Below are 461,373 nucleotides of genomic sequence, written 5' to 3' on the forward strand. Positions count from 1 at the left end.
GAGCTTGTCGATGTCGAACACCGCCACCGACTGGCTGAGCTTGGCGTCGGGGTTGAGGGTGGTATCCACGTACAGGTGGCGGGATGCGGGGTGGGTCTTGATGAACAGCGAGCCGCCGCCCTGGCCCTTGAGCGAGCCCACTTGTTTCCAGGCGTATTGCGGGTGCTTGGCCGGGTCGGTGCCGATCATCGAGATGCCGGCGTCGCCCAGGTGGCTGGTGGCCCACACCGGGCCGAACTGCGGATGGTCGAAGTTGGCGCCACGGCCCGGGTGCGGGGTCTTGCCCACGTCCACCAGGGCGGTCAGGCGACGTTCCTTGGAGTCGATCACCGCCACCTTGTTGGAGTTGTTGGCCGCCGTCATGAAGTAGCGGTGGCTGCTGTCCCAGCCGCCGTCATGCAGGAACGGCGCGGCATCGATGCTGGTGATGGTCAGGTTCTTGATGTCCTCGTAGTTGACCAGCATGACCTTGCCGGTTTCCTTGACGTTGACGATGAACTCCGGCCATTCGTGGGAGGCGATGATCGCCGCCACCCGTGGCTCGGGGTGGTACTCCTGCTTGTCGACGGTCATGCCCCGGGTCGAGACGATCTGCTTGGGCTCCAGGGTCTGGCCATCCATGATGGTGAACTGCGGCGGCCAGTAGGAGCCGGCGATGGCGTACTTGTCCTCGTAGCCCTTGAACTTGGAGGTCTCCACCGAGCGTGCCTCGATGCCCACCTTGATCTCCGCGACCTTGGTCGGCTCCTTGGGCCACAGGTCGATCATGTCGATGCGCGCATCGCGGCCGATCACCAGCAAGTAGCGTCCGGACGCGGAGATCCGCGAAATGTGCACGGCATAGCCGGTCTCGATGAGCTTGACGATCTGCTTGCTGTCGCCGTCCACCAGGGCGATCTTGCCGTCGTCGCGCAGGGTCACCGAGAACAGGTTCTGCAGGTTGAGGGTGTTCATTTGCCGGGTCGGGCGGTCCTCGGGCTTGACCAGCAGCTTCCAGGTGTTGCGGGTCTCGGCCATGCCCCATTCCGGCGGGGTGGGCGGGGTGTGCTGGATGAAGTTGGCCATGGTGGTGATCTGCGCCTTGGTCAGGGCGTTGGAGGTACCCCAGTTGGGCATGCCCGCCGGCGAGCCGTAGGTGATCAGCGCTTCGAGGTAGGCCTGGCCACGGGCCTGGGTGATGTCCGGAGTCAGGGGCTTGCCGGTGGCGCCCTTGCGCAGTACGCCATGGCAACCGGCACAGCGCTGGAAGTAGATCTCCTTGGCGGCGTCGAAGTCGGCCTGGCTCATGTCCGGCGCCCCGGCGCTGGTGACCATGGCCGGCGGTGCCGCACCCGATGCCTTGGACTCGGCGGCGGCAGTGGGAAGGGCCAGCGCCAGCGCCGAACAGAGGCTGGCGACGGACAGGGCAAGGGTTTTTCGATTACTGATCAGCATCCTTCTCTCCTCAGGCATGACCTTTGCGATGTGCTGGGAGGGCCAGGACAGAGCGCAGGTTCTTGGTGCACAAGAAGGCTATTGCGCAGCAGGGCATTGCTCACTTGATCGCGATCAAGTTTGCCTTTCGCGCTGCTTGCCAGGTTGTCGCAGGGACTCTTAGCGTGATCGCGAACCCGTCGTCATCCAGGTATCCCATGGACCTCACTGAACCCCGCTGCGAACCCTTCTACCAGGCTCAGGGCAACGAGCCGGCCCTGTTCGAGCAAGCCTGGCGCCACGGCCTGCCGGTGCTGATCAAGGGCCCCACCGGCTGCGGCAAGACCCGCTTCGTCCAGCACATGGCCCAGCGCCTGCAACTGCCGCTGCACACCGTGGCCTGCCACGACGACCTGAGCGCCGCCGACCTGGTGGGGCGGCACCTGATCGGTGCCCAGGGCACCTGGTGGCAGGACGGCCCGCTGACCCGGGCGGTGCGCGAGGGCGGTATCTGCTACCTCGACGAAGTGGTGGAGGCGCGCCAGGACACCGTGGTGGTGCTGCACCCTTTGGCCGACGACCGCCGCGAGCTGTTTTTGGAACGCACCGGCGAAGTGCTCAAGGCGCCGCCGTCGTTCATGCTGGTGGTGTCCTATAACCCTGGCTACCAGAACCTGCTCAAGGGCATGAAACCCAGCACCCGCCAGCGCTTCGTGGCCATGCGCCTGGGTTACCCGGATGCCGCGCAGGAGGAGCGCATCGTTCGCCGCGAGGCCGGGGTCGATGCGGCCCTGGCCAGCCAGGTGGTCAAGCTCGGCCAGGCCCTGCGCCGGCTCGACCAGCACGACCTGGAGGAGGTGGCCTCGACCCGCTTGCTGATCTTCACCGCGCGCCTGATCGGCGCCGGCATGGACCCGCGCCAGGCGTGCCTGGCCTGCCTGGCCGAGCCACTGAGCGACGACCCGGTGACCGTGGCGGCGCTGATGGACGTGGTCGATGTGCACTTCCCCTGAACCGAGGGCGCGCCGCTTGCCGGGGGACCTGGCGATGTGGCTGTTCATCCTGGTCGAGCTGTCGGTGTTCGCCTTGCTGATCCTGGCGTTCGCCGTGACCGCGCAACTCAAGCCGCAACTGTTCGCCAGCGGCCGCGCCTTGCTCGATACCTCCACCGGCCTGGCCATGACCCTGAGCCTGCTGGGGGCCGGGTTGCTGGCGGCGCTGGCCCTGGAGCAACTGCGCGAGCTGCGGCCTCGGCGGGCGGCCTGCCTGCTGGGCCTGGCCTGCTGCGTGGCCGGGGTCTATGCCTGGCTCAAGCTCGGCGAGTACCGGCACCTGGCGGACCTGGGCCTGGGGCTGGAGCACGACACCTTCTTCACCCTGTACTGGCTGCTCACCGGCTTTCACTTCCTGCATGTGCTGCCGGGCATGGCGATCCTCGCCTGGCTGGCGTACCGCGCCTGGACCCGGGCCCCGCTAGTCGATAGCGGCTTCGAATCCGGGGTGCTGTATTGGCACATGGTGGACCTGGTGTGGGTGGTGCTGTTCCCGCTGGTCTACATCCTGGATTGAGGAGATCCCCATGACGGCTTCACGCATCCTGCTGCTGTGCGGGCTGGCCCTGGCCGTGCTCAGCCTGGGCACCGTGCTGCTGGGCCAGGGCGGGTGGGTCATGGCCCTGGCGGTGGCCAAGGCCTGGCTGATCACCGAGGGTTTCATGGAATTGCGCCACAGCTCCTGGCGCTGGCGCTTGCCTCTGCTGGCCTGGGCCCTGGTGGTGCTGGCCCTGGTGGGCCTGGTATCGCACCTGTTGGACAAAGCCTGAGTAAAACAATCGGCCTTTCTTGATTGCCATCAAGCGGTTTCGGACCCCGCGCTTTCTATCATGGCCACGCCAAGCAAAGAGGACGCGACCATGTCAGAGACCTTCACCAAGGGCATGGCCAGGAACATCTATTTCGGGGGAAGCGTGTTCTTCTTCCTGATATTCCTGGCCTTGACCTATCACACCGAGCAGACCTTTCCCAAACGTAGCAATCAGGCGCAGCTGACCGAGGCAGTGGTGCGCGGCAAGACGGTCTGGGAGCAGAACAACTGCGTCGGCTGCCACACGCTGCTGGGCGAGGGCGCGTACTTCGCGCCGGAGCTGGGCAACGTCTACAAGCGCCGTGGCGGCGAGGAGGGGTTCAAGCCCTTCATGCAGGCCTGGATGAAGATGCAGCCTTTGGGCGTGCCCGGGCGCCGGGCCATGCCGCAGTTCCACCTGAGCGAGCAAGAGGTCGACGATATCGCCGAATTCCTCAAGTGGAGCTCGAACATCGACACCAACGGCTGGCCGCCCAACAAGGAGGGCTGAGTGATGAGCATTGCCAATCCACATCTGAAATTCGCCTCGCAGGCCGTGGCCAAACCCTACTTCGTGTTCGCCCTGATGCTGTTCCTCGGCCAGGTGCTGTTCGGCCTGATCATGGGCCTGCAATACGTGGTCGGCGACTTCCTGTTCCCCACCATCCCGTTCAACGTGGCGCGCATGGTCCACACCAACCTGCTGATCGTCTGGCTGCTGTTCGGCTTCATGGGCGCGGCCTACTACCTGGTGCCGGAGGAAGCCGACCGTGAACTGCACAGTCCGAAACTGGCGATCGTGCTGTTCTGGGTGTTCGCCGTGGCCGGGGTGCTGACCATCCTCGGCTACCTGCTGGTGCCCTATGCGGGCCTGGCCCGGCTGACCCACAACGAACTGCTGCCGACCATGGGCCGGGAGTTCCTGGAGCAGCCGACCATCACCAAGCTGGGCATCGTGCTGGTGTGCCTGGGGTTCCTCTACAACATCGGCATGACCCTGCTCAAGGGTCGCAAGACCACGGTCAGCATGGTGATGATGACCGGCCTGATAGGCCTGGCGGTGTTCTTCCTGTTCTCCTTCTACAATCCCGGCAACCTGGCCCGCGACAAGTTCTACTGGTGGTGGGTGGTGCACCTCTGGGTGGAAGGCGTGTGGGAATTGATCATGGGTTCGATGCTGGCCTTCGTGCTGATCAAGATCACCGGCGTCGACCGCGAGGTGGTGGAGAAGTGGCTGTACGTGATCATCGCCATGGCGCTGATCAGCGGCATCATCGGCACCGGCCACCACTTCTTCTGGATCGGCGCGCCCGAGGTCTGGTTGTGGGTCGGCTCGATCTTCTCGGCCCTGGAACCGCTGCCGTTCCTGGCCATGGTGATGTTCGCCTTCACCATGGTGCGCAACCGCCGGCGCCAGCACCCCAACCGTGCCGCCACGCTGTGGGCCAAGGGCACCACGGTCACCGCGTTCTTCGGTGCCGGGGTCTGGGGCTTCCTGCATACCCTGGCGCCGGTCAACTACTACACCCATGGCACGCAACTGACTGCGGCCCACGGTCACCTGTCGTTCTACGGGGCCTACGCGATGATCGTCATGACCCTGATCAGCTACGCCATGCCGCGCTTGCGCGGTCTGGGCGAGGCGCCCGACGAGCGTGCGCAGACCCTGGAAATCTGGGGCTTCTGGCTGATGACCCTGTCGATGGTGATGATCACCTTGCTGCTCACCGCCGCCGGTGTGGTCCAGGTGCTGCTGCAACGCTGGGCCGAAGACGGTAGCGCTTTGCCGTTCATGTCCACCACCGAGCACCTGCGCGGCCTGTTCTGGGCGCGCCTGGCCAGTGGCGTGGGCTTCATGGCCGGGCTGATCTGCTACCTGCTGAGCTTTCGCCAGCGTGGTCGCGCCGCCCTGGCCGCACCGGCCCCGGTGGTAGCGTCCTGAGGCTGGCTGGCGCTTGAAAAAAACGCGGCCCGGCCAGCACGGCGGGCCGCTTCCTGGCGTTCAGAGGAGGTGCCGCAATGGCCTTCACGGTTGAACTGGAAGAATGGGTCGGCAGCGTCTGGCATCGCTTCATCACTCGCCGGGCCAGTAGCGATTTTCCCGAGGCACGGGTCGAGTTGGCGTCCCGGCAGCGAGCCCTGGCCGTGCTGTATCGGGCCATGGGCGGTGCGCCCGGCAAGAACCTCGAGGCGGCCAGCGAGCGCGACCTGTTGCTGCGCCGCAGCCTGCTGCAGCAGATCGCCGGGACGTGCCGGCAAGCGCCCCTGGCCTGCTGCGATGAACAACACCTGCGCTTGCCGGCCAGCCTGGCGGTGTTTCCCGATCCACAACTGAATGCGGAACTCTACCGCTGGTTGGTGTTGCTGGCGGCCCAGGCCGGCCCCATGCGCCACTGGGGGCGAGACAACCAGCGCTGGACCCAGGCATTGCTGCAGGCCTATCCGGGGCTGGCCGCGCGCTACCGGCGCCTGGTGGAGGCGCACCTGCAGTTGCGCCCCGACCCGGCCACGCTGCGACCGGACGAGGCAGCCCTGGAGCGCGCCCTGTGTCAGGCCCTGCGCGAGCCGGGCAGTGTCCGTGAGTTTCCCCGTAGCGAACGGGCCGCCTGGCCGCTGCCCCTGTGGCTGTATCCGCCGCTGCACCTTTGCAGCCCGCAGGCGGCGGACTTCGAGCAGGACGACAGCCCACTGCCGGCCAGTGCCGGTGAGCAGCAGGGCGGGCGCAAGCGGGCCACGCGCATCGATGACGCGCCGGCCAAGGGCGGCCTGCTGATCGTGCGCCTGGAGAACCTGTTCAGTTGGACCGAACACGTCGAGCTCGACCGCTGGGAGGATGACAGCCAGGACCCCGACGCCGCCCGGGTCGCCGAGGACCTCGACCACCTGACCCTGTCGCGCACGCGGATCCGCAAGGGCGGCGGCCTCAAGTTGCACCTGGATCTGCCACCGGCGGACATCGACGACCTGCCCCTGGGCGAGGGCATCAAGCTGCCGGAGTGGGACTATCGCCAGGGCCGGCTGCGGGAGGACTTCGTCAATCTGCAGCTGTTCGAGCCACGGGATTGCCAACCGCAAGCGCTGCCGGGCCATCTGCAGGCCCCGGCCCGGCGTTTGCGCCGCCAGTTCGAGCAGTTGCGCGACCGTCGCCAATGGCTGTGCCAGCAACCCCAGGGCAGCGAGCTGGACCTGCAAGCCTGGCTGGACTTCCACGTCGAGCGCCAGCACGGGCGCAGCGCCGCGCGCGGTTTGTTCCTGGAGCGGCGCCAGACCCAGCGCGACCTGGCGTGCCTGCTGCTGGCGGATGTGTCGATGTCCACCGATGCGCACCTGAACGACCAGCACCGGGTGATCGAGGTGATCCGCGACAGCCTGCTGCTGTTCGGCGAGACCTTGTCGCTGCTCGGCGACGATTTCGCCTTGTACGGTTTCTCCTCGCTGCGCCGCCAGCAGGTACGACTGCAGGAACTCAAGGGTTTCGACCAGGCCTACGACGACCGTATCCGGGGCAAGATCCAGGGCCTCAGGCCCGGCTACTACACCCGCATGGGTGCGGCGATCCGCCAGGCCACGCGCCTGCTGCAAGGGCGCAAGCACCAGCGCAAGCTGCTGTTGCTGCTCACCGATGGCAAGCCCAACGACCTGGATCTGTACGAAGGGCGCTATGGCGTCGAAGACACCCGCGAGGCGCTGCGCGAAGCCCGGCGCCAGGGGCTCACGCCGTTCTGCATCACCATCGATCGCGAGGCCGGGGCCTATCTGCCGTACATGTTCGGCAGCCACGGCTACAGCCTGATCCACCAGCCCGAGCAGCTACCCCTGCGCCTGCCGCAGCTGTACCGCCAATTGACCCAGCCCTGAGGCCGGGTCGAGGGCGATTCCTAGCGCGGCAACCACAGCACCATCGCCAGGCAGAACAGCGTCAGGGCGATGCAGAACCCCATGAAGCGCTTCTGCCGGCGTGCCCCGGCCTGGGCCGCCCTGGCCGGCAATGGCATGCCGCAGTGCTGGCAGTGGCCGGCCTCGGGCGGACTGTTTTGTTGGCAATACAGGCATTGCACCTGGGAGCTCATTCGAATTGCTCCAGCCGTGGCCGGTCGAGAATGACGATGCGCCGGCCGTCCTGGCTGATGATCTTGTCGTCGATCAGGCGCCGGATGATCCGCGAGAAGGTCTCGGGCTGGATCGCCAGGTGCCCGGCGATCAGTTGCTTGGCCATCGGCAGCTCGAACTGGCGCTCCACAGGCTGGGCCTGCATCAGCTGGGTGAGCAGGTAGCGCACCACCCGGTGGGTGGCGTTCTTCAGCGACAGCGTCTCGATCTCGTTGACCCGCTGGTGCAGGCGTACGCAGAGCTTGCCCAGCAGGGCGAAGGTCAGCCGGCTGTTGCTTTGCAGCAGGCGGATATAGGTGGCATTGGACAGCCGGTAGAGCTGCGTGGGGCCGACGGCCTCGGCCGAGGCCACATAGTTGGGGGTGTCCATCAGCATCATCGCTTCGGCGAAGGTCTGGCGCGGGCCGATCACCTCGAAGACCTTCTCCTGGCCGTCCGGGGTCAGGCGGTAGATCTTCACCGCCCCGGCAATGACGAAATAGAACGCATCGGCCGCTTCGCCCTGGTGGAACAGCGGCTCGCCCTTGTCGACGCTGAGCAGTTGGCTGGTGGCCATCAACTCGTCGAGCTGCTCGTCGTTCAAGGGCTCGAACAGGTGATGGCTGCGCAAGATCTGGTGGTGGACTCGGTGAAGCACCATGGCTATTGATCCTCGTGTGGGCAAGGGCAGGGAAGGGGGTTCAGACCAGGCTCAGAACCTGTTCACGATCTGCTGCGCTTAGCTCATGCGGCGTTAGAAATGCCTGAGCGTCGCTCGCTAGAGCGTGAACAGGTTCTCAGGGAAATATCGCTGGCGGCCGCCACCAGGGCGCTGAGGATGCAGAACCAGGCGAGGGGCTGGACGATGTTTTTCATGGGGACTCCGGGAACGAGGGACAGTAATGCCGAGCAAGACCCGGACCAGGCCCGGGCGCCCGCAAATCCTGGGCCTGAATGGCGGCAGGGTTTAAATGACCCTGGTGATTAGGGTTTTAATGACCATGATCGGGTTGTTTTTACCCTGTGATGGACTCCAGGGTGCCGGCCAGCCGCGCCCGGGCACAGGGCACGACCCTTGCACTACTCGCCTGGACAGCCAGGTTGCGGTTGTCGTCGACCAGCCTATCGACTGCTTCGTTGATGTGGCGCAGCGGCGACGGTCGGCGAATGGCAGAAGGTGACGCCGGGATTCGCTTCGCCGTGGATAGCACCGGCAACAAGGTAAGGAGTGGCTTGATGCAAGTACTTGATCGCCGTAAGGCCCTGGCCGTAGCGCCATTGTTGCGCCTGGCGTTCCGTCCGATGTTCCTCGCCGGCTGCGTCCTCGCGCTGCTGGCGATACCGCTGTGGCTGGCGGCGCTGCAGGGCGTGCTGGGCAGTTGGCAGCCCGCGGGCGGCTGGCTGGCCTGGCACCGCCACGAGCTGGTATTCGGTTTCGGCCTGGCGATCATCGCCGGGTTCCTGCTCACCGCGGTGCAGACCTGGACCGGCCAGCCGGGCCTGTCCGGCAAGCCGCTGGCGGGCCTGGCGCTGTTGTGGCTGGCGGCGCGGGTAGCCTGGCTGGCGAACCTGCCCTGGCCGCTGCTGGCGCTGCTGGAACTGGGTTTTCCATTGCTGGTGGCGCTGGTCATGGCGCGGACCCTGTGGCGGGTACGCCAGCAGCGCAACTATCCGCTGGTGCTGGTCCTGTTGTTGCTGACGGCGGTGGATGGCCTGGCGGTGTGCGGCCTGGTGCGTGGCGATGAGGGTTGGCAGCGCCAGGCGGTGCTGGCCGGTATCTGGCTGGTGGCGGCGATCATGGGCCTGATCGGTGGCCGGGTGATTCCGTTCTTCACCCAGCGCGGGCTGGGGCGGGCCGAGGCGGTGGCGCCCTGGCCCTGGCTCGACTGGCTGTTGCTGGGCGGTTCGGCCCTGGTGGCGCTGCTGTATGCCGCTGGGCTGGCCCTGGCCCCGAGCCCCTGGCTGGGCCTGTTGTTCGCCTTCCTGGCGCTCGGGCACCTGGTACGCCTGTGGCGCTGGCATGATCGCGGCCTGTGGCAGGTACCGCTGCTGTGGTCGCTGCACCTGGCCTATGCCTGGCTGGCGCTGGCCTGCCTGGGCATGGCCCTGTGGCATGGCGGGGTGGCGCTGAACCCGAGCCTGGCGGTGCACTGCCTGACCATCGGCGCCATGGCCGGGTTGATCCTGGCGATGATCGCGCGGGTCAGCCTCGGCCATACCGGGCGGCCGTTGCAGCCACCGGCGGGGATGACCCAGGCCTTTATCCTGATCAACCTGGCGGGTGTCTGCCGGGTGCTGCTGGTGCCCTGGCTGCCCCAGGCCGGGTTGTGGATGGCGGGCGCGTGCTGGGCCCTGGCCTTCGCCCTGTATGCCTGGCGCTACGGGCCGATGCTGCTGCAGCCACGGGTCGACGGCCACCCAGGTTAAGGTCCGGGAGAGTCCAGGATGTTCTATCCCTATCTGTTGTTGATCCACCTGCTGGCGGCCATCGCATTCATCGGCACGCTGTTCTTCGAGCTGCTCATCTGGCCGGCGGTGCGCCGCCAGGTGCCGGCCACGGCCCAGGCCGGGGTCGACCAGGCGCTGTCGGTGCGCTCGCGCAAGGTCCTGCATGGCGTGGTGGTGTTGCTCTATGGCGCTGGAATCGGCCTGGCCTGGCACCATCGCCTGGCCCTGGCGCACCCGCTGGGCAGCACCTTCGCCAGCTTGCTGGGGCTGAAGATCGTCCTGGCCCTGAGCATCATCGGCCACTATCTCCTACTGGCGTTCTGGCTGCTGGGCGGACGCCTGAGCGAGGCCCGGGCGCTGGGCATCCGCCGCAGCATCCTTGGGCATATGGTGTTGATCGTGATCCTGGCCAAGGCCATGTTCTATTGGCATTGACCGGCGCGGTCCGGCCCGTTTCCACCAGGGAACGGGCCGGTCCGGGAGGGGGGCGGGTTATTGCAGGGCCTGGGTGAACAGCACGTCGTTTTCCAGCTGGATGTGCTCCAGCAGGTCGTCGCGAAACTCCTGCAGGCCGCTGTACAGGGTGCGCCAGGTGTTGCAGGCGGCCTCTGGGGTGGTGATCTGCCCCGTCAGTTGCATCAACCGTTCCAGGGCTTCGCCGTGCTGGTCGTGCTCCAGGCGCATCACGTGGATCGGCGCGCCGGCCTGGCGGCCCATGCCCCGCTGCAGCAGCGGGAACAGCACCTGTTCCTCCTTGAGCATGTGGCTTTCCAGTTCCTGTTGCATGTCCTGCAAGTGATCGGCCAGGCCTTCGGGGCAGTGGCTGTCGCCGGCATGCACCTGTTCCACCCGGCGGGCCAGGCGGATCAGTTCCGGCAGTTGCTCGCGGTGGCGGTCGTGAAAACGCGACAGGATGTGTTCGATGAGTTCGCTTTGGGACAGTGTCTGGTTCATCAGGAGATTCCTGGGTGGTATGGGTCCTGCCTGGTGAGTGCATCGCCCATGCCAGCTTTGATTGCCCGGAATCAATGGCCGTTTCCTGGGCTATGGTGAAATCCACCGCGATTTCCCAGGGTAGATATGACCATAGAGGGTGAGGACCACCATGTTGCGAGAAAGCCTGGCCGCCGACCTGATCGTCGAGTTGCCCAATGCCGTGCGGTTGCAACGACTGGTGCAGACCCTGCGCGAATACTTTCGTTGCGGTGCGGTCGGCCTGTTGCGCCTGGAGGACGACAGCCTGCGGCCGCTGGCCACCGTCGGCCTGGTGCACGAGGCCCTCGGGCGGCGCTTCGTGATCGCCCAGCACCCCCGGCTGGCGGCGATCATGGCCTCGCGCGAGCCGACCTGGTTCGAGCCCGACAGCCGCCTGCCGGACCCTTACGACGGCCTGCTCGATACCGCCGTCAGCGAACCCTTGGCCGTGCACGACTGCATGGGCGTGAGCCTGTACATCGAAGGCCGGATCTGGGGCGCGATCACCCTCGATGCCTTGCAGGCCGGCACCTTCGACGATGACGCCCGGGACGAGCTCAAGCGCTGCACCTTGCAGATCGAGGCGGCCGTGCGCGTCACCCGCCTGGAGCAGGAGAACCGCAGCCTGCGCTTATCCCGCAGCGAACCTGTGGATGTGCGGCGGCCCGTGGAGGAGGGCGAGATCCTTGGCCAGAGCGATGTGTTGCACCAGTTGCTCAATGAGCTGGACGTGCTGGCCGACTCCGAGCTGCCGGTGTTGCTGTTGGGCGAGACCGGGGTCGGCAAGGAGTTGTTCGCCCGGCGCCTGCATCGCCTGTCGCGGCGCAGCCACAAGCCTCTGGTGCAGGTCAACTGCGCGGCCTTGCCCGAATCCCTGGCCGAGAGCGAGCTGTTCGGCCATGTCAAAGGGGCGTTCTCCGGTGCCACCAGCGATCGCGCCGGGCGCTTCGACGCGGCCAACGGCGGCACGCTGTTCCTCGACGAGGTGGGCGAGTTACCCCTGAGCGTCCAGGCCAAGCTGCTGCGTACCTTGCAAAATGGCGAGATCCAGCGGCTGGGGGCGGACAAGCCGCTGCACGTCAATGTGCGCATCATCGCCGCCACCAACCGGCACTTGCCCGACAGCATCCGCGATGGCCTGTTTCGCGCCGACCTCTATCATCGCTTGTCGGTGTACCCGGTGCCGATCCCGCCGCTGCGCGAGCGTGGCCACGATGTACTGCTGATCGCCGGACACTTTCTCGAACTCAACCGCACCCGCCTGGGCTTGCGCGGGCTGCGCCTGTCGGCGGCGGCCGAGCGGGCGCTGCTGGGCTACCGCTGGCCGGGCAACGTGCGCGAACTGGAACACGTGATCGGCCGGGCTGCGCTCAAGCAGCTCAGCCGCGACGGCAGCCGCAGCCTGATCATCACCCTGGAGCCTGAGGCCCTGGACCTGGACAGCACCCCGGCAGCGCCACCGGTGCCCGAGCAGCCGGCGGCCCCGGGCGTGCCCTTGACCTCCCTGGGGGATGCGGTGGATGCCTGCCAGCGCCAGTGCATCGTCCAGGCCTTGCGCCTGAGCGGCGACAACTGGGCCGCTGCGGCGCGGCTGCTGGCAGTGGACCCGAGCAACCTGCACAAGCTGGCCAGGCGCTTGCGGCTCAAGTAGCGCCAGCGGCGTTGATGGCGGTCAAGGTGCGCAGGTGGCGCTGCTTACAGACTGCGCGGCACTTACCAGGAGATCACCGCCATGCCGCTGTCCCTTGCCCAGATGCGCCGTAACTACACCCTAGGTGGCCTGCACGAAGAGCAGGCGCCGGACGATCCGCTACTGCTGTTCGGCCAGTGGCTGGAGCAGGCGCGGGAAACCGAGAGCGCCCCCGTGGAGGCCAACAGCATGCACCTGGCCACCGTGGACAGCCAGGGCCGGCCCCATGGCCGGGTGTTGCTGCTCAAGGGGGTGAGCGCTGAGGGGTTCACCTTCTTCGGCAATTACCAGAGTGCCAAGGGCCTGGAGCTGGCGGCCAACCCCCAGGCCGCCATGACCTTCTTCTGGCCGGCCCTGGAGCGCCAGGTACGGATCGAGGGCCCGGTGGTGCGCCTGGCGGATGAGCTGTCCGACGCCTATTTCGATTCCCGGCCCCTGGCCAGCCGCCTCGGCGCCTGGGCTTCGCCCCAGAGCCGGCCGCTGGCCGATCGCGATGAACTGCAGGCGCTGCTGGCCCAGACCATCCGCCGCTTCGTCGAAGAACCCCTGCACCGGCCCGCGCACTGGGGTGGCTATTGCCTGCAACCCGAGCGCCTGGAGTTTTGGCAAGGTCGGGCCGACCGCCTGCACGACCGTCTCGACTATCGGCGCCAGGGCGGCCAGTGGCGGCGTCAGCGCCTGGCGCCCTGAGCCGCACCCCCCGGAGGTACCTCCAAGGAGGAATGGGCCCGCCGGGGCTTTGGGTCCAGGCTTGGGCCCAAAGCCGATTCCCCAGCTACAGGACACCCAGGCCATGGCCCATTTGTCGCAACGCACCTTTGTATCCTTGAACATCGCCGTGTTGACCATCAGCGATACCCGCACCTTCGAGACCGACAGTTCCGGACAGACCCTGGTCGACCTGTTGCAGGCCGCCGGCCATGCGCTGGTGGACCGCGAGCTGGTCCGGGACGATATCTACCAGATCCGCGCCACGCTCTCGCGCTGGATCGCCGACCCGGCGGTGCAGGTGGTGCTGACCACCGGCGGCACTGGCTTCACTGCCCGGGACAACACGCCTCAGGCGGTGCTGCCGCTACTGGACAAGCACGTGGAAGGCTTCGGCGAATTGTTCCGCCAGGTCTCCCTGGCGGAGATCGGCATGTCGACCCTGCAATCCCGCGCCCTGGCCGGAATGAGCAACGGCGTGCTGGTGTGCTGTGTGCCGGGTTCGCCCGGGGCCTGCCGCACCGCCTGGACGCAGATCCTGCACAACCAGCTGGACAGCCGTACCGGCCCGTGCAACTTCGCCCCGCATCTGAAGCCGCAACCCGGCGCGGCCATCGCCGCCTGCGAGGCACGACCATGAGCGTCGGGCCTTGCGACAGCGGCACGCTGCTGCCGGTGGACCTGGCCATCGGCCATTTGCTCGAACGCGCGCCACGCCCGCCGCAACTGCATTGCCTGGCCCTGGAACAGGCCCTGGGCCGGGTCCTCGGGACCGATGTCCACGCCCCGCGTGCCTTGCCAGGCTGGGACAACAGCGCCATGGACGGCTATGCCTTGCGCGCTGCCGACCTGCCGCCCGCGGGTGGCTGCCTGGTCCTGGCCGGGCGGGTCGCTGCGGGCCAGGCGGCGACCACGGCGTTGCTGGCCGGGCAAGCGGTGCGGATCTTCACCGGCGCGCCGCTGCCGCCGGGCGCCGATACGGTGGTGCCCCAGGAGCTGTGCCGGGTCGAGGGCCAGCAACTGTGGTTGCCGGCGGTCAGCGTTGGCCAGCACGTGCGCAAGGCCGGCGAAGAAGTCCGTGAAGGGCATCTGCTGTTGCCCGCCGGCAAGCGCCTGCGGGCCCAGGAGCTGGGCCTGCTGGCGGCTTGCGGGGTCAGTTGGGTCGAGGTCTACCGGCCGCTGCGGGTTGGCCTGCTGAGCAGTGGCGACGAGCTGCGCGAACCCGGCCAGCCCCTGGCGCCGGGGCAGATCTACAACAGCAACCGCTATTGCCTGTCGGCGCTGCTGAAGGGCTGGGGCGTCGAAGTCCACGACTACGGCGCGATGGCCGATGAACTACAGGCCAGCAAGCAGACCCTGCACCTGGCCGCCCAGGAATGCGACCTGTTGCTCAGCTCCGGCGGGGTCTCGGTGGGTGAGGAGGATCACCTCAAGCAGGCGATCCGCGAACTGGGTCAGGTGGACTTCTGGCGCCTGGCCATCCAGCCGGGCAAGCCCCTGGCCTTTGGCACCGTGGCTGGCAAGCCCTGGCTCGGCCTGCCGGGTAATCCGGCGGCGGCGTTGATCACCGCGCTGGTGGTGTTGCGCCCGTTCCTGCTGCGCAGCCAGGGCCTGCGCGATGTCGTGCCGCAACCGGTGGCATTGCCGGCCGGCTTCGACTGGCCGCAAGCCAATCGCCGGCGCCAGTACCTGCGCGCCCGGCTGGTGCCGGGGGAAAACGGCCAGTGCCGCGTGCAACTGCATCCCCAGCAGAGTTCGGCGATGCTCAGTGCCGCCTGCTGGGCCGATGGCCTGGCGCTGGTGGAGTGCCAGCAGCAACTGCGCCAGGACGATCCGGTGCAGTTCCTCTCGTTCGCCGAGCTGATGCAGTGAGCGCTCTTGATTATCGTCAAGGTCCTGGCGGGTGCGCTGGCTAGACTGGCAGCGCTTTTTTCCAGCGCTCCGGGCCTGCTGGCGGTCTGCACGAAAGGTGGGTGGAGCAGGTTCTTTGAAGAGGAATGCCCATGCAACTGGTCTGCCCGGCAGGCAACCTGCCTGCACTCAAGGCCGCGGTACGCCAAGGCGCCGACGCGGTCTACGTCGGTTTTCGCGATGACACCAATGCCCGCAGCTTCGCCGGGCTGAACATGGACGACAAGCAGTTCGACGCCGCCGTCGCCCATATCCGCCAACACCAGCGCCAGCTCTATGTGGCGGTCAACACCTACCCCCAGCCCCAGGGCTGGGAGCGCTGGCAACGGGCGGTGGACCGCGCCGCCGACCATGGCGTGGATGCCTTGATCGCCGCCGATCCCGGGGTCCTGGGCTATGCCACCGAGCGCCATCCGCACCTGAGCCTGCACCTGTCGGTGCAAGGCTCGGCCACCAACGCCAGTGCCCTGGCGTTCTACTCCCAGCACTACAACATCCGTCGCGCGGTGTTGCCCAGGGTGCTGTCCTTGGCCCAGGTGCGCCAGGTGGCGGTCAACAGCGCGGTGCCCATCGAGGTGTTCGCCTTCGGCAGCCTGTGCATCATGGCCGAGGGCCGTTGCCACCTGTCGTCCTACATCACGGGCGAATCGCCGAACCTGTGCGGGGTCTGCTCGCCGGCCAAGGCGGTGCGCTGGAGCGAGGATGCCGAGGGCTTGAGCGCCCGCCTGAGCGAAGTGCTGATCGACCGCTATGGGCCCGACGAGCCGGCCGGCTACCCGACCCTGTGCAAAGGGCGGTTCATGGTCGGCGGCAAGCGCTTCCATGCCCTGGAGGAGCCCACCAGCCTCGACACCCTAGACCTGCTGCCGGAGTTGGCGGCGATCGGCGTGCAGGCGGTGAAGATCGAAGGGCGCCAGCGCAGCCCGGCCTATGTCGAGCAAGTCACCCGGGTCTGGCGCGCGGCGCTGGATGCCCATCGCCTGGCGCCCGAGCGTTTTGCGGTCAAGGACCAGTGGCGGCATGTGCTGGCCGGGCTTTCCGAAGGCAGCCAGACCACGCTGGGCGCCTACCACCGTTCATGGCAATGAGGGATTACCGATGAAGCTCAGCCTGGGACCCGTCCTCTACTACTGGGACAAGGAGCGCTTGGCGCGATTCTACGAACAGATGGCCAGCCTGGCGCTGGATGTGATCTACCTGGGGGAAACCGTGTGCTCCAAGCGCCGGGTGTTCAACCTGGACCAGTGGCTGGGCCTGGGCCGCGAGCTGCAGCAGGCCGGTGCGGCGCAGATCGTGCTGTCGGGCCTGACCCTGATCGAGGCCGCCTCCGAGCTGTCGAGCCTGCGCCGACTGTGTGACAACGGCCAGTTCCTGGTGGAGGCCAACGACATGGGCGCGGTGCAGTTCCTGGCCGAGCGCCAACTGCCGTTCGTGGCCGGCCCGGCGCTGAACCTGTACAACGGCCACGCCCTGGCCAAGCTGCAGGACTGCGGGATGATCCGCTGGGTGCCACCGGTGGAATGCTCCGCGGCGCTGGTGCGCGCCGTACTCGAGCAAGTTGCCGGGCTGGGCCGGGCCTTGCCAGAGGTCGAGGTGTTCGCCTACGGCCACCTGCCGCTGGCCTACTCGGCGCGTTGTTTCACCGCCCGTGCGGAAAACCGCCCCAAGGACGACTGCCAGTTCTGCTGCATCAACTACCCCGATGGGCTGGCCCTGAGCAGCCAGGAAGGCCAGGCGCTGTTCACCCTCAATGGCATCCAGACCATGTCGGCCGAGGTCACCAACCTGCTGGCCGATTACCCGGGGCTGGTGGCCTGTGGCGCCGACCTGTTGCGCCTGAGCCCCCGGGCAGAAGGCATGGTCCAGGTAGTGGAAGCCTTCGCCCGGGTCTGCCAGGGCGAGGCGCCACCACTGTGCGTGGACGGCTGCAATGGTTACTGGCATGGCCAGGCGGGCATGCTGCGGGTCGAGGAGGCGGGACTGTGCTGAAACCTACGCAATGGCTGCTCAAGGGCGTCGCTAAAAACGTGGGCGAGGCCGCCAGCGCAAGGCAAAAACCGCCGAAAAAGCGCAGTTCACTTGAAGTGAATGAGCATTTTGAGCCGGCTTTTAACGCAGCGATGGCAACGCAGGTAGTTTTTAGAGGTGCCCTCAAGAGTGCCGACCGGATTTTGCCGCTGGTGCGCCGGGTGCCGTTCGGCCTCCAGCGCCTGGCCCTGGAGCAGGCGCTCAACCGCTGCCTGGCCGAGCCCCTGGCCGATGGCGAGTTCGACCTGTTGCGCGGGCGCTGGTTGTGCCTGCGCATCAGCGACCTGGACCTGACCTGGTACCTGACGCGCCAGCGCGATGGCCTGCACATCGCCCGGCGGGCCCGGGCCGATGTCAGCATCCGCGGCAACTGGCGCGAGTTCCTGCTGCTGGCCAGCCGCCAGGAAGACCCGGATACCTTGTTCTTCCGCCGGCGCCTGGTGATCGAGGGCGATACCGAGCTGGGCCTGACCCTGAAGAACCTGATCGACAGCCTTGACCCGCAGGTGCTGCCGGGGTGGTTGTGGCGCAACCTGGAACGGGCCGGCCAGGGCCTGGCCGGCACCAGTGGGCCCGGCGCTCAGCCGGGGTAGTCGGCCAGGCGGTCGAGGGCGAGGATCTGGATGCTGCGCCGCTGCATGCTGATCAAGCCCTCGTCCACCAGCCGGTGCAGGGTCCGCGAGAAGGTCTCCGGCTGGATGCCGAGCTTGGAGGCCACCAGGCGCTTGGAAACCTGCAACTCGACCCGGCCATCGCTGGGGTCGCATTCCTGGAGCAGGAAGTTGATCACCCGGCGGCTGGCATTGGGCAGGATCAGGGTGTCGATGTCCCGCAGGCGCTGGTGCAGGTGCTGGCTCATGCTGGCCATGACTGCCAGGCACACCTGCGGCTGGTCCTGCAGGGCGTGGCGATAGTGCGCGCCGTCGATGCTCACCAGCACGCAATCCTTGAGGGCACCGGCGCTCACCGGAAAGCTGTGGGCCTGGCTGAACTGCAAGGCCTCGGCGAAGGTCTGGCCGGGCTGGATGATCTCCACCAGGTGCTCCTGGCCCTCGACATTGAGCCGGTACAGCTTGATCTGGCCGCTGACCAGCAGGAAGAAGCGCTTGGCCGGTTCGCCCTGGCGCACCAGGATGTCGTGGCAAGCCAGGCGCTTGAGGGTGGCCAGGGCGCAGACGTCCTCGAAGACCTGGCCCGGCAGCTTGGCGAACAGGTAGTGGCGACGCAACAGCAGGACGGTGGATGGGTGATTGAGCATGGCGTACCTCCGCTGCCGCCCATGGTAGGGCGGCGGACGCCGGTGGCCCATGCCTCCACCGGCCTACCTCCAAGGGAGCAGTCAGGAGACCTGGCGCAGGTGCTCCATGGCCCACACGGCGGCTTCGACCCGCGAGCGCAGGCCCAGCTTGTGCAGCAGGTTCTTCACATGCACCTTGACCGTGCCCTCGGTGATACCCAGCTTGTGGCCGATGACCTTGTTGCTGTAGCCGCTGGCGATGCTGCGCAGGACCTGGCGCTCGCGCTCGGTGAGCTCGACCTCGTTCTGCCGTGGTGGCGAGCGCAGGGCCTGGGCCATGACCCGGGTCAGCCCCGGGCTGATCACCAGGACGCCGTCCATGGCGTCGCGGATGTACTGGATCAGCAGCTCCGGTTCCATGTCCTTGAGCAGGTAGCCATCGGCGTCCAGGCGCAGGGCATCGCGAATGTCGTCCTCGGCATCGGATACGGTGAACAGCAGGACCTTGCCGGCAAAATCCTGCGCGCGCAGGTGGCGCAGGGTTTCCAGGCCGTTCATCTGCGGCATGTTGTTGTCCAGCAGGATCAGGTCCGGTTGCAGCGAGTCCAGCAGGGCCAGGGCCTCGGCGCCGTGGTTGGCTTCGCCGACGATGGTGAAGTCGTCTTCGAGCTCGAGCATCTGGCGGATGCCGCGGCGCATCATCGGATGGTCGTCCACCAGCAGGATGCGGTGGCGCGGGGAGGGGTTCATGAGGGATTACCTTCTGTCAGGCGCCCGAGGAATTCCGGGCGAAACTCCATCTTGACCAGGGTGCCCTGGGGCTCCCGGGAAAAAATCTGCAATTGGCCACGCAGGCTGCGGGCCCGCTCGTCCATGATGTTCAAGCCGTGGTGCTCGCGCAGGTCGTGGCTCCCGCTGAAGCCACGGCCATCGTCCTCGATCGACAGGCACAGCCGCTCGCCGTGCTGGCGCAGTTGCAGCCAGGCGTTTTGCGCGTGGGCATGGCGCAGGCAGTTGGACAGGGCCTCGCGGGTGATCTGCAGGATGTGGATCTGTTCGCTGGCCGACAGCTCGAAGGCCAGGCTGTCGATGTGCAGGTGGACCTGGAACTCGCCCCGGCGGGAAAACTCGCCGGCAGTGTCCTTGAGTTCCTGCACCAGCCCGGCGTCCTGGATCCGCAGGCGGAAGGTGGTCAGCAACTCGCGCAGTTGGCGGTAGGCGGTGTTCAGGCCTTCACGCAGCTCGCTGGTGACGTTCTCCAGGGTCGCCACCGGCTCGTCCCGGCGCATCAGGGTCTGCATGCGGCTGACCTGCAGCTTCATGTAGGACAGCGCCTGGGCCAGGGAGTCGTGCAGTTCGCGGGCGATGATCGCGCGTTCTTCCAGCAGTACCAGGCGGTGATCCTGCTCGCGCTGGCGCTTGAGCTGCAACGAGGTGCCGATCAGGTTGGCCAGGGCCTGGATCAGTTCGATTTCCCAGGGCTGGGGTTCCAGGCCGTTGTGAAAGTGCGCCTTGAGTTCACCGAAGGTGCCGCCCTGGTGGCTGATATCGAAGGCCAGGCTGTCGCTGCGCTGGCGGCAGCTGGCGCAGTCGCTGCTGGCGCAGATCTGCCGGTTGTCGCTGCCATGCAGGGCCAGCAGTTGCTTGGCCTGGGCCTGGCCTTGCAGGCACAACGACAGGCGCAGGCCCGGCAGGCGCTCCTGGAAGCGCCGGATCAGCTCGTCCAGGCCTTCGGCATTGGCCTGGCGGGTGGCCAGGTTGCGACTGCTCTGGTACAGCAGCTCCAGCGCGGCGTTGGCCTGTTGCAGGTGCAGGGTCTTCTGCCGGACTTGGGTTTCCAGGGTGCGATGGGACTGCTCGATGGTCTCGGCCATGGCGTTGAAACTGGTGGCCAGCTGGCCCAGCTCGTCCTCGGACTGGTGGTTGACCCGGGCCCGGAAATCGCCGCAGCGAAAGCGCTGGGTGGCGTCCACCAGCTCCTTGAGCGGACTGATCACGTTGGATTGCAGTTCGTACAGGCCGAACAGCAGGACGATCATGGTGGTGAACAAGGCCGCGCCCTGGATCAGTTGCTGCCAGCCTTGCTTGTGCTCGTTCTCGTGCTGCAACAGGCTGACGAACTGGTTGAGCCGCTCGACGAAGGGCTGGGTGCTGGCCTGGAACAGCCTGGCATCGCCGCGTTGCAGCGCCGGTTGCAGGATCTGCTGCCAGTCGTCCTGCAACTGCCGGTAGCTGAGTTGCAGGTCGAGGTCGTTGCCATCTTCCAGCACGGCCTTGAGCGCCGGGCTGTTGAGACGTTGCTGCAGGCTCTGGCTGATGCGCTCGAGCTCGTCGGCCCCGGCCCCGGCGGCCAGTTTCCAGCTCAGGTGGTAGGTCTCCATGCGCACCGAACCTGCGGTATTGATCGCCGCTGCGTCGCCCTGGCTGAACCAGGCGATCAGGCCGGCGCTGAGGGAGCTGGCCAGGGCCAGCACGCTGATCAGGATCACCGCCAGGCCGGCGCGGGCCGGTAGCGAACTGCGCAACCAGGCGATCATCGGCGATCACCGAAAGCGGGCAGCAGAGAAGGGGGCATGTAGCGCTCCGGGATGGCAAAAGGTTGTTTCGCAGCCTGTCCCTGGCGCTCTACCTCCAAAGAGTTGTTCACCCAAGGTTGCCTCGCGCGGCTCCTGGGGAAACCGGCAAGACCCTGATAAACAAAGGGTTCAGAGGTTTTTCGGCGCTACCTCCTTGGAGGTAGGCGGCGCAAGCATAGACATGCAGGCGCCTGGGCTTCTTTGATCGGAGTCAAGTTTTATCGGGGTTGGCCTCCCTAGTCTGCAGCCAAGATTCACTGGCTGGAGACTCCGAAATGACTCAACCGCGTTTACGCCAAGGCCTGGTGCTGGGCATGAGTACGCTGGCCTTCACTGTCTGCTTCATGGTCTGGATGATGTTTGCCGTACTCGGCGTGCCGATCAAGGAGCTGTTGCAACTCAACGAAACCCAGTTCGGCCTGCTGACCGCCACCCCGGTGCTGACCGGTTCCCTGGTGCGCCTGCCGCTGGGCATGCTCACCGACCGCTTCGGCGGACGCAGCGTGTTCTGCCTGCTGATGCTGGCCTGCGTGTTGCCGCTGTACCTGGTCAGCCACGCCACCACCTATTGGCAGTTCCTGGTGCTGGGCTTGTTCGTCGGCTTGGCCGGGGGCTCGTTCTCGGTAGGCATCGCCTATGTCGCCAAGTGGTTCGACCAGGACAACCAGGGCCTGGCCATGGGCATCTTCGGTGCGGGCAATGCAGGCTCGGCGGTCACCAAGTTCCTCGCCCCGGCACTGATCGCCGCCGGCAGCTGGCAACTGGTACCCAAGGTGTTCAGCGCCATCCTGTTCCTCACCGCGCTGCTGTTCTGGTTCTTCAGCGCCGACAACAAGGCCCATCGCCGGGTGTCCACGGTCGGCCTGGGCGAACAGCTCAAGGCCCTGGCCGAGCCTGCCGTGTGGCGCTACTGCCAGTACTACTCGATCGTCTTCGGCGGGTATGTGGCCCTGGCCCTGTGGATGACCAAGTACTACGTGCAGGAGTACGGCTTCAGCCTGCAGAGCGCCGCGCTGTTGGCCGCCTGCTTCTCCCTGCCGGGCGGGGTGCTGCGCGCCGTCGGCGGCTGGATGTCGGACCGCTGGGGTGCCCAGAGCGTGACCTGGTGGGTGCTGTGGGTGAGCTGGATCTGCCTGTTCCTGCTGTCCTACCCGCAGACCCAACTGCAGGTGCAGACCGTCGACGGCACGCTGGACTTGCACATTGGCCTGAGCCCGGTGCTGTTCACGGTACTGCTGTTCGTCATGGGCATCGCCTTCGCCTTCGGCAAGGCCTCGGTCTTCAAGTACATCGCCAACGACTACCCGCAGAACATGGGCGCGGTGTCCGGCATCGTCGGCCTGGCCGGCGGCCTGGGCGGGTTCATCCTGCCGATCCTGTTCGGCGCCCTGGTGGACCTTACCGGCGTGCGCTCTTCCTGCTTCATGTTGATGTACGGCGTGGTCTGGGTGTCGCTGATCTGGATGTACCTCAGCGAGATCCGCCGGCGCCCGCTACTGGGCAAGCACCCATCCGCCATCCAGGCACCGTTTTCGAGCATTTCCCAAGGAGAAGAACATGTCGGTTCTTAATACGCCCGGCACTGGCCCGGTGATCCACGACTGGCGCCCGGAGGACCCTGCCTTCTGGGGCCAGAGCGGCAAGCGCACGGCCACCCGCAACCTGTGGATCTCGATTCCCGCGCTGTTGCTGGCTTTCGCCGTGTGGATGGTCTGGAGCACGGTGATCGTGCGCCTCAATGCCATCGGCTTCAGCTTCAGCACCGACCAGCTGTTCTGGCTGGCGGCCCTGCCGGGACTCTCGGGAGCGGCGCTGCGAGTGTTCTACTCGTTCATGGTGCCGATCTTCGGCGGCCGGCGCTGGACCGCCCTGAGCACCGCCTCGCTGCTGGCGCCGTCGCTGTGGATGGGCTTTGCCGTGCAGGACCCGGCCACGCCCTACAGCGTGTTCGTGATGATCGCGCTGCTGTGCGGTTTTGGCGGCGGCAACTTCGCCTCGAGCATGGCCAACATCAGCTTCTTCTACCCCAAGTCGCAGCAGGGCACGGCCCTGGGCCTGAACGCCGGGCTGGGCAACCTCGGGGTGTCGGTGATGCAGTTCTGCGTACCGCTGGTGATCACCTTCGGCCTGTTCGGGGTGCTGGGCGGCCAACCCCAGGTGCTGGCCGACGGTGGCCGGTTGTGGTTGCAGAACGCCGGTTTCATCTGGGTGCCGTTCATCCTGCTGGTGACCCTGGCGGCCTGGTTCGGCATGAACGACCTGTCCAGCGCCAGGGCCTCGTTCAGCGAGCAGGCGGTGATCTTCAAGCGCAAGCACAACTGGCTGATGTGCTGGTTGTACCTGGCCACCTTCGGCTCGTTCATCGGCTTCTCGGCGGCGTTCCCGCTGCTGATCAAGACTGCCTTTCCCCAGGTCAACGCCCTGACGTTCGCCTTCCTCGGCCCGCTGGTGGGCGCCCTGGTCCGGCCACTGGGCGGCTGGCTGGCGGACAAGCTGGGCGGCGCGCGGGTCACCCTGTGGAACTTCGTGCTGATGATCCTGATGGTCTTCGGCGTACTGGCGTTCATTCCGCAGCCGGGGGAGAGCGGCAACTTCTACGGCTTCCTCGGCCTGTTCATGCTGCTGTTCATCACCACCGGCATCGGCAACGGTTCGACCTTTCGCATGATCCCGGTGATCTTTCGCACCCTGCATGAGCGCGCCGCCAGCGGCAAGGGCAGCGCCGCCCGCGAGCAGGCCCTCAAGGACGCCGGCAAGGAGTCGGCCGCGGTACTGGGCTTCAGCTCGGCCATGGGGGCCTTCGGCGCCTTCTTCATTCCCAAGACCTTCGGCACCTCGATGAGCCTGACCGGCAGCCCGGCGCTGGCCTTCTACATGTTCGTGGTGTTCTACCTGAGCTGCATCGTCGTGACCTGGTGGTGGTACGCCCGCAAGGGCGCCCAGACCCCTTGCTGACATGCCCCCGTATCCAACCTTTGCCGAGTCGGGGCGCAGAACCCCGCAGCACGCCTGAGAGGACAGCATCATGAGTCACTTGCTGGATCAACTGCGGTTTTTCAACCGCAAGCAAGGCGAGTTTTCCGCCGGTCACGGGGAAACTCGCAAGGAATCGCGCGACTGGGAGAACGTCTACCGTTCGCGCTGGCAGTACGACAAGATCGTGCGCTCCACCCACGGGGTGAACTGCACCGGATCGTGTTCGTGGAAGATCTACGTGAAGAACGGCCTGATCACCTGGGAAACCCAGCAGACCGACTACCCGCGCACCCGCACCGACCTGCCCAACCACGAGCCCCGTGGTTGCCCCCGGGGCGCCAGCTACAGCTGGTACATCTACAGCGCCAACCGCCTGAAGTACCCCAAGGTGCGCAAGGCGCTGCTCAAGCTGTGGCGCGAGGCGCGCCAGACCCTGCCACCCGTGGAGGCCTGGGCCAGCATCGTCGAGGACCGGGCCAAGGCCGACTCCTACAAGAGCAAGCGCGGCATGGGCGGTTTCATCCGTTCCAGCTGGGACGAGGTGACCCAGATCATCGCCGCCGCCAACGTCTACACCGTGAAGCAGTACGGCCCGGACCGGGTGGTGGGGTTCTCGCCGATCCCGGCCATGTCGATGATCAGCTACGCCGCCGGCGCCCGTTACCTGTCGCTGATCGGCGGCACCTGCCTGAGCTTCTACGACTGGTACTGCGACCTGCCTCCCGCCTCGCCGATGGTCTGGGGCGAGCAGACCGACGTGCCGGAGTCGGCCGACTGGTACAACTCCAACTACATCATCGCCTGGGGTTCCAACGTCCCGCAGACCCGTACCCCCGATGCGCACTTCTTCACCGAGGTGCGCTACAAGGGCACCAAGACCGTGGCCATCACCCCGGACTATTCGGAGGTGGCCAAGCTCACCGACCTGTGGCTCAACCCCAAGCAGGGCACCGACGCGGCCCTGGCCCAGGCCTTCAACCATGTGATCTTCAAGGAATTCCACCTGGAGCGGCCCAGCGCCTATTTCACCGAATACGCCAAGCGCTACACCGACCTGCCGGTGCTGGTGCTGCTCAAGCCGATGCTCGGCACCGCGCCGGGCGCCGGCTACCAGCCAGACCGCTTCCTGCGCGCCTCGGACCTGGCCGACAACCTGGGCCAGGACAACAACCCCGAGTGGAAGACCATCGCCCTGGATGCCGATGACCAGCTGGTTTCGCCCCAAGGCTCGATCGGCTATCGCTGGGGCGAGCAGGGCAAGTGGAACATCCTGCCCCGCGAGGGCGGCGCCGGGCGCGAGATCGACCTGCGCCTGAGCCTGATCGGCGGCGACGTCGCCGAGGTGGCGTTCCCCTACTTCGCCGGTGCCGGCCACGAGCACTTCGAGCATGTGGCGGGCGATGCCGTGCAGTTTCGCCGGGTGCCGGTGCGCAGCCTGACCCTGGCCGACGGCAGCCAGGTCAAGGTGGCCACGGTGTTCGACCTGTCGGCGGCCAACCTGGCCATCGACCGCGGCCTGGGCGGCGCCAACGTCGCTCGCGACTACGACGACGCCAACGTACCGGGGACCCCGGCCTGGCAGGAGCAGATCACCGGCGTCAGCCGCGAGAAGGCGATCCAGATCGCCCGGGAGTTCGCCGACAACGCCGACAAGACCCGTGGCCGCTCGATGATCATCCTCGGTGCGGCGCTCAACCACTGGTACCACATGGACATGAGCTACCGCGGGCTGATCAACATGCTCATGCTCTGCGGCTGCATCGGCCAGACCGGTGGCGGCTGGGCCCACTACGTCGGCCAGGAGAAACTGCGCCCGCAGTGCGGCTGGCTGCCCCTGACCTTCGGCCTGGACTGGAGCCGGCCACCCCGGCAGATGAACGGCACCAGTTTCTTCTATGCCCACAGCTCGCAGTGGCGCCACGAGAAGATGAACATGCACGAAGTGCTCTCGCCCCTGGCCGACAAGAGCCAGTTCCCCGAGCACGCCCTGGACTACAACATCCGCGCCGAGCGCGCCGGCTGGCTGCCCAGCTCGCCGCAGTTCAGCAGCAACCCGCTGCACATCTGCCGTGACGCCGCCGCGGCCGGCATGGCGCCCAAGGACTACGTGGTCAAGGCCTGGCAGGACGGCAGCCTGCGCTTCGCCTGCGAGCAGCCGGACGATCCGGTCAACTTCCCGCGCAACATGTTCATCTGGCGTTCCAACCTGCTGGGCTCCTCCGGCAAGGGCCACGAGTACATGCTCAAGTACCTGCTGGGCACCCGCAACGGCGTGATGAACGAGGACATCGGCCAGTCCGGCGACTGCAAGCCGCAAGAAGCCGAATGGGTCGAGCAGGGCCCGACCGGCAAGCTGGACCTGGTCACCACCCTGGATTTCCGCATGTCCTCGACCTGCGTGTATTCCGACATCGTCCTGCCGACCGCGACCTGGTACGAGAAGGACGACATGAACACCTCGGACATGCACCCCTTCATCCACCCGCTGTCGGCGGCCATCGACCCGGCCTGGGAATCGCGCACCGACTGGGAGATCTACAAGAGCATCGCCAAGGCCTTCTCCGAGATGAGCGCAGGGCACCTGGGGGTCGAGCAAGACCTGGTCACCGTGCCGCTGCTGCATGACAGCGTCGGCGAGCTGGCCCAACCCTTCGGCGGCAGCGACTGGAAGACCGCCGGAGTGGCGCCGCAGCCGGGCAAGAACGCGCCGAACCTGCAAGTGGTGGAGCGCAACTACCCGAACATCTACAAGCAGTTCACTTCCCTGGGCCCGTTGCTGGAAAAACTCGGCAACGGCGGCAAGGGCATCAACTGGAATACCGAGGAGGAAGTCCAACTGCTCGGCGAGTTGAACTACCGCGAGCAGGAGGCGGGCATCAGCCAGGGCCGGCCGAAGATCGACACCGCCATCGACGCCGCCGAAGTGGTGCTGTCCCTGGCCCCGGAAACCAACGGTCGCGTGGCGCTCAAGGCCTGGGAAGCCCTGTCGCGGTTTACCGGTATCGACCACAGCCACCTGGCGCAATCCAAGGCCCATGAGGCGATCCGCTTCCGCGATATCCAGGCCCAACCGCGCAAGATCATCTCCAGCCCGACCTGGTCCGGCCTGGAAGACGACCACGTGAGCTACAACGCCGGCTACACCAACGTCCACGAGAACATCCCGTGGCGCACCATCACCGGGCGCCAGCAGTTCTACCAGGACCACCCATGGATGCAGGCCTTCGGCGAGCAGTTGATGAACTACCGGCCACCGGTGGACACCCGGACCATCGAGGCGGTGAAGGGCAAGCGCGCCAACGGCAACCCGGAGATCGTCCTCAACTGGATCACCCCGCACCAGAAGTGGGGGATCCACAGCACCTACAGCGACAACCTGCTGATGCTCACCCTGAGCCGTGGCGGGCCGATCGTCTGGCTCTCGGAGATCGACGCCAAGCGCGCCGGTATCCAGGACAACGACTGGATCGAATGCTTCAACGCCAACGGCGCGGCGACCGCCCGGGCGGTGGTCAGCCAGCGGGTCAAGGAGGGCATGGTGATGATGTACCACGCCCAGGAACGGATCGTGAACGTGCCCGGTTCCGAGACTACCGGCACCCGTGGCGGCCACCACAACTCGGTGACCCGGGTGGTGCTCAAGCCCACCCACATGATCGGCGGCTATGCCCAGCAGGCCTACGGTTTCAACTATTACGGCACGGTCGGTTGCAACCGCGACGAGTTCGTCGTGGTGCGCAAGATGGCCGAGGTCGACTGGCTCGACGGTTCCCGTGGCGACGAGCTGCCACAGCCGTTGCCCACCGAGATGGAATGAGGAATGCAGTCATGAAGATCCGTTCGCAAATCGGCATGGTCCTGAACCTGGACAAATGCATTGGCTGCCACACCTGCTCGGTCACCTGCAAGAACGTCTGGACCAGCCGTGAGGGTATGGAATACGCCTGGTTCAACAACGTCGAGACCAAGCCCGGGATCGGCTACCCCAAGGAGTGGGAGAACCAGGACAAGTGGAAGGGCGGTTGGGTGCGCAACGCCAATGGCTCGATCAACCCGCGCATCGGCGGCAAGTTCCGGGTGTTGGCCAATATCTTCGCCAACCCCGAGCTGCCCGGTCTGGACGACTACTACGAGCCCTTCGACTTCGACTACCAGCACCTGCACACCGCGCCTTCGGGCAACCACCAGCCCACCGCGCGACCACGCTCGGTGGTGTCCGGCAAGCGCATGGAGAAGATCGAGTGGGGGCCCAACTGGGAGGAGATCCTGGGCAGTGAGTTCGCCAAGCGCCGCAAGGATCGCAACTTCGACCAGATCCAGGCGGACATCTACGGTGAGTACGAAAACACCTTCATGATGTACCTGCCGCGCCTGTGCGAGCACTGCTTGAACCCGGCCTGCGCGGCGTCCTGCCCGAGCGGGGCGATCTACAAGCGCGAGGAAGACGGCATCGTCCTGATCGACCAGGAGAAGTGCCGTGGCTGGCGCATGTGCATCAGCGGCTGCCCGTACAAGAAGATCTATTTCAACTGGAAGAGCGGCAAGTCCGAGAAGTGCATCTTCTGCTACCCACGGATCGAGGCCGGCATGCCCACCGTGTGCGCCGAGACCTGCGTCGGGCGCATTCGCTACCTCGGCGTGCTGCTCTACGATGCCGATCGCATCAGCGAGGTGGCCAGCACCGCCGACGAGCAGGACCTGTACCAGAAGCAGCTGGAGATCTTCCTCGACCCCCACGATCCGGCGGTGATCCGCCAGGCCTTGGCCGATGGCGTGCCGCAGTCGGTGATCGACGCCGCGCAGCGCTCGCCGGTGTACAAGATGGCCGTGGACTGGCAACTGGCACTGCCGCTACACCCGGAATACCGGACCTTGCCGATGGTCTGGTACGTGCCGCCGCTGTCGCCGATCCAGAACGCCGCCGCGGCCGGCACTGTGGGCATGAGCGGGGTGATCCCGGATGTCGACAGCCTGCGCATTCCGTTGCGCTACCTGGCCAACCTGCTGACCGCCGGTGACGAGCGACCGGTGCGGCGCGCGCTCAAGCGCCTGCTGGCTATGCGCGCCTACAAGCGCTCGGAACAGGTGGACGGCACGCCGGACCTGCAAGTCCTGGCCGACGTCGGCCTGAGCGTGGCCCAGGTCGAGGAGATGTACCGCTACCTGGCCATCGCCAACTACGAAGATCGCTACGTGGTGCCCAGCGCCCATCGCGAAGAGGCCATGAGCGACGCCTTCGCCGAGCGTTCGGGCTGCGGCTTCAGCTTCGGCAGCGGCTGCAGCGGCAGTTCCGACACCAACCTGTTCGGCGCGAAGAAGGCCAACCGCCGCGACATCATCAAGACCGTCCAGCTGTGGGAGGACTGACCATGCGCATTCTCAAGGTGATTTCACTGCTGCTGGACTACCCGACCCAGGAACTGGTCGCGGGCCGCGACGAACTGGAGCAGGCGATCATCCAGGCCCGGGAGATCAGCCCGCGCCAGCGCGGGGCGCTGTTCGAACTGCTGGAGCTGATCTGCAACAACGACCTGATGGACCGCCAGGAACACTACGGGGCGCTGTTCGGCCGGGGCCGCTCGCTGTCGCTGCTGCTGTTCGAGCACGTGCACGGCGAGTCCCGCGATCGCGGCCAGGCCATGGTCGACCTGCTGGCCCAGTACGAGGCGGCGGGTTTCGCCCTGGGCGTCAAGGAGCTGCCGGATTACATCCCGCTGTACCTGGAGTACCTGTCGACTCGCGATGAGCTGGAGGCGCGCGAGGGCCTGGCCGATGTCGCGCACCTGCTGGCGCTGCTCGCCGCCCGCCTGGAAGAGCGCGAGAGCTTCTATGCCGGCTGCTTCCGCGCCTTGTTGCAGATCGCTGGGGCCGAGCCGCACCAGGCCGTGGCCGATGTGCGTGAGCAGGTGGCGGCGGAGCAGCGCGACGATTCCCTGGAGGCCCTGGACAAGATCTGGGAGGAAGAGGCGGTGGACTTCCTCCAGGCCCAGCAGCAGGACCGTTGCGCCGGACAGGCCAGTGCGCCGGGCAAGCCCCGGGAGGAAAGCGCGGTGCCGCTGCACTGGGTGGATTTTCAGGATCAAGTGCTGGCCCGCAAGCCGGCCGGGGAGGTGGGTAATGTCTAAGTGGAACCTGTTGTTGTTCGGGGTGTATCCCTATGTGGCCCTGGCGATCTGCCTGCTGGGCAGCTGGGCGCGGTTCGACCTGTCCCAGTACACCTGGAAGGCCGGCTCCAGCCAGATGCTCTCCAGCCGTGGCATGCGGCTGGCGAGCAACCTGTTTCACATCGGCGTGCTGTTCGTCCTGGCCGGGCATTTTGTCGGCTTGCTGACCCCGGCCTCGGTCTATCACCACGTGATCAGCACCGAGCACAAGCAACTGCTGGCCATGGTTTCCGGTGGCTTTTTCGGCCTCCTGTGCCTGCTGGGCCTGGTGCTGCTGATCAAGCGGCGCCTGACCGACCCTCGGGTACGGGCGACTTCCAGTACTTCGGACATCCTGATCCTGCTGGTGCTGCTGGCCCAGTTGCTGCTGGGCTTGCTGACCATCGTCGCCTCCACCGGGCACATGGACGGTTCGGTGATGGTGATGCTCGCCGACTGGGCGCAGTACACCGTGCTGTTGCGGCCGGTGGATGCGGCGGCGGCCATCGCCCCGGTGGCCCTGGTGTACAAGCTGCATGTGCTGCTGGGTCTGAGCCTGTTCGTGCTGTTTCCCTTTACTCGACTGGTGCACATCGTCAGTGCCCCGGTGTGGTACCTGGGCCGGCGTTATCAAATCGTGCGGCACAAAGCCTGAGGAGGCGACCATGACCAGTGGATGCGGATGTGGCGGTAATGGGGGTGGCAATGGCGGCTGCTCCTCCTCGGCAGTGCACCCGCCCCAGGCGGTTGGCCAGGGGCCGGAGCTGGCGGTGGAGATAACGCCGCAGCTGATTGCCAGCAGTGAGCAGGAATGGCCGGTGGTCAGTGTCAACGGCACCCTGATCGAGCCCCAGGCCATGGCCCAGGAGCTGCAATACCATCCGGCGGCCGATCGCCAGGAGGCGGTGTTCCTGGCCGCCAGGGCGCTGGTGATCCGCGAGCTGCTGCAGCAACGGATCGCCGAGCTGGGCCTTGGGGCCCGGCTCGGTGCCGGGGAGAACCAGGAGGAGGCGGCCACCCGCTTGCTCCTGGAACATGAGGTGCAGGTGCCCGAATGCGACGAGGCCAGCTGCCACCGCTACTACGCCAGCAACCGCGGGCGCTTCCACAGCGCGCCGCTGCTGGCGGTGCGGCATATCCTGCTCGAGTGCGCCCCGGACGATGCCCAGGCGCGGGCCCAGGCCTTCACCCAGGCGCAGATTCTCTGCGAGCGGTTGGTGCAGTTCCCCGGGCAGTTCGCCGAGCTGGCGCGCAAGTACTCGGCCTGTCCGTCCAAGGAGCAGGGCGGCGAGTTGGGGCAGATCAGCAAGGGCCAGACCGTGCCGGAGCTGGAGCGCCAGTTGTTCACCCAGGGCCAGGGCCTGGTGGCCAAGCCTTTGGAGAGTCGTTATGGCTGGCACGTGCTGAGCGTCGACCAGCGGATCGAGGGCCAGCCCTTGCCCTACGAGGCGGTGGCCACGGCGATCCGTACCCAGCTGCAGCAGGGGGTATGGCAGAAGGCGGTGGTGCAGTACCTGCAGACCCTGGTGGGCGCCGCGGACATTCGCGGGATCCGCCTGCAGGGTGCCGATTCGCCGCTGGTGCAATAGGAGCAGGAGCATGGGCAAGTTGATGCAGGATGGCTTCGGGCGGCAGATCGACTACCTGCGCCTGTCGGTGACCGATCGCTGCGATTTGCGTTGTGTCTATTGCATGGCCAGCGACATGACGTTCCTGCCGCGCCAGCAGGTGCTGACCCTGGAGGAATTGCTGCGCCTGGCCACGCTGTTCGTCGGCCAGGGTGTGCGCAAGATCCGCCTGACCGGCGGCGAACCGCTGGTGCGCCCGGGGATCGTCGAGCTGTGCCGGCGGATCGCGGCCTTGCCGGGCCTGCGGGAGTTGGTGATGACCACCAACGGCACGCAGTTGCAGCGCCTGGCCCGGCCCCTGGCCGACGCCGGGGTGCGCCGGCTGAATATCAGCCTGGACAGCCTGGACGGCCAGCGCTTTCGGGCCATCACCCGCAACGGTGACCTGGACCAGGTGCTGCGCGGTATCGAGGCCGCGCGGCAGGCCGGTTTCGAAGGCATCAAGCTCAACTGCGTGGTGATGCAGGGACGCAATTTCGACGAGGTGCCGGTGCTGTTGCAATACGCTATCGACCAGGGCATCGATATCACCTTCATCGAGGAAATGCCCCTGGGGGAGGTGGGGCGCTCGCGGGGCGAGGCGTTCTGTGCCAGCGACCAGGTGCGGCGGCTGATCGCCAGCCGCCATGCCTTGCTCGACAGCGCCGAGAACAGCGGCGGCCCGGCGCGCTACATGCGCCTGGTGGAGCATCCGCGAACCCGCGTCGGTTTCATTTCACCCAACAGCCACAACTTCTGCGCCACCTGCAACCGGGTGCGCCTGACCGTCGAAGGCAAGCTGTTGCTGTGCCTGGGCCAGGAAGATTCCCTGGACTTGCGCGGCCTGCTGCGCCGCTATCCGCTGGACGATGCGCCGCTGATCGATGCCCTGCAACAGGCGTTGCGGCGCAAGCCGCTGCGCCATGACTTCGATCCCCAAGGCGCGGTGCAACTGGTGCGCTTCATGAACATGAGCGGGGGTTGACGCGCCACTCGCCGCCAAGCCTTCCATACCGCAGAACCTTGCGAAAGGTGTTGCCTGCCTTGCGAGTCCTGCGGTCTCGTGCGGTGTCTCGCGCTGCTCGGCAGCGGTTACAGGGTTTGGCGTCGGGCAGTCGCCGGGGAGCGGGAAAATACTTGATCACGATCAATGGCAATCAATCTCATGCTCCGTAATATTCCTGCATCTTGTGTTTTGAAATTCCAAAACACCTATATGTAGTGTCAGGAGGGTGGATGCACAGCACACTGATCGAAGTGGGGCACAACCGGCTGCACAAGCGCGATGGCAGCCTGGTGGCCTTTGACGCGGACAAGATCCGCCAGGCGCTGATCGCCGCCGGCAAGGCCACCGGCGAGTACGCCGAAGCCGAAAGCGAAGGCCTTTTGGCGGCGGTCCTGGCCCACCTGGAAGGGTGTCCGCAGCTGCATGTGGAGCAGATCCAGGATCGGGTCGAACGGGTGCTGATGGATGCCGGGCACTTCCTCTCGCTACGCGCCTACATCGTCTACCGCGAACAGCACGGGCGCCTGCGCCGCGACCGCAAGACCCTGGTGGAGGTGGCGGCCTCGATGAACGAGTACCTGGACCGCCAGGACTGGCGGGTCCAGGCCAACGCCAACCAGGGTTATTCCCTGGGCGGGCTGATCCTCAACGTATCCGGCAAGGTCACCGCCAACTACTGGCTCGACGAGGTCTACAGCGAAGCCATCGGCCGCGCCCACCGCGAGGCCGACCTGCACATCCACGACCTGGACATGCTCGCCGGCTATTGCGCCGGCTGGTCCCTGCGCACCCTGCTGCACGAGGGCCTCAACGGCGTGCCGGGGCGGGTCGAGGCAGCGCCGCCCAAGCACCTGGGCAGCGCCCTGGGGCAGATGGTCAACTTCCTTGGCACCTTGCAGAACGAATGGGCCGGGGCCCAGGCCTTCAGTTCCTTCGATACCTATCTTGCGCCCTATGTGCGCAAGGACCGGCTGGGTTTCGAAGAGGTGCGCCAGGCCATCCAGGAGTTCATCTACAACCTCAACGTACCGTCGCGCTGGGGAACCCAGACCCCCTTCACCAACCTGACCTTCGACTGGGTATGCCCGCAGGATCTGCGCGAGCAGATCCCGGTGATCGGCGGGGAGGAAATGCCTTTCGCCTATGGCGAGCTGCAAGAGGAAATGGACCTGATCAACCGCGCCTATATCGAGGTCATGCAGGCCGGCGACGCCAAGGGCCGGGTGTTCACCTTCCCGATTCCCACCTACAACATCACCCATGACTTTCCCTGGGACAGCGACAACGCCGAGCGGCTGTTCCAGATGACCGCCCGCTATGGCTTGCCGTACTTCCAGAACTTCCTCAACTCGGACATGCAACCCAACCAGGTGCGCTCCATGTGCTGCCGCTTGCAACTGGACGTGCGCGAACTGCTCAAGCGCGGCGGCGGGCTGTTCGGCTCGGCGGAGCAGACCGGCTCACTGGGCGTGGTGACCCTCAACTGCGCGCGCCTGGGCTACCTGTACAAGGGCGATGCCAGCGGCTTGCTGCGGCGCCTGGACCTGCTGATGGAACTGGCCATGGAGAGTCTGGAGGTCAAGCGCAAGGTGATCCAGCACCACATGGACGCCGGCCTGTATCCCTACACCAAGCGCTACCTGGGCACCTTGCGCAATCACTTCTCCACCATCGGCGTCAACGGCCTGCACGAGATGCTGCGCAACTTCAGCGACGACCAGATGGGCCTGCACACCGCCCAGGGCCGACGCTTCGCCCTGAACCTGCTGGACCATGTGCGCGCCACCCTGGTGCGCTTCCAGGAAGAGACCGGGCATTTGTACAACCTCGAAGCCACGCCGGCCGAGGGCACCACCTACCGTTTCGCCAAGGAGGATCGCAAGCGCTTCCCCGGCATACTCCAGGCTGGCTGCCATGAGGCGCCGTACTACACCAACTCCTCGCAGCTGCCGGTGGGCTACACCGACGATCCGTTCGAGGCCCTGGAACTGCAGGACGAGCTGCAATGCAAGTACACCGGCGGCACGGTGCTGCACCTGTACATGGCCGAGCGGATTTCCTCGGCCCAGGCCTGCAAGCAACTGGTGCGCCGGGCGCTGGAGCGGTTCCGCCTGCCATACCTGACGATAACCCCGACCTTCTCCATCTGCCCGGTACACGGCTACCTGGATGGCGAGCACGAGTTCTGCCCGAAATGCGATGAGGCCCTGTTGCTGGCGCAGCGCCAGGGCAGCCTGCACTGAGCCACTTTCCCTGAAGACCAAGGAGTTTCTCCCATGACTGCACAAGCCAACCTGCCTACCGCCCAACGCCAGCGCTGCGAAGTCTGGACCCGGGTGATGGGCTACCACCGCCCGGTCGCCGCGTTCAATCCCGGCAAACAGTCCGAGCATCGCGAGCGCCTGCACTTCAACGAACGCGCGGCCACGGCCGCTCACCCTTGAACCGAGCACTACGGGTCGGGGGCCTGGTGCCCCTGACCACCCTCGACTACCCGGGGCGACTGGCCTGCGTGCTGTTCTGCCAGGGCTGCGCCTGGCGCTGCCGCTACTGCCACAACCCGCAACTGATCCCGCCCCGAGGCCTCGATGAGCGTCCCTGGGAGCAGGTCCTGGAGTTCCTCCGGCGCCGCCAGGGGCTGCTGGAAGCGGTGGTGTTCAGTGGTGGCGAGCCGACCTTGCAGGAGGGGTTGCCGGACGCCATGGCCCAGGTCCGCGAGCTGGGATTCGTCGTGGGCCTGCACAGCGCCGGGATCAAGCCCGAAGCCCTGGCCCGGGCCTTGCCATTGGCCGACTGGGTGGGTTTCGACGTCAAGTCCCTGGCCGAGGATTGCCAGGCCATCACCGGCGTGCGTGGCAGCGGCGCGGCCAACTGGCGCAGCCTGGAATACCTGCTGCAAAGTGACGTGGACTACGAATGCCGGACCACGGTGCACTGGCACCTGGCGGACCCTGCGCGGTTGCTGGCCCTGGGGCGGCGCTTGCAGGCCTACGGCGTGCAACGCTTCGTGGTGCAACTGGTGCGCACGGCGCGCATGCTCGATGCCGACCTGCCTGCGGCAGCGCCCCAGCAGGGGTTGCCTGGATTGTGGCAGGAGCTGGGCGAACTCTTCGCCGATTTCCAACTGCGCAGCTGAGGGCCAGGCTGGCCGGCCGTGGCGGATCGACTAGGCTGCCAGGAGGCTCGCGGCGCAGAGTCAAAAAACTGTGGTGCAGGGTCAAGCAGGGACCGGGCGGCCTGCCCAGGATGGGCGCAGGCCGGCGGCGGACCTGCACGGCGAGCGCGGCCTATCGAACCTCCAACAAGAACAGGACATCGCGCAATGAATGCCTACCTGACCGCCTTGGCCCATGCCCAGGCCGATCCCGTCGACTTCTGGCACCAGCAGGCCCGCTTGCTGGACTGGATGCGCTTTCCCCGGCAGATCTTCCAGCAGCAGGATCCCCAGACCTACCAATGGTTCGCCGATGGGCAGCTCAATACCTGCCAACTGGCCCTGGACCGGCACGTCGAGGCCGGGCATGGCGAGCGCCTGGCATTGATCTACGACTCCCCGGTCACCGGCCAGCAACGACGCCTGAGCTACGCGCAGTTGCTGGAACAGGTGGCGCGCTGCGCCGGCATGCTGCGTGGGTTGGGGGTGGAGCAGGGCGACCGGGTGGTGCTGTACATGCCGATGATCCCCGAGGCAGTGATCGGCATGCTGGCCTGCGCCCGGCTGGGGGCGGTGCATTCGGTGGTGTTCGGCGGTTTCTCGGCGGCGGAGCTGGCGGTGCGCATCGACGATGCCCGGCCCAAGGTCCTGCTGACCGCCAGTTGCGGCATCGAGTACGAACGCGTGGTGCCCTACAAGCCGCTGGTGGACAAGGCCCTGGAACTGGTGGCACAGCCGCCGGAGCGGGTGGTGGTCGTGGCCCGGCCCCAGGCCGGCGCCGAACTGCGCCAAGGCCGGGATGTCGACTGGGCGGCGCTGATGACCGATGCCGAGGCAGTGCCGGCGGTGCCATTGTTGGCCGGCGAACCGTTGTACGTGCTGCATACCTCGGGCACCACGGGCAAGCCCAAGGGCGTGCTGCGCGACAATGGCGGCCATGCGGTGGCCCTGAACTACAGCATGCAGGCGGTCTACGACGCCCAGCCCGGGGAAGTGTTCTGGGCTGCCTCGGACATCGGCTGGGTGGTGGGGCATTCGTACATCGTCTATGGGCCCCTGATCCGTGGTTGCACCACCTTGCTCTACGAGGGCAAGCCGGTGCGCACCCCCGATGCCGGGGCATTCTGGCGGGTGATCGCCGAGCACCGGGTGAATGTGTTCTTCACCGCGCCCACCGCCTTTCGCGCCATCAAGCGCGAGGACCCCCATGGCCGACTGCGCCAGGAACACGATCTGTCCTGCCTGAAGGCGGTGTACGTGGCCGGCGAGCGCCTGGACCCTGCCACCTACGACTGGCTGCGCGAGTCGTTGCCATGCCCGGTGATCGATCACTGGTGGCAGACCGAGACCGGCTGGCCGGTGGTCAGCACGCCGCGTGCAACCGGTGGTTACCCGGTCAAGGCCGGTTCGGCCGGGCTACCGGTGCCCGGCTACCAGCTGGCGGTGCTCGATGACCAGGGCGAGCCGGTGCCCTGTGGCGAACCGGGCAACATCGTGCTGCGCCTGCCTTTGCCGCCCGGGGTGCTCAATACCTTGTGGCAGGACCGCCAGCGTTTTCTCGACAGCTACCTGGGGACCTTTCCCGGCTACTACCTGAGCGGCGACGGTGGCTATGTGGATGCCCAGGGTTATGTGTTCGTCATGGGGCGCATCGACGATGTGATCAACGTGGCCGGCCATCGCCTGTCCAGCGGTAGCCTGGAACAGGCCCTGGGCGAGCACCCGGCGGTGGCCGAATGCGCCGTGGTGGCCCTGGACGATGCCCTCAAGGGCGAGGTGCCGGTGGGTTTCGTGGTGCTCAAGCAGGACGCCCGGGTGGACCCCGGGCAACTGGAGCAGGAACTGGTGCAACAGGTACGCGAGCAGGTCGGGGCCCTGGCTTCGCTGCGTCGGGTACTGGTGCTCAAGCGCCTGCCCAAGACCCGCTCGGGGAAGATCCTGCGCAAGACCATGCGCAGCCTGGCCCGGGGTCCGGAAGTGGCGGTGCCGGCGACCATCGAGGACGTCCAGGTGCTCGATGAGCTGCGCCAGCTGTTCGCCGAGCAGGGCTTCTATGGAGCAGGACCGGGCTAGGCTTTTAAAGGAGATTGTAGGAGCGAGCGGGCGGCGATCCGGCTTGCCCGCGATGGACTTCGGAACGCTGGGTTGAGCCAGTCAAAACGCGCTGGCGTTAACGATCATCGCGAGCAAGCTTCGCTCCTGCAGGTTGACTGACTGGCGGGTTTTTCAACGCGGGCCTGGCCCTTGCAGGGCGTCTCTAAAAACGTAGGCGAGGCAGCCAGCGCAAGGCAAAAACCGGCGAAAAAGCGCAGTTTATAAGAGGTAAATGAGCATTTTGACCGGGCTGGCGCACCAGCCGGTTTTTAACGCAGCGATGGCAATACAGGTAGTTTTTAGCGGTGCCCTTACAGGCGCCGCAGGACTCGCTCCAGGGCGTCGAGGAACTGCCCGGCCTGATCCTGGCTGAAGCACAGCGGCGGGCGGATCTTCAGGGTGCTGTTGGCCGCTCCGGCAACGCCGATCAACATGCCTTCGTCACGCAACTGGTTGACCAGGCGCCGTGCGGTCGCCGGGTCCAGCGTGCCGCTGTCCGGCTGGCGGATATCGACGCCCAGGAACAAACCGGCGCCACGCACCTCGGCCAGCACCGGATGATCCGCCGCCAGGCTCTGCAGGCCCTGCATGAGCAGGCCGCCCACTTGCAAGGCATTGGCTTGCAGGCCTTCTTCCTCGATCACCTGCAGCACCGCCAGGCCCACCGCGGCCGACACCGGGTTGCCGCCGAAGGTGTTGAAGTAGCTGGCGTGCTGGCCGAAGCGCTGGACGATATGCGGGCGTACCGCCAAGCCCGCCAGCGGGTGGCCGTTGCCCATCGGTTTGCCCATGGTCACCAGGTCCGGTACCAGGCCGTGGCGCTCGAAGCCCCACATGTGGCTGCCGGTGCGGGCGAACCCCGGTTGTACTTCGTCGGCGATGAACAGGCCGCCAGCCTCGCGGATGGCTTGCACCGCCGGAGCGAGGAAGCCCGGCGGGTCGGCGAATACCCCGTCGCTGGTGAACAGGGTGTCCACCAGCAACGCCGCCGGGCGGATGCCATGGCGCTGCATATCGGCGATGGCCGCGCGCACCTGGTTGGCGAAGACCTGGCCCACCCGTTCCGGGTGCCGGGCGGCGTGCAGCGGCGCATCCACCACCCGGCAGTCCCGGGACAGCGGCACGTAGTCGCCCACCGAGGGCGACAGCTCGGCAATCGCCAGGGTCATGCCGTGGTAGGCGTAGCGGGTGACGATCACCCCGGTGCCGCCGCTGTAGTCCCGGGCGATGCGCAGGGCCAGGTCGTTGGCCTCGCTGCCGGTGCAGGTGAACATCGCCTGGCCCAGTTCCACGGGCAGGGTGGCCAGGAGTTTTTCGGCGTAGTCCAGCACGCCTTCGTGCAGGTAGCGGGTATGGGTATTGAGTTGTGCGGCTTGCCCGGCCAGGGCCTGGACCACCCGGGGATGGCAATGGCCGACCGAGGCGACGTTGTTGTACAGGTCCAGGTAGCGCCGCCCGGCGCGGTCCTGCAGCCAGGCGCCGCTACCGCTGACCAGGTGCAGGGGTTGTTCGTAGAACAGCTGGTAGGCCGGTCCCAGCAAGCGTTGCCGGCGTTCGATCATGGCGCGCTGGGCGCTGTCCAGGGCCTCGGCGTGTTCGGCTTGGAAGGCGTTGACTTTCAACATGGCGAGGCTCCTCAGGGCTCTTGGCGCTCATCGTCCATGACGATGCTGCCGATGATGTGGTACTTGCGTCGGTCGAAATGCCGGAAGTACAGGGCGATGGCCGCACCCAGGGCGAAGCTGGCGGCGACGATCCAGGGGATCAGCTTGAACAGCAGCGATTGCGCGGCGCTGCCGGCGGCGAAGCTGAGATTGGCGAATAGCAGGTAGACCACGTAGAGCATGCCCAGCCCGCCCAGCAAGGGTGCGAGGAAGGTCTTGAACCAATGGCGCTGGGCCACATGGCGGGTGCCCAGGTGGAAGTAGCAGACCACCGCGAAGGCGCAGAGCGCCTGGACGATCAGGATGCCCATGGTGCCGAGGATCGCCAGCAACGCGTAGAGATCGGCGTAGGGGTCCTTGCCCGCGGCCAGGAAGGCCAGGACGATGGCCGTGGCGATCAGGCTCTGCACGGTGGAGGCCACATGGGGCGAGCCGTGGCGCGGGTGGGTGCGACCGACGCTGCGGCCGAGGCAGTCGAACAGGTTCTCCCGGCCCAGGGCATAGATGTAGCGCGAGGCGCAATTGTGGAAGGCCATGCCGCAGGCGAACGAGCCGGTCACCACCAGCAGCTTGAACAGGCTCACCGCCCACTCGCCCAGGTACAGCCGGGTAGGGCCGTAGAACACCTCGGCGGCCTGGGCCGGGTCCTGGGCCAGGCGGATGGCTTCGCTGGGGCCGGAGCCGGCGATGGCCATCCACGACACGAAGACATAAAACACGCCGATGCCGATCACCGCCAGCAGCGTGGCCAGGGGAATGATCTTCTTCGGATTGCGCGATTCCTCGCCATACATGGCCGAAGACTCGAAGCCGACCCAGGACCAGAAGGCGAAGAACAGGCCGATGCCGGCATTGGCGCCGATCACCCCCTGGGCCGGGGTGAAGGCCTTGAGCGGATTGATCGACTCTGGCGCCAGGCCCTGGGGGCCGCCACCGTGCCAGAGCACGGCGCCGGCCATCAGCGCCAGCATCAGGATCTCCAGCACCAGGCAGATGCCCAGCACCTTGGCGGTCAGGGAAATGTCGAAGTAGCTGAGGATGCCGTTGGCCGCCAGCATGGCCAGGGCGAACAGGATCCAGGGCGCCTGGATCCCGCTGGCACTGGCCAGCAGGTCGACGCAGAAGAAGGCGAAGATGCCCACCAGGGCCGCTTCGAAGACGATGTAGGTCAGGGTCACGGCGATGCCGGCGGCCATGCCCACCACCCGCCCGAGCCCGTGGGAAATGAACCCGTAGAAGGCCCCCGTGGCGGTGATGTACTTGGCCATCTGCGCGTAGCCGATGGCGAACAGCGCCAGGATCACTGTGGCCACCAGGTAGCCGGCGGGCGCGTACTGGCCGTTGCCGCTGCCGATGGCGATCGGCACGTTGCCGAGCATGGCGGTGATCGGCGCCGCCGTGGCCACCGTCATGAACAGTACCCCCATCAAGCCCACGGCGTTCCTGCGCAAGCGCTGGACTTCCTGGGGCCGGGCCGGGTCATCGAGTTGCTGGGACAGCTTGTCCGTGTAGATCTCGCTCATGGGGGCACTCCGTCAGAGAGGTAAATCCTCTAGGCAAGGGCCTGGAGGGATTCGGGCAGGATCTGGCCGCCGTCGACGACCAGGCTCTGCCCGGTGATGTAGCCGGCTTCGCGGGAGGCGAAGAACAGCGCGGCGCTGGCGATGTCCTCGACGCTGCCCAGGCGCCGCAGCGGCACCGAGGCGGCCATGCTGTCCTGGTACTCCTGGCCCATGTCCTGCAGGCCTTCGGTGAGGATGTTGCCCGGCAGCACGGCGTTGATGGTGATGCCATCGCGGGCCAGCTCGATCGCCGCGGTACGCATGAAGCCCAGTTGCGCGGCCTTGCTGGCGCCGTAGTGGGCCCAGCCGGGGAAGCCGGTCACGGGGCCGGTGATCGACGAGGTGAGGATCACCCGCCCGTACTCGGCCTGGCGCAGGTAGGGCAGGGCCGCCTGGACACAGAGGAAGTTGCCCTTGGCGTTGGTGGCCAGCACCCCGTCCCAGTCGGCTTCGCTCATCTGTTCGAGGCTGGCCGAGGGGAACACCCCGGCATTGCAGCACAGCACGTCCAGCCCGCCGTGGCTGCCGGCGACGTCGGCCAGCAGTTGGCGGACCGCGGCGCCCTGGGCCACATCGGCGACGAACCCCTCGACCTGCAGGCCTTCGTCACGCATGCGCCGGGCAACGCCCTGGACCTTGTCGGCGTGGCGGGCGCTGATGGCGACCCGCGCGCCCTGGCGAGCGAAGCCATAGGCGATGCCCAGGCCGATGCCGCTGGTGGCGCCGGTGACCAGAACGCTTTTGCCTTGAAGTGAAGTGAGCATGGATAAGTCCTTTTGCGTGGATTGATCTGGATGGTGGAGCGCGGACGCTGGGTCGCACTTGACCGCGCGGCACAACTTTTACCCTGAAATATCAAATCTGTGGCGACGGCCGCGTGCCTTGTGTCCTGGAGTCAAGATTTCGCCCCGGGCGGTCAAGCGATGCGCGCCGGCCGCCTCGCATCCTGTGGTGGCCTATCTACCCTGGAGCGCGCTGATGATGACTGCCTCGAACCCCGCCAACGACCTGGATGCCGTTGCCCCCCTGGCCAGCCAGGCCATCCTGCGCTATGCCCCGGCGCTGCACGGTGAGCTGCGCCTGCTCAGCCATTCGGAGAACGCCACCTACTTGTTGCACAACAGCCGCCGGCGTTCGGTGATGCGGGTGCATCGCCAGGCCTATCACTCGTACCAGGAGATCGCCAGCGAGCTGGCCTGGCTGGCGGCGCTGCGCGAGGAGGGGCTGCAAGTGCCCGACGCCATCGCCGGCCTGGATGGCCAGTTGATCCAGCAAGTCGAGCTGGCCGGGCTGGGCAGCCGGTATGTGGTGCTGTTCGACTGGATCGAGGGCAGCGAGCCTTCGTCCCACGGCCTCGATGCTTCGTTTCGCCGCCTGGGGGCGATCAATGCGCGCCTGCACCAACAGGCCCGGCGCTGGCACCAGCCCCGGGACTTCACGCGCATGACCTGGAACCACGCGAGCATGCTCGGTCCCGAAGGGCATTGGGGCCCCTGGCAGCAGGCACCCTACCTGGACGAGGGGGCTCGGGCGCTGATCGGCGAGGTGGTCGGCGTCCTCGGCCAGCGCCTGGCCGACTATGGCCAGGGGCCCGAGCGTTTCGGCCTGATCCATGCCGACCTGCGCCTGGCCAACCTGCTGGTGCAGGGCGAGCACACGCGCATCATCGACTTCGACGATTGCGGGCTGGGCTGGTACTTGCACGACCTGGCCGCGGCCTTGAGTTTCTTCGAGCATCACCCTGAGCTGGCGCAATGGATCGACAATTGGCTGCAGGGCTACTGCAGCCAGCTGGCGCTTGCGGCCGAGGACCTGGCCATGCTGCCGACCCTGATCATGCAGCGGCGCCTGCAATTGCTGGCCTGGACCGGAACCCACCGGGGGACGGCGCAGGTCGAGTGCCTGGGGCGCGAGTGGGTGCAGCAGACCCTGGGGTTATGCCGGCGCTACCTGGATGACGGCTTGCGGGGTGTCCTGGCGCACGGGGGGTACTGAATCGATGTTACAAACCGCTACGCCCTGCACCGGTGCACTGTCGCCCGGCACCGAGCAACGCCTAGCGCCGACAGTGCCGGGCTTGAGACCACGGAGCCCGGCGCCGCGGGGCCAGACGGGGATCTGGAATGGAACTTGCGTAGTCCAGCCCCCCGTCCATGGTGATTGCGCAAGGAGGTTCCCGGTGCCCCTCATCACCACGTCCACGAGCCGTCCCCATGAAAGCCAGGTCGGCGTCCTGGCCTCGGCCGCCAGCGGCCTGAGCGACTTCATCCAGATGCACGGCGGTAATCCCGAACGCATCCTGGGCATGGCCGGCATCGATCCCGAGCAACTGCTGCACCCGACCCTGAGCCTGGACCTGAACCAGTATTGCTCGGTGTTCGAGGAGGCGGCACGGCAGACCGGCAACCATAATTTCGGCCTGCGCTATGGCCAGCAGTTCCGTCCGGACTCCCTGGGCCTGCTGGGTTATGTGGGGATGTGCTCGGCGACCCTTGGCGAGGGCCTGCGCAACGTCGCCCGGGCCTTTCCGGCGCACCAGCAGGGCAGCCTGCTGCGATTGGTGGAGGACGGCGAGCTGTGTCGCTTCGACTACCAGGTGCAATACGGCGCCATCTTGCGCAAGCGCCAGGATGCCGAGCTGTCCCTGGGCATGTTCGCCAACCTGATACGCCATGCCCTGGGCCAGAACTGGGCGCCGGAGCGGGTGCATTTCGAGCATCCGCAGCCCGAGGCCTGGCATGAGCACTGCAAGGTGTTCGACGCCCCGGTACTGTTCGGCCAACCCTGTAACGCGCTGGTGTTTCGCCGCAGCGTGCTGCAGCGGCCGATGCCCGGGCACGACCCGAAACTGCTGGCGATCCTCCTGGAGAGCCTGCACAAGCTCGCGGTGGCCGGCGGCGACCAGGCCCGTCCGGACATGGTCGCCGAGGTGCGGGCCCAGGTGCGCGACCTGCTCGGCGAGGGTTACCCGTGCCTGGAGCAAGTGGCCCATAACCTGCGCATGCCCAGCTGGACCATCCAGCGCCGCCTGGGGGAAAGCGGCCTGACCTTCTCGAGCCTGGTGGACACCGTGCGCCAGGAACTGGCGCTGTACTACCTGCAGCAATCGACCCTGCCGATCTCCGAGCTGGCCCTGGCCCTGGGCTATTCGGAAATCAGCGCGTTTTCCCGGGCCTTTCGCCGCTGGTACGGCGTCAGCCCGATCCAGTGGCGCCAGGCCCATCGAGGCTTGGAACCAGGGTCGGCCTGAAGGCGAGCGGGGTTTTCAGGCCGGTCGGCGCCAGGCTTCGAAACCATCCAGCAGCAGGCCCAGGCCGGCTTCGAAGGTGGAGCCGCTGTTGACCTGGACAAAGTGCGTGCCGAGGAAGGCCGCTCCCGGATAGTCGCCGGCGGACCTGGCCAGGTAGCCGCTGATGAAGTCGCCGTGGGCTTGTGGCGCCTGGTGGTTTTCCTTTTCTGCGGCGATCACCGAGATGAACAGCAGCAACAGGTGATAGGCCATGGCGGCGAAGGGCTGGGGCAGGGCGGCCTGTTCGAGGATCCGGCCGATGTGATCGAAGTAGGCCAGGCCATAGTCGATCTCGCCCGGCTGCACGCGCTGGAACAGGCGGAACTTGTTCTCGGTGAGGATGTAGGTCGCCAGGCCCGGCCAGCGTTCGAGGATCGCCAGCGACGAGTGGGCGAAGGCCTCGATGTCCTGGCGCCAGTGGCCGGTGATCGGTGGCAGTTGCTGCAGGCGCTCCTTGAACGCGGCGTTGATCACCGCGCTGATCAGTTCGTCGCGGTTGCCCAGGTGATAGTGGACCATGCCGGCGGCGACCCCCAGTTCCTTGCCGATCCTGACCATGCTGACCTCCGCCAGGGATTCGCCCTGGGCGATGCCGATGGCGCAGTTGATCATGGCCTCGCGCGAGACGTCCTGGTCGCCCTTGGGACGACGTCCCGAACGTTTGCGAGGGGCGGCCTTGGCGGTGACGGGGGAGGCGGGCTTCTCAGACATCCAGATGTCCCATGGGCTAATTGACAGGCTCTCAGATTAGCATCTAGCTTTTGCCGGGTTCAAATTAAGGGCCTGTCAATTATGCCATCCACTTCCCTCGACCCCTGCCTGCTGCGCAGCCTGGACCTCAACGCCCTGGTGGCCTTCGTCGCGGTCTACCGCGAGCGCAACGTCTCCCATGCGGCGCACTGCCTGGGCCTGACCCAGCCCGCGGTGAGCAATGTGCTGGGCAAGTTGCGCCGGCGCTTCAACGATCCGCTGTTCCTGCGCACAGGCCGACAACTGGCGCCCACCCCCTTCGCCATCCGCCTGGCCGAGGACCTGCAACCGGCCCTCGGGGCGCTGGAGGTGGTGTTGGCCGGCTATCCACAAGCGCCTTCGGGCGAGGGCGGGAAATTTTTTCAGGACTATAATTGACACTATCTCAATTGTTGTTCTAGTCTGGCTTCAGGTTTAATTGAGTGCATCTCAATTATTGCTTGTAAGCGATCCTTCGGGATCTGGCAGGAGGGCCCGTCGTGGCTAATCCCAACAACAAGAAAGTCGCAGTGACCGCCGGTCTGCGTGGTGCATCCTGGAGTGCCCAGCGCATGCTCGAGCCGTATCGATCCACCCCGTACCCGTTGCTGACCGAAGACGGCCAAGGCGCCCTGGGCATGCTGTTTTCCCGGGGTGGCGAGCGCAAGGTGCTGTTCATCATGCATCCTCGCGAGCTGGTGCTGACCCACTACCTGGTGCCCGATGCCCTGGATGCGGGCTGGGCTTGCTGGGTCCAGGGCGCGCGCTCGATCGGCAACGACCTGCGCCTGGAGCACGAATTCGCGCTTTACGATGTCGCCGCCGGCATGCGTCACCTGCGGGCGCAGGGTTTCGAGACCATCGTGCTGCTGGGCAATTCGGGGGGCGCCGGGCTGTTTGCCTTCTACAACCAGCAGGCCCTGTGCGCTCCCGAACAGCGCATCAGCCATACCCCCGCCGGGCGGCCCACCCGTTTCGCCAGTGCCGACCTGCCCGCGGCGGACGGCATCGCCCTGGTGTCGCCGCATCCGGGCCAGGGCATCTTGCTGATGAATGCCCTGGACCCCTCGGTCACCGATGAGCTGGACCCGTTCTCGGTGGATCCGCGGCTCGATCCGTTCAGCGCCGCCAATGGCTTTTGCGCACCGCCGGACAGCTCGCGCTACAGCGCCGAGTTCATCGAGCGTTATCGCGCCGCGCAGCGCCAGCGGGTCGCTCGCATCGATACCTTCGCCCGGCACCTGGTCGAACAACGCCAGGCCGCGCGCGAGCGCCTCAAGAGCGGTGGCTCGCGCCAGGACAAGGCCGTGGCCAGCCATGGCCCGATCTTCCAGGTGTGGCGCACCGATGCCGACCTGCGCTGCTGGGACACCAGCCTCGACCCGTCCGACCGCTATGTCGGCTCCCTGTGGGGCAGCGACCCGTTCATTTCCAACCTGGGCAGCGTCAGCTTCGCCCGCACGGTGACCCCGGAGTCGTGGCTGTCGACCTGGTCCGGGTTGTCCTCGAACGCCTCCCTGGCCAAGTGCGCCGGGGCCATGGAGCAGCCCCTGCTGCTGATCGAGTACAGCGGCGACAACTGCGTATTCCCCGGTGACGCCGACGCCATCTACGACGCCATTCCAGCATCCAGCAAGGAGCGCCAGCGGGTGCGCGGCAACCATCACGGCCAGGCCCTGGAGGAGGGCGAGACCAGCGGCCAGATCCTCGCCGGCAGGCATTTGCAACGGTGGCTCCAAGACCACTTCTAGACGACCAAGAGCCTGAACGGCCAAGCATCCTAACGATCAAGAGCGTGCAGTCATGACAATTACAACAACTCAAGCCTCTTCCGCCACTGCCTCGGATACCCGCGGCGAACCCCTGCGCCACGTCGCCGCGCCGATTCCCGGGGTGGTCTATCCGCCCCAGGGCGAGCTCGAGCGCTACCTGCGTGAAGGGGTGCTCGGTTTCCAGACCCTGGTCGATGGTTTTGCCGCCATCGTCCGCCAGTACCCGGACAACGTCGCGCTGCTCGGCCCCGGGCTGCGCATCACCTATCGCGAGCTGGACCAGCGCTCCACCCGCCTGGCGGGGGCCTTCCTGCAGCAGGGCCTGCAACCGCTGGACCCGGTGGTGTTCCAGCTGCGCGACAGCGAGCAACTGGTGATCGCCTTCCTCGCCTGCCTCAAGGCCGGGTTGATCCCGATCTGCACCCTGGCGGCGCACCGCGAGCGCGAGATCGGCTACCTGGCCAACCTGGCCGAGGCCAGGCTGCATATCGTCCAGGGCGATGACGCCAAGTTCGACAGCATCGGTTTCGCCCGCAAGATGCGCGAAGCCACGCCGTCGTTGCAGTTGATCATACAGGTCCGGGGCCCGGCCCAGGACGGCGTGCTGCACCAGGATGCGCTGGTGGACGGCATCGACCTGGCCAGTGCCGAAGCGCTGTTGCAAGGCGTGCGCCTGGACCCGTTCCAGGTGGCGGTCTACCAGCTGTCCGGCGGCACCACCGGGGTGCCGAAGATCATCCCGCGCTTTCACAACGAGTACCTGTACAACATGCGCGCCGTGGCCCAGTGGCTCGATTACCGGGCTGACGACGTGCTGTTCATGCCGCAACCGATGGTGCACAACCTCAACATGGGTTGCTGCTTCGGGCCGTTCCTGATGACCGGCGGCACCATCACAGTGACCCCCGACCTGCAGCCGGAAACCCTGATTGCGTTGATCGCCTCGACCAGGCCGACCTGGCTGATGCTTGGCGGGCCGATCATCGCCCGCCTGGAATCGGCGATCCAGGATGGCCGGGTCGACCTGGGCAATGCCCGGGGCGTGCTGGTGGCCAACAGCGCCGCCAAGTTGCAGAAGCTGCTGGGGGTGCGGACCCACAATGTGTTCGGCATCACCGAAGGCGTGATCATGTTCGGCCACCGCGAAGATGGGGCCGAGGCCCACGACACTACCAATGGCCGGCCAGTCTCGGCCTTCGACGACATCCGCATCCTGGTGCCCGGCACCGAGCAGGACGCCCAGCCCGGCGAGATCGGCGAACCGGCGTTCAAGGGGCCGTACACCATCCACGGCTATTTCCGTGCCGAGGAGCGCAACCGCGAAACCTTCACCCGCGACGGTTACTACCGCTCCGGCGACCTGATGTACACCAAGGTCCTGGACGGCAAGACCTACTTCGTGTTCTGCGGCCGCCTGAAGGACCTGGTCAGCCGCGGTGGCGAAAAGATCAATTGCGAGGAAGTCGAACTGGCGGTCGCCGGGCATCCGGCCGTCGCCGCGGTGGCGGCCGTGGGTTACCCATGCCCGGTATTCGATGAGCGCCTGTGCGCCGCCCTGGTGCTGCGCGACGGTTTCGCCGCGCCCACGGTCGCCGAGCTGGGCGCCTTCCTCGAGGACTACGGCCTGGCCAAGTTCAAGTGGCCGGAGCGCATCGAAGTGCTGGAGGCCTTCCCCCTGACCGCCTCCGGCAAGCTCAGCAAGGAAAAACTGCGCGAGCAGGTCAAGGCCAACGTGCTGCATGAAAAGGCCAAGCAAGCGAACTGACAGACCGTTCAAAGGAGTACCGAAAATGGCAAACCAGCCCGTTCTCAAAGGCGTCCACCACAGTGCCAGGCCCACCTGGAAACTGCGTGAGACCGTGGAGTTCTACCGCGACAAATTGGGGCTGCCGCTGGTTCATGCGATCTCGGCCCGTGGTTGGGGACCGTCCAACCACCCCGATTTCCTGCACTTTTTCTTCGACAGCGGCCAGCACAGCACCATCGCGTTCTTCTACTACATCAACACCGAGCAGCCGGACTACACCCAGCCTGTGGCGGACTACCGCTACGAGGCCACCCACACCGCCTGGCGCGTCGACAGCCGCGAGGAGTTGCTGGCCTGGCGCGAGCGCCTGGAGAGCCAGGGCATCGCGTTGATCTTCCAGATCCGCCACGAGCTGATCGAGTCGATCTACTTCAACGACCCGAACGGCTACTACCTGGAGATCACCATCCAGGAACGGCCGATGGACGCCCTGGACGCCGAGGATGCCACCCGCACCCTGGAAGCGGCCATGGCCCTGGAAGACGGCCTGCAGGCCGGTGGCGGTGCATTCACCAGCATCGACCAGGTATGGCGGGCCAAGGCCAGGGCCATCGATCCCGGGGCCGACGACGAGCTGGCCTTGTACGTGCTCGATGCGCCGGAGTTCTCGCCGTTGGTGCAAGCGGCGCAGCAGGCCAGCGGCGTGCAGCTGGAAAAGCTCGGCAACGGCTATTGGAAGATCACCACCGAAGACGCCCTGGTGTTCGAGCGCAAGCAGCTGGGCTTCGTGCCGGCCTTGTGGAACGCCGCGTTGACCGGTGGTTTCGTCGGCCAGGTGAGTGAATTTGACCGTTATCGGTTGCAGATCAGCCGGGGAGAGCAGTGATGAAGATCGCGATTGTCGGTGGCGGCCCTTCGGGGCTCTACCTGGGCTTGCTGCTCAAGCGCGGCGCGCCGGACTGGCAAGTGGAGGTGGTGGAGCAGAACGCGGCGGACGCGACCTTCGGTTTTGGCGTGGTGCTGGCCGACAGCGGGCTGCAGCAACTGCGCGAGGCTGACGAGGCGTCCTATGACGCCCTGTGTGCCGCCACCAAGCAGCACGAACACCAGGTGATCGTGCAGGCGGAAACCGCCATCGATATCCGCCTGCCGGTCAAGGGCGGGGCCATTCCACGCCTGACCCTGTTGCAGATCCTCGAGCAGCAAGCCGAAGCCGCGGGAGTGCGGGTGCATTACCGCGAACGCTTGGAAAGCCTTGCCGACCTGGCCCACCTGGGGCTGGACGACGCCGATGTGGTGGTGGGCGCCGACGGTATCAACTCGGTGGTGCGCCGGGCCTTCGAAGGCGGTTTCGGCACCACCAGCAGCACCCTGGGCAACCACTTCGCCTGGTACGGCACGCCCAAGGTGTTCGACGCCTCGGCGCTGGTATTCCGCAAGTATGGCGGCGGGCATTTCGTGGCCCATTACTACGCCTACAGCGACACCATGAGCACCTTCGTCGCCGAGTGCGACGACGCTACCTGGCAGCGCCTGGACCTGGGCAGCCTCAGCGACGGCCAGCGCCAGGCGCTGATGGAAAAGATCTTCGCCCCCGAGTTGCAAGGCGCGCCGTTGCTCGACGGTGGCGCCCGGGTGGTCTGGCGCCAGTTCCCGGTGATCCGCAATGCCCACTGGACCCATGGCCGCCACGTGCTGGTGGGCGATGCCCTGGCCAGCGCGCATTTCTCCATCGGTTCGGGCACGCGCATCGCCATGAACGACTCCATTGCCCTGGCCCGGGCGCTGCTCGATTGCAACGGCGATGCCCTGGCTGGCCTCGCGGCCTACGAGCAGGGCCACAAGCCCAGCAAGCAGAAGCTGATCCGCGCCTCGGAGCGCTCCTACTTGTGGTACGAGGACATGGCGCGCTGGATGGACGACTACAGCGCCGAGCAATTCGTCTACCAGTTCATGACCCGCACCGGCCGCGTGGATGACCAGCGCCTGCGCCGCGAATACCCGGAACTGATGGCGCGCCTGGGTCGTGTCGGGAGCCCGGCATGAACGAGAGTGTCGAGATGGTCGTCGACCATCAGCCGTTCACGGTGCGGCGCACGGTGCGCTGGATCGATTGCGACCCGGCGGGAGTGGCCTTCACCGGGCGTTTCAGCGAGTACCTGATCGGTGCCGTCATGCACTTCTACCGGCATATCGGCTGGGGCCCGGGGGCCAAGGGCGAGGCCAATGTCGGCCTGCCTTGCAAGCACATGGCGCTGACCTTCCACGTGAGCCTGCCGCCGGAAACCACGGTGGACATCATGATCCGGGTGGGAGCGATTCGCGAGCGCAGCTTCGACCTCTTGGCCCATGCCTGGCTGGCGGACGGGCGCCTGGCTTTCGAAGGCGTGTTCGCGCCGATCTGCATCGAGCCACGGGAGCGCCGTGGGGTGCCGATCCCGCCCGCCCTGCGAGACATCCTGCAGTTCCACCACATCACTGATGAAGGGGGCCGCCCATGAATGCGACCTATCGAATTGGCCAGATCGTGCCCAGCTCCAACACCACGATGGAAACCGAGATCCCGGCCATGCTCCATGCCCGGCAACTGATCCGGCCGCAACGTTTCACCTTCCACTCCAGCCGCATGCGCATGCACAAGGTGACCCGCGAGGAGCTGGAGGCGATGAACCGCGAAGCCCTGCGTTGCGCGGCCGAGCTGGCGGACGCCCGGGTCGACGTGATGAGCACTGCCTGCCTGGTGGCGATCATGGCCATGGGCAACGGCTACCACCGCAAGGTCCAGGAGGAGCTGACGGCCATCGCCCGGGCCAACCAGTGCCAGGCGCCGGTGATGACCTCGGCCGGGGCCCTGGTCGAAGGCCTGAAGATCATGGGTGCCAAGCGCATCTCCTTGCTGGCGCCGTACATGCGCAGCTTGTGCGATCGGGTGGTGGAATACATCGAGAGCGAAGGCATCGAGGTGGTCGATTCGATCGCCTTCGAGATCCCCGACAACCTCGAGGTGGGCAAGCGTGATCCGGCGTTGTTGCTCGAGGATGTGCGGCGCCTGGATACCCGGGGCGTGGACGTGGTGGTGCTGTCGGCCTGCGTGCAGATGCAGTCGCTGCCGTCGATCCAGGCGGCCGAGGATGCCCTGGGCATTCCGGTGACTTCCACTGCGGTGTGCACGGTACGCCGCATGCTCGACCACCTGGGCCTGGAGCCTGTGGTGCCCGGTGCCGGGGCGTTGCTCTCGGGGCTGTATCCGGCGGTGAAGGAGGGCGCCCATGCGTGAGGCACTGATCGTCTCCACCGCGCGCACGCCGATCGGCAAGGCCGGGCGTGGCGCGCTGAACCACATCAAGTCACCGACGCTGATGGGCCATGCCCTGCGCCATGCCGTCGAGCGCGCGGGGGTCGAGCCCGGGGCCATCGACGATGTGGTCATCGGCACGGTGCTGGCCGCCGGGACTGCTGGCTCCAACCTGGGGCGCAATGCGGTGTTCGCCGCCGGGTTGCCGGTCTCGGTGAGCGCGCAGACCCTGGATCGCCAGTGTTCCTCGGGGCTGATGGCGATCGCCACGGCGGCCAAGCAGATCATCGTCGATGGCATGGACGTGGTGGCCGCGGGCGGCCAGGACAATATCTCCGCGGTGCAGCAACGCTATTTCCAGTGGGTCGCCGACGAGCAGGATGACGCGGTGATCCAGGCGGTGCCCCATGCCTACATGCCGATGCTGCAAACGGCGGAGGTGGTGGCGCGCAAGTACGGCATCAGCCGCGAACAGCAGGATGAGTTCGCCTATGTCTCGCAGTTGCGTACCGCCCGGGCCCAGGCCCAGGGACTGTTTGCCGATGAGATCGTGCCTATCGAGGTCCGGCAGCAGATCGTCGACAAGCTCACCGGGGTTTCCCGCTTGCAGGCGCTGACCCTGCACCAGGATGAGGGCAACAGGCCCGAGACCACGCTGGACGGCCTGGCGCGCCTGGCGCCGGTGCTCGATGGCGGAAGCATCACCGCCGGCAATGCCAGCCAGCTGTCCGATGGCGCCAGTGCCTGCGTGCTGGTGGACCGGCGCCTGGCCGAGCAGCGGGGCTACAGCGCGCTGGGCCTGTATCGCGGCATGGCGGTGGCTGGGCTGGCGCCGCAGGAGATGGGCCTCGGTCCGCTGCTGGCCATTCCCAAGCTGCTCAAGCAGCACGGCTTGCAGGTCCGGGACATCGACCTGTGGGAGCTCAACGAGGCGTTCGCCTGCCAGGCCCTGTATTGCCAGCGCCAGCTGGATATCGACCCCGAATGCTGCAACGTCAATGGTGGCGCCATCGCCATCGGCCACCCCTACGGCATGACCGGCGCACGCCAGGTGGGGCACGCGCTGCTCGAAGGCAAGCGGCGCAAGGCGCGCTACGTGGTGGTGTCGATGTGCGTCGGCGGCGGCATGGGCGCAGCGGGGTTGTTCGAGATCGCTTGACGGTGGCGGCCCGCGCCATGGCCCTGCCTGGGGCCGGGGCCGCCACCCACCAGACAACAAACCAGAGGTAGTACGCAAAATGACCGTAGAACAAGAACAATATGCACTGAACGAACTGACCCGCGGCCTGTACTTCGGTGAAAGCCCGCGCTGGCGTGACGGCACCCTGTATGTCTCGGACATGCTGGGCAAGAAGGTCTATGCCATCGATGCCGCCGGCAATCGCCGGGTCATCGCCGAAATGCCCCACAAGCCCAACGGCATGGGGTTCTTGCCCAATGGCGAGCTGATCCTCAGCTCCATGCACGAAGCCCGGCTGTACCGCTACACCCCCCAGGGTCCGGAACTCTATGCCGACCTGTCCGCTGTGTTCACCGGTTATGTCGGCGACATGGTGATCGACCCGCAGGGCCGGATCTATGTCGACGATGTCGGGGCCCGGGTCTTCGAGGGTGAACCGCTCAAGCCGGGGCGCATCGTGATCGTCGAGCCCAACGGCGAGATCTCGGTGGGGGTGGAGGACTGCAACTTCCCCAACGGCATCGTCATCACCCCGGACCAGAAGACCCTGGTATTCGTCGAGACCTTCGCCGAGCGCCTCAGCGCGGTGGACATCGTCGACGGCCAGTTGGTCAACCGCCGCGTGCTGCTGGACCTGACGCTGCTGTTCCCTTCGCCAGAAGACCGTGCCCGCAAGCGTGGTTGCGTCGATGGGATCTCCATCGATGCCGAAGGCGGCATCTGGCTGAGCATGCTGCGCGCCGAGCAGTTCATGCGCATCAGCCCCCAGGGCGAGGTCACCCACCGCATCCCGATGCCGGGCTACGAATGCGTGGCCAGCACCTTTGGCGGCGAGGACGGCAAGACCCTGTTCCTGGTGGCGACCAAGGTCGAGGGCGACAACATCTTCGAGGCCATGGTCAACCTGCGCACCGAAACCACGATCTTCACCACCCGCGTTGCCATCGGCAAAGGTGCGGGCCGCCCCTAGCCCGCGGGGCTGAGTGACAGCGGGCGCCTGGGCGCCCGCGCTTGCCTTGTGTACCTATCGACGGTGCCTGCCCGCCAGCAAGCGCCCTGGGCGATGCTGTGCCCGGCGCAGGACCGCCAACCATTGACCTGATCACAACAACTACAAGGAACCAGGGTCATGAACAGATTTTCCCGATTGCTGCTCGCCAGTCCGCTGCTGGTCGCGACCACCGCGGGCGCTTCCAACGGACCGCAGTACGCCGGCTACGGTGCCCAGGCCATGGGCATGGGCGGCGCCGCCATCGCCAACCCCACCGACGCGGTGGCGGCGGTCAACAACCCCGCCGGCATGGGCCTGGTCGGCACCCGGATCGATGGCAGCCTGACCGCCACCACCGGGCAGTTGCGCTCGAACGTGCAGGGCGCGAAGAACAGCGATGACGTGCTGGTGTTCGTACCGGGGTTCGGCGCCAACTACCAGTACCGTCCGGACATCACTGTCGGCGTCGCGGTATCCGGCTATGGCGCCGGTATCGACTACGGCAAGTCGGTGCCGGCCTTCGGCTCCTCGAAGGTCAAGTCCGAGCTGGCGCAGATGCTGGTGGCGCCCACGGCCACCTACGAGTTCCAGCCGGGGCACTACCTCGGCCTGTCGCTCAAGCTGGGGTACGAGACCCTGATGCTCCACGGACTGGAGAACTTCGGCGCGAGCAACGACCGTGACCATGCCCTGGGCGCGGGCCTGGGCATCGGCTACCTGGGGACCATCGCCCCCGGGTTGCGCCTGGGCCTGACCTACTCGAGCCCGGTGTGGTTCCAGAAGCTCGATGCCCACGAGGACATCATCCCCAATGGCCGCCTGAACATGCCGCAGCAGGCGGGCCTCGGCCTGGCCTATGACTCGGGACCCTGGACCTTCGCCTTCGACTACCTGTGGATCGACTGGAGCAGCGAGAAGGCCCTGGCCAATTCACTGACCCAGGGCGGGCCACCGGGAGCCGGCAACGGGCCGGGGTTCGGCTGGCGCGACCAGCAGGTCTTCCGCTTCGGGGTCAACTACCACTACAGCGAGCGCCTGCAGTTGCGTACCGGTGTGTCCCTGGCCAATCACCAGGTGCCGGATCGCGAGGCCACGCTGGTCTCCATCGCCCCCTGCAACCAGCCCAAGAGCCTGCACCTGGGGCTGACCTACCAGGTCTCGGACCAGTTGGAGGTGACGGGCGCCTACATGTACGACTTGCGGCACATCACCAAGGGCGAGGGCGCCAGCGAAGGTGTCGAGGCCGGTGGCGAGCTGCACATGCTGACGGTGGGCCTGGGCTACCGCTTCTAGTCCTCAAGGGTTCCAGGCATGGAAGCCTGGGCAGGGCCGGCGCTCACCAGGCCGGCCGCTGTCCGTCCGCCAGGAGGGCATGGTGCGGCCCGGTGCCCACGATCACCGGGCCGTGCCGCTTTCAAATCACGTTCTTGCGCACCCTGAACTGCGCCCCGGTCTTTAATAAAGGCCAGGGTGATGGGCTTGTGGTAAGTGACGCCGCAGGCCTCAGGCGGGCCAGGCGCGGGGGCAGGGCATTGCCCTGGTTGATCGGTATGTGTTCGGCCGGTGCGAGCCGGGATGGGGCGGGCAATAAAAAAGACCAGCCATGCAGTGGGGAACTGCATGAACTGGCCAAGCGGGAAGAAACCCGTGGTGTCACCTGGTCCTGGGCGTTCAGCCGAGCGGGGCGTGGCCGCTCGCCTGAACGCCCGCTCAACTACTGGTTGCCGCCTTGGCCTTGGGTGGCCAGGGCCAGGGGCTCATGGCCGTCCCAGCCACCGCCCAGGGCCTTGAACAGCTTCACTTCGCTGCTGAGCTGGTTCAGCCGATCGCGGATCAGCTGTTGTTGCGCGCCGAACAGTTCACGCTGGGCGTCGAGTACCGCCAGGTAGCTGTCGACGCCTTCGTCGTAACGCTGGTTGGCCAGTGCGTAGTACGCCTGGTCGTTGTTTACCAGGTCGCGCTGGGCCTGTAGCTGTTCGCCGAAGGTACCCCGGGCCGCGAGGCCGTCGGCCACTTCGCGAAACGCGGTCTGGATGCTTTGCTCATAGGCCGCGACGTTGACGTCCTTGAGCACCTTGCGGTAGTCGAGGTTGCCGCGCAGGCGCCCGGCCGTGAAGATCGGCAGGTTGATCTGCGGTGCGAAGCTCCACAGTCCCGACCCTCCCTCGAACAGGCCATCCAGCTCGCGGCTGGTGGTGCCGGCCGCGGCGGTCAGGCTGATGCTCGGGAAGAACGCCGCGCGCGCCGCGCCGATGTCGGCATTGGCGGCCAGCAGGCGATGCTCGGCGGCGCGGATATCCGGGCGCCGTAGCAGCAGGTCGGCCGGCAGGCCCGGGGTTGGCGCGGCCAGCGGTTGCTCGAAGGCCGTGGTCCGCGACAAGCCGGCGGGCAACGCGGTGCCGAGCAGCGACTGCAAGGCATTGACGTCCTGGGCGACCTGGCGCGTGTACAGCGCTTGCTGCACTCGCGCGGTTTCCACCAGGCTGCGGGCCTGGCGCACATCGAGCGCCGACGCGGTGCCGACTTCGCGACTCGACTGGATCAGTTCCAGGCTCTGCCGGTAGCTGGCCAGGGTCGAGTGTGCCAGTTCCAGTTGTTCCTGGTCGCTGCGCCAGGTCAGGTAGGCGATGGTCACATCGCCCACCAGGGCGATCTGCACGCCACGCTGCGCCTCGGCACTGGCCAGGTATTGCTCCAGCGCCGCCCGTTCCAGGCTGCGCAAGCGACCGAACAGGTCGACTTCATAGGACAACCCCAGGGCCACGCTGTACTGGCTCTGGATTCCGGCCTTGCCGCTGGGCGACAGGTCGGCGGGCTGGCGTTGGCGGCTGCCGCCGGCGCTGGCATCGACGCTGGGGAACAGCGCCGAACGCTCGATCCGGTGCAGGGCACGGTAGGCCTCGACATTCAAGGCGGCCTGGCGCAGGTCGCGGTTGTTGTCCAGGGCCGTGGCCACCAGCGTGCGCAGCGACGGATCGCGCAAGAACAGCCGCCAGTCCAGGACCGTATCGCCGGTCTCGGGCTGGGCCTGGTTGGCGGTGGTCGCCTGGTCATAGGCCGCGCCCTGGGGCCAGGCCGCTTGCACGGGGGCAGTGGGGCGCTGGTACTCGGGGATCAGGCTGCAACCGCCCAGGGCTAGCGCCAGGGCGATCGAGAGGCCGGTGCGCTTCATGCCGTTTCTCCTTCAGCGGCTACCGCTGGCTTGTTGCGTTCGAACACTTTCACCACCACTACGTAGAACAGGGGCACGAAGAACACCGCAAGCACCGTGGCGGTGATCATCCCGCCGACCACGCCGGTGGCGATGGAGTGCTGGCTGCCGGCGCCGGCACCGGAGGCGATGGCCATGGGCAGCACGCCGAAGGTGAAGGCCAGGGAGGTCATGATGATCGGGCGCAGGCGCAGTTTGGCGGCCTCGATGGCGGCCTTGGCCAGGGGCAGGCCTTCCTTCTCGTAGAGTTCCTTGGCGAACTCGATGATCAGGATCGCGTTCTTCGCCGACAGGCCGACCGTGGTCATCAGGCCGATCTGGAAGTACACATCGGCCTCCAGCCCGCGCCACAGGGTGGCCAGCACCGCACCGAGGATACCCAGCGGCACCACCAGCATCACCGACACCGGCACCGACCAGCTCTCGTACAGCGCCGCCAGGCACAGGAACACGATCAGCACGGTCAGGGCGTAGAGCATGGGCGCCTGGTCGCCGGTCTGGATCTCCTCGTAGGACAGGCCGTTGTAGCTCAGGCCGATACCCGCCGGCAGCTGCTGCATGATCTGGGCGATGGCCAGCATCGCGTCGCCGGTGCTGTAGCCGGGCGCCGGTTCACCGAGGATCTGCACCGCGGGAATGCCACCGTAGCGTTCCAGCTTGGGCGAGCCGTAGATCCACTCGCCGGTGGCGAACGCGGAAAACGGCACCATCTGCCCCAGGCTGTTGCGCACGTACCATTTGTCGAAGTCTTCCGGGGATATCCGCGAGCTGTCCACGCCTTGCAGGTAGACCCGCTTGACCCGGCCCAGGTCGATGAAATCGTTGACGTACATCGAGCCCCAGGCCGCGCTCATGGTTTCGTTGATCGCCGCGATGCTGACCTGCAGGGCGCGGGCCTTCTCGTCGTCGATGCGCACCTGGAACTGCGGTTCGTCGTCCTTGCCGTTGGGGCGTACCGAGCGCAGCTTGGGGTTCTGCGCCGCCAGGGCGAGGAACTGGTTGCGCGCGGCCATCAGCGCCTCGTGCCCGAGGCCGGAGTTGTCCTGCAGGAAAAGGTCGAACCCCATGGCGTTGCCCATCTCCAGGATCGCCGGCGGCACGAAGGCCATCACCGTGGCGTCCTTGATCTTGGCGAAGCGCTGGTTGGCGCGGCGGGCGACGCTGAACACGTCCTCACCTGCGGCCTTGCGCACGGCCCAGTCCTTGAGTACCACCAGCACCAGCCCGGAGTTCTGCCCGCGGCCGGCGAAGTTGAAGCCGTTGACGGTCATGACGTGCTCGACGCGCTCGCCTTCCTCGTTGACCAGGTAGTCCTTGACCTCCTGGAGTACCGCTTCGGTGCGTTCGGCCGTGGCGTTGAGCGGCATGCGCACCTCGGCCATCATCAGGCCCTGATCTTCGTTGGGCAGGAACGCCTTGGGAATCTGGGTGAACAGAAAGCCCGTGCCGCCGGTGATCAGCACGAAGGCCAGCAGGTAGCGCCCACGATGCTTGAGCATGCCGCCCACGCCGCGCTCGAAGCGCTGGGTGCTGCGGTCGAAGGTGCGATTGAACCAGCCGAAGAAGCCTTTCTTCGCGTGGTGCGCATCGCCCTTGGGGGCCTTGAGGATGGTGGCGCACAGGGCCGGGGTGAAGATCAGTGCCACCAGCACCGACAGGCCCATGCAGACCACGATGGTCACCGCGAACTGCTTGTAGATGATGCCGGCCGAGCCACCGAAGAAGGCCATGGGCACGAATACCGCCGAGAGCACCATGCCGATGCCCATCAGCGCACCGGAGATCTGCTGCATCGACTTGCGTGTCGCCTCCAGCGGCGACAGGCCCTCCTCATGCATCAAGCGTTCGACGTTCTCCACCACCACGATGGCATCGTCCACCAGCAGGCCGATCGCCAGGACCATGGCGTACATGGTCAGCACGTTGATGCTCAGGCCGAACAGGGGCAGCAGGGCGAAGGCCGCCAGCAGCACCACCGGCACCGCCAGGGTCGGGATCAGGGTGGCGCGGATGCTCTGCAAGAACAGCAGCATCACCAGGAACACCAGGGCCACGGCTTCGAAGATGGTGTGGATCACCGAATGGATTGACGCTTGCACCACTGGGGTGGTGTCGTAGGGGTAGATGACCTCCACGCCCTCGGGCAGGTAGGCCTTCTGCTTCTCCAGCACCGCCTTGACCGCCTTGACCGTCTCCAGCAGGTTGCCGCCGCTGGCCAGGCGCAGGGCCAGGCCGGCCGATTCCTTGCCCTTGTACTTGGAGGAGATCGCGAAGTTGTCCGAGGACAGGCTGACGTTGCCCAGGTCCTTGACCCGCACTTGCGAGCCGTCGGCCTTGACCTTGACCAGGATCTCCTCGAAATCGGCGACGCTGGTCATGCGCGTCTTGCCCAGCACCGTGGCGTTGAGCTGCACGCCGGAACGGGTCGGCAGGCCGCCGAGCTGGCCGGCGGAGACCTGCACGTTCTGCTCGCGAATGGCCTGGGCCACGTCGCCCGGGGTCAGCTGGTAGCTGTTGAGCTTGCCGGGGTCGAGCCAGATGCGCATGGCATAGGGCGAGCCGAACAGCTGGAAGTCGCCAACACCGTTGATCCGCGAGATCGGGTCTTGCAACTGCGAGGCGATCAGGTTGCCGAGGTCGAAGTTGTCCAGCTTGCCGGTGTTGTCCACCAGGCCGACGATGAGGAAGAAGTTCATCTGGTACTTCACCACGCGCAGGCCCTGGCGCTGGACCTCCTCGGGCAGGCGCGGGGTGGCCAGTTGCAGCTTGTTCTGCACCTGGACCTGGGCGATGTCGGGGTTGGTGCCCTGCTCGAAGGTGACGATGATGTTCATGCTGCCATCGGCGTTGCTTTCGGCGGACATGTAGCGAAAGCCGTCAAGCCCGGCCAGTTGCTGTTCGATGACCTGGACCACGGTGTCTTGCACGGTCTTGGCCGAGGCGCCGGGGTAGCTGACCTGGATCGAGACCGCGGGTGCGGCGATGTTGGGGTACTGGCTGACGGGCATCTTCAGCAGCGACAGGGCGCCGGCGAGCATCGCGACGATGGCCAGCACCCAGGCGAAGATCGGCCGGTCGATGAAGAAACGGGACATGGATCAGTGACTCCTCAATGGGCCTGGGGGCCAGCGGCGGCGCCGAACTCGGCCACCAGCTTGACGTTGCCGGCCGCCACCGGCTTGACGGCCAGGCCACTGCGTACGCGCTGCACGCCTTCGGTGACCACTCGCTCGCCATCGGCGATGCCGGCACCGATCAGCCAGGCGTTGCCCACGGTGCGCAGGGTCTGCAGTTCACGTTGCTCGACGGTGTCGTCGGCCTTGACCACCCAGGCGGTGGGTACGCCGCGGGCATCCCGGCCGACCGCTTGTTGCGGGATCAGGATGGCGGCCTGTTGCTCGCCTTCCTTGAGCTGGGCATGGACGAACATTCCCGGCAGCAGCTTGCGGTCGGGGTTGGGGAACTCGGCGCGCAGGGTCACCGAACCGGTGGTGGGATCGACGCTGACCTCGGAGAACTTCAAGGTGCCCTTGAGCGGGTAGGGGGTGCCGTCGTCCAGGGTCAGGCTGACTTGCGCCTGGTCCGGGCCGCTGGCCTGCAAACGCCCGGACTCCAGGGCCTGCTTGAGGCCCAGCAGCTTGGTGATGGGCTGGTTGACGTCGACATAGATCGGATCGAGCTGGGTCACGGTGGCCAGGGCCTGTTCCTGGCCGTTGGTCACCAGTGCGCCCTCGGTGACGGCCGAACGCCCGATACGTCCGGAGATCGGTGCCAGGACCTTGGTGTATTGCACGTCGATACGGGCCATCTGTGCGTCTGCCTGGGCTTGTTTCCAGGTGGCCAGGGCATCGTCGTACTGCTGCTGGCTGACGGCGTTGGTCTTGAGCAGGCGCTCGTAGCGCTGGGCCAGGTTCTGCGCGGTGAGCAGGCTGGCCTCGGCCCGGGCCAGGCGGGCCTGGTAGGTGCGCGGATCGATCTGGTACAGCTGCTGGCCGTCCTTGACCTCGGCGCCTTCGACGAACAGCCGGCGCTGGAGGATCCCGGACACCTGGGGCCGGACTTCCGAGACGCGATAGGCCGAGGTCCTGCCCGGCAGGTCGGTGGTCAGGGTCAGTGCCTGGGCCTTGGCGGTATAGACGCCGACCTCCGGCGCGGGGGCGGCAGCCATTTCCGTCTCCTTGGCGCCGCAACCGGCCAGTAGGCACAAGGCCGCCAGGGGAATGAATGGCCGCGCACACAAAGCTTGCTTGAGTCTCACGCTCGTCTCCTGTTGTGGGACTGAATAGTCAAAAATTACGACTTTTGGTCCGTATTGCGATACAGTGTACCATCATGAGATTCAGCAAATGCAAGCTCGGATTTGCTCGGCTGGCCTGATCGGCCGCTTGCAACTAGAGTGGCGGCCAATCCACAGAACCCGGCACGACGGCCTCGCGGCCAGCCCCAAGGAGTCGTATGAATGATTCGGAAGAAAGCAGCGCCAAGCACGGCGGGATACAGGTCATCGCGCGGGCCGCGTCGGTCATGCGGGCCTTGGGCAGCAACCCCCAGGGCTTGAGCCTGGGGGCCATCGCCCAGGTGGTGGAACTGCCGCGCTCGACGGTGCAGCGCATCATCAATGCCCTGTGCGTGGAGCATCTGGTCGAGACCCTGGGCCCGGCCGGCGGCTTTCGCCTGGGCCCGGCCTTCGGCCAACTGGTGACCCAGGCCCAGGTCGATATCATTTCCCTGGTCAGGCCGTACCTGAGCGCCCTGTCCGAGGAAGTGCAGGAGTCGACCTGCCTGGCGTCGCTGTCCGGCGACAAGGTCTATGTGCTGGATCGCATCGTCGCCGAGCGTGAGTTGCGGGTGGTGTTCCCCATCGGCATCCATGTGCCGGCCACGGCCACTTCCGGCGGCAAGGTGCTACTGGCGCAGTTGTCGAGCGAGGCCCAGCAGGCGCTGCTGCCCGATCCGTTGCCCGTGTGCACCCCCAAGAGCCTGGGGCGTGCGGCCCTGCTGGAACAGTTGCGGGCCATCAAGGGCCGTGGCGCGGCCAATGACCAGGACGAGTACATCGAGGGCCTGTGTTCCTACGCAGTGCTGCTGGACACCTACCTTGGCCATTACTCGATCTCCATCGTCGCCCCCAATTCACGGGCGGCGGCCAGGGGCGAGGCGTTCCAGCAGGCCTTGCAGGCGTGCAAGCAGAAGATCGAGGAGATGATCGGCCGGACTCCTCGCGTGGTCCAGGACTAGCCCCGGCCATGGCCAGGAAGACCGCAGCCGAGGCCGCGCGCACCCGTCGCCGGATCCTGGAGGCAGCCAGCGAACTGTTCTCCCGGGAAGGGGTGTCCAGCACCACCCTGGATCAGATCGCCCGGCAGGCCGGGGTCACGCGGGGGGCGATCTACTGGCATTTCAAGGGCAAGCAGGATCTGCTCGATGCGCTGTTCAGCGAACAGACCCTGCCTCTGGAGAACGACCGGCCGCAAGCCGTGGATTTCCATCGCGGCTGGCAACGGCTGCACGACGACCTGGTGGCCACCGTCAGTGGCGAGGGGCCGCGCCGTCTTTCGGAAATCATGTTGTACCAGGGCGCCTGCGGCAGCGACCCCAGCACCCATCAGCGGCGGTTGGACTGGGTCAGGGGGCTGCTCCAGCATCACCTGCGGCGGCTGCTGGAAACCGCCGTGTCGCGCCAGGAACTGCCGCCCAGCCTCGATGTGCCGGGGGTGCTGGAGTTCTGTTGCATCGCCATTACCGGCCTGCTGTATGAATGCCTGCATGACAACCCGCATCCGCAGGAGGCGATTTCCGCGACCCTGGCGGTGCTGCAGCATGTGGCCAAGGCCCCGCCCCGGCACCTGTTGCTGGAGGGTTAGGGGCCGTGCCAGGAGGCGGGAAACCCCGGGACGTGGCGCAAGCGCTGCTGGACGCTAGGCTCAAAGCGTCCGCTGCTGGAGGTTCGCCGCTTCTCGTTCCTCGTCCATGACCGTGGCTTCCTTGAGCGGCACCTCGCCCACACCCAAGGCGCGTTCGATCAGCAGTTCGCCGCCGCTGTCCTTGAGCAGTGCTTGCAGGCGCTGGAATTCGTTGCACCAGATCGTCTCGATATCCCGATCGCGCCCCTTGTCCCGCTGTGGGTCGAGGGCCACAGCGCGCACCTGCAGGCGGCCGTTGTCGGCCTTGCCACCGACTTCGACGCCGTAACCTGGGGTGGCGCTCTTGCGCAGCACCACCTTGCCGGACTCGGCCCAGGCGGTGGCCATGCCTTCGCGAACCTCGTAGCCGAGCCGGGCCAGCCCCTCGAGCATGGCCTGGCGCCGGGCCAGTGCAGCCTGGGCCTGTAGCACAGCGGTGAGCGCGGCCTCGCATTCGGACTTCAGCGCTTGCAGCAGCGCCAGGTCGCTGTGCTCGTGGCACTCGGCGACCTGGCGCAGCAGGGCCGGGTGATCGGTCGTGGCATGGGTATGGAGTTCGCTGGCCAGGTCCTGCACCTGGCCAAGCAGCTCGCGGCGCTGCTGGAAGTCGCGCGTGGCCTCGGCCAGTTCGATCACCAGGCTGTCGAGCAACAGGTTGCGCTGTTGCGCTTGCTCCTGGGCTTCGGCCCGGGCCAGCCGTTGCAGGAACGGGGTCGCGGCTGGTGCGCCCTGGAGCAGTTGCAGTTCGGCGATATGCCGGTCGATGCGTTGCAGGCGCGGATCACGCTCGGCTGGCTGTTGCGCGGCGATCCACTGTTCGAGGCTGGCTTGGGGTGTCTCTTCGCGCAGTTGCCGGGCCAGTTCGCGTTGACGCTCGCTCAAGCTGTCCGTCTCGTCGACCCTGGCCAGCTGGCTGAAGCCCTGGGCCAGGACCTGCTGCGCATGGGCGAGGTCGGTGCCTTCGGCCAGGCGCGCCACGTCTTGCAACAGCTCGGGCGCAACCGCTGCCTGTGCAGCGCGCAGGGCGCCGAGCAGGGTCGCGGCATTTTCTTGCTGGCGGCGCTGGCGCTGGCGTTGTTCGGTCGCACGCAGCACCGCGCGTTCCTCGCGTTCTGTCTGGTCGCGGCGCAGGTACTCGATCTCGATCGGCACGGCTCTCTGCAATTGGGCGAACTGTTCCTGGCCGAGCAGGGTGCGCAGGCGTTCAGCGCGGGCGCGGGTGGCGTTGCGTTGTTCCTCGTTCAACTCGCCGAGCCTGACGGCCTGGGCTTCCCAGCGGGCCATGGCCTGTTCCAGGCGCTGCAGGTGCCCCTCGCACAGGGCGATGATTTCTTCGCGGGTGACGATCCGCACAACCTTGGGACCACTCATGGGCAGATCTCCGTATCGCTGGAAGGGGCCGTGACCGGACCTGGCTGGGCGGACGGCAGTGCCCGTTCGATGGCCTCGCGCAGACGGGCGCGTTCGTTGTCGCCGTCGTGGTACCAGGCCTGGGACGACACCCGGTGGATATGCGGGATCGCCCGGCGCAGGACCGACGGGCGCCAGATCTCCCGGGCGCGGGCGCGTTCCAGCAAGGTGTGGCTAGGGGCGTCGCATTCGATGCCGATGGCGTAGGTCCCGGTACCGGGGTTTTCGATGGCGAAGTCCAGGCCGAAGGCGTCGCCCTCGCTGGCCGGCGCGGCCTGCCAACCCTGGGCCTGGAGGTATTGGCCGACGATCCTGGCGAAGCCGTCGCGATCCTGGCCCTGGCCGCGTTGCAGGTTGCCGCGGTCGGTCTGCAGCCGGTCGAGCAGCTTGCCGGTGTAGGCGAACTCCCCGGCGCACAGCGCCCGGGCGTATTCCAGGTAGCCTTGCAGGTAGTCCCTGGGGCTGGCCGGCGCACGGTGGGTATTGAGCATGTCGGAGATGTCGCCGATGGGCATCGAGGTGATCATCACCACCTTGTGCCGTGCGCGGGTGACCGCCACGTTCAGGCGCCGTTCGCCGCCGGTCTGGCCAAGTACCCCGAAGCTGCGGCGGAAGGTGCCCTGGCTGTTGCGGCCGAAGGTCGAGGAGAAGACGATCACGTCGCGCTCGTCACCCTGGACGTTCTCCACGTTCTTGACGAACACCGACATGTCCTCGCCGTCCTCGCTGCGTTCGCGCTCCTGGGCGTAGGTGCTGCGGAACACCTCGTCCTGGGCGGCGTGGGCCTCCAGGTGTTCCTCGATCAGCTCGGCCTGCTTGCGGTTGAAGGTCACCACGCCGACCGAGGGGCGCTCTTCGTAGGGTTGGCGCCACAGCTCGGCCAGGTACTGCACGACACGCTCGGCTTCCTGGGCGTTGCTCTGGTTCTGGTACAGGCCTTCGACCTGGATCAGCTCCAGCGGCTTGACTCGCTCGATGCTGGCTTGTGGATGGCGTACGGGCACATTCAGGCGGTTGCCATAGAACGAGGCATTGGAGAAGCCGATCAGCTCGCGGTAGGCGGAGCGATAGTGGATCTGCAACGTGGTGCTGGGCAGGGCATTGCGCGCCAGTTGCAGCAGGTCGGGGCAGTCCTTGATCTCTCGGCGGTTCCAGGTGTCTTCGAAGGCCTCGCGTTGCTCCTGGTCGGCTTCTGCGTCGGGCTCGTCGCCGTCGAACAGTTCGGCTTCGTCGCTTTCCACCCGGCTGGAGAAGAACGCCGTCGGCGGCATCTGCTTCTCGTCGCCGCTGACCACCGTGACCTGCCCGCGAAACAGGGTCGGCAGGGCGAACTCCACCGGCATCTGCGAGGCTTCGTCGTAGATCACGGTATCGAACAGGCCGGCCTTGAGCGGCAGCACGCGACTGGCCACGTCCGGGTTCATCAGCCACACCGGGCGCAGGTTCATCAGCCCCAGCGGCGCGCCCAGCTCGATGAATTCGCGCAGGCGCCGCGAGCGCTTGCCGGTGAGCCGGGTCACGTCTTCCCATTGCTTGCGATTGCCCAGGCGCGAGGGATCGATGCCCTTGGCCAGCAGCTCGCGGTTGAGCTCGCGCATGCGGGTATCGGCCTGGGCCAGGCTGGCGACCTTGGCCTGGGTTTCGTCCTGGCCGTACAGCAACTCGGGGTTGGCTTGCTCGATGCGGTGCTTCCAGCCCAGCCGCGCCTCGCGGTTCAGCAGGCGGCGCACGGCGGCTTCCAGTTGCTCGGGCGCCAGGGCGTCCAATTGCGCCTGGCGTTGGCGTAGCAGGGCCAGCAGCTCCAGCTCCTCTGGGCCCAGCAGGCTGGCTCGGCCACGGAACGCCTGGTAGGCGCCGAGGCAGGGCAGGGCTTGTTGCAGGCGGGCCAGGGGCAACTCGTTGCTCTGGTTGTGCTCGATAGCCTGTTGCAGTTGCCCAAGCAGCTCGGCGCCCAGCCAGTGGCCGAGCAGCTTGAGCTGGTCGAGGCTGGTCTGGCGTACGCCCTGGCGAATCAGTGAGGCGTCCAGGTCACCGAGCAACGCTTCGAACTCGCGCTTGTCGCCGCTGAGCACCGCAGCGTCGGCCTGGCGGGCGCGGGGCGATTGGGCCAGGGCCTGGGCCAGGACCTGGATCTCCAGCAGCTGGCGGATGTCGTGGGTGACCGTCGCGCTCAGCTCCAGGCCGGCTTCGGGGGCCGGGGCGTCCAGTCCCAGCTCCCGTTGCAGGGCCGTGAGTTCGGCGCGCAGCGGGCGCCATTGGCGCTCCAGGTCGATGGCCGCGTGCAGTGCGGGCAAGACCTCCTCGACCCGGTTTTCACCCCGTTCCTGCAGGAACTCGCGCAGCCGGCCACGGCGCAGCAGCTGCAAGGGGTTGATCCGCGACCACCAGGAACGGGCGGCCATGACCTTGGCGCAATCCTGGCCCAGGCTGCCGAGGCGCTTGTGGTCGATCAGCCCCAGGGCGGGCGACAGCACCGCCTGGTAGCGATCTTCCGGCAACTGGCGCAGTTGCTGCTGCAATTGCCGCAGCTCGTCGAGGATCGCCTCGCCACGGGGCAGCGGTTCATGCTCGCGCAGGCGGAACAGCGGTAGCCAGCGGGCCAGGCGCAGCCGCTGCTGCGGGTCCAGGTCGAGCAAGGTGGCGACGTGGGCCGCCATCCATGCGCGGTAGGGCGCGGGGTCGTCGATCTCGAAACTGGCCGGATGCGCTTGCAGCGTGGCCTGGCGATCGGCCTCGGCCTGGGCGAAGTCCCGCAGGTTGTCGTCGAAGGCTTGCAGGGTCGGGCGATCGGCGGCGAAGGCTTGCAGCTGCGCCAGGGGGCTGCCTTCGTAGCGTGCCGGCAACCACAGGCGAACCAGCGGCGCGCAGCGCTCTTCCAGGCGGGTCAGGCTGGCTGGGTCCAGGGGCGCCAGGTGCTGGCGCAGGGCCGGGAATTCCAGGGGCGCGGGGCCATCTTCCAGTTCGATCAGCTCGCCCAACAGGCGGCGATAGCTCAGGCCGCTGGCCGGGTCCGGGTGATGCAGGCTCTGGTGGTAGCGATCGAGCTCGCCCTCGAGGGCCTCGATGCGCGCCGCTGTCTGTTCACGCTGGCGCAACCAGCCCTGGCTGTCGCCGCCAGCGACGAACAGGGCCTCCAGCTGCTCGCGGATACTGCGGATGATCGGTTCGCGGTCGCGGTTGACGTCGTTGAGCATGACGATGCGCTGGCCAAGCCCTTCGGCCACCAGGCGTTTGTGCACCACCTCCAGCGCCGCATGTTTCTGGCAGACGATGAGCAGGCTGCGCTGGCGGCCGATGGCGTCGGCCACCATGTTGACGATGGTCTGGCTCTTGCCGGTGCCGGGTGGCCCCTCCACCAGCAGGCCGGGGCCTTGCCGGGCCTGGAGTACTGCCGCTTCCTGGGACGGGTCGCTGGCCACGGTGAAATAGCGCTGCAGCTCGCCGGGATCGGCCGGTGGCTGTTCGTCCTCGCCATTCCTGAGGCGCAAGGCGGTCTCGAGGCCCGTGCCGTTGGGTGACAGCGACTTGAGCTGGCGCAGGTCCTCGCCAATGGCCTGGCCCATGAAGGTGACATGGAACAGCACCGCCGCGCAGGCCAGTTCGTCCTGGTAGGGCGCGACCTCCACCGTGCTGGCCGGCAGGCTGGCGAAGGTGCGCGAGCGTACGCCGGCGAGCATGCCGAAGGCATCCATCACGTCGCTGGTGCGGATGGACGAGCGGCCGAGCAATTCATCGGCGGTCTTGCGCCAGAGTTTGCAGGTCTCGGCGCCGAGCACGCTGTCCAGCGCGGGGTTCAGGCGCACCTCTTCGCGTTCGCCGTCGAAGGCCAGCCGCGCGTTGCCGCGCTGGCCCAGCTCCAGCAGCAGTTTCACCGGCCACAGCAGCAACGGGATGATCCGCGGGCGGGCGTTGCCGCGCGGATCGCGGCTGAGCAAGAAGGGGAAGCCCAGGTAGAGCCCGTCGATGCCGGTATCGCGCTTGTACAACGCGCTCTGGCGGTACAGCGCATGCAGTCGGGCCTCGATCCGCGGATCGGCCTGGAAGCATTCCGGGTCGAGGTTCACCGCGCGCTCGTTGCGCTGCAGCAGGTGGTCGAGCAGGGCGGCGGCGGGGCGGCGTTCGCTGTGCAATTCGGCCAGGTCGACGCGGGCGGTGGTCTTGCCGATGTTCATGCGCACCAGCGGGCCGCGCATCACCGCGGTGACCACCTTCTTTTCGAAGAAGTCGAGTATCTGCGATACGTAGTGCTGCTTTTGCGGCTCCAGCCACTGGCTCTCGGGAATGGCCAGCAGCACCAGTACCTTGGCCAGGGGCATGCGCCGTTCCAGGCGAAACTGCTCGGCCCACTCATCCACCGCCGGCACGCCGCTGCGGGCGAAACCACGGATGCGCTCGTCGACGCTGCGGTACAGCTCCTGGCGCGGGTGCTCAAGCAGTGCGCTTGCTTGCTCGCTGTCGAACCAGCCGACCTCGGTGCGCTGGGCCAGCTCGGTGGCTTCCTGGATGATCGAGTCGACCGAGCGGAATTGCTCGATGGCGGCGCTGAGCAGCACGATCAGGTCTTCTTCGGCGATCACTCGCCGTTCCGACAGGTAGGCCAGGCCAGGATGCTCGGTATCCGGCAGCAGGCGCTGGCGCTCTTGCCACTGGGTGGCGAGCCTGGCGCGAGAGGTCGACAGCAGGTAGATGCGCAGGGTCTCTTCCACCAGTTCGACCTGCTGGTGCAGGGCGCGCTGGCGCACCTGCTCGGCGCGCAGCTTGAGGCGCGACAGCCAGTTGTCGGTCTGCAGCTGCTCCAGCAGATCGGGAGCCGAACCGCTGATCAGCCGGTAGCCTTCCAACGGGTGTTCGAGCAACCAGCCTGGGGTGACGATGTCGCCGCGATGGATCAGCGGCACTTGCGGATTGAGCAGCTTGAGCGCCAGCATCAGGCGCAAGTCGTCTTCCAGGCCGTCATGCTGGACCACCTGGCGCAGGCCGGCGAGCAGCGAGGAGGGCAGGCCGAGCTGTTCGGCCCAGGTCACGATCACCCCGCGCAGCAGGTGGTCCAGGGCCTGGGCCCAGTGTTCGGCCTGGGCCGCGGCCAGGGCGAACACCCGGGGTTTGTGGTAGTGGCGCTGGCCCAGCTGCAAGGTGGCGCCTTCGCCGTCGTCGCGCTCCTGGAACGACGAGGCCGGCGCCGCGACCGGATGGCCATCGAGCCAGGCCTCGACCTCAGGCCACTGCCAGCGCTGGTGCCGGTCCCGGGCCAGCAGCCCGCGCAGCAACAGGTTGAGCCCCGGGTCCAGGTCATCGGGGATCGGCACCCCGTTGGCCAGTACATGAATAAGGAAGGCATTGGCATGGATGCCTTCGAAACAGGCGCCCTGGGTCAACTGCTCGAGCAGGATCATCCCCAGGCTCCACCAGTCCGAGGCCGCGGCTACCCCGCCGGCGATGGCTTCCGGGGCCATGTAGCGGCTGGTTTCCAGGGGCGACACGATATCCAGGTCGAACTCCGACAGGCGCGCCGAGCCGAAGCCGCTGATCACCAGGTCCAGCGGCTCGCGGGCGCGTACCAGCAGGCTGGCCGGGCGCAGGTCGCGATGGCGCAGCCCGGCTTCGTTGAAGGCATGCAGCGCCTGGCCCAGTTCCCGGACCACATGGCGCACGCTGTCGGCGTCGCGAATGATGCTGCCCAGGTCCGCCAGGGTGCCGCCGCTGAGCTCTTCGATGACCTCGTAGGCCCGGCCGTCCCAGCGTCCGGTGGCGATGATCTCGGGCACATGCGCACGGGGCAGGCGGCGGATCACGTCGTAGATCGCCGGGTCGGGTTCGGCGCCGGGGCGGTAGAGCGTCAACACCGCCTGGAATGGCGTTGCCTGGTGGCTGGCCAGGTAGCGTTCGCGCACACCGTCGGTGCTGCTGATCTGGCGAATCAACGCCCAGCCGTCGATCAGGGTCTGGCTGGGGCTGGCCGGGTCGTCTCCGGTATCAGGGAGTGCCGGCCCAGGCGTCGCGTTGCCAGGAACCTGGTCCTGGGCCGGGGGCGCGTCGCACTCCAGGCACATCAAGTCGCCTGGTTCCATGGCATGGCCGTTGCTGCAAACCAGGCCCGGCGCGATGGTCTCGGGCTGGGCCGGGGCCTCTGGCGGCGGGCTGTCCTGGCCTGGGCCGTGCCGGGGCATGGGATCTTGCGGCAGGGCGTCTTGGGTGACGATGACCTGGGGCCGCCAGCCGTCGGCGCGCAGCGGTTCGCCGGCCAGGTCCCAGTTACAAGGGTGCTGGTCGACGGTGCCTTCGCAGAACAGCTCCTGGAGTGGGCGTTCGGTCTGGCAATTGGGGCAGAAGCGAATCATCGGGAGAATTCCATTCAGTGGCGGTGCGCACTGGTCTGTATTTGGTGGCCTTGCTCCTGCAGCAGGTCGCGCAGGTGCAGCAGGTCGTCACGTCGGGGGATGCCGGCCATCCAGACGCTGCCATTGGCGTCGAACATCAGGTCCAGGGCCTTGTCGGCGGCTTCCAGTGGACGTTCATAGGACGCCAGGCGCGCATGGCCGAGGGGCGTGAGCAGGGTCAGGCGCTGGTTGTCGCTGCCGCGCAGCGCCAGGGATTGTTCGAGGCGTTCCTCGTAGGGGTCGCTGATCAGCCCGTCGATCAGACCCTCGGCCTTGCGTAACTGGGGTTGCAGGCGCTCCAGCGGATAGCCGCTGTAGACCAGGATGTCCACCGGACTTTGGCGGCGCAGCCCTTGGAGTAAAAGCAGCAGGGCCTCGAACTGATCGAAGGGCTCGCCGCCGGACAGGGTGATGCCGTCGGCTTCGCGCAGCCAGGGCGCCAGTTGCGTGAGCAGCTGGTCGATGTCCAGGCGCCGCTGGCCCGGTCCCCAGGTATCGGCGGAAATGCACCCGGGGCAGCGGATGCTGCAACCCTGGAACCAGATGCCCAGGCGCCGCCCGGGGCCCAGGGTGGTGACCGGGAAATGCACCCGCGACAGGCTCAGTTGCATCTTCAGCGGCGTTCCATGAGCAACCCGCCGGCGTCCAGCGCGGTGATCGAGAAACGCTCGCCCGGCTGCGCATCCTGATCAAACAGGGCCCGGGACAATGGATTGAGCAGGCGCGCCTCGAGCTGGTTGCGAATGCCCCGGCCGCCATTGGACAGGTCATGCAGGCACAGCGTGCGCAGGCCTTGGCGGGCCTGGGGGCTCAATTCGATGAACAACGCCTGTTGCTGTTGCAGGTCCTTGAAGGTGGTGTCGACCATCTGCTCGAAGATCTGGATCGCCACATCCTCGCGGATGAAGTCGAAGACGATGATGTTCTCGCCAATGCGGTTGAGGATCTCCGGGCGGTTCAGCACCAGCTTGAAGTAGCGGTCGATCTCGTTGTGGACCTTCTCCTGCATCTGTTCGAAGGGTTCGCCGGGCAGCACGTTGGCAACGCGCTCGCCGTTGTCGCCCTGGCGATAGATGCCCAGGTTGGAGGTGAACACGATCAGCGCCTCGGAGAAATACACCCGGTCGCCGCGCCCGGAGGTGAGCACGCCGTCGTCGAGGATCTGCAGGAATTTATCGAGGATGCGCGGGTGGGCCTTCTCGATTTCGTCGAACAGCACAACGCTGAAGGGTTTTTCACGGATGGCGTTGGTCAGCTCGCCGCCCACGTCGTAGCCGACATAACCGGGCGGTGCGCCGATCAGGCGCTGGTCGGCGTGCTCGGCACTGAACTCCGACATGTCGAAGCGGATATAGGCGCTTTCATCGCCGAACAGCAAGCTGGTGATGGTCTTGGCCAGTTCGGTCTTGCCCACGCCCGTGGGACCGGCGAGGAAGGCCACGCCCCGGGGCCGGTTGCCCTTGCGGCTGGCGCCGACCCCGGTCATCGCCCGCTTGACGATGTCCAGCATGTGGGTCACCGCATGATCCTGGCCCTTGACCCGCTGGTGCACTCGTTCATCGGCCTGGCGGATCTGCTGGCGGTCGATGCGCAGCCAGGGATCTTCGGTGACCCCGATCTTGTAGCGGCGCACGGCATCGGCGATCTGCTCCATGGCCACGCCCTCGACCCGTGCCAGTTGAGCGATGGCGCTCAGATCGAGCAGCAGCAGGCCTTCGGTATTCTGCACGAAGGCATCCACCGCCTCGCGCGTGCTGTCCTCGCTGGCTTCCTGGCTGCCGGCCAGGCTCTTGAGCAGGGCCGGGGCCAGGGCACGGCGGGTCAGCTGGTCGGGCCGGGATACCGGAATGTGGCGCAGCCGCGGGTTGTCCACCAGCAGCCAGTCGGGCAGGTCGCCTTCCTTTTCCACCAGCCACAGCAGGGTATTGAAGAAGGGTTTGCGCAGCTCCGGCAGCGGCCGGCTGCGGGCCTGGTGGGAGTGCACCAGGGCCTGGGTGAACAGCTGGTGTTCGGCGGCGCTGAGAGAGTCGTTGCGCACCACCAGGCGCGAAGCGAAGTCGATGACCAGGGCAATCGGCGGGCCGGCGCGATTCACCAGGTGCTGCACGGTGGCGGCCAAGAGATCGGGGCCTGCCGGGGCGGCGCCATCCACCGGGGTCAGGCCCAGCTCCTTGAGCAGGGTCTGGCCCGCGGCCGGATCGCTGTCCGGCTTGCCGATGGCGCGCATGCCGGTCACCGGGTCCCACGTCAGTACATGGGCGTAGCCGGCCGCGAGCAGGGTGTCGCAGAGGGTCTGGTTGAAGCTCAGGGCCGTGACCGTGCCGGGGGCCACCTCGCTGGCCTGCAAGTCGCGGATATTGCCGGACAGGACAAACTGGCTCTTGAGTGGCAGGAAGCGGACCAGATCACGCATCCAACGTGGGCTTTCAAACGGTGTATTCCCTGACATGTTTCAGCTCGTAACCTTGGGCGGTGGTGGCAGGGTATTGCCCCATGCTCAGGTTTTCCAGCTTCGGGTTAGGAAATTTCCTGCTTATTGATGGTGCCGGTCGATACTGGCGGGGACCTGGTCAGCGAGCCTGCAGATCGATGGAAAGTCCCGGGCGTGGCCTTAGAGGCTATCCGGGTCCCCGAAGAACATCTGGATCCGCGAGCGCAGCCAGCGCTCTCCAGGGTCGTTGTCCTGGGAGCCGCGCCAGGCCATGTGCATTTCGAAGCTGCGCACCGGCAGGGGCGGGTCTTCGGCACGTACGCCGCCGGCGGCGGTGAGAGCTTCGGCGGTGTAGTCGGGGACGGTGGCGAGGATATCGGTGCCGGCCAGCAGGGTGCTCAGGCCGTTAAATTGAGGCACCGCCAGCACGACATGGCGCTTGCGCCCGAGCTTTTCCAGTTCTTCATCGATGAAGCCGCTCAGGTCGCCGGCGAACGACACCAGGGCGTGGGGGCGGGCGCAGAAGTCGTCCAGGCCCAGTGGACCGGGTACGGTGTCGGCGCGCAGCAGCTTGGGCATGCTGCGGCGCAGGACCTTGCGCTTGGCGTTAGCCGGCAGGTCGGTGGTGTAGCTGACGCCGATGGAGATCTCCCCGGAAGCCAGCAGCGAGGGCATCAGCAGGTAGTTGGTCCGGCGCACCACTAGCACGATGCCTGGGGCTTCGGCGCGCAGGCGCTTGAGCAGCATCGGCAGCAGTGCGAACTCGACGTCGTCGGACAGGCCGATGCGAAATACCGCATTGCTGGTGGCCGGGTCGAACTCGGCAGCGCGGCTCACGGCGGTGGAGATCGAGTCCAGGGCCGGGGACAGCAGGGCAAAGATCTCCGTCGCCCGGGCGGTAGGCTCCATGCTACGGCCGGTACGCACGAACAGCGGGTCGTCGAACAGGTTGCGCAGGCGCGACAAGGCCGCGCTGATGGCGGGCTGGCCAAGGAACAGTTTCTCGGCGGCGCGGGTCACACTGCGTTCGTGCATCAATGTTTCGAACACGATCAACAGATTCAGGTCGACACGACGCAGGTCATTACGATTCATCTGGAGTCCTGGCAGATTCAGCGAGCTTGACTGGAGCGGCCATATCGAAACAATGGCCGGCGTGAATCTTACGGGTAAAGGCTGCTACTCTGCACCGGCTAATTGCCTGGCAGGCGGCTCGCAGCCCTCCCAGCCCCGATTTTCAAGGGCACGGAATCGATGACAGGCATGTCGACTATTAATAGGCGCTGATAGTCTTGCTTTCAAAGCCCGGATAAAGTCCGCGGCATTAGAGGTTATTTTTTGACGAGGTTTGCGATGTCCCGCACGATTCGTTTTCACAAGTTTGGAGCGGCCGAGGTGCTCAAATGCGAAGAGCATGCGGCTTCGTTGCCTGCGCCAGGCGAAGTGCAGGTACGAGTCGAAGCCATCGGTATCAGCTGGTATGACGTGCTCTGGCGGCAGAACCTGGCCTCCTCCCATGCCCGCCTGCCCTCCGGCCTGGGTCATGAGATGGCCGGTGTGGTCACCGCCGTGGGCGAGGGGATCGAGGACCTGGCGGTCGGCGACAAGGTCGCCAGCTTCCCCGCCGAGAGCCCCAACGACTACCCGGTGTATGGCGAGCAGATCGTCTTGCCGCGCTCGGCCCTGACCCGTTATCCGGAGGTCTTGAGCCCGATCGAGGCGGCGGTGCACTACACGCCGTTGCTGATCGCCTACTTCGCCTACGCCGACCTGGCCCGGGTCAAGCCCGGGCAGTTCGCCCTGGTCACCGATGCCAGCCACTGCGCCGGGCCGGCCTTCGTGCAGCTGGGCAAAGCCTTGGGCGTAAGGGTGATCGCGGTCACCAAGAATGCCGACGAGCGTGAATACCTGCTGTCCCTGGGGGCGGAAAAAGTCATAGTCACCGAGGAGCAGGACCTGCTGATGCAGGTCAACAAGCTCACCGACAGCCGTGGGGTCGACGTGGTCTTCGATGGCCTCGGCGGGCCGCAGATGTCGATGCTCGGCGATGTCCTGGCGCCCCGTGGCAGCCTGGTACTGTACGGCTTGCAGGGCGGCAACCAGACACCGTTCCCGGCTTGCGCGGCGTTCCAGAAGAACATCCAGTTCTTCGTGCACTGCATCGGCAACTTCACCGGCAAGCCCGAGCTGGGCATCAGCCAGGACCAGGTGGCGCTGCAGCGCGCCCTGCGCGACATCAACCAGTTGACCGCCGACCGGGTATTGCTGCCGCTCAAGACCCGGGTGTTCCCGTTCAACGAGTTCGTCCAGGCGCACCGCTACATGGACGAATGCCCATGCCGCGAACGAGTCGCCTTGCAGGTCGAGCCGGCCTGACCCGATCCCAGGCCCCCAGTCGCGGGGCCTGGTGCTTTTTCCTTCCTTCTTTCCTGCTCCCTGCTACCGCCCATGGCCGGTATTGCGGGCGTATATCCGTCGATAAATCTTGCTGTCGATTCCGGGATAGATTCCGTCGCGCGATGGTCGAACTGCCAGTAAACTGCGCGGCATTTCCGAACCATCCTTTTTTGAGGTTTTGCATGACTCTCAGTCCTTTTGCGGGCAAACCGGCACCAACGCAGTTGTTGGTCGACATCCCGCGACTGGTTACGGCGTACTACACCGGTCAGCCTGATGCATCGGTTCCTACCCAGCGCGTGGCCTTCGGTACCTCCGGGCACCGTGGCAGCTCGTTTGACCTGAGTTTCAATGAATGGCACGTCCTGGCCATCAGCCAGGCCATCTGCCTGTACCGCGAAGCCCAGGGCATCGATGGCCCGCTGTTCCTCGGTATCGATACCCACGCCCTGTCCACCCCGGCCGGGGCCAGCGCCCTGGAAGTGCTGGCCGCCAACGGCGTGACCGTGATGATCGCCGAAGGCGACGAATACACGCCGACGCCGGCGGTGTCCCACGCCATCCTCTGTTACAACCGCGGTCGTACCTCGGGCCTGGCGGACGGTATCGTCATCACGCCGTCGCACAACCCGCCACAAAGCGGTGGCTTCAAGTACAACCCCACCAACGGCGGCCCGGCCGATACCCATATCACCAAGTGGATCGAGGCCAAGGCCAACGAACTGCTGGCGGCCCGGCTCGCCGGGGTCAAGCGCATCAGCCATGAACAGGCGCTGAAGGCCGACACTACCCATCGCCACGACTACCTCAATAGCTATGTCGCCGACCTGATCAACGTCATCGACCTGGATGCCATCCGCAACGCCAAGCTGCGTCTGGGCGTGGATCCGCTGGGTGGAGCAGGGGTGCGCTACTGGTCGGCGATCGCCGAGCACTACAAGCTGGACCTGGACGTGGTGAACCGTGAAGTGGACGCGACTTTCCGCTTCATGTCGGTGGACTGGGACGGGCAGATCCGCATGGACCCATCCTCCAGCCACGCCATGCAGGGCCTGATCGGCCTGAAGGAGCGCTTCGACGTGGCCTTCGCCTGCGACCCGGACCACGACCGCCACGGCATCGTCACCCCCAGCGGTGGCTTGCTGGCACCGAACAACTACCTGGCGGTGTCCATCGACTACCTGTTCCAGAACCGTCCGCACTGGCGTGCCGATGCCGCGGTAGGCAAGACCGTGGTCAGCAGCGGTTTGATCGACCGCGTGGCGGCCCGCCTGGGCCGGCGCTTGTATGAAGTGCCGGTGGGCTTCAAGTGGTTTGCCGACGGCTTGTTCGACGGCTCCCTGGGCTTTGGCGGCGAAGAAAGTGCGGGTGCTTCGTTCCTGCGTCGGGATGGCGGTGTGTGGTGCACCGACAAGGACGGCCTGATCCCGGCGTTGCTGGCGGCGGAAATGACCGCTCGCACGGGGCGCGATCCGAGCCAGGCCTATCGTGCATTGTGTGGTGAGCTGGGCGAGCCGTTCTCGGTACGGGTCGATGCCAAGGCCAACCCGCAACAGAAGGCGTTGCTCAGCAAGCTGTCGCCACAGCAGGTGACCTCCACTGAGCTGGCGGGCGAGCCGATCCAGCAGATCCTCAGCCACGCTCCGGGCAACGACCAGGCCATTGGTGGCTTGAAGGTCATGACCGAGAACGGCTGGTTCGCCGCTCGGCCGTCGGGCACGGAGGACATCTACAAGATCTACGCCGAAAGCTTCATCGGCGACGATCACCTCAAGCAATTGGTAGAGCAAGCCCAGGCCCTGGTGGATGGCGCCATCAGCGGTAACTGATCAGGCGATTGCCGGCAATAAAAAAGGGGCGACCATCACGGTCGCCCCTTTTTTATTCGCCGCTATGCCGTGTCCGGTCTCAGGCCAGGTCCACCAGGACGATCTCGCTGTCCTGTACGGCGGTTACCCGTAGCACCTGTTCATCCTGCACGGCGACGCCGTCTCGAGCTTCGGCGCGCAAGCCGTTGATCTCGATGACCCCGGTGGCCGGCACCAGGTAGGCGCGGCGGCCACTGTCCAGGCGATACTCGGCGCTTTCACCGGCCTTGAGGTTGGCTGCCACCAACCGCGCATCGGCACGGATGCGCAGGCTCTGTGCGTCGCCATCCTTGCCGCTGGCCAGGGTCACGAAGCCTTCACGTTGCCCCTTGGGAAACGGTTTTGCGCCCCAGGAAGGCGCAGAGCCGGCCTGGTTGGGGATGATCCAGATCTGGAAGATCTTGGTTGGCGTGTCTTCAAGGTTGTACTCGCTGTGGGCGATGCCGGTACCGGCACTCATCACCTGCACGTCGCCAGCCTCGGTACGCCCCTTGTTGCCCAGGTTGTCCTGGTGGCTGATGGCGCCTTCGCGCACATAGGTGATGATCTCCATATCCCGGTGCGGATGCTGCGGGAAGCCGGTGCCAGGGGCGATCACATCGTCATTCCAGACCCGCAGGTTGCCCCAGTGCATGCGCTCGGGATCGTAGTACTCGGCAAAGGAAAAGTGGTGATGGGCATCCAGCCAGCCGTGGTTGGCGCCGCCCAGGGAACTGAAGGGTCTGAGTTCAAGCATGATCGTCTCCTGATCAAGGCTCGTCATGGCATGTTGCACCTGGCCAAGGACGATAGCCGTGGGTTGATGGCGTGCATCTTCTATCAGTCATTGATCGATAAAAAGCGCAAAAAATGCCTTTATCCAATCGATAAATTAGATGTTTTATCGAGACGAAAGCTGGTGTCAAACCTTCGCTTCATCGCTTAAGTTGATGACCTGCAAGCAATTCGCTGGATGCTCCGAGAAAATCCAGCGACCATTACCGCTCAAGCACCACACCCTGGAGTCCGCGTGTCGCAACACACCCCCGATCTGCCCCCCGAGCTCATGCCCCTGGCCCAGATGTCGTTGTTCAAGCGCCTGGCGGCGCGTTTCTTCGGCCACGGCCTGACCCGCCTGCGAGCCCAGCATCGGGCTTCCTGGCTGCACGGCCAGGCCGATGGCTTTCGCAGTGGCCATACCGCGGGCGTGGAGTACGGCTACCGCGAGGGGCGACTCGAAGGCTTGGAGGAAGGCCGCCAGGTGTTGCTGATCCGCGACAGCCGCGATACCGAGCACAGGCCCCCTGGCGTGGATGACCGGTTGTTCGACGATTGGCGCCTACCCCTGGGGGCCGAGCTGAAGAAGCGCTTCAAGGCCGATGTCGCGCGCTTGCTGGCGCCCGAGGCCCAGCCCAGCGCCGCGCAATGGAAAATGATCTTCAGCGACACTCCAGCTACCGCGGTGATCGCTGGCGCCGGGGCCGGCAAGTCGACCTCGCTGGTGCTGCGTCTGCTGTTGCTCCATCACTACCTGGGGTTCGAGCTGGACTCCATGACCGTGGTGACCTTCACCCGGGAGTCGCGCAAGGATTTCATCGCCAAGCTGATCCAGGTGTTCGCCCTGTGGGACCGGCAACTGGATGCCCGGCAGGCCCGGGACCTGGTACGTACCTTTCATTCGCGGATCCTGCCCATGGTTCGCAGCCTGCCGGGGTTCGAGCGGCTGCAGGCGTTCGAGAACCTCAACGAGCGGCAACCGGGCCACGATGCCGAGGTGGACAGCAACCCCTTCGACCTGCGCATCAACGATGCCCAGCGCCAGCACCTCAATGCCTGCTACCAGGCGCTGTACAACAACGACGAGCGTTTTCGCCAGGCCTTGAAACCGCTGTTGCGCCACGCCCTGCAACTCAAGGAGCTGGAGCGTGACCACCCGGATGTGCAAAAGCGCATGGCCGTCACCGAACTGGCGGCCAAGCGCGACGAAGAACTGTGCGACACCCTCGAGGACCTGTGGTTCAGGGCCGGGGCCTGGCCGATCAAGGGTATCGAACCCAAGCGCCAGCGCTTCGAGATCAACGGCGCACCGTTCCACTGTCATGGCTACTGCGCCGAACTCGATGCCTGGGTGGTGCTGGGCTTCGACCCACGGGAAAACCCGCAGATCACTCGGCCCGGGGCCAAGCTGAGCGTCCGTGCGGAGTGGGCGGTAAAGCGCACCCTGTTTCAAGCTTTCTGTCATAAGCCATTGATTTGGCTTGATAGTTATGAAGATTCAAAGCGCGCCCTCGGTGCTTTTTCGGCCCAGGCCAGCGCCGGCCCTGGCTTCGATTACCGGGTAAAGGGCGAGCTGGCTTCGGCGCCGTTGCTGGACTGTTTCGTCGCCGCCGCCGGGTTCATCGAGAACCTGGGGCTGGAGGTGGGCGACGCCGTGGGTCGCATGAGCTTTGCCCAGGACGACCCAGATCGGTACTTCTTCGAGGCCCTGAGCTTGTTCTGGCGTGCCCTGGAGGACCATCTGCTGGACCAGTCGCCACCGATCATGACCTATAACCGCATGTTCGCCCTGTTCAGCGAGCGTTCGCCGGAGAACTTCAAGCTGTTGGCCGACGCCTGCCTGAGGCCGATGTCGCACCTGATGATCGACGAGTTCCAGGATGTTTCGCCGCAGATCGTCTCCTGGATCAAGGCCAGCCTCGGCGAGATCCGCCGCCGTGGCGCAGCCCTGCATCTGGGGCGGGGGGCACAGCATTCCTCGCTGTTGTGCGTGGGTGACGACTGGCAGTCGATCTATGGCTGGAGGGGTAGCTCGCCGCGCTACTTCATCGAGTTCAACAAGGAGTTCGTTTCGCCGAGCACCACCCGGGTCATGCTCAGCGAGAACTACCGCAGTCATCAGCATGTGATCGATGCCGCCGAGCACATTGTCCGTGCGGCCCCGGCCATCGCCGGGAAAAAGGCCAAGGCCAGCGGCGAGGCCCGCGAGCCATGGCCGGTGCAGGTGCTGGATCGGGATGACGAAGGCTTGGCCCTGCGTTTGGCGGAGCACTATCGACAGGGTGATTCGATATTGATGTTGTTTCGAAAAAGTAGCGATAACTTATTGATTGAAAGCAGTATTTCACAAATAGTTAATGTTGATTCTAGCTTGCCGTTGGCGGCTCGCCGGCTCAAGCAACTGACCTATCACAGCGCCAAGGGGTTACAGGCGGATGTGGTGTTCCTGCTGGGCGATTGCCAGCACCTGAGCAGCTCACCCTACAAGAACCAGGTGTATCGCATGGCCGGGCTGGGCAAGGACGGCGACGCCACGCCCTACGACAGCGCCCAGAAAGACGAGATCCTGCGTCTGGCCTATGTGGGTATCACTCGTGCGGTCAAGCATTGCTACTGGTATGTCGAGCGCCAGGACTCCAGTGCGGGCAATGCTCCGAGGGCCTCGGACCGGGTGCCGAAGGACAAGCCGTACTTCCAGGATCTGCGACAACGGCCATGAAAAAGCCCGCCGGTTGGGCGGGCCTGGGTGACGGGGGATCAGGCCTTGAGGGCCAGGGAGGGCGAGAAGGCTTCCAGCTCATCCTCCACCGCCTCGATTATTCGTTCGACGTCTGCGGCGCTCATCACCGTTGCGCAGGGAATACCGGCGATGGCGATCATGGTTTCGCCGCTGGCGCGGTCGAAGAGCCGGGCGATCATGCTGCCAGGCGCATCCATGCTGGCTTCGAAACCCATGGGATGAAAATGCCAGCGCATCAGCTGGCAGGCGTTGGGAAAGGTGACTTTGCTGGCCCAGACTGTGTTCATCGATGGCCCACCTTGATTCATTGAGCGCTTCCTTGTGCTCGCGGTAGGAACGAGGGCTCGTCGCTGAGCCGCTCGGTTGAGGCTCTAAAAATAGCACCGGGTCATGGGCGCTTGCAGTTTTTTTGGCCACCGTCCGGCGGTTCGTTCATGAAAGTTTGATGCCAGTCACGCCTGCATTGGATGACCGAGCGTGTTGTTTGTCCCGGTTATCGGGGTAGTGATTGCCGCTTGTCGGCAAGTTCGGCAAGCTGCACTTTTTTCTTCTCGGAAAATCTATGGCTGCCGCTGATGATGGGCCCCTGCAAGCCGCCATCACCGGCGATACGGTGATGCGCTACCACCTGTGCTGGAAACTGCGCGATCTCGAAGGGGTGATGGCGCTGTATCACCCGCAGATCCAATACAACGACTTCTTCCAGAACCGCACGCTGGCCCTGGCCGACCTGCGCGAATACGTGCAGGCCAGCATGCCGCGGGCCCCGGACGAGACCCTGGAGCACTGCGATCGCATCCGTCTGGATGGCGACACGGCCTTCATCCAGTACCAGGTGACCCTGAGGGGCGGCCAGGGGCTGGTGTCGTTCCGGGCCAGCGAAGCGATCACCGTACGCGACGGCCTGATCTGGCGGGTCAACGAATATGCGGCCCTGGTGCGCGAAGGGTCTTCGGCCCAGCCTGCCGGCGGCCCGCGTCCGGCAGCCAGCCGCCTGGGGTTGTCGCCGCGCCAGCTGGGGCGCATGGCCGAAGACCTGGAGCAGTATTTCCAGCACCAGCAACCCTATCTGGACCCAGAGCTGGACCTGCAACGGGTGGCCGGCGAATCCGGCTACAGCCGCAACCAGATTTCCTACCTGCTCAACCAGGTGTTGGGCCAGAGCTTCTACCGCTACGTGAACCAGGCGCGCCTGCAACATGTGCTGGCGGCTCTGGAGCAGGCTGTGCCGCCGCTGCGGATCGATGAGCTGGCCTTCGCCGCGGGCTTCAATTCACTGTCGGCGTTCTACAACTGCTTTCGCCAGCACACCGGCCAGACCCCCAAGGCCTATGCCCGGGAAATTTCCTTGCGTGCACGGGCACAAGACAGCGCCTGAGGCCGGGCACTAGCATCGGCCCATCGAAAGTTCGGTTGGCGGAGTGTTGGCATGCCTGCTTGGCGCAATATCAGTTTGTGGATGGATCAGCTCGACGAGCCGCTGACCCCCCGGCCAGCCCTGGAACGGGACCTGGACCTGGACGTGGCGATCATCGGCGCCGGCTACACCGGCCTGTGGACCGCCTATTACCTCAAGCGCCTGGAGCCGGGGTTGAAGATCGCCGTATTCGAGGCGCAGATCGCCGGTTTCGGTGCCTCCGGGCGCAATGGCGGCTGGCTGATGGGCAACCTGCTGGGCGAGGACCGCTTGCTGGCACCGCTACCGGTCGAACAGCGCCGGGCCTCCTATGAACTGCTGCATGGCATACCCGATGAGGTGGCCAGCGTCATCGAACGTGAAGGCATCGACTGCGATTACCGCAAGGGCGGCGTGCTGTATTGCGCCGCTCGTTATCCGGAGCAGCACGCCAGCCTGCGCCAGTACCTGGCGCATCTGCATGACCAGGGCCTGGGCGAGGCCGACTACCGATGGCTGACTCCCGAGCAACTGGCTGGACAACTGCGCGTGGCCAATGCCTATGGGGCGATCCAGGCTGCCCATTGCGCCACCATCCAGCCGGCCAAGCTGGTGCGCGGCCTGGCCCGGGCGGTGGAGCGCCTGGGGGTGGAGCTCTACGAGAACAGCCCGGTGACCCATTGGCAGTCCGGCAGCCTGCAGACTCCACGGGCGGCGGTGTGTAGCCGCTGGATAGTACCGGCGGTGGAGGGCTATTCGGTGACCCTGGCACCCCTGGGGCGCTACCAACTGCCGGTGCAGAGCCTGCTGGTGGCCACCGAGCCGCTGCCCCAGTCCACCTGGGACGAGATCGGCCTGAGCCAGGGCCAGGCCTTCAGCGAGGGCAGTCGCCAGGTCACCTACGGTCAGCGCACCCTGGATGACCGCCTGGTGTTCGGCGCCCGGGGTGGCTATCGGTTCGCCGGCAAGCTGCGCCACGACTTCAACCTGAGCGAGGAGGAAGTGCAATTGCGCCGCTACCTGTTCGGCGAGCTGTTTCCACAACTCAAGAACGTGCGCATCACCCATGCCTGGGGCGGCAACCTGGGCATGTCGCGCCAGTTCCATCCGCACATGCTCTGCGACCGCCGCAAGGGCATCGCCCTGGCGGGTGGCTACGGTGGCGAAGGAGTGGGGGCCAGCAACCTGGGCGGCCGGACCCTGGCCGAGCTGATTCTGCAGCGCGACAGCCCCTTGGTACGCCAGCCCTGGGTCCTGCCCGAAGGCGGCCTGGAGCGACTGCGGGCCTGGGAGCCCGAGCCCTGCCGCTGGCTGGGCTACAACGCGATCATTCAAAGCTTCGTTCACGAAGACCAGACCTTGGCCAATCCGGCCACGGCTCCCTGGCGGCGCAGGATGGCCAGCCGGATCGCCGGGTTCATGGAAGGCTTCATGCACTGACCCGGCTTCACCTGCCGGGCGCTGTGCGCTCGGCGCTTCCGCCTGAGGTAGCACCATGAGCATCACGCAATTGAAGAACACCGCCACGGCCATCCTCGAGCAGTCGGCTCCGGTCGCCGTGCCCCTGGGCGAGCCGTTGGCCGTGACCTCGGTCACCGCCGTGGAGCGCAGCGACGGGGTCGAGACCGGCATCTGGGAGTGCACGCCAGGACGCTGGCGACGGCAGATCGTCGCCCAGGAGTTCTGCCACTTCATCCAGGGTCGCTGCACCTTCACCCCCGATAACGGCGCAACCGTGCACATCCAGGCCGGCGATGCCTTGATGTTGCCGGCCAACAGCACCGGGACCTGGGACATTCTTGAGACTGTGCGCAAGACCTACGTCCTGATCTTCTGATCGCCAACTGCCTGCCAATAACAAAACCAACCACAGGTATCGCTCCATGACCCGCAAGACTCGCGCTTTGCTGCTGAGCCCGTTGTGCCTGGCCACCGCCCTGGCCCAGGCCGCCGATACGGTGAAGATCTACAACTGGTCCGACTACATCGCACCGGACACCAACCGCCAGTTCCAGAAGGCAACCGGGATCGGTTTCACCTACGACGTCTATGACAGCAACGAAACCCTGGACGGAAAGTTGATGACCGGAAAATCCGGTTACGACGTGGTCTTTCCTTCCAACCACTTCATGGCCCGGCAGATCCAGGGCGGGGCCCTGAAGAAGCTCGACAAGACCCAATTGCCCAACTGGCAGAACCTCAACCCGGTGCTGCTCAAGGCCCTTGAGGTCAATGACCCGGGCAACCAGTACGGCTTCCCCTACCTCTGGGGCACCACGGGCATCGGCTACAACGTGGCCAAGGTCAAGGCAGTGCTAGGGGACGATGCACCATTGGATTCCTGGGACCTGATCTTCAAGCCCGAGTACATGCAGAAGTTGCAGAAGTGCGGGGTGGCGATCCTGGACAACGGCCCGGAACTGATACCGGCAGCCCTGAACTACCTGGGATTGGCGCATCACAGCAAGAATCCGGCGGACTACAAAAAGGCCGAAGCCTTGCTGATGAAGGTCCGGCCTTATGTGAGCTATTTCCATTCCTCGAAGTACACCAGCGACCTGGCCAACGGCAACATCTGCGTGGCAGTGGGCTTTTCCGGAGACATCCTGCAGGCCGAAAGCCGCGCCAAGGAGGCCGGCAACGGTATCCAGATCGGTTACTCGATTCCCCGGGAGGGTTCGCCGCTGTGGTTCGACATGGTGGCCATGCCGGTGGACGCCCCGGATGAGAAGGCCGGCTACGCCTACATGGACTACCTGCTGCGTCCCGAGGTGATGGCCGAAGTCAGCAACCACGTGCATTACGCCAATGGCAACCAGCAAGCCGACAGCCGGGTCGATCCGGCGATCAAGGGCGACCCCAAGATCTACCCGAGTCCGGCGATGATGGACAAGCTGTTCGCCTTGCAGGCCATGCCGCTGGATATCGACCGGCTCCGCACCCGTTTGTGGAACAAGATCCGCAGCGGCAACTGACAGCCCAAGCCGCTAACAGGCCGTTGAAAAACCTAGGCAAGGCAGCCAGCGCAAGGCAAAAACAGGCGAAAAAGCGCAGTTTACGAGTGCTGAATGAGCATTTTGACCGGGTTGGCGCACCAGCTTGTTTTTAACGCCGCGATGGCAACGCAGGTAGTTCTTCAACCTCCTGCTAGATCTGGGTGTTTTCCGGAAGCAAGGCGCCACCATCCACCACCAGGGTCTGCCCGGTGATGTAGCCGGCTTGCCGGGAGGCCAGGAAGGCCATGGCCCAGGCGATGTCCTGGGGCGCGCCCAGGCGTTTGAGCGGAATGTGCCCGGCCAGGGCACCGGCATCCCCCAGGTTGTCGGTGGCCTGGGTGGCGATCAACCCCGGCTCGACGCCATTGACCGTGATCCCGTATTCCGCCAGCTCCAGCGCCGCAGCGCGGATGAACCCGTTGACCCCGGCCTTGGACGCCGCGTAGTGGGCCAGCCCGGGTATCGCCGTGCGCGGCCCGGTGACCGAGGAGGTCACGACGATCCGCGGGTCCTGGGCCCGGCGCAGCGCCGGCAGGGCGGCCCGGGCCAGCCAGAAGCAGCTCTTGAGATTGACCGCCAGGGTGCTGTCCAGGGTCGCGTCCTCCAGTTCGGCGAGCCGCTGCATGGGGAAGATCCCGGCGTTGTGCAGCAGCAGGTCGAGGCCGCCGAAGGCCTGTTCGGTAGCGGCCACGGCCTGCTCGGCGGCGGCCCGGGTACCCAGGTCGATGGCCAGCAGCTCGGCGCAGCCGCCGGCCTCGCGGATCAGGCGCAGGGTCTCGGCGCCGGCGGCGGCGCTGCGGGTGGCCAGCATCACCTTGGCACCCTGGGCGGCGAACAGCTGGGCGATGGCCCGGCCGATGCCCTGGCCGGAGCCGGTGACCAGGGCGATGCGTCCTGCCTGTGCGCCGCTCATGAAGCTGCTCCCGGCAGCACCTGGGCCAGGCACTGATCCAGCAGGCGGTTGTGCAGGTCCACCTGCTCCTCGCTGGCGCTGGGGCACAGCAGGGCCATGTTGTGGAACGGCGTCAGCAGCACTCCGCGATTGAGCAGGTACAGGTGCAGGTAGGCCTCGATCAGCCCGTGCCGCGCATGGTGGGCTTCGCCGCCGTTGCGCGGGGCATGGGGCATGAACAGGTACTCGACCCGGGCGCCGATGCGGGTCACGTGCCAGGGCAGGCGGTGGCGCTGGATGATCGCCTCGACCCCAGCACGCAGGCGTTCGGCCAGCTGGAACATGCGTTGGTAGTTGGCCTCGTTCATTACCTCGCTGAAGGTGGCGCGCATGGCGGCCATCTGCAGGGCGTTGCCGGCCAGGGTGCCGCCGAAGCCGAAATGGTTGATCGCCTGGCCCGGCGTAAAGTGCGGCAGCACCTGCCAGATCCGCTCGGCCATGGCTTGGCTGGCGCCCCAGACTGCGGTGGGAATGCCCCCGGCGATGCACTTGCCGAGGACGAAGAAGTCCGGTTCCAGGCCATGCTCGCCGCAGTAGCCACCAGGGCCGCAGGACAGGGTATGGGTTTCGTCGATGATCAGCGGCACGTCGTAGCGCCGGGTCAGTTGCCGCAGGCCATCATGGAAGCCCGGCGCCGGCGGCACCATGCCGACGTTGGTCATGAAGGGTTCGGTCAGTACCGCGGCCACGTCGCCATGGACCAGGGCCGCTTCGAGGGCCGGCAGGTCGTTGAACTCCACCAGGCGGGTGGTGGCCTGGTGATGCAGGCCGTTGGCATGCACGCCTTCGCGAGGAATCATCTGGCCGCCGGCATCGAACTCCACCTGGGACTCGTCGACGCTGCCATGGTAGTTGCAGTTGAACACCAGCACTTTCTGCCGGCCGGTGATCATCCGGCACAGGCGCAAGACGAAGCGATTGGCATCGGTGGCCGAGGTGGTGACCTGCCAATAGGGCAGCTTGAAGCGCCGGCTCAGCTCCTGGCCGACCCACAGGCTGTCGGCGGTGGGCAGCATCAGGGTCGAGCCATGCCGTGCTTGCTCGGCGATGGCTGCTGCCACCACCGGTTGGGCGTGGCCGAACATGGCCCCGGTGTCGCCCAGGGCAAAGTCGACGTACTGCTGGCCGTCGCAGTCGGTCAGGGTCGCCCCCTGGGCATCGGCCACCATGATCGGGTACGAGCCGGGCCATTGCTGCATCCAGTGCAGCGGGGCACCGTAGAGCCAATGCTCGAGGTTCTGGCGGTAGAAGGCGCCGGAGCGCGGATGGCGCTCGGCAAACAGTTGCAGTTCGCTCTGGTAGCAGTCGGCGACGCGTTGCAGGTCGAGTCCCAGGGTCATGGCAAGGTCCTGTGAAAAATGTGCGGTGGCAAAGGCTCAGCAATGGCTGGTGCGATTGAGCACCTGGGCCAGGGCGCCCACCGGGAAGTTGGCGAAGCTTTCGAAGTCCGCGCCCTGGTAGCCGAAGATCTTGCCGTCGCTGCGCCCGGCTGCGAGGTCGATCAGCACCAGGCCCAGGGTCGGGACGATCTTTTCCCGCCAGACGAACAGGTACAGCTGCTCGGCGACCTTGTAGTAGTGGCAGCGGTCGGTGTCCGCCAACCCTTGCTCGACGCCCTTGAGGCACTGCCAGCTGTAGAAGTCGGCATTGAGGTAGACGTGTTCGTAGGCCTCGCTGGCGCTGTAGACGTACTGGTTGCGCAGGCCGATCAGCTCCTCCGTGGGGGCGTGCCGTGGCGTGTCGGCGGTGCATGGCCGGTCGATGGCACCGTGCAGGAATTGCGCCTTGACGCTGGTCAGCTCGCCGCCGGCCAGGGCCCGACTGAACAGATCGGTCCGGGTTTCGTCACGGCTGGGCATCTGCCCGAGGACGGCGGTGAAGCACTGGCGCTCCAGGTCCAGGACCAGGCTCACCGAATGGGTGGCGCCCTGGTCCTGCTTGAGAAAATCCACCAGGTACAGGCCGGGGCGCAGCGAGGTGGCGCGGTAGGCCAGTTCCTCGCCGGCGCTTTCGCCGACGTTGTTCCAGCTCAGGGTGGCGGCGCCGAAACGATGCTCGATCTGCCAGCCGTTGTCGAAGTGCAGGGTCATGTGGCGCCCGGCCAAATCGTCGCGGGCGGGGAGGATGTGGTTGTCGCCGGCAAACCCGTCGGCCAGGGCGCCGACGGTGATCCATTCAGGTTGCTGGTTCATGGCAAGGCTCTTGTGCGTTGTCGTAGAGCTGCATGTTCGGGCCTGGTGCGGCGCCTGCCCATCAACCGGATGGTTGAGTCCTGGCTGTTTCAGAGGAACAGCGTGCTTACCAGTTCGGTGCGGTTGCCCGCGCCGACCTTGCGGAACAGGTTGATCAGGTGGGTCTTGACCGTGGGCAGGCCCAGGTCCAGGCGCCGGGCGATGGTCTTGTTGTCCGCTCCGTCGCGCAGCAGCCAGGCGATTTCCCGCTCGCGGGGCGTCAGCCCGGCCAGGCGTGGGTCGGCCTCGGGGCACGGGGCTCGTGCGGCGATTTCCAGCAGCCCCTGCAAGGCTTGCAGGGTGGTCAGCTCATCGTTGCTGAAGCGCCCGAGGCTGGCATCGCGCAGCAGCGAAAGCCCGGCGATGGGGCGCTGTTTGTCGCAGGCCAGGATCTCCACCACATCCAGCACTCCGTGGCGCTGCAGGAAGCCCTGGTACACCAGGGTGTCGTGGCGATCCTGGCGGGCCATGCCCATGTGCAGCGATAGCACCGGGTGCCCGGCGGCTGCGCACAGCTGTGGTTGCAGCGGGTCGTAGCGCCGATAGCGTTGCAGGTAGGCCTGGTGCATCTGTTCGGGCATGCGGTACAGCGCGAAGTCTTGGGCTTGCAGCTGTGGGTCGATGCGGTAGAAGGCGCAGAGGCTGGCGGGCACTACCCGGGTGAAGGCGGCGATGCAGCGTTGGCCCAGTTCATGGGGCATGGCGGCTGCGTGCATGGAAGGCTCCTGGCTGCCCGCTGGGCAGGGGCTCGGGGCTGGCGCAGGTAGCCGGCCGCGCGATGGCGGCCGGCCATTGGAGAGTGCCGGCGCTGCCCGCCGCGAATGCGGGCAGCGCCGGTGGGCCGGTCAGCGCCGGGCTTGGCTGAGGCCCTGGGCGAGGGCGTCGACGATGACATCCACTTGCGCCGGCTGGATCACCAGCGGCGGCGAAAGAATGATCTTGGTGCCCACCGGGCGCACCATGACCCCGTGTTCCCGGGCGATCTGCGCCACCTGGTTGGCGTAGCCGCTGGTGGGGTCGATGGGCTCGCGGGTGCTCTTGTCGGCCACCAGGTCCAGGGCCACCATCAGGCCCTGGCCACGCACTTCGCCAACGCTGTCGAAGCGCTCGACGAACGGCTGCAGCTTGGCCAGCAGGTAGTCGCCCATCTTCGCCGCGTTGGCCGGCAGGTCTTCCTTGACCACGATGTCCAGGCAGGCCAGGGCCGCGGCGCAGGCCACCGGATGCCCGGCGTAGGTGTAGCCGTGCATGATGGCGCCGGTGAAGTTGCCGTTCTTCTCGAACGCTTCCTCGATCCGCCGGTTGACCACGGTGGCGCCCAGGGGGATGTAGCCCGAGGTGATGCCCTTGGCCAGGCACATGATGTCCGGCTTGACCCCCCACAGGCGGCTGCCGAACATCGAGCCGCTGCGGCCGAAGCCGGTGACCACTTCGTCGGCGATCAACAGCACGCCGTACTTGTCGCAAACCTCGCGGATCAATGGCCAGTAGTTGGCCGGCGGCACGATGACCCCGCCGGCGCCCTGGATCGGTTCGGCGATGAAGGCCGCCACGGTGTCCGGGCTCTGGAACTGGATTTCCCGCTCCAGCAGGTCGGCGCAGATCTTGCCCAGCTCCTCCGGGTCCTGGCTGTAGGGGTTGCGGTACAGCCACGGGGTGTCGATGTGGTAGCAACCGGGCAGCAGCGGCTCGTAGTTGCGCCGGAACACCGTGTTGCCGTTGACCGAGGCGCCACCGAAGTGGGTGCCATGGTAGCCCTGGCGCAGGGAAATGAACTTGGTGCGATCGGCCTGGCCCTCGAGCTTCCAGTACTGGCGAGCCAGCTTCAGGGCGCTTTCGATGGCGTCCGAGCCGCCCGAGCTGAAGGCCACGCGGCGCATGTCTTCAGGCTCCAGCAGGTTCATCAAGACCCGCGACAGCTCCTCGGCGCGGGGATGGCTGACCCCGTCGAACAGCTGGAAGTACTCCAGCTCATCGAGCTGGGCGGTGATGGCCGCCTTCACTTCCTTGCGGTTGTGGCCAACGTTGACGTTCCACAACCCGGCCACGCCATCCACCAGTTGACGGCCCTGGTCGTCGTACACATAGCAGCCATCGCCGCGCACGATGCGGATCGGCTCGCGTTGCTTCATCTCGTTGGGGTGCAGCATGGGATGCCAGAAATGGCTTGTTTGGCTCACGTTGGATCTCCTGATAGGGCTCGAACAGCTTGGGGCCATTAGGGCGCGATTGGCCGACGTGTTGCTTGCCTCTGTGTGCCAGGGCATTTGATCCAGGCTGCCAGGTGTTTGTCGAGCCTGTCGGGCTTGGCAGCCAGCGCCAAGTTTTGCGGCAGCCAGGATCAAGACGGCATCGGGCTTTGGGCTCAGAGTCTCGGTCAATAGGTACAACCAAGAGGATTGACGATGAGCGTTGCCATCGACCCACGTGTCGCCGCATTCATAGACAGCCAGCACGGCCTGCTGATCGACGGCCATAGCCGCCCGGCGCTCTCCGGGGCGCGGATGCCGGTCCATAACCCGGCCACCGGCGAGCAATTGACCGAAGTGGCCATGGCCGCTCAGGCCGACATCGACCTGGCGGTGGGCGCTGCCCGGCGCGCCTTCGAAGGTAGCTGGAAAGCCCAGCGCCCGGCCGATCGCGAACGCCTGTTGCTGAAACTGGCGGATTTGCTCGAGGCCAATGGCGAGGAACTGGCGCAACTGGAAACCCTCAACAACGGCCAGTCGATCCACCTGGCCCGGGCCCTGGAAGTGGGCGCGGCGGCGGAGTTCACCCGCTACATGGCCGGCTGGGCGACCAAGATCGAGGGCAAGAGCCTGGATGTGTCCATCGCCGCAGTGCCCGGCGCGCAGTACCGGGCCTACACGGTGCCGGAGCCGGTGGGCGTGGTGGGGGCCATCGTGCCGTGGAACTTCCCGCTGCTGATGGCCATCTGGAAGATCGTTCCGGCCCTGGCCTGCGGTTGCACCGTGGTGCTCAAGCCGGCGGACGAGACCCCGCTCACCGCGCTACGCCTGGGCCAGTTGTGCCTGGAGGCGGGCATCGCCCCCGGGGTGGTCAACGTGGTGACCGGCACTGGTGCGGGGGCCGGGGCGGCGCTGGCGGCCCATCCGGGCATCGACAAGCTGGCCTTCACCGGCTCGACCCAGGTGGGCAAGCTGATCGGCCATGCGGCGGTGGACAACATGACTCGATTTTCCCTGGAACTGGGTGGCAAATCGCCGGTGATCGTGCTCGATGACTGTGATCCGGACACCGCTGCCGCTGGCGCCAGTGCGGCGATCTTCTTCAACCAGGGCCAGGTTTGTACCGCTGGTTCGCGGCTGTACATCCAGCGCGGCATCTATCAGCAGGTGCTCGACCGGTTGGTGGCCATTGCCGGCTCGCTGAGCATCGGCCCGGGCCTGGACGAACAGGCGCAGATCAACCCGCTGATCTCGGCCAAGCAGCAGCGCCGGGTACTGCAGATGGTCGAGCGCGGAGTCGAGGAGGGCGCGCGGGTGCTGTGTGGTGGTACGCCCTTTGGCGAGCGCGGCTTCTATGTCAGGCCCACGGTGGTGGCCGATGTGCAGGCCGGGCAGCAGCTGGTGCGCGAGGAAATCTTCGGCCCGGTGCTGGTCGCCATGCCTTTCGACACCCTGGAAGAGGTGGTGGCGCTGGCCAACGACAACCAGTACGGCCTGGGCGCGAGCATCTGGTCCAACGACCTGGGGCAGGTCATGCAACTGATCCCGCAGATCAAGGCCGGTACGGTCTGGGTCAACACCCACAACATGCTCGACCCATCGATGCCCTTCGGTGGCTACAAGCAGTCCGGTATCGGTCGCGAGATGGGCCATGCGGCCATCGAGGCCTACACCGAGAACAAGTCGGTGTGCATCGCCTATTGAGCCAGACCCCGCAGGCCAGCCCTGCGGGACGACTCCAGGCTGCGCCAGACAGCCGAGCATTGCGGCCACGCGTGCCCTTGAAATGCCTAGAACAATAATCATCAACCCATGCTTTCGAGGTTTACCAGCATGTCGCTCAACGACAGACTCAACCGGCACCTGCACCAGGGTGTCGTCGGTTTTCCCACGGCCCTGGCCAGTGCCGTGGGCCTGATCATGGCCAGCCCGGTGATCCTCACCGCCACCACCGGTTTCGGCATCGGCGGCGGGGCCTTCGCCGCCGCCATGGTGATCGCCCTGCTGATGATGCTGGCGCAGTCCACCACCTTCGCCGAAGCGGCCTGCCTGTTGCCCACCAACGGTTCGGTCTATGACTACCTGGCCTGCGGCCTGGGACGTTTCTTCGCCATCACCGGCACCCTGTCGGCCTACCTGATCGTCCACGTGTTCGCCGGCACCGCGGAAACCATCCTCAGCGGGGTCATGGCTCTGGTCAATTTCGAGTCCCTCAATACCCTGCTGGAGCAGAGCGGCAGCGCCTGGCTGGTGGGGGTGGGGCTGGTGCTGTTCTTCGGCCTGCTCAACGCCGTGGGGATCACGGCCTTCAGCCGCGCCGAGGTGATCCTGACCTTCGGCATGTGGAGCACCCTGATCATCTTCGGCGTGATGGGCGTGCTCAAGGCCCCGGCGGTGCAGCTCGATGGCTGGTTCGGGGCTTCCACGGTGGGCACCGACCTGCCCACCATCCTGTCCCTGGTGGGCATGGCGATGTTCATGTTCGTCGGCTGCGAATTCGTCACGCCCCTGACCCCGGACGTACGCAAGGCCTCGCGGACCATTCCCCGGGCCATGGCCCTGGGGTTGGTGGGGGTCGCGGTGTGCATGTTCATCTATGGCGCGGCGATGAAGCGCCAGGTGGCCAACGTCGCCCTGAGCGAGGACGGCAGCGTGCACCTGCTGGAGACACCCATGGCCATCCCGCATTTCGCCGAGCAGATCATGGGTCCGTTCGGGCGTATCTGGCTGGGGATCGGCCTGCTGTTCGCCGGTGCCGCTACCATCAATACGCTGATGGCCGGGTTGCCGCGCATCCTCTATGGCATGGCCCAGGACGGCGCCTTGCCGAAGGTATTCACCTACCTGCATCCGCGCTTCAAGACGCCGTTGCTGTGCATCGCCGTGGCGGTGCTGATTCCTTGCCTGCACGCCTGGTGGTTGGGCGGCAGCACCGACAGCATCATGCACCTGGTGCTGGCGGCGGTTTGTGCCTGGAGCACGGCGTATCTGCTGGTCACGCTGTCGGTGGTGATGCTGCGCATTCGCCGGCCGGACCTGCCACGGCCCTACAAGTCGCCGTGGTTCCCACTGCCGCAGATCCTTTCTTCGGTGGGCATCCTGCTGGGCATGTGGTTCATCACTCCACCGGGGATGAACCCGAGGGACATCTACTTGCCGTTCGGCAGCATGCTGGGCCTGACCGCGGCGTATGCGCTGGTCTGGACCCTGGTGGTGCAGAAGGTCAATCCGTTTCGCCCGGTGCCGGTGGAAGAGGTGCTGGAACAGGCCCTGGGCCTGGCCCCGGAAGATCTCCCGAACCCTCGGCAGGAGGTGGCCGATGAACCTTTCAAGCTGGCGACAAAACCTCTTTGAACTGTGGCACCGGCCACCCTCGGGTTATCGCCCGGGGCTGACCTTGGGCCAGTTGCGCCAGGATTTGGCGGGGCTCGACTATGTTGGCCAGGGCGCAGCCCAGGGGCGCTTTCGTTGCCCTCGGCGCGGCCTGGAGTTCGAAGTGGCGGAGTGCCCCCAGGCGCAGTTCCTGATGCATATCGTGGTGTGCCAATGGCAGATGCGGGTGCCCGCTGCCGGTCCGGGTCGGGCGCGCATCAGCTTGCGCCATACCGGGGCGATCCGCCGCCAGGGGCTTGCCGCTCGCGTGCGTGACGGCGAGCAGGCCGGCTGGGCGCCTCTTCTCCAGCGCCTGTGCCAGGACCCACAGCTGCTGGCCGAGTTGCTGCCCCTGGATTTCAAGCGCCTGGAGCTGCACCGCGATGACCAGGGTTGGCAGGTGCGCCTGGAGCACTTCGGCGCCAGCGAGGTGGTCAATCGCCTGCCGGGCATGCGCCGCTATATCCGCTTGAATGCTGTGCAACGAGAGGCGCTGCTGGGCAGCCTCGGTCACCTGCAGCGCTTGCTGGCGGATTACTGAAGCGTCCATTGGCACGACCCCTGCTTGAGCCGTGACAGGTTATTCCTGCTGCCGGGCGCCTTGCCTGGCAAATAGATAACATGTTAATGATATCGCCATAAAAACAATGGCGGCCCGAACCGGCTCCTGGAGGTGCACAGTGCTTGCTTCCCAAAGTTTCAGTTCCTGGCTGGGCGCCCTGCAGGGCGTCTGCGGTCGTTTCGATGCCCGCCCGGCGCACAACCCCGCGCTGTTCATCGGTGAAGTGGGCTTGCAGGACTATGCCGGGCTGGAGGTGGCGCAGATCCGCACCAATGCCGGGCTGATTTCCCGGCAAGGCACCCGGGCCGACCAGGCCGACGATCGGCACTGTTTCCTGATTGTCCAGCGCAGCGGCCATGCGCGCCTGAGCCAGGATGGCGAGAGCGTGGAACTGGCGCCTGGCGACATGGCCCTGCTGGATTCCGCCGGCGCTTGCGAAATCGTGCCCCATGGCTTGATCGAGCATGCCTCGTTCCATTTGTGCCGGGAGGAGGTCTACCGGCACCTGCCGGCCCAACAACGCAAGTTCGGCAAGTTGTCGCAGAATTGCGCCAGTGGCCGGCTGATGCGCCTGCTGGTGGAGCAGATCTGCGCCGGCGACCTGCATGGCTGTGCGGCGCAACAGGAGGGCCAGGCCTTGCAGGAGGCGCTGATCGCCTTGCTCGGCCCGACCCTGCGCCAGACCGCCGACAGTCTTGCCGGTCACGATGAAACCCTGCATGGCCAGTGCTTGCGCGACCAGGCCCGGCAACTGATCCAGCAATCGCTCAATGAGCCGGGGCTGACCCCGGTGGCCCTGGCCGGCCAGTTGAACATCTCGGTGCGCCAGTTGTACCGATTGTTCGAGGAGCAGGGCGACAGCGTTTGTCGCTTCATCCAGCGTTCGCGGCTCAAGCGCAGTGCGGCGGACCTGAGCAACCCGCACCTGCGCAACGAATCGATCACCGATATCGCCTTCAAGTGGGGCTTCACCGATTCGGCGCATTTCAGCCGCACCTTCAAGAAGCACTTCGAGCAGTCGCCCCGGGACTACCGCGCGCGTTCCTTGAATGCCTGAGGGCGTTTTGCCGCCGGCGTCGGTGGGGCGAGGCGATCCCCAGAAGGCCCTGTGGGCCTTGTCGCAGCTTCGCAGGCTCAGCAGCGGCTACAGTTCGTGCTGCGTGTAGCCGCTGCCGCAGGCTACGCACGGGTGCGCAGCGGCCGCGGGCTCAGGGGTTTTCCAGGTCGTGGCCCAGGGACTGGATGAACAACGAGAACAGCTCCGGTTGGCTGGAGATGTCCAGCTTGGCGTAGAGGTGCCGGCGGTGGACCTTGACGGTGTCCGGGGAGATCTTCAAGCGTTCGGCCATGGCCTTGGAGGAAAAACCGCGCAGGATCAGCCGGGCGATCTCCAGTTCCCGCTCCGACAGCACGCCACTGCCGAAATGGCTCAGGGCATCGCGGATCTGGCTGGCCATTTCCTCGGCGGCCGGCAGTTGCGGGCGGGCCTGGCTGTGCTGCCAGTGCTGTTCCATGAGGGGCAACACCCAGGCGGCGAAGGTGGTGAGCTGGCCGATGGCTTCGCTGCTGAACAACCGCTGGCTGCCCAGTGACAGCGACAGGGTGCCGGCCCCAGGCAGTTGCAGGATGAACTGCACTTCGTCCTCCAGCACGTTGTCGTGAAAGTAGTTGAGAAAGTACTCGCTCTGGCGAAAGTGGTCCGGCGCCACCTCTTCGAGACGGTACAGGCCGCTGGGGTAGCCCTCGCGACAGGCCTGGAAAAACGGGTCCAGCAGATACAGGCCATTGAGGTAGGTGAGCATCGACGCCGGCTTGCTGCTGGGTTCGGCGTCGTACTCCTCCAGCGCCCGGGGCGGGCCGTCCACCGGGTAGAAGATCGCCAGGGCGTTGTCGAACGGCGTGGCCTGGTGCAACAGCAGGATCAACTGCTTCCACAGGCGTGGGTGGCCGATCAGCGAGAGGGTGCGCCCCAGGCTGGCGTGCAGGCCGACTTCCCTGAACAGGTTACTCAAAGGTTTTACTCCAAGGGTCTATTGCAAGTGTCCTGGCAGGGTTTCGTCGATTTGCCGGATGCCGTCAAGGGGGAGTACTCCAATAGGGGAATTGGTCGCCATCGCGCCACTGCCTAGAGTAGCTGCGGTCAAGTGCGACCCAGAGCGCACCCGCCCGATGAATCTCGTTCCTGCCTCAGACCAACAATAAGCACGAGGATAACGATATGAGCTCTCCCTCCGCGCCCGATGGCGCGCTGAAACCCACCTTGAGCGTGTTCGATGTGGTGGCCATCACGGTGTCTGGCGTGACCCCCGCCAGCTCGGTGTTCGTGATCGCCCCCTTCGCCATCCACCAAGCCGGCAGCGGGGTGTTCCTGGCCTTTGTCATGGCAGGCCTGTTGGCGCTGATGTTCGCCTTCTGCTACGCCGAGCTGGGCCGGGCCCACAACAGCGCCGGCGGCGAGTATGTGTATGCCAAGCGGGTGTTCGGCGGCCTGGCGGGCTACGCGACCTTCCTCACGGTGCTGGTGATGTTGCTGTTCATCCCGCCGGTACTGGCCACGGGTGCCGCCACTTACCTGAACAATGCCCTGGGCACCCAGTACGATTCCCAGACCGTGGCCCTGGTGATCGTCACCTGCAGCTACCTGCTGGGGATTCTCAACATCAAGCTCAATGCCTGGATCACCGGCACCTGCCTGTTGCTGGAAGTGGCGGCGTTGCTGGTGATCGTCTGGCTGGGGTTCGGCAACGCCAGCCAGCCGGTGAGCATCCTGCTGCAGCCGCAGATCGTCGACCATGGGGTGCTGCAACTGGCGCCCTGGGCCCTGGTGATCGGCGCGGTGGGTATCGGCCTGTTCTCCTATAACGGCTACGGTCCGGCAGTGTTGCTGGCCGAAGACATGAAGTGCGGCGGGCGCGGTGTGCACAAGGCAGTGCTCTGGTCCCTGGTATTGGTGGTGATCATCGAGCTGGTACCGCTCACGGCGCTGCTCATCGGTGCGCCTTCGCTGAGCCAGATGCTCGCCAGCCCCGATCCCATCGGCTACCTGCTCACCAGCCATGGCAACGAAACCCTGGCCCGGGTGGTCAGCGCGGGGATCTTCCTCTCGGTGTTCAACGCCATCGTCGCCATCGTCATCCAGATCGGCCGGGTGGTGTTCAGCAGCGGTCGCGATGCCCTGTGGACGCCAGGCATCAATCGCCTGTTCACCCGCATCCATCCGCGCTGGGATTCACCCTGGCTGGCCACGCTGTTCCTGGCGATTCCCTCGGCGGTGCTCAGCTTCAGCTCGAACCTGGCGGACCTGACGTCCTTCAGCGTGCTGTTGATCATGCTGGTGTACCTGGTGGTGGCTCTGAGCGCACTGATGAGCCGGGTCCTGCTACGCGATCGCGAGCATCCCTATCGCATGCCGCTGTGGCCGTTGCCGGCCCTGCTGGCGGTGATCGGCGCCGGCTACCTGCTGGTCAACCTGTTCCTCGAAGCGTCCCTGCGCGACATCATGGTGATCGTCGGCCTGCTGGCGCTGTCGGTGATCCTCTATGGCACCAATGGCCGGTACAGCCCGGCGTTCCAGAAACTGTAAGGAGTGGTTATGCGAGCACGTCAAGCGGGCATCAGCCTGGGGCTGGGAACACCCGGCCCGTTCAATGCGATCACCGATGTTCCGGGGGTGCGGGTCGGCCACAGCACCCTCAAGACCGAGATCGACGGCAAGCAGGTGCGCACCGGCGTCACGCTGATCCAGCCGCGCGCCGGGCATGCGCGCCTGCAGCCGTGTTTCGCCGGCTGCCATGTACTCAATGGCAATGGTGATGCCACGGGACTGGAGTGGATCCGCGAGGCGGGCACCCTGACTACGCCGATCGCCATCACCAACACCCATAGCGTGGGCGTGGTGCGTGATGCGCTGATCGCCCTGGAACGCGAGGAACTGGCCGATCCTTCGGTGTACTGGTGCATGCCGGTGGTGATGGAAACCTTCGACGGCCTGCTGAACGATATCTGGGGCCAGCATGTGGGGCCGCAGCAGGTGCGCGAAGCGTCGGCCCTGGCCGAATCCGGGCCGGTGGACGAGGGCGCGGTGGGCGGTGGCACGGGGATGATCTGCCATGAGTTCAAGGGCGGGATCGGCACCGCGTCCCGGCGCTTGGCGCCGGAGCAGGGCGGCTACACCGTCGGCGCGCTGGTCCAGGCCAACCATGGCAAGCGCGAGGAGCTGCGGGTCGATGGTTATCCGGTGGGGCGCCAGTTGCGCGATATCGTCTCGCCCTTTGCCGAGTGCGGAACCCCGGGCATGGGCTCGATCGTGGTGATCCTGGCCACCGATGCGCCGCTGTTGCCACACCAGTGCCAGCGGCTGGCCCAGAGGGCGTCCGTCGGTATCGCACGTACCGGCGGCGGTACCGAGGATTCCAGTGGCGATATCTTCCTGGCCTTTGCCACGGGAAACCGGGACCTGCCGGCGGCGGACTACGCGCGCAAGGATCTGGGCTTCACTTCACCGCTGGCAATGCTCAACAACGACCATATTTCGCCGCTGTTCAGCGCTGCCGCCGAAGCGGTGGAAGAGGCGATCATCAATGCCTTGCTGGCTGGCGAGCCGATGACCAGCGACGACGGCGTGCAAGTACCGGCCCTGACCCCACAAATATTGAGGAATGCACTGCAACTCAGTGGTTGGAACAATAAACAAGTACCGGAAAACTGAGACACAGTCGGCATAATTCAACAGGAGCGATATTTAATAATTAAATTGTAGATTGTCAGACAATGGGTGCTGCCCAGCAATTGAAAAGGGAATATTTTGACTGGGCAGTCATTGTTTGCTGGAGTTTTGCGGAACAGTGGAATTTGACGTCAAAAAAGTAGTGGACGCCCGATTTCAAATTGTGTCAGTTTCCTTGCGCCTACTTAGGGCGAGTGATAGGACGATCTCGCCAGGGATTGTCGCTATCGGACAAAAACTGTTCCATTGATTACAAGGAAGTGTGTTTATGTCGAAAGTAAAAGTGAATGACGCTATTGATGCAGCTGAACAACAACTGGTGCCACTGGCAGCAGCAAGTTCGGCTTATAACCAGGTCAATAGCTTCAGCCACCAGTACGATCGTGGCGGCAATCTCACGGTCAATGGCAAACCTTCGTTCTCGGTCGACCAGGCTGCCACGCAGATCCTGCGTGATGGTGCTTCCTACAAGGACTTGAACGGCAATGGCAAGATCGATCTGACCTATACCTTCCTGACCTCGGCTTCCTCGAGCACCATGTACAAGCATGGTATCTCCGGGTTCAGCCAGTTCAATGCCCAGCAGAAAGCCCAGGCCGTGCTGGCCATGCAATCCTGGGCCGATGTGGCCAACGTGGTCTTCACCGAGAAGGCCTCCGGTGGTGACGGCCACATGACCTTCGGCAACTACAGCGGCGGCCAGGATGGCGCAGCGGCATTTGCCTACCTGCCGGGCACTGGCGCGGGTTATGACGGTACTTCGTGGTACCTGATCAACAACAGCTATACCCCGAACAAGACCCCGGACCTGAACAACTATGGCCGTCAGACCCTGACCCATGAGATCGGTCACACCCTGGGCCTGGCCCACCCTGGCGACTACAACGCCGGGAACGGCAACCCGACCTACAAGGATGCGACCTACGGGCAGGACACCCGCGGCTACAGCATCATGAGCTACTGGAGTGAAAGCAATACCAGCCAGAACTTCAGCAAGGGCGGGGTAGAAGCCTACGCGTCCGGTCCGCTGATCGATGACATCGCGGCGATCCAGAAGCTCTACGGAGCCAACTACGCCACCCGTGCCGGTGACACCACCTACGGCTTCAACTCCAACACCGGGCGCGATTTCTACAGCGCGACCTCGTCGGCCGACAAGCTGGTGTTTTCGGTGTGGGACGGTGGTGGCAACGACACCCTGGACTTCTCCGGTTTTACCCAGAATCAGAAAATCAACCTCAATGAGACTTCGTTCTCCGACGTTGGTGGCCTGATCGGCAACGTTTCCATTGCCAAGGGTGTGACCGTGGAGAACGCCATCGGTGGTTCGGGCAACGACCTGCTGATCGGTAACAACGTCGCCAACGAACTCAAGGGTGGTGCCGGCAACGACATCATCTACGGTGGCGGTGGTGCCGATAAGTTGTGGGGCGGTTCCGGTTCGGACACCTTCGTGTTCGGTGCCAGCACCGACTCCAAGCCGGGTGCGGCCGACCAGATCATGGATTTCGTCAGTGGCCAGGACAAGATCGATCTGACCGGTATCACCAAGGGCGCCGGCCTGCACTTCGTCAACGCCTTCACCGGCGCGGCGGGTGATGCCATCCTCACCACCTCCGGTGGTGTCAGCACCCTGTCGGTGGACTTCTCCGGGCACGGCGTGGCGGACTTCCTGGTCACCACCGTCGGCCAGGCAGCAGTCAGCGACATCGTCGCCTGAGTGAAGTAGGCGGAAGGCGACGCACATGCGTCGCCTTCCTTTGTTGTATCGGCCCTGGGGCTGAGCGATTCTACTGCGCTGACGGAGTACCCTATGACCCCACACACCTTGAGTTGCAAGGCGGCCTTGCGGCTGCTGGCGACGCTGACGATGTTTTATGGAGCGATGACCATGGCAAGCAGCCTGCGTTTGGCGGACCCCTCGGAGCTGGTTGGACACTGGCAATTGCAGCAGGCGGCCCAGCCGGGCGAGTCTTGCACGCTGGACTTGCTGCAGGGCTCGGCCCTGGGCGATGGCGCTGAATGCCTGTCCAGATGGATCGGTGAAGCCGCCGTGGGCTGGTTCCCCGAACCCGACGGCATCTCCATCACCGGGCGCGAAGGCTCCAGGGTGATCTTTTTCAGTCGCCAGCAGGAGGGCCTGTACGAGGCGCGCCTGAAAAGTGACGGTCTGATAGTCCTGCAGCGCGCTGCTAATTAACGGCTGGTGATGTTCGTCTAGTATTCGACGGCCACTATTTTGTCTTTCGCTTGACCGACAGGAGTATGTTCGGGCTGCTGTTGCAAACAGCTGTCCGAATTGTCTGTGTCCGCAGGCTTTATGAACTAAGAAGAGCACTTTGTTAGTTATGTACTACATTGTCTCCTCGCAATCGAACGCGGATTAACAGCTCAGGGATATGGTTAAAAAATGGTGAAGAACACTCATCCCGCACCACTGTTCAAGGCACTGGGCGAATATAAAGGCATCCTGATCAGCGTTGGCTGTTTTACCGCGCTGATCAACTTGCTTATGCTGGTTCCTTCTATCTATATGCTGCAAGTCTATGACCGGGTGCTGTCTTCGCAGAACGAGACCACCCTGGCGATGCTGTCGCTGATGGTGGTGGGCTTCTTCGTCTTCATCGGCCTGCTGGAAGTGCTGCGCAGCTTCATCGTCATCCGCATCGGCAGCCAGCTGGAGCGGCGCTTCAACCTGCGGGTCTACCAGGCCGCATTCGAACGCAACCTCGCCCGCGGCGAGGGATATGCCGGACAGTCCCTGGGCGACTTGACCCAGATCCGCCAGTTCCTCACCGGGCCGGCGTTGTTCGCATTCTTCGACGCCCCCTGGTTCCCCATCTACCTGCTGGTGATCTTCGCCTTCAACGTCTGGCTCGGAGTCATGGCCACCGCGGGCGCAGCCCTGCTGATCGCCCTGGCATTCCTCAACGAGGCCATGACCAAGAAGCCCTTGAGCGAGGCCAGCGGGTACTCGCAGCAGTCCACGCAGTTGGCCACCAGCCACTTGCACAACGCCGAGACCATCCAGGCCATGGGCATGCTCGGCTCCTTGCGCAAGCGCTGGTTCGGCGTGCACTCGCGGTTTCTCGGCCTGCAGAACCAGGCCAGCGACACTGGCGCGGTCATCAGTTCCCTGAGCAAGACCTTGCGCCTGTGCCTGCAATCCCTGGTGCTGGGGCTGGGCGCCTGGCTGGTGATCAAGGGCGACATGACCGCCGGGATGATGATCGCCGGCTCGATCCTCATGGGCCGGGCCCTGAGTCCCATCGACCAGCTGATCGCGGTGTGGAAACAGTGGAGCGCCGCCAAGCTGGCCTACAACCGGCTGGATTCACTGCTGCGCGAGTTTCCTCCGGGTGACAGCGCCATGTCGCTGCCCGCGCCCAAGGGCCAGGTGAGCTTCGAACAGGTCAGCGCCGGCCCGCCCGGGCGGCGCATGGCGACCCTGCAGCAGGTGAACTTCAGCATCAATGCCGGTGAAGTACTGGGGGTGCTGGGTGCTTCCGGCTCCGGCAAGTCGACCCTGGCCCGAGTGCTGGTGGGCGTGTGGCCGACCCTGGCCGGTACGGTGCGCCTGGATGGCGCCGATATCCACCGCTGGAACCGCGATGAACTGGGCCCCTACATCGGCTACTTGCCCCAGGACATCGAACTGTTCACCGGCAGCGTCGCCGAGAACATCGCGCGGTTTCGCCAGGCCGATCCGGAGCAGGTGGTCCAGGCTGCGCAGATGGCTGGGGTGCATGAGCTGATCCTGCGTCTGCCCCAGGGGTACGACACGATCCTGGGCGATGACGGCAGCGGCCTGTCCGGCGGCCAGAAGCAGCGGGTGGCCCTGGCCCGGGCGCTGTATGGCAGCCCGAGCCTGGTGGTGCTCGACGAACCCAACTCCAACCTCGACACCGTGGGCGAAAGCGCCCTGGCGGCGGCGATCGCCCAGCTCAAGGCCCGGGGGACCAGCGTGGTGCTGGTGACCCACAGGTCTTCGGTGCTGGCCCTGGCCGACAAGCTGCTGGTGCTCAATGAAGGACGCCTGCAAGCCTTCGGCCCCAGTCAGGAAGTGCTCAAGGCCCTGGCCGGCGCACAGCAAGCCCAGGCCCCGGAAGCACCTCGGGAGCGACCTGCCGCAGCGGCTCCCGGCGGCTTGAGTATGAGCCGCCAGTACCAGGCCCCGACGCGGAATCAAGGCGCATGAGCAAGGACAGCAACATGATGATCGAACAGGACTACGTGCCCGAACGGGTCGAACGCGACGCCGGTTTCTTTGCCCGCCTGGGCTGGTTCCTGGCGCTGGCCGGCGCCGGCAGTTTCTTCCTCTGGGCCGCCCTGGCCCCCCTGGACCAGGGGATCCCGGTGCAGGGCACGGTGGTGGTGTCCGGCAAGCGCAAGGCCGTGCAATCCATGAGCAGCGGTGTGGTCAGCCGGATCCTGGTGCGTGAAGGCGAAAGCGTGAAGCAGGGCCAACCGCTGTTCCGCCTGGACCAGACCCAGGTGGCGGCGGACGTGCAGTCGTTGCAGGCCCAGTACCGGATGGCCATGGCCAGCCTGGCGCGCTGGCGCAGCGAACGCGACAACCTCAAGCAGGTGGACTTCCCGGCACAACTGACCAGCAGCGATGACCCACGCCTGGCCCTGGTGCTCGAGGGCCAGCGGCAGCTGTTCAGCAGTCGACGCGAGGCCTTCATGCGCGAGCAGGCGGGGATCCGCGCCAATATCGAAGGCGCCACCGCGCAACTGGCGGGCATGCGTCGGGCCCGCAACGACCTGGGCAACCAGGCCGATTCCCTGCGCCAGCAGCTGGCTAACCTGCAACCCTTGGCCGACAACGGCTATATACCGCGCAACCGCTTGCTGGAGTATCAGCGCCAGTTGTCCCAGGTCCAGCAGGAGCTGGCGCAGAACACCGGGGAAAGTGGCCGGGTGGAGCAGGGCATCCTCGAGTCCCGGCTCAAGCTGCAGCAGCACGGCGAGGAGTACCAGAAGGAAGTGCGTAGCCAGTTGGCCGAGGCCCAGCTCAAGACCCAGACCCTGGAGCAGCAGCTGACATCCGCCGGGTTCGACCTGCAGCACAGCGAGATCATCGCCACCGCCGACGGCATCGCGGTCAACCTTGGGGTACATACCGAGGGCGCGGTGGTACGCCAGGGCGACACCTTGCTGGAAATCGTGCCCCAGGGCACCCACCTGGAAGTGGAAGGGCGGCTGCCGGTGAACCTGGTGGACAAGGTCGGCACCCAGCTGCCGGTGGACATCCTGTTCACGGCCTTCAACCAGAGCCGCACCCCCCGGGTCTCCGGCGAGGTCAGCCTGGTCTCGGCCGACCAGATGATCGATGAGCGCACCGGCATGCCGTACTACGTGCTGCGCAGCAGCGTCAGCGACCAGGCCATGGAAAAACTCGACGGCCTGGTGATCAAGCCCGGGATGCCGGCTGAGATGTTCGTGCGTACCGGCGAGCGCTCGCTGCTCAACTACCTGTTCAAGCCCCTGATCGACCGGGCTGGTTCCGCCCTGACCGAAGAATAAGGATGTCGCGTCGCATGAGTAAGTTTTCCATCCTCGCTGCAACCTTGTCCTTGCTGGTGTGCCAGGGGGCCCAGGCCATGGGGCCGTTCCAGGTCTACGAACTGGCGCTGCGCAACGACCCGGTGTTCCTTGGCGCCATCAAGGAACGCGACGCCGGCCTCGAGAACCGCATCATCGGTCGGGCCGGGTTGCTGCCCAAGTTGAGCTACAGCTACAACAAGGGCCACAACAATTCCAAGGCCACCTATCCGGACCCCCGGGGCGGTAGCCAGACCGATAAACGCAACTACGACAGCTATGGCTCGTCCCTGACCCTGCAGCAACCCTTGCTGGACTACGAGGCCTACGCCAACTACCGCAAGGGCGTGGCCCAGGCGCTGTTCGCCGACGAGAACTTTCGCAGCAAGAGCCAGGAACTGCTGGTGCGGGTCCTGGATTACTACACCAAGGCCTTGTTCGCCCAGGACCAGATCGACATCGCCCTGGCCAAGAAGAAGGCCTTCGACCAGCAATTCCAGCAGAACCGCCATCTGTTCGAGCAGGGCGAGGGCACCCGTACCGACATCCTCGAGGCCGAGTCGCGCTACGAGCTGGCCACCGCCGAGGAGATCCAGGCCCGGGACGAGCAAGACGCGGCCCTGCGCGAGCTGGCGGCGCTGATTGGCGAACCGGCCATCGACGTGCGTGACCTGGATCCGCTGCAGGAGGGCTTCCAGTCGTTCGCCTTGAGCCCGGCCAACTACGACAGCTGGCACGAAATGGCCCTGAGCAACAACCCGATGCTGGCTTCCCAGCGCCAGCGGGTGGAGGTTGCCCGCTACGAAGTGGAACGCAACCGCGCCGGACACCTGCCCAGGCTCAGCGCCTACGCGATGTCGCGCAAGAACGAATCGGAGAGCGGCAACACCTATAACCAGCGCTACGACACCAACACCATCGGTATCGAGATCAGCATGCCCTTGTATGCCGGTGGCGGCGTCTCGGCCTCGACGCGCCAGGCCAGTCGCAACATGGAGCAGGCCGAGTACGAGCTGGACGGCAGGACCCGGGAAACCCTGATTGAACTGCGCCGGCAATTCAGTGCCTGTCTATCAGGGGTGAACAAGCTGCGTGCCTATCAGAAGGCCCTGACCTCGGCCGAGGCGCTGGTGGTCTCCACCAAGCAGAGCATCCTGGGGGGCGAGCGGGTCAACCTCGACGCGCTGAACGCCGAGCAGCAGCTGTACACCACCCGACGCGACCTGGCCCAGGCCCGCTACGACTACCTGATGGCCTGGACCAAATTGCACTACTACGCAGGAACCCTGCGTGAAGCTGACCTGGCCCGGGTCGACGAGGCCTTCGGTCAACGCGCGGTGCCCTAGGCCTTTGCCGAAGGACCCGGGCACAGGGATAAAAAAGGAGAAAGCAGATGAGCATCTTCGATTACAAGAACGCCCTTGGCAGTGCCGGTAAAGCCCAGTACAGCGACGCCATCAACCTGGCCCTGTACGCCTCATCCCCTACGGGGCAGCCCTTGCCGGGCACATCCTGGCGGCCGATCAGCGCGACGCAGCTGGGCTATGAGGGCAACGTCAGCGCCCAGGGCACGATTTGCGGCGAGCAAGCCTCGGTCAGCGATGCCCAGGTGGAGATCCTCGGCAAGTACGACGCCAGTGGGCAGTTGCTGTCCATCGGCATCAGCTTTCGCGGCACCGACAGCCTGGCCGATGCGGTGAACGACCTGCAGGCGGCGTTTTCCCCGGGCTTTGCCGACAACTACAGCCGCCTGGCCTTCGACAACCTGCTGGGCAAGGTCGCTGCCTTCGCCGCTGCCCAGGGCCTGGCCGGCAAGGACGTGCTGGTCACCGGGCATAGCTTGGGTGGGCTGGGAGTCAACAGCCTGGCGGCGATGAGCGGTGAGCACTGGGGAGGTTTTTTCAAGGATGCCAACTATGTGGCCTTCGCCTCGCCTACCCAGAGCGCCGACAGTCATCAGGTGCTGAACATCGGTTATGAGAACGATCCGGTATTCCGGGTGTTGGACGGTACCCATTTCAACGGCTCATCCCTGGGCACCCATGACCGGCCCCAGGAGTCGGCGACCAACAACATCGTCAGCTTCACCGATCACTATTCGTCGCTGCTGGGCAAGCTGGTGCCCCAGAGCATCCTCAACCCCGCGTCCTGGTCGGCCCATAGTGCGGTGGACTACGCCGCGGGCCTGAATCGCCTGATCGCCTCGGATTTCTATGACCTGACCAGTCGCGATTCCACGGTGGTGATCTCCAACCTGTCCGAGGGCAAGCGCGACCAGGTCTGGGTCAAGGACCTCAACCTCTACTCTGAACAGCACAGCGGCAGCACCTTCATCATCGGCACCGATGGCAACGACCTGCTGCACGGCGGCAAGGGCAACGACTACCTGGATGGTGGTGCCGGCGATGATCGGTTCCGCGATGATGGCGGCTACAACATCATCCACGGTGGCCAGGGCCATAACGTGCTGGAGCTGCGCCAACCCTTGCAGAACTTCTCCATCGCCAACGACGGCGACGGCACCTTGTACATCCGCGATGCCTACGGCGGTATCAGCATGACCCGCGATATCGGCGCGCTGGTCAGCCACGAGCAGGGCAGCTTCTGGCAGTGGAGCGGTCGGGACGTCACCTACAGCCTCAGCGCCGACGGCATGTTCGACGGCCATGCGTGGTACGCCTACAACCATTCCCTCAATGGCGATGGCTATGGCAATACCCTGCTGGCCGGCGTCGATGGCGACTGGTTGTTCGGCCATGATGGCAACGACTTCCTGGGTAGCGACAGACCCAACGTGACCTTCGTCGGTGGCAGCGGTAACGACGTGATGCAGTCCGGCGGTGGCGGAGTGAACACCTTTTTGTTCAGCGGCAACTTCGGCGATGACCTGATCCACGGTTACCAGGCCAGCGACAAGCTGGTGTTCATGGGAGTGCCGGGGGTCGATGGCCATTTCGACTACAGCCAGCACCTGTCCCAGAGCGGTGGCGACACCTTGCTCAAGGTGGGCGACTACTCGGTGACGCTGCTGGGCGTCGGCATGGAGGGAGTCAACGGCTCGAGCTTCGTTTTCGCCTGAAGTCCAAGTCACAGGCCAGGGGCGGGCGACCGCCTCCGGCTCGATAGGGCCGCGGGCTTGCGGCCAGGCAATGCAGCGACACACCGATCGACCCGGAATGGGCGGTCCGACAACAAAAACAAGAGAAGTCATCGACATGGATGTGAGATGTGATCAGCTCAAGACGCTGACAGGCACCCTGTGCCTGGCGTTCGCCACCGGGTTGCCGCTGTCGGCTGCGGCGGCCTATCAAGAGTCCGGCCGCCTGGGCGACCCCTCCAGTTGGCGTTCGGCCGAATACCAGCAGGATTGGGGCCTGGAGCGCATGCAGGCGAACCAAGCCTACGCCGCCGGAATCACCGGCGCCGGCGTCAGCATCGGTGCCCTGGACTCGGGGTTCGATGCCGCCCACCCCGAGGCCAGTCCCGGACGTTTTCACTCGGTTACCGCCACCGGGCAGTACCTGGACGGCACCCCGTTCAGCGTGTCCGGGGTACTCAATGGCGCCAACGACAGCCATGGCACCCACGTCACCGGCACCATGGGCGCGGCCCGGGATGGCGTGGGCATGCATGGCGTGGCCTTCAATGCCCAGGTGTATGTGGGCAACACCAACAAGAACGACAAGTTGCTATTCGGCACCGACCCCGATCCGCGCTATTTCAAGGCGGTCTACGGCGCCCTGGTGGATGCCGGAGTGCGGGCCATCAACAACAGCTGGGGCAGCCAGCCCAAGGATGTCAGCTACCAGACCCTGGGTGATTTGCGCGCGGCCTATGCCCAGCATTTCCAGCAGGACACCTGGCTCGACGCCGCCGGCGACGTGGCGCGCCGCGGTGTGATCAACGTGTTCAGCGCCGGCAACAGTGGTTATGCCAATGCCAGTGTGCGTTCGGCGCTGCCGTACTTCCAGCCGGAGCTGGAAGGCCACTGGCTGGCGGTGTCGGGCCTGGACAAGAACAACCAGCAGAAATACAACCAGTGCGGCATCGCCAAGTACTGGTGCCTGGCGACCCCGGGCGCGGCGATCACCAGTACCGTGCCGGGTGGCGGTTATGCCACCTACAACGGCACCTCGATGGCCGCACCCCATGCCACCGGGGCCCTGGCTCTGGTGATGGAGCGTTATCCCTACCTGAACAACCAGCAGGCCCTGCAAGTGCTGCTGACCACCTCGCGCCAGCTCGATGGCTCGCCGACCCAGGGGCCAAGCAACCTGGTGGGCTGGGGTGTGCCGGACCTGGATCGGGCGTTGCACGGCCCCGGGCAGTTGCTGGGGGAATTCGACGTCAACCTGGGACGTGGGCAGGGCGATATCTGGAGCAACGGAATCTCCGACCAGGCCCTGGTGCAGCGCCAAGCCGAGGATGCCGCGGAACGCCAGGCCTGGCAGCAGACCCTCAAGGACCGCGGCTGGGAAAATGGCCTGGCAGCGGGAGCCAGCCAGCAGGATCGCACTGACTACGCCCTGGGCATGGCCCGGGACGCGGCCGCCGCGCAACGGGTCTACCAGGGCAGCCTGGTCAAGTCCGGCGCCGGTTGGCTGGTGCTTGCGGGGGACAGCAGCTACCGCGGTCCGACCCGGGTCGATGGCGGGTTGCTGGCGGTCAATGGCAACCTTCAGTCGGCGGTGACGGTCAACGCCGGCGGCACCCTGGGCGGCAACGGCCGGATCGCTGCCCTGACTGCCAGCGCCGGGGGCGTGGTGGCCCCGGGTAATTCCATCGGTACCTTGAATGTTGCCGGCAACCTGGATTTGCAGCCGGGCTCGACCTATCGGGTGGAGCTGTCGCCCACGGCCAGCGACCGGCTTGTGGTTGGCGGACAGGCCAGTATCGCTGGCGCCAATCTCAGCCTGGCGCCCGAGGCCCAGCCGAACCTGCTGGCCGGCGGCCCGGTGGCGAGCCTGGTGGGGCGCCAGTTCGACATCCTGCAGGCCGCGGGCGGGGTCAACGGGCGCTTCGCCCAGGTCCAGCCCGGCTACCTGTTCCTCGGGACCTTGCTCGATTATTCGGCCAACGGCGTGCAGCTGGACGTGACCCGCAGCGCCGCGACCTTCGACAGTGTCGGGGTCACGGCCAACCAGCGCGCCAGCGGCGGCGCCGTGGAGCGGTTGGGGCCGGGCAACCCCGTGTATGAAAGCCTGTTGCTCTCGACCTCGGCGGACCAGGCCCGGGATGGCCTGCGGCAGTTGGCCGGAGAGATCTACCCGGCGCTGGACTCGATGCTGCTCAGCCAGGGCGCGGTAGTGCGCGATGCCCTGGGCGAGCGTGCGCAAGGTGGGGCCCTGCAGACCAACGCCACTGGCACCACATCGGGCGAGCCGGGTGTCCAGCTCTGGCTCAAGGGCCTGGGCAGTTGGGGGCGGATCGAGGGCGTGCAGGGCAGCGAATCCTACAGCAGTTCCCTGGGCGGCATGCTGCTGGGCCTGGACCGTGACTTCGACGAGCAGACCCGGGCCGGCCTTGCCGCCGGCTACAGCGACAGCTCCCTGGGCATGGGCGGCAGCCACTCTCGGGCCACGGTCGACAGCTACCACCTTGGCGCCTATGCCCGTCACGACCTGGACCAGTGGCGCTTGAGCCTGGGCGGCAGCTACAGCTGGCACCGCGCCGAGGTCCGGCGTGACCTGGACTATGGCCAGGTGTCCGGCCGCCAGCGCGCACGGCTCGATGCCCGCAGCCAGCAGCTGTTCGCCGAGGCGGCCTATCGCCTGGCGTTGTCGGCGGTGCAGTTGGAACCCTTCGCCAACCTGACCTACCAGCACCTGGATCGCGATGCCTTCCACGAGAAGGGCGACGCTGCGGCATTGCATGCCGGTGACGAGCAGCGTGATGCCTGGCTCAGCACCCTGGGCTTGCGTGGGCGCCAGCAATGGCAACTGGGCCCGCAACAGGACCTGCAACTGGCGGCGAGCCTGGGCTGGCAGCACCGCCTGAGCGGGACCCAGGATCGCGAGCACCTGGCCTTTGCCGGTAGCGACTTGCCGTTCCGGGTGCAGACCGCGCCGGCCTTGCGCGACACCGCGCTGGTGGGCCTGCAGGCCCGGGTCGGGCTGACCCGTGACCTGGATCTGAGCCTGGACTACCAGGGACGCCTGGCCAGTCGTGAGCAACAGCATGGAGCTGGGCTCAACCTGCAGTGGCGTTTCTGAAGCGCCGTGGCACTGGCGAGCCCATGGGCTTGCCAGCCAGGCGTCGCAATACGGAGTTTGACCAACGCAGTTTTTCATCAATGCAGCTAAGGAAGGTCGTAGTGAAGCAAGTCAGAAAGGATGACCGCGCGCTCGGGCAGGGCTGGTCCCTGGCCCCACTGGGGCGAGTGCTGGTGGGTTGGGCAGCGTTAGTGGGCACGACCCAGGCCGCGCCCTACGTCGAGACTGGACGGCTGGGCGATGCCAGCAGCTGGCGCAGCAGCGAATTCAAGGCCGACTGGGGGTTGGGGGCGATCAACGCCGACAGCGCCTATGCCGCCGGCTACAGCGGCAAGGACGTCAAGCTGGGGATCTTCGACCAACCGGTGTATGCCAAGCACCCGGAGTTCGCCGGCAAGGACAAGATCGTGACCCTCATCACCAGTGGCACCCGCCAGTACACCGACCCCTACATCCCGGTGAAGGCCGGCGATGCCTTCCGCTATGACGGCAGCCCGTCGGTGGGTTCGGATGGCAAGCTGGGTTCCCACGGCACCCACGTCGGCGGCATCGCTGCTGGCAACCGTGATGGCGTAGAGATGCATGGCGTAGCCTATGACGCGCAGATCATCAGCGCCGACAACGGCGACCCCGGCCCCGAGGACGGCATCGTCCTGGGCAACGACGGCGCGGTGTACAAGGCCGGCTGGGACAGCCTGGTGGCCAGCGGCGCACGGATCATCAACAACAGCTGGGGCATCGGCATCACCGATCGCTTCGCCAAGGGCGGGCGCAATCCGGACTTCCCGCATTTCACCGTGGACGACGCCCGTGCGCAGTTCGCGCAGATCCAGCCGTTGCTGGGCACCTTGCCCGGCGGAGCCTATGACGGCGCCATCGCGGCGGCCCGTAGCGGAGTCCTGACCATCTTCGCCGCCGGCAACGACTACAACCTGAACAACCCCGATGCGATTGCCGGACTGGGCTATTTCGTCCCGCAAATCGCTCCCAACTGGATGACCGTGGCGGCGTTGCAGCAGAACCCCGACACCAGCAGCGCCAATCCGTACGTGATCAGTACGTTCTCGTCCCGCTGCGGCTATACCGCGAGCTTCTGCGTATCGGCCCCAGGTACCCGGATCTACAGCGCGGTGATTGGCGGTACCAGCCTGGAAGACCTGACCCTGGGCTACGCCAACAAGAATGGCACGTCCATGGCCGCGCCCCATGCCGCAGGAGCGGCGGCGGTGCTGATGGAGCGTTTTCCCTACATGAGCGGCGCGCAGATCGCCAGCGTGCTGCGTACCACTGCCACCGACCTGGGCGCGCCGGGCATCGATGCCCTGTACGGCTGGGGCATGATCAACCTGGACAAGGGCATCCGTGGCCCGGGCATGTTGGTTACCGAGCAGGACATTCCCGAGGAGTTCCGCATCGCCGGCGGTTACGGCCCGAGCCAGTTCGTGGTCGACCTGCCGGGAGTCGGCGCCCTGGTGGATGCCGGCAAGCCGACCCAGCGGCGTTGCAACGACCTGAGCTGCATGCTGGATCTGTGGAGCAACGATATCTCCGGCCACGGCGGCCTGACCAAGCAGGGCATCGGCACCCTGGTGCTTACCGGCAACAACAGCTATTCCGGACCGACCCTGGTCAACCAGGGACGCCTGGCGGTCAATGGTTCGCTGCAATCGACGGTGACGGTCAACGACGGCGGCGTGCTGGGCGGCAATGGCCGGATCGGCGCGCTGGTGGCCAATGCCGGCGGCGTGGTGGCTCCGGGCAATTCCATCGGCACCCTGCACGTCAGTTCCGACGTGACCTTCCAGCCGGGCTCGACCTATGCCGTGGAGGTGGACGCCGCAGGCAGCGACCGCCTGGTCAGTGATGGCAAGGTCAGCCTGGGCGGTGCCAACCTGGCCCTGGATCTGCAGAACCCCGGGGTTTCGTTGCAGTCCCGGCAAGCCACGAGCCTGGTGGGACGGCAATTCGACATCCTGGATGCCGCAGGTGGGGTACAGGGTGGTTTCGCCAATGTGCAGTCCAATTCGCTGTTTCTCGGGGGTGGCCTGGCCTATACCGGCAGCGGGGTCCAACTGGCCGTGCAGCGCAACGCCACGTCCTTCGCCAGTGTCGGCTTGACCGCCAACCAGCGTTCGGTGGCCGCGGCCGCCGATCAGCTTGGCGCGGGCAATCCGGTCTACGAGAGCCTGCTGTTGTCGGCCAATGCCAGCAGCGCGCAGCAGGCTTTCGATCAACTGTCCGGGGAAATCCACCCGGCGGTGGGTAACCTGCTGCTCAACGACAGCCGCCAGCTGCGCGATGCCGTGGGCGCGCGTACCCGTCAGCAGGACATCGCCGCCGCTCCGGCAGCGGAAGGCCAGGGCAACGGCCTGTGGGTCAAGGCCCTGGGAGCCTGGGGCAAGGCCGACGGTGACTCCGGACATGCGCGCTATAGCAGTTCGATTGGCGGCATGTTGCTGGGTATCGACGGGCAGATGAGCGAGGACACCCGCGTCGGGGTCTTCACCGGCTACAGCGACAGCTCGCTGAGCATGGGCGATGACCGTCACTCTTCGGCCAGTGTCGACAGCTACCATCTGGGTGCCTATGCCGGCAAGGAGCTGGAGCAGGTGCGCCTGAGCCTGGGCGGCAGCCACAGCTGGCACCGCATCGAGACCAAGCGCGAGCTGCAGTACAACGAGGTCTCCGATCGCCAGAAGAGCAAGCGCGATGCCCAGAGCACCCAGGTGTTCGGCGAGGCCGCGTGGAAGGTCGCGCTGCCGAGCATGGCGCTGGAACCGTTCGCCAACCTGGCCTATGTGCATATCGCCAGCGACAGCTTCAAGGAGCATGGCGGCGCCGCCGCGCTCAAGGGGGGGCAGGACAATCGCGATGCCTGGCTCTCGACCCTGGGCATGCGTGCCGGCAAGCAACTGCAATTGTCCAGCGGCCAGGCGCTGGAGTTGTCCGCCACCCTGGGCTGGCAGCACAACCTGAGTTCCACCGGGTCCGACCAGCACCTGGCCTTCGCTGGCCAGGGCGACACCTACAAGGTCCAGGCGCTGTCCCTGGATCGCGATGCGGCGGTGGTCGGCGCACGGGCGGGAATCGCCCTGGGCCGCCAGGCCCGGGTCAACCTGGACTACAACGCACTGCTGGGTAGTCGCGACAAGAGCCACGGGGTCGGCCTGACCCTGGATTGGGCGTTCTGAGGCCCCGGCAACGGATATGCAAGGTGTTGTACCAGCCCGCGAACCTGGCAACGGGTTCGCGGGGCACGAGCTATCTCTGAAAACTCCAACAAAAGAGAGGCAATACCATGGGTGTCTATGACTACAAAAACCTCAGTACGGCTGAATCCAAGGCGCTGTTCACCGATGCCATGGCCATCACGCTGTATTCCTACCACAACCTCGACAACGGCTTTGCCGTGGGTTACCAGCACAATGGCTTCGGCCTCGGCCTGCCGGCGACCCTGATCACCGCGCTGATCGGCAGTAGCGATTCCCAGGGGGTGATCCCCGGCATTCCCTGGAACCCTGATTCGGAAAAGGCCGCCAAGGAGGCGCTGAACAAGGCGGGTTGGTCCTCCATCAGCGCCCAGCAACTGGGCTATACCGGCAAGGTCGATGCCCGCGGGACTTTCTTCGGGGAAAAGAACGGCTATGAGACGGCCCAGGTGGAGATCCTCGGCAAGTACGATGCAGAAGGGCACCTGAGTTCCATCGGCATCGCCTTTCGCGGTACCAGTGGGCCGCGGGAGTCGTTGATCAGCGACTCTATCGGCGACCTGATCAGCGACCTGCTGGCAGCGCTGGGGCCCAAGGACTACGCCAAGAACTACGCCGGCGAGGCCTTCGGCAAGCTGCTGGGGGATGTCGCGGCCTTCGCCCAGGCCAATGGCCTGTCCGGCAAGGACATCCTGGTCAGTGGCCACAGCCTGGGCGGCCTGGCGGTCAACAGCCTGGCGGACCTGAGTGGTGGACGCTGGTCGGGCTTCTTCAAGGACGCCAACTACATCGCCTATGCCTCGCCGACCCAGAGTGCCAGCGACAAGGTGCTGAACATCGGTTATGAGAACGACCCGGTGTTCCGCGCTCTCGACGGCTCGAGCTTCAACCTGGCCTCGGTGGGCATCCACGATACCCATCAGGCGTCGGCCACCAACAACATCGTCAACTTCAACGACCACTACGCCTCGACCCTATGGAACGTGGTGCCGTTCTCGATCCTCAAGATCTCCACCTGGATCTCCCACCTGCCCACCGGCTATGGCGATGGCCTGACCCGGGTGCTGGACTCGAAGTTCTATGAGTACACCAGCAAGGACTCCACCATCGTGGTGGCCAATCTGTCGGACCCGGCCCGGGCCACCACCTGGGTCCAGGACCTGAACCGCAATGCCGAGACCCACAAGGGCAGCACCTTCATCATCGGCACCGACGGCAACGACCTGATCCAGGGTGGCAGCGGCAACGATTACCTGGAGGGTCGCGATGGCAACGATACCTTCCGTGATGCCGGCGGCTACAACATCATCCTCGGCGGCAAGGGCAGCAACGTCCTCGACTTGCAGCACTCGGTGAGCGACTACAGCTTCGCCAGCGACGGCGCCGGCACCCTGTATGTGCGCGACGCCAACGGCGGGATCAGCATCACCCGCGACATTGGCGCGATCCAGAGCAAGGAACCGGGGTTCCTCTGGGGCTTGTTCAAGGACGACGTGGTACACCAGGTCACCGACCAGGGGCTGAAGGTTGGTGACGAACTGACCCGCTACGCCTCGTCGGTGCGGGGCGATGCCGGCGACAACGTGCTCAAGGCCCATGCCGGCGGCGACTGGCTGTTCGGACTGGATGGCAACGACCACCTGATCGGTGCTCAGGGCAACGATGTATTCGTCGGCGGGGCCGGCAACGACCTGATGGAGTCGGGGGGCGGCAACAATACCTTCCTGTTCACCGGCCACTTCGGCCAGGATCGTATCGTCGGTTACCAAGGCGGCGACAAGCTGGTGTTCATGGGCGTCAGCGGGGTCCTGCCGGAACAGGACTACCGGGCCCATGCCAGCAGCAGCGGCAACGATACCGTACTGACCTTCGGCCAGGACTCGGTGACGCTGGTGGGCGTCAGCCTCACGCAGCTCAACGGTTCCGGCATCACCATCGCCTGACAGGCGAGCAGCGCGACTTCGACAGGACTCGCGCTGTTTTTGGGCAATTAAGTGACTGCTTGGTCAACCAGTGACTCCAATACTCTTAAAGTGTCGTGGCGCCGATGCGTTACTTCAGGCACATGACACGCGGTGCAATCGATTCAAGGTATTGGAGAGTTTTGACAGTGAGTAGCAGCAAGAGGTATGCGAGCGGCCTGGTGCTGGCCCTGTGGGCCACGTTGGCATCGGCCGGGGAGCTGCCTCCCAGTTCGATCCTGAAACGCTACGGGATCAGCCCGGACCAACTGCCGGCGGGGCAGCCGGTACCAGCAGACAGCCAACCGACCAACACCAGCCGCTTCCGGCTGGAGCCCGAGCAGCCAGTGGTGAATCTGCGCCTGGGCGACAACAAGGTTCCGGACACTACCGGCAACATCAGCATCGATAATGCCAACGCCCGGGAGCGTCAGCGCTGCCGACAGGTAAGGGATGAACTGGTCAAGCGTGGCAAGGCTGCCGGGGTGTTCTGTGAACCGGGGCAGGGCGGTTTGCCCTGGTCACCCTGGTCGCCCTGAGCCGGGCGGGTCACTTTTCCTTGCGGACGGTGGCGACATCGTCGGCCTTGACCCGGATGGTCTTGCCGGAGATGTCCTGGAACTCATAGAAACCGTCGGTGGTCTTGGTCTTGGGTTGGTCGCGGGTCAGGTACTGGGTACCGTTCTGCAGGGTTACCACGGTGGGGGTGGAGCAGCCTGCCAGGGCCAGGGTGGCGAGGATGGCCAGGGGCAGGCCCAGGTTCTTCAGGTTCATACAGACCTCGATATCGATGGGGTATCCGCATTGCGCGGGCACTATAAGTCCTGGCCCTTGGTGTAGTGAAGACGACGAAAGTTCGCTGGTCCATGGAAAAAATCTTCTCTCCACCATTTATCCAATAACGTTTGCCAGGCAGGGGCAGCGGCTGTTATCTGTACGCATAACCAGTATAGACCTGCCGTGGCGCCTTTCTCCCGTGACTTCCAACCCCCTCGAGAACCCTCTTTACTACCTGCATAACTTCCAGCAAGTGCTGGGCTGGCTGGAGCAACGCTATGCCGATGTGCTGAGCGGCGAAGAGCAGCGCTTCATCGCCGATTTCGCCTCGCTTGGGCAGCCGGCACAGGCACTGCTGGTGCGCATGGTGATGCGCAAGGGGCGGCATTTTCGCCTGGCCCGGCTCAGCTATCCGGAGATCGGCGATACGGCCCGGGCCCTGGCGCCATTGCTCGACCTGGGCTGGATCGACGACCAGGCGCCACTGCCCTTGGAAGAACTGTTCGGCCTGCTGGCCAAGCCCGAGATCCAGTTGTGCTTCAAGGACCAGGCCTTGCCGGCCAAGGCCAGGAAGGAGCAGTGGCTGCAAGTGCTGCAGGAGGCCTATCCCCAGGCCCGGGCATTCGGCCAGTGGTGCCCGCAGCTGGAGGATCGGTTGCTGAGCCTGACGGTCATGGACCTGTGCGATCGCCTGCGCCTGATGTTCTTCGGCAACCTCTACCAGGACTGGTCGGAGTTCGTCCTGGCGGATCTTGGGGTCTACAGCTACGAGACCGTGCAGATCAGCGCCGATGCCCGGGGCTTGCGCAGTCGTGCCGATGTGGATGGCTTCATCTACCTGCACCAGTGCCAGGAAGCGTTCGAGGCCGGCGCGCAGCTGCCTGGGCTGCTGGCTCGCATCAGCGCCTTCGACAGCGACAACCCCTGGCTGCACAAGCGCCGCGATAAGCTGCTGTTCCTGCTGGGCCAGCACTGCGAGCGCCTGGCGGATTGGGAGCAGGCGAGGCTGATCTACCAGCGCTGCCCCTATCCCGGGGCCCGTTTGCGCCTGATCCGGGTCCTGGAGCGCAGCGCCGACTATCCTGCCGCCCTGGCTCTGGCCGAGCAAGCCGCTTCGGCGCCGCAAAGCGCTGCCGAGGCCCAGCAGTTGCTGCGCATGTTGCCGCGCCTGCGACGCAAGCTGGGTGGGCCGCCGGTGGCCCGGGTAGCGAGCCGTGAAGTATCCCGCCTGGAGCTGTGCCTGCCGCGCGATGGCGAGGGCCTGGCGGTGGAGCAGGTGGTCCAGGCTCATCTGCACCAACCCCTGGCCCCGGTGCACTATGTGGAGAACAGCCTGGTCAATTCACTGTTCGGATTGCTCTGCTGGCCGGCGATCTTCGCGCCGTTGCCAGGCGCGTTCTTCCACCCGTTCCAGCGCGGCCCGGTGGATCTGCTGAGCGAGGACTTCCATGAGCGCCGCCGCGAGCTGTTCCAGGCCTGCCTGGAAGAGTTGGACGATGGTCGTTACCGCGACAGCATCCGCCGGCGTTTCGTGGCCAAGTGGGGCCTGCAATCGCCCTTCGTCTTCTGGGGAGCCTTGAGCGAGGAACTGCTGGAGTTGGCCCTGGACTGCCTGCCGGCTGCGCACCTCAAGCACTGGTTCGAGCGCCTGCTGCTGGATATCAAGGCCAACCGCGCCGGCATGCCGGACCTGATCCAGTTCTGGCCCGAGGAAAAGAGCTACCGCATGATCGAGGTCAAGGGCCCGGGCGACCGCTTGCAGGACAACCAGTTGCGCTGGCTGGACTTCTGCCAGGAGCACGGCATGCCGGTGGCGGTGTGCTACGTGCAATGGAAGGACGCCCCGGCGTGAGTTATCGCATCGCGGTGCGCGCCTTGTGCGAGTTCAGCGCCAAGCACGGGGACCTGGACCTGCGCTTCACTCCATCGCCCACCGCCCAGGAGGGTATGCAGGGCCATCGCACGGTGGCCGCCCGGCGCAATCCCGAGTACCAGAGCGAAGTATCCCTGGAGGGCCAGCATGGCCCGTTGCTGGTCAAGGGCCGGGCCGATGGCTACGACCCCCGGCAGAACCTGCTGGAGGAGATCAAGACCTTTCGCGGCGACTTGTCGCGCATGCCCGACAACCATCGGCAACTGCACTGGGCCCAAGCCAAGGTCTATGGCTGGCTGCTGTGCCAGAGCCGGCAGTTGCCGGGCATCCGCGTGGCACTGGTGTATTTCGACATCCATAGCGAAAAGGAAACCGCCCTGGTACAGGAGTACAGCGCCGGGCAGTTGCAGGCGTTTTTCGAGCAGCAATGCGCGATCTTCCTGGATTGGGCGCAACAGCAGTTGCAGCACCGTGCAGAGCGGGATCGAGCCTGTCGCGAGCTGGCTTTCCCCCATGGGCAGTTCCGCCCCGGCCAGCGCCACTTGGCCGAGTCGGTGTACAAGGCGGTCAGTACCGGTCGCTGCCTGTTGGCCCAGGCTCCCACCGGTATCGGCAAGACCCTGGGCACGTTGTTCCCCATGCTCAAGGCCATGGCCCCGCAGCAACTGGACAAGGTGCTGTTCCTCACCGCCAAGACCCCGGGCCGGCAACTGGCCCTGGACGCCGCCAGGGTACTGTTCGCCGAGCATACCGGGTTGCCGCTACGGGTTCTGGAACTGGTGGCCCGGGACAAGGCCTGCGAGTACCCGGACAACGCCTGTCATGGCGAATCCTGCCCATTGGCCAAGGGTTTCTACCAGCGTCTGCCGGCGGCCCGCCAGGCAGCCAGCCAGGTGCCATTGCTGGATCGCCAGGCGTTGCGCCAGCTGGCCCTGGAGCATCAGGTCTGCCCCTATTACCTGAGCCAGGAAATGGCCCGCTGGAGCGACCTGGTGGTGGCCGACTACAACTACTACTTCGATTTCACGGCCTTGTTGTTCGGCCTGGCCCAGGCCGAACAGTGGCGGCTGGCGGTGTTGGTGGACGAAGCCCACAACCTGGTGGAGCGCGGTCGCGGCATGTACAGCGCCAGCCTCGACCAGCAGCAACTGGCCCAGGTACGCAAGAATGCGCCGCAGGCCCTGAAGAGCTCTTTGCAGCGTCTGAATCGCGAGTGGAATGCCCTGCACAAGGACCAGGTCGCGCCGTACCAGGCCCATGGGTGCTTGCCCGGCGCCTGGCTCAAGGCCCTGGGGTTGTGCGTGGCGGCCATCGGCGACTACTTCAATGAACACCCCCAGGGCCTGGACGCGGCTGTGCAGGGGTTGTATTTCGAGCTACTGCAGTTTGCCCGGGTGGCGGAGCTGTTCGACGAGCAGCCCTTCATTTTCGACGTCAGCAAGCGCACCTTGAGCGCCCGGCGCAGCCTGTCGCGCCTGAGCTTGCGCAACGTGGTGCCGGCGGCGCTGCTGCGCCCGCGCCTGGAGGCGGCCCGCAGCGTGGTGCTGTTTTCCGCGACCCTCGAACCCCAGCATTACTATCGCGACCTGTTGGGTGTACCCGATAGTGCTGTGTGGCTGGATGTCGAATCGCCGTTCGCGGCCACGCAACTGGATGTGCACATCGTCAGCCAGATCTCGACCCGTTATGCCCGGCGCCAGGCCTCGCTGGTGCCCATCGTCGAGTTGATGGCCGGCCAGTTCGCGGCTCGTCCTGGCAACTATCTGGCGTTCTTCAGCAGTTTCGAATACTTGCAGCAGGTGGCCGAGCTTTTGGCCCGCAAGCATCCGGAAATTCCCATCTGGCTGCAGTCGCGAGGCATGGACGAAAGCTTGCGGGAGGAGTTTCTGCAGCGGTTCCAGGCCGAGGGGCAGGGCATAGGTTTCGCCGTACTCGGCGGTGCGTTCGGCGAAGGCATCGACCTGCCGGGTTCGCGCTTGATCGGAGCTTTTGTCGCCACCCTGGGCTTGCCCCAGCTCAATGCCTTGAACGAACAGATGAAGCAGCGCATGGGCGCGTTGTTCGGTGCAGGTTATGACTACACCTACCTCTACCCCGGCTTGCAGAAGGTGGTGCAGGCGGCAGGGCGGGTGATCCGCAGCCAGGCCGATCGAGGGGTGCTGATGCTGATCGACGATCGTTTTGCCGAGCCACAGGTACGTCGGTTGTTGCCGCGCTGGTGGGCTATCGCCGAAGAAGAAACGGCGCAGGACTGCCAGTAGCAGTTGCTGCGCCGTCGATGGGGCGTGCAGGGTTGGGGGCTTCAGCGGCCCTGACGAACCCTGGCGAAGCGCCGCAGGGTTTGCCCGGGGCCGGTGTGGAAGCGGGTAGGCCGGGGTTGGCCGCTATCGGCGGCGATGAAGACGAACTCGTCGTCCGTCAGCTCGTAGCTGGCCGGCAATGGCTGGCCGGCATCGGCGCCGATCGAGTCGACCCAGGTAATGGACTTGGGCGTGGTGCTGCTATCTAGGGTGAAGCTGCCGGCCAGCAGCAACTGGCCATCCACGGTCACCACGCGAAAGCGTTCGCCCTCGATCCAGGTCAGGGCGCCCGGGGCGCTGTGCTCGTCGGGCGGATTGACGATGCCGCTGTCCTCCATTCCGGTCTGTTCCCAGGCGCCTTGCAGGCGTTCCAGGTCCAGCAGGTCGGTGTCACGGTCCGTTGACGGGTGCATGGTCGGGGCGATTCCTTTTGCGGGTGGGTTTCAGTTGAAGAGATTGCGGCCAATGCAATAGGTCAGGAGGTCCAGGTCGCTCTGCACCTCCAGCTTGCGCATGGCAGAGATCTTCTGGGCGCTGATGGTCTTGGAGCTGCGATTCTGGCTGCGAGCGATATCGCTGACGCTCTTGCCGGATATGAACAGGCGCAATATCTCATATTCCTTGGGTGACAAGGTCGCGATCCGCTCGTTGAGCGCTATGTTCGACTCCACCACCGAGTGGCTGGAGAGCGCTTGGCTGCGGTAGATACCCTTCTGCGCGAAGGCCTTGAGAGCCAGCTGGATTTCCTCGTGCAGCTGGTTCTTCTGGATGATTCCCATCACCCCCAGTTCATGCAGGCGGCTGAGGATCAGCGGGTTGGAGATCATGGTCAGGACCAGAATCTGCACGCGTTGGAAGTTACGGGTGATGAACTCCACCAGCTTCAGGCCGTCGCCGTAGGGCGAATCCCCGGGCATGTTGTAGTCGGTGATGACCAGGTCCGCGTGCCGACTCTCCAGCAGCCGTACCAGCTCCTCCGAGCACATGGCTTCGCCGACGATCTCGAAGCGTTCGTCGCGCTCCATCAGTTCGCGGATGCCGAGCAGTACGATGGGGTGGTCATCGGCAATGATTACTTTGAGTTTTTCCATGACAGAGACAATCCGTGTAGTACGCCAATCGGCTGGGTGAACGTAGGGCGGGCGGTATATGCAATCACCGCCACTGGTTATTCAAGAAATGCCAGCAGTTCGGACAACCGCTGCATCAGTTGCCGGACCTGCTGCTCCAGGGATGAGCTCCATGGCCCGTCCTGCAGGCGACACTCCATCTCGGCACAGGCCCTGGCCAGGGCCGGGGCCTGCACTGCGCCCAGGGCTCCGGCGATGCTGTGCAGGCGTTCGGCGGCACTTTGCAGGTCGGTGCTTGCGAGCGTTTGATCCAGACGTTGCAGGTCGTGATTCATGGTCTGGACGAACAACGGACGCATCCTCGGGGAGAGCTGGGGGAAATGTGGGTGCTCGGGTTCGCTGGGGTGGGACGGCTGTGACGCAGGCGCAGGCGCAAGCGTTCCGGCCGTGGGCGGGCAGAGCTGTGACAGTTGCCGCCACAGGTGCTGCAGGTCCATGGGCTTGACGATCCAGGCGTTCATCCCGGCGGCGAGACAACGACTGCGCTCCTCACGCAGGGCATTGGCGGTGATGCCGATGATCGGTAGTCGAGGATCGCGCTGGCGCAGCTGCCTGGCCAGCTCGTAACCGTCCATGAGCGGCATGTCCAGGTCCGCCAGTACCAGGTCGAACAGCTGTGGTTGCCAGTGCTGCAGGGCTTGTTCGCCATCGGCCGCCAGGGTCGCGCGACAGCCCAGGGCCTGTAGCTGCTCCTGGATGATGGCTTGGTTGAGAGGGTTATCCTCGGCCACCAGTACGTGCAGGCACAGCGGGCTCCTGGTGCCATCGGCCGGTGGCGCCACGGCAGACTGTCGCCCTTGACGGGCCTGGGAGGCCGCCTCGGCGATGGCCCGGATATCGTAGGCGCTGACTATCCACTCCTGGTCCTCGGATTGTCGCTCCTGGGATGGGGCGCATAGCGCGCTGACCCGTGGTCCTGGCCAGGAGCACAGGGTCGTTTTGGGTAGCAAGTCGACCAGCACCCGCTGCAGGGGCTGCTGGCTCCATTCGGCAGGTGCCGGCGAGGCCTGGATGCCCAGGCGGTTGAGCCAGTCGCAGGTGTTTTTCAGCAGCTCTGGCACTGGTGCCCGGACGTGCACGGGTGGCCCTTCCGCAAGAGGCTTCAGCCTTGGCGAGGAGCCGGGAAGGTGCGGCAACTCCAGGCGCAGGGAAAAACTGCTGCCCAAGCCAGGTTCGCTGGTGACCTGCAATCGTCCACCCATCAGGGCGCAGAGCTGCTGGCAGAGGGGCAGCCCCAGGCCGGCACGACTGGAAGTGTCGCCCAACTGCTGATGCAGATCGAACAACCGTGCCTGCTCCGCGGGGGGGATGCCGATGCCGGTATCGGTGACCTGCCATTCGATGCAGGCTCGCTGTCCAACCAATTCCAGTAACCGGAGGCGCAACACCACCCGGCCGCTGTCGGTGAACTTGATGGCATTGCCCAGCAGGTTGTCGAGTATCTGGCGGATCCGCCGGGCGTCTCCCCGCAGCAGGTCCGGCAGTTTGGGGTCGATGGAGGCGTAGAGCAGCAGGCCCCGCTGCTGGGCGGCGGCCGCAAACTCCTGCAGGGCTGCCTCTGCCATGTCCAGCGGACAGAACTCCACTGCAGTGATACTGATATGCCCGGCCTCGATTCGGGAGATGTCGAGGATATTGCTGATCAATTGGAGCAGGGCGTTCGAGCAACGCTGGCTGGTGTGCAGGTAGTCGGTCTGGCGCGGGTCCAAAGGGGTCAGGCCGAGCAGCTCGAGAGTCCCCAGTGCTGCATACAATGGCGTTCGCAGCCGGTGGCTCATGATCGCCAGGAACCGCGCCCTGGCTTCGCAGGCCAGGTCGGCAGCAAGCCTGGCCTGCCTCAGCGCGCGGTTGTTTTCAACTTGCCGGGTGATGTCGTTGAAGGCGCAGAGCACCGCCTCCTGGTCCTGGTAGCGGGTCGCGACGAACTTCACCTGCAAGTGGCGTCCACCGACGGCCAGGCAAGACTCGCCGTTGTCGATACGGTGCGGGTCCTGCTCCAGTATCGATAGCAGGTCGCTGCTGCCTGCTCCTTGTCGGGCGTGGGGATTTTCCAGCAGGAGCTTGAAGTCTTCGCGGCGCACCACGCACAGGCCCGTGGGGACGGTCTCGATGATGGTGCGGCTGAAGGCCTCGCTTTCCACTACCTGCTCGTGGGGCGTGTGCATCGCGACCGGTTTGCGGTTGCGTTGCCAGCGGCTGGCCCCCCAACCCCAGGCGAACGCTGCCAGTATCAATCCCAGCAGGCTGGCCGTGACCCATGGCGCTTGCCCGTAGAGCTTGCGGTAGCTGATGCCGTAGAGCCCGGTCCAGAGGGGCGGGGTGTGACTGGTGAGCTTCAGGGTGATGCCTTGGTGGCCGTAGTTCAGGCCGTCGTGCAGGGTCGTTGCCGATCCTCGGGAGCCGGCCAGTAGGGTGCCTGCCGGATCGATCAGGGTGAAGTCGTCATAGACTGGCGCAGCCAGCAGGCCTTCCTGCTTGCCGGCTTCGTCCAGCGCCAGCAGCGAGACCATCTTCATCCAGCCGTCGGCTCCAGTCACTTGTAGCTGCGTCGGAGCCAAGCGCAGGGTGGTATGGGCCAGCAGTTGAGCACCGCTGCCGTTCGAGCCGGATTGAGAATAGAGTTGCCAGTTAACCTGATGCGGGGCGAGGCGTTGCTGCTTCAGTAGCGCCAGGCGTAGCTCTGGTAGCGACGGACCGCCGGCATCATCACGGGATTCAAGCGCGCCGGATCGGGTGCGGGGCGCGAGGCTAGCCAGGTCGAAACCGCTGCAGGCATTGAGCAGCAGCACCCTGGGAGGGCTGTGGCGAGAGTCCGACCAGAAGCTGCGATAGAACGTCGACAAATGCATGCCCACCATGAGCAGACGCGGTAGGTCATTGGCGATCAGGGGGCGATCCAGGACCAGGGAGCCCGGTAGTTGCCGGTCATTGCAATTGTCATGGGACAGGGATCCGGAGGCAGGATGCAACGGCAGTGGGTAGCGGGTATTGCCCAGATGCGAGCTGACTGGGGCCAGGCTCGCTGCATGCTTGAGGAACCGTTCCTGTTCCTGGATATTTTCCATCAACCGAGTGAAGTGCACCCGTAGGTGGTCGGACTGTTGCTCCGCCAGGCGCATCGCTACCCAGCCCAGAGTGCTGCATGGCAGGGCCAGACCCAACAGGATCAACAGGCCCAGGTTCAGTCGCGCCTGGTAGCGAACCAGGTACTCCAGGAAGAGGGGGGTGTACTTCATCACTGATATACCGAGCACATGGCTAAGACCCGATGACGGGGCTGTTTCTTTGAATACGGTTCTACGTCCCGCAGAGGGCCGGGACAGTGGGCGGGGGGATCGATGTCGGATGGACCGGCCCGCTGGCCGAGCCCCTGCGAATCAGCCTGCGCCCGGTCGCGGGGCAAGCGTTCGGCTCAAGGTCGGCTTGGTGCGTCGGGGGTCGTCCCCGGGTGGTGGGGCACCAGAGTGTCGCCCCCCGGGAGTCGTGGACTTTCGGCGATCGAAATGCTTCGGGGCTTCATGGGCGGTTTTTTCATACAACGCCAGGTAGTTGAACAACGCCCTCAAGGCGAAGGGTTTGACCAGGCAGTGATTCATCCCGGCGTCTAGGCACGATTGTTCTTCGCCGCGCATGGCGTTGGCCGTCGCCCCGATGATGGGTATCGAGCAACCGCGGCGACGCAGCTCCCTGGCCAACTGGTAGCCGTTGAGCCTGGGCATGTTCACATCGGTCAGCACCATGTCGAAGTCTCCGTTCTCCCAGATGCCTAGCGCTTCTTCGCCATTGGCTGCCTGCTCTACGCTGCAGCCCAGTTCTTCCAGCTGGTCCTTGAGGATCAATTGGTTGATCAAGTTGTCCTCGACCACCAGTACATGCAGGCTGAGTCTCTTCAGCTCACGGCTCTCATGGTGTTCTTCATCCTCACTCATCCAGGTTCCCAGGGCCTGGCTGACGGCCTGGTGGATCGCCCGCAGGTTGTTGCTGTTGACCTGCCAAATACCATCGTGGGTGCGTGTTGCGTGGTGCCCGTCACCGCTGGCCAGTACCAATGGTCCGGTCCAGCCGGGCTCCAGTCGCTGCTCCATGATGCCGGGGTGTACTTCGATCAGGACGCTGTCGCTGTCATGGCTACTGCGGCCCGACAGGCCGACCTGGGCACGCGCGCCCCAGCGACGTAACCAGCCGGTCACCGATTCGGCCAGTTCGCGTATCGGTGATACCACGTGGATCATCCGTACAGGCGTTGGGCAGGCGAGCACGAGCCGTGGCGTGGTGCTGCCAGCTTCCAGTGGCAAGGTGAGGCTGAAGCTACTGCCCAGCCCCGGTTCACTCACCATGCGCAAGGTGCCACCCATCAGCAGGGTCAGGCGCTGGCAGATAGGCAGGCCCAGGCCGGTACCGGCGATGACGTTGGTGTTGCCTTCGGTTTGGTAGAAGGGCTCGAAGATCAGCGCCTGGTCGTCTCGGGAGATGCCCCGGCCGGTGTCGGACACTTGCCAGGCGAAGTAGTGCTGCTGGCCGTCGTGGAGGCCGCCTCTGACTCGCAGGACGATGCGTCCCGAATCGGTGAACTTGACCGCGTTGTTCAACAGGTTGCTGAGGATCTGGCGGATCCGCGTGACATCGCCCAAGAGCATCTCCGGCAATTGCGGGTCGACACAGGCATAGAGTTGCAGGCCCTTGGCCTGGGCGGCTGCGGCATAGCTCCGGATGAGCTCGTGCATCAGTTCCAGGGTATTGAACTCGCTGAGTTCCAGGGCCAGTTGTCCGGCCTCGATCTTGGATACGTCGAGCACGTCGCAGATCAGTTGCAGCAGGGTGCCGGAGGAGCCTTCGATGGCCCGCAGGTAATCCCGTTGTTGCTCGTCGAGGCGGGTGCGTGCCAGCAGCTCCAGGGTCCCGAGGACTCCATACAGGGGCGTGCGGATCTCGTGGCTCATGGTGGCCAGGAACAGGGTCTTGGCTTCGTTGGCGGTATCGGCCAGGCGCTTGGCTTCTTGCAGAGTGGCCTCGATCTGCTTGCGCGCCGTGATATCGCTGAAAGCGCAAAACAGCACGTCTTCGCCCTTGTAGCGGGTGGGTGCAGAACAGAGATAGAGGTGACGGCCACCGGCGGTCTCGAAGTAGTCCGAGCCATCGGAGCGATTGGCATCGAACGCCCGGCCGATCCAGCTGGCGCACAACTGCTCGCGTTCGTTGCCGTTGCCCAGCCACTGCTGGGACAGGGCATTTTCCAGCACTACCTGGCCATCGCTGCGGCGCAATACACACAGGGCCACGGGGGCGATCTGGACCACGTCGCGGCTGAACGCCTCGCTTTCGATCAGCGCCTGGAGCCGATGCATGGCTGGGGCTATCAGACGTATCTCGATCCAGTGGGTCAGCAAGCCGATCAGGGCCATGCCGAGGAGGCTGATCAGCAACGCGGCGAGCAGTTGTGGCAACAGGGTCTTGAGCAGGGTGTACAGGTCGAAGGAGTACACCAACTGCCAATCGGAAGTGCCGAGTTGCTTGCGGATCACCACGTGGTCGGGCCACCAGCGGCCACCCAGGAAACCGAAGAAGCTTTCACCCTTGACCCGCTGCACCGCTTCGACCAACTGGCGATTGGGAGTGCTGCTCAGGAGCAGGCCGCCCAGGGAGCTGAACATTATGAAGTCACCGGCGTCCTGGTTCTGCAGGGCTTCGGAAACGCTCCCTCCGTCCATCTCCAGGCCCAGCCAGCCGGAGTCGGCAAAGCGTTCGTCGAGGCGGGTGAAGATGTATAGCCGGGCAGTCCCGGAAGAATGATCCGTCAGCCACAGCTCATCGCCCATGGGCACTTCGTCGGGCGTCAGGCTGGACAACCTTGCAAGCAGGGGGCGGGGCAGATTGGCGGTTTCGTGATGGGGGCTGAACAACTGCTGGACTTCGGGCTGTGCCCCTGCCTGGACGTACAACAGCGTCAGTTGCTTGTGCTTGAGATGGTCGCGCATGCGCTGGGTGAGCCAGATGTCCCACTGTTGTTCGCCATGGGAGCCCAGGCGCAGGTGGATCTCTTCGGAGGAGTCGTTGCCTGGCATGAGGTCGGTGGTGATCGGCAGCGGTTGGTACACGGTGGCCAGGCTGAGGCTTTCCAGCAGGGCTTCACGGGTGGTGAAGAATGCCTGGGCTTCGGTGATGGCACTGCTCATGTAGCCGCGACGCTGAGACAACTCATTGTTGAGGGTCGAGCGCAGGAAGTTGTAGACGGCGCCCAGCAGGACGATCAGGAAAATCAGCGCAACGACGCGAAGCAGCCGGCGGGCTGCTTCGGGAGAGGAAAAGAGAGGATTGATCTGATGTAGATAGCTTTTTAATCTCATGCGCCAACTGTAATTGTGGGCATGACAGGCCGGGATCAGACAATTCTTAAATCATGAGCGGCAAATTAGATTTTTCCGAGCACAACGCCATAGCCCACCTGGTGTCACGGCGGGCGTGGATCGTTCAATTGGAGTCTAGCCTGGGCTTGGGTACGAACATGCCTCAGACCATCCCCAGGCGCTGCTTGCGAGCGGGGGGCGGAAACACCCGGTCCAGCTCCTGCAGATCCTGGGGTTGCAGCTGCAGCTCGCCAGCCTCGGCATTGAGGCGTAGGTGTTCAGGATGTACGGCCTTGGGAATGGCCAGTACGCCGTCCTGGCGCAACAGCCAGGCCAGGGCCACCTGGGCTGGCGTAACGCCGTGGCGCCGTGCCACTTGTAGTAGCACCGGTTCGGCCAGCAAGGCGCCGCCCTGGCCGATCGGGCAGTAGGCCATGAGCGGTATTCCCAGTCGCTGGCAGGTCGGCAACAGGTCGAACTCGACCCCCCGGGACTCCAGGTTGTACAGCACCTGGTTGGTGGCGCAGGCCGGCGTATCGAGCTCGTCCAGGTCCGCCACATCGAAGTTGGAGACACCCCAGCGGCGGATCTTGCCGTCCTGGCGCAAGCGCTCGAAGGCCGCGACCGTTTCCTCCAGCGGATACTGGCCACGCCAGTGCAGCAGATAAAGGTCGATGACCTCGGTACCCAGGCGCTGCAAGCTGCGTTCGCAGGCCTGGGGCAGGCTCTTGCGGCCGGCGTTGTGGGGATAGGCCTTGCTGACCAGGAATACTTCGTCGCGCCGTCCGGCAATGGCTCGGCCGACCACTTCCTCGGCGCCGCCTTCGCCGTACATCTCGGCGGTATCGATCAAGCTCAACCCGAGGTCGAGTCCGCAGCGCAATGCCGCGACCTCCCGGTCTCGTTGCCGAGGATCCTCGCCCATTCGCCAGGTGCCTTGGCCAATGACTGGAACCTGCATACCCGCGAGCTGCAACCTGCGCATGACTATCTCCTGGCATCTGTGGATCGATGAGGGAAGGGCACAGGGAAACAAAGCGTCCAGTGCCGGTCAAGCACCGAAGGCGTGGGAATGAAAGCAAGACGGTGGAACCTGGCATATCTCTAAAAAGAATAAAGTTCTAATTATTTATTCCTTTTAAGGCTTTGGTCGAAGGTGCATGTTAATCGCCAGCCGCTCAACTCCTGAGTCCGGTGCCAACAGAGGATGTGCCCGCATGACCATTCAAGCGATCAACGTACGCAATCAGTTCAAGGGCGTGATCAAGGAGATCCACCAGGGCCAGGTGGTTTCGGAAATCGATGTGCAGACTGCTTCGGGCATCGTCACTTCGGTGATCACCACGCGTTCGGTGCGTGACCTGGAGCTCAAGGTCGGCAGCGAAGTGATCGCCTTTGTCAAGTCCACCGAGGTTTCCCTCGCCAAGCTCTGAGCCACCGCTCTTCGGAGATGGTCATTCACAGGGGAGTGAAACATGTCGCATTCGCTGGATATCACTGCATTACCTGTCCTGGATCTGGCCCAGCTGGACGCCGCGCCCGAACCGCGCCAGGCCTTTCTCGACGGCCTGCGCCAGGCGGCGCGGGATGTCGGCTTTTTCTACCTCAGCGGGCATGGCATCGATGGCCAGCTGTTGCGTCGGGTGCAGGACCAGGCCAGGGCCTTTTTCGCCTTGCCCGAGGCCGACAAGGCTGCGGTAGACATGATCCACTCGCCGCACTTTCGTGGCTACACCCGCGCGGCGTCGGAAATCACCCGTGGCCAGCCGGACCTGCGCGAACAGTTCGACCTGGGAGCCGAGCGCCCGGCTCTGGACCTTGAACCGTACAGTCCAGCCTGGGCCCGCCTGCAAGGACCCAACCAGTGGCCTGGGCCGTTGCCTGAATTCAAGCCGCTGCTGCTTCAGTGGCAGCAGGCGATGACCGGCATGTCCCTGCGCCTGCTGCGCGCCTTCGCCCAGGCGTTGTCGTTACCGGAGGCGGCGTTCGATGAGTTGTACGGGGAGCGTCCCAACGAACATATCAAGCTGATCCGCTATCCGGGCCAGGTGCCCGGGCAGAGCAACCAGGGCGTCGGGGCGCACAAGGACTCGGGGTTCCTCAGCTTCCTGTTGCAGGACCAGCAGGCAGGCTTGCAAGTGCAAGTGCAGGAGGACCGCTGGATCGATGCCCCGCCACGGGAAGGCACCCTGGTGGTGAACATCGGCGAGCTGCTGGAGCTGGCCACCCATGGCTACCTGCGGGCTACCGTGCACCGGGTACTGTCGCCACCGGCGGGGCGCGAGCGGCTGTCCCTGGCTTTTTTCCTCGGCGCCCAGCTGGATGCCCGAGTGCCGCTGTATCCATTGCCCGCAGCGCTGCGAGACGAGGCCCGCGGCCCGGCCAGCGACCCGCACAACCCGCTGTTTCGAGAAGTTGGCTGGAACTACCTCAAGGGCCGCCTGCGTTCGCATCCGGATGTGGCCCGGCGCTTCTATGCCGATGCCCTGGTGCCCAAGGCCGTGAGTGCCTGACCCTTTCGTCGATCAAGGACATTGCCCATGCAGAAGACCTATCTGTCCGCCCTGGCGTTGCTGATCGGGCTCGGCCCCTTGGGCGCCGCCGCGCAACCGTTGCGAGTCGCCGCCGACCCGGTGCCACACGCCCAGATCCTCGCCTATGTGCAAAAGCTCGACCCCCAGTTGGAGCTCAAGGTGATCGAGATTCCCAATGGTGTGAATTCCAATGAGCTGCTGGCCCATGGCGACGTGGATGCCAACTACTTCCAGCACCTGCCATACCTCAAGTCCCAGGAGCAGGCCCTCGGGCAGCCGTTCGCCGTGGCGGCCAGCGTACATATCGAACCCTTGGGCATCTATTCCCGGCGGCACCAGGCTTTCGACCAGGTGCCCCAGGGCGGTACGGTGGCGGTGCCCAACAACGTCACCAACCTCAGCCGCGCCCTGTACCTGTTGCAGGACCATGGGTTGATCCGCCTCAAGCCCGGCTTCAGCGATCCGGCCCGCGACCAGGCGACTCCCAAGGACATTGCCGAGAACCCCCGGCGCCTGAAGATCCTCGAGATCGAGTCGCCGCAGATTCCCCGGGCCCTGGAGGACGTGGACCTGGCGGTGATCAACGGCAACTATGCCCTGGAGGCCGGGTTGGTGCCGGCCAAGGATGCCCTGGGCCTGGAGCAGGCCGAGCACAACCCCTATGCCAACATCCTGGTGACCACGCCCGAACTCAAGGACGATCCCCGTATTCGCCAACTGGCCAAGGACCTGGCGTCGCCCGAAGTGGCCGGCTTCATCACCCGGACCTTCGCTGGCTCGGTACTCCCGGTCGCGGGCCAGCAGCCATGATCCAGGTCCAGCAACTGGGCAAGAGCTACGGTGACGGCCAGCCGGCGGCCTTGCAGCAGGTATCGCTGGAGATTCCCGACGGGGCGATCTACGGCATCCTCGGCCGCAGCGGCGCGGGCAAGTCCACCCTGTTGCGCTGCCTGAACCTGCTGGAGCGCCCCAGCAGCGGGCGGGTACTGGTGGACGGCCAGGACCTGGGCTGCCTGTCCGGGGCCGAGTTGCGTCGCCAGCGCCGGCGCATCGGCATGATCTTCCAGGGCTTCAACCTGCTGCATTCGCGCACGGTGCAGGATAACGTCGCGGTACCGCTGGAGATCGCCGGCCTGGCCAAGGCGCAACGCCGCGCCCGGGTCCTGGAGCTGCTGGAACTGGTGGGGCTGGGCGACAAGGCCCTGGCGTTTCCCGGGCAGTTGTCCGGTGGCCAGAAGCAACGGGTAGGCATCGCCCGCGCCCTGGCGGCCGATCCGCGCTACCTGCTCTCGGACGAGGCTACCAGTGCCCTGGACCCGGAAACCACGGCCTCGATCCTGCAGCTGTTGCAACGGATCAACCGTGAGCTGGGGCTGACCATAGTGCTGATCACCCATGAACTGGAGGTCGTGCGCTCGATCTGCAGCCACGCGGCCTCGCTGGCTGGCGGGCAGTTGCTCGAGTGCGGGCCGATCGAGCGCCTGCTGGCGGACCCGCAGTCCGCGCTCGGGCGGGCACTGCTGCCGGGCTACAACCTGCCTGTGGCAGGCGAGCAACTGCAGGCCGAATTGACCTTTTTCGATAACCAGCGCGCCGCGCCGCTACTGGAACAATTGAGCCAACAGCAGGCGCTGAAGCTGCAGGTCCTGGCCGCCGGAGTGGAGACCGTGGCTGGCCAGCGGGTAGGGCGCTTGCGCATCGCTGCCGGCGCTGCGGACCCAGGCCGCTTCGAGCAGCTGTTGGGCGCCTTGGCCCAGCGCGGCGTGCGGAGTGAGCGGCTATGAGCCTGGCACTGGATGGGACCGAACTGGCGCAACTGCTGCTCAACGCCACCGGCGAAACCCTGTACATGGTGCTGCTGGCCGCGCTGTTCACTGTGCTGATCGGTTTACCCCTGGGTATCTTGCTGTTTGTCAGTCGCCAGGACGGGCTGCTCCCCATGGTGCGACTCAATCGCTTGCTGGGGATGTTGGTCAACCTGGGGCGCTCATTGCCCTTCGTGGTGCTGCTGATCGCCCTGATCCCCCTGACCCGGCTGGTGGTGGGGACCACCTTGGGCAGCACCGCCGCCGTAGTGCCGATCACCATCGGTGCCTTCCCGTTCTTTGCCCGGATCGTCGAGAACGCCCTGGACGAGGTGGACAAGGGCCGGATCGAGGCGGTGCTGGCCATGGGCGGGCATGTCGGCCATGTGATTGGCAAGGTGCTGCTGCCCGAGGCCCTGCCGGCGCTGCTGGCCGGGTTGACCCTGACCCTGGTGCTGCTGATCGGTTTTTCTTCCATGGCCGGGGTCATTGGTGGCGGGGGCCTGGGGGACCTGGCGATCCGCTACGGTTACCAACGCTTCAACAACCAGGTCATGGTGGCCACGGTGGTGATCCTGGTGCTGCTGGTCCAGGGGGTGCAGAGTGCCGGCGATCGCCTGGTCAGGTCCTTGGCTCATCGACGCTGAACTGACGCTTAGCGCAAGTCTTCCAACTGCTGCCAGCATTGCTCCAGCCAATCGCACAGGGCGCTGATGCGCTGGGGCACGAAACGGCTGTGCAGGCGCACCAGGTGTACCGGCAGGGCGGGTAGCTGCCAGTCGGGCAGGAGCTTCACCAATTCTCCACGGCGTGCCGACGGCGCCAGTAGCCAGTCCGGCCCGGCGTGCAGTCCGGCACCGGCCAGCAGGGCGCTGTGGATGGCGCCGAGGCTGTTGAGCAAGAAGCTGGCCTTGAGCTCGACTTTCGCCACCTCGCCGGCTTGGCTGAGCAGCAGCTGGCTCGGGTTCTGCTCGGTCATCCAGGAGTAGACCAGCGCCCGATGTTCGCCCAGATCCGCTGGCTGGAGTGGGGCGCCATGGATTCGCAGATAGTCAGGGCTGGCGTACAGACCATGGGACAACTGCCCCAGGGGCCGGGCCACCAGGGACGAGGCCCGCAGGTGGCCCACCCGCAGCGCGACATCGATACCTTCGGCCATCAGGTCCAGCGCCCGGTCGGACAGCACCAGGTCCAGGACCACGGCCGGATGCTGGCGCTGGAAACCGGCGAGCCAGATGCTGACATGACGTTCGCCCAGGGCCACCGGGGCGCTGACCCGCAGGCGTCCAGAGAGCTCGGGAGTGCCCTGGTCGAGGCTGGCTAGCAAGGCGTCCATCTCCTCCAGCAGCGGGCGCATCTGTTCATAGGCCCGGGTGCCGGCCGGTGTCAGGCTGACCTTGCGGGTGCTGCGATTGAGCAACTGGGTATTGAGCCGGTGCTCCAGGGCGGTGAGCTGGCGGCTGACCGAGGAGGGCTCCAGGGCCAGGTCCTCGGCGGCCAGGGTCAGGCTGCCGCGCTCCACTACCCGGAAAAATACCCGCCATGCGGCGTTGTCTGGATTCTTGCGCATGACGCAATTTGATTTTGATATCGCAGTCATGTCAATGCGCAAGGCGCAGCAATAGCATCACAGGCTCACTGGATTTCGAGCCCGGCCCCATGTCTTCTTCCACTGCTACCGATCGTTACTGGATCTTGTTCGCCGTCTGCGCCGCTGGCCTGATCCTGCCCCTGGAGTACACCGGCCCGGCCATGGCCTTGCCCGCCATCGAGCATGCCCTGGGCGGCGGCCCGGTGGCCCTGGCCTGGGTGATCAACGCCTTCGCCCTGAGCTTCGGCAGTTCGGTGATGCTGGCCGGAACCCTGGCCGATCGCTACGGGCGCAAGCGCATCTTCGTCCTGGGCATGGCCGGTTTCACCGCGCTGTCGCTGCTGATCGGTTTCTGCCGCGAGGTCTGGCTGCTGGATCTGTTGCGGGGCTTGCAAGGATTCGCGGCGGCCCTGGCCATGGCCGCCGGCGCTGCGGCCCTGGCCCAGGCGTTCGAAGGTCGGGCCCGGACCCGGGCCTTCAGCCTGCTGGGCAGCGCCTTCGGCCTGGGCCTGGCCTCCGGGCCGGTGATCGCCGGGGCCCTGGTACAGCTAGCGGGCTGGCAATCGATCTTCCTGCTGGGGGCGGTGATAGGTGGCGCGGTGCTGATCTTCGGTGTACCGCGTATGCAAGAGAGCCGCGACCCCGGGGCCCAGGCACTGGACAAGCCAGGCATCTTCACCTTCAGCACATTCCTGGTATTGCTCACGTTCGCCATCATGCAGATTCCCCAGGATGGCCTCGGTAGCCTGCGGGTCCTGGGCCTGCTGGTGGGCGCAGCACTGAGCCTGGGGTTGTTCATCCACATCGAGTTGCGGCAACGGCGGCCAATGCTGGACCTGAGCCTGTTCGGTTACCGAAGATTCATCGGGATCCAGCTGTTGCCGGTGGCGACCGCTGTCTGCTTCATCGTCCTGCTGATTCTCCTGCCATTGCGCCTGATCGGCATCGAAGGCCTGGGCCCCTGGCGTGCCGGGGCGATGATGATCGCCTTGTCGGCGCCGATGGCGGTGGTGCCGTTCGTGGCGGGCCTGCTGGTTCGCTGGTGCAGCGCGGCCAGCCTGTCGTGCCTGGGGCTGGTGATCGCTGCCGGCGGCCTGCTCTGGTTGAGCCAAGTACCGGTGGGACAGCCGGCCATGGCGCTGCTCTGGCCGCTGCTGGTGATCGGCATCGGCACCGGCCTGCCCTGGGGGCTGATGGATGATCTGTCGGTCAGTATGGTACCGGTGGAGCGGGCCGGGATGGCTACGGGCATCTTCACCACCATGCGCGCCTGCGCAGAAGCGATCTGCGTAGCGGCCGGCCTGGCCTTGCTCAAGGACCTGCTCGCTGGTGGGTTGGCCAGCGGCTTGCCGGGATATGGCCCAAGTGCCGTGGCGGCTGCGGCCACTGCCTTGGCCATGGGCGATGGGGCCGTGCTGCCGACGTTGGCCGATGCGCTGTCGCAGCCTTTGCTGTGGCAGCTCTATAGCCAGGCTTTCGCCCAGTTGCTGCAGGTAATGGCCGCCATCACCCTGGTCGCGGCTTGCTGTTGCGCCCTGGCCTTGCGCCAGCCACGGACGCTGGGGTGTCCGAGCCGCTCCTGAGGCTCAGCGTCCCTCATGCTGCTTGCGATAGGCCCCCGGTTGCAGGCCCACGGCCTTGGTGAAGGCTCGGGTGAAGGCGGCGATGGACTGGTAACCGACGGCGGCGCCGGCTTGTTCAACGGTCTGGTTGGCCTTGAGCAACTGGCAGGCATGGCGCATGCGCAAGGCCAGCAGTACCTGCCCCGGTGACTGCCCGGCCAGCTCGTTGAAGCGCTTGAAGAACGCCGAGCGCGAGAGGCCGGTGAGGGCCGCCATGCTTTCCAGGGGCCAGGGCTGGCCGGGATGCTGGATCAACTGCTCGAGCAACGGCGCGAAGGCCGGGTGCCGGGCCAGCGCCACCAGGCCACCCAGGTCTTGGCGATCATTGACTTGCTGGCGCAGCACATACAGGAATAGCAAGTGGCTCAGGCGCTCCAGCAGGGCGGCGGATGGTGCGGGGTCGCGCCGGCACTCCTCGAGAATCAGCTGGAACAGGGCCCGGGCCGCGGCGAGCGATGGATCGCCGGCGCGCAGCACGATCCAGCCGGGCAAGCCCTCGATGATCAGCGACGACAGCCCGGACTTGAAGTGAAAGAAACCGCACACCAGTCCGACCCCATCCTGGGCGCCCAGGTCCAGGGCGGCCATGGGCATGCGTGGCAGCTGCTGTGCCTGGGAGGCTTGCTGCGCGCTGGACAACCGGTAGTCCAGGTCCTGCAACAGGAACACCGCATCACCAGCTTCCAGGCGCTCCGCCTGGGACAGCCCGTCGATATGCAGCCAGCAGTGCCCCTGCACGATCAGGTGGAAACTGGCCCGGGCCAGGCCCTGGGTACTGGCATGCCAGCCGCCGCAGTAGCGTCCGACGTGGAACAGGCTGGCGTCCAGCTCCAGGCCTTCTAATAACCAATCAACCATTGGGTTCGACGAAATCATCTAAGGGAAATACTCAGGAGCAAGTAATCGCTACTTTAGAATATGGATCGGAATTCTTATAACCAACAGACTTGACGCACACCTACACAGCAGGAGTCCACTCCATGTCCCGCGTCACTCTACACACCTTGTCCAGCGCTCCAGAAGCGGCCCGGCCATTCCTGGAAAACGCCCAGAAGAACTCAGGCTACATTCCCAACCTGCTGGGCATCCTGGCCAATGCCCCGGCTGCCCTGGAAACCTATGTCACGGTCTCGGGACTCAACGCCAAGTCCGAACTGAGCCTGGCCGAGCGTGAAGTGGTGCAATTGATTGCCGCGACCACCCATGGTTGCGATTTTTGTGTCGCAGGTCATACCGCCGTGGCCCTGAACAAGGCCAAACTCGCCGATCCGGTGGTCAGCGCCCTGCGTGAGCAGAGCACCTTGCCCGAGGTCCGGCTGGAGGCCCTGGCGGCCTTCGCCCGGGAAGTCATCGCCACCCGTGGCAAGGTCAGCGACCAGCGTTATGCCGAATTCAAGGCCGCAGGATACAGCGAAGGCAATGCCCTGGAGGTGATCCTGGGCATCAGCCTGGCGACCCTGTGCAACTTCGCCAACGTGTTCGCCGGTACTGAACTGAACCCCGAGCTGGCCAAGTATCGCTGGTCCGCGCAAGGTCAATGAGCCAGGGCGCCGGCAGGTTGGCGGCGCCTTTTTCAAGGAGAAATCACATGCTCGATACGCAATTGAGTCAATGGCTGGATGCCCAGGCCCAGGCACTGGACCTGGGGCAATGCGACCCGCAGTCGGTGCTCGCCCAGCTGGCGGCCGGTGGCGTGCTACGGATCGGCATCGACCAGGAACTGGGGGGAAGCGGCGGCGACCTGACCGATACCCTGGAGGCCATGGCCGAAGTGGCCAGTCATTCCCTGGCGGCAGCGTTCGTCTGCTGGGGCCAACGGGCCTTCATCGAGTACTTGCTGCACAGCCCCAACCAGGCCCTGCGCGAGCGCCTGTTGCCAGCGCTGCTCAGTGGCGAGCTGGCCGGTGCCACTGGGCTGTCCAACGCCATGAAGTACCTTTCCGGAATCGAGGCCCTGCAGGTCCGCGCCCGGGACCAGGAACACGGCTGGAGCCTGAACGGGCGCCTGCACTGGGTCACCAACCTGCGCAGGAGCGGGTTCGTGGTGGCCGCGGCGGTGGAACGCGAGGAGGGCGGTGCGCCCTTGATCCTGGCGATCCCCGATGCCTTGCCGGGCCTGCAGCGTTCCGACGACCTGCAACTGATGGGCCTGCAATCGAGCAACACCGCGGCCCTGGGCCTGGAGCAGGTGCAGCTCACTCGCGACTGGCTTCTGCACGACGACGCCCGGGTGTTCCTGCCGGCGGTACGTCCTGGGTTCCTCGGCTTGCAATGCGCCTTGTCCATTGGCCTGGCGCGCCGGGCCCTGGCCGAAGTCGGGAGCCACCTGGGGGAGCGTTCGATACTCCAGGAGCCTCTGCAGCAGCAGCGCCAGGCGCTGGAGCAGAGCGTTACGGAGCTCAAGGCCGGCCTGCTCGATGGACGCTTCCTCAGCCAGCCAGCCGCGCTGTTCCGGGTGCGCATCGCCCTGGCCGAGGTCACTGCCAGTGCCGTGCAACTGGAACTGCAGGCCAGTGGCGGCAAGGCCTACCTGTGCGAGCACGGCAGTGGGTTCGCCCGGCGCTGGCGTGAGTCGGCGTTCGTGCCCATCGTCACCCCAAGCCTGGTGCAACTGCGCGCCGAGCTGCAACGCCAGGCGCGGAACGCTGCATGAGCGGCCTGTTGAACGCCCGGCAGGTGAGCCTGGGGTACCACGGGCCAGATGGCTGGCACTCGGTACTGGAAGACTTCGACCTGCAGTTGCAAGCCGGGGAAGTGGTCTCGGTACTAGGGCCCAGCGGCGTCGGCAAATCCAGCCTGCTGCGGGTCCTGGCCGGTTTGCAGGTACCGCACAAGGGCCAGGTGAGCCTGGCCGGCGAGGTGCTGGAAGGCCCCCATCCACGGGTTGCGGTGGCTTTCCAGGACCCGAGCCTGCTGCCCTGGCTGAACCTTGAACACAACGTCGCCTTTGGCCTGGACTTCGCTCGCCAGCCGCACCTGAGTGCCCGCCAGCGCAAGGAGCGCATCGACCAGGCCATCGCCGATGTCGGCCTGGAACATGCGCGCCAGCGCTACCCGGCGCAGTTGTCGGGCGGCATGGCCCAGCGTACCGCGCTGGCCCGCTGCCTGGCCCGCCAACCCCAGGTGCTGTTGCTGGACGAGCCCTTCGGCGCCCTGGACGAGGTGACCCGGGCCGACATGCAGCAACTGCTGCTCCAGGTGATCGGCCAGCACCGCACTGCGGCGCTGCTGATCACCCACGATATCGATGAGGCCCTGCTGCTGTCCGACCGGGTGCTGCTACTGGGTAACAGCCCGGCGCACATCCTCGGCCAGTGGCGTATCGACCTGCCGGCTCCGCGCGCCGAACGGATCGAGGAACTGGGCGCCTTGCGCATCGAGATTCTCAAGACCCTTCGGCGGGCGAGCCGCAACCCTCTCACTTCCCCTTTGCCTGCACCGTCGGAGATTGACCATGTGCCTGGACGACTTCACCCACACGCGTCGTGACTTCCTCAAGCTCAGCGCGCTACTGACCGCCGGTGGCGCCTTGCCGCTGCTCAACAGCCTGCAGGCTCGCGCGGCCCTGGAGCCGGATGCGCCGGTACGCATCGGCTACCTGCCGATCACCGATGCCACGCCATTGTTGGTCGCCCACAACAACGGCCTGTTCGAGGCCGAGGGAATCAAGGCCGAGCGCCCGGTGCTGTTACGCAGTTGGGCCCAAGTGATCGAGGCCTTTATCTCCGGACAGGTCAACGTCATCCACCTGCTGTCGCCGATGACCGTCTGGGCCCGCTACGGCAGCAAGGTGCCGGCCAAGGTGGTGGCCTGGAACCATGTCGGCGGTTCCGGCCTGACCGTGGCTCCCGGCATCACCGAGGTCCGGCAGTTGGCGGGGCAGTCCCTGGCGATTCCGTTCTGGTACTCGATCCACAACGTGGTGCTGCAGCAGCTGCTGCGCGACAACGGCCTGGTGCCGGTGAGCAAGGCCGCAGGCAGCGCCCTGGGCGCCAACGAGGTCAACCTGGTAGTGCTGCCGCCGTCGGACATGCCGCCGGCCCTGGCCAGCAAGCGCATTGCCGGCTACATCGTCGCCGAGCCCTTCAATGCCCTGGCCGAGGAACTCAAGGTCGGCCGGGTACAACGCTTCACCGGTGATGTCTGGCGCAACCACGCCTGCTGCGTGGTGTTCATGCACGAGCAAGACTTGAACAACCGTCCCGAGTGGTCGCAGAAGGTGGTCAACGCCATCGTCAAGGCCCAGCTCTGGACCCGCGACCACCGCGCCGAAGCCGCCCGATTGCTGTCCAAGGACGGCAGCAACCGCTACACCCCCCACGCGCCCCAGGTGCTGGACCGGGTGTTGGCGCCAGCCGCCACGGACCGCGAGGCTTACCTGGCCAGTGGAGCGATCCGCAATGGCCAATGGGATGAGCAGCGTATCGACTTCCAGCCGTATCCGTTCCCCAGCTACACCGAGGAGTTGGTCAAGCGCCTGAAGGACACCTTGATCGAAGGCGACAAGGGTTTCCTTGCCGCTCTCGACCCCCAGCACACTGCCCGGGACCTGGTGGACGATCGCTTCGTGCGCAACGCCATCGCCAGCGTCGGCGGGCTCAAGGCTTTTGGCCTGGCCGATAGCTTCGAGCGCAGTGAGGAGTTCGCCCCTTGATGGACAAGCGACCTTCCTCCCTGGGGCATTGGGGCCTGGGGCTGGCCGGGCTGGCGAGCCTGTTGCTGGGCTGGTGGCTGGGCGTGCACCTGGCGGGTGACGATGGACTGGCGGCCCGCTTCTCTCCCGAGGCGACGTTCGCCAGCCTGTTCGAGCTGCTTGGGCAACCCCAGGTGTACGAACATGTCTGGGTGAGCCTCAAGCGGATCCTGGTGGGGCTGCTGCTGGCCCTGTTGATCGGCGTGCCCCTGGGCTTGCTGGTGGGCAGCTATCGGCATCTGGAGGCGGCCACCACCCCGGCGTTCCAGTTCCTGCGGATGATCTCGCCGCTGTCCTGGATGCCGGTGGTGGTGATGCTGATGGGCGTGGGCGACCAGCCGATCTATTTCCTGCTGGCCTTCGCCGCCCTGTGGCCGATCCTGCTCAACACCGCAGCCGGGGTGCGGCAACTGGACCCGCGCTGGCTGCAACTGAGCCGCAGCCTGAGTGCCACGCGCTGGGAAACCCTGCGCAAGGTGATCCTGCCGGGAGTGCTGGGGCATGTACTGACCGGCGTGCGCCTGGCCATCGGCATCCTGTGGATCGTGCTGGTGCCGTGCGAGATGCTCGGGGTCAGTGCCGGCCTGGGGTATTTCATCCTCGATACCCGCGATCGCCTGGCCTACTCGGAACTGATGGCCATGGTGCTGCTGATCGGCGTCCTCGGTTTTGTCCTCGATGCCCTGGCCCGGGATCTGCATCGGCGCTGGGTCCACGCTTGAAACCAGCTCGCCGCCCTGGAGCCTTCTCCGGGGCGGTTGACGAACAGCGCTTGTACCTCTAAATTGTGGAACGTTCATTCCAGAAAAGGTACTTGCCGTGCGTCCCAAGGAGTTCGACCCTGACCAGATCGCCGATGCGGCCATGCAGGTGTTCTGGCAGCGCGGGTATGCCGCCACCTCGATCCAGGACCTGGTGGAGGGCACTGGCCTGAGTCGCAGCAGCCTGTACAACGCCTTCGACAGCAAGCACGGCCTGTACACCTGCGCGCTCAAGCGCTACCAGCAATTGACCACGGCCAACGTCGAGCTGCTGGCCGAAGACGCCCCGGCCCCGGAGCTGGTCCGGCGCCTGTTGATGAAGATCGTCGACAACGAACTGCAAGACGACCAGCGCCTGGGCTGCCTGGCGGCCAATGCCGCGCTCGAGGTCGCCGGGCAGGATTCGCTGGTGGCGCAACTGGTGGCGCAGAACTTCCAGCGTATCGAGGCCGCCCTGGAGCGGCTGTTGCGCCGCGGCCAGGAGCAGGGGCAGGTCGCCGCGCACAAGGATCCCCGGGCCCTGGCCAGCTTCGTGGTATGCACCGTCCAGGGCCTGCGGGTGCTGGGCAAGGGCAGTTTGCCGCAGGAGCGCCGTCGCCGTCTGCTGGATGTGGTGGAGGTAGCCTTGGCCAGCCTGGCCTAGTTCCCCAAGCTGCGAACCATGGGCAAGACTGATTGTCGATCGGCCATCCGGTGGAATGGCCGGTTTTTTTGTCCTGTATTGGAATGATCATTCCATTAATTTGCTGAAACCGGAGAAATCGAAGATGACCAAGCAATTGCGTTCCGTGGCTGTACTGGGTATCGGCATCATGGGCGCCGCGGTGGCGCGCAACCTGCAACGCCAGGGGTTCGCCGTGCGGGCCTGGAACCGCACGCCGCACAAGGCCCAGGCACTGGCAGCCGATGGGGTCCGGTTTTGCACGCAGGCGAGCGAAGCCGTAGGCGGGGCCGAGGTGATCATCACCCTGCACAAGGACGGGCCGGCGGTGCTGGCAGCCATGGAGCAGGCCGCCAGTGCCTTGCAACCGGGCACGCTGTGGTTGCAGATGGCCACCGTGGGCGTCCAGGCCTGCGCCGAGCTGGAGGCGTTTGCCCGGGCCCGGGAGCTGGTGTTCTACGACGCTCCGGTACTGGGTACCCGACAACCGGCGGAGCAGGGACAACTGCTGGTGCTGGGGGCGGGGCCCGAGGCGCACCGGGCCGAGTTGCAGCCACTGTTCGATGCCATTGCCAAGCGGGTGCTGTGGGCCAGTGAGCAGCCCGGCGGCGCCAGCCGCTTGAAGTTGGCCCTCAACAGCTGGGTCCTGGCCTTGACCCACGGAGCGGCGGAAAGCCTGGCCCTGGCCAAGGGGCTGGGAGTGGATCCGGCGCTGGTGGTGGAGCTGGTGACGGGTGGTCCGCTGGACAGTGGTTATTTCCAGGCCAAGACCGCCGCCATGCTCAATGACGACTACCGTCCGAGCTTCACCCTGGCCAACGCCCTGAAGGACGCCCAATTGATGGTGGCCGCGGCGCAGCAGGCTGGGGTCAGGGTGGACCTGGCCGAAGCCGGCATCCAGCGTTTCCAGCGTGCACTGGACCTGGGCCACGGCGACAAGGACATGGCCGCCTCCTACCTGGCCTGAGCCTGCTGCTCCAATCGATCCTGGGCGTGTACAGGCGCGGTCCGACTGTGCCTGGCGGCGCTTTGTTCTCTTCCTGCGTGAGTACCTTGCGGATGACTATCCACCCACCTGTGCCGGCCGTTGCCAGCCGGCTGCCGGTCTGGCGCCTGCTGGCCCTGACCCTGGCCGGCTTCATCGCCATCGTTACCGAGACCCTGCCTGCCGGGCTACTGCCCCAGATCAGCACTGGCCTGGCCATCGACCCGGCCATGGCCGGGCAGTTGATCAGCGTCTATGCCCTGGGCTCGGTGGTGGCGGCCATTCCGTTGATCGCCGCGACCCGCAGCTGGCGGCGCCGACCATTGCTACTGCTGGCTATCGGCGGCTTGCTGTTGTGCAACAGTCTCACGGCGCTTTCGACTCATTACGGCTTGACCCTGGCCGTGCGGTTCGCCGCCGGCATGGCCGCAGGGCTGATCTGGGGTTTGTTGGCCGGTTACGCTCGGCGCCTGGTGGTCCCGGCGTTGCAGGGGCGGGCCCTGGCGGTGGTCGGGGTGGGCCAGCCGCTGGCCCTGTGCCTGGGCGTGCCGCTGGGCACCTGGCTGGGAGGCTGGATGGACTGGCAACTGGTGTTCTGGGGCTTGTCGCTGTTGGCCCTGGGACTGTGGGTCTGGGTACGCCTGGCGGTGCCCGATCATCCCGGCCAGCAGGCCGAACGACGCCAACCGGTGCTGGAGATTTTCCTGGCCCCGGGGATTGTCCAGGCGCTGCTGGTGATCTTCGCCTGGATCCTGGCCCACAACATTCTCTACACCTACATCGCCCCATTCCTCGAATCCCTGGGGCTGGCCGGCGCCCTGGACCGGGCTTTGTTGCTGTTCGGCCTGGCCTCGCTGCTGGGCATCTGGGGCACCGGGCTGCTGGTGGACCGCTGGTTGCGCGGGCTGGCCCTGTGCAGCCTGGCCGGCTTCGCCCTGGCGTCGTTGCTCCTGGGGATCGGCGCCGAACAGCCGTGGTTGGTGTGGCCGGCCATCGTCGCCTGGGGCTTGAGCTTCGGGGGCGCGCCGACCCTGCTGCAGACGGCGGTGGCGGATGCTGCCGGGGAGGGCGCCGAGGTAGCCCAGTCGATGCTGGTGACCATCTTCAACCTGGGGATCGCCGGCGGCGGTGTGGTGGGCGGCCTGTTGCTGCAACGCCATGGTGCGGGGTCGTTCCCCTGGGCGATGGCGGCGCTGGCCGTGGTAGGGCTGGTGCTGGTCTGGAGTGCCCATCGGCATGCCTTCAAGCCCGGTCAGCGGCTGGCCTGCAGCGGCTGAGGCGCGGCCGCGCACGCTTGCTGCAACAGCCTCACCCACTCGTTGGCGAAACGGTGGCAATCCCCAGGCCAGCGGGCGGTCAGCAGGTTGCCGTCACGGACCACGAAACCGCGCTCGGGATGCTCCGCCGAGTCGCGCCGGGGTAGCAGCGGGCCGCGCAGGAAGTCCGCCGGGCTGGCCAGCACCGCCCTGATCTCCTGCTCGACGCATTGGTCGTAGGTACGGTAGTAGCGGCCCAGCCATGGCGCGGTGACGATCCAGGCCATCAGCTCCATGGGGCCGGCCAGCAAGGCGGTGACCTTGCGTCCGTAGAGCACCGAGCGTCCGCTTTGCGGATCGATGCAGCGGGCCAGGGCCAGGGGGCCATGGCAGACCGCTGCCACCGGTCTGTCGGCCTGGAAGAACGCCAGGATGATTCGCCGTACCTGCTCCGACTCCAGCAGGCTGCGCATGCCCCGGGCATGACCGCCGGGGATCAGCAGCCCTTCGAACGCCTGCGGGTCGACCTCGGCATACCCCAGGGGGCTGCGAAAGGCCGGGTCACAGGTCATCTGCCGGTAGTGCTCGAGATCTGCCGCGCGGGTCATCAACACGGGATTTAGCGGGCCGAAACCTATGCTTACCAGTCGTGCATCGGCATAGGCCGGCATTCCCAGGGGCGTGGCGAAGCAGGCCTCGAAGCCGGCGGCGCGGGCGGCCTGCCAGGGCAGGCTGCTTTCGGTGGGGTCGTAACCCAGGTGGGGCAGCAAGATCAGGAACATGGCGCAGGCTCGCGGCACACAAGGTCCGCTGCAGATTAGCAGGCGGCTGGCGGGGCGTAGCTGGATGCCGGCCGGTGCCTTGCATCAAGGTTGTCCGGTGGCTGGCCGGATGAGTGCCGGCAGCCATGGCGCTGCCGGCGGATTGTCGATCGAGGGTGCTTGGCCCACGTCACTTGGTCGCTGCGGCGCGAGTCTGCTGGATGTCCTGCACCAGGCCATCGATGCGTTGCAGCTGGTGGCGGTTGTCATGGTCCCAGGGGTGAAAGCCCGGCTTGAAGTACTGCAGCCAGGGCAGGGCGATCCGTGGGAACACGCCCTTGGGGCCGTACAGGTACTTGATCACCTGCCACATTCCGCGCCAGTGGCCGCCGCGCTTGCGATCGGCGATCAGCATGCGCACATGGAAATCGAACACCACCAGCCAGAAGGTCAGGGTGGTGAACAGCATGGTGCCGGTACGTATCAGGTAGCGCTTGGGTCCTGGCTTGAGCACGGTGTTCCACACGTCATAGGCCACCGCCTTGTGCTCGGTTTCCTCGAGGGCGTGCCATTGCCACATCTGCCGGTAGCCTTCGACCGAAGCGCCGAAACGGCTGGGGTCGCGCAGCAGCAGGTCGGCGAGGATCGCCGTGTAGTGCTCCAGGGCGATGGTCAGGGCCAGGTTGAACGCCGGTGCGAAGTGCTTCTTCTGGAAGTCGAGGATCATCCGCAGCCTTCGGTCCAGCAGGTGGGCCGGCAAGCCGGCGTCCTGCAGCAGGTCGTTGTAGTGCTGGTGTTCGCGGCTGTGCATGGCCTCCTGGCCGATGAAACCCTGGATCTGGCGCTTGAGTTCGGGGTCGTGGATGCGCTCGCGATAGTGGCGCACGCTGTCCATGAAGAACAGCTCGCCGGAAGGAAACAGCAGGGACAGGGCATTGAAGAAATGGGTCACGTGGCTGCCTTGTTCATGCCAGTCGCAGATGCGCTCGGCAGGCAGTTCGACCTTGATGTCGCGGCGGATGGGCAGCATGGCTGTCGCTCCTCTAGACATGGCAAGGGCGGCCTAGAGGCCGCGCTCGTCCTGGGGTTCGTAGACTGGCGCGTGCTGTTTGCCAGGCTTGGGCGCCATGCGCCGGCTGGCCCACACCACCAGGGCCTGGTAGGCGCTGGGCAGCAGGCGGATGAACAGGTCGAGAAAATGCGCATCGCGGCCGATCAGCACCCGGCGCTTGTTCTTGCGCACGCCCAGCAGGATCACCTTGGCCGCGGTTTCTGCCGAGGTGATGAACAGTTTCTCGAAGTCGTCGCGGGCCTGTTGTTCGTTGTCGATCAAGAACCCCTTGACGTTGTCGCTGATGCGGCTGGTGCGTGCGATCTCGGTACGGATGCCGCCTGGATGCACGCAGGTGGCCGAGACCCCGTTGCCCTGCAGGTCCAGTTCCTGGCGCAGGGACTCGGTAAAGCCGCGCACGGCGAATTTGGTGGCGTTGTAGCCGCTCATGCCCGGTTGCGAGAACAACCCGAACACGCTGGAGGTGTTGATGATGTGACCTTCGCCCGCCTGCTTGAGGTAGGGCAGGAAGGCCTGGGTGCCGTGCACCACGCCCCAGAAATTGACGTCGACGATCCACTCCAGGTCCGCCAGGCTCGAGCCTTCGACGGTGCTCGACAGGGCCACGCCGGCGTTGTTGAAGATCAGGTTGATCTGGCCATGCTCGGCGGCGCTGGCGGCAGCCCAGGCGAACATCGCGTCACGGTCGCCGACGTCCAGTTCCTGGCTGCTGATGCGCAACGGCAACAAGGTGGCGGCGCGGGCCTGGGCCACGGTCTGGGCCAGGCCCTGGGGGTTCTTGTCGGCCAGGGCCAGGTGGCAGCCTTCCCGGGCCAGGGCTATGGCCAGGGCACGGCCCATGCCTGAGGCGGCGCCGGTGATGGCGGCGACTTTACCGTTAAAGTTCTTCATGGGTGGCGGCCTCTTGCAGGTTCAGTGGGCGCGCGACGACCGGCGCGCTGGCGACAGCGGCAGCCGGCAGGCGGCTGGCCAGGTAGTCCTGCAGCTCAAAGTGCTGCACGGCCTTGCGAAAGCTCAAGGTGGAACCGGGCCAGAGCGTGGTGTTCTGCCCGCTGCGCGGGTCCAGATACCAGCTGCGGCAACCGCCGGTGGACCAGATCGCTCCGGCCAGGCGTTGCTGCAGGCGCTGGTTGTACTGGCGCTCGACGTCGGCCTTGACCTCAAGGGTGCCGATGCCTTCCTGGCGCATCCGTTCCAGGGCCTTGAGGATGTAGTCCACCTGGGCCTCGATCATCAGGATCATCGAGTTATGCCCCAGCCCGGTGTTGGGGCCGATGATCATGAACAGGTTGGGGAAGCCCGGCAGGCAGGTGCCCAGGTAGGCATGGGCCCCGCGGGACCAGTAGTCCATCACGTCCTGGCCACGACGGCCGAAGAGCAGGCCATGGGGCAGCGGGTCGGTGGCCTGGAAGCCGGTGCCGAAGATGATGCAGTCCACCGGATGGCGATTGCCGTCGGCGGTGACCACGGCATCGGCCTCGATCCGCTGGATGGCATCGCTGACCACGCCGACGTTGCCCCGGGACAGCGCCGGGTAGTAGTCGTTGGAAATCAGGATGCGCTTGCAGCCGATGGTGTAGTCGGGGGTCAGGCGCTGGCGCAGCAATGGGTCGGGCACTTGCTTGCGCAAGTGGCGCAGGGCTACGCGTTGCACCACCTTCATCAGTCTGGGACGCCGGGCGAAGGCGATCACCCGGCTTTCCAGGGCCCAGTACAGCGCCGAACGCGCCAGGCGCTGGGTGAAGGGCAGGTGCTTGAAGGCCCAGCGCTCCAGGGCGCCGAGCTCCCGGTCAGGCTTGGGCATGATCCACGGTGGGGTGCGCTGGAACAGCTTGAGCTGGGCCACCCGCGGGGCGATCTTGGGCACGAACTGGATCGCGCTGGCCCCGGTGCCGATCACGGCCACCCGCTTGCCTTGCAGAGAATAGCGATGGTCCCACTGCTGGGAGTGGAAGCGCTTGCCGGTGAAGTTCTCCAGCCCAGGGATGTCCGGGATCGACGGGCGCGACAGGCCGCCCATGCCGGACACCAGGACCCGTGCGCTGACCCGGCGGCCATTGCTGAAGCGCAGTTGCCAACGCTCGCGATCCTCATCGAAGACTGCCTGCTCAAGGGCCATGTCGAAACGCAGATAGGGGGCCAGGGCGAAATCCCGGGCGCAGTTCTCCAGGTATTCGCGGATTTCCGGTTGCGGGGCGAATTGCCGGGTCCAGTTCGGATTGGGGGCGAAGGAGAAGGAATAGACATGGGATTGCACGTCGCAGGCGCAGCCGGGGTAGTGGTTGTCGCGCCAGGTGCCGCCCAGGGCGGCGGCCTGTTCGGCGACGAAGAAATCCTCGATGCCGGCTTGCTTGAGCTTGATCGCCATGCACAGTCCGGCGAAGCCGGCGCCGATGATGGCGATATCGACGATCTCGGGGTCATCGGGTGGCGAGTACGCATTCATTGTGTGTACCTCGATTGTATTGACGCTTGGGGTGACTTTCGTCCGTGGATGAAAACTCAGGATTGCACAATTTAAAATAATGTTTTAAAAATTAATTTAAATAAATCACCTGCAAATGTCACCTGCGCTCGTCGCCTGTGGATTTACGGGGCTCTTCCGCAAGCGGAACGAAGCGCCACAGGCGGCACCAGGCCAGGCCGGCAAGCCAGCCGGATCATTCCGATCCGGTCATGGTGCGGGGCAGCTCGAGGGGGCGAGTCATGGAATGGCTGATAGCGGCGGCGATATTCCTGGTAGTCAGCGTGGTGCTCTGGGTGGTGAGTTTTCGCATCGACCGCCGGATCGAAAGCCAAGTGCCGATCAATGGGCGTTTCCTCGAAGTCGGTGGCGAGCGCCTGCACTACACCGATGAGGGCAGGGGGCCCGCCTTGCTGATGATCCACGGCCTGTCCGGGTGTGGACGCAACCTGACTCATTCCCTGGCGCCGCAGTTGCGTGACCGCTACCGGGTGATCACCCTGGATCGGCCAGGTTCCGGTTATTCCACCCGTAGTCGCGGGGCGCCGGCGGACCTGCCGGCCCAGGCCAGCCTGGTCGCCAAGTTCATTCGCGCCCTGGATTTGAACCAGCCCCTGGTGCTCGGGCACTCACTGGGCGGCGCTATCGCCTTGTCCCTGGCGTTGAACCATCCGCAGTCGGTGTCCGGACTGGTCCTGGTCGCGCCGCTCACCCACCCCCAACGCATGCTGCCCCTGGTGTTCCTGTCCCTGGGGGTGCGCCCGGCGCTGTTGCGCCGCTGGATGTCGCTGACGCTGGCGGCACCCATGGCCATGCTCGGTCGGCACAAGCTGGTCAAGGCGGTATTCGCCCCGGACTCGGTGCCCGAAGATTTCGACGTGCGCGGCGGCGGCTTGCTGGGCATGCGCTCGAACAACTTCTACAACGCTTCCAGCGAGATCGCCGTGGTCAACCGGGACTTGCCCGACATGGTCAAGCATTACCCGAGTCTGAAGCTGCCGGTGGGCTTGATCTACGGCTCCAGGGACCCGGTGCTCAGCTATCGCCGACATGGTGAGGCCATGGTCGGCAAGGTGCCGGGATTGATGCTGGAAATCGTTCAGGGGCGTGGGCACATGTTGCCCATCAGCGCCGTGGAGCACGTGGTGGCGATGGTCCATCAGGTAGCTTCCCAGGCCGCGCCACAACGCAGCGCCACGGTGCTGCATCCGCCGTTCGCGGCTTCACGGGCAGGCTAGGGGCGTGATGCGGGGTGCTTTCGGTACCTGGCGACGACTCTGGCAGCAGTTGTAACTGCTTTACGGGCGACATTCAAAACAGACTGAAAAAATAGTTGACGAGCTATCGAATCCGCGCTATTTATTTTAAAAAATGTTTTGAATGTTTTTTTTGAAAGTGCAATTGAGTGGTTAAAATAATGAAAATACCGCCATTTCACGCTTCATCTTCATTCATTCACGCTTCGGACAGCGCTGATGCGCTTTCCTTTATAGCATCCTTGTCGACTGCCATCCTGCGGAGGCTGCCATGAATATTTCAGTGGCGGCACCTCAAGTCTGGACCGATGGCAAGCGTCATCTGTGGTGGCTGGGTACCTTGCCCATGATCACCCCCTTGTTGTCCGGAGTGTTCGCGCTCCTCACTGGCGTCCAGCTCTCCTGGTGGATCGGTGTACTGGTAATTTTCGGCCTGATTCCCCTGATCGACGGGCTGATCGGCGAAGACACCAGTAACCCGCCTGAGTCCGCCGTTCCGGACCTGGAAAAACAACCCTACTACCGTTTTATCGTCTACAGCTGCGCCGTGCTCTCGGTGCTGTCCCTGGTCGTCACCGCCTGGATGGCGGTCCACGGGGTGGACTGGGTCATGGCCGGCGGCCTGGTCCAGTTGAGTGAACAGCTGCAGTTGCAGGGCGGTCTGGCGAACTTCGCGGCATTCGTCACCGAGCGTTCGCAGCTGCATGGCAGCGTGACCTGGTTCACCTATATAGGCATGGCCATGTCCACTGGCGCGGCCACCGGCATCGCCATCAACATCGCCCATGAACTGGGACACAAGAACCTGCCGATGGCCAAGTTCCTGGCCAAGCTGGCCCTGGCTTCGACCTTCTATGGACACTTCTTCGTCGAGCACAACCGCGGGCACCACGTTCGCGTAGCAACGCCGGAAGATCCCGCCAGCTCACGCCTGGGTGAATCGTTCTGGAGCTTCCTGCCGCGCACCGTATGGTTCAGCCTGCGCTCGGCCTGGCACCTGGAGAGCGAGCGGCTGCGCAAGCAGGGCCTGCCAACCCTGCACTGGAAAAACACCGTACTCAGTTCCTGGGCGTACAGCGCGGTGCTGTGGGGCGTATTGATCGCCTGGCTCGGTGTCGCGGTGATTCCCTTCCTGGTGATCCAGGGCATCTACGGTTTCTCCCTGCTGGAGGTGGTGAACTACGTGGAGCACTACGGCCTGCTGCGCCAGAAACAGGCCAACGGTCGCTACGAGCGCTGCTCGCCACGTCACTCCTGGAACAGCAACCGGATCGTCACCAACATCTTCCTGTTCCAACTGCAGCGGCACTCGGACCACCATGCCAACCCGACCCGTGCGTACCAGGCCCTGCGCCACTTCGACGAGTCCCCCCAGTTGCCCTACGGCTACGCCACCATGATCGTCTGGGCCTATGTGCCGTTCCTCTGGCGCCGGCTGATGGATCATCGGGTGCTGGCCCACTACTCGGGGGACGTGCGACTGGCCAACATCCACCCGGCCAAGCGCGCCGAGATTCTCAAGCGTTACGGCTTCAACGCAACCGATTGAGATACCGCTCTTTAGCTTTACTGCTCACCGCCTCAAGTGCTCGTGAATAGGTTGTGTTCGCCTGTGATTCGGCCCCTTGAGTGGTGAGCAAAGCAAGACAGAAGTCCTTAAACACGTTGACCGACAACAACAATAAGCAACTGTAAGGAAGTCACGGATGTCTATCTCACCGCTATTCGCAGCCCGTCTGTTCGTTGTCCTGGTGGGGGTGTCGCTGATGGGTGCCGCCGAGGCCGCGCGTATCGAGCCGGCCAATACGCCGTTCACCGCCAAGGGCCCCATCAGTTTCGCCAAGAGCATCATCAACGCCGACTGCACCATCCAGGTCAGCGGCAAGGTCAGCGCCGACGGCAGCTATGCCAGCGTCGAGCAAGTGGATTTCAGCGGCGGACTCAAATGTGGCCAGGTCGAAGCCACGCACTTGCCCTGGAAACTGGTCGCCAAGGATGAAACCAGCGGCGCCATGTCAGGTATCCGAGTCACGGTGCACGCACCCCTGGTGGGGGGCGAGTGCGGGCCGAGCACCGCCGAAGGTAGCTGGAACAACAGCACCGGCAAGCTCGAGGCGACCCAGGTCAGCCTCGACGGCGGTTGCACCATCAAGACCGTATCGATCCAGATGCCGCCCACGTTCCGGGTCGCGCCCTGAGTCGACGGTGTACCTATAAAACGAATTGAAGATTTGGCTGGAAAGGGAAGCTCGGTCGTTGTTCTCCGCGTCGTCTCGTTCAGGGCCATTAACCCCCGGCGAATAAATCGCCATACATGTGAGGAAAAACAACAATGAAAGGCATCAAAACTCTCGTGTCCGCTACTGCCATCGCTGTCTGCTTGGGCGCGGCATCCATGGCCAACGCTGCAACCATCGTTCCTGAAGGCGGTTTCACCACCTCCGCCGGTACGATCGTAGTGAAATCGCCTTCTTCGTTTGGGGCTCCAGTGACCTGCGGCATTACCTTCTCCGGTAACGTCAGCGGTGGTGTTGCTACCATCACCGGTGCCAGCCTCACTGGCGGCGGCCTGTGCGGCCTGCCAAAACTGAAGAACATCCCATCGCCAGGCTGGGTACTGACTGCCAATGACCTGACCAATGGCACCGTGACCAACGTTGGTTTCACTGTTGCGTTCCCAGCCAGTAACTGCGGCGCCAGCACCATCGCAGTGAAGTGGGACCCAGCTACCAAGACCATCAGCGCCAACAACCAGGCTCTCAGCGGCAACTGCAGCGTGGATTCCCTGGCTGTCCAGGCTCCAGGCTTGAGCGTGCAGTAACGCTGTTACTCCGTAAGTGTTGATCACCCTGTAAAGACAGGCGCTCCTTTATGGAGCGCCTGTTGGAATAGAAGTGTCGAAGTGACAGCTAAGTTTTTTGACGCGAAGATTAAAAGTGCTTGCTCTGATTAAGATCTAATTATTTTAGGTTTTTTACTTTGTTGGAGTGGCTTTTTTGATTATATGTGGAAGGGTGATAATGAAAGAAGTCAAGGGTTCGAGGCTTGCTGCGATTGTAGGCGCTTATCTTGGGATAATATCTATGGCCAATGCGGCAAGTATTGTTCCTGGAGGCTCTTTCATCTCTCATGGTGAAATGGTAGTAACTACTCCTTCAAGCACTGGAGCCCTTTTAACTTGTAAGGTTACAGTCGTTGGCGACGTGCAGGGCGAAATAGCGGCTATTAGCCAGTTCTCTGTAAGTGGCGGTCCGATGTGCTCCATGATCAAAATGAAAAGTGTTCCTCTACCTGGCTTGGTATGGAAAGTCGATGGGCTAATCAACGGTACCATGAGCAATTTTGGTTTTAGCACAAGCTTTCCTATAAATAACTGTGGGCCCAGCAGCATTTCAGTATTGTGGATCTCTCAAGAACGTGCTCTCAGGGCCTCTAGCCAAAGTCTCAGTGGAGGCTGCAGCTTGATCTCTCTGAAGCTTGATCTTCCAAGTTTGAATGTGCAGTAATAAAAATCTAGTAATAATTAAATAAGGATTAAAGCAGGTGTTCCACTCTGGAGTTCCTGTTGGAGTGAATGTGGAAAGTCTGAAATAACCGGCTGTAGTCGATAATAAAAAGGAGTGGGGCATGAATAATAAGAAACACAAGATCCACGCAGCCATTAGTTTGGCACTGCTAGGGGGCTTGATCGGCTCGGGCACGGTACAGGCGGGTGGTTTCTCGACTCCTACCTATGGTGCACCGGGTTGGGGGCGTGCATTCGGTGGTGGTTCGTTATTCAAGAACGATCCCAGTGCGGCCTTCAACAACCCGGCGGCCATGGCCTTTATCGATCAGAACGTTGCACAACTGACGGTCGACTACGCCCGCATCAAGATGAAGTACAAAGGCGATGCTTATGACTACCAGGGCAATCCGGCCAGTACCATAGCCGTGGATCCGGATGGCCAAGCCGTGGGTGGGCCTGTTCCTCTGACTGGCAATGGTGGGCAAGGCGGTTTCACTGCCTGGCTGCCTACCGGCTTCATGGTGATGCCGATCAATGACAGGTTCGCTTTCGGTCTCAGCCAGGTTGTTCCCATGGGCATGCGCAGTACCTGGGACGAAAACAATTCCAAGATCCGTGACTTCGCCGTCGATACCAAGATCGAGACCGTCGGATTGACCGGTTCGCTGTCGTTCAAGGTCAATGACACTTTCTCCCTGGGGGCTGGGGTCATCGTCCAGCACAGCAAGGGTTTTGTCAGTCAGAACCTCAACCTGACGGCTTCCGCTTCGGTATCTCCCGGGTTAGGGGGCAACCCGCTGCCGTCAGGGCTGGGTTCGAACCTGATGCGGGTCAAAGTGGATAACAACTCGGTGGGCTGGTTCACCGGCGTCGTTTGGAAACCCACGGATCGCGATACCTTGGGCTTGAACTACCACGCCAAGATCAAGAACAAGATGGAAGGGAAGTACAACATCTACGCCGACGCCCAGGGACGCGGATTCACCACCATGCCGCTAGGGCCCAATGGCGAGACGCTGGTAGAGATGGCCTATCCTGGCCTGAAGCTCAATCCGGATGGCGCCAACGCCACGGCCAAGCTGGACATCCCGGCTACCCTCGGCCTGGATTGGGTACACGTGTTCGATGATCGTTTCACCATGGGCGCCAGTATGCTCTGGACCGAATGGTCGTCGTTCGAGGACCTGACCCTCAAATCCCACGGCAATACCCTGGTATCGATCCCTTACAAGTACAAGAACACGATGATGTACTCGCTGGGTGGTGACTATCGGTTAACCGATGAGCTGACTCTGCGTGCCGGTGTGGCCTATGACCAGACGCCTACCCGTAACTCGACCCGTGACCCACGTATTCCGGACAACGATCGCTGGTTCACGTCACTGGGTTTTGGCTACGACATCAAGGCCATTCCCGGCCTGACCATCGATGGCGCCTACTCGCGGCAATTCGTCAAGGAAGCCAGGATCAAGACCCAGAACGTGGATCGTCTCGGTGCCTCGCGATTGGACGGCAAAGTCAACGCCAAGGGTGAGGTGGTCAGCCTGTCCGCGACCTATCACTTCTAAGGGCTGACCCCGCAAGACACAACGGCAGCGCCAAGGAATTGCGCTGCTGTCGTTGACTGAACGGGCCGTTCCAGGGCCCGTTTTCATTCATTTTTTCAACCCCCAGGCTGACTCCGTTCGGCCATTTCGTTTTGCTGAAATTCGTTAAATAAAAATTTCAAAATAAAATTTGAAACGCGCTTGGTTCCTTTGTAGTGTGGTTTCCGAGGGGCCGGCACAACGCCCGGGCTCCAAGGAGCTGTCTCGTTAGAACAAGAGAGGTATTCCATGATTGTCTGGTTATTGGTGGGAGTTGCCGCGGCGCTGGCCCTGGCGTATCGACAGGCGAGCGCGGCCCTGTGGCTGGGCGCCGGCCTGGTGTGGCTGGCGGCTGGTCATCTGCTGAGCCTGGTGGGCACCCTGGGCCTGGCCCTGGGCGTGTTGCTGGTGGTGCTGCCGGCGGCCCTGATGACGGTCAAGCCCCTGCGCCGCGTCTTGCTCACCAGCAAGGCCCTGGCGATGTTTCGCAAGATCATGCCGGCCATGTCCGATACCGAACGCGCAGCCATCGAGTCCGGCACCGTGTGGTGGGATGCCGAGCTGTTCAGCGGCAAGCCTGACTGGAAGCGCCTGCTGGGCGCCGCGCCGGCCAGCCTGAGCGCCGAGGAACAGGCGTTCATGGACAACGAAGTGGAAACCCTGTGCGACATGGCCAACGACTGGGAAACCACCCAGGTCTGGCAGGACCTGTCGCCCAAGGCCTGGCAGTACACCAAGGAAGCCGGCTTCCTGGGGATGATCATTCCCAAGCAGTACGGCGGCAAAGGTTTCTCCCACTATGCCCATTCCCAGGTGGTGATGAAGCTTTCCACCCGCTGCTCGGCAGCGGCGATTTCGGTCATGGTGCCCAACTCCCTGGGCCCGGCCGAGCTGCTGCTGCACTACGGCACCGAGGCCCAGCGCCAGCACTACCTGCCGCGCCTGGCCCGTGGCGAAGACATTCCATGCTTTGCCCTGACCAGCCCCTATGCCGGTTCCGACGCCGGGGCCATCCCCGATACCGGCGTGGTCTGCAAGGGCCAGTTCGAGGGCCAGGAAGTGCTGGGCTTTCGTGTCACCTGGGACAAGCGCTACATCACCCTGGGGCCGATCGCCACCGTGCTGGGCCTGGCTTTTCGCGCCGAAGACCCGGACGGTCTGCTGGGCAAGAGGGGCAGCCTGGGCATCACCTGCGCACTGATTCCCACCACCCATCCGGGAGTGAATACCGGACGTCGGCATTGGCCTCTGAACGCGGTGTTCCAGAACGGCCCGACCACCGGTAAGGATGTGTTCATTCCCCTGGAGTGGGTGATTGGCGGCGCGGCGCAGGTAGGCAACGGCTGGCGCATGCTGATGGAGTGCCTGGCCGCCGGACGGGCGATTTCCCTGCCGTCGTCCAACGTCGGCCTGGGCAAGGTCGCGGTCCGTGGCACCACCGCCTATGCGGCGATGCGCAAGCAGTTCGGCTTGCCCATCGGCAAGTTCGAGGGCGTCCAGGCGCCCCTGGCGCGCATGTCCGGGCACCTGTATGCCTGTGACTCGGTGCGCCGGGTATCGGTGGCGTCCCTGGATGCCGGCGAGAAACCCTCGGTGATCTCGGCCATCGCCAAATACCATGTCACCGAGCGCGCGCGGATCATCGTCAACGATGGTATGGATATCGTCGCCGGCAAGGGTATCTGCATGGGGCCCAACAACTTCCTGGCCCGTGCCTATCAGCAGAGCCCGATCGCCATCACCGTGGAAGGCGCGAACATCATGACCCGCTGCCTGATCATCTATGGCCAGGGGCTGATCCGTTGCCATCCTTACGTCTTTCGCGAGATGGAGGCGGCCCGCGATACCGGGCGCAAGGGCCTGGAAGCGTTCGACAGCGCCATGTTCGGCCATATCAGCTTCGTCTTCGCCAACACCGTGCGTGCTGCCGTGCATGCGGTTACCGGCGGGCGCCTGATCAAGACCCCGGGCAACACCGACAAGGCCCTGGCGCCTTACTACCGCCAGGTCGAGCGCCTGTCGGTGGTGCTGGCCCTGGCTTCGGACATCTCCATGGGCGTGTTGGGCGGCGCGCTCAAGCGCAAGGAAAGCATCACCGGGCGTTTGGGCGACATTCTCTCCCAGTTGTACATCCTGTCCTGCGTGTTCAAGCGCTTCGAGGACGATGGCCGGCCCCAGGCCGATCTGCCCCTGGTGCACTGGGCTGCCCAGGACGCGCTGCTGCGAGCTCATGAAGCCCTGGCCGAAGTGCTGGAAAACTACCCGTCCAAGGCGGCGGCGCGGATCATTCGCGGCCTGAGCTTCCCGTTCGGCATTCCCCAGCACAAACCCAGCGACCGCCTGCTGGCGGAAGTCGCCGAACTGGTACAGACCCCGGGCGCGACCCGCGACCGCCTGCTGGCCGATTCCTATATCCCGCAACCGGACATCGACAAGCTGGCCTACGGCGAACTGGCGTTCCGCCTGCAACCGCAGGTGGAGCTGATCGAGGCGCGACTCAAGCCGGCGATCAAGCAGGGCACCCTGGGGCCGCTGCCGATCTCCCGCACGGCCTTCGACGTTTGGCGAGTACAGGCTCTGGAGCTGCAGTTGATCAGCCAGGACGAGGATGAGTTGCTCGACCGCTACGTAGAGTACGGCGACCACGCGATCCAGGTGGACGACTTCCCGCAGGACTTCGGTTTGCTGGAGGCCTTGCAGCAGCGCCAGGCGCACTTCGAGCAGGGCGCCAAGCCAGCCTCGCGCAAACGCAGCGCCAGCAGCGAAGACGCGGTGGCGGCCAGCGATTCGGCCTATTGACCCTCTACTGGTTTTGTTCGGGATCCTTATATGTCTGACGGTTATCTTTCGTTCGTCAATTCCGGGTGGGGCCGCTGGCTGGCCCAGCGCACCGGCCTGCCACAACCGGTGCCGCTGCAGCGCAACCGCGAGGGGCAGGGCGGCAACCTGATCAACCCGGTGATCCTCGCTGCGGCGCCCGAGGGGCGGTTGCTGGGCGAGCTGCAACGGATCTTCGCCGCCACCGACATCGTGGCGGCGCAGGCCGCAAGCATCAATGCACCCTCGACCGTGAAGGTCCAGGGCGTGGTATTCGACGCCACCGGGCTGGGCGATGTGGCCCAGCTCGACGAGCTGTACCGCTTCTTCCATGCCAACGTCCGGCGCCTGACCGCCCATGGCCGGGTGCTGATCCTGGGAACCCCGCCGGAGCATTGCACCGGGCTGGAGCAGGCCGTGGCCCAGCGCGCGCTGGAAGGGTTCGTGCGCTCCCTGGGCAAGGAGCTGCGTCGGGCCATCACCGTACAGCTGCTGTATGTCGAGCCCGGTGCCGAAGCCGAGCTGGAAAGCAGCCTGCGCTTCTTCCTGTCCCGGGCCTCGGCCTATGTCTCGGGCCAGGTGGTGCGTATCGGCGAACCGGTGGATGTGCCTCGCCAGCTGGATTGGCAGCGTCCGCTGGAGGGGCGCCGGGCCCTGGTTACTGGGGCTTGTCGCGGTATCGGCCTGGCCATCGCCAAGGTCCTGGCCCGCGAAGGCGCCCAGGTGGTGTGCCTGGATATCCCACAGAGTGAGGCCGAGCTGCAACAGGCCGCCGCCAGCTTGGGCGGCAGCGCCCTGGCCCTGGACATCACTGCGGCCGATGCCGGCCAGCGCTTGCTGGCGTTCGTCGCCGAGCAGGGCGCCTTCGATATCGTGGTGCACAACGCCGGCATCACCCTGGACAAGACCCTGGCGAAGATGACCGAGGCTGCCTGGCGCAAGGTCATGGCCGTCAATCTGCAAGCGCCGTTGCTGCTCAGCCAGGCGCTGCTGGAGGGGCAGGGGCTCAATCCAGGCGGGCGGATTGTCTGCGTGTCGTCGATTTCCGGTATCGCCGGCAACCTCGGCCAGAGCAACTACGCCACGTCCAAGGCCGGGGTCATCGGCCTGGTACAGGCCCTGGCGCCGTTGGCGGCTCGCCAGCAGATCACGGTCAACGGCGTGGCTCCGGGATTCATCGAAACCCAGATGACCGCGAAGATCCCGTTGATGATCCGCGAGGCGGGACGGCGGATGAACTCCATGTCCCAGGGCGGGCAGGCGGTGGATGTGGCCGAGACCATCGCCTGGCTGGCCCATCCGGCTTCGGGCGGGATCAATGGGCAGGTGGTCCGCGTCTGCGGGCAAAGCCTGCTGGGAGCCTGAGCCATGAGCGCCGATTCCGCGATTCGCATCATCGAGCCGCCACCGTCCCGTGGCCAGTTGCTCTACGACGGCCTGCGCGGTTTGCGCAAGCCCAAGCTGGAGACTGCACCGCAGCTTCCTACCGAGCGCCTGGTGCGCCCGGCGGTGGAGCTGCAGGCGACGCAGGTCGCCCGTTATGCCCAGGCCTGCGGGTTCCGCCGCGAGCATGGGGTGCCGCTGTCGTTCCCCCATACCCTGGCGTTCCCCCTGCATCTATTGCTGCTCACCAGCCGGACCTTTCCCTATCCGGCCAGCGGCATGGTCCACCTGGCCAACCGCATTCGCCAGCATCAGCGCCTGGAGGAGGGCCAGGCCCTGCGCCTGGAAGTCTTTGCCGAGCGCTGGGTGGCTCATCCCAAGGGCCAGGCATTGTCCATCGCCACTCGTGCCTTCAGTGGCGGCGGCTTGGTCTGGGAGGGCGATAGCCTGTACCTGCGCCGCGGCGTCTCCGGCCCTGTGGGCGAACCCTGGGCGGGCGCGCTGGAGCTGGACGAACAGGCCCTGGTGCGCACCCAACGCTGGAGCCTGGCCGGGGACCTGGGCCGGCGTTTCGCCAAGGTCAGCGGCGACTTCAATCCGATCCATACCTCCTGGCTGGGGGCGCGGCTGTTCGGTTTCCGCCGGCCCATCGCCCATGGCATGTGGACCCTGGGCCGGGCCCTGGCGGCACAACAACCACCGCATCCACTGGCTGCGGCGCAGCTGGACTGCGAGTTCAAGCTGCCGATCTTCCTGCCGGCCTCGGTGAGCCTGTGGAGTCGCGTGCCCGACGGCCCGCGCCATGAATTCGAAGTGCGCAACAACGCGGGCGACAAGCCCCACATGCGCGGCCTACTGACCTGGGGAGCTCGGTAATGACTGAGTACAGTTTCAATCCGGCGCCAGTGCGCCGGGTAGCGATCATCGGTGGCAACCGGATTCCGTTCGCCCGCTCAAACACGGTGTACGCCAACGACAGTAACCAGGACCTGCTGGTGGCGGCCTTGCAAGGCCTGGTGGACAGGTACGGCCTTGCCGGACAACGCCTGGGGGAGTTCGCCGCGGGGGCGGTGATCAAGCACTCGCGGGATTTCAACCTGGCCCGCGAGTGCGTGATGTCCACCACGCTGTCGCCGCAGACTCCGGCCTACGATATCCAGCAGGCCTGTGGTACCGGGCTCGAGGCAGCGCTGTTGGTGGCCAACAAGATTGCCCTGGGGCAGATCGAGGTGGGCATCGCCGGGGGTTCCGATACCACCTCCGATGCGCCCATCGGCATCAACGAGGGTTTGCGTCGCACCTTGCTTGCGGCCAATCGTGCCAAAGGTACCGGCAACAAGCTGCGCAGCCTGCTCAAGGTGCGCCCGGGGATGTTCTTCAAGCCATTGCTGCCGCGTAACGGCGAGCCGCGCACCGGCCTGTCCATGGGCGAGCACTGCGAGGAAATGGCCAAGCGCTGGCAGATCAAGCGCCTGGCCCAGGACGAACTGACCCTGGCCAGCCACCAGCGGTTGAGTGCGGCCTACCAGCGGGGTTTTTTCGACGACCTGCTGACGCCGTATCGCGGCCTTGCGCGGGACAACAACCTGCGCGCCGATGCCAGCCTGGAGAAGCTCGCCGGCCTGGGCCCGGCCTATGATCGCAACAACGGCACCCTGACCGCGGGCAACTCGACGCCCCTGACCGATGGCGCCTCGGTGGTGCTGCTGGCCAGCGAAGAATGGGCCGCAGCCAACAATCTGCCGGTGCTGGCCTATCTGCGTACCGGGGAGACCGCGGCGGTGAACTTCGTCGATGGCACCGAGGGCCTGCTGATGGCTCCGGCGTACGCGGTGCCGCGCATGCTGGCCCGGGAGGGGCTGGGGCTTGGCGACTTCGACTTCTATGAGATCCACGAAGCCTTCGCTGCCCAGGTGCTGTGCACCCTCAAGGCTTGGGAAGATGCCGACTATTGTCGGGACAGGCTCGGGCTCGAAGGACCACTGGGCAGCATCGAGCGGGCCAAACTCAACGTCAATGGCGGTTCCCTGGGGTGCGGGCATCCTTTTGCCGCCACCGGCGGACGCTTGCTGGCATCCCTGGCCAAGGCCATCCACGAGCGCGGTGGAGGCCGCGGATTGATTTCCGTCTGTGCGGCAGGCGGGTTGGGTGTCACCGCCATCGTCGAAAAATAAAATAACAAGGAGACTGCCAATGAGCGTCGTAAGCCTGCAGCCCGTGGAGCGTATCTGGCTCAACGCCTATATGCCGGGTGTACCCAGCGATATCGAAGCCGACATCGACCGCTACCAGTCGCTGCGCGAGGTGTTTCTCGAACACGTGGACAAGTATCGACAACGGGTGGCCTATGTCAGCATTGGCACCGAGATGGGCTATGACCTGTGGGAGAAGCGGGTGTTCGCCTTCGCCGCCTGGTTGCAGTCCAAGGGCGTGAAGAAGGGCGACCGGGTGGCGTTGATGATGCCCAACAGCCTGCAGTATCCGATCTGCCTGTTCGGCACCCTGCTGGTGGGAGCGGTGGTGGTCAACGTCAACCCGCTGTACACCGCCCATGAATTGCGGCACCTGCTCAAGGACAGCGGTGCCGAGACGGTGGTGATCTTCGAGAACTTCGCCCACACCCTGGAGCAGGCCATGCCCGGGAGCAAGCTGAAGAACATCGTGGTGGCCTCCATCGGCGACCTGGTGGGCACCTTCAAGGGCGCGGCACTGAACTTCGTCCTGCGCCACGTGCAGAAGCAGGTTCCCAAGTTCAATCTGCCAGGCTCGATTCGCTTCCCGGCGATGATGAAGCTGGCGGCGGTGCTGGAGCATCGGCCGGTGGACCTTGCGCAGGACGACATTGCCTTCTTGCAGTACACCGGCGGTACCACGGGCGATGCCAAGGGTGCCATGCTCACCCACCGCAACATCCTGGCCAACCTGATGCAGGCCAAGGCCTGGGTCGGCGACCAGCTGGACGAAAACCAGCAGGAAACCAACGTCACGCTGCTGCCGCTGTACCACGTGCTGTCGCTGACGGTGAACTGCCTGATGTTCATGTGCCTGGGCGGGCGCAACATCCTGATCGCCAACCCGCGCGACGTGAAGCGGGTGCAGATGATCCTGCGCAAGGAGAAGTTCAGCGGCATCGTCGGGGTCAACACCCTGTTCAATGGCCTGCTGGAGAACGAGGAGTTCCGTGGGCGCGACTTCTCCGACCTGAAACTGTCGATCGCCGGTGGCATGGCCACCCATACCGCCGTGGCCCAGCGCTGGAAGGACGTCACCGGGGTGCCGATCGTCGAAGGTTATGGCCTGACCGAATGCTCGCCGGTGGTGAGCATCAGTCCGATCGATATTTCCCGCATGCGTGAAAGCGACTTCAGCGGTACCATCGGGGTGCCGTTGCCCTCCACCTGGGTGCGCTTCATACGCGAGGACGGCCAGTTGGCGGACATCGGCGAAGAGGGCGAGCTGCAGGTACGTGGCCCGCAGGTGATGAAGGGCTACTGGCAGCGGCCCGAGGAAACCGCCAAGGTCCTGGATCGCCATGGCTGGCTCTCCACCGGTGATATCGGGGTGATGAACGAACGCGGCTTCATCCGCCTGGTGGACCGCAAGAAGGACATGATCCTGGTGTCCGGCTTCAACGTGTATCCCAACGAGATCGAGGATGTGGTGGCCTTGCATCCGGGGGTGGCGGAGGTGGCGGCCATTGGCGTCGAGGATGGAGTGACAGGGGAGAAGGTGAAGATCTTCGTGGTGCGCAAGGACCCGAACCTGACCCAGGAACAATTGCTCGCCCACTGTCGCGAGTACCTCACGGGCTACAAGGTGCCGCGCTACGTCGAGTTCCGTACCGAAGAGCTACCCAAGACCACCGTCGGCAAGGTCCTGCGCCGGGCCTTGCGCTGAACCTGAGCACAACGGGCGCTCCTGCCGGGGGGCATAAGATCCCCGGCAGGAGCGAAGCTTGCTCGCGATGGTCGTTAGCGGCAGCGCGTATTGGCTGGATAAACGCAGCGCCCTGAACGCCATTGCGGGCAGGCCTCGCGCCTGATTTCCTTAACCGATCGGCCTTGCCCTGCGGGGCGTTTTTTTACCTCCGCTGTTTCCACAGGGCTGGCCAGCCATGTCATCCCTGCGTGTTCATTGGTCCTCGGGCAGGCGTACCTGGCCCGCTTGCAGGCCGAACACTTCCACGCCCTCGGCTGTGGATTGGCCTGTAGTCACGGGTACTCGCCGTGCCGGCTGGTCGGCTGCGGGGCGAAACTCCACGCTCATGCCTTCGGCGCTGCGCTGGATCGCCGCGGGGGGCACCACGATCGCCTGGTCGTTGCTGTAGGTGATGATGGTCAGCCGGGCACTCATGCCCAGGCGTACCCGTTGCAGTTGCTCATGGGTCAGTTTGGGAATCGACAGGGTCACCGGGAACTGGGCGCTGGCCCCGGGCGAATCGTTGGGGATGGCCAGGCTGCTGACGATATCCACCACGCCTTCCAGGCGTTCGCCATCGAAGCCATCGCCGAGGATCTCCACGCGCTGGCCCTGGTGCAGTTGGTTGATATCCAGTTCCGAAACCTTGCTGACGATCTTCAACTGCTCGATGTTGGCCAAGCCGAACAGCACTTGGCCCTGGCCGAGGCGTGCTCCGGTCTGTACCGGTCCACTGGCGGTCGTAGCCGAGTTTGCGCCTGTACCGCTGCCGGGAGGTGGAACGACTATTCCGGCGAAGGGCGCAACTACGTCCTTGGCCTCCAGGAGCTTGCGCAGGCTTTCATACTTGACCGTGGCATTGGTCAGTTCCATCTCGGCAATCTGTCGGTATTCTCCCGAGCCCTGGCTCAGTACCTGTTGCAACTCGCCCTGGGCCGCCGTCAGATCCAGGTTTTGCATCTTTGCTTGTTGTTCCAACTCGGTCAGTTCGTTGCGCGGGATGATGCCGCGCTTGAACAGGTCCTGGCTTTCGCGCAGCTTGCGCTCGGTGTTGGCCAGGGACATCTCCGAGTTGCGCAGGGTCCTTCGAGCACGGGTGACCATGGCGCCGTTGTTCCAGTCCAGCAGTTCCTGGACCGAGCGACGGGCCTTGAGTTGGGTGGAGAGCGCGTCGCGCAACTGGATCTCCACCAATCCCGGGTCCATCTGCAACAGGACCTGGCCAGCCTCGACGCGCTGGCCCTGTTCCACCAGGTTGGCCTGGACATTCCCTTCGAAAGGCGCCGTCAGGATGATGGTCTTTTGCGGTTCGATCTTGCCCACCAGGCCGATCTGGTGAGTCAGCGCAGAACCCTGGACCGCAACCCAGCGGCCAGTGCCCGGTTGTTCTGCGGCGGGAGATGGATAGTTGAACAGCACCGCCGCGCCGATGGCGATGCCAACAGCCAGGGCAAGGGCCTGCAGGGCGTGGCGTCGACGCTTGCCAGTCTGCGGCTTGTCAGAAGTCATTGAGCGCGATCTCCCAGCTTTCCAATGTCATACCCAGGGTCAGGTCCAGTTGCGTTTGCGCGTTGAGGTAGGCGATCAGTGCATTGAGCCTGGAGTTTTCGGCGTTGCGCAGGTCGCTCTCGAAGCTCAGGACCTGGAAGTTGCTGGAGCGGCCAGCACTGAGCTTGTCCCGCTCGATATCCAGTTTGCGCCTTGACAGTTCGCTGGCCCGCTGGGCGATCTCGTATTGGCGCCAGCGGGTACCCAGGTCGCGTACCACGTTGTTGACGTCGCGTTCCAGCGTCTGGCGCGCATCGGCCAGGCGAATCTCCTGGTCTTCTACATTGACGCGAGCCCGGACCTCTGCCTGGCGAGTGCCGGGATCGCCAATGGGAATGCTGACATCGATCCCGGTATAGCCATTCCATTTGCGTTCGGAACCGTTACGCGTGTCGGTGTCATATGTGTTGCGCGCCTGGTTGGCTCCGGCGACCAGGTTCACTGTCCAGCGGCTCTGGTCCTTGGCCATTATCAGGTTCAGCTCCGCCTGCTGGCCGCCCAGCAAGGCGACCAGGTAGGCGGGTTGCTGAACCTGCGCCAGGCGCAGAGCTTCCCGTGCGTCGACACTGATCTTCGAGGCTTGCAGGACCTCGCTGGCGTGGATCGGCGAGGACAGGTCCAAGGCCAGCAGTTGCAGCAGCGACAGCCGATTGAGGTCGACCTGGTTGCGCGCTTCCTCCACCCCCAGTTCCTGGCTGGCGATATCGGCTTCGGTCTGCACTATTTCGAATTCGGCCATGCGTCCGGCGGAGATCAGTGCACGGTTGACTTCCAGCAGGGCATTGGCGCGCTTCAGGGCATCCTGGGTAATGATCAGTTGTTCCTGGGAACGCAAGAGCTCGCGATACGCGGTAATGATCGAGGTGATGGTCTGGGCGACAGTCGCCTTGAGGTTGAGCCGGTTGCCTTGTTCGTTGAGCCGTGCCAGGCGTAGCGGGGCGGTAGTCACATCCTTGCCGGCACCGCGCAGCAGTGGCTGGATGATCGACAGGTCCAGGCCGTCGCTGCGAGTGCGCCCGGCTCGGTCGGCCTTGTTCAGGTCCTGGGTCCAGGCCATGCTCAATTGCGTGCCGTATTCACCCAGTAGGCTGGTGGTGGGGGCTAACTGGGCCCTCTGGCCGATGTCTTCGCTACTCCTGGTGCTGCGATAGTTGCCCCGGATCAGCAACTTGGGATTGAACGTATCCTCGGCTACCCGCAAGTCGAACTTCTGCGCCACCCGTTGCAAATAGGTACTACGGATGCTGCGGTTGTTGCGCAACCCCAGGTAGACCGCTTCTCCCAGGGTCAGCTCGGTGATCTGCTGGCTGAGCAGGGCGCTACGTTCATAGCTGCTGCGCATGGTCGGTGCTGAAGGTGGGTCGACCAGGTTCTTGGCCAGGCTCAAGGGGCTCGACAGGCACAGGCCGGCCAGGATCCAGGGGCGCCAATCATTCATCGCGCAGCGCCTCCACCGGTTGCAGCTTGGAGGCCGATACCGCCGGATACAGCCCGAAAAACAAGCCCACCAGCAAGGTGCTGCCGATACCCAGTGGCAGCGAGCTGGTGGCCAGGGAAAAATGCCAGCTGGACATCTTGGCGTAGATGAACGCCGATGTGAGTCCGAGCACCGCCCCGGATAGTGCACCCACGGCGGTCAAGGTCACGGCTTCCAGCAGGAACAGGTTACGGATATCTCGCTGGCGTGCGCCCAATGCCATGCGGATACCGATCTCCCGGCGCCGCTCGGAGACATTCATCAGCATCACATTCATCACTCCAACTCCTCCACCCACCAGGGAAATGCCGCCCAGGGCCATCAGCAGGTAACCGAAGGTCCGGCTTTGCCGAGTCATGCCATCGATCATCTGCTGGGGCACCTGGACCTCCACGTCACGGCCACGCAGCAAGGTCTTCAGGGCCTGGGTCATGGCTGCCGCGACCTGTTCCATGTCCTGGCCGGCAGCGACCCGGGTGATGACGTTGCCGATCTGTGGAGAGGCGAAGATACGTCGCATGCCTGGTAGGGGCACGAATATGGAGTCGTTGGCTTGGACCGGAACCAGCACGGCATTGGGCTGGCTCTCGAGGATGCCGATGACCAGGAACAGGTAGTCGTTGATACGCACCCGATCGCCTAGCCTCACAGGTGCTCCGGCAAGGCTCAGGTTTGCGGCGATCTGGTGGCCGAGCACCGCGTAGGTTTCGCCCTGGTCGAAATCCGACAGGAAGCGTCCCTCACGCAAGCGCAGGCGCATGGCCGGGGCCAGATCGGCGGTCGCTCCCACCAGGTTGGCATTGGCAGTATGGCCATTGAAGATCACCGGCCCACTGAGCAGTACCGTGGGTGCGATGTCGATCAGGCTGGGCACGGCTTGGCTGAGCGCCCGGGTATCCAGGGTCGCCGGCATGGGGACGCGACTGTCGCCGCCGGCCGGGAACTGCGCCACCAGGGTGTCGGTGCCCATGTCCTTGAAGATCGCCGCAGCATCCTCTGCCGCGTTATGGCCGATGTTGATCAGGGCCACCACCGAAGAGCTGCCGATGACGATGCCCAGCAAAGCCAGGATCGAGCGCTTGCCCAGGGTTCGCAGGCTGACGAAGGCTTCGTGCAGCAGCTGGCTGGCGCTTTGCTCGAGCATCAGGCTCATGCCGGGCAGACCTCTTGCACTACGCCGTTGTTGACCCGGATCTGCCGCTCCAGGCGCTGGGCGATGCCGGGATCGTGGGTGACGATGATCAGGGTCACCTGGCGCTCACGGTTCAGCGACAGCAGCAGGTCCATGATGTCCAGGGCCGTGTGGCTGTCGAGGTTGCCGGTGGGCTCGTCGGCCAGGATCACCGAGGGTTCGCCCACCAGCGCCCGGGCGATGGCCACCCGTTGCCGCTGGCCGCCGGACAGGTCCGCCGGGCGGTGATCGGCACGCTGGCCGAGCCCGACCTGGTCGAGTACGTGCATGGCCCGCTCCAGGGATTCGCGCCGGGCCACGCCGCGGTAGCTCAGGGGCAGGGCGACGTTGTCCAGGGCGCTGAGGCGCGGCAGCAGGTTGAAGCTCTGGAACACGAAGCCGATCTGGCGGTTGCGGATCGCCGCCAGCTGGTCGGGGCTGGCGCGAAAGATATCGTGGCCGGCGAAGCGGTAGTCACCGCTGTCGGGCAGGTCCAGCAGGCCGAGGATATTCAGCAGGGTGCTCTTGCCGGAGCCCGAGGCGCCGAGGATGGCGCAGCTTTCGCCGGCATCGATGGACAGGGAAACATTCTTGAGGATATGCAGAGGTTGTTCTGCCAGCCGATAGCTCTTGCCTATGCCCTGCAGGGAGATCAAACCTTGTTCGATTATCGTCTCTGTCATTGCTTACTGCGCCGGCTGGCTCGGCGGCCTGTTTGAAAAAAACCACGTCTTGAAGGGCATGGAGGTTTTTTTCGAGACAGCGCCAAGCTCTGGTTTTATTTATTATTTTAAAAAACTTGTTTGAATAGTAACTGCGTTCATTCCCGTGCGCCAGCCGTCTAGGGCGGGTAATCGAGAGCTTTTTTTGACAGGTTCGGGGTAGGAACCCACTGGTCACAAAACGGCCTATGGGCGCTTTGAGAGTCCCTCAGGCCCTTGCTTTTAGGGAATCTCGCGGGTATAAAAAATCAAATTTTTTTTTAAAACACTGTTCGAACGGTCAGTTTTTCATCCAGTAAAGGTTAGCCCTCCATGGTCGCCAAGAAACTCAGTGCCCCCAATGTCACCAAGACCCGACTGCTGGAAGCGACCGAGGCATTATTCATCAAGTACGGCTACGACGCCGTGCTGTTGCGCCAGATTACCGAACGGGCCAAGGTCAACCTGGCGGCGGTGAACTATCACTTCGGCGACAAGGACTCGCTGATGAAAGCCCTGCTCATGCAGCGCCTGGGCCCACTCAACGACCAGCGCCTGGAACTCTTGGCCAAGTGCGAGGAGCAGGCCGATGGCCCCCTGGACTGCGAAACCCTGCTGGGGGTGTTGTTCGCCCCGGCCATGGGCATGGAGCGCAGTGATGAAAGCGGCGGGGTGGAAGGGCGTTCGTTCATCCGCTTCCTTGGCCGGGTGTACAGCGATACCTCGCCCTTCATCCAGGAATACCTCAAGGAACACTACCAGCCGGTGTTCGAGCGCTTTTTCAAGGCGTTCGCCCTGGCCCTGCCGGATCTGCCGCGAAACGAGCTGGGGGTGCGCTTGCAGTTCGCCCTCAAGGCGATTTCCGGGGTAATGGCCGGTACCGAACTGCGCTTGCTGATGCAGGCCATGAGCCTGGGCCGTCCGGCTACCGACGCCGAGGTCATGGCCAAGCTGATCAGCCTGGTATCGGCGGCCATTCGGGCGCCGATGCAGGACCCGGATTCAGAGCAGGCGCTGGGCAAGGTCCTGGCTACCCAGCGTTCGATCCGCCAGCAAAGCCAGTCCATGGCCGGGCTGGCCACCAGCTGAGTTTCCCCAGCCCAACGAGCCTGTTTTGCGACTCGTAGCCGCTAGCTGGCGAGGCTGCGACCGACTGCGCAGCAGTCGCAGGTCGCGGACAACCTGAGCCGATTCCCGCTGCGCGGCTGGTACCCGCGACTACATGCAGCGCCAGCCCCCACTCATGCACCTCACTGGGCAGGTGCGCTACCCGCATCATTCGGCCGGTGGATGATGCTCAGTACCTGGCGGGACATCTGCTAGGTTTTCCTGGCACTCGCCAGGAGCCCTCGCCATGACTTCATTCCAGCAGCACATTCTGGCCGTCAACGGCATCGAACTCAGCGTCCGCGTGGCTGGCCCGCAGCAGGGCCGGCCGGTCTGGTTGCTGCATGGGTTTCCCGAATGCTGGCATTCCTGGCGCCACCAGGCGGCGGCATTGGTGGCGGCAGGGTTCCAGGTCTTCGTCCCGGAAATGCGTGGCTATGGCCGCAGTTCGGCTCCCCAGGCGTTAGAAGACTATGACCTGCTGACCCTGTGCGCCGACATCCAGCAGGCCATGGACGCCTTCGGTCATGGCCGGGTGTGCATGGTCGGCCACGATTGGGGCGCCCCAGTGGCCTGGCACCTGGCGCTGCTGGAGCCGCAGCGGGTGGCGGCGCTGGTGACGATGTCGGTGCCTTTTGCCGGAAGGCCCAAGCGCCCGGCTACGGACATCATGCGCCAGGTGCACGGCGCGCACTTCAACTACATCCTGTATTTCCAGGAACCGGGGCTGGCCGAAGCTGAACTGGATGCCGACATCGATGCCAGCCTGCGCTTGTTCATGGGCAACATCGACGCGTTGCTGCAACCCAAGCCGGCCGAGGCCCGCTTGTTCGATGGCGTGACTATCCCCGAAAGCTTGCCCGCCTGGTGTTCCGAAGAGGATTTCCAGGCTTATCGGCAAACCTTCGCTGGCCGCGGTTTCCGTGGGGCGTTGAACTGGTATCGCAACTTCGAGCGCAACTGGCAGCGCAGCGAGTTCCTCGCTCAAGCCCGAATCGTCCAGCCCACCTTGTTCCTGCTGGGCGATAGCGACCCGGTCGGGGTCCTGGAAGCCCATACCCTCAAGCGAATGCCCGACCAGGTCGTCGACCTCGAGCAACATCTGCTGCAAGACTGCGGGCACTGGCTGCAAAGCGAATGTCCCGAGCAGGTCAACCGCTTGCTGCTGGACTTCCTGCAGCGACGCTTTGCTTGAGGCGTCCGGATATCAGCCCAGCACCTCGCGCATCCGATGCCAGAACATGCCCAGTGCCAGCAGCGGCGCGCGCAGGGCCCGGCCGCCAGGGAAGGTCATGTGCGGCACGGCGCTGAACACATCCAGGCCTTGGCTGTGCCCGGCATGGATCGCTTCGGCCAGCAGGCGCGCCGTCCAGTGGGTGACGTTCAGCCCATGGCCCGAGTAACCCTGGGCGTAGTACACATTCGGATGCTGGCGCAGGCGCCCGACCTGGGGAAAACGGTTGGCGGTGATACCGATCTTGCCGCCCCATTGGAAGTCGATACCGATGTCCCCCAGTTGCGGGAACACCTTGAGCATCTTCGGCCGCATGTAGCCGGCGATATCCACCGGGTCGCGGCCTGAATAATGGCAAGCGCCGCCGAACAGCAGGCGGCGATCGGCAGTGAGGCGGTAGTAGTCCAGGCCGACTTTCTGGTCGCACAGCGCCAGGTTGTCCGGGATCAGTTGCCTGGCCAGGGCCTCGGGCAGCGGTTCGGTGGCGATGATGTAGCTGCCAGCGGGCAGGACCTTGCCACTCAGGCGTGGCTCCAGGTCTTCCAGGTGAGCGTTGCAGGCCAGCACCAGGCGTCCGGCGCGCACCGTGCCCGCGGCGCAGCGCAGCGTCACGCTATCGCCGTGGCGCAGCTCCAGCACCGGGCTCTGCTCGAAGATCCGCACCCCCAGGCTGCTGGCCAATCGGGCTTCGCCGACCACCAGCTTGAGTGGGTGCAGGTGTCCGGAGCCCATGTCCACCAGCCCGCCGGCATAGACTCGGGACGCCACCACCTGATGCATGTCTTGCGCGGCCACCACGCGAGTCGGGTGATGGTAGCCCAGGCCCACCAAGTGGTCTTGCTCAGCCTGGAACGCGGTGTACTGGGCCTTGGTGTTGGCCAGCTCGCAGAAGCCCCAGCGCAGGTCGCAGTCGATGCCGTGTTCGGCGATGCGCCGGCCCACCAGTTCCACCGAGTCGATGCCGGCACGCTCCAGGTATTTGAGTCCTTCCTGGCCGACGTAACGGGCAAAGCCGCCGATTTCATGGCCGATGCCACGGATCAGTTGCCCGCCGTTGCGCCCGCTGGCGCCCCAGCCGATGCGCCGGGCCTCCAGCAGGATCACCGAGAGCCCGCGCTGGGCCAGCTCGATGGCGGTGTTGACGCCGGTGAAACCGCCGCCGATCACGCAGACATCGGCGTGCAGGTCGCCTTCCAGGGATGGATAGCCGGGCAGGGCGCCGACCGAGGCGGCGTAGTAGGAGGGGGCGTGCCCGTTGGCGCCGCCCAGGGAGAATGGCTGGTTCATTTGTTGGACTTCACTTTGCTCCACGAACGAGTCATGACGCGCATGATCGCCGGGGAAGGGGTACTGGCGATGTACAGCTTGTCCAGTACCTCCTTGGGCGGATAGACCTCGGGATCGCTCACCAGTTGGGCGTCCATGTACTGCTGGGAGGCCGGCGTGGGGTTGGCGTAGCCGACCTGGGCACTGACCTTGGCGATCACCTGCGGGTCCAGCAGGTAGTTGATGAAGGCATGGGCCTGCTTGGTATTGGTGGCGTCCGCGGGGATGGCCATCAGGTCGAACCACAGGTTGCTGCCTTCCTTGGGAATGGCATAGGCGATGTTCACGCCATTCTTGGCTTCCCTGGCCCGGTTGGCGGCCTGGAAGGCATCGCCGGAGTAGGCGAACGCCACGCAGATGTTGCCGTTGGCCAGGTCCGAGACGTACTTGGAGGAGTGGAAGTAGGTGATGTAGGGGCGCAGGCTCAACAGCTTGGCCTCGGCCTTCTGGTAGTCGGCCGCCGATTGGCTGTTGGGGTCCAGGCCCAGGTAGTTGAGCATCGCCGGCATGACCTCATCGGGCGAGTCCATCAGCGAGACCCCGCATTGCGCCAGCTTCTTCAGGTTCTGCGGTTCGAACAACACCGCCCAGGAGTCGATATGGTCGATGCCCAGTACCTGCTTGACCTTGTCGACGTTGTAGCCGATGCCATTGGTGCCCCACAGGTAGGGCACCGAGTACTGGTTGCCGGGATCGTTCTGCTGCAACAGGGTCATCAGCTTCGGGTCCAGGTACTTCCAGTTGGGCAGTTGCGTCCGGTCCAGCTTGAGGAAGGCCCCGGCCTTCACCTGGCGGGTGAGGAAGTGGTTGGAAGGCACCACCACGTCGTAGCCGGTACGCCCGGCCAGCAGCTTGCCTTCCAGGGTCTCGTTGGAATCGAACACATCGTAGATCACCTTGATCCCGGTCTGGGCCTGGAAGTCGGCCAGGGTCGTCTTGCCTATGTAGTCGCTCCAGTTGTACACGCTGACACTGGGCTCGGCCTGGACGGCGGTGCTGCACAAGGTCGCCAGGGCGACCGGGATCACTGCTTTGAATAGACGCATGTTCGACACCTCTGTGGGATGTTTTTGTTGTGCGAAAAATCGCCGGGGTCAGACGCTGAGCAGCAGGAATTCGCGTTCCCAGGAGCTGATCACCCGCTTGAAGTTCTCGTTCTCGGCGCGCTTGACGGCGACATAGCCACGCACGAACTTGCGCCCCAGGTACTGCTCGATGACCGGGCACTCCTCCATGTGCGCCAGGGCGTCCTCGATGGTGATCGGCAGGCGCAGGTTGCGTCGCTCGTAGGCGCGGCCTTCCACCGCGGCGCTGGGGGCGATGCCCTCGACCATGCCCAGGTAGCCGCACAGCAGGCTTGCGGCGATCGCCAGGTAGGGGTTGGCATCGGCGCCGGGCAAGCGGTTCTCCACCCGCGTGGCATCCGGGCTGGAAGTCGGTACCCGCAGGCCGGCGGTGCGGTTTTCCACGCCCCATTCGACGTTCACCGGGGCCGAGGTATCCGGCAGGAAGCGGCGGAACGAGTTGACGTTGGGGGCGAACATCGGCAGCACCTTGGGGATGTACTTCTGCAAACCGCCGATGTGCTGCAGGAACAGCTCGCTCATGCTGCCGTCGTCGTTGGTGAACACCGGCTTGCCGGTGGCGATGTCCACCACGCTCTGGTGCAGGTGCATGGCGCTGCCGGGCTCATCGGTGATCGGCTTGGCCATGAAGGTGGCGGTGACGTTGTGCTTGAGCGCGGCCTCGCGCATGGTGCGCTTGAACACGGTGATCTGGTCCGCCAGGTCCAGGGCGTCGCCATGGCGGAAGTTGATCTCCATCTGCGCCGGGCCGTCTTCGTGGATCAACGTATCCAGGTCCAGGCCCTGGGCTTCGCACCAGTCGTAGACATCCTCGAACAACGGGTCGAATTCGTTGGCGGCATCGATGGAGAACGACTGCCGGCCGCTCTCGGCACGCCCCGAACGCCCCAGGGGGGCTTGCAGCGGCAGGTCCGGGTCCTCGCAGCGCTGGGTCAGGTAGAACTCCATTTCCGGAGCCACGATCGGCTGCCAGCCCTTGTCGGTGTACAGCTGCAGGACTTTCTTCAGCACGTTGCGTGGCGACAGCTCGATGGGGTTGCCGAACTTGTCGAAGGTGTCGTGGATGACGATGGCGGTGGGTTCCAGGGCCCAGGGCACCAGGAAGATCGACGAGGGATCGGGGCGGCAGAGCATGTCGATGTCCGCCGGATCCAGCAGCTCGTAGTACAGGTCGTCGTCGACGAAATCCCCGGTGACCGTTTGCAGCAGGACACTTTCCGGCAGGCGCATGCCTCGCTCATGCAGGAACTTGTTGGTGGGGGCGATCTTGCCGCGGGCGATCCCGGTCAGGTCGCTGACCACACACTCTACTTCGGTGATCTTGTGCTCTTTCAGCCATGAGGAAAGCTGATCGAAAGGGGCGTTCATAAAGACCTCGATGATTGTTTTCATCTGCACCCAGGTGAGCGGGAGTATCCCGGCAAGGCTTCCCCTGCAGCGCATTGGCGACTATCTTGGGCAAGCCTTGTGGTTCCATCTATCCACTTTAAACAGAAGCAAAACGCACCAAAAGAGTGCGTAAGGTCTTCCCATGACGACGTCCAATCCGCTTCAGGTCCAGGCTTTCAAGAGCTTCGATGTGCTCGACCAGGTCCGGGCCACGCCAGGTTGGGTCCAGCAGTACCGGCAGATGTCCCCCGGGCATTTCAATGGCCTGGTGCGCTACCTGGACCTGCAGGGCGTGGAAATTTACGAAGAGCGCATGAATACCCGGGTCGAACAGAACTTCAACGCCCCCGAAGGGGCCCTGGCGTTCTGTTTCGATCGCAGCGACAACGCGCTGTACGTGCTCAATGGCGAAAGCCGCAACATCTGGATCACCCCCGAGAACTACCAGGAGGTGGCAGTGGTGTTCGGCCCCGAGTTCGTCCAGGGCCAGGCCTTGGGAGTCGAGCGCCTCGATGGTTTGTTCATGGCGCCCTTGACCTGCCAGCAGAACCCGTTGTTCTGCCGCTGGCTCAGCGCGACCCTGACCCGGCTGTCACAGACCCTTGATCCACCGAGTCGCGAGGCCCTGGCCCAGCAGTTGCTGGACGATTGCCTGTACATCCTCGACAACGCCTGCGTGCGTCTGGACCCCGGCGGTTTGCAACGGCGCACGGAGGAACGGGCGATCATGCAGCGAGTTGCGCAATGGGCCGCCGATGTCCCCGAGGAAACCCTCAACCTGCTGGAGCTGGCCCAGGTTGCCGGGGTGTCCCTGCGCCAGTTGCAGAGCGCCTTCAAGGGCTTTACCGGCATGGCTCCCAGCCAATGGCTGCGCTTGCGCCGGCTCAACAGCGCCCATCGCGAGTTGCTCAGCCGCGGCCCGGCGGACACCACGGTGGCCGAGGTGGCGATGCACTGGTCGTTCTGGCACCTGGGGCGTTTTTCCAGCAGCTATCGGGCCTTGTTCGGGGAGTTGCCGAGCCAGACCCTGAGGCGCGCGCCCGGGGCCACCATCTTCAACCCACGGGATGGCGCAAGCGCGATTAGCGGAATGTTCCGCAGAGCGCATTACCCTGGTAGCCGTGCATGAGGGGGCCGAGGAACATGAAGGGGCCGCAGGCATGGAAGTCCGAACTGATCTTGCGGCTCGAGCGCAGCAGGGGTACCTCAGTGCCGTTGATGTCGTTGCCGTAGGCGATGGCATTGCTGTAGGACTCGCACACCGGCAGCTTGAGCGGGATCGGCAGGATCACCACCAGGAGTGTGGCGCCACACCATTGTCTTTCGGGCGAGTTCTTCTGCGTGCGCGTGATGACGGGCGTTATGGCATTTTCGATCAGGCGTCGGTGGGCAGCGGTCTTCGATACCTGTTCCTCAGGCATGTCCACCCAGGCACCCACGCAGCCATGGAGTGCGAACGCCGTCAGGGCCAATAGCGCGCCCCTGATGAAAGGAGCAAACGAGCGGGGTGTGGGATGAAACCGGGGAGCGGCTGGCAGTGGGGGCTGCAAATCGTTGTGAACTGCGCAATTGAGTGGAACGTGCATCCTGCACCTGTCGTTGGAATGGGGACTTGCGTGGGGCGACGCATTAGAAACGCCGGCTCGACAGTCGTCAACCGATTCCAGAGGCGCCCGACGCGGCAAGGCGTCGGGTAGATCGCGGGTGCCTTCGCTGCTCTGCTACTTGACGCAGATCACCTGGTGCCTGGGCAGGATGGCGGTCAGTGGGCCGGTAATCCGGAACACGGCATTGGGGGTGCCGGCGGCAGCCCAGACTTCATCGAAGGTCAGCAGGTCTTCATCGACCAACAGCTCGAGCTCTTGCCGGTGCCCGAGCGGTGGCACGCCTCCGATGGCGAAGCCGGTCACCTGTTTGACGAAATCGGCGTCGGCCTTGGTGATCTTGTCGCCGAGCAAACGGGAAATGGCTTGCTCATTGACTCGGTTGGGACCGCTGGCGAGGACCAGCACAGGAGTGTCGAGCGTGCTACGAAACACCAGGGATTTGACGATCTGGGCTTTTTCGCAGCCCAGGGCGTTGGCCGCGTCGTCGGCGGTGCGGGTCGAGTCCGGGAGTTCTTGTACCGTCAGGTCGAGTCCACGCTGGTGGAGCAGGTCCTGGAACTGTTGGGCTCGTTTACTGATGCTCATGGGAATTTCTCCTGGGATGGGAAGGCGAAGAATAGCTGGCGCCGGTCGCCAGGCCGGCGAGCTTGTCCTAGCCAGGGAGCGCGCCTCACCAACCGAGTGCTCAACCTGGCATCCTTGCGGGTTGTCTCGATCAGCATGCGCGCCAAGTGGGGCCTTGGCCCAGTTTCAGCGCGGCAGGTCCGGCCCGACGCCGGCCGGCACTGGTACGGCGTTCGCCCGGCAGGGTTGGCGCAAGGTCGTGGCGCAGTCCGGCAAGCCGCTGGCATGGGTGTAGGGCAGGTAGCCCAGTACCAGGCTCGACGGATGCTGGCGGTCATGCCAGATGCTGTTGGTGGAGGCGTCGGGCAGGTGGCCGAACTTCCAGTAGCCGGTCTGTGACGGCGTATCGATGGTCAGCCGCAGGCTGGAACCGGCGCGGAACACATGGGCGAACTTGTTGATCTCGATGCGCGTGAGGTTGGCCTGGTGGGCCTTGAGCGGGTTCAGCGCGGCTTGGGTGTAGTGGCCGAACGGGCGCAACTCGGTGGAGCGGGCCGGGTCCAGGGCGCGTTTGGAGGCGCGCAGCCAGCCACGCTGGACGAACATTTCCTGACCGTCCGGGCGCACCTCGGACAGGGTCACCTGCAGGTCGGTGTCCTTGGCGGTGGCGCTGATCCACAGGTCCGCCGAGCCTTCGCCATAGAAGCTCAGGTCTTGGGGCAGGGCCGCGGTGGTGAAGGTCAGTTGGCCAGCTTTCTGCCACTCGGCCACTGCCGGCCAGCCTTCGTGATCCGGATCGTTCACCGCCGGGCTCGGCACCGGGTAGCGGTACCGTGATGGCGCGCCGTCAGCGCCAGGTTGGGTATCTGCAAGGATGCCGTCGGGCTGGAGCCACAAGCGCATAGGCCGCGGCCTGACCGGCAGGCTCGGGAAATCGACCACGGCTCGTTGCCGCAGGCTGCCGAGGCCTTCGTCGGGCTGCTCGCGTACTTGCATTTCCTGGAGCAGGCGCACGTGGGGTTCGTTTTCGAAACCGTTGTCCTCGCCCTTGACGTAGTGGGCCAGGAAGCGCTGCAGCATCTGGTCGATGTAGGTCGAGGTGTCATCGGTGTGATGATCGCCGTTGGCCGAAACCAGCCACATATTGCGCGGGTCGATGGTGTCTTCGTAGTAGCCGGCGCGGGTGCCGGTCTGTTCATCCTGCCAGGACTGTACGCCCAGGGTCGGGATGTCGATCCTGGCGGTTTCGCGGATCACGCTGTGTTCGCTGTAAGGGCCGTCGGCGTAGGGATGGGCCAGCAAGCGGTGCAGGTCGAGGTCCGGCCGCTTGGCCTTGTCGATATTGCTTGCCACGGTTTTCGCGCATTGGGTGTCGCCATCCTGGGCGGCAATTTCCGCCGCCTCGCGCCAGTACTCCGGAAACTGCTTCCACCACATCTGGGGAAAACCGACGTTGAGGATTCCACCGGGATAGGCGACGTCCCGGTAAGGGTCGGCCACGTCCTTGCTCGGCGTGATGGCCAGCAGCGACTTGGGCCGCTGGGCCGCGACCCACAGTTGACTGAAGCCGGAGTAGGAGTAACCGATCATGCCGACCCGGCCGTTGGACCAGGGTTGGCGCGCGGCCCACTCGATGGCGAAGGCCCCCGCGGCTCCCACCGATGCGTCGAAGACCCGGTTTTCCCCGGTGGAGCAACCAGTGCCAGGTATGTTCAGCCCCAGCACGGCATAGCCGCGGTCGACCCAGAGTTCGCCGATATTGGGGTTGCTGCCCGCCGAGTAACCGTCGTATTCCACCAGCAGCGGAAATTGCCTGCCACCGCGCGGCAACAGCAGGGTGTAGCGCATCTGGTTGCCGTTGGGCAGGCTGATGTAGCCCCAGGTGCGGATCGGTGTTTGCACAGATGCCGCTTGCTCCGGGCTGGAGGTGTTGGCCCCGGGGATCCCGCCAGCCGGCTGCGCGGGCCCACCACAGGCGGCCAGCGCCAGGCAGGCGCTGAGCGTCAGCGTCTGGCTTAGGCCCCCACCGATTTTGCGCGACGGCGGTACGGGAGTCGTAAGTGTCCTGTTCACTACATCTCTCCATGGAGAAAAGTTGGGATGGAAGTTGTTGTTTTTCGCCGCTGGAGTTTCTCGGCAATGAAGGGGCGAGTTATCAGGCCACTCGATGAAAGTTGAGTGCCGTGGACCATTCCTTGATTTGCAGGCAGATCGCAGCGTCCATGGAGCCTGATAGGGCGAGCCCGGGCGGCGCTGGCTGCGAGCTCGTTTACATGTAATTTAAAGTGAACGAGAATTTAAAAACTGGAGATGGCGAGTGCTGTAGAAGTTGCCTGTCATGACGGGGCCGATCCTTGAGTTAGTTTGAAGTTAGTTGCTGTACATATATGTCTCATCAATCGGGTTCAAGGTCGGTTAAACCATCTCTGATGACAGGCGAGTGCAGGGCTCATCCAGAGTGCTCAGCACCATGATGCTGGCCACTGTGGTCGGGGAGCCGGTGGTTGCCTTGATCGACCAGTACTCGGGCTGGCGTGCCAGCTTCTGGCCGTGGGTAATGATGAGGCCTTGTGCCTGGTGGTAGTCGTGGCACAGGTACCGGCCTCAGGGCAGGGGGGCAGCGTCGGTCTGGGCCAGCAGTTCAGCGTCCTGGGCAGAGGCAACAGCGGGGTGGGACGCTACACCGATCGCTACACCTTCGCTGTGCTGAGTTCGGGATTGCTGCTGGGCTTGGTCCTTTTGGCCTTGGCACTTTGTGCCAGGCAGATGTTGGTTGGTGTCGCGGCATTCCTGGCCATTGGCATGAGCCTGGCGTTGATCGTGCGGGTGATGCGCACTGCCAATCCCAATCCCAATCCCAGGCCCCTGGTCAACAGCGTGCAGGTGTCGATGATCGATGCCGGCCTGGATCGCCCGGGCTGGTTATGGGCTGAAGGCGCCCTTGTGGATTGGCGCCCTGTTGGCGCTGCTGGTTCTGTTGGCGACCAAGGTCAGGGCATCGCTGGCGCCATGTGAACCGCTGGGCTGGGCACTCAGCCCGGTGGCAGCAAGCGCAACGGGTCCACCGGCACGCCGTTGGCGCGGATCTCGAAATACAGCTGGGCGCGATCGGTGTCCTGGGAGCCGGCCTCGGCGATCTTCTGGCCCTTGATCACCATCTGGCCCTCCTTGACCACCAGCTTGCTGTTGTAAGCATAAGTGCTGGTGTAGGACGGGCCGTGCTGGAGGATCATCAGGTTGCCGTAGCCACGCATGTAGCCGGCGAACGCGACCTTGCCGCCCAGGCTGGCGTGGATCGGCTGGCCCTGGGTGGTGGCGATGCGGATGCCCTGGTTGAGCTTGCCGGTGGGCGAGAAACGTCCGATCAGCACCCCACGCAGTGGCCAGGTCCAGCCCTTGAGGGTGACCTTGGGCATCGGCGGCGGGGGCGGCGGGGCCTTGCTCCGGCTGCTGGAGGTCCGTGTCTTGCTGCTGGCCACCCGGGTCGTCCTGGGCGTGCTGCCGCCAACCTTCAGCACCTGGCCGACTTCCACGGTATAGGGCGCCTTCAGGCCGTTGAGTCGCGCCACTTCCTTCCAGTTCGTGCCGTTGCGGCTGGCGATGGAATACAGGGTATCGCCGCGTTTGACCCGGTACTCCCCGGCCTTCAGAGGCCCGGAGCTGGGTGAGTTGGAGCTGCAGGCCGAGAGGGTCAGCAGCAGGGCAATGAATATGAATCTTGCGAACACACGCTATCCATTCTGTCTTGATGGGCCTGGGCCCGGAACGCACGGCCAGCGCTGAATCCAATCGCTGGGCGACGAAGCCGGCAACTATACCTGTTTGCCGAACGCTCGGCGCGTAGTAGACCACCGCAACAGGCTTCGAACTCCCGCCGTCGGAAAAAAAGCCGCCATGGCCATAGTGGCCTAACTCCTGCTCCCGCCAGATAGCCCTGGTTCGCCGGCTCCGTTGTAACGCCTCGGGTCAATCAAACTGAACCCCGGCTAAAGGTTCCTTCCTAAGCAAGTACAGACCGGGAGGAAATCCATGCACATCGAATACATCTGGATCGCGTTGGCCGTCATCGTCTTGCTGATCGAGTTCTGGGCCATCAAGAGCCTGCTGCGTAGCGGGGCCAGCTCCGAAAACAAGGGGGCATGGCTGGTGGTGATCATCTTCGTCCCGCTGCTGGGGTTCTTGCTCTGGTTATGCGTGGGCCCAAGGCAAGCGCATGGTTAGCATCCGGGGCGGGCAGAGACTGAGGCGCGCTGGTCGGCACAGCCGGGGCGGCTTGCGGTGCCGGAGAAGGTAGAGAACGACGGATATCGCCCATGGCATGGGCTGGCAACTGTGGCAGCTGTGGCATCTGGAGCTTTCTGGGGGCTGCCGACAGCGCTGTAGCCGGGGATGCCATCGGCAGATGTGGCCCCTGATCGGAGCTGCGAGCGCGACGGCATTGCGCCGCGCTCGCCCAGCTGTCAGTGCGGCGCGCGGGGGATGGTCTTGAGCAGGTCCTCGGGGCTGATATGGCCAACCACCGAGTCTGCGGCGCTGCCGGGCAGCGGCAAGTCGAGGATATGGCCCTTGATCTTGCCCACCACGTGCATTTCGCAAGGTTTGCAGTCGAACTTCAGGGTCAGTACCTCGTCACCGTGCACCAGCTGCATCGGTGCCACCTTGGTGCGTACCCCCGTCACGCCCTTGGCCTGCTTGGGGCATAGGTTGAAGGAGAAGCGCAGGCAATGCTTGGTGATCATCACCGGTACTTCGCCGTGTTCCTCGTGGGCTTCGAACGCCGCGTCGATCAACTGCACCCCGTGGCGGTGGTAGAAGTCCCGGGCCTTCTGGTTGTAGACGTTGGCCAGGAACGACAGGTGCGATTCGGGGTAGACCGGTGGCGGGTTGCTCTCGGCTTTGCGCGAGCCCCGGGGGTGGGCGGCGATACGCGCGGCGTCCAGGGCCTCGATGGCTTCCCGGCGCAGGGCCTTGAGCTGGGAGTTGGGGATGAAGTAGGCCTGGGGCGCATCCAGCTTGATGTCGGTGGCGTGGTAGCAGGTGGTGCCCAGCTGGCCCAGCAGGTCACGCAATTGCTCCAGGGCCTGCTCCGGCTTGTTGGCTACGCCGAAGGGACCGTCCAGGGCGACGCTGATACCGATACCTTCTTCACTGGTGGCGCTCAGTTCCAGGCGCTCTTCGCGCAGGCGAGCCTGCCAGGCCAGGCCGATGCGACGTTCGGCGGAGGTACGGGTCAGGGCCTGTTGCCAGTTGTGGTCCAGGTTGCGGCTCAGCGGATGGTTGGGACGCAGGCGGTGCAGGCCCTCGGGCATCTCGTTGGGCTCGACGCGATAGCGATAGCGTTTTTCACCGTCTTCCTCGAACTCGCCACGGGCTTCGGCGATGTTGGCGCGGAAACCCACTACTTCGCGCTTGACCAGCAGGTTGAGGCCGTCGCCGTTGGACAATGGCTCGAAGGTCACCACTTGCAGGTCACGCTTGCCGACCTTTTCCACCACGCCCACCGGCAGGCCGGTGAACGTCGGTGAGTCGAACGCGCCGATGTCGATCTTGCGCTCGCTGACGAAGTAGTCGGTACTGCCACGGTGGAAGGTCTTGTCCGGATCGGGAACGAAGAAGTGTGCGGTGCGGCCGCTGGACGCGCGGGCCAGGTCCGGACGGTCCTCCAGCACATCGTCCAGGCGCTGGCGGTAGTAGGCGGTGATGTTCTTCACATAGCCCACATCCTTGTAGCGTCCCTCGATCTTGAACGAGCGTACCCCGGCCTCGACCAGGGCGCGGATGTTGGCGCTCTGGTTGTTGTCCTTCATCGACAGTAAGTGCTTCTCGTAGGCAATCACCCCGCCGTGCTCGTCCTTCAGGGTGTAGGGCAGGCGGCAGGCCTGGGAGCAGTCGCCACGGTTGGCGCTGCGGCCAGTCTGGGCGTGGGAGATGTTGCACTGGCCGGAGAAGGCCACGCACAGGGCGCCGTGGATGAAGAATTCGATGGCCGCGTCGGTCTCGGCGGCGATGGCGCTGATTTCCTTGAGGTTCAGCTCTCGAGCCAGTACCAGCTGGGAGAAACCGGCCTGGTCGAGGAACTTGGCCCGGGCCAGGGTGCGGATATCGGTCTGGGTGCTGGCATGCAGTTCGATGGGCGGGATGTCCAGCTCCATCACCCCCAGGTCCTGGACGATCAGCGCGTCGACACCAGCGTCGTACAACTGGTGGATCAGCTTGCGCGCCGGCTCCAGTTCGTTGTCATGGAGGATGGTGTTGAGGGTGGTGAACACCCGGGCGTGATAGCGACGGGCGAACTCCACCAGCTGGGCGATCTCGCTCACCTCGTTGCTGGCGTTGTGGCGGGCGCCGAAACTCGGGCCACCGATGTAGATCGCGTCGGCGCCATGCAGGATGGCTTCGCGGGCGATACCGACATCGCGGGCAGGGCTGAGCAGTTCGAGGTGGTGCTTGGGCAAGGACATGTTTTTCTAATCAGGCTTATCAGGGTCAAGGCGCGCATTGTAGCGGCGAAACGCTTGCCCGGCACCCGTGTACTGCCCGGTGGCGGCTGCGCACTGGGCGCAGCCGCTTGGCATCAGGCCTTGGCGGCCATCGCGGTGACTTCCACACGCATGCCGGGAACCGCCAGCGCCGCTACGCCAACGGCCGCACGTACCGGCCAGGGCTTGGCGAAGAAACGCTGGTAGACCTCGTTGAAGGCTGCGCGGTCAGCCATGTCGGTGAGGTAGATGGTCAGGTGCAGGACCCGGTCCATGGAGCTGCCGGCGCGCTCCAGGGCCACCTTCAGCGCTTGCAGGGTGCACTCGCTTTGCCGGGTGATGTCACCCAGTTCCAGGCTGCCGTCGGCATGGGTCGGGATCTGGGTGGAGACCAGCAGGCCGCCGAAGCCGGCAACGTCGGAAGAAATGGAGTCGGCGTCCGGGTCGGGCAGGAAGGAAATATCGTGGTTGGCCATGGGCTTTTCTTGTCCTTGGGAAAACGGGCCTCGCATGATGCCATCAATGGCGGCATTTACCAGTCGAGGCGTACGCGGTGAGGGACTCAGAAGAGCAGCTCGAGCATCCCCGCCAGCTGGCGCTGCTCGGGGCTGCGGGAGCGGCCGCAGGCTTTCAGGCTGTCCTGCAGGCACTGGACGAAGCACAGCGCGGCGGTGTCCAGCGGCTGGTCGCGCAGGTGGATCACGCTGACTTGTGCCTCTTCCAGGGTTTCGACCAGGTCCAGGGCCTGGGCCCGGCCCCGCAGGGGGGCGCACAGCAGCATGGGCTCCGGTGAATACCCAAGCATGCCGGCATCCACGATCAGGCTGCTGAGCATGGCACTGGACTGGGCGCCGACGATACGCCCGGCGGCGATGCTCCAGCCGTGGCGCTCGAACAACTGCTGGACCAGCGGGGCAGGACCGGAGGGGCCGAAGTTCATCACCCAGTCGTCCTCCAGCAGCTCGCCCAGGGAGCGCGCCGTGCCGCGCGGATGCCCACAGGAAGCCAGGACCTGCATGCGGTAGCGAACCAGGGGCTGGTGGACGAATTCCTGGGCCGGCAGGGTGCTGGCCGGGCCCAGGGCGAGGTGCATCAAGCCGCTGCGCAGCAATGGCAGGCTCACTGCCTGCAGGCCTTCATAGATCTCCAGCTGGACCGAGGGCAGCGCCAGGCGGAATGCCCGCAGCGTCGGCGCGAGCAAGGTCTGGCCCAGCCAGGGGGTGACGCCTACGCACAGCCGCGCCGGGGTTGCGCCGCGCAACTGCGCCAGTTCGTGCTGGGCCCGCTGCAACTGGCTGGCGATCTGGCTGGCGTGGGGGAGCAGCACCTTGCCTGCCGGCGTCAACCTGGCGCCCCCGGTATGGCGCACCAGCAAGGCCAGGCCTTGCTCCTCCTCCAGCTCGCGCAAGGCTCGGGTCACCGCGGCCTGGGACAACCCCAGGATGCGCGCGGCGGCGCGAATCCCGCCGCCTTCGGCAACGGCCAGCAAGGCTTGCAGTTGATGTAGCTTCACGGCGCTTTCCCCTGAATACCAAAGGTTGTCACGACAACGTTTTTGCGGCTTATGCCGGGCTTTTTCCGGCGCTAGGTTAGCCACTGGGCCAAGACCGGTCCAATCGCCGTTGCAGGCTTTCCTTGTCACCCAGGACATTCCCCCATGCATGAAAGCTGGATAACCCCCGGCATCGCCGAAATCGCCCCGGCCATGATCGAGTTACGCCGGGCGATCCATGCCCAGCCAGAGTTGGGCCATGAAGAATTCCTCACCCGCGAGCGCGTGGCCCAGTGCCTGCAAGAGTGGGGCTACCAGATCCACCCGGCCATGGCCGGCACCGCGCTGGTGGCCACCCTGCGCAATGGCCAGGGCCCGCGCCTGGGGTTGCGTGCCGAACTCGATGCGCTGCCGATCCAGGAGCAGGGCGAGCGCCCCTGGCGCAGCCGCACCCCGGGCAAGATGCACGCCTGCGGCCATGACGGGCACATCGCGATGCTCCTGGCGGCGGCCTGGGAGCTGGCTCGCAAACCTGCCTGGCGCGGGACTCTGCAGTTGTTCTTCCAGCCCGCCGAGGAAGGCCATGGCGGCTCCGGTGCCAGGCACATGCTGGAAGAGCAGGTATTCGAGCGATTTCCCTGCGACGCCATCTTCGCCCTGCACAATTCGCCGGGCATGCCCCTGGGCAAGTTCGGGGTGCTGGCCGGGCCATGCATGGCCAGTACCGATAACATCGTGATCCTGATCCACGGCGCCGGCGGCCACGGCGCGATGCCCGACAAGACCCAGGACCCGGTGGTGATCGGCGCCTCGCTGGTCATGGCCCTGCAGAGCCTGGTCTCGCGCAACGCGCCGCCCAGCGAGACCGCCATCGTCACCGTCGGGGCCTTCCTGGCTGGCGACGCGGCCAATGTCATACCGCAACGCGCGGAACTGCGTTTGAGCGTCCGGGCCTTGCAGCCAGAGGTCCGGCAGATGCTCAGGCAGCGGATCAAGCACCTGGCCGAGCTGCATGCCAGCAGTTTCGGCGCCAGGGCCGAGGTGATCTTCGGCGAGGGCTACCCCGTGCTGGTCAACGATCCGGGCGCCAGCGCACTGGCCGCCCAGGTGATCCGCGACTGGCTGGGCGAGGAGGGGCTGGTGCCGGACATGCGACCGATATGCGCCAGCGACGATTTCGCCTTCTGGCTGGAGCGCGTGCCCGGCTGCTATCTGCTGATCGGCAACGGCGATGGCGCCGGCGGTTGCGAGGTACACCACCCCGGATACGACTTCAACGACCAGGCCTTGCCCTTGGGGGCCAGTTTCTGGGTGCGCCTGGCCCAGCGTTTCCTGACCTGAACCGAACACCCTGAGAGGAACCATCGATGACAACAACAAAAACAACCATCAACTCCATCACCGATACCTGCCATGCCCAGCCCTTGGTGAAGAACCCTCGAGCGATTGCCGCCATCTGCCTGGGCAACGCCCTGGAGTTCTACGACTTCCTGGTCTACAGCATGCTGGCGACCCTGATGGCGCGGCTGTTCTTTCCCTTCGGCGATGATTCGCTGATTCCATTGATGCTGTCGCTGGCCGTGTTCGGCACCGGCTTCGTCATGCGCCCGCTGGGTGGTCTGGTCATCGGCCTGTATGCCGACCACGCCGGACGCAAGGCGGCATTGCGCCTGACGCTGTGGTTGATGGCCACGGGTTCGCTGTTGTTCACCGTGGCACCGACCTATGCCCAGGCTGGCCTGTTCGGACCGGCGCTGATCATCATCGCGCGGCTGATCCAGGGGTTCGCCGTGGGCGGGCAGATCGGCAGCTCCACCACCATGCTGATGGAGTATGCGGACAAGCATTCACGGGGCTACTACTGCAGTTGGCAAACCTTCAGCCAGAGCCTGGGCATCGTCTTTGGCGGTGTACTGGTGATGAGCCTGAGCAATCTGCTGAGCGCCGAGGCCATGGACAGCTGGGGCTGGAGGCTGGTGTTCGCCATTGGCATCCTGGCCATTCCGGTAAGCGAATACATCCGCCACCGGTTGCCGGAGACTCCGGTGCACCGCCACCAGGGGCGCCACGGCGATACCGCCGCCCATTCCCTCAGGTTGCTGTTGGGCCACCCCCGGCAACTGGCGGCGGGAGTGCTGCTGGTGATCGGCGCCACGGTGCCGATCTACACCATCCAGTTCTACCTGGCGAACCACGCCATCAGCGTGTTGCACATGCCCCTGGGGATCGCCACCTGGGCTGCCATCTTCGCTTGCCTGCCACCCTTGCTGTTGTCGGCCCATGCCGGGCGCTTGAGCGATCGCATTGGCCGGCGCAAGTCGATCTTCTGGCCTCTGCCGATCCTGCTGCTGGCGATCTACCCGGCGTTCCTGCTGATCAACCAGCACCCGCACATCGGTGTGCTGCTGGCGCTGGTGACGCTGCTCAGCATCCCGTTGACCTACACCATAGTGCCCAACATGGCGCTGCTGCCGGAGCTGTTCCCGGCGCGCATACGGGCCAGCGGCATGTCCATCTGCTATTGCCTCGGAGTGGCGGTATTCGGCGGCTTTACCCAGTTGTTCGCCACTGGCCTGGTGAGCCTTACGGGCAGCCCCAATGCTCCGGCCTGGTACATGTTCGCGGCGATCGTGCTGTGCCTGGCGGGGCTGAAGCTGGCGCCTGAAACGGCAGGCAAGCAGCTGGACTGAGCGGCGAGGTGGTAGTCAGGGGCAGGGCAGTTGGATACTTTAACGGATCTCATGAGTCAATGTTGGCTCATTGGAGTCTTGAAAGTATCTTCGTTCCACTCCGGAACTGCTCCGGGCGTTTCATCGGCAATCCGCGTGCGCAGGGAAGGCGCTGACACCGTCCCTCGGGTTCCAACAGCACGCAGTGCCATGGCCGCGTCGCCCTGCCATGGTACGGATGGATTTGTCGGTCCAGCTCCTTTGGTTGGCCGCAACCAGCCAGTTTTGCCCCGTTGGCCCCAGGGGCGCGGGGCTTTTTTATGCTCCGGCAAGGCACCGGAGCAAGAGGCGAGGGCTCAGGCAGGCTTGGTGGCGATGGCGCCGTGGAGGAACATCTGCTCCACCACATTGGCCGAGTTGGCGCTGGCCGCGCGGCCACGGCGCTCGGCATCGACGATGCCGAAGATCAGGGTCAGGAACAGCTCGGTGAACACCTGGGCGGTGATGTCGATACGGAACACCCCCAGTTGCTGGCCTCGCAGGAAGAACGCATCCAGGGCATCGGTGTAGAACTGCCAGCGCTCGTCCTCGCCATCGTTGAGCATGGTGTCGGGACGGTACTGGAACAACAGGAATACCAGCATCTCGCGGTGAGCCAGGTGTTCGCTGACCAACGTGCGCAGGGCGGCCACGGGTTCGTCATGTTGCAGGTCGGTGCCGTCGATGATGCGTTTGAGCACGCCTTGCCCATGGTCTTCCATCATCTGCAACAGCTTGTCGCGCGTGCCGCAGAAGCGGTGCAGGGTGGCCTTGCTCACTCCGGCGAGTTCCGCCAGCTCCTTGAGGGTCGCCCGCGGACGGTCGACGATGGCCTGGGCCAGCGCCTTGATGAGTCGTTCGTCTTGAGGGGTCAAGAGCATCAGAGGGCCTCTAGTCAGTTTTCAATTGCACGCATTGTGCAGAAATAGTCGTTGGCTTCAACGTAAATGACCGCTTCGGCCAGGAAAATGATCGTTCCAGCGGGCTTTTGCCGCTGATCGCCTGGGGCTCAACCCGGACTGCTGGCCCGGAACAGCTGTTGCAGGCCTTGCAGGGTGCTGTCGACGAAGCGCTCGTCGCTGGTGCCCTCGGGGAAGTCCAGCACTCCGTGGATCACCAGGGACGCCAGGCCGTGGGTGTAGGACCAGCCGGCGAGGGCGGCCCGGCGCACCTCGGCGCTCTGCACATCCTGCTCCAGCAGGCCGGCGATGATCCGCCGCAGTTCACCGAAGGCCTGCTCGCGGGCGCTGCCCAGTTCCGGTGGCATGTCGCCGCCGGCGAACTCCGGGCCGAACATCAGCTGGTACAACGCGGGATTGCCCCGGGCGAAACTGAAATAGCTCAGGCAGGCGCTGCGCAATCGTTGCACGCCGCCGCAATCGCGGTCCTTGAGTACCAGCACCGCCGCCAGCTCGCGAAACCCCTGGGCCGCCAGGCTGCCGATCAACTGCGTGCGGTTGGCGAAGTGGTGATAGGCGGCGGTGGAGCTGACGCCGACCCGCTCGGACACCGCCCGCAACGACAACCGGGTCGGGCCTACTTCCTCGAGCAGCGTCCGGGCGGCGTCCAGCAACTGCGGCGCCAGGTTGCCCACGTGGTAGGAGTCGCGCGAGCGCGGGTAATTCTTGGTCATGCACGGCTCGAAAAGGTCGGACGGAAGGGTTGGCGCGCGGCGAATCTTAGCATGATGAAGAATCTTGACGCTGTTAAGATTGCGCCGTAGCCTGCGTGCCACCACTGCCATCGGGTGCATGGATCATGATCGAGAGCCTGTTCAGGATCGTCCTGGGGCCGCTGCTGCTGGCCCAGGGGCTGTATGTGCGTCGGTTCACCCCCAGGCTGCCCGAGCCCCAGGGGCCGCGAGCCGGCAGCTGTGGCCAAGGCCCATCCCTGCGCCTGCTGGTCGTCGGCGATTCGGCCGCCGCCGGCGTCGGTGTGAGCCACCAGGACGATGCCCTGGCCGGCCAGCTGGCGACCTGCCTGGCCCGTGACTTCAGCCTGTCCTGGCAACTGCTGGCCGAGGCTGGCCTCGATACCCGGCAATTGTTGCGCAGGATCGAAGACAGCCCCGGGCAAGGCTTCGATGCGGTGCTGGTGTGCGTAGGAGTCAACGACGTCACCAGCGCGATTACCGCCGAGGCTTGGCTGGAGTGCCTGGCGACGCTGGTACAGCGCCTGCGGCAACGGTTCCGGGTACATCAGGTTTTGCTCTTGCGCCTGCCGCCGATGCATGCCTTCATCGCCTTGCCGCAGCCTTTGCGCTGGTACCTGGGAAGCAGGGCGCGGCACTTCAATCGCCTGCTGGAACAGTGGAGCCGGGATCAGCCCCAGGTGACGCTGCTGGGCGACTCTCTACCACTGGATGCCAGCCTGCTGGCCGCTGATGGTTTTCATCCCGGAGCACCGGCCTACCGGATCTGGGCCGAGCAGTCCGCGACCTTGCTGCGCCAACGTTTTGCCGCGCCGGTTGGCGCCTGAAACGCCCTCGCTCCCGGACCGACCGGGGCCGAGGGTTCTTGAGACGTACCCTTGAAGCTGGATAGGAGAACCCGATGTCCGAATTGAAACTGCATCCCCAGGCCGACGCTTCCTTGAAACGCTGGCACGCGATGGTCGAGCGCGAGGATCTCGGCGACCTGCCCGAGTTGCTCGACGCCAATGTACTATTCCGCTCGCCCATGGCCCACACCGCCTATCCCGGGGCTCCCGTGGTGGCGAGCATCTTGCGCACGGTGCTGCAAGTCTTCGAGGATTTTGCCTACCACCGGCAACTGGCCACGGCCGACGGTTTGAGCGTGGTGCTGGAGTTCAGCGCACGGGTCGGCGACCGGCAGCTCAAGGGGATCGACATGATCCGCTTCGATGAGCACGGCAAGATCGTCGAGTTCGAGGTGATGGTTCGGCCCATGAGCGGGTTGCAGGCATTGGGCGAAGAGATGGGCCGGCGCCTGGGGGCCTACCTGGCCGCCAGCAAGTCCGGGGCCTAGGACTTTCGCATCCGGGGGCGGCGTGCCATCGGCCGCCGCCGAGTGCTGTCTGGCCGGGCAGGGGGCTTCAGGCTGGTGGCTGGCTCAGCCAGGACGCCACCACTCGTCGGTCGAGTTCCTCCCAGTCAGCCATGCCCAGGACCCGGGTGGTGTTCAAGCCGCGCAGGTAGCCACGCAACTGGTAGGCAACGGCGCGTCGCTCTTGCGAGTCGGTAGCGCTATCGCCCAGGGCGGTTTCATAGTCGATGAGATAGTCGGCCACTCGCTCACGGAATTCCGGCAAGACGGCATCACGAATCAGGTCAAAAGTTCGCACGGGGATTTCCTTTTCTATTTGTATTCGGGCTGTCAGGCAGTCTGCACGTGGCGTAACTATCGGTTCAAGTAATAGTGACAATCAAGAAACACCTATTCTGCTGCGCCCGCCAATCAGGGAAAATCGCCGCCGTCACAGACGCCGCCCCCTGGCGTCTGGAGTCCATTGATGAACGCAGCGGCGGCGCCGTGACGCCGAACCGCTGTGCACCGAACCAGACTTTTCCAGGATTTCACCGATGCGTGTTGCACCCGTTGTTGCCTTGACCCTAGGTTCCCTGCTGCTGAGCGCCTGCGCCACGGCCCCGAACGACCCGACCCTGGTCATGCAGACGAACAAGACTCCCGCCGAATACGCTGATTGCGTAGTGCCCAAATTGCGTGACCAGGCGCTGGCCCCCACGGTTTCCCAGACCCAGCGCAGCTACCGGATCGTAGTGCCCAGCAAAGTGGCGGCCAACAACGTGCTGGAGGCGTACAAGGCGCCCAATGGCGGCAAGGTGTTCCTCTACGAGCGCCATTTGCTGGCGTCGAGCTTTGCGCCCTCGAACTTTTCCCGGGCCGCCCAGGATTGCCTGTAACCGGCTGAAATGAGTCGCCCTGGTGTGCCGGGGCGGATTCAACCCGCCGTTTCGAGCAGGTGTTCGATCCGGGCCAGTTCCCAAGTGCTGAGCAGGCTGACCGGATCGGTACCGAAGCGTTGCCGGGTGTCGAGTTGCCATTGCAACCCTCCGGGGGCCTGGCAGCTCTGGCAGTGCAGCAAACGCCCACCGTCCAGTTCCAGCATCAGGCGCCAACCCTCGATATCCACCCTGAGGGGATCAGTCTTGCATGGTCGATCCAGCACCTGTAGCCGATGGGTGCCCAGGGCGGCTTCGCGCAGGCGTTGGCAAACCGTGCGGGCGTCGAGGGCAGGGGGCTGGTTCATGGTGTTTGCTTGTCATCCGTGGTTGGCGGTTGTTTTTCGTGGCGGCGCAACAACCGCCGGGCCCCGAGCTTGAGTTGTCCCCAGTATTCCTTGCCGAGGATGGCCATGACCACCAGGGTCAGCAGTTCGCCGAACAGCGCCAGGGAGGGAATGACCAGGGCCTTATGGGGTATCTCGAGGAACGGCAAGATAGGCAGCGCGATCCAGTAAAGCAACACCAGCGCCAGCAGCGACAAGCCAATTTTTTTCCGCAACCCCGTGGTTTTTTCTTTCATATCCAACCTCTTGTTGCCAGGTTACGGCGAACCTGCGCCGTCCCTCGCACCGATTCGTCTTAGCGGGCAGCACGCCCGAGTGGAGAGAAGAAGCCAGCCGCTTCACCGGCGAATCTTCGTGCCAGGGCCCGGGCATGGGCGGCGCGTTGGTAGCTGTCGAGGATGTCCGCGAACCCGGCATCGTCGGCCAGTAGCAACAACGCTTGTTGTTGCCCGCTGCGGCCATCGACGGCTTCGAACTCCACGGACAGTCCACCGTTCTTCACCGGGCCCAGCAGCAGGGTGGTCATGGCATTGATGACCGGCGAGGCTTCAGCGACCCGGGTGATGCGGGTCCTGACTATCAGGGTGTCGGTGCCAGGGTTGCGCGGTGTAAGCATGAAGCTGCGGCTCAACTCGGCTTCCAGGGATTGACGCAGGGTACGTTCGACTTCCAGCGCTACCTCGGGAGTGACCTGCCGGGCGACTGCCGCCGTTACTTGCAGCGGTGCCACCAGGACCTGGGCATAGTGCCCGCCACGAGCCGCCTGGGGAGTGATCCCCATGCCGTGCTCACCGATCTTCTGCAGCCCCTGGTAGCTCTTGGCCTGGCCCGAGCGCGTGACCTGGGGAGTAGTGCAAGCGCTGAGCAGGAGGACGGCGATCGCGATCAGTAGCCAATGATGGTTCTTGAGCTGGCTTGGTGAAAAATAAACGGAGTACTTCGTCTCGTTATTGGGCAAAAAAAAGCCCATCGGCGAGGGGCGTTTTTCGTTGATGCCCTGGCCGCCCCGGGCAAGGGCGTTGGACAGGCGCGAGAGAGGGTTCTGCATAGTGTGGCGATCCTGGGTTTCATTGATATTGAGGAGTAAGCAGGTAGGTCCGGACGAAATCGCCCAGGGCTGTTGCGGCCTGATTGGCGTCGATGGCCAGGCCCAGGCTCAGCTCCAGCCACAGGCCGCTGAACAGGGAAAACACCAGGCCCGCTGCACCCAGGGGCGACAGTTCGGGGCGAATCCAGCCTTCACGCTGACCGGTGGCCAGGAGCTCGCCCAGTTCGATGCGCATCCGCTGGTCCATTTCGATCATCCGGCCGTGCTGGTTGCCACGGGTCACTTCCAGCCAGCTGTCCAGGCTGAGATCCAGTTCTCCTGAATGCAGCTCGGCCAGCAGTTCCTCGGCGCTGATCCTGGCCAGCGCATGCAGGCCTTCCTTGCTGAGCAGTTGCCGGATCTGGTTGGTGTAGCGCTCGATCTCGATCTCGACAATCGCATCGATGATCTCGCGCTTGTCGCGGAAATAGCGGAACACCGCGCCGGCACTCATGCTCGCCCGTTGGCAGATGTCCTCGGTGCGGGCGCCATGGAAGCCCTTTTCCTTGAAGACACGGGCGGCCGCCAACAGGATCTGTTCGCGGCGCTGTTCATGCAGTTGTTCGTTGCGGGTACGGGCCATGGGAACTTGCTTAATAATCGGACTGAATAGTCGCATTATGTTGGCAGCCCATTCGCTCCGTCAATGATCGGTGATCGGCCATGTCAGGCCCTGAGTTCGCGCTCCTCCCACCAATCCCAGGCCTTGAGCGCCCGGCGTGCGACCTTGCCGCCCCAGAACGCCAAGGTATCGCCGGGCATGGCGATCGACTTGCGGTTGACGATCCAGAAGTCCGTCAGCTCGGTCTTGTACCCATTGAGCAGGTCGGCAATGGTGCGGCCGTTGAGGTGGGTCAGGGCCACGCCATGGCCGAAGCAGCCACCGGAATAGATGATGCGCTCGTCACCGATGAAGCTGATCTCCGGCACCATGTCCAGGTTCACCGATACCGGTCCGCCCCAGCGGTAGTCGATCCTGGTGTTCGCCAACTGTGGGTAGATCCACTTCAGGTGCGCCTCGCAGTGCTGCCAGGTGCTGGGCGAGGGCGCGTCCTGCATGGCCGGGCTGCGCTGGGCGATCACGTCGCCACCGCCCATGACGATCCGGCCGTCGAGGGTGGGCCTGAAGTAATGCAGCATCTGCCGGTTATCGCCGAAGGCCTGGCGTTGCTGCCAGCCGATGCTGTCCCAAATGGCCGGGCTCAAGGGCTCGGTAACGACCTGGTAGGTCCAGAGGGGGAACTGGCGCTCCTTGAGTTGCTCGGGCCCGGGGACCTGGCGTGAATAGGCGTTGGTCGCCAGCACCACCTTGTCGGCGCGGATCCGCCCGCCGGGAGTCTGCAGGATCACCGCGCCTGCCGCAGGCTGGATCGCGCTGACCGGGGTCAGCTCATGGATCCTCACCCCGGCCGCCTCGGCCAGGCCCTTGAGTCCGCGGACCTGTTTGCACGGGTCCAGGTAGCCGGTATCGGATTCGTAGATGGCATCGTTGAAGCGCGGCGAATTGAAATCGTCCCGGACCTGGGCCGCTTCCCGCCATTGCATGTCGCTGTCCAGGCCCAGGTCCTGGAACAACTGGTAGGTCTTGCGCATGCGCTGCGACTGCTTCGGCGAGTAGCTGATGCGTACCAGCCCCGTGTGGCGATAGTCGCTGCCCAGGGCATGGGTCTCGATCAGCTCGCGGGTGTGAGCCACCGCCAGCTTCAGGTAGTGGTGGGCATCGATCATCTTCTGCTTGCCCCAACGCAGCAGCACCAGTTCCGGTTCCAGGCCGAACAGCTTGGTGCTGAAGCCGGCATTGCGACCGCTGGCCCCGAAGCCGATGACCGCCGCCTCGACCACCACCACCCGGGCGTTGGGGTTGTCCTGCTTGAACTGCCAGGCGCTGTTGAGCCCGGTGAAGCCGCCGCCGATCACCGCGACATCGACATTCAGGTCCTCGTCCAGCGCAGGGTTGGCCTGATAGTCGCCATAGGTGTGCTGCCAGAAGGATTGGGGGCTTCGCAGTGGGTCTTGGATGAAGGTCATATTGTTGTTCTCTTGGCCGGGGGATGCCGCCTGCCACGCACCAGGAGCGGGCAGGGGGGCGAGCCTTGAGGGTAACCAGCCGGTGTTCCGGCGAATTGTCCGGCGGTGCCAGTCTGGCCGGCCGATCGCGTCAGCGTCGGCGCGCGGATGGCAGGGGACTCACCCCTGGGGCAGGCAGGAAGCGCGGTACTGCTGCGGCGACAAGCCGGTCCAACGGCGGAAGGCGCGGGTGAAGGAGCTGGATTCGGCATAACCCACCAGCAGCGAGATCTCGGTCACCGAATAGTCCGAGCCCCGCATGTAGGCCATGGCCATGTCTCGGCGCACGTCCTCGGTCAGCGAAGAAAACTCGATGTCCTGATCCTTCAGGCGGCGTTGCAGCGTGCGCCGGTTGAGCCCCAGTTGCTGGCTGACGTCATCCAGGGACAGGGCGCCGCTGCTCATGCCGGTCGCGATCAGGTGCGAGACCTGGAGCAGGATCTCGTCGCCGATACTGCGGTTCTGGCGTTCCTGCTCCAGGTAGGGCACCAGGGCCTGGTACAGGCGCTCGTTGCCGTGGGCCACCGGCAGGCGCATGGCATCGGCGGCGAAATGGATGCGGTTCGATGGCTGGCGAAAATGCACCGGGCACTGGAATACCCGCTTGTGCACCGAGACATCCGCCGGCTTGTCATGCTCGAAGTCCACCCGCAGTGGCTTGATCGCGCTGCCTGTGATCAGCTCGAACTGGCGCAGGATGGAGGCGATGGCGAACTCCGAGTCCTGCCGGCGATAGAGAATGGCCGGGGCATTGACCAGGTACTCGACACTGGCCGAGCGGGCATTGCACTGCACGTTGATGGTCGACTCCTGGGAGAACACCACGATGAAGCGCTGCAGCGTGCGCAATGCCATCTCGACGCTGGTGGCGCAATGCAGCGCATGGCCCAGGGCGCCGAAGTCATTGGCCTCGGTCCGGCCGCCCAGCTCCAGGCCGATATTGGGGTTGTCCTTGCTGGCCGCCTCCCACAGGGCGATGTATTGCTCTCCCGGAATCTCCACGTCGGCCTGTTGCAACAGCAGGTCATCGATGCCGAGCGCTTCCAGGTGCGGGGCGAACAGTGGACTGAAGCGTCGGAAGAAATCCTCGGACAGCACCGTGCGCACCGACCAGGCCTGGGTGGGGGGACGAAACATGGGTCGGTCGGGGGAAGTCTTTGCCTTGTGGATCGCCGTCATGCCGCACCTCTTGTTCTAGTGCGGCAACTGCACAGGGATCTGCCCTTCAAGTCAAGGCTTGCCCGTCTTTGTGCGGGTACCAGCCGGCCGTGGCAGGTGGCTGGCGCGGGATGACAAGCGAGCTGTCATCGCGGGGCAAGTCGTCTCTTGCTGGCCGTGGATAGACTTCGGCCAAAACAGATCGGCCTCCATAGGGCCGACGCCAAGGAACCCCCTCCTTATGCTGATGCGTTCATTTCGATACTGGCTCTGTGGCCTGTCGCTCACCATCGCCAGCGGCGCAGCCCTGGCCGGATTCGTCCCCGAGCAGGCGGGGGGCGAAGTCCTGGATGACCACCGCGGCCAACACTGGTTCTGGATCTGGGGCAGCAATGCACCGAACATGGTCGACGGCCGCGCCTACCTGTTCGATGACAACGGCCGCAACCTGGGTCTGCTGAGCACCGGGACCTGGTCCAACGGCCTGGTGATGTCGCAACAGCGCGATGAGCTGTATGCCACCGAGATCTATTTCAGCCGCGGCGTGCGCGGCACTCGTTCGGATGTGGTCAGCGTCTACGACGCCCGGACCCTGAGCCCCAAGCACGAGATCCCGATCCCGGCCAAGCGCATGAGCGCCTTGATCTCCACCGGGCTCAGCGTGCTTTCCGACGATGAACGCTTCCTGCTGGTGCTCAACTTCACTCCGGCCCAGTCGATCTCCATCGTCGACCTGCAACAGCGGCGTTTCGTCGAGGAAGTGCCGATCCCCGGCTGTGCCTCCATCTACCCGGCCGGTCCCCGTGATTTCTATGCGATTTGCGGCAATGGCGGCTTCTTCCACTTGCGTCTCGACGAGCAGGGCCATGTGGCCTCCCAGGAGCGCACTGCGCCACTGTTCGATCCGCTACAGGACCTGCTGCTGACCACCGGTATGCGCCGTGGGGACGAGTGGTTCTTCGTCTCCCAGAAAAACCGCGCCTACAGCCTGCGCATGAATGCCCAGGGGGTTGCACTACAGCAGCAATGGTCGCTGGTCAGCGACGCCGAGCGTGCCGATGGCTGGGGAATCGCCGGCAACCATGGCACCGCCTTGCACGCCGATAGTGGCCGGCTGTTCGTGCTGATGCACAAGGACCAGCCGGAGAACTACCAGAAGCCCGGTACCGAGGTGTGGGTCTACGACATCCGCAGCCAGCAGCGCCTGGCTCGGATCGAACTCAAGGAGCAGAGCACCGCCATCGGCGTCAGCCAGGGCCAGCACCCGCGACTGTACAGCCTGGATTGGCTGGTGCCGATGCCGAAGCTGTTCACGCTCTGGGTCTATCTCACCGAGGGCGACGCGGGGCTGGCCCCGCTGTTGCGCCAGGGCATCAATCTCTACGACGCCGACACTGGCCAGCACCTGCGCAGCATCGGTGATATCCCGCTGGGCTTCATGAACGTGGTGATGCCATGGTGACCTTCAGCTGGCTGCACGACCCGTTGATCCACCTGTTCAGCGCCCTGGGCCTGGCCCTGTTGCTGGGCCTGGGCGGCCTGGGCAAATTGCGCGATCGACAAGGTTTCGCCCTGGTGCTGGAGGGTTATGGCCAGGCCTTGGGCCAGTGGCTGCCTGTGGCGCTGCGCGGAGTCCTGCTGCTGTTGCTGCCGGTGCTGGAGGTGCTGGCGGCCGTGGGCCTGTTGTGCAGCCCCTGGCTGGGCTGGAGCGCCATCCCCGCGGCGCTCCTGCTGGGCGGCTATGCCCTGGTGCTCGCCGCCAGCCTGGGACGGGTCGAAGACTGCGGCTGCCACCTGGGCGCTCGCCGCCAGCCGCCGGCCGCGGCCCTGGTCTGGCGCAACCTGTTGCTGGTGCTGATGGCCTTCAACCTGCTGCTGCCCATGACCGATCGTCCGCTGCAGTGGCTCGACGCGCTGACCCTGGGCCTGGCGCTCATGGCCGGGGTGGCGATCTACCAACTGGCGCACGTACTGATTTCCAACCACGCCTTGCTCAAGGAGTTGTGATGAACATGATCCAGGCGCTGCTGATATCCACGGTGTTTTCCTGGCTGATGACCCTGGCCCTGATCGTTGCGGTCTGGGCCCTGGCCCGCCAGGTCGGAGTGCTGCACGAACGCATCAGGCCGGTGGGCGCGTTGTCCCTGGGCAAGGCGATCCAGGCCGGCGAGCAGGCACCAGGCTTCAATCTGCCCAGTCTCACCGGCGGTTCGGTGAGCCTGGGTGGCGCCAGCCTGATGGGACAATCGACCTTGCTGTTCTTCCTGTCGGAGAGCTGCCCGGTGTGCAAGACCTTGCTGCCGGTGCTCAAGTCCCTGGCCCTGCATGAGCGGGCGCGGTTGCGCATCGTACTGGCCAGTGACGGCGAGCCGCAGGCTCACCGGTCGTTCATCGAGGCCCAGCAACTGTGGGCATTTCCCTACCTGTTGTCCCGGGAAGTGGGCCTGGCCTACCAGATCAGCAAGTTGCCCTATGGCGTGCTGATCGATGCCCAGGGCACCGTGGCCGCCCACGGCCTGATCAATTCCCGCGAACACCTGGAAAGCCTGCTGGAAGCCCAGGCGCTGGGGCATTCCTCGATCCAGTCCTTCCAGGCCGCGCAGCAAGCGCCTGGCGACTCACTCTACAAGCAGGTGCACTGAGCATGGCGATCAAATGGTTCGACGAAGCTGCCGAGATGTTCTCCCGGCGGGTCGCCCGCGGCAGTTCGCGGCGGGGTTTTCTCGGCGGCCTGGGGACCCTGATGATAGGTGTCGGCGCCACCACCCTGTTGCCGGTACTGCGCACCGGTGCCTTCGCGAAGGACGGTACGGCACTGGTGGAGAGCGGTGATCCGAACAGTTGTGACTACTGGCGCTATTGCGCCATCGACGGTTTCCTCTGCGGTTGCTGCGGGGGGACGGCCAACAGTTGCCCACCCGGTACCGTGCGTTCGGACATCACCTGGATCGGCACCTGCCGCAACCCCGCCGACGGCCGCGACTATGTGATTTCCTACAACGACTGCTGCGGCAAGAGCAATTGCGGGCGTTGCGTGTGCCAGCGTGACCAGGGCGATACGCCGCTGTATCGGCCACAGAGTTCCAATGACCTGAACTGGTGCTCCGGCAGCCATGCGGACATGCCGTACCACTGTTCGCTGTCGGTGGTGATCGGGGTGAAGGAGTCGTGAGCGTGGCGCGCTTCGCGCTGCTGGTCCTTGTCGCGTGGGCGACCGATGCGCCGGTGGCCAGCGCCACCGAGCCTGCCCAGGTGGACTACATGCTCAATTGCCAGGGCTGCCACCTGCCGGGCGGGGAAGGCAACCCCCAGCGCCAGGTGCCGGCGTTCCCGGGGCAGTTGGGCAAGTTCCTGGGCGTTGCCGGCGGTCGTGAATACCTGGTCCAGGTGCCCGGTTCGGCGCTTTCGGGACTCTCCGACCAGGCCCTGGCCGGCGTGCTCAACTGGATGCTGGTGCGCTTTGGCGCCGAGCAACTACCCAGCGATTTCAAACCTTATACCGAGGCCGAAGTGCATTCCTGGCGCCAGGGCGTGCCGGCCAACGTCGAGCAGGTCCGCAACCGGCTGTTGCAGCGGATTGCCCGGCAAGAACTACAACAGGGAACCTGAACCGATGAACAAACCGCTCTATGTCGGGCTGCTCCTGCTGGCCGCGACCGGTAGTGCCGTGGCCGCTGCGCCGCCTCCCGAGGCCCAGGCCTGTGTCGCCTGCCATGGCGACCGGGGGCAGGGCAATCCGCTGCTGCGCGCACCGCGCCTGGCCGGCCAGCAAGCCGACTACCTGTTGAGCCAGTTGCAGGACTTCAAGGCCGGTCGCCGCGGCTACGATGCGCGCGACAGCCATGGCCTGCAGATGCGGACCATGGCAGCGAGCCTGGATGATGCCGTGTTGCCCAGCCTGGCTCGCTACTACTCCGTCCTGGAGGCTGGCGTGCCCGAGGCGTCCGGCACGGCAAACACCACCCAGGGGAGGGATCTGTACCAGGGGACCTGCGCTGGTTGCCATGGTCCAGAGGGCCAGGGCTTCGCCCATCTCAAGACGCCCAGGCTCAACCTCCTCGATGGTGCCTACCTGCAGCGCCAGCTTGAGCATTACGCCCAGGGCATCCGGGGCAGCGAAGAGCGTGCCGGTACGCTGGGTATCTGGATGCGCGGAATTTCCCTGCAAATTCGCCAGGACAGCGAGCGCCAGGCCCTGGCCGACTACATCACCGGGCTGGGAGCCGCGTCCGCCAGGGCGCCCGGACCCTGAGCGACATGCGGTGCATGGCTTCCATGCACCTGTGGCCAAGCCGGACAGCATGGGGACCCCTGCGTCCGCTCGCAGGATCAGGCACGGCTTTCGTGGCATCGATGTAACCCTCGCAAAGGTCCGAATGGCATCGTACACATGCCGAAAGCCAACGCAGGCCAGCTCAAACCAGTGGTCAGGTTTTCCGATTGTGCAAGTTGCGTCGTGCGCAACTTATTTTTCATTCCCTCTTTCGATTTCGGCCCTCGCCTGTCTCTCGCGGCAACGTTGCATCTACTGATGCCGGCGCAGGGTCAGGCGCGCTCCGAAATCACTCAAAGGAGACGGTTGTGCCTGACCTAAAGCGATATTGGACTTCATTCGGGCCGGGGACTTCCCTGGTTGTCATCGCCTCGATCGCAGCGGCGCTGACGGCGTGCAGTGACGACGGCGGCCAAGCGGGCGCCCCTCCGGCGGCCCAGGTCAGCGCGGCCCAGGTGGTGGTCAAGCCGGTGCGCCAGTGGGACGAGTTCAGCGGGCGCATTGCCGCCACCGATGCGGTCGAGGTCCGGGCGCGGGTCAGCGGCTATATAGAGCGCATCGCATTCAAGGAAGGCGACGAGGTCAAGCCCGGCGACTTGCTGTATCGGATCGATCCGCGGCCGTACAAGGCCTCCTATGACAGCGCCCAGGCGCAACTCGCCCGAGCGCGAGCAACGGCAGAGCTGGCGCGGATACAAGAGCAGCGGGCGCAGGTGCTGGTTGCGGTCAATGCGATTTCCCGCGAGCTGTTCGATACTCGCCGCGCCGCCGCGACCCAGGGCGCCGCCGATGTACGCGCGGCAGAAGCGGCACTGGCCAGTGCCCAGCTCAACCTGGAGTTCACCGAGGTCCGTTCGCCCATTGCCGGGCAAGTCGGCCGGGCCATGCTGACGGTCGGCAATCTGGTCCAGGCCGACCAGAGCGTGTTGACCAGCGTGATCTCCCAGGACCCGCTCTACCTCTACTTCCAGCCGGACGAGCAGAGCTTCCTGCGCTACATGGCACTGGCCCGCGCCGGCCAGCGGAGCAACTCGGCCAATCCGGTGCGCATCGGCCTGGCCAGCGATAGCGGTTTTCCCCACGTTGGGGTGGTTGACTTCGTCAATAACCAGGTCGACCCCGCCACTGGCACCATCACGTTGCGCGCGGTTGTGGCCAATCCCCAGCGCTTGTTGATCCCAGGCTTGTATGCCCGGGTGCAGCTCCAGGGTAGCGGTGAGTTCAGCGCCATGCTGGTCGATGACAAGGCCATCCTCACCGACCAGGATCGCAAGTACGTCTACGTGGTTGGGGCGAAGAACGAGGCGCTGCGCAAGGACGTCAAGCTTGGCGGTTTCGCGGATGGCCTGCGCATCGTGCAGGCCGGCCTCGCGCCCGAGGACAGGGTGATAGTCGCTGGCTTGCAGAAGATCCTGTTCCCCGGCGCGCCGGTGGACGCCAGCACGGTGGCCATGGGCGCACCGGCTTCGATCTCGATGAAGTAAGGAAAACCGCCAATGAATTTTTCCAGATTCTTCATCGAGCGCCCGATCTTCGCCGCGGTGTTATCCGTGGTCATTTCCCTGGTGGGCCTGATCGCCATTCCGCTGCTGCCGGTCAGTGAATACCCCGAGGTGGTACCGCCGACGGTGGTCGTCACCGCTACCTATCCCGGTGCCAACCCCAAGGTGATCGCCGAGACTGTCGCCGCCCCGCTGGAAGAGCAGATCAATGGCGCCGAGCACATGATGTACATGAAGGCGGTGGCCGGCTCCGATGGCGTCATGATGATGACGATTACCTTCGAGCCCGGCACCGATCCCGACAAGGCCCAGGTGGATGTACAGAATCGCGTGGCCCAGGCTCAATCGCGCCTGCCTGCGGCTGTGGTCGCGATGGGCGTGACCACGCAGAAGCAATCACCGAGCTTCGCCTTGATGATCACGCCGGTCTCTGCGGACGGACGTTACGATGGCCTGTACCTGCGCAACTACGCCAACATCAAGATCAAGGACCAGCTGTCCCGTATCCCCGGCGTTGGCCAGGTGCGTTTCTTCGGTAGCGGCGACTACGCGATGCGTGTCTGGCTCGATCCGGGCAAGGTCGCCTCGCGTGGCCTGACCGCGGGCGATGTGGTGCGTGCGATAGAGGATCAGAACCTGCAGGTTTCGGCCGGCCAGCTTGGTGCCGAGCCGATCAAGGGCGGCAGCGATTTCCTGATCGCGATCAACGCCCAGGGCCGCTTGCGCACGCCGGCCGAATTCGGCGATATCGTGCTCAAGACCGGTTCGAATGGGGAGGTCGTGCGCCTGACCGATGTCGCACGTATCGAGCTGGGGGCCAGCGACTACACGCTGCGCACCCGGCTCGATGGCCAGGAGGCGCCGATCATCGGCGTGTTCCAGGCTCCAGGCGCCAACCTGCTGGATGTGCGCCGGGATGTGATCGCCAAGATGGAGGAGCTCAAGAAAAGCTTTCCGCCCGGCATGGACTACCGATCGGACTACGATGCGACGATTTTCGTGCGCGAAGCCATCGACGCGGTGGTCAAGACACTGGCCGAGGCGATCGTGCTGGTGGTGCTGGTGGTGATCCTGTTCCTGCAGACCTGGCGTGCCTCGATCATTCCGTTGATAGCCGTGCCGGTGTCGGTGATCGGCACGTTCGCGGTGTTGCATGTGCTGGGCTTCTCGATCAACACCTTGACCTTGTTCGGCCTGGTGCTGGCGATCGGTATCGTGGTGGACGATGCCATCGTGGTGGTCGAGAACGTCGAGCGTAATATCAGCGAGGGCCTCACGCCGCTGGCGGCCTCGCACCAGGCGATGAAGGAAGTGTCCGGACCGATAGTCGCGATCGCCCTGGTGCTGTGTGCGGTATTCGTACCCATGGCCTTCCTCAGCGGAGTCACTGGTACCTTCTACAAGCAATTCGCCGTGACCATCGCCATTTCCACGGTGATCTCGGCGATCAACTCGCTGACGCTGTCGCCCGCACTCGCGGCCATGCTCCTGCGTGGCCACGATGCGCCCAAGGATGCCCTCTCCCGGGGGATCGACCGTGCCTTCGGCTGGTTGTTCGTGCCGTTCAACCGGTTTTTCGACGCCAGTTCCAACCGCTACCAGGGAGCGGTATCACGCATCCTCAAGCGGCGCGGTGCGGCGTTCGTGGTCTATGCAGTGCTGCTGGCGGGCACGGGGCTGCTGTTCGATAACGTGCCCCGGGGCTTCATCCCGACCCAGGACAAGCTGTTCCTGGTGGGAGTGGTGAAGCTCCCCGAGGGTAGCTCCATCAGTCGCTCGGATGCGGTCGTCAACGAACTGGGCAAGAGCGCCCTGGCCATCGAGGGCGTCGCCCATGTGCTGACGTTCGCCGGTTTCAACCCGATCCAGCAGAACAACACCCCGAACTATGCGGTGGCTTATGTGATCCTCAAGCCGTTCAACGAGCGCCAACGCAGCGCCAAGCAAATCATGGGTGATATCCAGGCCAAGATGAATGAAATACAGGAGGGCATGGCGTTCGTGATGAACCCACCGCCGATCCTGGGCCTGGGTACCGGGGCTGGTTACTCGATGTTCGTTCAGGACCGTGCCGGTGCCGGCTACGGCGCCTTGCAGCAAGCCACCGGCGCGTTGCAGGCGGCGCTGATGAAGGAGACGGGCATGGGCTTTCCGTTCTCGGGCTACCAGTCCAACGTGCCGCAGCTGGATGTCGAGATCGATCGCATCAAGGCCAAGGCCCAGGGCGTGGCACTGGCGGATCTGTTCCAGACGTTGCAGGTGTATATGGGCTCTGCCTATGTCAACGACTTCAACCTGTTTGGCCGTACCTGGCGGGTATATGCCCAGGCCGACGGCGACTTCCGCAAGCGTGTCGAGGACATCGGCAACCTGCAGACACGCAACGAACGAGGGGAGATGGTACCGATCGCCTCGATGATCAGGATCAGCCAGACCTACGGTCCCGATCCGGTGCTGCGCTACAACGGCTATCCGGCGGCGGACTTCTCGGGTGAAGCCGATCCTGCGCTGCTGTCCTCGGCGCAGGCGATGGACAAGATCACCGCAGTCGCCAAGGAGGTGTTACCCAACGGCTTCGATTTCGAATGGAGCGACATGAGCTTCCAGGAGTCCACTCAGGGCAAGGCCGCACTGGTGGTGTTCCCGGTGGCGATTCTCCTGGCTTTCCTGGTGCTCGCGGCGCTGTATGAATCCTGGACCCTGCCGCTGGCGGTGATCTTGATCGTGCCGATGTGCGTGCTCTCGGCATTGTTCGGGGTGAAGCTGTTCGGCGGCGACAACAATACCTTCGTGCAGGTGGGGCTGGTGGTGCTGATGGGACTGGCCTGCAAGAACGCGATCCTGATCGTCGAGTTCGCCCGGGAGCTGGAATTCCAGGGGCAGGGGATAGTCGAGGCTGCCCTACAGGCGTGCCGCTTGCGCTTGCGGCCGATCGTGATGACTTCGATCGCCTTCATCGCCGGGACCATTCCGCTGGTGTTCTCCCAGGGGGCCGGTGCGGAGGTGCGTTCAATCACCGGGGTGACGGTGCTTGCCGGAATGATCGGCGTGACGCTGTTCGGCCTGTTCCTGACGCCGGTGTTCTATGTCGGCCTGCGCAAGTTGTCCGGACGCAAGTTGGTCCAGCATGGCCAGAGCAGCATGGGACAAGGACGGGAGGCTTCCGGCCACGACCTGTAGCTTGGCCAGGCCGGTTGCCGCGGCGTACGCGCAACCGGCCCTGGAAGCTGGCTAGGCCCTGGTCGTCACTCCAGGGCTGTTGTCGTATCGCAGTGAGGTAGCGGTCAAGCTTCGCTGTCCTTGAGGTGCTGCAACGGCGATACACCGTAGAAGCGGCTGTACTCGCGGGTGAACTGCGAGCGGCTCTGGTAACCGACGGCGAACCCCGCATTGCCGATGTTATGGCGTTCGATCTGGATCAGCCGGCGTGCTTCGTGCAAACGGAACTGCTTTTGATACTGCATCGGGGTGAGGCCGGTGATGGCCTTGAAGTGGTGATGCAGCGAGGACTCGCTCATTCCCACCTGGTCGGCCAGTTGCGGTATGCGCAGGGGTTGCATGTAGTGCTTGCGCAGCCAGTCGATCGCCCGGGTTATGCCATTGGTCGAGCTGTCCATCACCGCCAGTTGCAGCAGGCGGCAGCCATAAGGGCTGGATAACAGCCGATAGATGATCTCTTGCTCGATCAGCGGCGCCAGGGACTGGATATCGCCAGGAGCATCCAGCAGACGCAGTAGGCGCAGCGTCGCGTCGAGCAGCTCGGGGTTCAGCCGATCGACTACCACGCTGCACGCCTCGTGGGTGGTCGAGGGATGGGGCGGGATATCCATCCGGGCGAGCACTTCATGCAGGCGCTCCGGGGTGATCGCCATGCCGAACCCGAGGCAGGGCTGGTCTGCGCTGGCCTCGATGATATGAAAGGCCACGGGAACGCTGAATGACACGAACAGATAGTCGCCCTGTGCGAAGTGCCGGACCGTGTCTCCCAGCTGGATGCTCATGCGGCCTTGCACCACCATGCCAAAGAACGGCGACTGCGGGCAGCGCAGCGCCGTCTGGCACGTGCTATGGCGTGCCACTTCCAGGCTGGGGTTGGCCGTGGAGCTGGCTCCTTCGGCAACGGCGTGGCGGGTGATGAGCTGGGTAATTTCCTTGAGTTCGCTAGTGTTCATGGCAGATCACTGATCGGTTGAGGTGACCTGTGGATCTTATCCGCAGATAGATCCGTTCCTGCGCTCATTTACAGGATCAGGCACAACTCTCGGGGGATTGGGCGATCTGTTCCGGGGCCAGCTCAAGGACGGGGGAGCCCCTGCCTCAAGCCGGATCGGATCCCCGACGCACAGCGGGGCTTTCACCCAGGGCTGGCGTCATGCCAGGTCAGTGGCGGCATCGCTTGCCTTGCGTCGTCCGCCCAACCACACCAGCAGCAGTCCCGACGCCGCCAGCAGGCCGCCGGCCACCGGGACTGCGGCGTAGCCCAGGCCCTGGCTGATGACGGCGCCACCGAGCGCGGCGCCCACCGCGTTACCCAGGTTGAAGGCGCCGACGTTGATCGACGAGGCCAGGCCGGGCGCTTCGGCCGCGGCGATCATCACCCGCATCTGCAGCGGTGGCACCACGGCGAAGGTGAACATGCCCCATACCAGCAGAGCCAGCGCGGCGGTGATGTGGTTGCCCAGTACCAGCGGCATCGACACCATGATCAAGGCCAGCACGCCGAGGAAGATCCGTGCCGAGCCATCCAGCGACCAATCGGCCAGGCGCCCGCCGAGGCTGTTGCCCAGGGTGAAGCCGACCCCGATCAACACCAGGCCCAGGGTGACGAAGCTGTCCGAGGCGCCGGTCAGTTGCGCCAGCACCGGAGCCACGTAGGTGTAGAGGGTGAACATGGCGCCAGCGCCCAGCACCGTGGTGGCCATGGCCAGCAGCACGTTGGGCCGGGCGATCACCGCCAGTTCGCGGCGGACATGAGGCACGCTGCCACGCTCGCCCTTGGGCAGGGCGTACCACAGTGCGGCGATGGCCAGCAGGCCCAGCACTGCGGTACCGGCGAAGGCCATGCGCCAGCCGACCTGCTGGCCAAGCCAGGTGGCCGCGGGCACACCGCCGATGTTGGCGATGGTCAGGCCCATGAACATGGTGGCCACGGCGCTGGCTTGCTTGTCCTTGGGCACCACGCTGGCCGCCACCACGGCACCGAGGCCGAAGAAGGCGCCATGGTTGAGACTGGTGACCAGCCGCGAGGCGAGCAGGGTGTAGTAGTCCGGCGCCAGGGCCGAGAGCAGGTTGCCGATGGTGAAGATGCCCATCAGCATCATCAACGCCGCGCGCTTGCCGAAGCGGCTGAACAACAGGGTCATGATCGGTGCGCCGATCATCACGCCGATGGCGTAGGCGGTGATCAGCATGCCGGCGCTGGGAATGCTCGCGCCGACGCCTTCGGCGATCACTGGCAAGAGGCCCATGGGGGTGAATTCGGTAGTACCGATGCCGAAGGCCCCGATGGCCAGGGCGAAGAGAACGCGTCCGGGTTTCATTGCGCGCACTCCTGGTTGGCGAGGGCGGTCAAGGGGCCCTGCATGCGATAGAAGCTCAGGTCGCTGGCGGTGAAGAAGGCCTGGGAATGGCCTTGGGCGAAGTCGTCGACATGTACCACGGTGGCGCCGTCGGCTTCCTGCCAGGAAATCACGTAGACGCCGTCGGCGATTTGTCGCCATTGGCACGCGGCTTCGCCGCTGGCACCGGCATAGGGGCCGGAGACGATGGCGTAGCGAATGCTCAGGCCATCGCTTGCGTAGATGTTATGGGCCACCAGGCCGTCGTAGGCGACCTGGAAGCTGCGGCCCGCGAAGGCCGGTACCTGGGGGGAACTGCTCATGAAATGGCCTCCGGTTGTGGGTGTGATGCAGTCGCAGCAGTGGCATGAAATTGTGGCAGTACGTACTCGGCGATCTCCCGCAGGGTTTCGTCCAGTGGTCGTACGTTGCGTCGCAGATGCAGGCCGACATGGTCGACACCGGCTGCGCGCAGGGCATTGAGCTCGGCGATCAGCGCGTTGCGACCACCACGGAAACCGAAGCGCCAGCGGCGCATGGGTTCGTCGGCACGCTCGGCCAGGTCCAGGTGGATGAAGCTGCTGTAGGGCTTGTTGCCCGCCACCGAGCGCCAGTCGGCAACGCGCCGCTGGTGGTCCTCGGGGGTGCCCGGGTAGGCCAGGCAGCCATCCATGTGGCTACCAATCCAGGCCGGGCTTTGCTGGGCCAGGCCCGCCACCAGCAAGGGCAGGGGCGAGATACTGGCTGGCAGCACGGCCATGCCCTCGGGCAGGTGGCCGTTGGCGCCATCCTTGAGCAGGGTGACCTGCTCGCGGAAATTATGGCCGCGCCCCTCGAAATCCCGTCCGAACAGTGGGTACTCCACTGGCCGGTCACCGCTGGCCACGCCCAGCAGCAGGCGATTGCCGCTCAGGCGTTGCAGGCTGTTGGCCGACTTCAGGGTTAGCAACGGCTCGCGGATCGGCAAGACCACGGCAGCAGTACCCAGCAGGATGTCGCGGGTGACCCCGGCCAGGTAGCCGAGGTAGGAGAACACCTCGAACACCTGGGCGGCATCGCCGAACGCCGGGTCATACAGCGGCACGTCGCGGATCCACAGGGCGCGAAAGCCCAGGCGGTCAGCCAGTTGCGCCAGGTAGGCATGCTGCTTGAGGTCGGGTTCGCCGGGCAGGCGGCCAGCTTGGCGCCGGGCCTGGTCGCCGGCCGGGGTCCAGTCATGGTCCAGCGGTGCTTCCAGGCCGATGCTGAAACCACCGGCGGTCAGGCGTTCGAGGGACGTGGTCATGGCATCAGTCCCAGATTGGCGCCAGGCCGTCAGGGCTGACTTCGCGGCCATTGCGTTCAAGGGTGGCGATACGCGCCATGTCTTGCTCGTCCAGGCGCAGGCTGCGGGCGAGCAGGTTGCTGGCCAGGTTCTCCGGCTTGGTGGACGACGGGATCACCGCATAGCCCAGTTGCATGGCCCAGGCCAGGGCGACTTGGGCCACGGTGGCCTTGTGCTTGGCGGCGATCTCGGCCAGCACCGGGTCCTTGAGTACCTTGCCGTAGGCCAGGGTCATGTAGGAGGTGACGCTGATCCCTTGTTCCTTGAGGAACGCAGTGAGCTTGCTGCCTTGCAGGTAGGGGCTGAGCTCGATCTGGTTGGTAGCGATCTGCTCTTTGCCGACCACGGCGATGGCTTGCTTGGTCAGTTCGATGTTGAAGTTGGAAACACCGATCTGGCGGGTCAGGCCCAGTTTCTTGGCTTCGAGCAGGGCCTCCATGTATTCGGCCAGTTCGATGCCATTGCCTGGGGCCGGCCAATGGATCAGCAGCAGATCGACATAGTCGGTACGCAGCTTGGCCAGGCTGTCGCGCAGGCTGGCAACCAGCTTGTCGGCGGCGTAGTTGTCGACCCAGATCTTGGTGGTGATGAAGAGTTCGCTGCGGGCCACGCCGCTTTCGGCGATCGCCTGGCCGACATCGGCTTCGTTACCGTAGATCTGCGCGGTATCGATCACGCGATAGCCCAGGGCCAGCGCCGACTTGACCGAGTCGATGACAGCCTGGCCGGTCAGGCGGAAAGTACCGAGGCCAAAGGATGGAATACTCATGGATCTGCTCCTGGTGATTGTTGCGCATAGGCGCGGCCGTTGCCGGACGGGCCTGGCGGCCCGGAGCGCAGGACCGCTTGGGAATGGACGTAGTATGTCCACCGGGCGCTGGCGGATTAAGCCATCGATGGACCAAACACCTTTGACTTGAAGTCACGAATCGAGCTCCGGCCTGCGCGCCTTGGGCATGGATGCCGGGGACGGGCGGGGAGCAGGGAAGATCATCGTCGCAGGTTCTATCGGCGCTGGCCGGGGGCGACGGCTGTATGATCGGGGCAAACAATAATCAGGGGGCCAAGCCGATGATCGGGTTCACCTTTCGCCAGCTCGAGTATTTTGTCGCCGCTGCGGAGCAGGGCAGTGTCAGCGCAGCGGCCCGGGCCATGCATATTTCCCAGCCATCGGTATCCCTGGCCATCGCCCAGCTGGAAACCGTGCTCGGCCAGAAGCTGTTCCATCGCCAGGTCAGCCGTGGCCTGGAATTGACCCCGGCGGGCCGCAAGCTCCTGGAACAGGCACGGGACATCCTGGGCCGGGCAGGGGCCATGGTCGGCGTCGAGGATCACCAGGCCGGGCTGCGCGGCAACCTGAGCCTGGTGTGTTTCCAGGACCTGGGGCCGTATTTCGCTCCGCGCCTCTTGGCCGGTTTTCGCCAGCTGCACCCGCAGGTCTCGATCACCCTGTTCGAGAGCGACCTGGCGGGGGTCAACCGGCGCTTGCTGGAGGGCCAGGCCGAGCTGGCCCTGACCTACGGTGTGGGCCTGAGTCCGAACATCGAGGCACAGGTACTGGAGCGGCTGACGCCCTATGCGCTGTTGCCGGTGGATCACCCCCTGGCGGCCCGGGAGCAGGTCTCGCTGGTGGACCTGGCCGCCGAGTGCCTGATCCTCGAGGACATCGCCCGTACCCGCGAGTACTTCCTGTCGTTGTTCTGGGCCCAGGACCTGCAACCGGCCTCGCTGCAACTGACCCAGACCTTCGAGATGCAGCGCGGCCTGGTGGCCCATGGATATGGCGTGGCGTTGTCCTGCACACGGCCGGTGGGCGATCGCAGCTATGACGGCCAGCCGCTGGCCTGCCGGCCGTTGCTGGAGGCTGTCAGTCCGCAGCCGGTGGTGCTGGCCCAGTCCAGCGCCATGCGTCCGTCGCCGGTGGCCCAGGCCTTCCAGGAGTGGGCCAGCCAGCAGTTTGCCTGCTAGGGGCTGTTGCCGTTTCGCCGCGACCGCGCCGGAGCCAGTTTTAGCGCGGGGCTAGGCACGAGACGCGAAGATTGGCCGTCCAAATGAGCCGTCGAGTAACGACGCGCCGCGCTAAAATCGGCCCGTCCCTTCGGGTTGCGCGGCAACGCGGCTTGCGCCGAAACGGCAACAGACCCTAGGGCACGGGGTCGGCCGGGATCGGCTTGCTCACGGCGCCCGGCTGCTTGCCGGCCCGGGCGATGCACAGCCAGTAGCCGATGGACAGCAGCGCCAGCCAGCCCAGCCCGACGAACAGCGAGGTGCGGGTATCGGGGAACCAGGCCAGGACGCCGAAGATGAACAGCATGAAGGCGATGCCCAGGGCCGGCCCGACCGGCCAGAGCGGCACCGGGAAGGCCAGGGCGGCGACCTGCTCGGGCGTCATGCGTCGGCGCATCATGACCTGGGACAGCAGGATCATCAGCCACACCCAGACGATGGAGAAGGTCACCACCGCCACCAGGATCAGGAACAGGTTCTCCGGTGCCAGGTAGTTGAGCAGTACGCCGGCCAGCAGCGCCAGCGACATCACCGCCACTGTCATCCAGGGCACGCCGAAGCGCGACAGGCTGGCGAAGCTCGCCGGCGCCTGACCGTTCTCGGCCATGCCGTACATCATGCGCCCGGCGGCGAAGATATCGCTGTTGATGGCCGAGATCGCCGCCGAGATCACCACGATGTTCAGCAAGGCCGCCGCCGACTCGATGCCCAGGGCGCTGAAAATCTGCACGAACGGGCTGCCTTCGCTACCCACCTTGGACCATGGGTAGATCGCCATCAGCACGAACAGGGTCAGCACGTAGAACAGCAGGATCCGCAGTGGCACCGAGTTGATCGCCTTGGGTATCGCCCGTTGCGGTTCCCTGGCCTCGCCAGCGGTGACGCCGATCATCTCGACGCCGCCAAAGGCGAACATCACCACGGTGAACGAGGCGACCAGCCCGCCGATGCCATTGGCGAAGAACCCGCCATGGCTCCACAGGTTGCTGATGCCGGACTGGACCTGGGCCGCCCCGCCAGGCTGGATGCCCAGCAGCAGGATCGCCAGCCCGCCGAGGATCATCGCGACGATCGCCGTGACCTTGAGCAGCGACAGCCAGAACTCCATTTCCCCGAAAACCTTGACGCTGCACAGGTTCAGCGCGCCGATGACGCACACGATGCCCAGGACCCAGATCCAGCGGGGCGTATCGGGAAACCAGAAGCCCATGTAGATACCGAACGCGGTGACGTCGGCCAGGCACACCACCAGCATCGAGAAGGCATAGCTCCAGCCGGTGAGAAAGCCGGGAAAGCGTCCCAGGTACTGGCTGGTGTAGTGCCCGAAGGACCCCGACACCGGGTCGCGCACGGCCATTTCGCCCAGGGCGCGCATCATGATGTAGATGGCCGCGCCACCGATCAGGTAGGCAAGCAGGACCGAAGGGCCGGCCAATTGGATGGCTGCGGCGGAGCCGTAGAACAACCCGGTGCCGATGGCCGAACCCAGGGCCATGAAGCGAATATGACGGGTATTCAGGCCCCGCCGCATGGAAGGCTGTTTATCGTTCATCTCAAGTAACTCCTGATTGTTCTTATTATTCGGGCGTCAACTGCCGATGATGAAACGCAAGGGGCCGGTGTTCCTGTGCCGGCAATGGATGAGGGGGAGGCAGGCAGGGGGTATTAACTGGGCAAACGCCAGGACTGGCAACCGGTTGGTTATATAAAGTGCCTATATTGATGAATAAGTAATCTGTCGTTTACGGAAAAAGTTCAGGGCCTCGATACTGGATCAAAACAACAAGAGGCTGACTTGATGAATCCGCAGATCGAAGAGTTTCAACGCAATGGCGCCATTGTCCTGCGTGGGGTCTTTGGCGACTGGATCGAGCGCTTGCGCGAAGGTTTCGAGCAGAACCTGGCCGAACCCAGTGCCTTCGCCATCGAGAACGTCGGCAGTGGCGAAGGCGGGCGCTTCTTCGAGGACTACTGTAACTGGCAGCGTATCCCCGCCTTCCAGGACTTCGTGCTGAACTCGCCGGCGGCGGCCATCGCCGGGCAGTTGATGGAGTCGCAACAAGTGCAGGTCTTCCATGACCACATACTGGTCAAGGAGCCCGGCACCTCCAAGCCCACGCCCTGGCACCAGGACTTGCCTTACTACTGCGTCGATGGCCTGCAGACCGCCAGCTACTGGATTCCCCTGGACCCGGTGACCCGCAGCAACACCCTGAGCGTGGTCCTGGGTTCCCATCGCTGGCCCAAGCCGGTACGGCCCAAGAGCTGGGCCAGCAACCAGGACTTCTACGGCGCCACCGACGACCATACCGGCGAGAGCCTGTTCATGGACATGCCGGACGTGGACAACGGCCAGTACCAGATACTCTCCCCGGAGCTGCAACCGGGGGACGCCATCGTCTTCGACTTCCGCACCGTGCATGGCGCCGCCGGCAATAACGGGAGCGGCCGTCGACGGGCGTTCTCCACCCGGTTCATGGGCGATGACGTGCGTTACATCCAGCGCCCGGGACGCACCTCGCCGCCATTTCCCGGCATCGACCTGAACGATGGCGATCGCATGCGTGAAGACTGGTTCCCGGTGGTCTGGCAGCGTGGGTGATTCAAGGCCAGCGCAGCGCGCACATGGCGCTGCGCCTGGCTAATCTCCATGCCTGTGGGGTTGGCCGCCAGATTCGCGAGCTAGTCCTGGCAGACACGGCGCAGCCACTGCAGCAAGCTGCGGCTGCGCGCGCGCAGAGGGCTGTTTTGCCACTGGTAGATCGCCAGCGCCTCATCCACCTTGATCGACTGCTCGAACGGGCGGATCAGCTCGCCGTTGTCGATCATTTTCTCGGTGGTGCGGCGCCAGCCCAGGGCGAAGCCGAAGCCTTCGACACAGGCCTGCATCATCACCGGGTAGCTGTCGAAGAACTTGCCCCGGGTCTCGTCCAGAAGCGCGAGTCGGTAGCGGGCCAGCCACTGGGCCCAGGTCATCCAGTCCTGGGGAACCACCCAATGATGCAGCAGTGGCAGTTCGGCCAAGTGCTCCAGGGTCCGGGACGCGGCAGGCAACTGCTGCCAGTAGCCCGGGCTGCAGACCGGAAAGATCTCGTCGCTGATGGTGAACAGCCGGGAATGGCCGCCCGAGGGACGCCCGGTGGACTGGATGGCGATATCGAACTTCTCGGTGACCTCAGTGATGGGGGCGGTGGAGGCATTCAGACGAGTGTCGATCTCGGGGAATCGCTGGTGGAACAGTGGCAGCTTGGGTGTCAGCCAGTAGAAGGCCTCGCAAAGCTGCACCGTCAGCGCGACTTCACGGGCGTCCCGTTTCTTGCGCAGTTCCTCGGTCTTGGTGGCCAGCCCCAGCAGGGAGGATCTGACTACATCGCGAAATTCCCTGCCTGTTGCGGTCAGGAATACCGCGCGATTTCTGCGGGTGAACAGGGTGACGTCCAGGTATTCCTCCAGGGCACGGATCTGCTTGCTGATGGCTGCCTGCGTCAGGTTCAGCTCTTGCGAGGCCTTGGAGAAGCTCTTCAGGCGCGCGGCCGCCTCGAAGGGCACAAGGCTGGAGAGGGGCGGGAGCGAGCGTTTGAAATTGTCCATAACTTTGGTTCCTCCTGCTTAACCACAAGTCGCTTTAACCGCGCTCGATGCGTGAGCAGAATCTGTCGGCACATCCAGAAGGGAGACAGTATGAGCGCAAGCATGAACGTTTCGTCCGTGGAGAACCGTCAGAGCATCATCATAGTGGTCGGTTCGGTTTTCTTGTTGTCCGTTTCGGATGCAATCATCAAGGCCGCAAGCGCGCAGATTTCGTTATGGCAGCTCAATGTCATCCGCTCCTTGCTGGCGGTGGTGATGCTGGCCGCGCTGGTGCTGCTACGCAACGGCAAGGACAGTCTATGGCCGCAGTCCCCAGGCTGGGCGACATTCAGGGGGTTGCTGCTGGCCCTGATGTGGATCGCTTTTTATGCCGCCTTGCCGTTCATTACCCTGACCATGGCGGCGCTGGCCATCTATACGACACCGCTGTTCATCACATTGTTCTCCTCCATCTATCTGAAAGAGCGGATTACTCCGCGCAAGTGGTTCTCCATCGTCCTGGGGTTCGCCGGGGTGCTGGTCACTCTCAATCCTACGGCGGACGACTTCAGCTCCTACGCCTTGCTGCCGATCCTCGCGGCCATTCTCTACGCCTTGGCAGCGGTGGTAACCAAGGGCAAGTGCGCGGATGAAGACGCCATGGTGCTGGCCATGGTGATGAACCTGGTGCTGTTGGCCAGCGGCTTGCTCGGCAGCCTTTTGATCGCCATGGCCGGGCCCCTGGAGCCGCAGCAGGGTCAATTGCGTTTCCTCTTGGGCGACTGGTCGTACATGCAGTTGGCCGACTGGACGTTGATGGTCTTGCTCGCGGTGCTGATGGTGCTGGTCAGCACCGGTATCGCCAGGGCCTACCAGATCGGCGAGCCCAGCATCATCGGCGCGTTCGACTACACCTACCTGGTCTTCGCCATTCTCTGGGGAGTCCTGGTGTTCGAAGAGTCCATGAATGCCCGGATCGTCACCGGGCTTGTCATGATCCTGATGTCCGGCTTCGTCCTGTTCAATCGCCCCGCTTAGCGCAGGGCGCGCAGAGAATCCTTAGGAACGGGGTATTGCCCCTGCGGTCGAATCTTCCAGATGCACAGGGCAGGTTGTCCTGCGGATGTTCCCGTCACTGCCTTGCAGGAGGTCGTCATGGCCCGAGCGATCTGGAAGGGCGCCATCAGCTTCGGGCTGGTGCATATCCCGGTATCCCTCAATAGCTTCGTCGCCAGCCGTGGGCTGGATTTCGACTGGCTCGACAAACGCAGCCTGGAGCCGGTGGGCTATCGGCGGATCAACAAGATCAGCGGCGAGGAGCTGGAGCCGCAACAGATCGTCAAGGGTATCGAGTATGAGAAGGGCCGCTACGTGGTGCTCGGCGAGGACGAGATCCGCCAGGCCCGGCCCGAGGCGACCCGGACCATCGATATCTTCTCCTTCATCGCCGCCGCGGAGATTCCCCTGCAGCAATTCGACACGCCCTATTACCTGAGCCCCGACCGGCGCGGCGGCAAGGTCTATGCCTTGCTGCGCGAACCCCTGAAGGCCACGAACAAGGTCGCCCTGGCCCGTGTGGTTCTGCATACCCGGCAACACCTGGCCTTGGTGCGGGCGCTGGAGGATGCACTGGTGTTGATCACCCTGCGTTGGCCCGATGAAGTACGCAATCTTGCGGGGCTGGAGCTGGACCGCAGCGTGATCGGGCCCAAGCTCGACAAGCGCGAGCTGCAGATGGCCAAGCGGCTGGTGGAGGACTTGAGCGGCCACTGGGAGCCTGGGCTGTATCACGATGATTTCCAGGACAGCATCATGGCGCTGGTGGAAGAGAAAGCCAGCAAGGGCCGGATCGCCACGGTGCCCAGGGGGCAGGCGGCGCAAGACCGGAGCGCCGATATCCTCGACCTTACCGAACTGCTCAAGCGCAGCCTTGGTGGTGGCAAGGCCAAGCCGGACAAGCGCACCCGACGGCGGGCTTCCTAGTCTAGGCAGCCCTGGCCATGCGGCAGACAACCGTCGGTAGGCCAGGCTGGCAACTGCCTTGAACTTCTCCCAGGGCTCCGTCTCCACCGTTACAGGGCCCTGGCCTTGTCGACCGCCGGGCACGCCACACGTGGAGCAGCGCCATGGCCAGACCGTTATCGGAATACCGCAACAAACGTGACTTCCAGTCCACCCCCGAACCTGCGGGCCGGCGGCCGCGTGCCAGGCCGGCGCAGGCCCTGCAGTTCTGCGTGCAGAAACACGACGCGAGCCACCTGCACTACGACTTTCGCCTGGAGCTGGATGGCACCCTGAAAAGCTGGGCCATTCCCAAGGGACCTTCGCTGGACCCCGGGGTGCGCCGCCTGGCCGTGCATGTCGAGGACCATCCCTTGGACTACGCCAGCTTCGAAGGGCATATCCCCGAAGGTCACTATGGCGCGGGCGACGTGATTGTCTGGGACCGCGGCAGCTGGTTTCCCGAGGGCGACCCCCACGAGGGTTATGCCCGGGGCAAGCTGCGCTTTCGCTTGCAGGGCGAGAAGCTTCGAGGCTGGTGGAATCTGTTTCGTACCCGCCTGGCAGGCAAGAAGGAACAGTGGTTGTTGGTCAAGTCCGCCGATGACCAGGCCCGCACCGAAGCGGAGTACGACATTCTCCAGGCGCAGCCGCACAGCGTGCTCAGCGAGCGCACCCTGGCGCCGCGCCAGGCATCGGCGTCCACTTCCCGGCCCAGGTCTGGGAGCAGGGCACGCTCTACTGCGAACCAGGAATTGCCGGACTCGCTCAAGCCGCAGTTGGCCACTTTGGTGGACACGCCGCCAGCGGGCGACTGGCTCTATGAAATCAAGTTCGACGGCTACCGCCTGCTGGCTCGCATCGAAGGAGCGCAAGTACAACTGCTGACCCGCAGCGGCCTGGATTGGACGGCCAGGATGCCCAACCAGGCCCGGGCCCTGGCCGAGCTGGGATTGGAGTCGGCATGGCTGGACGGCGAGATGGTGGTATTGGACGCCGACGGTGTGGCCGACTTCCAGGCCTTGCAGAACGCCTTCGATGCCGGGGCCGACCAATCCATCCGCTACTATTTGTTCGATGTGCCCTTTCTCAATGGCGTGGACCTGCGCCAGCGACCGCTGCACGAGCGCCGCGCTGCGCTCAAGGCACTGCTGGCCAACAACCGCGCGGCGGCGCTGCGCTATTCCGAGACTTTCGACCAGCCTGTGCAGCAGCTGTTGACCGGCGCCTGCCAGATGCACCTGGAGGGCCTGATCGGCAAGCGCCCCGACAGCCCTTATGTCAGTCGGCGCAGCGGCGACTGGATCAAGCTCAAGTGCCAGCAACGCCAGGAATTCGTGATCCTCGGCTACACCGATCCCAAGGGCAGCCGCAGCGCCCTGGGCGCGCTGTTGCTGGGGCTGCACGACCCGGACCGGGGCGGCTTGCGTTACGCCGGCAAGGTCGGCACCGGCTTCAGCAGCGCTTCCCTCCAGCACTTGCTCCAGCGGTTGCGACCGCTGGAAACATCCCGACCGGTGCTGGATGAACCGCCCGCGGGGGTGCCTGCGGCCACCGTGCACTGGGTGCAGCCGCGCTTGTTGGCGCAAGTCTCCTACAGCCAGATGACCCGTGACGGTGTGGTACGCCACGGGGTCTTCCATGGCCTGCGCGATGACAAGCCGGCCACTGGCGTGGTCCTGGAGCGAGCGGCCCGGGGCCCGGCGACCGAGCCAGCGGTAGATGGCCTGCGTATCACTCATGGCGACCGCCTGGTCGATGCCGCAAGCGGTGCCACCAAGCTGCAGGTGGCTGAATACTATGCCCGGGTGGCGCAGTGGATCCTGCCCCACCTGCAGCAGCGCCCGGTGGCGCTGGTGCGTGCTCCCCAAGGCCTGGCGGGAGAGCTGTTCTTCCAGAAGCACGCCGCGCAACTGGCGATTCCCGGCTTGCGGACCTTTACCAAGGCCCAGGCGGGCCAGGCGGCCATGGTCATCGAGGACCTGCCGACGCTGCTGGGCGCGGTGCAGATGAACATGCTGGAACTGCATACCTGGAACGCCACCAGCAAGGACTTCGACCGCCCCGACCGCCTGGTGCTCGACCTCGATCCAGACCCGACGTTGCCCTGGAAGACCATGGTCGAGGCCTGCCAGCTGACCCTGACGCTGCTTGACGAACTGGGCTTGCGAGCCTTTATCAAGACCAGCGGCGGCAAGGGACTGCACCTGGTGGTGCCGTTGGTGCGCCGGGCCGGTTGGGACGAGGTCAAGGCCTTCAGCCAGGCAATGGTCCAGCACCTGGCGGGGTTGTTTCCCGAGCGCTTGTCGGCGGTGTCCGGGCCGCGCAACCGGGTGGGCAGGATTTTCATCGATTACCTACGCAATGGACGGGGAGCGACCACGGTCTGTGCCTACTCCCTGCGGGCCCGGGAAGGCCTGCCGGTCTCGGTGCCGGTGCACCGCGAAGAATTGCAGCAGCTGCGTGGAGCGGGGCAGTGGACCCTGGCCGACCTGGCGCGACGTCTGGACGAAGCCGAAGATCCCTGGGCCGGCTATACCGCCACCCGCCAGTCGATCACCGCGGCGATGCGTCGCAAGCTGGGGATAGGCGAGCCTGCGACGTGATTTCGCCTGTCCTGGAACCGGGTGCAACGACGGCGGTCATTGCTTCTATGCTTCTATTTCCGCCGGCGCCACCTGAACGGGAACCGCCAGCGAGAATCCAATAACGTCGGCACCCGTGGTCATCGAGGACACCGTTGGGGCAGTTGCAGCGGACCGTCGTGGCTTGGGGATGCAGCCAGGAGCCTCCATGCGACTCGCCAATTTCATTCTCATCCACATGGAGTCGATCCTGCTGGAATGGGAGAGGTTCGCCAGATCCATCGAAACCCCTTATCCGACCCAGGACGCCAAGGGCCTGCGCAACCAGGCCGAGCACATTCTCAGGTGCATCGCCCAGGATATGCTCACTCCGCAGAGCGATGCGCAGCAGTTCGAGAAGTCTCAGGGCCGTGGCCCGGTCGCCGATGCCGACATTGCGGCGCAGAACCATGCCCGGGCGCGCTGGTCGGCGGGTTTCACCTTGAACCAGATGGTTGCCGAGTATCGGGCCTTGCGGGCCAGCGTGCTGCGCTTGTGGTTGTCCGACGAGTTGGAGGTGAGAGCCACGCGTACAGACGACATGCTGCGTTTCAACCAGGCCATCGACCAGGCGCTAACCGAGTCCATCGCCTCTTTCGAGGCGGCCCTGGAGCAGACTCGCAAGCTGTTCCTGGGCATCCTCGGCCATGACCTGCGAACCCCATTGGGAGCGGTGTTGATGGGCGCCGACCTGCTGGTGCGTTCGGCACCAGCGGGCCGTCAGCAGGATCTGGCGCTGCAGGTCGGTGCCAGCGTGCGGCGAGCCAACCGGATCGTCGACGACCTGCTGAACCTGGCGCGGGCCAACCTGGGGGAAGGTATCCAGATCCGCAAGGAACCTGTCGAATTGACTGCACTCTGCACCCAGATAGTCGACGAGGTGCGTGCCTGCTACCCCGGGATGCGGGTCTTGTTCGCGGAGGGGGAAGCGCTCAATGGTCTGTTCGATCCCGGGCGCATGGGCCAGGTCTTCGCCAACCTGCTGGGCAATGCCGTGCAACACGGCGATGTTCGGCAGCCTATCGAGGTGCGCCTGGTGCGTGATCCGACCCAGATCTGCTTTGAAGTGCACAACCATGGAGAACCCATCGCAACCGAGGCGATGCCGCTGTTGTTCAATGCTGGCGGCAGCGGTTATGAGCGGGGGGCTTCTTCAGGCCTGGGGCTGGGCCTGTTCATCGCCGCGCAGATCGTGGCGGGGCACGGCGGGGAAATCCAGGTGCAATCGACAAAGGAGGCGGGGACCACGTTCCGGGTGACGCTCCCGGCGACGTCAGGATGAAAGGCGCAAGGGCCGGAGCCCCTGCGCAATCACCTCAGTTATCAGCTGCGGCCATGCCCGCCGCCACTGTGCTGACCACCCTTCTTGCCAGCCTGCGAGGCCTTTTCACGGTCATTGGCAAAGTTGCCGCCGGAAGCGTGACCGCCTTTTTTCCCGGCTTCGGATGCTTTTTCGCGATCGTTGGCGAAGTTGCCCGGGTTGTTATTGCCTTTAGTAGTCATGATGATTTCCTCTTGGTGATGAAATATCAGTGCTCATTACATAGTGAGCATTAACTGGGAGCGCAGGAAAATTCCCAAGGTCGAAAAATATCTTCGCCGTGGCGATGAATGGCAGTGGCTGGCAATTAGCTAGTTCGTTTACGGACGATTTTTTATAAGCAAGCGGCGCTCGCTAAACCTGAGCCTATAAATAAACACGCATATGGATGCATTTGGCATTCATATGGGTGATTCGATGGTCGGTCATTACTGGGACGTTGAATCTTGAACTTGTGCCAGTCAGGTTTTTCTACTGAATGACTACCTACCTTATTGTTGAGGTGTGCCATGAACAACGTTGTGAGGAGTTCCCGAATAATCCTGTTGCTCGCTGTTCTCCTGGCCTTGCAGGGGTGTTTTGAAAACAGCGGCGACAAGGACAAGGACCGCTCCAAGGCCTCGGTACAGATGAGCCAGCCCGAATCCCGGGACAAGTGAAACCGCGGTGCCGGCGGCAAGCCATGGCAGCGCTCGAACGGAAGCCAGGACGATGCCAGAACCTTCCATCATTCGCAGGGTCGTGGCCCACTGCCATGTTGGCACTGCACTGCATGAGCGCCAGACCAACCTCAACCTGGCCCGCTGGCTGGCCGAGATCCTCGGCTGGCCGTTCGATGGCGACTGGCAGGAGCCCATGCCCCGTATCGGCCTGTACCTGGTGCCTACGCGCACTCTGATCGGCGAACAGCGGCTTGAGCTGGGCGTCAGCGGCGCCCAGGACTTGTTGGGAGGTCATGTGCAGCAGGCCTTCATGGCCAGCAAGGCGATTTCCCATCCACTGCCTCGAAGCGCCGGTTATCGGCCTGTCGGCTGGAATCCACAGTTCTGCCGCCAGGTGCGCCAGGTGGTGCTGCCGGGGCTGACGGTATTCGATATCGCCGATGCCCGGCGTATCGCCCGCCAGTACCTGGGGCCGGCCGAATTGCGCGTCAAGCAGGTCCAGGCCAGCGGCGGCGCGGGCCAGGCGGTGTTGCGCACTGCCCAGGACCTGGAACACTGGCTCGGGCAACTGGACAGCGATACCTGTCGCCAGGGCCTGGTGCTGGAGGAGAACTTGCACCACGCCCGCACCTACAGCGTGGGCCAGGTCCTGATCGACGGCTTGCTGATGAGCTACCACGGTCGTCAGTACCAGCGGTCCAACCAGCGCGGCGAGCCGGTATACGCCGGTTCCGAGCTGTGGCTGGCGCGGGGGGACTATACCCAGTTGCTGCAACGTGATCTCGATCCCCAGGTGCGCCAGGCCGTGGAGCATGCCCGGATCTACGACGCGGCGGCCACGGCCTGCTTGCCAGGCTTCTTCGCTTCGCGGCGCAACTACGACGTGGTATGCGGGCTGGGCCACGACGGCCGGTCCAGGCTCGGGGTGCTGGAGCAGTCGTGGCGCGTGGGCGGGGCCACGGGAGCGGAACTGGCGGCCCTGCAGGTGTTTCGCCAGCAGCCGCAGGTGGATTGGCTGCGGGCCCGGACCTGCGAGACTGACCAGGAGCAACTATTGCCGCCGGACGCGGTGCTGCTATATCGCGGGCCTGACGAGGCGGGCGGCTTTCTTCTCAAATATGCACAGGTGCAGGCCCATGGCGGTTAACAGCGAACAGATCCTGATCGATGTCCAAGCGCAACGATTGGTGGGCAACCTGCTCAGCCCCAAGGCCCGGGTCCCTGGCGTGTTGTTCGTCCACGGCTGGGGCGGGAGCCAGGAACGCGACCTCAACCGGGCCCGGGGCATCGCTGGCCTGGGCTGCCTGTGCCTGACCTTCGACCTGCGGGGCCACGGTGCGGCCAATCGGCGCCAGGCCCAGGTAACGCGCGAGGACAGCTTGCAGGACGTGCTTGCCGCCTATGACCACTTGGTGGCCCATCCAGCCGTCGATCCGGCGGCCGTGGCGGTGGTGGGAACCAGCTACGGTGGCTACCTGGCCACCATCCTCAGCCAGTTGCGCCGGGTGCGCTGGCTGGCGCTCCGGGTTCCGGCGATTTATCGCGATCGGGACTGGCTGGTGCCCAAGCGCGCCCTGGATCGCGAGGATCTCAAGCGCTATCGGGCCAGCCCCATCGACGCGCGGAGCAATCGGGCGCTGCAGGCTTGCGCAGGGTTTCGTGGCGACGTGTTGCTGGTGGAGTCCGAGCACGACGAGCATGTGCCCCACGCCACCATCATGAGTTATCGGGCGGCTTTCCAGCGCAGCCATTCGCTGACCCATCGCATCATCGACGACGCCGACCACGCGCTCTCCAGTGAGACCTCCCAGGAGGCCTACACCACGATCCTGGTGGATTGGGTCACGGAAATGGTGGTCGGCGAGCGCTTGAGCATCAGCCCCAGGAACTGAGGGCGGATCAGCCGCGCTGCATGGCCCGCCGGATGCTCAGCCACTGGGCGAAGGCTTCACGGCGTTTGCCGTCCGCCCGGTTCTTGGCCTGGGAATAGCGCGCCCAGACCTGTTGGTCACAGGCGCCATTGCCGATGATCTGGTAGGCCAGGTCATCCAGCCGGTCGGCTTCGTAGAACATCCGGGTGTTTTCGGCTATCTCCGCGTCCCGGTCCCTGGCGGCTGGTTTCCTGGTCGATTGGGGTTTCATTGCCGGCCCTCCGTTGTCCAACAGAGCGGGGTCGAGTGGCACCACTTGACGTCGGTTATCCCGTACTTTTCCGCCAATGGCCTGGACACCTTCTTGACAGGGTCGCGATCGGACTTGGGAATGATCCCGACGCCAGCATCGCAACTGGCCCAGTGCCAAGCCTTGGCGTTATCCATGGCCTTGGCCCTGATAACGAAGAATCTTGGTTGGCCATGCAGCAGATATTGGATCTTGTAGATGGTTTCCTGACTCATGAATATCTCCTTGTACACAACTAGTCGATATCCATGCAGGGTGAAGAATTCAAAGTAAAATCGATTGTTCGACAATTCAAATTAGTACAAACGGCCAGAGCCGTATGTTTTATCAAAAAACTATTTTCAATTTTTAGCGACTATGGCGTTTTAATGGCGCTAAGTAACTAGTTGCTCACTACGAGCAGGCGTTGCATGGCCATGCAAGTTACAATTTTTCCTGGTCGTGGCTTTATTGACGCGGCCCGCTTGTTAGTTGTTCATATCTGTGCCTGGACAACTCAGGCGCGCTGGCGTTGCTGACGCAGGGCCTTGGCCCGTCGTTCCAGCACCAGGTAGACCATGCTTGCCAGGGCCAGTGGCAGCAGCAGGTAGATTGCCCGGTAGCCCAGCAGGGCCGCCAGGACCGCTCCCTTGCCCAGTTGATGCTGGAGCAGGGTGATGAATACCGCTTCCAGTACACCCAGACCGGCCGGGATGTGGGTGATGATTCCGGCGATGCTGCTGATCAGCATGATCCCCAGCACTTGGGGATAGCTGGCGCCGACGGGCAACAGCAGGAACACCACCAGCGCCGGCAGCATCCAGTTGAGCGATGACAACGCGGCCTGGATGAGCGCCATGGTCGTGTCGGGCAGTTCCAGGCACTGGTTGCACCAGCGCCAGGTTCGGCGCTTGGCGAAGCGGCACGCCAGTAGGTAGGCGGCGGCCACCGCCAGCAGCGCGCCACCCACCATGCGCAGGCCGCTGCTGCTCAGGGTCCAGTGGTCCGGTAAGCGCACCAGTTCCAGGGCGAACAGAACGCCGGCCAGCAGCAGGTAGCCCAGCCAGTTGGTGGCCAGGCTGAAGCTCAGGATCCGCGTGATCGTGCCCACCTCCAGGCCCAGGCGCGAATACAGTCGGTAGCGCAGGGCGATAGCGCCGACCCAGGCGCTCAGGTTGAGATTGAAGGCATAGACCACGAATCCCAGCGCCAGTACCTGGCGGGTCGGCAAGGAGTGGCGTACGTAGTGTCCGGCGAGCAGGTCGTAGCTGCTGTACAAGGCAAAGCTCAGGACTGTGGCCCCCAGCGCCAGCAGCAGGGTAGTGGCGCTATAGGCGCCAACGGCCTGGCTGACCTCGTGCCATTGCAGGTTCATGGCCAGTCGCCAGAGCAGTACCGGCACCAGCACCAGGAACAGCAGGTTGAGCAGGCGCCGGGCGCGTACCAGCCAGCCATGGCGCCCGCCGTTCATGAACTGTGCTCCCGTTCCAGGGGCTGCTGGCACTGGCGTCCAGGCGGGCCCGGTATCGATTCGAGTCGCGGCCGGTGGGCCGGCAGCCAGCCGGCGATGGCCGGGAAATGCCGCAGCAAGTGGAAGTACAGGACAATCACTGGCCCGCGCCACCAGTGGCCGCGCAGCAAGCGCTGCTGGGTGACCTGGCGACAGTGGCGGATCATCAGCCGCTCCAGGTGGCGATGCAGGCGTTGGTTGAAATCGACGTCACGGATGATCAGGTTGGCTTCCAGGTTCAGCGACAGGCTCAAGGGATCGAGGTTGCTGGAGCCCACCGTGGCCCAGTCGTGGTCGGCCAGGGCCACCTTGCCGTGCAGTGGTCGGCGGACGTATTCATGGATGGCCACGCCATCGCGCATCAAATAGTTGTACAGCAACCGTGAGAACCCCCGGGCCCAGGGCAGGTCTGGCTGGCCCTGGAGGATCAGGCTGACCTTCACGCCACGGCGTGCGGCATTGCGCAGCTCGCGGACCAAGCGATAGCCAGGAAAGAAATAAGCATTGGCCAGGACCAGGCGCTGGCGGGCAGCGCGGATCGCCTGCAGGTACTGGGTCTCGATATCGTCGCGGTGTCGCTGGTTGTCGCGGATCGCCAGGCGGATGCTTGTCGGCCCGCAAGGCGGTGTCGCAGTCAGGGAAGGGCCGGCGGGGGAGACCTGGACCAGGGTAGCCAGGGCCGCGGCGCGGATATCGGCGACCACCGGCCCGCGTACGTCCACGGCATAGTCCTGCTTGGCCATCGGACCGAAGTCACGCAGGTGATCGGCAGAAAAGTTCAAGCCGCCGATGAACGCCTGTTCGCCATCGATCACCAGCACCTTGCGATGCAGGCGGCGGAACAGGTGAGCGCGCAAGCCGAACAAGCGTGGATGCGGATCGAACAGGTGGACCCGCACCCCGGCGTCGACCATCTGTGCGACGAAGTCCGCGCCCAGGTCGGCGCTGCCATAACCGTCGACGGTGATCTCCACCCGGGGAATGCGCCGGGCCGCATCGATCAGGGCTTGTTGCAGCGCGCAGCCGACCTTGTCTTCGAACAGGATGAAGGTCTCCAGCAGCACCTCTTGGCGGGCATCGGCGATGGCCGCCAGCACCCGTGGGTAGAATTGCTCGCCGTTGATCAGCAACTCGACGCGGTTGCCATCGCGCCAGCCGGGGCTCATAGCCAGACCTCCACCGCCAGCGGCGCGTGATCCGACAGGTGCGACCAGGGCCGGGTGGAGAGCACCCGGGGGTCGCAGGTGCGGCCGTTGCGTACATAGATGCGGTCCAGGCGCAGCAGGGGCCAGCGTGCGGGAAAACTGCGGGCCGCCCGCCCGCGATGGCGAGCGAAGGCTTCGTGCAATCCCTGTTCGGCCAAGAGTGCATCGGCCCGCAGGCGCCAGTCGTTGAAGTCGCCGGCGACTATCACAGTGGCCTGTGGCGGCAGGCTCGCTACCAGTTCGCACAGCAGGCGCAGCTGCGACTGCCGATGAGTTTCGCGCAGGCCCAGGTGCACGCAGATCGCGTGCACCTCGCGCCCCGGCACGGCCAGCACCGAATGCAACAGCCCGCGCTGTTCGTCGCCCTGTTGCGAAACGTCCAGGTTGCGGTAGCCCAGGATCGGGTACTTCGACAACAGGGCATTGCCATGCTCGCCCTCGGGGTACACCGCGTTGCGTCCGTAGGCGAATTCGTGCCACATGCTGTCGGCAAGGAATTCGTAGTGGGGTTGCTGGGGCCAGTTGTCGAAGCGCTTGGCGTGGTGGCTGTGATCGCCCAGCACCTCCTGCAGGAACACCAGGTCAGTGCCGGTACTGCGCACCGCGTCGCGCAGTTCGGGCAGGATGAAGCGTCGGTTGAGGAAGGTGAAGCCCTTGTGGATATTCACCGTCAGCACCTTGAGCGAAGCCACAGCCGGTGCCTGGTCCGGCCTGGGCAGGGACATGCCGTTCATTGCCAGTCGCCCTCGGGCAGATGCCCGGGCTCTACGGCCAGGGTATCGGCCAGGCCAAGGCGTTCCAGCAGATGACGAGCGTCGTAGGGCGCGCGCACCTTGATATCGTTGTCGAAGTAGCAATAGACGTCCCGCGCGCCGCCTCGGTCGCGCCCCCTGTCCTGGAATCCGGGAATGCGCCGGGCATCGGCCGGTTGCCGGCCCCGGCGCCATAGCTCGATGCGCCGGCCCCAGCGTTCCAGGGCCTGGTCGCTATAGCCGCTGCTGTAGATTTGCTGGTCGCCGTGCAGGCGCACATAGACGAAGTCGGCGCACAATTCCTCGATCCAGGGCCACTTGCCGGCGGTGTCGGCCACCACCAATGCGACGTTATGCCGGTGCAGCAGCGCCACGAAGGCCGGCTCCAGGAAACTGGCGTTGCGGATCTCCACGCAATGGCGCAGCGCTGCGTCGGCGGGAATGTCCAGGTAGCCATCGCGCCGCAGGCGTTCGCTGCAGTCCCGGGCCAGTTGCCGGGCCATACGGCCCTGGTGCGGCAGTTGGGCGAGGAATTCCTCGAACAGGGCCGGATCGAACTTGAAGCTCGGCGGGAACTGCCAGAGGATCGGCCCCAGCTTGCGGTCCAGCTGGAACAGCCCCGAGGCGAAGAAGTTCGCCAGTGGCTCGTGGATGTCCCGCAGGCGCCGGACATGGGTGATGAAGCGTGGCGCCTTGACACTGAAGACGAACTCCTCGGGCACCTGTGCGGCCCAGCCGGCATAGCGCTCGGGCGTCTGCAGGGCGTAGAACGAACCGTTGATCTCGATGCTGCCCACCGCTCGCGAGGCGAAGGCCAGTTCATCTTTCCGGGCCAGTCCCCTGGGGTAGAAATCACCGCGCCAAGGGGCATAGCGCCAGCCGGAAATGCCGATATGGACCTTGCTGCTCATGCTGGGTGCTCCTGCCGCTCAAAGCTCGGGCTGCGGGCGCAGTTGCACTTTGATCCAGCCATGCTCGCGCCGGTCGAAGGCCTCGAAGGCCGCGATGGCGTCGTCCACCCCCACCGCATCGATGGTCCGGTCCACACCGATGCCGGCGGTCAGCCGGTTGAGGGTGGCCACCGGATCTTCCTGGTCGAAGTCGATGGTCTCGGCGCCTTGCCGGCGAGCCATTTGCAAGCGGTCCGGATGGTGGTCGATGGCGAACCCCCGGGCGGCGCCCAGCAGCCTGGCGATGGCGAGCTGGCCCACCGTGCCACGGACAAAATGCAGATCGGTACCGCAGATCGCCGAGGCGGTCACGCGGATGATGGCGTCGGTGGGAGCCAGCAAGGTGGGTTCGGCGACGTCGTCGAGGCGGATATCGCCCACGCTATGGAATACAACGGCTTTCATGGCACGTCCTCCTGAGGAACAGGGCAACGCTTTGCAATAGGTACGGCAGGCGGTGCCGGGACTCTTCACTGTTCCGACTGGAGGGGTTCAGGCGCCGTTCAAATTATTGCCGCAGGCCTGGGACGACTGGTCCGCCAGCGGTGCGGTGCTCGTCTGTTGCTCCAGCGCCAGCTGGCGCAGGTAATCGGCGAACCCGCCGCTGGCGCGGCCCAGCAGGCGGGCGCTGGTGGTCACCCGGGGCAACTGGCTCCAGCAGATACGCGCACCCAGGCGCTCGAAAGTGCGTACCAGTTGCACATCTTCATGGGCCGATACCGGCAGGAAACCGCCGGAACGCAAATAGGTCGCGCTGCAGAAACCCAGGTTGGCGCCGTGGATATGCCGATGGCCATCGGCCTGGGTATAGGCCTGGGCATAGCGCTGGCGGACGCCCTCGTGCAGCTCGCCCCAATCGCGGACCTGCACCGTACCGCAGACCATCTGCGCTCCCAGGGACAGCTGGGCCACCAGCCAATCCGGGGCGACTTCGCTGTCGGCGTCGGTGCAGGCGATCCAGCGTGCACCCTGGGCGATCAGGTAGTCGCTGCCCACCGCCCGGGCATAACCGACATTGCGTGCGTCGACCTTCAGTCCCTGGATGCCAGCCGCCGCCACGAGCGCTTCGCTGTCGTCGTCGCAGGCATCGAGCACCACCAGGATCCGCACCTGTTCCCTGTCCAGGTGCGGATGCCGGGCAGCCTGCTCTACGGCCTGGATGCACTGGGCGAGCAAGGCTTGCTCGTTGTGGGCGGGGATCACTACCCCGATCATGCCAGGCCCTCGCGCTGGGCCACCGAGGTGGCACGAGTGCCCCATACCTCAAGGACGAAGTCGGCCTCCACATGGCGCAGCAAGCTGGGCAATTGCAGTTGCGCGGCCAGTTGCCGGTGCACCCGGTCGCCGTCCAGCGGGCATTCGGTGATGGGGTGACGCCAGTGGCAGGCCAGCAGCGTGCCGTCCGTGGCCAGTGAGTCACGGGCCTGGGCAATCAGGCGTTGCAGGTCTTGCAGGTCGAGGTAGTAGCCCAGTTCGCTGATGACGATCAGGTCGAAGCTCCCGTCCGGCCATTGCCGGGGCAGGCGTGCCTGGCGTACCTCGGCCTGGTCCAGGTGCTGCAAGCGTTGGCGAGCCTCGTGTACCGCCAGCGACGAGGTATCGCAGCACAACAAGCGGTCGCAGCGCTCGGCCAGGCGCAGGGCCAGCTCGCCGTTGGCGCAACCGGCTTCCAGGCCCCGGCGATAGTGGGGTCGAGGCAGGGCGGCAAGGGTCAGGTCGCGCTTGCGCTGTTCATACCAGCGAGAGCGCATGGCCCAAGGGTCGGGGTTGCCATCGAACAAGTGGTCGAAATAGTCGTCGGTGACGCTCATAGGAATATCACCTCGAAATCCCGCAGCAGGCGCTCCAGGGTCAATGGGCCCAGGACCGGGGCGTTTCCGTTCAGCGGGTCGGGGCTGATCTGGCTGGTGAAGGCATGTACCGCGTGGCGCTTGCGGGCCAGGGTCGGGGCATCCAGCAACAGCTTGCGTGCCCGGTGCCAGGGCAAGCGCGGATCTTCCGGTAGGGCCCAGTGCCAGGCCCAGACCGGTATTTCATGGACCCGGACATCCACCTCTCGGGCCGCTGCCAGGCAGGCACGACCGCAGGCTTCGTGATCGCTGTGGCCGTCCTGATGCCAGGTAGTGAAGAGCACATCGCCAGGTTGCAGGCAGCGTTGCAGAAAAGCCTGCAAGCTTCGCTCGTGGCGGGCCACGGCGGTGTCCGGCAAACCAGCGCGCAACCAGGTCATGTGCTCCGGCGCCAGGCCCAGGCGCGCCAGGGCCACAGCGCTTTCCCGGGGACGCACCTGCGCCAGGCGGCGCGGCGTCCAGTAGCGCGAGCCGGGATGGCTGGCACAGCCATCGGTGACCGAGACCAGCACGAGTTGGCGCTGCATTCGGGCCAGCTGTTGGAGCAAGCCGGCACAGGCGAGGATTTCGTCGTCGGGGTGGGGCGAGACGATCACCGCGCGCGCTCCGTCCGGCACCAACTGTTGCGGTGTCACCGTCCCGAGTGCGGCGAGCCGGCTTGAAGCGTTCCAGGCCCCGGGCGACGTGCCGTTGCCGATGATCGGATTGGCGTTCATGGCAACCAGTCTCCTTCCGGGTGCGCGGCCACCAGGCCACCGAGGACGGCGAGATCGCGCTCGGCATGGCTTTGGCGCAAATACACCGGCAGGTCGGCGAACAGCCGGGCCAGGTGTGCATCGCGGCAGTAGGGCGTGGCCCCCAGGGCCCGGCCGACGTGTTCCAGCACTTGCGTGGCACTGGCCTCGCAGGCGGCGCGCAGACGGCGTGCAGGCACCTCGGCCGCGGCCGTTGGATGCTGGTCGATCCAGCGTGCAGTGCTGCGCACCAGGTTGGCGCTGGCTTGCAATGCGCAGTCCACGGCGCCCAGGTGAGCCAGGGCATGGGGCTCGGGACGTTCGGTGCAATGCCTGCGCAGGGCCTGGCCGATGGCTTGCGCCGCGCCGTGCCAGCAGGCGGCGATACCCGCGCCGCCCTGCCAAAACCCGGGCCGTTGCAGGTAACCGTGCGCCGGGCCGACCAATTGCCCATGGGCACCGTCCAGCACCACCTCGACGCTTTGACTGGCGGCCATGCCGACGGCCTGCCAACCATTGCCCGTGACTTGCACGCCGGTCTGGTCCAGTGTGACGGCCACCAGGTACTGGCGGTCCTCGGCATCCCAGGCGGTCAACAGGCCGTGGCTCAACAGCGAGGCGCCGGAGCACCAGGCCTTGAGCCCCTGCAGGCGCACAGCGCCGGCATGCCGGGTAGCGTGCAGGGTGACCCTGGCCTGGGGTGGTTCGGCGGCCCACATGCCCCAGGTACTGTCTGCGGGAGGTAGTGGCGCCGACCAGTACCGCATGATCGCCAGGGCATCGGTATGGCCTTCATAGAGCTTGCACAGGCTCAGGTCGCAGGCCGCCACTCGGGCCAGGGCCTGCCAGCGCAGCAGGGTCTGGCCCTGGCCGGGCAATGGCAGCCGGTCGAGGCCCTGGGCAACCAGTCGCTCCATGAGCCCCGCCAGGGCACGGGGCTCGAGTGGGAAGCCCAATGGCCATTCACGCAGGCAGGTACCCAGCCTGGACAATGAAAAATTCCCGTGCATATCCGCTCCTCGATCTCGCGTTCAGTCTTTGGCCTGGACCAACTGGGTGTGTTCGCGCGGCAGGGGCCGGCCCACAGCACGGGTCTGCCCGCCTGTGCTTGCACCCGGGTGAGATGGTCGGCCGTCCTTGGGTTTCCTGGATCTGGTACGCGAATTTGCGGATACATCGTTCGATGTCCATGGCGACGGCTCCTCCAGGGGATTCGGGCGCAGCGCAGCGGCGTCGTCAGCATATTGAGGAGAGCGGCGATGGCGCGGTTCAGTTTTTATCGTCGTTCGGCCTGCTGGCGACAGCGTTGGTAGTGCAGCAGCAATGGCTGGGTGCTGAGGCCATGGACCAGGATGCTCAACGCCACCACCGACAGGGTGAGCTGGATGCTGAGTGTCGCCTGCGCCGGTTCGAGTTGGTGGTTCAGGGCATAGAACAAGTAGTACAGACTGCCGATGCCGCGAATCCCGAACCAGCCCAGCAGCAGGCGCTGGTGGCGGTCGAGCAGGGCGCCCCAGGGCATCGCCAGCACGCTCAGGGGCCGTACCACCAGGAACAGCAGTGCCCCCAGCAACAACGCCCGCCAATCCCAATGGGCCGGCAGTACCACTCCCAGCAAGGTGACGATGAACACTTCCATGGCCCGCTCCACCAGGCTGCCGAACGACAGCATGTCACCGAGCATGATGCCGGCCGCCACCTGGCGTTCTTCCAGGGCCTGGACATCGCCGTGCACGGATTGGCGTGGGTCGCCGTGCAGGTGGCCGACCACCGGCTGCACCAGATGCTCCGCCGGTGGGTGGCCGGCGCTGCTGGCATGGACTTCGGCCTGGCGCAACCCCAGGCCGGCGGCGAATACCGAGAGGAAGCCGTAGCCGTGCACGAGTTCCGCCGCGACATAGGCCAGGGCGATCAGGGCGAAGCTCAGGTAGTCGTTGGGTGAGACGCTGCTGTCGGCGTGGCGGGTACGCAGGCGCAAGGTCAGGCGCCCCAGGCCATGGCCCAGGCCATAGCCACAGAGCAGGCCGGCCGGTATCGCCCAGAGCAGGCTGTACAGCAGCCAGTCCGCCAGCCAGTGCTGCGGGGCGCTGTCCTGCTTGAGCAGCAGTACCCCGAGGATCACGAAGGCGAAGGCCACGCCATCGTTGAGCCCGGCCTCACCGGACAAGCCGAAGCGCACCCGGTCGTGATCCTGGGCATCGTTGACCTGGACCATGGAGGCCAGCACCGGGTCGGTGGGCGCCAGAATCGCCCCGAGCAGCAGGGCGAAGCTCCAGTCCAGATCCAGCAAGACGTGCAGCACCAGCGCGACACCGAGGATGCCCAGGCCCAGCACCGGTCCAGCGAGGCCGAAGGCCACCCACCAGCTGCGGTCGGCCAGCGGCAGCCGCAGCTTGAGGCCACTGACGAACAGCGAGAACAGCAGCGCCACCTCGGTCAGGTTCTCCATCCAGTCCGCCGCCTGGCGGATATCCAGTTGCAGCAAGCCAACCCCACCCGGGCCAATGAGCACGCCCAGGGCCAGGCACACCACCGAGGTGGTGATCGGCAGCCAGCGCAGGTACGAGGAGGTCAGCGCGAGGATCAGCAGCACCGCACCGAGTACCGCGACCCAGATCGTAAAACTCATGGGGTTTGCTTCAAGCCAGCGTATGGCTGACTTGCAGCTCACTGATGATGCACACCGAACCGTCGCTGGCGGGGGTGCTGTCGCTGTAGTCGACCTGGTTGTAGACCCCGCCGTGGAAGTCGAAACGGTGGTCGTTCCAACTACTGTCCAATTGCCCTGGAGTACTGGCGCTGGTGACGCCGTTGCAGGTCACCACCACCAGGACCAGGCCAGCGGTGGTGGCGCTCAGGGTGATTTCGAAGGGAGCCTGCAACGGCACGTTGGTGGCGATGATGCGGGTGGCCGGTTCGCCCTGGTTGAAACTGGCGCGAAAGCCCCAGGTGATCCTGCCCTTGTTCCAGAACACCTTGACCACCGGGCTGTCGTCGTCCTTGACGTGCATCTGCGAGATCACCACCTTTTGCGCCGAATTGACCTGCTCCAGGCGCATGACCTGGCGGTTGCCATGCAGGTTGGCGCTGGCCAGGGACCAGTACAGCGGCTCCTTCCATTCGCAGCGGGTGCGGTGGGTGCTCTTGCTGGAGGCACCACGGGTCGGCGCGTTCATGCGGATCGAGCCGTCGGGCAATTGGCCGATGACCTGGGGCACCCGGGCCAGGGCCTGGGCGCCCATCAGCTCCAGGGCCACGGGGTTGCTCGGCGAACTGGCCACCGGGGTAGTGATCATGAAGGGAAGGATATCGACTGCCATGGGGAACTCCTCGTCGCTGCAAGCGGCTTGTGGATCAGGGCCATTCAACGGGATGACGCCATAGGCCAGCGGCCGTTCCCGCAGCCTGCCGGGTGGTCGCGCCTAGGCACCGCTGACCTTCCAGTGCTTGAGGTCGTCGGCGAACACGGGCTGGCGCACCTCGTGGGCTATACCGTAGGCCAGCGACTCATGGGCGGCGATGACCTTTTCCTCGGCCGACAGGCATTTGAAGATGTCCAGCTGGGTCTCGGCGGCCGCGGTCTCGATCTCGTAGATTTTCACGTAGCGCGCCAGGTCGTTGTCCAGGCTCGACAGGTACTCGCGCAGGCGCTGGTGATCCACCGAGCTCTGGCTGAAGTACCAGTTCATCGGATGGATCAGGAAGCGTGAATGAGGCGTGGTGATGCGCCGGTTGGCCGCCAGGAACAGGATGATCCCCATGGATTCGATGTTGCCCGCATTGATCGCGCACAAGGGCACCGGCAAGGACTTGAGGAAGGTATAGAGGGTGAAGCCGAAGTTGGTGCTGCCGCCGGTGGTCGACAGGTTCAGCAGCAGCGAGCTGGCGCCTTCTTCGATGGCTTGCAGGCACGAGTCGCGAAAACGTTCGCTGGTGCTCTGGTCGATCTGGCAATGGAAGTGAACGATGTGTTCGGTCATAGGACTCTCTCCCTGGCAGCGAGGCTGCCACACGGCCTGGGCACGGCGATCGCATGGAACAACCGCCGTAAGTGCCCGATGCCGGAACCTAGCGCCCGGTATTCAACAGCGGCCGTGGTGGCTGTTGGCGCTGACGAGGCTGGGCGGCGGTGAAGGGCAGGAGCGTGGGCGCCAGGGGCTCGTCCTCGGCGAATTCGTGGTTGATCAGCAGCAGGTGCTCGTTGGCCTCGTGGAGCCTTTCCTCGGCCTTGTTACGCAATAGATGGTAGCGCTCGAAAGTGTCGAGATCGGGCTGTGCTTGCTCGAGCAGTGCATAGGCCTTGCGGTTGAGGTCGTGGGCCTGCTTGAACAGGCGCTGGTTCTGTTCGAGGGCGAATTTGCGGCAGGCGCGTAGCTGCAAGCTCTGGTGAGTGCTGTACATGACGTCGTCCCTTTTCCTTGAGTGAGTGGAATGTGGCGTGATCGCTGCGCAGGGTCGCGGCGTGTGGCGAACGCCAGTCCGGCAATGTGCTTTGTCGTACACCGGTAATAATCTGACCGGGTGGCTCAAGGGCCGACTGCAAAAATAGTTATTTGAAAAACCGTTGTTTCAAGCGCTCGACTCTGGGTTGGAAGATCGACTTCTTCAATCAGTAGCGCCAGATAGCGCGACAAGGGCGCAGTTGAACTGCAAGGCGATGGCGAGTCTTGCAGGAACAGTCCAAGGCGCCCTGGTGCTCGACCGGCAAGCCCGAGCGATGCATGGTGGCGAGGCGCTGAGCAGGTGGGCCCTCGACTTGATCGTACATGCAGCCGTTGCCGGTCCTGGCAGCAGATCACCGCGGTGGACCAGGGGCTAAAACCGGGCAGCACGCAGTCGCACGGCATGGCTGCGTGATGTCCGGAGCAACCACAGCGTCATTTGGCGTGCTGGGTCTGCAAGCGCTTGGCCATGTCTAGGTGCATGCGCAGTTGGGGCAGGGTGCTCTGGGCGAAAGCCTTGAGCTGGGCATCGTCCTTGGACTGCGACTCTTTTTCGAACAGCGCCACGGTTTTCTCGTGGGCCTCGACCTGGCTATCGATATAGGCCTGGTCGAAGGACTCGTCGCGCATTTCCAGGATCATCTTCTTCGCCCGGGCGGTCAGCGAGGCTTCGTCCGGCACCTTGATATCGAGCTTGTGGGCCAGGTTCATCAGTTCCTGGTTGACTTTGGTGTGGTCGTCGACCATTTGCTGGGCGAAGGCCTTGACGTCGGTGGCGGTGCTTTTCTCCAGCGCCAGCTTGGCACTCTCCACCTCGTTGATGCCGCCCTGGGCCGCTTCGTCGACGAAGTCGCTGCTGCCGGCCGCCAACGCCAAGCCACAGCCGCTGACGGTCAGCAACAACGACAGTCCCAGTTGGCGCATGAGTTTGTGGTTCATAAGGTTCTCCTTAGGGAGGGCGCGACAAAGGCGTCGCCCTACTGTTGAGCACGGGGCATGGCCAATGGTTTAGTTTTTTCGCCCCATGCTCAAAGCGCCGCCGGCGGGCGCAGGTCTCGCGGGGCGGCAGTGTGGCGAAGCGGGTATTCATGGAACCTTGGGCCAGCGAGTGCGTTGAGGAAACTCGAATCCCCATCTCTGCTCGATACCGGTAAAACGAAAACCCCTGATTTCCAGGAGAAAATCAGGGGTTTGGTATTTTGGCGACGGCAGCGCAAACCACGCGAAGGCGGCTTGAGCGATGCCGTAATCAGTGTCTCGGTCAGTGCTGCAGGTCGGTGGCGAAGTGCGCTCGCAGCGCCTTCTTGCTGACCTTGCCGGTGGCGGTATGGGGGAGTTCGTCCAGATACTCGCAGCTATCCGGCATCCACCATTTCGGAATCTTGCCGTCCAGAAACGCCAAGAGTTCTTCGTGAGTGGGGGCCGTAGCAGCGTGCTTGGGCACGATGATCAAGAGCGGCCGTTCGCTCCAGCGAGGGTGCGGGATGGCGATGACCGCAGCCTCGGCCACTTGCGGGTGGGCCATGACGGCATTCTCGATCTCCACGGAGCAGATCCATTCGCCACCCGACTTGATCACGTCCTTGATGCGGTCGGTGATCAACATGTAGCCGCGCGGGTCGATGGTCGCCACGTCGCCGGTATCGAACCAGCCTTCGCCGGGGGCTTCTCCGAAATATCCATTGCGAACCCAGGGGCCTCGGACTTGCAGCGAACCCGCGGCCTGGCCGTCGTGGGGCAGGGCGCGCTGGGCTTCGTCGACGATGCGCATCTCGATGCCGAACAATGATCTTCCCGACTTGAGCAACTGCTTTGCCTGGGCCTCCTCGGTCAACGCGTCATACCAGGGCTGGCGTCGGTTGTAGCTGCCCATTGGGCTCAGTTCGGTCATCCCCCAGCCGTTTTCCAACATCACGCCGTGGCGTTGCATGGCTTGGATCAGTGAAAGCGGGCATGCGGCGCCACCGCTGACTGCGCGTCGCAACGAACGGATGGTGCCGCCCTGGATATCGAGATACTGCGAAATGTTGGCCCAGAGGGTCGGTACTGCAAGAGAAAGGCTGACCTTCTCATCATTGATCAACTTGACCATGGCCCCTGCATCGCCGACCCAGGGGCCCGGCAACACCAGCTTGGCGCCCACCATCGCTGCGTTGTAGGGCATGCCCCAGGCATTGACGTGGAACATCGGCACCATCGGCATGACCACATCGAGCGCCTGCAACCCGACATTGTCGGCCATGTTCTGGGCCATACCGTGCAGCACGGTGCTGCGATGGCTGGCCAGCACGCCCTTGGGGTCACCCGTGGTGCCGGAGGTGTAGCACAACCCGCTGCTTCGATGTTCATCGAGGTCGGGCCAGTCATAGTCTTCATCGTGCGACTTGAGCAACGCCTCATAGCTGACGAGATTGGGCAGCGTGCTGGCAGGTAGCGCGTCAGCCGTGCAAAGCACGATATAGCAGCGCACGCTGCTGATTTCATGCTGGATGCTTTCCAGCAGTGGCACGAATTGCGGGTCGACGAATAGCAGGTAGTCCTCGGCATGGCGAATGATGTAGCTGACCTGCTCGGGAAACAGCTTGGGGTTGATGGTGTGGCAGATACGCCCTGAACACGGGATTGCATAGTGCAATTCGAAATGCCGATGGTTGTTCCAGGCCAGGGTCCCGACCCGTGCATCCGAAGGGCAGCCCAGGGTATCCAGTACATTGGCCAGGCGGCCTGCGCGAGCGAATGCTTCGGCGTAGGTGTATCTGTGCACCTGGCCGTTGGGGAGCAGCGAGACAATTTCGGTATTGGCGGCAACCATGAGCGCTTGCCGCATGATGGCGGTGATACTCAGGTTGAAGTTCATCATCATGCCCAGCATCGGCACCTCCTGCCTTGTTTTTGTATTGAGTAGGGCTGCGCACACGAGGGTGCCAAGCCGAAACTGCCGGGAGCAAGCGCCATGCCAATATGCCGGGCGTGTTTTAGTTGAGAGTTAATTCCTTTTAAATCATGTAGTTGATGATTTGCCTGAGTGATGCCTTGACGCTGGAAAGGCATTCGCCGGGCGTTTTTCATTTCATTGCTGAAATAAAGTTCAAGGTTGAAAGAGGGTGCTGGCCTGCTAGGTGGACTTCATGGCGCGCAGCCGTCTCCAGAGCGTGGTGCGGCTGATACCCAGGCGCTTGGCTGCTTCGTCCATATCGCCGGCACAACGTTCGACCATTTCACTGACGCGAGCGCTTTCTTGTGCACGGCTGAGGCTGCGCAAGTCCTGGGCTGGCTGCGGCTCGGCCATTGTGGAGGTTTGGGTCGGCGCCGACTCGAACAGTTCGTCGAACAGCGTCCGCAGCTCCAGCGACGCGTTGCCGTCCTGGAGCACATTGGCCGATAGCACCGCTCGCTCGACGATGTTCTCCAGCTCGCGAATGTTGCCTGGCCAGCTGTGCTGCTGAAGATGAGGCATGAGCCGCTCGAGCAGAGCGTGGGCAGCCGTGCTGGCCGCTGTCCGCGGCGATAGCTTGGCCAGCAGGAACTGGGCGAGCATCGGTATGTCTTCAGGGCGTTGGCGCAGCGGGGGAATGACCAGGCGCAAGATGTTCACCCGGTAATAGAGGTCCTCGCGGAACTCACCTTCGCGGACCCGCGCGCGCAGGTCCCGGTGGGTGGCGGCAATCACGCGAATGTCTACGGGGGTCGGTTCGGTTGCTCCCAGGCGCAGTACTTCACGCTCCTGCAGCACCCGCAAAAGGCGAGTCTGCAGCGTCACTGGCATGTCGCCTATCTCATCGAGGAACAGGGTTCCCATGTGGGCGTTTTCTATCAGGCCTGCCTTGCCGCCCTTGCGTGATCCGGTAAAGGCGCCTTCTTCGTGGCCGAAGAGCTCGCTCTCCAGCAGTGACTCAGGAAAGGCCGCACAGTTGATGGCAACGAAGGGCCCGGACTGGCGGGGGCTGGCGTTATGTATGCTTTGGGCCAGGAGTTCCTTGCCGGTTCCACTTTCACCCTGGACGAGCACCGTGGCGTCGGCGGCTGCATAGCGCTGGGCAAGGTCCAGCATGATGCGAAAGCCTGGGGCCTGGCCGAGCATCTGCTCGAAGCGATATCGGGCGGTGAACTGCCTTGGCTTGACCTGGCTGCGAATGCGTCGCTCCGTGCGCTGAATCGCGTTCGCTTCCTGGCAGGTAATCACCAGCCCATCGGGCCTGCCGTTTTCGATGATGGGGCTGACGTTGGCTGCCAGTGTCCGGCCGCCGATCTTGAGGATGTGGCTTTCTTCTGTGTCGTCGCTGAATTGGACGTGGCTGATATCGAGGCCGGGAACGACTTCGTTGAGCGGCCGTCCGCGCGCCCAATCGCTGGTAATCCCCAGCAGGGACGCCATGCGTGGATTCAGCGATTGGACGGCGCACTCGGCATCCACGGCGATCACGCCATCGGATAGATTGCGTAACACGGCATTGAGGCGCTGTTGCTGAATGAGGCTCTGCTGGCGGCTTCGGCAAATCGCCAGGGCATCCTCCATGGCGCGCCGCACTGTATCTGCGTTAAGCACCAGGACACCCTGTGCACCCGCCGCCTCGGCAGTTTCCACCGCTGTAGAAGAACCCACCACCAGGCGATAGCCGTCATCCACCAGGTGATGGATCTGTTGGCGGGCGTCCTCGTAGCTGCTGTAGGTGACTTGACGGATGTCGACGGTGAACAGTGACGACATCGCCTGGAGCGCGGGATGCTCGTGCTGGAAGCTGACGATGCCCACTTTGGTGGCTCGCGCCCGGGCCAGGTCGAGCGCGCGAATAAGATCGTACTCCCCCATGCGAATCGACAAGACGGCGGTCGAGAGGTGCCGCCTGAGGTACTCGGATGTTGCTCCCGAGCCGATGATGACATCGACATCCCCCCTGGCCTCAAGAGCGCGCCCGGTTTCGAGCAGTTGGTTGACCGTGGTTTCGACGATCTCTATGCGGGCTCGACCGTAATAGTCCGGGATCACCTGTTCGACTATCCGCGCCATCCGGCTAGGGCCCTCGGGTAGGCGAAGGTGGGTGATCAGCGCGACCACCCTGGGCAGGTACTCTTCATTGTGCATGTGCGGCTTCCATGGTTTTTTCTATAGTGAAAGCGGTGTTTCAAATCTGCAATGCGCAATCGGTCCAGGGTCTTGGCCGAGCTTTGAGAAAATAATGCAAGTCATTGATATGTATTGAGTAAATCTAATATCAAAAAACTGGAACGGCTCTTGCTTTGAGGGTTCTGCTGCCCCAGGTGAGTTTCAAGGCGCGATGTACGGCGCTTATCTCACGGGGCCTGCCTTTGGGCGGACCAGTATCCGCATACTCCTAGCGACACATGCTTGGCAGGTATCGCTGGTGTTCGCTCAGGGGACTTGGGTAGGGACCCATCTTCTGGGCAGGGAGTGCGGCAACAGCTTGCTGTTTTCAAGCGGCAAATGATCGCTGCCCCCTTGCTCCGGTCGCTACCAATCGAACCTGTAACTCCAAGAGATATACATCCATGAATTATCTGTCCCCGACGACGATCGACTCGCTCTTTTCAGCCCAGAAGGCTTTCTTCGCCACCCGCGCGACAGCGGACGTCGGTTTTAGAAAGGCGGCCTTGAAACGGCTCCGCGACGCGGTGGTCGAGAACCAGGAGGCCCTCTACTTCGCTCTGGCCGAAGACCTGGGTAAACCCAGGGATGTGGTGGACCTGGCCGAAATCGGCGAGGTTCTGCACGAAATTGATTTCGCCCTGGCAAACCTGGATGAATGGGTCGTCCCCGAGCTTGTTCCGACTCCGGACATCATTGCTCCATCGCAGTGCTACATCGTCCAGGAGCCTTACGGCGTCACTTACATCATCGGCCCGTTCAACTATCCGTTGAACCTCACCCTGACGCCTCTGGTCGGCGCCATCGTGGGCGGCAATACCTGCATCATCAAACCCTCGGAGGCCACGCCCGAGACATCGCGGGTCATCGAGAACATCATCGCTGCCGCATTCGCCCCTGAATACGTCACGGTCGTTCAAGGCGGGCGAGACGAGAATACCCATCTGTTGAGCCTGCCCTTCGACTTCATCTTCTTCACTGGAAGTCCAAACGTGGGGAAGGTGGTAATGAAGGCGGCGGCGGAGCACTTGACGCCAGTTGTGCTGGAGCTTGGGGGTAAGTGCCCGCTGATCGTCCTGCCTGATGCGGACATCGACCAGGCGGTCGATCAGCTGATGTTCGGCAAATTCATCAACAGCGGCCAAACCTGCATCGCCCCTGATTACCTCTATGTCCATAGCAGCGTCAAAGACACCCTGCTGCAACGCTTGGTAGAACGGGTCAAGGTCGAGCTGCCAGAGGTCGACTCCACCGGCAAGATCGTGACCGCGCACCAGGTTGCACGCTTGGCTGCTTTGATCGAGGAAACCCGTGGCCAGGTTCTGGTCGGTGCCCGGGCCGACATGGAGAAGCGCTCGTTCAGTGCCACGGTGGTGGACAATGTCCAGTGGGACGACCCGTTGATGGCGCAAGAGCTGTTCGGGCCGATCTTGCCGGTGCTCGAGTACGATGAGGTGCCCACTGCTGTAGGCCTGATCAACAAGCATCACCCAAAGCCGTTGGCGGTGTATGTATTCGGCAAGGACATCGACCTTGCCAAAGGCATTATCGACCAGATCCAGTCGGGCGATGCGCAGGTCAATGGCGTGTTGCTGCACGCGTTCTCCCCGTACCTTCCTTTCGGCGGTATCGGTGCTTCGGGCATGGGCGAATACCATGGGCGCTTTAGCTACCTCACCTTCACTCACAAAAAGTCGGTGAGGATCGTGGCGTAAGCATCAGGGCCAAGCGCACCGCGTGTGCTTGGCCGCTGGCGCTCTTGATCAGATCAGGGCGCTCACCAAGCCAACCAGGAATTTCCGGTGTCGGGATCTGTGGATGATCCCGCAGATCACTGCAGATATGGGGCTAGTAAAGATCGTCTAGTTGCGCAATCGAAAACGAAGGTTTTGGATTGGTTTGTCATTTACTGACATGACATGACGCTTGTGGTCATTTTCTCGATGCTTCGCTTTACCTAAATTATCAGTTTCTGATTGTGCAGGGGCGAATCATGAATGTGACTATTTTAAATACACCAGATGTGAATGTATCTCGTGTCCTATGGCAGCCAATGTCGATTGGGACTTTGGAAGTGTCTGGACGTATCTTCAAAACAGCTACTCATGAAACGCTGGCCGGTGACAAAGGATTTGTTACCTCTGGAATTCTGGACTTCTATCGGCCAATGGCAGAGTCCGGGTTACCACTGATCATTACCGGTAATATTTTTGTTTCCTGGCAAGGGAAGTCTGGCGGTAGGCAACTGGCATTAGATGATGATGATAAAATTGCTGGAATGAAAATCCTTGCGGATATGTGTCATCAATATGGAACCAGGCTGTTTGCCCAACTTAACCATGGAGGCTCGCAAATGCGTACTCCGGCAGAAGGAATTGCCGATTTGCCGGTGACTTCTACCGGGCGTTTGCATCCTACCTTGTTGAGCCTGTCTCGATCCTTGCGTGAGGACGAGTTTCCGCGCTTGATAAAGTCATTTGCCGATGCAGCAGAGCGAGCCAAGAAATCTGGCTGCGATGGTGTTCAGATCCAGATGGGGCATGGTTACTTGATCAGCCAGTTCTTGACCCCAGGAACTAATCGTCGCACAGATCGCTATGGTGGAAATGCCGAGAAGCGTATGGCGCTGGCCCTGGAAGTGTATCGGGCAGTCCGTGAGCGCGTAGGAGCCGACTCTCCTGTTATTGCGAAGTTGAATGGTCGTGATGACCGTCCTAGTGGAGTCGCTCTAGAGCATCAACTTGAATTGGCAAAAAAATTGGAAGAAGAGGGGCTCGATGCCATTGAAATCACGCGAGGTCATTTTTCAACAATCCCCAGTACGCTGTCTGGTCAATGGTCAGGCTTTCTGAAGCGTCAGGTCACGGTCGGGATGGCGGCAAGTTTTCCTATCTGGCAACGTTGGTTTATGCGTCTTGTCGGCGTGTTCATGGAACCATTTCTCAATCGTTTTTATCCACGTAAGCAGGGATTCAACATCGACGAGGCGCAGCATTTCACCAGGGTTCTAGATATTCCAGTTATTAGTTGTGGTGGCTTTAACGACAAGCAGGCAATGGAGAGTGTTATCAAGTCGGGAAAGGTTGCTGCTATTTCCATGGGGCGTGGGTTAATCGCCAATCCATACTTTTACCAACACGTCTATAATCCAATAGCCGACGCACCGGTGTGTAGCTACTGCAATAAATGCATTGGCAGCGCTGGCGGGGAGTTGGGTGTAGGATGTTTTGATTTGGAGGTTAAGGAAAAACAAGTGGCGATGTTGGAAAGCGCTTTGTCGCGGCGAGAATCTACTGATTTCTAGTGGCTGACTTACATGTGGAGCAAGTCAGCGTCAGTCAAGTCTATTGGCTGGTTTTCCTTTCTTGAATTCATTCACTTATTACCTGGTGACGGTGTTGCGGCAACCGTTGTCAGCGTTTATCAATCCCGATAATCCTGTTAGTGGGTACTCCTGAGTCTATTGCGGGTAGCCTGTGGGTCCTTGCGTCAGATAGTCCTACCTTGCTGGCTATGGCATTCAGGAATGACTTTCAAGCGTGGTCGCTTGAGCTTCCCGGTGTATATTTCCAAGCTTGGTGGCGGGTCTGGATCGCTGTTTTTGTGCTTGCAGCCGATGCAGCGTTATTGTGCGTCGCATAGCAGCGGATTTAGATAGGCTTGCCTATGATCCTCCGGTGCTTGTACATAACGATTTGGAAACACTGGCCGGATTTGCATGCGATGACTTCCTTCAATACCCATGACATTGCTCGACTGGCAAAAGTGGCCACCCTATGCGGTTTTGACATGGATGCCTTGCTGGCTGAGATAGGTGTTTTCGCATCAGCTTGTTCCGGTTCGGATGGTAGTTGGGATGCTGAAGCGCTAGGTCGTTTGTATGCGGCAGGTCTCAAGCTATCGCTACAGGACCATTTTCCATTCGTGTTGGGTGAGCTTTTCCTGTTTGACCGTATACCGGAGGCGGATATTTTCCTGGCAACTAGCGCTACGCTGCAGGAAGCGTTATCCATTCTTTGTTATTTGCCGTTTCTGTTACAGCCAGACACCCTCATATGGACTGAAGTACATGGTGACGAACTTCACATATTCTCTGAGTTGCAGCAGTCAGGCTTGCGCCTGGCCAATCCAGGGTTCATCGAAACGGTGTTCGTCGTGATTTGGCGGCTGATAAGGCAGGTGGCTCCTTTCAGCGATATTAAGAGTTTGTGTTTCAGGCATGAGTCCCTACAGTCTGCAACTCATTATTCTCGGCAATTCGGCAGCGCTCCCATCTTCGCGGCTTCCTTCAATCGACTGACTCTGGCTAGCGATTGTCTACTTCAGCCCCTTTGCGGCGCATCCCCGGGCTTGCACGCTCAGGCCAGGCTTCTTTTAGAGAAGAGGGTTCAACGCCAAGGGCTACGTGGGCGCTTGGAGCAAGTCGTGGAAGTGATGGTCAAGCAGCACCCAGCCACGTCTCTGCTGGATGTGTGTGAGCGGCTGGGTTTGGAACCGCGGAGTTTGCAACGACGACTCAAGGAAGAGGGCGTGACTTTCAACGAAGTTCATGCCAGGTCGCGGTTCTACATGGCCAGGCTGCTCTTGAGCGACCCTGGCATCGATATTGAATCGATTGCTGAAAAGCTGGGCTTTGCTGATCGCCACAGCTTTTCCAGATCTTTCAGCAAATGGGCCGGGATATCGCCCAGTCGCTACAGGATCCAGGGATAAGGCGCCGTACGGAACAGTCAAGCGTTCGCTGCTTGAGGCTGGGGTTATTCCTGAGATTTGCTGTAGCGCTATCCGACTTGATTCGTCATCCCCGTGATGCCTTCGAGCATCGCTTCAGGGCAAAAAACAGCAGGCCACGCGGTTGATCAGTGCCCGTGGGCGCGGCCTCCAGCAGCGCTCTCCACAAACCCTTGAGATTCGAGAAGGCACCGCCGGCAGGCCGTTTTCCTAGAGGATCGGCTTGCCGCCGGTGACGCCCACCCGCGAGCCGGAGATGTAGCTGGCCTCGTCGCTCGCCAGCAGGACATAGATGGGCGCCACCTCCACTGGCTGGCCCGGACGGCCCAGGGGCGTCTGCTCGCCGAAGTGGGTGACAGCTTCTGGCGGCATGGTGGAGACGATCAGCGGCGTCCAGATCGGGCCGGGGGCGACGCTGTTGACTCGAATGCCACTGGCTCCCAGCAGTTGCGCCAGGCCGGCGCTGAAGTTGGCGATGGCGCCCTTGGTGGTGGCATAGGGCAGCAGGGTGGGCTTGGGGGCGTCGGAATTGATCGAACTGGTGTTGATGATCGAGCTGCCGGGTGCCATGTGCGGCACCGCGGCCTGGCAGATGCGAAACATCGCGGTGATGTTGATATCGAAGGTCCGTACCCATTCTTCATCGGTGATGTCCGCCAGTTCATGGTGGGTCATCTGGTAGGCGGCATTGTTCACCAGGATATCGATGCGCCCGAACTGCTCCACGGTCTTGGCGACTATGTCGCGACATTGCTGTTTGCCCGCCAGGTCGCCCGGCAGCAGCAGGTATTCGCGTCCGGCCTGTTCCACCCAGCGGGCGGTCTCGCGGGCATCTTCGTGTTCGTCTAGGTAGGCCAGCGCCACATCGGCGCCTTCCCGGGCGAAGGCGATGGCCACCGCCCGGCCGATACCGCTGTCGGCCCCGGTGACCAGGGCGATCTTGCCGGCCAGGCGGCCCGAACCCTGGTAGCTTTGCTCGCCGCAATCGGGGTAGGGCTCCATGGCGCCTTGGGCTCCGGGAACCGCTTGCTGCTGGGAAGGAAAGGGTGGTCGTGGATAGGATTTCATGGGCATCTCCGAGTAGCTGGCCAGTTACCGGCTGCCCAGGGGGATGCCTGGACAGCCGGGCGCTGGGCAAGGGATTCAGTGGACGGTTCGGCTTCAGTGGGTGCAGGTCGGATCTTGCAGCCGCGTGCTGTTGGCCCTGAATGAGAAAAGAGGCGGGGCCGTGCAAGGCCCCGCTGGTTGGACGCTCAACTGCGGCCGCCGCCACTACCGCTGCGTCGACTGCCCTGCTTGCCGGCACCGGACGCCTTGTGCCGGTCGCCGGTGCTGTGGCCGCCCGAGGCCTGTCCGCCTTTCCTGCCTGCTTCGGAGGCTTTTTCCCGATCGTTGGCAAAGTTTCCAGGATTGGGATGTCCGGTATTAGCCATGGTTGAAGACCTCTTGCTAATGGAAAGTTACGCCCGTAATCAAACCGGGCATTTATTGGGAGGCCGATGGTTTTTAAAAGGTCGAAATGATTGGGTAAGGGGCGACGAATGGTTTATCGGCCAGAACAAGCCACTTAAGCCAAGGGCGAGTCTGTCTTTACGCATATATGCAAGCGGCGCTCAAGTTCGTTATTCGTCTAATGTTCCGCTCATCATCTGAATGACTTTGAACAATACGATCAGGCGCTTTTCAAACTTGGCGAGGGATCTTGTATCGAATAATGCAATGCATCCAGTGCAGGAGGCGTAAATGAAAGATCGAAGCTTAACTCGTCCCTGGGGCCCTGCTGGCGCTAGCTGCGGCCTGGTGGAGCAGGACCCGGGCCCGGGCTTGACCGACGACCAGCGGGTCCGCCGCGAGGACCCGCAGCGAGCGCAACCGGGACCTCGGGTCGAACTCGGCCCCGCGGATCAGGAACGCCTCCAGCCCTGATCAGCCAGCTGGGGCTCCCGTTCCAGCAACGCCAGGATGAGGGACTCACAGTCCAGGGCATTGACCTCGGCCAGGATCTCTTGCAGATAACGAATTCTGCTCGGCCATGGCGGCGTTGGCTGGTTCATGACATGCGCGAAGACTGCCGGGAAACCACCATCTCTTCGAGGATTTCGCGCACCAGTCGATTGATGCCCGATTCCCCGTGGTAGTGGCTGCGGTCGATGTTGGCAATGGTGAACTGGTTCGATCCTGGCGCCAGGATGTCCAGCGAGAGGCTGCCGTCGGCATTGATCACGCAGTTCACGCGACAGTTTGGCAAGCGCTGGGCAAGGGCCGCCTCGATTTCGAATTTGCTTAGGGTGTCCATGGGCTTTTCGGCTTGAGGTCATGAGCAAATCAAGACTAGCTGAGTAGCCCAGGCTGTAAATGCTGTCAGGCTGATAGCAAAGTCGCTGGTATTGAACATCGCAGCTCATCCGGAGCAACTTTGAACTTGCCTGCAAGTTGCCGCTTGTTGGTCGCATGGCAACGAGAATCACCCATTGCGGCTCGCAGGAAGTTGCTCCGTTTTGCCTCTACTGCGCTACCAGCGGGCATCTAGCGCCGGAGGACCGGGATGGGAGGGGAAATGTGGCAGCACCTCCTCGGCCAGTTCCTGGATGACTTCGGCCACCGGGCGTTGGGAGAACTGGATGCCCAGCGCGGCGTGGTTGACGCCGGCCTCTTGCCATTGCTCCAGCAACTGCAAAAGGCCCTTGCGTCCGGTGCGCAAGACGAAGCCGCCGTTGAGTGGTGTACGCGGATGGTCGGGATCGTCCACCAGGTCCAGCCATTCGTTGGTCATGTGGGGGCGGAAGCCGCCGTCGGGAATCAGCTGGCGCCAGGCACGGATCTTCTCGGCCAGTTGTCGTGGCCCACTGGCGGTGTGGGTGGCGAAGGGGTAGGTCAGCCAGCCATCGGCGTGCCGGGCGATCCACTCTGGCGATTGTCCCGAGGAGCTGGTGACGATCAGCGGAATCGCCCCAGTGCTGGGTTTGGGCAGCAGTTCGGCGCCGGCGAAACGGCCCAGGGGCGAATCGATGGCCTGCGGGCCGTCGGCCATGACTTGGCGAAAGTACTCCACCGCCTGGGCGAAGCGCTGGCCTCGCTCGGCATGTTCCAGGCCGTAGGCCGGGAACTCCACGGGCCGATCCCCCGAGGCGATGCCCAGTACCAGCCGGCCACCGGACAAACGATCGAGGCTGGCGGCCGACTTGGCCAAATCCAATGGGTGGCGCAGGGTGAAGATCGCGCTGCCGGTGGCCAGGGCAATTCGCTGGGTCCGGGCGGCGAGGAACGAGAGGTAGGCGAAGGGCTCGAACAGTTGCCCGGCATCGCCGAAGGTTGGATCGAACAGCGGTACGTCGCGTACCCAGACGGCGGCAAAACCCTGACGGTCGATGGTCTCGACCCAGTCGGCTTGCCCGGCCAAGACCTGCATGTCGCCCTGGTAGAAGCGCAGCGGCAGGAACAGGCCGAGGGTCAAGCGCTCGGGAGCGAACATGCGCCGGTAGCCGGGGTGCCCATAAAAATTCGCCGTCGCTGGGGCGCCGTTGTTCAGGGTGCTCTGCATTGTTTGTCTCCTGTTGCTCATGCGCCGCTGGCGGGCGCGGGAATGGTTACGCCCAGGCGTACGGCGGGACGTTGCGCCACTCGGTCGTGCCAGGCGCTTAGGTGGCGGTGCTGGCTGAAGTCGAAATCGATGATCCGGGCGATATGGGTCCAGCCGAAATGGGCGATATCGGCGATCGAATACTGGTCCGCGGCCAGGTAGGGGTGTTCAGCCAGGCGAGCGTCGAGCACCGCGAACAGCTCCTCGCTCAGTCGCCGGTAGCGGGCGATGGCCGCGGGCAGTTGCTGCTGGGCGAATAGCTCGAAGTGCACTCGTTGGCCGAGGATCGGCCCAACGCTGGAGGCATGGAATTGCAGCCACTTGATGGTTTCCCAGCGCCCGACCGGGTCCTGGGGCAGAAGACTGCCGCTGCGTTCGGCAAGGTAGAGCAGGATGGCCGCCGATTCGAACAGGGTGATGCCGGTCTCGTGGTCATGGATCACCGGGATCCGGCCATGGGGGTTGAGGGCGAGGAACTGCGGACGGTGTTGCTCACCGGTGTCCAGGTTCACCGGGTGCAGGCGGTAGGGCAACTGCAGCTCGTGCAGGGCAATGGTCACCTTGAAACCATTGGGTGAGCTGTCGGTGTACAGATCGAGCATCGTCGAGCTATCTCCATCGGGTTGAGTAGAGCTAAAGTTATGTATGCAGCTGCCCAGGGATCTTCCTTTTGCCTCAGGTGAATAGGAAACGATTTAAACTACCCGCTTTGTTTAGAAGAGCTAAACCATGAATCCAGTCCTGCCATTGCTGGCATTGCGCGCCTTTGCCGAAGTCGGCCGCCACGCCAGCATCAAGCATGCCGCCCAGGCCCTGGGGGTGACTTCGGGTGCGGTCAGCCAGCAGATCCGCCAACTGGAGGAGCGGGTCGGCATGCCGCTGTTCATTCGCCGGCACCAGCGCATGGTGCTGACCGAAGCGGGCAGCAGGGTCCACCCACAGTTGCTGGCGGCTTTCGAGCAGATCCAGGGAGCCTTGTGGACCCTGGAAGCGGACCGCATCCGGAGCACCGTGACCATCAGCACCGTGCCGTCCTTTGCTGCATCCTGGCTGGTACCACGACTGGGGCGCTTCACTTCCCTGCATCCAGAGATCGAGGTGCGGGTCGAGGCGTCGGCGGCATTGGTGGATCTACAGCGTGACCGGGTCGATATCGCCATTCGCCATGGCCTGGGCCACTACCCGGGGCTGGTAACGGAACCCCTGCTGGCGCCGGTGTTGCTGCCGGTCGCGGCGCCCGCGCTGCTGGCTGCTGGCGAGCCCATTCGCGAGCCAGCCGATTGCCTGGCCTGGCCGCTGCTGCAAGATACCGATCGAGCGGATTGGGCCCTATGGCTGGCGGCCCATGGGGTCGCCGCGGACCTGCGCGCCGAGCGTGGTACGGCGTTCGAGGATGACTACCTGCTGATCCGCGCGGCGGCGGCCGGCCAGGGGCTGGCGTTGGTGCCCCAGGAATATGCTCGCGAGGAGATTGCCGCCGGGCGCCTGGTGCAGGCCCTGGACAGGCCCTGGCCAGCGCGTTTTGCCTATTACCTGGTGACCCAGGCGCAAGCTTGGCGACGGCCCGAAGTGGAGGCGTTCATGGCCTGGATCAGGCAAGAGGCCAAGGCCTCGGCTTGAAGCGCTGGCCGCAGGGGCGAAGAAAGTCCGGGGCTTGCCCGTCGCGTTCCGGGTCGCAGGCTATGCTCAAGCGACTGTGGCTACCGGTAATTTCAGCATGGGTTCAGGAACGCTCGAGTACATTTCGAGCAACCTGTATGGCTGGCATGAGATGTCAACTCCATGGCGCGCAAGGCTAAGCTTTTTGTTATCGGGCGAAGGCAGACTGCAAGGACCTAATAACAAAAAGCTGCGTCCGGTTTCCCTCCGGACGGCGGAGGTTTCCATGCGTCGACTCATGCTTTCGCTAATGGCTGTGCTGGTACTGGGAGCCGGTATCCACACCCTTGGATCCAGGCCGAACGAAGGGACTGATAATGCCCATGTGCCGCGCGCCAGCCATACGCATCCACCGGCCACCGGGATCGGGGAAGTGGTCAAGCATCTCTGATGACACCCTGGGGAAAGGCTCAGTCGGGTGTGGCCCGTTCGTCCTCGTCCAGCGCCTCCCAGACCTGGTGCGGCGACATGCTCATTTCCAGCCAGACCTGGGTCAGCAACAGGGCGATGAAACAGGCCAGGCCGACGCCGAGGCTCAGGTCGGCGATGTCGATCAGCTTGACGATGGAGACCAGGATCCCGATCAGGTAGACCTCGAGCATGCCCCATTCGCGCAGGTGGTGATAACCGCGGTAGAGCAGCATGGCGCTGCGGCGTGCCACCTTGAACCTCAGGCTCAGCAATACCAGCAACTGGCAGAGCAGCTTGAGCAACGGAATGGCCATGCTGTTGAGCAGCACCAGCACGGCAACCCCGGGCATACCGCTTTCGAACAGCCCGAGCACACCGCTCCAGACGGTATCGCTACGGGTCTGGCCCAGGAGGGTCAGGTGCATGATCGGCAGGAAGTTGGCCGGGATGTAGAGCAGCAGGGCGGTCAGGACCAGGGCGAAGCAACGGCGCTGCCATTGATGGCGGTGCACGGCCAGCTCGAAGCCGCAACGCGGGCAGCAGCTCTTTTCACCGGGTTCCAGTGGTTCACGGCGCATCAGCAGGTCGCATTCATGGCAAGCGACCAGGGCTTGGAGCGGCAGGTTCGGCAAGTCACCGGGGTTGGTCTGGGGCATCGGGCAAGTCCTGAAGGCGCGTGGCCTAGGTGTCTGTTCTGGCCTGGGGGCAGGCGCCGTGGAGGAACATCTGCTCCAGGGTCTGGGCGGTATTCGAGCTCGCCGCGCGTCCGCGGCGTTCGGCATCCACCATGCCGTAGACCAAGGTGATGAACAGTTCGGTGAACACCGATGCGCTGATGTCGATGCGGAATGCTCCCTGGTGCTGGCCGCCCAGGAAAAAGGCGTCCAGCGCGTTGATGTAGGACTGCCACCGGGCGCCATCGGCCTGTGGGTCGAGGAAATCCGGGCGGTATTGAAATACCAGGAAGGTCAGCAGCTCTCGATGGGCGAGATGCTCCCTGATCAAATTGTGCAGTGCTTCCAATGGATCTGCATCCAGCAGGCGGGAGGCTACGATGATCTGGTGCAACACCTCCTTGCCATGCCATTCGAGCATTTCCAGCAGATGGTCACGCGTGCCACAAAAACGGTGCAGCGTGGCCCGGCTAGTGCCGGCGGCTTCAGCCAGCTCCTTCAGTGTCCCGCGTGGGTGGTCGACGATGGCCACCGCCAGCGCCTTGATGAATCGTTCGTCATGGGGCGTCAGGGTCATTCGCAAGTCCTGGTTGAGTCCTCGAATGCGCGCATGGTGCAAAAAAGCTCGCAGCGCTCCGCAATATATGAGACAAAAAAGTTCATATGAGTCTTTGTTGACTCATTTTGGGTTTGAAAGTAGCATTCTGGACATTCTCAATCAATAGTCAGGTGTGCCATGGTCGATTTGCGTGCAATAGGAAGGGTCAGTGCATTGGCGGTTGTCATCGCACTGGCAGGATGTGGCCCCTCGGGCGAGCAGCAGAGCGCCGCGGAGATGGTGCTTCCTGTGGATGTGTTCGCGGTGAAGCCGGAAACCCTGGCGCTGACATCGGAGCTGCCAGGCCGGATCGAACCGGTACGCGTGGCCGAGGTGCGGGCACGGGTGGCGGGGATCGTGCTGAAGAAGCGCTTCGAGGAAGGTGCCGACGTCAAGGCCGGCGATCTGTTGTTCCAGATCGATCCCGCGCCGCTCAAGGCAGCGGTGTCCCGTGCCGAGGGCGACCTGGCCCGGGCCCAGGCCGGGATGAAGGAAGCCCAGGCACGGGTCAAGCGCTATGAGCCGCTGGTGAAGATCGAAGCGGTCAGCCAGCAGGACTACGACAAGGCCAGTGCCGACTTGCACAGCGCCCAGGCAGCGACTCGTTCGGCCCAGGCCGACCTGGAAACCGCGCGCCTGAACCTGGGTTATGCCTCGGTCGCCGCGCCGATCTCCGGCCGGGTAGGGCGTGCGCTGGTAACCGAAGGCGCCCTGGTTGGCCAGGGCGAAGCAACCCTGATGGCGCGCATCCAGCAACTGGATCCGATCTACGCCGACTTCACCCAGACCGCCGCCGATGCCCTGCGCCTGCGTGAGGCGCTGAAGACCGGCAGCCTGGCCGCAGGAGACAGCAAGGCCCTGACCCTGCGGGTCGAGGGTACGCCCTATGAGCGCCAGGGCTCGCTGCAGTTCACCGACGTGGCGGTCGATCCGGGCACCGGCCAGATCACCTTGCGCGGCAAGTTCCCCAACCCCGATGGCGTGTTGCTGCCGGGCATGTACGTGCGGGTCAAGACCCCGCAAGGTACTGACAACCAAGCCATCCTCGTCCCGCAGCGTGCGGTCAAGCGTGGCAACGACGGCAGCTCCCACGTGATGGTGGTCGGCGCCGACGAGCGTGCCGAGGCCCGTCCGGTCACCACCGGCACCATGCAGGGTTCGCGCTGGCAGATCATCGAAGGCCTCAAGGCCGGTGACCAGGTCATCGTCGGTGGCCTGGCCGCCGTGCAGCCGGGCGTCAAGGTCACTCCCAAGCAGGCTCAGGAAACCGAGCAGAAACAATAAGCCCGGTTACGACACGAGGATTTTTTGATGTCCGATTTTTTCATCAAGCGCCCGAACTTCGCCTGGGTGGTGGCTCTGTTCATCTCCCTGGCCGGCCTGCTGATCATCTCCAAGTTGCCGGTGGCGCAGTACCCCAGCGTTGCGCCACCGCAAATCACCGTGACCGCCACCTACCCGGGCGCTTCGGCCAAGGTATTGGTGGACTCGGTCACCAGCGTGCTCGAAGAGTCGCTCAACGGCGCGAAGAACCTGCTGTACTTCGAGTCGACCAACAACTCCAACGGATCTGCCGAGATCGTCGTGACCTTCCAGCCGGGCACCGACCCGGACCTGGCCCAGGTCGACGTGCAGAACCGCTTGAAGAAGGCCGAGGCACGCATGCCCCAGGCCGTGCTCACCCAGGGCTTGCAGGTCGAACAGACCAGCGCCGGCTTCCTGTTGATCTACGCCCTGAACTACAAGGAAGGGGTCGAGCGCAACGACACCACCGCGCTGGGCGACTACGCCGCGCGCAACATCAACAACGAACTGCGTCGCTTGCCCGGCGTCGGCAAGTTGCAGTTCTTCTCTTCCGAAGCGGCGATGCGGGTCTGGATCGATCCGCAGAAGCTGGTGGGTTATGGCCTGTCCATCGAAGACGTGAGCAGCGCCATCCGTGGACAGAACGTGCAGGTTCCGGCCGGCGCCTTCGGCAGCGCGCCCGGTACCAGTGAGCAGGAGCTGACCGCGACCCTGGCGGTCAAGGGCACCCTGGACAACCCCCAGGAGTTCGGACAGATCGTCCTGCGCTCCAACCCTGATGGTTCCACCGTCAAGCTGGCCGATGTCGCCCGCCTGGAAGTGGGCCAGGAAAGCTACAACATCTCCTCGCGCCTGAATGGCACTCCAGGCGTGGGTGGCGCGATCCAGCTGTCCCCGGGCGCCAACGCCATCCAGACCGCGACGTTGGTCAAGGAGCGCCTGGCCGAACTGTCGCAGTTCTTCCCCAGCGACATGCAGTACTCCGTACCCTACGACACCTCGCGTTTCGTCGACGTGGCCATCGAGAAGGTGATCCACACCCTGATCGAAGCCATGGTCCTGGTGTTCCTGGTGATGTTCCTGTTCCTGCAGAACGTGCGCTATACCCTGATTCCATCCATCGTGGTGCCCGTGTGCCTGCTCGGCACCCTGGCGGTGATGTACCTGCTGGGCTTCTCGGTGAACATGATGACCATGTTCGGCATGGTGCTGGCCATCGGCATCCTGGTGGACGACGCCATCGTGGTGGTGGAGAACGTCGAGCGGATCATGGCCGAGGAGGGCCTGCCCCCGACCGAAGCGACGATCAAGGCGATGAAGCAGGTGTCCGGTGCCATCGTCGGTATCACTCTGGTGTTGTCCGCGGTGTTCATGCCGCTGGCGTTCATGAGCGGTTCGGTGGGCGTCATCTACCAGCAGTTCTCGGTATCCCTGGCGATCTCGATCCTGTTCTCCGGCTTCCTGGCCCTGACCTTCACCCCGGCCCTGTGCGCCACGCTGCTCAAGCCGATCCCTGAAGGCCATCACGAGAAGCGCGGTTTCTTCGGCGCCTTCAACCGTGGCTTCGCCCGCGTCACCGAGCGCTATTCGGTGCTCAGTTCCGGGCTGGTCAAGCGTGCCGGCCGCTTCATGCTGGTGTACGCCGGTATCGTCGCGGTGCTGGGCTACACCTACCTGCGCCTGCCGGAAGCCTTCGTCCCAAGCGAAGACCTGGGCTACATGATCGTCGACGTGCAGCTGCCGCCCGGCGCCAGCCGCATGCGTACCGATACCACTGGCAAGGAACTTGAGCAGTACCTGATGTCGCGCAAGGCGGTGGACTCGGTATTTCTCGTCTCCGGCTTCAGTTTCTCCGGCCAGGGCGACAACGCAGCACTCGCATTCCCGGTTTTCAAGGATTGGTCGGTACGCGGCAAGGAAGAGTCTGCTGCTGCCGAGGTCGCGGCGCTGAACGAGCATTTCGCACTGCCGAGCGACGGCACCATCATGGCGGTCTCGCCACCACCTATCGACGGCCTGGGCAACTCCGGCGGTTTCGCCCTGCGCTTGATGGACCGTGGCGGTTTGGGCCGCGAGGCCTTGTTGCAGGCACGGGATACGCTGCTGGGCCAAGTCAACGGCAACCCGAAATTCCTCTACGGGATGATGGAAGGCCTGTCCGAGGCGCCGCAGTTGCGCCTGGTGATCGACCGCGAAAAAGCCCGGGCCCAAGGCGTCAACTTCGAGACCATCAGCTCCACCCTGTCCTCGGCTTTTGGTTCCGACGTGGTCAACGACTTCACCAACGCCGGTCGCCAGCAACGGGTGGTGATCCAGGCCGAGCAGGGCGCGCGGATGACTCCGGAAAGCGTGCTCAAGCTGTACGTGCCCAACAACAAGGGCGACCAGGTGCCGCTCAGCGCCTTCGTCAGCAGCAAGTGGGAAGAGGGGCCGGTACAACTGGTGCGCTACAACGGCTATCCGTCGATCCGTATCGTCGGTGACGCAGGTCCAGGCTACAGCACCGGCCAGGCCATGGCCGAGCTGGAGCAACTGGCATCGCAACTGCCCAAGGGCATCGGCTACGAGTGGACCGGCCTGTCCTACCAGGAGAAGGTCTCTGCCGGCCAGGCATCGGGCTTGTTCGCCCTGGCGATCCTGGTGGTGTTCCTGTTGCTGGTGGCCCTCTACGAGAGCTGGTCGATCCCGCTGTCGGTGATGCTGATCGTACCGATCGGCGCGGTGGGTGCGGTACTGGCGGTAATGGTCGTGGGCATGCCCAACGACGTGTACTTCAAGGTCGGCCTGATTACCATCATCGGCCTGTCGGCGAAGAACGCGATCCTCATCGTCGAGTTCGCCAAGGAACTGTGGGAGAAGGGCCACAGCCTGCGTGACGCCGCCATCGAGGCCGCGCGCCTGCGCTTTCGCCCGATCATCATGACGTCCATGGCCTTCATCCTCGGCGTGGTCCCCCTGGCCATCGCCACCGGCGCCGGTGCGGCCAGCCAGCGCGCCATCGGTACCGGGGTGATCGGCGGGATGCTCAGCGCCACCTTGCTGGGCGTGCTGTTCGTGCCGATCTGCTTCGTCTGGTTGCTGTCGTTGCTGCGTACCAAACGGCCTGCCACCGAACAACCAGCCCTGACCCAGGAGTGATCAGCATGCGTACCCCAGCTTTTACCGTATCGGCGCTGCTGATCGCCCTGGCCCTGGGTGGCTGCTCCATGGCTCCGACCTACGAGCGTCCGACGGCGCCCGTAGCCGACAGCTGGAGCGACTCACCCGCCCAGCAGGGACGCCAGGCCAGCGAACTGGACTGGCAGGCGTTCATCGTCGATCCCGAGCTGCGCCGCCTGGTCGGCACCGCCCTGGACAACAACCGTTCGTTGCGCCAGACCTTGCTGGACATCGAACAAGCCCGGGCGCAGTACCGCATCCAGCGGGCGGACCGGATCCCCGGGTTGAACGCCGGGGCCTCGGGTAACCGCCAGCGCCTGCCGTCGGACCTGTCCAGCGGTGGCCGGGCCGGCGTGGCCAGTACCTATCAGGTCGGCCTGTCGTTGCCGGAATACGAAGTCGACCTGTTCGGTCGGGTCAAGAGCCTCAGCGATGCCGCATTGCAGCAGTACCTGGCCACCGAGGAGGCCGGGCGCTCGGCACGCATTGCGCTGATCGCCGAGGTCACCCAGGCCTACCTGACCCATGACGGTGCCCAGCGTCGCCTGGCCCTGACCCAGCAGACCCTGGTCAGCCGCGAATATTCCTTCGCCCTGATCAGCCGGCACCGTGCGGTAGGTAACGCCACCGCGCTGGACTACCAGGAAGCCCTGGGCCTGGTGGAACAATCCCGGGCCGACGAGGAGGCCGCCCTGCGCCAGAAGCAACAGGCGTTCAATGCCCTGGTGCTGCTGCTGGGCACCGCCGATGCCACCAAGTCGATTCCCGATAAGTCGTCGGAGCAGCCGCTACTGGTGCAAGACATCGCCGCGGGCTCACCGTCGTCGCTGATCGAGCGCCGTCCGGACATCCTCGCCGCCGAACATCGCCTGCAAGCGCGCAATGCCGATATCGGCGCTGCGCGGGCAGCGTTCTTCCCGCGGATCACCTTGACCGGCAGCTTCGGCACGTCCAGCGCGCAAATGTCCGGTCTGTTCGATGGCGGCTCGCGCTCCTGGAGCTTCATTCCGACCCTGTCGCTGCCGATCTTCGATGGCGGACGCAACCGCGCCGGGTTGAGCCTGGCCGAGGCGCGCAAGGACTCGGCGGTGGCGGCCTACGAGGGCACGATCCAGACCGCGTTCCGTGAAGTGGCGGACGCCCTGGCGGCCACCGATACCCTGCGCCGCGAGGAGCAGGCACGCCGGGCCCTGGCCAACACCAGCAACGAATCGCTGAAGCTGGCCAAGGCTCGTTATGAAGGCGGTATCGATAGCCACCTGCGTTACCTGGACGCCCAGCGCAACAACTTCGCCAACGAGACGGCGTTCATCGAAGTCAGCACTCAACGGCAGATCGCCCTGGTGGACCTGTTCCGCTCCCTGGGTGGTGGCTGGAAGGACAATCAGGACCAGCAACTGGCGCAACGCCAGGACCGCCCCTGAATGAGTGACCGCCGCCCGCCGGAGCAAGCCCGGCGGGCGACGCTCGAGGAAGGTAACGATGCGTGCAATCGATGCCGGCATCCAGGTCTGCGGCGAATGTCATCAACTCAATCCCATCGACGGCCAGCAACCCGCGCGTTGCAGTCGTTGCCGGGCGCTCTTGCATGTGCGCCGCCCGGACAGCATCAGGCGGACCTGGGCCTTGCTGATCAGCGCCATGTTGCTCTACATCCCGGCCAACCTGCTGCCGATCATGACCGTCAGCATTTTCGGCAAGGGCGCGCCGGCCACTATCATGAGCGGGGTGATCAGCCTGCTGCAGCTGGGGATGATCCCCATCGCCCTGGTGGTGTTCGTGGCCAGCATCGTGGTGCCGACCTTCAAGCTGGTGGGCATCGCGCTGCTGCTTTATTCGGTGCAGCGCCACCAACCGATGTCCGCCCGCCAGCGGATCATCATGTACCGCTTCATCGAATGGGTGGGGCGCTGGTCGATGCTCGACATCTTCGTCATCGCCATCCTGGTGGCGTTGGTGAACTTCGGCAACCTGGCGCGCATCGAGGCCAACCTCGGCGCCGCCGCCTTCGCCAGCGTGGTGGTGCTGACCATGCTGGCTGCTGTGACTTTCGATCCCCGGCTGATCTGGGACAACACCCACTTGGACAAAGAAAATGAGTGATTTGCCCGTCCCCAAGAAACACCCGGCCTCCAACTGGTCGGCAATCTGGATCCTGCCCCTGGTGGCCCTTGTCATCGGTGCGTGGCTGGGCTGGCGTGCCTACGACGAGGCCGGTCCGGTCATCCAGGTGCGCTTCGAGAGCGGCGACGGTATCCAGGCCAAGAAGACCGAGGTGCTGTACAAGGGCATCTCGGTCGGCAAGGTGGTCGACCTGAATGTCAGCGAGGACATCAAGGGGGTGATTGCCTCCATCGAGCTGACCAAGGAGTCCCGGGATTACCTGAACCACGACACGCGTTTCTGGCTGGTCAAGCCGCGGGTCTCCCTGGCCGGGGTGACTGGCCTGGAGACCCTGGTCTCGGGGGTCTACATCGCGGTGGATCCGGCCAAGGGCGACAAGGGCGACCAAGGTGTGCGCTTCTATACCGCCCTGGCGGAACCGCCACCAATGTCCGAGAAGGTGCCAGGCCTGCACATCACCCTCAAGGCCGACCGGCTGGGTTCCCTGGAGCAGGGCAGCCCGGTGTTCTACAAGCAGATCCTGGTGGGCCAGGTGAAGAACTTCCAGCTCGGCGAGGACCAGCGCACCATCGAGATCAAGGTCCACATCGAGCCGGCCTACGCCGACCTGGTGCGCAAGCACACGCGTTTCTGGAATGCCAGCGGCATCTCGATCTCCGGCGGCCTGTCGGGTTTCAAGGTGCGCAGCGAGTCGCTCCTGACCCTGGCCGCGGGCGGTATCTCCTTCGCCACCCCGGACAACCACCGCGACAGCCCGCCCACCGACCCGACCAAGCCGTTCCGCCTGTACGAGGACTACGACGCGGCCCAGGTCGGCTTGCGGGTGAAGCTGAAGATGAAGGACCTGAGCGAGATCGAGCCCGGCCGTACTCCGGTCATGTACAACGGGGTGCAGGTCGGCCTGGTCAAGACCGTCGACATGAACCAGGACTTCAGTGGCGCCACCGCCGAGCTGGCGATGGATCCACGGGTCGAGGCCCTGTTGCTGGAGGGCACCGAGTTCTGGACCGTGAAGCCGAATATCTCCCTGGCCGGGATCACCGGCCTGGATGCCCTGGTCAAGGGCAACTACATTGCCGTGCGCTTCGCCAAGAACGGGGCGCCCCGGCGCGAGTTCAGCGCACGCGCCAAGGCGCCGCCGATGGATCTGAATGTGCCGGGCCTGCACCTGGTGCTGACCAGCGACCGCCGGGGTTCGGTGGAGGTCGGCGCACCGGTGCTCTACCGGCAGATCCGCGTCGGTAGCGTGCAGAGCTACCAACTGTCGGCGGACAACCGGCAGGTGCTGATCGGCGTGCATGTCGAGCCCGAGTATGCGCGCCTGGTGAACAGTTCGACGCGTTTCTGGAACGCCAGTGGCGTGACCCTGAGCGGTGACTTCACCGGGCTCAAGGTCAAGAGCGAGTCGCTGCAGACCTTGATCAATGGCGGGATCTCCTTTGACACCCTGGACCCCAAGGCGTCGTCCCCGGGCAAGGATCGCCGCTTCGCCCTTTATGACAGCGAAGAGGCGGCCATGGCCCGGGGCGTGGAGATCCAGCTGAGCGTCGAAGACGCCGAGGGCCTGCGCGAAGGGACGCCGATTCGTTTCAAGGGGCTGGTGATCGGCAAGGTCGAGGGCATCGACTTGCAGGCCGACCTGTCCGGTGTGCTGCTCAAGGCACGCCTGGGGGCCAACGGCGAGCAGTTCGCCCGCAGCGGTACGCGCTTCTGGGTGGTGCGCCCGGCGCTTGGCCTGCTGCGTACGGAAAACCTCGGCACCCTGGTCAGCGGACCCTACATCGAGGCCCTGGCCAGCAGTCGCCCGGGCGAGCGCCAGACGCGCTTCCAGACCCTGGCCGAGGCGCCGAACCTGCTCGGGAGCGGCAACGGCCTGCGGCTGACCCTGAGCGCTCCGGACAAAGGCTCGATCAAGCTCGGCAGCCCGGTGACCTATCGCAAGATGCCGGTGGGCAAGGTCATCGACCTGAACCTGGGCCAGCAGGCGGACCGGGTACTGATCAGTATCCTCATCGAGCCGCGCTACATGCCGCTGGTGCGTACCGGCAGCCGCTTCTGGAATGCCAGCGGCGTCGGTATCGAGGCCGGTTTGTTCAAGGGCGTTTCGGTGCGCACCGAGTCCCTGGAAGCCATGGTCGCCGGCGGTATCGCGTTCGCCACGCCAGACAACGGACAAATGGGCGAAGCGGCCAAGCCGGGGCAGACCTTCGCCCTGTTCGATGCCGTCGACGAACAGTGGCTGCAGTGGGCGCCGAAGATTTCCCTCAAGGACGCCGGGCAATGAGCGCGCGCTCATTTTCAGGTCAAGGCAAAAGCAGATCGCTGATGTCCAGGCGCCTGTCATGTGCCGCATCGACCAGATGTCGCTGAGGCTGTCGCCAGTGATCGCATGCGCTTGCTGCAGATCGAGGAACAACTGGATGCGGTGCAAGTGCTGCAGATCGGGAGCCAGATACCGCTGATCAAGTAAGGGGGCGAAAAAGGCCGGCTGGAGCGATCCAGCCGGCCTTTTTCATGGGCGCCTGCCCGACTTGGCCTCCTGGGCGACGCTGCCATGCAGGAACATTTGCTCCAGGGAATGGACGGAATTGGCACTGGCCGCACGGCCGCGGCGTTCAGCATCGACCATGCCGTAGATCAGGTTGATGAACAGCTCGGTGAAGGCCGCGGCGCTGATATCGATACGAAACACCCCCTGGTGCTGGCCGCGCAGGAAGAACGCATCCAGATCCTCGATATAAGACGCTTCCTGCTCCAGCATCGGCCCCTTGGGACGATGTTCGAACATCAGCAGGGCCAGCAGGTCGCGGTGGGTGAGATGCTCCCGGATCAGGTGGCGCAGTGCCTCCAGGGGTTCGGCGGCGTGCAGCCCGGCGTTGCTGGTGATGCCGACGAGCACGTTCTTGGCATGCAGTTCGAGTTGCTGTTCCAGGTTGGCACGGGTCCCGTAGTGGCGGTTGAGCGTGGCCTTGCTCACTCCGGCCAGTTCCGCCAGTTCCTTCATGGTGGCACGTGGGTGGTTGACTATCGCAGTGGTCAGCTGTTTGAGAAGGCGGGCGTCATGCAGTGTCATGGGGTGTTCGGGGCTTCAGGCAAGTGAGGAGATTCCTAGCAAGAAGCACTCCTTGCCGGCACCCGCGCATTGTAATCACTTGCCTGAGTCTTTGTGGACTCATTTGTGACAATGGTATTTTTAAATGGCCTTAAAAGTCTCAGGCAAAACCTGTGGAACTCCGTCCTGACCGCCCCGGGTGAGGGGCGGACAGGGTTGCTCAGCGCCCGAGCATCAGGCTCATCAGGCGCTCGAAGAGCTTGCCGTAGGGCGGGTAGAGCATGGGAAAGGCCGGCCAGGCGAACTGCTTGAAGACCGGCCTCATCTTGGAGAACTCCAAGAAGCCTTCATGGCCGTGATAGTGGCCCATGCCGCTGGCGCCGATACCGCCAAAGGGCAAGTCGTGCTGGGCCACGTGCAATCCGCAGTCGTTGATCGCCACGCCGCCTGACTGGGTCTGGGCGATGATCTGCCGCTGCACCTCTGGCTGGCGGGTGAACAAGTAGAGCGCCAGCGGTTGGTCGCGGTCCTTGATGTACTCCACGACCTCCTCCAGTGCACGGTAGGTCTTGAGCGGCAGCAGGGGGCCGAAGATTTCCTCCTGCATGATCCGCATCCCGTCATGGACATCCAGCACCAGGGTCGGGGCGATCTTGCACAGGCGGCTGTCACTGAGGTTGCCCGGCAGCAGGTTGACTATCCGCGCGCCTTGCTCCCGGGCATCGTCCAGGTAACCCATGAGTCGCTCGTGGGCCGCCTGGTCGATGATCGAGGTGTAGTCCGGGGTACTCAGCGAGGCATAACGCGCTGGGGCGATCCTGCGGCAGTGGGCGACGAACTCGTCCCGTTGCGATTCGTGGATGAACAGGTAGTCGGGCGCTACGCAGGTCTGGCCGGCGTTCACCGTCTTCATCTGCAGGATGCGCTCGGCGGCGGTCTTCAAGTCGAAGTCCTGGCAGACGATCACCGGCGACTTGCCACCCAGCTCCAGGGTGACGGGCGTCAAGTTGTCCGCGGCCGCGTGCATGACCTGGCGCCCGGTACGTGCCGAGCCGGTGAAGATCAGATGATCGAAGGGCATGGCGGAAAACACCGAGCCGCTGACGTCCGGTACCACCGCCAGGGTGTGCTCCTCGAAATCCCGGGCCACCAGCTTTTGCAGCAAGGTGCACAGATGGCGCGAGTTGGCGGCCATCTTGACCATGCAGCGATTGCCCGCCGCCAGGGCGCTGGTGACCGGGCCGATCACCAGGAACAGCGGGTAGTTCCAGGGCGCGATGACCCCGACCACCCCCTTGGGCTGGGGAATCACCTGGTTGCGCGCCCCCAGGAACCACACCGAGCCGTGCCGGCGTTGGGGTTTCATCCAGCGGCCCAGGCGCTTGCGGCAATCGCGCAGGCCATCCACCGACAGGAACAGCTCCAGCAGTTGGGTTTCCTGGTGGGCGCGGTTGCCGAAGTCCTGGCAGATGGCCTCGCAAATGGCCTTCTGGTTGTCCAGCAGCAAGCGCTCTAGGCGTCTGAGCTGGTCCCGGCGCTCTTGCAGGGACGGCACCGGCCTGTCGCGGTAGGCGGCGCGCTGCGCGCCGAAGATGCGCATGGCCTCGGCCTTGCTGTGGTCCAGAGAATGGGCATGGGCCGCGATGTTCATTGTTGTTTTCCCCTGTCATGGATGGGCCTGGCACGAAGGGGCAGGGTAGCGGCGGCGTCGCGGCCCTGGATTGACCGCAGATGACAGGTTTTTCGACATCTGGCGTCAGTTGGCAGCCGCTTCAGCGCCGCGGTTGCGCACTCGCCCGGTACTGCTGGGGCGACTGTCCGGTCCAGCGGCGGAAGGCCCGGGTGAACGAGCTGGACTCGGAGTAACCCACCAGCAGCGAGATCTCCGTCACCGAGTAATCCGAGCTTTGCATGTAGGACAGCGCCAGCTCCCGGCGCACCTCCTCGATCAATGAGGAGAACTCGATCTGCTGCTCTTTCAAGCGCCGCTGCAGGGTGCGCCGGTTGAGCCCCAGTTGCTGGCTGATCTGCGGCAGGGACAGGTTGCCGCTGCTCAGGGCGGCGGCAACCATGCGGGTGATCTGCGCCAGGAGCTGGTCATCCAGGCTGCGGGCTTCGCGCTCGCGCTCCAGGTAGGGCTCCAGGGCCCTGTACAGGCGCTCGTTGGCGTGGGTTCCGGGCAGGCGCAGGGTGTCCTGGCTGAGGTAGAGCCGGTTGGCGTCCTGGTTGAAATACAGCGGGCATTGGAACACTCGCTTGTGGGGCGTGATGTCGGCGGGCTTGCCGTGCTCGAAGTCCACCCGCAACGGCTTGATCGACTGGCCACTGACCAGGTTCAGCTGGCGCAGGATCGAGCTGATGGCGAATTCGGTGTCCTGGCGCCGGTACGGCACGGTGGGGGCGATGACCCGGTATCCCACGTGGGCCGGACGCGTGTCCAGGGCCAGTTCGATCACCGACTCCTGGGCGAACACCACGATGAACCGCTGCAGGGTCTGCAACGCCTGCTCGACGCTGGTGGCGCAATGTATGGCGTGGCCCATGGCACCGAAGTCGTCGGCCTCGGTCTGGCTGCCCAGTTCGATACCTATGGCCGGGTGCTGCTGGCCGGCGGCCTCCCATAGGGCCAGGTACTGCTCTCCGGGAATCTCGATGTCTGCGCGTTGCAGCACCCTCGGGTCGATGCCCAGCGGGGCCAGGTGCGCGGCGAAAAACTCGCTGAAACGCCGGAAGAAGCCTTCGGATAACACGGTTCGTACGGATCTCATTTTTATCCTGTCGCCTTTGTATCGCCTGGCACTCGGACAGGCCTGGGCGCCCGTCCGTCACATTGCCCCGTGTGCGTGCAAGACCGGAGCCCCTGGTTTGGCATCAGATGACAATCACTCTGTCATCTGCTGGCAAGCCGCGCTCCATGCCTTTGCCTAATTCTTTTCCCAGGCGACCCAGCCAAGTCTTGCACGGCCTTCTGGTGTACGCCCAAACAACAAGAATAAACGAGCAGAGCGCCGGCATATGACTACATGCAAGGCTGGATCCCACCCCTGCGGACACTCCCGGGCATGCCCGGCTGCCAGGTACTCGGCAAGAGCTTCGCGTCGCGCAATGCCCCAGGCGTTGTCGGCCGTCGGACACGCACTCCCATTCACCCGGCCAGCCCGAGTGCTTCGAACTGCTTCCCGCTAAACACAAGAAAAATCCGCAAGGAGAAGTTCATGAAATACCCAGCGACCTCGCTTTTGGGTGGCGCACTGTTGGCGCTGCTCGGCGCTACCCTGGCCCCTCTGGCCCTGGCGGCGGACCCCAGCAAGCCCGGCCCGGAACTGACGCCGATCGGTGCCCAGAAGGCTGGCAACGCCGACGGCAGCATTCCCCCCTGGACTGGCGGCCTGGACAAGGCTCCCGGCGGCTGGTCGCCCGGCCATGGCGACCCCTATGCCAGCGATAAGCCGCTGTACTCCATCGATGCCCGCAACCTGGCCCAGTACCAGCAATTGCTGCCCGAGGGCCAAGTGGCGCTGATCAAGACCTACCCGGGCTATCGCCTGGATGTCTATCCCACCCATCGCAGCTGTCCGATCCCGGCCCAGGTGGCCGAGCGCACCCGGACCTTCGCCGGCCAGGCGCGTATCGGTAGCGATGGCTGGCGCCTGGAGCAGGCCGCCGGTGCGGCGGTGCCGTTCCCGGTGCCGCAGAACGGTATCGAGGTGATGTGGAACTACAAGCTGCGCTACATGGCCAAGGGCCGGCGTGCGCAGATTTCCCTGTTGCTGAGGGAAAAGAACGGTGATCTCACCGAAGCCCGGCAGTGGGCCCACGAGTACTACCCCTACAACGATCCGGCGGTGAAGGCCCCGGCCGATACCGATGGCATCGAGGCCAAGCTGCTGTACGACGTGCTTTCGCCATCGTCCAGGGCGGGGGAGATGTACCTGGTGCACGCCTTCCTCGACAAGGTACAGAGCTCGTGGATCTACTTCCCCGGCCAGCGGCGGGTACGCCAGGCGCCGTCCTTTGCCTACGACAACCCGATCACCGGTTCCGACAACCTGTACTTCGTCGACCAGATCAACATGTTCACCGGCGCCCTGGACCGCTACGACTTCAAGCTCCTGGGCAAGCGGGAAATGGTGGTGCCCTACAACTCCTACCGGTTGGTGGACAAGTCCAACAAGTACCAGCAACTGATCGGCCAGGATTACCTCAACCGCGACGTGCAGCGCTATGAGAAGCACCGGGTGTGGGTGGTCCAGGCCACGGTCAAGGCCGACAAGCGCCACTCTTTCGCCAAGCGCATGTTCTTTTTCGACGAAGACAGCTGGAGCCTGTTGCACGTCGACATGTACGACGCCAAGGGCAATCTCTGGCGTGCCCAGGAGGGCAGCTTGTGGGCCGATCCGCAGATCCAGGCCTGCACCAGCTTCGAGTACCTGAGCTACGACCTGATCGCCCGTCGCTACATCGCCGATGGCTTCACCCAGGAAGGCGAGGCCCTGGACCTCACCGCCGGCCTGCAAGGGCGGGTCAGCGACAAGCTGTTCAACTCCAACGAACTGCGTCGTCGCGGCGAACGCTGAGCGCCCCGGGAGAATCAACCCATGCACAACAATAAGAAAATCGGTAATCGGCTCTCCGGGGGCTGCGCGCCACGCAAGGCCCTGATCATCGGCGCCACGGTCGCCTCCAGCCTGGCCTGGATGCCGGCCAGCCACGCGGTGCTGTTCGGCAGCTCCGATGGCATCTCGGGCAGCTTCGATTCGACCCTGTCCTATGGTTTCGCCAGCCGCCTGCAGTCCCCCGACTGCAAGCTGCTGGGCAACGACAGCGGCGGCTGCAACAACGGCACCGGCAACGACCTGGGGCGCTACTACAACCTGTCCCGCGGCAACGGCTACGCCAACGCCGACATCAACTTCAGCAACGCCGACGACGGCGACCTGAACTACCGCAAGCACGATGTGTTCTCCCAGGTGGTCAAGGGCACCCACGAGCTGAGCCTGAAGTTCGGCGACGGCTGGAGCGCCCTGGGGCGGGTGGCCTGGGCCCGAGACTTCAAGATGGACAATGTGCGCCAGACCGACCTGGACAAGCAGGCCAAGCGCGATGCCACCGAGCGTTTCGACCTGCTCGACCTGTGGCTGGCCAAGAGCTTCGATCTGGGGGACATGCCGGCCAAGGTCAAGCTGGGCAACCAGGTGATCAGCTGGGGCGCGGAGGTGTTCGTGCCGGGCGGCATCAACCAGATCAACGCCCTGAGCCTGCCCAAGTACCATACCCCCGGAACCCAGCTCAAGGAGGTGTTCGTCCCGGCGCCGATGGCCTCCTTCAACATCGGGCTGAGCGATACCCTGAGCGTCGAGGGGTATTACCAGTTCAAGTGGAACGCCTATGACCTGGACCCGGTCGGTACCTATTTCTCCAGTGCCGATGTCGCCGGGGAAGGGCGCCGGGCGATCTATTACCCCAGCCACTACGCCGAGGGCCTGATGCCCGGGGTCTGCGCAGGCATGCCCAAGGGGCACTGCGGGGCGCCGAACATCAGTGGCCTGGGCGAGTCGCAACTGGTGGCCCTGGGCCTGGCGGTACCCTATGGTGGCCAGCGCGAGGCACGCAACGGTGGCCAATACGGCCTGGCGCTGCGCTGGACGGCGGAAAGCATCGCCACCGAGTTCGGCCTGTTCTACGAGCGCTATCACGACAAGCTGCCCTTCGTCGGCTATACCGCGCGCAACAATCCCGACGCCCTGGCGGTGGACAACTACTTCATCAGCTACGGCGAGGACAAGGACCTGTTCGGCCTGTCGATGAACACCATGGTCGGTCCGGTAGCGGTGGCCGGCGAGTTGTCCTACCGACCCAGGGACAGTGTCGCCATCGACCCTACCGTGCCTTTCGGCCAGGCGTTCAGCGGCAGCTACAACAAGTACAGCGTGTTCGACACCGGCGTGAACAAGGGTTTCGTCGAGGAACGCAAGTGGCAAGCCGACGTCAACGCCACCTATACCTTCTCGGCCAACGACCCCTTGGGGTTCATCCCGAGCACCCTGGGCGCCTCGGATGCTTTTCTCATCGCCGAGGCGGTGGTCACCCGCTACCCGGGCCTGGATACCTCGGGCAAGGTGCCGTACCTGCTGCCGGACTATTCGCTGCCGGACAAGACCTCCTGGGGCTACGTCACCGAGTTCGGGATCAACTATCCCAACCTGTTCGGCAGTGGCATCACCGTCACCCCGCAACTGGACTTCAGCCACGACGTGCATGGCACCACGCCCAACGCCATGCCTTTCGTCGAGGGGCGCCGGTCGCTGAGCACTTCCTTGCTGTTCAACTATCGCGACCGCTGGAAGGGTGGCCTGCAATGGGTGCAGTTCTGGGGCGGCGGGGCCAACAACCTGATGGCTGACCGCGACTTCCTCGGCGGCAACATTTCCTACTCCTTCTGATCCTGCCGTAGTTCACGGCCGGCCTGCCTCCACGGCAGGTGCCGGCCGTGACTGGTTCTTCATCGAGGCATTCCATGTTGGCTTTTCTGGTGTCGACCCTTGAGCGTTTGTTTTTTCGCCATCGCCTGGCGACCCTTGGCGTACTGGCGCTGATCACCCTGATCATGGCGTCCTATGCGGCGCGGCTGGAGATGTCGGCCGGCTTCGACAAGCAGCTGCCGCAACAGCATGAGTTCATCAAGACCTTCAACCAGTACCGCGACGTGCTGTTCGGCGCCAACCGGGTGATCGTGGTGCTGCACGTCCGGCACGGCGACATCTGGAACACCCAGGCCATGACCCGGTTGTACGACCTGACCCAGGCGCTGTTCTTCATGCCGGGGATCGATCGGCGCAGCGTGACCTCGCTGTGGACTCCCAATACCCGGGCGGTGCAGATCACCGAGCAGGGCATGAAGGCCGAGGATGTGATCGGTGGCGACGTCACCGTGGCCACCCTCGATGACCGGGCCATCGCCGGTATTCGTGAGCGCACCCTGGTCGGCGGGTTCGTCGGCAGCCTGGTGGCCAACGACTATTCCGGGGCCATGGTGTTGGCCGAGCTGGCCGACCCGGACCCGCAGACCGGTCAGCGCCTGAACTACCTGGAGTTCAGCCAGCGCCTGGAGGACCAGCTGCGGGCCCGGTACGGCGACGCCGACTACGATGTGCAGATCATCGGCTTCGCCAAGCAGATGGGCGATATCGGCGCCGGAGCCAAGAGCGTGGTGGAGTTCTTCGGCCTGGCCTTCGTGCTCACCGCCCTGGCGGTCTACTGGTATACCCGTTCCTGGGTGCTGACCTGTCTGCCGCTGGGCTGCTCGCTGGTGTCGGTGGTCTGGCAGTTCGGCACCATCACCTTGCTGGGCTTCGGCCTCGATCCGCTGGCGATCCTGGTGCCGTTCCTGGTGTTCGCCATCGGCGTGTCCCACGGCGTGCAGCAGGTCAACTTCATCGCCAAGCAGGTGTGTGCCGGCGCCGATGGCATGACTGCCGCCCGGCGCAGCTTCGTCGGTCTGTTGATTCCCGGGACCCTGGCGCTGATCACCGCTTTCGTCGGCTTCGCCACCCTGGTGCTGGTGCCGATCCCGATGATCCGCGAGCTGGCCATCACCGCCTCGGTGGGGGTGGCCTACAAGATCGTCACCAACCTGATCATGTTGCCCTTGCTGGCCAGCTATTGCCGGTTCGACCTGGCCTACGTGGCCCGGGCCGAACGCGTGCGGGCCTGGCGCGACGACGCCATGCTCAAGCTGGGGCGGATCGCCGAGCCGCGAAAGGCGTTCATCGTCACCGCTATGGGCCTGGCGCTGCTGGGCTTGGCGGTCTGGCAGAGCCAGGGGCGGCATGTAGGCCATGTGCTGCCGGGAGCCCCGGAGCTGCACGCGGATTCGCGCTACAACCAGGATGTGCAAAGCGTGGTCAGTCACTTTTCCCTGGGCCTGGACCTGTTCACCGTGGCGGTGCAGACCCCGGAGGGCGGTTGTTATCGCCATGACGTGATGGCCTACGTGGATCGCCTGAGCTGGTACCTGGGTAATGTCCCCGGGGTGCTCTGGGCCCAGTCCCTGCCGGCCTTGACCAAGCTTGCCGCGTCCGGGGTCAACGAAGGCAACCCCAAGTGGGCGGCCTTGCCCCAGGACGAATTGTCCCTGGGCGAAGCGGTGCGCCAGGTGCCCGAGGCGCTGCATCTGTACAACGCCAGCTGCACCTTGCTGCCGGTCAACCTGTACCTGGCCGACCACAAGGCCAGCACCCTCAAGCGTGTGGTGCAGGCCGTCGAGGATTATCGCGCGCAACATCCCATGGACGGGGTGCTGGTGCGCCTGGCCAGCGGCAACGCTGGAGTGCAAGCGGCCACCAACCAGGTGGTGGAGGCCTCGGAGCTGCCGATGATGCTCTACGTCTATCTGACCATCGTGCTGCTGGTGTTCCTGGTCTACCGCGACTGGCGGGCGATGCTCGCCTGCTGCCTGCCGCTGACCCTGGCCACCTTCCTCGGCTACTGGTTCATGAAGGCGCTGGATATCGGCCTCACCGTGGCCACCTTGCCGGTGATGGTGCTCGCGGTGGGCATCGGCGTGGACTACGCGTTCTACATCTACAACCGCCTGCAATTGCACCTGGCCGAAGGCCGGGACATCGTCACCGCGTTCCAGCTGGCCCTGCGCGAGGTGGGCGTGGCCACGGTGTTCACCGCGCTGACCTTGTCCGTCGGAGTCGCTACCTGGTCGTTCTCGGCCCTGAAGTTCCAGGCCGACATGGGCTTGCTGCTGACCTTCATGTTCATGGCCAACATGCTGATGGCGATTACCTTGCTGCCGGCCCTGGCGGTGGTCCTGGAAACCCTGGTGCCACGGCGTGGCCCGGTTCGCGCGCCACTGATCGCGCATTGAACGGGAGACTGAATATGAATGGATTTTCGCGTAGTGCACTGGTGTTGCTGCTGAGCTTGGCCGCGCCGCTCTGGGCCCGGGCCGCGAGCCCGGCCATCGCCCTGGATCACCCGCAGCAGGTACCGCTGGTGGCGGCGGCCCAGGCTGGGCAACGCCTGGTGGCGGTTGGCGACCATGGGGTGGTGATCCTCTCCGATGACGGCAAGACCTGGCGCCAGTCCCAGGAGGTACCGGTGGATGGCTTGCTCACCGCGCTGAGCTTTATCGATGCTCGCCAGGGCTGGGCGGTGGGCCAGGGCGGGGTGCTGCTGCATACCACCGACGGCGGTGAGCACTGGAGCTTGCAGCAGCGCTTCGAGGGCAAGCCGGCCTTGCTCTCCGTGTGGTTCGCCAACGCCTCCCGGGGGCTGGTCAGCGGTGCCTATGGCTATCTTGCCCGGACCCTCGATGGTGGCCAGAGTTGGCAACGCCTGGAACTGGATGGCGACGACTTCCACCTCAACCATCTGTTCGCCGGCCAGGACGGCAAGTTGTTCATCGCCGCCGAGGCCGGCAAGGCCTATCGCTCCAGCGACCAGGGCGCCAGCTGGCAGGCGCTGGATACCGGCGCCAGTGGTTCCCTGTGGAGCGGCGCGGGCCTGCGTGACGGCCGCCTGTTGTTGGTGGGCATGAGTGGTCGGGTGCTGGTCTCCGATAGCGCCGGTGGGCACTGGCGGGTTTTGCCCAGCGGCACCGGCGAGGCGCTCACCGCGCTCTCACAGCTCGCCGATGGCAGGGTATTGCTGGTGGGCAACGGCGGCGTGGTGGCGATATCGGACCCGAAGGTCGAACGCTTTGCGGTGACGCAGCGCCAAGACCGGCAGAACCTCACCGCGTTGCTGCCTGGCAGCGCCGGCCAGGCACTGCTGTTCGGTGGCGCTGGCGTCCTCGGCCCCTGGCCTGGGGAGGGTGCGGGGGGAGCTGACATGCAAAGGCAAACAGCTGTCATCGCCGGTCAAGCCGCACCGTTTTCCGGCCAATAGACTCCAGGGCCAAGGCGCCGCGCGGGCGGCGTCATGCAAAGGCCGGTAGCCGGCCGTGACAGTGGAGAGTGGTAATGCCGTCCGAAGCGTTCATCAAGGGGTTTCGCCATGAACTGGCCAATCGGGCCTTCGCCCTGCTGGCCATTGGCAGGATGGCCCGGCGTCTGGCCGCAAGCGAGCAGGCGCCGTTCTGGAAAACCTACCTGCACCTGGAAGAATTCAACCTCCCGCGCTACCAGGCCGCGGCCCGCAACTGGGGCCTGGACGTGGCACCGGGGCCGCTGACCCGGCTCAAGGCGCTGCTGGTGTCCTCGGTGCCCAAGGCCGGGGTGCGGCTGTTGCTGCGGATCACCTACAAGGAAACCCTCAAGTACCTGGCCTGGCTCGAGCGCCTGCATCACCAGGGGCCGGCCCAGGCTGGCGCGTTCCTGGACTACATGCTGGCCCAGGAGCAGTTGCAGATCGAGATGATGCGCCTGGCCCTTTCCGGGCGCTATGGCGACATCGTCGAGCACGCCGACCAGTTTTTCCTCAAGTACAACGGTGTCATCCCCTCTTGTGGCAGTGCGGCCTAACCGCCTCGCCGGTTCCACGGGCCGTGAACGGCCCGCTATCCGATAACTCGCCGGGCCGCTGCCAGTCACGCCAGTGGCTCCCCAACCCAGAAAAAGGTGAATGATGGCAATGTTTCCCAAGCGCATGGCGGATGAGCTCTACCACGACCTGATGTCCTCGACCGAGGTCCAGGAGATTCGCCGCGAGGTGCGCGCCTTCGCCGATGAATTCGTCGCCCCCAGGGCCTACGACATCGCCCATCGCGACGAGAGCGTGGTCAACTTTCCCCGGGATGTGTTCGATGCCATGGCCCGCCAGGGCCTGTTCCAGATTCCCTTCGCCGCCCGCGATGGTGGCCGTGGCCTGCAGGACCGGGTGCTGGCCACGGCCACGGTCTGTGAGGAACTGGCCTACCACAGCAACTCCATCGCCGCGGTATTCGACGTGCATTGCATTCTCGCTGGGCGCACCCTGGAGCAGGGCAGCGATTGGATTCGCGAGCGCTACCTCAAGGCCGTGATCCAGGGCGACGCCATCGGCGCCTTCGCCACCACCGAGCCCCTGGCCAGTACCGATCTGTCGCCCAAGGCTGTGGCCACCACCGCCCGCCGCGAGGGGCAGCACTACATCATCAACGGCCAGAAACGCTTCATCACCAACGCCCCGGTGGCCGACTTCATCGTGGTGCTGTGTCGCAGCGAAGAGGATGGCATGCTGGAAATCGTCGTCGAGACCAGCCAGGCCGGCGTGCTCATCGGCAAGCCGGACCGCAAGATGGGCAACCGTGGGCAACTGACCGCCGATGTGCATTTCGATAATGTGCAGGTGCCGATCCAGCAGCGTATCGGCGAGGAGCGCCAGGGCTTGCGCACGGCGCTGGCGACCCTGACCTACGGTCGCATCGGGATCGCCGCCACCGGGGTCGGCATGGCCCAGGCGGCCTTCGACCATGCCGCGGACCACTTGCGCCAGCGCGAGGCTTTCGGCCGCAAGCTGGGGGCCTTCCAGCATTGGCAATTTCGCATGGCCGAACGCGCGACCCAGATCGAGAACGCGCGCAACCTGTATATCAAGGCAGCCCTGCGCATGGACCGGGGCACCGAGTTTCCCGAGCCGGAAGCGGCCATGGCCAAGTACTACGCCACCGAAGCGGCAGGGGACATGGCCCGCGATGGCGTACAGATCTTCGGCGGCTACGGCTTCCTGCGCGAGCTGGCCGAGGACGGCAGCCACTACAAGGTCGAGGAGATCTACCGGGACAACAAGATCAGCGAGATCTACGAAGGCACCAACGAGATCCAGCGTATGGTCATCGCCCGGCAGATCTTCGGCAAGTCGCTGGTGGGTTGAGCCCCGCAGGCAGGTGCTGCGCCCCAGGCGCGGCACCTGCACCCAGGCCAAGGGCAAGCGCCAGGCTTCCCCGGATGGGCGGCAGGGCAGCGGGGCGCTTTGATTTCAAGCTGTCATTTTCGCGAGCCATTGCAGGTCGCTATATATGCGCGGGTTAAATTATATGCATATGAAATTATAATTATTCCGCAGAGTTATCAGGGCTGTTAGCCTGCAACTCGAAAGTCGTCATTGTTCCTGCTGGCCAACAGAGCGGGTCATGTTTCATTGGATGAAACTTAAATCCGGACTGCAAAGGATTGAAGCCTTCTCGGCATTCGCTACCTGGCCACTGAGGAAACGCTCTTTCCGTTGTTAGTCCATTCATTGGATCGATAAACGGTACCTGACATGACGGCCACGCTAAATCACTTGCTGGTAGATGCTGTTCCTGCTGTTCCTTCGTCCCTGGATATCTTCGAACTCAAGGAATCCAACGTTCGCTCTTATTGCCGGGACTTCACCGCAACCTTCCAGACCGCCGAAGGCTCGACGCTGACCAGCGATACGGGGGAGGTCTTCATCGACTTCTTCAGTGGCGCCGGGGCCTTGAACTATGGGCACAACAATCCGCTGCTCAAGGCGGCGTTGCTCGACTACATCGCCCGCGACGGCATCACCCACGGCCTGGATTTCAAGACCACGGCCAAGAAAGCCTTCCTTACCACCTTCCAGGAGCGGATCCTGGCGCCGCGCAACCTGCAGTACAAAGTCCAGTTCCCCGGGCCCACGGGAACCAATGCCGTCGAGGCGGCGATCAAGCTGGCGCGCAAGTACACCGGGCGCCAGAACGTGGTGGCCTTCACCAATGCCTTCCATGGCATGTCGCTGGGCTCCCTGGCCCTGACCGCCAACCCGCGCAAGCGCGCCGGTGCCGGGGTCAACCTGAACAACGTGACCTTCATGCCCTACGACGGCTTCTTCGGCGATGGCCTGGACACCTCGCAATACCTGGCGCAGATGTTGCGCGCCGGCAGCGGGGTGGACAAACCCGCGGCGATCGTCCTGGAAACCGTGCAGGGTGAAGGCGGTGTCGGCAGCGCCAGCGCCGCCTGGCTGCAGGCGGTACGGGACATAGCCCGGGAGCATGGCAGCCTGCTGATCATCGATGATATCCAGGCCGGTTGTGGCCGCACCGGCGACTTCTTCAGCTTCGAGGGCACCGGGGTCACACCGGACATCGTCACCTTGTCCAAGTCCATCAGCGGCTACGGCTTGCCGATGTCGCTGACGTTGATCGCCCCGGACCTGGACATCTGGCAGCCGGGGGAGCACAACGGCACTTTCCGTGGCAACAACCTGGCCTTCGTCACTGGCAAGGCGGTGATCGACCACTATTGGAGCCGGTCGGGGTTCACCGAGGAGCTCAAGGCCAAGGCGGCGTTCCTCCACGAGGGGCTGCTGGAGCTGTCTGCCGGTTTCGCCGCCCAGGCGCCCAATCGGCTCAAGGGCCGGGGATTCTTCAGGGGCATCGAGTTCCAGGACCGGGGGCTGGCACCGAAGATCGCCGCCCGGGCCTATGCCCTGGGGCTGATCATCGAGACCTCGGGGGTGGACGATCAAGTGCTCAAGTTCCTGCCCGCCCTGACCATCAGCCTAGGGCAGATCACCCAGGGCCTGAAGCTTCTCGAGCAGGCCTTCGCCGACGTCGCGAGGAGTGAGCCATGAGCCAGGTCCTGACTCGCTATGCCTCGATCGACGACGCCCAGGCCATTGCGCCGCTGTTGGACAAGTACCGCCAGTTCTATGGCCAGGCCAGCGACTTGTCGCGCTCGCTGGCTTTCATCCTGGAACGTTTCTTTCTTGGGGAGTCGATCATCATCGTCGCCGAACTCGACCAGCGGGTCGTCGGCTTCAGCCAACTTTTCCCAAGTTTCTCCAGTGTCACCCTGGAGCGCTTGTGGATATTGAACGACTTGTATGTCGATGAAGAGCAAAGGGGAGCAGGGGCCGGATTGGCACTATTGAATGCCGCCCGGAAGTTGGGGGTCGATACCCAGGCCAAGCAACTTTTCATCGAAGGCGCCGAAGATAATCCGAAGGCGCGGAATATATATACGCAGTTCGGTTTCATCGAGAACAGTGACTATCACTATTACCACCTTCCACTCAAACATGCCCAAGGATAGGAGCTTTCCCATGTCAGATACTGTTTACGATATTGTCGGTATCGGTTTCGGCCCCTCCAACCTGGCCCTGGCCATCGCTCTGGAGGAAGCGCAATCGCCGCTGAGTTATCGTTTTCTCGACGCCAAGCGCCAGCCGGACTGGCAGGACGGCATGCTGCTCAGTGGCTCGGATATCCAGAACAACCCGCTGCGTGACCTGGTCACCCCGCGCAATCCGCGCAGCCACTACGGGTTCGTCAATTACCTGAAGGAAACCGGGCGCCTGTTCGACTACCTGAACCTGCCGCTGGCCTATCCCTTGCGCCGCGAATACGCCGAATACATCAAGTGGGTGGCCGGGCATTTCCTCGATAGCGTCGAATCCTCGGCCCGGGTGAGCAAGGTCGAACCGGTGCAGCTCAAGGGCCAGCGCCTGTGGAAGGTGACCTACAACGATCATCAGGTGATCCATGGCCGTACCCTGGTGCTGGGCACCGGACGCACGGCGAACGTTCCCGCGGTGTTCGAGGGCCTGACCGGCCCGCGCATATTCCACCTCAACCATTACCTGGAGAGCATCCACGACCTGCCGCCCGAGGTGCAGCGTATCGGCGTGCTGGGCTCCAGCCAGAGCGCGGTGGAGATCGTCCTCGATCTGAGTGCCCGGTTCGCCGACAAGGACATCTACGCCTTGCACCGCAGCTTCAGCTTTCGCCTCAAGGACACCAGCCCATTCAGCGACAAGGTGTATTTCCCCGAGTTCATCGACTACTACTTCGCGCTCTCCAGCGAGGCCAAGGCCCGGATCGACCGCCAGTTGCGCGGTACCAACTACAGCTCGGCCGATGCCGATGTGATCAATGCGCTGTACGTGCGCATCCATGAAGAGAAGCTGCAGGGCAAGCAGCGTATCCACATCCTCAACAACACCGCCGTGGAGCGCGCCAGCCTGAACGCGGCAGGGCAGGTCGAGCTGGCACTGACCGAGGTCAACCAGTTGCAGGCCTCGCACCTCACCCTGGACGCACTGGTGCTGGCCACCGGGTTCAAGGACATCGCCGATAAAGAGAACGGCGAGCTCTATCCGCCGCTGCTGGAGCCCTATCACCAGGGTTTTCGCCGCGACGGCCAGGGCGCCCTGGTGGTCAACCGCGACTACAGCCTGACGGCCCTGGACGGCTTGCCGGCGGTGTTTCTCAACGGCTTGTGCGAGAGCTCCCACGGGCTTGGCGATGCCGGCTCGTTCAGCCTGATCTCGCTGCGGGTGGAGCGCATCCTGTCCGCCTTGCAGGAGCGGCTGGCCCCGGGCCAGGAACTGCGTTCACCCGAGCCGGCGCTGGCCTGAAGCCCGCACCCTGGCGGCAGCCCGGCCGGGCTGCCGCGCCATGACAAGGAGTTGCCATGTTCACCGCAGCATTGATCTATATCCTGGCGGTCATCAGCCCGGGCCCCAACTTCATCATCGTCAGTCGCTTCGCTTCCCTGGGCTCGGTGTCCACGGGGATCGGCGCGACCCTGGGCATCTGCACCGTCGGGGTGTTCTTTTCGACCATCTCGCTGTTGGGCCTGGCGGTACTGCTGGACCAGTATCCGGCATTCTCCAAGGCGGCCACCCTGGCAGGTTCTTTGTACCTGCTGTACATCGCCTACAGCATCATCCGCAGCGTGCTGGCCAGGACTGCCAGCGCGCCGACCGCCAGCGCGCCCGGAGCCACCAGTTTCACCAAGGCCTATCGCGTGGGGGTGATCACCAACATCAGCAACATGAAGACCATCGCCTTCATGATCAGCATCTATGCCGGGTTTCTTTCCTCGCCACGCTCGGATCTCGAGAAGGTACTGGTGGTGGTGCTGTGCTCGACCCTGGAGGTCACCTGGTACTCCCTGGTGGCGCTGCTGTTCGGCCAGGGGCCGGTCAAGGCGCTGTTCCTCAAGTACACCCGGCAGATCGACGTGGGGCTGGCCGTGTTCCTGGTGGCGTTCTCCCTGAACAACGCGATCCCGGTGCTGGTTGCCGCCCGTTGAGGACCTGCCATGCAATGGAACGATCTGCTCAAGGAGGTGGGGGCGCGCTTCAAGCACCGCAGCTGGCTGTTGATCGATCAGCCACACGATTCTGCCCAAGGCGCTGGCGCTGCGCCGGCCCAGGCCTACCCCGGCGTGACCCTGGTCCTGGACTGCGACCTGGACGGTGTCTTCCAGTTGCTCGAGCGCCTGGAGCCCGGGGTCGGCTATGCCGCGTCGTTGAAATCCGCTGACCTGGCCCGCGCCCCCGGCCCATATCAGCTCCAGCCCCCGGCCTGGTCTCGTCCGGTACCACAGGCCGAGGAGCGGGCAACGAGCCTGCGCTACCGCCCCGGCGTCCGGTTGGCCGCCGACGGCCAGCGCAACTTGGCGCAGTTGATCCGGGCCCTGTCGATGATTGCCCATTGACTGCCTGAAGGCCGGGGCAGGGACCGTCAACCCAGGCTCCGCCCGACCGGCAACCGGCGGGCGGATTTTTACCCCAGGCACCTAAAGTTCGGACGTGCCCGGCAGAAAACCCCTAGGCAACGCCAGGTGCTGGTCCAGCCATGATCGCGCCCCTGCCTTGACCCCGTGCATCGAGAAGCTCCGGCCGCCCTGGTGTCCCAGGCGTCACTGGCGGCTGTCCGCCATCACGGCAGTCGGCCCCTTCGATTTCCGGACTCCCCAACGCCATGAATGCCTTGCTGTTCTCCCCACTATTGCTGGGTACCAACATCCTGGTCGCCAGCGCGATCATCTGCCTGGCGCTGTGGTACTACTCGCGCCCCTATCCGGGACCCGGCCTGTGGACCTTCGGCATACTGCTGGTGGGGCTGGGCCAGTTGCTGCTGCTGTTCGGTGGCCACTCGGCGGAGCTGGCGTACAACGTGTTGAGCTACAGCCTGCTGACCTCGGGGGAGGCGGTGCTGGTCATCGGCGTGTTCCGCTTCCTCGAGCGTCCTGCGCCCTGGTGGCTGGTGCCGGCGGTTTGCCTGACCGCCGTGCCCTGGCTGTTGTGGCACTGGCTGGGCGAGCCGCTGGAAGCCGAGCTGGTGGTGGCCTTGTACACCTTCGTCAGTGCCTTCGTCCGGGCATTGGCCTGTCGTGCGTTGTTGTGCCTGCCGGGCGATCGCCGGCTGCGCAGCGTACGGATCTTCGCCGCGCTGATGTTCGGTTTGCTGGCCTTGAGCGCAGCCGCCAGCGGTGCCCTCGATCTGCTCCAGGCGCTGCGGCCGCGCAAAGGCCTGGAGGCGGCCGCCGAACTGCTGGCTTTCAACATTGGCTATCCGTTGTGGATCCTCTGCCTGTTCGGCCTGACCCTGCTCAGCCTGCGCCGTTTCCTGCTGGCGGCCGAGCGCAGCGCGGTGCGCTTCGAGCGCCTGATGAACATCACCAGCGCCGCCGTGGTGATCGTCCGCGACGGGCGGATCGTCGATGCCAACCCGGTGCTCAAGCGCCTGTTCGATTGCGAGCGGGAGCATTACCACGAGCGTCCCCTGGAGCACTTGTTCGAAACCGATGCCGACCTGCAGCAACAACTGCGGCGGTTCGATGGGGTGCCGCTGGATCGAGTGGCGGTACGCCGCGACGGCAGCCAGTTCGCCGCCGAACTGACCGTCGCGGCCCTCGACGATGGCACCCAGGTGGCGGAGATCCGCGATGTCAGCGGGCGCAAGTCCCTGGAGCAGGAGCTGCGCCAGACTGCCGCCAAGGACGCCTTGACCGGTGCCCTCAATCGACGGGCCTTCATCGAGCGGGCCAAGCTCGAGCTGGCCCAGGACCGTCGACAGGGGCGTTCGTTGTGCCTGGCGATGCTGGATATCGACCACTTCAAGCGGATCAACGACAACCACGGCCACTTGGTGGGCGACCAGGCGCTGAAGGCCTTCAGTGCGGTTTGCGAAAGCCAGGTCCGGCGCACGGACCTGTTCGCTCGCTATGGCGGCGAGGAGTTCGTATTGCTGCTGCCACAGACCAATCGCGAGCAGGCCCTGGCCTTGCTCGAGCGCCTGCGCGAATGCTGGAGCGCGCACCGCTTGGCGCTGCCTGGGGGGGAGTTGGCGTCCACCGTCAGCATCGGCATGGTCCAGGTCGACCAGGAGGCCTCCCTGGAACACTGGGTCAGCCTGGCCGACCAGGCGCTGTACCGGGCCAAGCACGAGGGCCGCAACCGGACCCGGGTGCATGCCGTCGATTGACCCGCAAAGCTGCGCCAGCGTCTAGCGGCAGGCCGGCAGCACCGACGCGCCAAAGGTGCTGCGGCAACCAGGCATCCAGTTGCCCGGGGCGATGCGGGGAGGTGCTGGCGAAGAAGATACTCAGGATCGGCATGACTGATCGTTCGAATGACCAGGACGCCACCTGCATCAGGGCAGGTGACGCATAGGGACAATCCTATGGATCAGGCCCGCCCTGGCTTCACCGCGCTGCCCGGCGCCAGGAACCTCAGAGGCGCTCGAAGACCACGGCAATGCCCTGGCCGCCGCCGATGCACATGGTGACCAGGCCGTAGCGACCCTGGATGCGCTGCAACTCGTAGATGCACTTGATGGCCAGGATGGTGCCGCTGGCGCCCAGCGGATGCCCCAGGGCAATAGCACCGCCATTGGGGTTGGTGCGCGCCGGGTCCAGGCCCAGGCCCCGGCAGACTCCCAGCGCCTGAGCGGCAAAGGCTTCGTTGGACTCGATCACGTCGAAGGCCTCCAGGGCCAGGCCGGTGCGTTCCAGCACCCGGCGCACCGCCGGGATCGGCCCGGTACCCATCACCGCCGGATCGACCCCGGACACCGCATAACCGAGCATCCGCGCCAGCGGCTTGATGCCTTGGCGCTGGGCCGCGGCGGCGGACATCAGCACACAGGCGGCAGCGCCGTCGTTGATTCCCGAGGAGTTGCCGGCGGTCACCGAACCGTCCTTGCGAAACGCCGGCCGCAGCCCGGCCAGCGCTTGCAGGTTGGCGTCGGCCTTGGGGTATTCGTCGGTATCGAAGGTCAGCGTGCCTTTGCGCGTGGTGATCTGGACCGGCACGATCTGCGTCCGGAAGTGCCCGGCGGCAATGGCCGCAGTGGCCCGGCGCTGGCTCTCCAGGGCGAAGGCGTCTTGTTCCTCGCGGGAGATTTCATACTGCCCGGCGACGTTCTCCGCGGTGATGCCCATGGGGCCGGCGCCGAACGGATCATTGAGAGCGCCGGTCATCATGTCGATCAACTGGCTGTCGCCCATGCGTGCGCCCCAGCGGGCGGCGGGCACGGCAAACAGCGAGCGGCTCATGTTCTCGACCCCGCCACCGATGGCGATCTCGCAATCACCCAGGCTGATGGCGTTGGCCGCGCTCACCAGCGCCTGCAAGCCCGAACCGCACAAGCGGTTCACGGTCAGGGCCGTGGACGCCTGGTCCATGCCGGCCTGCAAGCCCGCCACGCGGGATACGTACATGTCCCGGGGTTCGGTATGCAGCACATTGCCCAGCACGATCTGGCCCACCTGGGCCGGGGATAGTTGGGCGCGGGCAATGGCTTCCTTCACCACCAGGGTGGCCAGGTCGCAGGGTGGCTGGTCGCGCAGCGCGCCGCCAAAGCTGCCGATGGCGGTGCGGGCCGCACCGGCCACCACGATTTCAGGAAATGCTTGAGTCATAGCGCTATCCGATCCTTGAGGGAAACTGCGGTGGCGACACTCTAGGCAGCGGCCCTGGCGCTGTATATTGTCTATAAAGACAATTTCTATGCGAGATCGGACAGCATGCCTTGCGCCGCCATCCTCACTTTCGACGGCTGCTACGCCTCCAGTGCCACCGGCTTCGCCGATATCCTGCAAGTGGCCAATTCCCACCTGCGGCGCCAGGACGACGGACTGGATAGCTATACCTGGCACTTCGTTTCCCGCGCTGGTGGATCGATCACCACCAGCAACGGCTTGAGCCTCCAGACCCGCAAGATCAGCTCCAGGAGCCGTTACGACCTGGTGTTCATCCCCAGCATCCACTACGCCGGCGCGCGCGCCTTCGACCAGTTGCTGGAGCGCGAACAAGCGGTCAGCGCCTGGCTGGTACGCCAGTGGCGGGGCGGGGCCTGGATCGCCGCCAATTGCACCGGGACCTTTCTCCTGGCCCAGAGCCGCTTGCTCGACCGGCGCACGGCCACCACCACCTGGTGGCTGGAGCGCCAGTTCCGTGAGTGTTTTCCCTTGGTGGACCTGCAGCCGCAGCCGATCCTGACCGAGGCCGAGCGATTGGTCTGCGCCGGTGCGCAAGCGTCCTACCTGCTGCAGGCGGTACGGATCATCGAGCGATTTTCCGGGCCACTGGTCAGTCGGCAGACCGCCAGGACCATGCTCATCGACGTCAGCCAGAACAGCCAGGCCGCCTTCCTGCCGCTGCTGGTCGCCCGCGAGCACAACGACTCGCTGGTCAGCCAGGCGCAGCAGTGGCTGCAGAACCACATGCACCGCGAGGTGCGCATGAGCGACATGGCCCAGGCCCTGTGCGTGAGCGAGAAGACCATCGTCCGGCGTTTCAAGGCGGCCCTGGAAAGCACGCCGCTGAACTACCTGCAGAACCTGCGACTGGATGCGGCAAAGGTGCTGCTGGAGCAGAGCGACCAGAACATCGACCAGGTCGCGGTCCAGGTCGGCTACCTGGATGTGAGTTCGTTCTCCCGGTTGTTTCGCGAACGCATCGGTATCAGCCCAGGCAGTTATCGCGAGCGTTTTGCCAGCGGTGCTTGAGAGGACTACCGTTGGTCAAAAAACTCTCCAGGCCGATATAACGATTGGCAATTTGCGCAGCAGTGCAAAGATAACAAGACTAATTGTTTGTTAAGTCGGGGTGGGAAATAGGGTCGAATTAGTTGCAGATCGTTATATCTACAATGATTTGCCAGGTTTATTGGAAATAGCCTTGAGTGTGATTGGCTATATTCCGCTCAAGTAGCCGTCTTGTGTCCGAAAAAGTTTCTGCTAGTTTTGGATTTTGGCCTTGAAGCCGGCGTGCCAGCGGCTTTTTCTAATATTCAATGAAATTTCAAGCCATTGATATCCATGGTTTTTATATGAACCTATGGCGGCTTTCGAGTGGACGGAATACTGACTGGGGAATGAAGTTTCGAGGCCTTCAAAACTAACGAAATGGATATATTCAGGAGTGCGTCATGGACGACGAACAGCGCCCTGCACAAGGTATGGGTCAGCATGCGGGCTTGCAGCCCATCGCGATTGTTGGAATGAGCTGTCGCTTCGCACCGCAACTTTCCAGCCTGGAGAGTTATTGGGACTTTCTGGTTCAAGGCCGCTGTGCGGTCGGTGACTTGCCCGGCGACCGCTGGGCCGATTATGAGAACAGCAGTCCCGAAGTGGCGGCGGCGCTGAAGAAGGCCACGCGCCGTGGATGCTTCATGGAGCGGATCGATCATTTCGATCCGGGATTCTTCGGTATTTCTGCCCGTGAGGCGCAGTCCCTGGACCCGCAGCAGCGGATGATCCTGGAACTGGCCTGGGAGGCGCTCGAGCACGCTGGCATCCCGCCATTGATGATCAAGGGCAGCGAGGCGGGGGTATTCGCCGCCGCCAATTCGTTCGACTACGGGCACCGGATGCTGGCCGACCTGAGTCATATCGAGCCCTGGGTGGTCAACGGCGGGATGTTGTTCGGCATCGCCAACCGGGTGTCCTACATCCTCGACCTTCACGGCCCCAGCCTGGTGGTCGACACCGCCTGTGCCGGCTCGCTCACGGCGCTGCACCTGGCCTGTCAGAGCCTGCGCGATGGCAGTACCGGGCTGGCCCTGGTGGCGGCGGTGAACCTGATGACATTCCCCGGTTTGAGTCTGGCGCTGGATGCCTCGGGCGCCACGGCGGCCGATGGTCGCTGCAAATCCTTCGATAGCGCTGCCGACGGTTATGGCCGCGGGGAAGGAGCGGGGGTGCTGGTCCTCAAGCGCCTGGAGGATGCATTGCGTGACCAGGACCGGATACTGGCCCTGGTCCGGGGTTCGGGGGTGTTCCAGGACGGTCACAGCGCCGGGATGATGGCGCCCAATGGCGAAGCCCAGGAGCTGATGCTGCGCCAAGTCTATCGCCAGGCCGATATTCCCTGTGCCTCGGTGCAGTACGTGGAGGCCCATGGCACCGGCACCCGCCTGGGGGACAAGGCCGAGCTGACGGCGATTTCCCGGGTGTTCGGCAGCACGCGCAGCGGCAGCGAGAAATGCCTGGTGGGCTCAGTCAAGCCCAATATCGGCCACCTGGAAGCGGGCGCCGGCATCGCCGGCTTGATCAAGGCTGTGCTGGCGCTGAACCACGGGCAGCTGCCGCGTAGCTTGTACGAGAACCTGACCGACGAGGTCGACTGGAGCACTTCGGGCATCGAGGTGGTTTCCAGCCTCAGACCATGGCCGGACACCGGTTCGCCCAGGCGGGCCGGTGTCTCTTGTTTCGGCGTGGGCGGTACCATCGCCCACGCGATCATCGAGGCTGCGCCGGTGACACCCCAGGCGCGGCCGGGTGCCCAACCGCCTTGCGGGACACGACTGTTCCCGCTGTCCGGGCAGGCGCCGCAGAACTTGCGTCACAGCGCCGCGCGCCTTGCCCATTGGGTGCAACAGCACCCCGAGGCCGCGCTGGAAGATATCGCCCATACCCTCGGGCAACGACGCGCGCACTTGCCTGCCAGGGGCGCATTGTTGGCGAGCAATTCCACTGAGTTGCTCGAGGCCTTGGGCCAGATGGCGGCAGGCAGCGATAGTGAGCGCTGTTTCAGCGGCTCGGTGCTGGCCGGGCGAGGGCCGGTCTGGGTGTTCTCCGGACATGGTGCGCAGTGGCATGGCATGGGCCGGGAGCTGCTGGCTAGCCAGCCGGTATTCGCCGCTGAACTGGACAGTCTGGCCGAGGTGTTCAGTGCTGAGCTGGGGTACACGCCCCGCGAGGCGCTGGAGCAGGGCGGGTTCGATTCGGTGGAGCGTATCCAGGCCACGACCTTTGCCTTGCAGCTGGCCTTGGCGGCGCTTTGGCGCAGCCTGGGGCTCGAGCCCCAGGCAGTGATCGGCTATTCCACCGGTGAGATCGCCGCGGCGGTGGTCGCCGGCGCCCTGGACAAGCAATCGGCCGCGCGTTTTGCCTGCCGCCGGGCGGCGCTTTACCAGCGCCTGTCCGGCCAGGGGGCTATGGTCATGGTCAACCTGCCATTCGCCGAGGCCGCCAGGCGCCTGGAGGGGCGCGCACAGGTGGTCGCGGCAATCGCCGCCAGCCCCTCGTCCACGGTGATTTCCGGTACGGCCGGCGAGGTCGAGCGGCTCGCCGGTGAGTGGGCCGAGGAGGGGTTGGTGCCGCGGCGCGTGGCGAGCGATGTGGCGTTCCACAGTCCACACATCGACCAGGTCCTGGAGGATATCCGCCAAGCCGCTGGCGAACTGCGCTGCCTGACGCCGCGCCTGCCCATGTACAACTCGTCCCTGGGCGATCCCCGGGCCCTGGCGCCTCGGGATGCGGACTTCTGGTGCGCGAACTCACGTAACCCGGTGCTTTTCGAGCAAGCGGTGACGGCAGCCCTGGAGGATGGCTTCGAGCTGTACCTTGAGGTGTCCAGCAAGCCCATCGTCGCCCATGCCCTGAAGGAGACCGCCGATGCTTGCGGGCGCGAACACGTAATGGTGTGCCCGAGCCTCAGGGAGGGGCGGCCGGAGTATCCGGAACTGCTCGCTAGCCTCGCTCGTCTGTATTGCCACGGCGCCGACCTGCAATGGCCGGCTCCGGGAGCCTTGCTCGATCTGCCGAGCATGGGCTGGAACCACCAGCGCTACTGGACCACGGCCTTGCCGGTGCGGGCCAACCTGGGCAAGGGCCACGATCCGCTGCGGCATTCGTTGTTGGGCAGCCACCAGCTGGTGCGCAGTGCGCCGCCCTGTGACATCTGGCGCACGCGGCTGGATTTCGAACTGCGTCCCTATCCGGGCAGCCATCCGATCTGTGGCGTGGAGATCTTGCCAGCGGCGGCCTTGCTGAACAGTTTCATGCAGGCCGGGACGCGGGACGGGCATCTGCCGACCCTGCGTGACGTGGTGTTGCGCACACCCGTGGCGGTGGAAGGTACACGGGATATCCAGATCGTCAGGCAGGGCCAGCAGATCCGCCTGTGCAGCCGACTTGACGATGAAACGGTGCAATCCGAGCAGGAGCGCGAAATGGGCTGGTTGACCCATACCACCGCCAGCCTGGACTGGAACACCGAGCTGCAAGGCCCGGCGCCCGAAGTGGCGGCCTGGCAGGTTGACTGCCCCGAGTCGCTGGAGTGGCCGCAGCTCGAGCCGATGTACCGGCGCCGGGGTATCGCCGACTACGGCTTCCGGTGGCATATCCGTTCGTTGCGGCGCGGGCCGGGCCGGCTGATGGCGACGATCCAGGCGCAGCTCGGCCCGAACCAGGCCAACAGTTGGGCGGTGGTGCTGGATGCCGCGCTGACCAGCCTGCCGCTGTTGTTGCCGGATGACGATCTGTTGCGCATGCCGGCGGCTATCGCCTCGTTGTGCGCGAGGCCCACGCCACCGGAGATCTTTACCCTGTTCGCCGAACTGGCGCCGCGCACTGGCGAGCGCCAGCCCATCGACCTGCTGGTGCTCGATGAGCGGGGAGAGCTGGCCGCGCGCATCGAAGGCCTGGTGTTCATGACGGTGGACCGCCAGGACGAACTGGCCCACGGCAGCAGTGCGACGGTGTTCGTCGAAGACTGGGAGACCTGTCGCTTCGAGCCCCCCACCGAGCCGCTGCCGCAGTTGGTGCTCCTCGGATCGGACGACGATGCCGCGCAGCGTTTGTCCCTGGGGCTGCGCCGGGCCGGGATCGAGCATGCCCGGGTACGAGACGGCGCCGAATTGCGCTTGAACGGACAGCCGACGCTGGTGCTAGTGCTCGGCAGCGTACCGGCAGACGATGAGGCGTTGTCGGATGCGGTCGAGGCCAATGCCTGGCGCCTGCTGCAAGCTACACAGCAGGTCCAGCGCCTGGCCCTGGAGCAGCCATCCCTGCGCCTGGGTTGCGTGACCTTCGGAGTCAAGGCCATGGCCAACCGGACCGCCCTGGCCCAGTCGCCGCTGTGGGGCGTGGCGCGGATCGTCGCCGGAGAACAGCCAGGCCTCTGGGCAGGCTTGATCGACATCGATCCGGCAGCCTTGAACAGCGACAGCACCTTCGGCCTGCTACGAGGCGCCCTGGGGCACAAGAGCGAGGATGTGCTGGCCATCGGTACCCAGGCCTGCCAGGTCCTGCGCTTGCAGGAGGCAGTCGCGCCAGGCCCTAAGGGCAAGCCGCAATGCGTTCCGGACGCCACCTACGCCATCACCGGCGGCTTCGGCGCCCTGGGCCTGCAGGCCGCCCAGCACCTGGTGAACCAGGGTGCACGGCGCCTGGTGCTGATCGGCCGCCAAGGCTTGCCGGCACGCAGCGCCTGGCCCGCGCTGCAGGATCCGCAACAACGCTTGGTGATCGACGGCATCCGTGCGCTGGAGCGCCAGGGCGTGACGGTGCTGCCCCTGGCGCTGGACATCGCCGATACGGCGAAGGTGGCCGAGGCGTTGTCCGAGTCGGCCCTGGGCCTGCCGGCGATACGCGGCGTGGTGCACGCCGCTGGCGTCTTCAAGGGCGGCATGATCGAGCATCTGCAGCGCGCCAGCCTGTCCCAGGTGCTGCGGGCCAAGGTCACCGGGACCCTGGCCCTGGAGCGGGCGTTTCCTCCCGGGAGCCTGGACTTCCTGGTGCTGTTCTCCTCCAGCGGGCAGCTGGCGCGCCCCTCGGGGCAGGCCGGTTATGCCGCGGCGAATGCCTTCATGGATGGCTTCGCCAGGTATCGGGCAGGGCAGGACGGTCAGCGGACCCTGAGCATCGCCTGGATGGCCTGGGAGCAGTTGGGGATGTCCAGCAATATCGACGCGACCCTGCGCGAATGCGCGGCCAATGGCCTGGGGGCTCTGAGTATCCCCACGGCACTGTCGTCCTGGCAGTTGGCCCAGGACTGTGGTGCACCCTATGCGGCGGTATTTCGCGTGCAGCGCTCGGCGGACCTCGGCCAGCCACTGCCGGTGTTGAGCAGGCTGCTGTGCGACGCCGCGCAAGAGGCGGCGCAAGTGACGTCACTCGATCCCTGGCGCGCGGTGCCCGACGAGCAGCTTGGGCAGTGGCTGGCGCAAGACATCCAGGCGTTGATCGCGGCTGAACTGCGTTGTGCCCCCGAGGACATCAACCCCCAGCGGTCGCTGGTGGAGAAGGGCATGGATTCGCTGCTCAGCGTGGCACTGCGGATTCGCCTGAAGCAGCGCTACCGGATCGACCTGCCGCCCACGCTCATCTGGAACCACCCGACCGTGGAGGCCATTGCCCGCTACGTGCGCCAGGCACTGGCCTAGCCAGTAAGGCAAGCCGGCCCGGCACCTGCCAGACCAGGCGGCGTTGCCGGGGCCGGTGGATTTCTCATGCAACCGACAGGAAACCGCCATGCAGAATGTAACGGCCAGCTGGACCGCGATCTACACCTCCATCGCCCGTGCCGCCCACCAGGTACTTGACCAGCACCCCAAGGTGGTCGACGACCCGGTGGTGGTCGGCCTGGTCGAGGGCTCCAGTGCGGCGCAGATCCAGGCCCGGGCCGACGACTTCCAAGGGCCGGTGCAGTGCCTGGCCCGGGCGTTGTTCGTTATGCGCAATCGCTTGGCCGAAGATGAACTGCATCGAGCGGTAGCGGCTGGGGCAGGGCAATACCTGATGCTCGGGGCGGGCTTGGATACTTTCGCCTATCGCCAGCCCGACTGGGCCCGGGGCATACGCCTGATCGAAGTCGACCACCCTGCCTCCCAGGCATGCAAGCGCGATTACCTGCACGCGGCGCGCATCGGCATTCCGCGCAACCTCAGTTTCTGTGCCATGGATTTCGAGCGCATGACCCTGCGCCAGGGCCTGGAAACCGTCGGCTTCGATCCCCAAGTGCCGACCTTCCTGTCCTGGCTCGGCGTCACCCAGTACCTGGAGCGGGCGGCGATCCAGCGCACCCTGGAAGATGTGCTGGCGCTCCCCGTCGGTAGTGGCCTGGTGATGAGTTTCATCATCAAGGATCCGGGGCTCGATGGCCTGGACCAGGAGGCGGTGCAGGTGTTTTCCAGCCTGGCTGCCGCTCGCGGCGAACCCTGGATCAGCCGCTTCGACCCCGGGCAGTTGCAGCACTGGCTGCTGGAGCTGGGATTTGCCGAGGCGCTACTGGTCGCACCGGCCGAGCTGGAGCAACGTTACTTCGCCGGGCGCACGGACCGCCTGCGGGCACCGGTCTTCGAACAACTGGTGATCGCGCGGGTATAGGGCCGGCGAGTGGTCGTCAGGGGCGGTAGATGCTCTTGAGGGTGGCGATGATCTTTGCCACGTCGGGATTGTCGATGCGGTAGTACAGGGTCTGGGCTTCGCGACGGAAGGCCACCAGGCCTTCCTCGCGCATCTTCGCCAGGTGCTGGGACAGGGCCGACTGGCTCAGCGTGATGCGCTGCAGCAGGCCACCCACGGTGATTTCCCCATGCTCGATCAGCAGGCACAGCACCTGCAGGCGGTATTCATTGCTGATTGCGCGCAGCAGAGTAGCGGCTTTCTGCGCGCCTTCGACGAGAAAGCGCTCGTCGTCGCCAATGGGTTCTGGAGTCATGGGAACAGGTAATCCATTAAATTAGTAATTGCTAATTTAGATAATTCTAATATTATGGTTCGGGCTCAAGGCAACCGGAGCGTCGTGAGCCTGCCAGCACCTTGAGTGCTGTGCAAACCCCGCCATTATCCATCAATCAGGAAGGTCCAGAGTGAATACGCCCACTTGGGTCCTGTTGGCATTTGCCGGCTGGACGTTGCTCATCTTGTTCGGCACGGTCGGCGTCTATCGCTGGTCGCGCATCCTGACCGGTCGCGCCACGGTGAGCGAGTGGCAGCCGAACAAGCCCCAGGGCAGCGATTGGTACCAGCGGGCCATGGCTGCACACCGCAATTGCGTGGAGAACCTGCCGGTGTATGGCGCCATCGTGCTGGCGATCCATGTATCGGCCGTCACCAGCGGCGCCCTGGACGGCCTGGCACTGCTGATGCTGGCTGCGCGCATGGCCCAGAGCCTGGTGCATATCTGCCTGCCACAGACCGACAAGGTCGCCAGCTGGCGTTTCGCGTTCTTCTTCACGCAGATCCTGGCCATGATCGGCATGGGCGTGCTGGTGGCCAGTCACGCTTGATCAGGTGCCGGACGCTCGGTGGGCGGCATGCCGAACCTCGAACGTAGCGCAGCCATCCGGACACCCTCAGCCGGGGCGGTAGCGTCCTTGTTCGTCCTGCTGCACCCGGCCGGCCTGCTGCAGCTCGGCCAGGTGCTGGGCAATGGTGCGCCGCTCGGCGCTCGACACCCAGGGCGCGGTGTGTCCCGGTGGGTACAGCAGCCCGCGTTGCACCAGTTGTTCGAGTGCTTGTGGTTGCTCGTCGAGCCAGGCCAGGAGCCGGTTTTCACGCTCATCGAGCTTGCTGGCGAACGCCGCCAGGGCATTGAGGAAACTGTCACGATCGGTGTAGACGCCCCGGTGGTGCGAAGTGACCCAGACCTTGGCCGGGATATCCGGCAAGCGCTGCAGGCTGCGGCGAAAATCCCCCAGGTTGGATGTGGCGTCGCCGTAGTAGGGCCCGAAGCCGGTCAAGTCGATATCGCCGATGAAGGCCACGCCCTCGGGCTCGACTAAAAGCACCGTATGGCCGGCGGTATGCCCGGGCATATGGAATGCGCGGATCCGGGAGCATCCCAGTTCCCAACAGGCGCCGTCCTGGTAGCCCTGGGCATCCGGGCGCGGGGCGTAGAAGAACTGTCCCTGCAAGTACTCGAGCATGACCCGGGCCTGATCCGGGTGACTGATCCCGAATGCTGCCGCCAGGCCCTCCCAGCTCCGGGCCGCGGCCAGGTCTGCCTGGTGGACGTGGACGCTGGCTCGGGGCAGGCGATGCAGGCCGGCCATGTGGTCCTCGTGGACATGGCCCAGGACCACCAACTCGGTGGCATCGAACCAGGGGCCGATGCAGTTGGCGACGATGGGGGTATCGAAGGCCGCCAGGGTGTCCGTCCCGCGGATCATCACTTGGTTGCCGTCCGGGTACTTGCCGTGGCGCTTGCCGAAGAACACCGAGACCCGGCCGAAATCCAGGCGTTCGATTCCGGGGGATGAAGCTTCGCCACCATGGGCTGATCGCATGTGTGCCTCGCTTGTGCCAAGTTCGGATAACCCTCGCCACTATAATCGTGTGCCTGCATTCGCCGGCTTGCAGAAGCAAGATTCGCTGGTTGAATGCCGCGGGATTCGCAGGAGTTGACTCTGGAATCGACATGCACACCGGTGCTAGAGTGCGCCGCAGCGCCGCTTCCATGGCGCGTTCAACCACCTGCCCGGGGACGACCCCGGGGCCAGGATCGACATGCGGGACGGCCCGAAGCTTCTGAGCAAGCCCCCATGGCCAGCGTCCCCGCTACTTTTCCCTGCCTGCTCCATCCCTTGTGCTGCGCACGAGCCTCTTCGTCATGCCGCGCGGTTGCTGCGTGCCTGCGCCCAGGCCCGGCGTGGCTTACCCGCCGGCGCCCCCTGCAACGCCGGACAGGGGCGTGCCAGCCAGTGATTCACCGCGAACCGGAACCTGCCATGGCCTGGGCTATGTTCCTTGTGCAATGAACCGAAGATGAGACCGACATGAGCGAACTTTCCCGAGTAGTGCCGTTGTCCACAGTCCTGCGCCTGGCCGGCTCCTGGCTGGTGGTGGGCCTGTTCTTTTTCCAGGGGAGCGAGCTGCTGGCCGCGCCCCTGCAGCCACTGACCGCCAGCTGGGTATTCTTGCTGCTGTTCTGCACCATCCTCGCCGCTGCGTTCGGCGTGGTGCATGAGGCCGACCACCTGGCCCGGCAACTGGGCGAACCCTACGGCACGTTGATCCTGACCCTGTCCATCGTTTCGATCGAAGTGATATTGATCGCCTCCATGCTCCTGGGCCCGGGGGAGCTGCCGACCATCGGCAGGGATTCGATATTCGCGGTGATGATGATCATCATGAACCTGGTCATCGGCCTGTGCCTGGTGGCTGGAGCTGCGCGCAACGGCGAGCAGGAATACAACGCCCAGGGCGCAGGTTCTTACATCTCGATGATCGTGCTGCTCACCGGCATCGCCTTGCTGCTGCCGAACTTCACTTCCGGGGCCGGTGAGTTCAGCGCCACCCAGGCCATGGGAGTCTCGGCCATCACGGTGTTGTTGTACGGTGCTTTCCTGTGGTTGCAGGTGGGCAGCCACCGGCGATTTTTCGTCCAGCCGCCGGCCGGTAGCCTGCACCTTCCCCAGGCGCAAGCCGGCACCGAGACCGACGTGCAGCCGCCGGCCAATCGCCGGGAAATGCTCCTGCGCACCCTGGTCTTGCTTGGGCTCATCTTGCCCATCGTTTTGCTGGCCCATTACCTGGCGGTGGTCACCGACTACGGCATCGCCCAGGCCGGGGCGCCGGTGGCGGTTGGCGGCGTGCTGATCGCGATCATCGTCTTCACCCCCGAGTCGATCACGGCGATCAAGGCTGCCTGCAACAATGAAATGCAGCGCACCCTGAACCTGTGCCTGGGCGCCTTCGTTTCCACCGTGGGGCTGACGGTGCCGGCGGTGCTGGTGATCGGCTTGATCACCCAAAAGCAGGTGATCATGGGGCTGTCGGCTGCCGAGATGCTGCTGTTCGCCATCACCGTCGGGCTCACCCTGGTGAGCTTCGGCGGCCAGCGCACCTCGCCGCTCCAGGGGTTCATGCATTTGGCAGTGTTCGCGGTATTCGGCCTGTTGCTTTTCTATCCTTGAGCAGGACGGGCGAGCCGGGCTTGCCCCTTGACCCTGAACCGGGCTTGAAGGTTAGCGTCGCAGCCAGATCGAGGAGGGCAGCGTGCCGCCTCGCCCAACCCTGCCAGGAGCCGCACCATGAACGAACGATCCAGCCCAGCCGAACCGATGCAATGGATGATCTATGGCGCCTATGGCTACACTGGCGAGCTGATCGCCCGCGAAGCGCACCAGCGCGGCTTGCGTCCGGTGCTGGCCGGACGCAGTCGCGACAAAGTCGAGCCGCTGGCCCGGGAGCTGGGCCTGGAGGCCCGGATCTTCGGGCTCGATGAACCGCAGCTGGCGGCCCGCATCCAGGACATGGACCTGGTCCTGCACTGCGCCGGGCCGTTCTCGGCCACCGCAGCGCCGATGATGCAGGCCTGCCTGGATGCCAAGGCGCACTACCTGGACATCACCGGCGAAATCGCCGTCTTCGAGCATGCCCAGGCCCTGGGGCTGCGAGCCCGGGAGGCGGGGGTGGTGATCTGCCCGGGCGTGGGCTTCGACGTGATCCCCACCGACTGCGTCGCCGCCGCGCTCAAGGCGGCACTGCCCGATGCCACGCACCTGGCCCTGGGCTTCGACTCGCGCTCGAGCTTCTCGCCCGGCACGGCCAAGACCTCGGTGGAGGGCATGGCCCAGGGTGGCAAGGTGCGGCGCGACGGCAAGATCGTCACGGTGCCGCTGGCCTACCAGGTGCGGCGCATCGATTTCGGCGCCGGTGAAAAGCTCGCCATGACCATTCCCTGGGGCGACGTATCCACCGCCTACCACACCACCGGCATTGCCAATATCGAGGTCTTCCTCCCCGGGTCGGCCGGGATGATCCGCGGTGCCAGGTTGGCCAACCTGGTCCGTCCGCTGCTGGGCCTGGCCTGGGTGCAGAAGCGCCTCAAGGCGCATATCGGCAAGACCGTGACCGGCCCGGACGATGCCAAGCGGGCCGACCAGGGCACCTATGTATGGGGCGAGGCGCGTAATGCCCAGGACCAGCGCAAGGTGGCCCGGGTGCACACCGCCAATGTCTACAGCCTGACCGTCAGTGGCGCCCTGGCAGTGGTCGAGTACCTGGCGGGCGAGCGCCCTGCAGGGGGCGCGTACACCCCGGCGAAGTTGCTCGGGGCCGGGCTGGTCAGCAGCCTGCCGGGTTCGGGCCAGATACGCATCGAGTGATCGGTGGCCACCGGGACCGCCGTCTTGGCGGTCGGTCCCGGTCACGTCAGGACACCCGGGATCAGTGGCTATCGTTCAGGCTGGCCAGGGGCTTGGGGGCATAGAGCGCGCTCTGGAACTCGGGTACGTACTCGTATTTCACCAACTTGCCCAGTTGCAGCGAACGCAGGTAGTCGGACAGGCTGCCTTCGCCCAGGATCAGGCGCGCGGCGTCGGCGCTGCTGCTGGAGGCATGGCTGGTCTGGCGCGAGGTGGCGTAGCCGTAGGCCAGCTGGCCGTTGTGGTCGAGGTTGGTGAAACTGTTGGTCACCATGCCGACGTCGTGGGACAGGTCCGCAAGCTTGCTGCCCTTGAAGATCACGTCGACGTTGCCGGTCTGGCTGTCGATGATGTCGTAGGACAGGCTCTGGGCTTCCTCGCGGCGGCTGATGTCGGTCAGCCACTTGGGCAGGTTGTAGCCCACCACGCCACGCACCCGGGCCAGTTCGGTGTTCACCGGCAGCTTGAGCACGTAGCCCCAGAAGTCCTTGGAGATGGACTGGCCGACCAGGGTCAGGGGGCCGAGGTTGGACTTGCCCGGCTTGTTGGTGATGATCGACAGGGCAATTTCGTTGTAGCTGTCGTTGTCGCAGTAGTCGTAGGTGTAGGCGGTGAAGGCCACCAGCCCGCGACCGGGCCAGACCTGCAGCGGCTGGACCTGGGCCAGCACCTCGGCCGGGATCAGCTCGCGCAGGCGTGCCAGGTCAGCGGTATAGACCGCGGTGATACGGCTGTTCTTGTAGTAGAAGTTCGGCGAGTAGGACTCGAAGCCCATGTCGACCCGGGTCTTGGCCAGTTGCTTGAACCAGCTCAGGTCCATTCCCGGCGCCTCGGCCTCGATCACCGACAGTGGCGGGTTGGAGCGATAGCGGTCGTACAGGCCGCCCTTGAGCACCGGCACCGGATGGCCGGCGATATCGATCATCGTGGTTTCGGCATGGCCCGTGGCGTCCGCCAGCACGGGACTTGCCAGGGGGGCCAGGAGTGCGCCGGCCATTGCGGTGACAGTTGCAAGTTTCACGTTCCAGTTCTCCAGAGAGTGCATCACGCTGATGAATACCCCGGGCAAGGCCGGCGTCTGTTCGCTCGATACCGGCCGGGGTGGGTAAACCCTAACGTTCAACTTAACCTTAATGTCAAGCAGGCAAATGACGGCGCTGCCGCGTGACCAGGGCGGCGTCCACCCAGCCTGCCTGCCGGGCGTTTGCGAGCCTGGTGGACTAACCTTTTGCCAGTCCCGGCACTGTGCGGAGTACCTATCGATGGCCAAGCGCATCTTGCATGTCGTCACCAACGTCGCCCATTACGCCGACCCCGGCCAACCCACCGGGTTGTGGTTGGGGGAGCTGACCCATGCCTGGCAGGTGTTCGCCGCCAGGGGGCACGAGCAGCGCCTGGTCAGCCCCAGAGGCGGCGCCTCGCCCCTGGAGCCCAGGGCGTTGAAGTGGCCATTGCTCGATGGCACGGCCAAGGCCTGGCTGGAGGATCCGGCGAGCTTGCAGCGCCTGGCCCGCACTGCTCATCCAGATGAGTTGCAGGGCGCGGACTTCGATGCCATCTACTTCACCGGCGGCCATGGAGTGATGTGGGATTTCCCCGACGACCCGGGCCTGCAGCGCCTGACCCGGGAGATCTTCGAGCAGGGCGGCATCGTGTCTTCGGTCTGCCACGGCTACTGCGGGTTGCTCAACACGCGGCTCAGCGACGGCCGGCTGCTGGTGGAGGGGCGCCGCCTGACTGGTTACGCCTGGATCGAGGAGGTGCTGGCGGGCGTGGCAGGCAAGGTGCCGTACAACGTCGAGCAACTGATGAAACAGCGTGGGGCACGCTACGAGAAGGCCTGGTTGCCGTTCACCACCAAGGTGGTGGTCGATGGCCGCCTGGTGACAGGGCAGAACCCGCAATCGGCCAAGGCCACGGCCGAACAAGTGGCGGCCTTGCTCTAGCCCATGGTCCCAGGCTGGAGAAGACTGGTTAACTGCTGGTGGATTTGCGTATAAAGAAAATAACTTGCGCAGTCTGCCGTCCTTCCCCCATGGCTGCAGTTGTATCTGCGCTTTCCCGGCAGGTTCCGGAGCACCGGGGGATAGGTGCTAGAATGCCGGGCCTTCGAAGGAGAAGCCGTGAACAGCAAGACCTCCCGCGCCGCCGCAGCTCCCAACCTGCTGAACCCCGAGACCCTGGGCATTCGCTTGCGCACTGCGCGCAAACAGTTGGGCTGGACCCTGGCCCAGGTCGCCGCCCGGTCCAATGTCTCGATCACCACCATATCCCGGGCCGAGCGCGGCCAACTGGCCCTGGGCTACGAGAATGTCGCGGCCCTGGCCCAGACCCTGCAACTGGACATGGGCACGCTGTTTTCCCATGCCTACGAACAACCACCGGCCGGGCAGGGCCCGGTTATCACCCGTTCCGGGGAAGGCGTGGCCTACCGCGGGTTGTCGTTCACCTATGAGTTCCTGGCCACGGCGGCCAAGGGCAAGCCCATCAATCCGGTACTCGGCACCATCCATGCGCGCCAGGTCAACGGCCCCGAGGATTTTGCCCGGCATGCCGGCGTGGAGTTCGTCTACGTGATCTCGGGCAAGGTCCAGGTGCACTTCGAAACCGGTGAGGTGGCCGCCCTGGACAAGGGCGACTCGTTGTATTTCGACAGCCGCATCGGCCACGCCTACATCAGCGTCGGCAAGCAATTGGCCAAGGTCATCGGGGTCATCACCGCCGAAAGCGAGCAAATCCTGTTGGCTCGCCAGGGCCAGGGCTTGCCCGGTCACTGAGGCCCGGCGCCAGCCCGGGCGCAGGCTCCATCCCTTGTGAAGCATCCTCTTTGCCTGCCGGTAAGCGGCGCGACGCCTGGCGATCGCGTGGCTGTTACCGGGGCATCCTGGCGGGTCGAGCAGGTCGCAAAATTTTCGTATACGCAAATTATGTTTGCAAAAAATCCTTTGCGGTTGTCTCATTGGATTTGCGTATACGCAAATTATGCGAAGCGCACCTCCCTGCAGGAAGGCCAGGAGGGGCAGGGCACTCAGGGACCGAGCGTGCAGCCAACCGCGATGACAGGAGCGATGCCTCGCCCCGGTCGCGGCTTAGAAGCTAACAACCAATAACAATCAGGCTATCAAGCAGGCATCAACCACATGGCAAACAAACTCCTGAGCTCGCGCCAGCTGTCCTTCATGGCCCTGGGCATGTCCATCGGCGTCGGTCTGTTCCTCGGCTCGGCATCGGCCATCCAGTCCGCAGGGCCCTCGGTACTCCTGGCCTACCTGCTCAGCGGCGGGGTGATCTTCCTGATCATGCGCGCCCTGGGCGAGATGACCGTGCACAACCCGGTGTCCGGTTCGTTTGCCGCCTACGCCCACCACTACCTGGGCCCCTACGCGGGATTTCTCTCCAGTTGGAACTACTGGATCCTGATGGTCGGGGTCGGCGTGGCCGAGTCCACGGCCGTGGGCATCTACATGAAAAGCTGGTTTCCCGAGGTACCGCAGTGGACCTGGGTCTGCGCCTCGATCGCGGCGATCTGTGCGTTGAACCTGCTGGCGGTGCGCGCCTTCGGTGAGGCCGAGTTCTGGTTCGCCCTGATCAAGGTGGTGACCATCCTCGCCCTGGTCGTCGGCGGCGGCATGATGATCTTCGTCGGCTGGGGCAATGCCGGGGTGCCCCTGGGCTTGTCCAACCTGTGGCAGCACGGCGGTTGGTTTCCCCATGGCGCGAGCGGGCTGCTGCTGGCCTGGCCCATCGTCGCCTATGCCTTTGCCGGCGTGGAGATGATCGGCATCGCCGCGGCCGAATCGGACAACCCGCGCAAGACCATCCCACGGGCCATCAACTCGGTGGTATGGCGCATCCTGCTGTTCTACGTGGCGGCGATCGCGGTGATTCTGGCCATCTATCCCTGGAACCAGATCGGCACCCAGGGCAGTCCGTTCGTCACCACTTTCGAACGCCTGGGGATTCGCCAGGCGGCCGGCATCATCAACTTCGTGGTGATCACCGCCGCGCTGTCGAGCTTCAACTGCATCCTGTTCAGCGGCGCGCGGATCCTCAAGAAACTGGCCGATGAAGGCCAGGCCCCGCGACTGTTCGCCAAGGTCCGGGGCAACGGCATCCCGGCTCGCGCGGTATATGCCACCGTGGCCTGCATGGCCCTGGGCGTGGTGCTCAACTACCTGGTGCCGGACCGGGCCTTCGGCTACATGATGTCGCTGCTGGCGTTCAACGTGGCCTGGACCTGGGGCATGATCGCCGCCACCTACCTGGCGTTCAGGCGCCGCCAGCGTGGCCAGCCCCGGGAGTTCCCGCTGCCCCTGGCGCACATCACCCCGGTCCTCTGCCTGCTGTTCGTCGGCTTCGTGGTGTTCATGCTCGGCTACGACCCCAAGACCCGGGTCTCGCTGTACGCCGGGGCGTTCTGGACCTTGGGCATCTCCGCTTGCTACCTGCTCAACCAGCGTCGCGCCCAGGGCCGGGTCGCCGCGCTGGTGGACGCTGGGCATCTCTAGCGCCTCGCAGCACTTGCGGCCCGTGCCGCACCTTCTCCAATACAAGGACATTGCATGCACATCATTGTCGTGGGCGCCGGTATCAGCGGCGCGGCCACAGCCCTGGCGCTGGCCGAGGCGGGCCATAGCGTCGAAATCATCGAGGCGGCTGGTCGGCCGGCCACCGGTGCCAGCTTCGCCAACGCCGGCCTGGTGTCTCCCGGACATTGCTTCAGCTGGGCCGAGCCAGGGGTCGTCGGGGTTGCTCTCAAGTCCCTGCTGGGCCTGGGCGACGGCATTGGCATCCACGGCCCCTGGAGCGGCGCCCTGGCGCGTTGGGCGGCGCTGTTCGCCGGCGAGGCCAGCGAGGCCCGCTGGCTGGCCAACTCCCGGGCGGCCCTGGTCCTGGCCAGTTACTCCCGGGACCTGTTGTTCGGCCAGGGCGGCGTGGCAGCCGAAGACTATGGCGGTCGTCAAGCCGGCATCCTTTATCTGTACGGGCCGGGGCAGGGGCCCGGTGCCCACGACGTCCAGTTGCTGCAAGCGGCGGGGGAGCCGTTCGCCGAGCTGGATGCAGCGCAGGTGCTGGAGCGCGAGCCGCTCCTGGCCCAGGCCCGGGTGGGTTTTGCCAAGGGGGTCTACTGCGCCCGGGACGGCACGGGAGATGCAGCCCGCTATGCCCAGGCAGCCATCGAGCGTGCTTGCGTGACCAAGGCCGTGGCGCGTTTCGCTGAGCAGGTGCTGGAGGTCGAGGTCGAAGCCGGGGTGGCGGTGGGGGTGCGGACCCACCAGGGCCGGCGGCGCGCCGATGCCGTGGTGGTCGCCGCCGGCCTGGCTTCGGCACCTTTGCTGGCGCCCTTGGGGCTGCGCTTGCCGATTCACCCGGTGACGGGGTACTCGCTGTCCTATCCCCTGGGCCGGATCCCGCGGCCGAGCGTCGGCGCGGTGTCGATCCCGCACAAGGTAGCCTGGGCGGTCTTCGGCCAGACCTTGCGTTTCACCGGGTTCGCCGATGTCGGGCAACCCGGACCGGGCAAGATCGAGCAGCGCTTTGCCGCCCTGCAGCGTTTCGCCGAGCAGGTCTGCCCGCAGCTGCAGGGCGTTACCGCGACGCAATGGCTCGGACAGCGGCCGATGACCCCGGACAACCTGCCGTTCCTCGGCACCTGCCAAGTGCGCAACTTGCTACTCAACTGCGGCCACGGCGCCATGGGCTGGACCATGGCCTGCGGCTCGGCGCGGATCGTCAGCGACCTGGTGGCTGGCCGCCAGCCGGCGATCGACCTGGCGCCGTATCGCTGGGACCGCTATGGCCTGTTCGGGCGGCGCGGCGATCAGCGCTGGTCCAGCTCCAGGTAGCGGCTGGTGCGCACGATGCGCTCGCGCTCCTGGAAACTCACCAACTGGCTGGCCAGCGCCGAGCTGTCGCCGCTGCGCTTGATCTGCGCCAGGACTTGCTGCGTGGCATGGATGGCCGCGCGTTGTAGGTCGGAAGGGATGATCACCAGCTGATACCCCAGGGCCGCCAGTTCCTCGACCGGCATCATCGGGGTCTTGCCGCCATGGAACATGTTGATCAGCTTGGGCCCGGGGATCCGGGCAGCGATTTCGCGGATCTGCTGAAGAGTCTCCGGGGCCTCGACGAAAATCATGTCGGCACCGGCCTCGACATAACGCTGCGCCCGTTCCAGGGCGGCGTCGAAGCCTTCGACGGCGATCGCATCGGTACGGGCGATCAACACCAGGTCCGGATCGTCCAGGGCCTCGCGGGCGACGCGCAGCTTGCGGCACATCTGCTCGGTATCGATCAGCGACTTGTCGTCCAGGTGCCCGCAGCGCTTGGGAAACGCCTGGTCTTCAAGGTGCAGTGCCGCCACCCCGGCACGTTCGAAGGCACGTACCGTACGTTCGACGTTGGCACTGCCGCCGAACCCGGTGTCGGCATCGGCGATCACCGGCAAAGCGCTGCCGTCGACGATCTTCTCCACGCGTTCCAGGACCTCGCTGAAGCTCAACAGGCCGATATCCGGCAGCGCCGCGGAGCGGGCGATGGCTCCGCCGCTGGCGTAGACGGCTGAAAAGCCGGCCAGTTCCACCAGGCGCGCCGAGAGCCCGTCGTAGACGCCAGGGGCTACCAGGCTTTCGCCGCTGGCCAACAGATCGCGTAGTTTCCTTGTGTTTTTCATGGTGCCTCCCAGGGCTGGCGGGTGTCGTTGCTTGGATAGGCAAAGCTTGGCCCTGGGCATTTGTTATGTCTAATATTCTAATTATCCAAAATCAGAACGTAGAACATTCCATGGAACTCCGGCACCTGCGTTACTTCGTGGCCACCGCCGAGGCCCAGAGCCTGACCAAGGCGGCCCAGGTCCTGCACATCGCCCAACCGCCGCTGGGCCAGCAGATCCGCGCACTGGAAGAGGAAATCGGCACGCCGCTGTTTCACCGCCAGGGCCGCGGCATCGTCCTCAGCGATGCCGGCAAGACCTTCCTGGTTTGTGCCCGGGACATCCTGGCCCGGGCCGAAGAGGCCAAGGTCCGGGCACTGCGGGCCGCGCGCGGGGAGATCGGCAGCCTGACCCTGGGGTTCACCGAGTCGGCCTCGTTCAACGAGGGCATGACCGCGTTGCTGCGTCTCTACCAGCAGCGCTATCGGCAGGTGCAGATCAACCTGGTGGAGGGCAACAGCGAGACCCTGGTCGGCCGGCTGCTGGAGCGACAGATCGATGCCGCCATCGTCCGTCCGCCTTTTGCCGGGGGTGGCGACCTGGCATTCCAGGTCCTCAGTGAGGAGCCGCTGATGGTGGTGCTGCCCGATAGCCATCCCTTGCTCGCTCGCGAGCGCCTGGATCTTGCGGACCTGCGCGATGAGCGCTTCATCCTCTATTCGCGCAAGTCCGGCTACGGCCTGAGCGCCGAGATAGTCAGCGCTTGCCGGGCCCAGGGCTTCAGCCCGCTGATCCACCAGCAGGCCCCCCAGGTGTCTTCGGCGGTCAACCTGGTGTCGGCCGGCATGGGCATTGCCCTGGTGCCGGCCTCGATGCAGCGGATGGCCCGTCCCGGGCTGAACTTTCGCCAGCTGGCCCTGGAACAGCCACGGGCGACCCTGGGCCTGGCCACCCGTGCGCAAACGCCTTCCGCGGTGGTCGACGGCTTGTTGCTGTGCGCCCGGGAGGTACTTGCCGGGGGCTGATGCAGTGCCCCTGTGGCCCGCAGGCCAAGCCCCATCATGAATCCTGCGCCGTCACTGGAGCGGGCATTGCCCAAGCGGATGCCTCGGTGCGAATATCCAGGCCGACATCGTAGTGACCCGGGGGATTTCGTCGATGAGCGTGACTGCCTCGATCTGGTTTTTCGCCGTACCGTTCGCCATTGCCGCGGCCATTCCCGGCCCGGCCCAGGCCGCAATGCTGGGGCAGGTGGTGGCGCGCGGGGCCCGTTCCACCTTGCCGTTCATCGGTGGCATGGTCCTGGGCAATGCGCTCTGGCTGCTGGTGGCCACCCTGGGCCTGGCGGCGCTGGCACTGCGCTTCGAGTACTTGTTCATCGGCGTCAAGTGGCTCGGCGTGGCCTTCATCCTGTTCATCGCCTGGAAGCTGTGGTCGAAGAACCCCACGCAGCCCGAGGAGCTGCCGAAGCGCTCGGCCGGCCGCGGGCTGCTCGCCGGAGCGCTGCTGACCCTGAGCAACCCCAAGGCGGTGGTGTTCTTCGGTGCGGTGCTGCCCCATGCCTTCGACCTGACGGCGCTGTCCTGGTCGGAAGTGGCTTTCATCACTGCACTGGGAGTCGGCATCGACCTGAGCATCCAACTGGCGTACCTGGTGACCGGGGCGCGGATCAAGCGGGCGATCCAGTCGCCCAGGGCCATGCAGCGCCTGAACCGCACCTCGGCCGGGATCATGACCGGTTGCGCAGGTTGGATGGCGATCTCCCGCTGAGTTCAAGCAGGCAAAGAATTCTGGCGTTCCCCCTACATAAGGATATCGATACGGCATGAACAGACATTCCCACCTGCTATTGGCCATCGCCTTGCTCGGCACCGGCACGCCGCTGCTGGCCGCCGAAGGTTTCATCGGCCAGGGTTTCGCCCAGGATCGCGGCTACGAGCCCGACGGACATGGCGGTTTCAAGGGCACGGGCAAGAACCAGGGTTCCGATTACGAGTTGCAGAAGGACGGCTCGCTCCGAGGCACCGGCAACAATTTTGGTCGCGGTTATGCTCCGGCCGACGATGGCGGACTCAAAGGCACCGGGCTGAACAAGGGCGCCGGTTTCACCCCGGATGGTTCGGGTGGCTACACCGGTACTGGCACCAACTACGGCCAAGACTACAAGTCCGATGGCAAGGGCGCCTTCCACGGTGAAGGCAGCGCCTGGGGTGGCGGCTGGGCCTCCGATGGCAAGGGCGGCTACGAGGGGACGGGCGAGAACCGCAAGCGTGGTTATGTCTCCGATGGCCGTGGTGGCTACACCGGTACTGGCAAGAACCAGGGCAGGGGGCTGGAGCCCGATGGCCGTGGCGGTTTCATCGGCACTGGGGACAATGCCGGCGGTGGCTGGGAACCGGATGGCTACGGCGGCTACAAGGGCACCGGCAACAATCGTGGAGAGCGCTGGCGCCCCGATTGACCGGCAGCGGGCCTGCCGCGCACTTGCCGACAGGCCTGTCCTGGCCAGGTGCTGTTGCGAGTTGCAACACAGCGCTGCGCGCTGGCGTATCGCCGGCTGATGGCAAAGTGTGTATAAAGCTTCGCCCGAAGGGCTGCACCAGGCCCGCGCCCAAGGAATAGTCCCCTCCATGCTTCGGCTCTTGCTCCCCGTCCTGCTCCTGGCCCTTGCCGGTTGCGCCACCAAGCCTCCGGCCAACCCCGACAATCTCTGCGAGATCTTTCGCGAGAAACCCAAGTGGTACGAAGCCGCGCAGAAGATGAACCAGCGCTGGGGCGCCCCGATCCAGGTGCCCATGGCGATGATGTACCAGGAGTCATCGTTCAAGCACGACGCCTTGCCACCGCGCTACTACTTCTTGGGCTTCATTCCCTGGGGCCGGGTCAGCACCGCCTACGGCTACGCCCAGGCCAAGGATGAAACCTGGGCCGACTACAAGAAGGACGCCGGTGGTTGGGGGGCAAGCCGCGACAACTTCGCCGACGCCCTGGATTTCATGGGCTGGTACATGCAGAAGAGCTACAACGTCAATCGCACCTCCAAATGGGACGCCTACGGCCAGTACCTGAACTACCACGAAGGCTGGGGTGGCTATCGCAACCGCAGCTACGACGCCAAGCCCTGGTTGAAGAACGTATCGCTCAAGGTCCAGGCCCGGGCCTCGCTGTTCGGCGCCCAATACCGCAGTTGCGAACAGGAACTGGCCCGCGGCGGTGGCTGGTTCTGGTGAAAGCAGGGCGGGACAAGCTCCTTTGAACGATGGCCGCACATTGGCAAGGACCTGAAGGCCAATACCGGCCGCAATGCAGTGGGATAGCCGAGACACTGCGCGCAGTGTCCCGCAAGATGAGGCAGCCTCCCGGCTGCCTCAGGTTCCTATCAGACCGCAAGCCCGTGGGAGCGCAGCCAGGCATCCAGCGTTAGCGCAGTTTCCAGGCCATGCCGGCTCATCTGCGTATTGAAGTAGCCCTCGGGCTGGCGCAGTTCCTCGGTGACATGAGCGTGGGAGACGATGCCGAACACCGGGTTGCCGACGTCCTGCAGCAATTGCTCGGTACTGCGGCGCAGGAAGCGTTCATAGCCCAGGTTCGCCGAAGTCGGATAGGGGCTTTTCCTGCGTTTGAGCACCGCCTCGGGAACATAGTCGGCACAGGCCTGCTTGAGCAGCCACTTCTCCTGGCCGTCCTTGCTCTTGATCGACCACGGCACGTTGTAGACGTACTCGACCAGTTGGTGATCGGTGAACGGCACACGTACCTCCAGGCTGTTGCACATGCTCAGGCGGTCCTTGCGATCGAGCAGGATCACCATCCAGCGTTTCAAGTGCATGTGGCAAATCTCGCGCATCCGCCGTTCCTGCGGGCTGTCCTGGGCCAGGTGCTCGACCTGGCGCAGAGCATCGTCGTAGCTCGCCTGCTGGTACTTGGCCAGGTCGCACCGGCGGGTGAAATCCGGGTTGATGAAGCCCGCCTGCAAGTGCACCCGCGATGCCCAGGGAAAACACGCCGAGGCCACGACCTTGGGGTCACGGAACCAACTATAGCCGCCGAACACCTCATCGGCGCCTTCGCCGGAGATGGCCACCGTGGAGTGCTTGCGAATCTCCCTGAACATCAGGTTCAGGGAGGTATCCATATCGCCGAAGGTGAGCGGCACGTCCTTGGCCCGGAACACCTCGCGGCGGGCCAGGTCGGAAATCAGTTCCGCGTTGTCGATGAGCACGGTCTGGTGCCGGCTGCCTATGGCTTTTGCGGCCAGCAAGGCAAAGGGCTGGTCCAGGTCGGGGCGTAGGTCGTCGCTCTTGAAATACTCGGCCTGGCCGGTGAAGTCCAGGGAGAAGGAATTGATATCACCGCCGGTCCTGGCCTTTTCCAGACGCTGGGCGATCGCCGTGAGGGTGGTGGAATCGAGCCCGCCGGACAGCAGCGAACACACTGGAACGTCGGCATGCAGCTGCGACCCCAGTGCCTGGGTGACCAGCTCGCGAGTCTTGTGCACCGTGGTCTGCACATCGTCCTGGTGTTCCTGGCGGCGTACTTCCCAGTAGCTGCGGATCTTTATCGGTCCATTGGGACGCCAGGACAGGAGATGGCCGGGAAGCAGCTCCATCAGGTTTCTGAACGGTGTCTGGTCGGTGCCCTTGGACAGCGTGAGCACATCGGCCAGCCCGGTGGTTTCCAGGGTCGCGGTGAATTCCGGGTGAGCCAGGATGGCCTTGATCTCCGAGGCGAAGAGCAGGCCATCGCGATGCCGGGCGTAGAACAGCGGCTTGATCCCCAGGCGATCGCGGACCAGCAACAGGTGGCCATCGCGCCCGTCGAACAGGGCGAAGGCGAACATGCCGGTGAGGTATTCGCAGCAGCGCTCGCCCCATTGCAGGTAAGCATGCAGTACCACTTCGGTGTCGCTGCGGGTCTGGAACTCATGACCCTGTTGTCGCAGCTGCTTGCGCAACGCGTCGTGGTTGTAGACTTCGCCGGTGTAGACCAGCGCGACTTCCTGGCCATCGGCGAAACGATAGATCATCGGCTGGACGCCACCGTCCAGGTCGATGACCGCCAGCCGCCGATGCCCCAGAAGGGCATGCCGATGCCTCCATGTACCTTCGGCATCAGGCCCGCGAAACGCGAGCGTATTGGTCATGGCGCGAATTGCAGGACTTTCCCCTTCGAGCCTGCGCGTATAGTCTACCCATCCTGTGAGACCACACATTTAGCAACTCCTCTGATTAATCGATGAGCCGCGTGAGGATGGCCGGAAAGACTTCCATGACGCATGTCGGGTAAACCGCAGTGTCTTGCCCCCAGTGCCAATCCATCGCGCGGTAGATCCCGTACCAACACTTGCCTTATTCAGGGTTGCAGGCGTCGTACCTCCCAGCCCTTGTCACTGCGGTCATAGCGCAAGCGTTCATGCAGGCGCTCCTGGCCGTTGCCCCAGAATTCCACGGACTCCAGCCGCAGCTCGAACACGCAGTAACCAGCAGGCCGCGGCAACGGCCCCGAGACCTGCGCCAGCTCCCGGGCGGCGTCGCGCATGGCCTGGATATCCAGCAGCTCCTCGCTCTGGTGCGATACCGAGGACATCGGATGCGTGGCATAGGGGCGGTTCAACCAGGCCTCTTCGGCCTTGGCATCCGGCAAGCGCACGGCCCGACCGTTGAGGATGATCTGCTGGCTGGTCTCGCGCCAATACAGGACTCCCGAGGCCCAGGGGTTCTGGGTCAGCTCACGGCCTTTCTGGCTGCCGGCATGGGTGCTGAACAGCAGGCCGGTATCGGTGATCTCGCTGATCACCACGATCCGGGTCGAAGGTCGGCCCTGGCTGTCGGCGGTGGCCAGGGCCAGCGCCTTGGGTTCGCGGATGCCCACGCGGCGGGCGCGTTCGAGCCAGTTGCGCAGCACGCCCATGGGCTCGTCCGGCAGGCTCTGGAACTCGGGGAAGGGCGCATCCAGGGTGCCGGTGAGGGACTCCGACATACCGCTGCCCAACAGTGGCTTGCCTTGTAGTGGATTGTTCATAGCACGATGGTCCCCCGCCCGAAGAGCACGCCATTACCGGAAACTTCGACTCGCTTGAGCTGCTCGGCCCGGCCTTCGGCCCTGGCGAACATCAGTGAAGGTCGACCGATCTCCACGCCCTGGAGAATCTCCACCTGCTGGCCGAACGGCAACTGGCCGTGGCGAGCCAGGTGGATGGCCAGTGGCCCGGCGGCCGAGCCAGTGGCGGCATCCTCCACCACGCCATAGGCTGGCGAGAACATCCGGCTGCGCCAGCGCCGCCCGGAACCGGCAAAGCAGTTGATGGCCATGTCGTGGAAGTTCGACAAGGCGCGGTGATCGGGATGCAGGGCGGACAGCGCCTCGATGCTTGGCAGGCCGACGAACACATGGCGCGGGCCGTTGTGATAGATCTCGATGGGAAAGGTCGAGGACTCGATGCCCAGGGCCTTGAGCAACTCGGCATCGCGGCCCAGGGCCGACCAGGTGGGAATCGGCTGGTCCATGCTGGCGGCGATCACGCTGCCGTTCTGGCGTTCCAGCTCGAAGGCGATGGTGCCCATCTGGGTTTCCAGGTACAGCCGGTGGTTCTCGGTATGGGCGCCCAGGGCGATGGCGGTACCCAACAGCGGGTGGCCGGCGAAGGGCAGTTCGTTGACCGGGGTGAAGATCCTGACCAGCCAGTCGCCGCTGTTGCGCGGCTTGAGCACGAAAGTGGTTTCCGAGAGGTTCATTTCCCGGGCGATGCGCTGCATCTGGGTGGCGCTCAGGTCGTCGGCGTTGAAGAACACCGCGACCGGATTGCCTTCCAGCGGGGTACTGGCAAAGGCGTCGATGATGACGTATTCGTGCATGGGTTATCTCCGGGCCGCCGAAGCGTTGCTGTCGGCGGGGGTATTGATGAGGGCATGGCGCAGCAGGTCGGCCATGATCCGCGGGCCTTCCTGGGTCAACAGCGATTCGGCGTGGAACTGCATCGAGGCGAACGCCGGCCCGCGCAAGGCATGTACCTCGCCGGTCTCGCTGTCGCGGCTGATCTCGATGGTGCCGACGCCTTCGACGTCCAGGCGGTTGCTCGTGCTCTGGGCCGCGAAGGTGTTGTAGAAGCCCACCCGCTCGGGGTTGCCGAACAGGTCGATCTGCTTCTGCACGCCCTGGTTGGGGATTTCCCGGCGTTGCAGCTCCAGGCCCAGGCACAGGCTCAGGACCTGGTGGCTCAGGCACACCGCGACGAAGGGCCGCTGCTCAGTGAGCAGGGTGCGGATGGCCAGGTGCAGGTGGTTGATCTTCGGCTGCTGGATCTCGCTGGGGTTGCCGGGGCCGGGGCCCATGATCACCAGGTCGTAGCCGTCGAAGCTGTACTCGTCGTTGAAGCTGCGCACGGTCACCAGCAACCCCAGGGACCGTAGCTGCTTGGCGATCATCGAGGTGAAGGTGTCTTCGGCATCGACGATCAGCACCTGGCGCCCGTTGAAGTCGCTCTGCACCTGCTGGCGCTGCTGGCTGTCCATCAACCAGAAGTCCGAGACATAGGCGTTGCGGCTGGCCAGGGCGGCGCGCACTTGCAGGTGGTCGCCAAAGCGCGAGGGGGTCTGGTTCTTCAGTGCGGCGATCAGGCCGGCGGCCTTGGCCCGGCTTTCCGCGGCTTCGCCCAGCGGGTCGGAATGGCGGACGATGGTCGAGCCGACGCTGATGCGCACCTGGCCCTGGTCATCGATGTCGGCGGTACGGATCAGGATCGCCGAGTCCAGGGACCGTCCGCCCTTGCCGTCATTGCCGATCAACGCCGCCATGCCGCTGTAGTAGCCACGCCCCTGGGGCTCGTAGCGCCGGATCACCCGGCAGGCGCTTTCCAGCGGGCTGCCGGTGACCGTCGGGGCGAACAGGGTCTCGCGCAGGATGTCGCGCACATCGCGGCGGGTCTTGCCCTCGATGAAGTACTCGGTGTGGGCCAGGTGGGCCATTTCCTTGAGGTACGGGCCACGGACATGGCCGCCGTCCTCGCAGATCAGCGCCATCATCTTCAGTTCTTCGTCCACCACCATGTACAGCTCTTCGGCTTCCTTGCGGTTGGCCAGGAACTCCATGACTTCGGCCAGGCTGGGGCCGGCGGGCGGATAGCGGTAGGTGCCGCTGATGGGATTCATCACCGCCAGACCATCCTTGACGCTGATGTGGCGCTCGGGCGAGGCACCGACGAAGGTCCGCTCGCCGGTGTGGATGATGAAGGTCCAGTAAGAGCCTTTTTCCCGTTCCAGCAGGTGCCGGAAGAACGACAGGGCCTTGGTCGGGCCATAGTCGCTGATCTCCGCCAGGAAGGTGCGCTTGATCACGAAGTTGGCACCTTCCCCGGAGCCGATTTCGTTGGCGATCACCTGGCTGACGATCTCGGCGTAGCTTTCGTCGCTCAGGTCGAAGCGCTCGCTGTCCAGCTGGATCGGCTCATCGGGCAGCAGCTGCAGCAATTGCTCGATGCCGATGGATTGCTGTTCGGTGATGTTCATTGCCAGCAACGGCGACTGGTCGTCCACGGCCTCGAAGCCGCGCTCGGCGATCTGCCGGTAGGGAATCAGCGTCAGCACGTCCAGGCGCGGTGCGCCGATGGTGGTGGCGGGCAGCTCGATATCCGCCAAGTGCCGGGGTTCCGACATCTTGCCCACCAGGACGTCCAGCAATCCCGGTCCAGTGGCCTCCGGACGGTAGAGCAGGGCAAAGGGGCCGGGGGCCGGTTGCAGGATACGTTCGATCAGCGGGGCGCTGGCCTGGTTCATAGCAGCACCTCATCGGTGGTCACGACCATGGCGCAGCGGCTGGCGGCGTATTCGATGGCCATCCAGTGGTGCTCCTTGCTGAAATCGGCGATCGCATCGGCTACCAGGAACGGCTGGATGTCGTTGGAATAGGCGTCCACCGTGGAGATCAACACTCCCACGTGGGCGTACACTCCGCAGAGGATCAGTTGGTCACGACCGCTTTCGCGCATGCGCTCGAGCAGGTCGGAATTGAAGAACGCGCTGTAGCGCCACTTGGTCAGCAGCCAGTCGCCGGGACGGGGCGCCAGGGCGTCGACCACCTCGCGATCGCCGGGGCTGGCCTGCATGCCCGGCCCCCAGAAGTCCTTGAGCAATCCTCGTTGTTCTTCGCTCATGCTCCCGGGTTGGGCGGTGTAGGCCACCGGGATCTGGTTATCGGCGGCCCACTGGCGAATGCGTGCGGCATTGCCCACTACGCTTTCGCGCAGGGTCTCGGGCAACGGCCGCAGGAAATAGCGCTGCATGTCATGTACCAGCAGTACGGCGCGCTCGGGGTCTATATGCCATTGCGCGAGATTGACGGGCAGGTCGCGGGAAGTGGGCAGGGCATAGGGAATGATCGATGGAATGCCGGTCATGGCGACTAACTCCAGTCAGAAAAGGGCGGGTGAGGGCGAGTTCTTCCAGGCCATCACCGCGGTGATGGCTTGCCAGGGAGTCAGGCGCGGATCGCACAGGCTCTTGTATTGGCTGGCGACCCGGTCCAGCTCCATGACATCGGAAACGCATTCGCTGACCTCATCGGGAGTGGTCTCCAGATGCAGGCCGGCAGCCACGCCCCCGGCCGCAGTCACGGCATGCTTGAAGGCGATGATTTCCTCGGTGATGGTCCGCACCATGCGGGTCTTGTTGCCGCACGGGGCGACTATGGTGTTGCCGTGCATCGGGTCGCTGAGCCAGATGATCTTGTGCCCGGCACCGCGGACCGCTTCGACCAGGGGCGGCAGGCGATCACCGACCTTGTGCGCGCCCATGCGGGCGATCAGGGTCAAGCGGCCCGGCTCGCGACGCGGGTCCAGGCGTTCGCACAGGCTCAGCAACTGCTCGCGGGTGATGTCCGGACCGACCTTGCAAGCCACCGGGTTGAGCACCTCGCTGAGCAGCGCCACATGGGCGCCGGTCAATTGCCGGGTGCGCTCGCCGATCCACGGCCAGTGGGTCGAGCCGAGGAATACCCGGCCTTGTTCGTCCTGGCGGACCTGGGGCAGTTCGTAGTCCAGTACCAGCATCTCGTGGCTGGTCCAGGCCGGCGAACCGTTCAGTGGCTCCTGGTCCACCGGTTCGCTCCAGCCCAGGTGCTGCATGATGTCCTGGGCGGCCCGATACCCACGCACCAGGCGTTGGGCATCGTGTTGGCGATGGCTGTCGACGGCCTCGCGGCCGTTGACCATGTCACCGCGATACACCGGCAACTCGACGTCGCCGATGCGTTCGCTGTTGTTGGAACGGGGCTTGGCGAACTGCCCCGCGATCCGACCCACTCGCACCACCGGCTGCTGGGTCACCAGCCGCAATGCACCGGCGAGCATGTCCAGCACCGCGGCTTTGCGGGCCACGTGGTTGGGAGAGCTCTCGCTCATGTCCTCGGCGCAATCACCGGACTGGATGACCATCGCCTCGCCGGCCGCGACCTTGGCCAAGGTCTCCCGCAGCACCAGGACGTCTTCGACGCGAATCAGCGGCGCGCTGTCCCGGAGATAGGCCTGCGCATCGTGCAGTTGTGAAGGCTCGCTCCATTGAGGTTGCTGCAACGCTTCACAACTTAGAACTCGGTTCAGTAAGTCTTCCATGATGCGATCACTCTCTGGATGGGATTCAGGTAGGAATGCCTTCGCGCTTGATCTGCGGCACCGGAATACCCAGGGCGCGCAGTTGCTGGAAGACATTCATGAACTCGCGGTTCTGTTTGATCTTGCCGTCCTGCAATTCGAAAGAATGCAGGAAGTGATTTTCGTAATAACCTTCCGGATATCCTGGGAACAGGATCTTGCCGTGGCCATCGCACTCGACCCAGATATGATTGGGATCATCGGTTTCAAATATCTGGATGTTGTACCACTCCCAATCCGGGAAGCACTTGAGTGACCAGACAGCATGTTCGGCCAACTTGGACTTGCCGTTGATGGCAATTGGCGCACCGGTATCCGTGGTCCAGAGGCCGCCAGAACCATCCTCGGTAAATAGTTCGTGACGACGCAGGCGGTCCTGGCCCTTGGTATGCATGTATTGCTCTACGGTGGCGCGATTTTTCCGTCGAAGTTCGGTGGTGTCGTGCTCATTTAGTTGTCGTGCAGCGCTATTTTGCATGGTCTTTCTCCAATGTTTTAGGGACTTGACTTATGAGGCAGGAATACCTGCGCGCTGGATCTTCGGTACCGGGACACCGAGGCCGCGAAGTTGGTCGAAAGGGTTCATGAACTCACGGCTCTGGGTGATCTTGCCGTTGTCCAGCTCGAAGGAATGAATGTAATGATTCTCGCAATATCCCTCCGGATAACCCGGTACCCGAGTCTTGCCACGAGCGTCGCTTTCCACCCAGAAGTGATTGGGATCGCTGGTGGCGAAAATCCGTACATTGTGGAATTCCCAGTCCGGGAAGCACTTCTCGATCCACGCGCCGAGAGCGGCGAGCTTGGCATGGCCCCTGAATTCCAGGGGTTTTCCGGTTTCGTTGGTCCAGGAAGCGACGCTGCCATCCTTGGTGAACAACTCATGACGACGTAGGCGATCTTTGCCATTAGTACGCATGTACTGCTCGACGGTGGCTCGATTTTTCCTGCGAAGTTCAACTTGTTCATCAAAGTCGCTGGGAGCGCTTGAAGCAGTCATGGGCAGCATCCTCACTTAATTAGAACCATCGTTTTCTAAAATAAAGTAAATGTCTGGTTAACTATTTCTTGGCGAAATTAGTTGCAGCCATCAAGAATCTTGCTGTTGTAACGGCGTTGAATGGGGGTTGTTTATACACTTGCGTTTCTTGGCGTTGGAACTACCAGATCTTGTAGCGAGGGTGGCTAAGAAGCCATTCGGAAGGACTGTTTCAGTATCGTGAAGAGAATCGTGCGTTCGTCGCCTGAAGACCGGTAATGGCCTAGTAATATCGAAAGTAGATACTGGCTTATGGCTAGCGAGTTTAACTATATAGTACAAATCTAGTGTTAGTACGAAGGCGTCTATGGAGCTTCCGATTTACCTGTTGACATGAGTTCAGTTTGGTCTAGTCTCACGACCTCGTTCAAACTTTAGTGGTGTTCAAAATGGAATTAGGACAGCTGTTTGGATGGGACGCTTATTTTTACAGTATCTTTGCACAAGCCGCGGATACTGAAGAATTCAGGGTTATCGCGATGAGAGCCTTGCATGAACTGGGTTTCGACTTCTTTGCCTACGGCATGTGTAGCGTGACCCCATTCATGCGCCCCAGGACATCTATATATAGCAATTACCCCGAGCACTGGGTGCAGCGCTACCAGGGGGAAAACTACGCCTTGATCGATCCGACGGTGAAGCACAGCAAGCTTTCCCCGGCCACGATCCTGTGGACTAACGAGCTATTTCGCGACAGCCCGCAGTTCTGGTCCGAAGCCAGGGATTCGGGCCTGTGCCATGGCCTGGCGCAACCTTCGTTCAATGCCCAGGGGCGAGTCGGCCTGCTGAGCCTGGCACGCCGGAGCAAGGCCATCAGCCTCGAGGAGTTCGAGGCCTTGAAACCTGTTACCAAGGCATTCGCCATCGCTGCCCATGAGAAGATCTCTGAACTGGAAAGCGATGACAGCGTGTTCAATGCCCAGGTCGAGTTCAGTGGACGGGAATGCGATGTGCTGCGCTGGACTGCCGATGGCAAGACCTCGGAAGAAATCGGCGTGATCATGGGGGTGTGCACCGACACGGTGAACTATCACCACCGCAACATCCAGCGCAAGATCGGCGCCAGCAACCGGGTCCAGGCGGTGTCCTACGCGGTTGCCCTGGGCTACATCTGAGCCGCTGCCGAGTCGCCTGCGGGCGGCTCGGCCTGATCAGGCGGTTTCCTGCAAAGGGGTATTGCCACCCAAAGTCGCTGGGGCCAGGGCGCGGCGATGCTGTTCGCGATGGGCCGAAAGCTTGATGGCGATGAGTTTTTCATCCTGGTGCAGGGTCGGCGGCCCCAGTCGTTCATAGTGCACGCCATTGATCTTGTAGTAGCGCTCCATGGTCCGATTGACCACCCCGACGATGGCCTCGGCCCCCGCCTGGCTGGCGACCTTCAAGCTTCTCCAGAACAACGGCATCGCCAATTGTGGTTCCCGGGTAGTGAAGCGGGTCATTTCCCAAATGGCTGGATGCCTGGGCGGTGCGTCTGAGCAGGTCTGGCTGAAGACGCCTTCGAGCAGGTTGGGGCAGGTGGTGGGTATCAACCGCGAACAGCCGACGATGGCGCCTTGCCGGTTGATGGCCAGGATATACCGGGCATGTTGGGTATCGTACTGGTCCCATTCGCATTGGTCCGGATGGGGATGGGCCGGCAGTCGCCATCCCAGCCGTTGCACGAACTGTTCGTAGCGGAAACGTCCTAGCGAAAATCGCAACTCATCGTTCATCTCGCTCAGCCTGTGCTCTTCCATGTGCATGCTGGATGTCCTCGAGGGTAGGTAAAGCGGTCCCTTATAGAGGACCGGTATCGGCTTGGCACCTACAAGATCTGGTAGTTGCCGGGTCGTCCAGCGAGGAGCTCAAGCAACGGTCTTCGGCTATGGCGCACGGTAGGCCAGCAATAACACCCCGAAGCTAATGAAGCAGCAGCCCACGACCCGGCTGGCCAAAGTGGCGATCCGCGGCTGGCTCAGCAGCGAGACCATCTTGCGTGAGGCCAGTCCATAGCCCTGGAGCGTCAGTAGCGACAGCAACATGAAAATGCCGGTCAAAACCAGAAATTGCATGCTCAGGGATGAGCCGGGCTTGATGAACTGCGGAAATAGCGCGGTAAAGAACAAGATGGGCTTGGGGTTACTGATGGCGAGGAAGAAAGACTCCTTGAACAGCGCTGCAAACGACTGGCTGGGTTGCTGCGCTGCCGCTTCCGACCCGAACAGTTGCTTCCTGGCGATCAGTTGCCCAACGCCCAGGTAGAACAGATAGAGTGCACCCCCGATCTTGAGCAGGGTGAACGCCCAGGGGTTGGCCTTGAGGAGCAGGCCTACCCCGAGTATTGTCGCCAGCGAAAGGCAGAACAGCCCGCAGATATTGCCTAGGGCACCAGACAACACCGCGCCCGGCCCTTGCCTGAGACTGTTCTTTATGGCCATGACCACCGCCGGTCCGGGGCTGGCTATCGATAGCCAGGCGATCAGCGAAAAGGTAAGCAGCTGTCGTGTATCCATATCGCCTCGAATCTCAGGTTGCGCCTGTAAGTACCGCACGGTGCAGCCCTGGTGTGCCATGGTTGGCAATGAGTTGCTGGCGGATCGCGCAAATTCTCCACTGCCCGTCGCGCTTGGCCAGTTCGAAGAAATATCGCCCGTAAGAGTGGAAGAAATCGCCCTGGCCACGACAGTCCTGCGTGCTGAATCTATGGATCTGGTAATTGCAGCGAGCAGTGGCGACAGTGCCGTCGATCGTGATCAGCAGGTTGGAAAAGTTGTGCTGCATCTTCAACTCGCTAAGCGCGGCCTGCCGCCGGGCAATGTAGTCTTCGCGCAGCATGGGCCCGGGCGCTTCGTCCCTGAAGCTTGAGTAATCGATATGCAACCGCTCCCACAGGCAGTGGTGCATGCCTGGCCAGTCCAGCAAGTCGAAGGTGCCTTGGAACCGGCACAGCAGGTCGTGGATCGCCATTCGTTCAAGCAACAGGGTGGTGTTCATCCCGGGCTCCATGTCAGGTGTATTCGCGCACTACCTGGATGACCGTATCCAGTGCGCACTGCAAGTTGTCAGCACTGGAGGTCAAAGGCGGCATGATCTTGATCACCCGGCGCTGGCCACCACACTGTTCCACCAGGATATGCCGGTTGCGCAGTTGCACCAGCACCTGCTTGGCGATCTCGGCACTTTCCAGCTCGATGCCATGGATCATGTGCCGTCCTCGCACAGGGCATCTCTGGGCTACCTGCGCCATCACGTCCTGAAGGATCTGCTCGTTGCGCTTGAGTCCATGGGCAAATTCGTCCGAGTTGAAGGTTTCGAGCATGAAACAGGCTGATTGCACCGCCAAGGCATTGCCCCGGAAGGTGCCACTGTTCTCACCTGGCTGCAGGCTGTCCAGTTCCTTCTTGACCAGCACCAGGGATATCGGCAGGCCGAAGCCGGAAAGGCTCTTGGCCAGGCAGATGACGTCAGGATAGTGCTCCGACAAGGCCTGGAAACTGAAAAAACCTCCGGCCCGCCCGCAACCTACCTGGATCTCGTCGACGATGGTAACGATACCCTTGCGCGCGCAGAGTTCCAGCAACCGCCGGTACCAGTTGGCGGTGCAGGCATGGATGCCGCCCTCGGCCTGGATGGTCTCGAAGACCACGGCGGCGGGCAGGCCATATCCGGAGCTTTCATCGTCCAGGAGCTTTTCATAGAGCGCCACGGTATCGACGTGTTCTCCCAGGTAACGGTCATAGGGCAGGCGCAGCACAGAGGCCAGATCGGTGTAGGCCGAGGCTCGCTTGGCCGCATTGCCGGTCAATGACAAGGCATTGTAGGAAAGTCCATGGAAGGAGTTCGTGAAGCAGGCCACTTCCCGGCGTCCTGTGGCATTGCGCGCGTACTTTAGGGCCGCGTCGATGGCCAGAGTCCCGGCCGGAGGGGAGAAGTAATAGTGGTAATGGCCACGATAGCGCTCGGGCAGGATGGTGCTTTCGAACAGCTCGATGAAACCAGCTTTGGCCGAGGTGAAAAAATCCAGGCTGTGTACCGGCCCATCCTGCTGTAGATACTGGATCAGACGAGCCTTGATCTGCGGGTGATTGTGCCCGAAGTTGGCCACGCCGGCAGAGGAAAACAGGTCGAAGTACTGCTGGTTGTCCGCGGTGAAGTAGTACTCGTTGCGAGCGCGCACGATCTGTTTTCCGAACGAGGCGCCATAGGCGTTGACGTTAGATTCCATTGGGAGCGTCCTTGGTGACCAGGCGGTGGTAGAGGTCGTTGATGGCAGAGCGCGGGCCGGAGCGACCGAACACGAAACCCTGGCTTTTATTCACCGCATAGAGGGCATCGGTCTGACTGAGAGCCTGGTCTGCCGCTGCGCTGTATTTCCAGTGCAGGCGCGGATGCAAGTGGTGCAGCAGGTGGTAGGAATCGGTCAGTGGGCACACCAGGATACGCATGAGTACTCCATTGAACCGACCGTACTCGGTGCGCTGCGTGACATTCTGATCATGCTCGGCCTTATCCACCGCTCCTGGATCATGGGGCGCGAACCAGCGATGCTCCACCAGGAGCGACCACCAGGAATACAGCGGGTAGAACACCAGCAAGCCGAGCAGGTACGCCCACAGCGCAGGGGCTCCAGCCCCCAGATACAGCGCCGCCAGGAGCAGGCCGTTAACCCACAGGCGGGCCATCCGACCATGGGAAGACCTGGTGCCGTCCCTCATGATCGTCAGGGTCTCGACCAGCCCGGTAGGAGTCAGCGGGTGGAAGAACAAAAGCCAGAATCGCGCCGGGCTTATGCCGGGGACCAGGCCGATGCGCCTCAGACGTGCCACGTTGGGGTCTTGCTCGGTGGCGGCATGTGGGTGATGAGCGACACAGTGGCTCTGGTAGCGTGCTGTAGAGTCGGCACGAAAGGTTGCGAAATTGCCCAGGTAATCGGCGATCCGAAACTGCAGCGGCCGGTCGGCACCGAACCCCATGTGCAGGGCGGTGTGGCCTATCTCCTGCAGGACCCGCAAGCGTCCGCCGATGAAGATTGCGGCAACCAGCACGACGACCGGATTCGGCCACAGCCGGCATGCTCCGGCCAACAGCGCGATCTCCAGCCAGACGGCGACGAACGCGAGGATTTCGTACCAATGGTCATGGGCCTTCACCACATTGGGGCGTTGGCCGGCCCTGATGGCATCGCGCACCGGCTGGTCGTCGCGGTAGCGGCGCCATTCCAGGAAACGCACTAATGCCCAGGCGAGCAGGATCATAGACATGGGGCACTCCTAGGTCCTGAGGGTCTTGAGCAGCTTGTCGACGCCACGCATGTCCCGGCTCATGCAGGTAGAGGCGGTGGAAAAAGTGGCGCGCACACCGTGAGCCGCGAAGATCGTTTCGTACATGCTGAAGTCATGCAGCAGGAAACTGTCGCGCGCATCGCTGATGGCTGTGTCGAGAAAACTGGCGTGCTGTGCAGGCAGAGTGCGCAGCAGATCCAAGGTGGCCTCGATGAAGATCAGCGAATGAATAGCCTCATCACGATTATGCTGCTCGACCAGCGCACGGTTGCTTTCCTTGATGGTGTGGCACCGCGACAGGGTTTCCAGGAAGGCATTGATGCTGACCTCCGCTACCGCCGCATAAGCGACGACGAGCAACTCGCGTTTGAACGCGTCCTGCTCGTCTTGCAAGAGCGTGCGCATGCTCCGGATGGTCACCGACAGAGCGGGTGAAAATGCACGGTTGTAGCGCTGCAACGCATCGTCGATGGCCAGGGTGTGAAAGTAGGTGTGGTATTGCTCGTCGGTCGCGGTCTGCAGCAAGCCACGCTTGACCTCGGTACGCACGCCTTCCTGGCTGGTCAGGAACCTGATGGCGGGCAGGGCAATATGTTCCTCGGCCTGGATGGTCCGCCAGTTGTAGTTGAGCCACAGGCCGGTGGCGATCGACTCACGCAGGGTTTCGAACTTCTCCTGGTCTGGCGTGGTGAAATCCGGAAGCAATTCCAGGGGGTAGTCCGGCCGGTCATCGGTGACGAACTCCGGGTACCAGTTGCGAACGCTGGCTTTGTTCTTCCAGTGCTCCAGCGCGAAATCGAGCTTAGACATCGAAGTTCTCCTCAATGATCGACAGGTAGGTATCGACGCTTATCTTGTGATGGGGCGAGGGCGGGAAAACGTTGGCGGTGGCCAGCTTCAAAAGCTTGGAAATACAACTATTGATCAGTTCATCGGTGTAGTGGGTGATAACTTCTTCACGCGCGATCATCGCGGTGGGGGGGAAGAAGATTGATTCGCGTCCCGACTTGACCACCGCATCCCAGACGTTGAGCGACTGTCCGGAAAACCGTGCCTTTCCGGAGAATATCGAATAGGGAATCACCCCACGGTCGAGTGCATGGCGGGTCAGGATCTGGTTGGCGATTTCGGTGACCCGCTCGAAGATGACACACCGCGCTCCTGCCGCGATGCCCCGATCGAGCAGGTGTTTGAGGCGGCTGATCTCCTCACCGTCATTGCCATAGACGCGGTTCTCGTTCTTCTGTGGTGCATAACCGATGTGGATGGCCCATTCGTGCTGTGGGTTGTCTATCTCATGCAGTGGCCATAGGTCCGTAGTCTCCAGCACCTCCAGCTTGATGATGTCGGCACCGGCCTCCACGTAGTCGGCGACGATGCCCAGGGTTTCGCTGGGGGTCAGCCCACCGGGTATATCCGCCATGAGGGCCGGTCGGGGAATGTCGTATTCGTTCTTGTCGATCTCCCGGCGCACTTCGGCGACCAGGCTCGGCAGTAGCGTCCGGGACAGAACCAGGTCCTGCTCGGTGAGCTGGGTGGTGTGGCGGCCCAGATGGGTCATGAAGTAGGAGTCGCCGACCATCACCGACTCGACATTCCCAAGCTTCAGGTCGGCGATCGCCCGGGCGACAGCCTTGTATTCGAAGTCGCGGTAGAGGTTGATCTTCAGGCCGCAGGCCGCTTCGGGGGAGTTTCTGAGTGCGAGCATTTTATTGATCATGTCAGTCCTCTCGTGAAAGCAAGGCAGTCAAAAGGGCGAAGCATTGTTGCAAGCGTTGTGGCGGTTCGGAGGTGAAGCACAACCGGGCATAGGCAGCGTAATGTGCGCCGAACAACTGCCCATCGACCACGCCGATACCCGCGTTGAGCAAGTCCTCAAGCGTCAGGTGTGGCGTAATGGGCAAGAAGGCGAAGAACCCCCCGCGGGGCACCAGGCAATGATCGTGAAGCGCGGCCTGGGTCAGCCGCAGGTTTTCCAGGTACAGCCGGCGTCGCTCGCTGATCAGCTGTTTTTCCAGCAGGAAATGATGAGCGATGGTTTGCGAGAAACTGTTGAGCGTGTAATTGGTGTTGCGATACAGCTGTTCCAGCTGCCTGGCCTTGGACGCGTCGCCATGGACGAAACCAAGGCGGGCACCGGGTATGCCCATCAATTTGCTGAAAGTGAAGACATTGCTGATGTTTGGGTGCTGGTAGAGATCGGGTAGGCGCGGGAAGTACTCGGGGTCACTCTCTCGTTCACCAAAACCGAAATACGCATGGTCGATGACCAGGGCGATGTCATGCCATTGGCACAGGCGAGTCAGCTGGAGGATGAACCAATCGCTGTAATAGTTGCCCAGCGGGTTGGCAGGTACTGCCAGGTAGATAATTGCCGAGCTTGGCCCCAGGCGTGATTCGATTTGCGCCAGCAAGGCCGGTTCGGGTACGAGTTCGGCGTTATGCAGGGAGGGAACTTCATCCATCAGGCCACCTGCTTGCTCGATAACGCCGGGCAGGTACATCCAATAGGGGCTGATGACATGTACTCGGTGTTTCCCGGGGCGCACGAACAGATTCAGGCACAGGCTCAAGCCGTGGGTGCCGCCATTGCACAGGGCGATTTCATCCTGTCGTTCCGGTTGCCCGAGAAAAACCTCGGCGATGTTGCGCTTGAAGGGTTTTTCGCCACCCTCGATGGAGTGTTTTCCAGGGGCAATCAGTGGTGTCTGGATGTGCTTGAGTGTGTCTATCAGATCGGGATTCTTGTATAGCTTGCCCTGATGCAGTGAGAAGCTGCGTTCGAGCAGGGAAAGCCTGGCTTCCAGGTCTGCAAAAATATCCATATCGGTTCGCCCATATCCATTGGCTGAGTGACGTCAATGTCCAGATGTGCCTGTCAGATCCAGAGGTCACTGCGGGAAAGTCCTGTCCGCAGCCTGAGACACATTGGATCGAAGGTGTAGACAATGCCTTTGGAGGAGGAGAGAAAGGTGGCTGAAAAAGCCGACTGGTAGGCGCTTATGGCGCTAAATTTGCGGCGCAGGCCGTAACTGAGGTTCGTCTTCTCTAGGTCATTCATTCTGTAACATCGCCGGCCCTCATTTACCGACTATCCCTTGCAACGCCGGCAGGACGGGGCCAGGGCACTGTGCAACAGCTCCTGGCGCCGTGCTCACCGGGCGTCGGCGTTGTGATGCGGCAAGGTAGCGGGGAGGACCCGTACCTGACCTCGTGTCATCTGCTAAGAACGAATGCCCGCAGGCCGACGGTGGCGTCGCCCAGGAGAACGCGACGACGCCATCGTTGTGGACTCGGTGCTGCCCATCATGCCGGGCGTGGTCCGGAGCACCTTCGCCCATGGCGCTCGCACAGCACTGGCCACGGGCGGCTGGCAGAGTCAATCACCGCGCTGGAAGGCCTCCTCGGCGGGCAGCAGCGGGATCTTCGACGACACCGGCGTACCGACGCTGGAACTCTTGAGCTTGAAGGTGCTGCTGTCCACCTTCAGCGCCGTCGGGTGCTTGGTCTTGTTCCAGGCATGCCAGTTGGCCACTCCCAGGGCCATTTGCAGGGAGTAGTCCAGTGAGTTGAAGCCGGGGATGAAGGGCTCGTCGGATTTGAGATTGCGGTAGAACAGGCGCACCGCTTGCTCATTGACCTTGCATGTGGGCAGGCGCTCGTAGGTCTGCTGGTTATCGAGCTCGACCACTTTCAGGCAGTTGTCGTCGGTCTTGGGGTTGAAGTCCGGCCCGGGCCCGCCATTGGTATCCATGGCCCGGCTGTGGCAGCTCATGCAACTGGAAAGCGGGCTGTCCACCGGGCCGTTCATGCGTCCCAGGTAGCCCATCTGGTCGTCCGGTGCGCGGTTGGCGAACATCGCCTTGGCCTCGGGATTGACCCAGCTTTCCCCCGGACGCTTGCCGGCCTGGTAATCGGCGTAGGTGAACTTCGTCGAGTTGCCCCATTCCAGGCCCACGGGGATCAGGTTGTCCCAGTAGTTGGCCGCGCCCCGGGCGCCGTTGAACACGAAGGTCCCGAACACCCAGCCGCTATGAGTCGCGTCGGCCTGCCCCTTGACCGCGATATCCATTTGCAGCAGGCGCAGGTTTTGCGGCTTGCGCTTGTTGGTAATGTCCGCTTGCCACTGAAGGTTGTTGCCCTTGAGGTAGGGCGCCTCGCTATCGGTAGCATCGGTGAACAGCAGCTTGGCGGTGACCGTACCCACGGGGAACACCACCTGGGTCGTGGTGGGGCGTGCCTTGTCTTGCCATACCTTGCCGAAGCTGCTGCCACCGATGTCGTTGTAGAAGCCTACCGCCCAGTTGTTGGTGCGTCGGGTCTGGTCAGGTCCCAGCTCGTGCAGGCGGCTGCCTCTTTCCATGGTCAGTCCATGGACCGGCTCGCGCTTGGCATGCATCCAGGGGGCGTGATACCAACGCCGGATGGGGTTCTTTTGCAGTTCCCAGTCGACACCGGTATTGCCTTCGACCACATAGGCCAGTACCTGGGCCATGTATTTAGCTGGATCGGTCTTGTAGTCGGTATGGCTCCAGGGGAAGTCCGTGGCAGGGGCTGGCGGGCTCGTCGGGTACTGGTTGCTGATGGCAAAGCAGGGAAAACCACTGATGCAGGGCGCCTTGGCGGAGGTGTTGAATAGCTTGATGGCCTCCTGGTCGTGATCGTCGTTGGACAGCGCATGGGCGTCGAGGACGTAGGCGGGCAGGGTGAACAGGGTGCAAAGCAGCAAGGATCTGTATGACATAGCACTCTCCTTGGCCATGGGTCATTGCGATCAAGCTTGACTGCGCAGGGCTGCTTGGACGCGCTGCACCGGGCACTGATAGTTATCAGCTTGGGAAGCTACGTGCCGATTACGAACGTCCGTGCACACCACAACACTAGATGAAAAAAACGCTGTGGGTACTGCCAAGCCAAGGCTTGGCGCGAGAGCGCTGAGCAAGGCGAGCGGTGAGCGGCCGGCAGCGCGGCTATCGTCCACCGTGCCGGCTCAGTGGCGGCCCAGCACCTGCTCCAGCCCCTGGCGGTAGGTAGTGACCTGGAACTCGGGGAAGCGCTGCTTGAATTTCGACGAATCGAACAGGTTGTCGTATTCGTAGCGCGGCAGCAGTTCGCGCAGCTCGCGGACTTGGCTGGAAACCAGGCCCGCGGCCAGCAGGGTCCATTTGCCCAGTACCTTGTAGGAGGGCGCCTTGCCCTGCACCTGTGCAGCGAGGCCGACCAGTTCCTTGTAGGTCAGGCGTTGATCGTCGCAGGGCAGGTGCCAGGTCTGCCCATAGGCATCCGCGGTATTGCCGAGCAGCCCCAGGGCGCGACTGGCGTCGGGGGTCCAGATCAGCGTGCGCTTGGTGTCGTCGCGCACCGGCACTCGCGGCGTCTTGCCAGCCTTGAGGTTATCCAGGACCAGGCTGTTGGTGATGCTCTGGGTCTTGCCGGGGCCATAGAACTCCGGCGCCCGGCCGATCAGCACCGGAATGTCGCCGCGGGCCATCTCCTGCAGCACCATGGAGGCCATGGCCGCCCGGACCTGGCCCTTGCGGCCGACGGGCTGGAAGGGCGCGTCTTCGGTGAGCAGCCGATCGTTTTGCGGGTACATGTAGGTGTTGTCGAAATAGACGAACTTGGCGTTGGCTGCGCGCGTCGCTTCGAGAGCGTTTTTCAGCATCAAAGGAAATTGCTGCTCCCACAGGCGAGTGTCCGGCGGCAGGCCGGCGGTGAAATACACGATGCTGCTGCCCTCGATGGCCTTGGCGGCCTGGTCGGCATCCAGCAGGTCGGCCGGTAGCAAGGTGTCGGACGGATTGACCTTGGCCGGGTTGCGACTGACCAGCCGCAGCTCATCGGTATGGCTGCTGGACAGTTCTCGCGCCAGCTCCACGGCGATCTGCCCACTGGCTCCCAATATGGTTTGCATGCTGTGTCCTTGAGTCGTTGAAGAAGTTGCGTAGTCGCCGCGTGGAGCCTGCGGCCAACCTCGATCGGTTGTTCGGCAGCCCCGGCCCATTGAGCTTAGCGAATCCACGTGCGCCTGCCGGCCATGGGGCTTGGGCGAGATCGACTGGCGAATCGAAAGGCGGTGGTTCTGCGGCCACGGGAAAACCTTAACTTTAAAGTTATCTTTAAGGTCAAGCGTTTATCCAGTGGTGAGATTCAGCACGCTGTCAACCCGATGCCCGCTGCCGCAGCGGGCAGCCAAGGCCCGGAAATCAGGGGCGCAGTCATGTGGGGCCAGCCGGACGTTCGAGCCCGGGCGCCGAGCGCAGGCGCAGGTTTGGTGATGTTTATTCGTCGGATTTCGACACTCGCAAATGGCGCGATCCAATGAGCTGACTAGGCTTTTTTTCTACTTCTGGTGCCAGCCCGTACACGGGCCGCACCGCTCGAGCCTGGCGCCGGCCAGCGACGCTGTAACCGAGACCGCTTTGCGTGCGGGGAAGGCGATTCTTGTCAGGAGGACAAGACATGAACTCTACCAGGGACGGTGCGTATCACATCTTTGGCGTCTGCCATGAACCCGACAGCCGCTTGTTCGTCGACTACGCGGTCGACGACCCCGGCGCATGCGAGCCCCGACTCCTGGATTTCATCCGTTGCTCCAGCGATCCCGCGCTGGCCCGCTGGCCTGCCCGGACACAACTGGCCAGCGGCGATGTCTTCGAAATCGAATGCGTGCAGGACGTGAGTGCCGCGCAGGAAGCGGTGGAGTTCTGGCGTGCGTACTTTCGCATGCTCGGCATGACCGTCTTCGAGGCCCGCCATCTGGTGGACCGGACCGGCGAATGATCCATCCGGGGAGTGCCATGCGTTCGCGCGTCGAGCATTCCAGTTCCTGAGCACACCTCAAGACCTGGCCTGTACCGGGGCCAATGCCCTCACGTCCCTGCATGAACCCCATGCCGCCAAGACGCTGGCCACTAGCTGCTGCGGATACCGCTGGAGGTATGTCGTGACCGATCTACTCAATCGCCTCGCCGATGGTTGGCTAGCGCTGCCGGTGCTCGAGGTCCTTGACCAACATGGCGTGCTGCGCGCCCTGGAAAGCGCGCCCGACGGCATCAGCGCCCGCAGCCTGGCCCGGGCCTGCGCCGCCAACGAGGGCCAGTTGCGGGTGGCCTTGCGTCTGTTGCTGGAGCTGGGATGCCTGGTGCAGCTGGCCAACGATCACTACGAGCTGACGCCAGGGATGAGCATTCGCATCCCGGCCGGCGCCGACGCGCTGATCCGCCTGTCGCTGCCGCAGTTGCTGGGCGAGCCTGCCGGCCACGAACTGCGCTCCTGGCTCGAGCGTTCCGCTGGTGGCTGGGAAAATGCTCCCGAGCCGATGGCGACCTGTCTGGATGGGGCGCTGTTGGCACCGTTAGTGATGGCGCTGGAACAGGCCGGCGGCGCGCAGGTCTTGCAAGAGCAGGGGGCTAGCACCGGAGGGCCGGCCACAGGGCTGTCCAGTGCGGTGCTGGAGGCGCTGCGCCGATACTTCGAGCAACGTACCTGGGGATATTGGCAAGGCAACGGTTTTTGCCTGAACGATGCCGGCCGTGCACTGCTGGAAGGCACTGCGCAGTTGCGCGCGAGCCTGGCCTGGCAACCGCTGCCGGGCCAATTGCAGGTACTGCTGTTCGGCGATGTCAGCTCGATCCAGGAACCCAAGGAGGAAGATGCAGGTTCTTGGCCGACCGAGTATCTCGCTGCGTTCGAGGCTGCCGTCGTCGCTCGATTCGACCAACAGCCGCTGGAGCAACAACCAGGTTATCTCGTCGAGGTGGGCTGCTCCGATGGGGCGTTGCTGCGTCGCCTGTACCTGGCCATCGCCAATCACAGTCGGCGTGGCCAGCACCTCGAGCGCTACCCGCTGCGGCTGATCGGCGTCACGGCCAGCAGCAAGCAGCACGCCCGGGGGCAGCAAACCCTGGAAGGCCTGCCGCACCTGTTATTGACCGGTGACGTCGGCGATCCCCAGGGGCTGCTTGCCAGCCTGGGCGCCAACGGTATCCGCGACCTGGAGAACATCCTCTATATCCATGCCTTCCAGGAACATCGGCGGGCCTGGCAGCCGCCAGTCTCGACCCGGGGCATCGACGACCAGCGCCATGCGCGCCCAAGCAGTGTTCATGTGGATCGGCATGGAGCCTGCATCGAACCGGCGGCAGCCTTGCAGGGCCTGGTCGAACATCTGGCCCGCTGGCAGGAAATCACCACACACCACGGCCTGATACTGCTGGCCGCCCATTGCCTGCACCCTGGTAGCGCGCAACAGCATGCCCGGCGCAGCGGGGCGCTGCATCTGGACGCCAGCCACGGTTTTGCCGGGCACCAACTGTTCGAGGCCCCGGTGTTCCTGCTGGCCGCGGCGCAAGCCGGATTGTTTCCGGATCGGGCCGTGGCCCAGGGCTTGCCCCGTGGCGAGTTGTTCACCCAGGCCAGCCTGAATCGTCTGTTGCCACGGCATTACCGTATCCGCCACCCATTACCCAGGGACTTGCCACGGCTGCGAGAACTGGAGCTGGCCTGCTGGCCCAGCGGGCTGGGGGCTACCGAAGCGGTGTTGCAGCGCCGGTTGGAGCTCTACCCCCAAGGCCAACTGGTGCTCGAGTACCAGGGGCAGCTAGTGGCGGCGATCTATTCCCAGCGCTTGGCGGCGGTCGAGCAGCTACGCCACAGCGATTGCTTTCAGGTCGAGGCCTTGCATGATCCGGCCGGCCCCGTCGCACAGCTGCTGGGTATTTGCGTGCACCCGGAACACCAGGGCGAGGGGCTGGCCGATGAGCTGATCGATTTCACGCTGGTATACCTGGCCAGCCTCGACGCAGTGCGCAACGTGGTCGGGGTGACGCGCTGTCATCACTATGACGCCCGCCGAGCTGACGCCTTGTCGCTCAAGGACTACATCCGCCGCAGGGACGAGGTTTCCGGGCGCTTGCTCGAACCCATGTTGTGGTTTCACGAAAGTCATGGCGCGCAGGTGCGCGAGGTACTGGAGGGCTATCGGCCCGGCGATGCGGTCAACCGCGACGCCGGGGTCCTGGTGGAATACCCCGATGTGCGGAACATGCCCCCGCCACTCAAGACAACGGCAGCGCCATCACTGGCCGTCCCGTCCGGACAGTGGCCGCAGGTGGTAGGCCAATTGCTGCTGGGGGTGTTGGGCGAAGCCCGGGCCGAGGCCTACGGCGAGCACGTGCCATTGATGGAGATGGGCCTGACTTCGTTGCAGATGCTCGATTTGCGCCATCGCCTGGCGGAGCGCCTGGCCAGCCCGCTGCCGGCCACGTTCTTTTTCCAGCACGGGACCCCGGCGGCGATCATCGCCTATCTGCAAAACCACAGTGCCCCGGCCCACGAGCGAACCAGGCACGCGCCTGCGCCGGTAGCCGAGCCGGCGCCTTGTACTCCCGACCCCGGGGGCATCGCCATCGTCGGTGTGGGCTGTCGCTTTCCTGGCGGCGCCTCTTCACCGGAGCGTTTCTGGAGCCTGTTGCAACAGGGCATCGATGCGGTTGGTCAGCGGGATGGCCCGGACGACGAGCTGGAGCGCGGTGGTTTCATCGAGGGCGCGCAGGAGTTCGACCCACGTTTCTTTCGTATTTCCCCCAGGGAAGCGCAGCTGCTCGATCCCCGGCAGCGGCTGTTGCTGGAAACCGCCTGGGAGGCACTGGAGCAGGCGGCGATCGCGCCAAGCAGTTTGCGTGGTTCCAGTACCGGGGTGTTCGTCGGCCTGATGGGGCATGGCTATGACTTGCTCTTGCGGCAAACGGGGCAGGGGCACGAGTCCAGGCCGGCCTTCACCACCGGCAATGCGGCTTCGGTCGCGGCCGGGCGTCTGGCGTATTTCTTCGACTGGCATGGGCCGGCGCTGTCGGTGGACACCGCTTGCAGTTCATCACTGGTGGCGGTCCACCTGGCCTGTGAAAGCCTGCTGGGCGGCAAGTGCGAGGTGGCCCTGGCCGGTGGCGTGAACCTGCTGCTGGATCAGGCGGAGTCCGAGGCCTTCCGCGCTGCCGGCATGCTCTCGCCGCGGGGCAGTTGCAGCACCTTCGATGAGGCCGCCGATGGCTATGTCCGGGGCGAAGGCTGCGGGCTCCTGGTGCTCAAGCGTCATGCCGACGCCCTGGCTGCCGGCGACCCGATATGGGCGGTCATCCGAGGCAGTGCGATCAATCACGATGGCGCCAGTGCCGGGCTGACCGTGCCGAACCAGTCGGCCCAGCGTGGGGTCATCGAAGCCGCGCTGGCCCAGGCCGGCCTGGCCCCGCACCAGGTGCAGTACCTGGAAGCCCACGGCACCGGCACTCGCTTGGGCGACCCGATCGAGGTGCAGGCCGCCGCCCAGGCATTGGGAGCTGGCCGGCAAGCGCAGCGTCCGCTGCTGCTCGGCTCGGTCAAGGCCCAGCTCGGGCACCTGGAGGCCGCCGCCGGCGTGGCGGGGCTGATCAAGGTCATTCTTGCCATGGGCAAGGGGCAGATCCCCGGGCAGTTGCATTTTCACTCACCCAACCCGCAGGTGGACTGGGCCAACCTGCCGGTGCAGGTGGTCGATCGGCCCCGCCCGTGGTTCGACGGCCGGCGGATTGCCGGCGTCAGCAGCTTCGGTTTCAGCGGCACCAACGCCCATGTGCTGCTGGAAGCCTGTGAACCACCGCCACCTGCCGTAGCGAATATTGCTGCGCCAGTGCTGATCCTGCTTTCGGCGCGGACCCGGAACAGCCTGCTGGCCAGCGCCGAACGCTTGCGCGCGGTGGTGACGGATGACCGCTTTGCCCCGGCGCAGTTGCGCGATATCGCCTACACCCTGCAGGTCGGGCGTGAGGCCATGGCCCATCGTCTGGCGCTGCTGGCCCGTTCATTGCCGGATCTGGCCAGCAAACTGGCAGGGCTGGGCCAGTCCGGGATCGAGGCTGGCGAGCTGTGGCTGGGCGAAGCCTCCCAGGATCACCAGCCGCCTGCCGATGCCCCGGCCAATGTGGCCCAGGATCGGCTGCAAGTCCTGGCGCAACGCTGGGTCCAGGGAGCCGTCGTGGACTGGACGCAACTCTACACAGCGCCGTTGCCACGCCGGATCGACTTGCCGACCTATCCGTTCGCCCGCCAGCTCTGCTCGGTACTGCATGGAAGCACAACAGGGAGCATCACTATGGAGCGTCAATCCCCACAGTCGCCAACCACCGCCTTCGCGGGGGCCTCGTCCCGGTCCGGGCTCGATGCCGGCAAGCCGCGCAAGTTGCAGTTGCGCGCCCTGGAGGATGGACCAGCCATCGAGCCCCCGGCGCCGGCGGAGCAGGCCGCGCCGGTAGCCGCACAAGACTCGCCCATGGCCGCCCAACCGGTCGCGGCGCCCCGTGCCCCGGAAGTTGCCCCCCATGTGCAGGCCGAGCGGCGCGCGCTACTTGAGCGCGAGCTGACCACCAGTCTCGCTGCCGCGCTGTTCCTCGATCCTGGCGAGATCGGCCTGGATCATTTGTTCGTCGACCTGGGCCTGGATTCGGTGATCGGTGTCGAATGGGTCCGTGATCTCAACCGGCGCTATGGCCTGGCGCTGAACGCACCGGTGGTTTATGAGCATTCCAGCGTCAGGCGCATGGCCGCCCTGGTCGAGCAGGCCTTGCAGCCCAAGGCGCCGATCCAGGTTCAAGGGCCATCGGCTTCGCTTGCCCCGCAGCCGACTGTCGCCAGGGCTGCGGCCAGCCCAGAACCGCCTGCACAACCAGAGACGGCGCAAATACCAGCCGCGCCTGCACCTGGTGCGGCCGGGAGCGCAACGGCCAGCGAAGGTATCGCCATCATCGGTATGTCCGGGCGCTATCCGGGAGCCCCGACGCTGGATGCCTACTGGGACAACCTGGTGGCCGGTCGCGACTGCGTCGAGGAGATCCCGCCAGCGCGCTGGAGCGTCGACGACTACTACGATCCCGAGGCCGGCAAGCCGGGCAAGACCTACAGCAAGTGGCTGGGACGGCTGGATGACATCGACTGTTTCGATCCGTTGTTCTTCAACATCTCGCCGGCGGAGGCGGAATGGATCGACCCTCAGCAGCGCCTGTTCCTGGAGGAGGGCTACAAGGCCTTCGAGGACGCGGGGTATCCGCCGCAGAAATTGAGCGATGCCCGTTGCGGGGTGTACCTGGGCATCATGGGCCCCAGTGAGTACGGCTGGCTGGCCCAACAGCAGCGCGGCGCGGCGGAAATCACTGGCAGGAGCGAGGCGATAGCCGCCGCGCGCCTGGCCTATTTCCTCAATCTCAAGGGGCCGGCGCTGCTGGTGGACACCGCTTGCTCGTCGTCCCTGGTGGCCACACACCTGGCCTGCCAGGCGCTGCGCGGCGGCGAAGTGGATGTGGCCCTGGTGGGCGGCGCCACCCTGTACCTATCGCCCGAGATATACATGAGCATGTGCAAGGCCGGCATGCTCTCGCCCACGGGCAAATGCCGGACCCTGGACAACGCCGCCGATGGCATCGTACCCGGCGAGGGCGTCGGCGCCCTGGTACTCAAGCGCCTGTCCGATGCCGAGCGCGATGGCGATCGTATCCATGGGGTGATCGTCGCGTCAGGCATCAACCAGGATGGCAAGACCAACGGCATCACTGCGCCCAGCGCCAGCAGCCAGATCGCCCTGGAGCGTGAGGTGTACGCCCGCCACGGTATCGATCCGCGGAGCATCTCCTATGTCGAGTTGCACGGTACGGGAACCAAGCTGGGCGACCCGATCGAGCTGACAGCCCTGGATACGGTGTTCCGTGAGCGGACCGAGCAGCGCAATTTCTGCGGCCTGGGCTCGGTCAAGAGCAACATCGGCCATACCACGGCAGCCGCCGGGGTCGCGGGGGTGCACAAGGTACTACTGCAGATGCGCCACCGTGAACTGGCGCCGACCCTGCACTTCGCCACGCCGAACGAGCATTTCGATTTCGCCCGTTCGCCGTTCTTCGTCAATAGCCACCACCAGAGCTGGCAAGTCGCCACTGGCCAGCCGCTGCGCGCGGCAGTCAGCGCCTTTGGCATCAGCGGCACCAATGCCCACGTGGTGATCGATGCCTACCAGCCGGCTGTCGCATCGGCGGCCGCCGAGGCGGGTGCCCCGGCGCTGCTGGTGCTGTCCGCGCAACGCGCTGACCGTTTGCAGGAATACGCCAAGGCACTGTTGCAATTCATCGACCGGCAACCACGACTCGACCTGGCGGCCCTGGCCTACAGCCTGCAAACCGGCCGCGCTGCCCTGGAGCAGCGGTTGGCCTTCGTCGCTACCTCGCTGGAGCAGGTACGCCAGGCGCTGGGCGACTTCATCAGCGGCACGCCATCGGCATGCCTGCTGAGCGGCGAGGTGACGACGGCCAAAGACGCCGCTTCGGTGTTGGCCGGCGAGGAGGAGTTCCAGCAGCTGCTGGTCAGCCTGTTGGAGAAACGGCGCCTGCAGAAGCTGGCCGAACTCTGGGTCAGGGGGGTGGTGATCGACTGGTCGTGCTTGTATGGCGCCGATCGTCCGTCCCGCTTGTCGCTGCCGACCTATCCCTTCGCCCGGGAGCGCTATTGGGTAACGCCCCAGGCGGCGACTGGTTCAACGCCAGATGAGCGGGCGGTCCTGCACCCATTGCTCCACTGCAATAGTTCGACCCTGCACGAACAGCGCTACAGCACCCGACTCTCGGGTAACGAATGGTTCGTTCGCGAACACCGGGTGGCCGGGCAACCGGTGGTGCCGGGGGTGGTGCAACTGGAGTGGGCCCGCGCAGCGGCGGCCCTGGCCAGCGAACTGCCAGTGGGGCAGACGATGGTGCTGGAGGAGGTGGCCTGGTTGCGCCCGCTGGTGGTCAGCCAGCCGCTGCTGGTGCATATCGGCCTGGTGGAAGAGCCGGGGCGCGGGGTCCGTTATGAGATCCATAGCGGCACCGGCACGCAAAAACTGCTTTATAGCCAGGGCTGGGTGCGCCCCACGAGCGGGCAACCAGCGCCGCAGGTCGACCTGGCCGCCGTAGGTGCCTCATGCGAGTCGCAGGTGGACGCAGCGAGCTATTATGCGCGCTTCACCGAACAGGGCCTGGAGTACGGCGCGGGGTTTCGCGCCCTCAAGGAACTGCGCAGCGGCCCGCTGGCCGCGTTGGCGAGCCTGGCTGTGGCCAGCGCGGCGCCGGGCTATACCTTGCCCCCATCCCTGCTGGATGGTGCATTGCAGGCTGCCACTGGCTGGCTGGCCAAACCGGTGCTGCAACTGCCATTTGCCGTGACCCGGGTCGAACAGTGGGGCCCGCTACCGAACCCAGCATGGGCGGTGGTGCGGCGCACCAGCGGGGAACAGGGCGCAGGGCAGAGCTTCGATGTCGACCTGGCGCACGCCGATGGCCAGGTTGCGGTGCGCTTGAGCGGCTTTTGCTGTCGCACGCCCGCGCAACCAGAGCTTGCGGGAGAGCTGACCCTGGCCCCGCGTTGGCAAACGCTAGAGGCCGTGAGGACCATCGCCGATACCCAGGACCAGCACCTGTTGGAAGTTCCAGGGGCAATTGCTCGCCAATGGGGCACGCCTGATGGGGCGGCTGCCTGTGCCAGCTGGTTGGGCGCCAGGACCGGGTTCGACCATCTGCTCTGGCATGTGCCGCAGGGCCAGCCCGGAGTCGCACGGATCGGCCTGCAACTGGTCCAGGCGCTTTTGGCCCTGGACTACGGTAGCCGGCCCTTGGCGTTGACGGTGGTCACCCGCCAGGCGCTGCCTGTTCTGGCCGCAGAAACCGGCGATCCAGAACAGGCCAGTGTCCACGGGCTGATGGGTTCGGTGGCCAAGGAATATAGCCATTGGCAGGTGCGCGTGCTCGACCTCGCCGGCCAGGCCCCATGGCCTTCGGCGCAGGCTGGCCCGGATGTGCCAGAACTGCCGGGGGAAACCCTGGCCCTGCGCGACGGCCAATGGTATCGCCAGCGCCTGGTGCCCTGCGTACTGCCGGACGTCGGCGACAGTGTGCTGCGCGAACGGGGGGTCTACCTGATTCTCGGTGGTGCCGGCGGTCTGGGCACGGTCTTCAGTGAATACCTGATCCGTCGCTACCAGGCCCAGGTGATATGGCTGGGCCGCCGTGAGACCGATGCGGCGATCGAGGCGCAACGGGCGCGCCTGGGCAGCCTCGGCCCCACGCCGCTCTACCTGCGGGCGGATGCCAACGACCGGGCGGCGCTGGAAGCCGCCGAGCAGACCGTTTGCCGCCGTTATGGCGCGGTGCATGGCGTGGTGCACGCCGCCATCGTGCTGGAGGATCGCGGCGTGGCGCAGATGGCCCCCGGGGTATTCGATGCCGCGCTACGGGCCAAGGCGGCCACCAGCGAGAACCTCGATGCGGTGTTCGGCCGGCAAGACCTGGATTTCATGCTGTTTTTCTCATCGATGCAAAGCTTCATCCGCGCCCCGGGCCAGGCCAACTACGCCGCCGGTTGCTGCTACGCCGATGCTTTTGCCCTGGGCCTGCGGGAGCGGCCATACCCGGTGAAGATCGTCAACTGGGGCTATTGGGGCAGTGTCGGCATAGTGGCCAAGGCCAGCTATCGGCAGCGAATGGAGGCGGCCGGGATCGGCTCGATCGAAGCACCACAGGCCATGGCGCTGCTGGAGCGCCTGCTGGCCAACCCACTGCCACAGCTGGCGTTCTTCAAGGCCCGGCATGCGCAAGCCGCGAGCCAATGGGCAGTGGCGGACGATCGCCAGTTGCAGATCAGCGCGCCGGTGGCCCCGGTGATCTTGAATGGCGACGCCTCGCTCGACCTGCCGCAGCGGGCGGCTCCGGTGCTGGCCGAACTGGAGCGAGCCCTGGCGCAACTGCTACGCAATCTGCTGGCCCATCAGGGCTGGGAGCATGGCCCTGCAGGCTTGGCTTCGGCCTACGTCGGTTGGCGCGAGGATGCCCTGCGCCTGCTGGACGCCAGTGGCCAGGCGCAGGCGGCGACGGACTGGCCTGGCGCCTGGCGACAATGGGAAGCCGACCGCGAGCGCCTGCTGCAAGGCCCCGACCAGGCCGTGGTGCACAACCAGATCCGCTTGCTCGATGACGTGCTGCCGGCGTTGCCCGGGATACTGCGCGCAGAGTGCGCGGCCACCGCAGTGCTGTTCCCGGGCGGCAGCGTGGAGCGGGTGCAGGGTATCTATCGCGGTCACCCGCTGGCCGACTACTTCAACGCCGTGCTGGCGGAACAGCTGCTGGCCTATGTGGCGCAGCGCCTGGCCGCTGATCCCCAAACACGGTTGCGGATCATCGAGATCGGCGCGGGAACCGGCGGCACCAGCGAGCGGCTGTTCCAGCACTTGGCGCCCTATGCGCAGGCGATCGACGAGTACTGCTACACCGATGTGTCAGAGGCATTCCTGGCCCATGGGCGTGAGCAGTACGGGGAGCAGGCGTCGTACCTGCGTACCGGCAACCTGGACATAGAACGCGATCCATGCAGCCAGGGCTTCGAACCCGGGCACTACGACGTGGTGGTAGCGGCCAATGTCCTGCATGCGACGCAAGACATCCGCCGCACCCTGCGGCACGTCAAGAGCCTGCTGCGGGGCAATGGCCTGCTGTTGCTCAACGAACTGACCCAGGCCAGCCTGTTCACCCACCTGACCTTCGGCTTGCTCGATGGTTGGCGAATGGCGACCGACGTCGCGCTGCGGGTTCCCGGGACCCCGGCATTGGCGCCATCGACCTGGCGGCACGTACTGGAGCTCGAAGGTTATGGCTCGCTGAACCAGCCGGCGGCAGTGGCCCATGGCCTGGGCCAGCAAATCGTCACCGGCATCAGCGATGGGGTGATCGAGTCCCAGGGCGAGGCGGCGCGGCAGGCGGGGCAGGAGAGCGGCGACAGTGCTGCCCGGGAAACTCGCCCAGCAAGTCCGGCGCCGAGCTCGCAGCCAACGGACTTGGCGCAAGAGCGCGGAATGCCGGTGCGCCAGGCGATCCACGAGGCGCTGCTGGAAGTGCTGAAACTCGACCGCGCCCGGGTGCAGGAGGACCAGGCCTTTGCCAACTACGGTGTGGACTCGATCACCGGCATCACCTTGATCAACGCGCTCAACCAGAAGCTCGGCCTGCGTCTGCCGGTCACGGCGCTGTTCGATTTTCCGTCGCTCAGGGCGCTGGCCGAGCATATCCAGCGCACGTACCCGTCCCTGGAACAACAAACCAACCGTGCCGAGGCGCCTGCCGCCAGGCTGCCGGTGCCGCCAGTGGCCGTAACCGAGCCCAGCCGCCGGCGCGCACCAGCCAGAGCCGAGCCTGCCCGGGTCGAGGTACCGCCATTAGCCGAGGGGGTGGAGCAAGTGCCGCAGGTGTGCCGGCAATTGCGAATCGAGGGCCCGGGGCGGATCGATGAGCTGCAACCTATCGATGCGCCCTTGCTGCCGTTGGGGCCGGACGAAGTGCGGATCGCAGTACGCGCCTTCGCCCTGAACTTCGGCGACCTGTTGTGCGTCAGCGGCCTGTATCCCACCCAGCCGCCATATCCCTTCACCCCGGGTTTCGAGGCCAGCGGCGTGGTGCTGGAGGTGGGGGGAGAGGTGTCGCGGGTTGCGCTCGGCGATGCGGTGTTCGCCTTGGCTGGCGAAGCCTTGGGTGCCCACGCCAGCGTCATGACCTGCCCCCAGGACCGGGTGTTCGCCTTGCCGCAGGGGCTGTCGTTCGAGGAAGCCTGCGCGCTGCCGGTGGTGGCCTTGACCATGATCGCCAGCTTTGCCCGGGCCCAGGTCAAGCCCGGCGAGCGGGTACTGATCCAGACCGCCACCGGCGGCACCGGGTTGATCGCCGTACAACTGGCGCAGCATGCGGGGGCGCAGGTCTACGCCACCGCCGGCTCCCAGGAAAAACTTGACTACCTGGCCGGGCTGGGGGTCGCCCACCGGATCAACTATCGCGAAGAGGACTTCGCGCAAGCGGTGTCGCGACTGACCCAGGGCCAGGGCGTGGACGTGGTCATCAATACCCTGGCCGACGATGCACTGCAGAAAGGCTTCAATTGCCTGGCTCCTGGCGGGCGTTATGTCGAACTGGCGATGACCGCATTGAAATCGGCCCGCAGCATCGACCTCTCACGGCTCAACGACAACCAGTCGTTCATCAGTATCGACCTGCGCAAGCAGACCCGGGACAACCCGGTGCTGCTGCAAGAGTTGGCCGATGAAATGACCAGGTTGCTGGAGGCTGGGGTGATCCGGCCCACCTTGAGCCGGGTCTTCGCTTTCAGCGAGGTGCAGGACGCCTACCGCTGGCTGGCTGACCGGCGCAACATCGGCAAGGTGGTGGTCCGGGTGCCGCAAGCGAAAGTCGTTCCGGAGCCTGCGCCGCAGCTTGCCAGCGACCCGGGCCGGCCGGAGCCGATCGCGGTGATCGGCATGAGCGGCCGGTTCGCCAGTGCCGACAACCTGGACGACCTCTGGCAGGTCCTCCTCCAGGGCCAGGACCTGCTGGAAGACGTGACGCGCTGGGACTTGTCGCGACATTTTCCCGCCTATGCGCCTTATTGCCGGCGTGGCGGTTTCCTGCGCGATATCGATTGCTTCGATCCGCTGTTCTTCAATATTTCCGGGCGCGAGGCCAAGGTCATGGACCCGCAGCAGCGCCTGTTCCTCGAAGAAGCCTGGCGCGCCTTGGAAGACGCCGGGTATGCGGGCGCTAGCGGCGAAGGCTTGCGCTGTGGGGTCTATGTGGGCTGCGCGGCGGGTGATTACCAGCGGCTGTTGGAGAGCGACGCGCCGGCGCAGGCGTTCTGGGGCAATGCCGGTTCGGTGATTCCGGCGCGCATCGCCTATCACCTCGATCTGCAGGGCCCGGCCGTGGCGATCGATACCGCCTGCTCCAGCTCGCTGGTGGCACTGCACCAGGCCTGCCAGGGGCTGCGTACCGGGGATGCCGACCTGGCCTTGGCTGGCGGCGTGTTCGTGCAGAGCACCGAGCAGTTCCATCTCCAGGCCCAGCAAGCCGGCATGCTCTCGCCCAGCGGTTGTGCCTATGCCTTCGATGCCAAGGCCGATGGTTTCGTCCCAGGGGAGGGCGTTGGCGCAGTCGTGCTCAAGCGCCTCTCCCAGGCCCTGGCCGATGGCGATGTGATCCACGGCGTGATCCGCGGCACGGGAGTCAACCAGGATGGCGCGAGCAACGGCATCACGGCCCCCAATGCCACTGCCCAGACCCGGCTGGAGCTGGAGGTCTACCGGCGCCACGGCATTGAGGTCGAGCACATCGGCCTGGTGGAGGCCCACGGTACCGCGACGGTGCTGGGTGACCCGATAGAGGCCAGGGCCCTGGCCGATGCCTTCGCCCAAGGTGGCCATAGTGGCGCACCTTGTGCCCTTGGCTCGATCAAGAGCACGGTGGGGCACACGGCCACAGCGGCGGGCATCGCCGGAGTACTCAAGGTCCTGCTGGCGTTGCGGCATCGGCAGATCCCGGCGTCAGCGCATTTCGTCAGTGCCAATCCGCACATCGATTTTTCCCATGGTCCGTTCCATGTCCCCACCCGCACCGAACAGTGGCACCGGCCCGTGGCCGGGGAGCGGCTGGCGGCCGTCAGCTCATTCGGTTTCAGCGGTACCAACGCCCATGCGGTGATCGCCGAAGCGCCCGAGCGGCCGGTGCGGCCATCGGCCAGCCCGCTGCATCTGGTCGTGTTGTCGGCCAAGACCATTGGGCAACTACGGCTGCAGGCAAAGAACCTGCTCGCCCACCTGCAATATGAGCCCGTCGAGCCCAGTGCCATGAGCCACACCCTGTTGTTGGGCCGACGCCACCTCGAACAGCGCCTGGCCTGGGTCACCAGCGACGTGTATGCACTGCGCACGCAACTGGCGCATTGGTTGGATGTTGGCAAACTGGTCGACGGCTACAGTGGGATCGTCGACGGTACCCAGGAAGCCTCCACCAAGGCTCAGGCCGTGGCCGACCAGTGCTTGCAGGACTGCCGCGCGCAGGCCAATCCCGAGGTGCTCCGCGGTGCGCTGCTGTCACTTGCGCAACTGTATGTAGAGGGTATCGAGCTGGACTGGGCGCGACTATTCCAGGGACAGCGGCCGGGCCGGGTCGCATTGCCGACCTATCCCTTCGAGAAAGAGCGCTATTGGCCGTCCGGCAAGGAGCAAGAGGACCGGCAGGCCGCTGTTCAGGCGCAACTGGCGTCAGTCCAGGCCGAACCCTCGGCAGCGCCCGCCACGCTGGTGCAGGTCAGCGCCAGCAAGCCAGCTGCGGCAACCCATGCCAAATCCGGCCGTCTCAAGTTGCGCTCCCTGGAGCAAGACCTGGAAGCCCTGGACAGCATCGCACCCGAGGTCGCACCGCCGGCGCAACATGTTCCCACCCTGCAGTTGCGGCCACTGCGGACGATTGCCGAACCGGAAGAATCGGCAGTCGTCCCCGTCCAGCTGCCACCCGCAACGCTACAAGCCGTTGCCGAGTCGGTATCGGTTGCCGTCCCGAACCAGCAGGTACCCGGAATTGACCGCTACTCGCTGGAGCGTGAGCTGTCCGAGAGCCTCGCTCGGGCGCTGGGCATCGACGTGGAACGAATCCAGGCGGACAAGCCCTTCGCCTCGATGGGCATGGATTCGATCATCGCCGTGGAGTGGAGTCGCGAGATCAACAGGCGCTACGGGCTGGCCATCGGTGCGACCGCGGTCTACAAGCATCCGACCCTGGCCGGCATCGTCACCTTGGTGGCCGCTCAGCTCGAGGCGAATGTGCCGGGTGTCGTAGAAGCATCCGCGCCGCTAAATGCGCCCGATCACTTGGAGCAGGCTATCGCCATGCATGTTCAGGCAGCCCCAGAGAGCGGGAGGCAAAATCCGGGTGCGGATTCCTGTGCTTGACTGCATTTTCATCTCGCACCCGCCATGGATATGGCGATAGCCCGCAGTGGAGGCGGCAATGATCGAAACCGGATACCACACCCTGCGTGTGCGCCACGAGGACAACATCTGCTTCGTGCAGCTGTATCGGCCCGAGGCCAACAACACCATCGACGATCGCCTGGTCGCCGAGCTGGCCGACCTGCTGGAACGGCTGGATGAGCGCGTGACGGTACTGGTGCTCGAAGGGCTGCCGCAGGTTTTCTGCTTCGGCATGGACTTCGCGCTGGTGCGCAAGTTGGCCAACGACCCTAAGGCCAGTTCCAGCGTGCTCGATCCGGCCACCCTCTATGACCTCTGGCTGCGCCTGGCGACCGGGCCATTCGTGGTGCTGTCCTACGTGCGCGGCAAGGTCAATGCCGGCGGCGTCGGGTTCGTCGCCGCCAGCGATATCGTGATCGCCGACCAGAGCGCCTCCTTCAGCCTTTCGGAGTTGCTGTTCGGGCTGATGCCGGCCTGCGTATTGCCGTTCCTGGAGCGCCGCATTGGCCCGCAGCGCGCCCACTACATGACCTTGATGACCAGCGCGATAGGCGTCGACCAGGCCCTGTCCTGGGGGCTGCTGGATGCCTGCGAGGCCGATGGCGACAACCTGCTGCGCAAGCACCTGTTGCGCTTGCGGCGCCTGTCCCGGCCGGGAGTGGCGCGCTACAAGCAATTTCGCGCGTCCCTCTCTGGCTCGCCACGACTCGATCGCGACGCCGCGCTGGCGGCCAACCGGCAGGTGTTCAGCGATCCGCAGAACCTTTCGAACATCGTGCGTTACGTCGAGACGGGCGCGTTCCCGTGGGAGCAGGTTTGATATGAGCGACGATCTGGTACAGCTCGAACAGGTAACGCCAGCGATCGTGCAGGTCACCATGACCGATCGCGTCCACAAGAACGGATTCTCCACTGGCCTGGCCCAGGCACTGATCCGTACCTTCGAGACGGTGCGTAGCAATCCGGCGTGGAAGGTGGTGGTCCTGACCGGTTACGACACCTACTTCTGCACCGGCGGCACCCAGGAAATGTTGCTCGAGCTGGCCGCCGGGGGCGGTCAGTACACCGACTATCCGATCTACGAATTGCCGCTGACCTGCGAGATTCCGGTAGTGGCGGCCATGCAGGGGCATGCGATTGGTGGCGGGCTGGTATTCGGCCTGTTCGCCGACCTGGCGGTGCTCAGCCGCGAGAGCGTGTATGCGGCGAACTTCATGCGCTATGGCTTCACCCCGGGGTTCGGTTCGACCCTGGTGCTGCAGGAAAAGCTCGGCCTGGCGCTGGCCCAGGAACTGCTGATGACCGCCGAGAACTATCGCGGCGACGAGCTGGCCGGCCGCGGCATCCCGTTCCCGGTGTTGCCACGGGCGAACGTGCTGGCCCACGCCCATCAACTGGCGGCGCAATTGGCCGAGAAACCCCGGCATTCACTGGTGCTACTCAAGGAGCACCTGACCTCTGGCCTGCGCGCGCGGTTGCCCGCGATCACGGCCCGCGAGGTGCAGATGCACGAGCAAACCTTCCATCACCCCGAAGTGCGGGAGCGTATCAAGGCACTGTTCGGCAACTGATTTTGCCGTTGCCCGGTGCGATATTCCTTCAAGAGCGAGGCACAAGCATGACCAGAGAACAGATATTCGAATTGATCGTCCGTCACGTCCGGCAAGTGATTCCCACCCTTGCCAGCCATGCGTTCACCCGTAGCGACCGCTTGCGTGACCTGGGTGCGAACTCGGTGGATCGCGCGGAAATCGTGATGCTGGTGCTGGAGTCGCTGTCCCTGAGCATTCCGCGGGTGGAGCTGTTCGGCCCGGGCAATATCGGCGAACTGGCGGACCTGATCCACACCCGGCTCGAGGCGCGGGCGGTGTAGCACGGATGGAGCGGACAGGGCGCGCCAAGTCTGGCGCGCCGCCAGGGGCAATGCACAATGGAGGTGCCAATGAAGGTGTTCATCTTTCCCGGCCAGGGTTCGCAGCAGCGCGGCATGGGTGGCCAGCTGTTCGATGAGTTCCCCGAGCTGACCGAAGCGGCCAGCGACATACTCGATTATTCGATCAAGGCCCTGTGCCTCGATGACCCGGATGGCCTGCTGGACCAGACCCGCTACACCCAGCCGGCGATCTATGTGGTCAACGCCCTGGCCTATTTCCAGCGGTTGCGCGATGGCGCCCAGGCGGATGGTTTCGCCGGTCACAGCCTGGGTGAGTTCAACGCCCTGCTGGCCGCGCAGTGCTTCGATTTCGCATCGGGCCTGCGCCTGGTCCAGCGCCGCGCCGAGCTGATGAGCCAGGTCAGTGGCGGGGAGGGGGGCATGGCCGCGATCATGAACCTGCGGCGCCACGCGCTGGTGGAGCTTTTGCAGGCGCAACAGGCCGATGGTGTCGACCTGGCGATTCACAACGCCCCCTTGCAGAGCGTGATCGCCGGGCCCAAGGCCGAACTGGCGCGCCTGGAAAGCGCGGTCGAGGCCGCGGGCGGCATGCTGTATCCGCTCAATACCAGTGGCGCCTTCCACTCGCGCTACATGCAACCGATCGCCGATGCCTTTCGCGCGTATCTCCAAGGCCTGGAACTGGCGCCGCCGAACAAGCCGGTAATCGCCAACGTTTCGGCCCAGCCCTATAGCCAGGAAGCGATCGCCGACAACCTGGTCCGGCAACTGACTCATCCAGTGCAATGGTGCGAGAGCATCCAATACCTGCTGGCCCAGGGCGAGGTGCAATTCGAAGAAGTCGGCCATGGCGAGGTGTTGACCAAGCTGGTGGAGAAGATCCGCGCTGGCAGCCGCCTGCCTGTGCCTGGCGTTGCGGTTTCGCCGGGGGATGCGGCGCCTGGGCCTCACGAAGCGGCGCTGCACAGCGCCATCGAGCAGGTCGCCCGGTGGAATGCCCGGCATCCCGTCGGCACTCGGGTGCGCTCGCTACGGGTCGACGGCGACCAGCTGACCCGCAGCACCGCCTTGGTGTTGCTGGGCCACCGGGCGGCGGTCTATCTGCAAGGCCACAACGGCTACTTTGCCCTCGACGAGATCCGGGCGTTGTAGCCATCCATGCAGCCATGGGCCGACCCGTTGCCTTCGCCCGAATCGACAATCCTGGTGCCAACATGCTTGCCACTCGACCACTACCCGTTGCGATCACCGGTGTCGGTATCGTTTCCGCCATTGGCCAGGGCCGGGAGGCCTTCACCCGCGCATTGCTGGCCGGCGACGCCGCTTTCGACGTGCTGCAACGCCCCGGGCGCCAGGGGCAAAGCCGTTTTCTCGGCGCCGAACTCGGCCCCCTGCAACTGCCGCCGGAGCGTTCGCCACGGCTGTTCCGGCAGTTGTCGCTGACTGCCGAGGCGGCCCTGGTGGCCTTGCATGAAGCCTGGCAGGACGCCCGCCTGGAGGACGTGGACCCGCAGCGCATCGGCCTGGTCGTCGGCGGCTGCAACCTGCAGCAACGTGAACTGGCCCAGCTTCATGAGCGCTACACCGGGCGCGAGGCCTTCGTGCGGCCGGGTCATGGCGTCGAGTTCATGGACAGCGACCTGTGCGGGTTGTGTACCCAGCAGTTCGGCATCCAGGGCATGGCCTGCACCGTGGGCGGCGCCTCGGCCAGCGGCCAGGTCGCGGTGATCCAGGCGCTACAGGCGGTGCAGTCGGGGCAGGTGGATGTGGCGATCGCGCTGGGCGCCCTGATGGATCTGTCGCATTGGGAGTGCCAGGCGTTGCGTTCGTTGGGGGCCATGGGCTCCGAGCGCTATGCCGATGCGCCGATGCAGGCGGCCCGGCCGTTCGACCGCGACCGCGATGGTTTCATCTATGGCGAGTGTTGCGGCGCGGTGGTGGTGGAGCGGATGGCCAACCCCGCGCGCAGCACCATTCGGCCCTATGCGCAATTGTCCGGCTGGGGCTGGACCATGGATGCCAACCGCAATCCCGACCCATCGCGCGAGGGCGAGATGCGCGCCATCGCCCAGGCTTTGGAGCGCGCGGGCCTGGCCCCGGGGCAGATCGACTATGTAAACCCCCACGGGACCGGCTCGCCCCTGGGCGATGTGGTGGAGCTGGCTGCCCTGCGCGACAGCGGCCTGGGCCACGTGCTCCTCAACACCAGCAAGTCGCTGCTCGGTCATGGGCTCACCGCCGCCGGTACCGTGGAGGTAATCGCCACGCTGGTGCAGATGCGCGAAGGGCGCCTGCACCCGAGCCGTAACCTGGACACGCCGATCGATCCGTCCTTCGACTGGATCCGTGATGTGGCAAGGCCGCACCCGATAGAGCACGCCCTGACCCTGAGCATGGGTTTTGGCGGCATCAACACCGCGTTGTGCCTGACGCGTCATGAGCGATGAACAACCAAGGAGAAAGCCAATGTTATCCGTAGGAATCGAAGCGATGAACGTGTTCGGCGGTCGGGCCTGCCTGGACGTTGCCGAACTGGCCGCGCACCGCCAGCTGGATACGGCGCGCTTCAATAATCTGCTGATGAAGGAAAAGACCGTCGCGCTGCTGGACGAGGACCCGGTGACCTATGCGGTGAACGCAGCACGCCCTTTGGTGGAGGCGTTATCGGCCGAAGAGAAGGCCCGGATCGAGTTGCTGATCACCTGCTCGGAATCGGGGATCGATTTCGGCAAGTCGCTGAGCACCTACGTCCACCACCACCTGGGACTGAACCGCAACTGCCGGTTGTTCGAGCTCAAGCAGGCCTGCTATTCGGGCACCGCGGGCTTGCAGATGGCGGTGAACTTCATCCTCGCCCAGGTCTCGCCGGGGGCCAAGGCGCTGGTGATCTCCACCGACCTGGCCCGGCACATGACCACCGGCGGCAGCGCCCTCACCGAGGACTGGTCCTTCGCCGAGCCCAGCACCGGTGCCGGCGCCGTGGCGATGCTGGTCAGCGACCAGCCGCGGATCTTCGACATCGACGTCGGTGCCAACGGCTACTACGGCTACGAAGTGATGGACACCTGCCGGCCAACCGCGGATACCGAGGCCGGCGACTCCGACCTGTCGCTGCTGTCCTACCTGGACTGCTGCGAGAACGCATTTCTCGAGTACCAGAAGCGCGTCGGCGACGTCGACTATGTCGGCTCGTTTCGCTACCTGGCGTTCCATACGCCCTTCGGCGGGATGATCAAGGGCGCGCATCGCACCATGATGCGCAAGCAGGTCCAGGCCGCGCCGGCGGACATCGAGGCCGATTTCCAGCGCCGGGTGACGCCGGGACTCAGCTATTGCCAGCGGGTCGGCAACATCATGGGCGGCACCGTGCTGCTATCGCTGGCCAGCACCATCGCCAATGGCCGCTTCGAATCGCCGGGGCGCATCGGTTGCTTCTCCTATGGCTCGGGCTGCTGTTCGGAGTTCTACAGCGGTGTGGTGCGCCACCAGGGGCACGTGCAACTGCGGGCCCAGGAGATCGAGCGCCAGCTCGATAACCGCTACCGGCTGTCGATGAGCGAGTACGAGGGACTGTTGCAGAGCAACACGCAGGTGCGCTTCGGCACCCGCAACGTACGGATCGACGACGCTTCCAGCGTACGTCCGCAGTTGCCGCGTGCGGACCGTCCACAGCTGGTACTGCGGGAAATCAAGGAATTCCACCGCGAGTACGAATGGGTTCAGTAAAGACCTGGGCCCATGGGTGGGCCGCGAACAATGGATGGTTTGCCAGACAACTGAAGGAGTCGATTCATGGACCCACGATCGCCGCAGGACGAAACCACCGCCACGCCTGGCGCCAGCGAACAGGCCGCCAAGCCATCGCCCCAGGCCTGCCCAGAGCAGGCAGCCATTGCCATCGTCGGTATGTCCGGCCGCTATCCCGGGGCGGACTCGCTGGAGGCCTATTGGCGCAACCTGGTGGACGGCCGCGACTGCGTGGGCGAGATTCCAGCCACGCGCTGGGACGTCGATGCCTATTTCGACCCGGCCATACCTTCGCCGGGCAAGGCCTACAGCAAGTGGCTGGGCAGCCTGGAGGCCATCGAATGCTTCGATCCGCTGTTCTTCAATATCGCCCCCAGCGAGGCGCAACGGATGGATCCGCAGCAGCGCCTGTTCCTGGAGGAGGGCTATCGGGCTTTCGAGGATGCCGGGCGAGCGCCACGGGAACTGAGCGAGTCGCGTTGCGGCGTGTACCTGGGCATCAGCGGCAGCGAGTACGGCAGCCTGGTCCAGCAGCGCCTGGGCCTGGTGGACATGATCGGCAGCAGCCCGGCGATCGCCGCGGCCCGCATCGCCTACTTCCTCAACCTCAAGGGACCGGCGATTCCGGTGGATACCGCCTGCTCGTCGTCGCTTGTGGCCATGCACCTGGCCTGCCAGGCCTTGCGCAACGGCGAAGTGGACCTGGCGCTGGCTGGCGGAGTGGCGTTGTACCTGACGCCGGAGCTGTACGTCTGCATGTGCGCAGCCGGAGTCCTTTCACCCAGGGGTAAATGCCGGACCCTGGATAACCAGGCCGACGGCTTCGTGCCAGGGGAGGGCGTGGGCGCGCTGGTACTCAAGCGGCTCGCGGATGCCGAGCGCGACGGCGACCTGATCCACGGGTTGATCATCGGCTCGGGGATCAACCAGGACGGCCGAAGCAATGGCTTGACCGCGCCCAACCAGGACAGCCAGGCCGCGCTGTTGCGCGAAGTCTACCAGCGCCACGGCATCGATCCGGCCAGCATTGGCTACGTGGAAATGCACGGCACGGGTACCAAGCTGGGTGACCCGATCGAACTCAATGCCCTGTCCACGGTATTTCGCGAGGGCACCAGGGAACCGGGTTTCTGCGGCCTGGGCTCGGTCAAGAGCAACATCGGCCACACTTCGGCCGCCGCTGGCGTGGCCGGTGTGCACAAGGTGCTGTTGCAGATGCGCCATCGGCAACTGGTGCCGACCCTCAACTACAGCAGCCCCAACGAGCACTTCGACCTCAAGCTGGAACAGTCGCCGTTCTTCGTCTGTACCTCGGGCCAACCCTGGGCGCCTACCAGCGGGGCGCCATTGCGCGCGGCGGTCAGCTCGTTCGGCATCAGCGGCACCAATGCCCACCTGGTGCTCGAGGAGTATCGCCGGCCACAGGCCAGTCGCTCCAGGGTGGAACTGGACGAGCAGCACCCGCTGCTGATCGTGCTGTCGGCCAAACGCCCCGCGCAGCTCAAGAGCTACGCCGCACGGCTCAAAGGGTTCCTGGAGAACACTACGGATGTGGACTGGCCGGCCCTGGCCCATACGCTCCAGGTTGGGCGGGCGCCCCTGGAGCAACGCCTGGCCTTTGTCGCCACCGCGCCTGGGCAGGTCATCGCGACACTCGCAGCTTTCATCGAAGGTCAGCCGCTCGAACGGGTAGTGGTGGGCGATGTTCGCAAGTCTCTTGCGCGCACGGGGAATTTCGACCCGGCCAAGGCTTTGACTGGGGCCGACGGGCTGGCCTTGCTGGAGCTGGGCAGGGAGTGGGTCGAAGGCACGCAGATCGACTGGAGGTCGCTCTACCCCGAGCAGCCCGGGGGCCGTATTGCCCTGCCGACCTATCCGTTCGCCCGGGAGCGCTACTGGATCGAGCAGCCCCCGGATGAGCGCGACGAGCCCGGGCCGCTGCCTTCAGCGTTGCAGAGCTCGTTGCAGCCCCTGTTCCAGTACAGCGGCTCGCTGGCAGGTGAACAGCGTTTCTCCACGACCCTGACGGGCGACGAGTTCTTCTTGCGCGATCACCAGGTCGCGGGGCAGCCGTTGGTGCCCGCGGCGATGCAGTTGGAATGGGCACGCGCGGCCATGGCCCAGGCCCATGGCTTGCCGGCCGAGCATCCAGTGCTACTGGAGGAAATCACTTGGCTGCGCCCCCTGGCGCTCCGCTCGCCGCTGCAAGTACATGTCGGCCTGCGGGAGCAGGGCGAAGGCACTGTTGCCTATCGGATCTTCAGCGCTGGCCAGGACGAGCCATTGGTGTACAGCCAGGGCCGGGCGCGGCTGGACAGCAGTGCTAAGCAACCACGGGTCGACCTCCAGCAACTGCGCGCAGGGTGTGGCCGCCAGCTAGACGGTGCCGCCTGCTATGGGCGCTTCGCCCGGCTTGGCTTGGACTATGGCCCGAGCTTCCAGGTGCTGCAGGGCCTGGAGCTGGGTGACGACCTGGTGCTTGCGCGATTGCGCGGCGCTAGTACGGCCCCTGGAGTCGGCTTGCCCGCACCGGTGATCGATGGCGCGCTGCAGGCCAGCCTGGGCCTGGCCGCGCAAGACGCCCTGGCATTGCCCTTTGCGCTACAGCGGCTCGAGCAGTGGCAAGCGCTGCCACACGAGATGTGGGCGATCTTGCGACCCGCTACGAGCGACCGGGGCAAACAACGCGGGATCGATATCGATCTGACAGACAGCGAGGGACGAGTCATGGTGCGATTGAACGGATTCAGCAGCCGGGCGCCGGCGGATAAATCGCCGCTGGCGGCGAAGGGCACCGACCTGCTCCAGGAACTGAGCCTGATGCCGGCCTGGGAGCCAATCCTCGAGCAGCCGGGCAACACGCTGAGCGATTCGTGGCCTGTGGACCGGGTGGTGGAAATCTGCGGCGAGGTTGAGCAACGCCAATTGACCGCCGGCGGCCAGGGCGCCTGGCAGTCCTGGCTCCAGCAGCAGGAGCCGTTCGAGCATCTGGTCTGGCACGTTCCGCCAGGCCAGCCCTGGGCCGCCAAGGCCGCCTTCCTGTTGATCAAGGCCCTGCTGGAGCTGGGGCACGGCGGGCGGCCGCTGGGCCTTTGCGTCGTCACCCGCCAGGCTCTGGGCGTAGGCCCGCAGGAGCTGGGCGACCCCTTCCAGGCCAGTGTGCACGGGCTGATCGGTAGCCTGGCCAAGGAATACCCCAGTTGGCGCCTGGACCTGGTGGACCTGGCGCCGCAAGACCCGATTTCCTGGCCGGCGCTGCTCGGCCGCACGCCAGGCGTGGCCGGAGAAACCCTGGCCTATCGCCAGGGCCGTAGCTATCGCCAACGCTTGCTGGCCTGCCAGCTCACCACACCGGCGCAACCGGCCTTCCGCCAGGCAGGGGTGTATGTGATCCTCGGCGGCGCCGGTGGCATTGGCGTAGCGTTCAGCGAGTACCTGATCCGCCAGTACCAGGCCCAGGTGGTATGGCTGGGCCGGCGCTCTAAGGACCAGGCGATCGCCGATCAGTGTGTACGCCTGGCGGCGCTGGGCCCGGCGCCCCTGTACCTGCAGGCTGACGGCCGCGACCGCGCCGCCCTGGAGGCGGCGCTGGGCGAAATCCGCGGGCGCTACGGCGCCGTGCATGGCGTGGTGCATGCCGCGCTGGTGCTGGCCGATCGCAGCCTGGCACAGATGGATGAACAGACCTTCGAGGCGGCGCTGGCGGCCAAGCAGGAAACGGCGCTGAACCTGGACGCAGTCTTCGGCAACGAACCCTTGGACCTGATGCTGTACTTCTCGTCGTTGCAAAGCTTCGCGCGGATGGCGGGGCAGGGAAACTACGCCGCTGGCTGTTGCTTCGTCGATGAATTTGCCCGCAATGCGCAACGCCCCTATCCGGTGAAGCTGGTGCACTGGGGCTATTGGGGTGGGGTCGGCGTGGTGGCATCGCCCGACTACCGGGCGCGGATGACCCAGGCCGGAATCGGCTCGATCGAACCCCCACAAGCCATGGCGTGGCTGGAAAACTGGTTGACCAGTCCCCTGGCGCGTCTTGGGTTCGCCAAGCTGGACCTGGCCAGGGTCGCCCCCGCCTGGGGCATCGCCAGCGATGAAGTGGCAGAACTCATGCCCGCGGTGCCTTCGGTGTCGCTGCCGGTACCGCCGGTACTTGCCACACCGATCGCTGCAGCCAGTGCCTGGCAAGCGCTGGAGCAACGCCTGAAGCCACTGCTGTACAGCCTGCTGCAAAAGCACGGCTGGTTGGCAACCGAGCAGGGACTGGCACCGCGATACCAGCGCTGGCGTGCAGCGGCGTTGCGCCTGGCCGGCCATCCCGAGGCGGATACCGGTTGGAACCAGCAGTGGTCGCAGTGGCAGGCCTACTGCGAACAGGTACTGGCAGGAGCCGAGCCGCGCGGCCTGGAGACCCAGGTTCGCCTGCTCGACCAGATGTTGCGGGCATTGCCGGCGATATTGCGTGGCGAACGGGAGGCGACCCAGGTGCTGTTCCCCGAAGGGCGACTGGATGGGGTCGAAGCCCTGTATCGGGATCACCCGGTGGCGGATCACTTCAACGCAGTGCTGGGCGAGCGGCTGCAGGCCTATGTCGAGCAGCGCTTGCGCCTTGAGCCCCAGGCGCGCCTGCGGATCCTGGAGGTCGGCGCCGGGACCGGCGGCACCAGTGCCGGGCTCTTGGCGCGCTTGGCGCCATATGCCGGACAGATCGACGAGTACGCCTATACCGATGTGTCGCCGGCCTTTCTCGAGCATGCCCTGCAGCACTACGCGCCCCAGGCTGGTTACCTGCGAACCGGCTTGCTGGATATCGAGCGGGACCCTTCGAGCCAGGGTTTCCAGGCCGGTGGCTACGATGTGGTAGTGGCGGCGAACGTGCTGCATGCGACCCGAGACATCACGCAGACCCTGGGGCAGGTCAAGAGCCTGCTCAAGGGCAACGGACTGTTGCTCTTGAACGAGGCCACCCAGGCACACCTGTTCGGGCACTTGACGTTCGGCCTGTTGCCCGGATGGTGGCTGGCCGAGGACCCAGAGCTGCGTATCCCGGGCACGCCGATGCTGACTCCCGCCAGTTGGCGCTGGGTGCTGCAAACACAAGGGTTCCATGGCGTGGACATCCCGTGCGGCACGACCCAGGCCCTGAGCCAGGAAATCATCCTGGCCATCAGCGACGGCGTCGTGCGCCATGCCGTCACGCCCATCGAACCGCTTTCCGCCGCACCTGCCGGGCCCACGACTGAAGCTCAAGACACCCAGCCGCCTGTGGCGCCGTCCGGCCTGGATGCCCAGGAACTGGCGACCCAGGTCGAAGCGGCAATCACCCAGATGATTTCCGATTACCTGAAGATCGCCCGTGAAGAGCTGGACCGGAATACGCCCTTTGGTGAGTTCGGTTTCGATTCGATCGCTTCGACGGCTTTTACCCGGCTGCTCAATGAGCGTTATGGCCTGGACATGGCGCCCTCGGAGTTTTTCGAGACCCCGACGATTGCCGCGCTGGCCAGCTACCTGGCGCAGGAGTACCGAACCAAACTGCAGCTGTTCTTTACCCCAGCCCAGGCGCCCCGAACGTCCGAAGCGAGCGCGCCGCAGGCTGCCGTACCCAGGGTCGCTGTAGCCCAAGGTTCGCGTGGCGAGCCCGGCCCGACCAAGGCGGGCGCCGAGCCGATCGCCGTGATCGGCATGAGCGGGCGTTTCCCTGAGGCCGAGGACATCGACGCGCTGTGGCGCAACCTCGAGGCAGGCCGCGACTGCATCGGTGAGTTGCCCCTGGGGCGGTTTGGCGCCGGGCCAGAGCCCGCCTTGCGCCATGCCGGAGTGCTGGAAGACCTGGATGGGTTCGATCCGGCCTTCTTCAATATTTCACGCCGCGAGGCCCAGGGCATGGACCCCCAGCACCGCTTGCTGATGATGCAGGTCTACAAGGTGATCGAGGATGCTGGATATTCAGTGCAAAGCCTCTCGGGCAGCAATACCGCGCTGCTGGTGGGTACTTGCGCCACGGGTTATGCCCAGTTGCTGGCCCAGTCCGGCGAGGCCGTGACCGCGGCACTGGCAGTGGGCACCGCTGGATCGATGGGCCCCAATCGCATGAGCTACTGGCTGAACTGGCATGGGCCGAGCGAGCCCATCGAAACCGCCTGTTCGAGTTCCCTGGTGGCCGTGCATCGGGCCGTGACCTTGTTGCGCACTGGGCAGTGCGACCAGGCGGTGGTGGGGGGCGTCAACACGCTGCTTTCAGCAGAGGCCCATGAGAGCTTCATGCATGCCGGGGTGCTGAGCGGCGATGGTCGGTGCCGGGCGTTTTCGGCCCGGGCTGGCGGTTATGTACGGGGTGAAGGAGTGGCAATGCTGATGCTCAAGCCACTGTCCGCGGCCGAGCGTGACGGCGACCAGATCCATGGCTTGATCCTCGGTAGCGCGCAGAATCACGGCGGCCAGGCCAACTCGCTGACCGCTCCCAATCCGCAGGCCCAGGCCAAAGTGATCGAAACGGCGCTGCGTGAAGCCGGGGTGGATTTGAACAGCATCGGTTACATCGAGGCCCATGGCACCGGCACCGAACTGGGTGACCCGATCGAGATCAAGGGCCTGAAGCAGGCGTTCCGTACGCTGGCGGGCAAGGATGTGTTGGCCGAGCACAGCGTCGGCCTGGGGACCATCAAGAGCAACATCGGCCATCTGGAACTGGCGGCCGGAGTGGCGGGGCTGGTCAAGGTGCTATTGCAGATGCGCCATGGGTGCCTGGTCCAGAGCCTGCACAGCCAGCCGCTGAACCCGCAGATCGAGCTCGCGGGCAGTCCGTTCTATGTGGTGGATGCCAAACGGCCCTGGCCGGCGCTCGCCGATGGCCGGGGCAACGTGCTGCCCAGGCGCGCCGGGGTCAGCTCGTTCGGCTTTGGCGGGGTGAATGCCCATGTGGTGCTGGAGGAATATCGGCCGCAGTCACGTCCGGCCCAAACGGCCCAAGCCAAGCCGGTGCTGGTGCTGCTCTCGGCCCGGGACGCCACGGGACTCAAGGCGCGGGTCGAGCAACTGCTGGCCTTTCTGGAGCACCGCGAAGCGGACCTGCAATCCCTGGCGTACACCCTGCAGGTAGGGCGCGAGGCAATGAAGGTGCGCCTGGCTTGCGTGGTGGACTCCACCGATGGCCTGCGCGGCCGGCTGCGGGCTTACCTGGGTGAAGAGGGTGGGCAGGGCGAGATCTTCCATGGCGATATCAAGCGCGACCCGGGCATGCAAAAGATCTTCCAGGCGGACGAGGACCTGCAGGAAACCGCCAGCAGGTTGATCGCCCAGGGCAAGCTGGGGCGACTGGCGCAGTGGTGGGTATTGGGCCTGGAGATCGACTGGACGCGCTTGTATGGCCAGCAGCGGCCGCGGCGGATCAGCTTGCCGACCTATCCCTTCGCCCTGGAGCGATGCTGGGTGCAAGCATCCGTCAAACCGCACGCTAGCCAGCCGCACCGCGAGCCTGCGCCGATTGCGTCGTTGCCCGGCAAGCCCCGGGGCCTGCGCCTGCGGGCGACGGAAGAGCGCGCCGAGCTACGGGCCGTCGCTTCCCAGGGCGGGGCGTCGAGCGGGCATTCCACGGTGCAGGTGGCCGCAGCCCATGCGCTCACGCAGGCACCCCGGAGCATCTCCGATATCGACACCGTAGCGGATCTCCATCAGCAGAACGCTGGGCTGGATGAGTTGGAGCGGACTCTCAAGGAAACCCTGGCGGCGGCGCTGCGGATTGACGTCAACGAAATCGACCCTGACGAGATGCTCTCTGAACATGGTCTTGATTCGATCATCGCCGTGGAGTGGATTCGTGAACTCAATCGGCTGTATTCGATCTCGATCAACACCAGCCAGGTGTATGAATTCCCGACGATTCGCGAGATGGCCAAGTTGGTGCAACAAGCCAGGGAACGCCCGAGGGCGGTTGCCTTGAATACCGCAGCCGACGAGCAGGATTCCGGCCAGTCTTTGGGGGCGACGCAGATGGAGCGCGCAGCGACGATCGCTATCCAGTCGCAGCCGCAGGTCGCCGCGCCAGCTTCGGCCTCCTTGCGGAACCAGATCGACCAGGGTGCGCTGGAGCAGGAATTGACGACAAGCCTTGCCCAGTCCTTGCGCATCGACAGCCAGGAAATCGATCCCGAGGAAATGCTCGCCGAACATGGATTGGATTCGATTATCGCCGTGGAGTGGATCCGCGAGATAAACCAGCGTTACTCGATCTCGATCAATACCAGCCAGGTCTATGAACACCCGACTATCAGACAGCTGGCGGCCCTGGTCGGCCAACTACGAGGCACCGAGTCGCCCGTTGTCCCGGGTACGCCGCAGCCGGTGGCAAGCGCGCCCCAGCGAGCAGCGATTCCGTCTCAGCCATCGCTTGATCCGGCTCCGGTATCGGCTGCGATGGCATCACCCGCCGGCCACCAGCTTGAATCGCCATCGCGGGTATTGGCGAACCAGCTTCGACTGGACACCCTGATCGGTTCGGACATCCTGCGCGCGGCAGCGAAACTTGCGCAACCCACCGATCTACCACCAAGCCAGGTCCTGTTGACCGGGGCCAGTGGGTTCGCCGGGCGCTTCCTTGCCCTGGACCTGGCGCAAGGCTTGGCTCCACGCGCGGGGACCCTGTATTGCCTGGTGCGGGCAACTTCGGATGCAGCAGCGCGGCAGCGCCTGCTCGAGAGCTTGGCGGCGTCCACCGAACTGCAACAACGCCTGGTCGCGCTGGAGCGGTCCGGACGTCTGGTGGTCTTGGCGGGCGACCTGACCAAGCCGCGCCTGGGCCTTGCGCAACCGACCTGGGACATGCTGGTGCACAAGGTCGAGGCCATCGTGCACAACGGCGCCCTGGTCAATCACATGCTGGCCTACAACCAGTTGCACGGGACCAATGTCCACGGCACTGCCGAGGTGATACGTCTGGCGCTTTCGGGAAAGAAGAAGGCCATCAACTTCATCTCGAGCATCGCCGTGGGCAGTGCGGTGCACCGGAACGAGCCGATCCACGAGAGTGAGAAGGCTCTGGACCTGTATGACCACTGCCTTGGAGCAGGGCGCTACGCCGCCGGTTATGCGGCCAGCAAGTGGGCCGGGGAGGTACTCTTGCAGGAGGCATGGGAGAAGTGGGCGATACCGGTCAAGGTGTTCCGTTGCGGCATGCTGTTGCCCCACAGTACCCAGCCTGGGTTCGTCAATTTCGCCGACATCTTCTCGCGCTTTCTGGTCAGCTTGGTGCAAACCGCTATTGCTCCGCCGTCTTTCCATCTAGACAGTTCCCGCTCCATGACCCCGATATTTCGCGGGTTGCCGGTGGATGCGGCCGCACGTTCGATTGCCCAGATCAGCCTGGGCGTGGAGGCCGGGTACTCCATCTACCACGTCCAGAGCAACGCGCCCGACGCCCCCAGCCTGGACGTGTTGGTGGACTGGGTACGGGAGCTGGGTTATCCGCTCGAGAAGCTGGGAAGCTCCGAAGCCTGGAGCCAGGAGTTCGTGGCCCGCCTGCAAGCGCTGGACGCCCGGCCAAGATCCTACAGCCTGTATTCATCGATCTATCAACTGGACGAATTACAGGAGGTATTGAACCAGCCCGAGTTCGACAGCCACAGATTTGCCGAACGCACCCGCTCGCTCATCGACGGTCCGGTGGCCCAGGACTGGCTGGCGCCGATCGATCGGAAGTTCATTTCGGGCTACCTGAAGGAACTGGCCAATGCCGGGTTGATCTAGGAACTGACTTTGATCGAGGACATGGATATGGGAAATGCTCCCGACCCAATGACACGGATGGTCGGCACCGTGACAAGCGAACGGCGCCAAGGCGGGCAGGACCTGGGCAGTGCGCTGTTCCGCCGGCGCTACGGCTTGAAGTACGCCTATGTCGCCGGAGCCATGTATCGCGGCACTGCTTCACCGCAGCTGGTGATCCGCCTGGGCCGGGCCGGCCTGCTCGGCTACCTGGGGACCGGAGGCTTGAGCCTGGCGCAGATCGAACAGGCGATCGGCACGCTGCAAGCCGCGCTGCCGGCGGGCGAGCCCTACGGGCTGAACCTGCTGGCGGAGTACGACGATCCTCGTCATGAGCGAGCGACGGTGGAGATGTACCTGGCCCGCGGCATTCGCAATATCGAGGCGGCGGCCTTCATCGAGATCACATTGCCGCTGGTGCTGTTCCGGCTGCGCGGACTTGCGCGCGACGCCGACGGCACGCTGGTGTGCAGGCACCGGGTGCTGGCCAAGGTCTCGCGGCTCGAGGTGGCCGAAGCCTTCATGAGCCCGGCGCCGGAGGCGCTGGTGGCGGCGCTGCGCAGGGCCGGGGATATCACCGAGGAGCAGGCCGAACTGGCTCGGCAGGTACCCATGAGCCATGACATCTGCGTCGAAGCCGATTCCGGCGGGCATACCGATGGCGGTATCCCGACCATCGTGCTGCCGGCAATGTTGCAGTTGCGCGACGCGTTGCAAGCCCGGGCGGGGTATGCCGAGCCCATCTGCCTCGGCCTGGCTGGGGGCATCGGCACTCCCGCAGCCGCGGCGGCGGCCTTCGCGATGGGGGCCGACTTCATCCTGACCGGGTCGATCAACCAGTGCACGGTCGAGTCGGGCGCTACGGACCTGGTCAAGACCATGCTGCAGGACGTGAGCATCCACGACATGGCCTATGCCCCGGCGGGGGACCTGTTCGAGCGGGGGAGCAGGGTGCAGGTACTCAAGCGAGGGGTGTTGTTTCCCATGCGGGCCAACCGCCTGTATGCGCTCTACTGTCATTACGAGAGCCTCGAGGCGATACCGCAGAACATTCGCGGCGTGCTGGAGCGGCTGTTCTTCAAGCGCACGCTGGAGCAGGTCTGGCAAGAGTGCGAGCACTATCTGCTGGCCCAGGGCCGCGAAGCAGACCTGGCCCTGGCCCGAAGCAACCCCAAGGTGCGCATGGCCCGGGTGTTTCGTTGGTACTTCGCCTACTCGACCAAGCTGGCCTTCAGCGGCGAAAGCGCGGACCAGGCCAACTATCAGGTACAGACCGGCCCGGCGCTCGGCGCCTTCAACCAGTGGGTCAAGGGCACGCCCCTGGAATCCTGGCAGCGGCGGCATGTGGACGAGATTGCCACGAGCTTGATGGAGACCACGGCGCAGCACTTGTTGGCTATCCGCAGAAGCGCTGACGATGTTGATCGAACCCAGGGGCAGGCTCCGGCTTGATGCCCGGACTTTAGGCACGGACCGACAGCAGGATGTGGAGGGCGGGCATTGCTCAGGCCTGGTGAACCAACCCACCGATGCTGATCAGACCGCTGTCGTTGCGAGCGCTTATCCGGCAGTGATTATCCAGCATCAGTCCCTGGTGCAAGACGATGTCACGCTTGAGCAACACACAGAGCGCACCTGCTGCGACGCCTGTTGCCGTGTCCTCAAGGCACTCGTCCCGGTGATTGAAGTTACGCCCTTCGTATTCATCTGCTCCACGATGCACATAGGCGTAGATGCCGCTTACCCCACACCGTTTGCCCCAGTCCAGGATCTCATCGAGCTTGGGACGTAAGGCGTAGAGCTCATCAGAACTTGCCATTTCGACCAGTAACTTCGCGCTGCCAACCGAGGCGATGGCGACAGGTCCCTTGATGGCCGATTCGGCACAGTCCAGCCACTGCGCCACCTCACCTGTCGCGGGGACATGGGCTGTGACTCGCTCTGGCATGACCTGGATATGCAGTTCGTTGCCCACGCGGGTAAAGGCCAGGTGCTTTGCAGTCATGGCCGTCGATAACGAACCCGAGTACCTCGCGCCCCCCTGGGTATCCAGGTAATGCGCCGCTGCCAGCGACGCATGCAGGCAGAGCGGGCTTCGGCTGTGCGGGTAGTAGAAATCGAGCACGTATGGCTTCGCCGGATCTTGTGGGTAATCGATGAAGACGCAAGCGTTGGCATTTTGCCGGGCAGCGAACGCTAGCCGCTCGGCGGGTGGCCAACAGGCGGCTTCCACATCAAACATGACCAGGGCCTCATTGCCGCTGCCCGCGTCTGTTCCAAAGCACCGAAAACGTTTCAATTGCATGCTCCAGGGGCGTGATGGGGCTTGTGTGCGCGCCAGGATAATGGAAATAGAGCTCATGTTGCTTGTCAGTGAGCTGCGACGAGGCACCACTTGACACTCTCCGGGTGCCATTGGCCGCCCGTGCGGGCCAACATTCGACGATCAACATAAAAGCTGCTCCAGCTCATGGCGTTCGAGTGCGCGATTGGCTTCAATAGCGGGCTGCGTCGCCTTGCCTGCCGCATGGCTTGCAAGGGCATGGATGAATAACAAGAACGGAACACTTCGAAAGGACCCTGCATGTTGCTCTCCCGCTATCTGTCCGGCCTGTCCAACTTGCTGCACTACCGCCGTGAATGGTTGCGCGCCGACCTGCGGGCCGGTTTGTCGGTGGCGGCGATCCAGATTCCCATCGCCATCGCCTATGCCCAGATCGTTGGGCTGCCTGCGCAGTACGGGCTCTATGCCTGCGTGCTGCCGATGATCGTCTATGCCCTGGTCGGCAGCTCGCGGCAGTTGATGGTCGGCCCCGATGCCGCCACCTGCGCCATGCTCGGCGGGGCCGTGGCGCCCCTGGCCATGGGCGACCTGCAGCGCACTGTCGAGTTGTCGATGATCGTCACCGTGCTGGTGGGGCTGATGCTGATCGCCGCGGGGATCGCCCGGGCCGGGTTCATCGCCAGCTTCTTCTCGCGGCCGATCCTCATCGGCTACCTGAACGGCATCGGCCTGAGCCTGATCGCCGGGCAAATGGGCAAGGTGGTGGGCTTCAAGATCGAGGGCGAGGGCTTCATCCTCGGGCTGATGGATTTTCTCCAGCGCCTGGGCGAGATCCACTGGCTGACCCTGGCCATCGGCTTGGCCAGCCTGGGTCTGCTGATCGGCTTGCCGCGCCGCTATCCACGGGTGCCGGCGGCGCTGGTGACGGTGGCGGTGTTCACCCTGCTGGCCGGGGTCTTCGGTCTCGACCAGTTCGGCGTGGCGGTCTTGGGTCATGTGCCTGGCGGCATCCCCGAACTGTCCTGGCCCAGCACCACCCTGGAAGAGAGCAAGAGCCTGCTGCGCGACGCCCTGGGCATCGCCACGGTGAGTTTTTGCAGCGCCATGCTCACCGCCCGCAGCTTTGCCGCACGCCATGGTTATGCGATCAATGCCAACCATGAGTTCATCGCCCTGGGCATGAGCAACCTGGCGGCGGGGGCCTCCCAGGGCTTCGCCATCAGCGGCGCGGATTCGCGTACCGCGGTCAACGACATGGTTGGAGGCAAGAGCCAGTTGGTGGGCATCATCGCCGCCGTGGCGATCGCCCTGATCTTGCTGTTCTTCACCGCGCCCATGGCCTGGATCCCGCAGCCGGCCCTGGGCGCGGTCCTGCTGATGGCCGGCTGGGGCCTGATCGATGTGAAATCCCTCGGGCAGATCCACAAGCTCAGCCGCTTCGAGTTCTGGCTGTGCTTGCTGACTACGGTGAGCGTGCTGGGCCTGGGGGTATTGCCGGGGATCATGTTCGCCGTGACCCTGGCCATCCTGCGCCTGCTGTACAGCATCTACCAGCCCACCGACGCGGTACTGGGCTGGATGCCAGGCATCGAAGGCCAGGTCGATATCAGCAAGTACCCGCAGGCCCGGACCGTGCCCGGGCTGGTGGTGTATCGCTTTGACGACGCGATCCTGTTCTTCAACGCCGACTACTTCAAGATGCGCTTGCTGGAGAACATCGGGCGCGACGGCAAGCCCGAGGTGGTGTTGTTCGATGCCGAGGCGGTCACCGATATCGATGTCAGCGGCATCGCGGTGCTGCGGGAAATCCGCGACACCCTGGCCGCCCAGGGCATTCACTTCGCCATCGCCCGTGCCCGCGGCACCTTCCTGAAGATGCTGGAACGCTCGGGGATGAGTGCGGAAATGGACGAGCAGCTGCTGTTCGGCTCGGTACGTGCGGGGATCAGGAGCTACCGGATCTGGCGCAACAGCATGCGCGGCAAGCAGTGAGGCGGGGCGGGCGTGAAGGGTGCTACCGCAAACCCTGGGTTTACGGTAGCCATAGCCTCAGAAGCTGTAGTCTGCGCTCACGAACAGCGATCGGGGCTCGCCCATCAACCATTGCTGGCCGCTGTTTTGCTGGGCCACGGCATATCGGCGGTCCAGCAGGTTGTTCAGTTGCAGGTTGAGGCGTACGTCCGGCAGCGCCTGCCAGCCCAGGTTGGCATCCAGCACGGTATAGCCCGGAACATCGACGGTGTTGCCAGTGTTGGCATACCTGGCGTCGACATAGCGCAGGCCCATGCCTGCTTCCAGGTCTTGGGCCAAGGCCTTGTTCAGCCACAGGTTGGCAGTGCGCCGCGGCACATTGCTCGGACGGTTGCCTGCACGGGAGACCAGCTTCCCGGAGACCACCTCGTCGAAGTCATCGTACTGGGCACGAACCGCTGAAGCGTTGGCCGAGATTTGCCAGCCGTGATCCAGAGCCAGTTCCAGCGAAGCCTCCAGCCCGTCGGACGATTGTTGGCCAATCTGTTGTGCCAGGCGGGTCAGCGGATCGGTCGCCAGCAGCTTTTTCTTGACGATGTGATAAGCCGCCAGCGTCCATTCGCCACGGCCATTCCAGAACTGCTGCTTGAGGCCGAACTCGGTCTGCTTGGCTTCGGTCAGGTCCATCTGCATTTGGGTCGGATTGAGACTGATCAGGTTGTTGATGCCGTCTTCACTGGTGGAGTACTGGCCATACAGTGAGAGCTGATCAGTGACCGCGAACACCAGGCCAGCGCGCCAGTTACCACCTGCAAGGCTGCGATCGGTCCGGGTATCGGCGCGCAGGTCGGTGCGATCGATATGGTTCTGGTCGCGGCGGATACCGGTCACCAACGACCAGCGCTCCGACAGTTGCAGGCGGTTTTCCGCAAACAGTGCAAAGGTACGGGTGGTGCTGGCGGTCTGGGGTGAGAAGGCCGACTTGCTGTGGAAATAACCCGGAGCCGGGTTCCACGGATCGATGTAGTCACCGCCGATATCCTTGTAGGGCGAGTTGTTGGCCACGCCGAAACGGATCCGGTTGTACTCCAGGCCGACCACGGTCTTGCTGTCCAACCCGAACAACGAATGATCGAAGGTGAAGCTCTGGCGATCGCCGATCTGTTCCTGGTCGTGCTTGATCTCCAGGTTGTCGCCTCGCAATAGCTGCTCCCTGGAGTCGACCCAGTTGTAGGCCTCGGCATTGCGCCAGTGGCGACGGCTCTTGATGTAGTAGAGCTGGTTGCTGGCGCTGAGGTTGTCGTTGAGCACCCACTCGGTGTTCAGGCGCGTCCATTCATCGTTGTAACGCTGTACCGCGTTACGCAGGTTGTAGTTCTTGTCCCGCAGGCTGTCGCGGTAGCGGCCGGCGATCAGCGGCGTGCCAAAGTAGCTGGCAGGCTCGCTCTCTCCACGTTCGTGGGCCAGGGTGAAACTCAGGTCTTCAGTGGCTTGCCAGCGCAACGCTGCGCTCAATGCCTGGTTGCGTGATTGGCCGTGGTCGACCCAGCCATTGCTGTGCTGCTGGTTCAGCGTCAGGCGATAGCTGAGGGTGTCGGTGAGCGAGCCACCGCTATCCAGGCCCATTTGTTGCCGGTCATTGGAGCCATAGCCCAGGCGCAGGCGGTTATGGATCTCACCTTCGAAGGGCTTCTTGGGTATCACATTGATCACCGCTCCAGTGGCGCCTTCGCCGTAGAGCACCGAGGCTGGGCCGCGGATGATATCGATGCGCTCCACCAGCCACGGATCCACCGGGAACGTCTGGCTGCCGGCACCGGTATACAAGCGTGAGCCGTCGAACAGCGTCATGACCGAACTATGGCCGATGAACCCCCGCGCCGACAGCGCCGTATTACCGTTGCCAGGCGTGGCGACGCTGGTGATGCCCACTGAACGGGTGACCGCGTCCTGGATCGTCAGGTTATTACGGGCTATGGCCTCACTGTCGAGGCTGCTGGTGCTGGCCGGAGTTTCCAAGGCCGTCAGGTTCAGGCGTGAACCGGCCGGCAGGGGAGTACTCAAGGAGATTGGACTATCGGTGGCCTGTGCCGTCACTTGCGCTTGCGGCAGAACCAGGGAGGGCTGTTGCCCAGCCAGCGCCAGGGGCGTGAGGCTCATGCAAGGCAACAGGGTGAAATACAGCCAGGGGTAAGACTGGGGTAGCAACACAGAAGTGCGGGACATGCGATTCCTACTGCTTATCAGGAATGAATGAATCCCGGAGGGAACAACGCATAGGCAAGCGCAGGCACGCGAGCCCACGCAAACCGGACTGCGCCCGCCCACCGCGGGGTTGTCAAACGACGTTGCAGGCCGGTCTCCGGGCTTGCGAGGGACATGAAGCAATCACCTTCCCATGCCTTGGCACAGTGGTCTGTCGATTGCTTCGCTCGCTTACCGTTGCGGGGGCAGCGCCGGACTGATCATCGCAATGACGCACCGGCTTCCCGTTTAACCCCATGCGCGGCGGCATGGGACACCTGAAACTGGCGCGCATCTGACCACCGGCGAGACCCTCGCGTCAATGGCACCTGGCTATCACTCGGGGCGTCGGAGCACGCTTTCATTTCGATGGTGCTGATGCTGCTTGGCTTGCAACTGGAGGTAGCCGTGTCATTGGCCATGGCCATTGTTGCCGCAAGCCCTGGCGATGTTCCGGCTGGGTCGGCGCCTGGAGCACAGGTGCACCGTTACCGAAGTGGTTGACGAGCGCGGCGGTTAACGACTCAATGCGCCCCCGGAGCGTATCGACAGAACATGGACCTGCACCTGATGACCGAGTGGCAACGACTGTACGAAGAACACGAGACCCAGCTGGATCGCCTCTACGAGGATGTCCTGGAGGGCAGGCTGGAGCGATTGCGGGCCTTTGCCCAACAGTATCCGCAGTTGCTGGAGCTGCCCCGCTATGGCTCCGCCGGGGATATCGGCCTGCTGCATATGGCCGCCAGCGAAGGCCAGGCCGAGGTTTGCCAACTACTGCTCGAGCTGGGCCTGGAGGTGGATCGGCCGGTGCGGGTCAGTGGCCAGGAAACGGCGCTGGGGCTGGCGGCCAGCGAAGGGAGCCTGCCGACCTGCACCGTGTTGCTCGACGCCGGCGCCAGTGCCAATGGCCTGTCATTGAGCATCTGCCCGCCACTTTACTCGGCCGCGCTGGCGGGCCATGACCAGGTGGTCGCACTGCTTCTGGCGCGGGGCGCCGCGGTCAACCAATTGCATCGGCGCTTCAACAACAGCGCCCTGGATGCCGCGCGCACCTGGGGCCACCCGGCGGTTGCAGAGCTGCTGCAAGCCAATGGCGCACAGAGCATCCTGGATATCGATGTCCCAGACGTCGAGGGGCCAGGGCAGGCGATCGCGACCTTCGTCCACAACAGCGCCGGCTGGGTGCTGCCGGCGCTGTTCAGTCCGCCCAGCGCGGACCCTCGGTTTTCGCTGCATATCAGCTTGCTCACCAAGGGTCGCTACAAGCTGTTGTTCACCATTGGCCTGTACCGCACCACTCCCATGACCGAGCTGTTCGTCTGCCTGCCCGAGGACTGGGCGCTTCCCCAGCATGGACTGGCGCAACAGCCAGCCTGGTGCTTCCCGGTGCAGCTACTGGCTCGCCTGGCGCGCCAGAGCCTGGAACACCAGGCCTTGGGCGAGGGGATGCTGGTGCTGCGTGATGATCCTGGCTATGGGGACCTGGCCTGGCCCGATTCGGTGGATGCGATGCTGGTGGTGGACAAGCCCTGGGACCCGGCATCCGCGGCCGAGGAGATTGCCGACGATGACCGGGTGGCCCTGTTGTTGCTGGTCCCGGTGAAGTTCACTGCCAAGGGCAGGCCCACCGGCGAGGCCCTGGATGCCCTGGTCGCCCGCAAGCGCAAGGCGAGCTGGAAGGTCCTGGCGCTCAAGTCCCCGACCTGATACCCGGGGGAGGGAAGTGGCAGCCCCCGCCGGCCCATGGGCGTCGACGGGGACAGTAATGGGTCCAGAGGACGTTACTGGGTGATGGTCAGGCTGCCGGTGGCCTGGACCGAGCCATACCGAATGCGCGAATAGACCGGGTCGCTGTAGCTGAAGTCCATGACGGTGCCCATGGAACCAAGATGTATGGCCTGGCAGCTGAAGTTCACTGCCACTTGCCCGCCATAGGGCGTGACGCCAATGGCGACCTGGGTCGGCCCGGTCCATTCGATCTTGCAGCCCAGCGTGCTGCCCCCGGCGCTGGTGTTGTAGCCTCGGCAATTCAAGCTGGCGTTACCGTTGCTGGTGCTGGGGAAGCCAGCCCACTTGGCGATGGCCAGGTTGGCCGAGCAGGAGGTGTTGATGCTGTTGGCCCCCGGAGCAAGCTTGTAGACCCCGGAAGGCGGCGCGAGGGTGGCGGTGACAGGAGTCAGCGGCAGTGGCGAGAACGTTGCGGCGGCCTGGTTTTCAACCACCGTCGTCCTCGACGGAGGAAGCTTGCACACCACCACGGCACCGACGTCGTCGGACTTCTTCAGTTCACCCAGGGCGGTAATGTCAGAGCCGCCCCTGGACTCGCAGAAGAGTTTTCGCAGCTGGGCGTTTTCTTCGATATCGGCCGTGGATGAGGCCTGGGCCAGGGGGGCGAGTGCCAGGCCGATGACTCCTGCCAGCAACAGGCGTGAAAGATTCATGATCGATTCCTTATCGATGTTAAGACCGGGCGAAGGGTATGCCCGGCCTGTCGCCGATTTAATGACAAAAGCTCGGGTGCGAGCCTGGACTAAGCTGGATCGCAGTTGCGATGGTGCCTTGGGCCCATCGCTGAAAACCCACCCCACAATGCGAGGAAGGCTACATGCCGCACATCGAGGTAATCCTGGTAGATGACAACGACAGGGAAGTGGGCTTCATGGAGAAGCTGGCCGCCCACAAGGTCGGGGCGCGCCACCGGGCGGTATCGGTCTATGTGTTCAACAGCCGCAATGAACTGCTGCTGCAAAGGCGCGCAGCGCGCAAATATCATTGCGGCGGTCTATGGAGCAACACCTGTTGCGGGCACCCGCTGCCAGGCGAGAGCACCGATCATGCGGCGCAAAGACGCCTGGAAGAGGAGATGGGCTTGACCTGCCCGGTGACCAAGCGCTTCGAGCTCGGTTACTTTCTCCATCTGCCGGGAGGCTTGATCGAGCACGAATACGGGCACCTGTACTTTGCCCGTTGCGATGTTGAGCCCGTCTTGAATCCCGACGAAGCGGACGCCTGTGCGTATCGCTCCCTCGAGGACATTCGCCAGGATATCCAGGCACATCCGGACGACTACACGCCCTGGTTCAAGTTCACCTTCCCCGAGGTCATGAACCTCGAGATCTAGTGCCCGCTACTGCTGGCGCAGCGCTTTTCGCGGGCATGGGCACGCCCGCAGATGCCCGCTTCAGCGACAGGGTTGCGCGGTCGTGGCGCGGATCCCGGCCGTGATGAAGGAGATCAGGTAGTTGGTCTTCACCTCGATATCCATGGCCTTGACCTCGCCAGCGGAGATCCGCTCGATGCGCTCGTCGAACACGCTCATGACCAGGGCGCCGACAGCGAAGTGATAGGCCCAATGCGCCGCGGCCGCCGTGATGTCGGGCAGGGCCCGGCGGATAGCGGCGATGAACTCGGCGGCGAACGGGTCGAACAGCGCCTCGACGATGCCCCGGCCTGCCTCCTTGGGGTCAGAAGACTCGCGCGCCACCAACTTGGCATAGGCGACTCCCGCCTCGTCATGCTGGATGCTCATCACGGGGGTCACGAAGGCCCGGACGATGTGCTCCAACGGATCTTCTGCGTCCGCCAGAGGCTGACGCAACAAGGCTTGCCGGGCTTCGAGCACGGACTTGCGCCGCTCGAAAAGCTCGCGATACAGGTTGAGCTTGGTCTTGAAGTGGTACACCACCAGGGGCAAGCCCACGTTGGCCGCCGCCGCGATATCGCGCATCGAAACACCGTCATAGCCACCCTCGGCGAACAGGCGCTCGGCGGCATCGAGAATCGACTCACGCTTGCTTACCACGGTCATCTCTTGCTTCTGGGGTACCTGGGTCATCGACATCCTCAAGGCTTGCTGGACAGACGCTGATTGTGCCTGCCCGACCCGGCCCACGCCACCGCATCGACTTGGCTAGACCGGCTAACTGTACGTGTGTATAGTTTTGCGCAAAACAACAAAACCACCGCTCCGCTCGAGCATGGTGGTACCTCCAGGAGTCAGCATGACGACCCAACCCGACAGCTTGAAATGGCGTGTCCTCATCGGTTCCTTCCTCAGCTACACCTTCGATGCCCTGGACATCCTGGTGCTGATCATCGCCTTGCCGACCATCCAGGAAAGCCTGCACATCAGTGCCAGCCAGGCCGGGCTGATGGTGACCGCCACCTTGCTCGGGGTCGGCGTCAGCAGCCTGGTGATGGGCACCCTGGCCGATACCCTGGGCCGCAAGAAAGCCCTGCTGGCATCGCTGGTGGCATTCGGCGGGCTGACCATGGCCATTGCCGCGGCGAGTGACTGGAAGCAGATCCTGGTCCTGCGCTTTTTCGCCGGACTTGGGCTGGGTGGGGTCTGGGGAATCGTCGCGGCCCACGTACATGAGACCTGGCCGGCCCGGCAGCGGGGCCGGGCGACCGCCTTCGTGCTCAGTGCGTTTTCCGCAGGTTCCGGCCTGGCCGCGCTGCTGGCTGCCGGCCTGCTGCAAGCCTATGGCTGGCGCACGCTGTTTTTCCTCAGCGGTGCGCTGGTGCTGGTGCCGGTGCTGTATGTCGCATTGCGGGTTCCGGAGTCCGCCGCCTGGCTTGCCAGGCGCCACCGCCAACCGGAACGGGCGGACGCCCGGCCGGCGCTGGCCATCGCACAGCTGTTCGGCCCGGGCCTGGCCCGCCGGACGCTCCTGGGCAGCGCAGCCTCGGCCCTGGCGCTGACGGCCTATTGGGGGACGATGACCTGGATCCCGACCTTCCTGGTCAAGCATCACGGGCTTTCATCCACCACCATGGCGAACCTGATCGCGGTGATGAACGTTGGCGCGTTCATCGGCTACAACCTGTTCGGCTGGCTCGCCGACCGCCTGGGCAAGCGGCGCATGGTCATCGTCTCCCTGGTGGGGTCGGGGCTCATGCTCCCGGTCTACATCTGGGTGGCAGACAGCACCCTGTTGCTGTTGCTGGGCCCGGTTTACGCCTTCTTCCTGTCGTTTGTCGGGCTGTTCGGCTCGTACTTCGCCCAGTTGTACCCCACCCATCTGCGGGCGTCCGGCGCCGGTTTCTGCTTCAACACCGGACGCGGCCTGTCGGCGTTCTCGCCGATCCTCCTGGGATCGCTGGCGAGCAGCGTGGGGCTGAGCCTGAGCCTCGGTTTTTGCGGCGTGCTGTTCCTGCTCGCCGCCGTAGCAGTCTGCTGGCTACCCGCCCAAGTGCAGGGGGCCGGCGATCCTGAGCCATTGCCGGTGGCTGACAGGGTTTGATTGGCATGCAATTACCTGAATGAGGAGTCATAGAAATGGGACGTCGATTTGTAGATCTTTCAATCTTCCTTGAGAACGATGTGATATCCGACCCGCCCGGGTATGGGCCGAAAATCCAGTATCTGGATCACCGGACGACAGCGGAGCAGGTCACCTCGTTCTTTCCCGGTCTGCAGGTCTCGGACCTGCCCGACAGCGAAGGCTGGGCCATCGAGCATGTGCAACTCAACACCCACAACGGCACGCACCTGGACGCGCCGTATCACTTCCACAGCACGATGAACGAGTCATTCGGCGAGCGTGAGCGGGCCATCACCATCGACGAGGTGCCGCTGGAGTGGTGCTTCCAGCCGGGAGTGAAACTGGACTTCACCCGGTTTCCCGATGGCTACGTAGTCACCGCGCAAGATGTCGAGGCGGAACTGGCGCGGATCGGCCACCAGCTCAGCCCGCTGGAGATCGTGGTGGTCAATACCGCTGCGGGCAAGCAGTACGGCCAGCCGGGGTACGTATCGGCGGGCTGCGGCATGGGTTTGGAGGCCACCATGTACCTGCTCGAGCGCGGCGTGCGCCTGACCGGCACCGATGGCTGGAGCTGGGATGCGCCCTTCGTGCATACCGCCAAGAAGTACGCCCAGACCCAAGACCCAGCGCTGATCTGGGAAGGACACAAGTCTGGTCGCAACATCGGCTATTGCCACCTGGAGAAGCTGCACAACCTCGAAGCCTTGCCCTCCACGGGTTTCTTCATTTCCTGCTTCCCCTGCAAGATCCGCAGCGCGTCGGCCGGCTGGACCCGCGCCGTGGCCATCTTCGACGACGCGCTCAAGGCCGGGGCATGAGCGCCAACGCACCCCAGGAGAACCCCATGCATTTGAACCACACCCATGATGCGACGCGCCTGAGTTGGTTGGCCGAAGCCAATGACCGCGCCACCGACTTTCCCTTGCAGAACCTGCCGCTGTGCGTGTTTCGCCGTCGCGATGGCGACGAAGCCTGGCGTGGCGGCGTGGGCATCGGTGACCAGATCGTCGACCTGGCAGCCTTGTCTCGTACCCGGTGCGTCAGCGGTGAACTGGCCGCAGCCGTGCAGGCCGCGGCGGGGGCATCGCTCAATCCGCTGCTGGAGCTGGGGCCCGAGGCCTGGCGAACCCTGCGCCATGGGCTCTTTGCACTGCTGGAAGCCGGCAGCCAGGACGAGCCCACCGTGCGCCAGGTCCTGGTCAGCCAGGAGGAGGTCGCATACCGGATGCCGGTCCAGGTCGGGGACTACACCGACTTCTATGCCTCCCTCGATCATGCGGTGAACTGCTGCCGCCAGTTCGGCCTTGAGGTGTACCCCAACTTCGACTGGCTGCCGATTGCCTATCACGGCCGTGCTTCATCCATCGAGGTCAGCGGGCAGAAGGTCTACCGGCCCATGGGCCAGAGCCGCCCGGATGCCGCTGCCGCTCCGGTCTTCGGACCTTGCCAGCGCCTGGACTACGAACTGGAGATCGGCGCGGTGATCGGCCGCGGCAATGCCCGTGGCAGCCGCATTGCGCTGGAGGATGCCCAACAGCACATCTTCGGCCTGTGCCTGCTCAACGACTGGTCCGCACGGGACATCCAGACCTGGGAGATGAACCCGCTGGGGCCGTTTCTCGCCAAGAACTTCGCCACCACGATATCCCCCTGGATCGTCACCCTCGAGGCCTTGCTGCCGTACCGCACGAGCTGGAGCAGGGCACCGGAGCGGCCGCAACCGCTGGCTTACCTGAGCGCAGCACAGAACGCCGAGGCGGGGGCATTCGATATCCAGCTGGAGGTGTCGATTCAAAGCGCCAGCCAGCGCGCCGCCGGCCAGCAGCCGCGAACCCTGACCCGCACCAGTTTCCGCCATCAGTACTGGACCCTGGGCCAGATGATCGCTCAGCACACCGTGGGTGGCTGCAACCTGCAGAGTGGCGACCTGTTGGGTAGCGGTACGATCTCGGGCCCCACCGCAGGCGAAGCCGGCGCGTTGATCGAACTGACGGTTTGCGCAACGCAACCGGTGGACATCGGCCACGGCGAGCGCCGGGGGTTCCTCGAGGATGGCGACACCGTGCTGTTCAAGGGCTGGTGCCAGCGGGAGGACTTCGTGCGTATCGGTTTTGGCGTCAACCAGGGCACCGTGTACCCGGCGCCATGACCCGCAGGCACGGCGCGCTCCCTGGCGCCGTGCCTTCAAGCCGCTGGCTCGAAGGCTGCGGCCGAGCGTATGTCCGAAGGGCTGCCGCCGAACCGCTGGCGAAAGCGCGAGGAGAAACGTGAGCTGCAGCTGTAGCCTACTTCGCAGGCGATATTGGCGATCGGCAGATCGGTCAGCTGCAACAAGGTCAGGGCCCTGGCCATGCGCACATCCAACAGCAGTTGCTGGAAGTGGCTGCCTTCCGCTGCCAGCCTGCGGCGCAGCGTCGCCTCGCTCATGGCCAGGTGTCGCGCGACCATGGTCGCCGTCCAGATCGCTCCAGGATCGCTGCCAATCAGTTGCCGCACTCGCAGGGTGATCTGGTTGTTGGAGCTGGTAGCGAAGTAGCCTCCGTGATGGTCGAGCCAGGTCAGCATCTCCGTCAGGCGGCTGGTGACGATGGCCTGGGGCAATTGCAGTTTTTCATCGAAGCCGGCATAAGCGTGGCGAAAGGACGCCAGCAGCCCCTCGCTGCCGCCTTGGATCAACTGCGCATCATTGATCCGCCGCCCCCTGGGCCGCCGTTCCAGGAACTCCTTGACCACCGGATCAGCACACACCAGCACCTGGGCCTCGAAGAAACCCGAGCGAGGGCAGGGGATGTGGATCACATCGAACGTCTGCTCCGAGGCCAGCGCGACGATTTCTCCCGGGCGCACCAGCAACTCATGCCCGGCCCAGCGCAAGCAGCTCTGGCCTTTCCACACCGCCACCAGGCTCGATTGCTCGACATGGATGCGATGGGTGAAGGGTTTCTGGCTATGAATGATCCGGGCGCTGGAACCCAGGTTCGCTCGGCTGGTAATTGAGCGTTTCATTGGCAAGTACTCGATGCGAAGCGAATGTCCCCGCCAGCCAGGTCGAGGTCGAGCGGCTGTACGGTGGCGACCTCGGTCGTGGGTCACAAGCAGTGATTTTATGGCAAAACACGCCTTGTAAAACACCGGCGTCTGGCGGTTGCCCATGTGTTTGTCCGACCTGCCTGCTGTGTCGCAGGCAGCGGCGCCTGGATGGTGTGCTACAGACTTGATCGATTCGACATGATCAATGAGCGGCTCGGTCATGGTGGCAGGCAGTGCCTGGCGGAAAATTCCTCGCAGCGGTGCCTGGCACGTCTACAGAGGTGAATGCATGAAACGTTTTTCTCCTGCGACAGCAGGCTGACCCTTCCTTCCTCCGCGGTGCCGGTCGCCTGATCCTGGCCGCCGCTCCCCACCCTTGAGCCACGGGTCGTGGCTCCTGAATTGCCTGTGCACAGATCGCTGCAAGCGAGCGGTATTCGTGCGCGCGCGTGTTTTATCCGGAACGATCAATGAGCCCCATGAACGAACAACATCCCGATCCCCGCAAGAATGCCCGGCGCGCGCAATGGGCGGTCGCCACCTTGGCAGTCATCGGCATCGCGGCCGCCGTCTACCAGGCCGGACTGGATACCGAGGTGACCGAAGATGCCTACGTCCGCGGCAATCTGGTCCAGGTCACGTCCCAGGTCAGTGGCACCGTCACCGCGATCGAAGTCGACGACACCGACAAGGTCGAGCCGGGGCAGCGGTTGATCGCCCTGAGCGACGTGGACCAGGCCCTGGGCCTGGAGCGCGCCAAGGCCGCCCTGGCGACCGCCGTGCGCAACGCCAGGGCGCAGTACCTGCACGTGAAGGAGCTGGAGTCGCAAACCAACTCGCGGGCCAGCGATTACCAGAAGGCCTCGGCCGATTTCCAAAGGCGCTCGCAACTGGCCGATGCGGGAGCGATCTCCAGGGAGGAACTGAGCCATGCACGCCAGGCCCTGGAGACTGCCAGGGCCGGCCTGTCGGCTGCGCAACAAGCCCTGGCGCAAAGCCAGGCGCTGGTGGAGGGCACGCGACTGCGGTCCCATCCGCTGGTGATGACCGCGGCGAGCGAGGTGCGCGATGCCTTCGTCGCCCTGCACCGCACCCGCATCGGCTCGCCGGTATCGGGCTACGTCACCAGCCGCAACGTGCAGGTGGGGCAACGCATCAGCCCTGGGGTATCGCTGATGTCCGTAGTCCCGCTCGACCAGGTGTGGGTGGACGCCAACTTCAAGGAGTCGCAACTCAAGAACATCCGGATCGGCCAGCAAGTGCTGCTGACTTCGGATGTCTACGGCTCGCAGGTGACCTACAGGGGCAGGGTGGTCGGGGTCGATGCCGGTACCGGCAATGCCTTTGCATTGCTGCCGGCACAGAACGCAACGGGCAACTGGATCAAGGTCACCCAGCGCGTGCCGGTGCGCATCGAACTTGAACCCAGAGCCTTGAATGAGCACCCGCTGCGCGTGGGCTTGTCGATGAAAGTCGCGATCCAGACCCACGATCGCAGCGGCCTGGTGCTGCGCGAGGATGTCGCGGCGCTCTCGGCCAGCCGTACCACGATCTTCGACAAAGAGCTCCAGGACGCCGACCAACTGGTCGAGGAGATCGTGCAAGCCAACGCCGGGCAACCAGCGGCGGCCCGGCAATGAAGAGTGGCCAACACAGGTTGTTGCTGCTGATCTTCCTGCTGTGCTTCGCAGAGTTCCTGCAAAACGGCATGTTCGCCTTTGCTGCCGCGCCGATTCGCGGGGAAATCGGCGCCTCTCCCGAGGAATACAGCCTTGTCACGGCCCTACATGCCTGGATTGCCATCCTGGGCATCGCGATTCATCGCTGGCTGCTCGAACGCAGCGGCTGGCGCTGGTATGTACTGGCGACCATCGCACTGCATGCGCTGGGGTGCTTGATCTGCGCACAAAGCCACGACCTTGCAAGCTTCAGCCTGGGACGCGCGCTGATGGCCCTGGGCAGCGCGGCCTTCATGATCAGTGCGCGAATGCTGGTCACCCTGATTCCAGCCGGGCCTGGACGCTTCACCGGCATCACAGTGTTCTGCTGCGCCCTGGCGGCCGGGACGGCTTGCGCTCCGGTGGCCTCATCGCTGGCGGTGTCGCTGGATCACTGGCACCTGATGTTCTGGGCACTGATCTGCTGTACCACGGTCGCCGCTTTCCTCGCGGCCGGGGTGCTGCCATCGACTGCCGAGCCTCGGGAGCGGCACAACCAGGCCAGCCTGCTGGACCTGGGGCTGCTGGCAATGGGCTCGTTCTCGTTGCTCTACATCATCCAGCGGCTGTGCTACGACTTCTACGACCATTCACCGATGCTCGTCCTTTGGCTGCTGGTGGCAGTGTCGCTGTTCGGCTACTTCTTCCACCTGCAGCACAGGCAGGCGCCCCTGCTCGAACTGCGGCAGTTGCTCACGCCGCGCTACCTGCTGGGCCTGAGCCTGTTCTCGCTGAGCTACGTGGTGATGAACGCCAACAACTATGTACTGCCGACGCTGCTGCAGACCGGCCTGGGAATGACCTGGGAAAGCATCGCCAGGCTGCAGTCCTGCGGCTTGGCGGGCGAGTTGGTGACTTGGTTGATCATGGCCAGGATCCTGTTGCGTGCGCCTTCTCCCAGGAAGTTCTACCTGGCGGGGTTCGCGTGTCTGGGCGGCTTCGGCTGGTTGCTGTCGAACCTGAGCCCTGCGGTCGACCCGCTGCAATACGTGCTGCCGGCCCTGGTGCTCAATGGCTGTTTCGTGATGCTGGTCTTGGGAACCGCCGCGACCCAGACCTTCAGGGAAGCTTCCAGGGACGACAAGCTGCTGTCCCACGCCCAGCAGATCAAGAGCATTTTCGGCCAGTTGGCAATGGCCTCGGGAACCACGATCGCCACGGTGTTCAGCCAGTGGCGAACCACTGAGCAGTACGCCGCCCTCAATGCCAACCTGATGCCGGGACGGCCGGGCTACGAGCAGAGCAGCCAGGTCATGGGCAGTCACTTCAGCCACTTCGCCGAAGCGGGCACGGCAGCCAGGATGGCATTCGCCGAACAGGCCCGGGAGCTGTCCAGCCAGGCCACGCTGCTGGCGAGCATCAATCACTTTCAGATCCTGGTGGCGCTCGCCTGTGCCTGCGCGGTGCTGATCGGTTGGCAACGGATTCATCGCTAGCACCGACGGCTTGCGCCGTGCGCACCTCCTGTCGCCAGAACCGTGCCCCCTGCGCCACCACCTGCCAGGAAGCCTCGCGGAGTGTTGATTGGCCAGCCGGGGAGCGCGGCCGGCACCTCGGGACAGGGCGGCCATGCAAGGTACGACCTCATGGCTTTTGGTACCAAATATGTTGACTTGGTTCCATGCCTCATGCTCTATTGGTACCACAACAACATTAGTCGGTACCGATCTCCGTTGCATCAGTGGCCAGGGCAGTACCCGGGCCACAGGTCATGAGGGGCAGTCCCAGCGCTTGGCTCGAACACGGGTGGGTGGTGGGAGTTGGTGCCCCTGCTCGGATGGCCTGGGGCGGGGGTTCGCGATAAACGACAGGAGCCAGCAGAGTGAAAATAAAAATAACAGCAGCATGCTTTTCTACCTGCAGTGCACTCGCCATCGCAGCAAGCGCACTGGCCACGGCGACAGCTTATTCTCCAGCATGCAACGCCGCGGAAATCGACCTGGGCAATCCCGACTGGCAGATACGCTGGGACAACACCCTGCGCTACGGCGTGATCTCGCGGTTGAGATCCCATCGTTCGGCACTGGTGGCCAATCCGAACCAGGATGATGGCAACCGCAACTTCGACCCGGGCATTGTCTCGAACCGCGTCGATTGGGTGAGCGAGGTCGACGTCAGCCATTCGAGCGGCTTTGGTGCCAGGGTCTCTGGTGCGGCCTGGTACGACGATGTCTACAACCGCAAGAACGACAACCCGGGTTTTTCCGCAGGGGCCTTTCCCAACCATACGCCGCACAACAGGTTTTCTTCCGATACGCAATTGTGGATGGGCCGCAACGCCGAATTCCTCGATGCATTCGTCTATCAGAAGTTCGACCTGGGCGATATGCCGAGCGTCGTGCGCCTGGGCCAGCATGCGCTGGTCTGGGGCGAAAGCCTGTTCTTCTCCAGCAACGCCATTGCCGGAGCGCAGAGCCCTTACGATCTGAGCCGCCTGGCCACCGACTCGACGGCGCAAGCCAAGGAATACGTATTGCCCGTTCCCCAGGTGTCGGGGCAGATCCAGCTGACGCCGGATGTATCGATCGGCGCCTACTACCAGTTCGAGTTCGTCGAGAACCGCCTGCCTGCGGCGGGCAGCTATTTCGCCGTCGGGGATACCGCGCCTATCGGCGGCGAGAGCATTCTCGTGCCCTTGCCCTCGGGGCAGATGCTCAACGTCAATCGCAACAAGGATGTCAGGGCCTCCGATTCGGGGCAGGGCGGCGTGCAGTTGAAGTGGAACTGGAACGAAACCGACTTCGGTTTCTATGCGCTGCGTTTCCACAGCAAGAGCCCCGTGAGTACGACCACCCTGGGAGCCGGAGGCGTCCCGGCGTCCTATACCCTGGTCTACCCGGAGGACACCACCGCCCTGGCCTTCAGTGCCAGCCACTCCTTCGGCGATACCAACCTGGCGCTGGAAGCCGGCGTGCACCACAACCAACCGCTGTACTCGACCCGCGCGGTGGACTTCGCCGGTAGCAACAACAGCGATAAACCGGCCTATGCAGTGGGCAGGACGGGGCACCTGAACCTCTCGGCGATCTCCAACCTGCCACCGACAGCCTGGTGGAACGAGGCTTCGCTGACCGGCGAGATCGCCTGGAACCGCATGCTGTCCTGTACCAAGCAGTGCGGGGCCCTGGATGCCAACACCACCCGGGATGCTTCAGCCCTGTCCCTGGTGTTCCAGCCTACGTATCGCCAGGTGCTGCCAGGGCTCGATATCGATGTGCCGATCGGTGTCCAGTACGCCCCCAAGGGCTCGCGTTCTTCGCTCGCTGCCGGTTTCCCGCCCGAAAACGGCGGCACCTTCACCCTGGGGGTGGCCGGCACCTACGACACGGTGTGGAAGCTCAAGCTGGCCTACACCAACTACTTCGGCAAGGCCATGCCGGCCACGATCACCCTGCCTTCTGGCGTCACGGCGGCGAGCTTCGGCCAGTCGCTTGCCGATCGCGACTACATCTCCTTCTCGGTGCGCCGCACCTGGTAACGCTGTCATTCGAGGTAACGATGAAACTCTTTCAGATGTCTTGTGGCGTAGCTGCCTGCTTCGCGGTTTTTATCAGTAGTACCAATGCGGCCGTCACGGCCGAGGAAGCAGCGAAACTGGGTACCGAGCTGACCCCCTTCGGGGCCGAGCACGCGGGCAACCAGGACGGCAGCATCCCAGCCTGGAACGGCGGTTACACCAGCGCGCTGCCCAATGCGGCCAATGGCAGCCGTGGCGATCCATTCAAGGACGAAAAACCGCTGTTCACCATCACCGCCAGCAACGTCGGCGAGTACGCCGACAAGCTGAACGACGGCCAGGTGGCGATGTTCAAGAAGTTTGCGGACTATCGCATCAATGTCTATCCGACCCACCGGACCGCCAGCGCGCCACAGGCGGTGTACGCCAATACTGCCTGGAACGCGGTTCACGCCACGCTGGATGGGGATGTGCCACGGGGTTTTGCCGGGGGAATTCCGTTCCCCATTCCCAAGAGCGGGGCGCAGGTGATGTGGAACCACCTGCTGCGCTGGCGCGGAGCCTCGTTCGTGATCCAGGGCGCCGGGTACCAGCAGTTGCCCAGCAAGAAGGTGCTGGTTTCCGAGACCCGGATCAACTTCCAGTTCCCCTCGTACCTGAAGGATGCCAAGCCCGAGCAGTTCAATGACGGCAAGGCGGTGTACCGGCAGATGGCGGGTTTCCTGGTTGGGCCGCCCAGCCGCGCCGGGGAGGGCATCTCTTCGTTCTATGCACTGGATTCGGCCAACGACCAGGCCTGGACCTACCTGCCGGGCCAGCGCCGGGTGCGCAAGCTGCCCAACCCCTGCTGCGACACGCCATCGTCGTCGGCCGCGGGCCTGACCACCACCGATGAACTGCAGATCTGGGAAGGCACCCTGACGCGCTTCAACTGGAAGCTGCTGGGCAAGAAGGAGATCTACGTTCCCTACAACGGCAATGCCTTCATGGGGGTCAAATCCAACGAAGAGATCCTCGGCGACAAGGTCTATGCCAACCCGGACTACGTGCGCTGGGAGTTGCACCGCATGTGGGTGGTCGAGGCCACGCTGCGCGATGGCGAACGCCATGCAGCGGTCAAGAGCCGCTACTACTGCGATGAAGACACCTGGGGCTGCCAGTTGGCCGACCGCTGGGACAGCAGGGGTCAGCTGTGGCGCACCTTCTGGATGAGCAACATCGTCGCCCCGGAGATCCCGGCGGTGGTCAACCTGACCTGGCAGTTCACCGACTTGCTGGCGGGAGTGGGCTACATGTCGGACTTGATGGCCGGCAAATCGAACCAGTACGCCCTCAAGCCCATTTATCCCGCGTCCGAGTTCGGACCCGATGCGCTGACCCGCAGTGGCGTGCGCTGAGCAACCTGCAAGGCGGCCGCGTGCGGTGGCCGCCCCCGATTCCAAGCCTTCTTCGGTGGCACCTATGCTTTTGCGTCTTGGCTTATTCATTGCCGGTCTTTATCTATCCATCGCCCAGGCGGCGCCTGTACTGCCAGCCCTGGAGCGGCCGGCGCAAACACTGCGAGAAATACCGAGCGCCAGCCTGCAGAGCATCGCCAGCGCCGCAAGCCGGCTGGTGGCGGTGGGCGAGCGCGGGGTCATCGTCATCAGCGATGACCAGGCTCATAGCTGGCAGCAAGTGGACTCGCCGGTGAGTGTCGGGTTGACGTCGGTGCGCTTCGTCGATTCGCGCCATGGCTGGGCCACCGGCCATGGCGCAGTGGTGCTGGCCACCACCGATGGCGGCAGCACCTGGGCCAGGCAACTGGACGGCAACCAGGCCGCGCAGCAGCTGTTGGCGGCGGCCGGCAGTGGCGCGGGGCCGGCCGTGGAGGAGGCCGAGCGCATGGTCGCCGATGGTGCGGACAAGCCGCTGCTGGATCTGTGGTTCTTCGATGCACAACACGGCATCGTGGTGGGCGCCTATGGCCTGGCCTTCGAAACCCTTGACGGCGGCCAGCATTGGCAGGGTATTTCCTCACGCTTTCCCGGAGGCTCCGACCGGCACCTGTATGCCATCCACGCACGTGGCAACGAAGTGCTGATCGCCGGCGAGAGCGGCACGCTGCTGTACTCCAACGACCGGGGGCGGACTTTCCGCCACTGCGCCGTGCCCTATGAGGGCAGCTTCTTCACCGCCCAGATCAGCGCATCAGGTGAGCTACTGGCGGCCGGCCTGCGTGGCAACCTGTGGAAGAGCCGCGATGCCGGAGAGCACTGGAGCCGGGTTCCGGCCCTGGGTTCGGATTCGATCGTTGCGTCAACGGTCGATGCCCAGGGCCAGGTGCTGCTGGCCAACCAGGGAGGGAGCCTCATGCGCCTGGAGCACGATCACCTGCTGCGCCTGCCGGGGCAGTTACCGCCCTTGAATGGAATCCTGGCCCTGGATAATGGCGAGTCCGTCGTGGCCTCCGTACGTGGTGTCTTTCTTGTGAAGAAGGTGAGCCTAAAATGACCGCCATGAGTCCCAGCTTGTCGCAAGAAACCCAGGCCAGCGAGCTCCAAGCGCATTCGGGCTCCTGGATCGAGCGCCTGGTGTTCTCCCATCGCCCCTGGGTGGTGTTGATCTGCATGCTGCTCACTGTGCTGCTGGCCTGGCAGGCGCTGCAGCTCAAGCTCAACGCCAGCTTCGAGAAGACCATCCCGCGCCAGCACCCCTACATCCAGACCTTCCTGCAGTACCAGGCCGAGTTGACCGGGCTGGGCAACGCCGTGCGCATCTCGGTCGGCAATCCCGGTGCCAGCCTCTATGACAAGCACTACATGGAAACCTTGCGGGCGCTGAGCGATGAGGTGTTCCTCATCCCTGGCGTCGACCGGATCCGCATGAAAAGCCTGTGGTCGCCCTCGACCAGCTGGCTGGCGGTCACCGAAGAGGGCCTGGAAGGCGGGCCGGTGATCCCCAGGGGCTTCGATGGCAGCCCGAGGAGCCTCGAACAACTGCAAGCCAACATAGAGCGCTCGGGCGAAATCGGCCAGACCGTGGCGCTGGATCGCCGTTCTTCGCTGATCTACGTGCCGCTGCTTACGACCACCCCGGATGGCCAGGCGCTGGACTACGCCGCGTTGTCCCAGGAACTCGAGCGACTACGCGACAAGTACCAACAGCAGGGGGTGGAGGTGCGGATCAGCGGATTCGCCAAGGTGGTGGGGGACCTGATCGATGGCGTGAGGATCATGCTGGTGTTCTTCGCCGTGGCTGCGCTGGTGGCGGCCCTGATGGTGTATGGCTATACCCGTTGCATTCGCTCCACGGTGCTGGTGCTCCTGGCATCGATCATTGCGGTGCTCTGGCAACTGGGGTTGATGCACGCGCTGGGCTACTCGCTGGACCCGTACTCGATCCTGGTGCCTTTTCTGGTCTTCGCCATCGGCATGAGCCACGGGGCGCAGAAGATGAACGGCATCATGCAGGACATCGGCCGCGGCAGGCCGCGCCTGGAGGCCGCGCGCATGACCTTCCGCCGGTTGTTCCTGGCGGGTCTGACCGCGCTCCTGGCCGATGCGGTGGGCTTTGCCGTGTTGCTGGCCATCGATATCCAGGTCATTCGCGAACTGGCGATCGCGGCGAGCATCGGCGTGGCGCTGTTGATCTTCACCAACCTGATCCTGCTGCCGGTGTTGCTCAGCTATACCGGTGTCAGCGCCCGGGCGGCGGCGCGCAGCTTGCGTGACGACCAGGCCCAGCTCCGGCGCAACTACTGGCGCGGCGTGGAGCTGTTCACCCAGCGCCGCTGGGCCACGGCGGCGCTGGTGGTGGCCGGGGTGATGGCGCTGGGTGGCTGGCTTGCCAGCACTCACCTGCAGATCGGCGATCTTGACCCCGGGGCTCCGGAGTTGCGGCCCGAGAGCCGCTACAACCAGGACGCCGCCTTCATGAACAAGGCCTACGGCACTGCCAGTGACCTGCTGGCGGTGCTGGTCACTACCCCCGAAGGCCAGTGCGCGGACTACACCATCCTGAACAAGGTGGATGCCCTGGAGTGGCAGCTGCGGCAGATTCCTGGAGTAGAGAGCGTGCAATCTCTAGCGACGATGAACCGCCGCATGCTGGTGGGAATGAACGAGGGCAACCCCAAGTGGTACGACCTGGTGCCGAACCAGGCCATCCTCAACTCGACCACCGCCAAGGTCCCGCGCGGGCTGAGCAATGACAGTTGCAGCCTGCTGACGCTGTATGCCTACCTCGGCGACCACAAGGCCGCCACCCTGGAGCGAGTGACCGCCCATGTCGAAGCTTTCGCCAAGGACAACGACAGCCCGGGGCTGCAGTTCAAGCTGGCGGCGGGCAGCGCCGGTATCGAGGCAGCGACCAACATCGTGGTCAAGAGCGCCTGGCGCACCATGTTGCTGATGGTCTACGCGGCGGTCATCGCGCTGTGCTTCATCGCCTTTCGCAGCTGGCGCGCCGTGGTGATCGCCGTGCTGCCACTGATGCTCACCAGCGTGCTGGCCGAGGCGCTGATGGTCTGGCTCGGCATGGGGGTGAAGGTGTCGACGCTGCCAGTGATCGCCTTGGGCGTAGGTATCGGTGTCGACTATGCGCTCTACATTCTCAGCGTCACCCTGGCGGGCGTGCGCAGCGGTGCATCCCTGGCCCAGGCCTACCGTCAGGCGCTGAACTTCACTGGCCGGGTGGTGGTGCTGACCGGCTTCACCCTGGCTATCGGCGTGGTCACCTGGACCTTCAGCCCGATCAAGTTCCAGGCCGACATGGGCCTGCTGCTGGCCTTCATGTTCATCTGGAACATGCTGGGAGCGCTGATCCTGATCCCGGCACTGGCCTATTGGCTGGTGCCGGCATTTCGCCCGGTGCCGTCCGGGCCGGCTTGAGCCACAACCACAAGATGCCGGGCCCGATCTGTAGCGGGCTCGCTTGAGAGGATCACTGATTAACGGTACCAAATTCTTTGATTTGGTCCCATTTGCATGCTGTAATGGTACTTTATTATGGATGTTCGGTACCGATGCCCGTCAATCAAATGCCCTCCATGCAGGGCGGGTTTCGGCTGCCGTAGCTCCAGCATTCCACTAGAGAGGAGTCTGTAATGCGCGCTATCCAACTCAATGAATATGGCTCGGTCGACAACTATCAACTGGTCGACGCCCCGGCTCCGCAAGCCGGACCTGGGCAGGTTCGCATCAAGGTCGAGTACGCCGGCATGCGCTGGGGCGATGTCATGCATCGCACCGGCACGCTCAAGCGTGACACGCCGCCGCCGTTCATCGCCGGGCTGGAAGCGGCTGGCCGTATCGACCAGGTCGGTGCCGGGGTGAGCGGCCTGAAGATCGGCGACAAGGTTGCCGCGGCGGTACTCGAAGGCGGTTTCGCCGAATACGTCGTCGCCCCCGCCGAGGGCCTCAAGCCACTCCCGCCATCGATCGCGCTGGACAAGGCCCTGGCCTATTTCCTCAACATGCGGGTGGCCTACATGATCGTGTACCAGTGGGCCAAGGTCCGTGAGGGCGAGACCGTGCTGCTCCATGCCGCAGCCGGCGGCATCGGTCTTCTGGTATTGCAGATCCTCAAGCGCAAGTTCAGCAACGTCCGAGTGATCGGCATCTGCAGTTCGCAGGACAAGGTGCAGTTGCTGCGCGCCAACGGCTGCGACCACGTCGTCAATCGCAAGACGCAGAACTACGTGGATGAGATCAATCGCATCTGTGGTCCCAAGACCAGCGGCTTCTTTGTCGGCGGTGAGCAGGGGGGCGGGGTCGATGTCTCGATCAACGGCGTTTCCGGGCCGACGATCGCCACCGATGCCCAAGTCATTCGCAAGCGTGGCCGCTGGGTCATCTTTGGCCGCCAGGCCGGCGACAGCATGCCGCCCATCGATACCCAACCCATTTGCTATGACGGCATCACCATCATGCCGTACTCGATCGTTGCCTGGTTCGGCCAGCCTGAGTGGGAAGCCTCCGAAGCCTTCACCCTGGAGTGGCTGGAAAGCGAAACCCTGTATGAGATCGAGCAATGGCCGCTGGAGCAGGTCGCCGCGGCAGAACACTCCCTGGAATCCGGCCAGAGTTCGGGCAAGCTGGTGATTCGTGTCGCCCCGGGCGATGCCTGAGGATCGGCTCTTGAGCGGCTGAGCCGGTCCACCCCGATCGGCTCGGTGCGCCGCCCCGGCCAGGTTCGAACCTGCCGGGGGGCGCCATTTCAAGTCATTGCGGCGTCTTGGCCTTGCGTGCCCGCGGCGCCTTGCCTTTTTCCGGCTCCCCGGGGCGCTTCTCCAGGAGCCCACCGAGCATGACCCGATAGAACTCATCGAATGCCTGGTCCATGGTCATGCCGGCCTTGGTCAGGAATTCCGGTTGGCGCAGCCTTTGCGCCGCCGCTCGCAAAGTCTCCACGATCAGTTGCACGTGACAGGGCACGAAGAACCCCTCGCGTATGCCTTGCTCGAGAAGTTGCTCGGCGACCACCGCGCGGGCGTTCTGGTACTCATCGAAGATCCTCTTGGCTTCCGGCAGCCGCTCCAGATCCAGCAGGAAGGGTGTGCTGAGCGTGCTGCCAGCCTTGGCTCCTACTCGGAAATACTCCGTCAGGACCTCGGCACTGTTGCCCTGCGCCTGGTCGATGACCTGGTTGCCTTCTTTGAGAACGCTGTCGAAATAGCGCTGGATCATCCGGCAGAACAGTTCTTCCTTGGTACCGGCCAGTTCGTAGAGACGCCGCCTCGAGCAGCGCATGCGCGCGGCGATTTCGCCCACGCTGAGCGCGCTCATGCCCTCACTGAGGAACAGGCTGGTGAGTTCGGCCTGGAACTCATCGTCATCAAAAATTTTCTTCATCAGCGTTGGCGCCTAATTGACGGAAGGTGCATCGAGGTGGCGACGGTACCACAACCCCAGGTGGCTGTTAGCACACAACAGGGTTGTGGGAACGCGTCGCTGTCCATGGATAGCGGTGAACCGGTCGAGCACAGACTTGCACATTCCCCCATGTCCTTGGGCATAGGAACGAGCAGCGCCCACGCCGGACCAGGACGGACGAGGGTTGGCTTGTCGAGATGTTCGTCGGCTCGGCTGGGTACCAATTATGTTGACATGGTACCTTTGGCGCCGTTAAATGGAACTGTATTCGATAATTTGGTACCAAGATGGCCAATCAATCGAAACAGGCAGTCTCCGGATGAGGTCCTTGGCATGCCATCCATGCCTGCCTCAGGACCCCATGAACGCAAACAACAAGAAAGGTCTGACATGGAACCCATCTACATCGCGGGTGTTGCCCAAACCGCCTTCGCCAGGAGGCCGGCAGCCTCAATCAAGCAGATGACGATCGAGGCGCTGCAGGACGTACTGGCCGATGCCGGCGCCGATCTGCGGCAGATCGAAGCGGCGTTCTTTTCCAATGGCTGCCAGGACGTGGTGGAAGGGCAAACCAACATCGCCGGGCAGATCGCACTGCGCGCGGCGGGGCTGGACTCGATTCCCATCGTCAATGTGGAGAACGCCTGCGCTTCGGCGTCGACGGCGGTCTGGCTGGCCCTGCAGTACCTGCGCTCTGGCGCGGGCGATGTCGCCTTGGCCATCGGCGTCGAGAAGATGACCTACGGCCAGGAGTCCCTCGACCAGCGCATGATGGAGGCCTTTCGAGGGGGCATGGACGTGCACGAGGTAGAGGCCACCCTGCAGCGCATGGATCAACTGGGCGCTCCACCACCTGTGGGAGTGGAGCTAGGGCATCGGACCGCGTTCATGGACCTGTACGCCACCATGTGCCGCGCGCACATGAAGCGCTTCGGCTCGACCCAGCGGCAGATGGCGGTGATCGCCGCGAAGAACCATGGCCACTCGGTGCACAACCCAAGAGCGCAGTTCCGCAAGGCCTTCACGGTGGAGGAGGTGCTGGCCGGGCGCCCCCTGAGCTATCCGCTGACAGTGCCGATGTGCTCGCCCTTCGCCGATGGTGCGGCGGCGGCCATCCTCTGTACCGAGCGTGGCGCGGCGCGGCTGGGACTGGGCAGGTCGCGGGTCAAGGTACGTGCCTATGAACTGGTGTCCGGCAAGGAGCGCGCCTGGGAAGACTTCCAGAATAGCGGTGGCGCCCGGGCGGCTCGCCGGGCCTACGAAGTGGCAGGGGTCGGGCCAGGCGATATCGATGTAGCCGAAGTGCATGACGCCACGGCGTTTGGCGAACTCTATGTGGCCGAGCAACTGGGTTTTTGCGCATTCGGTGAAGGCGGCATCCTAGCGGAGTCCGGTGCCACCACCCTTGGCGGAAGCATTCCGATCAACCCCTCAGGCGGCCTGGAAAGCCGTGGCCATCCGATCGGTGCCACCGGCCTGGCCCAGGTTTTCGAGCTGACCCAGCAACTGCGCGGGCAGTGCGGTCCCCGGCAGGTAGCCGGGGCACGCCTGGCGCTGCAGGAGAATGGCGGCGGATTCCTGGGCATCGAGGAAGGTGTTGCGGTTGTCTCCATCCTGGAACGCGTAGGCGATTGAGCAAGGGGCAGCATCGTGCGAATTGTTGATTTTCTGGACAAAGGCTACCGGACCCACCCGGAGCGCATTTTCTGCATCGACGCCCAGGGCCAGCTGAGCTATGCGCAGGCCCACGACAGTAGCCACCGGATCGCCAATGTCTTGCTGGCACTGGGGGCAGGCGAGGGGAGCAAGGTCTCGATCTATGCCCCCAACTGCGGCGCGGTCCTGGAGTGCATCTATGGCATGAACCGCATGGGCGCCACCTGGGTGCCGCTGAACGCCCGCAATGGACTGGAAGAAAACCTGTATATCCTCGAGTCCTTCGAGGTGGACATCGTGCTCTACGATACGCGGCTGGCCGAGACGGTCGCGCAATACATGCAGCAGGTCCGGCGGACGATCCGCTTCGTGGCCATCGACGGCCCGGAGGGTGATTCCCTCAGGAGCCTGTGCCAACAGGTTGCGACCCGGGCCCCGAACCTGATCCCGGGTCCGGAACATGTGGTGTCGATCATTCCCACAGGGGGCACCACCGGCAAGCCCAAGGGAGTGATGCACAACAATCTGAACTGGATCGCCCAAGTCGCCAATGTGAGCACCGCGCTGCCGCCCAAGGGCCCGGTGGTACACCTGGTGGTCGCACCGCTGACCCACGGCGCCGGCGCCATTGCCGCGATCCTGACTGCACAGGGCGCCACCCATGTGATCCTCGATTGCTTCGATGCCGAGAAGGTCATGCGCAGTATCGAGCAACATGGGGTTACGCACCTGTTCCTGCCGCCCACGGCACTGTATGCGCTGCTGGCCCATCCCGATGTGCGCCGCTACGACTACAGCTCGTTGCAATACTTCCTGTACGGCGCCGCGCCTGCGGCCCAGGCGAAGATCGAGGAAGCCATCGGCGTGTTCGGGCCGGTCATGACCCAGGGTTACGGCCAGACCGAGGCTCCCACGGCTTGCACCTTCCTGGCGCCGGACGATCACCGCCCCGATGACCCGCGCCTCAGCCAGCGCATGCGCAGTTGCGGACGCCCGGGCATCCTGACACAGGTACGGATCATCACCAGCGATGGCCAGGAGGCCGAGCCCATGCAGGCCGGTGAGATAGAAGTACGCGGTGCCCTGGTGATGGTGGGCTACTACAACAATCCCGCCGCCACCCAAGAGGCGAAGAACGGCGAGTGGCTACGTACCGGCGATGTCGGCTACCTCGACCAGGACGGTTATCTGTACATCGTCGATCGCAGCAAGGACATGATCATTTCCGGGGGCTTCAACATCTATCCTTCTGAAATCGAAGCGGTGGTGTGCTCTCTGGGCGAGGTCGAGGATTGCGCGGTCATTGGCGTCCCCGATGAAAAATGGGGCGAGGCGGTCAAGCTGGTGGTGCAATTGAAGAAAGGCCGGTCCATCGACCAGGAAGTGCTGCTGCGCACCTGCCGCGAGCAGTTGGGCGGGGTGAAGACGCCCAAGTCGGTGGAGATCTGGGACGACCTGCCACGCAGCGCTACGGGCAAGGTGCTCAAGCGCGAAATCAGAAACCGGTTCTGGCTCGGCGCCGAGCGGAGGGTATGAAATGAACGCACTCGCAGGAGTGAACATCATCGTCAGTGGCGGGGCCAGTGGCATCGGGCTGGCCATCGCCAAGAACCTGCTGGCCAAGGGCGCCCGGGTCTGTGTCACCGGGCGCAGCGCGGATAAATTGCGGGCTCTCCATGCGGAACTGGGTCGTGATGGGATCGATGTGGAGGTACGCAGTTTCGATGTCACCGATCGCCCGGCGGTATTCTCGGCCGTCGCCGAGCTGCTAGCGAGCTGGGGCCGCATCGACGGTCTGGTCAACAACGCCGGGGTATACAAATCAGCGGCCTTCCTTGACTTCGCCGCCGAAGACTTCGAGAACCTGTTCCAGACCAATGTGATGGGCTGCGTGAACCTGATGCAGGCGGTGCTCCCGCATTTGCTCACGCAAAGGGCAGGGCGCATCGTCAACATCGCTTCCACCGCGGGCAAATGGGGCTCCATGAACCAGAGCGCCTACAACGTGAGCAAGCACGCGCTGGTCGGGCTGACCCGTTGCGTGGCGTTGGAGACGGCCGCCCACGGCGTCACGGTGAATGCGATCTGTCCGGGCCTGGTGGCCACCGACATGATGCATGAACTGCTGGCTCGCCAGGCCCAGGCGATGGGTACGGACAAGGACAGCTTGCAAGCTTCGCTGGAGGAGCGGATTCCCCTGCGCCGGGCGATTCGCCCCGAAGAGATCGGCGAGCTGGCGGCCTATCTGCTGTCACCGGGTGCGGCCGGCATGACCGGCCAATCGATCTTGTACGACGGCGGCCTGGTCATGACCTGAGGTCACCACCGTCGCTTTCACTTTCTCACTTGCTTAGGAGGCATCACATGACACGCCTGGTCTGCCTGACTCGCCCCATCGACCCGGAGCTGCGTTCGAAGATCCCGCCAGCCATGGCATCGATGGCCAGCGTCATCGCTCCACTTGTCGACTATCACCGTCCGGAGGCCAAGGGCCGCGAACGCATGATGGGGATCTTCTGCTGCGAAGCCCACGACCTGCCCCATGGCGAGGGTTGGGGCGAGGAAATACTCTCGGACATGAGCTCCCACTGTGGCACACACGTAGACGCGCCTTATCACAGCGGGAACCTGATCGAGGGCAAACCCGCACGCAAGATCCACGAAATCGACCTGCAGGAGTTGTTTTGCCCGGGGATGGTGCTCGACATGCGTCCCTTCGAGCGCCGCAACGATGCCTACACCATCGAAGAGCTGCAGGCTGCCATCGATGCGGTGGGCCGGCCGATCCAGGCCGGAGACGCTGTGCTGCTGCGTACCGGGCAGGAGCGCTTCGAGTCGTTGTCCGCCGAATGGTTCGCCTATCCGGGCATGTCCCGCGAGGGCACGCTGTTCCTGGCGCGGGCCGGGGCCAAGGTGCTCGGCACCGATGCGCCAGGCTGGGACCGACCATTCCCAGTGATGCGCAAGCGGTTCGAGGAAACGGGCGAGGGCAGCACCATCTGGGATGGACACTTCGCGATCCAGGAGAAGGAAGCCTTCATCGTGCAGCAGATGCACAACCTGGCCGCGCTGCCGGCGTCAGGGTTCATGGTCGGTTTCTTCCCGATGAAGCTGGTGGGAACCAGCGCCGCGCCGGCCCGTGCCGTCGCCTTCCTGGACAACTAGGCCCTGCGCTTCATACCAAGCCCGTCTTTATAGGTGGGCTTGGTATCGTCCTGGCATCAAGCCAGGTTCCCTACATACAGCTCATTGAAGACCACATCGTCGTCCAGATCGGAAAAACGATCGAAGTCGTCGATCTCATCCGGCATTGCGTAGTAGACAAGGTAATTTCTATCCAGGATCAGATAACCGCCCACAAGCTCCTGCCTTTTGGATCGTGCCTTGATTTCACCTGCCGTTATCCCGGGGTAGAACCTTTTATCAAACCGACCCGTATAAGGAGGCTCGCAACATAAGGAGACGATATTGCCGGCCTCGTTGGCGGAAAATGAGATGGCTCCGCCGGCGATCCTGTAGCAGGTGTACTTCATTCCGAAGTTATCGAAATCAAAGGCCTGTACATCGAACTCATCCAGGATGTTCCAGACGATATCGTCTGCATTGTCTCCCAGACAGATACCGCCAATCGACTTCCCAGGGACTATGTCCAGATCCAGGCCAATCACCCTGTCACCTTCGTCATTCACGCGCCTGTGAATATCGTGCTTAGTCGCCATCGGCCACTAGAACCTCGTCTTCCCTGATGGCGTTCTTCAGCAAGCGCACAAACTCGACAATCTTGTCTTCACTGCGCCCTTGCAGATAATCAACCAGTATTTGTTGATGGGCGGGGTAGATTCGCGTTGTCCCGTAGGGATCTATATAGATTCCGGTTTTCTGCTCAAGGTCCAGAAAGGCGGGCTCCAGAAACTTGATGTCCCGGTCATGAATGGACAAAGAGGGCTTGTTGCCTCGGCTATCGGCCAAGTATGAGAAATCCAGCACAGGCAGCTCATTCAAAGTGTGGTGGGTAAGGTGCCGAATTGCCGGCTGGGCAAATAGAGCTTTACCCTCTCGGAGGCTCTGGATCGGCCAGTTGATATCGTCGGAGCATGGTAGAATCCGCCGCCCAAAAGTGCGAGCCCCGCGAAAATCGGACGCCCAAAAACTGAGGCGACGCGCTAAAGGGTGGCCATGCCGAACCTGGGCCGGCAGTGATAAAAATAGCAGTGAGCGCTAGAGCATATGAAAGGACTGCAAGAGCGATGGAGTGACGGCCAGTTGATCGGCCTGGACATCATTTATCGCCAGCCCGGGGTTATCGAGCCCATAGCGATCGACTCGGTTGAAAACACCGAACTTCCCCATACCTATGGCAGGGCCTACAGCCTTTCACGGGAAGCAAAGACCACGCCGGGTGAGCTGCTTGCTGAAGATGACGATGTATGGGCGCAAGTCCAGGTAAACCATAAGTTGTCTTTGAGCAACGGCCAGGTCGTTCTATGTGGCGAGGGCGAAATGGGCAACGAAGGTTTTATCGCCAGGACCGATGCAAGCAATTATTTGGAGTGGTTCCTGTTCTCGACCACAGCCAATCCATTCGTGGCGATCAAGCAAGAAGGCGACCTGGTTTACGTTCAGTCCACGCACAACTTTTGTGTCGTCTTGAACCTGTTGGACGATGACGTGCTCATCGTCAACGAAAGCGTTTTTCAAGTTGCCCGATAGCAGTTGCAGGGCCCCAATCACAGTGGCTACTGCAACTGAAAAGGACTTCATACCTGACCGAGGGAAATGCAAAATAAAAATGAAAAGATCATTCATCTCTTCACTGGCTGTTCTAGCGTTGATCCAAGTGCCGTTATCCTTCGCCGATAATGCCAACGGCAAAAACCTCTACCTGCAGCGATGTGCCGTGTGCCACGGCTCGGATATCAAGGGAACGGGGCCATTGGCCAATAAAAGCAATCCTCCTACCCCGGACCTCACGACATCCGCCTTCAAGAAACGCCTGAACGATTACCCGGGCGTTATCGTTTCCTCGGTGATACTGCGACCAAACGGTGACTTGATTCCAAGAACCTTGCGCGAGAACGGCGTGAAGATTGCGCCCTATGCCTGGAAGGTTCAGGACTTTCGTGATTTGCACCAGTACATGACTGGGGTGATCGCGAAAACTCGCTGACCTGGCCCAGCTCAACGTATCGCAGGGCTTGACCAGGTGCCGTCGTCTGCTGTTGAATGCGCGCCTTCAAGCCCCTGCAACCTTTCTCCCAAGTGGTGAAGCCAGTGCCTTACGCCAGCCAACACGCCTGATACCGACGACGGTCCATCGTGCCTGATGGCTGCCCGCGCCTTTGCGCGGCGGCGCCTCATCGCTGTGCCTGCCTGATCCTGTCGTCGGTTTTTCCCTATTCCCAAGGAGAAACCCATGAACATGGATATTCGTGCCGACGCGCACTCCCTAGAACTGCTCAAATACCCCCGTACCCCCCACCTGGAAAGCTCACGCCTGCAGGATGGCGACACTGACGCCGGACAGGTCCGTTATGCCTCACTGACCGGCCAATGGCTGGTGGTGGAAGAAAAACTCGACGGTGCCAACGCCGGCATCAGCTTCACCGAGGGCGGCGAACTGCGCCTGCAGTCCCGTGGCCACTACCTCACTGGTGGCGGACGCGAGCGCCAGTTCAATTTGTTCAAGCAGTGGGCCGCGGCCCACGAACTCTGGCTGCTGGAGCGCCTGGAAGATCGCTTCGTACTGTACGGCGAGTGGCTGCACAAGAAGCACTCAGTGTTCTACGACCATTTGCCCCATTACTTTTGCGAGTTCGACGTGTGGGATCGCAGCAGCGGGTTGTTCTTGTCTACGGCCGCACGCCGCAAGCTGCTCCAGGACGGTCCCGTGTTGTCGGTACCGGTGCTGTACGAAGGCCCGGTGCCTCGCCGGCAGGCCGAGCTGATGGCGCTGGTTGGCGATTCGCTGGCCAAGACTGCCCATTGGCGCGAGGCATTCGAGCAAGTGGTACACCGTGAAGGCCTCGACCTGGCCCGGGCCTGGCGCCAGTGCGACCGCTCCAGTCGCATGGAAGGCTTGTACCTGAAGCTCGAGGACGCACAACAAACCCTCGGCCGCTTGAAGTGGGTGCGCCAGGATTTCGTCCAGGCCATCCTCGATGCTGACCAGCACCATGCCAATCAACCGTTCATTCCCAATCAACTGGCCGACGGCGTCGACCTCTACGCGCCGCGCCTGTCCATGGACTGGCACGGCTCCTGCCGTGGCTACTGAAGGAGCCTTTCGAAATGGATATTCATCCACTGCAACACCTGGTGCCCGAGCCTGGGCACGCCATGGACAGTGCCGCCTGCCTGGCGGCCATCCCGGCCCTGGCGCGCCTGGCCGACACCCCGCAGGACCCGACCTACCACGCCGAGGGCGATGTGTGGATTCACACCTGTATGGTGGTGGAGGCGCTACTGGCTCAGCCGGCGTACCAGCAAGCCAGTGCCGAGCAGCGCTTCGTGTTGTTCTTCGCCGCCTTGCTGCATGACATCGCCAAGCCCGATACCACAGTGATCGACCCCGAGACTGGGCGTATCGGCCAACCCGGCCACTCGCGTCGGGGAGCGGTGGATGCCCGGCTGCTGTTGTGGCGCGCCGCTGTGCCGTTCGAGCTGCGCGAGCAGATCTGCCGCATCATCGCCGTGCACCAGGTGCCGTTTTTTGCCCTGCAAGGCGATCGCAGCGGGCGCAGCACGGAGTTCCTGCTCCACAAGCTGTCCTGGGAACTGCCGGTGTGGATGCTCTGCGCGGTGGCCGAGGCCGACATGCAGGGTCGTGATTACGTTGGCAAGGCCGATGTCTTGAGCGCCATCGAACTGTGGCGTGAACTGGCGGCCGAGGAGGGCTGCCTGCAGGGGCCGCGCGCCTTCGCCGACGACTACACGCGCATCCAGTACCTGCGTGGCGCCCGGGTTCACCCCGACTATCCGCTGCATGCACCGCAAGGCTCGCAAGTGCTGATGCTTTCCGGCTTGCCGGCCAGCGGCAAGGACACCTGGGCCGCGCGACATCATCCGGACCTGCCGGTGGTCTCGTTCGACGATGCGCGCCAGGCCCTGGGCCTGCGCCACGGGCAGAACGAAGGCGCCGCCGCGCACTACGCCATCGACCGGGCCAAGGCCTTGTTGCGAGAGCAGCGGCCATTCATATGGAACTCGACGCACCTGTCGGCGCAGATGCGCAATCGCACCCTGGACTTGCTGTATGGCTACGGTGCAGAGGTGGAGATCGTCTACCTGGAAAGCCCGGAGAGCGAGATCATGCGGCGCAACCAGCAGCGCGACACCTCGCTGCGCAACGCGGATATCCGCCGCATGCTATTCAAATGGGAGGTGCCGCTGCCGACCGAGGCGCACCGGGTGAGTTACCAGGCACTGACCAAGTGATGCCGGAGGAGGGCGGTGGAGGCCAGGGGGATGTAGAGAGTGGCGCCCCTGCATGATTACGCTGGCCAACCCCATGGCCAGGTGGAGCAAGGCAAGGGCGCAGCGGGTTTGCCCAGGTTAGTTCTGCCAGCACTGCGCGTAGCGCTCACACACCCCGTAGCGCTTGTCCAGGTCGGCCATCCGGGTCCAGTGATCGGCCATCCTTTCTTTTTGCAATTGCTCATCGAGCCCACGGTAGTACTGCAACATCGCGTTGTTGGTAGCCAGCGCCTGGGTGACATCGGTGGCCTGGGTGTCTGGCACCAGTGCCTTGATGGCTGGTGTATCCAAGCGCGAGAGGCGTGTGCGGTACTCGGCCTTGTAGTGCTCGAGCGCGCTGGCCTTTACCCCTTGAGCCTGCTTCAGGTAAGTCGCTACGTTCTGCCGAAATTGGGTCCAATAAGCATCCGGCAGGTCCAGGTTCATCTGCCGCTTGCGCTTGTCGACCACCAGGTCGGCGGCTTCGTTCTGGCTGCTCTCGCTCAAGGCCGGCCCAGGCTTCATCTCGCTGATGATGCTCTGCGAGACAATCTGCTCGATCATTTCGTCACGCTCGACGGTGGCCGGCAGGCCCTTTACGGGCTCAGGGAAGAGGGCGTTGGCGCCCAGGCAGCTTGCCAGACCTTTGTTCACCAGAGGGACAGGAGAGCGCACCACTTGGCCCTGCGCTTGGTGCAGGCGCTTGAGCGATGTCACGCACTGACTGCCGGCACGACTGAAGGTGAGTTCGTATTCAGCGCCACTTTGCGGCGTGAAGGTGAAGGCCATGCCACATACCGAGGCGGTGCCTTGGGTATTGAGGTGCAGCATTCGCTCTTTGTTCGGGGCCAAGCGGATTTCCAGGTAGGGCGTCTTCTGGGAGGCAGGAGGGATCGACATGTTCGCTCGCCGGCGAGAATCGGCGAGGAACAAGTTATTGAGAATCCCCGTGGTTTGCCCGTCACAGTTCTGCTCATCGAACACACCCAGCGTGGCGCTGCTCATGTCGCTGATAAAACGAAGCTTGGCGGCGTCTGCTTCGGTTGCATCTGGATAAGTGCCCGATAAACTGCAGCCGCTCAAGATCAAGGCGAAGGCCATGGCACCCGATACACGGCCGGTGAAAATACTACTCATAGTGGGGTGTCATCCTTAACGCTTGATTTGAAAGGGGCAGCATCATAATGGGAAAGCCACATTTTGTTTCAATGGATCGAGTATCGAATGCGCAAGACAAGTCAGTTGTTGGTAGTTGGAGTTACAGCCTTGATGAGTGCCTGTTCGGCATTACCGCCTGAAATGGCCCTGGATTCCAAAGTCTATTCCACCGAAAACGCAGGCCTCGTCCTCGGTTCGCTGATCGAGGGCGGGCCCTACGGCACCTGGATCAGTTTTCGTAATGTGAATAGCGGCAAGACCTACGGCTGGGCTCCCAAGGACTATTACTCGGCATGGCTGCCTGCAGGTACCTATGAAGTGAATGACCTGGGTTCACGCCGCGGGCTCATGGGACCCTATTCGAGACCCCTGCGTTTTACCGTGGCCAACGGCCAACTCAATTACCTGGGCGAGATGGCGTACGGCTGCCCGGTCGCGGCCCACCCAGCTGCCGTCTATGGGGTCAAGAGCTGCGGTTTCCTTGCACTGGGAACCTGTACGGTGGACCGTCCCAGCATTGCCATATGTGTAACGGACAGGCAGGAACAGGCCGTTCGAACCTTCGTCAAGCAGCACCCGCAATACTCCCAGCTTCCGGTCAGGCCGACTGTGATGTCGACGCAGCAGCCGTAACGACGGCCAACTCGCTTGGGCATCGATGGCGGGTAGGGCAGGGAGCAGGTTGTGATCTTTTCGGCATTGCTCGCCTTATGCCTTAAGATGCCCGGTTGCCGAAAGAACCGTCATGGCCATAACCGCCATGAAGGGCTTTCATCCTTTACAAACAAGTGTGGTGAAGATGAACAAGCCTTTCATTTCGCTGTGCCCTGAAATCACTCGGGCACATGCGCTGACGTTGAAAGATTGGTTGGAAGATGAGCGCGTTACCTGTTACCTGAGCGATTCACGTGATGTTTCCCGTTCCATCGAACACGTCATCGATCGGACCCAACTGCCGATCCTGACCCATCTATTCAACCGGGACGGCCGGTTCTTCATGGCCTATGACCGCCATGACGCCCCGGTGGGTTTTGTCCGACTCGTCAAGACCGGTTCCAATTGCGAGATAGTCCTGGTCATCGGAGACAGCGACAAATGGGGCCGAAACCTTGGCGCCCGGACCATCCGCGAGGGCATGAAACTGGCCTTTCTCGATATGCGGGCCGAAAAGCTCATCGCCAAGATCCACCCGGACAACTCGCGCTCACTGAAAGCCTTCGTGCGCAGCGGCTTTGTGCTCGAGAACGAAACGCCGGCATTGAAGTCGTTTTCCATGACGGCGGAGCGTTATCTGCAGTTCTTGCGCGAGGGGGCCGCTGGCGACTCTACGGGGATCTACATCACCGAAATCGACAAGGCCAGGCTCGAGAGCCTGATCGTCTTCGAGCAGGGCCCGGCCGTGGTTGAACTCGAACATGAGCTTGAGCGGGCCATTGTCGTCAAGCCGCAGCATGTGGCGCGCAATGTCGTCACGATGAACTCCAGGGCCTTGCTGCACCTGGACGACGAAGAAATCGAAGTAGCCCTGGTCTACCCTGACGACGCGGACAGCAGCGCCGGCAAGCATTCCGTGTGTTCCGACATCGGCGCCGCCATCCTGGGCTATCAGGAGGGCGATGCCATCGACTGGCGTATTTCTGATCGGACCCGCCGGATCGAAATCAGGAAAGTGCTTTATCAACCGGAGGCCGCTGGCGATTTCCACCTGTAATTGTGCCTTCAGCTCAGTGTTTGTCAGGCAAAGGACGAGGTCGCACTTTCCATGCTTTAAACTGCGCGTGCGCAACGACCGACCCGCATCCTGCAGGCCGGCAGTGGCTGGTGTACGTTCTATTGCGTCAGGCGTTTATGAATGCCAGCAGGTCGGCATTGACCTGGTCCGCGTGGGTAGTCGGAATGCCGTGCGGCGCTCCCTTGTAGGTGTGGAGCGTGCCGTTCTTCACCAACTTGGCAGAGAGCACGCCGGAATCCGCGTAAGGCACGACCTGATCGTCGTCGCCATGAATCACCAGGACGGGGATGGAAATAGCCTTCAGGTCCTCGGTGAAATCGGTTTGTGAGAACGCGACGATGCCATCGTAATGCGCTTTTGCGCTCCCCATCATTCCCTGGCGCCACCAGTTCCAGATCACCGCTTCCGATGGCTTGGCGCCTGGGCGGTTATAGCCATAGAAGGGACCTGCGGGAACATCGTAGTAGAACTGGGCGCGGTTAGCCGCGAGCGCGGCTTGGAAGCCGTCAAACACGTCTTTGGGCGTTCCACCCGGGTTGCTTGCCGTCTTGACCATCAGTGGTGGAACCGCGCTGATCAGCACGGCTTTTGACACCTTGTCCTGTCCATGTCGAGCGATGTAGCGCACCACTTGCCCGCCACCCGTCGAATGCCCGACATGCATTGCACCTTGGGTCCCGAGCTTCTCGACGACCGCCGCGACATCGTCCGCGTAGTGGTCCATATCATGGCCGTCCCAAACCTGGCTGGAGCGCCCATGGCCACGTCGATCGTGCGCGACCACGCGAAATCCCTTGTTCACAAAGAACAACATCTGAGCATCCCAGTCGTCTGAACTGAGTGGCCAACCGTGGTGGAAATGGATGACCTTGCCGTCCCGTGGGCCCCAGTCCTTGTAGTAGATCTCAACGCCATCTTTGGTCGTGACAGTGCTCATATTCCGAGTTCCTTCATGATCTGTACTTGTGGATCGAGTGACGCCCAATGCCCGGGCGGGGAGTGCGGCCGGGTCTAAGCCTAGCAGTGAAACAAGCGTTATGGCCGGCTCACTGCCTGCGACCGCATCCATCACGGCGATCAGGTCGGCCACTCCGACACGCCTTGGCAAGACTGCAAGTACTGAACCAGGACTGTAAGTAACCTCTGGCCGCCAGCTTTGCTGCGGTTCCCTTGCAAGATTGCGCGCCCTGTCTATCGTTCACGCACTGATGGACGCCCCCAGCTCAGGCCGAGAAAAACTCAACGCAGTGCCGGGATGAGTTGACCACTGCAATTGAGCCTGGACAGCCGCTGTACAGGCTTTTCAGCGTCATGATCTTTCAAAGTTTTTGCAGTGGCTGGATAAGCTGGAAGCGCTGACGATACTCATCCGTCACCTGGCGCGCCTCGCTGTTGCCGGTGATCACGCGAGGGGTGATGAGCACGATCAGTTCCGACCGGTCGTCATTGCGGATGGTCGTACCGAACAACCACTTCAGCCCCGGCACCTTGCCCAGATACGGCACGCTGCGATCGGCTTCTGCCTGGTTTTGCTTGATCAGGCCTCCCAGCAGGACAGTCTGGCCGCTTTGCACGGCGACTTGGGTAGACACCGCGCGGGTCGAGATGGTGGGGTTGGCCGGTGGCGTCGCCGTGGTCCCGGTTCCGCCGCTGGCGGGAGTCGTGGCGTCGCTGACCTGTTGCTGAATGTCCATGTACACCAAGCCGCCGGGGTTGATGCGTGGCACCACATTGAGGATCACCCCGGTCTGCACGTACTGCACGGAGCTGGTCTGGATGGCGCCGACCCCGGTATTGATGGTGGTCTGGCTGATCGGGATGTTGTTGCCCACCTGGATCCGCGCTTGCTGGTTGTTCATCACCACCAGCGATGGCGCCGACAGCACCTTGGTGTTGCCGCTGGTTTCCAGCGCTCGCAAGGCCACCTGGAAGTTGTTGCTGACAAAGGAGTAGAACAGCGAAGCCGATCTCACCTCGACGCCGCCTCCGCCCAATGCACCCTGGCTGCCCGTGGTGTTCTGCACGCCAGGAGTGGTCGAGTTGCCCGCCAGGTTCCCCAGGTACCATTGCACGCCTTGCTCCAGAGAGCCGGTCAGGCTGACTTCGAGAATGCGTGTTTCGATCTGCACTTGCAGGGGGGGATTGTCCAGACGCTGTATCGCCGACTCGATTTCAGCCCATTGCGCCGGCCGGCTGCGCACCAACAGTTGGTTGCTGCTTTTCTGGGCCGTGATGCGCACTGAATTGTCGAATGTCTCGTTGCTCGCGGCGTTTGCGGCCTGCTCCTGATCCTCGCTGCTGGCCTCGAACTCTTCTTCCGGCTGTGCCGCGCTGGTGTCTTCGGCGTTGCCGTTACCACCGATCCCATTGATGCCCGATGGCAGGCCTGAAACATTGCCGCTGCCGTCATTGCCAGTGCCATAACCATTGCTCGACAGGGTGACCGTACGCAGGCCGGGTGCTACCTGAGCGGCCGGCTCGTCGGTGATTTTCGCATTGCCGTAAATCTGTCGCAGGTACTTGGCAAGGTCGGTGGCCTTCATGTTGCGCACGTCGTACACATACATTTGCGGTTCATTGCCGCCGCCCTGGTCAATGGCTTCGATCCAGCGCCCGACATCACTGAGGTACTGCGGCTGAGAAGAGATCACCACGATGGAGTTGGTGCGCTCGATCGGCAGGAAACGCAACATCCCGGCCAGCGGTGTCGCGCTTTGCGCTCCGAACAAATGCTCAAGCTCGGGCATCAACTTGCTGACGTTGGCGTGCTTGAGCCCGAAGACGCTGACGGACATGCCCTTGAGCCAGTTGACATCGAAGGTGTCGATGGTCTGCTGATAGTTGTTCAGCTCATCGGGAGTGCCCGCCATGATCAGCAGGTTGCGGGCGGCGTCGACCTGCACGAAGGCATTTTCCCGGGCCATGGGTTGCAAGAGCTTTTGCATTTGCGGTGCGGAAATATAGTTGAGCAGAAAGAACCGCGCCGTCATGCCGCTGCCAGGTTGTGGCAATGCCAGCTGCGGCGCGAGCCGGCCGGCGAGCGCCGTGTTCGCCGGCAGCACAACGTAGCTGTCGTTCTGCCGGATGATGGCGTTCTTGGTCAGTGCCAACAGGGTTTCCAGGATCGAGAAGGCCTGGCTCTTGTCGACGGGCCTGGAGGTCGAGAAGGTGACGTCGCCCACCACACCCGGGGCGATGCTGTAGTTCTCCTTCAGCACATCACCGAGGATGGTGTTGGCCACGGCCTGGATCGAGACATTGGCGAAGTTGAAGGTGACGCCTGGCTCTTGGGATGCCGTAGCGGCTTGGGGCAGCGCTGACGGTTTCTTATTGATGAAGTGCTGGTTGCCCTGGACAACCCGGGTCGTGGTCGGCGGTGTGATGATGGCCAGTGGCGGTGCTTTCGGCGCCGGGATCGGCAGCGGCGCGCGATCAGTACCGGTGCCGGACAAGGCTTCTTTGATCAACCTGTCGTCCCGTGCGCTGTCGGTGGCCGGTGTTGTGCAACCACAGAGCGCCATCGCGCCGGCCAAGCCAGTGTAGATGAATCGTTTTCTCACAGATCGCTGTCCTTGGGAGTGTCAGGCAAAGAGGGGGGAGCCGGTGTGTTCTGCGGCACTTTCAATAGCAGCAGCTTCAACGTTTGGGTGTTGGCGCCCTGGGTCAACGAGACGTATGTCGGTTCGATCCGCTCGACTCGCCAGCCATTGGGCAGTTGTTGCTGTTCGAGGGCCGCCAGCTGTTGCTCGTCGCTCGTCTTGAAGAAGGCCTTGCGCAGGGCTCCGGAAGCGATGACGCCGGTCAGGCTCAGGCCATTGAGCGACGCCGGCGCCGTCTCGGTGGCTGGGGAGGGTGGCGGGTCAGGCTGCCTATGGGCGTTGAACAGTGGTTTTTTCCAGGTGTATTCATGCGCTGACAACGCTACGGGCATGGGCTCGGCAGTGCCGGCCGCTTTCACCGGGGCAGCCGATGGATCGAGTGGAGGGAGCCACTGAACCTCGGTGCCAAAGCCGTTGAGCAAGATCAGAAGCAACCCCAGCAGGCCCAGTACGGCTGCACTCAGCCAACGAAGCGAGGGTGGGAAGCGCGTCATGGCGTCGCTCCTTTTGGCGTTGGGTTTTGCAGATAAGCGCTGATCAGCAGTTGCGCGGCCAAGCGATTTGCGCTGGCAAGCTGGCCCCGGCTTTTCTCGATCCGGAAGGACTCGATGAACAGCGAGACTTTGCCGTTTTCCAGGCGGTGCAGCAGGCCGGCCAATGGCTCGATGGCGCATTCGAGGTTGATCCGCACACTGACTTGCCGATAAGGCCCTTGCTGGGTGACCGGCACCGGAATTCGATTGGCCAGCGTGCAGCCACCGCCCACCGTGGCGAATACCTGCAAATCGGCGGCGATCAACTGCATCAGTTGTGCGGTGGCCGTGCCCATGTCGGAATCGGCCAGCAGGTTTTCATTGCCCACGGATGAGCGCCTGATCTGAGCCAGCGAGTTCTCCAGCGCAGGCCGTTGGCCGGACAATGCCACGTAGCGTTGCTGGTTGTGGCGTAGCAGCGCCATCTCATCGGCAATGGCCAACAAAGGCTGGCTGAACCAAACATGCAAGGTCAGAAAATACCCTCCGACCAGGCTCGAAGCGGCCAAGGCCAGGGCCAGGGCGCGCTGGCTAGCGGGGGGTGGTCGCAGGCGCATGGCTGGCCTCCGCTTTGCGTAGGGTGGCGAGCATGCTGAAGCGGTCCAGGCCGGTGACAAGGTCTGGCTGGATGGCGCCCTGGAAATTGATGCCTTCCAGGCTGCGGCAGGCTTTCATGGCACTGATCAGGGCGCTGGCCTGGCTGCTTTGGCCGGTCAGGCTGACCTGGCCGTCCGGGTTGATATTCAGGGACTCCAGGGTGGTATTCAGCGGGATGCATTGGCTCAACTCATCGAGCAGCGCCGCCATCGAGGTGGTTTGTGCCCGGCGTTCCACGACATAGCGTTGAGCGTTGAGGGTGTCGTCGATCTGCTGATTGAGCGCCTGGACCTGTTGCGTTTGCCGTTGCAGGGCCTTGACCTGCTGCCGCATGTCTTCAAGGGCCTGCTGACGGTTGTGCAGCCAGAGCTGCAGGCCGGCCAGCGCCAGGACCAGGGCGACCAGCGCAAGGGCCGGAGCTGGCCGCATCAGCGAGCGGCGTCTGCGGGTGCGGCGATGGGGTGCCAGCAAGTCGACGTGCAACCGTGTGCCGTGCTCATCCAGCACATCAACCGCCATGATCGAATGACCGGCCTGTTGCGCCTGATCGAGCAGCGTATCCAGCCGCTCACGGCTGACCACGGCCAGGCGAATGCGAATCAGCGAGTCGTGGGCAGAGGGCAGGCGAACACAGTCGAAATAGACCTGGCTGGCCTTGAACGGGGTGTACTTGTCCATCTCGTACGACAGCATGGAGCTGAGATCCTGGGCCACCGCCGCCGGTAACGACACTTCATGGAGCAAGCGCTGGTGCGGCAGCAGGACCAGGACCGCTGCCGCAGATGTCGATGGCGCGAGGGCTGGTTGCAGTTGCTCAACGTCCCCGGTCCAGAAATGGTCGTCCCGGGAAAACAGCAACGGTTGTTTTTTCTCGGGGTTGATCCTGGCTCGCCAGGAGGCGGGCAGGCAGGCCAGGAGCTCTGCCCGCCACCAGGCAAGGAATCCAGGCAGCGGCGACCCTTGCCAGCGCAGCAGTAGCCAGCGGATCAGCGGCTGTAGCCGGTCAGCCAGGGGCTGGATCAGCAGATTCATTCTTTCCAGCGCAGCACCCGATACGGTCGTTGACCGCTTCCTTGTGGTGAAAGAAAAACCACGGCCTCCAGGGAAGCCGAAACCTGATTCTCCAGCGTCGCCAGGACTCGCACGTTGACCACCGATTCGGGGCCCCGCTGCAGCGCGACCTTTGGCCGTGACAGTTTGAGCAAGGCCAGCAGTTCGGGGCTGGCTGCATCCACATCCGGCACCGTGAGGCCGGACCAGAGCGTGAGGTGCGGTAGCAAGCGCTCGTACAGGCGCGGCTGCATGCCGGGTAACTGCTGCAACTGTTCGAGCGCTTTGAGGGGGCCGGCACTGCGCTGTTGGCCCAGGCTTTCACTCCATTGCCGAGCCTGCCCGGAGGTTGCGCCGAGGCCATGGGCCAGGCGCGCGAAACTGTCCAGCGCGGCAAAATTCAGATCCAGTTTGCCGCGCTCGCTGCTGACTTGGAGGCTCAGCGTGGCCTGCTCAAAGGGCAATGAGTAAACACGCCCATCAGCCACCGTGCGCGCCGGGTAGGCAAACAACCCTTCGACCGCCAACGCCAGGCCCGCTTGCGCGGCCAGCAGGGCGCGGCTGTGTTGCAGTTCAAAAGCGCTCTGGCGGTTTTCCAGGCGCAGGATCTCGACCAGGCTGCCCATCATCAGTCCCAGCAGAGCGATGGCCCACAAGACCATGATCAATGCGGCGCCGCGCTGGCGGCTCATGGGGTCACCTCGGAATCCACGCGCAACGCCACGATTTGCGTGGGCCACAGGTCGGCTCCGCGAGTATCGACGTCGATACGCACGGCCTGGGGCAGCCGGTCCGGCCAGGGCCAACGCTCCAGCCAGTCGGTCGGCTGGCGGTTGGGGTCCAGGCCTCTGTAGCTCAAGCGCAAGTCCTGAACCTCCTGCACCAGTATCTGGGGATTGCCCCAGGGGTGTAGCCCATCCGGGCGGTCCTGGCTGAAACTGATTTGCAAGCGATTGACGCCAGCCGGGCCGGCCACCGCTTCAAGGGTATGCACCTGGACACCAGCGGCGAGTTGCCCGGGCATTGGAGAAACGAAACGCATGCGTTGTCGCTCTCCTTCGAACACCCGTTCCTGATCCGCCGCGTGGCCAAAATCCTCGGCCAGCGCCTGTTGGAGTGCGCTGCGCAGAAAGTTCTGCGCGGTCCTCACTTGGGTCAGGCGATCGGTGTGTTTTTCGCTGAGCAGCAGCAAGTGGTTACCGGAGCCCAAGGCGGAACCGATCAGCACCATCAGCAAGCCGAGGAAGCTCAGGGCGAGCAGCACTTCCAGCAGCGTAAACCCGCGCTGGCCTTGCCTCATGGCAGGCTCCCCGCTGGATGCTTGATGGCCTTGAGCGTGACGAAGCGTTCATGCCGGCTGCCCTTGACCAGCATGAGTTCTAGCTGGGAGAGCACAATGGCCCCCTCATCCCGAAGCGGGGTGGCGCTCAGGCGCCATTGGATACCGTCGCGGGTACCTTCCAGGTGGGCGCCACTGCCCAGGCCGTCTCCATACTCGGCCATCAGCGAAGTGGCCATCAGGGCCATTCGGGTTGTCTGACCATCCCGCGCCAGTGCCTGGGTGGCGTAACCCAGAGTGTTGAGTACGACTGCAAACCCAATGCTCAGGACGACAATCGCCGCGAGTAATTCGACCAGGGTAAAGCCACACTGCTGGCGGGGAGGCAAAGGCTTCATGGCTGTTGCCTATCCCGCCAGTCGACCCGTCCGGTGAGCCAGTCGATATCAATGCGCGTCGCTTGGCTGCCGCGCGCCAGGTACAGGTGCCCGCCAGTGGAGCCGCCGTTGGGGTAGAAGGTGATCAGCCCGACTGACCCTTCATCGCTATCGGCAGTGGCCGCCGTCGTCAGGCGCAGGGTCATGCCGTCCGGCAAGTGGCGCGGTGCCTTGCCGGGCAGCTGATAGCTGTTGCGCAGCACATCCAGGCGCAGGGAGGCTGGTTGTCCTGCGCTGATGGCTTGGCTTCGGACCTGGCGCAACGCCAGGCTCAGGTCACGCTTGACCTGACGCTCCTGGGCGCTCTTGAGCCCCTGGGAGATACCCGAGGCCAACAGGCTGAAACCCACGGCAACCATGAGCAGCACCACCAGCATTTCCAGGAGGGTGAAGCCCTGTTGAACCGGCCGCATGGCAGGCATGGCTATTCCCAACTGCCCAGGTCCTTGCTGTAGCCGTCACCGCCGGGCTGGCCGTCCTGACCGTAGAAAATCAGGTCGAACGAACCGTGCTGGCCGGGTGCGCGATAGCCGAATGCATGGCCGAACGGGTCCTTGAGATCACTGGCCTTGGCATACGGACCGCTCCAACTGGCGGCATTGGCGGGGCGGGCAAGCAGCGCATCGAGGGTACGCGGCGGTGACCCGACGTCCAGCGCATAGCTTTCGATTTTCATCGACAGGCTGGCCAATTGCGCCTTGCCGGCACCGTACTTGCCCTTGTCGACATTGCCACCCACCTGGCGAACGACGATGGTCGCGACAACGCCGAGCAAGACAATGACCGCCAGCATCTCCAGTAAAGTGAGGCCGCGCTGGCGCTTGGGCAGTGAACGAGCTGTTTTCATTAACGTCTCCGGTCAAAGGTTACTGGTCAGGCTCATCAGCGGCAGCATGATGGCCAGCATGATCACCGCCACCAACGCCGCCATGACCACGGTCAGGCTCGGGACCAGCGCGGCCAACAGGCGGTCGATGCTGCGCTTGGCTTCTTCATCGAAAATGCTCGCCACTTTCAACAACATGCCATCGAGTTTCCCGGACTCTTCACCCACTTCGATCATCTGGATCGCGAGGTCCGGCAACAGTTGTTCGGTTTCCAATGCCGTCGACAACCGCTGACCGTCCTTGACCTTGACCGTGGCGTTTGCCACGGCGGCGTTCATCGCCAGGTTATTGGCGACTTGCCGGCTGATGTCGAGGGCATTGATCAGGGGTACGCCCTGGGTCACCAAGGTGCCCAGGGTACGGGCGAACCGTGCGCTTTCCAGGCGTTTCAACAAGCCGCCGGCCAGGCGTGATCGCAGCAGGTATCGATGCCATTTCAAGCGATTTCCGGGCCGGCCCATGTAGCTCAGCGCTGCCCAGGCCAGCCCGAGAAAGAGCGCCAATGCATGCAGGCCATAGCTGGAAAGAAACTGCCCGAGGTCGAGGATCAGCTGGGTCAGCAGCGGGACAGGCACCCCCAGGCCGTCGAAAATCGGCACGAACTGCGGGACCACATAGGCCAGCAGCAACACCAGCGAGCCGAGCACACCCACCACCAGGAAGGCCGGGTAAATCAAGGCGTTGATGACTTCGGTGCGGATGGCCTGCATCCGTTCCAGGTAGCTCGCCAGTTGCCCGAGGCTTTGATCCAGCACCCCGGCGGCTTCACCGGCGTGAACCAGGCTCAAGTACAGCGGGGTAAAGGATTGCCGTTCGACGGCCATGGCCGCTGACAGCGTCTGTCCGGCCTTGACCCGGTCGCGAATGCGTTCGATCAATTGCCGAGCCGCTGGTTTGCCGGGTTGTCGGATCAGGATACCCAGCGCCCGTTCCAGCGGCTGGTCAGCCCCGAGCAACGTCGCGAGTTGCTGGGTAAAACGGCCGAGTTCTTCGCGACTCAAATGGGACGGGCGCAACCAGGAGGGGCGAGGCAAACCCGAGGCGCCGCTGGCGCGTTGTACCCGCAGGACCAGCAGGCCACGCTCTTGCAACTGGCTCGCGGCGGCCTGCGGGTCGCTGGCTTCAAGATGGCCGTTCACGGTGTTGTGGTCGGCGTCCAAGGCCTTGTATTGATACTGTTCCATGGTCAGTCATTGCGCGTGATGCGCAATACCTCTTCCAGTGAGGTGATACCCGCCAGGGCCTGGCGCAGGCCTTCTTCATGCAAGGTGCGCAAACCGGCAGCGCGAGCGGCCTGCTCCAGGGTAGCAGCGTCGGCGTGGCGCATCAGCAGCGAGCGGATTTCTTCATTCATCACCAACAATTCGGTGACGGCACTGCGTCCGCTGTAACCGGTTCCCGGTGCATCGGCCCTGGGCCGGTACAGCCGGATCGGACGCTCATCGGTGTAGCGATCCAGCTGGTGCTCGGCGATTAGTTGCGCCGGCGCCTCAAAGGCTTCGCGCCATTGCGGGTCTAGCCGTCGCACCAGGCGTTGAGCAAGGATCCCGGTGACGGTCGAGGCGATCAGGTAGCTTTCCACGCCCATGTCCAGCAAGCGGGTAATGCTGGCCGCAGCGCTGTTGGTGTGCAAGGTCGACAACACCAGGTGGCCGGTCAATGACGATTGAATGGCGATCCGGCAGGTTTCCAGATCGCGTATTTCACCGATCATGATCACGTCCGGGTCCTGGCGGACGATCGAGCGCAATGCGCCGGCGAAGTCCAGGCCTATGGCCGGCTTTACCTGAATCTGATTGATCCCGGGCAATTGGTATTCGACAGGGTCCTCGACGGTGATGATTTTCCGTTCGCTGGTATTGAGCCGGGTCAGTGCGGTGTACAGCGTGGTGGTCTTGCCCGAGCCGGTGGGGCCGGTCACCAGCAGAATGCCATGGGGGCGTTCGAGCAAGTCGAGGAGCTGCCGGAGCCGCTGGCCATCGAAGCCCAGGCTGGGAAAATCGAAGGTCACCTGCTCGCGGTCCAGCAGCCGCATGACCACCGATTCGCCGTGACGGGTCGGCACCGTCGAGACCCGCAGGTCCAGCTCCTTGCCTTGAATCCTCAACATCATGCGTCCATCCTGGGGCAGGCGTCGTTCGGCAATGTCCAGGTGCGCCATGATCTTGATCCGGGAAATCACCGCTGCCGACGAACTGACCGGAGGCGCCTCGCCTTCCTGCAAGGTTCCATCGATGCGGTAACGCACCTTGAGCTGGTTTTCGAAGGGTTCGATATGAATGTCCGAGACGCCCAGCTCGACCGCTCGTTGCAACAGCAGGTTGACGATCCGGATCACCGGGGCTTCGGAAGCCAGGTCCTTGAGGTGTTCGATATCGTCGGTCTTGTCGACGCTCTCGCCGAGGTTTTCGATCAGCGTGCCCATGGCCGAGCGGCCCTGGCCGTAATAGCGTTCGATCAATTGTTCAATCTCACTGCGCAGGCCAATCGACAGGCGCGCCGTGAGCTGGCTGGCATATTCCAGAGCCAGGATCGGATAACGCTGGGTCGGGTTGCTCACCAGTATGTGCAGTTGCTGGTCGAAGGGCGGCAAAGGCACCACCCCGTAGTGTTTCAGGAACCGTGGCGAGACGTCCGGCAGACCACCTTCCAGCCGCGGCGCGTCGCTGCCATGCAACAAGGGAATGTCGAGCAGGGTCGACCAGGCCGTTGCCAGGTCTTGTTCCGAGAGGCGGCCGAGTCGAATCAGCAGCTCGGGCAGCTCGTGTTGTTGCGCGTCGCCCTCTAGCTGCCTGGCTTGTGCCACTTCGGCCCCTTTCAAGTGCCCCTGTGTTACCAGCCAGTCGATAGCTTGCGTGGTCAGTGTGGGTGAGTCGGCTATGGCCATCAGCGGATTCCGTGGGTGAGCAGACCTTGTCACCCCATGACTGCTGTGCGTCATGGGGTGACAAGGTGCCTTAATGGCTCAGCGGCTGTGGGGCACTGCTGCCGAAGATCTCCAGGCGCAGCGCCTTGAGTTTTTCCTCGATGGCGGCGCGCCGTGCCTCGTCGCCATCGACGGTCTTGAGTACTTCGTCAATCGCCTGGTTCGCGGCCTGCTGGTAGGTCTCCAGTTGCTGGCGCTGGGCAGGCGAGGGGAGGGCCGGTGGTGTGGAGCGGTCTTTCATGTCCATCCAGATGCTGTAGTTCAGGCGCTCCTGTGACTTGGGGTCGGACTCGATGTTTGGCGTCAGTCGTTCGACCTGGGCATAGGCGGTCTTCAATTCCTCGCCGTTGCTGACCGAGGTTTTCAGCTCGTTGATCAAGCGCTCGGCGGTCTGCCGGCGCTCAGTGGCCGACAAGGTGTTGGCGGTTTGCGAAAACGCGGTGATTTGCTGTTCCAGCGACGCTGGCGCTTGGCTGTCAGCGGCTGGCGCAGGCACGGCCGACGTGGCATCGCTCACTGGGCGCGAGGCGACGCCGGGCCCTTGTTCCACGACGGTGTCCACCGGCTGGCGAAACAGCACCAGGTAGGCAATCAACGCCGCACACACCGCTAAAAGAATGGCTTTCATCTTGAGGGTTCCTTTCATCAGGACGGCATGATGTCCAAGAGTGGATCGGTGCGGCTTGGCAAACCGGTTTCAACATGCCCAGCGAGCCGTCGAGAGAAGTTGCTTTCGGTGTTGGTGGCTGTGAGGGTCAGGTCATACCAGCCGGAACTGCTGCGCAGCAACCAGGAATCGCTCAGGCTTTCACCCGGCTTGAGCTCAAGGGTGTGCACTGTATCGCCCTTGTACGCGGGGTTGGATTTCACCGTCACCGTACAGGCCAGTACCCCGGTATTTTTGATCGTCAGGACAATCTGCGCCCCCTGGTAGCTGACTGAAACCTCAGGCCGGGCGAGGGTCTTGGCCAACTGGTTATTGCCGGTAAATTCCCGATAGAAGCCATTCGGTGCACGCACTTCAAAGCCGTAGCGACCGTTCGCGTCGATACGGTCCTTGAGGTTTTCAATGAGCGTCTGGCCGCGGCTTCTAAGGTTCGTTGCCGCATGGATATCGTAGCTGGTCACCGTATAGAACGCCGGGGCTCCCCGTTCGTTGGAGTGCACCTGGAAGACCGCAGCCGAACGTGCGTACGGGTTTTCCGGCAGGGCCATGCCCTCGTTTCTCAAGTTGAGCAGCAGGCTGCCATCGCTGGCGGCGACGCTGACCTCGGCATGTAGCTGGTAGGGCACTGCCAGGGCGTCGCGCTGGCCGATTTCCTGGCCCGGCAAGGTCGTAGGGTTGGTGTAATAAGGGTAGGAGCGATAGTACTGCTTGTAGTAGGCGTCATCCTGACGAGCTTTGGTTTCAGTCAGGTTGGTCAGGTTGGCAGGAACGCTGCTATCGGTTTTCCCGGTGAAGTCGAAAAGCGAGGTCAAGTCACCGCAAACCGCCCGGCGCCATGGGGAAATATTGTCCGCGGTGGCGCCGAAGCGTTTTTCGAGGAATCTGAGCACAGAGGTGTGATCGAAGACTTCGGCACTGACCTTTCCGCCCCGGGACCACGGCGATATCGCCAGTACCGGCACGCGCGGGCCCAAGCCAATGGGCAACTGGGTGGTGCTTTCGATTTCGCCTTGGGTGTCGACGGCCGAAAGGCCGGTGCCCGGTTTCCATGGTGGTACGGCAGCGGACACGTGGTCGAAATAACCGTCGCCTTCATCGTAGTTGATGATGAATACGGTCCTGGCCCAGACCTTGGGGTTACTGGTCAGGGCTTCGAGAATCTTCGATACGTAGTATTCACCGAAGGAGGGACCCCACCAAGGGTGTTCCGAATAACAGTACGGCGGCACGATCCACGACACTTGTGGCAAGGTGTTGTTTTGCACGTCTTCGCGCAACTTGGTCACTCCGCGAGCGACCATGGCTCGTTGCCACAAATCGGAGTCGGGTTTTGATTCCTTGAAGCGTTTAAACCAGGCCAGGGCATTGCAGTCGTAATTGTTGTCCTCCTGTATGAGCCACTTCCATTTGAGATCGAGGTAGAGCCACCAGAGTGAAGACGACTGGTAGCCGCCTTCCTGGTAAATACGCCAATTGATATTGGCTTCGCTCAGGCGTTCGGGGTAGGTGGTCCAGTCCACAGAACCACTTACACCGATGGTGCCGTCGCCCATGCTGTTGGTGTATTGGACATTTTTGCCATCGCCGGTAGGCGCGGTGCGGCCGGTCATGTGATACAGGCGATTGGGGTTGGTGGGGCCCATGATCGATTGGTGATAGGCCTCGCCCAGGGTGAAGGCGTCTGCCAGGGCATAGTAGTACGGGATGTCATCCCGCTTGAAATGGCCCATGGCGGTGTAGTCTTGGATCGCCGTCCACTGGTCGTTGCGGCCTTCGTTCCAGGTCCCGTGAAACGCCGACCATTCGTGGTTCTGCGAACCTAACCATTGGGCGTGCACGTTCTTGGTGTCGAAGTGATAAGGCAGGTATTCGGTGGTTTTGTAGGTTTGATGCATCACCGACTTGCCATCGGCGCGCTTGAGGACCCGGGGGTCGTTGAATCCACGAACGCCGTTGAGGTGGCCGAAGTAATGATCAAACGAACGGTTTTCCTGCATCAGGATGACCACGTGGTCGACATCCTGCAGGGTGCCGCTGCGCACATCCGGCTCAATGGCCAGTGCGCGTCGTATGGTTTCGGGAAAAAGTCCGGACATTCCGGCCAGCGCTGCAGCTTGTGCACTGCCTTTCAAAAAAGTACGACGATGAAACTTTGGGGCGTCTGTCATCGATAAGCTTCCTGTAAGGTGCGTTGGGGAAACGCCCTCATAAAAGGTCGACCTTATTGTTCTTTCTTGATGTTTTTATTAAATAGAGCGCTATTTTCTCGACGTTTCAGGCGCACGCGCCAGAGTCATGCTCTGCTGCAAATTTAAGTTCTGGCATTTCAAATGCGACAGTCACTCATAGTAAAGACGACACCCAGGCAGTTACTCAAGGCATGAAATCCAGCAAAGGACAAGATGCACTTTTATGGGGCATGGCTATTTTTTTGCCCAATAAGCGCTTTCCTGCAAGAGGCTCCTATCGTTTCTAATCTGAGGGCTGCGCCGCAAATACCACCAGGGCATTAAAGGACAAAAAGCGGACTTTGAAAGACACAGATTTGATTTTCAAATAGTCGCCGCGCCACTAGCTGCCCCTTATTGCAGCAGGAACTGAGGTTCTTCCATGCCAAAGATCTGCTTGCGCAGTGCGCTGAGCCTTTCTTCGATAAGGCTGTGCTGTTGCTCTTCGTCTTCAACGCTACCGAGCACCTCGTCAATCACCTGTTCAGAGGCTTTCGCGTAGATGCCGATCTGCTCGCGCTGAAGGGAGGAGGGCAGCAGCGGCGGGGTATGGCTGTCCTTGAGCTCAATCCAGAGCTTGTAGTTCAAGGCCTCCAGGGGATTGGGCTGAGGCTCGATGTAGGGCGTCAGTTCCTGAACGTGGGCGTAGGCCTGGTTCAGGTTCGCCCCTTTGGCGACGGCGCTTTTTATTTGCTCTATCAAGTTTTCCGCACGTTGCTTGCGCTCCGCCTCCGATAGCGTGCTGGCAGATTGAGAAAACCTGGTGATGTTGGCAACGAGCACTTTGATGTCAATCATGGTCGGACCCTGAAGAAAGAACGCGTGTGTTGTCGAACTTGAGCCAAAAGCCCCTATACGCAGTGGCCGGTAGAGTAGGGTACAAATATTACAAAACAACTCATCAATACCCAGGCTCCTAGGCAAGGCCGGCACTTACCAATAATGACTGCCGGGTCAGAATAACAACGAATCAAGAGATGCCAGCAAGTAAGGTGGAGTTATCTTGGGTGGCGATATTACAGAGGGCCATCTTGAAAGCGACGTTTACTGATAGTAAATACGACGCGAATATCAAGTGCAGGCCAGGCGACCAGCACTTGAAGTATCCCTGATGAGCAAGAACGAACCTTGCCAGAAATAAGTTATCACCAACCGAGGGTCAATCAGCCACTACTTCAAATTTTCGAGTAGTTCCTGTAAAGGCGCTGATCGTTCCCCAGACATTTTTCTGATCACCGCCATGGCTGATGTAGTAGTAGCCGGGTTTGGCATCCTGCGGAATATCCCAGGAAATAGTCGCCTTCGATGCAGAAACTCCGACCCGTTCCCAGCGGTATTTGGTTTCCCAGTCGTTGTCGGTCGCCACACGTATGGCCGCTTTCTCACGGGCGGGGTCGGCTGAGGTGTAGTACACGCTCAGGAAGGTGTCTTCGGTATGCAGGTTGTTCTTCGGGTGCCCGGTGACGAAGGCCACCGTCACGGTTTGCCCCCGGTGGTAGATCTTTTCTGGTTGCTGCAGCACATCGCCAAACGAGGTGCCGATGTACGGGGCATCGGTGACGACACCGGTCTGGAAGTTCAACAGGCAGCAGGACAGGTCAGGTGGCTGGGCGGTGCTGGCGACCGGCTGATGGTCACGCATGGCGTTGGCCATGTCGGTGAACAGCTGTTGATAGGCGGCCTGGGTCCAGGGGCCGAAGATCGTCGAGCCGCCTTCATACTCCTGGGCACCGTATTCTTCGCGGGTAGTGACATAACTGGAGTAGGCGTTGGCATAACCATTGAAGATCACATGGTTGATGCCCATGGGCGCGACTATGGCTTGTACCGCCCGGCGAATGCGCACACCGGACATCACCGTAAACTCGGCCGGTGCGCCCAGCACGGCGAGCTGGCCGATGCGGAACATCTGGATCGGCAGCACATTGGGAGTCCAGGGGAAGGGTTTCTTGTTGCCAGTGTCGGCCAGTATCTGTTTTTCAGCCTGGCACTTCTTCAGCTCCTTGGACGGCGCACCGGTCAGCAAGCCGCCGAGGAAAGACAGCAGCGGATTATTGCTTTCACTGATGCCCAGCGGACCAGGGCCATCTTCCGTGCTGCCGGCTGCCAGACTGCTGCCCAAGGCGGCAATACACAGCGTCTTCGGCGTGCCATCCGTGTAGTCAGGGCGTACGGTCAGGCCGTGGAAGTCGACAAACTGAAAGCGGTTGTCGAGCCCACCGGTCACTTCCTCGGTCGGCCCTGTGACCAGTTCATAGGCTTTGTTGAACTGCCTCAAGCCGATTTCCTTGGTGTTGGCGAACTCGTCCTCAGTCGGCCCGGAGCCTGGACGCAAGTTCAAGTTGGGCGACAAGTTGCCGGCATTGGTCTGGGCAAAGGCGGCGATAAACCCTGGTTTTTTACTGATGTCGTGTTCCCAGTGGTAAGACGCATAGCCTTTGTTATCAGAAGAAATCAGATGGTTGTTATTGGTCATGGATGTGCCGTGCACAGGGAACCAGCTGATGACTCCGGCAAGCTCGCCCTGTTGGTCGACGAACTTCAACACCGTCATTTCCGGGTCGATACCGTCTATGTAGCCGGCGACATCCGGATTGCGCTGGTGAGAGAGCAGCGACCTGTTCTTGCTGGCATTGGTGAGATCACCCTTGGCATAAAACAATCGACCAGGTTGCATCTGTCGATGGGCCTGGTCAATTGAACGCACGATGCCATCGACAATCACGTTAAAGGTCTTTTCCTGAAAGCCCAGTACCGACAAGTCGTAGATCGTGTAATGAGAAAAGCCACCAGGACCTGAGTGAGTGTGAGTGGCCGCCAGCATCACATTGTTTTCGTTATAGACCCCCGGGTATTTCTTCTCCAACTTGCGCAAGACACCTTGCTGCACCGCTTGGAAAATCATGCCCAGGTCGGTGTTGACGTACACGAGCCGCTTTCCCGTGGCCCCATCTTCAATGATGAACGCCCTCGACCATTGCCGCGTATGAATACCGGCGGTCTTCTGGTCGGTGGAGGAGTACCCCATCATCCCGACTTCCGCTGCCTCGCCGGTAACATCGGCTTTGCCCAAGCCAAATCGATAAGGTTGTTCGCCAGCAAAGCCGGTTGAACATAACAAGCAGGTGATGACAACGAGAACAGAACGATACAGTCGGATACTCATTTGAATCTCCCTGTTTATTGTTTTGTGTGCAAAAGATAACCCCGCGTTGTCAGGCTCGTCGGAAGCGAGCCTGCACTGAAGACCAGGCTGCTGGTCAGAGGCTGGTAGAAACTAGAACAGTCCGGTTCAGAGGGATGGGGTATTTACGGACATAAACGGGACTCTCAGGGACAACGGTTGAATCCCTTAGAGCGCGGCCTAGTTCGCGAGGATGAGATCCGCAGGTAAAGGAAGAGATCATGCCTGATGCGGATCAAACAGATTTTGCGCAGTACCCGGGTGAATCAGTGCACGAGTGATCTGGAATTGAAGTCAGGCTCTGATTACGAGTGTGGTCTGGTCGAGCATGGACGGGATGGCGTTCAGACAATGACTTATCTGAATACGAGGCGTGGTCCGTTGAGAGGGAGGACGTTAAGCGGGTAAGCGGGATCAGCGCTTCAAGCCATACACATAATTTAACATAATATACATTATGCGTATTTATATGCTGGGACATCAGGGCCAGTGCAGGCCAGATTTCAGAGCCTGCTGTGAATGTCAACTAAAGGCGGGAACGCTCGGTCTTATAAAATTTCTAATTAAATCAATCAGATAGGATCGCACCATAAAACCACTTTTTTGATAGAAGACATCCTTTTTTAGCGAGGTTTTCTGCTAAGACATTGATTAAGTTGAAGATTTTTTTCGTTGCTAAGCGTCGGCAACGGCACCGCCGCATAGCATTTGAAAACGGAACTGGTTGCGGGAAAACATGGGTAAATTAAGACGCTTTTCAGGATTTCGCTCCGTTCAACGCTTGGCAACCCGATCGGTGAAGAAATTTACTCACCAAATTTATCCCTCTTTTAACTGTTAAATAGGTACTGCCATACATATTCACATCGGTCCCTCCGGTCGCCACTGAAATGATTAACAAGCGGATTTATCCTGGCTACGTTTTGCGCTCGCTATGCGGACCCGCAATGACTCCAGATCAGCTGTGAATATCAGCTAGTCGATGACATTCCAATCAGTTGTAGCTCATCCTCCATATGGGATAAAAATCTCCTGATATCCCCGGTATTTTCTTTCCGCATATAGCATGCCGCCACTAAGCTGACCGGATGGATGCCGAGGGCGCTGCAAAGCTCCTCGAGCTTATCAAGTGTAGGGCTGGTACCACCTCGCTCGAGCAGGCTGACATTGGTTCGGCTACTGACAAGCGCAAAATCCTCTTGCGTAAGGCCTTTCTGAAGGCGAACCTGCCTTAGCGTCGCCCCAAAAGCTTTTCTCAGTTCCATTTTGCGATCTCACAAAAGGAACGATAAAGCTTCATTGCACAATATATGACTACAACATATATTGTTCATTTGCGACGAAGAGAGGCTCGCCATGAACCAGGAACATGGTCAATCGATGATCTTTTCCCACCTATTCAACGACGATTTTCTAGCAAGCCCTTTCGTTCGACAGACGGTAATGTGGCCGTGGTTTTATCTGCAAGCGGAGGTTCGTGAAGGCAAGGAATTCGTGGGTGAGATGTTCATGGTCTCTTCGTTTGATTCACTTAAAGATATTCTCGAGCAGCAGCACGACTCCTTTCGGGTCCGATCAATCCAATATGTCACCCCTGGTTTTGTCAACAAAACCGGCCATTGGCGTATGGAGCTGCTTCTGGAGGCGAGCGAAGCGGTCGGTCGAAGTGGAGAGAAAATACCTATTTTGACAGTTGCGGGTCGGACGTATTCTCAAATTGACATCAGCACCGAAACAGACTTCACAAACGTCAAGGTATTGTTCAGCCATAAAACGGACGGGCATAATTGATTTTCTGTAAGCAGGCACTGCCTCAGTAGAGCGTCACCTTTTTCGGCGACGTAATACTCGCTCATTGAAATTAAAACTCGATCCTGTGAGCTGGCCACACGGTTCTTGATCCGGATGACAATGAAGCAGGCTTTCCCGCAAGCTGACATCGCTATCCTCAACCGCCGACTCTGGCCCAGTGTCACCGTCTTCTGGTTCCAACGATTCAGGGCTAGTCAAGTAAAGGGCAAGCAGTTTATGGTGTGGGTAACGGCTCTCAAAATGCCTGATCAGCCCCTTAAAAATGCTTTCACCGGTAGGTGTGCCAGCAACTCGGCGAATCACATACTCAGCGATAGCCAATCGCACCTCGACCTCATTTGAATCGAGAGGAAGATCCTCGTATCCATCTTCAAACCGGCTATAGGGACGACACCCAAGGGGATTATCAGTCATCGTTCCAACCTCCTGTGCGTTTCCTTTAATGGTCAAATGACCTTATACAAAACTCCGGTATTACGATTGAAGTGATCGTTTTTTCGGATTTTCGGCGCTACCTTCAAAATAGGTTAATTGTAAAAAAAATGAAACCACCGGAATCTTGTGTACGGGCGCGGCATTCAGGAGAAAACACACTGCGCTCTCTTTCAAAGTGGAGGCCTCTGCCCCCTTCAGTTCAGGCTTTAGTCAATTAACGAGTGAGGGATTACATGAGTTATCGCAACAAGCGTACAGTGGAGGCTAGCTTTGACGAAATGTTGATGATCAAGCGTCGAGCCAGGGAGCGGCTGGTTGATGCGGTGCGCTCGGCGAATCGTGAAAGCCTTGAGCTTGCGGCAAAATATGTCAAAACAGCTCTACGTGGCAACGCACCAATCCCACGACCACAACGATTTAGCTGCCTCGCTAACGAGAAGTAATTTGCCACACCCGGAGGCATATTTGAGGATATGCTAGATGCATCAGTAATTCGCCTAGAAACTAGGCGAACCATCAGGCATTACCACTAAGAGAGTGTCTTAATAATTCCAGCCAACTCCCAAAAATATAGCCGTTATACGTGGAATAAAAACTCCGCTCTTTGGCTTGATAACCTTCGTTTGACAAGGCCAATTTAAACTCTCGAGGATTGAGTTTATTTTGGATCGGTGCCGAACCGGACATAATGCAGTACATAAACCAAGAAACTTGATCCTTAGGCATAATGCGAACTAATCCCACCCCTTGGCTCCTCGCATACTTAACCGTACCTTCTTGAAAAGAACTCCTTGTTACAATGACTCCTTTAATATTTTTTCCAGCTATTTGATCCAGCTTTGATTTGAACTCCTCTGCATCATCAACTGGTATGCTACGAGCATAATCTTTACATTCACAAACCCAAAGCATGGAATAGTTGTCCGCACCGGGCAACCAGACCTCAATTGAAATATCAACCACGATATCTTTCTCTCGATCTCTCGAATAATACCCTTTTTTCTTAAAAACCCTCCCAGATGAAGGAGAAATTCCGAGACGACCAGCCTCAAGCTCTTTTTTTATAAGCATGAAGGTCTCATCTTCTAGCGCGTCTCCTTTTGCGACGGTACTCATAATATTCCTTATTCAAAAAATACCTATGTGACGCATCATCCATACGCTCGATGAGCTTTCCATAGACGATGGGGAGAATCATCAAATAACAGCTGGGAAACACTCAAGATAAAACGAACGCGTCATAAATATAGACAAGCCCAAGAAGCAGAATAGCAGGCAAAACACCCACCACTAAAGCCAGAAATTTTGAGTTTGCATACACTGCCGCCATACCTTGACTACTATTGATAGACGCCCAGTAGGTCACTGCCCCGATAAAAAGAGATACTCCCAAGGTTTGGTATGGGTACTCGGAGGTTAATGTGTTGAAGTAGCTCGAAAGATCCCCATTTGAATACCAAATTCCATAATCGATACCTTTGACCATCAGCCCCACCCACAATCCCCAGGCAGCCGTTGTGACCACGAAGTACAGAAAGGAAATCGGTGCGCAGTTGAGTCCCAACCTCCTGAACAGAGAAACCGTACCCGCATGGTAGGCCCAACGCAAAATCGCAATTGCATAAATGCCAAAGATTGCAATCCCAAGGGCCCCCTGCCCAATCCAGCCTTGGGTGCTGTGCAGATGAGCCCAAATGTCACTCTGGGTTATCCCGTTTTCCAAGTACTCGCTTTCTCGTTTTGCCAACCATTGGTAGATCGAAACCGCCGTGGATTGCCAAAGCGTCCCAGCAAACATTGGTAACGTCATTAAGCCCTTCAACCGCGTGTAAACAGGCCGGTCTGGAGCCTTAGAGAAATGGAGCGGGCGGGCGAACAATGGGATAAAGACCAACATCGCGTAGCGCAATAGAGGTTGATCTCGGAGGCGTCGCCAAGATCGTAGGACGATAGTGCTCATGAATATAGCCGCAGCCAATGTGATTGATGTAATGGCATATTGGCATGAACGATTCAACCTGAATAGTCATCTAGACTATGGCTGCCCCTCGCTCAAGGAGGGACTCAAACGTGCCGTCGAATAACCAGTGGTCTTACAAGTCGAACACCGCTCTGAAACAGCTAAGTAGGTGCGACACAGCGCATTGATGAAGTCTTGTACAGGCCTCCTCAATCCCTTGCGCTCGGAGTCCTCGGAAGCAATTCTACTACTTCTTTCCAGCGCAGCGTCGTCCATGGGAGTTGGACGTTCTCCCTCTTGGCTCAAGAATCACTTCCTATCTAAGATGACCGTTTGCTTGAAGGATAAACTAACCTCCTCCAGTCGCGATTTATCCTCATGTGGTTATAACTCTACTAAATGGCTATTTAGTTGAGTTACATTACTCTGAGTGCGAGTTCTAACAATTCAGCTACGCAGATCACCTGAAGATCGCACTCAATGGTTTCCCTCAGGTAGACCATGGCAGCGGCAATAACCATGTCTGATCTTCACTGCGTCTCGAAGCGGAAATACCTGATGACATCCTTGATCCGCTGGCCTGACGTCGTCGCTACAGAAAATTTACAATGAATGAGCGACAGCCTGATCAAGGTATCTTCCACGTTTATGCAAACAAGGTCGGCAGCTTCGCCGGCGCTGTCGTCATCGAACACAATGTCGAAATCGCCCGCAATGTATTCCTGAGCGGCACGCCACTAAATCGAGTCTACCCTGCCCTCGCCGTCTTTCCAGTAACTCTCTTTGGTAAGATCGGTTGCCTCCCATGCCCAAGGCTCAAGGCTCAAACTGAGCTGGATTGAACTACATCCTAGTGAACCAGGGCCTGGCAGTAAGTTGATGCTGCCCCGCTGTTCTGCCGTTGGAGCGATGCCGGTTACGTGACAACTCACGAACGGAAAACCCTTCTCTCGTCAGATGGGCAAGATGTTCGGACATTGGTGACGCCACGTATGAATGCCTGAGTCGGAGCAGCGCTACTAAGCCTCTCTGTCAGCATCAGAGATAGGCGCTGGTGAGCGTGCTTCCAGCTAGATGAACCCTCCTCAATGCTACGTGGACTACCTACGATCTGCTCCATGATTCATCTCCTGGGTCGTTTTGAGGGTTTAGCGTTTTTGTTGCCTTACTGAGTCCCTAGCTGAAGGGAAGCCTCGCTTCCCTCCTCCGGGGTTGGCTCAACAACTTGAGCGTGGAGCAGTTGTTCGTTCTCGTTTTGCAGTGAAGTGATCCTCGCTACGGTTTCCTGCTCCCGCAGCTCTGCTACAGCGGCGGCCTTGTACAGCGCCTTGACCTCTTCACGCAGGGCGGAGATTTGTTCGTTGAGATGCTCAGCCACGCCAGCGGTTTTTGACTCCCCTTGACGCAATGTCTCGACCTGGTTGTTGAGCGATTGAACCAAAGCTTCCTGAGTGTGCAGGTATTTGGCGTGCTGCCTTGCTTCCCCGAGCAGACGTTCGTTATCACGATTTAGCCGCGTCGACTCATCTTGTTTCACTGCAATCGTCTCTCGCAGCTTGCGCTGCTCGACCTGTATCTCGTGCAGTTGAGACTCATGCCTGCGGTGATCCTGATCTCGCTGCTCCTTCGCTGCCTCTCGATAGTGCTCCAGAGCCCCGCGGGCTTGGACGTGCTTTTCCTCCAGCGACTGAATGTGCTTGTCCTTTTCGACAACTAAAGCTTCGAGGTCGCTGCAGCGTTGGCTGAGGCCAGCGTTTCGCGTCAGCTCAGCCTGTAGCGAGGATTGGGTGGTCGCGAGTTCAGTACTCTGAACCTCCAACGCGGCATGCTGGGTGGCTGACTGGCGCTCGATTTTCTCCAACTCTGATGCGAGTGTGAGGATCTGGCTCTCTAGAGTCGTGCGCTCCAGAGCAAACGCCGCGGCGGCCTCGGAGACGGCTTCCTGACCCTCCTCCATAAGCTGATCCAGTAGGGCTTGCACCGTACCGCTGAGCACATCTCCCAGACGCTCACGTACAGGAGCAACTGCTGGACTGGAAGCTTCAAGCTCTTTGAGATACCGAGAAATCGTGGTCTTGGAGCCCGTATTTCCGAGCTCAACACGCACAGCATCAATACTGGGATTGATTCCTTTGGCCAGCAGCGCCTGACGTGCTTTTTGCACGACAGCCTTATTGATTCCACCTCTGGCCATCAAATCTCCTACGATTTCGTACTGTGTTACATGACATGTATATACATGGCGCGATTTATAGATTTTACGTCGTTTGATCTTCAATTTCTAGGAACACATAATAGAGCTTTATGGCTTCTAGATAGCCAATTGCGCTGTATGAGCGTCCAGATACCCTGCTCCCAGCGCGAACACACCGACTTCAAGGTCAAGCGAGATGGACAAGGCGAATCGATACCTACAGGCGGGTACCCGGGAAAACACGCGTAAGAGCTACCGGGCTGCGATTGAGCACTTCGAAGTGACTTGGGGCAGTTATCTTCCTACGACAGCAAATGGGATCGTCCGCTATCTCGCGGAATACGCTGACAAGCTGTCACTCAACACTCTCAAGCAACGCTTGGCGGCCTTGGCGCAGTGGCATATCACTCAGGGCTTTCCCGATCCGACTAAATCTCCTAACGTGCGCCAGATGATCAAGGGCATCAGGGTTGTACACCCCGCCAGGGTCAGACAGGCCGCCCCGCTACTGATCAAGCACCTGGAGAAGGCGATTGATTGGCTGGAGGCTGAAGCAGCGGCCGCTCTTGAGCGAGGTGATTACAAATCGCTTATACGCCACCGAAGGTCGGTGGCGATTGTGCTTATTGGGTTTTGGCGAGGATTCCGTGGCGACGAACTCGCCAGGCTAACGGTCGAAAACACAGAGGCATCAAGTGGTGAAGTGATCAGCTTTTATTTGCCTTACACCAAGGGTGATCGAGGACATGAGGGACAGACCTTTCAAACGCCGGCGCTGACGAAGTTTTGCCCGGTCGAGGCGTACATCAACTGGATTACTGTTGCCGGACTCACCAATGGACCCGTGTTCCAGAGAATTGATCGCTGGGGCAATCTCTCAGGTAAAGCTATTCAGCCTCATAGCCTGATCCCACTGCTTCGCCGGATCTTTAAGGAGGCAGGCCTGCCTGAAGCCCTCTACACGAGCCACTCGATGCGCCGGGGGTTTGCGACCTGGGCATCGGCGAATGGCTGGGATATCAAAGCACTAATGGGCTATGTGGGGTGGAAGGATATGAAGTCTGCGCTGCGCTATGTGGACTCAAACGTCTCTTTTGGTCACCTAGCAATCAAAGCTCCGGTCTGTCCTGGGCTGAGTGGACACTGACTTAAGGTGGATAATCTCCACCGTAAGGAGTGTTCATGCCCCATGAGCAGATGACCTTTTCCTGAATCCTTCAAGCGCGAGGCGGTAGACCAGGTGCTTGCCGGTACCCCGCTTCGCCATGTAGCCGAGACGCTGGGCATTACTGAAAGCCTACTGGGCAAATAGAAGCACCAGTACGAGCAGCAAGGTGACGATGCCCGGCAGCAGCGACCACCTTCGGCGAGAGAGATGGCGAATCGGCAGGTCCGCACCACCCACAATGAGGTGAATGGGATCTATGGCCGTCGTCGCATCAAGGCCGAGTTGGCGGCCATGGGGCATGCGTGTGCTCGACACCGGGTTGCTCGATTGATGCGCGAAGCCGGTCTGCGCGTTCGCTCGCGCAAGCGCTGTCGGCGGCTTTCCAGCAGCCGTCATGCGCTGCCGATTGCCTGAGTCATCTGGATCGCCAGTTCGCCTCATATCGTGACAATCGGCACTAGTCCGGACATGACCTTCCTAAGGACAGCCTAAGGCTGGCTGTATCTGGCCGTCGTGCTCGATATCTATTCACGCGCCGTCGTCGGCTGGGCGATGCACCACCGCATGCAGCATGCCTTGGTACACGCCGCACTAGAGATGGCTGCTGCACGTCGACAGCCGAAAGAAGAGGTGCTGCTGCACTCGGATCGTAGCAGCCAATACTGCGCATACGACTACCAGGCCTTGTTTCGGCGACCTCGAATCGTGCCCAACAATTCTGTCCGGGGAGCGGCTAGAACAATGCCGTGATGGAGAGCTTCTTCCGCTCGCTAAAGGCAGAGTGGGTGTACCTGACGCGCTATGCCAGCTACCACGAGGCGAGAACTGAACATCCGCAATCACCGGCTATCTCAGCCCGATGGAGTTTGAGCGGCGCTATGTGAGTAGTAACTCTTAACTACGTGCCCACCAGTTCTGGGACAGACCAGACCAAACATCGATAAGGCGCCCAGAACCGCAACAGATCATAATCTTGCATCTCCAGATTTCTGCTGCGCTAGTACTACAGAATAGGCGTGAGAAAAAATACGTGCCTCGACTGATCCGTCTGGCAGGCACTTGATGAGACTGGAAAAAACGTCAGATCCCAAACCCGGTGTAACGAGCTGTAAGCGGGCACATTCACTCCCCAACACCCGTATTACCAACACCATTTTAGTGTCATTGAGATACCCCTGGTGCCACTCGGCAATCAGAAGATAGACTCGCCAAAGTCGCGTACCCGACTCTCCCTCAAAGGGCTTGATACTTGCCGCATAGGTTACTAGATGGGTAATCGCTCGCAGAGCTTGATCAGGAGCCTCTTTACTCATGCCAGCCTTCACAAACCACTGAATCATCAACGCTGCGATAGCAGTGTCACATATCGGAGTCAAGACGAGCATCAGAGCAAGCAGAGAAGCAGCGTGTTGCATGGTTTTCTGGAAGGGACGTCGGTAATCCCACACAGCAGATACCAGCATTTTGAAATCAGGATCTCTGTCAAGAATCTGAATTCCTTGACTCACGCTCCTCGCCTGTGAGAACCCGAGAGGGAGAAGTGCAATGAAATCTTGCCAGCGGACCATTATGCCGACATTCCATTGACAGAGCTGTGCAATCTTACGCGCCTTTTCTCTGATATCTAGAAGCTCCAACTCGACTAAGCCATCGAGCACATCGAGGGTGCAGATACCGTCAGGTTCGGCGCCCCCAGCGCAAAATATTCGAAAGGTAGCGTCGTCAGAATAAAGCCTGAAGTCAGCTGCTTGAACCTCACAAATATCCGCGATATGGGAGTTCCCTCGACCGACCACAGCATGTTTTCCCTGGCCATAGCCTGCCGTTGATGAAGACGGTTGGATAATTGAGGTGAGATGTGGTCTCAGTGCCTGCTGCAACGCCAAACACTTGTTACGAACGGGACTGCCAAAAATCGGACTGGAAAGCTCTAACAACTCCTCCAGAGTTGCTTTGGAAACAGCGATGGTGCCGAAAAAAGCTATCACTGGATCAATGAGCTCCAGATCGAGTAGCACTAGCAAAGCCGTTAGGTCCAACAGTGGCACACGCGCACGTAAATCCTGCGCCGTCAGGATCGGCCGATCTGAACCTATCGTCATTGGAAGATGATATTTCGTGTCATCGCGGCTCGAAGCCTTGGCAACCTCCCACAGATGAACCACATCAGATACCGATGTAAGAGCAAAGCGGGGTCGCCAAGAAAATGGAACCGTGGCGGAACCCTGCTGCAAGCCTTTTTCTAGCCTTCTTTGCAAAGCTTCACCAGCATCGGTAATACCCGCCAAAGACTTGAGGGCTGACAAGAATTCCTCATGAGACCAGTCCTTTCGAATCTCACCTCTGCGCAGAATCTGAGAGTTCGGGAATTTTTCGAAGAACGCCGAAGCCCTGTCCTGAAACTGTTCACGATCAGTTGCAACGTCTCGATCCGCATCATCCAAGGGGGCAGCGAGCAGCATCAGCAGGAAATCCCCTTCCTGCTGCTCATCGTTTCGATCAACCATCTCGCCGATTTTTAGCGCCAACGCGTGGAGCCTCGTACTCGCAGGATCGGCAAGATGGATCAACGAATACAGCGTTCTCATGCATTCGAGGCGCTGCGGCTTGGATTCGGCAACTTCCAGAAAACGTTCCGCAGCCTCAATGGCTTCACTCACGTAGCCACACCGGGTGGCGATAGTGACATAAGTATCCAGCGCAACATGATCAGTTGAGCCCGAAGCTAGAAGAGTGGCTAAACGATCACGTGCCGCGCCAGAGCGTCCGAGCTGATCTAGCGCCAATGCTTCGAACGCCAGCATGCGATCCCCGGCCTCCATACGGACCCTTCCCCCTTGACACAGACTCAACAGTGCAGGCCAATCTTTCAACGTAATCAGCGCCAGCCCCACACGTACCGCCATCACAGGTGCCAGCAGGCTCTCCTGGGTAATTCGCTCCGCGACCTGGACACAAAGTGGTGCCTCTTCTGGCTGAGTCGGGTTCAACTCCAGTAATAGCGTCGGGGCCAAGTCTTGAGGTTGATTGAGCTGCTCATAACAGGACTGTAATGTCTGCAGCGCTTCACTCTTTGCACTCTGATTGTGCTCTACGGCCAGATGATATCGTGCTAACGCGGCAAAGCCCCGAAGGTTCGGGTCACGTTGGAGTTCGTCTTGCCAAGCTCGCACAAGATCTGTCCGCACCATCTTCTGGGCCGACAAGATAGCGGCAACTGACGCAGCACCAAAGCGCGGATGTAGGCGATCAACGGCCTCATAACACTCCTGGAAACTTTGCACGGCAAGGCGATGCTTGCCAGTCGAGTGAGACAGCAGTGTTGCCCACAAACTGTTGATTTCCGATGGAGGCAACGAGTCGTTTGCTTTAAGTGCCAATTCATGCTCACCACACTCCACCGCGACAATTCGAAGCGCCTCCTGTATACCGTACAACCTAGGGCGCGCCGTGGTCGCCTCCACTAACAGTGGCAAAATTTCCTCCCCCTTACCCACAGCGAGCGCGGTCGAGGGCCAGATATCGGAAAGGTGTTCGATATCTGATTGCCACCCTGCCGTCCTGAACGACTCTACCGCCGCGCTGACAGCTGTCCACACCTCCAGAAGCATCACTGGGTCGACGCCAGGGAGACCAGAGGCAGGGATAAAAGGAAACTCGGAATCAAGGGCTGCAGCATGAGCCAATGCGAACTTAGCCCGTGCTTTATACAGGAGGAGCGTCTGCCTCAGAGAAGCGTGCGGATCGGCAAACGCAAGTCCTTGATCGCAGCAATTCACGGCAGCGGTATGCTCGCCGTTGAGCAGATGAACGAGAGCTCTTGCAGCAGAGCGCTCCGGTTCTGGCAGCGCTTCAGCGATCTGAACTGCCCCCCGATAGTCTCCCTGGATCGCGGCAAGACGCGAGCGGATGGCAATAATCAGCGGATCCTCTCCCTGAAGCTGCTCCCCAAGTTCGGCTAACGTTTCACAGGCATTGTCAAAGCGCAGTCGGATCTCGGCCTCGCACCAAGCGGCTTGATACTTCGGCAATGGGTGGAGTTGATAGGCACGTTGAAAGGCAGAGCTTGCGGACAAATTTGCACCAGACTCCACATGCCAGTTGCCCTGTAGGCACCAGTATTCGGCTTCTTCAAGAACAGTAGCCCCTTCTAGCATCCGCTCGGCGGCGTCCAGATGCGTGTGAAAGCGCTCTAACGCATTTGATAATAGGTTGGCCCTTGCCTGACTCAGCTCCCAAGCAAGGGATCCTTGCGCTGGGACAATCCAGTGCCCCTGCGCTGGGGCTGCGAGGGCTTCGATAAAAGATGCCCCTCGTGCGGTAATCCCTTGTGCCGCTCCTTGCACCAGCGATAACCGTTCTTCGGAGGGCATATCCGGATGGGTCACTTCAGCGTGTTCACCCAACAGTTTACCGGCTCGGGAATAATCATTTTGCTGGCCGATTTCTGTAGACAGATCGGTCTTTCTATTGAGGATGTTCTTTCTAGGCGCTTTGAGCGTTACGGACTTCTGCTCGGCGGGCAAATCTAACACATTGATCCGGCGTAACTCCTCATGAATCCAGACATAATACAAAGGGCAGTCAACCGGATCCTCATTTACAGATAAATCGCAGACCACTAGAAGAATGGGTTCGACCACACGATTGTAGTACCTGACCGTCGAAGCCTTTAAAGCCACAGAGATAAACTCGCCGTCCGCTGAAGTCGATGGTGAGCGTGTACCTTTGAGCTGAATACGAAAAACGTCCGTGACCTGTTGGTTGGGCGTTGTCTGGACTTGATAGTCGAACCCGTAGTCGTCCGGCCCCTCCAAGCTCTGGATGCGCCAATGCTGCGGACGTCGCGCCCGAAGACAAGAGTCTGCATCAGCATTAATATCGTGCTGATCACCGGTTTGAGGTAGAGGTCCTTCTACTGACATGCAACAATCTCCGATGATTCAGTGGGCTACTCAACTCGCATCAATCGTCATCATACCGTGATGGCCAGGAGTGATGGCACATAGCGTGTCACCTCTCATTACACCTGCCTGAGCGGCCCCTGCAGTTGAAGATTTGAGTCTCCTCTTCCCACAACATCAGCCATGCTAAGTGTTAGCTACCCCACTGCACACGGGCGGCCATGGACCAGACGAATTAAGCATCAAGGAGGGCGTAAATTGCGCTCTGGCAGTCATATCCTCCAAAGGTGCATAGGCCTCAATTTAGAGGTGAACAGATCACTCCAACCCGGCATGCGCCATCTGCCCCTTGTTGCCCCATCGATTGCGGTTTGCTCGGTTTGCACAACCGCCCAGCGAAACTGCGAGATCCCGTCAAACGAGAACTGAAATCCAATCAGCGGTCTAGATGTTCGATCGAAGATCGACGAACTCAGAGTCTGATGAACAGCAGCATCAGCAACAGCGCGCCCCCCGTTAGGCCCACGCAGGTCGCACCGGCCAATTTGATCAAACGATCCAGCTTACGATCCAGCCCACATACCTGCCGTTCCAACGCACCAAGTCGTGCCGCCACATCTTCATTCACCTGAGGAGCGGCGCGCTGCTTGCCATCCTGGGCGCTGCGATCGCTATGGGCGGCGATAAGGCTCCCACCGGCTCCAGTCGCGCCGATGGTGATCATCATCAGCAACATTTTGATGTTCTCGGCTATATCTGTTTCTTCCAACCCTTTCTTGAACACCAGATCGTAGGAGAACTGGATCATGACGCCATAACAGATCAGATAGTAGCCCTTGAGAAAACGATCATCGCGGGTATCGACCAGAAAAATGAAGACGACGAACGCCCCCATTAAATAGGCCATGGCGGACGCCTCGATGCCAAAGAAATGGTGGGCCACCCAACTCAGCGCCACATTGATGAATAGCGCCAGCAGCAGCCCGGGCTTGGTGGACAGCCAGTGCCAAACATTTTTGGTAGAGGTCAACAACGTAACTCCCCTGTTACGGCCGTGAAATACCAGCCTGATTAAACTCAAAATTGGATAATGCGTTTATCTTTGCAAAACAACACCAGCATCACCTATGTTTTTAGAGTACGCGATTGACGCAACTGGCCAAAAACTCCACCCGCACTTCGGCCGAGATCGCACGCTCACGCGCCCCCGTCAGATAGTTTCGGACGGCCTGCAACTCACAATTCAGGCCAATGATCTGAGCAGTCGCCTCAGACTCCTGTTGTAGGGTCCGTTCTAGCTGCGCAGCCAATAACTGCGCCTCGGTTCGTGCGGTCTGAGCCTGCTCTTGGATGTTCGCGAGACTGAGCTTTGCTCTTCAAGGCCTGTTGGTCAGTCGTCTCCAGCGTGCTCGCCGTTTGCTTGTGAAACGTCTTCGCTCAATCGCTTCTGATAGGCCTCCCCCCATTCCTTGAGGCTTATCAACAACGGCGCAAGCGTTTGGCCTAAGGGAGTGAGTTCGTATTCCACTTTGGGCGGAACCTGTGGATACACATGTCGCGTGATGATGCCATCTGCTTCCAGCTCCCGTAGCTGCAAAGTCAGCATGCGCTGTGTGGTGCTTGGCATGAGTCGCGTGAGCTCCATGAACCGGAGCTTACCGTGCAGTAAGTGAAAGAGGATCAGCGGTTTCCACAGCCCGCCGATGATGGAGAGCGTGACCTCCACTGTACAACCACTCTTGCTATCCAGGCGCTTTGGTCGCATGCATTTATACCTACATTATTGATAGTACAGGTGATAATTGTGCCTTCTTGTGATGATAGATGTTTGGCTGGAAGATCCATAACATCATCAACAGGAGCTACCGTTGTGAAAGCCATTATTCTCCGCACCCCTGCAGGCCTCGAACACCTTACTCGTATTAATCTTGCTGACCCTGGTGCTCCGGCATATGGCGAGATCCGCGTGCGCATTCAGGCAAGCTCGCTTAACTTCCACGACCTTGGGGTCGTATTGGGCCGCTTGCCGACTGAAGATGGTCGCATTCCAATGTCCGATGGCGCCGGCGTCGTAGAAGCCGTTGGCGAAGGCGTAATGGATTTCGGGGTAGGTGACTCCGTGGTTTCGACCTTCTTTCCCTCATGGTTGAATGGTGCCCCCACCATTCCCGATTTCTCAACAACACCCGGTGATGGTGTCGATGGTTATGCGAGGGAGACTGTGAATCGACCTGCGCACTGGTTCACTCTCGCGCCCCGCGGCTACAGCCATTTGGAAGCAGCCACATTGACGACTGCCGGTCTAACCGCGTGGCGTGCGCTCGTAGTTGATCATCCGTTAAAGGCTGGCGATACAGTGCTTGTTCAGGGTACCGGCGGTGTATCGATGTTTGCTCTGCAGTTCGCCAAGCAGATGGGAGCCGTAGTCATTGCCACCTCCTCTTCGGATGATAAGTTGGAAAAGGCCCGCGAACTGGGTGCCGATCATTTGATCAACTACAAACGTGATACCGATTGGGCCTCTAAAGTGCTTGAGTTCACTAGCGGACGCGGTGTCGACAAGGTGATAGAAGTGGGTGGGCCGGACACACTTGTTCAATCGATCCACTCATGTAGGGTGGGCGGCCACATTGCGCTAATCGGCGTACTGACGGGTATCGTTGGACAAGTACCAACCGCAGAGCTGATGAGGCGGCAGCAGAAACTACAGGGGCTGATAGTCGGAAGCCGTAGCCATCAGATCGACATGGTCCGTGCGATCAATGTGATGGGTATGAAGCCTGTGATTGATAGGACGTTTGCGCTGGACGACATCGCTGAGGCTTTCCGACATCAGGCTGCGGGCAAACACTTCGGTAAGGTTTGCCTGTCAATCTGATCTGCAAGCGATCGGGAGGCGCGTTACGCCCACGTGTGCTGCGCAGGTTCCACCCGCCTCCCTTCGACGTGAATCAGCAACTAACAGCCCAAAAAAACCGGTGCCCGACGCGTGAGAAAGGCAGTTACGCCTTCCCTGAAGTCCTTGGTCTTGGTTGCAGCACAAAAAGCTATTCGCTCTCGCTCCAGGTGAGCCTGTAATTCAGCAGGAGCGCTCCTTATCAGCTCTTTATAACGACCATAGGCATGACTTGGTCCAGAGAGGATCTCTGCACTCAAGCTTTCCAGACGCTCCTGTAGCTCATGCGCAGGAACACACCAGTTCAGCAAGTTCATGGCCCGAGCCTCTTGTGCAGTCAACTCGCCACTGCCCACCATCAGTTGCATTGCCGCTCCTGTGCCGATACGTCTTGGCAGAAAAAAAGTCCCACCACAATCGGGAGCTGCCGCCACTTTGTTATAGGCCAGTAACAGACGAGTATCTTCAGCCGCGAGGACCAGGTCGCATCCCAACATCAGGCTCAGCCCTGCCCCCGCCACTACACCATGCACGCATGCAAGAACTAATGCTGGCGTGGTATGGAGCGCCAGGATTGCTGAGTGAAGAGGGTCCAGCAAATGATTGACCACCCGATCTGCGTAATCGAAATCGTCGGCGAACCGCTGCAAGTCCCCCCCTGCCACGAAGGCGCGCCCAGCCCCACGAATGACAATCAGGCGGATACCAGCCTGCGCGGTAGCCTGTAGCACGGCTTCGCAGAATGATCGTGCAGTTTCGACATCAATAGCATTGAGTACACCCGGGCGGTTGAACGTCAGAGTTGCACTACGGGAGACGGCATCGAACTGGTAATCGACAGGGCGTGACATCGCGAGATCCATGAGTGAAAGGAAAGTTCTCGTCGCAGCCTAGCGCTAGAAATAGATCACCTGCCCAACCTTAAGGTTGGATTTGACCACTTGGGATTGAATCCACCTTTTAGTCCTTTATGACGAATCCTCCAAACACGGACTGCCCCATAGTGACCGGGCAACTGCGCCCCAGCGCCCACAAAAATCTCCACAAAAAAATAACCATGGAGACTCTGTCTGTGTCTGTCCAAGCCCCTACCCGCCCTCTGGCCCTCCCAGTCGTGAATGCGCAAAGCGCAGACATCCAGCGAATATTCAGCGCTCAACGTAATACGGCTCTAAAACTTCGAGAATCTACCGTTGAACAACGCATCCGCAAATTACGCCGCCTGCGCAAGGCTATTGAGATTCGCCACGACCAGATTATTGCGGCGGGTGCGGCGGACTTCGGCAAGCCTGATATAGAAGTGGAAATGACCGAGATACTGACGGTCATCATGGAAATCAGCCATACCTGTAAGCACCTAAAAAAGTGGCTCAAGCCGAAGCGCGTTCCCTCAACTGCATTGATGCTAGGCACCTCGGCCTCGGTGCGGTACGAGCCACGGGGACGCTGCCTGATCATTTCGCCCTGGAACTACCCTCTAACTCTGACATTCGGACCACTGGTCCCGGCCATCGCATCCGGTAATACGGTGATCATCAAGACCTCGGAGCTTACACCGAACCTATCGGCAGTCATGGTGGAGATCATCCGTGATGCTTTCGATGAAAGCGAAGTCGCCATTTTGGAAGGTGACGCTTCGGTGGCAAGCGAGTTGCTGGCCCTGCCCTTCGATCACTCCTTTTTCACCGGTTCCCCAACCATTGGCAAGGTGGTCATGCGGGCGGCGGCAGAGCATCTGACTAGCGTGACCCTTGAACTGGGCGGTAAGTCACCGACCATCATCGATGAAAGCGCCGATCTTGAAATGGCGGTAAAAACCATTACCTGGGGCAAGTTTCTCAATGCCGGGCAAACCTGCATCGCACCAGACCATCTCTATGTGGCGAGCAATGTCAGGGACCGTTTCGTGCAGTTGCTCAGGCAGCATCTGGATCAGGTTTATGGTGAGGGCGCCAAGGCCCGTTCTGCACCGTTAGCGCGCATCGTCAACCAGCGTCATGCAAGTCGTATTGCAGGGTTAATCGAGGACGCTCTGGAGCGTGGCGCCAGGGCTAGCTATGGATCGGTGATTGATGTCCAGGACCGCTTCATTTCTCCCACGTTGCTTGAGGATGTACCGAGCGATGCCAAGATCATGCAGGAAGAAATCTTTGGCCCCGTATTGCCGATCATCGTCTTTGATGACCTGGATGAGGTTATCCAACGTATCAATGCCGGGCCCAAGCCGCTGGCTTTGTACATCTGGAGCAAGAATCGTCAGCACATCGAACAAATCCTGCAGAACACCAGTGCAGGTGCATCCTGCATCAATCACGTAGCGGGGCACTTCCTGCACAACAATCTACCGTTTGGCGGCGTGAACAACTCGGGAATTGGCAGCTACCACGCCGAATGGGGGATCCGCGCCTTCTCCCATGAACGCTCGGTTCTGGAAAGCAAAATCATGCTGTCTAGCCTGTTCTTCCCCCCCTATACCCAAACCACTCGGCGAATCCTGCGCTGGTTGTTCAAATTCTTTTAACAACAAAACGAAATCAAGGAACCTGCCATGAAGATCATTGCGGCGGTGACACGCCACAACGCCAACGGCTTTTGCATCGAAGATCTGGAACTGGACGATCCTCTGGATGAAGAAGTTCTAGTACGCATCGTCGCCGTGGGTATCTGCCATACCGACCTGGTTGCGGCTTCCGGAGTCCTGCCGATCCAAGCTCCGGCAGTGTTCGGCCATGAAGGCGCCGGCATAGTGGTCAAGGTAGGCAACAAGGTCACTAGCGTTCGGCCAGGCGATCATGTTGCTCTAAGTTTTCACTCCTGCGGGCAGTGTGAACGCTGCGCCATTGAGGACCCATCTTATTGCCACTCCTTCGGCCTGCTTAACTTTACCGGTATTCGCCAGGGTGGTAGCAACTTGCATGATGCAAATGGCGCAGCAGTAGCTGGAAGCTTCTTCGGTCAATCATCCTTTGCCAGTCATTGCGTGGCCAACCAGCGCAACGTCGTCAAGGTGAGCAAAGACATTCCCCTATCTCTGGTAGCGCCGATGGGGTGTGGCATCCAGACTGGATTTGGTGGTGTCACCCGAGCCCTGGCCTGTACTGCAGGCTCATCCATCCTGATCCTGGGGGGAGGCGCTGTAGGTCTGGCGGCGATCATGGGCGCAGTGCTTTGTGGTTGCGAGCAAATCATTCTCGTCGAACCCCATGCAAACCGACGGGCTTTGGCGCTGGAGTTGGGGGCTACCTGCGTGATCGACCCCTACGGCGAAGATACTGAAAAGGTGGTGAAGGCCTTGCTCCCGACCGGTGTGAACTACGCACTGGATACATGTGGTATCAACGCAGCACTAGAGACCGCCTACCGTTGTCTCGCGCCACGGGCCACCTTCGGCCTGGTGGGCGCCCCCCAGGATTGGGAGCAAAAACTGCCGGGCAGCCTAGCCCAGATGATCCAGAACGGCATCATCTTCAAGGGCATCATCGAAGGCGACAGTGATCCCCAACAGTCGATCCCGGAGTTGATCAGTCTCTATCAAGAAGGCCGACTGCCAATTGACAGGCTGGTGAGTGACTTCCCTCTGTCTCAAATCAACGAAGCCGTCGCCGCCCAGCATGCCGGTACCTGTGTCAAACCTGTGCTGCTGCCCAACTGATCAGCTTTAAGTCTTCGCCATTGAGGAATCGTTGTATGGCAACTTCCCTTCTGCGTCATCCCGGTTATCACGCCAAGCGCTCGCCGGAACGCATTGCTGTGCTCATCGCCGAAACGGGGGCGTCACTGACCTATCAGGAGTTGGATGCCTTCGCCAACCGCCTGGCACGATTGTTTCAGGCGTTGGGGCTTCGTTATGGAGAGCATGTCGCCTTTTTGCTAGAGAACCGAGTCGAGTGCCCTGCACTTCAATGGGGGGCCCATTATGCCGGCCTGTACTACACCTTTCTCAGTACGCGTCTGACGACAGCCGAAGTCACCTACATCATTGAGGACTGTGACGCTAAGTTGTTAGTGTTGAGCGCTAAATCTGCCACGCCGCAACTGCTTGGAATACTGGAGCAATTGCCCGGTGCTCCCAAGGTATTGATTCTCGACCCACAGGAAGGTGTGGCAGGGTCACTACCCGAGCTTCTACAAGCCTATTCCTGTACTGCACTGGAGGGCTCGCGAGAAGGCAGTGAAATGCTTTACTCATCGGGCACTACCGGACGCCCCAAGGGAGTCAAACCCAAGCTCACCGGTTTGCCCCTGGGCAGTACCGAGGTGATCGCCCAACAGTTGGAGCGGTCATTCTCCGTCGATGAACATTCAGTCTATCTGTCACCGGCCCCCTATTACCATGCCGCACCATTGAAGTGGGTAAGGGCCGTGCATGTGCTGGGCGGTACCGCGATTCTGATGGAAAAGTTCGAGCCAGAGGCCGCCTTGGCCGCCATCGATGAATATCAGGTAACCCACAGTCAGTGGGTGCCGACTATGTTCCATCGCCTGCTCAACCTGCCAAGTGAAATCCGCAGCAGATATTCCCTGAGTAGCCAGCAGGTTGTCGTACATGCCGCTGCGCCCTGTCCGATCCCTACCAAGCGAGCCATGATCGACTGGTGGGGGCCGATACTCTACGAGTACTACGGCAGCACCGAGCAGATCGGTATGACTATGGCCAGCACCGACGATTGGCTAAAGCATCCCGGTACCGTGGGACGAGCCATCTATGGGCGTTTGCATATTCTTGACGAAGCAGGACAAGAGCTGCCTGCTGGTAAAGATGGCCTGGTGTTTTTCTCGGAAAGCCTGCCGTTTTCCTATCACAAAGACCCGAACAAGACGGCCGAGGCCTACAACGATCTGGGGTGGGCATGCGTGGGAGACATCGGCCATATCGATGCCGATGGTTATCTCTTCCTGACTGATCGCAAAAGCAACATGATCATCTCTGGCGGCGTCAATGTATATCCACAGGAAGCCGAGAACATCCTGCTCAGCCATCCGCAGGTGCTGGATGCCGCAGTGATCGGCATTCCTGATAGTGACCTGGGGGAATCGGTTCATGCGGTAGTGCAGTTGCATGACTACAGCATGGCCAGTGATGCGCTTGCGGTCGCGCTCAATCAGTTCTGCCGCGGGCAATTATCCTCGATCAAATGCCCGCGCAGCATCGAATTTCGTGAAGACCTGCCTCGCGAACCCACAGGCAAGCTGCTCAAGCGGCTATTGCGTGACGAATACGCGGGCAATGCGCGTTGAGGAAAAGCTAATGAATGATACTTGCATCATTGTCGGTGCTAGCCATGCCGGCATTCAACTGGCCATTGGCTTGCGTCAGGAAGGTTGGCAGGGGCGTATCCTGTTGCTCGGCGAGGAGGCCTGTCTCCCCTATCATCGTCCGCCCCTGTCCAAGTCCTATCTCAAAAACGAAGCCGATCTGGCCATCATCCACCCACAGGCAAGCCTGGATAAACATGAAATAGAATTTCTGGCTTCGACCCGTGTGGTGCGGATCGATCGCCAAGTGCGTGAGGTCCTGTTGGATAACCAGCAGCGCTTGGCATACACGAAGCTTGCGCTCTGTACTGGGGCCAGCCCCCGGCGCCTAAGTATCGAAGGCAGTGACCTACAAGGCGTGCATTATCTACGTGATCACGCCGATGCGGATCGGCTACGCACGCAGCTTCCTGGAGCTCGTAACGTGGTGATTATCGGTGCGGGCTACATAGGCCTGGAAACCGCTGCCAGCTTGCGTCAGTTGGGCCTGCAAGTCTGCGTGCTGGAGGCCGCGCCACGCATCCTGGGACGCAGTGTCGACGAGCCTGTATCGGCCTTCTTCGAGGCGTTGCACCAGGATAATGGCGTGACAATCCGCACGAGCTGTCAGGTCAGCCAACTGGTAGGCAAGGAACATGTCGAGGCCGTGCTATGCACGGATGGCACTCACTATCCGGCAGACATCGTTGTAATCGGCGTCGGTGTAAAGGCCAATGTGGGCCTCGCGGAGGATGCGGGACTGGCCGTCGATGATGGCATCCTGGTTGATAGCTCTGCCCGTACATCGGATGCGGAAATCGTCGCAGCGGGTGATTGCACTCGTTTCCCGAGCGCCCACCTGCAGCGCTTGGTACGTCTGGAGTGCTTAGCCAACGCTAGCGATCAGGCACGAGTGGCAGCCGCGACCTTATGTGGCCATGAACGTCGCCATGATGCCCTGCCTTGGTTCTGGTCGGACCAGTACGCCACCCGCCTGCAGATCGCTGGAGTGGTCGATGAATACGAGCGCGTGGTACAACGCGGGGACATTGCTACAGGCAGCTTTTGTCGGTTCTATTTGCGCGATGCAGTGGTACTCAGTGCCCTTTGCGTAAACCGTCCCAAGGAATTCATTGCCTGCAAGCGGTTGATTGCGACGGCAAGGCCAGTCGATCCGACCAAGCTGGCCGATGAGTCCTGTGATATCAATGTCGCACTATCTGCCCTACCTGCTTGAATGGCTTCACCGCCTGCGCATGGATGCGCTTGAACGATACAGGCCAGGGCTGTCACGACTTGATTAGCCACTATTGACCCATAAGAACAAGAACCATGAAGATCGGCCTGCCCTCCTCCGTTGATCTACCCGTCAACTTCATCCCGCGCCACCTTTACGATGGGCTGTTAAGCACACTCACGACACATCGCCTTACCTTACTCTGCGCGCCGGCAGGTTATGGCAAGAGCACAGCACTCGCCTACTGCATGCAGCATATCCATCGTGCCAACGCCCAAGGGATATGGGTCTCGGCCGAGCAATGGCCTGGAGTCGGCAGCGATACGCTGTTGCAAACGCTTTGCCGACAGTTTCCCGGAATCGCTGCCACGCCTGAGTCTCTTCTGGCACGCCTGCTGGATCTCAAGGCACCGCTGGTGATTTTCATCGACAGCTATGAATACAAAGAGAGCTGCCCTGGAACAGCCCTTCTGGAGCGCGTCCTACGACTCAACCAACCGCGCTTGCATATTGCTGTGGCTTGTCGGCACCAGCCGGCAGTAAAGCTATCCCTGCTGGAGATGCGAGGTCAGTTGCACCGTATCGACAGCGCCCAGCTCAGTTTCAGCGCCGAAGAAACAACCTTGGTACTCGGTCCGGAGCTACCTGGCAGTCAACGCGAGGACCTATACCAACGTACCGAGGGTTGGCCACTGGCGGTGAATCTTTGCGGGCTGCTGGCAAGAGACAAAAAACGCGCAGCCAGGTTGGTGAGTTTTTCCGGGCGAGACCAAGGTCTTCGGCTCTTCTTTGAAGAACAAGTACTGGCCCATCTGGATCTTCAACGGCAAGTTTTTCTCGGTGCTTTTGCCGTACTTGGAAAAGGTTGTGGTGAACTTTGTGATGTTGCGCTGCAACGACAAGATAGTCAGCGAGAATTGGAAGGCCTATACCAAGCGGGGGCGTTTCTTGAGGCCTGCGATCGTAATCTCAACGAATACCGGCTGCATCCCTTGTTCCGGGAGTTCCTGCTTGAAAAACATTCGCCCGAACTCCATCCGCGCAAGCTACTGGTACGAGCCACCCGCTGGGCCATTCGCAATCAGCGATATCGGCTTGCCGCCGACTATGCGCGAGCCAGCGGTGAACCTCGAGTGGCCCGCCTGGTGATCAGTAAGACCAGCGAGACTCTTGTACGCAACCTTGGCGAGCTACCGACCATCGTCGGTTGGACTCGCGACCTGCAAGTTGGCCCCGTGTTTGAACTGAACGAGTTGGTGTACTGGTCAACCTGGTCGCTGGCCTTCTCCTACTGCTGGGAACAGGCTCATGAACGCATCTGTCAGCTGGCTCGCGCCGTCCGCGATAACGTTGGGCTCTCACCACTGGAGCGCCGCCGTTATATGTCCAGGCTAGAAGCGTTGGAAGTGGCATTGGCAATCTTCCAGGACCGCACCGTAGGTGTGATTGAGTGCTCGGCTCGTTGGTTGGAGCGGTATCAGGATGCCGACACCTTCGACATTGCGGTCATCGCCAGCGCCCAGATGATCGCACGACGCTTAGATGCCGACTGCAAAGGTGCGGCAAACGCTGGGAGCCGAGCCATATCGGCCATACAGCGCTCCGACAGCGTATACGGCAAGATCTGGGTGAACCTACTCAACGCCCTGTACCAGTTGGAGTTCGGTGATTACAACCGTGCGCGTCTGTTGCTCAACGAACAGTTCTACCTGGCCACTCGGGAGATTGGCGAGCATTCAGCGATTCTTTCCACCTGCGCGCTGCTGTTGTCGCGAGTCGCCTACGAACACAATGATCTGGACGAGGCCGCCGACTACGTCGAGATCGGTTATCGGCATATAAGGGACCATGGCCTGATCGAGAGCGCTTTGGCCGGGGTGACAGTACGAGCCCGTCTAGCCGCGCGCTCCAGTTTGGGGGAGGCGTTACAGATATTCGATGATGCTCAGGTGATCAGTGCGGTCTACCCCCCTCGCCTGGAAAGCTCACTGCATCAGCAGCGTATCGAGTTGCTGCTGGATCATGGGCGTACCAACGAAGCACTGATCGTCGCAGATGCCTTGGAGCAACTGATGGCCGAACAGACGCATCAGGATACGCGGCTTGTGCCAAGGCTATACCAAGTCTATATCGAGCTACTGCTCAACTGCGCCCGAGAGCAGTGGCTAAAAGCCCGGACAGATTACGAACACCTGTTGGCTGAGCCAGCATTGGCACTCCAACCCTTGCTGCATTGCCGAGTGCTGATTATCAAGGCCTCGTTGCTGGCAAAAGCCGAAAGCCCGGTTGAAGCAAACAAGGTTCTGTGTGTTGCGCTGAGGGTCGCGCGTGAACACAACCTCTATCGCGTGTTCCTCGACCTCAACCGCTTTTCGAGCCCGACCTTGCAGTGGCTGTGCAATAGCAAACAACAACAGCTGCCCTCAACGGAGCGCGAACTGTTTGTCCGACTATGCGATGCCTTGCAACTGACTGCGCACCCCAGAGCACAGGCACCCCATTTGGCTGAACCGCTATCACGACGGGAAATGGAGTTATTGGCGATGCTCGAATCCGGGTTGACCTACCAACAGATCGCCGATCAATTGTTCATATCCCTGGCCACGGTCAAGTGGCATGTCTACAACATCTACGGAAAATTGGGGGTCAAGAACCGCTCCGGGGCCTTGGTCGCCGCTCGTCATCTGCAATTGCTGGATCAAGGAACATGACCGCTGTCTACCAATGGCCCCAAGCGACTGTAATGAGTCGACCGATCCAGAGCTTTTCCCCTGAAGGTGAACCAGACTTTTTCCTAGGTTTCCCCTGCTGGCCCAATGCCAAAGTGACTTCACAAAAACAACGTTGGCAAACGCCGTGGAGACACTATGAGTACTGGCACCCGCGACTCTACCCAGTTCCGTAAACTGATGGACGCCCCCTTGCTGGCATGGCCTACCGTGCTGCTGTTCTTTGGTTCACTGAGTATCCTTGGCCTGGTGGACTACCTGGCTTTGGCAGGCACTATCCCCTTATGGACGGGAACGATCATCAATGGCCTGGTCATCTATCTATTGTTCAGCTGCGTACACGATGCCTCCCATGGCGCAGTTTCGCGTATCAAGTGGATCAACGAACTGCCAGGCCATGTTGGTATGTTCTTCTTCGGCCCGATTGCACCGTTCAATGTCGCTCGCTTTATCCATATGCAGCATCATCGCTTCACCAACGACAACGCCCTAGACCCCGACCATTTCGGGCACAAGATGGACTGGCTGTTTCCCCTGCGCTGGAGCAATTTCGATTACTACTACACCAAGTATTTCTTCATGCGTGCGCCAGCGGCCATGCGAAGGAAGTTCCTGCCACGACTGATCATCCATTTCAGTGTCATTATCGCCGTCTTGCTTGCCCTGACGCTGGCCGGTTACGGACTAGAAGCCTTGATGTTGTGGATTCTACCGACCCGTATCAGCTCCTTCCTGTTCGTCATGGCCTTCGTCTATCTGCCCCACGAGCCCTTCCAGAGCACCGCCAAGGAGGATGAATATCGCGCCTCCAACATCCGTCCAGGTGCGGAGTGGCTGTTGACGCCATTGTTGGCCTACCAGAACTACCACCTGATGCATCACCTGTACCCCACCGCCCCCTTCTACAACATGATCAAGTTATGGGAGCTAAGGCAGGCCGAGCACATGGCCAAGCATCCATTGATCGTCAACACCTTCGGCTTGCGTCCTGTAAGCCAATCCAGCCGGGCCCGGGGGGATGCAGCATGAAGCGCTGGCAATGCCGTTACTGCTCATTCATCTACGACGAGGCTGCCGGTCTGCCGGCAGATGGCATCGCTCCCGGAACGCCACTGAGCGATGTGCCGGATGACTGGATGTGTCCTGACTGTGGAGCGACCAAGGTCGATTTCGACGAAATCTGATCCACATCCCATCAGGAGGGGGCGCCCGCCCTCTCCGACCCCTGTCGAGAAGAACAACCATCCTCGGATCTGACCACAAGGCCCGACGATCAGGAGTCGAGAATGAATACCCCTGCCCGCCCACTCTGCGCGCAATCCTTCCCGCAACTTGTAATGTCCAAGCTACAGCCTCCCCAGCAGCCGGTTCAGCAAGAACTCCGTCTTGCCTTGTTGGGTCGATTGGCTAACCGTACCCCTCGCAAGCTGGTACTGGTGCATGCCCCTGCCGGTTTCGGCAAGACAACCTTGCTCCTGCAATATCTGGCGGTTTGTCATCGGGAACAGCGACGCACGCTCTGGTTGAGTCTCGATGCCGCAGACAACGACCTCGAGCGCTTCGTGCGCCATCTGCAAGTAGGTTGGAATGCCCGGGCACAGAGGCCTGTAGATGCTACCGGACTGCTCGAACAACTGGCTTTGTACAACCATCCGTTTTCCATTCTGCTCGATGAGTTCGAGGTGATTCAGGCCCCGGATGTTCTCGCCCTGCTGCAACAGTTGCTCGAGTATCTACCGCCCCACGGCGAAGTACTGATCAGCTCACGACAGGTGCCGCAACTACGCTTGGCGACTCTGCGGGCCCACGGTCAGTTGCTGGAAATCACCCGAACACAACTGTGCCTCAGTCTTGAGGAAACTACCCGCCTGCTGCACGCCCGTTTGCCACGGCAATTAGCTCCCCCGCAGATTGCTCTGTTGCACTCCCGGACCGAGGGTTGGGTAGCGGCCATTCAACTGTTGACTCTATCTTTGCCCAAACATGATGATCCCGCCCATCTGCTGGAGCACTTTTCAGGGCGCCATTGTGAGCTGGCGGACTTTCTTACCGAAGATATCTTGCGACGCCTGTCACCGGCGCAGCAGGAGTTTCTCATCGCCAGCAGTGTGTTCGAACAGTTCAATGCGCCGGCTTGCGACTGGCTGATGCAGCGCCAGGACAGTCAAGAGATGTTGGCCTGGTTGTTGCGCAACAACCTGTTCCTGCTGCCCCTCGATGGCCAAGGTAGTTTTTATCGCTATCACAGCCTGTTCGCCAGCTACCTGCGCAATCAGTTGCGGCATCAATCTGCGGCTCGTTATGGACAGTTGCAGCACCGAGCGGCGCAATGGTTCGTCCAGCAAGGCAAACCGGCTTGCGCCATCGACCACCTGCTCTTGGCCGACTCCCCTGAGGCCGCGATGCAATTGCTGGAACAGCATGCTCCGGCGCTGCTCGAACAAGGCCGAGTGCGACGTTTGCTGCGCTGGTTCGACCAGTTGCCAGCAGAACTGCTCGCCCGGCATCCACGTCTGCGCTTGTCTTGCGCCTGGGCGTTGATACTCAATCGGCGCCATGCCGAGGCTAGTGCGCATATCGCGGCTATCAAGCAGCAATCACCTTCGGACGCAGTCCATGCGCAGACACTGGAATGCCTGATGCTGGCAATGAGTGATCGTATCTCGGCATGTTTTCAGGCTAGTCGCGAGCTGCTAGCGCAGCTGCCGAGCGGATACTCATTACAACGAGGTCTCCTGGCCACAGTTCAGGCGCACCATATGATTGCCGCCAACCGCTACGATGAGGCTCGCCAATTGCTGGCTCAGACCTGCGGCCAGCAAACCATGCTGCACACTACGTTCATACGGACCATCAGCGACTATAACGAGGGGTGGATCGATTTGCTCCAAGGACGGCTGGTCCAAGCACAGGTTCGATTGCAGACCAGCTATCGCAGTTCCTGGCGTGAGGGACAGAAAGGCGTGCCAGGTGGACGCGCCATGATCGGCGCCCCCCTGGCCGAAGTGTTGTATGAGATGAATCAACTCGACCAGGCACGGCGCCTGATTGGCGAATGCCTCCCCTACGCACGTCAAAACGGTCACGTCGATGCCCTGATCCTTTCCTATGTACTACTCTCGCGCCTGGCGGCCACCGAAGCAGACCGGGAAACTGCTTTACGCCATCTCATAGAGCTTGAAAATATTGGCCTCGATCTTGATCTTCCTCGGGTTCGCGCTAGTGCGCGCCTGGAGCAAGCCAGGTTGTATTGGCTGCATGGCGACCTGTTTCTCAGTGAACGAATCGTCCGTGAAGTCGAGAGCATGCCGTTCTGGCTGTCTCTGACAGGCTACAGCTTGCCGGCCCAGGATATCGAAACACCTCAAATGATGCGTTGGCGTCTGGCAATCGCCAACGGTCGGGCAGCCACCGTGGAGGAAGACATTCGCCGAGCCTGTATTCAGGCTCGACAGGAGATGCGCTTGCGTCGCGGCTTGAAGCTGGAGTTGTTGTTGGCTACCGGCCTGAACTCCCAGGGCAAGCAACAAGCTGCACTGCAACAAGTTACCCAGGCACTGCAACTGGCCGGCAACGAAGGCTTCCTGCGCAGCTTCCTGGACGAGGGTGAAACTCTGCAACCGCTGCTGCGCATTTGGCGGGCGCGACACCTGCATCTGTCTTTACCGGAAGGGGTCAGCAGTGATTTCGTCGAACGACTGTTCGGACAATTTGTAGAGGAGTCGCCGGCTAAGCAGCCTTCGCGCAAGCAACCCACGTCAACCACTGCTGTTATCGAGCCATTGAGTAAACGAGAGCTGCAGGTGTTGCACTACATAGCCGAAGGACTGCGCAACCGGCAGATAGCCGACAAAATTTATCTTTCTGAAACCACGGTCAAAGCCCATCTGCGTCGTATTCATTCCAAACTCGATGCCCACTCAAGAACCGAGGCTGTGGCCATTGCTCGGCGACATGGCTGGATATGAGCGATCCCGAGCATGGGCGGCCCACCTGTTCTCTGCCCTCACTCTCAGACAAAAGCCGGCCCTGAAGCCGGCTTATGCTTGGTTGGCTCAGATCAACGCGGCGGCATCCGAAGGGCACCATCCAAGCGGATAGTTTCTCCGTTGAGCATCGGATTCTCGATGATGTGCCGGGCCAGTTGAGCGAACTCCTCGGGGTAGCCTAGCCGAGAAGGAAAAGGGACCTGGTCTCCCAGGGCTTTTCTAGCTTCCTCAGGCAGCATTTCGAGGATTGGAGTGGCAAACAGCCCCGGGGCTATGGTGCAGACTCGAATGCCACTACTTGCCAATTCGCGAGCAACTGGCAGGGTCAGGCCGACGACACCACCTTTGGAAGCGGCATAGGCAGCCTGGCCAATCTGACCATCGAATGCTGCGATCGAAGCCGTGTTGATCAAGACACCTCGTTCGCCCTGCTCATTGCCAGCATTGAGGCTCATCTGGAGTGCGGCGAGTCGGATAACGTTGAAAGTGCCGATCAGGTTGACTTCGATTACCTTTGCAAAGCTTTCCAGACGATGTGGGCCCTGCCTGCCCAGGACTTTTTCCGGATTACCAATCCCGGCGCAGTTGATCGCCCCATGTAAACTACCGAATCGTTCAACGGCCAACTGGATTGCATCCTGGACCTGATCTGCCGAGGTGACATTGACCTTGGCAAAGGCACAACTGTCACCGAGACGGCTGACCAGCCTCTCACCCGTCTCGCTGTTCATATCCGCTATCACGACCTTGGCACCTGCACTGATCAGATGCTCTGCCGTTGCGGCACCAAGGCCAGAAGCTCCGCCGGTGACGAGAAAAACCCTACCTTGTACTTGCATGTTAAAACTTCCCCTACGGTGTGAGCCGACATTCAGTCGAAGAATTTTTGTTGTGCGCCAGCGCCTCGGAGCCGCTCAGGCAGTTCGAGCCCTGCTGCCTGCGTCCACTCCACGATCTGCGTCGCACCGAACCAATCGATGCACTGCAATGGACCGCCCATATGCTTGGGGAAGCCAAGGCCCAGGGCCAGTGCGGTATCGAGTTCATGGGCGCTGGCCACCACTCCCTCCTCCAGGCAGTACACAGCCTCCAGCAACATCGGCAGCATCAGCCGGCGGACAATTTGTTGATCGCTAACCCGGGAAACACCTACAGGGGAGATACCTAAGAGCGCTTGAATATCACTGGAAGGGATTTTGTGGGGCCGTCCTTGAGCATCACGCTGGTGGAGATAGAAACCTGCGCCACTTTTCTGCCCCAGACGACCGAACCTGGCCAATAGGTCGAGGTATCTGCTGAGCTCCGCTTGCATGCGTCGCGGATAGGCCAAGCCGATGGTGCGAAAAACATGGGCCGCGGTATCGAGGCCGACCACATCGTTCAGGTAGGCTGGTCCCATGGGCCAGCCGAGCGCTTCCATGATCTGGTCAATACGCTGGAACTCCACGCCCTCGCTGAGCAATTTAAGGAACGCCAGAATGTAAGGAGTCAATACGCGGTTGACCAGGAAGCCTGGGCAGTCGCTGACGACGATAGGTGTCTTGCCCAGAGCCAAGACATACTGAACGGCTGTGCCTAAGCTTGCGCGATCGGTATGCGTGTCACGTACCACCTCCACCAATGGCATTTGTGGCACAGGATTGAAGAAGTGCAAACCCACCAGGCGCTCCGGGTTCTGAAGCGCATTGGCCATCTGATGCAGACACAGCGAGGACGTGTTGGTCGCGATAACGCACTCCTGTGTTACCTGCGATTCCAGTTCACTCAGTACTTCGCGCTTGATGTCCAGGCGCTCCACCACGGCCTCGACAACCAGCTGTACGTCATTGAATCCCTGGTAGTCCAGCGAAGGGGTGATGCGCGCCAAAACTGCCTCGGCCGTTGTCCTGTTCATTCGCGCGGCTGCGACGCCCTTGTCGACGAGACGCCGGGCCTCATTCATGCATGTTTGTAAAGCACTCGGTGAGATGTCCTTGACCTTGGTATCGATGCTCTTGATCGCATTGCTATAGGCGATGCCGCCGCCCATGATTCCGGCCCCCAATACGGCACTACACGATACTTGAGAGGCACCGTCCCGATACTGTCGCAGGCTCTTCTTCAGCGCCTGTTCATTGAGGAATGCCTGTACCAGACTCGAGGCGGCCTGGGTCTTGGCTATCTGGCCAAAAACTCTCGACTCGAGCTCCAGTGCCTGATGCCCGTTCAATAGCAATGCATCTTGAAGCAACTCGACAACGATTCGTGCCGCAGGCAGGTGCTGACCTCCTTGCGCCTGCTGACGCTCACGCTCACGCTGGAGTAGCTGGAGGTCTTGCTCACTGGTAACTACTGGCTGCTGCTTGCGTCCACGGGCCTCGCGCCACTGCAGTTCTCCGCGCACGGCTTGCTGGAGTAGGTTCAAGGCAACATTTCGTAGTTCGTGCGGGTCGGCAATGGCATCCACCACACCATAAGCCAACGCATCCCTGGCTGGCATCTGCGCTCCGCTCACCATCCACCGCACAGCAGTAGCGGCTCCTGCCACTCGCGGAAGACGTACAGTGCCGCCAAAACCGGGAATCAGCCCCAATTTGACTTCCGGAAGCCCAATTTCGGCACGGCTAGATTGCACACGCAAATCCGTGCTCAAGGCCAGCTCGAGCCCTCCTCCCAGGGCGTAACCATTGATGACGCTAACAGTCGGTACTGGCAGGTTTTCCAGCGCCAGGAATACCTGGTTGGAACACCTGACATCAGCACTGATCTGCTCGGCTGACAGGGCAAACAAGCTGGAGAACTCGCTGATATCAGCACCGACGATAAATACATCCTTGGCGCTGGTGATCAAAAGGCCGTGTACGGCTGAGTCATCGGCAATTGATTCGAGTGCCTCGCGCAGTTCACGTACCGCAAGCTTGTCCAGCTTATTGATGGATTCGCCTGTGCGATCGAAACACAGTTCGATCAGGCCATCCGCCAATGGAGAGAGTCTGAGTGTCTTACCTTGATACATGCGCCCTCCTCAGTTGGTAAAGAAGCGATTGGCCAGGGCAAGCTGCCCACGGCACTCTGTAATGATGCGCTTGAGTAACTCCGCGCAAGTGGGGATGTCGTTGATCAAGCCGACGACCTGTCCGGCCCATACCAACCCGGCATTCAAGTCCCCAGTCTCCAGGGCCAGGCGCCCCTTCTGGCCGGACACCAGATGTTGGATGTCCTTGAATTCGCAACCACCTTCGCGGCGTTCAAGTCTGACCACCTCGTTCGATACCGGTGTTTTCAGGACGCGACCGGTGTTATGCAAGGTGCGAAAAATCAGGTTGGTTTCACGCTCGCTGGCGCCCAGCAAAGCCTCTTTGACGGCCTGATGAATCGGTGCCTCGACGGTCGCGCAGAAGCGCGTACCCATATTCACGCCCTCGGCCCCCAGCACCAGTGCTGCGGCAAGGCCGCGGCCATCAGCAATTCCACCGGATGCGATCACCGGGATTTCCAGAGCACTAGCGGCCAGAGGAATCAGCACCAGGCCACCCACGTCGTCCTCACCGGGATGACCGGCACACTCGAAGCCGTCAATGGATACTACGTCCACCCCATTGCGCTGCGCAGACAAGGCATGGCGTAGCGAAGTGCACTTATGCAGAATCTTCACGTCATGCGCCTTGAAGCGAGCAATGAACTCCTTAGGACTGTTACCCGCGGTCTCCACGACCTTTACCCCGCTGTCGATGATTGCCTCGACATATTCGGCGTAAGGTGGTGGGTTCACCGAAGGCAAGATGGTCAGGTTCACGCCAAAGGGTTTTGTGGTGATATCCCGGGTCCGCTGGATTTCTCTGCGCAGATCCTCAGGTGTTGGTTGAGTCAGGCCGGTCAGCATGCCCAGGCCTCCAGCATTAGAGACGGCCGCGGCCATTTCTGCGCGTCCCACCCACTGCATGCCGCCTTGTACGATAGGGAATTCGATTCCCAGAAGCTCGGTAATCCGGGTTCTCATGGTCAAACTCCTCACAACCGCTCGATGATGGTGACGTTGGCCATGCCACCGCCTTCGCACATGGTCTGCAGGCCATATCGCTTGCCATGCACGCCAAGGGCGTTGATCAGGGTGGTCATCAATTTGGTGCCCGAAGACCCCAGCGGGTGGCCCAGGGCGATAGCACCGCCATGCACATTGAGTCGAGAGGCGTCCGCGCCAAGTGCTTTCAACCAGGCCAGTGGTACCGAAGCAAAGGCCTCGTTGACCTCGTACAAATCGATGTCGTCGATCCGCATGCCGGACTTTTCCAAGGCTCTCTGAGTCGCAGGAATGGGCGCCTCGAGCATGATCACCGGATCATGGCCCAGTACACTCATGTGATGGATCCTAGCCAAGGGTTCCACTCCTAGAGCCTTGAGCCCTCGCTCATTGACCACCATGACTCCGGACGCGCCATCGCAAACCTGACTAGCGTTGGCAGCAGTAATCACTCCGCCTTCATGCAACAGTTTGACGCTGGAGATGCTGTCCAGGGTTGCGTCAAAACGGATGCCCTCATCTACCTGGTGCAGGTGATCAACGTTACCCTCGCCAGTGGCACGGACCAATAACGGCAGGATTTCATTACGGAACACTCCCGCCTCGACGGCACGTGCCGCTTGCTGATGGCTGCGCAAAGCAAAACCATCCAGATCCTCACGGCCCAGGCCATACTTCTGGGCCATTTGCTCAGCACCGCTGAACTGACTGAAACGTATCCCTGGATAACGCTCCTCTATCGCTGGGCCGACGTACAGACCGTAGCCGTGTTCGTTAGGCAACGTACTGGGCAGGAACATAGGCACCCGGGTCATGCTCTCGACACCGGCAGCTATGACCACGTCCTGACTGCCCGACATCACGGCTTGGGCGGCAAAGTGCAAGGCTTGCTGTGAAGAACCGCATTGGCGGTCGAGGCTGGTGCCTGGCACGCTTTCCGGCAGCATCGAGGACATGATCGCGTTACGAGCGATATTGTTGGATTGCTCGCCGATCTGACCGACGCATCCCATGATCACATCATCGATTCGTGCCGGGTCGACATCGACCCTGGAGACCAACTCATTGAGTACTTGAGCGGACAGATCCGCTGGATGCCAACCGGACAAGCGTCCGTTACGACGTCCTCCCGCGGTACGCACTGCTGCAACGATATACGCTTGGCTCATCTCTTTTGTCCTCATCCCAAATTGACAACCTGCTTTGCGGCAGGCGGGTTTCCAGCGCCGCAGCGCGATGGGATGAAGCCTATGGCGGGTAGTCGGAAGATGCGCCGTTCTTTAGGACTAATCTGCTTCCTGTTGGATCATCCCGCAGAGCTCACTGGAACCTGTCCTCTATCGCTCGGACACACTTCCAGTAATACCCCCGCCTCTATGTGTTCTATGCAAATTAGTCCGTTCGAACCCATGCAGGCCCCCGGCGTTTGCTTAGGATCAGCCCTGCCACTCTCCCCCGCTGGAGAGTGAAAGAACAACAACAAGAGCGACCTAACTATGAAAAAAAACCTTAATGCGGTTTGTCTCTCAGGACTATTTTGCTCAGCCTTGCTCCTGATCAGTTCCCCGGCAAGTGCTCAAGAAGGACATTGGTGGCTACGTACCGGCCCCGCCTTTGTTGATTTCAAGAATGACGTCACCTTGAAAGCGCCCTTACTCGGCGGCGAAGTTCCCGGAGCGAATGCCAGTGTCAAAGACAACGTCAGCGTGGCAGCTGAGATTGGATATGACTTCACTGATAACTGGGCTCTAGGTCTCACCCTCGGGTACCCACCCACCACTGAACTGAAGGCGGGGGGCTCGCTCAAGAACTTGGGTAAGCTTGGCAGCATCACTTACGGCCCGGCGGTCCTGACCGCCCAATATCGGTTTACCAACTTCGGCAGATTCCAGCCTTATCTTGGTGCAGGGTGGTCTTACATGCTTGTACTTGATTCCAAAGACAAGGCCGTTAGCAATCTGAATGTCGACGACGTGAACGGACTGACCCTGCAGGCCGGCTTCGAATATCGCAATAACGAAGACATGGGGTTGTTTTTCGACGTCAAGCGACTGTTTTTGGAAGCAGAAGCTACTGGCAACGCCCCTCCAGCCATGGGCGGTATTCCGGTCAAGGGCGAGATTGTCCTGGACCCTTTCGTCTACAGCGCCGGGGTCGTGTTCTACTTCTGAAGTTCTCACAGCGCCGGTGGCAAGCGGCCACCGGTCAACGGGCTTGCGCTTTGTTAGTCAAAGCGCAGCTCAGAGGAGCAAGCCGTCATGCAGTACTGGACGAAAACAAAAATTTCCCAGCGCTTGGCGCTCTGCCTGAGCCTAGTGCTGATTCTCGTAGTCTTTCTCGGTGTATTTGCGCTGTTCAACCTGGCCAAGATCCGCGCCACTAACCAGCGATTACAAGAAACCTGGTTACCCCAGCAAACATGGTTGCTCGATTTGCAAAACCAGTTGCAGAACAGCCCCCAGGACACCCAGGTACTGAGAAATCTATTAGCTGCACTGCCATCCGGCCAGGCGACCCCGGCGTCCGAGGACGTTCGTGACGCACTGGTGAGCTACCTGAATGAGCCTCTAATGCAAGCCCCTTTGCAGGGGGCTTTGTTGCGCTTGAGTAGACAGCAACTAGAGGAAAGCTATGGAATGGCCACGTCAGATGCCTCTGTGCAGGCGCATGTTGGCAATGTGGTGGTTACAGTCATTCCTCCGGTGCTGGCGATTACCCTGCTATTGCTCTGGCGCCTGATCATAAGTATTACCAGGCCCATTCAAGCCGCAGTTGTTGTCGCGGAACACATCGCTGCCGGTCATCTTGGTCACCCAGTGGAGATCCATGGGCCGAACGAAACTCGGCGCCTGGGACTGGCCCTGGAAACCATGCGTGAAAATCTGCACAGCACGCTGACGCAGATCCAGCAAGGTAGCAACGATCTGCTTCTGGCGGCGGATGCAATGCGCAATACGGCGCAAATTAACACCGACAATCTGCAGCGGCAGAACCAGCAGGTCGAGCACACCGCCGCTGCCATCAACCAGATGACGGCCTCGGTCGCACAGGTCGCCCGACACGCCAATGCCACAGCACTGAGCTCCCGAGATTGCGTCGACGTATCCAAGGAAGGCCAGCAGCGCCTGCACGTGACGGTCACTGATATCCAGGTATTGGTGACACAGGTGCTCGAGGCCTGCCTGCATTCCGAGCAATTGACCTACAAGGCCAAGAATATCGGCCAGGCTCTAGTGATCATTCGAGACATCGCCGAGCAGACCAACCTGCTGGCCTTGAACGCCGCCATCGAGGCCGCACGAGCTGGGGACAGCGGCCGTGGCTTTGCAGTGGTAGCGGACGAAGTTCGAGCTCTGGCTCGGCGAACCCAGGCATCGACCAAGGACATCGAGCAGATTGTCGAACAGATCCAACAAGAAACGCAGCAAGCGACTCGAGCCTTGCACAATAGCGCAGAGCAGGCTAGCCAGACGCTGGTCCGAACCACTCAAACCAGTGACAGACTGCAACATTTTGCAGAGCTCAGCACCAGAATCAACGACAACAACACCAGCATCGCCAGCGCCACCGAAGAACAGGCCATGGTATCGCAAGATATCGACGGTAATCTGGCACGTATTCATGAATTGACCAGCCTCAGCCTGAGCCAGGCCCGTGTGACAGCCAAGGCTGGTGACTCCTTGAGCGATTTGGCAGGCCAGCTACGCGAAGCCGTTATCCGCTTCACGTTATAGGCTCTACAACAGGTTCGGCGATCAGCCGGACCTGTTGAGAGTTTTCCACGTTTTGGCAAACGCTGTATTTCAGCCGATCAGTTCACGACCGAACAAATTGCGAGCCACAACCCAGCGCTGCACTTCATTCGCGCCTTCATAGATCTCGCCGATCTTGGCATCTCGATAAATCGACTCCAATGGAAAATACGTGGAGGTTTCTTTCAACTCCCGAACAAATCCATAGGCACCGCATACCTGGATGGCGTCGCGAGCCACATCCACCGCAAGCCGGCTGCCGGCGATCTTGGCCATTGCTGCTTCGACTTCCGCCTGGCCCTCCTGGTCGTAGCGCAGCGCCGCTTTGATATAGAGATTGCGGGCACTCTCGATACCCAGAGCATGTTCGGCAAACACGAACTGCCAGTGTTGAAACCGTGCCAGCTCCTGACCAAACACCTTGCGCTTACTGCTGTAATCAACAGCGAAGTCCACCGCGGCCTGAGCCATGCCAACCCCAATGGCACCAATCCCCATCCGCCCGAGCATCAAAGCCCCAAGGGCGGCACGCAAGCCCCCGCCAACCTCACCCACGACATGATCATCGGCGACAAAGACATTTTCGATATGCACGTCGGCCGTCAGTTGGGCATGGTTACCCATTTTCAGGTCCGGCTCACCCACCGAAACTCCGGAGGCATGCATGTCGACACACAGCATGGTCAACCGGTCCCCTGTACGACAAAGGAGTAGCATCAAATCGGCGGCAACCGAGTTGGTGATCCAGCGCTTGTGGGCATTCACCACCCACCCACCCTCGACTCGCTCCGCCCGGCTATGCATGGAGCCGACCGACAGATCAGTACTTGCCTCCGGTTCGCTTGTGGCAAAGGCCCCGACAAATCCGCCTTTGACCAGTTGTGGTAGGTACCGTTGGCGCAACGCCGGGCCCGCTCGATCCAGCGTCTTGCCCACCAGGATCGCTTGGCCATCGTAGAGTGCCGAGGCGGCGCCGGGTGAGTAGTAGGCCAACTCCTCAATGGCGACCAGCGTCGCAAGAGTCGGGTACTTCAGCCCGCGCCCCCCAACATCGCTAGCAAAGGGAATTTCATACAGACCGGCTTCACTCATCAGCTCGAACAGCTCTCTGGGAAACCCATCCCGGCGCTCAGGAGCTGTATTTAATGAATGAGCTCTTGGACGAAGCTTAAGCTCAGCGAACTCCCTGGCCTCGGCACGAATAGCAAGGGTTTCTTCAGGCAGAAATATGTCATTGAACATATGTTCGGAACGGCGGTGAGGATAGCTCATCAGATTCTCCATTTTTTTGTATTGGTTGAATATCAATGGCGGCAATTGCGTCCGAGAAGGTTCGCCCAAGAAACGACGAATTAGATGTAGCCTTTCGGCGATTGGAGGTGAACCTTGTTATGGACAGCGCTATGTCCATCCTAGAGCGTTCCGCCCCGAGGGAAACCATACTAAAGAAGGGGTAAGTGGATGGTGGGAAATTCCACTAGCTGGTTACCGGATAGTGACCAGCTGACATCTTGCTGGGGAGTAGGTGCAAGAGTATGGCGAATGTTCTAAATAACTAGATTGGATAATGATGCTTATTAGGGTCATCCAATGAGGAAATCTAAACTTTTTTATGTGTCAGCATCCCAGGATGCAGCTCCGGGCTTGCCATAGATTGAAGCAGGTGTAATAGCCAAAACAGCCGCTAATACATGAATAAGCTCCGTTGAAAGTCCGACGAAGCTCGTCGGACTGGGAGGATTAACCTTCGATGCGGTAGCCTTTAAATAGAAATACCGAACCCAAGGCATAGTCGTCTATCAACTCGTTGAATCGCGCAATCGTTTCGTTCTTGCAGTGTTGGAGAAACGCAGCTTCATCGACATATACTTCATCCAAATAGAAGCGATTGCGGTTGTGCTGATCGCGAATCACCTCGAAGCGAAGAGTGCCCGGCTCCTTTTCTAATGAGCTGTTGGCATCAAATAGCCCAGCACTGACAAAAGCCTCACGCTTGTCAGAAGGAACATCGAACTGCACCAGTACGTGATAAGTCATGATTGATTCCGATTGAAGAATTATAGGGAGCGATCGCAGGAAGGATGCTAGGCTGGGAGGTCAGTTATTAAAAGTAACTAATAGTCATCAACACGCTAACAAAAAGAGATCATATGAAGCTCTCACAACTCAGCTTCTTCTGTGCCGTGGTCGAGCATGGCACCATTGCGGCAGCGGCAGCACAGCTGCATTGCGTACCATCAAACATTACTACGCGGCTACGCGAGCTAGAGGGGCAGCTTGACGTTGTCTTGTTCAATAGAGAAAAGAACCGCCTGCTAGTGACTCCTGAGGGGCGCTTGCTATACCGCAATGCCAAGCAGATTCTGGCAATGACTGCCGATACCCAGTCGTTGTTCTCCAGCGAAAAGCCACATGGTGTGCTGCGAGTGGGAGCTTTGGACGTAGCGCTGGCCAATCATCTGCCCCCACGCCTTTCACGATACCGTCGCGAGAATCCAACAGTGGAACTGCACATTCGCCCAGAGCACTCGATGCTACTGGAGCGTCTACTAATGGAGGGGGAAATGGATCTTATACTCACTGACGGCCCGATTGAGCACCCATTGCTAGCTAGCCACCTGGCATTCCGTGAGCGCTTATTGCTAGTCACTCCAACTAAGCTCTCGGCACCTTCAACGGAGGAACTTGAACATCTTGAGCTTTACGTATTTGGCCACACTTGCCATTACCGCCGTCAGGTCGACCATTGGTTAGAGACCTGCGATATCAAACCGCGGGTGGCTCTGGAAATCGAGTCATACCCCAACATCTTTGCCTGTATAGAAGCAGGGTTGGGTTTTGCCTGTGTGCCAGAAAGTGTCGTCAACCAATTTTCTCTTACACATAAAGGATTCTATGCCCAACACATTCAAGGCCTGGGTTCGAGTGACATTCATTTTGTTTGGCGTAAGCAGCAAGCCTCTCCGCTGATTCAGGGTTTTATTGAGAGCATCGAATCTACACTTTGAGTGTACGCAGCGGAACTCCACTATTCTTCTCCGCCAGTTATCCCGCAACGATCAGGTTACAAAAGACTTAAAGATCTAGAAAAAGAGCTTATAAATTCCAAACACCCCAAGTGCCAACAAAAAATAAAAAGCATACTGAACACTTTTCGGCGTGACCCTTCTACTGAGCACAATCAATTCATCGAAGAAAAATGAGGTGAAATCATTGATATCTATATCCATTTCAACCCCTGCTTCGTCAAAAATAGCCAAAGCTTCACCATATTTAATTCGAGCAATTTTTGCGGTTAGCTCATTGCGATCATCTATTTTTACACGGTCTTCAGCAAAACACTGCCATGCCATCATTCGTGCCGCCTTCTCGCCTTCCGAGTCTAGTAGGCCAATAGAAAAGACTCTTTCATTTGCCTCTTTATTAACCTTTTAAAAGCCATACAACTCAAGATTTCTCATAAAGCCTCCTAGGACTTCATAAATAAGATTGAAAAATTTACACTAATTTCCCGCTGAAGCTCGGAGAGCTGCGATTCATAGAAACAAGCTAGTGCTCATAAGAAACGACCCTCTAAAGTTAATCATATTAAACACCACCCCCCACAATATCCACGGAGACGTCAGTCCCATGAGGGAAAAACAGATAAATATAGCTATAAGCCAAGCGCAAAAGCACTTCGTTCGCCGCCACCACTTCGACCGCTTGGTAAGTAGTGAAACTTTAAGATCATCGGTATGTTTACGACGTGCTCTCATAAACTGTCTTCCAAGCATGGATAACCCAAGTTTTCCATCAACACCTTCCCGCCGGCCGCCCCTGACTCAGGAGGGCCGGGAAACTTATGAAAAGCATTAAAAGTTAATTAATGGCGCAAGAAATTCAACTATCAAAGTTGGCGTGGAATTAAATTAGCGCTTGCGCTTACGAAACTTAGAGCGCGCCCACTGTTTAATTTGCTCCCAATATTCTTTCCCCAGTAGCGCTATCGCAATAAGAAATAGGACTTCGCCAACCACCACCAGAACCGACATGACGGCAATCTTATTCGGTATCTCGAGGAAGGGAATGATAGGGAAAGCCAACCAATAAAGTAGGACCAGCCCGAGTAAACCGAAACCAGCTTTCTTTTTAAAGCTGACTTTTTCACTGCTGAGGATAGTGGGTAGTTTGCGCAGCCAACTCTGTAGATCATCAATGATCGTGTAGACGGCCGGAATTACCAGCAGGCTCAGTACTGTGGAGGTAATCAATCCACCAATGACGGCGACCGCCATTGGGCTGCGGAAGCTCGGGTCGGCGCTGCCCAGGCCCAAGGCTACCGGTAGCATGCCTGCCCCCATAGCAAGAGTGGTCATGATGACCGGGCGCGCCCTTTTGTGGCAGGCGTCGATCAACGCCTCGGTACGTCCCATGGGCTGCTCTGTCGCCACTCCATCCGGGCCGGGATGGCCGCGACGAGCCTCGATTGCATAATCCACCAACAGAATGGAGTTCTTGGTAGCGATCCCCATCAACATCACCAACCCGATGAGCGAGGACAGCGAGAACGCCTGACCTGCCAGCAACAACCCGACGAAGGCACCGCCTAACGACAAGGGAAGCGCTGCAAGGATGGTGACAGGCTGAAAAAAATCCTTGAACAGCAGTACCAGGACTACATAGATCGCCAATACGCCGCTGAACATGGCTACGCCGAAACCGGTGAACAACTCGCGCATCATTTCTTCGTCGCCCTGCGTCACCTGATGGACGCCGCCAGGCAAATTGCGGATCGAAGGCAACGTCGCCACCTGAGCGGTTAGGTCACCCAGCGGCATCCCGGAGAGTTCAACATCGATGATGACACTGCGGGCACGATTGATTCGGCTCAAGCGTGCCGGACCGCCATTTTGCTCAAGTTGCACCACCTGGTTGAGCAGCACCGGTCCCTTGGCTCCCCTAACCGTCAAGCGTTCCAGGAGACGCATATCCTCCCGCACATCTCGCGATAACTTGACCACGATAGGTATCTGGCGTTGTTCCAGATTGAGCTTGGCCAGCAATTGGTCATAGTCACCGACAGTCGCCACCCGCAACGTATCGGCGATAGCAGTCCCTGTAACCCCTAGCTCGGCGGCTTTGGCGAAGTCCGGCCGCAAGATGATTTCATTACGGACCAGACCCGTATTGGAGGAGATGTTGCCCAGGCCGGGAAGGTTTCGCAGGTCCTGCTGTACTGCATCTGCTGCCTCAGCCAGCAACCTAGGATCGTCGCCTGCTAGCACCAGTTGGTACTTCTCACCCGAATTGCCGAATCCCACCTTGCTGCGCACGCCGGCCAGCTCGGCCATCTGTGTACGGATCTGGGCCTCAATTACATTTTTCTTCGGCCGTTCCTTACGCGGGTCGAGCAGCACGGTAAGCATGGCGACACGCATTTCGGGCTTGCTTTCCTCGCCTGAGGTACTTCCCGCAGAGCCACCACCGATGGTGGTGAAGATGCGCTGCACGTGGGGCAACGATTCCAGGCGACGACGCGCATCTTCGGCCTTCGCCTGGGTCTGAGCCAGCGTGGCACCAGGAGGCAGCTCCAAAGTGACTTGGGTTTGAGAGTTGTCATCGGGAGGGAAGAACCCTTGGGGCAACAGTGGAATCAACATCAGCGAGCCGACGAAAAAACCACCCGCCATGAACAGGGTGATCCAACGATGGCCCAAAGCCCATTGGCTTATGCGCAAGTAAGCTGGCATCCAGAATGGGTCGCGCTGGGGCCTTGAATGAGCCTTCATCAGATAGGCTGCCATCATCGGGGTCAGCAGGCGCGCCACCACCAGAGACGCGAATACTGCCAAAGCCGCTGTCCAGCCAAACTGCTTGAAGAACCTGCCGGCGATACCGTCCATGAAAGCCGTTGGCAGAAACACCGCTATCAGCGCGAAAGTTGTGGCTACCACAGCCAAGCCGATCTCCGAGGCTGCGTCCTTGGCCGCTTGCAGCGGTGTCTTGCCCAAGGTTATGTGGCGTTCAATGTTCTCCACTTCAACAATGGCGTCGTCCACCAGCAGTCCGATTACCAGCGACAGAGCTAGCAGGGTCACTGCGTTCAACGAGAACCCCATAATGTCCATAACGATGAATGCCGGCAGTACGGATAATGGCAAGGCTGCAGCTGAAATCAGGGTGGCGCGAACATCCCGCAGAAACAAGAACACGATGAGGATCGCCAGAAGCGCGCCTTCGTAAAGTATGCTCATGGAGGCATCGAACTCATCCTGCGCAGTCTGGACGAAGTCGAAGACCTGAGTGATCTGCAGGTCGGGCCGTTCACGACGCAATTGCGCTATTGCTTGCTGCACCCCGTCGCCTACTTCTACCTCGCCAGCCCCCTTGGCTCGAGCGATCTCGAAGCCGACCACAGGCTTACCGTCGAGCAAGGCCAGGGAGTTACGCTCGGCAACGGTATCCTTGATGCTTGCCACCTCCCCGAGCCGAAAATGCTGCCCACCCGGAGCCGACAGTTCCACCGCTGTCAGCTCATCAGCACTTTTGACTCGCGCCATGAGACGCAACGGCTGTTTGCTATGACCCAGATCGACCAAACCGCCCGTAGCGTCGGTTTGTACATTGCGCAGTTGCTGCGAAATTTCGGCCGCTGTGACACCGATCGCTTCCAGCTTCAATGGATCAAGCTCAACCTGGATTTCACGGCTCAACCCACCAACGCGGGTCACCGAGCCCACTCCCCTGATCCCTCTCAAGTCTCGCGACAGGGTGTTGTCCACATACCAGGACAGCTCGCTTTCATCCATATTGCTAGAGCTGATAGAAAACGCCAGGATCGGACTACCGATGATGTTCAGCTTGCTAACGATTGGATCGCGCAGGTCTGTCGGCAGGTCCGCGCGTACACGCTGCACGGCCGAACGTACATCGTCCACGGCTTCCTGCACGGGTTTTTCAAGGCGGAACTCGGCGGAAATCGACACCATGCCATCTTGGATGGTGCTACGTAGATTTTTCAGACCTTGCACGGAAGAAATCGAGTCTTCCAACTTACGTGCGACCTCAGTTTCCAACTGCGGTGGCGCCGCGCCCGGGAGTGCCGCCGATACCGAGACGGTCGGCAGATCCATATCCGGAAAGTTCTGTACCTTCATTCCATGGAAGGCGTAAAGACCAGCAATACTCAATATCAGGAACAGCAGAATAGAAGGAATGGGACTGCGGATAGACCAGGTCGAAAGATTCATGTCGGGGCTCTCAATGCTGGTCAGGGTTGGCAGGTGAACTGGCTAGCCGAACTCTGTCACCGTTGTTCAGAAAGGCCCCGCCGCTGGCGACGATACGCTCGGCTCCTTTAAGACCTGAAAGGACTTCCTGTTGGTCGCCGAAGATGCGTCCAACGCTAACCTTCAGTGCAGAGACCTGCATGTCCTTGCTCACTACAAATACCAAGTGAAAACCATCACGAGCCACCACAGCGGACTGCGGCACCATCATCGCTCGTTGTATCCCCGTCATCAGTTCACCGCTGACATACGCCCCAGGTGGGATAAAGCCCTCCTCCCCTGCTTTCGCGCTGTCGATGTCCACATAAACCATCCCCCGACGTGAGCTTGGATCGATAGTCGGAGCAACAAGACGTACCACACCGCTCCACGTGCTGCCGCCAGGCGAGGTGATCATGGCTTTTTGGCCTGGGCGAATCTGCTCTAATTGTTGCGCAGCCAATTCCGCTCTCCATTCGAGGCGGCCCTGGCGAATCAAGCGGAACATTTCATTACCCTGGGCTGGTACCGAACCGATGGTTGCTGAGCGCGCAGCCACGATTCCATCGTCAGGAGCACGCAGTACCGTCTGGCTCAAGCGCAGTTTCTGCAACGCCAGCTGGGCCCGAGCGGTTTCCAGGCGGGCCTGGGTAGTCTGTTCCTGGGTCAATAGTTGTTGAATACGTTGCGCGCTTAGGTTGCCGGAATCCTCCAAGTTACGAGCCCGCTGGCCATCCGCGCGTGCTTCTCCTGCCGCCGCGCTAGCCTCATGCAAGGCCGCCTCTGCCAGCATTCGATCGTTCTCCACCGTATCGCGAGCAAACCTTGCCAGGGGTTGCCCCTTTCGCACTCGGTCTCCGACTTGGACCAAGACTTCCTCTACGCGCAAGCCGTTGATCTCTGGGCCAATAATTGCCTCTTGCCACGCAGCAACTGAACCGTTGGCGCTGATCACATTGCTCACCGGTTGCAAGGTCGGGGTGGCAAGGCTGACTGTCAGTGCGGGCTTACTGGCCTCCGCAACCGCTGGTAGTTCTGTAGGCCCGCAGGCTGTCATGAACAGAGGAAGAGTCAGCGCCAGTGCAATGACATAGAAAGGCGAAGGTCGCATGCGGGCCTCGGTGTTCAAGGGTGTTGGTTGGGTCATGGTTTAGATTCAGTATTCATAGATGAGCGGTCGAAGCCCCCGCCAACAGCGCGGTAGAGGGTTGTCCAGGCACGTCGACCTTCCAGATCCAAGGCCAACGAATCCTGCTCGGCCGCGCGCGCCTTGCGCCGGAGCTCCTCCAGCTCGAACGGACTGAGCATTCCTTCCTGTAGCAAGCGCTCGCTCGACTGCAGACGAATAGCCGCTTGTTCAGCAGCGACGCGGCTGTAGCACAAGCGCTGGTCGGCACTGTCGAGTTGCACTAAGGCTTCTTCGATTTCGCGTACTGCAAGGCGAACCCGTGCGTGGTACGCACTGATCGAGGCATTGAGATCTTCCTCGGCGGCCCGCTGGTCAGCAGCCCGACGTCCGGCATCGAATATCGGAAGATTTAGCGCCAGGGGTCCGAAGGTCCAGCTAGTGGCATTGCGAACGCTGACGTCTCCAGCATCGATACTGCTGCGCCCGACGAAACCCTCCAGGCTCAAACGAGGTAAGCGGTTGGCTTGCGCTTGCATGACCCTTGCCTGAGCTTGTATGACATCCAGCTCGGCCACATAGACGTCGGGACGCTGGCTCAGGGCCTGGGCTGGTATTGCCGACACGCTGAATGAGGCTAATGACAGAGGGCGTTGCCAGGCGGGTTGCAACAGTTGTCGGAGACTAGGTTCGCTTTGTCCGGTCAAGGCTACTAGTCCCTTGATCTGTAGCTCACAAGTAGCTTGTTGCTTCTGCAACTGCCCCATCACCTGCGCTGCGTTATATCGCTCTGCTGCCAGATCCCCATCTGCAGCCATGCCAGCTTGCAAAGAACGCAGCATCATCTGAACCGAGCGCTCATAAGACTTCGCGTCCCGGTTATAGAGTTCGGACTGACGCTGACAAATACGTGACGCGTAATAAAGGTCGGCTACTTCTGCCGCAACCAAAATGCGGGCGTCATGCCATTGTGCATCGGCGCTTTCTAGTCCCGCTCGACCACCGCTTAGTTGCGAACCATTAAGTTTGGCCAAGTCCAGCGCCCAACTGACTTGAACCCCTGTTTGAGTTTGAGTGTAGGCACCATTAGCGAGTGGAGAATAGGACTTATTACGCGACATGGTTGCTGTTAATTCTGGCAGCAAAGATGATAGATCCTGCACCTGTGATGCCTTCGCCCGTTCTATTCGTGCTAATGCACTTGCGATATTGGGGCTGACTTCATTAGCGGCCTCAATTAGCGTCACAAGCTCCGGCTCATTTTGCGATTTCCACCAATTCTTCAACTCAGTTGCCCGCCGTGAATCAGGCATTGGCGCTTCCCATTGCGCCGGCACTTTGGGATCGGCTGATAGTTGCTCCACATGTTTGGTTGCACAACTACATAAGAGCAAGGCAGTACTGATAAAAGAAAAAAAGAGTGCTAGCCGGTGGGGGCGTTTAAACAACCGCATTGGATTCACCGTTGAATTGGCAGTTGACTGCATGAGCAGGCTTCCCCTGTAGGGCGCGAACTGTCACTCGCTAATTGAGTGACATGTTGAGTAAAGAGAATTTTCATAGAAATAAACCGCGGGCAGGTTAGATACTCCGGATGCTGTAGATTTTCCCGGTAGGCAATACATTTCCTCGTAAAAAACTTTCCAATCCCGCTTGGATATCGGTGCTTAGTATTTCTATCGAATTCAAGAATGGAGAGAAGCAATCGCTGTGTTCACCACGTTTTCCTGAGAGATCAGAAGGCCCACTGGACGGGGTTGATTTAGCGTCCGAGATGCCCGAACAGAGGGAGGATCTCAGTGGGCTCCTGCGTAAGACTCTCGGCATGTGAAGTCCATAGGTAACTGTCGACGAGATCGTCGCCCAATATCTGCAAGTCTTTTTCATGGACGTTTCGGGCATGGGAAGCTTCGTTTGAGAATCCATCTTCTTGCTCCCCCTAGCGAGGCATTGCTTTTCGAGGACTCCGCCGCGATCTCGGTAGCCTGGACCTTGATCACTGCTCTATCGGTGCTATTTACATGTGGAGAAAAGTCATTTACAGCTTCCTCCGAGTGCGCCACCTGCGAATGACTACAGGCGCTCATCAGCAAAACGCCGACAATCAACAGCAGAAGCTCAATAGGCCAATTCGAAACTTTCAAAAAATAAACGGAGTACTCCGTCTCATTATATCTTAAAAAAAAGCCCATCGATGAAGGGCGTTTTAAAACGGTTCTATTCACCATGATCCAAACCTGCGTTGAAATTCAGGAACAAATAGATAGGTTCTTACAAAATCGCCGAGTGCCGCAGCAGCGTGGTCAGTATTGGCGGCCAAGCCCAAATTCATTTCCAGCCACAGACCGCTGAGTAATGAAAACAAGAGCCCCGCCGCTCCTTGTGGAGAAAGACCCGGGCGAACCCAGCCCTCACGTTGACCATTGGCTAGAAGCTCAATCAGCTGTTTACGCATCTGCTGGTCTACTTCAATGAGACGTGTCTGGTTATGACCACGCGTTACCTCCAACCAGCTATCCAGGCTGAGATCAAGATCTCCAGGGCACAATTCCTGCGCCAGTTTCTCTGCGCTGATGCTAGCTAAGTGGTGCAACCCGTCCTTACTGAATAATTGTTGAGCCTGAGAAAGGTAGCGTTCGCACTCAATTGCGATAATGGCGTCAATAATCTCTCGTTTGTCGGAGAAATAACGAAAGACCGCTCCGGCACTCATGCCCGCCTGCTGGCAGATGTCTTCGGTACGGGCGCCATGGAATCCCTTCTCCTTGAAGACGCGGGTAGCTGCCAACAGGATCTGTTCGCGGCGTTGCTCATGCAATTGTTCGTTGCGGGTGCGGGCCATAGCTGGTGCCACTCAATAAACGGACTGAATAGTCGCATAATTAACCATGGCAGCGGCAATGTCAACCGCCTCATCAACGGCACGCCCTAGGTTTGATATTGAGTGTCTAGGGAAACTCCGAACAAGTTGCTCCTCATCTTGAAATGGGCGGTTTCCAGAATCCCCGAAGCCAGTTCGTACTCCTCCAGCAGGCGCCGGAAGTTCATGATTGTCGTACCTTCGGGGATCGGAGCTGAGCGTCAGGCGAGCAAACTGGCGCATCGAAGTGATCTCTTACAACGCCTCTTCCATGACTGGGTCGCTCAGCGAGAACCCGTTCTGCAGCAGATGAACACGCAGCATGGTTTCCCGTGGGTACGGCTTGCGACCACCACCGGCCTTTGGGCAATGCGGCTCGATCAATGCCACCAAACCGCTCCAGGGCACCACCTGCTCCATCTCGGCCAGGAAACGCTCGCGACGGGTTTTCTTGCACTTACTGGCGTACTCAAAATCGGAAAAGCTCATCTGACTCATGGGATGGAGGGCTTGTAGAGGCCGATGGGACGGAGGGCTATTTCAGGACAGCTCAGATGACCTGTGCTGACTTGATCGGAGAATTCTTAGCAGGCAGGAAGTAGCGACTAAGCTTCCGCCAAATTTCTCATTAAGGCCCTGAGGATTAGGATTTTTTGCGGAGGCAGCTTTACTGCAGCCAGCTCTCCATGGTCTCTGCACCGTACTTTTCTTCCCAGAACTTGAGCACCTTGTACGTCGCTTCCCTGTTCGCGCGGAGCGACTGCAGACGTTGCTAGGAGGCTTGGCAAGATGCTACGGTCAGCTCCGCCGTGGACGACCTCGGCTTGCTATTTCTTTTCGTAGGGACGGCCCTTCACTTCCAGAGAAGTCATGATGGCCGGTCCTCTTGTTTCGCCAGACGCCTTCGTTGCCTGGCAATACCCTCCCCTTGATCAGCACTGCTGCCTGCCTACGCGAAAAGGTTGCAATGCGACGTGTTTGACGATCCGATCAGGGACGCAAACCACTGATGAATTCTCCCGGCAGCTGCCATTTGTGGCGTTTGTGCTGAGAGTGATTGTCTCATGCTAGGCGTATCACGCTTTTGGGGCTGTAAGCCCTGTGGGCGCCACAGGGACGAGCCACTCAAGGCTGGCATGCTGCCTGCAGTGCCCGACCGTGCTCTTCCGTCAGGTTCTATTGGCGGCCCTCTTGTTCGTCATCTTCGAAGTCGAAGTGTTGTTTTTTCTGACCTGGTCAGTGTGCGTGGGTGAAGCTGGATGGATAGGTTTCTCAGGAACGGCGATTTTCATTGCGATGCTCTTTGTTGGGCTAGCCTACTAGGCGTCTGTCGAGGCGCTTGACTGGCCACCAGCAGCCTTGCAAAAACTGACGGAGGACGACCTCGAGTTAGGTAAATCATCATTGGGACGACCCAACTTTATGGCTCATGGGCCAGATCCAAAGGTTCAAGAATACGATGACAACCTCATTTTCTGCACTCGTTCCACCGGCAACCTGGCTGCGTATTACTGGAGCCTGGGTAATCGTGCTGCTATTTGCACTATTCGGCTCGCAGATACTGGGCAGTTCTATGAGCGGCTTCACTGCGGCCTGGGTGTTCATACTGTTGTTCGTGACGATCCTGGCTACTGCATTTGGGGTGGTCCACGAGGCTGATCATCTGGCCGAGCAGTTGGGTGAGCCTTATGGGACATTGATCCTTACGCTGTCGATCGTGTCGATCGAGGTGATTCTGATTGCGGCCGTTCTGCTGGGCCCGGTCGAGGCGCCCAGCATTGCTAAGGATTCCATTTTCGCGGTGATGATGATCATCATGAATCTGGTAGTCGGCATCTGCCTGATTACAGGGGCGGCGCGCAATGGCGATCAGGAGTTCAATGTACAGGGCGCCAGCGCCTACCTGTCGATGATCGCTCTGCTTACCGGTATTGCGCTGGTACTGTCCAATTACACTAGTACGCCGGGCGAGTTCTCCTCCTCTCAGGCTGTGGGGATATCAGCATTCACATTGCTGATGTATGTCGGTTTTCTCTGGATGCAGATGCGAAGCCATCGGCGCTACTTCGTGCAGCCGCCCGAAGGCAGCATGAGTATTCCTAAAATGACGACAACGACCACTGACAAGTCGGCGTCCATCGACAAAAAGAGCGCGCTCATTCGCTCCGCTGTACTACTTGCACTAATCCTGCCTATCGTCCTGTTGGCTCATGACCTAGCAGTGGTAACCGAGTTTGGTATCACCGCTGCGGGTCTTCCGCCGGCTGTAGGTGGTGTGCTGATCGCAATCATCGTGTTTACCCCTGAATCCATCACGGCAGTTAAGGCAGCTATAAACAACGAGCTGCAGCGTAGTGTGAATCTCTGCCAAGGCGCTTTCGTATCGACTGTCGGTCTGACCGTTCCGGTGGTGCTGCTAATTGGGTTGCTGGCTGGCAAACAGGTCATCATGGGGATATCGAATGCGGAAATCCTACTGTTCATGGTGACACTGGCGCTCACCATGCAGTCCTTTGGCAGTCAGCGTACATCTCCGATCCAGGGGTATATGCACCTAGTGCTGTTCGGTGTTTATGGGCTATTGCTGTTCAACCCATGAGTTGCAGGAACTGAGCATGAGAGATCGAAGCCGTAGCGTCGACCGGATTGCACGTCACGGCCTATTGAGGCGATTCATGTGCTGAGTAGTGTTGGGAACCAGTCACGGAAGCGGATCATGGTATGTTCATCTGCCCTATCTTCGCGCTTGGCAAACCAGATTTATTTTGGAGTTTACCAAGATGCACCAAGCGACCTATGAGTCGTTGCTGCTCAGTGTCGGGCAGTGGCTAAGCATTCCTCCAATTTTGATTGGGATCGCTATGTCGCAGTGCGCAGTTATCCTTAGCAAAAAAGAAATCCTCGCCGGCCCTACTCACCCTACGTAAGTCAGGTCGGCACACACTGTACGTCGGCACTGCCAAATACTCATGGTCGGATCTGACGAAGAAGGGTAATAAGTATTTCTCCGGTATGAAGGCGAGTCGGGGCTGGTGCTCCACGTCCACGACACAGCGGCGAATGTGGCTGATGTAACGGAGGTCGCTCACCTGTTGCATAGCGATGAGAATGTTATCTGTGCCGATGCGGGTTATACCGGCGCGGAGAAACAGCCGGAGCATGAAGGGTGGCCGGTGATCTGGCAGATTGCGGCTCGCGAAGGTCGAACATTCATTCCGTGTGATCAAGCGCCAATTCGGTTATGTGAAAACCCGCTTCCGTGGCTTGGCCAAGAACACGGTGCAATTGACCACGCTGTTTGCCCTATCGAATCTGTGGATGGAACGCCGGCAATTAGTGCCTGGTGTGGGAGAGGTGCGCCCGTGAGGGTAGATAACCAAGGCGTTGCCTTGGTTATCCAATAATCAGTGGCTGAAAATCGGGCTTTCGGCATCCCCAAGCCGCCCATTTCTAGATGATGAGCAACCTGTTCGGAGTTTCCCTAGCCTTTCGTGGTTATGGAGCCACCTTCAGTTCTTTAGAACTCGTCTTCAGAAAGCGTGAAGGTTGCGGCATTCCCATTTGCCACTTTGTAAAGGGTGAGTGTGATCACTGCGTACTCAGTACCGCGATGCGTAGTCTTTTCAGTTAACTGCATGGCTTCAGATCGAGATAGCCCGCCAAAGTTGAGATCACGGTACCGAACATCGTAGCGCCCCGGAGCGAGGTTCTTGATCGTGAATTGACTGTGTGCTGGGATAAATACCTGCCTAGCCGGTCGAGCCACAGTTCCTTGCAACGCAACGAGCTTCAAAAAGACGTCTGAGTTATTCCCTCCGTTGTCGATCGTTATCTCTGAGTGGCCTTTGGTGTGAGTTTGTGGCTCGCCCGCCAGATAAGATGCGATTTTTGGCCACGGCTTGCCATTCGGGGCTGTCTTGGACCTGACATAGGCCTGCTTAGCGACTGTCTTTGGTGGCACTGCGCCTAGGCTAACCTGGGCTGTGTTGCCACTAGGGACGGCTGGCAACTGCTCTGAAATAGGCTGAGCGGAATAGGGCATTGGCCCCCGTGGTGGGGTGTAATGAGACCCTGGTGAATTGATCACGGCAACGGCAATTCCTAAGCCAGCGACAGCTATTGCACCCAAATGGATAAAGAAGCGCTTATGGATCAGTCCCCAGCTGCTCTTTAACTGCTTGTGCTCAATGTGACCACCCAGCTCCTGTATAAATCCTTCAAGGTTGCTGGTTAGGTCCTCCTTTTCTTTTACTGATACCCCTCCAGGGGTCGATTCATTCGGAATTTTATTAGCAAAATTCTTCGCGCTTTGAGCGAGTGACTGTGCCAAGTCTGGTCGGCCGATCGCATAAAAATAGTAAGACTGATAGCCCAGCATTCGAGCGTTTTCAAGAGGTGGATGGGCGCCTCCGAACATATTGGTCACAAGCGCCTGTAGCGAATAGATCGGCCCCCACGGAACGCCCCACCAGCCCAGCAGCCAGGTAGTTGCAGATGCTTTGAGCGACTGCTTCTGAGCGCAGTCACTGCAATAAACACCAGCTATCGGCTTTCGCAAAGTAACTACAATGAAGCTTTTTACGGAGCGGAGAACCACAAACCTAGGTTGAGCTGTTACCTTCGCACAGATGCTGCAGGTAATCGGGTTCGGGATATCTGGCGCTGTTGGTTCGTTGGTCGTATTTTCGAACTCCGCTCGATCGTACTCAGCCCTTGATTTTGGATTCGAGAGCACTGCATAAGCTTCATT

At 63.2% G+C, this 461,373-nt stretch carries 371 protein-coding genes, 7 pseudogenes and 1 riboswitch (2 of these 379 only partly in view); of the genes and pseudogenes, 209 read left to right on the forward strand and 169 right to left on the reverse strand.

The features are described 5' to 3' along the window. Positions 1 to 1,434, reverse strand: partial view of a cytochrome D1 domain-containing protein gene (locus C4K40_RS13880; RefSeq protein ID WP_053129244.1) — the 5' portion only. 255 nt of this gene lie to the left of the window's left edge; the window shows 1,434 of its 1,689 coding nt (coding positions 1-1,434); it begins with the start codon at positions 1,432 to 1,434; its stop codon lies beyond the left edge, outside the window. Positions 1,435 to 1,631: 197 nt separating this feature from the next. Here C4K40_RS13880 and C4K40_RS13885 point away from each other — a divergent pair, with 197 nt between their 5' ends. The 6 genes from C4K40_RS13885 (at position 1,632) to C4K40_RS13910 (ending at position 7,113) form a co-directional block, all read left to right on the forward strand. After that, positions 1,632 to 2,426: a CbbQ/NirQ/NorQ/GpvN family protein gene (locus tag C4K40_RS13885; RefSeq protein ID WP_053129247.1), complete on the forward strand. Its 795-nt coding sequence runs from the start codon at positions 1,632 to 1,634 to the stop codon at positions 2,424 to 2,426. Beyond that, positions 2,410 to 2,982, forward strand: a complete 573-nt coding sequence (locus tag C4K40_RS13890; protein WP_053129252.1) for a cytochrome c oxidase subunit 3 — start codon at positions 2,410 to 2,412, stop codon at positions 2,980 to 2,982. The genes C4K40_RS13885 and C4K40_RS13890 overlap by 17 nt, the downstream gene beginning before the upstream one ends. A gap of 10 nt (positions 2,983 to 2,992) precedes the next feature. Next, positions 2,993 to 3,235, forward strand: a complete 243-nt coding sequence (locus C4K40_RS13895; RefSeq protein WP_053129255.1) for a cytochrome C oxidase subunit IV family protein — start codon at positions 2,993 to 2,995, stop codon at positions 3,233 to 3,235. Between the two features lie 90 nt (positions 3,236 to 3,325). Next, positions 3,326 to 3,766 (forward strand): cytochrome c, encoded by a 441-nt coding sequence (locus tag C4K40_RS13900; RefSeq protein WP_053129258.1) that lies wholly within the window; start codon positions 3,326 to 3,328, stop codon positions 3,764 to 3,766. Positions 3,767 to 3,769: 3 nt separating this feature from the next. After that, positions 3,770 to 5,197 carry a cbb3-type cytochrome c oxidase subunit I gene (locus tag C4K40_RS13905; protein WP_053129261.1) on the forward strand — a complete coding sequence of 476 codons (1,428 nt, stop codon included), beginning with the start codon at positions 3,770 to 3,772 and terminating at the stop codon, positions 5,195 to 5,197. A 77-nt stretch (positions 5,198 to 5,274) separates the two neighbouring features. Beyond that, positions 5,275 to 7,113: a nitric oxide reductase activation protein NorD gene (locus C4K40_RS13910; RefSeq protein WP_053129264.1), complete on the forward strand. Its 1,839-nt coding sequence runs from the start codon at positions 5,275 to 5,277 to the stop codon at positions 7,111 to 7,113. Positions 7,114 to 7,133: 20 nt separating this feature from the next. Here the strand turns inward: C4K40_RS13910 and C4K40_RS13915 are convergent, their stop codons facing one another. The 3 genes from C4K40_RS13915 to C4K40_RS31915 all read right to left on the reverse strand — a co-directional run bounded on the left by C4K40_RS13915 (position 7,134) and on the right by C4K40_RS31915 (position 8,220). Beyond that, positions 7,134 to 7,325, reverse strand: coding sequence for a hypothetical protein (locus C4K40_RS13915; protein ID WP_053129270.1), 192 nt, complete (start codon positions 7,323 to 7,325; stop codon positions 7,134 to 7,136). Continuing rightward, entirely contained in the window at positions 7,322 to 8,005 is a 684-nt protein-coding gene (locus tag C4K40_RS13920; protein ID WP_053129273.1) for a Crp/Fnr family transcriptional regulator, read from the reverse strand. Before C4K40_RS13920 ends, C4K40_RS13915 begins: the two co-directional genes overlap by 4 nt. An 83-nt stretch (positions 8,006 to 8,088) precedes the next feature. After that, the gene (locus C4K40_RS31915; protein ID WP_256223798.1) at positions 8,089 to 8,220 is read right to left on the reverse strand and encodes a hypothetical protein; all 132 of its coding nucleotides are present in this window, start codon (positions 8,218 to 8,220) and stop codon (positions 8,089 to 8,091) included. Positions 8,221 to 8,580: 360 nt separating this feature from the next. Here C4K40_RS31915 and C4K40_RS13925 point away from each other — a divergent pair, with 360 nt between their 5' ends. Beyond that, the gene (locus tag C4K40_RS13925) at positions 8,581 to 9,771 is read left to right on the forward strand and encodes an NnrS family protein (protein ID WP_053129276.1); all 1,191 of its coding nucleotides are present in this window, start codon (positions 8,581 to 8,583) and stop codon (positions 9,769 to 9,771) included. Between the two features lie 18 nt (positions 9,772 to 9,789). Further along, positions 9,790 to 10,227, forward strand: a complete 438-nt coding sequence (locus C4K40_RS13930; RefSeq protein WP_053129285.1) for a hypothetical protein — start codon at positions 9,790 to 9,792, stop codon at positions 10,225 to 10,227. Between the two features lie 57 nt (positions 10,228 to 10,284). On the opposite strand, the pseudogene C4K40_RS13935 reads toward C4K40_RS13930, so the two are convergent. Next, positions 10,285 to 10,719: pseudogene (locus C4K40_RS13935) on the reverse strand (hemerythrin domain-containing protein); the annotation flags it as partial. 178 nt (positions 10,720 to 10,897) lie between these two features. Between C4K40_RS13935 and norR the strand changes: the two are divergent. The 7 genes from norR to C4K40_RS13970 all read left to right on the forward strand — a co-directional run bounded on the left by norR (position 10,898) and on the right by C4K40_RS13970 (position 17,697). Further along, positions 10,898 to 12,418, forward strand: a complete 1,521-nt coding sequence (gene norR / locus C4K40_RS13940; protein ID WP_053129291.1) for a nitric oxide reductase transcriptional regulator NorR — start codon at positions 10,898 to 10,900, stop codon at positions 12,416 to 12,418. Between the two features lie 81 nt (positions 12,419 to 12,499). Further along, positions 12,500 to 13,147, forward strand: a complete 648-nt coding sequence (gene pdxH, locus C4K40_RS13945) for a pyridoxamine 5'-phosphate oxidase (RefSeq protein ID WP_053129294.1) — start codon at positions 12,500 to 12,502, stop codon at positions 13,145 to 13,147. A gap of 103 nt (positions 13,148 to 13,250) precedes the next feature. Then, positions 13,251 to 13,805: a molybdenum cofactor biosynthesis protein B gene (moaB, locus tag C4K40_RS13950; protein ID WP_053131312.1), complete on the forward strand. Its 555-nt coding sequence runs from the start codon at positions 13,251 to 13,253 to the stop codon at positions 13,803 to 13,805. Further along, positions 13,802 to 15,037, forward strand: coding sequence for a gephyrin-like molybdotransferase Glp (glp, locus tag C4K40_RS13955; protein WP_053129297.1), 1,236 nt, complete (start codon positions 13,802 to 13,804; stop codon positions 15,035 to 15,037). The genes moaB and glp overlap by 4 nt, the downstream gene beginning before the upstream one ends. 131 nt (positions 15,038 to 15,168) lie before the next feature. Beyond that, complete coding sequence (locus C4K40_RS13960; RefSeq protein ID WP_053129300.1) at positions 15,169 to 16,164, forward strand: peptidase U32 family protein; 996 nt, start codon at positions 15,169 to 15,171, stop codon at positions 16,162 to 16,164. Positions 16,165 to 16,174: 10 nt separating this feature from the next. Continuing rightward, positions 16,175 to 17,065 (forward strand): U32 family peptidase, encoded by an 891-nt coding sequence (locus C4K40_RS13965; protein ID WP_053129303.1) that lies wholly within the window; start codon positions 16,175 to 16,177, stop codon positions 17,063 to 17,065. Positions 17,066 to 17,196: 131 nt separating this feature from the next. Then, complete coding sequence (locus C4K40_RS13970; protein WP_053129305.1) at positions 17,197 to 17,697, forward strand: SCP2 domain-containing protein; 501 nt, start codon at positions 17,197 to 17,199, stop codon at positions 17,695 to 17,697. Here C4K40_RS13970 and C4K40_RS13975 read toward each other — a convergent pair. The 3 genes from C4K40_RS13975 to C4K40_RS13985 form a co-directional block, all read right to left on the reverse strand. Next, positions 17,685 to 18,362 carry a Crp/Fnr family transcriptional regulator gene (locus C4K40_RS13975; RefSeq protein WP_053129307.1) on the reverse strand — a complete coding sequence of 226 codons (678 nt, stop codon included), beginning with the start codon at positions 18,360 to 18,362 and terminating at the stop codon, positions 17,685 to 17,687. The two genes, C4K40_RS13970 and C4K40_RS13975, sit on opposite strands and share 13 nt — an antisense overlap. Before the next feature lie 81 nt (positions 18,363 to 18,443). After that, complete coding sequence (narL, locus tag C4K40_RS13980; protein WP_053129309.1) at positions 18,444 to 19,091, reverse strand: two-component system response regulator NarL; 648 nt, start codon at positions 19,089 to 19,091, stop codon at positions 18,444 to 18,446. Next, positions 19,088 to 20,878, reverse strand: a complete 1,791-nt coding sequence (locus tag C4K40_RS13985; protein WP_053129311.1) for a HAMP domain-containing protein — start codon at positions 20,876 to 20,878, stop codon at positions 19,088 to 19,090. The genes narL and C4K40_RS13985 overlap by 4 nt, the downstream gene beginning before the upstream one ends. Positions 20,879 to 21,192: 314 nt before the next feature. Here C4K40_RS13985 and C4K40_RS13990 point away from each other — a divergent pair, with 314 nt between their 5' ends. From C4K40_RS13990 to C4K40_RS14045, 12 genes are all read left to right on the forward strand, one after another. Further along, the gene (locus C4K40_RS13990; protein WP_053129313.1) at positions 21,193 to 22,488 is read left to right on the forward strand and encodes a nitrate/nitrite transporter; all 1,296 of its coding nucleotides are present in this window, start codon (positions 21,193 to 21,195) and stop codon (positions 22,486 to 22,488) included. Then, entirely contained in the window at positions 22,475 to 23,872 is a 1,398-nt protein-coding gene (locus tag C4K40_RS13995) for a NarK family nitrate/nitrite MFS transporter (protein WP_053129315.1), read from the forward strand. The genes C4K40_RS13990 and C4K40_RS13995 overlap by 14 nt, the downstream gene beginning before the upstream one ends. Positions 23,873 to 23,942: 70 nt before the next feature. Further along, positions 23,943 to 27,710 carry a nitrate reductase subunit alpha gene (locus C4K40_RS14000; protein ID WP_053129318.1) on the forward strand — a complete coding sequence of 1,256 codons (3,768 nt, stop codon included), beginning with the start codon at positions 23,943 to 23,945 and terminating at the stop codon, positions 27,708 to 27,710. An 11-nt stretch (positions 27,711 to 27,721) separates the two neighbouring features. Next, complete coding sequence (gene narH, locus C4K40_RS14005) at positions 27,722 to 29,260, forward strand: nitrate reductase subunit beta (RefSeq protein ID WP_053129321.1); 1,539 nt, start codon at positions 27,722 to 27,724, stop codon at positions 29,258 to 29,260. Between the two features lie 2 nt (positions 29,261 to 29,262). Next, positions 29,263 to 30,018 (forward strand): nitrate reductase molybdenum cofactor assembly chaperone, encoded by a 756-nt coding sequence (gene narJ / locus C4K40_RS14010; RefSeq protein WP_053129330.1) that lies wholly within the window; start codon positions 29,263 to 29,265, stop codon positions 30,016 to 30,018. Further along, positions 30,011 to 30,691, forward strand: coding sequence for a respiratory nitrate reductase subunit gamma (narI, locus tag C4K40_RS14015; RefSeq protein ID WP_053129333.1), 681 nt, complete (start codon positions 30,011 to 30,013; stop codon positions 30,689 to 30,691). The genes narJ and narI overlap by 8 nt, the downstream gene beginning before the upstream one ends. A gap of 10 nt (positions 30,692 to 30,701) precedes the next feature. Further along, the gene (locus C4K40_RS14020; protein WP_053129336.1) at positions 30,702 to 31,625 is read left to right on the forward strand and encodes a peptidylprolyl isomerase; all 924 of its coding nucleotides are present in this window, start codon (positions 30,702 to 30,704) and stop codon (positions 31,623 to 31,625) included. Positions 31,626 to 31,635: 10 nt separating this feature from the next. After that, a complete protein-coding gene (moaA, locus tag C4K40_RS14025) occupies positions 31,636 to 32,628 on the forward strand; it encodes a GTP 3',8-cyclase MoaA (protein ID WP_053129339.1) in 993 nt (330 codons plus the stop codon). Between the two features lie 251 nt (positions 32,629 to 32,879). Further along, positions 32,880 to 34,892 (forward strand): ribonucleoside triphosphate reductase, encoded by a 2,013-nt coding sequence (locus tag C4K40_RS14030; protein ID WP_053129342.1) that lies wholly within the window; start codon positions 32,880 to 32,882, stop codon positions 34,890 to 34,892. Positions 34,893 to 34,925: 33 nt separating this feature from the next. Next, positions 34,926 to 35,093, forward strand: a complete 168-nt coding sequence (gene nrdD / locus C4K40_RS14035; protein WP_053129344.1) for an anaerobic ribonucleoside-triphosphate reductase — start codon at positions 34,926 to 34,928, stop codon at positions 35,091 to 35,093. After that, positions 35,090 to 35,785, forward strand: coding sequence for an anaerobic ribonucleoside-triphosphate reductase activating protein (locus C4K40_RS14040; RefSeq protein WP_053129353.1), 696 nt, complete (start codon positions 35,090 to 35,092; stop codon positions 35,783 to 35,785). The genes nrdD and C4K40_RS14040 overlap by 4 nt, the downstream gene beginning before the upstream one ends. A 186-nt stretch (positions 35,786 to 35,971) precedes the next feature. Beyond that, positions 35,972 to 37,876 carry an acetate--CoA ligase gene (locus C4K40_RS14045; RefSeq protein WP_053129355.1) on the forward strand — a complete coding sequence of 635 codons (1,905 nt, stop codon included), beginning with the start codon at positions 35,972 to 35,974 and terminating at the stop codon, positions 37,874 to 37,876. Positions 37,877 to 38,208: 332 nt separating this feature from the next. Here the strand turns inward: C4K40_RS14045 and C4K40_RS14050 are convergent, their stop codons facing one another. The 3 genes from C4K40_RS14050 to fabG are packed head-to-tail and all read right to left on the reverse strand — an operon-like array spanning position 38,209 to position 41,887. Further along, on the reverse strand, positions 38,209 to 39,522 hold the full coding sequence (locus C4K40_RS14050) for an aspartate aminotransferase family protein (RefSeq protein ID WP_053129357.1): 1,314 nt from the start codon (positions 39,520 to 39,522) through the stop codon (positions 38,209 to 38,211). A gap of 11 nt (positions 39,523 to 39,533) precedes the next feature. Next, positions 39,534 to 41,084 carry an APC family permease gene (locus C4K40_RS14055; protein ID WP_053129359.1) on the reverse strand — a complete coding sequence of 517 codons (1,551 nt, stop codon included), beginning with the start codon at positions 41,082 to 41,084 and terminating at the stop codon, positions 39,534 to 39,536. 29 nt (positions 41,085 to 41,113) lie between these two features. Further along, a complete protein-coding gene (fabG, locus tag C4K40_RS14060) occupies positions 41,114 to 41,887 on the reverse strand; it encodes a 3-oxoacyl-ACP reductase FabG (protein ID WP_053129362.1) in 774 nt (257 codons plus the stop codon). A 214-nt stretch (positions 41,888 to 42,101) separates the two neighbouring features. On the opposite strand from fabG, the gene C4K40_RS14065 reads away from it, so the two are divergent. Both C4K40_RS14065 and C4K40_RS14070 read left to right on the forward strand, forming a co-directional pair. Then, positions 42,102 to 43,118, forward strand: a complete 1,017-nt coding sequence (locus tag C4K40_RS14065; RefSeq protein WP_103325065.1) for a phosphotransferase enzyme family protein — start codon at positions 42,102 to 42,104, stop codon at positions 43,116 to 43,118. A 184-nt stretch (positions 43,119 to 43,302) separates the two neighbouring features. Further along, positions 43,303 to 44,373 (forward strand): AraC family transcriptional regulator, encoded by a 1,071-nt coding sequence (locus C4K40_RS14070; protein WP_053129365.1) that lies wholly within the window; start codon positions 43,303 to 43,305, stop codon positions 44,371 to 44,373. 15 nt (positions 44,374 to 44,388) lie between these two features. On the opposite strand, the gene C4K40_RS14075 is transcribed toward C4K40_RS14070, so the two are convergent. Beyond that, positions 44,389 to 45,123: a TetR/AcrR family transcriptional regulator gene (locus C4K40_RS14075; protein WP_053129367.1), complete on the reverse strand. Its 735-nt coding sequence runs from the start codon at positions 45,121 to 45,123 to the stop codon at positions 44,389 to 44,391. Positions 45,124 to 45,204: 81 nt separating this feature from the next. On the opposite strand from C4K40_RS14075, the gene C4K40_RS14080 reads away from it, so the two are divergent. From C4K40_RS14080 to C4K40_RS14125, 10 genes are all read left to right on the forward strand, one after another. Next, on the forward strand, positions 45,205 to 45,540 hold the full coding sequence (locus C4K40_RS14080) for a LysR family transcriptional regulator (RefSeq protein WP_053129370.1): 336 nt from the start codon (positions 45,205 to 45,207) through the stop codon (positions 45,538 to 45,540). Between the two features lie 101 nt (positions 45,541 to 45,641). Beyond that, a complete protein-coding gene (locus tag C4K40_RS14085) occupies positions 45,642 to 46,892 on the forward strand; it encodes an alpha/beta hydrolase (protein WP_207244988.1) in 1,251 nt (416 codons plus the stop codon). 52 nt (positions 46,893 to 46,944) lie between these two features. Next, on the forward strand, positions 46,945 to 48,678 hold the full coding sequence (locus tag C4K40_RS14090; RefSeq protein ID WP_083456824.1) for an AMP-binding protein: 1,734 nt from the start codon (positions 46,945 to 46,947) through the stop codon (positions 48,676 to 48,678). A gap of 25 nt (positions 48,679 to 48,703) precedes the next feature. Next, entirely contained in the window at positions 48,704 to 49,546 is an 843-nt protein-coding gene (locus C4K40_RS14095; RefSeq protein ID WP_053129372.1) for a VOC family protein, read from the forward strand. After that, positions 49,546 to 50,706 carry an FAD-dependent monooxygenase gene (locus tag C4K40_RS14100; RefSeq protein WP_053129374.1) on the forward strand — a complete coding sequence of 387 codons (1,161 nt, stop codon included), beginning with the start codon at positions 49,546 to 49,548 and terminating at the stop codon, positions 50,704 to 50,706. Before C4K40_RS14095 ends, C4K40_RS14100 begins: the two co-directional genes overlap by 1 nt. Then, positions 50,703 to 51,161, forward strand: coding sequence for a thioesterase family protein (locus C4K40_RS14105; protein ID WP_053129376.1), 459 nt, complete (start codon positions 50,703 to 50,705; stop codon positions 51,159 to 51,161). Before C4K40_RS14100 ends, C4K40_RS14105 begins: the two co-directional genes overlap by 4 nt. Next, on the forward strand, positions 51,158 to 51,937 hold the full coding sequence (locus tag C4K40_RS14110; RefSeq protein WP_053129379.1) for an aspartate/glutamate racemase family protein: 780 nt from the start codon (positions 51,158 to 51,160) through the stop codon (positions 51,935 to 51,937). The genes C4K40_RS14105 and C4K40_RS14110 overlap by 4 nt, the downstream gene beginning before the upstream one ends. Next, entirely contained in the window at positions 51,930 to 53,114 is a 1,185-nt protein-coding gene (locus tag C4K40_RS14115; RefSeq protein WP_053129382.1) for an acetyl-CoA C-acyltransferase, read from the forward strand. The genes C4K40_RS14110 and C4K40_RS14115 overlap by 8 nt, the downstream gene beginning before the upstream one ends. Positions 53,115 to 53,193: 79 nt before the next feature. Further along, positions 53,194 to 54,105: an SMP-30/gluconolactonase/LRE family protein gene (locus C4K40_RS14120; RefSeq protein ID WP_053129384.1), complete on the forward strand. Its 912-nt coding sequence runs from the start codon at positions 53,194 to 53,196 to the stop codon at positions 54,103 to 54,105. A gap of 159 nt (positions 54,106 to 54,264) precedes the next feature. Then, on the forward strand, positions 54,265 to 55,419 hold the full coding sequence (locus C4K40_RS14125) for an OmpP1/FadL family transporter (protein ID WP_083456825.1): 1,155 nt from the start codon (positions 54,265 to 54,267) through the stop codon (positions 55,417 to 55,419). Positions 55,420 to 55,840: 421 nt separating this feature from the next. Here the strand turns inward: C4K40_RS14125 and C4K40_RS14130 are convergent, their stop codons facing one another. Genes C4K40_RS14130 through C4K40_RS14140 form a run of 3 tightly spaced genes read right to left on the reverse strand, consistent with a single transcriptional unit; the run spans position 55,841 to position 61,595 of the window. Continuing rightward, the gene (locus C4K40_RS14130; protein WP_053129390.1) at positions 55,841 to 57,298 is read right to left on the reverse strand and encodes an efflux transporter outer membrane subunit; all 1,458 of its coding nucleotides are present in this window, start codon (positions 57,296 to 57,298) and stop codon (positions 55,841 to 55,843) included. Beyond that, positions 57,295 to 60,432, reverse strand: a complete 3,138-nt coding sequence (locus C4K40_RS14135) for an efflux RND transporter permease subunit (RefSeq protein ID WP_053129392.1) — start codon at positions 60,430 to 60,432, stop codon at positions 57,295 to 57,297. The genes C4K40_RS14130 and C4K40_RS14135 overlap by 4 nt, the downstream gene beginning before the upstream one ends. 14 nt (positions 60,433 to 60,446) lie before the next feature. Continuing rightward, the gene (locus tag C4K40_RS14140; protein ID WP_031320220.1) at positions 60,447 to 61,595 is read right to left on the reverse strand and encodes an efflux RND transporter periplasmic adaptor subunit; all 1,149 of its coding nucleotides are present in this window, start codon (positions 61,593 to 61,595) and stop codon (positions 60,447 to 60,449) included. A gap of 197 nt (positions 61,596 to 61,792) precedes the next feature. Between C4K40_RS14140 and C4K40_RS14145 the strand changes: the two genes are divergently transcribed. Both C4K40_RS14145 and C4K40_RS32095 read left to right on the forward strand, forming a co-directional pair. Further along, positions 61,793 to 62,575 carry an IclR family transcriptional regulator gene (locus C4K40_RS14145; protein ID WP_022639909.1) on the forward strand — a complete coding sequence of 261 codons (783 nt, stop codon included), beginning with the start codon at positions 61,793 to 61,795 and terminating at the stop codon, positions 62,573 to 62,575. Between the two features lie 8 nt (positions 62,576 to 62,583). Then, positions 62,584 to 63,201, forward strand: coding sequence for a TetR family transcriptional regulator (locus tag C4K40_RS32095; RefSeq protein ID WP_053129395.1), 618 nt, complete (start codon positions 62,584 to 62,586; stop codon positions 63,199 to 63,201). 60 nt (positions 63,202 to 63,261) lie between these two features. Here the strand turns inward: C4K40_RS32095 and C4K40_RS14155 are convergent, their stop codons facing one another. From C4K40_RS14155 to C4K40_RS14175, 5 genes and pseudogenes are all read right to left on the reverse strand, one after another. Beyond that, the gene (locus C4K40_RS14155; RefSeq protein WP_053129398.1) at positions 63,262 to 64,611 is read right to left on the reverse strand and encodes a hypothetical protein; all 1,350 of its coding nucleotides are present in this window, start codon (positions 64,609 to 64,611) and stop codon (positions 63,262 to 63,264) included. After that, positions 64,608 to 70,988 carry an AAA domain-containing protein gene (locus tag C4K40_RS14160; protein WP_053129401.1) on the reverse strand — a complete coding sequence of 2,127 codons (6,381 nt, stop codon included), beginning with the start codon at positions 70,986 to 70,988 and terminating at the stop codon, positions 64,608 to 64,610. Before C4K40_RS14160 ends, C4K40_RS14155 begins: the two co-directional genes overlap by 4 nt. A 14-nt stretch (positions 70,989 to 71,002) precedes the next feature. Then, positions 71,003 to 71,638, reverse strand: a complete 636-nt coding sequence (locus tag C4K40_RS14165) for a 4Fe-4S single cluster domain-containing protein (RefSeq protein WP_053129405.1) — start codon at positions 71,636 to 71,638, stop codon at positions 71,003 to 71,005. Positions 71,639 to 71,640: 2 nt separating this feature from the next. After that, positions 71,641 to 73,514: pseudogene (locus tag C4K40_RS14170) on the reverse strand (AAA family ATPase). A gap of 124 nt (positions 73,515 to 73,638) precedes the next feature. Continuing rightward, complete coding sequence (locus C4K40_RS14175; RefSeq protein WP_022639902.1) at positions 73,639 to 74,553, reverse strand: LysR family transcriptional regulator; 915 nt, start codon at positions 74,551 to 74,553, stop codon at positions 73,639 to 73,641. Between the two features lie 258 nt (positions 74,554 to 74,811). Between C4K40_RS14175 and C4K40_RS14180 the strand changes: the two genes are divergently transcribed. Together C4K40_RS14180 and pgm are read left to right on the forward strand one after the other, a co-directional pair. Next, positions 74,812 to 75,834 carry a zinc-dependent alcohol dehydrogenase family protein gene (locus tag C4K40_RS14180; RefSeq protein ID WP_022639901.1) on the forward strand — a complete coding sequence of 341 codons (1,023 nt, stop codon included), beginning with the start codon at positions 74,812 to 74,814 and terminating at the stop codon, positions 75,832 to 75,834. A 203-nt stretch (positions 75,835 to 76,037) separates the two neighbouring features. Continuing rightward, positions 76,038 to 77,684 carry a phosphoglucomutase (alpha-D-glucose-1,6-bisphosphate-dependent) gene (pgm, locus tag C4K40_RS14185; RefSeq protein WP_031320219.1) on the forward strand — a complete coding sequence of 549 codons (1,647 nt, stop codon included), beginning with the start codon at positions 76,038 to 76,040 and terminating at the stop codon, positions 77,682 to 77,684. 79 nt (positions 77,685 to 77,763) lie between these two features. Here pgm and C4K40_RS14190 read toward each other — a convergent pair whose 3' ends face one another. Continuing rightward, positions 77,764 to 78,459: a pirin family protein gene (locus C4K40_RS14190; protein ID WP_022639899.1), complete on the reverse strand. Its 696-nt coding sequence runs from the start codon at positions 78,457 to 78,459 to the stop codon at positions 77,764 to 77,766. 273 nt (positions 78,460 to 78,732) lie between these two features. On the opposite strand from C4K40_RS14190, the gene C4K40_RS14195 reads away from it, so the two are divergent. Next, a complete protein-coding gene (locus C4K40_RS14195) occupies positions 78,733 to 81,198 on the forward strand; it encodes a UvrD-helicase domain-containing protein (RefSeq protein ID WP_053129411.1) in 2,466 nt (821 codons plus the stop codon). A 38-nt stretch (positions 81,199 to 81,236) separates the two neighbouring features. On the opposite strand, the gene C4K40_RS14200 is transcribed toward C4K40_RS14195, so the two are convergent. Beyond that, a complete protein-coding gene (locus tag C4K40_RS14200; RefSeq protein ID WP_053129414.1) occupies positions 81,237 to 81,506 on the reverse strand; it encodes a DUF1652 domain-containing protein in 270 nt (89 codons plus the stop codon). Between the two features lie 275 nt (positions 81,507 to 81,781). On the opposite strand from C4K40_RS14200, the gene C4K40_RS14205 reads away from it, so the two are divergent. Genes C4K40_RS14205 through C4K40_RS14220 form a run of 4 tightly spaced genes read left to right on the forward strand, consistent with a single transcriptional unit; the run spans position 81,782 to position 85,590 of the window. Next, entirely contained in the window at positions 81,782 to 82,597 is an 816-nt protein-coding gene (locus C4K40_RS14205) for an AraC family transcriptional regulator (protein ID WP_053129416.1), read from the forward strand. 51 nt (positions 82,598 to 82,648) lie between these two features. After that, on the forward strand, positions 82,649 to 84,055 hold the full coding sequence (locus tag C4K40_RS14210) for an FAD-binding oxidoreductase (protein WP_053129419.1): 1,407 nt from the start codon (positions 82,649 to 82,651) through the stop codon (positions 84,053 to 84,055). 55 nt (positions 84,056 to 84,110) lie between these two features. Then, complete coding sequence (locus C4K40_RS14215) at positions 84,111 to 84,452, forward strand: cupin domain-containing protein (protein WP_022639895.1); 342 nt, start codon at positions 84,111 to 84,113, stop codon at positions 84,450 to 84,452. Positions 84,453 to 84,498: 46 nt separating this feature from the next. Then, a complete protein-coding gene (locus tag C4K40_RS14220; RefSeq protein WP_053129422.1) occupies positions 84,499 to 85,590 on the forward strand; it encodes a polyamine ABC transporter substrate-binding protein in 1,092 nt (363 codons plus the stop codon). A 172-nt stretch (positions 85,591 to 85,762) separates the two neighbouring features. Here C4K40_RS14220 and C4K40_RS14225 read toward each other — a convergent pair whose 3' ends face one another. The 5 genes from C4K40_RS14225 to C4K40_RS14245 all read right to left on the reverse strand — a co-directional run bounded on the left by C4K40_RS14225 (position 85,763) and on the right by C4K40_RS14245 (position 90,974). After that, positions 85,763 to 86,524 carry an SDR family oxidoreductase gene (locus C4K40_RS14225; protein WP_053129425.1) on the reverse strand — a complete coding sequence of 254 codons (762 nt, stop codon included), beginning with the start codon at positions 86,522 to 86,524 and terminating at the stop codon, positions 85,763 to 85,765. Continuing rightward, positions 86,521 to 87,903: an aspartate aminotransferase family protein gene (locus C4K40_RS14230; RefSeq protein ID WP_053129427.1), complete on the reverse strand. Its 1,383-nt coding sequence runs from the start codon at positions 87,901 to 87,903 to the stop codon at positions 86,521 to 86,523. Before C4K40_RS14230 ends, C4K40_RS14225 begins: the two co-directional genes overlap by 4 nt. A gap of 36 nt (positions 87,904 to 87,939) precedes the next feature. After that, the gene (locus tag C4K40_RS14235; RefSeq protein WP_053129430.1) at positions 87,940 to 88,755 is read right to left on the reverse strand and encodes a molybdenum cofactor biosynthesis F family protein; all 816 of its coding nucleotides are present in this window, start codon (positions 88,753 to 88,755) and stop codon (positions 87,940 to 87,942) included. Positions 88,756 to 88,844: 89 nt separating this feature from the next. Then, entirely contained in the window at positions 88,845 to 89,510 is a 666-nt protein-coding gene (locus C4K40_RS14240; RefSeq protein WP_022639890.1) for a helix-turn-helix transcriptional regulator, read from the reverse strand. Between the two features lie 129 nt (positions 89,511 to 89,639). Beyond that, positions 89,640 to 90,974: an aspartate aminotransferase family protein gene (locus tag C4K40_RS14245; RefSeq protein WP_083456826.1), complete on the reverse strand. Its 1,335-nt coding sequence runs from the start codon at positions 90,972 to 90,974 to the stop codon at positions 89,640 to 89,642. A 225-nt stretch (positions 90,975 to 91,199) separates the two neighbouring features. Here C4K40_RS14245 and C4K40_RS14250 point away from each other — a divergent pair, with 225 nt between their 5' ends. The 4 genes from C4K40_RS14250 (at position 91,200) to feaR (ending at position 95,974) form a co-directional block, all read left to right on the forward strand. Beyond that, on the forward strand, positions 91,200 to 92,687 hold the full coding sequence (locus C4K40_RS14250) for an aldehyde dehydrogenase (RefSeq protein ID WP_022638934.1): 1,488 nt from the start codon (positions 91,200 to 91,202) through the stop codon (positions 92,685 to 92,687). A gap of 129 nt (positions 92,688 to 92,816) precedes the next feature. Continuing rightward, positions 92,817 to 94,337: an APC family permease gene (locus tag C4K40_RS14255; protein WP_053129436.1), complete on the forward strand. Its 1,521-nt coding sequence runs from the start codon at positions 92,817 to 92,819 to the stop codon at positions 94,335 to 94,337. Further along, a complete protein-coding gene (locus tag C4K40_RS14260) occupies positions 94,303 to 94,896 on the forward strand; it encodes a DUF3156 family protein (protein WP_053129439.1) in 594 nt (197 codons plus the stop codon). The genes C4K40_RS14255 and C4K40_RS14260 overlap by 35 nt, the downstream gene beginning before the upstream one ends. A 139-nt stretch (positions 94,897 to 95,035) precedes the next feature. Further along, a complete protein-coding gene (gene feaR, locus C4K40_RS14265; protein WP_022638931.1) occupies positions 95,036 to 95,974 on the forward strand; it encodes a transcriptional regulator FeaR in 939 nt (312 codons plus the stop codon). Positions 95,975 to 96,125: 151 nt separating this feature from the next. Here the strand turns inward: feaR and C4K40_RS14270 are convergent, their stop codons facing one another. Continuing rightward, the gene (locus C4K40_RS14270) at positions 96,126 to 96,929 is read right to left on the reverse strand and encodes a helix-turn-helix transcriptional regulator (protein ID WP_022638930.1); all 804 of its coding nucleotides are present in this window, start codon (positions 96,927 to 96,929) and stop codon (positions 96,126 to 96,128) included. A 206-nt stretch (positions 96,930 to 97,135) separates the two neighbouring features. On the opposite strand from C4K40_RS14270, the gene C4K40_RS14275 reads away from it, so the two are divergent. From C4K40_RS14275 to C4K40_RS14330, 12 genes are all read left to right on the forward strand, one after another. Continuing rightward, positions 97,136 to 98,500 (forward strand): APC family permease, encoded by a 1,365-nt coding sequence (locus C4K40_RS14275; RefSeq protein ID WP_053129443.1) that lies wholly within the window; start codon positions 97,136 to 97,138, stop codon positions 98,498 to 98,500. Between the two features lie 9 nt (positions 98,501 to 98,509). Then, on the forward strand, positions 98,510 to 99,625 hold the full coding sequence (locus tag C4K40_RS14280; protein WP_053129447.1) for a P1 family peptidase: 1,116 nt from the start codon (positions 98,510 to 98,512) through the stop codon (positions 99,623 to 99,625). Positions 99,626 to 99,911: 286 nt separating this feature from the next. Then, entirely contained in the window at positions 99,912 to 101,363 is a 1,452-nt protein-coding gene (locus C4K40_RS14285; RefSeq protein ID WP_022638927.1) for a serralysin family metalloprotease, read from the forward strand. Positions 101,364 to 101,456: 93 nt separating this feature from the next. Beyond that, positions 101,457 to 101,843, forward strand: a complete 387-nt coding sequence (locus C4K40_RS14290) for an AprI/Inh family metalloprotease inhibitor (protein ID WP_053129450.1) — start codon at positions 101,457 to 101,459, stop codon at positions 101,841 to 101,843. Positions 101,844 to 102,053: 210 nt separating this feature from the next. After that, positions 102,054 to 103,841 carry a type I secretion system permease/ATPase gene (locus C4K40_RS14295; RefSeq protein WP_022638925.1) on the forward strand — a complete coding sequence of 596 codons (1,788 nt, stop codon included), beginning with the start codon at positions 102,054 to 102,056 and terminating at the stop codon, positions 103,839 to 103,841. Between the two features lie 14 nt (positions 103,842 to 103,855). Beyond that, a complete protein-coding gene (locus C4K40_RS14300; protein ID WP_371263416.1) occupies positions 103,856 to 105,172 on the forward strand; it encodes an HlyD family type I secretion periplasmic adaptor subunit in 1,317 nt (438 codons plus the stop codon). Positions 105,173 to 105,174: 2 nt separating this feature from the next. Further along, positions 105,175 to 106,536 carry a TolC family outer membrane protein gene (locus C4K40_RS14305; RefSeq protein WP_031319918.1) on the forward strand — a complete coding sequence of 454 codons (1,362 nt, stop codon included), beginning with the start codon at positions 105,175 to 105,177 and terminating at the stop codon, positions 106,534 to 106,536. A 47-nt stretch (positions 106,537 to 106,583) separates the two neighbouring features. Then, positions 106,584 to 108,269, forward strand: a complete 1,686-nt coding sequence (locus C4K40_RS14310) for a polyurethanase (protein WP_053129453.1) — start codon at positions 106,584 to 106,586, stop codon at positions 108,267 to 108,269. A 136-nt stretch (positions 108,270 to 108,405) separates the two neighbouring features. Continuing rightward, a complete protein-coding gene (locus C4K40_RS14315; RefSeq protein WP_053129456.1) occupies positions 108,406 to 111,402 on the forward strand; it encodes an autotransporter serine protease in 2,997 nt (998 codons plus the stop codon). Between the two features lie 80 nt (positions 111,403 to 111,482). Next, positions 111,483 to 114,593 carry an autotransporter domain-containing protein gene (locus tag C4K40_RS14320; RefSeq protein ID WP_371263396.1) on the forward strand — a complete coding sequence of 1,037 codons (3,111 nt, stop codon included), beginning with the start codon at positions 111,483 to 111,485 and terminating at the stop codon, positions 114,591 to 114,593. 107 nt (positions 114,594 to 114,700) lie between these two features. Continuing rightward, entirely contained in the window at positions 114,701 to 116,554 is a 1,854-nt protein-coding gene (locus C4K40_RS14325) for a polyurethanase (RefSeq protein ID WP_053129459.1), read from the forward strand. Between the two features lie 167 nt (positions 116,555 to 116,721). After that, positions 116,722 to 117,111, forward strand: a complete 390-nt coding sequence (locus tag C4K40_RS14330; RefSeq protein WP_022638918.1) for a hypothetical protein — start codon at positions 116,722 to 116,724, stop codon at positions 117,109 to 117,111. A gap of 10 nt (positions 117,112 to 117,121) precedes the next feature. Here the strand turns inward: C4K40_RS14330 and C4K40_RS14335 are convergent, their stop codons facing one another. Then, complete coding sequence (locus tag C4K40_RS14335; RefSeq protein ID WP_022638917.1) at positions 117,122 to 117,346, reverse strand: YgdI/YgdR family lipoprotein; 225 nt, start codon at positions 117,344 to 117,346, stop codon at positions 117,122 to 117,124. A 202-nt stretch (positions 117,347 to 117,548) separates the two neighbouring features. On the opposite strand from C4K40_RS14335, the gene C4K40_RS14340 reads away from it, so the two are divergent. Further along, positions 117,549 to 119,201 (forward strand): VRR-NUC domain-containing protein, encoded by a 1,653-nt coding sequence (locus tag C4K40_RS14340; protein WP_053129462.1) that lies wholly within the window; start codon positions 117,549 to 117,551, stop codon positions 119,199 to 119,201. Beyond that, a complete protein-coding gene (locus C4K40_RS14345; RefSeq protein WP_053131321.1) occupies positions 119,198 to 121,483 on the forward strand; it encodes an ATP-dependent DNA helicase in 2,286 nt (761 codons plus the stop codon). The genes C4K40_RS14340 and C4K40_RS14345 overlap by 4 nt, the downstream gene beginning before the upstream one ends. Positions 121,484 to 121,524: 41 nt before the next feature. On the opposite strand, the gene C4K40_RS14350 is transcribed toward C4K40_RS14345, so the two are convergent. The 5 genes from C4K40_RS14350 to C4K40_RS14370 all read right to left on the reverse strand — a co-directional run bounded on the left by C4K40_RS14350 (position 121,525) and on the right by C4K40_RS14370 (position 129,981). Continuing rightward, the gene (locus C4K40_RS14350; RefSeq protein ID WP_053129465.1) at positions 121,525 to 121,935 is read right to left on the reverse strand and encodes a TIGR03067 domain-containing protein; all 411 of its coding nucleotides are present in this window, start codon (positions 121,933 to 121,935) and stop codon (positions 121,525 to 121,527) included. A 30-nt stretch (positions 121,936 to 121,965) separates the two neighbouring features. Then, positions 121,966 to 122,613, reverse strand: a complete 648-nt coding sequence (locus tag C4K40_RS14355; RefSeq protein WP_053129468.1) for a response regulator — start codon at positions 122,611 to 122,613, stop codon at positions 121,966 to 121,968. Positions 122,614 to 122,690: 77 nt separating this feature from the next. Further along, positions 122,691 to 125,888, reverse strand: a complete 3,198-nt coding sequence (locus C4K40_RS14360; protein ID WP_053129470.1) for a hybrid sensor histidine kinase/response regulator — start codon at positions 125,886 to 125,888, stop codon at positions 122,691 to 122,693. Positions 125,889 to 126,029: 141 nt separating this feature from the next. Further along, complete coding sequence (locus C4K40_RS14365) at positions 126,030 to 128,996, reverse strand: ATP-binding protein (RefSeq protein WP_083456827.1); 2,967 nt, start codon at positions 128,994 to 128,996, stop codon at positions 126,030 to 126,032. A 163-nt stretch (positions 128,997 to 129,159) separates the two neighbouring features. Continuing rightward, complete coding sequence (locus tag C4K40_RS14370) at positions 129,160 to 129,981, reverse strand: aldo/keto reductase (protein WP_053129472.1); 822 nt, start codon at positions 129,979 to 129,981, stop codon at positions 129,160 to 129,162. 232 nt (positions 129,982 to 130,213) lie between these two features. Here C4K40_RS14370 and C4K40_RS14375 point away from each other — a divergent pair, with 232 nt between their 5' ends. The 5 genes from C4K40_RS14375 to C4K40_RS14395 are packed head-to-tail and all read left to right on the forward strand — an operon-like array spanning position 130,214 to position 133,982. Then, a complete protein-coding gene (locus C4K40_RS14375) occupies positions 130,214 to 130,429 on the forward strand; it encodes a molybdopterin-binding protein (RefSeq protein WP_022638908.1) in 216 nt (71 codons plus the stop codon). A 42-nt stretch (positions 130,430 to 130,471) separates the two neighbouring features. Continuing rightward, complete coding sequence (locus C4K40_RS14380; protein ID WP_053129474.1) at positions 130,472 to 131,509, forward strand: isopenicillin N synthase family oxygenase; 1,038 nt, start codon at positions 130,472 to 130,474, stop codon at positions 131,507 to 131,509. A 27-nt stretch (positions 131,510 to 131,536) separates the two neighbouring features. Then, entirely contained in the window at positions 131,537 to 132,340 is an 804-nt protein-coding gene (locus C4K40_RS14385) for a MetQ/NlpA family ABC transporter substrate-binding protein (RefSeq protein ID WP_053129476.1), read from the forward strand. Continuing rightward, positions 132,337 to 133,314, forward strand: coding sequence for a methionine ABC transporter ATP-binding protein (locus tag C4K40_RS14390; RefSeq protein ID WP_053129478.1), 978 nt, complete (start codon positions 132,337 to 132,339; stop codon positions 133,312 to 133,314). Before C4K40_RS14385 ends, C4K40_RS14390 begins: the two co-directional genes overlap by 4 nt. After that, entirely contained in the window at positions 133,311 to 133,982 is a 672-nt protein-coding gene (locus C4K40_RS14395; protein WP_053129481.1) for a methionine ABC transporter permease, read from the forward strand. The genes C4K40_RS14390 and C4K40_RS14395 overlap by 4 nt, the downstream gene beginning before the upstream one ends. An 8-nt stretch (positions 133,983 to 133,990) precedes the next feature. Here C4K40_RS14395 and C4K40_RS14400 read toward each other — a convergent pair whose 3' ends face one another. Then, entirely contained in the window at positions 133,991 to 134,905 is a 915-nt protein-coding gene (locus C4K40_RS14400) for a LysR family transcriptional regulator (RefSeq protein WP_053129484.1), read from the reverse strand. 89 nt (positions 134,906 to 134,994) lie between these two features. On the opposite strand from C4K40_RS14400, the gene C4K40_RS14405 reads away from it, so the two are divergent. Beyond that, positions 134,995 to 136,509 carry an MFS transporter gene (locus tag C4K40_RS14405; RefSeq protein WP_053129486.1) on the forward strand — a complete coding sequence of 505 codons (1,515 nt, stop codon included), beginning with the start codon at positions 134,995 to 134,997 and terminating at the stop codon, positions 136,507 to 136,509. A gap of 3 nt (positions 136,510 to 136,512) precedes the next feature. Here C4K40_RS14405 and C4K40_RS14410 read toward each other — a convergent pair whose 3' ends face one another. After that, complete coding sequence (locus tag C4K40_RS14410; protein ID WP_053129489.1) at positions 136,513 to 137,424, reverse strand: AraC family transcriptional regulator; 912 nt, start codon at positions 137,422 to 137,424, stop codon at positions 136,513 to 136,515. Positions 137,425 to 137,528: 104 nt separating this feature from the next. Between C4K40_RS14410 and C4K40_RS14415 the strand changes: the two genes are divergently transcribed. From C4K40_RS14415 to C4K40_RS14450, 8 genes are all read left to right on the forward strand, one after another. Continuing rightward, positions 137,529 to 138,089 carry a carboxymuconolactone decarboxylase family protein gene (locus tag C4K40_RS14415; protein WP_053129492.1) on the forward strand — a complete coding sequence of 187 codons (561 nt, stop codon included), beginning with the start codon at positions 137,529 to 137,531 and terminating at the stop codon, positions 138,087 to 138,089. 47 nt (positions 138,090 to 138,136) lie between these two features. Continuing rightward, on the forward strand, positions 138,137 to 139,201 hold the full coding sequence (locus C4K40_RS14420) for an acyl-CoA dehydrogenase family protein (protein WP_053129495.1): 1,065 nt from the start codon (positions 138,137 to 138,139) through the stop codon (positions 139,199 to 139,201). Next, positions 139,198 to 140,037, forward strand: a complete 840-nt coding sequence (locus C4K40_RS14425) for an ABC transporter ATP-binding protein (RefSeq protein ID WP_053129498.1) — start codon at positions 139,198 to 139,200, stop codon at positions 140,035 to 140,037. Before C4K40_RS14420 ends, C4K40_RS14425 begins: the two co-directional genes overlap by 4 nt. Then, complete coding sequence (locus C4K40_RS14430; RefSeq protein WP_053129501.1) at positions 140,003 to 141,202, forward strand: ABC transporter substrate-binding protein; 1,200 nt, start codon at positions 140,003 to 140,005, stop codon at positions 141,200 to 141,202. Before C4K40_RS14425 ends, C4K40_RS14430 begins: the two co-directional genes overlap by 35 nt. Then, positions 141,202 to 141,963, forward strand: a complete 762-nt coding sequence (locus C4K40_RS14435) for an ABC transporter permease (RefSeq protein WP_053129504.1) — start codon at positions 141,202 to 141,204, stop codon at positions 141,961 to 141,963. Before C4K40_RS14430 ends, C4K40_RS14435 begins: the two co-directional genes overlap by 1 nt. 97 nt (positions 141,964 to 142,060) lie before the next feature. Continuing rightward, positions 142,061 to 142,645: a TetR/AcrR family transcriptional regulator gene (locus tag C4K40_RS14440; protein WP_022644316.1), complete on the forward strand. Its 585-nt coding sequence runs from the start codon at positions 142,061 to 142,063 to the stop codon at positions 142,643 to 142,645. 124 nt (positions 142,646 to 142,769) lie between these two features. Beyond that, entirely contained in the window at positions 142,770 to 143,630 is an 861-nt protein-coding gene (locus tag C4K40_RS14445) for an NAD(P)-dependent oxidoreductase (RefSeq protein ID WP_053129507.1), read from the forward strand. A 92-nt stretch (positions 143,631 to 143,722) separates the two neighbouring features. Next, positions 143,723 to 144,925 carry an MFS transporter gene (locus tag C4K40_RS14450; protein WP_053129510.1) on the forward strand — a complete coding sequence of 401 codons (1,203 nt, stop codon included), beginning with the start codon at positions 143,723 to 143,725 and terminating at the stop codon, positions 144,923 to 144,925. Here C4K40_RS14450 and C4K40_RS14455 read toward each other — a convergent pair. The 4 genes from C4K40_RS14455 to C4K40_RS14470 form a co-directional block, all read right to left on the reverse strand. Then, complete coding sequence (locus tag C4K40_RS14455; RefSeq protein WP_053129513.1) at positions 144,901 to 145,686, reverse strand: type 1 glutamine amidotransferase domain-containing protein; 786 nt, start codon at positions 145,684 to 145,686, stop codon at positions 144,901 to 144,903. The two genes, C4K40_RS14450 and C4K40_RS14455, sit on opposite strands and share 25 nt — an antisense overlap. 169 nt (positions 145,687 to 145,855) lie before the next feature. Next, positions 145,856 to 146,695 (reverse strand): metal-dependent hydrolase, encoded by an 840-nt coding sequence (locus tag C4K40_RS14460; RefSeq protein WP_022644321.1) that lies wholly within the window; start codon positions 146,693 to 146,695, stop codon positions 145,856 to 145,858. 33 nt (positions 146,696 to 146,728) lie between these two features. Beyond that, complete coding sequence (locus C4K40_RS14465) at positions 146,729 to 147,628, reverse strand: SDR family oxidoreductase (RefSeq protein WP_022644322.1); 900 nt, start codon at positions 147,626 to 147,628, stop codon at positions 146,729 to 146,731. Further along, positions 147,615 to 149,183, reverse strand: a complete 1,569-nt coding sequence (locus tag C4K40_RS14470) for an NAD(P)/FAD-dependent oxidoreductase (protein WP_053129516.1) — start codon at positions 149,181 to 149,183, stop codon at positions 147,615 to 147,617. The genes C4K40_RS14465 and C4K40_RS14470 overlap by 14 nt, the downstream gene beginning before the upstream one ends. A gap of 260 nt (positions 149,184 to 149,443) precedes the next feature. Here C4K40_RS14470 and C4K40_RS14475 point away from each other — a divergent pair, with 260 nt between their 5' ends. The 11 genes from C4K40_RS14475 (at position 149,444) to C4K40_RS14525 (ending at position 163,648) form a co-directional block, all read left to right on the forward strand. Beyond that, on the forward strand, positions 149,444 to 150,439 hold the full coding sequence (locus C4K40_RS14475; RefSeq protein WP_053129519.1) for an alpha/beta fold hydrolase: 996 nt from the start codon (positions 149,444 to 149,446) through the stop codon (positions 150,437 to 150,439). Between the two features lie 289 nt (positions 150,440 to 150,728). Beyond that, entirely contained in the window at positions 150,729 to 152,006 is a 1,278-nt protein-coding gene (locus tag C4K40_RS14480) for an alkane 1-monooxygenase (protein WP_053129520.1), read from the forward strand. A gap of 157 nt (positions 152,007 to 152,163) precedes the next feature. Further along, a complete protein-coding gene (gene praA / locus C4K40_RS14485; RefSeq protein WP_022644327.1) occupies positions 152,164 to 152,655 on the forward strand; it encodes an alkane oxidation protein activator PraA in 492 nt (163 codons plus the stop codon). Between the two features lie 134 nt (positions 152,656 to 152,789). Further along, complete coding sequence (gene praB / locus C4K40_RS14490; protein ID WP_053129522.1) at positions 152,790 to 153,278, forward strand: alkane oxidation protein activator PraB; 489 nt, start codon at positions 152,790 to 152,792, stop codon at positions 153,276 to 153,278. Between the two features lie 199 nt (positions 153,279 to 153,477). Continuing rightward, positions 153,478 to 153,963 (forward strand): alkane oxidation protein activator PraB, encoded by a 486-nt coding sequence (praB, locus tag C4K40_RS14495; RefSeq protein ID WP_124421312.1) that lies wholly within the window; start codon positions 153,478 to 153,480, stop codon positions 153,961 to 153,963. 121 nt (positions 153,964 to 154,084) lie between these two features. Beyond that, positions 154,085 to 155,533, forward strand: a complete 1,449-nt coding sequence (locus C4K40_RS14500; protein ID WP_053129524.1) for an outer membrane protein transport protein — start codon at positions 154,085 to 154,087, stop codon at positions 155,531 to 155,533. A gap of 267 nt (positions 155,534 to 155,800) precedes the next feature. Continuing rightward, the gene (locus C4K40_RS14505) at positions 155,801 to 158,350 is read left to right on the forward strand and encodes an acyl-CoA dehydrogenase (protein ID WP_053129526.1); all 2,550 of its coding nucleotides are present in this window, start codon (positions 155,801 to 155,803) and stop codon (positions 158,348 to 158,350) included. Between the two features lie 30 nt (positions 158,351 to 158,380). Then, a complete protein-coding gene (locus C4K40_RS14510) occupies positions 158,381 to 159,733 on the forward strand; it encodes a 3-oxoacyl-ACP reductase (RefSeq protein WP_022644331.1) in 1,353 nt (450 codons plus the stop codon). A 3-nt stretch (positions 159,734 to 159,736) separates the two neighbouring features. After that, positions 159,737 to 160,627 carry a MaoC/PaaZ C-terminal domain-containing protein gene (locus C4K40_RS14515; RefSeq protein WP_053129527.1) on the forward strand — a complete coding sequence of 297 codons (891 nt, stop codon included), beginning with the start codon at positions 159,737 to 159,739 and terminating at the stop codon, positions 160,625 to 160,627. Further along, positions 160,627 to 161,925, forward strand: coding sequence for an acetyl-CoA C-acetyltransferase (locus C4K40_RS14520; RefSeq protein WP_022644333.1), 1,299 nt, complete (start codon positions 160,627 to 160,629; stop codon positions 161,923 to 161,925). Before C4K40_RS14515 ends, C4K40_RS14520 begins: the two co-directional genes overlap by 1 nt. Positions 161,926 to 161,944: 19 nt before the next feature. Then, entirely contained in the window at positions 161,945 to 163,648 is a 1,704-nt protein-coding gene (locus tag C4K40_RS14525) for an AMP-binding protein (RefSeq protein ID WP_053129529.1), read from the forward strand. A 234-nt stretch (positions 163,649 to 163,882) separates the two neighbouring features. Here the strand turns inward: C4K40_RS14525 and C4K40_RS14530 are convergent, their stop codons facing one another. The 4 genes from C4K40_RS14530 to C4K40_RS14545 are packed head-to-tail and all read right to left on the reverse strand — an operon-like array spanning position 163,883 to position 168,521. Next, positions 163,883 to 165,178, reverse strand: a complete 1,296-nt coding sequence (locus C4K40_RS14530; protein WP_053129532.1) for an efflux RND transporter periplasmic adaptor subunit — start codon at positions 165,176 to 165,178, stop codon at positions 163,883 to 163,885. Next, the gene (locus C4K40_RS14535; protein WP_053129535.1) at positions 165,168 to 166,655 is read right to left on the reverse strand and encodes a TolC family protein; all 1,488 of its coding nucleotides are present in this window, start codon (positions 166,653 to 166,655) and stop codon (positions 165,168 to 165,170) included. The genes C4K40_RS14530 and C4K40_RS14535 overlap by 11 nt, the downstream gene beginning before the upstream one ends. After that, a complete protein-coding gene (locus tag C4K40_RS14540) occupies positions 166,648 to 167,847 on the reverse strand; it encodes an ABC transporter permease (protein ID WP_053129538.1) in 1,200 nt (399 codons plus the stop codon). The genes C4K40_RS14535 and C4K40_RS14540 overlap by 8 nt, the downstream gene beginning before the upstream one ends. Continuing rightward, positions 167,844 to 168,521: an ABC transporter ATP-binding protein gene (locus C4K40_RS14545; RefSeq protein ID WP_164485048.1), complete on the reverse strand. Its 678-nt coding sequence runs from the start codon at positions 168,519 to 168,521 to the stop codon at positions 167,844 to 167,846. The genes C4K40_RS14540 and C4K40_RS14545 overlap by 4 nt, the downstream gene beginning before the upstream one ends. Before the next feature lie 378 nt (positions 168,522 to 168,899). Between C4K40_RS14545 and C4K40_RS14550 the strand changes: the two genes are divergently transcribed. Both C4K40_RS14550 and C4K40_RS14555 read left to right on the forward strand, forming a co-directional pair. After that, on the forward strand, positions 168,900 to 169,655 hold the full coding sequence (locus tag C4K40_RS14550) for a TetR/AcrR family transcriptional regulator (RefSeq protein ID WP_022644339.1): 756 nt from the start codon (positions 168,900 to 168,902) through the stop codon (positions 169,653 to 169,655). A 265-nt stretch (positions 169,656 to 169,920) separates the two neighbouring features. Then, complete coding sequence (locus C4K40_RS14555; RefSeq protein ID WP_022644340.1) at positions 169,921 to 170,868, forward strand: alpha/beta fold hydrolase; 948 nt, start codon at positions 169,921 to 169,923, stop codon at positions 170,866 to 170,868. Between the two features lie 12 nt (positions 170,869 to 170,880). Here C4K40_RS14555 and C4K40_RS14560 read toward each other — a convergent pair whose 3' ends face one another. Genes C4K40_RS14560 through C4K40_RS14570 form a run of 3 tightly spaced genes read right to left on the reverse strand, consistent with a single transcriptional unit; the run spans position 170,881 to position 174,686 of the window. After that, positions 170,881 to 172,194, reverse strand: coding sequence for an FAD-binding oxidoreductase (locus C4K40_RS14560; RefSeq protein ID WP_053129544.1), 1,314 nt, complete (start codon positions 172,192 to 172,194; stop codon positions 170,881 to 170,883). Then, positions 172,191 to 173,279, reverse strand: a complete 1,089-nt coding sequence (locus tag C4K40_RS14565; protein ID WP_053129547.1) for a polyamine ABC transporter substrate-binding protein — start codon at positions 173,277 to 173,279, stop codon at positions 172,191 to 172,193. The genes C4K40_RS14560 and C4K40_RS14565 overlap by 4 nt, the downstream gene beginning before the upstream one ends. A 48-nt stretch (positions 173,280 to 173,327) precedes the next feature. After that, entirely contained in the window at positions 173,328 to 174,686 is a 1,359-nt protein-coding gene (locus tag C4K40_RS14570) for a glutamine synthetase family protein (protein WP_022644343.1), read from the reverse strand. 163 nt (positions 174,687 to 174,849) lie between these two features. Between C4K40_RS14570 and C4K40_RS14575 the strand changes: the two genes are divergently transcribed. Then, positions 174,850 to 175,836: a helix-turn-helix domain-containing protein gene (locus C4K40_RS14575; protein ID WP_022644346.1), complete on the forward strand. Its 987-nt coding sequence runs from the start codon at positions 174,850 to 174,852 to the stop codon at positions 175,834 to 175,836. On the opposite strand, the gene C4K40_RS14580 is transcribed toward C4K40_RS14575, so the two are convergent. The 3 genes from C4K40_RS14580 to C4K40_RS14590 all read right to left on the reverse strand — a co-directional run bounded on the left by C4K40_RS14580 (position 175,790) and on the right by C4K40_RS14590 (position 178,951). Then, on the reverse strand, positions 175,790 to 176,128 hold the full coding sequence (locus C4K40_RS14580) for a hypothetical protein (RefSeq protein WP_256223819.1): 339 nt from the start codon (positions 176,126 to 176,128) through the stop codon (positions 175,790 to 175,792). The two genes, C4K40_RS14575 and C4K40_RS14580, sit on opposite strands and share 47 nt — an antisense overlap. A gap of 300 nt (positions 176,129 to 176,428) precedes the next feature. Continuing rightward, positions 176,429 to 176,899 (reverse strand): YbaK/EbsC family protein, encoded by a 471-nt coding sequence (locus C4K40_RS14585; RefSeq protein ID WP_022644348.1) that lies wholly within the window; start codon positions 176,897 to 176,899, stop codon positions 176,429 to 176,431. Between the two features lie 165 nt (positions 176,900 to 177,064). Further along, entirely contained in the window at positions 177,065 to 178,951 is a 1,887-nt protein-coding gene (locus C4K40_RS14590) for a CocE/NonD family hydrolase (protein WP_218188656.1), read from the reverse strand. Between the two features lie 477 nt (positions 178,952 to 179,428). Between C4K40_RS14590 and C4K40_RS14595 the strand changes: the two genes are divergently transcribed. Next, positions 179,429 to 179,893 (forward strand): hypothetical protein, encoded by a 465-nt coding sequence (locus C4K40_RS14595; protein ID WP_124421313.1) that lies wholly within the window; start codon positions 179,429 to 179,431, stop codon positions 179,891 to 179,893. A gap of 17 nt (positions 179,894 to 179,910) precedes the next feature. Here C4K40_RS14595 and C4K40_RS14600 read toward each other — a convergent pair whose 3' ends face one another. Beyond that, on the reverse strand, positions 179,911 to 180,606 hold the full coding sequence (locus tag C4K40_RS14600) for a peptidoglycan DD-metalloendopeptidase family protein (protein WP_022644351.1): 696 nt from the start codon (positions 180,604 to 180,606) through the stop codon (positions 179,911 to 179,913). A gap of 301 nt (positions 180,607 to 180,907) precedes the next feature. Here C4K40_RS14600 and C4K40_RS14605 point away from each other — a divergent pair, with 301 nt between their 5' ends. Beyond that, entirely contained in the window at positions 180,908 to 181,099 is a 192-nt protein-coding gene (locus C4K40_RS14605) for a PLD nuclease N-terminal domain-containing protein (RefSeq protein WP_022644352.1), read from the forward strand. A 239-nt stretch (positions 181,100 to 181,338) separates the two neighbouring features. Here the strand turns inward: C4K40_RS14605 and C4K40_RS14610 are convergent, their stop codons facing one another. From C4K40_RS14610 to C4K40_RS14620, 3 genes are all read right to left on the reverse strand, one after another. Next, positions 181,339 to 183,339, reverse strand: coding sequence for a U32 family peptidase (locus tag C4K40_RS14610; protein WP_053129552.1), 2,001 nt, complete (start codon positions 183,337 to 183,339; stop codon positions 181,339 to 181,341). Between the two features lie 113 nt (positions 183,340 to 183,452). Next, positions 183,453 to 183,833, reverse strand: a complete 381-nt coding sequence (locus tag C4K40_RS14615; RefSeq protein WP_022644353.1) for a RidA family protein — start codon at positions 183,831 to 183,833, stop codon at positions 183,453 to 183,455. 86 nt (positions 183,834 to 183,919) lie between these two features. Continuing rightward, the gene (locus C4K40_RS14620; RefSeq protein WP_053129555.1) at positions 183,920 to 184,870 is read right to left on the reverse strand and encodes a LysR family transcriptional regulator; all 951 of its coding nucleotides are present in this window, start codon (positions 184,868 to 184,870) and stop codon (positions 183,920 to 183,922) included. A gap of 144 nt (positions 184,871 to 185,014) precedes the next feature. On the opposite strand from C4K40_RS14620, the gene C4K40_RS14625 reads away from it, so the two are divergent. Together C4K40_RS14625 and C4K40_RS14630 are read left to right on the forward strand one after the other, a co-directional pair. Continuing rightward, on the forward strand, positions 185,015 to 186,190 hold the full coding sequence (locus C4K40_RS14625; RefSeq protein ID WP_053129561.1) for a M20 aminoacylase family protein: 1,176 nt from the start codon (positions 185,015 to 185,017) through the stop codon (positions 186,188 to 186,190). A gap of 26 nt (positions 186,191 to 186,216) precedes the next feature. Further along, positions 186,217 to 187,539 (forward strand): MFS transporter, encoded by a 1,323-nt coding sequence (locus C4K40_RS14630; protein WP_053129564.1) that lies wholly within the window; start codon positions 186,217 to 186,219, stop codon positions 187,537 to 187,539. 335 nt (positions 187,540 to 187,874) lie between these two features. Here C4K40_RS14630 and C4K40_RS14635 read toward each other — a convergent pair whose 3' ends face one another. Beyond that, a complete protein-coding gene (locus C4K40_RS14635) occupies positions 187,875 to 188,438 on the reverse strand; it encodes a transcriptional regulator (protein ID WP_022644358.1) in 564 nt (187 codons plus the stop codon). Between the two features lie 128 nt (positions 188,439 to 188,566). Further along, on the reverse strand, positions 188,567 to 189,190 hold the full coding sequence (locus C4K40_RS14640; protein ID WP_053129568.1) for a TetR/AcrR family transcriptional regulator: 624 nt from the start codon (positions 189,188 to 189,190) through the stop codon (positions 188,567 to 188,569). Positions 189,191 to 189,315: 125 nt separating this feature from the next. On the opposite strand from C4K40_RS14640, the gene C4K40_RS14645 reads away from it, so the two are divergent. Further along, positions 189,316 to 190,035 carry an SGNH/GDSL hydrolase family protein gene (locus C4K40_RS14645; RefSeq protein ID WP_053129571.1) on the forward strand — a complete coding sequence of 240 codons (720 nt, stop codon included), beginning with the start codon at positions 189,316 to 189,318 and terminating at the stop codon, positions 190,033 to 190,035. A gap of 74 nt (positions 190,036 to 190,109) precedes the next feature. Next, positions 190,110 to 190,544: a nuclear transport factor 2 family protein gene (locus tag C4K40_RS14650; RefSeq protein ID WP_022644361.1), complete on the forward strand. Its 435-nt coding sequence runs from the start codon at positions 190,110 to 190,112 to the stop codon at positions 190,542 to 190,544. A 67-nt stretch (positions 190,545 to 190,611) separates the two neighbouring features. Here C4K40_RS14650 and C4K40_RS14655 read toward each other — a convergent pair whose 3' ends face one another. After that, complete coding sequence (locus tag C4K40_RS14655) at positions 190,612 to 190,860, reverse strand: hypothetical protein (RefSeq protein WP_022644362.1); 249 nt, start codon at positions 190,858 to 190,860, stop codon at positions 190,612 to 190,614. 238 nt (positions 190,861 to 191,098) lie between these two features. Here C4K40_RS14655 and C4K40_RS14660 point away from each other — a divergent pair, with 238 nt between their 5' ends. Next, positions 191,099 to 191,440: a hypothetical protein gene (locus C4K40_RS14660; RefSeq protein ID WP_031321672.1), complete on the forward strand. Its 342-nt coding sequence runs from the start codon at positions 191,099 to 191,101 to the stop codon at positions 191,438 to 191,440. 38 nt (positions 191,441 to 191,478) lie between these two features. On the opposite strand, the gene C4K40_RS14665 is transcribed toward C4K40_RS14660, so the two are convergent. The 6 genes from C4K40_RS14665 to C4K40_RS14690 form a co-directional block, all read right to left on the reverse strand. Then, on the reverse strand, positions 191,479 to 191,787 hold the full coding sequence (locus C4K40_RS14665) for a hypothetical protein (RefSeq protein WP_022644364.1): 309 nt from the start codon (positions 191,785 to 191,787) through the stop codon (positions 191,479 to 191,481). Then, positions 191,784 to 192,062 (reverse strand): transporter suffix domain-containing protein, encoded by a 279-nt coding sequence (locus tag C4K40_RS14670; RefSeq protein WP_022644365.1) that lies wholly within the window; start codon positions 192,060 to 192,062, stop codon positions 191,784 to 191,786. The genes C4K40_RS14665 and C4K40_RS14670 overlap by 4 nt, the downstream gene beginning before the upstream one ends. Positions 192,063 to 192,121: 59 nt before the next feature. Continuing rightward, a complete protein-coding gene (locus C4K40_RS14675) occupies positions 192,122 to 192,874 on the reverse strand; it encodes a DUF3313 family protein (RefSeq protein ID WP_053129573.1) in 753 nt (250 codons plus the stop codon). Between the two features lie 19 nt (positions 192,875 to 192,893). Then, complete coding sequence (locus C4K40_RS14680) at positions 192,894 to 193,496, reverse strand: TetR/AcrR family transcriptional regulator (protein WP_022644367.1); 603 nt, start codon at positions 193,494 to 193,496, stop codon at positions 192,894 to 192,896. 83 nt (positions 193,497 to 193,579) lie between these two features. Continuing rightward, complete coding sequence (locus C4K40_RS14685) at positions 193,580 to 194,941, reverse strand: FAD-binding oxidoreductase (protein WP_053129575.1); 1,362 nt, start codon at positions 194,939 to 194,941, stop codon at positions 193,580 to 193,582. 159 nt (positions 194,942 to 195,100) lie between these two features. Continuing rightward, entirely contained in the window at positions 195,101 to 196,117 is a 1,017-nt protein-coding gene (locus C4K40_RS14690) for an AraC family transcriptional regulator (RefSeq protein ID WP_083456889.1), read from the reverse strand. Positions 196,118 to 196,379: 262 nt separating this feature from the next. Here C4K40_RS14690 and C4K40_RS14695 point away from each other — a divergent pair, with 262 nt between their 5' ends. The 8 genes from C4K40_RS14695 (at position 196,380) to C4K40_RS14730 (ending at position 205,093) form a co-directional block, all read left to right on the forward strand. Continuing rightward, entirely contained in the window at positions 196,380 to 197,600 is a 1,221-nt protein-coding gene (locus C4K40_RS14695; protein WP_053129578.1) for an amine dehydrogenase large subunit, read from the forward strand. Further along, positions 197,594 to 198,145, forward strand: a complete 552-nt coding sequence (locus C4K40_RS14700) for a MauE/DoxX family redox-associated membrane protein (RefSeq protein WP_053129581.1) — start codon at positions 197,594 to 197,596, stop codon at positions 198,143 to 198,145. The genes C4K40_RS14695 and C4K40_RS14700 overlap by 7 nt, the downstream gene beginning before the upstream one ends. After that, entirely contained in the window at positions 198,145 to 198,780 is a 636-nt protein-coding gene (mauD, locus tag C4K40_RS14705; RefSeq protein WP_256223827.1) for a methylamine dehydrogenase accessory protein MauD, read from the forward strand. Before C4K40_RS14700 ends, mauD begins: the two co-directional genes overlap by 1 nt. A gap of 8 nt (positions 198,781 to 198,788) precedes the next feature. Beyond that, the gene (locus tag C4K40_RS14710) at positions 198,789 to 199,310 is read left to right on the forward strand and encodes a methylamine dehydrogenase light chain (RefSeq protein ID WP_371263417.1); all 522 of its coding nucleotides are present in this window, start codon (positions 198,789 to 198,791) and stop codon (positions 199,308 to 199,310) included. A 2-nt stretch (positions 199,311 to 199,312) separates the two neighbouring features. Then, entirely contained in the window at positions 199,313 to 199,747 is a 435-nt protein-coding gene (locus C4K40_RS14715; protein ID WP_256223829.1) for a hypothetical protein, read from the forward strand. Positions 199,748 to 199,751: 4 nt separating this feature from the next. Then, positions 199,752 to 200,390: a c-type cytochrome gene (locus C4K40_RS14720; protein WP_053129589.1), complete on the forward strand. Its 639-nt coding sequence runs from the start codon at positions 199,752 to 199,754 to the stop codon at positions 200,388 to 200,390. A gap of 329 nt (positions 200,391 to 200,719) precedes the next feature. Next, positions 200,720 to 201,895 carry an efflux RND transporter periplasmic adaptor subunit gene (locus C4K40_RS14725; protein ID WP_083456828.1) on the forward strand — a complete coding sequence of 392 codons (1,176 nt, stop codon included), beginning with the start codon at positions 200,720 to 200,722 and terminating at the stop codon, positions 201,893 to 201,895. A 12-nt stretch (positions 201,896 to 201,907) separates the two neighbouring features. Then, positions 201,908 to 205,093, forward strand: coding sequence for an efflux RND transporter permease subunit (locus C4K40_RS14730; protein WP_053129592.1), 3,186 nt, complete (start codon positions 201,908 to 201,910; stop codon positions 205,091 to 205,093). A 104-nt stretch (positions 205,094 to 205,197) separates the two neighbouring features. Here C4K40_RS14730 and C4K40_RS14735 read toward each other — a convergent pair whose 3' ends face one another. From C4K40_RS14735 to dkgB, 5 genes are all read right to left on the reverse strand, one after another. Next, a complete protein-coding gene (locus C4K40_RS14735) occupies positions 205,198 to 206,085 on the reverse strand; it encodes an AraC family transcriptional regulator (RefSeq protein WP_053129595.1) in 888 nt (295 codons plus the stop codon). A 198-nt stretch (positions 206,086 to 206,283) separates the two neighbouring features. Further along, positions 206,284 to 207,453 (reverse strand): MFS transporter, encoded by a 1,170-nt coding sequence (locus tag C4K40_RS14740; RefSeq protein ID WP_053129598.1) that lies wholly within the window; start codon positions 207,451 to 207,453, stop codon positions 206,284 to 206,286. Further along, the gene (locus C4K40_RS14745) at positions 207,450 to 207,794 is read right to left on the reverse strand and encodes an adenylate cyclase (RefSeq protein ID WP_053129600.1); all 345 of its coding nucleotides are present in this window, start codon (positions 207,792 to 207,794) and stop codon (positions 207,450 to 207,452) included. The genes C4K40_RS14740 and C4K40_RS14745 overlap by 4 nt, the downstream gene beginning before the upstream one ends. Then, complete coding sequence (locus tag C4K40_RS14750; protein ID WP_053131333.1) at positions 207,791 to 208,756, reverse strand: TIGR03571 family LLM class oxidoreductase; 966 nt, start codon at positions 208,754 to 208,756, stop codon at positions 207,791 to 207,793. The genes C4K40_RS14745 and C4K40_RS14750 overlap by 4 nt, the downstream gene beginning before the upstream one ends. Before the next feature lie 4 nt (positions 208,757 to 208,760). After that, positions 208,761 to 209,564: a 2,5-didehydrogluconate reductase DkgB gene (gene dkgB / locus C4K40_RS14755; RefSeq protein WP_053129602.1), complete on the reverse strand. Its 804-nt coding sequence runs from the start codon at positions 209,562 to 209,564 to the stop codon at positions 208,761 to 208,763. 302 nt (positions 209,565 to 209,866) lie between these two features. On the opposite strand from dkgB, the gene C4K40_RS14760 reads away from it, so the two are divergent. Beyond that, positions 209,867 to 210,763: a LysR substrate-binding domain-containing protein gene (locus tag C4K40_RS14760; RefSeq protein ID WP_053129604.1), complete on the forward strand. Its 897-nt coding sequence runs from the start codon at positions 209,867 to 209,869 to the stop codon at positions 210,761 to 210,763. Positions 210,764 to 210,938: 175 nt separating this feature from the next. On the opposite strand, the gene C4K40_RS14765 is transcribed toward C4K40_RS14760, so the two are convergent. Next, the gene (locus C4K40_RS14765) at positions 210,939 to 212,354 is read right to left on the reverse strand and encodes an amino acid permease (RefSeq protein ID WP_053129607.1); all 1,416 of its coding nucleotides are present in this window, start codon (positions 212,352 to 212,354) and stop codon (positions 210,939 to 210,941) included. A gap of 246 nt (positions 212,355 to 212,600) precedes the next feature. Here C4K40_RS14765 and C4K40_RS14770 point away from each other — a divergent pair, with 246 nt between their 5' ends. Further along, positions 212,601 to 213,404 carry a phytanoyl-CoA dioxygenase family protein gene (locus tag C4K40_RS14770; protein WP_053129610.1) on the forward strand — a complete coding sequence of 268 codons (804 nt, stop codon included), beginning with the start codon at positions 212,601 to 212,603 and terminating at the stop codon, positions 213,402 to 213,404. An 80-nt stretch (positions 213,405 to 213,484) separates the two neighbouring features. Here the strand turns inward: C4K40_RS14770 and C4K40_RS14775 are convergent, their stop codons facing one another. Further along, positions 213,485 to 214,393: a LysR substrate-binding domain-containing protein gene (locus tag C4K40_RS14775; RefSeq protein ID WP_053129613.1), complete on the reverse strand. Its 909-nt coding sequence runs from the start codon at positions 214,391 to 214,393 to the stop codon at positions 213,485 to 213,487. Between the two features lie 102 nt (positions 214,394 to 214,495). Between C4K40_RS14775 and C4K40_RS14780 the strand changes: the two genes are divergently transcribed. The 4 genes from C4K40_RS14780 (at position 214,496) to C4K40_RS14795 (ending at position 220,279) form a co-directional block, all read left to right on the forward strand. Then, positions 214,496 to 215,410, forward strand: a complete 915-nt coding sequence (locus C4K40_RS14780) for a DMT family transporter (protein WP_256223834.1) — start codon at positions 214,496 to 214,498, stop codon at positions 215,408 to 215,410. Between the two features lie 117 nt (positions 215,411 to 215,527). Next, complete coding sequence (locus C4K40_RS14785; RefSeq protein WP_053129621.1) at positions 215,528 to 216,355, forward strand: Ku protein; 828 nt, start codon at positions 215,528 to 215,530, stop codon at positions 216,353 to 216,355. Between the two features lie 143 nt (positions 216,356 to 216,498). Beyond that, a complete protein-coding gene (ligD, locus tag C4K40_RS14790) occupies positions 216,499 to 218,979 on the forward strand; it encodes a DNA ligase D (RefSeq protein WP_053129624.1) in 2,481 nt (826 codons plus the stop codon). Positions 218,980 to 219,166: 187 nt separating this feature from the next. Further along, complete coding sequence (locus C4K40_RS14795) at positions 219,167 to 220,279, forward strand: sensor histidine kinase KdpD (RefSeq protein WP_053129627.1); 1,113 nt, start codon at positions 219,167 to 219,169, stop codon at positions 220,277 to 220,279. A gap of 41 nt (positions 220,280 to 220,320) precedes the next feature. Here C4K40_RS14795 and C4K40_RS14800 read toward each other — a convergent pair. Continuing rightward, positions 220,321 to 220,488: pseudogene (locus tag C4K40_RS14800) on the reverse strand (general stress protein); the annotation flags it as partial. A gap of 541 nt (positions 220,489 to 221,029) precedes the next feature. Here C4K40_RS14800 and C4K40_RS14805 point away from each other — a divergent pair. Beyond that, positions 221,030 to 222,127 (forward strand): DUF3182 family protein, encoded by a 1,098-nt coding sequence (locus C4K40_RS14805; RefSeq protein ID WP_053129632.1) that lies wholly within the window; start codon positions 221,030 to 221,032, stop codon positions 222,125 to 222,127. Further along, positions 222,117 to 222,872 (forward strand): S9 family peptidase, encoded by a 756-nt coding sequence (locus tag C4K40_RS14810; RefSeq protein WP_053129638.1) that lies wholly within the window; start codon positions 222,117 to 222,119, stop codon positions 222,870 to 222,872. Before C4K40_RS14805 ends, C4K40_RS14810 begins: the two co-directional genes overlap by 11 nt. Positions 222,873 to 222,879: 7 nt before the next feature. Here the strand turns inward: C4K40_RS14810 and C4K40_RS14815 are convergent, their stop codons facing one another. The 18 genes and pseudogenes from C4K40_RS14815 to prpR all read right to left on the reverse strand — a co-directional run bounded on the left by C4K40_RS14815 (position 222,880) and on the right by prpR (position 239,666). Further along, positions 222,880 to 223,122 (reverse strand): hypothetical protein, encoded by a 243-nt coding sequence (locus tag C4K40_RS14815; protein WP_053129648.1) that lies wholly within the window; start codon positions 223,120 to 223,122, stop codon positions 222,880 to 222,882. Further along, on the reverse strand, positions 223,119 to 223,376 hold the full coding sequence (locus C4K40_RS14820; RefSeq protein WP_053129664.1) for a DUF6555 family protein: 258 nt from the start codon (positions 223,374 to 223,376) through the stop codon (positions 223,119 to 223,121). Before C4K40_RS14820 ends, C4K40_RS14815 begins: the two co-directional genes overlap by 4 nt. A 281-nt stretch (positions 223,377 to 223,657) precedes the next feature. Then, the gene (locus C4K40_RS14825; RefSeq protein WP_053129668.1) at positions 223,658 to 224,611 is read right to left on the reverse strand and encodes a lysylphosphatidylglycerol synthase domain-containing protein; all 954 of its coding nucleotides are present in this window, start codon (positions 224,609 to 224,611) and stop codon (positions 223,658 to 223,660) included. Continuing rightward, on the reverse strand, positions 224,608 to 225,816 hold the full coding sequence (gene clsB, locus C4K40_RS14830; protein ID WP_053129671.1) for a cardiolipin synthase ClsB: 1,209 nt from the start codon (positions 225,814 to 225,816) through the stop codon (positions 224,608 to 224,610). Before clsB ends, C4K40_RS14825 begins: the two co-directional genes overlap by 4 nt. Then, positions 225,813 to 226,589 (reverse strand): endonuclease/exonuclease/phosphatase family protein, encoded by a 777-nt coding sequence (locus C4K40_RS14835; RefSeq protein WP_053129674.1) that lies wholly within the window; start codon positions 226,587 to 226,589, stop codon positions 225,813 to 225,815. The genes clsB and C4K40_RS14835 overlap by 4 nt, the downstream gene beginning before the upstream one ends. Further along, positions 226,586 to 227,518, reverse strand: coding sequence for a DUF72 domain-containing protein (locus C4K40_RS14840; protein ID WP_053129678.1), 933 nt, complete (start codon positions 227,516 to 227,518; stop codon positions 226,586 to 226,588). The genes C4K40_RS14835 and C4K40_RS14840 overlap by 4 nt, the downstream gene beginning before the upstream one ends. Positions 227,519 to 227,620: 102 nt before the next feature. Then, a pseudogene (locus C4K40_RS14845) lies at positions 227,621 to 227,962 on the reverse strand (zinc-binding dehydrogenase); the annotation flags it as partial. Positions 227,963 to 228,049: 87 nt separating this feature from the next. Then, positions 228,050 to 228,772: a glycosyltransferase family 2 protein gene (locus C4K40_RS14850; protein ID WP_083456830.1), complete on the reverse strand. Its 723-nt coding sequence runs from the start codon at positions 228,770 to 228,772 to the stop codon at positions 228,050 to 228,052. After that, complete coding sequence (locus C4K40_RS14855; RefSeq protein ID WP_053129685.1) at positions 228,769 to 229,368, reverse strand: class I SAM-dependent methyltransferase; 600 nt, start codon at positions 229,366 to 229,368, stop codon at positions 228,769 to 228,771. Before C4K40_RS14855 ends, C4K40_RS14850 begins: the two co-directional genes overlap by 4 nt. Further along, positions 229,365 to 230,123, reverse strand: a complete 759-nt coding sequence (locus C4K40_RS14860) for a PIG-L deacetylase family protein (protein ID WP_053129688.1) — start codon at positions 230,121 to 230,123, stop codon at positions 229,365 to 229,367. Before C4K40_RS14860 ends, C4K40_RS14855 begins: the two co-directional genes overlap by 4 nt. Further along, positions 230,120 to 231,151: an acyl-CoA/acyl-ACP dehydrogenase gene (locus C4K40_RS14865; RefSeq protein ID WP_083456831.1), complete on the reverse strand. Its 1,032-nt coding sequence runs from the start codon at positions 231,149 to 231,151 to the stop codon at positions 230,120 to 230,122. The genes C4K40_RS14860 and C4K40_RS14865 overlap by 4 nt, the downstream gene beginning before the upstream one ends. 266 nt (positions 231,152 to 231,417) lie before the next feature. Beyond that, on the reverse strand, positions 231,418 to 232,770 hold the full coding sequence (locus C4K40_RS14870; protein ID WP_053129695.1) for a sodium:proton antiporter: 1,353 nt from the start codon (positions 232,768 to 232,770) through the stop codon (positions 231,418 to 231,420). A 10-nt stretch (positions 232,771 to 232,780) separates the two neighbouring features. Further along, on the reverse strand, positions 232,781 to 233,461 hold the full coding sequence (locus C4K40_RS14875) for a polysaccharide lyase family 7 protein (RefSeq protein WP_053129698.1): 681 nt from the start codon (positions 233,459 to 233,461) through the stop codon (positions 232,781 to 232,783). A gap of 102 nt (positions 233,462 to 233,563) precedes the next feature. After that, a complete protein-coding gene (locus tag C4K40_RS14880; RefSeq protein WP_053129701.1) occupies positions 233,564 to 234,121 on the reverse strand; it encodes an ATP-dependent Clp protease proteolytic subunit in 558 nt (185 codons plus the stop codon). 88 nt (positions 234,122 to 234,209) lie between these two features. Beyond that, on the reverse strand, positions 234,210 to 234,542 hold the full coding sequence (locus tag C4K40_RS14885) for a hypothetical protein (RefSeq protein WP_053129704.1): 333 nt from the start codon (positions 234,540 to 234,542) through the stop codon (positions 234,210 to 234,212). Positions 234,543 to 235,018: 476 nt separating this feature from the next. Then, entirely contained in the window at positions 235,019 to 235,522 is a 504-nt protein-coding gene (locus C4K40_RS14890) for a DUF4142 domain-containing protein (RefSeq protein WP_053129707.1), read from the reverse strand. Between the two features lie 322 nt (positions 235,523 to 235,844). After that, a complete protein-coding gene (locus C4K40_RS14895; RefSeq protein ID WP_053129710.1) occupies positions 235,845 to 237,455 on the reverse strand; it encodes a long-chain fatty acid--CoA ligase in 1,611 nt (536 codons plus the stop codon). Positions 237,456 to 237,698: 243 nt separating this feature from the next. Next, positions 237,699 to 239,666, reverse strand: a complete 1,968-nt coding sequence (gene prpR / locus C4K40_RS14900; RefSeq protein ID WP_053129713.1) for a propionate catabolism operon regulatory protein PrpR — start codon at positions 239,664 to 239,666, stop codon at positions 237,699 to 237,701. A 311-nt stretch (positions 239,667 to 239,977) separates the two neighbouring features. On the opposite strand from prpR, the gene mdlD reads away from it, so the two are divergent. The 3 genes from mdlD to C4K40_RS14915 all read left to right on the forward strand — a co-directional run bounded on the left by mdlD (position 239,978) and on the right by C4K40_RS14915 (position 244,400). Then, positions 239,978 to 241,402 carry an NAD(P)-dependent benzaldehyde dehydrogenase MdlD gene (mdlD, locus tag C4K40_RS14905; protein WP_256223934.1) on the forward strand — a complete coding sequence of 475 codons (1,425 nt, stop codon included), beginning with the start codon at positions 239,978 to 239,980 and terminating at the stop codon, positions 241,400 to 241,402. Positions 241,403 to 241,680: 278 nt separating this feature from the next. Continuing rightward, positions 241,681 to 242,991, forward strand: a complete 1,311-nt coding sequence (locus C4K40_RS14910; protein ID WP_256223840.1) for an NADH:flavin oxidoreductase — start codon at positions 241,681 to 241,683, stop codon at positions 242,989 to 242,991. A gap of 419 nt (positions 242,992 to 243,410) precedes the next feature. Beyond that, positions 243,411 to 244,400: an AraC family transcriptional regulator gene (locus tag C4K40_RS14915; RefSeq protein ID WP_164485021.1), complete on the forward strand. Its 990-nt coding sequence runs from the start codon at positions 243,411 to 243,413 to the stop codon at positions 244,398 to 244,400. 228 nt (positions 244,401 to 244,628) lie between these two features. Here C4K40_RS14915 and C4K40_RS14920 read toward each other — a convergent pair whose 3' ends face one another. Both C4K40_RS14920 and C4K40_RS32225 read right to left on the reverse strand, forming a co-directional pair. Continuing rightward, a complete protein-coding gene (locus tag C4K40_RS14920) occupies positions 244,629 to 245,486 on the reverse strand; it encodes an SDR family oxidoreductase (protein ID WP_053129722.1) in 858 nt (285 codons plus the stop codon). Positions 245,487 to 245,746: 260 nt separating this feature from the next. Then, positions 245,747 to 245,839: pseudogene (locus C4K40_RS32225) on the reverse strand (general stress protein); the annotation flags it as partial. A 322-nt stretch (positions 245,840 to 246,161) separates the two neighbouring features. Here C4K40_RS32225 and C4K40_RS14930 point away from each other — a divergent pair. After that, positions 246,162 to 246,344, forward strand: coding sequence for a hypothetical protein (locus C4K40_RS14930; RefSeq protein WP_124421315.1), 183 nt, complete (start codon positions 246,162 to 246,164; stop codon positions 246,342 to 246,344). Between the two features lie 124 nt (positions 246,345 to 246,468). Here C4K40_RS14930 and C4K40_RS14935 read toward each other — a convergent pair whose 3' ends face one another. The 3 genes from C4K40_RS14935 to C4K40_RS14945 form a co-directional block, all read right to left on the reverse strand. Further along, entirely contained in the window at positions 246,469 to 246,714 is a 246-nt protein-coding gene (locus C4K40_RS14935; RefSeq protein ID WP_053129725.1) for a hypothetical protein, read from the reverse strand. Between the two features lie 216 nt (positions 246,715 to 246,930). Next, complete coding sequence (locus C4K40_RS14940) at positions 246,931 to 247,959, reverse strand: LLM class oxidoreductase (protein WP_053129727.1); 1,029 nt, start codon at positions 247,957 to 247,959, stop codon at positions 246,931 to 246,933. A 17-nt stretch (positions 247,960 to 247,976) separates the two neighbouring features. Then, entirely contained in the window at positions 247,977 to 248,600 is a 624-nt protein-coding gene (locus C4K40_RS14945; protein ID WP_053129730.1) for a glutathione S-transferase family protein, read from the reverse strand. Between the two features lie 127 nt (positions 248,601 to 248,727). Between C4K40_RS14945 and gcvA the strand changes: the two genes are divergently transcribed. After that, positions 248,728 to 249,618, forward strand: coding sequence for a transcriptional regulator GcvA (gene gcvA, locus C4K40_RS14950; RefSeq protein WP_053129733.1), 891 nt, complete (start codon positions 248,728 to 248,730; stop codon positions 249,616 to 249,618). Between the two features lie 449 nt (positions 249,619 to 250,067). Here gcvA and C4K40_RS14955 read toward each other — a convergent pair whose 3' ends face one another. Then, the gene (locus C4K40_RS14955; protein ID WP_053129736.1) at positions 250,068 to 250,724 is read right to left on the reverse strand and encodes a paraquat-inducible protein A; all 657 of its coding nucleotides are present in this window, start codon (positions 250,722 to 250,724) and stop codon (positions 250,068 to 250,070) included. Between the two features lie 25 nt (positions 250,725 to 250,749). Next, complete coding sequence (locus tag C4K40_RS14960; protein ID WP_053129739.1) at positions 250,750 to 251,319, reverse strand: TetR/AcrR family transcriptional regulator; 570 nt, start codon at positions 251,317 to 251,319, stop codon at positions 250,750 to 250,752. A 159-nt stretch (positions 251,320 to 251,478) separates the two neighbouring features. Here C4K40_RS14960 and C4K40_RS14965 point away from each other — a divergent pair, with 159 nt between their 5' ends. The 6 genes from C4K40_RS14965 to C4K40_RS31925 are packed head-to-tail and all read left to right on the forward strand — an operon-like array spanning position 251,479 to position 260,398. Beyond that, entirely contained in the window at positions 251,479 to 252,624 is a 1,146-nt protein-coding gene (locus tag C4K40_RS14965; RefSeq protein WP_053129741.1) for a MexC family multidrug efflux RND transporter periplasmic adaptor subunit, read from the forward strand. A 27-nt stretch (positions 252,625 to 252,651) separates the two neighbouring features. Beyond that, positions 252,652 to 255,783, forward strand: a complete 3,132-nt coding sequence (locus tag C4K40_RS14970) for an efflux RND transporter permease subunit (RefSeq protein WP_053129744.1) — start codon at positions 252,652 to 252,654, stop codon at positions 255,781 to 255,783. A 5-nt stretch (positions 255,784 to 255,788) separates the two neighbouring features. After that, entirely contained in the window at positions 255,789 to 257,228 is a 1,440-nt protein-coding gene (locus tag C4K40_RS14975) for an efflux transporter outer membrane subunit (RefSeq protein WP_053129747.1), read from the forward strand. Positions 257,229 to 257,286: 58 nt separating this feature from the next. After that, complete coding sequence (locus tag C4K40_RS14980) at positions 257,287 to 257,907, forward strand: paraquat-inducible protein A (protein ID WP_053129750.1); 621 nt, start codon at positions 257,287 to 257,289, stop codon at positions 257,905 to 257,907. Then, positions 257,900 to 260,212 (forward strand): PqiB family protein, encoded by a 2,313-nt coding sequence (locus C4K40_RS14985; protein ID WP_053129753.1) that lies wholly within the window; start codon positions 257,900 to 257,902, stop codon positions 260,210 to 260,212. The genes C4K40_RS14980 and C4K40_RS14985 overlap by 8 nt, the downstream gene beginning before the upstream one ends. A gap of 60 nt (positions 260,213 to 260,272) precedes the next feature. Continuing rightward, positions 260,273 to 260,398 (forward strand): hypothetical protein, encoded by a 126-nt coding sequence (locus C4K40_RS31925; protein ID WP_256223843.1) that lies wholly within the window; start codon positions 260,273 to 260,275, stop codon positions 260,396 to 260,398. Positions 260,399 to 260,440: 42 nt separating this feature from the next. Here the strand turns inward: C4K40_RS31925 and C4K40_RS14990 are convergent, their stop codons facing one another. The 3 genes from C4K40_RS14990 to C4K40_RS15000 form a co-directional block, all read right to left on the reverse strand. Continuing rightward, complete coding sequence (locus C4K40_RS14990; protein WP_053129756.1) at positions 260,441 to 261,001, reverse strand: TetR/AcrR family transcriptional regulator; 561 nt, start codon at positions 260,999 to 261,001, stop codon at positions 260,441 to 260,443. Positions 261,002 to 261,200: 199 nt separating this feature from the next. Beyond that, entirely contained in the window at positions 261,201 to 262,631 is a 1,431-nt protein-coding gene (locus C4K40_RS14995) for a coniferyl aldehyde dehydrogenase (protein ID WP_083456834.1), read from the reverse strand. 121 nt (positions 262,632 to 262,752) lie between these two features. Then, positions 262,753 to 263,748: an AraC family transcriptional regulator gene (locus C4K40_RS15000; RefSeq protein ID WP_031320541.1), complete on the reverse strand. Its 996-nt coding sequence runs from the start codon at positions 263,746 to 263,748 to the stop codon at positions 262,753 to 262,755. Between the two features lie 447 nt (positions 263,749 to 264,195). Here C4K40_RS15000 and C4K40_RS15005 point away from each other — a divergent pair, with 447 nt between their 5' ends. The 12 genes from C4K40_RS15005 to C4K40_RS15060 all read left to right on the forward strand — a co-directional run bounded on the left by C4K40_RS15005 (position 264,196) and on the right by C4K40_RS15060 (position 279,137). Continuing rightward, positions 264,196 to 265,557, forward strand: coding sequence for a DUF1329 domain-containing protein (locus tag C4K40_RS15005; protein ID WP_022640989.1), 1,362 nt, complete (start codon positions 264,196 to 264,198; stop codon positions 265,555 to 265,557). A 21-nt stretch (positions 265,558 to 265,578) separates the two neighbouring features. Then, positions 265,579 to 267,423, forward strand: a complete 1,845-nt coding sequence (locus C4K40_RS15010) for a DUF1302 domain-containing protein (RefSeq protein ID WP_053129759.1) — start codon at positions 265,579 to 265,581, stop codon at positions 267,421 to 267,423. Between the two features lie 74 nt (positions 267,424 to 267,497). Beyond that, positions 267,498 to 269,858 carry an RND family transporter gene (locus tag C4K40_RS15015; RefSeq protein ID WP_053129761.1) on the forward strand — a complete coding sequence of 787 codons (2,361 nt, stop codon included), beginning with the start codon at positions 267,498 to 267,500 and terminating at the stop codon, positions 269,856 to 269,858. A 14-nt stretch (positions 269,859 to 269,872) separates the two neighbouring features. Next, positions 269,873 to 270,880: a YCF48-related protein gene (locus C4K40_RS15020; protein ID WP_083456835.1), complete on the forward strand. Its 1,008-nt coding sequence runs from the start codon at positions 269,873 to 269,875 to the stop codon at positions 270,878 to 270,880. 74 nt (positions 270,881 to 270,954) lie between these two features. After that, positions 270,955 to 271,455 (forward strand): hypothetical protein, encoded by a 501-nt coding sequence (locus C4K40_RS15025; protein WP_022640985.1) that lies wholly within the window; start codon positions 270,955 to 270,957, stop codon positions 271,453 to 271,455. Between the two features lie 100 nt (positions 271,456 to 271,555). Next, the gene (locus C4K40_RS15030; RefSeq protein ID WP_031320539.1) at positions 271,556 to 272,785 is read left to right on the forward strand and encodes an acyl-CoA dehydrogenase family protein; all 1,230 of its coding nucleotides are present in this window, start codon (positions 271,556 to 271,558) and stop codon (positions 272,783 to 272,785) included. Positions 272,786 to 273,232: 447 nt separating this feature from the next. Beyond that, the gene (ectB, locus tag C4K40_RS15035) at positions 273,233 to 274,492 is read left to right on the forward strand and encodes a diaminobutyrate--2-oxoglutarate transaminase (protein ID WP_031320538.1); all 1,260 of its coding nucleotides are present in this window, start codon (positions 273,233 to 273,235) and stop codon (positions 274,490 to 274,492) included. Further along, positions 274,489 to 274,953, forward strand: coding sequence for a GNAT family N-acetyltransferase (locus tag C4K40_RS15040; protein ID WP_022640982.1), 465 nt, complete (start codon positions 274,489 to 274,491; stop codon positions 274,951 to 274,953). Before ectB ends, C4K40_RS15040 begins: the two co-directional genes overlap by 4 nt. A 10-nt stretch (positions 274,954 to 274,963) precedes the next feature. Then, the gene (locus C4K40_RS15045) at positions 274,964 to 276,277 is read left to right on the forward strand and encodes a SidA/IucD/PvdA family monooxygenase (RefSeq protein WP_053129767.1); all 1,314 of its coding nucleotides are present in this window, start codon (positions 274,964 to 274,966) and stop codon (positions 276,275 to 276,277) included. Positions 276,278 to 276,333: 56 nt separating this feature from the next. Further along, the gene (locus C4K40_RS15050) at positions 276,334 to 276,957 is read left to right on the forward strand and encodes a LysE family translocator (RefSeq protein ID WP_053129770.1); all 624 of its coding nucleotides are present in this window, start codon (positions 276,334 to 276,336) and stop codon (positions 276,955 to 276,957) included. Positions 276,958 to 276,966: 9 nt separating this feature from the next. Continuing rightward, entirely contained in the window at positions 276,967 to 277,365 is a 399-nt protein-coding gene (locus C4K40_RS15055; protein WP_053129772.1) for a hypothetical protein, read from the forward strand. Between the two features lie 266 nt (positions 277,366 to 277,631). Continuing rightward, complete coding sequence (locus C4K40_RS15060) at positions 277,632 to 279,137, forward strand: sensor domain-containing diguanylate cyclase (RefSeq protein WP_053129774.1); 1,506 nt, start codon at positions 277,632 to 277,634, stop codon at positions 279,135 to 279,137. Between the two features lie 247 nt (positions 279,138 to 279,384). On the opposite strand, the gene C4K40_RS15065 is transcribed toward C4K40_RS15060, so the two are convergent. Next, positions 279,385 to 280,575: an acetyl-CoA C-acyltransferase family protein gene (locus C4K40_RS15065; protein ID WP_053129777.1), complete on the reverse strand. Its 1,191-nt coding sequence runs from the start codon at positions 280,573 to 280,575 to the stop codon at positions 279,385 to 279,387. Between the two features lie 105 nt (positions 280,576 to 280,680). On the opposite strand from C4K40_RS15065, the gene C4K40_RS15070 reads away from it, so the two are divergent. From C4K40_RS15070 to C4K40_RS15080, 3 genes are all read left to right on the forward strand, one after another. After that, entirely contained in the window at positions 280,681 to 281,664 is a 984-nt protein-coding gene (locus C4K40_RS15070) for a GlxA family transcriptional regulator (protein ID WP_053129779.1), read from the forward strand. Between the two features lie 452 nt (positions 281,665 to 282,116). After that, positions 282,117 to 287,327, forward strand: coding sequence for a type I polyketide synthase (locus tag C4K40_RS15075; RefSeq protein WP_053131344.1), 5,211 nt, complete (start codon positions 282,117 to 282,119; stop codon positions 287,325 to 287,327). Between the two features lie 88 nt (positions 287,328 to 287,415). Then, complete coding sequence (locus C4K40_RS15080) at positions 287,416 to 288,270, forward strand: SAM-dependent methyltransferase (RefSeq protein WP_053129781.1); 855 nt, start codon at positions 287,416 to 287,418, stop codon at positions 288,268 to 288,270. 16 nt (positions 288,271 to 288,286) lie between these two features. Here the strand turns inward: C4K40_RS15080 and C4K40_RS15085 are convergent, their stop codons facing one another. Further along, entirely contained in the window at positions 288,287 to 288,604 is a 318-nt protein-coding gene (locus C4K40_RS15085; RefSeq protein WP_022640972.1) for a metalloregulator ArsR/SmtB family transcription factor, read from the reverse strand. 151 nt (positions 288,605 to 288,755) lie between these two features. Between C4K40_RS15085 and C4K40_RS15090 the strand changes: the two genes are divergently transcribed. Beyond that, complete coding sequence (locus tag C4K40_RS15090) at positions 288,756 to 289,175, forward strand: MAPEG family protein (RefSeq protein WP_022640971.1); 420 nt, start codon at positions 288,756 to 288,758, stop codon at positions 289,173 to 289,175. Between the two features lie 66 nt (positions 289,176 to 289,241). Here C4K40_RS15090 and C4K40_RS15095 read toward each other — a convergent pair whose 3' ends face one another. After that, positions 289,242 to 290,174, reverse strand: a complete 933-nt coding sequence (locus C4K40_RS15095; protein ID WP_053129784.1) for an MBL fold metallo-hydrolase — start codon at positions 290,172 to 290,174, stop codon at positions 289,242 to 289,244. Positions 290,175 to 290,663: 489 nt separating this feature from the next. Between C4K40_RS15095 and C4K40_RS15100 the strand changes: the two genes are divergently transcribed. Together C4K40_RS15100 and C4K40_RS15105 are read left to right on the forward strand one after the other, a co-directional pair. After that, positions 290,664 to 291,803, forward strand: a complete 1,140-nt coding sequence (locus C4K40_RS15100; protein WP_053129787.1) for a calcium:proton antiporter — start codon at positions 290,664 to 290,666, stop codon at positions 291,801 to 291,803. Positions 291,804 to 291,920: 117 nt separating this feature from the next. Continuing rightward, positions 291,921 to 292,997, forward strand: a complete 1,077-nt coding sequence (locus tag C4K40_RS15105) for a trans-acting enoyl reductase family protein (RefSeq protein ID WP_053129790.1) — start codon at positions 291,921 to 291,923, stop codon at positions 292,995 to 292,997. Between the two features lie 61 nt (positions 292,998 to 293,058). Here C4K40_RS15105 and C4K40_RS15110 read toward each other — a convergent pair whose 3' ends face one another. Further along, positions 293,059 to 294,057 (reverse strand): hypothetical protein, encoded by a 999-nt coding sequence (locus C4K40_RS15110; RefSeq protein WP_053129792.1) that lies wholly within the window; start codon positions 294,055 to 294,057, stop codon positions 293,059 to 293,061. Between the two features lie 241 nt (positions 294,058 to 294,298). On the opposite strand from C4K40_RS15110, the gene C4K40_RS15115 reads away from it, so the two are divergent. From C4K40_RS15115 to C4K40_RS15130, 4 genes are all read left to right on the forward strand, one after another. Beyond that, positions 294,299 to 294,982, forward strand: a complete 684-nt coding sequence (locus C4K40_RS15115) for a type 1 glutamine amidotransferase domain-containing protein (RefSeq protein WP_053129795.1) — start codon at positions 294,299 to 294,301, stop codon at positions 294,980 to 294,982. A gap of 177 nt (positions 294,983 to 295,159) precedes the next feature. Next, on the forward strand, positions 295,160 to 295,813 hold the full coding sequence (locus C4K40_RS15120) for a helix-turn-helix domain-containing protein (protein ID WP_053129798.1): 654 nt from the start codon (positions 295,160 to 295,162) through the stop codon (positions 295,811 to 295,813). Between the two features lie 363 nt (positions 295,814 to 296,176). Beyond that, positions 296,177 to 297,544 (forward strand): amino acid permease, encoded by a 1,368-nt coding sequence (locus C4K40_RS15125; protein WP_053129799.1) that lies wholly within the window; start codon positions 296,177 to 296,179, stop codon positions 297,542 to 297,544. Between the two features lie 54 nt (positions 297,545 to 297,598). Beyond that, positions 297,599 to 298,882, forward strand: coding sequence for an FAD-dependent oxidoreductase (locus tag C4K40_RS15130; protein ID WP_053129801.1), 1,284 nt, complete (start codon positions 297,599 to 297,601; stop codon positions 298,880 to 298,882). On the opposite strand, the gene C4K40_RS15135 is transcribed toward C4K40_RS15130, so the two are convergent. After that, positions 298,858 to 299,709, reverse strand: coding sequence for an oxaloacetate decarboxylase (locus C4K40_RS15135; RefSeq protein WP_031320530.1), 852 nt, complete (start codon positions 299,707 to 299,709; stop codon positions 298,858 to 298,860). The two genes, C4K40_RS15130 and C4K40_RS15135, sit on opposite strands and share 25 nt — an antisense overlap. A 110-nt stretch (positions 299,710 to 299,819) precedes the next feature. On the opposite strand from C4K40_RS15135, the gene C4K40_RS15140 reads away from it, so the two are divergent. From C4K40_RS15140 to C4K40_RS15155, 4 genes are all read left to right on the forward strand, one after another. Next, positions 299,820 to 300,713 (forward strand): LysR family transcriptional regulator, encoded by an 894-nt coding sequence (locus tag C4K40_RS15140; protein WP_053129803.1) that lies wholly within the window; start codon positions 299,820 to 299,822, stop codon positions 300,711 to 300,713. Between the two features lie 133 nt (positions 300,714 to 300,846). Then, positions 300,847 to 301,458, forward strand: a complete 612-nt coding sequence (locus tag C4K40_RS15145; RefSeq protein WP_022640959.1) for a LysE family translocator — start codon at positions 300,847 to 300,849, stop codon at positions 301,456 to 301,458. 55 nt (positions 301,459 to 301,513) lie between these two features. Further along, complete coding sequence (locus C4K40_RS15150; protein WP_022640958.1) at positions 301,514 to 302,149, forward strand: hypothetical protein; 636 nt, start codon at positions 301,514 to 301,516, stop codon at positions 302,147 to 302,149. Positions 302,150 to 302,318: 169 nt separating this feature from the next. After that, complete coding sequence (locus tag C4K40_RS15155; protein WP_053129805.1) at positions 302,319 to 302,918, forward strand: hypothetical protein; 600 nt, start codon at positions 302,319 to 302,321, stop codon at positions 302,916 to 302,918. A gap of 149 nt (positions 302,919 to 303,067) precedes the next feature. Here C4K40_RS15155 and asnB read toward each other — a convergent pair whose 3' ends face one another. From asnB to C4K40_RS31735, 8 genes are all read right to left on the reverse strand, one after another. Then, entirely contained in the window at positions 303,068 to 304,900 is a 1,833-nt protein-coding gene (gene asnB, locus C4K40_RS15160; RefSeq protein ID WP_053129809.1) for an asparagine synthase (glutamine-hydrolyzing), read from the reverse strand. Positions 304,901 to 305,040: 140 nt separating this feature from the next. Continuing rightward, entirely contained in the window at positions 305,041 to 305,709 is a 669-nt protein-coding gene (gene phzG / locus C4K40_RS15165) for a phenazine biosynthesis FMN-dependent oxidase PhzG (RefSeq protein WP_022640950.1), read from the reverse strand. Then, positions 305,706 to 306,542 (reverse strand): PhzF family phenazine biosynthesis protein, encoded by an 837-nt coding sequence (locus C4K40_RS15170; RefSeq protein ID WP_022640949.1) that lies wholly within the window; start codon positions 306,540 to 306,542, stop codon positions 305,706 to 305,708. Before C4K40_RS15170 ends, phzG begins: the two co-directional genes overlap by 4 nt. A 3-nt stretch (positions 306,543 to 306,545) precedes the next feature. Then, positions 306,546 to 308,459, reverse strand: coding sequence for an anthranilate synthase family protein (locus tag C4K40_RS15175; RefSeq protein ID WP_053129812.1), 1,914 nt, complete (start codon positions 308,457 to 308,459; stop codon positions 306,546 to 306,548). Further along, complete coding sequence (locus tag C4K40_RS15180; protein WP_022640947.1) at positions 308,456 to 309,079, reverse strand: isochorismatase family protein; 624 nt, start codon at positions 309,077 to 309,079, stop codon at positions 308,456 to 308,458. The genes C4K40_RS15175 and C4K40_RS15180 overlap by 4 nt, the downstream gene beginning before the upstream one ends. Before the next feature lie 15 nt (positions 309,080 to 309,094). Then, positions 309,095 to 310,291 carry a 3-deoxy-7-phosphoheptulonate synthase gene (locus C4K40_RS15185; protein WP_053129815.1) on the reverse strand — a complete coding sequence of 399 codons (1,197 nt, stop codon included), beginning with the start codon at positions 310,289 to 310,291 and terminating at the stop codon, positions 309,095 to 309,097. Positions 310,292 to 310,316: 25 nt separating this feature from the next. Next, positions 310,317 to 310,808, reverse strand: coding sequence for a PhzA/PhzB family protein (locus C4K40_RS31730; RefSeq protein ID WP_053129818.1), 492 nt, complete (start codon positions 310,806 to 310,808; stop codon positions 310,317 to 310,319). 30 nt (positions 310,809 to 310,838) lie between these two features. Further along, positions 310,839 to 311,330, reverse strand: coding sequence for a PhzA/PhzB family protein (locus tag C4K40_RS31735; RefSeq protein WP_053129821.1), 492 nt, complete (start codon positions 311,328 to 311,330; stop codon positions 310,839 to 310,841). Between the two features lie 428 nt (positions 311,331 to 311,758). Between C4K40_RS31735 and C4K40_RS15195 the strand changes: the two genes are divergently transcribed. Then, the gene (locus tag C4K40_RS15195; protein ID WP_031321685.1) at positions 311,759 to 312,484 is read left to right on the forward strand and encodes an autoinducer binding domain-containing protein; all 726 of its coding nucleotides are present in this window, start codon (positions 311,759 to 311,761) and stop codon (positions 312,482 to 312,484) included. A gap of 36 nt (positions 312,485 to 312,520) precedes the next feature. Here the strand turns inward: C4K40_RS15195 and C4K40_RS15200 are convergent, their stop codons facing one another. The 10 genes from C4K40_RS15200 to C4K40_RS15245 form a co-directional block, all read right to left on the reverse strand. Continuing rightward, a complete protein-coding gene (locus tag C4K40_RS15200; protein WP_022644417.1) occupies positions 312,521 to 313,111 on the reverse strand; it encodes an acyl-homoserine-lactone synthase in 591 nt (196 codons plus the stop codon). A 120-nt stretch (positions 313,112 to 313,231) separates the two neighbouring features. Continuing rightward, positions 313,232 to 313,861, reverse strand: a complete 630-nt coding sequence (locus C4K40_RS15205; RefSeq protein ID WP_022644418.1) for a LysE family translocator — start codon at positions 313,859 to 313,861, stop codon at positions 313,232 to 313,234. 13 nt (positions 313,862 to 313,874) lie between these two features. Further along, on the reverse strand, positions 313,875 to 314,342 hold the full coding sequence (locus tag C4K40_RS15210) for a nuclear transport factor 2 family protein (RefSeq protein WP_022644419.1): 468 nt from the start codon (positions 314,340 to 314,342) through the stop codon (positions 313,875 to 313,877). Between the two features lie 13 nt (positions 314,343 to 314,355). Beyond that, positions 314,356 to 315,573, reverse strand: a complete 1,218-nt coding sequence (locus C4K40_RS15215; RefSeq protein WP_053129827.1) for a diaminobutyrate--2-oxoglutarate transaminase — start codon at positions 315,571 to 315,573, stop codon at positions 314,356 to 314,358. Beyond that, positions 315,563 to 316,609, reverse strand: a complete 1,047-nt coding sequence (locus C4K40_RS15220) for a fatty acid desaturase (RefSeq protein WP_083456839.1) — start codon at positions 316,607 to 316,609, stop codon at positions 315,563 to 315,565. Before C4K40_RS15220 ends, C4K40_RS15215 begins: the two co-directional genes overlap by 11 nt. 9 nt (positions 316,610 to 316,618) lie before the next feature. Further along, positions 316,619 to 317,440 carry a diiron oxygenase gene (locus C4K40_RS15225; RefSeq protein WP_053129830.1) on the reverse strand — a complete coding sequence of 274 codons (822 nt, stop codon included), beginning with the start codon at positions 317,438 to 317,440 and terminating at the stop codon, positions 316,619 to 316,621. Next, positions 317,433 to 318,338: a 3-methyl-2-oxobutanoate hydroxymethyltransferase gene (locus tag C4K40_RS15230; protein ID WP_164485023.1), complete on the reverse strand. Its 906-nt coding sequence runs from the start codon at positions 318,336 to 318,338 to the stop codon at positions 317,433 to 317,435. Before C4K40_RS15230 ends, C4K40_RS15225 begins: the two co-directional genes overlap by 8 nt. 13 nt (positions 318,339 to 318,351) lie before the next feature. Beyond that, positions 318,352 to 319,455, reverse strand: coding sequence for a pyridoxal phosphate-dependent aminotransferase (locus tag C4K40_RS15235; protein WP_022644426.1), 1,104 nt, complete (start codon positions 319,453 to 319,455; stop codon positions 318,352 to 318,354). Between the two features lie 554 nt (positions 319,456 to 320,009). Beyond that, entirely contained in the window at positions 320,010 to 321,374 is a 1,365-nt protein-coding gene (locus C4K40_RS15240) for a hypothetical protein (RefSeq protein WP_124421316.1), read from the reverse strand. Between the two features lie 246 nt (positions 321,375 to 321,620). Next, entirely contained in the window at positions 321,621 to 322,544 is a 924-nt protein-coding gene (locus C4K40_RS15245) for an NAD-dependent epimerase/dehydratase family protein (RefSeq protein ID WP_053129838.1), read from the reverse strand. A 548-nt stretch (positions 322,545 to 323,092) separates the two neighbouring features. Between C4K40_RS15245 and C4K40_RS15250 the strand changes: the two genes are divergently transcribed. The 10 genes from C4K40_RS15250 (at position 323,093) to C4K40_RS15295 (ending at position 354,312) form a co-directional block, all read left to right on the forward strand. Continuing rightward, positions 323,093 to 323,413 (forward strand): hypothetical protein, encoded by a 321-nt coding sequence (locus tag C4K40_RS15250; protein ID WP_053129839.1) that lies wholly within the window; start codon positions 323,093 to 323,095, stop codon positions 323,411 to 323,413. 163 nt (positions 323,414 to 323,576) lie between these two features. Then, complete coding sequence (locus C4K40_RS15255) at positions 323,577 to 337,439, forward strand: GNAT family N-acetyltransferase (protein WP_053129842.1); 13,863 nt, start codon at positions 323,577 to 323,579, stop codon at positions 337,437 to 337,439. Between the two features lie 58 nt (positions 337,440 to 337,497). Next, positions 337,498 to 338,280, forward strand: coding sequence for an enoyl-CoA hydratase/isomerase (locus C4K40_RS15260; RefSeq protein WP_053129844.1), 783 nt, complete (start codon positions 337,498 to 337,500; stop codon positions 338,278 to 338,280). Position 338,281: 1 nt separating this feature from the next. Next, complete coding sequence (locus tag C4K40_RS15265) at positions 338,282 to 339,031, forward strand: polyketide synthase (protein ID WP_053129846.1); 750 nt, start codon at positions 338,282 to 338,284, stop codon at positions 339,029 to 339,031. Positions 339,032 to 339,078: 47 nt separating this feature from the next. Beyond that, positions 339,079 to 339,333 (forward strand): acyl carrier protein, encoded by a 255-nt coding sequence (locus tag C4K40_RS15270; RefSeq protein ID WP_053129848.1) that lies wholly within the window; start codon positions 339,079 to 339,081, stop codon positions 339,331 to 339,333. Positions 339,334 to 339,402: 69 nt separating this feature from the next. Then, positions 339,403 to 340,506 (forward strand): ACP S-malonyltransferase, encoded by a 1,104-nt coding sequence (gene fabD, locus C4K40_RS15275; protein WP_053129851.1) that lies wholly within the window; start codon positions 339,403 to 339,405, stop codon positions 340,504 to 340,506. A 62-nt stretch (positions 340,507 to 340,568) separates the two neighbouring features. After that, on the forward strand, positions 340,569 to 341,801 hold the full coding sequence (locus C4K40_RS15280; protein ID WP_053129854.1) for a beta-ketoacyl synthase N-terminal-like domain-containing protein: 1,233 nt from the start codon (positions 340,569 to 340,571) through the stop codon (positions 341,799 to 341,801). 19 nt (positions 341,802 to 341,820) lie between these two features. Continuing rightward, entirely contained in the window at positions 341,821 to 343,080 is a 1,260-nt protein-coding gene (locus C4K40_RS15285) for a hydroxymethylglutaryl-CoA synthase family protein (protein ID WP_053129857.1), read from the forward strand. Positions 343,081 to 343,146: 66 nt separating this feature from the next. Then, on the forward strand, positions 343,147 to 352,842 hold the full coding sequence (locus tag C4K40_RS15290; protein ID WP_053129860.1) for a thioester reductase domain-containing protein: 9,696 nt from the start codon (positions 343,147 to 343,149) through the stop codon (positions 352,840 to 352,842). Between the two features lie 69 nt (positions 352,843 to 352,911). After that, positions 352,912 to 354,312 (forward strand): PfaD family polyunsaturated fatty acid/polyketide biosynthesis protein, encoded by a 1,401-nt coding sequence (locus C4K40_RS15295; RefSeq protein WP_218188657.1) that lies wholly within the window; start codon positions 352,912 to 352,914, stop codon positions 354,310 to 354,312. Positions 354,313 to 354,364: 52 nt separating this feature from the next. On the opposite strand, the gene C4K40_RS15300 is transcribed toward C4K40_RS15295, so the two are convergent. Then, positions 354,365 to 355,222 carry a PhzF family phenazine biosynthesis protein gene (locus C4K40_RS15300; RefSeq protein ID WP_164485024.1) on the reverse strand — a complete coding sequence of 286 codons (858 nt, stop codon included), beginning with the start codon at positions 355,220 to 355,222 and terminating at the stop codon, positions 354,365 to 354,367. Between the two features lie 222 nt (positions 355,223 to 355,444). On the opposite strand from C4K40_RS15300, the gene C4K40_RS15305 reads away from it, so the two are divergent. Next, positions 355,445 to 357,136: a SulP family inorganic anion transporter gene (locus C4K40_RS15305; RefSeq protein WP_053129870.1), complete on the forward strand. Its 1,692-nt coding sequence runs from the start codon at positions 355,445 to 355,447 to the stop codon at positions 357,134 to 357,136. Positions 357,137 to 357,193: 57 nt separating this feature from the next. Here the strand turns inward: C4K40_RS15305 and C4K40_RS15310 are convergent, their stop codons facing one another. Further along, positions 357,194 to 359,341, reverse strand: a complete 2,148-nt coding sequence (locus C4K40_RS15310; protein WP_083456843.1) for a TonB-dependent siderophore receptor — start codon at positions 359,339 to 359,341, stop codon at positions 357,194 to 357,196. Positions 359,342 to 359,450: 109 nt separating this feature from the next. Continuing rightward, positions 359,451 to 359,656, reverse strand: a riboswitch (cobalamin riboswitch). Between the two features lie 258 nt (positions 359,657 to 359,914). Here C4K40_RS15310 and C4K40_RS15315 point away from each other — a divergent pair. Beyond that, complete coding sequence (locus tag C4K40_RS15315; protein WP_083456844.1) at positions 359,915 to 361,069, forward strand: ankyrin repeat domain-containing protein; 1,155 nt, start codon at positions 359,915 to 359,917, stop codon at positions 361,067 to 361,069. Positions 361,070 to 361,143: 74 nt separating this feature from the next. Here the strand turns inward: C4K40_RS15315 and C4K40_RS15320 are convergent, their stop codons facing one another. Continuing rightward, positions 361,144 to 361,803: a hypothetical protein gene (locus C4K40_RS15320; RefSeq protein ID WP_053129876.1), complete on the reverse strand. Its 660-nt coding sequence runs from the start codon at positions 361,801 to 361,803 to the stop codon at positions 361,144 to 361,146. A gap of 164 nt (positions 361,804 to 361,967) precedes the next feature. Between C4K40_RS15320 and idi the strand changes: the two genes are divergently transcribed. Continuing rightward, positions 361,968 to 362,483 (forward strand): isopentenyl-diphosphate Delta-isomerase, encoded by a 516-nt coding sequence (gene idi / locus C4K40_RS15325; RefSeq protein ID WP_022644453.1) that lies wholly within the window; start codon positions 361,968 to 361,970, stop codon positions 362,481 to 362,483. Positions 362,484 to 362,543: 60 nt separating this feature from the next. On the opposite strand, the gene C4K40_RS15330 is transcribed toward idi, so the two are convergent. Beyond that, entirely contained in the window at positions 362,544 to 363,197 is a 654-nt protein-coding gene (locus tag C4K40_RS15330; RefSeq protein WP_053129879.1) for a TetR/AcrR family transcriptional regulator, read from the reverse strand. Between the two features lie 166 nt (positions 363,198 to 363,363). Here C4K40_RS15330 and C4K40_RS15335 point away from each other — a divergent pair, with 166 nt between their 5' ends. Genes C4K40_RS15335 through fahA form a run of 3 tightly spaced genes read left to right on the forward strand, consistent with a single transcriptional unit; the run spans position 363,364 to position 366,781 of the window. Next, on the forward strand, positions 363,364 to 364,608 hold the full coding sequence (locus C4K40_RS15335; protein ID WP_022644455.1) for an MFS transporter: 1,245 nt from the start codon (positions 363,364 to 363,366) through the stop codon (positions 364,606 to 364,608). Positions 364,609 to 364,643: 35 nt separating this feature from the next. Then, on the forward strand, positions 364,644 to 365,450 hold the full coding sequence (locus tag C4K40_RS15340; RefSeq protein ID WP_053129882.1) for a cyclase family protein: 807 nt from the start codon (positions 364,644 to 364,646) through the stop codon (positions 365,448 to 365,450). 26 nt (positions 365,451 to 365,476) lie between these two features. Then, a complete protein-coding gene (gene fahA, locus C4K40_RS15345; protein ID WP_053129885.1) occupies positions 365,477 to 366,781 on the forward strand; it encodes a fumarylacetoacetase in 1,305 nt (434 codons plus the stop codon). A gap of 35 nt (positions 366,782 to 366,816) precedes the next feature. Here the strand turns inward: fahA and C4K40_RS15350 are convergent, their stop codons facing one another. Beyond that, positions 366,817 to 367,638, reverse strand: coding sequence for a helix-turn-helix transcriptional regulator (locus tag C4K40_RS15350; protein ID WP_053129888.1), 822 nt, complete (start codon positions 367,636 to 367,638; stop codon positions 366,817 to 366,819). A 503-nt stretch (positions 367,639 to 368,141) separates the two neighbouring features. Between C4K40_RS15350 and C4K40_RS15355 the strand changes: the two genes are divergently transcribed. The 7 genes from C4K40_RS15355 (at position 368,142) to C4K40_RS15385 (ending at position 378,946) form a co-directional block, all read left to right on the forward strand. Beyond that, complete coding sequence (locus C4K40_RS15355; protein ID WP_053129891.1) at positions 368,142 to 369,302, forward strand: efflux RND transporter periplasmic adaptor subunit; 1,161 nt, start codon at positions 368,142 to 368,144, stop codon at positions 369,300 to 369,302. Continuing rightward, positions 369,299 to 370,816, forward strand: a complete 1,518-nt coding sequence (locus C4K40_RS15360; protein WP_053129894.1) for an MFS transporter — start codon at positions 369,299 to 369,301, stop codon at positions 370,814 to 370,816. The genes C4K40_RS15355 and C4K40_RS15360 overlap by 4 nt, the downstream gene beginning before the upstream one ends. Before the next feature lie 386 nt (positions 370,817 to 371,202). Beyond that, positions 371,203 to 372,858, forward strand: coding sequence for a DUF1302 domain-containing protein (locus C4K40_RS15365; protein ID WP_201770031.1), 1,656 nt, complete (start codon positions 371,203 to 371,205; stop codon positions 372,856 to 372,858). Between the two features lie 20 nt (positions 372,859 to 372,878). Next, entirely contained in the window at positions 372,879 to 374,234 is a 1,356-nt protein-coding gene (locus C4K40_RS15370; RefSeq protein WP_083456846.1) for a DUF1329 domain-containing protein, read from the forward strand. Positions 374,235 to 374,298: 64 nt separating this feature from the next. Further along, positions 374,299 to 375,330, forward strand: coding sequence for a YCF48-related protein (locus tag C4K40_RS15375; RefSeq protein ID WP_053129900.1), 1,032 nt, complete (start codon positions 374,299 to 374,301; stop codon positions 375,328 to 375,330). Continuing rightward, the gene (locus tag C4K40_RS15380; protein WP_083456847.1) at positions 375,327 to 377,708 is read left to right on the forward strand and encodes an RND family transporter; all 2,382 of its coding nucleotides are present in this window, start codon (positions 375,327 to 375,329) and stop codon (positions 377,706 to 377,708) included. Before C4K40_RS15375 ends, C4K40_RS15380 begins: the two co-directional genes overlap by 4 nt. Positions 377,709 to 377,923: 215 nt before the next feature. After that, entirely contained in the window at positions 377,924 to 378,946 is a 1,023-nt protein-coding gene (locus tag C4K40_RS15385; protein ID WP_053129903.1) for a zinc-binding dehydrogenase, read from the forward strand. 94 nt (positions 378,947 to 379,040) lie between these two features. Here the strand turns inward: C4K40_RS15385 and C4K40_RS15390 are convergent, their stop codons facing one another. Further along, positions 379,041 to 379,670: a TetR/AcrR family transcriptional regulator gene (locus C4K40_RS15390; RefSeq protein WP_022644469.1), complete on the reverse strand. Its 630-nt coding sequence runs from the start codon at positions 379,668 to 379,670 to the stop codon at positions 379,041 to 379,043. Positions 379,671 to 380,081: 411 nt separating this feature from the next. Between C4K40_RS15390 and C4K40_RS15395 the strand changes: the two genes are divergently transcribed. Genes C4K40_RS15395 through C4K40_RS15410 form a run of 4 tightly spaced genes read left to right on the forward strand, consistent with a single transcriptional unit; the run spans position 380,082 to position 384,512 of the window. Continuing rightward, a complete protein-coding gene (locus C4K40_RS15395) occupies positions 380,082 to 381,326 on the forward strand; it encodes a beta-ketoacyl synthase N-terminal-like domain-containing protein (RefSeq protein ID WP_022644470.1) in 1,245 nt (414 codons plus the stop codon). A 15-nt stretch (positions 381,327 to 381,341) separates the two neighbouring features. Next, a complete protein-coding gene (locus tag C4K40_RS15400) occupies positions 381,342 to 382,883 on the forward strand; it encodes a class I adenylate-forming enzyme family protein (protein WP_053129906.1) in 1,542 nt (513 codons plus the stop codon). Between the two features lies 1 nt (position 382,884). Further along, positions 382,885 to 383,664, forward strand: a complete 780-nt coding sequence (locus tag C4K40_RS15405) for an SDR family NAD(P)-dependent oxidoreductase (protein WP_083456848.1) — start codon at positions 382,885 to 382,887, stop codon at positions 383,662 to 383,664. A gap of 47 nt (positions 383,665 to 383,711) precedes the next feature. Beyond that, a complete protein-coding gene (locus C4K40_RS15410) occupies positions 383,712 to 384,512 on the forward strand; it encodes a cyclase family protein (RefSeq protein WP_053129911.1) in 801 nt (266 codons plus the stop codon). A 56-nt stretch (positions 384,513 to 384,568) separates the two neighbouring features. On the opposite strand, the gene C4K40_RS15415 is transcribed toward C4K40_RS15410, so the two are convergent. Continuing rightward, positions 384,569 to 385,066 (reverse strand): hypothetical protein, encoded by a 498-nt coding sequence (locus C4K40_RS15415; RefSeq protein WP_053129913.1) that lies wholly within the window; start codon positions 385,064 to 385,066, stop codon positions 384,569 to 384,571. Next, the gene (locus tag C4K40_RS15420; RefSeq protein ID WP_256660344.1) at positions 385,056 to 385,316 is read right to left on the reverse strand and encodes a hypothetical protein; all 261 of its coding nucleotides are present in this window, start codon (positions 385,314 to 385,316) and stop codon (positions 385,056 to 385,058) included. Before C4K40_RS15420 ends, C4K40_RS15415 begins: the two co-directional genes overlap by 11 nt. Positions 385,317 to 385,574: 258 nt before the next feature. Here C4K40_RS15420 and C4K40_RS15425 point away from each other — a divergent pair, with 258 nt between their 5' ends. The 4 genes from C4K40_RS15425 (at position 385,575) to C4K40_RS15440 (ending at position 388,781) form a co-directional block, all read left to right on the forward strand. Then, positions 385,575 to 386,057 carry a hypothetical protein gene (locus C4K40_RS15425; protein ID WP_053129918.1) on the forward strand — a complete coding sequence of 161 codons (483 nt, stop codon included), beginning with the start codon at positions 385,575 to 385,577 and terminating at the stop codon, positions 386,055 to 386,057. Between the two features lie 79 nt (positions 386,058 to 386,136). After that, positions 386,137 to 386,514, forward strand: coding sequence for a cytochrome c (locus tag C4K40_RS15430; protein ID WP_053129921.1), 378 nt, complete (start codon positions 386,137 to 386,139; stop codon positions 386,512 to 386,514). Between the two features lie 246 nt (positions 386,515 to 386,760). Beyond that, positions 386,761 to 387,621 carry an RNA ligase family protein gene (locus tag C4K40_RS15435; protein WP_053129924.1) on the forward strand — a complete coding sequence of 287 codons (861 nt, stop codon included), beginning with the start codon at positions 386,761 to 386,763 and terminating at the stop codon, positions 387,619 to 387,621. A 14-nt stretch (positions 387,622 to 387,635) separates the two neighbouring features. Beyond that, positions 387,636 to 388,781, forward strand: coding sequence for an AAA family ATPase (locus C4K40_RS15440; protein ID WP_053129926.1), 1,146 nt, complete (start codon positions 387,636 to 387,638; stop codon positions 388,779 to 388,781). 117 nt (positions 388,782 to 388,898) lie between these two features. Here the strand turns inward: C4K40_RS15440 and C4K40_RS15445 are convergent, their stop codons facing one another. Then, complete coding sequence (locus tag C4K40_RS15445; RefSeq protein WP_022644480.1) at positions 388,899 to 389,936, reverse strand: hypothetical protein; 1,038 nt, start codon at positions 389,934 to 389,936, stop codon at positions 388,899 to 388,901. Positions 389,937 to 390,023: 87 nt separating this feature from the next. On the opposite strand from C4K40_RS15445, the gene C4K40_RS15450 reads away from it, so the two are divergent. Together C4K40_RS15450 and C4K40_RS15455 are read left to right on the forward strand one after the other, a co-directional pair. After that, entirely contained in the window at positions 390,024 to 390,590 is a 567-nt protein-coding gene (locus C4K40_RS15450) for a hypothetical protein (protein ID WP_053129929.1), read from the forward strand. A gap of 112 nt (positions 390,591 to 390,702) precedes the next feature. Continuing rightward, positions 390,703 to 391,668, forward strand: a complete 966-nt coding sequence (locus tag C4K40_RS15455) for a bifunctional GNAT family N-acetyltransferase/nucleoside diphosphate kinase regulator (protein WP_083456849.1) — start codon at positions 390,703 to 390,705, stop codon at positions 391,666 to 391,668. A 127-nt stretch (positions 391,669 to 391,795) separates the two neighbouring features. On the opposite strand, the gene C4K40_RS15460 is transcribed toward C4K40_RS15455, so the two are convergent. The 17 genes from C4K40_RS15460 to C4K40_RS15540 all read right to left on the reverse strand — a co-directional run bounded on the left by C4K40_RS15460 (position 391,796) and on the right by C4K40_RS15540 (position 410,341). Further along, the gene (locus C4K40_RS15460) at positions 391,796 to 392,626 is read right to left on the reverse strand and encodes an alpha/beta fold hydrolase (RefSeq protein ID WP_022644483.1); all 831 of its coding nucleotides are present in this window, start codon (positions 392,624 to 392,626) and stop codon (positions 391,796 to 391,798) included. Between the two features lie 382 nt (positions 392,627 to 393,008). After that, a complete protein-coding gene (gspD, locus tag C4K40_RS15465) occupies positions 393,009 to 395,210 on the reverse strand; it encodes a type II secretion system secretin GspD (RefSeq protein ID WP_053131353.1) in 2,202 nt (733 codons plus the stop codon). Between the two features lie 35 nt (positions 395,211 to 395,245). After that, positions 395,246 to 395,782 (reverse strand): DNA utilization family protein, encoded by a 537-nt coding sequence (locus C4K40_RS15470; protein ID WP_053129934.1) that lies wholly within the window; start codon positions 395,780 to 395,782, stop codon positions 395,246 to 395,248. Beyond that, positions 395,779 to 396,378, reverse strand: a complete 600-nt coding sequence (gene gspM, locus C4K40_RS15475) for a type II secretion system protein GspM (RefSeq protein ID WP_053129937.1) — start codon at positions 396,376 to 396,378, stop codon at positions 395,779 to 395,781. The genes C4K40_RS15470 and gspM overlap by 4 nt, the downstream gene beginning before the upstream one ends. Beyond that, the gene (locus C4K40_RS15480) at positions 396,353 to 397,450 is read right to left on the reverse strand and encodes a PilN domain-containing protein (RefSeq protein WP_053129940.1); all 1,098 of its coding nucleotides are present in this window, start codon (positions 397,448 to 397,450) and stop codon (positions 396,353 to 396,355) included. The genes gspM and C4K40_RS15480 overlap by 26 nt, the downstream gene beginning before the upstream one ends. After that, on the reverse strand, positions 397,447 to 398,160 hold the full coding sequence (locus tag C4K40_RS15485) for a type II secretion system protein GspK (protein WP_022644488.1): 714 nt from the start codon (positions 398,158 to 398,160) through the stop codon (positions 397,447 to 397,449). The genes C4K40_RS15480 and C4K40_RS15485 overlap by 4 nt, the downstream gene beginning before the upstream one ends. Continuing rightward, complete coding sequence (locus C4K40_RS15490; protein WP_053129944.1) at positions 398,157 to 398,768, reverse strand: prepilin-type N-terminal cleavage/methylation domain-containing protein; 612 nt, start codon at positions 398,766 to 398,768, stop codon at positions 398,157 to 398,159. Before C4K40_RS15490 ends, C4K40_RS15485 begins: the two co-directional genes overlap by 4 nt. Beyond that, positions 398,765 to 399,145: a type II secretion system protein gene (locus C4K40_RS15495; RefSeq protein WP_053129947.1), complete on the reverse strand. Its 381-nt coding sequence runs from the start codon at positions 399,143 to 399,145 to the stop codon at positions 398,765 to 398,767. The genes C4K40_RS15490 and C4K40_RS15495 overlap by 4 nt, the downstream gene beginning before the upstream one ends. Further along, complete coding sequence (locus C4K40_RS15500; RefSeq protein WP_053129949.1) at positions 399,142 to 399,606, reverse strand: GspH/FimT family protein; 465 nt, start codon at positions 399,604 to 399,606, stop codon at positions 399,142 to 399,144. The genes C4K40_RS15495 and C4K40_RS15500 overlap by 4 nt, the downstream gene beginning before the upstream one ends. 2 nt (positions 399,607 to 399,608) lie before the next feature. Further along, a complete protein-coding gene (gene gspG / locus C4K40_RS15505) occupies positions 399,609 to 400,031 on the reverse strand; it encodes a type II secretion system major pseudopilin GspG (RefSeq protein ID WP_053129952.1) in 423 nt (140 codons plus the stop codon). 12 nt (positions 400,032 to 400,043) lie between these two features. Then, positions 400,044 to 401,255, reverse strand: a complete 1,212-nt coding sequence (gene gspF, locus C4K40_RS15510; protein ID WP_053129955.1) for a type II secretion system inner membrane protein GspF — start codon at positions 401,253 to 401,255, stop codon at positions 400,044 to 400,046. 2 nt (positions 401,256 to 401,257) lie between these two features. Further along, entirely contained in the window at positions 401,258 to 402,958 is a 1,701-nt protein-coding gene (gene gspE, locus C4K40_RS15515; protein WP_053129957.1) for a type II secretion system ATPase GspE, read from the reverse strand. A gap of 70 nt (positions 402,959 to 403,028) precedes the next feature. Beyond that, on the reverse strand, positions 403,029 to 403,625 hold the full coding sequence (gene plcR, locus C4K40_RS15520) for a phospholipase C accessory protein PlcR (protein WP_053129960.1): 597 nt from the start codon (positions 403,623 to 403,625) through the stop codon (positions 403,029 to 403,031). A gap of 17 nt (positions 403,626 to 403,642) precedes the next feature. Further along, complete coding sequence (locus tag C4K40_RS15525) at positions 403,643 to 405,832, reverse strand: phosphocholine-specific phospholipase C (protein ID WP_053129963.1); 2,190 nt, start codon at positions 405,830 to 405,832, stop codon at positions 403,643 to 403,645. A gap of 414 nt (positions 405,833 to 406,246) precedes the next feature. Beyond that, positions 406,247 to 406,690 carry a phospholipase C accessory protein PlcR gene (plcR, locus tag C4K40_RS15530; protein WP_053129966.1) on the reverse strand — a complete coding sequence of 148 codons (444 nt, stop codon included), beginning with the start codon at positions 406,688 to 406,690 and terminating at the stop codon, positions 406,247 to 406,249. A gap of 361 nt (positions 406,691 to 407,051) precedes the next feature. Next, a complete protein-coding gene (locus C4K40_RS15535; RefSeq protein WP_053129969.1) occupies positions 407,052 to 409,058 on the reverse strand; it encodes a neutral/alkaline ceramidase in 2,007 nt (668 codons plus the stop codon). Between the two features lie 989 nt (positions 409,059 to 410,047). After that, complete coding sequence (locus C4K40_RS15540; protein WP_083456851.1) at positions 410,048 to 410,341, reverse strand: helix-turn-helix domain-containing protein; 294 nt, start codon at positions 410,339 to 410,341, stop codon at positions 410,048 to 410,050. 91 nt (positions 410,342 to 410,432) lie between these two features. On the opposite strand from C4K40_RS15540, the gene C4K40_RS15545 reads away from it, so the two are divergent. Then, complete coding sequence (locus C4K40_RS15545) at positions 410,433 to 410,867, forward strand: hypothetical protein (RefSeq protein ID WP_053129973.1); 435 nt, start codon at positions 410,433 to 410,435, stop codon at positions 410,865 to 410,867. Between the two features lie 33 nt (positions 410,868 to 410,900). On the opposite strand, the gene C4K40_RS15550 is transcribed toward C4K40_RS15545, so the two are convergent. Beyond that, positions 410,901 to 411,302, reverse strand: a complete 402-nt coding sequence (locus tag C4K40_RS15550; RefSeq protein WP_083456852.1) for a hypothetical protein — start codon at positions 411,300 to 411,302, stop codon at positions 410,901 to 410,903. Between the two features lie 254 nt (positions 411,303 to 411,556). Between C4K40_RS15550 and C4K40_RS15555 the strand changes: the two genes are divergently transcribed. Continuing rightward, positions 411,557 to 411,766, forward strand: a complete 210-nt coding sequence (locus C4K40_RS15555) for a hypothetical protein (protein WP_124421318.1) — start codon at positions 411,557 to 411,559, stop codon at positions 411,764 to 411,766. A 73-nt stretch (positions 411,767 to 411,839) separates the two neighbouring features. On the opposite strand, the gene C4K40_RS15560 is transcribed toward C4K40_RS15555, so the two are convergent. Further along, a complete protein-coding gene (locus tag C4K40_RS15560) occupies positions 411,840 to 412,439 on the reverse strand; it encodes a restriction endonuclease (protein WP_083456853.1) in 600 nt (199 codons plus the stop codon). Between the two features lie 103 nt (positions 412,440 to 412,542). Beyond that, positions 412,543 to 413,220, reverse strand: coding sequence for a hypothetical protein (locus C4K40_RS15565; RefSeq protein WP_053129979.1), 678 nt, complete (start codon positions 413,218 to 413,220; stop codon positions 412,543 to 412,545). Between the two features lie 671 nt (positions 413,221 to 413,891). On the opposite strand from C4K40_RS15565, the gene C4K40_RS15570 reads away from it, so the two are divergent. Continuing rightward, a complete protein-coding gene (locus C4K40_RS15570) occupies positions 413,892 to 414,125 on the forward strand; it encodes a hypothetical protein (protein ID WP_124421319.1) in 234 nt (77 codons plus the stop codon). A gap of 323 nt (positions 414,126 to 414,448) precedes the next feature. Here C4K40_RS15570 and C4K40_RS15575 read toward each other — a convergent pair whose 3' ends face one another. Continuing rightward, positions 414,449 to 415,477 (reverse strand): DNA-binding protein, encoded by a 1,029-nt coding sequence (locus tag C4K40_RS15575; protein ID WP_053129981.1) that lies wholly within the window; start codon positions 415,475 to 415,477, stop codon positions 414,449 to 414,451. 196 nt (positions 415,478 to 415,673) lie between these two features. On the opposite strand from C4K40_RS15575, the gene C4K40_RS15580 reads away from it, so the two are divergent. From C4K40_RS15580 to C4K40_RS32235, 3 genes are all read left to right on the forward strand, one after another. After that, the gene (locus tag C4K40_RS15580) at positions 415,674 to 416,624 is read left to right on the forward strand and encodes a tyrosine-type recombinase/integrase (RefSeq protein ID WP_053129984.1); all 951 of its coding nucleotides are present in this window, start codon (positions 415,674 to 415,676) and stop codon (positions 416,622 to 416,624) included. 228 nt (positions 416,625 to 416,852) lie between these two features. After that, positions 416,853 to 417,059, forward strand: coding sequence for an IS3 family transposase (locus tag C4K40_RS32230; RefSeq protein WP_083456854.1), 207 nt, complete (start codon positions 416,853 to 416,855; stop codon positions 417,057 to 417,059). A 90-nt stretch (positions 417,060 to 417,149) separates the two neighbouring features. Beyond that, positions 417,150 to 417,395 (forward strand): DDE-type integrase/transposase/recombinase, encoded by a 246-nt coding sequence (locus C4K40_RS32235; RefSeq protein WP_371263418.1) that lies wholly within the window; start codon positions 417,150 to 417,152, stop codon positions 417,393 to 417,395. A 215-nt stretch (positions 417,396 to 417,610) separates the two neighbouring features. Here the strand turns inward: C4K40_RS32235 and C4K40_RS15595 are convergent, their stop codons facing one another. The 3 genes from C4K40_RS15595 to C4K40_RS15605 form a co-directional block, all read right to left on the reverse strand. After that, a complete protein-coding gene (locus tag C4K40_RS15595; RefSeq protein ID WP_053129990.1) occupies positions 417,611 to 421,570 on the reverse strand; it encodes a DUF4365 domain-containing protein in 3,960 nt (1,319 codons plus the stop codon). A gap of 451 nt (positions 421,571 to 422,021) precedes the next feature. Next, on the reverse strand, positions 422,022 to 422,579 hold the full coding sequence (locus C4K40_RS15600) for a hypothetical protein (protein ID WP_124421320.1): 558 nt from the start codon (positions 422,577 to 422,579) through the stop codon (positions 422,022 to 422,024). Between the two features lie 360 nt (positions 422,580 to 422,939). Next, entirely contained in the window at positions 422,940 to 423,314 is a 375-nt protein-coding gene (locus C4K40_RS15605) for a helix-turn-helix domain-containing protein (RefSeq protein WP_053129997.1), read from the reverse strand. A gap of 105 nt (positions 423,315 to 423,419) precedes the next feature. On the opposite strand from C4K40_RS15605, the gene C4K40_RS15610 reads away from it, so the two are divergent. Continuing rightward, the gene (locus C4K40_RS15610) at positions 423,420 to 424,427 is read left to right on the forward strand and encodes an NAD(P)-dependent alcohol dehydrogenase (protein WP_053130000.1); all 1,008 of its coding nucleotides are present in this window, start codon (positions 423,420 to 423,422) and stop codon (positions 424,425 to 424,427) included. An 80-nt stretch (positions 424,428 to 424,507) separates the two neighbouring features. Here C4K40_RS15610 and C4K40_RS15615 read toward each other — a convergent pair whose 3' ends face one another. Beyond that, positions 424,508 to 425,296 (reverse strand): enoyl-CoA hydratase/isomerase family protein, encoded by a 789-nt coding sequence (locus C4K40_RS15615; RefSeq protein WP_164485026.1) that lies wholly within the window; start codon positions 425,294 to 425,296, stop codon positions 424,508 to 424,510. A 263-nt stretch (positions 425,297 to 425,559) separates the two neighbouring features. Here C4K40_RS15615 and C4K40_RS15620 point away from each other — a divergent pair, with 263 nt between their 5' ends. From C4K40_RS15620 to C4K40_RS15655, 8 genes are all read left to right on the forward strand, one after another. After that, the gene (locus C4K40_RS15620; protein WP_256223856.1) at positions 425,560 to 426,966 is read left to right on the forward strand and encodes an aldehyde dehydrogenase family protein; all 1,407 of its coding nucleotides are present in this window, start codon (positions 425,560 to 425,562) and stop codon (positions 426,964 to 426,966) included. Between the two features lie 27 nt (positions 426,967 to 426,993). Continuing rightward, positions 426,994 to 428,097 carry an NAD(P)-dependent alcohol dehydrogenase gene (locus C4K40_RS15625; protein WP_053130006.1) on the forward strand — a complete coding sequence of 368 codons (1,104 nt, stop codon included), beginning with the start codon at positions 426,994 to 426,996 and terminating at the stop codon, positions 428,095 to 428,097. Positions 428,098 to 428,132: 35 nt separating this feature from the next. Beyond that, complete coding sequence (locus tag C4K40_RS15630; RefSeq protein ID WP_053130009.1) at positions 428,133 to 429,683, forward strand: acyl-CoA synthetase; 1,551 nt, start codon at positions 428,133 to 428,135, stop codon at positions 429,681 to 429,683. A gap of 10 nt (positions 429,684 to 429,693) precedes the next feature. Next, positions 429,694 to 430,917 (forward strand): NAD(P)/FAD-dependent oxidoreductase, encoded by a 1,224-nt coding sequence (locus C4K40_RS15635; protein WP_053130012.1) that lies wholly within the window; start codon positions 429,694 to 429,696, stop codon positions 430,915 to 430,917. A 95-nt stretch (positions 430,918 to 431,012) separates the two neighbouring features. Beyond that, complete coding sequence (locus C4K40_RS15640) at positions 431,013 to 433,628, forward strand: LuxR C-terminal-related transcriptional regulator (protein ID WP_053130015.1); 2,616 nt, start codon at positions 431,013 to 431,015, stop codon at positions 433,626 to 433,628. A 156-nt stretch (positions 433,629 to 433,784) separates the two neighbouring features. Further along, a complete protein-coding gene (locus C4K40_RS15645; RefSeq protein WP_053130017.1) occupies positions 433,785 to 434,675 on the forward strand; it encodes a fatty acid desaturase in 891 nt (296 codons plus the stop codon). Further along, positions 434,672 to 434,830 carry a rubredoxin gene (locus C4K40_RS15650; RefSeq protein WP_083456857.1) on the forward strand — a complete coding sequence of 53 codons (159 nt, stop codon included), beginning with the start codon at positions 434,672 to 434,674 and terminating at the stop codon, positions 434,828 to 434,830. The genes C4K40_RS15645 and C4K40_RS15650 overlap by 4 nt, the downstream gene beginning before the upstream one ends. A gap of 102 nt (positions 434,831 to 434,932) precedes the next feature. Beyond that, positions 434,933 to 437,614 carry a LuxR C-terminal-related transcriptional regulator gene (locus tag C4K40_RS15655; protein ID WP_083456858.1) on the forward strand — a complete coding sequence of 894 codons (2,682 nt, stop codon included), beginning with the start codon at positions 434,933 to 434,935 and terminating at the stop codon, positions 437,612 to 437,614. Positions 437,615 to 437,706: 92 nt separating this feature from the next. Here C4K40_RS15655 and C4K40_RS15660 read toward each other — a convergent pair whose 3' ends face one another. From C4K40_RS15660 to C4K40_RS15675, 4 genes are read right to left on the reverse strand one after another with little or no spacing between them, the layout of a single operon-like run. After that, a complete protein-coding gene (locus C4K40_RS15660) occupies positions 437,707 to 438,474 on the reverse strand; it encodes a 3-hydroxyacyl-CoA dehydrogenase (protein ID WP_053130027.1) in 768 nt (255 codons plus the stop codon). Between the two features lie 32 nt (positions 438,475 to 438,506). Then, positions 438,507 to 440,630: a 3-hydroxyacyl-CoA dehydrogenase NAD-binding domain-containing protein gene (locus C4K40_RS15665; RefSeq protein ID WP_053130030.1), complete on the reverse strand. Its 2,124-nt coding sequence runs from the start codon at positions 440,628 to 440,630 to the stop codon at positions 438,507 to 438,509. A 9-nt stretch (positions 440,631 to 440,639) separates the two neighbouring features. Further along, on the reverse strand, positions 440,640 to 441,614 hold the full coding sequence (locus C4K40_RS15670) for a nitronate monooxygenase family protein (RefSeq protein ID WP_053130033.1): 975 nt from the start codon (positions 441,612 to 441,614) through the stop codon (positions 440,640 to 440,642). A gap of 11 nt (positions 441,615 to 441,625) precedes the next feature. Further along, entirely contained in the window at positions 441,626 to 442,804 is a 1,179-nt protein-coding gene (locus C4K40_RS15675) for an acetyl-CoA C-acetyltransferase (RefSeq protein ID WP_053131356.1), read from the reverse strand. Between the two features lie 327 nt (positions 442,805 to 443,131). On the opposite strand from C4K40_RS15675, the gene C4K40_RS15680 reads away from it, so the two are divergent. Together C4K40_RS15680 and C4K40_RS15685 are read left to right on the forward strand one after the other, a co-directional pair. Then, the gene (locus C4K40_RS15680) at positions 443,132 to 443,806 is read left to right on the forward strand and encodes an OmpW family protein (protein ID WP_083456859.1); all 675 of its coding nucleotides are present in this window, start codon (positions 443,132 to 443,134) and stop codon (positions 443,804 to 443,806) included. 465 nt (positions 443,807 to 444,271) lie between these two features. After that, on the forward strand, positions 444,272 to 445,369 hold the full coding sequence (locus tag C4K40_RS15685; RefSeq protein ID WP_371263419.1) for a methyl-accepting chemotaxis protein: 1,098 nt from the start codon (positions 444,272 to 444,274) through the stop codon (positions 445,367 to 445,369). Positions 445,370 to 445,438: 69 nt separating this feature from the next. On the opposite strand, the gene C4K40_RS15690 is transcribed toward C4K40_RS15685, so the two are convergent. After that, a complete protein-coding gene (locus tag C4K40_RS15690) occupies positions 445,439 to 446,659 on the reverse strand; it encodes an acyl-CoA dehydrogenase family protein (protein WP_083456860.1) in 1,221 nt (406 codons plus the stop codon). A gap of 468 nt (positions 446,660 to 447,127) precedes the next feature. Next, positions 447,128 to 447,424, reverse strand: coding sequence for a putative quinol monooxygenase (locus C4K40_RS15695; RefSeq protein WP_053130045.1), 297 nt, complete (start codon positions 447,422 to 447,424; stop codon positions 447,128 to 447,130). A 113-nt stretch (positions 447,425 to 447,537) separates the two neighbouring features. Here C4K40_RS15695 and C4K40_RS15700 point away from each other — a divergent pair, with 113 nt between their 5' ends. Then, the gene (locus C4K40_RS15700; protein ID WP_053130048.1) at positions 447,538 to 448,395 is read left to right on the forward strand and encodes a LysR family transcriptional regulator; all 858 of its coding nucleotides are present in this window, start codon (positions 447,538 to 447,540) and stop codon (positions 448,393 to 448,395) included. Positions 448,396 to 448,470: 75 nt separating this feature from the next. Here C4K40_RS15700 and C4K40_RS15705 read toward each other — a convergent pair whose 3' ends face one another. The 6 genes and pseudogenes from C4K40_RS15705 to C4K40_RS15730 form a co-directional block, all read right to left on the reverse strand. After that, positions 448,471 to 448,743, reverse strand: coding sequence for a hypothetical protein (locus C4K40_RS15705; RefSeq protein WP_053130050.1), 273 nt, complete (start codon positions 448,741 to 448,743; stop codon positions 448,471 to 448,473). Between the two features lie 555 nt (positions 448,744 to 449,298). Continuing rightward, on the reverse strand, positions 449,299 to 452,619 hold the full coding sequence (locus C4K40_RS15710) for an efflux RND transporter permease subunit (RefSeq protein WP_053130052.1): 3,321 nt from the start codon (positions 452,617 to 452,619) through the stop codon (positions 449,299 to 449,301). 10 nt (positions 452,620 to 452,629) lie between these two features. After that, positions 452,630 to 453,748, reverse strand: a complete 1,119-nt coding sequence (locus tag C4K40_RS15715; protein ID WP_218188659.1) for an efflux RND transporter periplasmic adaptor subunit — start codon at positions 453,746 to 453,748, stop codon at positions 452,630 to 452,632. 32 nt (positions 453,749 to 453,780) lie between these two features. Then, positions 453,781 to 455,250 carry an efflux transporter outer membrane subunit gene (locus C4K40_RS15720; protein WP_083456861.1) on the reverse strand — a complete coding sequence of 490 codons (1,470 nt, stop codon included), beginning with the start codon at positions 455,248 to 455,250 and terminating at the stop codon, positions 453,781 to 453,783. A gap of 734 nt (positions 455,251 to 455,984) precedes the next feature. After that, entirely contained in the window at positions 455,985 to 456,605 is a 621-nt protein-coding gene (locus tag C4K40_RS15725) for a TetR/AcrR family transcriptional regulator (protein WP_053130060.1), read from the reverse strand. Positions 456,606 to 456,760: 155 nt separating this feature from the next. Next, positions 456,761 to 457,121, reverse strand: a pseudogene (locus C4K40_RS15730) (transposase); the annotation flags it as partial. A 660-nt stretch (positions 457,122 to 457,781) separates the two neighbouring features. Between C4K40_RS15730 and ndhC the strand changes: the two are divergent. The 3 genes and pseudogenes from ndhC to C4K40_RS15750 form a co-directional block, all read left to right on the forward strand. Further along, entirely contained in the window at positions 457,782 to 457,946 is a 165-nt protein-coding gene (gene ndhC, locus C4K40_RS32240) for an NADH-quinone oxidoreductase subunit A (RefSeq protein WP_164485027.1), read from the forward strand. 136 nt (positions 457,947 to 458,082) lie between these two features. After that, positions 458,083 to 459,222 (forward strand): calcium:proton antiporter, encoded by a 1,140-nt coding sequence (locus tag C4K40_RS15740; RefSeq protein WP_053131358.1) that lies wholly within the window; start codon positions 458,083 to 458,085, stop codon positions 459,220 to 459,222. A gap of 383 nt (positions 459,223 to 459,605) precedes the next feature. After that, positions 459,606 to 459,989: pseudogene (locus C4K40_RS15750) on the forward strand (transposase); the annotation flags it as partial. A gap of 151 nt (positions 459,990 to 460,140) precedes the next feature. Here the strand turns inward: C4K40_RS15750 and C4K40_RS15755 are convergent. Continuing rightward, a protein-coding gene (locus tag C4K40_RS15755; protein WP_083456863.1) for a J domain-containing protein crosses the window boundary here: on the reverse strand, positions 460,141 to 461,373 show its 3' portion. 162 nt of this gene lie beyond the right edge of the window; 1,233 of the gene's 1,395 nt are visible here — the last part of the coding sequence; its start codon lies off the right edge, out of view; the stop codon is at positions 460,141 to 460,143.

It is taken from the genome of Pseudomonas sp. CMR5c (assembly GCF_003850545.1).
Classification (GTDB): Bacteria; Pseudomonadota; Gammaproteobacteria; order Pseudomonadales; family Pseudomonadaceae; genus Aquipseudomonas; species Aquipseudomonas piscis.

Bases quoted from the DNA above. Each gene is read 5' to 3' on its own strand.
- C4K40_RS13885 (WP_053129247.1), top strand. From the start codon at position 1,632: ATGGACCTCACTGAACCCCGCTGCGAACCCTTCTACCAGGCTCAGGGC.
- C4K40_RS13890 (WP_053129252.1), top strand. From the start codon at position 2,410: ATGTGCACTTCCCCTGAACCGAGGGCGCGCCGCTTGCCGGGGGACCTG.
- C4K40_RS13895 (WP_053129255.1), top strand. From the start codon at position 2,993: ATGACGGCTTCACGCATCCTGCTGCTGTGCGGGCTGGCCCTGGCCGTG.
- C4K40_RS13900 (WP_053129258.1), top strand. From the start codon at position 3,326: ATGTCAGAGACCTTCACCAAGGGCATGGCCAGGAACATCTATTTCGGG.
- C4K40_RS13905 (WP_053129261.1), top strand. From the start codon at position 3,770: ATGAGCATTGCCAATCCACATCTGAAATTCGCCTCGCAGGCCGTGGCC.
- C4K40_RS13910 (WP_053129264.1), top strand. From the start codon at position 5,275: ATGGCCTTCACGGTTGAACTGGAAGAATGGGTCGGCAGCGTCTGGCAT.
- C4K40_RS13915 (WP_053129270.1), bottom strand. From the start codon at position 7,325: ATGAGCTCCCAGGTGCAATGCCTGTATTGCCAACAAAACAGTCCGCCC.
- C4K40_RS13920 (WP_053129273.1), bottom strand. From the start codon at position 8,005: ATGGTGCTTCACCGAGTCCACCACCAGATCTTGCGCAGCCATCACCTG.
- C4K40_RS31915 (WP_256223798.1), bottom strand. From the start codon at position 8,220: ATGAAAAACATCGTCCAGCCCCTCGCCTGGTTCTGCATCCTCAGCGCC.
- C4K40_RS13925 (WP_053129276.1), top strand. From the start codon at position 8,581: ATGCAAGTACTTGATCGCCGTAAGGCCCTGGCCGTAGCGCCATTGTTG.
- C4K40_RS13930 (WP_053129285.1), top strand. From the start codon at position 9,790: ATGTTCTATCCCTATCTGTTGTTGATCCACCTGCTGGCGGCCATCGCA.
- norR (WP_053129291.1), top strand. From the start codon at position 10,898: ATGTTGCGAGAAAGCCTGGCCGCCGACCTGATCGTCGAGTTGCCCAAT.
- pdxH (WP_053129294.1), top strand. From the start codon at position 12,500: ATGCCGCTGTCCCTTGCCCAGATGCGCCGTAACTACACCCTAGGTGGC.
- moaB (WP_053131312.1), top strand. From the start codon at position 13,251: ATGGCCCATTTGTCGCAACGCACCTTTGTATCCTTGAACATCGCCGTG.
- glp (WP_053129297.1), top strand. From the start codon at position 13,802: ATGAGCGTCGGGCCTTGCGACAGCGGCACGCTGCTGCCGGTGGACCTG.
- C4K40_RS13960 (WP_053129300.1), top strand. From the start codon at position 15,169: ATGCAACTGGTCTGCCCGGCAGGCAACCTGCCTGCACTCAAGGCCGCG.
- C4K40_RS13965 (WP_053129303.1), top strand. From the start codon at position 16,175: ATGAAGCTCAGCCTGGGACCCGTCCTCTACTACTGGGACAAGGAGCGC.
- C4K40_RS13970 (WP_053129305.1), top strand. From the start codon at position 17,197: ATGGCAACGCAGGTAGTTTTTAGAGGTGCCCTCAAGAGTGCCGACCGG.
- C4K40_RS13975 (WP_053129307.1), bottom strand. From the start codon at position 18,362: ATGCTCAATCACCCATCCACCGTCCTGCTGTTGCGTCGCCACTACCTG.
- narL (WP_053129309.1), bottom strand. From the start codon at position 19,091: ATGAACCCCTCCCCGCGCCACCGCATCCTGCTGGTGGACGACCATCCG.
- C4K40_RS13985 (WP_053129311.1), bottom strand. From the start codon at position 20,878: ATGATCGCCTGGTTGCGCAGTTCGCTACCGGCCCGCGCCGGCCTGGCG.
- C4K40_RS13990 (WP_053129313.1), top strand. From the start codon at position 21,193: ATGACTCAACCGCGTTTACGCCAAGGCCTGGTGCTGGGCATGAGTACG.
- C4K40_RS13995 (WP_053129315.1), top strand. From the start codon at position 22,475: ATGTCGGTTCTTAATACGCCCGGCACTGGCCCGGTGATCCACGACTGG.
- C4K40_RS14000 (WP_053129318.1), top strand. From the start codon at position 23,943: ATGAGTCACTTGCTGGATCAACTGCGGTTTTTCAACCGCAAGCAAGGC.
- narH (WP_053129321.1), top strand. From the start codon at position 27,722: ATGAAGATCCGTTCGCAAATCGGCATGGTCCTGAACCTGGACAAATGC.
- narJ (WP_053129330.1), top strand. From the start codon at position 29,263: ATGCGCATTCTCAAGGTGATTTCACTGCTGCTGGACTACCCGACCCAG.
- narI (WP_053129333.1), top strand. From the start codon at position 30,011: ATGTCTAAGTGGAACCTGTTGTTGTTCGGGGTGTATCCCTATGTGGCC.
- C4K40_RS14020 (WP_053129336.1), top strand. From the start codon at position 30,702: ATGACCAGTGGATGCGGATGTGGCGGTAATGGGGGTGGCAATGGCGGC.
- moaA (WP_053129339.1), top strand. From the start codon at position 31,636: ATGGGCAAGTTGATGCAGGATGGCTTCGGGCGGCAGATCGACTACCTG.
- C4K40_RS14030 (WP_053129342.1), top strand. From the start codon at position 32,880: ATGCACAGCACACTGATCGAAGTGGGGCACAACCGGCTGCACAAGCGC.
- nrdD (WP_053129344.1), top strand. From the start codon at position 34,926: ATGACTGCACAAGCCAACCTGCCTACCGCCCAACGCCAGCGCTGCGAA.
- C4K40_RS14045 (WP_053129355.1), top strand. From the start codon at position 35,972: ATGAATGCCTACCTGACCGCCTTGGCCCATGCCCAGGCCGATCCCGTC.
- C4K40_RS14050 (WP_053129357.1), bottom strand. From the start codon at position 39,522: ATGTTGAAAGTCAACGCCTTCCAAGCCGAACACGCCGAGGCCCTGGAC.
- C4K40_RS14055 (WP_053129359.1), bottom strand. From the start codon at position 41,084: ATGAGCGAGATCTACACGGACAAGCTGTCCCAGCAACTCGATGACCCG.
- fabG (WP_053129362.1), bottom strand. From the start codon at position 41,887: ATGCTCACTTCACTTCAAGGCAAAAGCGTTCTGGTCACCGGCGCCACC.
- C4K40_RS14065 (WP_103325065.1), top strand. From the start codon at position 42,102: ATGATGACTGCCTCGAACCCCGCCAACGACCTGGATGCCGTTGCCCCC.
- C4K40_RS14075 (WP_053129367.1), bottom strand. From the start codon at position 45,123: ATGTCTGAGAAGCCCGCCTCCCCCGTCACCGCCAAGGCCGCCCCTCGC.
- C4K40_RS14080 (WP_053129370.1), top strand. From the start codon at position 45,205: ATGCCATCCACTTCCCTCGACCCCTGCCTGCTGCGCAGCCTGGACCTC.
- C4K40_RS14090 (WP_083456824.1), top strand. From the start codon at position 46,945: ATGACAATTACAACAACTCAAGCCTCTTCCGCCACTGCCTCGGATACC.
- C4K40_RS14095 (WP_053129372.1), top strand. From the start codon at position 48,704: ATGGCAAACCAGCCCGTTCTCAAAGGCGTCCACCACAGTGCCAGGCCC.
- C4K40_RS14100 (WP_053129374.1), top strand. From the start codon at position 49,546: ATGAAGATCGCGATTGTCGGTGGCGGCCCTTCGGGGCTCTACCTGGGC.
- C4K40_RS14105 (WP_053129376.1), top strand. From the start codon at position 50,703: ATGAACGAGAGTGTCGAGATGGTCGTCGACCATCAGCCGTTCACGGTG.
- C4K40_RS14110 (WP_053129379.1), top strand. From the start codon at position 51,158: ATGAATGCGACCTATCGAATTGGCCAGATCGTGCCCAGCTCCAACACC.
- C4K40_RS14115 (WP_053129382.1), top strand. From the start codon at position 51,930: ATGCGTGAGGCACTGATCGTCTCCACCGCGCGCACGCCGATCGGCAAG.
- C4K40_RS14120 (WP_053129384.1), top strand. From the start codon at position 53,194: ATGACCGTAGAACAAGAACAATATGCACTGAACGAACTGACCCGCGGC.
- C4K40_RS14125 (WP_083456825.1), top strand. From the start codon at position 54,265: ATGAACAGATTTTCCCGATTGCTGCTCGCCAGTCCGCTGCTGGTCGCG.
- C4K40_RS14130 (WP_053129390.1), bottom strand. From the start codon at position 57,298: ATGAAGCGCACCGGCCTCTCGATCGCCCTGGCGCTAGCCCTGGGCGGT.
- C4K40_RS14135 (WP_053129392.1), bottom strand. From the start codon at position 60,432: ATGTCCCGTTTCTTCATCGACCGGCCGATCTTCGCCTGGGTGCTGGCC.
- C4K40_RS14145 (WP_022639909.1), top strand. From the start codon at position 61,793: ATGAATGATTCGGAAGAAAGCAGCGCCAAGCACGGCGGGATACAGGTC.
- C4K40_RS32095 (WP_053129395.1), top strand. From the start codon at position 62,584: ATGGCCAGGAAGACCGCAGCCGAGGCCGCGCGCACCCGTCGCCGGATC.
- C4K40_RS14155 (WP_053129398.1), bottom strand. From the start codon at position 64,611: ATGAGTGGTCCCAAGGTTGTGCGGATCGTCACCCGCGAAGAAATCATC.
- C4K40_RS14160 (WP_053129401.1), bottom strand. From the start codon at position 70,988: ATGATTCGCTTCTGCCCCAATTGCCAGACCGAACGCCCACTCCAGGAG.
- C4K40_RS14165 (WP_053129405.1), bottom strand. From the start codon at position 71,638: ATGCAACTGAGCCTGTCGCGGGTGCATTTCCCGGTCACCACCCTGGGC.
- C4K40_RS14175 (WP_022639902.1), bottom strand. From the start codon at position 74,553: ATGAATCGTAATGACCTGCGTCGTGTCGACCTGAATCTGTTGATCGTG.
- C4K40_RS14180 (WP_022639901.1), top strand. From the start codon at position 74,812: ATGTCCCGCACGATTCGTTTTCACAAGTTTGGAGCGGCCGAGGTGCTC.
- pgm (WP_031320219.1), top strand. From the start codon at position 76,038: ATGACTCTCAGTCCTTTTGCGGGCAAACCGGCACCAACGCAGTTGTTG.
- C4K40_RS14190 (WP_022639899.1), bottom strand. From the start codon at position 78,459: ATGCTTGAACTCAGACCCTTCAGTTCCCTGGGCGGCGCCAACCACGGC.
- C4K40_RS14200 (WP_053129414.1), bottom strand. From the start codon at position 81,506: ATGAACACAGTCTGGGCCAGCAAAGTCACCTTTCCCAACGCCTGCCAG.
- C4K40_RS14205 (WP_053129416.1), top strand. From the start codon at position 81,782: ATGGCTGCCGCTGATGATGGGCCCCTGCAAGCCGCCATCACCGGCGAT.
- C4K40_RS14210 (WP_053129419.1), top strand. From the start codon at position 82,649: ATGCCTGCTTGGCGCAATATCAGTTTGTGGATGGATCAGCTCGACGAG.
- C4K40_RS14215 (WP_022639895.1), top strand. From the start codon at position 84,111: ATGAGCATCACGCAATTGAAGAACACCGCCACGGCCATCCTCGAGCAG.
- C4K40_RS14220 (WP_053129422.1), top strand. From the start codon at position 84,499: ATGACCCGCAAGACTCGCGCTTTGCTGCTGAGCCCGTTGTGCCTGGCC.
- C4K40_RS14225 (WP_053129425.1), bottom strand. From the start codon at position 86,524: ATGAGCGGCGCACAGGCAGGACGCATCGCCCTGGTCACCGGCTCCGGC.
- C4K40_RS14230 (WP_053129427.1), bottom strand. From the start codon at position 87,903: ATGACCCTGGGACTCGACCTGCAACGCGTCGCCGACTGCTACCAGAGC.
- C4K40_RS14235 (WP_053129430.1), bottom strand. From the start codon at position 88,755: ATGAACCAGCAACCTGAATGGATCACCGTCGGCGCCCTGGCCGACGGG.
- C4K40_RS14240 (WP_022639890.1), bottom strand. From the start codon at position 89,510: ATGCACGCAGCCGCCATGCCCCATGAACTGGGCCAACGCTGCATCGCC.
- C4K40_RS14250 (WP_022638934.1), top strand. From the start codon at position 91,200: ATGAGCGTTGCCATCGACCCACGTGTCGCCGCATTCATAGACAGCCAG.
- C4K40_RS14255 (WP_053129436.1), top strand. From the start codon at position 92,817: ATGTCGCTCAACGACAGACTCAACCGGCACCTGCACCAGGGTGTCGTC.
- C4K40_RS14260 (WP_053129439.1), top strand. From the start codon at position 94,303: ATGAACCTTTCAAGCTGGCGACAAAACCTCTTTGAACTGTGGCACCGG.
- C4K40_RS14275 (WP_053129443.1), top strand. From the start codon at position 97,136: ATGAGCTCTCCCTCCGCGCCCGATGGCGCGCTGAAACCCACCTTGAGC.
- C4K40_RS14280 (WP_053129447.1), top strand. From the start codon at position 98,510: ATGCGAGCACGTCAAGCGGGCATCAGCCTGGGGCTGGGAACACCCGGC.
- C4K40_RS14285 (WP_022638927.1), top strand. From the start codon at position 99,912: ATGTCGAAAGTAAAAGTGAATGACGCTATTGATGCAGCTGAACAACAA.
- C4K40_RS14290 (WP_053129450.1), top strand. From the start codon at position 101,457: ATGACCCCACACACCTTGAGTTGCAAGGCGGCCTTGCGGCTGCTGGCG.
- C4K40_RS14295 (WP_022638925.1), top strand. From the start codon at position 102,054: ATGGTGAAGAACACTCATCCCGCACCACTGTTCAAGGCACTGGGCGAA.
- C4K40_RS14300 (WP_371263416.1), top strand. From the start codon at position 103,856: ATGATGATCGAACAGGACTACGTGCCCGAACGGGTCGAACGCGACGCC.
- C4K40_RS14305 (WP_031319918.1), top strand. From the start codon at position 105,175: ATGTCGCGTCGCATGAGTAAGTTTTCCATCCTCGCTGCAACCTTGTCC.
- C4K40_RS14310 (WP_053129453.1), top strand. From the start codon at position 106,584: ATGAGCATCTTCGATTACAAGAACGCCCTTGGCAGTGCCGGTAAAGCC.
- C4K40_RS14315 (WP_053129456.1), top strand. From the start codon at position 108,406: ATGGATGTGAGATGTGATCAGCTCAAGACGCTGACAGGCACCCTGTGC.
- C4K40_RS14320 (WP_371263396.1), top strand. From the start codon at position 111,483: ATGCAGCTAAGGAAGGTCGTAGTGAAGCAAGTCAGAAAGGATGACCGC.
- C4K40_RS14325 (WP_053129459.1), top strand. From the start codon at position 114,701: ATGGGTGTCTATGACTACAAAAACCTCAGTACGGCTGAATCCAAGGCG.
- C4K40_RS14335 (WP_022638917.1), bottom strand. From the start codon at position 117,346: ATGAACCTGAAGAACCTGGGCCTGCCCCTGGCCATCCTCGCCACCCTG.
- C4K40_RS14350 (WP_053129465.1), bottom strand. From the start codon at position 121,935: ATGCACCCGTCAACGGACCGTGACACCGACCTGCTGGACCTGGAACGC.
- C4K40_RS14355 (WP_053129468.1), bottom strand. From the start codon at position 122,613: ATGGAAAAACTCAAAGTAATCATTGCCGATGACCACCCCATCGTACTG.
- C4K40_RS14360 (WP_053129470.1), bottom strand. From the start codon at position 125,888: ATGAAGTACACCCCCCTCTTCCTGGAGTACCTGGTTCGCTACCAGGCG.
- C4K40_RS14365 (WP_083456827.1), bottom strand. From the start codon at position 128,996: ATGAGATTAAAAAGCTATCTACATCAGATCAATCCTCTCTTTTCCTCT.
- C4K40_RS14370 (WP_053129472.1), bottom strand. From the start codon at position 129,981: ATGCGCAGGTTGCAGCTCGCGGGTATGCAGGTTCCAGTCATTGGCCAA.
- C4K40_RS14375 (WP_022638908.1), top strand. From the start codon at position 130,214: ATGACCATTCAAGCGATCAACGTACGCAATCAGTTCAAGGGCGTGATC.
- C4K40_RS14380 (WP_053129474.1), top strand. From the start codon at position 130,472: ATGTCGCATTCGCTGGATATCACTGCATTACCTGTCCTGGATCTGGCC.
- C4K40_RS14385 (WP_053129476.1), top strand. From the start codon at position 131,537: ATGCAGAAGACCTATCTGTCCGCCCTGGCGTTGCTGATCGGGCTCGGC.
- C4K40_RS14390 (WP_053129478.1), top strand. From the start codon at position 132,337: ATGATCCAGGTCCAGCAACTGGGCAAGAGCTACGGTGACGGCCAGCCG.
- C4K40_RS14395 (WP_053129481.1), top strand. From the start codon at position 133,311: ATGAGCCTGGCACTGGATGGGACCGAACTGGCGCAACTGCTGCTCAAC.
- C4K40_RS14400 (WP_053129484.1), bottom strand. From the start codon at position 134,905: ATGCGCAAGAATCCAGACAACGCCGCATGGCGGGTATTTTTCCGGGTA.
- C4K40_RS14405 (WP_053129486.1), top strand. From the start codon at position 134,995: ATGTCTTCTTCCACTGCTACCGATCGTTACTGGATCTTGTTCGCCGTC.
- C4K40_RS14410 (WP_053129489.1), bottom strand. From the start codon at position 137,424: ATGATTTCGTCGAACCCAATGGTTGATTGGTTATTAGAAGGCCTGGAG.
- C4K40_RS14415 (WP_053129492.1), top strand. From the start codon at position 137,529: ATGTCCCGCGTCACTCTACACACCTTGTCCAGCGCTCCAGAAGCGGCC.
- C4K40_RS14420 (WP_053129495.1), top strand. From the start codon at position 138,137: ATGCTCGATACGCAATTGAGTCAATGGCTGGATGCCCAGGCCCAGGCA.
- C4K40_RS14425 (WP_053129498.1), top strand. From the start codon at position 139,198: ATGAGCGGCCTGTTGAACGCCCGGCAGGTGAGCCTGGGGTACCACGGG.
- C4K40_RS14430 (WP_053129501.1), top strand. From the start codon at position 140,003: ATGTGCCTGGACGACTTCACCCACACGCGTCGTGACTTCCTCAAGCTC.
- C4K40_RS14435 (WP_053129504.1), top strand. From the start codon at position 141,202: ATGGACAAGCGACCTTCCTCCCTGGGGCATTGGGGCCTGGGGCTGGCC.
- C4K40_RS14445 (WP_053129507.1), top strand. From the start codon at position 142,770: ATGACCAAGCAATTGCGTTCCGTGGCTGTACTGGGTATCGGCATCATG.
- C4K40_RS14450 (WP_053129510.1), top strand. From the start codon at position 143,723: ATGACTATCCACCCACCTGTGCCGGCCGTTGCCAGCCGGCTGCCGGTC.
- C4K40_RS14455 (WP_053129513.1), bottom strand. From the start codon at position 145,686: ATGTTCCTGATCTTGCTGCCCCACCTGGGTTACGACCCCACCGAAAGC.
- C4K40_RS14460 (WP_022644321.1), bottom strand. From the start codon at position 146,695: ATGCTGCCCATCCGCCGCGACATCAAGGTCGAACTGCCTGCCGAGCGC.
- C4K40_RS14465 (WP_022644322.1), bottom strand. From the start codon at position 147,628: ATGAAGAACTTTAACGGTAAAGTCGCCGCCATCACCGGCGCCGCCTCA.
- C4K40_RS14470 (WP_053129516.1), bottom strand. From the start codon at position 149,183: ATGAATGCGTACTCGCCACCCGATGACCCCGAGATCGTCGATATCGCC.
- C4K40_RS14475 (WP_053129519.1), top strand. From the start codon at position 149,444: ATGGAATGGCTGATAGCGGCGGCGATATTCCTGGTAGTCAGCGTGGTG.
- C4K40_RS14480 (WP_053129520.1), top strand. From the start codon at position 150,729: ATGAATATTTCAGTGGCGGCACCTCAAGTCTGGACCGATGGCAAGCGT.
- praA (WP_022644327.1), top strand. From the start codon at position 152,164: ATGTCTATCTCACCGCTATTCGCAGCCCGTCTGTTCGTTGTCCTGGTG.
- praB (WP_053129522.1), top strand. From the start codon at position 152,790: ATGAAAGGCATCAAAACTCTCGTGTCCGCTACTGCCATCGCTGTCTGC.
- praB (WP_124421312.1), top strand. From the start codon at position 153,478: ATGAAAGAAGTCAAGGGTTCGAGGCTTGCTGCGATTGTAGGCGCTTAT.
- C4K40_RS14500 (WP_053129524.1), top strand. From the start codon at position 154,085: ATGAATAATAAGAAACACAAGATCCACGCAGCCATTAGTTTGGCACTG.
- C4K40_RS14505 (WP_053129526.1), top strand. From the start codon at position 155,801: ATGATTGTCTGGTTATTGGTGGGAGTTGCCGCGGCGCTGGCCCTGGCG.
- C4K40_RS14510 (WP_022644331.1), top strand. From the start codon at position 158,381: ATGTCTGACGGTTATCTTTCGTTCGTCAATTCCGGGTGGGGCCGCTGG.
- C4K40_RS14515 (WP_053129527.1), top strand. From the start codon at position 159,737: ATGAGCGCCGATTCCGCGATTCGCATCATCGAGCCGCCACCGTCCCGT.
- C4K40_RS14520 (WP_022644333.1), top strand. From the start codon at position 160,627: ATGACTGAGTACAGTTTCAATCCGGCGCCAGTGCGCCGGGTAGCGATC.
- C4K40_RS14525 (WP_053129529.1), top strand. From the start codon at position 161,945: ATGAGCGTCGTAAGCCTGCAGCCCGTGGAGCGTATCTGGCTCAACGCC.
- C4K40_RS14530 (WP_053129532.1), bottom strand. From the start codon at position 165,178: ATGACTTCTGACAAGCCGCAGACTGGCAAGCGTCGACGCCACGCCCTG.
- C4K40_RS14535 (WP_053129535.1), bottom strand. From the start codon at position 166,655: ATGAATGATTGGCGCCCCTGGATCCTGGCCGGCCTGTGCCTGTCGAGC.
- C4K40_RS14540 (WP_053129538.1), bottom strand. From the start codon at position 167,847: ATGAGCCTGATGCTCGAGCAAAGCGCCAGCCAGCTGCTGCACGAAGCC.
- C4K40_RS14550 (WP_022644339.1), top strand. From the start codon at position 168,900: ATGGTCGCCAAGAAACTCAGTGCCCCCAATGTCACCAAGACCCGACTG.
- C4K40_RS14555 (WP_022644340.1), top strand. From the start codon at position 169,921: ATGACTTCATTCCAGCAGCACATTCTGGCCGTCAACGGCATCGAACTC.
- C4K40_RS14560 (WP_053129544.1), bottom strand. From the start codon at position 172,194: ATGAACCAGCCATTCTCCCTGGGCGGCGCCAACGGGCACGCCCCCTCC.
- C4K40_RS14565 (WP_053129547.1), bottom strand. From the start codon at position 173,279: ATGCGTCTATTCAAAGCAGTGATCCCGGTCGCCCTGGCGACCTTGTGC.
- C4K40_RS14570 (WP_022644343.1), bottom strand. From the start codon at position 174,686: ATGAACGCCCCTTTCGATCAGCTTTCCTCATGGCTGAAAGAGCACAAG.
- C4K40_RS14575 (WP_022644346.1), top strand. From the start codon at position 174,850: ATGACGACGTCCAATCCGCTTCAGGTCCAGGCTTTCAAGAGCTTCGAT.
- C4K40_RS14580 (WP_256223819.1), bottom strand. From the start codon at position 176,128: ATGCCTGAGGAACAGGTATCGAAGACCGCTGCCCACCGACGCCTGATC.
- C4K40_RS14585 (WP_022644348.1), bottom strand. From the start codon at position 176,899: ATGAGCATCAGTAAACGAGCCCAACAGTTCCAGGACCTGCTCCACCAG.
- C4K40_RS14605 (WP_022644352.1), top strand. From the start codon at position 180,908: ATGCACATCGAATACATCTGGATCGCGTTGGCCGTCATCGTCTTGCTG.
- C4K40_RS14610 (WP_053129552.1), bottom strand. From the start codon at position 183,339: ATGTCCTTGCCCAAGCACCACCTCGAACTGCTCAGCCCTGCCCGCGAT.
- C4K40_RS14615 (WP_022644353.1), bottom strand. From the start codon at position 183,833: ATGGCCAACCACGATATTTCCTTCCTGCCCGACCCGGACGCCGACTCC.
- C4K40_RS14625 (WP_053129561.1), top strand. From the start codon at position 185,015: ATGCATGAAAGCTGGATAACCCCCGGCATCGCCGAAATCGCCCCGGCC.
- C4K40_RS14630 (WP_053129564.1), top strand. From the start codon at position 186,217: ATGACAACAACAAAAACAACCATCAACTCCATCACCGATACCTGCCAT.
- C4K40_RS14635 (WP_022644358.1), bottom strand. From the start codon at position 188,438: ATGCTCTTGACCCCTCAAGACGAACGACTCATCAAGGCGCTGGCCCAG.
- C4K40_RS14640 (WP_053129568.1), bottom strand. From the start codon at position 189,190: ATGACCAAGAATTACCCGCGCTCGCGCGACTCCTACCACGTGGGCAAC.
- C4K40_RS14645 (WP_053129571.1), top strand. From the start codon at position 189,316: ATGATCGAGAGCCTGTTCAGGATCGTCCTGGGGCCGCTGCTGCTGGCC.
- C4K40_RS14650 (WP_022644361.1), top strand. From the start codon at position 190,110: ATGTCCGAATTGAAACTGCATCCCCAGGCCGACGCTTCCTTGAAACGC.
- C4K40_RS14660 (WP_031321672.1), top strand. From the start codon at position 191,099: ATGCGTGTTGCACCCGTTGTTGCCTTGACCCTAGGTTCCCTGCTGCTG.
- C4K40_RS14665 (WP_022644364.1), bottom strand. From the start codon at position 191,787: ATGAACCAGCCCCCTGCCCTCGACGCCCGCACGGTTTGCCAACGCCTG.
- C4K40_RS14670 (WP_022644365.1), bottom strand. From the start codon at position 192,062: ATGAAAGAAAAAACCACGGGGTTGCGGAAAAAAATTGGCTTGTCGCTG.
- C4K40_RS14675 (WP_053129573.1), bottom strand. From the start codon at position 192,874: ATGCAGAACCCTCTCTCGCGCCTGTCCAACGCCCTTGCCCGGGGCGGC.
- C4K40_RS14680 (WP_022644367.1), bottom strand. From the start codon at position 193,496: ATGGCCCGTACCCGCAACGAACAACTGCATGAACAGCGCCGCGAACAG.
- C4K40_RS14685 (WP_053129575.1), bottom strand. From the start codon at position 194,941: ATGACCTTCATCCAAGACCCACTGCGAAGCCCCCAATCCTTCTGGCAG.
- C4K40_RS14690 (WP_083456889.1), bottom strand. From the start codon at position 196,117: ATGTTTCGTCCCCCCACCCAGGCCTGGTCGGTGCGCACGGTGCTGTCC.
- C4K40_RS14695 (WP_053129578.1), top strand. From the start codon at position 196,380: ATGCTGATGCGTTCATTTCGATACTGGCTCTGTGGCCTGTCGCTCACC.
- C4K40_RS14700 (WP_053129581.1), top strand. From the start codon at position 197,594: ATGGTGACCTTCAGCTGGCTGCACGACCCGTTGATCCACCTGTTCAGC.
- mauD (WP_256223827.1), top strand. From the start codon at position 198,145: ATGAACATGATCCAGGCGCTGCTGATATCCACGGTGTTTTCCTGGCTG.
- C4K40_RS14720 (WP_053129589.1), top strand. From the start codon at position 199,752: ATGAACAAACCGCTCTATGTCGGGCTGCTCCTGCTGGCCGCGACCGGT.
- C4K40_RS14730 (WP_053129592.1), top strand. From the start codon at position 201,908: ATGAATTTTTCCAGATTCTTCATCGAGCGCCCGATCTTCGCCGCGGTG.
- C4K40_RS14735 (WP_053129595.1), bottom strand. From the start codon at position 206,085: ATGAACACTAGCGAACTCAAGGAAATTACCCAGCTCATCACCCGCCAC.
- C4K40_RS14740 (WP_053129598.1), bottom strand. From the start codon at position 207,453: ATGAAACCCGGACGCGTTCTCTTCGCCCTGGCCATCGGGGCCTTCGGC.
- C4K40_RS14745 (WP_053129600.1), bottom strand. From the start codon at position 207,794: ATGAGCAGTTCCCCCCAGGTACCGGCCTTCGCGGGCCGCAGCTTCCAG.
- C4K40_RS14750 (WP_053131333.1), bottom strand. From the start codon at position 208,756: ATGACCACGTCCCTCGAACGCCTGACCGCCGGTGGTTTCAGCATCGGC.
- dkgB (WP_053129602.1), bottom strand. From the start codon at position 209,564: ATGAGTATTCCATCCTTTGGCCTCGGTACTTTCCGCCTGACCGGCCAG.
- C4K40_RS14760 (WP_053129604.1), top strand. From the start codon at position 209,867: ATGATCGGGTTCACCTTTCGCCAGCTCGAGTATTTTGTCGCCGCTGCG.
- C4K40_RS14765 (WP_053129607.1), bottom strand. From the start codon at position 212,354: ATGAACGATAAACAGCCTTCCATGCGGCGGGGCCTGAATACCCGTCAT.
- C4K40_RS14770 (WP_053129610.1), top strand. From the start codon at position 212,601: ATGAATCCGCAGATCGAAGAGTTTCAACGCAATGGCGCCATTGTCCTG.
- C4K40_RS14775 (WP_053129613.1), bottom strand. From the start codon at position 214,393: ATGGACAATTTCAAACGCTCGCTCCCGCCCCTCTCCAGCCTTGTGCCC.
- C4K40_RS14780 (WP_256223834.1), top strand. From the start codon at position 214,496: ATGAACGTTTCGTCCGTGGAGAACCGTCAGAGCATCATCATAGTGGTC.
- C4K40_RS14785 (WP_053129621.1), top strand. From the start codon at position 215,528: ATGGCCCGAGCGATCTGGAAGGGCGCCATCAGCTTCGGGCTGGTGCAT.
- ligD (WP_053129624.1), top strand. From the start codon at position 216,499: ATGGCCAGACCGTTATCGGAATACCGCAACAAACGTGACTTCCAGTCC.
- C4K40_RS14795 (WP_053129627.1), top strand. From the start codon at position 219,167: ATGCGACTCGCCAATTTCATTCTCATCCACATGGAGTCGATCCTGCTG.
- C4K40_RS14805 (WP_053129632.1), top strand. From the start codon at position 221,030: ATGCCAGAACCTTCCATCATTCGCAGGGTCGTGGCCCACTGCCATGTT.
- C4K40_RS14810 (WP_053129638.1), top strand. From the start codon at position 222,117: ATGGCGGTTAACAGCGAACAGATCCTGATCGATGTCCAAGCGCAACGA.
- C4K40_RS14815 (WP_053129648.1), bottom strand. From the start codon at position 223,122: ATGAAACCCCAATCGACCAGGAAACCAGCCGCCAGGGACCGGGACGCG.
- C4K40_RS14820 (WP_053129664.1), bottom strand. From the start codon at position 223,376: ATGAGTCAGGAAACCATCTACAAGATCCAATATCTGCTGCATGGCCAA.
- C4K40_RS14825 (WP_053129668.1), bottom strand. From the start codon at position 224,611: ATGAACGGCGGGCGCCATGGCTGGCTGGTACGCGCCCGGCGCCTGCTC.
- clsB (WP_053129671.1), bottom strand. From the start codon at position 225,816: ATGAGCCCCGGCTGGCGCGATGGCAACCGCGTCGAGTTGCTGATCAAC.
- C4K40_RS14835 (WP_053129674.1), bottom strand. From the start codon at position 226,589: ATGAACGGCATGTCCCTGCCCAGGCCGGACCAGGCACCGGCTGTGGCT.
- C4K40_RS14840 (WP_053129678.1), bottom strand. From the start codon at position 227,518: ATGAGCAGCAAGGTCCATATCGGCATTTCCGGCTGGCGCTATGCCCCT.
- C4K40_RS14850 (WP_083456830.1), bottom strand. From the start codon at position 228,772: ATGATCGGGGTAGTGATCCCCGCCCACAACGAGCAAGCCTTGCTCGCC.
- C4K40_RS14855 (WP_053129685.1), bottom strand. From the start codon at position 229,368: ATGAGCGTCACCGACGACTATTTCGACCACTTGTTCGATGGCAACCCC.
- C4K40_RS14860 (WP_053129688.1), bottom strand. From the start codon at position 230,123: ATGAACGCCAATCCGATCATCGGCAACGGCACGTCGCCCGGGGCCTGG.
- C4K40_RS14865 (WP_083456831.1), bottom strand. From the start codon at position 231,151: ATGCACGGGAATTTTTCATTGTCCAGGCTGGGTACCTGCCTGCGTGAA.
- C4K40_RS14870 (WP_053129695.1), bottom strand. From the start codon at position 232,770: ATGAGTTTTACGATCTGGGTCGCGGTACTCGGTGCGGTGCTGCTGATC.
- C4K40_RS14875 (WP_053129698.1), bottom strand. From the start codon at position 233,461: ATGGCAGTCGATATCCTTCCCTTCATGATCACTACCCCGGTGGCCAGT.
- C4K40_RS14880 (WP_053129701.1), bottom strand. From the start codon at position 234,121: ATGACCGAACACATCGTTCACTTCCATTGCCAGATCGACCAGAGCACC.
- C4K40_RS14885 (WP_053129704.1), bottom strand. From the start codon at position 234,542: ATGTACAGCACTCACCAGAGCTTGCAGCTACGCGCCTGCCGCAAATTC.
- C4K40_RS14890 (WP_053129707.1), bottom strand. From the start codon at position 235,522: ATGAACCACAAACTCATGCGCCAACTGGGACTGTCGTTGTTGCTGACC.
- C4K40_RS14895 (WP_053129710.1), bottom strand. From the start codon at position 237,455: ATGCTGGGCATGATGATGAACTTCAACCTGAGTATCACCGCCATCATG.
- prpR (WP_053129713.1), bottom strand. From the start codon at position 239,666: ATGCACAATGAAGAGTACCTGCCCAGGGTGGTCGCGCTGATCACCCAC.
- C4K40_RS14910 (WP_256223840.1), top strand. From the start codon at position 241,681: ATGAATGTGACTATTTTAAATACACCAGATGTGAATGTATCTCGTGTC.
- C4K40_RS14915 (WP_164485021.1), top strand. From the start codon at position 243,411: ATGACTTCCTTCAATACCCATGACATTGCTCGACTGGCAAAAGTGGCC.
- C4K40_RS14920 (WP_053129722.1), bottom strand. From the start codon at position 245,486: ATGAAATCCTATCCACGACCACCCTTTCCTTCCCAGCAGCAAGCGGTT.
- C4K40_RS14930 (WP_124421315.1), top strand. From the start codon at position 246,162: ATGAAAGATCGAAGCTTAACTCGTCCCTGGGGCCCTGCTGGCGCTAGC.
- C4K40_RS14935 (WP_053129725.1), bottom strand. From the start codon at position 246,714: ATGGACACCCTAAGCAAATTCGAAATCGAGGCGGCCCTTGCCCAGCGC.
- C4K40_RS14940 (WP_053129727.1), bottom strand. From the start codon at position 247,959: ATGCAGAGCACCCTGAACAACGGCGCCCCAGCGACGGCGAATTTTTAT.
- C4K40_RS14945 (WP_053129730.1), bottom strand. From the start codon at position 248,600: ATGCTCGATCTGTACACCGACAGCTCACCCAATGGTTTCAAGGTGACC.
- gcvA (WP_053129733.1), top strand. From the start codon at position 248,728: ATGAATCCAGTCCTGCCATTGCTGGCATTGCGCGCCTTTGCCGAAGTC.
- C4K40_RS14955 (WP_053129736.1), bottom strand. From the start codon at position 250,724: ATGCCCCAGACCAACCCCGGTGACTTGCCGAACCTGCCGCTCCAAGCC.
- C4K40_RS14960 (WP_053129739.1), bottom strand. From the start codon at position 251,319: ATGACCCTGACGCCCCATGACGAACGATTCATCAAGGCGCTGGCGGTG.
- C4K40_RS14965 (WP_053129741.1), top strand. From the start codon at position 251,479: ATGGTCGATTTGCGTGCAATAGGAAGGGTCAGTGCATTGGCGGTTGTC.
- C4K40_RS14970 (WP_053129744.1), top strand. From the start codon at position 252,652: ATGTCCGATTTTTTCATCAAGCGCCCGAACTTCGCCTGGGTGGTGGCT.
- C4K40_RS14975 (WP_053129747.1), top strand. From the start codon at position 255,789: ATGCGTACCCCAGCTTTTACCGTATCGGCGCTGCTGATCGCCCTGGCC.
- C4K40_RS14980 (WP_053129750.1), top strand. From the start codon at position 257,287: ATGCGTGCAATCGATGCCGGCATCCAGGTCTGCGGCGAATGTCATCAA.
- C4K40_RS14985 (WP_053129753.1), top strand. From the start codon at position 257,900: ATGAGTGATTTGCCCGTCCCCAAGAAACACCCGGCCTCCAACTGGTCG.
- C4K40_RS14990 (WP_053129756.1), bottom strand. From the start codon at position 261,001: ATGACACTGCATGACGCCCGCCTTCTCAAACAGCTGACCACTGCGATA.
- C4K40_RS14995 (WP_083456834.1), bottom strand. From the start codon at position 262,631: ATGAACATCGCGGCCCATGCCCATTCTCTGGACCACAGCAAGGCCGAG.
- C4K40_RS15000 (WP_031320541.1), bottom strand. From the start codon at position 263,748: ATGAGATCCGTACGAACCGTGTTATCCGAAGGCTTCTTCCGGCGTTTC.
- C4K40_RS15005 (WP_022640989.1), top strand. From the start codon at position 264,196: ATGAAATACCCAGCGACCTCGCTTTTGGGTGGCGCACTGTTGGCGCTG.
- C4K40_RS15010 (WP_053129759.1), top strand. From the start codon at position 265,579: ATGCACAACAATAAGAAAATCGGTAATCGGCTCTCCGGGGGCTGCGCG.
- C4K40_RS15015 (WP_053129761.1), top strand. From the start codon at position 267,498: ATGTTGGCTTTTCTGGTGTCGACCCTTGAGCGTTTGTTTTTTCGCCAT.
- C4K40_RS15020 (WP_083456835.1), top strand. From the start codon at position 269,873: ATGAATGGATTTTCGCGTAGTGCACTGGTGTTGCTGCTGAGCTTGGCC.
- C4K40_RS15025 (WP_022640985.1), top strand. From the start codon at position 270,955: ATGCCGTCCGAAGCGTTCATCAAGGGGTTTCGCCATGAACTGGCCAAT.
- C4K40_RS15030 (WP_031320539.1), top strand. From the start codon at position 271,556: ATGATGGCAATGTTTCCCAAGCGCATGGCGGATGAGCTCTACCACGAC.
- C4K40_RS15040 (WP_022640982.1), top strand. From the start codon at position 274,489: ATGAGCCAGGTCCTGACTCGCTATGCCTCGATCGACGACGCCCAGGCC.
- C4K40_RS15045 (WP_053129767.1), top strand. From the start codon at position 274,964: ATGTCAGATACTGTTTACGATATTGTCGGTATCGGTTTCGGCCCCTCC.
- C4K40_RS15050 (WP_053129770.1), top strand. From the start codon at position 276,334: ATGTTCACCGCAGCATTGATCTATATCCTGGCGGTCATCAGCCCGGGC.
- C4K40_RS15055 (WP_053129772.1), top strand. From the start codon at position 276,967: ATGCAATGGAACGATCTGCTCAAGGAGGTGGGGGCGCGCTTCAAGCAC.
- C4K40_RS15060 (WP_053129774.1), top strand. From the start codon at position 277,632: ATGAATGCCTTGCTGTTCTCCCCACTATTGCTGGGTACCAACATCCTG.
- C4K40_RS15065 (WP_053129777.1), bottom strand. From the start codon at position 280,575: ATGACTCAAGCATTTCCTGAAATCGTGGTGGCCGGTGCGGCCCGCACC.
- C4K40_RS15070 (WP_053129779.1), top strand. From the start codon at position 280,681: ATGCCTTGCGCCGCCATCCTCACTTTCGACGGCTGCTACGCCTCCAGT.
- C4K40_RS15075 (WP_053131344.1), top strand. From the start codon at position 282,117: ATGGGTCAGCATGCGGGCTTGCAGCCCATCGCGATTGTTGGAATGAGC.
- C4K40_RS15080 (WP_053129781.1), top strand. From the start codon at position 287,416: ATGCAGAATGTAACGGCCAGCTGGACCGCGATCTACACCTCCATCGCC.
- C4K40_RS15085 (WP_022640972.1), bottom strand. From the start codon at position 288,604: ATGACTCCAGAACCCATTGGCGACGACGAGCGCTTTCTCGTCGAAGGC.
- C4K40_RS15095 (WP_053129784.1), bottom strand. From the start codon at position 290,174: ATGCGATCAGCCCATGGTGGCGAAGCTTCATCCCCCGGAATCGAACGC.
- C4K40_RS15100 (WP_053129787.1), top strand. From the start codon at position 290,664: ATGAGCGAACTTTCCCGAGTAGTGCCGTTGTCCACAGTCCTGCGCCTG.
- C4K40_RS15105 (WP_053129790.1), top strand. From the start codon at position 291,921: ATGAACGAACGATCCAGCCCAGCCGAACCGATGCAATGGATGATCTAT.
- C4K40_RS15115 (WP_053129795.1), top strand. From the start codon at position 294,299: ATGGCCAAGCGCATCTTGCATGTCGTCACCAACGTCGCCCATTACGCC.
- C4K40_RS15125 (WP_053129799.1), top strand. From the start codon at position 296,177: ATGGCAAACAAACTCCTGAGCTCGCGCCAGCTGTCCTTCATGGCCCTG.
- C4K40_RS15130 (WP_053129801.1), top strand. From the start codon at position 297,599: ATGCACATCATTGTCGTGGGCGCCGGTATCAGCGGCGCGGCCACAGCC.
- C4K40_RS15135 (WP_031320530.1), bottom strand. From the start codon at position 299,709: ATGAAAAACACAAGGAAACTACGCGATCTGTTGGCCAGCGGCGAAAGC.
- C4K40_RS15140 (WP_053129803.1), top strand. From the start codon at position 299,820: ATGGAACTCCGGCACCTGCGTTACTTCGTGGCCACCGCCGAGGCCCAG.
- C4K40_RS15145 (WP_022640959.1), top strand. From the start codon at position 300,847: ATGAGCGTGACTGCCTCGATCTGGTTTTTCGCCGTACCGTTCGCCATT.
- C4K40_RS15150 (WP_022640958.1), top strand. From the start codon at position 301,514: ATGAACAGACATTCCCACCTGCTATTGGCCATCGCCTTGCTCGGCACC.
- C4K40_RS15155 (WP_053129805.1), top strand. From the start codon at position 302,319: ATGCTTCGGCTCTTGCTCCCCGTCCTGCTCCTGGCCCTTGCCGGTTGC.
- asnB (WP_053129809.1), bottom strand. From the start codon at position 304,900: ATGTGTGGTCTCACAGGATGGGTAGACTATACGCGCAGGCTCGAAGGG.
- phzG (WP_022640950.1), bottom strand. From the start codon at position 305,709: ATGAACAATCCACTACAAGGCAAGCCACTGTTGGGCAGCGGTATGTCG.
- C4K40_RS15170 (WP_022640949.1), bottom strand. From the start codon at position 306,542: ATGCACGAATACGTCATCATCGACGCCTTTGCCAGTACCCCGCTGGAA.
- C4K40_RS15175 (WP_053129812.1), bottom strand. From the start codon at position 308,459: ATGAACCAGGCCAGCGCCCCGCTGATCGAACGTATCCTGCAACCGGCC.
- C4K40_RS15180 (WP_022640947.1), bottom strand. From the start codon at position 309,079: ATGACCGGCATTCCATCGATCATTCCCTATGCCCTGCCCACTTCCCGC.
- C4K40_RS15185 (WP_053129815.1), bottom strand. From the start codon at position 310,291: ATGGAAGACTTACTGAACCGAGTTCTAAGTTGTGAAGCGTTGCAGCAA.
- C4K40_RS31730 (WP_053129818.1), bottom strand. From the start codon at position 310,808: ATGCAAAATAGCGCTGCACGACAACTAAATGAGCACGACACCACCGAA.
- C4K40_RS31735 (WP_053129821.1), bottom strand. From the start codon at position 311,330: ATGACTGCTTCAAGCGCTCCCAGCGACTTTGATGAACAAGTTGAACTT.
- C4K40_RS15195 (WP_031321685.1), top strand. From the start codon at position 311,759: ATGGAATTAGGACAGCTGTTTGGATGGGACGCTTATTTTTACAGTATC.
- C4K40_RS15200 (WP_022644417.1), bottom strand. From the start codon at position 313,111: ATGCACATGGAAGAGCACAGGCTGAGCGAGATGAACGATGAGTTGCGA.
- C4K40_RS15205 (WP_022644418.1), bottom strand. From the start codon at position 313,861: ATGGATACACGACAGCTGCTTACCTTTTCGCTGATCGCCTGGCTATCG.
- C4K40_RS15210 (WP_022644419.1), bottom strand. From the start codon at position 314,342: ATGAACACCACCCTGTTGCTTGAACGAATGGCGATCCACGACCTGCTG.
- C4K40_RS15215 (WP_053129827.1), bottom strand. From the start codon at position 315,573: ATGGAATCTAACGTCAACGCCTATGGCGCCTCGTTCGGAAAACAGATC.
- C4K40_RS15220 (WP_083456839.1), bottom strand. From the start codon at position 316,609: ATGTCTATGATCCTGCTCGCCTGGGCATTAGTGCGTTTCCTGGAATGG.
- C4K40_RS15225 (WP_053129830.1), bottom strand. From the start codon at position 317,440: ATGTCTAAGCTCGATTTCGCGCTGGAGCACTGGAAGAACAAAGCCAGC.
- C4K40_RS15230 (WP_164485023.1), bottom strand. From the start codon at position 318,338: ATGCTCGCACTCAGAAACTCCCCCGAAGCGGCCTGCGGCCTGAAGATC.
- C4K40_RS15235 (WP_022644426.1), bottom strand. From the start codon at position 319,455: ATGGATATTTTTGCAGACCTGGAAGCCAGGCTTTCCCTGCTCGAACGC.
- C4K40_RS15240 (WP_124421316.1), bottom strand. From the start codon at position 321,374: ATGTCATACAGATCCTTGCTGCTTTGCACCCTGTTCACCCTGCCCGCC.
- C4K40_RS15245 (WP_053129838.1), bottom strand. From the start codon at position 322,544: ATGCAAACCATATTGGGAGCCAGTGGGCAGATCGCCGTGGAGCTGGCG.
- C4K40_RS15250 (WP_053129839.1), top strand. From the start codon at position 323,093: ATGAACTCTACCAGGGACGGTGCGTATCACATCTTTGGCGTCTGCCAT.
- C4K40_RS15260 (WP_053129844.1), top strand. From the start codon at position 337,498: ATGATCGAAACCGGATACCACACCCTGCGTGTGCGCCACGAGGACAAC.
- C4K40_RS15265 (WP_053129846.1), top strand. From the start codon at position 338,282: ATGAGCGACGATCTGGTACAGCTCGAACAGGTAACGCCAGCGATCGTG.
- C4K40_RS15270 (WP_053129848.1), top strand. From the start codon at position 339,079: ATGACCAGAGAACAGATATTCGAATTGATCGTCCGTCACGTCCGGCAA.
- fabD (WP_053129851.1), top strand. From the start codon at position 339,403: ATGAAGGTGTTCATCTTTCCCGGCCAGGGTTCGCAGCAGCGCGGCATG.
- C4K40_RS15280 (WP_053129854.1), top strand. From the start codon at position 340,569: ATGCTTGCCACTCGACCACTACCCGTTGCGATCACCGGTGTCGGTATC.
- C4K40_RS15285 (WP_053129857.1), top strand. From the start codon at position 341,821: ATGTTATCCGTAGGAATCGAAGCGATGAACGTGTTCGGCGGTCGGGCC.
- C4K40_RS15290 (WP_053129860.1), top strand. From the start codon at position 343,147: ATGGACCCACGATCGCCGCAGGACGAAACCACCGCCACGCCTGGCGCC.
- C4K40_RS15300 (WP_164485024.1), bottom strand. From the start codon at position 355,222: ATGAGCTCTATTTCCATTATCCTGGCGCGCACACAAGCCCCATCACGC.
- C4K40_RS15305 (WP_053129870.1), top strand. From the start codon at position 355,445: ATGTTGCTCTCCCGCTATCTGTCCGGCCTGTCCAACTTGCTGCACTAC.
- C4K40_RS15310 (WP_083456843.1), bottom strand. From the start codon at position 359,341: ATGTCCCGCACTTCTGTGTTGCTACCCCAGTCTTACCCCTGGCTGTAT.
- C4K40_RS15315 (WP_083456844.1), top strand. From the start codon at position 359,915: ATGGACCTGCACCTGATGACCGAGTGGCAACGACTGTACGAAGAACAC.
- C4K40_RS15320 (WP_053129876.1), bottom strand. From the start codon at position 361,803: ATGAATCTTTCACGCCTGTTGCTGGCAGGAGTCATCGGCCTGGCACTC.
- idi (WP_022644453.1), top strand. From the start codon at position 361,968: ATGCCGCACATCGAGGTAATCCTGGTAGATGACAACGACAGGGAAGTG.
- C4K40_RS15330 (WP_053129879.1), bottom strand. From the start codon at position 363,197: ATGACCCAGGTACCCCAGAAGCAAGAGATGACCGTGGTAAGCAAGCGT.
- C4K40_RS15335 (WP_022644455.1), top strand. From the start codon at position 363,364: ATGACGACCCAACCCGACAGCTTGAAATGGCGTGTCCTCATCGGTTCC.
- C4K40_RS15340 (WP_053129882.1), top strand. From the start codon at position 364,644: ATGGGACGTCGATTTGTAGATCTTTCAATCTTCCTTGAGAACGATGTG.
- fahA (WP_053129885.1), top strand. From the start codon at position 365,477: ATGCATTTGAACCACACCCATGATGCGACGCGCCTGAGTTGGTTGGCC.
- C4K40_RS15350 (WP_053129888.1), bottom strand. From the start codon at position 367,638: ATGAAACGCTCAATTACCAGCCGAGCGAACCTGGGTTCCAGCGCCCGG.
- C4K40_RS15355 (WP_053129891.1), top strand. From the start codon at position 368,142: ATGAACGAACAACATCCCGATCCCCGCAAGAATGCCCGGCGCGCGCAA.
- C4K40_RS15360 (WP_053129894.1), top strand. From the start codon at position 369,299: ATGAAGAGTGGCCAACACAGGTTGTTGCTGCTGATCTTCCTGCTGTGC.
- C4K40_RS15370 (WP_083456846.1), top strand. From the start codon at position 372,879: ATGAAACTCTTTCAGATGTCTTGTGGCGTAGCTGCCTGCTTCGCGGTT.
- C4K40_RS15375 (WP_053129900.1), top strand. From the start codon at position 374,299: ATGCTTTTGCGTCTTGGCTTATTCATTGCCGGTCTTTATCTATCCATC.
- C4K40_RS15380 (WP_083456847.1), top strand. From the start codon at position 375,327: ATGACCGCCATGAGTCCCAGCTTGTCGCAAGAAACCCAGGCCAGCGAG.
- C4K40_RS15385 (WP_053129903.1), top strand. From the start codon at position 377,924: ATGCGCGCTATCCAACTCAATGAATATGGCTCGGTCGACAACTATCAA.
- C4K40_RS15390 (WP_022644469.1), bottom strand. From the start codon at position 379,670: ATGAAGAAAATTTTTGATGACGATGAGTTCCAGGCCGAACTCACCAGC.
- C4K40_RS15395 (WP_022644470.1), top strand. From the start codon at position 380,082: ATGGAACCCATCTACATCGCGGGTGTTGCCCAAACCGCCTTCGCCAGG.
- C4K40_RS15405 (WP_083456848.1), top strand. From the start codon at position 382,885: ATGAACGCACTCGCAGGAGTGAACATCATCGTCAGTGGCGGGGCCAGT.
- C4K40_RS15410 (WP_053129911.1), top strand. From the start codon at position 383,712: ATGACACGCCTGGTCTGCCTGACTCGCCCCATCGACCCGGAGCTGCGT.
- C4K40_RS15415 (WP_053129913.1), bottom strand. From the start codon at position 385,066: ATGGCGACTAAGCACGATATTCACAGGCGCGTGAATGACGAAGGTGAC.
- C4K40_RS15425 (WP_053129918.1), top strand. From the start codon at position 385,575: ATGAAAGGACTGCAAGAGCGATGGAGTGACGGCCAGTTGATCGGCCTG.
- C4K40_RS15430 (WP_053129921.1), top strand. From the start codon at position 386,137: ATGAAAAGATCATTCATCTCTTCACTGGCTGTTCTAGCGTTGATCCAA.
- C4K40_RS15435 (WP_053129924.1), top strand. From the start codon at position 386,761: ATGAACATGGATATTCGTGCCGACGCGCACTCCCTAGAACTGCTCAAA.
- C4K40_RS15440 (WP_053129926.1), top strand. From the start codon at position 387,636: ATGGATATTCATCCACTGCAACACCTGGTGCCCGAGCCTGGGCACGCC.
- C4K40_RS15445 (WP_022644480.1), bottom strand. From the start codon at position 389,936: ATGAGTAGTATTTTCACCGGCCGTGTATCGGGTGCCATGGCCTTCGCC.
- C4K40_RS15450 (WP_053129929.1), top strand. From the start codon at position 390,024: ATGCGCAAGACAAGTCAGTTGTTGGTAGTTGGAGTTACAGCCTTGATG.
- C4K40_RS15455 (WP_083456849.1), top strand. From the start codon at position 390,703: ATGGCCATAACCGCCATGAAGGGCTTTCATCCTTTACAAACAAGTGTG.
- C4K40_RS15460 (WP_022644483.1), bottom strand. From the start codon at position 392,626: ATGAGCACTGTCACGACCAAAGATGGCGTTGAGATCTACTACAAGGAC.
- gspD (WP_053131353.1), bottom strand. From the start codon at position 395,210: ATGGCGCTCTGTGGTTGCACAACACCGGCCACCGACAGCGCACGGGAC.
- C4K40_RS15470 (WP_053129934.1), bottom strand. From the start codon at position 395,782: ATGACGCGCTTCCCACCCTCGCTTCGTTGGCTGAGTGCAGCCGTACTG.
- gspM (WP_053129937.1), bottom strand. From the start codon at position 396,378: ATGCGCCTGCGACCACCCCCCGCTAGCCAGCGCGCCCTGGCCCTGGCC.
- C4K40_RS15480 (WP_053129940.1), bottom strand. From the start codon at position 397,450: ATGAATCTGCTGATCCAGCCCCTGGCTGACCGGCTACAGCCGCTGATC.
- C4K40_RS15485 (WP_022644488.1), bottom strand. From the start codon at position 398,160: ATGAGCCGCCAGCGCGGCGCCGCATTGATCATGGTCTTGTGGGCCATC.
- C4K40_RS15490 (WP_053129944.1), bottom strand. From the start codon at position 398,768: ATGAGGCAAGGCCAGCGCGGGTTTACGCTGCTGGAAGTGCTGCTCGCC.
- C4K40_RS15495 (WP_053129947.1), bottom strand. From the start codon at position 399,145: ATGAAGCCTTTGCCTCCCCGCCAGCAGTGTGGCTTTACCCTGGTCGAA.
- C4K40_RS15500 (WP_053129949.1), bottom strand. From the start codon at position 399,606: ATGCCTGCCATGCGGCCGGTTCAACAGGGCTTCACCCTCCTGGAAATG.
- gspG (WP_053129952.1), bottom strand. From the start codon at position 400,031: ATGAAAACAGCTCGTTCACTGCCCAAGCGCCAGCGCGGCCTCACTTTA.
- gspF (WP_053129955.1), bottom strand. From the start codon at position 401,255: ATGGAACAGTATCAATACAAGGCCTTGGACGCCGACCACAACACCGTG.
- gspE (WP_053129957.1), bottom strand. From the start codon at position 402,958: ATGGCCATAGCCGACTCACCCACACTGACCACGCAAGCTATCGACTGG.
- plcR (WP_053129960.1), bottom strand. From the start codon at position 403,625: ATGAAAGCCATTCTTTTAGCGGTGTGTGCGGCGTTGATTGCCTACCTG.
- C4K40_RS15525 (WP_053129963.1), bottom strand. From the start codon at position 405,832: ATGACAGACGCCCCAAAGTTTCATCGTCGTACTTTTTTGAAAGGCAGT.
- plcR (WP_053129966.1), bottom strand. From the start codon at position 406,690: ATGATTGACATCAAAGTGCTCGTTGCCAACATCACCAGGTTTTCTCAA.
- C4K40_RS15535 (WP_053129969.1), bottom strand. From the start codon at position 409,058: ATGAGTATCCGACTGTATCGTTCTGTTCTCGTTGTCATCACCTGCTTG.
- C4K40_RS15540 (WP_083456851.1), bottom strand. From the start codon at position 410,341: ATGGAACTGAGAAAAGCTTTTGGGGCGACGCTAAGGCAGGTTCGCCTT.
- C4K40_RS15545 (WP_053129973.1), top strand. From the start codon at position 410,433: ATGAACCAGGAACATGGTCAATCGATGATCTTTTCCCACCTATTCAAC.
- C4K40_RS15550 (WP_083456852.1), bottom strand. From the start codon at position 411,302: ATGACTGATAATCCCCTTGGGTGTCGTCCCTATAGCCGGTTTGAAGAT.
- C4K40_RS15555 (WP_124421318.1), top strand. From the start codon at position 411,557: ATGAGTTATCGCAACAAGCGTACAGTGGAGGCTAGCTTTGACGAAATG.
- C4K40_RS15560 (WP_083456853.1), bottom strand. From the start codon at position 412,439: ATGAGTACCGTCGCAAAAGGAGACGCGCTAGAAGATGAGACCTTCATG.
- C4K40_RS15565 (WP_053129979.1), bottom strand. From the start codon at position 413,220: ATGTTGGTCTTTATCCCATTGTTCGCCCGCCCGCTCCATTTCTCTAAG.
- C4K40_RS15570 (WP_124421319.1), top strand. From the start codon at position 413,892: ATGAATGAGCGACAGCCTGATCAAGGTATCTTCCACGTTTATGCAAAC.
- C4K40_RS15575 (WP_053129981.1), bottom strand. From the start codon at position 415,477: ATGGCCAGAGGTGGAATCAATAAGGCTGTCGTGCAAAAAGCACGTCAG.
- C4K40_RS15580 (WP_053129984.1), top strand. From the start codon at position 415,674: ATGGACAAGGCGAATCGATACCTACAGGCGGGTACCCGGGAAAACACG.
- C4K40_RS32230 (WP_083456854.1), top strand. From the start codon at position 416,853: ATGGCGAATCGGCAGGTCCGCACCACCCACAATGAGGTGAATGGGATC.
- C4K40_RS15595 (WP_053129990.1), bottom strand. From the start codon at position 421,570: ATGTCAGTAGAAGGACCTCTACCTCAAACCGGTGATCAGCACGATATT.
- C4K40_RS15605 (WP_053129997.1), bottom strand. From the start codon at position 423,314: ATGCGACCAAAGCGCCTGGATAGCAAGAGTGGTTGTACAGTGGAGGTC.
- C4K40_RS15615 (WP_164485026.1), bottom strand. From the start codon at position 425,296: ATGTCACGCCCTGTCGATTACCAGTTCGATGCCGTCTCCCGTAGTGCA.
- C4K40_RS15625 (WP_053130006.1), top strand. From the start codon at position 426,994: ATGAAGATCATTGCGGCGGTGACACGCCACAACGCCAACGGCTTTTGC.
- C4K40_RS15630 (WP_053130009.1), top strand. From the start codon at position 428,133: ATGGCAACTTCCCTTCTGCGTCATCCCGGTTATCACGCCAAGCGCTCG.
- C4K40_RS15635 (WP_053130012.1), top strand. From the start codon at position 429,694: ATGAATGATACTTGCATCATTGTCGGTGCTAGCCATGCCGGCATTCAA.
- C4K40_RS15640 (WP_053130015.1), top strand. From the start codon at position 431,013: ATGAAGATCGGCCTGCCCTCCTCCGTTGATCTACCCGTCAACTTCATC.
- C4K40_RS15645 (WP_053130017.1), top strand. From the start codon at position 433,785: ATGAGTACTGGCACCCGCGACTCTACCCAGTTCCGTAAACTGATGGAC.
- C4K40_RS15650 (WP_083456857.1), top strand. From the start codon at position 434,672: ATGAAGCGCTGGCAATGCCGTTACTGCTCATTCATCTACGACGAGGCT.
- C4K40_RS15655 (WP_083456858.1), top strand. From the start codon at position 434,933: ATGAATACCCCTGCCCGCCCACTCTGCGCGCAATCCTTCCCGCAACTT.
- C4K40_RS15660 (WP_053130027.1), bottom strand. From the start codon at position 438,474: ATGCAAGTACAAGGTAGGGTTTTTCTCGTCACCGGCGGAGCTTCTGGC.
- C4K40_RS15665 (WP_053130030.1), bottom strand. From the start codon at position 440,630: ATGTATCAAGGTAAGACACTCAGACTCTCTCCATTGGCGGATGGCCTG.
- C4K40_RS15670 (WP_053130033.1), bottom strand. From the start codon at position 441,614: ATGAGAACCCGGATTACCGAGCTTCTGGGAATCGAATTCCCTATCGTA.
- C4K40_RS15675 (WP_053131356.1), bottom strand. From the start codon at position 442,804: ATGAGCCAAGCGTATATCGTTGCAGCAGTGCGTACCGCGGGAGGACGT.
- C4K40_RS15680 (WP_083456859.1), top strand. From the start codon at position 443,132: ATGAAAAAAAACCTTAATGCGGTTTGTCTCTCAGGACTATTTTGCTCA.
- C4K40_RS15685 (WP_371263419.1), top strand. From the start codon at position 444,272: ATGGCCACGTCAGATGCCTCTGTGCAGGCGCATGTTGGCAATGTGGTG.
- C4K40_RS15690 (WP_083456860.1), bottom strand. From the start codon at position 446,659: ATGAGCTATCCTCACCGCCGTTCCGAACATATGTTCAATGACATATTT.
- C4K40_RS15695 (WP_053130045.1), bottom strand. From the start codon at position 447,424: ATGACTTATCACGTACTGGTGCAGTTCGATGTTCCTTCTGACAAGCGT.
- C4K40_RS15700 (WP_053130048.1), top strand. From the start codon at position 447,538: ATGAAGCTCTCACAACTCAGCTTCTTCTGTGCCGTGGTCGAGCATGGC.
- C4K40_RS15705 (WP_053130050.1), bottom strand. From the start codon at position 448,743: ATGATGGCATGGCAGTGTTTTGCTGAAGACCGTGTAAAAATAGATGAT.
- C4K40_RS15710 (WP_053130052.1), bottom strand. From the start codon at position 452,619: ATGAATCTTTCGACCTGGTCTATCCGCAGTCCCATTCCTTCTATTCTG.
- C4K40_RS15715 (WP_218188659.1), bottom strand. From the start codon at position 453,748: ATGCGACCTTCGCCTTTCTATGTCATTGCACTGGCGCTGACTCTTCCT.
- C4K40_RS15720 (WP_083456861.1), bottom strand. From the start codon at position 455,250: ATGCAGTCAACTGCCAATTCAACGGTGAATCCAATGCGGTTGTTTAAA.
- C4K40_RS15725 (WP_053130060.1), bottom strand. From the start codon at position 456,605: ATGGCCCGCACCCGCAACGAACAATTGCATGAGCAACGCCGCGAACAG.
- C4K40_RS15740 (WP_053131358.1), top strand. From the start codon at position 458,083: ATGACAACCTCATTTTCTGCACTCGTTCCACCGGCAACCTGGCTGCGT.